Origin of the sequence: Psychroserpens luteolus, assembly GCF_021032705.1 — a bacterium.
In the GTDB taxonomy this organism is placed as follows: domain Bacteria; phylum Bacteroidota; class Bacteroidia; order Flavobacteriales; family Flavobacteriaceae; genus Psychroserpens; species Psychroserpens luteolus.
On record NZ_JAHVXI010000001.1, the window covers coordinates 173014 to 634386 of the forward strand.

Consider the following 461373-nt stretch of genomic DNA (forward strand, 5'->3'; position numbering starts at 1 on the left):
TTAAAAAAACGTAGTATTGACTTTAAAGCATTGTTTCTATTTGATGCTATTTCAAAGTGTTCGGGAGGTAAAGCTAAAAAGGAGTTATGCGCATCTCTAAGTAAAAAGTTATATTCAGGGTTTCCTTCGTCACCTGATTGTAAATAATTTTTTTTGGTCTCCCCAAATTTGAAAGCTTTGTTCATTTCTTGTAAAGCTTCTTTTTTAGAATCGTAGACGCAATAACTCACAAGTGATGTTAAATCACTGTTAATAGGAATTCTAAACCCTAATTTATCTGTTTCCTTAACATATTTTGGTTTTACTGTTCTATTACTAAAAACTTTTGTACACTGCTTTATAATGTCGGTTTTACTCTTCTCTAGCTTTCCTGATACGGCTATAATTTTTTTCTTTTCATTTTTTAATACTAACCGATGTGTTTTCTCTCCTTTATCGAGGGTATAGTTTTTAATAGTACTTCCCAAAACTTTTGCTTTTCGCCACGCAGCTATTGCTTTATTTTTATCGGGATAACAATTTAATCCTTGAAAAGAAATTTGCTGATTTGGAATATTAAATACCCATTTATATCCTGTTTTATGTTTAACTAAATAATTATCGAGTGCGCCATTATTAATTACATCCTCCCAAGCTTTTTCATCACTATTAAAAGAAATTTCACTTATTATTTTTTTTGAACCTTTCGTATTGATATGCCATTTCCATGTTTCAATAGGACTAATTGTTAGAGATTTATCCAGATGAGTAGCGTCTAAATAGTGATTATCCTTGTCTATTGAAAGCAAACGATATGTTCTACTTTTATCAGAATACAATGAGTTAGGTAAAACTTGCGGGATTCCTATTTTTAAAAAATCACCTTTCTTTTTAACAGCACTATTTTTTGAGGCGATAGTATTACTTAGTCCAACTTCTTTCCCTTCACTATTTAATAGTTGTTGATTAAAGTGGTACTTGGTAATTATAATGTTCTCATCTTTTGGCTTCTCTGAAAACACTCTACTTATAGCACTAGCATTGAAACCGTTTAAGCTTTTTTCTAGTGCGTTATAAGAATCAGAATCTCGAAGCTGTAATAAAACCTTGTTTGCTGCACGATGTAATTCTTCTTTAGTTTCAAAACTTCTATTAGCTTTAAAAAGAGGAATTCCGTTTGGATCGTTAAGTAATAGTCTATAACATTCTGTTACTTCAAAATTGCATAGATTTCTTCTGTGGTAATTATGTATTCCTGATAATAATGATACTCGTTTTTCAAATCCGGAAACATTATTTGTATTCCATGATCGCTCTAAATAGTTAAATGCTTTCCCACGATTTCGACTTAATTCTGCAAATTCATTTATATATTTAGATTGATTATTAATCATGTCTTCTCTGCGCTCAGATTCACTTAACTTTCCTTTATATTGAAGTAGTGCATACTCTGTAAATTCTTCTCCAAATCTTGCTAACAAATGATCTAAAAATTGCTTCCGTCTAGAAATGTATTCTTCTTTGTTTTCTGTTAATTCTTGAATAAGATCTATGTATGATATTGGATGGTATATAATACCAAAGTAATGCTGGTCAGGGTCATTAGTTTCCGATTTATTAGTCACTAAATTATAACTTGTATTAGTAGCAGCAATAAAAGCAACATTTTTTGCTTCAATCTTCGCTTTACTAGCCGATTCATATCGTTTAGTTCCAACAATTAAGACATCATTTGGCAAGCTAGGACGTAATACAAAAAAGCAGCCGAAACGATCTTCTAAAATTTGAATGGTATAATTTTTAGCATAAAAAGAATCAATAATCTGATTGATATAAATAGAACGAATGTTTGCCGAAGAAAACGTAAACATATCGACTAATCTGTTTTTAGTGTCACAGGTATTTCCAATTGAAAATTCTGTTCTAGGATTATTCTCAAGCTGTTTCAATGCTTTTTCCCATGCATCATCTTCCAATACTGGATATGCTAGTACAGAACTTTGTTGTTGGGTTGGATTTGAATCATAAAATCTTAATAGGTCTTCTATTCCAGTGATACTTTCTGGAATTTGCGTGAAATACGTTTTCTTTTCGTCCTGAGTTTTATTTTGTTCTGATTTCAATGAAAATAACGAACGAATGTTGGTTAATTGTGATGTGTAGTTTGCTAATATTTGATCATAAAACATAAGGTAACTCTTGAGCTGTAACGCTTGAGTTTTACGAAGCAATGTTGCGCTTTCTGGTAAGCCATCTTCACCAATACCATATACTACAGGAAAATCATTTTGAATAGAATAGTAGTCGTTTATATCTTCATGATATACTCCAAAAGGAATTTCACTATTCAAACTAGTTGAAGGTAGTTCGAATTTTTTACTAAATGAAAATGATTTGTGAATTTTAAGTTTATCTATTTTTAACACCCCTTGTTCACTGTATATATCTACACAAGTACTTTCAAGAGAAAACACAGGGACTTCACAAGGTCCAATATCATGAGTCCAATTTAAAGGCAGAGAATCTTCACCTTCATTTTTATGTTCTTTATTTACATGTATTTTTTTTATTTTCCGAACCCCTTCTATACTAAGCACACTATGATATAAATCGGACAAACGGATTTCTCTACGCCTTTCATAAGCTTCTAACTCATCGGTATCAATAAATCCAAAGCTTTTTTCGCTATATGGTCTTCCTGCAAAAATAGTATCGATGGTTTTTCCTTTGTTGAGAAGTTGGTTAAGCGTATAATATCTAATATCGGGTTGAATACTATTTTTTAACGCTTTAATAATTTCTGAATATATGATTTTGGGATCATATCCTGCACGTATTTCCACATCGACACAGATACCAAAATTAATAGGCTCCAAAATCTTTATATCTATAAAATCTTCACATAAATTTCGATGTTGTAAAAGCCGTTCTCTGACTTCTTTTTTAAGCGCGTCTTCGTCTGCAACATCATTCCCTTTTTCTATATAAACTTTATACAACCCATTTAAAAAGAGCTCTTCATATTTTGCATCTAAACCACAATCATCATTATCATTATTAGAATTGCGTGGGTAAGAACAGCTTAAAGCATTTGCATTTTGATCTATAAATAACTTTACTTCCTGATTAGCTGGTTCTAACCAAGCATTTCGAACACCTTTTATATCTAAAAGTAATTTTCTATAATCGGTTATAGTTACTGGGTTTACAGTAAGTATTTCCAAAGGAGTTAAAAAATTATCGTCTTTATCCTGATTGTTCTCGCGAGCAATTAAATCTTTGAAAGGAAGGTTTGTTTTATATCCTAAATCTATTAAAGCATATACTAAAACCTCTAGAATTGTTATTCCTGGATCATGTACGTTATGGTCTGTCCATATTTTACCTGCCAAATTTCCAATATGTTCAAGCCCTTCTTTTCTAAGATTCTTAAAATCTAGATATTGAGGCAAATCTGGGTCGAGTTGCTTAATAGCAGATATTGTGTTTTCTGATTCTTCTGACATATTTACATTAATTAATATGATTAATCAGTATTATAGGTTCTTTATCTATACATTCATTATCTTCTGGACATTCCTCCTTATCGGTATCAACACATAGTGTTCCGCCCGTTAAAACAGATCTTGCTGTCAATGGTTTTATGATAGATCCTGTTTGCCCACACGGACCAACTAAATCAAGCTCTGAAATAAAGTCTACATATTCAAGCTGTTCAACAAAACCAACGATATCTGAAAAAAGCACTGCTTGTCCAAAAGCTAATTTTTCAGAATCACCTAGTGACCAAGGCGCTAAGAATAAGTGGATGTCATCTTTTAGTTTTTGCTTATAGAAATCATCTGACTTACCACGATGCAGTCTAACAGAAATGGTCACGTCAACATATTCAAACCTTGGGTTCATCACTTTTAATCGGGCAAAAGGAGAAGTGCGTATTCTAATATGATCTCCAATTTTTTCTAATAGGCTTATTGGTACTTTTGGTTCTTGTAAGTTTCCCGATTTGAGCTTTGTTAAATCAGGAATTACAGTTAGCACTACATAGCCAGGAGCTATTTCTAGGTCACGTTCATAACTAATAGCCGAAAGTCCCATGGTATGTGTAATACATTTGGCTTTATAAATTTCTGGAAACCCTTCTAAAACAATTTTCTCATAGTCATTTAGCATTAATGCTCTACCTTTATGCTTTAGGTGTTCGCTTACACGCGTATAAAAATGTCCATTCGCCTCTGGTTTTCTACCTCCAAATGCAGGATATATTTGCTCGACTTTTTTAACATTAAAATCACCTTCAACTAATTTTGATATACTGCCAGGTTTAAGTTCATTTTCTAATCTGCTTTTGTCGCTTAATTCACTAAATCTAGCCGATGTTTTTACAGCTTGTGTATGTACTCCTATGATTTCGGCTGTTGCCTTTACATTTTTTGGTGATGATGCTCTAATCCAATACAATGGGTCAGGCATTATTGTATTTCCATTGTTATTTATATCATCTGGTACTGCGATAGTAACGATACCTGATACTGTAAATCCATCTGTTTCATCTGAAATAATGTCAAAATCATATGCTAAGGGTTTCCATTTATTCTCACTTAAGTAAGCCCAATCGACCTGTGCTCTATCTAGTTCAGAATTGGCTGTTGCTTCTGCTAATTGGAAAAGTATTGATAGGTTTCCTCCTTTCGTTATATTCTCTATTCCAATGAATAGTGTGCCTTCAGCATCAAAATATGGAAAAAGTGTTGGGCTTTGTTCAATATCCTCGTGCTTAGATGTATTTTCATAAGGATAGAGATGAATGATATCCATATTGTTTTTTTCAGCACTTGCCGAATAATCGATATATAAATTTTTAATAATAGGTGTCCATGGTTCATTTGGGATTAATGCCTGATAGGCATTTGTATTAAAAAACTTCAAAATATTTGAATTATCGAGTATAACATAAAAATTATCAAACGAAGTTTTAAGATTAAGAATATATGTATCTAGTGCCTCACCGTCTAGTCGAAGCTCTAACAATGCATTTGCTATAAAATCTACAACGTCACCAAAAGCCTGATTTGCTGCACCATTGCCTATAGTAAGATTGTGAATACTAGAGCCTAGATTTGTTAAAAAAGTAGTAATTGCTCCAAGATCAAATGGATTTCCTAAAAAAGTAGTAATACTAGTGCTAATAGTAGTCAATTGTGTTTTTACATTCTCAACTGAAGCCAAAAGAGCAGTATCATCTTGAAGAAATTCGATTGCTGCTTCAACTGCATCATGAATCTTTTGTAATTCATCGCTTAGATCTGTTAAAACTTCTTCTATTACTAAACTAAAATCAAGAAAAGGATGTATCACCGTTTTTCCAGATTCCTCTATATAAATGGCATCTGTTAATTTTTTTCCACCATTCGCCTCAGTATTGGCATAAGCGAGCATTTGTCTTGCCAAGACAAAAGGGTATTCTTTATGTAAAAAATCTTGGTTAGCTAGAGTAAATCTCAAAAACCCATTAAGTGAATTTTTAAACAAATCTATAGGTTGATTATAGTCTATAAAACTGTTAACCCCTTTGTTTTCGACCTCCCATCCATATACAGTTGTATCACAAGTTAAATCTCCAAAAGCGTCTACTGTTTTTTCGAATAGCTTAATTTTAGATAGATTGTTCCAAGTCCCATCTTTTAATTTTCCTATCCTTAAACGAAAATCATCTTCATCTAAACCAAGTTTACTTATGTCTGTTGTTACATCTAAGTCTTTTTCTTTTTTGAGGTAGGCTTTATAGTAATCATTGAAACTATCGGGTTTATCCTTCCATTCTAAATTTACGCGTATAGAATCCCATTTTTTAAATAATACTTCTTTACTTCCTATATAAAAACTAGAACCAAAACAAGATGCATTATTATCATCTGTATTATCTTTACAAGTTGGTGTACCTTCAGGAGGCTCTAATTGATTCATAGGATCAAAACCTGGAACTTCAGGACGTAATCCGAATGGAAATAATTGACTTTTAATATCTAAAGTGCCTTCATCATTTTGAACAATTAAATTTTTGACACCACAAACTTTGACATCAATATCTGCATCAACTAATTTCAAACATTTCAGAAAGTTATAAGGTGAAATTTTGTTTTGAGGGCTTTCAATATCTTTTTTTCTCAAACAGCAATTTATATCTGAAGAAGGTATATCACATTCAATTTCTATGTCTTCATTTAACTCAATCTTTACTACAGGTTGTGATTCTTTTAGATTAAGTTTTTCGTTGAGTACTGTTTCGTCAAAAAAAGTTACTGGTTCAATTTCTGGCATTAATGTCACATTTATTTCAAACTCTATCTTACCAGACGGGTTTTTAGCGATGATTGTTGGCGTTGCCTGTATCCATTCCTTTTCACCACTAAACCAAATTTTAAATAGAGGTTCTACATTGTTATTTGAAGCAGTTATAAACGCTGGTAAGCATGATGTAATTGATTCCCTTTCTTCATCATTCTGAAATACTAAATCACAATTCAAAACAATTTTTATACTTCGTTTTCCTTCTTGCAATAGCAGCACTGGTGATGCCAATGCAAATCCTAATCTCGCTTTGGGATAGTCTTCTGGTGTTTCTTTTCCCTCTAAAATGCACTTACTATATTTTGAACCTAATGTGGGCCAATTTTTCGGTTGATCGTCTTTAAAGTCCTTTTCCTTTCCATCAGCTTTTTTTGCTACTGGTGCCATATATACACCCTCAATAAATTTTGTAGTATTGCTATTTTCAATAGGATATAAAGACAATGTTCTTAAGTCGTTAACTTGTGCTTTATCTATAACAATTTCCTGATCCAAACCAAATTGTATATCTTGTTTGTTAAGGTCCTTCCCATCTTTTAATAACAAGTCCTTTTTTAATAAGTAGGCGTCTTGATGATTTGCAACTTCAAACACAATATGAGCCATATCTGGAACAGCTTCTTTGGGAACCATTTTTAACACTTCCTCATAAAAGAAATCTAAATGCTTCTTAGTTAATTCATTGATGTTGCCTTGAAAATGTTTAAATAGTTCTAGAAAAGCAAATAGTAATGCAATATGCGGCTCGTGCTTTTTTTGTAGTGATTCTTTTAAAGGGATTAAGCTTTCTTCAATATAGTCTGGAGCTGCAATTACAATATTTTGCATACCCGTTAAAACTTGATAAAATATGGTATTCAATACGTCTCCTGCTTTTAAAAAAGCTTCTTTCTTCCCTTTTTTTACATACTTAATACATAAGTCCAATGCATATATCTCATCTACTTTTAACTGCCATGGCATTTTTATAAAATCAATGAAATTCTTTTTTGTTATACACAAAAAATTAGCACTAGAATTATACAAACATATATATGATGCTATAGGCTCTAAGAATGAGCTTTTAATGATTCCTACTAATGATTCGGTAAAACTATTCTCATTATATTCAACCGATTTATATAGTAATGTTATAGGAGTAATAATTTTATTAAATATAAAATTGAACAGTGATTCTAGAGATTCCTTTGAAGGATTTGCCTCTAACTCCTCATATAAGAGGAGAAATTGAGTCTCTAATTTGTCAATTGATGTTTTACTTAAAATTGCGAGTTGAAAAGGAAGGCTATCTTCAAAAAATAATGACCACGTATTTAATTCCTGAGATTCGCCATCTGTTTCCGTTTTTTTATACTGATAGAAATTAATCTGTCTTGCATAGTTATTAATTAAGTACAATCGATCGGCCAAAGTTTTTCCATCAATAGGAGCAGCATCTGTTCCTAAAGCCTGAATCACTCTATTTCTTTGGCTAGTTCCAGTTCTATTTTTTAATGGATGTGCTATGTTTGACGGATTTTTCATTTACTTAATTGTTCTTTTTATATCCTTTGATCGGCTTCTCTTAAATAAAAATCATACACATAGTTATACCGTGTATTTGTGCCCTCAATTTCATAGTGAATATCAATCTTCAGAAAGCCTTCGATTAAATCAAAGGAGTCCTCCTGGGTTATGTCTATTCTTTCTAGACTAATTCTAGGTTCAAAAAAGAGTATAGCTCTTTCAACTAAATCCTTTATAAAACCGATAAAGGCATTATCCATACTCTCAAATTGATAATCTCTTAAGTTGCAACCATAATCGGGTTGCATAACACGTTCGCCAAAACTTGTTGAAAGTAAAATTTCAAGGCTTTGTTCTATATCTTTTTCGGCACTAACCATAGTCACAGTTTTACTGTCGCTATCAAATGTTGGTGGAAATGACCAACCTGTTCCTAAATATGCTTTGTCATTATTCATATTATCCTCCTATCATTACTGTTGGAAATCCTTGCACGATGTTTCCTCCATGTGATGTCATGTCGCCCATTCTTACTGCAGGACTTCCTCCAATAAAAACAGTAGATGACCCTTTTACTATAGTATCTGGAGGGCCAACACACACGCACATATCTCCAACTACAGCAGCTGGTTGCCCTCCAATTAAAACATTGGGCTTTGCTGGTCCAACAATTGGTCCTCCGACATGTGGCACTGGTCCATTAAACATTGGACACACATGCATATCTCCTAATCTTGCTGCTGCTCCCATAACATTCGTTCTAATTTATGTTAACTAAAGATCCTTTGATCTCTGTAATTCCATCTGATGAAAACTTCGCAGTTGCCCCCTTCATTTCTATACTTGCATTGGCCTTGGCCTCTATTTGCATCGCACTTAATTTCATTTCCATTCCTGCTTTTATATCTACTTTACCCGAGGCTTCAATTTTTATATCTCCTGGGCTATTTATTTCTATACCCGATGAATCCATTTTTGTTAGATTCCCATTCTGATCTTCAATTGTTATTGAGGTTGTATCTTCGTCTAATTTGATACTATTACCTGCTGGTGTATCAATCACTATCGTTTTGGTGTCATCATTAAAATAAACCCTCAAATTGGATCTGGTTACAAACCCCTTTTCATGATTATCATCTTGTGCATTAATCGGTGCGGGTTTTGCACTACTATTGAGCATTCCCAATACAACAGCTTCTCTAGGATCATCATTTAAAAAACCTACGATAACCTCATCTTCTATTTCTGGCAAGAAAAATGACCCTCTACCTCCATTGACATCACCATTACCAGCGTCTAATGTGGCTACTCTTGCCCATACTCCTCTTGCAGAGTTATCTATAATTGGTAATCTTACCAGTATTCTATTTTCCCCTTCTGGATCATCTTGCAACTGAACAACTTTTCCTATTTGCAAACCATTAATAGCTGGCACTAATCCTGCAGCAGGCACATCTGTTATATTCTTATGAACATGTGAAAAGCAGTCTTCTTTTAAACCAAATTGCGCCTGTGTATACCATGATCCATTATAAACATCATGCCTAATAGCTGAAACAAAAGCATTACCAGTAAACCTCTCGCCAACACCTTGTAATCCTATTAATTGACTTGGCTTTATAGCTCCAAATCCAATAAATTTAGCACGCCCTTGTATTTTTGAAAGTCGACTAATCTGCATCAAAGATTTTGTCCATTCTTGCAACTCTTCTTCAATCGCCTGACCTGTGTGTCTGAGTTCAAATTTTTCGGGACTTATTAATTCAGCTAAATCTTCTCCACTTACGTTTCCTAGTTCGTTAATTGGCACACTGTCGGTTACATGTTCAAACATATTTTGCCCAGCATAATCCCATGATTTAGCCTCAACCGATGTCCACTGACTTCTAGAATCCATTTCGGCCTCAAAATCGATAAGTGTTGATCCAAATAAAACAGAAAGAGCAGGATCTACATTTGTAACTGGAGATTTGATGTTAATTACACCGTCATCAACAACTACTAATTTACCATTGGCTTCAGCTCTTAGTAATAAAAAATCCCAATCTGTACAGTGATGCTGTACCATTTCTAAATGACTAATAGTAGTCTCTTCTACATCATGACTTAAAGACGGATATCTGTCTATAATCTGTTCCATAATTTCACTGTCTTTCAATTCTTCATAATAAAAATTATGCCTTCCTAATGTCATTTTTACGACCTCATCTCTACAATCTAATATCAAATGAGTTTCACCACTTTCTTTAACTTTAATACCATGTTTAACTATTATTCCTTTAAATAGTAGATCATTTTCTCCATCTCGACCTGTTTTTATTGCTATTGACTTACCTGGTAAAAATTCTTCTTCTTCACTTATTTTAAAGCTCTCATCTGCAGAATCTCCATCTTTTAAAACAATTTTAGCTGTTGGAATTTTATTTACCTCTTTAACTATTGAAATTGAAATTACCTGATAGCCTGGATCAACTAATTGTTCGTTAATCAAGATGTCAAACGTTGCTACATTATATGAGGCCTCTACAGGTATTTCTCTATTTTTCATACTATTCAGCTGTTTTTACAAGAGGTGGAAAAACCAACGTTACTCCTGGTTTTATTTTTCTGAAAGTTGTTAAACCATTAGCTCTGGCTATTTGAGTTATATACTTCGGGTCTTTATAGATTTGGTGTGTCATCCAATCTAATCTATCACCTGCTTTTACTTGTTTAACATGTGTCAAATCGGGTGATTTTTTACATTCCCTAGCCACCCTCTCTTTTTGAGATAGATACTCTAAAAAAGTAGCACTAACTTTTATTCGTAGAGGATCTCCATTAGGTTTAAATAATGTGTAATTTAATGCGAGATCTGTTAAAACACAGGTAAATACCAGCGTTCCCCAATGAATTTTTAAAAAATTTGGACGGTGTATTCCACAGTTCATTTTATACACGGTATTCATTAGGGCGTTTAATTCATCTTTGACAAACTGTTTTCCTGCAATAGGTTTGTATCCTTGAATAGAGTTTGTCTCATCTAGTACAAAATCAAGTTTGAGTACCTCTGGTTCAGTTCCTCTGTAGTCTGGATTAGTACCTTGATTACCCTGGCCTTGTTGTCGATTTAATGTTACTTTTAAGTTTCGGTTAAAACTTTCTGGGTTAACAGGCAAAGCAATGGGATCTGGACTTGTAGAGGATTTTATTTTAAATTCCTCATCATCATAAGCATGAATTAAAACCTTTACTAATTTTCCTGACTCATTCATTATCTTTCTGACTTTTCCTTTATTATACTAAGTACTTTTTCTACAATTTCATTAATAGTAGATTCATCACTTGTACTACCACTAGCATCACTATTTGAACTAGAACTACTCTTTTCATCTCCTACAGAAGCTTTTATAACTAATTCTCTAATTTCTAAAGGCATTTTTTATTCTTTTTTAGGTGTTAGTTTGAAATAATTATAATTAAGTTCTAAGGTTTCTATTAGCACCTCACCTCTTTCGGCATTAAACTCTCCTATTTTCCAACTTACTGGCCATACATGTGAAAGCTGCCATTGCATTAGTGGTTTAGCTTCTTGATCTAGCAGCTGTACATTAACGACTTTGAGAGGGTTTATTATCTTGTTTTGAAAGGCTTCTTGACACCAGGTAGACAGCTTAGAATCTTTGGGTTTTATGATTCCTCTTTTTAGAGTTAAAGTTGTATACTTAGTGCGTCCAGGCATTTGATGCTCAAACCGATTCTCACCACCTTCTTTCAATGCTTCTTTTTCTATTTGTACATCTAAACCAGTGACAGACTGAAAGCTAACATCTGTGCCATCTGTACCTGAAAGACCCTCAAAAATTACTTTAAAGTAAAACCCTACTATTTGATGCGTACTTTTCATAAAAATTACTATCCTTTTGCTTCAAGAATGGTTAGGCCTTCGTGCACAAGTTCCATAGTTTCAATCGCAACCTCATTGGCGTCTGCTTTTAAATCTGTAGATTGTACTTTACTAGGCCATGCATTTTCTAAAACCCATGTAATTATTGCCTTATGGTTTTCATCTAACAAGCTAATCGTAACAGCTCTTCTAAATTTAGATCTTGTACTGTTACCCTCTTGGAAGTAATATGTTTTTTGCCATTCTTTATAAAAGTCGAAGTCGCCTTGAAACGTACCTCTTTTAAGTGTTACATTACTATACTTGGTGAGTCCAGGCTGTTTTGTTGTACTTAATTTTACATTGTCACCTTCTCTATATTCTATCACTTCTGTTTCGAAATCTAATCCGCTTACTTCTGTAAATCCAATACGAAATTTATCGCCCCATTCTACTTTAAAATGAAACTTTGGTAGTGGATAATCTATTTTTTTTTCTGCCATGATATTATTTTTTTATTGTTTTTAATTTTATTTGCCTTCTGCAGCTTTTGCCGCTTTTATTGCTTCTGCTAGACTATTTTTTCTTGATAGAGCATCATCGCTTTTCTTTTTCTTTTTTGTCCAATCCTCTTTAAACTTATCAGTTTTAACAATTGCAATATCTAGGTTACTTTTTGTATTTTTAAAGTAATCGCTTTTATCAATTGGCATTGTTGGTTGAGGCTTTTTAGCTTGTGCATCACAAGGGTAAGATTCAGAATCATCGTCATCTGAAGAGCAACTAGCTTCCTCTTTTATACTACCGTTAAATTCATCTAAGATTTTCTTCAGTTTAAAACGTAACCCTTGTTCATCACAGATATATGCAAAAAGGAGATTGGCGCATTTGAGTGCGTCTATAAGCTTACATAAGAGATCATCTTGGAGTTCGCACACCATTTTAATTTTCTCTTCGTAAACTTTCACACAATTAATAGCGGTTTCTTTGTCTTGGTCTTTGACGTCTTTAACACAATTTATTTCTTTAATTAGTTTGGCAATAAGGACTTTAAGCTGATCTTCCCCATTTTCATAGGTATACAAAAGATCAAAAATTGATTTCACTTGACAAAGCAGTTTTTCTAAAGCCTTACTGGTACATTCTGCATTTTTACAAACCTCTATAACTTGCCCATGAAAGAATTCAAGTTCAATAACAATGTTATCGGCTTTTTCGTTTGACTTTTCGATGAGATCTAACCATTTGGTTAATTTATCTCTCCAATTATAGGAATTGTCATACTTTTCTTTTGCTTTATCTGATTCTGCAGACTTCTCGCTATAATCATTACTTGCATCTGTTAATTGCTCTTCCCACTGTGTTAAGCAATTTTTATCACCATTACCTCCGTTGCTTTGGTCATCTTCGCAACAGATTTTGTCGTTCAAAAATTTTATCATGCCCATAGTTCTATTTTTTATTTATTAATCTTTATCTACGCTTTGTTGCTTATTTTTTCCAGAATAATGGTCATCGTCATCGCAATCACCTTCATCTGCACATTCACATAGAATATCTAAATCGTCTTCTTTACATTCTCCTTCACAAATAAATATTCGAGTGTTTTTTAATCCTTCACTTTTACTTCCTTCTGCAAGCATTGTACAGCTAACTTCTGCTAATTCTTCTACAATTACATTTAATTCATCGCGATAGGTGATCACATCTTTTTCGGTAGTTTTTATATTTTCAGTGATACAGTCATTTAGTATTTTCATGGTGTCCATAAGCTTAGTTGCAAAACTTTTAAGACCACCTGTATTTGTAAATGTTTGTATTCCCGCAATATTAACTACACTATTAAATGCATTTTGTCCTTTACACGCTAATTCGGAAGTTTTATCAGTTATATCACCTAGTGTTCTAGAGACATCTTTAACTTCTTTAGCGACGCTAGAACCTTTACTCCCCTTACCTCTTTTAGGCTTAGGAATAATGCATTCTTTTACGCAATTAACCATAACACAAGCGGCATCATTCGCTTCATTTATTTTGACTCGCAAATCATTAATAAGTTTTGAAGATTCATTTATAAGCTTTTCAAGGTCATCATCTTTTTTACAATAATCATCAACACTTTTTTGAATAATCCCTGCCTTCGTGTAGTTTTTTAAAACTATACAACTCATTAAATCTTGATATAGATTATGAGTTTCTTCTGCTTTATTAAGACAGCATATTTTATAACCACGAGAGCTTTCTTTAGACTCTCTTTTTGTGTCATTAGCTTTATATAAACTATCTGCAGCTTTTTTCTCGTTTTTGATATATTTCAGCTTTTCACAAATCTTTTTTTCAGGATTTTGCAAATCGCTATCATTACCATTTGTATTTGCCATTTTACTATTGTTTTAAATTTATTTATCGTCTTTTAATATTACTCTGATAGCATTTTATGACTAAATCTTAAAATGATAAACTCTGCAGGTCTTACTACAGCCATTCCAATTTCAACTATCATTCTTCCTTCCCAAATGTCTACTTCATCCATAGTTTCATTTAATCCAACTTTTACATAAAAAGCTTGCTCTGGAGTAGTTCCCATTAAAGCTCCTGCTTTCCACTGTTGTACTAAGAAATTATCTATCATTGATTTAACTCTCACCCAAGTATTGAGGTCGTTAGGTTCAAAAACGAATTGTACCGATGCTTTTTTTACAGATTCTTCGACCATATTGAAAAATCTTCTAACAGAGATATATCGCCATTCATTGCTATTACCAGCCATGGTTCTAGCTCCCCAAACAATGGCATTACCTCTACCAACAAAGGAGCGAATAACATTAACTGATTTACCTGCATTAACATCTACATTTAAGCTTTCTTGTTGTTTATCTGTAATCTTTATAACTGGTTTTATTACATAATCCATGTTGACATTGGCAGGTGCTTTCCAAACACCACGCGAAGAATCTACATTTGCATATATTCCAACAATTCCAGGTGATGGTGGCATTTCCATTGGCAGATTTCGTATCGAATTTTGTGCTTGAAAGTAGAGTGCATTATTTTTAGTTTTTAATTCTTCTAATGTTCCATTTAAAGAACCGTCACCACCTTCGTGTACAATTGTTACTCTAGCATCTCCTATTCCTTCTCCTCCATAATAGTAATCTAGTATAGTCTCTACATTTGGAAAATATGTTGCTCCATACTTAATTGTATTTTCTTCTGGAGGTGTATTATTTCGCATCGTTTCAATATTTGCTAGTAAATCTGGTTGAGTAGGATCTAACCAAATATCCATTACAGTAAAACGATCTTTTAATTCTTCGCACATGTCCATCGATTCTCCAAAAAGATTATAGAAATCTGAAAAATTATCTATACCCTGAGAATCAGGATAAACATAAAGTGTTACTTCATCTACTTTTTCGGTGGCATCTAAACCTTTTTTAAGATCGGCAAAGCTCACTATTCCTGTAGTATAATCTCCTACTGAAACAATCCAACATGGTCCTCCTCCATTAGCAAAAAACATTTCTAATGAATATTTCATTATATACTTTGCTCTGTCTGTGATAGATGCTTGTACATTTACGGGTGCACCTGGTGTTTCTTTAATAAGTACTGAAAGGTTTTCTTCTGGAACGGCTTTACCAAAAAAGCGTTCATATTCTAACATAGAACTAATTCTTTTGGGCTCGTTAAGTAGCGAATTTCCTCTTTCATCTAAAGCCTTATCAGTATATCCAATAAAAGCAGGAATTGCAGTTTCTACCTGTGCAATTGACGGTGGGAGTTTAGGGATTTCTTCAATATAAACTCCTGGTGTTTTGTAATTCATAATGTCATTTTTGTTTTAAGATTAATTTCAACTATTTACTAATCTGTTTGATTTATTAATATAGATTTCAGAAAACATTCTTTTCCCTTCTACCTTCAATGAAGGTGTTCTAGGATGAGGTAATATTTTCTCATTGGCTCCACTTATGAAAGGCACTAACGTTTGTGTTAATCCTTTTGGCTTTTTAGAAATTATTTTTTTTGTTGTTGGCTCAAATACCACATGTGGGTTGAGATCACCAGTGACATCTGCAGCTTTAAAATTGGCTTCTTTGTTATATCTCCAATACGTTTTTCTATTTTTAAACCGAAGTTCATATACAGGATGTGATATGAACTCTCCCGTATTTTCTGTTCTAGTTTTTAGATATCCGTCTGCATCCAAAAGACTAAATGGGGAGTCTGTTTCGTCTAAGCGAATGTCTATAACGCCTAAGTGATTTTTATTATATAAGTCATCATTTAGATGCACGAAATAGCTGATTTCTGGCCCTCCATTTTCTTTAATCTTTAAGTTGTAAAGCCCTTCAGGAATTGCTATTGGATTTTCAATAGATTCATCGATCACTTCAAAATTTAAAAGGACATTTTGGAGAGGATTAGCACTACTTTTGGCAATGGTCTTTATTGGGTTGGCATCTCTATCTTCTAATACAATTTGTAGTTGCGTTATGTTTTGTTCTTTTTTAATAGGATAGTTGAACATAGGTGGCAACAAAATCCTATCAGCATTAGTGACATAGCGCTTGTCTTTGAGTTTTCCCCAAAAACTTAAATTACTACTGCTAGTCGTTGTAAATTCTAAAGCTTCTCTTAATTCAGCTCCAAATTTCACCAAGGCTCCCATTTCATGTTGCATACCACTTTGATGATTTTTTGCCTCTATTGATATAGGTAAAGTTTTATAGTTGGGGTCAGCTTCAATAAACTGGTCTTTGCCTTTATTTGTGAAATAGTAAATAGCAGGTAAAGCAGGTCTCATACTTATATTGGTCATACTCAGAAAATTAGCTATTGCTATACGTATTGAAAAAGTGAGACTAAGCGTATCAGGAAGTTTAAAACGAGGTTTATAAACTTTAGCTCCCAACTTTAGTTCTTCTTTTACTTCTATTCCTATTAAAAACCCGAGTGTTGTTGTTTTGTAAATCAGTTTAAACTCACTCAAGGCTTTTTTGGTAGCTTCTGTAGGTTGTATCTCTAAAAAATCTGCAACATTGTACGCTTGCTGATTTATCACGTTCTTAATTAGTGCTTCTTTTTCTGCTTTGGGTTTTTCAAAAAAGGAAATACCATCTGATGAGATCAAATAATAATCATGAAGTAGATTGACTTCAAACAAACGTTTGTAAAGGAATTCACTCATCACATTCTGCATTAGTTATTAGAACATTATTCTCAATTTCTTCAATAACTGGAGCTTCAATACCAGAAGTTTCTTGAATTTTAACCAGTCTTACTTTATACATAGCAAAAGGCACTTGCTTACCTCCTAAGGAACCCCATAAATGATTAATTTGCTCAAAGGTTAAGGTATATAGTTCAACATTTAATTTGATCTCATCCCTTAGTTCGTTTGTGATCCAATCATCTTCTACACCTGGTTGATCTGAGGATATTTGACTAAAAGGAGAGTTTTTAACGGTAAAACTTTTTTTGGCCTGAAAGAATTGTAAGACCAAGGATAATCTATGTAAAGGAAATTCGTAATTATCGGCAACAGGTTTGTCTTTTTGAGTAGCAGATATTAAAACATAAAGATTTAAATGTACTGCAGGTTCCATATATTTTATACCCGAATTAGTCTTAACAATATGACTTCCATTTTTTAGGGTACTTTCCTCTTCTATATTGACTAAGGTGATAATAACACTATCCTTTAATTCTACTATGGTATCATTATCCATTGAGGCGATATTACCAAGGGCTATTCTATCTTTCGTAATACCATCACCCGACCTTTTGTTTTGGACGATGTAGTCACTTAATTCATCTCTTAATAATTTGAGCGCAAGAGCAATCATATTTGTTTATTTTCTGAAGCTTATTTATCATGAAAAACTTGGAGTTTAAGGTATTCATAATGAAGAGTTTAGTCAATCCCCATTTTTAGGGATTTATACTTTTCTCATTCTACAGATAGAAAAAAGTATTATTCGAAACATTTTTTGAGTTAACAGTATTTGATGTTATCTATGGGCTTGTTCTAATAAGTAAAAACCCCGATTCAATTGAATCGGGGTTTTTACTTATATCATTAGAAAGTGAAGTAGCATTGATGTAATTAAGCAATTGCCTTAAGTAAGCGAAACGACTTATTTAATTCCTTATAACCATAAAATTAATAAGCCATTCCGCTTTCTAATCACCATCAAAACACTATTTAGTTTTCTTTTTTTCTAAACTCTTCTTTACCATTCTTAAAAATAAAGGTTAGACCTTTTATTTGATTACTTTCATTTCTTTCAAATCGTGCATTTGGAAGTTCATTATTTACTGGAATACTATAAACTAGTTTGTATAGATCTTTTGAGATTTTTTCTAGTCTAAATTTATAGCCCTGTCTTTGGAAAAACAATTGCCCATTTTCAAGAAATACTTCTCGACCACCTTCATAAGATCCTGTAAATTCATTTGTACTACCATCACCTAATTGCTCTTTTTTATAAGGAATTGCTTTTTCTCTCTTAGGTTTTTCAAAGCGTATTAAGTTGTTAGTTCTATCAATAGTTATTTTTAAATCTTTAATAATAGTATAACCAAAATTAGCGTACTCAAAGTTTTCAACGAGAACAATATCTGGGTTTTCATAATTTAATTCACCTAATTGTATTGTGCCCAGTAATTCTGCATGCCAAGGTTTGAAACTTGCAGCAGGTGTACTAATTAAAGTGCCTTCTCTCATCTCTCCTTTTAAATTTAATTTATCTTTGAGCGCATAAGGTAAACTAAAACCTCCAGGGCTTCCTGTATCTAAATGGGCTTCTACAATAATACCATCTACGATTAAATTATAACTAAGAACATTTGGATTCTCAATAATTTTAGTGACATCTTTATCATCTTTGTTTAGCGTTCCGTTTGTTAAAATAATCTTAGACTTTGGATAATCCATGGTCACCAAATAATCTTCAAAAAACACACCGCTTAAAACGCCATCAATTGGAAGCATTGATCTCAAGTCTAAAACATTCATGTTGACATCTTTGATGATATTGGTGTGAGGAAAACTAACTTTAGGAACTAATACTGTTTGTGTTATTAATTTATTATCGGAACCTTGCACACCAATCGTGTCTGTACTCACCTGTTTAAAGCTAAATTCATTGCTTAATCTTTCATCTATTACTGTGGTCGAAGAACCAGTATCAAAAATAAACTTATAAGGTCCTTTTCCATTAATTGTCACGTCTAAAATAGGTCTTCGACTACTGATATCTACAGGAATAACTACTCTATTATTTGATTCAACTGGAGTGATTGGAGTTTTATCAGATTGGCAAGAACTCCATAAAAACAGATTACAAATTATAAATGTGATTATATTTTTTTTCATAAGTAATGCATTTAATTATTCAGATACTTTTTTATGCGGACCATCAATTCGCCCATCCTTATATATAAAACTTAATCCTATAACCAACTTGTTTTCATTTCGGAGAAATTTGATTTTTGGAATTTCCATTGGAGTTCTTACACCATCGGGAATTTTCATCGCATAAAGATCTTTTTCTATTTCTATGAGTTTTAAATCAATTGGAGATGCAGCATTTTTATAAACCAATTCACCATTGTCATTTTCCCATACTTTTCTACTGCCTTCATATTCCCCTATATACGAATTAGACTGTACTTCTTTTTTACTTAATTTATCGTGATTTACTACGACGGGTTTAACTCTTTCAAATTTTATTAGACTGTTTTTTCTATCTATGGTTGTTCTCAAATCTTTGACCACTTCAAATCCTAAATTTGCATATTCAAATCCTTCAACTAATGCAACTTTAGGGTTTTTAAACAGAACTCCACCAATTTTGATATCCCCTTCTAGTTCTGCATCCCAACGTTGAAAACTAGCTACAGGAGTACTAATGGTGTGTCCTTTTTGTAGTCCTCTCTTGAAAGTCAATTTGTTTTTTAGCGAATACGGCAGACTAATTCCTCCTGGGCTTCCTGTATCAATATGAGCCTCTACAATCTCTCCATTTACATCGAGATTTAAGTTCACGACTCGAGGTTTTTGTAAAAACGTAATAGCATTATCTTTTACTTCGTCTAATTCACCAATGGCAACTCCTAACTTTGAATTTGGGTAATCCATAGTTAGTAAGTAATCTTTAAAAAAAATACTGCTTAAAATTCCATCAACAGGAAGCATAGCTCTAATATCTATAACATTCATTACTAAGTCTTGAGATAGATTAGTACCAGAAAAACTAACTTTGGGAACTTCAATTCTTTTTGAGGTTAGCTTCTTGTCTGAACCTGGTGTACCTAATGGGTCTTCTCCAACAACTTTAAATCCAAATTCAGATTGTAATCTCTCATCAATAACATGAGTCATAGAACCAGTGTCGAATATAAATTTGTAAGGACCTTTTCCGTTTATCATTAATTCAACAATTGGTCGTCTCGTACTTAAATCCATCGGAATTGTAATACTCTCTACTCTTTGCTTTCTAATCTGCCTTTGGCTACTGGGTTCATTTTCGCTATGCTTTTCTTTTTTTTCTTGGCAGGATCCTATAAAAAATATAAGGCAAGAGAATAAGGTTACAACAATGGTTTTCATGATTACTTTCATTTTAAATTAATATTAAATAGCCATTATGTTAACTAGTGTTAACTAGTGTTAACCACTAAAGACTATATCATCTTAAAGGCGTAAATTTATTTTACCACACCTTAAAGAGTATGAAATAAACATCCAATTAATATGAAAGTCTCTAAATTGAATGAAGCTGAAAATATTGTTAATGTTAACAAGTGGAATTTTTCATCTGTTCGTGGAATTCTTCAAAGTCCCAAGGGCCATGAACTTTTAACTGAACCTCGCCTTTCCAAACTTCTTTATTTTTTAAGCTTGAACATGAATTCTTATGTTTCAAGAAATTACTTAATCGATAATATCTGGTCGGATACCATTGTAAATGAAGAATCATTGACTAGAGCAGTTTCAGATTTAAGAAAACTTCTTAGTGAAAACTTTGGAACAACAATTAAAATTGAAACATTACGTGGTCATGGATATAAATTATTCATAGAAAAAGAGAGTGCATTGAATTCTATAAAGTCAAAGCTTAATCCTAATTTTGGCTATGCTATTCTCATTTTATTTTTCATATTGATACTAACCATATCAATTGCCGACGCTTTAGGTCTAATTGAAGCTAAATTTTTAGTAAATAGAAGTAAAGGATAGCTAATTTATTCTATCGCCTTTCATCTAGTAGCGTTAGTTATTTATCCTTTTTGTATCGTAATTCTCCAGTCTCGATTTTAATAGCAGTTCTAGCCAAAATTGTGAACACAAAGGCACCCATAGCCCAAATACCAATGGTTACGCCAATCTCAATTCCAGTAGGTGTATATTCTGCTATTTTACCATAAGGTCCTGGAATAAAACCAGGCACGATTAAACCAAATCCTTTTTCAATCCAAATGGCCACAAATAGCAGGAAACAGGCAAAAAACAAGACTTTAAAGTTGTTTCTAAGTTTATGAAATGTAAGAATAATTGTTGCTAATACATTCATAGAAATAGCGGTCCATATCCAAGGTAATAAGGCCGTTTTACCCTCTAATCCAAAAAACAAATAGTAAGCACTTTCACTATGATGTGTAGGTGCGTAAAACTCTTTGAACAATTCCGAAATCAACATAATCAAATTAATCTGTGCAGCCACAGTAACCACCATAGCAATTTTCTTTAAGGTTTTATCCTCTATTTTAAAGGCTGTATATGTTCTTATAATGGCCAAAACTATAATGATTAATGCTGGTCCAGCAGCAAATGCTGAGGCCAAGAACCTTGGACCTAGTAAGGCATTATTCCAAAAAGGTCTAGCTTGCAAACCTTGATATAAAAAAGCGGTTACCAAATGAATTGCAACGGCCCAAAAAACAGACAAGATTGCACCTGGTACATAAACACTTTTTTTAGATTTTTTCCCTTGATAGTGTCTAAATAAAATATAAAACGGAATAGTAATATTTAAAAACAAATAGCCATTCAATACAATAACATCCCAAGTGAGCATGGAATTTGGAAAATTAAACACTCCTATTCCTGGAATCATATGCCATAATACAGAAGGACCTCCCATGTCCGCAACAACAAAAGCCAAACACATAATCAGTGCTGCCACTGCTAATCCTTCTCCAATTAAAACAGCTTGCTTGAAGTCAATATCCTTTAAGACATAAGTTGGCATAACTAACATCACAGCAGCAGCCGCTACACCAACTAAAAAAGTAAAATTAGAGATATATAAACCCCAACTTACTCTATCGGTCATTCCGGTAACACTCAAACCTTGTTCTATCTGAATAGAGTAGCAGTACATTCCAATGAGCATGATTAGCGTTAAAAGCGCCATCCACAAATGATATTTTTTAGATCCATGTGTAATCACATCTAAACTATCAATCACTAATCTTTTAAATACTTTAAGTCTTCTCATGATATGCTTTTTAGTCCATGAAATACCAAAACTTAGGTTCGGTACCAAGGTCTTCTTTTAATCTAAATACTTTTTTGTTTTCTAAGACCCAACGTATCGTACTATTCGGATCTAAGAGGTTTCCAAAAATTCGAGCTCCTGTAGGACATGCCTCAACACATGCTGGATTTTTTCCGGCTCTAGATCGTTGTACGCAAAAAGTACATTTTTCCATAACACCTTTCTTACGAAGTCGATTCCCTAAGTAATGTTGATTTTTATTGATTTCGCTTTCAGGAACCTCAGGTTTGCTCCAATTAAATCGCCTCCCATCATAAGGACATGCTGCCATACAATATCTACATCCCACACACCAATCATAGTCAATAACTACTAAGCCATCATCCTCTCTCCATGTTGCTTGCACAGGACATACATCAACACATGGTGGATTGTCGCAGTGAAAACACTGTGTTCCCATATAAAAATGTCCTTCTGCAGGAACTTCATGATAATAATTATCATCGGCTTCATTAAAGTTAAATCCTTTACCATCTTCCATTTCATGAATACGGATGTATTGCATTTGAGAATTACGATCTTGATTATTCTCTTCAACACAAGCGTTTACACAGTCCATATAACCTTGACACTTTGAGATATTAAAAGCATATCCAAAAAGAACATCGTCTTCGGCATTTGTAGACGACATACTAATGGTTTTTCCAGTTCGTAATTGGTAAGAACGCACCAATCGATCTACCGTTGCTTTTTTCTCATCGTTGTTCATCAACTTATAGTTGCCTTTAAATTGTTCTTCCCAATCTATTTGAGCTTTTTCTTTAGATTCATCACCTGCTAAAAAACTGCACGAGGTATTTACGGCTCCTGCTCCAATTAATAAACTTGCCGTTAGTTTCTTAAAGGCAGATCGTCGACTCATTTTAACATCAAACACTTGATCAAAACCATCTTTATGCCGTTCTTCTCCTATTGAAGCATCTACAGCCGCATCAAAAAACTCCTCTTCACTTAATTCGGTATTGGGTTCTTTATGAGAATTGCAACCTCCCGAAGTTTTTCCACATCCACAAGAGCTAGACCCTTGTTTATGCTTAGAATTTAGGTTTAATGAAAACCATTTTTTATTTGTACTACTCATACCTGATTACTTTCGTTCATTAATTTTTTGAGTATTGTATCGTTCTGGCCACTTCGATTCAAATCCTGGTGTATGCGGATTATGACAATTCACACAGGTCATTGAAGCTCTTGGTGGTGCCCAACTTTCGATACGTTTCCCATGAGCTCCTCCAGTCCAATCATTAAATTGTTTTTGATGACATTGACTACAAAGTAGATGACTGGCATTGAAATCAATTTGATCACCTGTCAAACTCTGCAAAAAATCCATATCGTTACCATTATGACAAGTAACACAGTTCATTGTCATTTTATCTGCATGACTTAGTTTAATATCCCAATGCGCTTTTTTTAAATCCTCATTCTGCATTTGAGTTAGTGGTTTGCTATGACACTCTGTACAGCTGTATGATTTAATTTCACCTTTTCGTTCAGGAATCAAGAATGTAATGTCATTCTCTGTAACTTCGATGGTATTGATATGATCAATATATGCTTCTGAGGAAATCGATGTGCCATGATAATCTTTACTTTCTGCTTTAATTTTATCTGTAACACTATGATATTCTTCGTCGTGATGTTTACATGAACTGAAACATAGAACGACACAAAGTATAATTGATATCTTATATATGATACATTTATTCATTAGTATTTGATCTTTTAAATATTCCTATATCCTCTATCACTTTGTTATTTGGCACATGACATTGACGGCAATTTATTCGTTCAGGATGCGTGACTCTAATTTCTTTAGGAGCACTAGGCCCAGCATGGCAAGACAAGCAATTTTCCCTCATTTGTAATTGATGTGGAATAACGGGAGGTCCGCCTTGAAAAGCACTATTTGCTCCTGTTACAGGAACAGATCCTTTTTCAAAATTGGTTGGTTTAAACAACCCTTGTGTATTTTCTGGCACATGACATTGGCGGCAATTTATCATTTCAGGATGCGGAGTTACTGGTGCATAAGCATTAAATTTTTCTGTAAACCCTCCATTATTATGACATTTTAAACAACTATTATCTCCCATGGCTCGCTCACTTTCTACGTCATGAGGAATTGAAGGTGGCGCTCCATAAAAAGCCCTATTGTCATAATAGGTTTCCAGAGAGCGCTGATGCTTTTCATCTATTGGCATATTGGCATAATCTAAAGCGTATTCAGATCTCTGAAACACGCCTATTTCAGAAGCTATAGTAGGAAGTTCTTGATTGTTATCAATTGGAATATAAGCTTCCTGCCTTCCTTGATAATAACTATAATTCCAAATCACTATAAACGCTATAAACAATAACACGAATAATGATATAATGCCGAGTCGCTTTTTCATGGATTATACTTTTTCAATATTTACTGCACATTTTTTATAATCGGGCTCTTTAGATATTGGACAAAAAGAATCTAGAGTAATGTCATTGATTAACATATTTTCATCAAAAAACGGTACAAAAACTTGCATAGGAGCAGGTACTCCACGCTGGTTTACAGATGCAGGTAAAATAATTTCACCGCGGCGGGTAGTTAGTTTCACACTATCACCTGTTTGTATTTGTAAACGTTTAGCATCACCTGGATTTAGTTCTACGTAAGCTTTTGGCATTGCTTTATGCAACACAGGTATTCTCCTTGTCATTGAACCCGTATGCCAATGTTCTACAACACGTCCTGTATTTAACCAATATGGATATTCTGAATCTGGTTCCTCTGCTGCTGGTTCATAAGGGCGTTGCCATATGATTGCTTTACCGTCTGGTTTGCCGTAAAAATGGAAGTCTTCGCCATTACTACATGCTGGATCATACTTAGAATTGAATCGCCATTTAGTTGGCTTGCCATCTACATAAGGCCATTGCATCCCAGAGTTCTCTTTTAGCACTTCTAAAGGTGCCATATTATGTTTTTTATTATCGTGATGTCTACGATATTCGGTATAAATCTCTTCGATATGGGTCTCTTCTTTATAATAAAACTGTTTTTCATAACCTAAGCGTTTGGCTACTTCAACAATTTGCCAAGTATCACTCATCGCTTCACCAGGCGGTTCGACCATTTGTTCAAAATACTGTGTCCTACGTTCTGAATTACCATACATCCCTTCTCGTTCCACCCACATTGCAGAGGGTAAAATAACATCAGCTATATCTGTTGTTGGCGTTGGATAGATATCAGAAACTACAATAAATCGCCCTTCTTTTTTTGCACCATCTCTATAGCGTTTTAACTTCGGCATTGTTACCATCGGATTTGTGACCTGTATCCACATAAAACGAATATCCCCTCTATCTAAAGCTCTAAACATTTCAACGGTATGATATGTTGGTTTTGAGGGAATGTTTTCAACCGGAACATCCCAAATCTTTGCTGCAAATTCACGATGTTCTTTATTCATTACTACACCATGAGGCAATTTATGGGTTAATGTCCCTACCTCTCTAACTGTCCCACAAGCAGAAGGCTGTCCTGTTAATGAGAACGGACTATTACCAGGCTCTGAAATTTTACCAGTAAGTAAATGAATGTTATATACTAAGTTGTTAATCCATGTCCCTCTTGTATGCTGATTCATCCCCATACACCATAATGACATGACCTTCTTATTAGGATCGCCATAATAGGCAGCCATGTATTTAATATCCTTTGCAGAAACACCCGAAATCTTTTCTACTTTTTCAGGACTATAATCTTCCAAAAAGACCTTATAATCTTCAAAACTTATTTTTTCTGGTTTGTCTTTAAAAGCAAACTTATCTTCTAAACCATAACCAATATTGGTTGATCCTTTCGTAAAATTGCAATGCTTTTCTACAAATGATGTATTTACCCATCCATTTTTAATAATCTCATAACAAATGGCATTAGCAACGGCTAAATCGGTCTGAGGTAAAAAGAGTATGGATTTATCGGCCGCCATACTTGTTCGGGTTGTTCTTGTTGCAAAATCGATTATTTTCACACCTCTTTTGAGACGCTGATCCAATAATCTGGAAAACAATACTGGATGCATTTCTGCCATATTATTACCCCAAAGCACAAACACATCAGCATAGTCAATGTCTTCATAACACCCCATAGGCTCATCTAAGCCAAATGAGGTTAGAAACCCTGTAACGGCACTAGCCATACATAAACGTGCATTGGCTTCTACATTATTTGTACCTATACAACCTTTAAATAATTTTGACGCCACATAACCATCTGGAATGGTCCATTGCCCTGAACCGTAAATAGACACTGCATCCTTTCCATGATCTTGTATCGTCTCTTTCATTTTAGACGCTATTAAGTCTAATGCCTCATCCATTGATGTTTCAACGTAAGTTCCATTTTTCTTGACTAATGGTTTTGTTAAACGATCGTTACCATACATGGCCATCACAGAGTGATACCCTTTCACACAACACAAGCCTTTATTTACTTCAGACTTTGGATCCCCTTTTACCGCAACAGCCTTACCATTCTCAACACCAACCAAAACGCCACAACCAACACCACAAAAACGACATGGTGCTTTTTTCCAATCTAAGTTACCGCCTTTTGGCAAGCCTCGCTCCTGTTCTTCAGCAAAAAGAATTCCTGGAAACATACTAACTGCAGCAGTTATGGCAGATAACCTTGCCATTTTTTTTATAAAATCTCTTCTGTTTGTCATCGATGTAAACATACTATCTTAATTTTTTTGTGGTGTGTTAAATCCCGAAACCATGGCAAGCAACTTTAAGCTACTTATCGCTTCAAGCTTGAGTTTCAAGTTATCTTCTTCTTCTCTTGTATCAGTTTCTGTAACTATTACTATAATATCTCGATTTTGTGCAGGAACAACTTCACAGTGTTTAAGGGCTGAAATTGCTAAAATAAGCTCATCTTTCTTTCCTTGATGTGGATGGGCTAAATAACTCTTGATAGGCATCGCTTTTGTTTTAGTTCTAACAAATTACTGAATATTTAAATACGATTTACATGACATTTATCATAAAAGAAAGTTTTTATAAACCGTTATATTTGTCAAGAAATAACGCTATATTTAAAACATAGAGCATAGAAGGATTACACATTGATTAGTATTAAAGAAGCATACCATAAAATAATGTACAACATTGAACCTTTGGAAGGATTTAGAATGACTCTAAGTAACAGTAGCGGTTATTTTCTTTCTAAAGATGTTATTTCATCTATCAATATGCCTCCCTTTAGGCAATCTGCTATGGACGGTTTCGCGATACATATTCATGATTTAGAATCCTACCAACTAATAGGAGAAATCAAAGCAGGAGACAATGATCATCCCATTTTAAAACCTGGAGAGGCTATACGCATATTTACTGGTGCAGCAGTTCCCGATACTGCAAATGCTGTGATTATGCAGGAAAAAGTTACTGTCGTAGATGAGGGCATTGTAATATCTGGAGACATCAATAAAGGCTTGAATATTCGTCCTTTAGGGGAGCAAATAAAATCAGGGGAAACGGCCTTAAAAAAAGGAACCCTGTTAACTCCTGCAGCTATTGGTTTTTTAGCATCAATAGGAGTTACAGAAGTTTCAGTATACAAAAAACCATCTATTGCTATAGTTACAACAGGTAACGAGCTTGTTGCGCCTGGTACACATTTGCAATATGGTCAAATTTACGAGAGCAATGCTATCATGTTGGTATCGGCTATACAAGCACTTGGGTTTTCTGATTACGACACCTATAAAGTTGAAGATAATTATGAAAACACTTATAGTCTATTACAAGATGTTATATCCAAACATGATGTTGTTTTAATAACTGGAGGAATATCTGTTGGCGATTATGATTTTGTTGGTAAAGCGTTAAAAGCTTTAGATGTCAATGAGATTTTTTATAAAGTAAAACAGAAACCTGGCAAGCCCCTGTTCTTTGGTAATAAGAACAAGACAACCATCTTTGCCTTACCAGGAAACCCTGCTGCTGCACTCAACTGTTTTTATATTTATGTTCATACGGCGCTTCAGTTACTTAGTGGAAATTCAACGTTTCAGTTACCTAAAACAGAAAAAAAATCAACATCAACTTTTACTAAAAAAGGAGATCGACCACAATTCTTAAAAGCAGTAATAAAAGAAGAATCTGTCACCATATTAGATGGACAAAGTTCTGCCATGCTTCAAACGTTTGCACTGGCCAATGGATTGGTTTTTTTACCTGAAGAAATCATGCAAGTCAATATTGGAGATACTGTAAATGTAATAACACTACCTAATTAAAATAGTTATGAATTACAAAATAAAGAGTAGAATATGGATTGAAGCAGATAACAATGTTTTCCTCGGAGAAGGAAGGGTACGATTACTTAAAGCTATTGAAACCAACGGTTCATTATCTAAAGCTGCTAAAAGCTTAGAAATGTCTTATAAAAAAGCATGGACATTATTAGATGCTGTTAATAAATCTGCTACTAAACCAGTAGTTATTACAAGTATTGGCGGAAAAAATGGAGGTGGCGCAAAACTAACACCTTATGGTAAATCACTAATAACAGCTTTTGATACAATTAATAAAGGTTGCTGGAAATATTTAGATAAACACCTAGATACAATTAATAGCATATGATGATATATACTTCATATAATATATTATTTTTAATAATCTTGCCTGTTGTTGCATTTCTATATGCAAGTGTAGGTCATGGTGGCGCAAGTGGTTATCTAGCTTTAATGGCCTTATTTTCATTTGCACCAGACGTAATGAAACCAACAGCTTTATTGCTTAATTTATTTGTCGCTGCTATAGCTTTTTACCATTACTATAAAGCTGGATTTTTTAATATAAAACTATTTTTGTCATTTGCAGTGGCTTCAATTCCTGCAGCTTTTATTGGAGGCATGCTTGAAATTGACGCTTCGATTTACAAAAAAATATTAGCGATACTGTTAATTTTTGCCATCTTAAAAATGCTAAATGTCTTTGGTAAAGAAAGTTCACAAATCAAGGATGTAAAAGTTTGGCAAGGACTTGTAGTTGGAGGTGCTATCGGTTTTTTCTCTGGTCTTATTGGAATTGGAGGTGGCATTATTTTAAGTCCTGTAATTCTATTATTAGATTGGGGAAAAATGAAAGAAGCCGCTGCAGTGTCTGCACTTTTTATTTGGGTGAATTCAGTAGCTGGATTAGCAGGTCAGTTTAGCAACGGACTTACATTGGACAGTCAATCATTTTTACTTGTTGGTATTGCGCTTGTTGGTGGTTTCTTTGGAAGTTACCTAGGAAGTAAACAATTCAATAATAAACTGCTACGCTATATGCTTGCTATCGTTTTAATCATTGCTTCAGTTAAATTAATTATAATATAAATGCTAAACCAAAGTAACATCACAGGAATTATCTTAGCAGGAGGCAAAAGCTCACGTATGGGTTACGAAAAAGGACTTGTTATGTACAAAAACAAACCATTTATTGCCCACGTTATTCATGCTGCTGAGACTTTGGTTAATGAGGTCATTATCGTAAGTAACAATAAGAACTATGATCAATTTAATTTGAAACGTGTTAATGACATGATGTTAAATACAGGGCCTTTAGCAGGTTTGTATTCTGGGTTGTACCATTCCACAACCCAAGACAATCTAGTACTAAGTTGTGATATTCCACTGATTACTAAAGAATTACTAGAACAACTTATTAGTAAAGTTTCTGTTAAAGATGATATTGTACAGGTTTCAGTTAAAGGTAGAACAAACCCCTTATTAGCTGTATACAAAAAACACTGTATGATGTCTTGTTTAAAAACAATAGAATCTGGAGAACGTCGCTTACAAACCTTTGTAAACCAACAAAACACAAAGACTATTACTCTGAAATCGTCACTAGAGAAATATACACAAAACATAAATACACGAGATCAATTAAATCTGTTATGCAATGATATTGACAATTAAATATTTTGGAATGTTAGCGGAGGTTACAGAATGTGCTGAGGAAACTATTACATTTTCTGAAAGTACTGTTTCTGAATTACTAAAGATGCTCCTTGCTAAATACCCTGCGCTTGAAAAAAAAGAATTTCAAGTAGCTCAAAATCAAACTTTGGTTTCAGAAGACGCTCAAATTTTAAATTCTGAAATTGTACTATTACCACCTTTTGCTGGAGGTTAAACACTATGAGTAGATATAGTAGACATATTATTTTAGAGGATATCGGCATTGATGGTCAAAACAAACTAAATCAAGCTAAAGTTTTAGTTATTGGTGCTGGTGGCTTAGGCTGTCCTGTGCTTCAATATCTAGCAGCTGCTGGTATAGGTCATATTGGTATTATAGATTTTGACATTGTGGAAGAATCAAACCTGCAACGCCAAATCCTCTATGGAACCTCCAATTTAGGACAACAAAAAGCCATCGCAGCGAAACAACGGCTAACCGACTTAAATAGCACTATAGTTGTTGATGCTTTTACAGAAGCCCTTACACCTCAAAATGCATTAGCCTATTTTTCAAACTACGATATTATTGTCGATGGTACAGACAACTTTGAAACTCGTTATCTTATAAATGATGCTGCCATATTAACTAACAAACCTGTTGTATATGGCGCTATTTATAAGTTTGAAGGACAGGTATCTGTTTTTAATTATAATAATGGACCAAGTTACCGATGTCTATTCCCTAATTCTCCAAGTAAAAATGACATTCCCAATTGTTCTGAAGTCGGCGTTTTAGGTGTTTTACCTGGAATTATTGGAACGATGCAAGCCAATGAAGTTATTAAAATCATCCTCGGTTTTAAAAATGTTCTCTCTGGAAAGCTCTATTGTTACAATTCGAAAACCACACAAACATTTACTATAGATATTAAAAAATCCACTACTGAATTTGAAAAGATCAAATCCAAAAGAGATCACTTTGAAAAACAACACTATACCAAAACGTGTGACTCTACTGTAAAAGAAATGACCATAGATAAAGCCTTACAAAAAGAAAACATCTTGTTTATTGATGTGCGTGAACTTGATGAGTTACCAAAAGCTAACAGACTACAACATATAAAAATACCATTGAGTACATTAAACCATGAACTTCATAATATTGATAAAACAAAAACCATAATGATGTTTTGTAAATCTGGAACACGAAGTAAAAAAGCCGTTTCTATGTTACAAGAACACAATATTACTAATTGCTATAGTATAAAAAATGGCATAACCGCCATTGAGAACTATTTTAAAATACATGCATAATGAATAAAGAACGTAAACCTAAAGCAGTTTTTATAGAAGGTGCTATTTCAGCAGAATTTATAGGAAATTCTATTGCTAAGCATCAAACAAAAACCACCATTGGTGCTCATGACATCTTTTTAGGACAGGTGAGAGCAGATATTATAGACGGAAAAACCATTAAAGCTATTGAATATACAGCTTATGAAGACATGGCAAATGAAAAATTTCATGAAATTCGTGAAGCAACTTTTGAAAAATTCAACCTTACTTGTATGCATATTTATCATAGCTTAGGAAAGGTAAACGCGGGAGAAATTTGTCTCTTCGTATTCGTTTCCTCCCCAAGACGTGTAGAGGTTTTTAACGCTATAGAATATTTGGTTAACACAATTAAAGAACAAGTTCCCATTTTTGGCAAAGAGATTTTTGAAGACCAAAGCCACCAATGGAAAGTTAATAGTTAAAAAATGGTAGATATAACACACAAAATAAACACGTTAAGAATTGCAACTGCTCAAGCCATTGTAAAAGTGAGTACCTTGGATACTATTAAAGCAATAGAAAACAAAACAGTACCAAAAGGTGATGTTTTTGCTATGAGTAAAGCCGCAGGTTTGTTAGGTGTTAAAAAAACACCTGACCTGCTTCCTGATTGTCATCCATTACCAATTGAATTTACAGGTATAGACTATGACATCAATGGCTTAGAAATTACAATTCTTTGTACGATAAAAACTATTTACAAAACTGGAGTCGAAGTAGAAGCCATGCATGGTGCAAGTATTGTTGCTCTAAACATGTATGATATGCTAAAACCTATTGATAAAGGTGTTGAAATTCATCATATTAAATTATTAAATAAAAAAGGCGGAAAATCTGATTTTAAAGATCGCTTCAGAAAAGATATAACAGCTGCTGTTGTTGTTTGCTCAGATACCATTTCGGCAGGACAAAAAGAGGATAAAGCTGGAAAAGCTATTATTCAAAAATTAGAAGACTGCAATGTTGCGATTTCAGACTATACCATAATTCCTGATGAAATAGATCGTATTCAACACAAAGTAAAACACTATCAAGAACTACATATAGATTTGGTTATTTTTACTGGAGGCACAGGATTATCTAAACGTGATGTCACACCAGAGGCTTTAGAACCGCTATTAGACAGAACCATTCCTGGTATAGAAGAAGCTATTCGTAGTTACGGACAAGAAAGAACACCATATGCTATGTTATCTCGAAGCGTCGCAGGAACGTATAAAAATTGTTTGGTATTAGCTTTACCTGGTTCAACTAATGGTGCCAAAGAATCTATGGATGCTATTTTTCCTTCACTGTTGCATATTTTCAGAATATTTAAAGGCGCACGTCACGATTAAACATGAAAAAAGTAAATCCTATTTTAATAGACACCTATAAACGAGAGCATACATATCTTCGTATTTCTCTTACCGAACGTTGTAATTTACGATGTACCTATTGTATGCCTGCCGAAGGCATTCAGTTATCACCAAAATCACATATCATGTCTTTTGATGAGATCTACACCATTGCCAAAACATTTGTAGATCATGGCGTGACAAAAATTAGACTTACTGGAGGAGAACCTTTGGTTAGAAAAGATGCGCATATTATTTTAGAAAAATTAGCAACGCTTCCTGTTGAACTAGCTTTAACAACGAATGCTGTGAATCTAGAGCGTCACATTGAAACGCTAAAAAACTGTCACATAAAAAATATCAATGTTAGCTTGGATTCTTTAAATGCTGAAAAGTTTAAAGAGATTACAAGACGGGATTATTTTGATAAAGTGTATAACAATATTCTATCATTAGTTGCAGAAGGGTTCAATGTAAAAATCAATGCTGTTTTAATTAAAGGATTTAATGACAATGAAATCATCGACTTTATAGAACTAACTAAAACATTACCTGTTACTGTTCGTTTTATAGAATTTATGCCTTTTGATGGTAACAAGTGGGATATCAAAAAAATGGTCTCATTAAAAGAAATATTGGGCATCACAACTAATAGTTTTTCAAAAGAAAAACTCATAAGATTAGAAGACGCTAAGAATGACACGTCTAAAAATTATAAGATTAAAGGCTACAAAGGTTCATTTGCAATTATTAGCTCTGTAACCAATCCGTTTTGTGATTCTTGTAATAGGCTTAGGTTAACCGCGAACGGTCATTTAAAGAATTGTTTGTTTTCGGCTGAAGAATCTGATCTATTAACAGCACTCAGAGCAGGAAAATCTATTGAGACAATCATTGAGAAAGCCATTCGTCTAAAAGCCAAAATGAGAGGTGGAATGGATACACTCGAAAAGCTAAAAACACCTGATCTGCATTCAAAAAATAGAAGCATGATTACTATTGGAGGATAGATAATCATGCTTAATTATAGTTAGTTATGAATATGTTTTTATTTACTATTACTTTTAAAAAGTGTTGGCTTAATAGCAATCATCACCCAACCCCAATTATTAATATTTCCATCTGAATTTCCTTTAAGGATTTCCATACCATCAGATTCAAACAAATGTGAGTAACCTGCCTTAAGTGTAACAAACTGCTGAACTTTCAGTGAGTACACCACATCTATTTCATTACCAAACTGCTTCTCACTATAATCTGCAGCTGCAGAAAAGTTATGAAGTGCTACATTCAAATTAGACTTCGTATTTAACTTAAAGTTTACTGCAGCATATATATCTAATAAACCAACATTATTTAAATGGTTTCCAACATAAAAATAATCCATGAGTCCATTAAATTTATGGTTGGTACCATAAAACGGATTGAATGCATTATTGTCTCCATCTGATGGCACACCATTATCATTTCCACTAATCAATTCACCTCCAAGTTTGAGTCCAACATTTTCTGAAGCTTTATAACTAGCCTCTAACGCTAAAAGATAAGCACTTAAATCATTATCAGAGATGTCTTTTCCAAATTGATAAAATAAATTTGCCGTTAAACCAATTTCACCCTTAGTTTTTATGTGTGCTCCAATGGTTTGGCTATATCGTGTCTCATTATTATCCGAATTATCACTATCAATATATTGCAAACCATTGTTAAGTATAAGTAAACTTCCTGAAACATCATCCCAATCTTTATGTAACCATGCATATTGAAATGCCTTATACGTATTTGTAGTTAATGTGGTTCCAGTTAATGTTTCTCCATCTTGATTGAAGGCAAAACCAAAATCCGCTTTAAAACCATTGTTTCCGTATTGTATTAAAGCCACATCATGACTTCTCGCTTGTTGTGCCCAACCTACATTACCAAAAATACGACTATCATCATAGATGATTTCTTGACGTCCAAGCTTAATAGCCCAACTCGTATCTAATGCAATTCTAGCCCAAGCCTCATGTACCGAGAACCCATTTCTATCGGCTCTATTTAATTGTGGGACATCACCCCAAACTCTAACATCTTGCAAACTCAAGAAAAAATCTAATTTTTCCATGACGTAACCTGCATTCAATCGTGTACGTTGAGATACAAAAGCTGCTGGATCTGCATCATCTGGAAAAAGTGTTTGAAATCCGTGTCTATACTCAAAACGTGGTCTGACCTCTGCATCAATCTTTAATTGTGCGTAAGTTGTTACTGTTCCTAATAAAAAAACAACAACTAAAATCTTTTTTAATCTCATAATATCTAGTGATTTAGTTTATAAAGAGCGTTGCGCTTTACATCACAAAAATATAGCGATAATAGTTGCTTAAACATGACTTATATCATCTTATTTTAACATTTTTAGCAAAGATTTTATTTAAATTCAAATGTTTAAGTATTCAATAAAACTGTATTTTAGTAAACATTCAGATAATAAGATCTATGACACACGAATTCAAAGATATTGTTTACAAAGCTAAGATCAATCAGCAAAACAGATTAAAAAATATCCTTGCCACTGTAGTATTTCTCGAAGGATCGTCCTACAGAAAACCTGGAGTAAGAATGCTCATTTCTGAAGATGGTACAATGGTTGGCGCAGTAAGTGGCGGTTGTGTTGAAAATGAAGTCAAACGACGTGCACAATCCGTATTTGTAGATGGAAAGCCTAAAGTCATTACTTATGATGGGCGTTACCGATTAGGCTGTGAAGGCATATTGTATATCTTAATTGAACCATTCTATATTTCTGATGACTTCTTGAAAACATTTCAATCGAGTTTAGATCGTCGAGATACTTTTAAAATTGAATCTTATTTCAAGAAAGAAGATGAAGCTTATGGTCATTTCGGAAGTGTGTTTCACATCAATACCGATACTAATTTTACGTTTTCAGAAACTTTCAAACCTAAACACTCTGAAACGATACAACGCTTTTCTCAAGATTTAAAACCCAATCTTAAATTACTCATTATTGGCGGTGAGCATGACGCTGTTAAGTTATGTGCTATGGCGAGTTTATTAGGCTGGGAAGTTGATATCATAACGTCTATAAAAGATCCTAAGTTGTTATCTGATTTTCCAGGTGCCAAATCAGTCACTGCGCAAACTCCCGAAATAGCTGATCTCAAAATAGATACTGAAACAGTTGTTGTATTGATGACTCATAATTATGTTTTAGATTTAAAATATTTGATCAAGTTAGAGCCATTGCATCCTCAATATATTGGCATTATTGGTTCATCTAAACGTAGAAATCAATTACAAAATGAACTCATGAATTATGTCTCAGAGTTATCTGAAACATTTCTTGAACGTATCCACAGTCCAGCCGGATTACATATTGGCGCCATAACTCCTGAAGAAATTGCCTTGTCTATTCTTGCCGAAATTTTATCAGTAATACGAAAAACTGAAGTGATGTCGCTAAGAACTTTTGCGAATAAAATGTCTAAGGAACAATGAAGGTTGCCATTTTAATTCTAGCAGCTGGTAGTTCAAATAGAATGGGAACGGCAAAACAATTATTAACTATTGGTCATACTACACTTATAGGAAAATCTATCGAAACAGCTTTACAATCTAATGCCAAGGAGGTATTTTGTGTATTAGGTGCAAATGCTGAAAAAATTCGCAAATCTATCACATCATATAATGTTGACATTATCATTAACACGAATTACAATAACGGATTAAGCTCTAGCATTATAGCTGGATTAGACCATATTGAAAATCTAAACTTTGATGCTGTCTTGATAACACTCGCAGATCAACCTCGTATTGACGTCAATCATCTAAATGTATTAATTGATAGTTTTAATCAAAATCCTTCAAAAATTTCTGCATCAGATTATCAAGATAATAATGGTGTGCCTGCAATTTTTCCAAAAACATATTTTAAACAGTTAAAAAGACTTGAAGGAGATAAAGGCGCTAAAAATGTCTTGAATTCCAATAATCAAAATGTTATTAAAGTCAATTGTAATACATTATTAGATATAGATACACAACAAGACTATCTCGATTTCTTAAAATCTTTATAAAAAATTAATCCACTACGATTTTCCAGCAAATATTTTATAACTTTAGCTAAATCTCAAGTTCTATGGCAAGTTATAATTTAAAAGTTAACGGAAAATCAGTTAACGTAAACGTAGACGATGATACTCCTTTACTATGGGTACTTCGTGACGAACTCAATTTAGTAGGCACCAAATTTGGTTGCGGAATTGCACAATGTGGTGCATGTACAGTGCATCTAGACGGTGTTGCTGTCAGGAGTTGCTCACTTCCTGTATCTAGCCTTGAAGGCTCTAACATTACAACTATTGAAGGCCTTGCAAAAGATGAATTACATCCTGTGCAAGAAGCTTGGAAAGAATTAGATGTACCGCAATGTGGTTACTGTCAAGCTGGTCAAATGATGACCGCTTCTTCTTTTTTAAAAGACAATCCAAACCCTAGTAGCGAAGACATAAGAAATGCCATGAATGGTAATTTATGTCGATGCGCGAGTTATAACCGAATTGAAAAAGCAGTTGCCTTGGCTGCTAAAAAAATGTCTTAAGCTAAATCATCATGGAAAATCAAAACAAAATCACATTTAGCAGACGTAGTTTCATTCGTACTTCTGCATTAGCCAGTGGCGGAATTTTAATAGGATTCAACTTCTTTACATCATGTAAAGAAGCTGCAGTTCCTCCTGTTGATGTATCGCAACTTAATTTTAACGACTTTAATGCCTTCATTAAAATAGCCGATAATGGTTATGTCACTATTTTTTCTCCCAATCCTGAAATTGGACAAGGTGTTAAAACATCGATGCCAATGATTATTGCGGAAGAACTCGATGTGCCTTGGGAACATGTTAGTGTGGAGCAAGGTGCTTTAGATACTAATAATTTTACAAGACAAGTTGCTGGTGGTAGCCAGTCCATTCGATTTGGTTGGGATGCCTTGCGCCAAACTGGAGCTACAGCAAAGCAAATGCTTGTTAATGCAGCAGCAGCAAAATGGGGAATTGAAGCCTCGTCTTGCTCTGCATCAAATGGTGTAATTACAAGTCCAACAGGTGAAACACTTGGTTATGGTGATGTTGTCAATGATGCTGCACAACTTGAAGTACCAGAAAATGTAACACTAAAAGCAACCAAAGATTATAAAATAATTGGTAAAGATGCTGTGAATGTCGATATCGATAAAATTATAACTGGCAAACCTCTGTTTGGTCTGGATTATAAAGCCGAAGGCATGACATATGTCTCTGTTATGAGGCCTCCAGCTTTTGGTCAAAAAATAAGTTCTTTTGACGACACCAATGCTAAAGCGATTAATGGTGTTTCTGATGTGGTACAGTTTGGTGATAAAATTGCTGTACTAGCATCTAACACTTGGGCTGCCATGAAAGGAAAAAAAGCCTTAGATGTACAATGGACGAATGACGGGACCTTAGAAAGTACTGCTGATCATGACAAAAAACTTAATGCCATTCTTGATGGCAATCAATTAGATATACGTCGGGAAGACGGCAATGTAAAAAAAGCATTTGCAGAAGCCGACCAAGTTTTAGAACGCACATACGAGTCACCTTTCCTACCTCACAATTGCATGGAACCTATGAATTTCTATGCTAATGTCACTGCAGATAAAGTGCATTTGGTAGGACCAATTCAAACACCTGCAGGTACGGCAAGACGAATTGCCAACCTGATCGATCGTGATGAAAAAGATATTCATTTGGAAATGACGAGAATGGGTGGCGGATTTGGACGACGTCTCTATGGTGACTTTGCTTTAGAAGCTGCTGAAATCTCTAACATTACTAAACAAGCTGTAAAAGTCGTATTCTCAAGAGAAGATGATATGGCTGCAGGTATTTACAGACCTGCCATAAAATATAGAATTGCTGCATCGCTCAAAGATGGAAAAGTTACTGGTTACCATTTAAAAGAAGCGGCAATAAATAATAATATGTATGGTTTAATTCCGCACTTCTTCCCTGCTGGAGCAATTGATAATTATAAAGTAGAAACAGGGAACTATCGAAGTAATATCACTACTGGTGCATGGAGAGCGCCTTACACGAACTTCTTGGCTTATGCTGAACAAAGCTTCTTTGATGAACTAGCTGAGCTTCTAGAAGTTGATGCTGTGCAATTACGTTTAGATTTACTTAAGAATGTAAAAGACGGTCAAGACCCAGACATACAGTATTCAGCAAAACGTATGACAGATACAATCAAACTTGCTGCCGAAAAAAGTAATTGGGGAAAAACAAGAGAAGGTGTCTATCAAGGATTTGCAGCCTACTATAGTCACAATACTCATGTAGCCGAAGTTGTAGATATTACTTTAAAAAATGGCTATCCTTCTGTTGAAAAAGTAACCGTTGCAGTAGACTGTGGTATCGTAGTTAATCCAACAGGCGCAAAAAACCAAGTAGAAGGTGGCGTTATTGATGGTATCGGACATGCGATGTATGGTGATTTTTCATTTGACAAAGGGAAACCTCAAGATGTTAATTTCAATACGTATCGTTTAATTAGAATGAGAGAAACACCAACAGTACATACTTATTTTGTTGAGAATGATTTATCTCCAACGGGATTAGGAGAACCAGGTCTTCCACCAGCTGGTGGTGCTTTAGCAAATGCGATAAAAGCAGCTACAGGACAGTTACTATTAAAGCAACCGTTTATGAGCGTCTTAAAAAAGTATGAAACTAACTTGAAGGTATAATATCACACCTTAACCCGAAAACAAGCTGCCATCATTTGGTATAATTCAGGATGCTTGCGTTTCATAAGTTTAGGGTTTTCAAAAAAATACTCTGAAGCGACTGCAAAAAATTCGGCTTGCTTCGTACCACCATAAGCTCTAATATCGGACTTGTCGTTATTAATAGCTTCCATTTCGTCGTGCATCAATTTTAGCCAAGGAATGGCATTGGCATTTTCCATTAGTATTTCTGGGATGCCATCAATCTTGTCGTCCATCTTGTCAATAAGATGTATAAACTCATGAACGGCTGTATTTCGTTTATCATTTGAATTCTTAAAACCATGATACAACGCCTTTTTTGATAAAATCATTTTACCTTCCAAACGACCTGTACCAACAACACCTGCAATACGTTTAGATTTACTTTTATGCGAAAACTCAAAATCCTCATTAAAATTATCAGGATATAAAATAACACCACTTACCGTTGGGTAATACCATTCTTTAAAAGCAAACACAGGGATTACTGCACTTGCAGCAATCAATATCTTATCTAACTCAACAAGCTCAACATCAACACTATCAATATAAATCTCACTTAAAAATTGCATCATTCTATTTTGAAAACGCTTCTGTTCTGTAGGCTCAAGGTTTTTGTAAAACTTTACCTCTTTCAATAAGATCGGATGCCAATGCTGTGGAAATGGTTTGGCCTTTTTAGAATTCATCTTATAAAAAGTATAACCCACAAAAACGAAGAGGCCAATGAAGACAATGAAGTAAATCATATAAGCAGATCAAATTAAGTTTAGGATTCTAAACTAATGATTTTGAATCGATTTCATCTAATTTCTAACAAAAAATGAATATCTTTTCAGTATCTAACCAATTCTAAATGAGCATGTCATACATTGATCTACATTGCCATCCCTCATTAAAACCTTTCGGAAAGAGTTTTAAATACGATCCTCCAAAGCAAAACGCAAGTCATAGCGGTCGTAAAAATTCCATTTGGCATTACAGTCCACCCAATTTTCTAGAACGTCAAGTGAATAGATTATTAACGCTCACCAAATTTACCCAAACTGATGTCACTGCAGTTGCTAAAGCCAATTGCGATGTAATGGTAATTTCATTATATCCTTTTGAGAAGCACTTTTTAAAGAAAAAGATGTTGGGCTTTAAATTTGTATCTGATTTATTGGTCAATTTAGCTGCAGGAGTGAGTCAGAAACGCATTGACAACCTCAGAAATCACAATAGTTATTTTCAAGACCTAAATGATGAGTATGATTATTATATGCAGCGTCACAATTTTGCAGAAGTCATTAAAGGTGTTACCTATACCTATCGCTTGGTCAATAGTTATACTGAAATTTCCAACCATAAGAACACCTCAACAGATACCAGAAAAATTATAAGTCTAGTCCCAACAATAGAAGGTGCTCATGCATTCGAAACTGGATTAGACAAGGATCATGACATGGCAGATGAAGCTACTGTTTTAAACAATATAGACACTGTGAAAAACTGGGAACACCAACCCTTTTTTATCACTTTAGCCCATCATTTCTACAATGAAATTTGTGGTCATGCGAGAAGTATTAGTATTGGCTTGATTAAAAAAAATCAAAATCGCGGACTTAACACAGACATTACAGATTTGGGATTTAAAGTGATTGATAAGCTCCTTGATAATTCTACTGGAAAACGAATCTTCATTGACATCAAACATATGAGCAAAGCATCAAGAACTAGTTATTATAAGCTATTGGAAACTACGTATGCAAATCAAGATATCCCCATCATTGTAAGTCATGGTGCTGTTAATGGAAAACGCTCAATCTCAGAATCTAATAGTTCAGATACACCCTTGGGTAAATATTTTAGAGCAGATGATATCAATTTTTATGATTCAGAAATCTTGCGTATTGCAAAATCAAAAGGTATTTTTGGACTGCAGTTAGATGAACGTCGTATAGCTAGTAAAAAAGCAATAAGAAGTTCCAGAATTTATTGGCCTAGTAAAAAAAGGCGTTACAGAAATAAATCTGAGTTAATCTGGAGACAAATTCAGCATATTGCCGAACTCTTAGATAAAAATGATTTATTTTGTTGGGAAACCATAGCAATTGGATCTGATTTTGACGGCATCGTTAATCCAATAAAAGGTTTATGGACTGCAGAAAACATAAAAGACATTAAACCCTATCTCATTGAGAAAGCACAAGATTACCTCAATGCAAATGCCACAAAATTACAAGCTAGAAATCAGATTTCAGCAAGTGAAATAATAGATCGTGTGCTATTTATAAATGCTAACGAATTTTTGAAACAATACTTTAATTAAGGTTTCAATTCTTCAGAAAATAAAAAGAAAACAACATATATGAGTGAGAATGAAAAATTCATGAAAGAAGCAGTAAATGCTGCCTTAAAAGGAATGAACAATAATGAAGGAGGTCCTTTTGGTTGTGTGATTGTAAAAGATGGAAAAATCGTAGGACGTGGAAATAATAAAGTAACTTCAACCAATGATCCAACAGCGCATGCCGAAGTTACAGCAATAAGAGACGCTTGTAAAAATCTGGATTCATTTCAATTAGATGGTTGTGAAATTTACACCTCTTGTGAACCTTGTCCTATGTGCTTAGGTGCTATCTATTGGGCTCGTCCAGATCGTGTATACTATGGAAGCAATCAAGTAGATGCTGCTAATATTGGCTTTGATGACGAATTTATTTATAAAGAAATTCCGTTGCCTTACAACGAAAGAAGTATTCCTTTTGAACAATTAGCTCGTGAAATTGCGCTCGAACCATTTCAAGAATGGACAAAGAAAGAAGATAAAACCCAATATTAGTTAATGATTACCTTCATTTTAAATAATAAAACCATTAGAACCTCAGAGCATTCTGGGATGACCTTGTTGGATTTTGTACGCTATGAACAGCGTCTTACTGGAACCAAAATTGGTTGTCGTGAAGGTGATTGTGGCGCGTGTACAGTTTTAGTTGGCACTCTAGAAAATGGACATGTAAACTATCAAAGTATTACGTCATGTATCTCTCCTTTAGGAAATGCACATGGCAAACATATAGTTACTGTTGAAGGTACCAATCTTCAAAATGAACTTACTATTGCACAAGAAGCAATGAAAGCTAATTATGCCACACAATGCGGTTTTTGCACACCAGGTTTTGTGGTAGCATTTACTGGTTTCGCATTGTCAAATTCTGAAAAAAACTATAGTAACGCACTTGATGCTATTAGCGGAAATATTTGTAGATGCACAGGCTATAAATCTATTGAAAAGGCCGCACATCAAATGGTGAGCAATTTAAAAGAACATAAAACTCAACCCAACTTTGACTGGCTTATTAAAAACGGATTTGTGCCTGATTATTTTTCTACGATCACTAAGCGCTTACAAGATCTAGAAGTAAAAGACAGAGAACAACCTAAAGGAAAGTATGTCGCTGGCGGAACAGATCTATATGTGCAACAAGCCGATCATTTAGCAGACAATTCAGTACATCTTATTGCCGAAAAAAACTATTTAAAAGGTATTTCTATTAATGATAACGTTTGCAAAGTTGGAACCAATTCTACGGTTTCCGATCTATGGAATCACAGTCAACTTAACATGTACTTTCCTCGCCTTAAAGCACATTTAAAACTAGTCTCATCAGAGCAGATTAGAAACATGGCTTCTTTAGGTGGCAATCTTGTTAACGCGTCTCCCATTGGAGATATGACTATCTTCTTTTTAGCGCTCAATAGTGATATAACAATAACAGATAAAAACCAAAAAGAACGGTCACTTCCGCTCAAAAACTTCTATCAAGGCTATAAAACTTTCGATCTAAAGGATGGAGAACTTTTAAAAGATATTAGCTTTACATTACCCGTAAGTCAATCGGTTTTTAATTTTGAAAAAGTATGTAAGCGTACACATTTAGATATTGCTAGTGTAAATTCTGCCATACATATGCATATAGCTGACGATTGCATTTCCAAGGCACATGTATCTATTGGTGGTGTAGCAGCCATTCCTAAATATTTACACAACACATCTAAATTTTTAAATGGTAAATCATTAACTCCAGAAACTATTATCGAAGCCAACGACGTACTTCAAAACGAAATTGCTCCAATAAGTGATGTTCGTGGTTCTAGTGATTACAAACGCTTATTAGCCAGACAATTGTTTTTTGCTCATTTCATAACGTTATTTCCAAAACAATTTACTCTAAACGACTTTGTCCAGCATGCATAAACACAAATCAAATAACATTTTAGATTCTAAACTAGATACTGTTTCCATATCAATAAAGCAGAGTATCAAAAACATGGATTCCTATACGCACGTTCGAGGCGAATCCTTATACGTTGACGATGTTAATGTTAGGCAAGGTACATTTCATGCGGTTGTATTTGATTCACCAAAAGCACATGGAAAAATAAAGCATATAGATTACACTAAGGCTGAAGCCCTAGAAGGCGTTAAGCGTATTTTTACGTATAAAGATGTACCTGGGAAAAATCAAATTGGAGGTATCATACCAGATGAGCCCTTATTTGCTGAAAAGGAGGTTCATTTTTGGGGAATGCCTATTGCCTTGATTGTGGCTGAAACCGAATTAATTGCCCGAAAAGCAAGACAATTAATAGATATTGAAATTGAAGAGCTTCCTGTTATTACTACTGCAAAACAAGCCAAAGCTAAAGGAAGTTTTATCAATGCGCCACGTTCATTTAGTTTGGGCGATACTCAAAAAGCATTTAAAGACTGTGATTATATTTTTGAAGGCGAGACGTTCTCAAATGGTCAAGAACATTTATATATCGAATCGCAAGGTGCCTATGCCGAGCCTCTGGAAAATGGAACGATAAAGATCACCTCATCTACTCAAGGTCCTACAGCAGTTCAAAAAACAACAGCTCAAGTTTTGGGTGTTGCCATGCATAAAATAGAAGTTGATGTTACCAGACTTGGTGGTGGTTTTGGAGGAAAAGAAGACCAAGCAACACCATGGGCAGTTATGGCTGCTTTGGCAACCTATCATTTAAATCAATCGGTAAAATTAATCCTGAACCGTCATGACGATTTGCGAATGACTGGAAAGCGTCATCCATATGAAAGCACGTATAAGATTGGCTTATCAAAAGATTTGAAAATTCTTGCTTACGAAGCTGAGTTTCTTCAAAATTCTGGAGCTGCTGCCGACCTATCTCCTGCAATTGCTGAACGCACCTTATTTCATGCCACGAATAGTTATTTTGTGCCGCATGTAAAAACAACAGTCATAAGTTGTAAAACTAACTTGCCTCCTAATACGGCTTTTAGAGGTTTTGGTGGACCGCAAGGCATGTTTGTTATTGAGTCTGCAATTGCCAAAGCTGCAAGTGAAATTGGAGTAACAGCTAGAGTCATTCAGGAAGCCAACTTACTAGATGAAAATGACGCCTTCTCTTATGGTCAAATCGCCAAAAAAGTTGAAGCTAAAAATACTTGGGATTCGGCAAAGTCTATCTATAACATTAATACTCTAGAAAAAGAAGTTGAAGATTTCAACGCAAACAATTCAAACTTTAAAAAAGGATTAGCAGTAATGCCAATAACCTTTGGTATTTCATTTACCAATACACCAATGAATCACGCTCGTGCCTTAGTACATATTTATCTTGATGGTAGCATTGGTATCAGTACAGCAGCTGTAGAAATGGGACAAGGTGTAAATACCAAAATGATGCAAATTGCTTCAAATGTATTTTCAGTTCCTATAGAACACATTAAAATTGAAACAACCAATACAACAAGAGTTGCTAATACATCACCTTCTGCTGCTAGTTCGACAGCAGATCTAAATGGAAAAGCAACCTTAAAAGCTTGTAAGGCATTATTAGAAAGGCTAAAGACCGTCGTTTCTGAAGAGCTAAACGTTTCCGAAGATACTATAGAATTGAAAGATGAGTTTGTTTATATCAATAATAAAAAATCAAATTTATCATGGACAGAACTTATCAGTAAAACAATGCTCAAGCGCGTCGCTTTAACTGAAAATGCGCATTATGCTACACCAGAAATTCACTTCGATAAAACCAAAGAAAAGGGACACCCATTTGCCTATCATGTTTACGGAACGGCAATCATTACCACAACAGTAGATTGTACTCGAGGCACATATGAATTTGATTCGGTTAAAATTGTTCATGACTACGGAAAAAGTATGAGCGAAGGGATTGATCTTGGTCAAGTTGAAGGCGCACTTGCCCAAGGTATTGGTTGGATGACGATGGAGGATATTGCCTATAATGAGGAAGGACGCTTGCTTTCAAACGCTTTATCAACATACAAGATTCCTGATTTATTTTCAGTGCCTAAAAACGTTGAAGTGATTCCAGTTGAAACAACAGGGCACGAACTCGCTATTTTAAAATCAAAGGCTGTAGGTGAGCCTCCATTAATGTATGGTATTGGCGCTTATTTCGCACTTCAAAATGCAATCAAAGCTTTTAATCCTAATTATGATTTGAAGTTTCATGCACCAATGACACCAGAAAAAGTACTAATGAGTCTATATGAAAACAACTAAACTAAGACCATTATGCAAACTCAAGTAAACGAACATGTTTTTGATACCTTTCCTGAATTGGAAAGTGAACGACTTGTATTCAAGGCTTATAACATTGAACATGCAGAAGCTCTTTTAAAAATGAGAAGTCATCAGGCTGTATCTAAATATATGGATACCGAAATACCGACGCATGTTTCAGATACAGAAAAAAGAATTAAAGGATACCACACGGCTTTTGAAGAAGGTAAAGGAATTACTTGGGCCTTTATAGATAAAACCAGCAATCAACTTGTTGGCGATTTTGGCATCTGGAGAATTGACAGAAAAAACGCTAGAGGCGAAATAGGCTATATTTTACATCCTGTTTTTTGGGGTAAAGGTTACATGACAGAAGCAATGAATACACTGATTCGTTTTGGCTTTAATGATTTAAACCTTCATAGTTTAGAAGCGAATGTCAATATTGACAATAAAAACTCAAAGGCGCTATTGCTTAAATTCGGATTTAAATTAGAAGCCTATTTTAGAGAAAATTTTTATTACAATGGACAATTCTTAGATAGCGAAATTTACTGCTTACTAAAATCGGATATCAATTAAAACATAAAGCTTATTCCACTATACTACAAAAAACAAAACATTCTAAAAGGCGCACTCATTTATAGTGCAGGTGATACAGTTGCTGCACTTTTGCTTGACGAATTTTTATGGACCCGCCTTCTAGGAATGTTATTGATTGGTGCCACTTTTTATGCTTTTGAGATTCCAAACTATTTTGATTGGATCGTAAAAAAAACACACCACTTAAAAGGTATAAAAGCAACCTTAACCAAAACAGGGTTGGCCATTTTGTATTTCAATCCATTGTGGATTGCTAGACATTTATTATTCATCAAGTTATTTTCTGGCCAATTTGAAGCCATAGGTTGGCCATTATTAGAAATCGCCTTCTGGTCATTCGCTGCTAATATTTTAATTTCGTTTGTAGCTAATTATCTAATTCAGAACCGATTTAAACTCAAGTGGCGCTTTTTAGCAAGTGCTCTGTTTTCAGCATTAATGGCTATTTATTATGCCTTGAGTGAAACGCTATTCAGTTAGGCTTTGGATGTATAATGCTCTTGAAGTAGTTGTGCAGCAACGCTTATTGCTATTTCTTTAGGTGTATTCCCTCCAATTTCCAATCCTATCGGACAAACAACATCACGCATTCCTGCTTCGATATTCATCTCTTTAATAAGCATATTATTAAAACGCACTCGTTTCGTTTTACTTCCTATTAAACCCAAAAACCGGGTTTCATTCTGCAAAGCCATTGCAATAATCTCGAAGTCGATGGAATGATCATGAGTTAGCACCAAGACATAACAATTGTTTCCCCATCTAACCAGATCTCTAAACGTCTTAAAATCATCTATATTAACTTGACAAAGGGTAATACTTTCATCTAGCGTTGAATTTTTAAACCAGTCATGACGAGAATCGATAAGATATACTTCAAAAGGTGTATCTACTAAAATCTTAGCAATTTCGTGTCCGATATGACCTGCTCCAAATAAAAATAATTCTGGTGATTGATTCATAGGTTCTATAATAAATTCAACTTTTCCTCCACAGCATTGTTCAAACTCTGGTCCTAAGGTGTAACTCGATTCAATAATTTTATTTTCACGAAGTGCATTTATAGCTTCATCAATAGCTAAAAACTCCAACTTCCCTCCTCCTATGGTACCGTGAACCACATTATCGTTAGTAATTATCATTCGAGAGCCAACAACGCAAGGTGTTGATCCTAAGCATTTTGTAACAGTCACCAAAGCAACAGGTTGTTGCTTAGTTTTAAATTCTGATAATAGTGTAATCCAGTTCTTCATTATTGACCTAAAGCGCGTTTAAAAGTAAGACTTTTTTGCTGTAAACCATATTTGAATTTTGTCTTGAAAAATAAATTAGCTTTCTGGTAAATTTTCTGTTAAGTTTGATAATTAATTGCGACAAAAACTCGACATCTATTTTTTACGTAGATAAGATAACCCTGTGAAATTTTAAAAACATGTCAAAAACATATTACGATCCAGCAGATTTAAGAAAGTTTGGGAAAATCACCGAATGGAGTGAAGAACTTGGTAATAAATTCTTCGAATACTATGGAAAAGTTTTTGAAGAAGGGGCGCTCTCAGCTCGTGAAAAATCGTTGATTGCCTTAGCTGTTGCACATACTGAACAATGTCCATATTGTATTGATGCTTACACAAAAGATGGTCTTCAAAGAGGTGTTACCAAAGAAGAAATGATGGAAGCTATTCATGTTGGAGCTGCAATAAAAAGTGGTGCCACTCTAGTGCATGGTGTGCAGATGATGAATAAAGTAAATAAATTAGACGGTTAATTGTAAATGACGAAATTAAAGACCCAATCCCTTCATAAAAAAGGAAGCGACTTAGCTCAAAGTAATAGACAGCTAGAGATTTTATCTAATGGAATTTTCCAAAATGGAGAATTACCTACATTTAAAGATAAGATTTCTGAGACAAGTCAATTTCCTTTAAAAGCAAAAAAATTAGAAATTTTACAGATTAATGTTGGTTACATGTGTAATCAGGTTTGTGAGCATTGCCATGTCGATGCTGGCCCAGATCGAAAAGAAATCATGACGCGCGAGACTATGCAACAATGTTTGGAGGTGATTAAAAATTCTGGTGCACATACCTTAGATTTAACTGGAGGTGCTCCAGAAATGAATCCTGATTTTAGATGGTTTGTTGAAGAAGCGGCCAAAGTTGGAATCAAAGATTTTATTGTACGTTCTAACTTGACGATTATTCGCGCCAATAAAAAATATTACGATTTACCTGAATTCTTTAAAAAGCACAATGTTCATGTCGTGAGTTCTATGCCACATTGGACACGTGGAAAGACTGATAAACAGCGTGGAGATGGTGTTTTTGACAAATCAATTAAAGCCTTACAAGAGCTGAATGCTGTTGGGTATGGAATGCCAGACAGTAATTTACGATTAGACTTGGTTTACAATCCATCTGGGGCGTTTTTACCAGGAGACCAAATGGCGATGGAAAAAGATTTCAAAAAGGCTTTAATGGAAGATTTCGCAATACAATTTCACAATCTCTTTGCCATTACCAATTTACCGATCTCAAGATTTCTTGACTATTTAATTGCTTCAGAAAACTATGAAGATTATATGTATCAATTGGTTGATGCTTACAATCCTGCTGCAGTTGCCAATGTGATGTGTACCAATACGTTATCTGTGAGTTGGGATGGTTACTTATATGACTGTGATTTCAATCAAATGCTTGAATTACCTGTAAATAGTAAAGCCAAGCATATTTCAGAATTTAATGAAGAATTACTAGAAGGTAGAAACATTGTTATTTCACAACACTGCTATGGTTGCACTGCTGGTGCAGGAAGTAGTTGTCAAGGTGTCGTAGCTTAATATATGAACAATAAAACAGCCATATTAATCTTTGCAAATACTGCCAAATTTGAAGCGGCACAAAAACCATTTCAATCGTCGGAAGTCTTATTTGATGCGTTCAATGCTCAAACCTTAAAGATTGTTGAGCGTGCTGGTTTGCCTTATTTTCATTCGTCTGAAAAAAACCAAATTGGCTCAACCTTTGGCGAACGTTTCACTAATGCCATTCAATCTGTTTATGAAAAAGGGTTTGACACCATTATCGCTATTGGAAATGACACACCTCACCTACAAACAAAACACATTCTAAAAGCTGTTCAACAATTAGAACAGAATGATGTTGTTTTAGGACCTTCTAAAGATGGTGGTTTTTACTTGATGGGATTAAAACAATCTAATTTTAATGTTGAAACATTCTTGAAATTACCATGGCAAACATCTCGATTAAACCAAAGTATTTCAAGATTAATTCGTTCCAAAAAAGTAAATCTATATTACTTAGAAACACTTTCAGATATCGATAAAACTTCAGATATCAAAGCTATTATGAATAGGTTTGAACGTATTTCTAATGACCTAAAACAACTTTTAAAAACATACATTTCCATAGAAAAAAGGATTTATTACACTTCAATAAACCTTGTTTCAATACTAAGTAGAGACACCTATTTTAATAAAGGTTCGCCTAGCTTAGTTTAGAATACCTTACCCTTAGATTTTAAAATATTGCTTCTTCATTCATAACGAAGAAAAGCGATTGAATAATTATAAATAAAATTTTGTGTCACATTACGACCCTATTAAAAATACAATTGAACTATGAGTTACTTAGAAACTACACATGACGTCTATAAAGAAGCTGCTTTAACACCAGATGTTGGATTATGCTGCACGACCAACCCTATTTGGGAATTACCAGGCTTAAAAATCCCAAGAATAATGCAAGAAATGAATTACGGTTGTGGTAGTACTGTACATGCAAGAGATTTATCTAATAACCCAAAAATGCTATATGTTGGTGTTGGAGGTGGTATGGAATTATTACAATTTTCATATTTCAACCGACAAAAAAATGGTGTTATTGGTGTTGATGTCGTTGATGAAATGTTAGAAGCATCAAGAGAAAACTTTAAAATCGCCGAAGAACAAAACAGTTGGTTTAAAAGTGAATTTGTAGATCTAAAAAAAGGAGATGCACTTAATCTACCTGTTGAAGACAATAGTATAGATGTTGCTGCTCAAAATTGCCTCTTTAATATTTTTAAAGCTGAAGATTTAAAACGTGCCATTGAAGAAATGTATCGCGTTTTAAAACCTCATGGGCGATTGGTGATGAGTGATCCTACTTGTGAGCAACCTATGAATGAAACACTCAGAAATGATGAGCGTTTACGTGCATTGTGTTTAAGTGGAAGTCTTCCTATTGCCGACTACGTTAAAGCATTAACAGATGTAGGTTTTGGTACTATAGAAATTAGAGCGCGTAAGCCTTACAGAATTTTGAATCCTGAAGATTACCCAACTGACGAACTTATCTATATTGAGTCTATTGAAGTGGCAGCAATTAAAGATCCAATGCCCGAAGACGGTCCATGTATTTTTACTGGAAAAGCTGCTATCTATTTTGGTAAAGAAGATTACTTTGACGACAAAAAAGGCCACATACTTTTAAAGAACCAACCTTTAGCAATTTGTGATAAAACGGCTGCTGATCTTGCCAATCTTGACAGAAAAGATATATTTATTAGTGAATCAACATTCCATTACGATGGTGGTGGCTGTTGCTAAATAAGAAAGCACTATTCATGACTTAAAACGATCTCTTTTTTTATGAGAAAAATAGTAATCTTCATTTTCGCTTTTGTATCATTATCCCTTTATGGGCAAGAAACGCTTGACGACTTACTTAAGCGTTTTAACAAAAATAATGTCCCATATATTTCAGTTCAAGAATTGGCTATGCCTAAAACAAACGCCATTGTTTTGGATGCCAGAGAACTAGATGAGTTTAATGTGAGTCACCTTAGAGATGCCATTTATGTAGGCTATGATAATTTTAAATTAAAGACCGTAGAAAAACAAATTCCAAATAAGGATGAAGCCATTGTTGTCTATTGTACTTTAGGAGTAAGATCTGAGGTGATAGCCAATAGATTAAAAAAAGCAGGATATACTAATGTCAAGAATCTTTTTGGTGGCATTATTGAATGGAAAAATAAAAATTTTGATGTTTACAATATCAAAAACAAGGCGACGGATAGTGTTCATGTTTGCTCAAGTTATTGGGGAAAGTGGTTAAAAAAAGGAAAAAAAGTATATCCAAAAGCATTGAAATCGAATGACTAAAAATGCACTAATCGTATTTACCCGAAATCCTGAATTAGGCAAATGCAAAACACGTTTAGCCAAAACACTTGGAGATCAATCTGCATTGGATATTTACAAATATTTACTTCAACATACGGCTAATGTTGCTAAAGGTGTTCAAGTTGATCGCTACGTGTTTTATTCTGTTGACATCAATTATGATGATATCTGGAGTTCTAATTTTTTCAGTAAAAAACTTCAAAAAGGAGAAGATCTTGGTGAGCGCATGGATAATGCGTTTAAAGAACTGTTAGATTCTGGGTATGAAAAAGTAGTGATTATAGGAAGCGACTTATTAGATTTAAATGAAACAATTATAGAAGAAGCCTTTGTAAAATTAGATCATCATGATGTTGTTATTGGTCCTGCTAAGGATGGTGGTTATTACTTACTTGGCATGAAAACACAACACTCAAACCTATTTAAAAACAAAGATTGGGGAACCGAAACTGTTCGTCAAGACACATTAGAAGATTTACAAAATAGTAATGTCTACTTACTGAAAGAGTTAAATGATATTGATACTTTTGATGATATGAAACATTACAATCAACTCAAACCATTTTATAAAACTCATGATTAAACTAATAACCGAATCGACAGATTATCTCATATCAAAAGGCTTTGATAATCCAGAAATAGGAATCATACTTGGTACAGGACTTGGTTTATTAACCCAAGAAATTGAAGTCCTTCATGAAGTAAGCTACAATCATATTCCTAATTTCCCAACAGCTACTGTAGAATTCCATAAAGGAAAACTTATTTACGGACATCTTGCTGGTAAAAAAGTAGTTGTAATGCAAGGTCGTTTTCATGTTTACGAAGGCTATTCATTACAAGATGTGACCTATCCCGTTCGAGTTATGGAAAAGCTTGGCATTACAACCTTATTGGTATCTAATGCCTCTGGAGCTATTAACTTAGATTTCAAAAAAGGAGAATTGATGTTAATTGATGACCATATCAATTTACAAGGCAGTTCTCCTCTAGCATTTAAAGGCGTTGAAGAATTGGGCGAACGTTTTACAGATATGAGTGCACCTTATAATCTAGACATAAATGAAAAATTTAAAGCTATAGCAAAAGCTAATAATATCAAATTACATGAAGGTGTTTATGCTAGCGTTGTTGGTCCGCAACTAGAAACAAGAGCCGAGTACAGAATGCTTAAAATTATTGGAGCTGATGCTGTTGGTATGAGCACTGTTCCAGAAATTATAGTGGCGAATCATTTGAACTTAAAAGTAGCTGCCGTATCCGTTTTAACAGATGAATGTGATCCAGACGATTTAAAACCAGTTGATATTGGAGAAATAATCGCCATGGCTGCAAAAGCAGAACCTGATATGATTACGCTATTTAAAGAATTAATAAAAACATTGTAGTTGAATTATCATCTTAAAATAAAAAAGAGCCTCTAAATAGAGGCTCTTTTTTAACATTAAATTCTAAAAATCGCTGTAAGCATGACCTAAGTTTTTCGTCCAAAACAAAATACAAATTGCGAACCATGATTTTAATCCTACTGTTTATTTCTGCCTGTTTTTTAGCTTATAGTAATGGAGCTAACGATAATTTTAAAGGTGTTGCCACACTCTTTGGAAGCGGAACAACTAATTATAAAAAAGCCATTAACTGGGCTACAATAACCACATTTTCTGGATCTGTTGCAGCCATTTTTTTTGCCAATGCGTTAGTAAAAAACTTTTCTGGCAAAGGATTAGTTCCAAACGAGTTAATAACCATGCCTATTTTTGCCATATCAATTGCATTTGGCGCTGCTTTAACGGTATTTATAGCCACAAAAATAGGAATGCCTATATCAACAACGCATAGTTTAGTAGGTGCTTTATTTGGGGCCGGAGTTATGGCAGTTGGTTCTCAGTTTAATTTTGCAAAACTTGGAGGCACTTTTTTAATGCCTTTAATTGTAAGTCCGTTAATGGCAGCAGTTATTAGTTTAATTGCTTATCTCATCTTTAGATTTTTTAGGAAACGACTAGGAGTTACAAAAAAAACAAGCCTTAATATTCATGAAAAACAAATTTCAAGTGTTGCTTCGCTTAACATGGATAATGGAGCTACATTAAAAACAAAGAAAACTATTGAGGCTACAATTCAAAATAAAATAGAGACCTATGATGGTCAAATTTTTGGACTAAGTTCTCAAAAAGTTTTAGATACTTTGCATTATTTAAGCGCTGGAGTTGTAAGCTTTGCTCGAGGTTTAAATGACACTCCAAAAATTGTTGGATTGCTATTAATTATTAATGCTGTAGACATAAAATGGAGCATGATTATAATTGCTATTATTATGGCCATTGGAGGATTGCTTAATGCTAAGAAAGTTGGTGTAACTATGAGTAAAAAGATAACACCAATGAATTCAGGTCAAGGATTTACAGCAAACATGGTAACAGGTCTATTAGTAACAACTGCAAGTGTACATGGTTTGCCTGTATCGACGACGCATGTTTCTGTTGGTTCTATTTTTGGAATTGGAAGCGTTACAAAAAAAGCCGATTATAAAATGATTGGTAAAATATTATTATCTTGGTTGCTAACACTTCCAATAGCTGCTATTGTAAGTGGTTTATTATTCAAGTTATTAGAAACACTTTCTTAATTACCTGCCTATCGAAAAGTATATTGATATTATTGCAAATTCTTATTCTGGCTACTGGAATTACCTTAAAAATGAAATTCTTCTTCAAAACAATTGGGATAATTATTTTTATGGGTTAATTGCTATTTCTCTTATTGTTTGGGTGTTGGAAATTGCTTTTCCTTGGCGAAAGGATCAAGCTTTGTTCCGAAAAGATTTTTGGCTGGACACCTTCTATATGTTCTTCAATTTTTTTCTTCTGAATTTACTCGTATTTATGGCCTTATCAAATACAGCTTCTGCTCTTTTTGATGATGTTTTAGGATTAATAGGTCTATCCGTTTCTAATTTTCAACTCTTTGATGTTGACGATCTACCAAAGTGGCTTGGTCTATTCATCTTTTTTATTGTTAGTGATTTTGTACAGTGGAATACTCATCGTTTGTTGCATCGCGTACCTTTATTATGGAATTTCCATAAAGTACATCACTCTGTAAAAGAAATGGGGTTTGCAGCACACTTACGCTACCATTGGATGGAACCTGTGGTATACAAATCGTTGCTTTACGTACCTATAGCAATCATTGGTGGATTTGATGCCAAAGATGTGGCCATAGTTCATTTTTTCGCCATCGCCATTGGTCATCTTAACCATGCTAACCTTGGTTGGGACTATGGTATATTCAAATACGTTTTCAATAATCCGAAGATGCATATCTGGCATCATGCCAAAGAACTTCCTAAACATGTTAGGTTTGGTGTAAACTACGGACTAACATTAAGTATTTGGGATTATATCTTCAAAACGAACTATGTACCTCACAATGGAAGAGATATTGAACTCGGCTTTGATGGTGACGAAGAATTCCCAAAAGATTTTTTTCAACAAGAATTATATCCACTTAAAACCAAAAGTTAAAAATTGTCGTAAGTGTTTATAATGAACATTAAAACTGAAACATGAATAATCTAAAATATATCGTGTTCTTATACATTGGCATGAGTCTTTATAGTTGTGGTACAACAAAGGCTACGATTAAAGAGGACGCAAAAGAAGAAACAACTGTTACTGAAACGAATACAGAAGATGTTGAAATTATAGAAATCGACGAGACCGAACTTGATGTAGAAGAAACGGTATTATCAGAACAGGAAATTGAAGACATGAATAAAGCATCAAAAGCGGTTAAAGCCACCAAAATTGAGCTAGATGAATCAACATCTACTAGTACCAATGCGATAAGAGCTAGAGTAAACCACTCAGCTTGGAATACACTACTTCAAAAGCATGTTTCAGAACAAGGAAATGTTAATTACAAAGGCTTTAAAGAAGATAAGGCGACCTTCTATGCTTATTTAGACTTATTGTCTGAAATACCTCCTCAAGACTCTTGGAGTAAGAATGAAACACTCGCCTATTGGATGAATGTCTACAATGCATTTACAGTAAAACTTATATTAGATAATTATCCAACAAAAAGCATCAAAGATATTAGTGGACCATGGAGTCATCGCTTTATACGCATTGGTGAAAAATGGTACACCTTAAATGATGTCGAGCATCGAATCATTCGTAAAATGGATGAACCTCGTATTCACTTTGCTCTCGTTTGCGCAGCTGTATCCTGCCCAAGATTATACAATAAAGCCTTTACTGAAAAAGATCTAGAGGCCGATTTAGATTTATTAACTCGAGGATTTTTAAGTGATACTTCAAAGAATGAGATTAATGAAAATTCCATCAAGTTATCGCGAATATTTAAATGGTATGGTGGTGATTTTAAAAGTAAGGGTAAAACGTTAATCGATTTTTTAAATCAGTATTCTGACGTTAAGATTTCGGCTAAGGCAAAAAAGAGCTATAAAGATTATAACTGGAGTTTGAATGAATAACATCTCGATTATAATTCCTGTTCTTAATGAAGTTCAAACTATTAAAAAACTCTTGTTTCATTTAATAGACAGTGCTTCTTTACAGAACATTTCAGAAATTATAGTAGTCGATGGTGGTAGCACTGATGGTTCTCAAGAGCTTATAAAAGCTTTAGACCTCAACATTAAATTATTGTCGGCTCCAAAAGGCAGAGCCAAACAAATGAATTTAGGAGCGAAAGCGGCCAGAGGAAATATTTTATACTTTTTACATGCCGATTCATTCCCGCCGAATCGTTATGACCAACTTATTATTAATGAAATTGAAAAAGGACATCAAGCTGGTTGTTTCAGATTAAAATTTGACAGTAGTCATTGGTGGCTACGCTTGGCTAGTTGGCTTACACAATTTCGTTGGAGAGCTTGTCGTGGTGGTGACCAAAGTCAGTTTATCACAAAACAACTGTTTGATGAGATTGGTGGTTATGATGAAGACTATATCATTTATGAAGACAATATATTGATTAATGCCCTTTATGAAAGAAAGGAATTTGTTGTGATCAATAAAAAGATTGAAACCTCAGCTCGACTATATCGTAAACATGGTGTATGGAAACTCCAATATCATTTTTGGACCATTTATGTCAAGAAGTGGTTTGGGGCTTCAGCCGACGAATTATTTGCGTATTACAAGAAGCATATTTGCTGATTAGTTCTTATTTCTTCCCAATTCATTTGGATATAAATCTGGCAAAGCATCACTCTGAAAAATTGCTTTAGTATTAATATCTACTGCAGATAATTTCCCAGTAAAAGCAGCACCTGTATCAATATTCCAAAGGTTAAGTGCATTAATTGGCAGGTCGCTATTAAAACGAATCGTTGGCGTATGCCCAATATAAATTTCCTTATAGTTTTTTAGTCTATATGGATATGATTGCGGAGATTGAATAACTCGTCTTTGCATGGTTAAAGCCATTTCCAATAACGTGCGATCGAAATAGAAATTCTCTTGATCTATCTCTTGTGTAACACCTTCTTTTGAAGTAAAACCAGCATGAATAAATAACCTGTTTTGATCATCGATATGATATAAAGGCATGGACTCAAAAAAATCGAGATGCCTGCCTTTGTCTTCCTCAGAAAAGCCTTGATAACTCTCAACTGTTTCTTCACCACCATGCATCAACCATACAGGTTCACCATAACCCGTTCGTAACCAATCTTCACACCAAACATCATGATTTCCTTTAATGAATATGCAGGTATTGGTTTTAGACAAATCAATCAAGTATTCAATAACCTGTGCAGATTCACTCCAACCATCGACATAATCGCCTACAAAAATGAGTGCATCATCTTTAGTTACTTTTGCGCGATGTAAGAGTTGAATAAGGGCTTGCAATCCACCGTGAATATCTCCTATAGCTAGTGTTCTCATATCGTTTTCGCTTACCGCAAATCTATGAGATTAAAGCATGTAAAAAAAAGAAAATTAAAAATATTGACCAATACCAAATACCAACCCTTGCGTCGAGTTTTCGGTAACGCCAATACCATAATCGATTCTAAAAATCGCATTAAAAATGGTTTTATGAATAAATCGAAGTCCAACTCCTGGATAAACTCTAATATTTTGAGAATCGCTAAAATCACCAAAATCGCCTCCAGGATTTCGCCAACTACCAGCATCTATAAACGCATTTCCTTGTAGTGAAAACCAGTCTTTTTCATAGAGTGTGTGACGATATTCTGTATTAAGTACAATTGCGGCTGTACCTCTATCAATAGTGTTTCCCACACCTCTAATGTTTAAGTTATTATCTACTGAAAAAGGTGCAAATGGTGTATCATTATTTGTAGCGACACCTAATCGTAATCGACTTGCCCAATTACCTTTGTTTCCGAATCGTTGAAAATATTGAAAATCATTCCAACCAATTAAGAAGGCTGGTAATTGCGATTCGTTTCTAGAGGTCACATATTGGAAATTAAAAATACTTCTAAAGCCTTCAACGTATTGATAATCGTAGTTTAGATTATTGTATTCATAAATTAATTTATAAAGCAATTTATGCACTCTTAATTCTAAAGGCACATCTGGGTTTGTAGCTCCAGATTTATATTCGTAATCTTCGGTAAAATAATTCAATCCAAATTCGAATCGGTTATTAAAATTGAGTTGAAATAAGCCTAATACTTCTATAGACTCATTATTGTATTTATAATCTGAGGTTGTATTATCAAAAAACACAGGTTCTTGCGTTGTTAAATCTTGGTAATTGACTGCTAATCCTAACTGTCTAGAAAACAAATAAGGTGCTCTAAAATTTAACGCATACGAATCATAAATATCCTTTTGATAGAATCCGCCAAAGGTTATATTTTGACCAAATAAATTAAACTCATATAAGCCTAAACGGTAGGCAAATTCATCATCATTTGTCGTGTAGACATTAGCAGATGGAATAATAGTAAAATTCTCTTCAATATTATAAAAGACATTATAGGTATTCTCTTCATCTGCAGGAAATACTTGATAGTAAGCATGTGCTATTGAAGGCAAACGTTTTAGCAGTTTAATATCGGCCTCAATAACCGCTGAATCTAGTTTTACTCCTGTTTTAATATTAGAAATCTTTCTAACAAATGATGCCTTGAGTTTTTTATGGCCTTGAACTTTTAAATCGGCCACAGTAGCATCTTGCGCCTGTGCAAATGTTGTTATTAAAAGCAGTAATGCTATTAGAGTTTTCATGTGATTGTTGTTAGACCTCTTTGGTCGTTTACATCACATTTCCTTACGTTAAATCACGAGTATTTTATTTGGTTTTATAAAAAGTTTGTAAGACCATTTCCACAGGTTTGTTTTGTGGTGTAAATTGGTTGTCTTTTTCTCCACCACTTCTATCATAATTATGAAACCATTTCCAAATAAAGCCGCCAGCAAACCATTCTTCATTCCAAAATTCTTCAAACAAAGCTTGAGTTGCATTGGTTTGTCCTTCAAAATTTAATGATTTGATTGTATGATCACTTTCCCATGGTTCTTTACCTGTGTAGTCCATACTTCGGTAACCATATTCGGTAAACAAAACGGGTTTGTTATGTGTGTCTGAAAGTGATTTAATGACTGTTTTATGCTTTTGCCATCCTGCTTTACATTCTTCAACCGTAGGTGTTTGTTGATCACTCACCGGAAAATAGGCATCAACACCAATATAATCTAATTCGCCCCAAAATGGTGTGCGTTTAAATTCATCCCAATTGGCAGCATACGTTAATTGGCCTTTATAAATGGTCTTGATTTTTTTGATTAAGCTATTCCAATAGTCTGGACGCTCTTTTACAAAGTTCTCTAACTCTGTTCCAATACATAGAATTTCAGCTTTTGTCTCTTGAGCCAGATCGGCATACTCTAAAATAAACTTGGAATAGGATTCTTCGAGTGTTTTCCAATCGGCTTCAGTAGTCATTTTAATGTATCCTGTAAACTCTCCTCGCCAAACCCAAATTTGAGGTTTGACCATAATTTTAATCTGTTTCTTTCTAAGTTCTTCTATATATTGTTTGGCTCCAGCTCTGGTTTCACCATACCATTGGCGATCTGTATTATGTACAATTTCTGGATGCTCTAAATTTCGAATGAAGCCAAAAGGCATAATTGCCGTATAATTTGCACCAACGTTAACCACTGGTTTTGTATGAGATTCGTCGATAGCATCAGGAGCAGCTACAAAGCTTAAACCATTAATTTTTTCGGGCTGTGCAGCACACGATGTAATGACACATAATACAATTAGGAGTCTAAAAATTCTCATGAGATTTAATTTAGACTCCTAATTTAATACTAAAGACTAGAATAATGCTCTTAAGCCTATGTTAAATGTTTGTCCGAGACCTGTATTATTTCCTCTAACAAAGTTGGTATATAAGGTTTCAATATTCAAAACTTTGCTCAATTGATACTTTGCACCTCCTCCAACAGCAGTAAAATCTTGTTCAAAATCATTACCTGTATCTATGCGTTGTTGATGCTGTACTAATGCTAATATTGTAAATTTCTGACTTGGAAAATAGCTTAAAAATACGCCTGGTGTAAGGCTTAAACTATTATTGGCAAAGCTATCTTCTTTTTTTCCGAAGTTATATTCAGTATTAAGTTCTGTAAAAATCTGCCAGTCTCCACTAGGAAATGTATAATCATAAAAGAATCTATTTTGAAAAATAAATCCTTTTTGGTCTAAAAACACACCATCTTCAGTCTCATTATCCACTAATGGAATATGAAAAGCGGTTTGAATTGTAAAATTACTTACACTTTTAATTGGATTGAATTTTACAGCTGGTGCAAATGATGTAAACCCAGAACGAGCAGTTCCTCTTTCACCATCAAATGAAAACACATCTAATGCATTTCTATCGTTGACCACGTTTGAACGAAACTCTAATAATAATCCAACATTAAAACTACTGTTCTCTGAAACACCCGTGAATATATCTAATGTAGATGTGAAAAATGTTTGTCTTGGTTCTTCTCCGTCTGAAAATGTGCTTTCTGTTTGTGTGTAAAGGTTATTAAACCATTTAATATCCCACTGCCCTTTATTTAATAATTTTGAAGGTGTATATTCTTGAATAACACTTTTTTCAGGTTCTTGATCTTCTTGCGAGAATCCTAAAAATGTAAAACTTACTATAGTTATTAAGGTGATTATTTTTTTCATTTTAATTTTTTTTTGGTTGTTTAATTTTTCTTTTTATTGTTTGTTTAAATTCCAATTGTATGCGTAATAGGACACTTTAGATTTTGTAGCAATTTTATCAGTTCTAAAGGTGTTGATGAACTCTATTTCACTACCATTTTTTACAAAGTCTTCTTTATACCATTTAAAAATTTCTGAAAGTTCAACTTTGTTCTTTTTTACTTTTATGAAATTGGAATTATTAAGTGCTATTTCGGTTTGCTTCTGTAATTGCTGTTCTAAAGTAGTTGGCAAATAAGCTTTATTAATTAGAGGCGGACAACCATTAGCACCACATACTAATACAAAGTGAAAACGTGCATCTTCAAATTGCGCTCTTAATTTTTTATTTTCTATATCGTTTAATGTGATAGATTCACCTGCAATTTTATATTTGGTTTTATCAAAGAAACCCGCTTTATCTAAAGGTGATTTTATTGGATAATTATCTATAATACCTTTAATAACAGAGATATTATAGGCATTAATCCAAAATGCTTGATAGGTTTTAGCATCGTTTTTTGATACAGAAATAGTTTCGGTTAAAGACACTAACTTATTTAAAGTCTCTGGGTTGTCATTTATCTTTGAGTAAGCTACTTTTCCATTGGACACATTAGCTTTAAAAAAAGCATCTGCAGTTTTAAAAAATTCTGAAGTACTCTGCCCAAATCCAAAACTTAGTGCTCCAAAAAATGCTAGTATGAATATGATCTTTTTCATGATTATAAATTCTTTTATTATAATTTTTACTATGGCTAAGTCGGTTAAAAACCCTTTACTTACAAGGATTTTAAAAAAAATGTGCTGTCTAATTTCCGAAGAAAACCTTACAGAAAAATTTTAATTTAAAACAGATATAAATTAGAAAGCACAATTAAGTTCTTATCTTTAGTAACGACAGAATCGTAGTAACAACCAAAAAATTATGGAGCACATCGTTATCATTGGAAATGGAATTTCAGGTGTCACACTTGCAAGACACATTAGAAAGCTTTCCGACAAAAAAATCACTATTGTTTCGGCAGAAACCGATTACTTTTTCTCCCGTACTGCATTAATGTATGTTTATATGGGACATATGAAGTTTGAGCATACACAACCTTATGAAGATTGGTTTTGGAGAAAGAACAGAATTGAACTTGTTAGAGGTTATGTTCATCATATTGATACCGACAATAAGGTCCTTAAAATTAACGAGAGAGACTTTTTAAGTTATGACAAACTAGTTATAGCAACAGGAAGCAAGCCTAATAAATTTGGATGGCCTGGTCAAGACTTATTAGGTGTTCAAGGTTTATATAGCAAACAAGATTTAGACGCTTTAGAGAAAAATGCGCCCAACAATGATGTTTGCAAGCGCGCTGTTATTGTAGGTGGTGGACTTATAGGTATTGAATTAGCTGAAATGCTAAATTCCAGACATATTCCTGTTACTTTTTTAGTTCGTGAATCCAGTTTCTGGAACGGCGTATTACCTCAAGGTGAAAGCGCTATGATCAACAGACATATTAAAAATCATCATATAGATTTGCGCTTATCTACAAACCTGAAAGAAATTAAAAGTGACGATAACGGACGAGTAAAATCTATAATCATTGAAGAAACTGGTGAGGAAATTTCGTGTGATGTGGTTGGTTTAACTGCAGGTGTATCTCCTAATATTGACTTCATAAAATCTTCAAACATTGAAACTGGACGTGGTGTAAAAGTGAATAGATACTTAGAAACCAATATACCAGATGTTTATGCTATAGGCGATTGCGCTGAGCAGCATGAAGCGATTGAAAATAGAAGACCTATCGAAGCTGTTTGGTATACTGGACGTATGATGGGTGAAACCTTAGCGCAAACCATTTGTGGAAATCGCATTCAATATAAGCCAGGACATTGGTTTAATTCGGCCAAGTTCTTAGATATCGAATATCAAACCTATGGTTGGGTATTTAGTGAAAAAAGCAAACAAGATCATGAACAACATTTTCATTGGAAACACGAAGACGACACTAAGTGTATAACAGTGGCTTATCATAAAGATACTAATGAATTTTTAGGAATTAACACTTTTGGAATACGAATGCGACATGAGACTTTTGACACATGGCTTACTGAACATAGAGATATCGACTATGTTATGAATCATCTTATAGAGGCCAATTTTGATCCTGAATTTTATAAGCATTTTGAAAAAGATATTTTAAGTGCCTACAACAACCAACTACAAACTGCGTAATTATGAGTAATAAATTAAACTATAGTATGTCTTTAGCTAAACCTGATGCTCAAGACTTATCAAAGAAGCAAAAATTAGCTGTAGGAATGGGAGTCATTGGACTATTCATCTTAGTCTTGGCTTTATTTAATCTTGACTTACCTAATACCTCAATATTTTTAACCGTTTCACTGTTGTTAATTTCTGTAGGAACAATTCTATTTGCAAATGATGCCTATCTCACAAAACTAAAAGGTATCAAGAATGATGGTGTTTGGTTTAAGTCGATATCCTCTCGTGGTTCACTAGGATGGATTACAGGAATCGTACTGACCTCGTTTTACGTGGTACTTTATTTCTATGAAGGACTTCTTGGAGCTGGTGTTGATGGCGCAGCGAATACAGGTTTAATTGGGTTATTCGACCCATTAAGTCAACTACTAAGCGGAAGACCTGCAAGTCAGTGGTTTGTTTACGGAACACTTTATACTATTGCTATTTTAGCCTTTGGCTACAAATTTATTTTGAAATACAGACATAATCGTTATGAACAAATCAGAACCATTTCGGTAATGTTTTTTCAATTAGCATTTGCCTTTTTAATTCCTGAATTTATGTATGTCATGAATTCAGATTTACCATACTATGATCTTAAAAATGTTTGGCCACTTAACTATTACAACTTTGAACAGTATCGTATCAATTCATTTATCAATGGTGGTACTATTGGTATGGTTATGCTCATTTTTGGAATTGTATCCATTTTTGTAATCACACCTATATTAACGTTCAAATTTGGAAAACGTTGGTATTGTTCATGGGTTTGTGGTTGTGGTGGATTAGCAGAAACTGCTGGTGATTCGTTTAGACATTTGAGTGATAAAAGTCAGAGTGCCTGGAAAATAGAACGATGGGTAATTCATAGTGTTTTAGTTTTTGTGGTATTAATGACAACAGCTGTTATTTATACGTATTTAGGTTATGACCCAGATAAATATTGGTTAACAAGAGATGTATTTTTATTCTCTGTAGCTGGTTTTCTTACTCTAATTTTTGCCTTGGTTATGATTTTTAAGCGCAATGAATTAGGAAAAGATGCTAGATATGGAGCAATTGGTTATTTTGCCATTATAATCGCTTTAATTGCCATTCACCTCTTTAGTTCGAAAACCAAACTTTTCATTTTTGAAGCAGAAACTTTAAGAACGTCATACGGTTTTCTTATAGGTGCTATTTTTTCTGGTGTTATCGGAACGGGCTTCTACCCTATCTTTGGAAATCGTGTTTGGTGTCGTTTTGGTTGCCCAATGGCAGCAATATTAGGATTCCAACAGCGTATGTTCTCGCGTTTCAGAATTACAACAAATGGCGGACAATGTATTTCTTGCGGAAATTGCTCTACCTATTGTGAAATGGGAATTGATGTTAGAGCTTATGCACAAAAAGGTGAAAATATTGTTCGATCTAGTTGTGTTGGTTGTGGTATTTGCTCTGCTGTTTGCCCAAGAGGAGTATTAAAATTGGAGAATGATAGTATGAAAGGAAGAATTAATCCGACAGAAGTATTATTAGGTAATGACGTAGACCTAATGGATTTGGTAAATCAAAAATAATGAGACTAATAGTAATATGCCTTCTTTTTTCGTTTTCAGTATATGGACAAAACACCTATCAGAAAAATCCATTTGAAAATGGAACTATTAAATCTGAAGGCTGGTTAGACAATAATCTAAAAACAGCGTATTGGAAATTTTATCATGAAAATGGCCAACTGTCTGAAGAAGGTCATTATAATAACGATAAGAAAAATGGTTTCTGGAAGTTTTACAATGCTAAAGGTCAACTTCAAAAAGAAGGATATTTCAAAAATGGTTTAAAGACTGGTTATTGGAAAATCTACGATAATAATAGTATTACCCAAGAAGGAAACTATAGTAATGGAAAACGAATAAACCATTGGAAGTTTTATTATGCCAATAAAGCATTAAAAGAAGAAGGGCACTATTCTAATGATTTAAAAACCAAGTATTGGAAATCGTATTACAAAAATGGTCGACTCGAAAAAGAAGGTCATTTTAGACACAATAAAACGACTGGTTATTGGAGGTTTTATCATAAAAATGGACAATTGGAAAAAGATGGTGAGTTTAAGTTAGGAAAATTCACTAGCTATTGGCAATTTTACAACCTAAATGGAAAAAAGACATCTGAAGGTCATTACGTTAATGGGAAAAAGAAAAATTGGTGGTTGTTTTATGATTCTGAAGAAAAGATAAATCATAAATGTCAATTAGATAACAATCAAAAAAACGGGTATTGTCTAATGTATAAAAATGAAAAACTGGTTTCGGCCGTTAAATATTCCAAAGGAAAAAAAATAAAAGAATGGACGGATTTAGCGTCATTTAAAAAAGAAAATAAACTCAGCGATCTTAAATGACCAAAATTAAAGTGATTATTCCTGCTTATAACGAAGCAGATTCTATAACGCATGTTATAAAAGATATTCCAGACATTGTAAACGAAGTTATTGTAGTGAGCAATAATTCTAACGACGATACTGAAATCAATGCGAAAAACGCAGGAGCGACTGTACTTACTGAACAAAATAGAGGTTATGGTTATGCCTGTTTGAAAGGCATGCATTATATCGCCAGCCAACCAGAACCTGAGCATCCAGATATTTTAGTATTTCTCGATGGTGATTACAGTGATTACCCTGAAGAGCTAACAAAGATTGTCGCACCTATAATTGATAATAATATTGATTTTGTTATTGGAGCACGAGTTAAGAGTCTGAGAGAAAAAGGGTCTATGACAGGTCCACAAATCTTTGGAAATTGGCTAGCTACTACATTGATGACCTTGTTTTTTAGAGCTAAGTTTTCAGATTTAGGTCCTTTTAGAGCGATTAAGTATGAGAAACTTCTTCAATTAAAAATGGAAGATAAAACCTATGGCTGGACCGTAGAAATGCAACTCAAGGCATTACGACAAAAATTAAGCTACACAGAAGTCCCTGTAAACTACAGAAATAGAATAGGCGTCTCAAAAGTTTCAGGTACGGTAAAAGGTGCTATATTTGCAGGCGTAAAAATCCTAGGCTGGATTTTTAAATACAGTTTTAAAAAATGATTCTTGAAACGACCATAATTGTCATTTACACCATTGCTATCATACTTATTTTTATGTATGCTTTAGCACAGCTCAACCTACTCTTTAATTACTTGTCTTCGAAAAGAGCAGATACGACTTGTGACACTTTTGATTTATCTAACCCAGATGAAATTCCTTTAGTGACCATACAATTACCTGTATACAATGAGATGTACGTAATGGAGCGCCTGTTAGACAATATTGCGCGTATAGATTACCCTAAAGACAAATTAGAAATACAAGTTCTAGATGATTCAACAGACGAAACTGTTGAGACCACACGAAAGCATGTAGAAAAATTACGAGCAACTGGCTTAGATATTAAACAGATTACTAGAACAGATAGAACTGGATTTAAAGCTGGAGCACTTAAAGAAGGTTTAGAAATTGCTAAAGGCGAGTTTATTGCCATTTTCGATGCAGATTTCCTTCCAAAGAAAAACTGGTTGAAGCGTACAATCCCATATTTTAAGCAGCCAGATATTGGCGTTGTTCAAACACGTTGGGGACATATCAATAGAAACTATTCTATTCTCACAAAAATTCAAGCATTTGCTTTAGATGCCCACTTTACCTTAGAACAAGTTGGACGAAATAGTAAAGGTCATTTTATCAATTTTAATGGTACTGCTGGTATATGGCGTAAAGAATGTATTATAGATGCTGGAAACTGGGAAGGAGACACCTTAACCGAAGATTTGGATCTAAGTTATAGAGCACAACTCAAAAACTGGAAGTTTAAATATTTAGAAGATGTTGAAACACCTGCCGAATTGCCTGTAGTCATTAGCGCAGCGCGTTCACAACAATTTAGATGGAATAAAGGAGGTGCCGAAAATTTTAGAAAAATGCTTTGGCGCGTTTTAAAATCTAAAAATATTTCGACTAAGACTAAAGTCCACGGCCTCTTACATTTACTCAATAGCACCATGTTTTTAAATGTATTTATAGTTGCTGTGTTGAGTATTCCAATGCTTTATATCAAAAACGAATATGCACATTTACGTTTTTACTTTTACTTTATGAGTTTCTTTGTAATGAGTACGGTAATTTTCTTTATCTGCTATTGGTTTATGTACAAGCAAATTTATGGAAGTGGGTTCAAGAGGTTTTTTGGTTATATAGGTATGTTTTTTACATTCTTCTCAATAGCCATGGGCTTTTCTTTACATAACTCTATAGCTGTTCTTGAAGGGCACATAGGAAAGCGAAGTGAGTTTGTTAGAACACCTAAATTTAATATTAGTACCATAAAAGACTCTTGGAAAGGCAACAAATACTTGCGCAAAAAACTATCCCTTAATGTCATTGTTGAAGGGCTCTTAATGCTCTATTTTGGATTTGGATTATACTATGCTTTTGTTGTTGGTGATCAGGGTGGTGATTTTGGATTATTTCCGTTCCACTTAATGCTATTTGTTGGGTTCGGCTACGTCTTTTTCAAATCTCTATCTTCTAAAGTATAATGCAATTCTGGAAACTTTATAAAGTTCCGTTACTGCTTACATTTGTTAGCCTTATTCTCTATTGGCTTTTCGCTTATAAACTCATAAGAACAGATTATACAACTCTTATTGTTTTATATGGTTTACTTTGGTTGGTCTTTATTTTTATTCTGAAATACGCCAAAACTCACTTAAAGTTCTTAACGATTGTTGCGTTTTTAAGTCGAGCTATATTTATTCTAGCCATTCCCAATCTATCTCAAGACTTCTATAGGTTTATTTGGGATGGCCGTATGATTTTTGAAGGTTTAAATCCGTATTTATATACTCCCGAATCATTTATACAAGCAGGAACAGATTTGCCTGTATTACAAGCAGAAGCTTTATACGATGGAATGGGTGAACTCAATGGAAGTCATTACACCAACTATCCTCCAATTAACCAACTATGTTTTACAATTGCCGCGTTGTTTTCTGGTCATAGTATTTTAGGCTCAGCACTTGTATTACGACTCTTAATTATTACAGCGGACTTTGGTACACTATTCTTCGGAAAACGACTATTGAAGACGTTAAATATTCCTGTGAAAAATATCTTTTGGTATATTCTCAATCCGTTTATTATTATTGAATTAACTGGAAATCTTCATTTTGAAGGCGTGATGATTTTCTTCCTTGTTTGGAGCTTGTACTTACTACATTCTAAACGATGGAAATGGGCTGCAGTTGTTTTTGCTTTGTCGATTTCGGTGAAATTAATCCCATTGTTGTTTTTACCTTTATTCTTCTACTATTTTATCTCTTCGCGACCAACACTGAAAAAAGGGTTTTTAAATCTTATTGGATTTTATGCTATTGTAGGTATTACTACACTCTTATTATTTGCGCCATTCTTTTCAACAGAATTTATAAACAACTATGCACAAACTGTTGGATTATGGTTTCAAAAATTTGAATTTAACGCCAGTGTCTATTATGTTGCAAGACACATTGGCTATTGGATTACAGGTTATAATGAAATTGCTATAATTGGTAAAATATTACCAGCTCTGGTTTTTGTATTTATCATTTCGCTAGCATTTTTCAAGAAGCATGTTGATTTAAAAAGGCTCATAACGCATATGTTATTTGCATTTACTTTCTATTTATTTCTAAGTACAACTATTCACCCATGGTATGTTGCTATGCTTTTGATTTTATGTGTGTTTACTGATTATAAGTTTCCTATAGTGTGGAGTTTTATTATCATACTAAGTTATCTAGCATACATAAACCTCAATAAAGCCGATAAGTCTGAAAACCTATGGATAATTGCCTTAGAATACACGATTGTATATGGCGTTTTTATTTGGGAAGTTTTCATAAGAAAGTCGACTCAAAAAATTGAGGCTTGATCTTAAAGCTTGGGAAGACTAATTTTAGTCGTCGCTCGTTAACCCTGGATCTTGAACCGCTTCTGGATCGTCATTATCAAAAGCCTCATAATCATCTTCATCATAATTTTGCATTGTTACAGCTAGTTTGGTACTTACCTTTACCAAATATTTGGTATCATCTGTAGTAACTTCAACTGCTTCAACAATTTCATTTTTGGCGTTTGTAAATGAAATAATATGGCCATCATCATATCCATAAGGATATTTTTCTACTAATAAAGCTAAAATTTCAGGTGTCAACTTTTTAAAATCAACAATAACACGCTTTAAATTGTCTTTTTTATTCATAATTGTATATATCTAGTAGGTTAGAATTAAGATATAACACTCCCTTATTAATATTTAAATAAATCAATAGCTAGTATTAAAATTAAAAAAATAATTTGAGCTAAAGTAAATTATTTATTGTTAGAGATTAAAATTGAATATTAAATATAGGTTAAGGATTGAAGGTTTATTAACGTTAAAGTCTGGTTACTTTTTCATAGAAAACCTTAGATTTCATACTTTTATTAAAATTTCACTCACTGAAAAAGCATTTTCGCTAAATGAGAACTTGAGCTTACTCACTATCATTTGAAAACTCAAAGTGAAGTCTATAGATTTGATGTAAACAAAACAATTATAATTATGAAAACACTAACGATGAAAAGAATTGCACAAACCTTAGGTGTAATAAGTATGGTAATGATCGCTGCAGTTATCTCTAATCCGCTATATGCACAAACGCAAGTTACTGCATCTGCTACAGCTGTTGGTCAACAAATGACGATCAAAGGGAAAGTAAGTGATGACAAAGGACCATTACCTGGAGTTAACATTGTACTTAAAGGGAATAAGATTGGGGCTATTACTGATGGAAAAGGTGAGTTTACATTTCCGAAGGCATTAAGCTCGGGAGACATTTTGGTATTTAGCTTCTTAGGTTATGAAAAGCAAGAGGTTAAAATTGATTCAAAAACAACATTTATCAATTTAGTATTATCAACCGATCTTGTTGAGATCATGGGAGCTGTGTCTACAGATAAACCATATAAATCTAAGCGCTCAAAAAATTAATATAGCATTGTTTAGATGAAAACAAGGCTATTTGTACTGCTCTTCATAGTTGCATTTCAAACGCATGCACAATTATCTGACTTTGAACATATCAATTTTCGAAAAGCAGATAGTGCGGCATTGGCATGCAAAGATGAGGGGCTTAGCAATTTACCAGAATTAGCTTATAAACTCACTTCTAATTTAGATACAGATGTAGAACGCTTTAGAGCCATTTATTTATGGGTTTGCTCTAACATTGCAAATGATTACAATCTGTATCAAAAAAATAAAAGAAAACGCTACAAGTATAAAAACGATAGTATAAAACTCAATGCTTGGAATACGCGTTTAAAAAAAGAAATTTTCCGTAAACTCTTAAAACAAAAACGAACCATTTGTACAGGCTATGCTTATATCGTACAAGAACTTTCGAAAATGGCCAACCTCAATTGTGAAATCGTTCATGGGTTTGGACGAACGAGCATGACAGATGTCGAAAAGCTTGATGCTCCAAATCACTCATGGAATGTGATTCAACTTAACGGAAAGTGGTATCTCTGCGATCCAACTTGGGCCAGTGGGATACCAAATCCTGAAACAAATGAATTCGAATTTCAATATAACGATGGGATGTTTCTTACCAACCCGAAACTCTTTGCTGTAAACCATTTTCCTATAGATGATAGGTGGATGCTTTTAAAGGAAAACAAGCCAACATTTGACGAATTTCTTAATGCTCCAGTTATTTATGGCAAGGCCTATACCAACTTAACGGGTCATGATGCACCAAAAAAAATGCATCATATTATTCAAAAGAATGAAAAAGTTGTCTTTAAATATCAGCTTTATAAATCAGTTGAAGAAGATGACATCAAGTTTCTCATTGATAATGGCTATCATAACAAAAAAATAAAGCCTACATCTACTCACATTGAGAACGAGAATTTAACTCTAGAACACCTATTTGATACTAAAGGGTTTTACGATGTACATTTATACATTGGTGAAGATTTGATTTCAACATATACAGTAAAGGTAAAAAGTTGAATGCTATGTCTAAAGTTACTATACATATGGTTTCAAGCTTAGATGGTTTTATAGCCAAAAAAGATGGAACTGTATCATGGCTTCAATCTAAAGACACTTATGATAAAGGTATCACCCTCTCACAAGAAGATATAGAAGACTACCTCAAAACGATACACTGTTATGTTATGGGTTCAAAAACCTACGAACATGCATTAGAGTTAGGATGGCCTTATGGTGAAAAGCCTGTTTATGTATTAAGTCATAGACCTCTGAGATCGGACAAAAAAAATGTCATGTTCTTTTCGGGAGATATAAACAAACTCATAATCCAAGAACTTAAATCTAAACATGAGAATATATGGGTTGTTGGAGGCGCAATGATTACCAAAGAAGTAATTCGTTTGAAATTAGCAGATGAAATTATCATTTCAATGATGCCAATTATTCTTGGTGACGGCACACTCTTTTTTGATTTTATTGGTCAAGAACACAATCTTCATCTAAAAGATGTTACGGCTTATAAAGATGGAATGGTAGAGTTAACTTATGATATAAAACAATAATACAAGCTATATTTTGAACATCGAAGACTACCGAACATATTGTCTATCTAAACAAGGAGTTACAGAATCATTCCCGTTTCCTAAACTTCAGAATGTTCTTGTGTTTAAAGTGGCAGGAAAAATGTTTACAGCAACAAATATTGATACGTTCTCAAGTTTCAGTATAAAATGCATACCAGAAACTATAGATGACCTAAGATCTCAATACCCTGCTCTTGAAGAACCATCTTATTTCAGTAAAAAACATTGGAGTAAAGTTGTGGTAGATGGAACCATTAAAGATGAAACGCTATACAGTTGGCTAGATATTTCTTATGATTTAGTTGTTTCTAAGCTTACAAAAAAACAAAGACATCTTCTATATCAGTAGTAAAACAGTGCTATCCTTTTAAAATAAAAAAGTTTTAAAAAAATTATGTAGTTAAATGACTTCACATTATATTTGTAGTCAAATGACTTCATATGAATTTAAGACGAGACGTATTCCAAGCTTTAGCCGATCCAACACGACGATCAATATTATTACTATTAGCATCTCAATCCATGACTGCAGGAGCTATAGCCTCAAACTTTGATAGTGCCAGGCCAACAGTTTCAAAGCACATTCAAATTTTATCTGAATGTGACCTACTAAAAAAAGATCGAAAAGGTCGAGAAATCTACTATGAGCTTAATGTCACAAAAATGAAAATTGTTGATGACTGGATGAACCAATTCAGAACTATTTGGCAAAATCGATTTAATAATCTTGATCAAGTATTACTAACCATAAAAAAAAATGAAAAATGAAAAACAAGCTATTTTTTGACTTTACCGTTAACGAAAAAACAAATACTATAGGTGTAAAAAGAGAGTTCGCTGCAGAACTTTCATTGGTATGGAAAGCATGGACAACATCAGAACTATTAGATCAATGGTGGGTTTCAAAAGATTGGGTTTCTCAGACAAAATCAATGAAATTTATAGAGGGAGGACATCGCCATTACGTTGTTAGAGGTCCTGAAGGCGAGGAATTTTGGGGAATCACAACCTACGATAAGATTAAACTTTATGTTAGATTTTCTGGTAAAGATTGTTTTGCAGATGAAAACGCTACTATAAATCAAGACTATCCGCAATCAACCTATAGCATTGTCTTTATAGATAAAGGAGAGAAAACACTTATAGAACATCATACAACATATCCTGATTTAGATCAATTGAAGGCGAGTATTGAATACGGGTTTGAGGACGGCATGTTAGCTGCCTTTGAAAAATTAGATGAAATTTTTAGTGCGTAATTCTAGGTGTATTTTTAAAATTTAAATTCTTTAAAAATTAAGTGTTTTCACTTCGGTTCAGTTTCTTTTACTAAATTAGTATTCTATGCCAACTTATGTTTTAAAAACGTGTTGCCAATAATTTTAAATACGATTAGTGAAAAGAGCAATAAAAAAAATAGTCGACAAATTACCATACGTTAAAGGGTTAAAAGCGCAATTAGACCAACTACATGTTCCACCAGGACATTATTATTCACCAACAATATCGAAAGAGGATCTCGTAAAACGATCTGAAAACATCTGGAAAGATCATCCAAGGGAAATTATTGGATTGGATCTTAATGAGGAATCTCAATTGAATTTACTCAACGAATTTGCTGCCTATTACAAAGAATTACCTTTTGAAGCTACTGAAAAAGAAGGGCTACGCTATTATTATGAGAACCGAATGTATAGTTATTCCGATGCTATATTTCTTTTTTGTATGCTCAGGAAGTCTACGCCAAAACGTATTATTGAAGTTGGATCTGGGTTTAGTTCTGCCGTTACATTAGACACTAATAATTTGTTCTTCGATAACAACATGGAGTGTACTTTTATTGAGCCTTATCCTGAACGGTTAAACTCACTTCTTTTTGAAAGTGATTCGATTAGACTTCTCCAAAAACCTGTTCAGGATGTTGAACTTTCGCTTTTTGAAGAATTAGAAGCCAACGATATTCTTTTTATCGATTCTACGCATGTTTCTAAAACTGGTAGCGATGTTAACTTTCTTATGTTTGACGTTTTACCACGATTGAAAAAAGGTGTGAAAATTCATTTTCATGATATATTCTATCCTTTTGAATATCCGAAACGTTGGGTCATAGATGGTAAGCGAAGCTGGAATGAAGATTATTTATTACGTGCTTTTTTAGCATACAATGCTAAGTTCAAAATCATCGCGTTCAATACATTTTTAGAAGAATTTCATGAAGATTGGTTTAAAGCCAATATGCCTTTATGCCTAAAAAACAGAGGTGGAAGTATCTGGCTGGAGGTACAATAAAATAAGACGCTATTATAACATCTGCAAAGTATTCACTTCTTGTTGTGTTAAATGCTTCCAATGTCCACGAGGTAAATCTTTTTTAGTCAAGTGGCCAATCTGCACACAATCTACTTTAATAATGTCATACTTTAGATAATCAAAAATAGTATGTAAAATAGAATTACCAGTATTCTTAATTTTTAGACCAATTTTGGTTTTTGGCTGACCATCTATATAACTAACCTCTTCTACAGAAACAAGTTTACCTTCAAGTTTAAAGCCTTCTTGGATTTTTTTGAAATCATCAAACTTTAGGTTTTTATCTAGCTCTATCTCAAATAATCGTGCAACACCATTCTTAGAATTTGTAAACTTCTTAACTACTGCATCATCGTTTGTAAACAATAACAATCCTGTTGAGTTTCTTCCTAAGCGACCAATGGGTTTAATACGTGTGTTTGTAGAATTAGCGACCAAATCCATAACCGTTCTCCCTTTACTTTCACTAGTTGTTGTGGCAAACCCTTTAGGTTTATTTAGTAATACATACGTTTTCTTTTCCGGATTAATTCGTGCACCATCAAAACGTACTTCATCATCTAGCTTCACTTTATAACCCATTTCGGTTACTACCTTTCCATTTACCGTAACACTTCCAATAGAGATATGCATATCTGCATCTCTACGAGAACAAATACCCGAATTTGCAATGTATTTATTTAAACGTATTTCATCTGGGTTAGAAACTTTAGAAGTCGTAGATGCTTTCTTCTTAGGAAACCTGCCTCCCTTTGCATTATCTCCACCTCTACCATACTTTTTATTAGTAGGCTTTTGATCTCCTTTTCCTGAAGTTTTTCCTTTTCCGCTACGTCCTTGCTGTCTGCTCATGATGACTAAATTTTGCGCAAAGGTACTATAATAGTTGAACTAATCTATAAATTTAGTTGTAGATTGACGCTCACGGTTAACCGATAACTGAGTGACATCTGGTCTTGAGTAATGACCTACAGCATCAAAATTTTGACGTTCTTCTAAAACACGATTGAAATCCAGCGTATGATATATTAATCCTTCTTTATGTAAAACAGGTTCTATCAACCATTCGCCATCGGGTCCAGCAATACAACTTCCGCCATTGGCAAGAATCTCAGGTGCTTTCTCAAGAATTTGTTCCAAATTAGGTGTGTCTTTCGGAAAATCATCCCTTGACATTAAACTTGAAACTGAAATCACAAATGAACGTGACTCTCGAGCAATAAATCGTGTAATATCTTTTGTATTATGATCGCTTCCTGGCCATACAGCAATGTGCACATTTTCTCCTAAACCATAGAGTGCTGCTCTTGGTAAGGGCATCCAGTTTTCCCAACAATTAAGTCCGCCAAGCGTAAAATCTTTTAACGAATGTACTTGTAAACCATTACCATCACCTGGAGCCCAAGTTAAACGTTCATCATAGGTAGGTTGTAATTTTCTGTGAACAGATTGAACCAAACCATCAGTATCAATATACACCAATGATGCATAAACACTATGACCGCCTCTGTCTGTAGGACGTTCAATAACACCTAAATATACGGCAATACTATGCTGTTTAGCTAATTCGCAAACAGTATTTAAATCCCCTTTTTCAATCGTAATAGAATTGCTTACATAATGCGCATGCAATTCTTTATTGACCTTAGTATTCCATTCTGCTCCACCAGTTAGTGCTAACCAAAATGGATAACCTGGCACCAAGCCCTCTCCAAAAACAATCAGTTCGGCTTGTTCTTTTGCTGCCTCAATAATAGAGTTTTCTACCTTCTTGAGGGTTTCTTCTTTATTTAACCAAACTGGTGAAATTTGTGCTAGGGCAACTTTTAGTGTATGATTCATTAGATACGGTTTAAAACAACATTTACATTAATTAAAACAATACAAAACACACCTGCCACTATAATAAACTTTAAAATATTATGAAGTATCAAATAATGTGTTTTAGTATTAGATTTCCATAGCAATAGTAGAAAAACAAGAAGTAAAATTACAGAGAGGTAGAAAAATAAATACATGTGACCTACATTGTAATGATTGAGCAACAAATAAATAGGAACACTTGTAAGTGCAATCAAAGCAGTTAACATAAGCTTTGAGGCTTTTTCACCATAAACAATGGGTATCGTTTTATAGTCGAGTAATAAATCCCCTTTCATATTTTCTAAATCTTTGGTTAATTCTCGCATCGAAATCATTAAAAACAAGAAGATGGCATGCACAAAAATAACAGACTCAAAATTCTTGTAGTATAGGAAAATAGCGAAAAAAGGGAGAATGGTGAGTATCGCAGAGGTCAAGTTTCCGATAAATGGAAGTTTCTTTAATTTATGTGAGTAGAACCAAATTCCGAAAATGTAAAACGAAAAAAATAATACCGCATAAAATGACACATAACTTGCCATAATCACTGCCGAAAAATTTAATACAAAATAAAAAGAAAGCTTCGTGTTTTGACTTATCAGTCTATCAAGTTTAGACTTATTGGGTCTATTGATAAGATCTTTTTCAGAATCATAAAAATTATTAATGATATATCCTGCTGCAATAGTTGCTGCAGAAGCCAAAACCAACATCAATAAGTTAAGATCAAGCACCACTGTTTTAAGCGGCTTATCATGAGCTAAAATATAGATAGCAGTTAGATATTGAGCAATAACAACAATGAGAATATTATAACCGCGAACCACAGAAAACATGCTAAAGAACTTTAGCAGAATATGTTTTTGTTTACGGGAAAACATAAATAACCTTTTAGAAGTTGTATACGACTTCTAATTTATAATCTTTAAGTGAATGTTTGGCACGATCGATATCTTCGGTAAAACCTAAGATATAACCTCCTCCGCCAGAACCGCAGAGCTTTAAGTAATACTCATTAGTTTCGATTCCTTTTTTCCACAGCTCATGAAACTGCTTTGGAATCATTGGTTTAAAATGGTTGAATACCACTTTAGATAATTGCTTTGTGTTTTTAAACAGCGATTTAATATCTCCTTTTAGGAAATCATCTACACAAGCATCTGTATGTTTAATGAATTGATCCTTAAGCATACTTCTAAAGCCTTCTTGCTTCATGTTTTCCATAAAAATGCGAACCATAGGAGCAGTTTCTCCAATAATTCCAGAATCTAATAAAAACACAGCACCTTTTCCGTTTGCTTGTTGCGCAGGAATTCCAGTCGCCTCAATATTATCTTTAGAATTGATTAAGATTGGAATACTTAAATAACTATTTAAAGGGTCTAAACCTGATGATTTCCCATGAAAAAATGATTCCATTTCAGAAAAAATAACTTTAAGTTTCAACAACTTTTCTCGAGTTAGATTTTCTAAAACTGTAATCTTATCATGTGCATATTTATCATAAATCGCAGCAACTAAAGCGCCACTACTCCCAACACCATAACCTTGAGGTATTGATGAATCAAAATACATCCCAGCATCTACATCACGACTTAAAACTTCAATATCAAACCTTACCAATTCATCATCAATATCTTTGAGGTAAGATACAAATTGCTTTAAACTTTCATTAGATTTTACAGCATCTTGCGACGGATTTTCATCTGTCTTTAATGCGCCGTTGTAAAAATTATAAGGGATAGATAAACCTTTAGAATCTTTGATAATTCCATACTCTCCAAAGAGTAGAATTTTTGAATAAAAAAGAGGTCCTTTCATGTATTTTAGCAATTAGCTTTAGCAAATATACGTATTATTCCAGTATGTCGTTTATAATCAATAGTTAAGACATTTATAAATTATTAACAGTTAAGCGTTAATTAATTGGGCTCCAAATCCTATTTGGTCGCTAATATAATGTCCGTTTTGACAATATCCAACTAATTCATTTTTAATAAAGTCCAGCACAGTTTCTTTTTCATTTTCGGGATACAACACATGCACATTAGCTCCGGCGTCTAAAGTAAAACATACTTTTGAGTTCGTTCTATTTCTGTAGGTCCAAATTTTATTGATGATTTCTAAGGTATTAGGTTTCATCAAAATAAAATAAGGCATACTCGTCATCATCATGGCGTGCAAGGTTAACGCCTCACTTTCTACAATCTTGATAAACGTATCAACATCTCCATTTTTAAAAATAGAAATGAGTTGAGACATATGTTCATGAGCTTGTTCAAAACGACGATGAGCAAATGGATGATTATGCATCAAGTTATGACCAACAGTACTACTCACCTGCTTTTCTCCTTTATCAACCAATAAAATAGTGTCTTGGTAATTTTTAAATTTTTGATGCACCTCATACGGATATTTAACTCCAAAAAGGTCAGAACTTCCTTCTATTTCTTGATGTGTTCCCCAAACGATTAAGTCACCTTCAATACTTCGGCACGCACTTCCAGAGCCTAAACGTGCTAAAAAAGATGCTTTTTGGTTAAACATAGCTTCTGAAATATCTCCTAAAAGCGCTCTTTCAATACTCATTAAACACAAGGCCAAGGCACTCATTCCTGAAGCGGAAGACGCAATACCAGAACTATGTGGAAATGTGTTAGCTGTTTCAATCTTAAAGTGATACGTTTTTAAAAACGGAACATAGTGTTCGATACGCTTAAAAAACGTTTCAATTTTTGGTTTGAAATCGTCTTTTTTTTCATCATCCAGATAGACCTCGAATGAAAATTCACTAGCGGTTTCTTTTTTTGAAAAACTAAGAGTAGTTATTGTTTTACAGTGATCTAATGTAAAACTTACTGAAGGATTTTCTGGAATTTGATGTTCTTTTTTTCCCCAATATTTCACTAAAGCAATGTTACTAGGAGATGACCAAGTAAAACTGCCATTGTCGATAGTTTTTACATAAGGTCTTGAAATAAAATGATGTTCAGTCATGTACTATTTAATTCTGAGACATACTGTAAATGACAGCATAACAACAATAGTCAATTAATTTTTAGCAAAAATAGTGAATATCTCTTGTTATTTTTCATTTTCTAAAGACATTGCCAATAACTTTACCATGGTTCTATAATTTCTAGATGTTGCTCTTACATTTAGCTTCTTTTCAAACATATTCATATTGAATTTTGATTTGCCATAACCTACAGATGAATAAAAATATAGACAATCCTTAATAATTTGAAATTCTTCATTGTCGTAAGTGATTTGCATCACCTCGTCAACTAATTCTTTTTTAGGGATCCTACTGAGTATAGTGAAATAACTATTCTCCTTTTTTACTTCGGAAAATGGGCAGGCATCAAAAACCTGCTCTAATTCGCTTCTAGTTCTCGCCATAACTGGGACTTCAAATCCGAAATGATCTAAAATCGCTTGTTGAACGATCTGTTCTACTTTTTCATGATCTTTTTCTGAAGATTTCAATATGATGTTTCCGCTTTGAATATAAGTCTTCACGTCTTCAAATCCTTGTGTAGACAGTAATTCACGTAATTTGACCATAGGCACTTTTTTATGACCTCCAACATTAATTCCTCTTAAAAGCACAACGTATATACTCATCATTTTGATATGGCTTTTGCTGCAATGTAGGCTCCTGTCCAGGCATTCTGAAAGTTGAACCCTCCAGTAACAGCATCTACATTTAAAATCTCACCTGCAAAATACAGATTTTCATACAATTTACTTTCAAAGGATTTAAAGTTAACTTCTTTTAAATGTATCCCGCCAGCCGTTACAAACTCTTCTTTGAAAGTGCTTTTACCATCTACTGTAAATACAGCTTTTGTGAGTTGTAACGCCAATTGTTCAGTTTGGAATTTATTAAGATCTGCCCAACGTGTGTCATGAGTTATATTTGAAGCCAATACTAATTTTTGCCATAAACGCTTTGGTAATTCAAATTGTGCCAATTTAAGCACTGTTTTCCTAGCTAAATCTTGTTTTAGAGTCTTTAAATGATCTAAGCAATCGTCTAATGATTGTTTAATAAAGTTCACTTCAATTTGAAATTTATAATCACGTTTAGCCAATTCTATGGCTCCAAAAGCAGAGAGCTTTAAAATAGCTGGAGCACTCATGCCAACATGTGTGATTAGTAATGGTCCTTCACTCCATAAATTTGAACCTTTTACTTTTACTTCAACATCTAAGGCAACAACACCAGGAATACCTTTAATGCGTTCATCTTTAATATCAAATGTAAATAAGGATGGAACAGGTTGGGCTATGGTATGTCCTAACTGTTCTAACACCTTCCATATTTTAGGATTACTACCAGTAGCCACCATTATTTTATTAGCTGAAAAATCACCTTGAGTTGTCTCTAATAGCCATTGTTCATTTGACTGTTTTAAAGACTTCAGTGCATGATTATACAAAACATCAACCTTGTGTTTTTTTACTTCGTTTAAAAAACAATCGATTATCGTTTGAGACGAATTGGTTACAGGAAACATACGTCCATCATCTTCAATTTTTAAGGTCACACCTCTTTTATCAAACCACTCAATAGTATCACCTGTCATAAATTGGTGAAACGGTCCTAAGAGCTCTTTTTCTCCTCTTGGATAATTACCTACTAACTCTGATGGCACAAACTCAGCATGCGTTACATTACAGCGTCCTCCTCCAGATATTTTTACTTTTTGAAGTCCTGTTTTTCCACGCTCGAGAATGGCAATACTTAGATTTGGATTGAGTTCGGCAATATTAATAGCTGCAAAAAAACCTGCAGCACCTCCTCCAACTATTATGACATCATATGATTTCATAGGCGATCTGGATTATCAGAAATTATAGCATCTAAACCATATGTTTTCATTCGCTGAATGGTTTCAATATCATTGACTGTCCATGTAATGACTTTATAACCTTCCTTTTGAGCTCGTTTCACATTTTCACGTGTTACCAAAGCTACATTTGGATGAATAGCATAGGCATTTATAGTATTAGCAAATTCTAAAGCATCTGTAACACTAGCTTTGGTTAGAACCGCTAAACGCAAATTAGCATTGATTTTAAACACCGTCTCAAGTTCATGGTGCTGAAAACTTGAAATGATAAAATCTTCGGTTGTCCATCCTTTAGTATTCATAAAATGAGTGACTACATTGCATGTTTCTAGGGCTGTATCCTTTCCTTTGAGTTCTATATTGAGTATACATTTCCTATCAATGGTATTTAAGACCTCTTCCAACGTTGGAATAGCATATTGGCCATCAACCATTAATTTTTTCAACTCACTTAAGGTATGTTTAGACACTTCTCCCATCCCATTGGTCATTCTATCTAGAGTAAAATCATGAAATACAACAAGTTGACCAGAAGCACATTTATGAACATCAACTTCAATACCATCTACATGGAGTTCCATTGCCTTTTCTATAGATTCTAGAGTATTTTCAGCGATATGGCCTTTAGCACCTCTATGTCCAATTTTAAGTGGTTTTTTCATAGAGTATAAAAGTATTAAATTCAACTGTAGAACTATCAACAAAACTAATTTTATCAAATCTTTATACACTTAGTTTTGTGATTCTCAAGAAAAAGGCTTTAACTTTATTTTGAAAACAGGTTTTTATGCGCTCACATTTCAATTTAGTTGTTCTTTTAATAGTCCTCACAGCGTCATGTGATACTGGAAAACTAACCGTAATTGCAGATCTACCCTCTAGTTTAAAAGAGACCTCAGCGATTGAAGTTACTAAAAATCCTGAGTTATTATGGGTTATTGAAGATGCTGGAAATAAGAATAATTTATATGCATTGAACCGTGAAGGTGCTATTATCAAAGACATTGATATTGACAATATTCAGAATATTGATTGGGAAGATCTTACCTCAGATGGTGATGGAAATATTTATATAGGCGATTTTGGAAACAACTCAAAAAAGCGTAAAAACTTTGCTATATATAAAGTCACAGACCCTAAAAATATAGACACCTCTACAAATGCTCATGTGATTAGTTTTACACTTCCTAAGAAGATAAAGTCTAAAGATTTCGAATCTTTCTTTTTATATAATAATGCGTTCTATGTATTCAGTAAAGATCATAAGAAATGTAAATTATTTAAGGTTCCAAATACCATAGGCGATCATGTGGCTGAGTTTATTTCAGAATATAAATTTGAAGGAAAATACAAGAAAGTAACTTCGGCCGATATTAGCGACGATGGAAAAACAGTGGTATTACTCACACATGACAAGCTATGGAAATTAACCAATTACACCTCTGATGATTTTTTTAATGGAACCATCGAAACAATTAAATTTGAGCACGATTCTCAAAAGGAGGGCATCACCTTAATTGGACCAAACACTGTTTTAATTACAGATGAAAAAACAAAAAATGAAGGCGGAAATATTTATAGTTTTAGTTTTGATTAATCGTCAGACTTTGCATTATGCTGAATATATTTCCCAACAACAATTGCTGTTACTATCACTAAATAAAACTGTCCCATAAGTCCAGTAATTAACGACGCTTTTTGTGCGAGAGGTGACACAGGAACTATATCGCCATAACCTATAGTCATTAACGTAATATAGGAATAGTACATTATAGAGTCTAGCCCCATAGATGCATTAGTGGAGTCAATTACAATACCTTTAAAAGAGTTTGGCTCTACAATTTCTATAGTTGTAAAAAGAAAAAATGCAATAAAACCAAGAGAAATATAACCACACATGAGCCCAATAACTACAAGGTTATTAACGCGTTTAGCTTTCCATATTTGAAGTATGATTTGGTGAGCAACGATAATATAAAAAATAAAGTAAACGCTTAATCTTATAAGGAAATTCTCTTGAAACTCAGTTTGTCTATTCATCATACTACTGCCAAATACCACAAGAGATATCCCAAAGAGAATAATTAAAAACCACATGAGTTTTCTTTTTTTTGATACTAAAAAAATACCTGCTATAGTATTGACCAAAAACAAGATTGGTGTTAACACATTTTCAAAAAACTCACTAGGGAATAACAGCGATCCAAACAATATAAACAGTTGCGTCGCAAAGAAAATTTCGAATCTATGTTTATATAAATCTTTAATCATCTAATAATTTATTATTGAACTCATAATTTTTATAATTTATTCTAAACAATGCACTATATAGCGAAGGAATAAATAGTAATGTAATTACAGTACCAAATAATAATCCTACCATAATTCCAATGGCCATGCCTTCCCACATCTCTCCTCCAGAAATATATAGTGGAATTAAACCTAATACTGTTGTAAACGTAGCGAGAAGAATTGGTCGAAATCGTTGTAAACAAGCAGCAATTATAGCATCTTGTTCAGTTCTTCCTAAATCACGTTGTTCTACTTCCATACGATCTATAAGTACAATCGCGTTATTAATAACGATTCCAGCTAAAGAGATCACACCTAAAAATGGCATAAAACCGAATGCTTCACCAAATACTAATAAGCCAATAACAACACCAATAATACCTAGAGGTATCGTTAGTACGACCATTGTCATTTTTCTAAAGGAGTTAAACTGAATAATTAAAAGCAAAACAATTATAAATGCTGAAACAGGCAAGTATCCAATTACAGAGCCCATACTTTCTGCTGTTTGCTTAGCATCTCCACCAAATTCGTATTGGTAATCTTGCGGCCAATTTTGTTGTTGTTCTATTAACCATGGTGTTATGGCTTTAGTGATTTCAGAGGCATTTCCACTTGCTCTTAACTCACTTGTCACGTTTATAGTTCGACGCAAATCAAAGCGTTTAATTTTTGAATATTGCCATTGTGGAACAATAGAAGCCACCTGCAATAGAGGCACACTTTTACCAGAATTTTGTGAATATATGTTTAAAGTCTCTAACGATGCTAGTGATTGTTGTTGACTCACATCGCTTCGCATTATTATTGGTATAGACTTATCATCTTCACGATACTCACCCGTTTGAAAGCCATCCAACACAGTTCTGAGCGATGTAGCAATATCTTCACTCGTTATTCCAGCAGTTTGAGCCCTATTTTGATCAATTTCAATCAAGAATTTTTTACTCTTTGGTCCCCAATCATCTTTTACATTTTTGGTTCCAGTAATAGCTGACAATTTTAACTTAACGACTTCAGCGATTCGAGACAACTCATCAGGGTTTTTACCAGAAACTTTAATTTCAATAGGTGTTCCACTGCCTCCTGACCCTAATGCTCCAACTTTAATATCTGCATTAGGAAAATTGTTAAACGTAAAATTATCAAGTTTGGTTATCACATCATTATTTTCATTAAACGACGATGTATTTACCAATATATGCGCATAATTTGAATTTGCTTCATCTGGAGAATATCCTAAATCATATGACTCTGGTCCTTCACCAATATAGGAAGACCAATCCAAAATACCTTTAGTTCTATCCGTATTGACTTGCAACGAATCTCCCATAAACTGTTCAATTCGCTTGACGACTTCAGTTGTACGCTCAATTTTATTTCCTTCAGGTAAATTTATGTCTACAGTAATCATATTTCGATCACTATCGGGAAAGAAGATGAAAGGTATTTTTGTAAACCCATACAAGGATGCAAAAAAGATAAGAAATATCCCAATTATCACTTTCCATTTATTGGTTAATGCAATTAAGATAAGGTCTTTGTAATATTCTTTGAGCTTATTTATAATTCTATCTATAAAACTAGGTTTGCTTTCTCCTTTTGGTTTAACTTTTAAAAAGAGATAACAAAATAAAGTAACAACTGTTAATGCTATCATCCAAGACGACATTAATGCGATGGTAATCACGACAAAAATTGGCCCTACAATATCTCCCATAGTCGTTGGAGACAGATAAAAAGCTAAAAATGCTGCAGAAGTCGTTAAGGTTGAAATTAGTAAAGGCATCCATAATTCTGAAAAGGCTTCAACAGCTGCACGTTTTTTATCAATACCTTGTTCCATCTTAACCATGATGGTTTCGGCTACTACAATAGCATTATCAACCAACATCCCAAGAGCCATAATTAAAGCCGCTAATGTTACTTGATTTAATCCCATATCAATAACTCCCATAATCATCAAAGTCATAATCGTTACAATGGGGATTAAACTCGCAATAACAAAACCTGTTCTAATACCTAAAAAGACGAGCATCACCAATAAAACAATAGCAATAGATTGCATGAGGTTGACTATAAAGTCACTAACTTTCACATCAATATATGTATCTAATGAGGAGACTCTTGTAATCTCTAATCCTACCGGTAATTTTTGCTGCCATGCATGTACAACCTTATTGACTTCTTCTCCAAGTGCAATAACATTAGCATTTTCTTTTAAGTTCACATGTAATGAAATGGCATCTTTTCCATTGATACGGACTTTTTGCGTTGGTGGATCGATATACCCTTGCTCTACAGAAGTAATATCACCTAGTTTCACTAACTGTGTCCCGTTATTATTACCAACAGATATAAGCATATTCCTAATATCTTCTACAGAATTAAAGTTTCCTGTTGGTTCTAAAATAATACGTTCGTCTCCTAAATTAATCTGCCCTCCAGAATTTAAGATATTAGTTGAAGCAATAGATTGTTGCAATTTTGAAGCAGACAATCCATACTCTTTTAATCGTGTATTATCAAATTCAACAAAAATGCGTTCATCTTGCTCACCTCCCATTTCAACCTTTGCAGCGTCCGGTATTTTAATAAGAGCGTCTTTGATATCATCCGCATATTCTTTCATCTCGGCATAGGAGTATCCATCAGAAGTTAACCCAATTACAATCCCATAAACATCACCTACACCATCATCTTTTAAAGAAGGGCTAACACCTTGAGGTAAACCTTGTAAATCATTTAATTTACGTCGTAATCTATCCCAAACCGCCTGCATTTTTTTTGGTGAAACTTCATCTTTTAAAGTCACTGTAACAACAGACAAACCTGATCTCGAAGTACTTTTTACTTCTTTTAATTCTGGAAGTTCTTGAGCTACTTTTTCTATTTTATCTGTAACCAATTGCTCTACACGTTCTGGACCAGCACCTGGAAACTGAGATACTACAGTAGCAACTCTTACTGTATAAGGAGGCATGCTATCTCTTGACAAACCAGAATACATGGTTAAACCCATAAGTATGATAGTAGCCAATACCATAAAAGTAATTCTGTTTTTATCTATAGAAAATTGTGATAAATTCATTTGGTTGGTTGTTTAGAATTACTGTAGTCTTACTTCTTGTCCGTCTAATAATGTTTGTAAACCCGCAGTTGCTATTTTCTGTCCTTCTGTCAATCCAGATACTATTTCAAAACCATCTCCTGTTAAGTTACCAATCGTAATTGGTTGTTTCTTTACTTTAGTTGTTTCACCTTCTTCAACGAGAAATACGAATCGACCATTACTATCTTCTCCAACCGCATTAGCAGGAACAACTAAGACAGTGCTTTTTGTTTTACTATCTCCAAAATCAAAAGTAACATTGGCGGCCATACCACTTTTTATTTCATCGCTAGGATTAGTTATTGTAACACGTACTGGATATGTTGATGTATTTGAATCTACAGACGGAGCAACCTCAGTCACCTTTCCTTTAAACTTTTTATCAGACAAAGAAGTGAAACTTACATTCACAAGCATATCGTGTTTTACACCATTAATGACACTTTCTGGAATCCCTAAAGTAATTTCCATATCCTTTCCTGCATTAAGCGTAGCAACAGCTTGACCAGCGCTAACATTCTCATCAATTTCAGACATCACTGCAGCTATAACACCATTTTCTGGAGCATTGATATATCCAAAACGTATTTGCTCTTGCTGAATAGCTACACCACGTTTAGCTGATTCATGACTCTGTTGTGCTGTTTTATAAGCATTCTTCGCCGCTTCAAAATCACTTAATGAAGAACTTCCTTTTTCGTATAAAGACCGTACTCGATTTAAACTTAGTTTAGCGGTATTCATTTGTGATGCTGCGCTATTTAAATCTGTTATAGCTTGCTCATATGACAATCGAGATTGCACATTATCCAGCTTAGCCAATAGTTGTCCTTTTTTTACTTTTTGACCCAATTTAACATCAAATTGCGTAATGATTCCATTATTCCGGAAACTCAAATTAATAATCTTATCTGTTTGAGCGGTTCCGCTAAATGATCTTATTTTCTCTCCTCCTAAATACGTTACCGTTTGATATTTAACAGGGCGAACAAATTTTTCCACAGCTTTTTTTTCTTCAGAACAGGAAAAAAACGCCATTAATAAAAGGAGGTAAATACTAGTTTTATTTTTCATCATAAATTCTAATTTCTTGTGTTTAAATACTCTAAAAAGCGCTGATTAAATTCGTTGTTTTTGGCTTGATCATTCAGCAGAAAATAATACCCCAGAAAGCGCTCCATTTGCAAAGCATTGATTAGATAGTTATATACTGCACTTACACTTGCGACTCTTGCGCTTAAATAGTTGTTTTGGGCATCTATTAATTGTACAATATTTACAGCACCGTTTGAATAGGATGTTTGAGTTAAATCAAGTGCTTCTTTGGCAGTTTCTTCAGAAACTTTAGACAATTCAATATTAGATATTTGATTGATAATATTTAACACCGAATTTCTAATATTTGCGGATAAAGCTAATTCTGTATTCTCTTTATTAATATTTAATTGATCTTTTTGAATAATAGCTGTTTGCCTATTTATATTAGTTTGATTGCTATTTAATATAGGAATAGATACATTTAAAGCGATATTGTAATTATCATCTAAAAAAGACGTTCCTGGTGGTGCCTTACTACCTATACCATTTCTATCAAAAACTCTATTATATTGTCCTTGTAAGGCAATTGTTGGCAAAAAACGACCATAACTATTTAACTTTATATTCCGTTCGGTGGCATCTAAGTTATAATCTAAGGCTTTTAATTCGGGAGCATTGTTTTTTGATTCTTGAATTAAGAATTCAATAAAGGGTTCTCTTAACTTCGGATTATCTAATAAATCAATAAAACTATCGTAATTATACTGTTGTAAAAAGCCTTGATCTAAATTGACATCTTCAATACTTATTTCAGTATTTACAGGATTATTAAGCAATTGATTCAAAGTCACAAAGCTCTGCTCTAATTGATTAATTGCCTCAACCATAGCTTGTGTATTTTGTGCCATTTGGCTACGAAAACGTAATAAATCTGATTTTCCAGATTCGCCAGCTTCGTAGTTTTGTTCGGCAATTTGCAAATTTCTCCGTGTCAATTCTAAATTACCCATTTGAATCTGTAAGTTTGCTTTAAGTATTAAGGCGTTGAAATACGCATTAGAAGCATCAAAAACTGAGTTTAATTGCTCGGCATTGAAATTTTCCTGTTGTGCTTGCAATACACTCTTTTGAATAGAAATATTGGCATTAGCTGCTTCAGAAAACACGGTTTGTTGTAAGGTAATATTTCCTGCCGTTTGAAATTCTGGACTTTGCCCATTACTAATCTCTGCAAGGTTTGGGTCTGTATAAGTGCCATTAGCTGCGGCAGTTAAACTTGGCAAATAGTTACTTTTAGCTGTCTTAAGATCCTGTCCACTTAATTCAACATCTTTTTGAATGGACTGCAATGATAAATTTTGATCTAGTACTGTATTGATGACATCTATTAAATTGTATTGCTTCTCAGAAATTACGTTTTCAAACTTACCCACAAAATCTGTATCGTTGATTAAACTATACTTGATTGGAATTCCAACCAATTCAGTCGTATTAAAATTTATAGTTAAACGTTCACTAAAATCAATAAATACTGGCATTTCAGACAACGGAGTTCCATTAATATAGCCTTCTACTGAAAGTGAAATACGACGAATAAATTGGTTTAAATTATCTTGAGATTGATTAGTTACCATCAAACCTTGTTCAACCTGTTTTATACCATTAGATGTAAATGATGGTAGCTTTTTATCAATAAAAGCTTGAGCCAATAATTTCACCTCATCGTCTTTTAAGAAAAACCCACTAGCTAAGTATACAGCATCAATATCGTCCAAGTTCGACGTGATATCTGAAACTGTTTTAAAAGGAATTAGTTTGTAGCTGGCATCCAAAGCTTCAAACTCTTTATCAAAGGTGTCTTTTAAAGGTAAAAGGTTTACCATATGGTCTTCAACCAAGATTCCTAATGTTTTATAATTGGTAAGGGTTTTAAACTTGATAAAATCTTCATTGTAAGATTCAGATTCTATTAAATAGGTGAAGTTATCAATTCCAGAAGTAGTCTTACTAAAATCGATTGAACTAAAATCTCTATTAACAGCACCAAATAAAATGGTAGGTTTTTCATAAACAGATTGCTTACTCACTATCTCATTATTAACGACACCAAAGGCAAGAATAATGTCTGTATCATTAGAAACAAGCGTATTATAATGTAGTCTCGCGTTTTCTAAGTTGTAGTTATTGACAAGAATATTTTTTTCAGAAAATATAATATTAGCGTCTTCTCCTACTACAGCAATAATCTGATTTTGAATTTTTTGAAGCAAGGGCTCCATTTCTTCGGTTCTATTGTCAAGAAGAATACCTATGTTATAATTGGGTTTTTGTGCAAACGAACAAACTGATACTAAAAGAAAATAAAAGAAGATAAAGTGCTTTCTCATTTGTTGTGGGTTAGTATTTAAATGTACAAAAAAAACCACATCTAATAGAGTTGTAGCGAAATTACCAACAAAGCTTCGGGAGAATAATTTTAAAACCCAAAACCTAGTTTAAAAGCGAAACGTAAACCATCATCACTATTAAATGCTGAAATATTTGCAGTGATCATATCTGCAGCATTAGCAAAAATACCACCTCCAAATGAATTATTCCATCGATCGGAATCTTCATCATCTAGCCAAACACGACCATAATCTACACCACCATAAAAGCCAATATTTAATGGTAATAATCCTGTTTTGATTTTATTTAAATTGAGCCTTAAATCGGTACTTTGAACAAAAGCACTGTTACCAATAAAACGTTCATTTCTATAGCCACGCAACCCTTCATTCGCTCCTAAATTCGCTCCTTGATAAAATTCGAAATCATCTCCCAGATTGATCTGCCCTTTAAGTTTAGTCGCCAAAACTAATTGTCCGCTTGGTACTAATTTATAATCGAAGCTAAGTTCTGGAATGATATATCCAAAACCACTGGATGTACTCACATTATTTTTATATCCTGTTTCTAATGCTATCATCATACCTAATGTTGGAAAAGCTGCATTATCTGTATTGGCATAGTGGTACTTTGCTTCAATGCCATAAAAATCTTGCTTGTCAAACACGGGATTATTAGCAGGTAATAAAGCGATAAAACGACCTTCGGTTCGTTCTACTTCATTAGATTCGTAACTCACACCAACTTTAAAACTAGCACCTAATTGTCCTCTCCAAATTAATGAAGGTGACACTTTAAATGTTCTAATCTTTACACGATTATAATCGAGATCTACATCTAAACCATCATCATCATCGGCTTCAGGGTTTAGCGACTCGTTACCAAATCCAAAAAAATTAACGGCATAATTAGGGCTTGTAAAATGTGCTTGAATTCCTAGATTCATATGTCCAACCACATTAGCAAACTCGCCATTATATCCCAAATCAAAACCTTGTGTAGCAAAATAGTAAGCTGCCGAAAAGATGTGTTGTGATGTAAAAGGATTACGTTCAAAGCCGTAATTAGTTAAGGTATTGGAGAACCCTAATTTAAATCCGTCATCAGGATTGGCTCCTAAGGTTGGAATAAACTGATTACTACTATTTTTTAGCTTTTTATAATCGTAGACATTGGTCTCATAGTCATCGGTTAATTTGACTTTTCCTTTGTTGGTTAAAAACTCACTTTCTTTTGATTTATAATCGTAGATTTTTACTTTTTTACCACTTTGAATGTCATAAACATCTTTATTTTGCCCACCAATTAATCGTATCTTTATTAGCTTGTTGCCTTCTCCTGATACCTTAAACACGTCATCATCATCTAAACCATAAATCCAAATCTCTTTGGTGTCTTTGCAGGTATAAGTTCGTTCATGAAATACATCAGATTTCTCGCCTTTTTTAATGCGATAAGCAGTCACTTTTGTGTCTCCATTTGGCAGACGTACGATATCAAACCAATCGTCTTTATCAGTTCCCTTAATCAAACCAAACATGTTGATATGATTATAGTATTCATCGGATATCTTCTGAAGATTTGATCGTCTTCCCTGCAATTTTCGCTTGATATCTTGAACCGTTTCTTGATTGACTTCAGAAGGGAAATACGTAAAGGCTTCATCAATAACCGCGTCTGTAAGATTGGTAACGATCTGTTGTACTTGTGCATTCCAAACGTCACGATTTGATTCATTTATTAAGGCCATATCCAATGGATACGGTTCTAGATTAAACCACTTAGGGCTCTTTAACTCTTCATCATAACTTTTCATTAAGCGTAATGCAGGTACAACCGTTGTTGCAAAACTAAGTAAAGCACCATCGGCCATGATAGAAAACGCCTGATCACGATCTCGAGGTACTGGTCTATAAATCGTTTTTCCATTTTCTTTAAACTTAGCCCAACGCCATTGATCTTCATGTCTGTCCCAATCACCAATAAGCATATCAAATAAACGTGCTCTAATATATGCTGGTTCGTCTAGAATATGATCTTCGTCTTCATGAAGTTCTTTTAGTAAATCATCTGTACTTATCAATTCATCTGAAAACCCAAAACTCGCTTTATCGCCATGTCCATCCGATGCACGTTCTTCTATCATATATAGCTCATCTCCAAACTCATCATTATACATGCCTAGAGCTTCTTGTTTAGGAATGTAATATAAAACAGGATTCGTATGATAGACACCTACAGCCTTAGATAACGTTGCAATAGTAAAAGGTGCATATGGATGAGACCCAGTAAACACATCTAAAAGCAAACCTTCGGTATACGTATCATCAAATTGCCCTTCGATATATTGATCTTTAAAAGCCACAGCTTGTAAATATTGTAATGCATTTTTGCGAAGGGCTCTCATCACATATTCTCGTCCTTGCTTATCTTCTAATCGAACAGATTTTGATTGGTGTCCTCCGCCTTTACGCGTTGGTCTTAACCCTCCAAATAGTGTATCAAGACTTACTGTTGGCGCAGATATTTTTTGACTAAATTCTTCTCTATAACGTTCTCCCCAAAGTGTTTTATAGAAACCTCCTTTCGTCGTTTCTTCTTCGGTGTAAATTGAAGCTGTTGTCTGTTTGGCTATATTATCGTTATAGTTTACACTTGCTATTTCTTTTGTAGCCGCATGTATTTCTTTTTGAAAAACGGTTTCGTTAGTAGACGCCTTGACAAAGCTTACAAAAGACGATCCATCTTTAAACACATCAAGAACTGCATAACCTTGAGTTCCATATGAAAACTGACCGCCTTGAACATTTCGTGTTGCCGAAACTTTCGATCCTGATCCACTAACAATTTGAGGTAAATTATCTTGAACTAAATATTGTAAACTATGCTCATGACCTGAAACAAAAATGGTTTTATCATTTTCCTGAGATAGAGTTATGATGCGTTTTCTAAACTCATTATAATGCTTATTCTGTATATCGACTATAGTGACACCTCCAGTTTTCCGAATCACATTTTTTAGGGTTCCTAAAATTGGAATGGGCTTCATATGACTCCCAAATGAAAATTGACCACCATGAGAGCCATTAGTAAATATGGGATGATGTAAGGCGATAATTGTCGTTTTTCCTCTGGCCTTTTTTATCAGACTTTCAAATTCATCAAAAAATTTATTCCTTGTTTTAATTTCACAATCATCATTAATGGTTGGGTGATCGTCCCAATTGGTTAAATACCATTCCGAATCGACTAAAATCATTACAATGTCTTCAGATATAGTGACCTTTTCTAAAGGGCAACCATTTTCAGGTAAAAATGTATTCTTCCCTAGTTGATCTTCAATATACTTCTCTTGTCGTTTTAAACCTTCAACACCATTACTATACCAATCATGATTACCAGGAATAAAAATAGTTTCTCCTTTAAAATCCTTAACAACATCTGTTTGTGCTTTGAGTTGATACTCGGCAAAAGCCCTTGACTCATCGCCTTTTTCTGGTAATCCCTTTGGATAGATATTATCACCTAAAAATAGAGCTGTACTATTTTTAGAAGCGTTTTTTAGTTCTTTTTCAAAAGCGATCAAGCCATCTGAAAGTTCGCCTACCGGAGAATTCCCTGCATCTCCAATTAAGTAAAATGTATGCGCTATTTCTTTGTTTTCTGGATAAGTATCAAAATGCGCCTTAATATCATCACTAGTATGCGAGACATTAGATCCCTCGATATTATACTGCGCTTTAAAATTAGCGCAGGCATTTAAAAGAATACTTATTAAAATTAATGGAGCTAATTTATTGAAGGTTTTCATTTGGACGGTTTTGTTTTCTAAAGATATTGATTCTTAATCTAATTTTTCCCATAGACTATCTGTAAAATAATGCTTACAGTCTAGAAAATGTTTTTTTATACTGAAATTCGCCTTACGAGATAGTTCTTCTATTTCTGAAAGTCCGTACTTTTTTGAGAGCTCAGTCCATATCAATTCGTTTTGTTTGAATTCAATGGTTGTTCCTAATTTTTTGATATCAACCGTTTGTGTTTTTAAGCTCACGATATAACTTTTCACTTCGCCATTAATAGGATTGTAATGACAGTAAAAGTCGAAATCATCTATCTTAAAATCAGCATCAAATTCGCGATTGATTCTAATTAAAAGGTTGAGATTAAATCGCTTGGTCACGCCACCTTTATCGTAATACGCATTGTGAATTGTTATCGGATTCTTTTTTAAATCCATACCAATGAGCAACTTGTCATTTCTATTCATATTCTTATTAAAGAGCGTTAGTAAGTTACTAGCATCTTCTTGAGAATAATTACCAATATTACTTCCTAAAAACAGGAGTAAACTTGGTATTTTACTCTTAGATGTCTCTTTTAGTATTTCAAAATAATCGCCTACTTTAGGTGTGATTGAAAGTTGGGGTAAACGCTCTGTTAATTTTTGAGTTAATATTGTAATAGCTTCTTTGGAGATATCTATGGGTATGTAATTAAAGGCAACTGAATTATTCACCAAATACTCTAGAAGTTTGAATGTTTTAAATCCATCACCAGCACCAAGCTCGATAATGTTAAACGGTTGTTGAAACTCTAAGGCATCTACTATTTGTTGTGCTTGAAGTGACAAGATTTCAAATTCTGAGTCGGTAAGATAATACTCAGGCATTTGCATAATTTCTTGAAATATGCGACTGCCATTATCATCATAAAAATATTTAGAAGAAAGTTGCTTCTGCTCATTGGTTAAACCATCAATGATATCTTTTGCAAATGTGTTGTTCATATTACTTTACGAGTCTAATTCCTGAAAACTGCCATCTCATTTCTGGATGAAAAAAATTGCGATATGTTGGTCTGCTATGGTAATCTACCGTTGCTACCGAAGCACCTCTAAGTACCATTTGATTGATCATAAATTTACCGTTATATTCGCCTAAAGCGCCAGGTGCTTTGGAGTAATTAGGATAAGGCAAGTAAGCACTATTAGTCCATTCCCAAAGCTCGCCATAGTTAAAATGTTTTGATGCCACTTCCCATTCAAACTCTGTTGGTAAACGCATTTGTTTCCATTCGGCAAACGCATGAGCTTCATAAAAACTAATGTGATTAACAGGTGTTTTAAGATTAACTTCTTGAAAGCCTTGAAGTGTATAGTGATGCCATATACCATCAATTTTATGCCAATACTCTGGTGCTTTTATAGCATTTTGTTGAATAAAATCCCAACCTTCGGCATGCCATAAATTGAAATTATCATAACCTCCCGCGTCTATGAAATTTATGTAATCTTGATTGGTCACTAACTGATTGGAAATTTCAAATTCATGCAAATACACTTTATGGTTACCTAATTCATTATCATAGCAAAATGAGTCATCGTTATGACCAATATCGTACACACCTTCTTCAATTTTTAACCATTTTGAAGGCTGCTCAATTTCAGTAAAGTGAATATCACTTTCAATTGTTGGAAACGTAGGTTGGTGTCCTAAAATGTATTTAACATCATAATAAAACAACTCCTGATGTTGTTGTTCATGTTGAATGCCGAGTTCTATTATTTTTTTAATCTCTTCTGAAATGTCTTCAGATAAAAATTCGAGCATTTCTTGGTCCACGTATTGCCTATATTGATACACTTCATCAACCGTTGGTCGCGTCATTAACCCTCTATTAGGTCTTAATACACGTGTGCCTGCATTGTTATAATAGCTATTGAACAAATAGGCAAAATCCTCGTCAAAAGTTTTGTAACCAGGTTTAAATTTAGAAAGTACAAACTGCTCAAAAAACCATGTGCTATGTGCCAAATGCCATTTTGGAGGTGACACGAATATAACTGGTTGCACAGAATAGTCTTCGGTTTTTAGAGTTCTGCAAATTGCTGTAAATCGTTGTCGTGTTTTTAGATACGAATCTTTTAATGTCATTGATTGATGATGAAATTTTTGAATTATATAAGTTCTGTGTCAATAATCACTTCACTTTGTAACGTTTTATGAACTGGACACTTTGATGCAATTTCTTTTAATCGTTGCTTTTGTGAATCGTCTAAGTTACCGATAAAAGTCAACTTTTTTGACAAATGATCGATTCGTTTTGGAGATTCAATGTCTAACATTAAATCGTCGCTATGTTTCTTAGAATAGGTTATATGAGCATATACCTCTTGTAAATCCCATTGTTTACGTTCGGCATATAATTTTAGGGTCATCACTGTACAAGCCGCTAATCCTGCACTAAGAAAATCATAAGGTGAAGGTCCAAAATCATCACCACCAACACTATCAGGTTCATCAGCAATAAAATTGTGTTTTGATGTTTGAATTGTTGTTGTAAAATTATCGTCTCTCAAATTTAAATGTGCCACCAACTGTTCTCCTCCTGTATCGAGCATCTTATTGTCCTTAGGTTCAAAGTAACGTTGCACCCAACTGCCTATAATATCTCCAGCATATAAGCTATCGCGAGTATTTGACAACAAATGGTCGGCATCATCAAGGGTCACAAAACTCTTTGGATGATGTGCATTATGATATAATTGCTCGGCGTTTTTTATACCTACTATGGTATCGATTGGCGAATGCAAAATAAGTAGCGGTTTTCTAAGAGACTTTACTATCGCAGGCAAATCTGTTTTATCAAAATCTGAAACAAAATCTTCGTCAATTTTAAAAGGTCTACCACCAATGTTAACTTCTACTTTACCTTTTTGCTTTATATCTTCGATACCATGAGAAAACAAATGTTTAACGTGATTTACTGTGGCTGGAGCACCAATTGTTGCTACTGCCTTGATATTATCCAATTTTGAAGCGGCTACTAAAACAGCAGCTCCACCAAGAGAGTGTCCTACAAGTAAAGATGGAGCTTTGTAGTTTTCTGTTAGATAGTCATTAACAGCTATGAGATCATCAACATTTGCAGAAAAATGACTGTCTGCAAATTCACCTTCACTACGTCCTAGTCCTGTGAAATCAAATCTCACCACACCAAAACCGTGATTAGTTAGTGATCGACTAATATTTTTGACAGCACTTAATGTACTGCTACAGGTAAAACAATGTGCGAAAATGGCAAAATAACTTGGCTTTTGATTAGCAGGCAACTCCAGATATGCCTGAAGTTTATGCCCTTTTTTGTTTTCTATTTTTAATCTCTCGTTGCTCATAATTATGCATTTACAGTGATGTTTCCAACTTTAAATGATCTAACTTATCACAGTTAACTTTGTTGGTATAATTAGTTAATAATAGTTTCAATTTAGGGTTAATAAACGTTTTACAAAACGGTTTTTCAGGATTTTTGAAATAGTAATTAGTAATCTCTTCTCTTGAGGTTTTAAATGCATTGAAATCTAAAACAAGAGTAATTAATTCATCTTTATGTTGCTTGTTCAAATCATTTAAAATATGCTTGGCTTTTGCTTTTACAACTTCTGAAAATGTATAAATTGCCGAACGATATTTATCGCGCATAGAGTGATTTTTGGTACTCTTATGTGTTAATACATGAATTTCTATTAGCAGCTCAAGACTTACCTCTTTTGGGTTATAGGTCACAATAACACCTTCAGAAAAACTTGCAAATTCATTAGTAGATGCGATATAACCTTGTTCTACAGCAATGACTCCTTTTAACGATTGAAATACAGCTTCTGTACACCAATGACAACCGCCTCCAAATCCTATTTTCTCTTCATTATTCATCAATCTGTAATCTCTACACCTCTCCAAAAGGCAACATGCCCTTTTATCGATTTGGCCAATTGAGATACTTCTGGATAGTACCAAGCGGCATCTCTATTTTCTTTTCCATCGACTTCTAAAGTATAATAAGACGCTTCACCTTTCCATGCACATGTGGTATGCGTATCACTTGGTTTAAAGAATTCCTTTTTAATACTTTCGTGTGGAAAATAATGGTTGTTTTCTATAACAACTGTGTCATTACTTTCTGCTATAATTTGATTATTCCAAATGGCTTTCATAATTATTTTAATTCCAATTTAATTGTTTTCGTTCGTTCCAGTAGTTGGTCGTATTAACAGCAAAATCCTTAAGCCGTTCTATATCATTTTCAGATAATTTAAATGATGTCACCTTTACATTTGATTCTAAATGCGTAACATTTGAGGCACCACTTAAAACTATGCTGCCTTTTATTGTCTGTTGACAAAACTTCAAAGCAACAGCATCAATTCCCACGTTATATTTTTCTGATAATTCCTCCAAAACAGCATAGAGTTTATTATAATTATAGAATCTTTCATTTCTAAACAAACGACCATTGGCTATGGCTTCTTTAATGATAACTGTCTTATTTTGATTCATTAATTCTGAGTGCAATTCATACAAACTTTGATCCAAAATATTATAGGTGACTTGAAACGCATCAAATAACTGTTCATTAGCCACAGAAATATCCATGGCCTTTTTAATCACTTCAATTTGATTAGCTCCACTAGTTGTAATAGCTATGTCAATGTTAAATTCATTTTTCAAAAATGCCAGCCGGTTTAGAATGGCTTCATTTTCTAACACACCTGTTTCAAATGTTGCCGAATGGATTTGATATACCTTCAAATTTGGCATAAGTACTTTTGACTTTTCCCATTGTTCATTCAATTTCTTCAAACTGTGTTCTTTCACTTCATGAATGGCAGCATTTGGATTAAAATTAGCCACATAAGTATATCCCCATTTTGTAGCTATTTTAATTTTTGGATCTGTTTTAGTTTTCAGCCAATCGATAAGTAACTGTTCAGCTAAGCCATATCCTGGAGCTGTGTCAAAATAGCGAATTCCTAAATTATAAGCTCGTTCAAGCACAGCATAGCCTTGAGTTTTAAAGGCTTCTAAATCACCATCAAAATAATGTCCTTGACGAATATTAATATACTGTGGTCTACCAATTGCCGCTGTTCCAAACCCTAATGCTTCGTTTTCATTCATAGGACAATCATATTGTTTAAGAATTGAAGAACTTTCTCATCTGGCATTTCACAGGGTTTCAATACTTCTTTATCTGATGTGATGTAATAATTTAAGCTGATAAAATCATTCCCAGCTAATTCTTCAGCATATATTTTTATACTTTTTCCTTTATTGAAATCTGTTCTAGTGATGCCGTATTTTTTATCCTGAAATAGGACTTCGCTATACCCTTTTGGCAGTAACATAATGCGTTTTAAAATTGACATTACGAACTACATGATAACATGGAACATCCTACTTTATGTCTTGCCCAATCTGGTCTTTTGGCGAACCATCTTTCATAGTCTGGTTGCTCATCGTAAGGTTTCTTCAAAAGCTGAAACAACTCCTCTATCAAATTATAATTGCCTTTATTAGCATCATCAATGGCCAATTGCGCCATATAATTTCTGAGTACATACTTAGGGTTGACAGTATTCATTTTTGATTGTCTTTCAATATTAGAAAGTAATTCTTTATCCAATCTAAAATCATACCTCTCAAACCAATCTCGCCATTGTTGCGCAATTGTATCAGATACCTCATTAGGTATATAAAAAGCCTCTTTTACTATATCCAACCCTCTTTTTGCGTCGCCCTTTTTGAAGCGACCTAAAAGTCTAAAAAATAATGTCATATCTGTTTCTGTTAATAACAAGGCGTCTTCCAAAGCTTGCACTAACATATGGTCTTTGTCATCATTTAGTTCTAAACCCAATTTGGTTTTCATCATCACTAAAGAGTTCTTTTCAAAATCTGTTTTATAGCTTTCTAAAATAGCTTCTAGCGCTTCTACATCTTCAATTAATGGATATAAGGCATTAGCTAACTGATACAAATTCCAGAGACCTATGTTAGGCTGGTTACCATAACGATAGCGTTTATGCTGTTTATCGGTTGTATTTGGCGTCCAACCAAAATCAAACCCTTCTAACCAACCATAAGGGCCATAATCTATAGTTAATCCGAGAATAGACATATTATCAGTGTTCATCACACCATGTACAAATCCTACACGCTGCCAATGAATAATCATCTCAAGTGTACGCTGAGAAACTTCAGCAAAAAATTTGATATACACCTCTTTTGAAGGTGTTCCCAAATGTGTAAAGTGTTGCTGTATTGTATAATCGACTAACTGTTTAAGCGTTTTATGATCTTGCCGTGCAGCAAATATTTCAAAACTTCCAAAGCGTAAAAATGAAGGCGAAATACGAGATACGATAGCACCTTTTTCATATGCCGAATTCCCATCATATAGCATATCTCTTAAGACCTCATCACCAGATAGTGCTAAGGACAAAGCTCGCGTTGTAGGAACACCAAGATGAAACATCGCTTCGCTACATAGATATTCGCGAATAGACGATCTTAACACAGCTAATCCATCTGCAGTTCTAGAATATGGTGTTTCCCCTGCACCTTTAAGTTGAACCGTCCACTGTTTTTTATTATGTTCGACTTCAAATAAATTTATTGCTCTTCCATCGCCCAATTGTCCAGCCCAATTACCAAATTGATGTCCACCATAACACATCGCATAAGGTTTTGTATGAGGTAACACCTCATTACCTGTAAATACTTTGGTAAACGTGTCTGATGAAACATCTGCTTCAGAGAGTCCTAATGCTTTAGCCATGTCTTTCGAAACATGTAACATTTTTGGAGCATTGGTTTTCTTTGGTGTGACATAAGAAAAGCAAGCTTCTTTTACTTGGCGTCTAGTATTTTCTGAAATAGGATCAGCCGGTAATTCTTGGATGAATGTATGTTTTAGGTTTAATTTCATTAAAATTGAACTAATAGATAATCTGTTTTTTTAAATAAATTTTAAAGTCACATAATTTACAAATAATTTAGTCGTTATCCCTTGAAAAAAATTACAGATTTTTTGATCTGTCTGGATGAAAGCATTTTAATAATTTTCGACAAATCTGGTTGTAAAACAGTCATTAATTAAAGTTTAGTATTTTTACTAAATAAACTAACACTCTTTATGGAAACCCTAGTTCTTGAAGCTGAAAAATATGTCACAGGTTATTTAAATGATAATTTAGATCCTAAATTTGTTTATCATAACCTCGCACACACACAACGTGTGGTAGAAAAAGTAAAAGAACTTACAGATACCAGTAGTCTTAGTAACAATGAAAAGCATATTTTATTGATTGCAGCGTGGTTTCATGATACTGGTTTTACTAAAGTAATTGAAGGTCATGAAAAAGAGAGTGCAAAAATTGCTTCAGACTTTTTAAAATCAAAACAAGTTGAAGAAGACACCATAAAAGCGGTTGCTAATATCATATTAGCTACTCAAATGACCTATGAGCCTAAAAATGAGCTAGAAGGCATCATTAGAGATGCAGATTGCGCACATGTATCCAGTAAAAATTATGATGAATTTGCATCACTACTAAGAAAAGAGTGGGAACTCACTCAAGACAAATTTATATCAAAGCCTGATTGGGTAAATGATAACATTTCATTTTTAACAAACCATACATTTTATACAAATATCGCTGCCAGTAAATGGGAAAAGCGAAAAGGAAAAAACCTAGCTGGTCTATTACAAAGTCAAAATAAAATTAAGGAAAACACAGAGAAATTAAAGCAAAAAAAAGCCGAATTAAGCTTTAAAAAACACAAGCTAGATTTACCTGAACGTGGTATTGAGACTATGTTTAGAGTTGCACTTCGAAATCACATTACCTTAAGTGACATTGCCGATACTAAAGCGAATATTTTACTCTCTGTAAATGCTATTATCATCTCATTAGTATTATCAAATTTAGTCTCTAAACTTGATAACCCATCAAACGATTACCTGATTTGGCCTACTGCAATATTTGCTGCGTTTACAGTAGCTTCTATTATTTTATCTGTATTAGCTACGCGACCAAATGTAACTCAGGGAAAATTTAATAAAGAAGATGTCGCTAATAAAAAAGTTAATTTATTATTCTTTGGAAACTTCCATAAAATGAAACTTGACGAGTTTGAGTGGGCTATGAATGAAATGATGCAAGATAGAGATTACTTATACAGTTCACTTACTAAAGATTTATACTTTTTAGGTCTAGTTTTAAACAGAAAATACAGTTTATTGCGTCAAACCTATACGGTGTTTATGATAGGTATAGTAGTAAGTGTTATTGCTTTTGCTATTGCTTTTCAATATTCAGGAGCAGTGATTCCATAAACTTAAGAAACACACTTAAGCATTAATTTCCTTCATTAAATCGTCATAGGTATAGAACAATTTATCATCTTCATTTTTGTGATATAACACACTTACTCGTAAGGCTTTTAAACCTGTAACTGCCTGTAAATCCTGAAGTTCAACAATTTCAACATCATCATCTAAATACTTTTTAGACTGTAAAAATTTAATATATCTTAAATATTCTCTTTCATCTTGTTTTTGAGAATACACGATACTTATTTTACCTTTTTGAGTGACACGTTCGGTAGTACCTTTGATGTAGGCTTTGTCTACACGCTTTTTTACAATTTCGTATCTAGCATTGTAAGTACCATCAACATCAAATTGCTTTTCATCCATTCTAAAACTAATAGATAAAGGCTGGTTAAACACTAGAACCATAGACGCAACATCTAGCTTTACCGGAAAATCAGATTGCATTAAATAAAAGGCATTTTCCATTTCGCACATAACTTGCAACTGCCACAATCTCAAATTATATAAATAGATTGGGTTAAAGCTATCTTCTTTTGTGATGGATTCACCAATATACATGTTGTGTTCAACACCATCGGTTTTGAAGCGCTCAAAGTAATGAGGATACATAGCCTGTGCTTCTACTTGCTTTTTATCTAAAAGCGCAGCCATTTCTTTATTTATTAAAGTAATAGTATCGTCGTAATTCTTTCTATGCTTATATAAGACATCTACCCTATCATCAATACTGTCAAAGTAAGCGTTTACTTGATCTGTTAAAACACCATCCCTTCTTAAATGACCTAATAAAGGATCTATATCTTTTCTTATAAATGCAGAAATTTGTTGCTCACTATCGACTTGAAAATGCGAATTCAAACCTTCTAAATAGTCATTTATTTGATATAGAAATTGCTCATAAATTGGTAAGTTTTCAATTTCAAGAGCATTGATTATTATGGCCTTTATAGCATTTAATTGAATTGTTAAATCTTGTTGAGTAGCCGAATTTCTTGCATCGGATGACCCTTTAATATCTATTTGACCATACAACGGATAAACATTTTCAAAAGCTATTTTATTAAAACTAGGCTCTTTACCATTTAATTGATCCTTAATAAAGTTTCTGGCCTCCTTAACAAATCGCCAGTTAACACTTGGGTGAATCGAAGTACATTCTTGCTGAATAATAGCTTCAATTAAATTTTCTTCTTCACTTTTAGACCGTTCAACTGCTGACACAATAAAAGGCATCACATCAACTAGTTTATTAGCGTTAATGCTATTTAAAACTTTAGGTTGGTCTGAAACAATTTCCAGAATTCCCATTAAGCCTTCTTCGTTAGCTATAGGCGCTAAAATCGCACTTTTAATGCTTTGATCTTTAAGTGTTTTGTATTGAGGAGCTTCACCTTTAGATAATTTATAATATTTTTCTACATCAGAAATAGCGTAAAACTTTTTCTCTTTTAATAAGGTTTGATATGAGTCACTACAAAGCGCACTTGAACACTTATTAGAATCTAAGTTATTTAGTAAAAAGCTATTCATTGCCACACCATATACCTTCTCAAAATCATCTTCTTCTTCATTATAAATAGAAAAACCTACTTTGATATCTTTAAGCCCTAAGAGTGATCTAAAAATTTCTTGAAAATCTTCCATAAAACCTTCATCTTTCCGCTTATCTTCACCAATTAATGTGGTTTTAATATTAGAAATAGACTGGTCATCTGTAACATTGAAAATATTAGAAATTACAAAACCCTTAAACGTATAACTATTAGGAGGGAATTTTTCCTTCCATAATTCCATATTGTCAAAATTGTCTAGCAATTCGTCAACATCTTCTTGTGTTATTTTTGGCGCATGATCGGCTGGAATGATCTCTGTAAAATCTGCATTGTACAATATTTTATAGAACTGCATTATGCCATTAGCATCAGGAATTTCATAATAGAATGGTCGCTTGAAGTTAATACTGTGACCGTAACAAAACGCTAAAATGATAGTACATGCAATAATATACTTATCATCCTTTGGCATATTTTTAATTTCTAATTCGAAATCGTCTCCAGCAGTTTCAATAATACTTTTGAAACGCTCAGAAGAATTAAAAATGAGGTTATGAAAAGGGACAGAAGCTGTTTTAATTTCATTTTTTGTCAAAACTGGACTAAAAGAGTCTTGTAGAATAATACTAATCTCTTTCTCTCTCTCTTTCAAAATTGCAGGATCACTAAATCCATCGCGCAAAACAGGGTGAGCATCAGCTGTTTTCAAGACACGTCTAGCTTTAGCAGCAATGAATTCATCTTCACTTTTTGCTAATTCCTCATAGTGCTTAAGCAGTTTGCTAAAACTTACTTTAAGCTCAAAAGGAGATTCTATGTTCTCGTTAATGTCACTCATACCAACGTTTTGTTGCATGCAAAGTTACAAATTAATAGTTTAATTCTTATTAATAAGACTTTCTAAGTGCCGGAATGTTACAAGAAATTATGTTAAAAAGTAAGAAATTTAATCGATTTATAATAGCGCTTAACTATAAGCTCACTCAAAGAAACGTTTGTCAATAAAAAAAATATAACACTATTTTTTTATAATACTTATGGCGACACCTCCACCTTGAGCTAATCTTAGTTTTAATTGAGATGATTTACGTATTACTAGTGTTTCAATGTCTATAGCTAATGGGTTTTTGTCCCAATGTGCATCTTTTCCGTCTTTATAAATCGTAGCTGTATACTCTTGATTATCCTCTAGAAAATCAAAATCTATATCCAATTCCCTAGCATTCTCATCGGTAATACTGCCTAAAAACCAGTTGCCTGTTTCTCGCTCTTTCCTTGCAATGGTCACATAATCTCCTACTTCGCCATTTAACACTTTTGTGTCTTCCCAATCAACTCCTACATCTTTAATAAATTGTAATGGTTCAGGATTTGCTTCGTAATGCTCTACCAAATCAGCAGCCATTTGAATTGGGCTATAAATTACAACGTATAAGGCCAATTGTTGCGCTAAAGTTGTATTAACCTGATTTTCTGTTTTGTATTCATTAAACTTAATATTGAAAATTCCAGGCGTGAAATCTATTGGACCTGCAAGCATTCTCGTAAAAGCCACTATTGGTAAATGCTCTGGAGGGTTACCTCCATCTTGAGCCCATGCATTAAATTCTTGTCCACGAAGACCTTCTCTCGAAATGGTATTAGGATATGTTCGCCTCAATCCTGTTGCCTTGATTGGTTCGTGCGCATTAATCGCTACCTTATATTTCGCAGCTTTTTCAACTGTATTGTTATAATGATTTACCATATACTGTCCATGATGATATTCTCCTTTCGGAAGGATTTTTCCAACATATCCAGTTTTAACAGAATGTATACCATAGCTCTGCATCAAAGCAAAAGCAGTATCTTGTTGTTTTGTATACGTTTCGGTAGCAGCAGAAGATTCATGGTGCATAATGATATCAACACCTTTCTCTTTTCCGTAGCGCACTACTTCATCGATATCATAATCGGGATATGTTGTTACAAAATCAAAAACACCTTCCCGATCTTCAAAACCAATCCAACGTTCCCAACCTGTATTCCAACCTTCAACTAAAACACCTTTGATATTATTTTTTGCTGAAAAGTCAATAAATCGCTTTACATTTTCGGTAGTAGCGCCATGTCTCCCATGTGCCTTTCCTGTATCGGTCCATTTTCCATCAACCATCTCCATACCATAGTCCCATGACGATTTCCCTAAATGCATTTCCCACCAAACACCTGTATATTTCATTGGCTTAAACCAAGATACATCTCCTAATTTATTAGGTTCATTCAGATTTACAATAAGGTTAGATGCTATTAAATCTGGCGCATTATCTGTAATTTGTACAGTTCTCCAAGGTGTATGGAACGGCAAACTACGTTTTACTTTATAGGTTGTGTTTTCAGAGCCTACAAGGTGACTTTCAAGACTTAAATTGGTCGTATCTACTTTTAAGGTCATACCCGAATAGTCTACCAAAGTTGCTTCATGAAAGCTGAGATGGATACCATTTTCACCAACCATAGTCACAGGCGTATTAACAGCATTTTCTGGTATATACGTTTGAGCCAAATTAACATGCCCTACATACTTTAAAGCATTAACTTCTGAAAGTTTAGTCGTACTATACAAATGTTCGTAAATATCCCAATCTCCAGGAGTCCAGAAGGTATTGTAGTCCTGTGTTAAGTTAAATTGTGTACGTTCTTCGGTGATCTCAACATCTTTGAGTCTTGCTTGTTCAGGAAACTCATAACGAAAGCCAATACCATCGTCATAGACTCTAAATATAATATTAAGAAAGCGTTCTGGCGATACTTTTTCTTGAAGCATCACTTTTAATTCTCTATAATTATTAACAACATCCTTTTGTTCTCCCCAAGGCATTGACCAAGTCTCAACATTTGTCTTTGTTTCGGAGTTTTTAACACTAAAGTTCTTGTGAAATGCAGGCGCATCTTTAAACTCGAAACCTAGAAAAGAGGTATCGATCACAACCGTGTTTTCTCGAGTAACAACATAAAAAGGAGCTCCTTCTTTGGTGACATTAAATGTTAACTTCAATACTCCATTTGATGACACCGCTTCAAATACGTGCTTGTCATCAGAAGAATTACAAGACACTAAAAATAGCGCTAATAGTAATGTAATTAAACCTCTCATAATTCTAATTATTTTTGTTCTAAAAGTACAGTATAGAACTCAGAACTGAATTCTGCTTTTCCATTAGACACTACTATATTTTCATTTGAATAGGCGTCATGAATCGTTTCTCCATCTTTAAAAAACTTAGATACATCTATTGATTTTTCGCCTTTAGCTAAATTTAAACCTATGACCACCAAATCTTTATAATCTTCATTGGTATAGCTTCTATAAAAAGTATATGGTTCTTGAGTAATCATTTGATGAGTTCCTGCGCCAACAGAAGGATGATTAGCTCTAAACTGACCAAGTTTCTGCCAATGCTCTAACACTTTATTGGTCTTTGCATCACTTTCAATAGCGTCCCAATTCATCATAGAACGTAAAGTAGCATCTCCCACTGTACCTTCAACAACTAAACTTCTAGCAGATTCATCTCCATAATACACTTGGGATGTTCCTGGAGTTAGTAATAACATTGTTGCGGTTTGATAAGGCTTTTCTCTCGTTGGATCAAATGGTTGTCCGTCGTCATGTGAACTTAAATAATTTAAGACACCATAACCTTTCAATTTTGTATTTAATTCATTTGAATACCGTTTAAAAACATCTTCTTCAGACTGTTGAGCCACATTCCATTTGAGTTCAAAATTGATAAGACTTGTAAAAGCTTCATCAAAATAGTTCACTTTTTTATCGCCAAAATCAAACGCCTTTCCAGATGAGATTCCATAGTTATACACCTCTCCAACTAAATAAAAATCGTTATCATCTAACACCTTATCCTGATTGTTCTTCTTAAATTCTGAAAAAGCATAATCACATTCATTTTTAAATTCTTGCCATACAAATTCTTCAGTGTGTTTCACAGTATCCACTCTATAACCGTCAATACCAAATTCGGTAATATAGTCGGTTAACCATTTCATGATATAAAAACGTGGTGCTCTAGGATGACCTGTTCTTTCAAAAAACGCATCTAATTCGGCGACCTCGTCTTCATAACGTCCTTCCGTTTTCCATTTCTCAACCAATTGTGGTGGCAAATCAACGGCTTCATTACTTTCGGTCTTAATATCTGGCAGGTTCTTTACTAACGTACAAGTAATCGTATTTTCATAGTTACTGTATTTACATTGTGGTTCGGTTCGAACCCAATCACTCGGCCAAACTGGATCCTTTTCGGTAACAGGTCCTGTATGATTAATTACAGCATCTAAAAGAATTCGAATCCCTTTAGCATGTGCAGCCTCAACAAGTTGTTTCAAATCTTTTTTTGTTCCATAATTGGGATCAATAGCTGTCCAATCTTTTGTCCAATACCCATGAAACCCATAAGTAACGCCAGTACCTTCATCTGTTCCTCCATGAATTTGCTCAACAATTGGTGTCATCCAAATCGCATTAATTCCAAGATCTGTAAAGTAGTCTTCTTCAATTTTTTGAGTAATCCCTTTAATATCTCCACCTTTAAAACCGCGTAATTTCCCCGTTTCTTTAGTTCTATCAAAATTGACATCGTTAGATGTATCACCATTATTGAAGCGATCTGTTAATAGAAAATAAAGATTAGCACCTTCCCAAACGAAGGGGGTTTCTGCTTTTTTTTCCTTAATATTCTCTTTTGTTTGCGTTTTGCAACTAAAAAATGTTGCGAATACTAAAATTAAAATGGTTAGTTTTTTCATGCTATTTCTTCAATTTAAGGATTAAGGATTGTAATGGCTTCAAGGTAATCTTAATGGATCCTTCCCCATTAATAACTGTTAATTGCGTTTTGTACGATTTATATAATTCATCTAATAACTCGTAAGATGCATTATCTAATTTCCAGGTTTCTATGATATTAGCTGGAAGCTTTAAGTCAAAATTTTGCGTGTTTTCTGCATCAAAATTTGAGATCACAGCAAGTTGTTCATTATCACTCCAGCGTACAAAAGAAAGCACCTTATCGTTGTAGTTTTGGTTGTTTTCTCTATTGTAAAGATGGATATCTTGATAATTACCTGCTAATGCCTCACTAGTAATTGTGAAGTTTAATAAGCGTTTATAAAAATCTCTAAGTAATGTTTCCTCTGAAGTGGATTGCCCACCATCAAATTGCTTATTATTATTCCAACGCACTATGCTTGGAACACTTCCATAATCAAAGATAGAAGTACGTGTAGGATCGCCAAACCCTAAATCTTCTGCACCAGGCTCCCCAAATTCTTGTCCGAAATATACCATTGTTGGTGATGTACTTATGGTTGCAGAAACTACCATTGCTGGTTTTCCTTTTTCTGCATTTCCAGCAAAATCCGGACTTGCAATACGCTGTTCGTCATGATTTTCTAGAAAATGAAGCATATGATGTTCTATATCTTTTAAATCATTTTGAATTGGCGGAATATTATCTGTTTTCCCATGACCTTGCATCACATGCTTAATAGTATCATACAGTTGAACCTTGTCATATAGATAGTCCATTTTTCCTTTTTTAATGTAATCACGATATAAGCTTGGATTATAAACCTCAGCCAATAAAAATGCCTGCGGATTTTTCATTTTGATATGGGAATTCATGTAACTCCAGAACTCAACTGGAACCATTTCGGCCATATCATATCGAAATCCGTCCACACCTTTTTCTGTCCAATAGAGTGCTATATCTTTAAATTTCATCCAAGAACTAGGAACTGTTTTATCTTTCCAAAATTCAAAATGTGCTTTGTAGTCTTTACTATCGAATCCATCTGGCAATTCGTCAAAATCCTTTTGACCATCAGGAGACACTCCATAATTTACTTTTACTGTTTCATACCAATCATACATATCTGGTTGCGAAGCACGCGAGCCATTACCTGTCCATTTCGCAGGATTTTCGTTAAACTTCCCATCTACCATAGGATGCTTTTCGCCATTTAGAGGTAGATATCCATTTTTCCAATCTGGTACTTTAAAAGGTTCTCCAGGATTGTAATAAAAGTTATTATTCTTATGATAAGTTAGTGTTTTATCATCTTCAGCACCAAAATCTGAGGTCCCTTCAGGATTAGTCAAACTTTCGTAATTTCTAGCAACATGATTTGGTACAATATCAATAATCACTTTAAGTCCGACGTTATGAGAACGTTCTATTAAAGCTTCAAACTCTTGGAGGCGATTCTCAACATTTTCTGCAAGATCTGGATTGACATTGTAATAATCTTTTACAGCATAAGGTGAGCCCGCTCTTCCTTTCACAACATCTGGATCGTCATTAGAAATACCATATTGTACATAATCTGTAATCACATCATGATGTGGTACACCTGTATACCAAATGTGTGTAACACCAAGATCTTTAATTTCTTTTAATGCCTTTTCTGTAAAGTCATTAAACTTTCCTACGCCATTCTCATCAATGGTTCCCCAAGGTTTGTTTGTGGTATTTGTATTTCCAAAAAGTCTTGTAAAAACTTGGTAAACGACTTGTTTGTGTTTCAAAGTAACATTTGATTTAAAGGGTTCTGTTTCTTTTTTGGTTTCATTTTTACATCCAAAGGCACTCACGAGTATAATAGTTATAATGATAAATTTTAACTGTTTCATTTTGGATTATTTTTTGAGTTTGATTTGTATTTGCTTGTCTTTGGTTGTATCCCATTTCACAGGAACAGTTAGTATCTTTTTTTCTGAATCCCAAACTATATTTTTCTGCCCTTCGATTTTTATAAATTTTGAAGGCTCGTATTTCATATAAATATTCAGTTTTTTACCGTTAACTTTAATTCGTTTCGGTGCATTTTGAATATTATGAATAACCAAATCAATAGATTTATCAGATAAATTAAGGTTAACTCCCGATTTTAACTCAAAATTAAATTTGAGATTTCTGCCTTTGAAATTGGATTTATACTCGACAATTTCATAAAAGCCTTTTTCAATTGCATTTCTATCATTTTTGTCATTGTATAACCTACGTTTACTGTTAGGTATTGAATTATCAAAATAATAGTGCAGTTGGAGTTCGTTACTATTATAATCTTTGGTAGAGTTCATGGGTTGAGCCATTGGAACAAAAGCACCAGCTCTCACATACGTAGGAATAGAATTTTCTTTGGTGGCAACGGTTTTTGTTTGTCCGCCTTCAATTCTTTCTTCTGTGTAAAAATCAAACCATGTGGTATGCTTCGGAAAATAGACCTCTTTTTCTTTTTGTCCAGCCTTTAAGATTGGAGCCACTAAAATATCTTTTCCCCATAGATAGGTATCTGAATAGGTATATAAATCTGAATTACTAGGTTCTTCAAAAAATAGTGGTCGCATCAAAGGCGCTCCCGTTTGGTGATTCTCATACATCAAATTGTAATTGTACGGAAGCATTCTGTAACGCAATTCAATAGCTTGCTTTGCTAAAGTTTTAGCCTTATCACTTCTAAACACGGGTTCGCTGGCTACTTCCTCTTGCGCATGCGGACGATAAATGGGTTGAAATACACCATATTGTAACCATCTCACATAGAGTTCATCATCTAAATTATTTCCTGCAAATCCGCCCAAATCACTATGCATATAAGCAAGTCCTTGCATCCCCATTTGAATTGCAATTTCAGGTTGCGGCTGCAGGCCTCCCCAAGTTCTATTGACATCTCCAGACCAAGGCACCATACCATAGCGTTGAGAACCAGAATAACCAGCGCGCATTAAAATAAAAGGTCGTTTATCTGGATTAGCTTCTAAACTAGATTCATATACTAATTTTGCCCAATCATGACCGTAGATGTTATGAACCTCATCAGCAGTTCCAGTGGCATGCTGCACCCAACTTGGATGTACTTCAGGTTCTCCAAGGTCTCCCCAAAATCCGTTGACACCTAATCGAGATAGGTCTTTATAAATGTTTTTGAACCAGGCATTTCCTTTATTATTATAAATATCGATGATCCCTGTATTTCCAAAATAGAAATTATAGGTTGCTGGATGTCCTATAGAATCTTTAGCTAAAATATCTTTGGTAACCGCCTCATCCCAACGATTAGAAGTCGTAAGGATAAAAGGTTCAGTAATAAGAATAGTTTCTACATTTCTAGCTTTTAAATCGTCTACCATTTGCTTAGGATTTGGAAAAGAATCTCTATCAAAAGCTAAGTTTCCCATGGTGCCTTTAATTTCTTTTCCAAACCAATATAAATCTAGAATGATAGCATCAACAGGAATATTTTCTTCTTTAAATTTATCAATGGTTTCAATCACTTCTTTTTGTGAGTGGTATCCAAATCGGCTTGAGAAATTTCCTAAAGCCCAACGTGGTAACATGGGTTGTTTTCCTGTTAGATTTGTATAATTATCAACAATATCATACCAAGACTCACCAACAATAACCTGATAGGTCTTACGCCCTGAAATGGTTTCATAAGTGAGTGTATTATCACGTTTACTATCTAGATCTAAAAATCCTATTGGTGCATTATCAAAATGAACCATGTATTTGTTAGACGAAATTACTATAGGTAATGTGTAGTTCATCAACTCAGATCGTGTTTCATAACCATAGTGCGCACGATTGTACAACTGTAATCTATTACCACGACGATTCATACCCAAAGCTCTTGCTCCACCACCATATAACACTTCATCTTTGGTAAGTTGAAATTGAATAGTTTCCAAACTATCAGTCTTTATATAACCTCCTTTTTCAGAAATAATATGCTTGTCTTTGAAGAAATACGATATTTGAAAAGGTGATTTCTTGACAGTTACGTAAAGCCCATTAGTTTTTAACAACACATCTTCACCGCGTTCTAATATTTGAATGTTAGACGTATTTGATTTTTTTAAAACAACAGCATGAGAATTTTCATTTAACGATTCACCGGCTGGAACAAAGGTCGTTTCTATAATTTCTGATGATAAAGGTTTGATGATATAGTAGCCATCATTCACCTCAATTTTCAAATTAGAACCTTTAATTTCTGCACCTTTAAAAATACGGTTCGGATTTTGAGAAAATCCAATCGTAAAACAGCAAATGGCACTTATTAAAAATAAAACAGTCTTCATTTAATTGGCTAATAAAAATAATAATGGTTGATCTAATCGTTTGTTCCATGAACTTTCAGAATGATCTGTTCCTTCAAAAAATAAGTTTTTAGAATTTGTTTCTGTATATCCTTTTTGCTTTAAAATCTTGTCTACACGAGGTGCAAATTTTGGATAAAATTGATCTAAGGTTTTATTTCCGTAATCAAAATACAGCTTGTGGGTTTTTGAGGATGGCAAGTGGTCTTCCATATATTTAAATATAGCCTCAGGATAAGGATTGTTAGGCATTGGCATTGCACCAACCCAATGTGTTGAAATACATCCTGCTGCTCCAAAAGTATCTGGATATTCTGAAATAGCATACATCGACATTAAGCCACCCATACTTGAACCTGCCACAACCGTATGCTCTTTTTCAGGTAGAGTTGAGTAAGTTCTATCAATGACTGGTTTTAATTCTTCAACAAGGAATTTTAAATAATTATCACCATTTAATTTCACATCAAAATTGTTCTTTTTGGCCATGGCAATTAAAGAATCTTGTGTTGTTTTATTGATGTACTCAAATGACTTTTCAGGAAATAGATCCAGCCATCTTATTTGTGGAATATTATGAACACCTACAACGATAAAATCTTTGGTTTTTTTGTTATTCATTAGTTTTGAAGCCCAATCATCAACTTTCCATTCTTGTTTATTCCAAGTGGTTGTAGAATCAAATAAATTTTGTCCATCATGCATATACAATACAGCATATGACTTCTTTTTAGAATAATTTTTTGGCAACCAAACATCAACAGGTCTTGGTTTAATATACTGTGATGGAAAAGCTTCAACGCGATGCAAAGTCCCTTCATAAAGGACCGCTTCTTTTAGTTGCTTAAATGTAATATCATCTGTATTGGAGCTGCTTTCATTTTGAGATTGACTATCAAAAGACCATAATATCAAAACCATTAGAATATATCGTTTCATACTATTCTGTTTTAGTTGTTAGTAATAATGGACCTTTAACAGATAAGTCTATGGCATCATTCCAATCAAAGGTTTCACCTGTAATAATGTTTGTTAATGTTTTTCCGTCAAGACCAATTTCAGTATAACGTTTTAGATCTATAGTAATTGGCTCATCATTTTTATTGATGATCAAAACTACCGTTTCATTGCCAAGTGTTCTAAATAAGAAATACGTGCCCATAAATGGTGAGAAATGAACTGTTTTACCATCATGAATAGCTTTACTGTTTTTTCTATAATTAAGAAGCTTTGACATGAATGATTGCATTTCTTTTTGCTCTATTGACAAGCCTTCTCCAGTAAAAGCATTTACAGTATCGCCTTCCCAGCCACCTGGAAAATCAGTTCTAATGAGTCCATGATCACCAGGAATTGCTGTATCATCCATCAATATTTCTGTACCATAATAAATTTGAGGTATTCTTGGTAGCATTAACATGTAACTCAATGCCATTTTAGTTTTAACGGCATCTTCACCGAACTCAGTATACACTCTACTCTTATCATGATTTCCCATAAAAATCATAATATCATTAGGATTGGCATAACTGAAATCATTAGCCAAACCTTCATAGAGCTTTACTAAACCTTTATCCCAAGATTCTTCTTCATTTATACCATCTTTTATAGCCTTGGTCATTGGAAAGTCCATAGTAGACTTTAAATTAGACTCGTATCCATCTTTATTATTATTACCTGTTTGCCAATACCCAACTAAAAGCGGATTGTAACTCCATTCTTCGCCGACAATTGAGAAGTTAGGATATTCTTTCATAATTGATCCTGCCCAATTTGCCATAAAATCTTTATCTGGATATGGATACGTATCTTGACGAATTCCTCCTAATTCAAGTGTTTCAATCCACCAAATACTATTCTGGATAATATAGGTTGCTAAGAATGGATTACGCTGATTTAAATCTGGCATTCCTTCTACAAACCAACCATCTGTATTTCCCTTACGATCTGCATTTGAGGCATACAAATCTTGATTTGTAGTACGTCTATGATTAGAAAACGTCGTAACTTTCCAATTCCAATTCTCAATATTGTCTTCGTAGTTTTTTTGATTATTCACCCAATCTTTAAATGGTAAATCTTTCATCCACCAATGCTCTAAGCCACAGTGATTAGCCACTTGATCCATGATTAGCATCATGCTTTTTTCTCTTAGTTTGGCAGATAGCTCTTTGTACTCTTCAAGCGTTCCAAAACGAGGATCTACCTTATGGTAATCTGTTATTGCATAACCATGATACGAGCCTTGAGGCATATCATTTATTAAAACAGGAGTTGGCCATACAGCAGTATAACCTAGATCATGAATATAATCTATGTTATTAATTATTCCTCTTAGGTCTCCACCATGCCTTGCATAACCATCAGTTCTATCTATACTAGTTTGCTTTAAACCTTCAACAATATCATTTGACGGATCTCCATTCGAAAAACGGTCTGGTGTAATTAGAAAAACAGCATCACTGCTATCAAAGCCTATAAAATCTTCGGCTGGCTTTAATCGATTTTTCAATTGATACGTGTGGATCAATTCATCACCACTTCCATTTTTAAATTTTATATTAAAGGTTCCAGCAGAAGCGGTTTCAGAAATTAATAGATCAATGAATAAGTAATTATTACTATTATCACCTTTATTTACTTTTTCTATAGATACGCCTTTATAAGAAATACTTGGTGTATACTCTGCAATATTATTATGCTTAACCAATAACTGTAATTTGTCATTTTCAAAACCAATCCACCAGTTAGGTGGTTCGATACGTTCAATATCGTTTTTATCAATAAGTTCTGGTGAATTCCCATTAACAACATCATTAGTTGAAGATTGGTCTTTACAGGATACACTTAAAGCAATGATACATGAGAAAAATAAATACATCTGTTTTTTCATAATTATACTAGTTTAAATGTGTCGTTGTATATTACACGGTTACTAAATTATTTGGGCTTATGGTTACTATTTTACCATTAACCATAATATCTAAATCGTTATGCCCTTCAAGTTCAAAATGTGTATGCCCTTTACAGGCATTAACTTTTATGATTTGATTTCTAAAGTTCACTTTAAAGGAATATCCTTCCCATTGCTCTGGAATTTTTGGCTCAAATGATACTGTATTATTAACGACTCTCATTCCTCCAAAACCTTCAACAATACTCATCCATGTACCTGCCATTGATGTAATATGTAAACCTTCTTCTACCTCTTTATTGTAATCATCCAAATCCAAACGCGATGTTCTCAAGTAGAACTCATAAGCCTGCTCCATACGACCCAATTTAGCAGCTTGAATACTATGTACACATGGTGACAGAGAGCTTTCGTGAACTGTAAAAGGTTCGTAAAAATCAAAATGACGCTCTAATTCTTCGGTAGAAAATTGATCTTCGAAAAAGTAGAATCCTTGTAAAATATCGGCTTGTTTAATATATGGAGAACGTAAAATCCTGTCCCATGACCATTTCTGATTAATAGGACGTTGCGATACGTCTAAATCTGAAACCGTTATCAATTCTTTATCTAGGAAGCCATCTTGCTGTAAATAGACATTTTTTTCTTCTGAAAATGGAAAGTACATATGATCTGCAACGTTTTTCCATTGCGATAACTCTGCTTTTGACAGCTTGACTTTATTCATTATTCTGGTATAATCAGAACTATACTCAGCTTCAATCTTATTGATATTTTCTAAGGTATAGTCAATACACCATTTAGCAATGTAGTTTGTATACCAATTGTTATTGACGTTGTTCTCATATTCATTTGGACCAGTCACACCTAGAATAACGTAGTGTTGTTTTGCCTCAGAAAATGTAGCACGCTGTTGCCAAAACCTTGCAATACCAATTAATACTTCTAGACCTTTTTGAGGTATATAACTATAATCTCCAGTATAGCGATGGTAATTAAAAATGGCGAATGCAATGGCTCCATTTCGATGAATCTCTTCAAAGGTAATTTCCCATTCATTATGACATTCTTCACCATTCATAGTTACCATAGGGTATAATGCAGCACCATTAGTGAATCCTAATTTTTCAGCATTTTCAATAGCTTTCTGCAAGTGATTGTATCGATATTCTAAAAGGCTTTTCGCAACATTTTGATCTTTGGTAGCCATGTAAAAAGGAATACAATAAGCTTCGGTATCCCAATAGGTGCTTCCACCATACTTTTCTCCTGTAAATCCTTTTGGACCAATATTTAATCGTGCATCTTTACCAAGATAGGTTTGGTTTAACTGAAAAATATTAAATCGTATACCTTGTTGAGCAGCAACATCACCTTCGATTGTGATATCTGCCATATCCCAAATTTTAGCCCAAGCTGTCTTTTGTTGCTCTAGAAGTGTATCAAATCCAATTTCAGAAACCATATTTAGGGTTTTCTTCGCTATTGAAATTAATTCATTCTTGTCATGATTTCTATCGGTAGTATAACCACCAAACTTAGTAAGTGTAATTGTATCCCCTTTAGATACCTGATTTTTGTAAGTAAAATCAATTCTGTCAATAGTATCATTTATAGTTTTATCCTGTTTTAAGATCTTACCATTTAATGAGACTTGAGTTTGCATAGAAGTACACACATAAAAATGCGTTTTCATGGTTTTAGACACAATAAATGCTTGCTCTTTTTCGTGATTCACACTTAAGACATCCCAAAACTTATCATCCCAATTTGAATCTTCATTGGTAATACCGTTATCTAGATATGGTGAAAAATCAATCTGGGCATCATTATTAATAGGCGTCACATTATATGCAATAGCACCTATTTCATCAACGTCCAAACTTAAAAACCGTTTAGTCTCTACTTTAACTTGAATAAAATTTTGGAGTGTAGCTGTAAAACTTCTTGACAGCCAACCTTCTTTCATGTTTAGTTCTCTTCGGAAATCGTCAACCTTATTACAATTGGCTAAATCTAAAACTTCGCCATTTACAGTAACATTAATTCCTATCCAGTTTGGTGCATTTAACACCTTGGCAAAATATTCTGGATAGCCATTTTTCCACCAACCTACTCTTGTTTTATCTGGATAGTAAACGCCTGCGACATAACTTCCTTGAAATGTAGCTCCAGAATAATGCTCTTCAAAATTAGCACGTTGCCCCATTGCTCCATTGCCTAAGCTCATCAAGCTTTCTGATGACTTGACACGGTCGGCATCAAAGCCCTCCTCTATGATTGACCAGTTATCTGGTTGTATATAATTGTTATTCATTTTCTTTTACAAATCAATTATTGATTGATACTTTTTTTTGATTGTTTTTCGATTTTTCCAGAAATAATGTCTGTTATAAAGGTTTTAGACATTTTGGTAAAATCTTTAAATACATAATCTGCCTCATGCAGCACACTATTTTCACCTATCCCAATAGATATCATACCGGCTGTATTTGCTGCTTGAATTCCAGCAACAGAATCCTCAAATACAATACAATTTTCAGGCTCAATATTTAATAGTTTTGCGCCTATTAAAAACACCTCAGGATCTGGTTTTGCTTTAGACACATCGTTACCATCTACAACAGATTGGAACTTGTCTAAAAGGTTTACTTTAGTTAGAATTGATCTTGCATTTCTACTTGCCGAACCTAAAGCTATTCCTTGCTGTTTTTCAACAAGAAAATTTAAAGTTTCGGTGACATCAGGCAAAATCTCTGAGTCGTCCATAGTATTAATATAACTCAGATAATTGTCATTTTTCAAACCCATGAGTCTCATGAATTCATCTTGCGAAAGGGATGTACTTCCCCATTCTAATATTTTTTCTAATGAACGTACTCTACTAACGCCTTTGAGTTGTTCATTTTGTACTTCGGAAAAATCTATGCCAATACTATTGGCTAATTTTTTCCAAGCTAAAAAGTGATACTTTGCTGTATCAACAATAACACCATCTAGGTCAAATATGAATCCTTTTTTATTCATTGATTTCAATCGTTGCTTTATCGTTTACTCTAAGTGTTAAAATTCCGGCCAAAATCATCATCATTCCTCCAATAACTAGTGCATAGATAGGTTCGCCTCCAAATAGTTTATTTAATACATAGCCTAAAATACCAGCTGAGACAATTTGTGGAATAACGATAAAGAAATTAAATACTCCCATATAATACCCCATTTTACTCTCAGGAAGAGCACCAGCTAACATCGCATAAGGCATAGAAAGAATACTTGCCCAAGCAATACCTATTCCAACCATTGCTATAAGCAATCCTGTATTGGATGTTATGAAAAAAATCGAAATAAGACCTAACCCACCTGCAATTAGGCATAACATATGGGTTACTTTTCTACTAAATCTTCTAGCTAAGAAAGGCAATAAAAGAGCAAAAAGAGCAGCTATACCATTGTAAACCGCAAAGCAAACACCAACCCAATCACCTCCTTCATTGTATTGATCGTTCACATAGGTTAATCTCTCGTTTGTTGTATTAGTTAGGTTTAGACTTTTAGAAAATTCTTTGTCTCTTAGAAAATCGATAATTCCTTTAGAGAGTAATACGTCTTCACTACCTTCATATTTGTTTTTTAATGACTCCATTTCAGAATCGGCAGCATTAATTCGTTTTAGCAAGCTTCGTTCTGGACTTGGCACAAATACACTTTTTATCTTTTCAGAAAATGAAATATCATCAAGCTTGGCGATTCCATCTTTACGATTTTGTGTTAAGATTTCGGCTTTAAACTTTGAGTACATTTCATCAAATTGTGCTGTTGACACTTTCATATCATATACATGGCTAGTAATAGATGTGGTGGTATAGATCCACATCGAGAATAGTGCAAACCAAGTAAAAAATTGCACTAATGACAATTGCTTCATTGTTTTAGGCATTTTAAAAATACCCATAAATGACTCTTTAATCCCGTCAAATACTCCAACCTCGGCATTTTCTTTCCTAAATGCTTCCATATCTTCTGGAGGATATTCTTTTGTCGTTAAAATTGTCCAAAGTACAGTTCCAAAAAATGCAATTGCACCCAAATAAAATGACCATTTTACAGAAGCAGGCAAACCAGATGTTGATTCATCCTCAACTCCAAACCAGTTTTTAAGCATATAGGGTAACATCGAAGCTACTACAGCTCCAATACCAATAAAAAAGCTTTGCATAGCAAATCCCCTAGTACGTTGTTCCTCAGGCAATAAGTCACCAACAAAAGCTCTAAAAGGTTCCATTGAAATATTAATAGACGCATCCATAATCCATAATGTTCCGGCTGCGACCCATAACATAGGGGAATTTGGCATCACAATTAAAGCTAAAGATGCTAGAATTGCACCAAGTAAAAAGTAAGGACGTCTTCGTCCTAACTTGGGGTGCCAAGTTCGATCACTGAAATAACCAATAATTGGCTGCACAATGAGACCAGTAACGGGAGCGGCCAACCATAAAATTGGTAGTTCGTCTTTACTTGCACCAAGGGTTTCAAAAATTCTGCTGACGTTTGCATTTTGTAATGCAAATCCGAATTGTATTCCTAAGAAACCGAAACTCATGTTCCAGATTTCCCAAAAACCAAGCGCGCGCTTTTTCATAATAGTATGTTTAAATTAATACTATTGACAAGCGATAAAACTTATCAAAACTTAAATGTAGAAGTGAAAATATAAGTTTTGATTAGGGTGTAAATATAGTAAAGTTTTTATTTAATCAATGTTAAATATCTTATTTGGTCGATTCTCTTTCGATGAGATTAGTCTCAATAACGACTGTTTCAAAGGTCTCCTCCTCTTCTTCGTTATCTTCGTCCATTTCTAATCTGTTAATCAACAAATCGGCAGCTTTTTCGCCGATTTCTTGTCCGTGCTGACTCACAGTCGTAAGACTTGGTGTAGAATGTTTGGAGAGCACACCATCAGTAAAACTAACAACTTGTAACGATTTAGGAATTTCTAACCCTAACGTTCTCGCTACTTTGATAGCAGTTACTGCATAAAGCTCATTTACTGCAAAAATGCCATCAATAGATTTATTGGATTTAAATAATTGCTCAATTTCAGATTCTAATTTATCCAAATCGTCATCAGACAATAATTTATCTTCAATTTTTAATATCATAGATGCTTCAGGATGCATTTTATGATCTTCTAAAGCCTCCAAATACCCTTGAGTTCTAAGCTTACCTACACTAACATAATCTTTTGTAGTAATTATAGCTATGTTTTTACAGCCACTAGACACGAGTTTTTCAACCGCTTTTTTTGCTCCTTTAACATCATCAACGATAACTTTATCACAAGGAATTTCATTAACGACACGGTCAAACATTACTATTGGCATACCTTGGTTTATAGTCTCTAAAAAATGGTGATAATCTTGTTGTTGAAGTGTTTCCTTTGATATTGACAAAATAAAACCATCTATACTGCCATTAGCAAGCATTTGCATGTTAATCACCTCTTTGTCAAAAGATTCATTAGAAAGCCCAACAATAACATTATAACCTCTTTTATTGGCTACAAGTTCAATACCAGTAATCACCTTTGAAAAAAAATAATGAACAATCTCAGGTATAATAATACCTATGGTTTTTGTTTTTCTATTCTTCAAACTTAGTGCAATATTGTTTGGCCTGTAGTTATAGAGTTTCGCAAAAGCTTGAACTTTCTGCCTTGTATCTTCACTTATTTCGACACTATTTCTTAATGCTTTTGATACAGTTGAAATAGAAACGTCTAGTTCTTTTGCTATTTGTTTTAAGGTTATTTTTCGTTTCATTCGAGTGATTTACAACAACAATTTTTGTTTAATGTTTTTACAACTAAGTTAAACAATTATTTGTTTTTCTTACTATATTTATGTATTTTATATTCCGAAGTTGACAATAAAGATATTATTTTATTACAAATTCGATAATTTTTGGTCATTTTAAGTTAGTTACTGTTAAAATCTAAAAAGTTTTCAACACGAAAACGTTTGCGTTGCCCAAATACAAAGGGATAACAAAAAAAACACCTAAATTTTACATAGATTTAACACCAGAAGTGAAAATATAAATCAATTAACTAAAGCAACTAACTTTAAAAATATTTTATGAAGACATTTTTAAATAGCTTATTAGTACTAACATTTTTATTACCAGCAACTCTCTTTAGTCAAGCTAAAGTAACTGGTATAGTAACTGATGAAGCTAACGCATTACCGCTTCCAGGAGTAAACATTCTTGTAAAAGGAACTACGACTGGAGCATCTACTGACTTTGATGGTAATTATTCAATAACAGTCAGTCAAGGAGATATCTTAGTATTTTCATATTTAGGATATAAGACAAAAGAAATCACTTACACAGGACAATCGCCACTTAATGTAGCCTTAGTTCAAGATGCTGGTCAATTAGACGAAGTCGTTCTAATTGGTTATGGTTCTACAACCAAACAGGATGCAACTGGAGCTGTTGAGAAAGTAGGTGACGAAGAATTTAATAGAGGTGCAATTGTTGCACCCGAACAATTATTAGCTGGTAAAGCTGCTGGTGTTCGTATCACATCTGGTGGTGGAGCCGCAGGTGAAGGATCTGAAATTAGAATTCGTGGTGGAGCTTCTCTAACTGCCAACAACTCTCCTCTTATTGTAGTAGACGGTTTACCTTTAGACCAAAGAGGTGTTCAAGGTGTTAGAAATTCATTGAATGCCATAAATCCTGCTGATATTGAGGATTTTGTGGTTTTAAAGGATGCTTCTGCAACTGCTATTTATGGTTCTAGAGCTTCAAATGGTGTTATCTTAATTACGACCAAAAAAGGTAAAACAAACGCGCCTTGGGCTGTAGAGTATGATTTAAAAGCATCATTACAAAGTGTTAATGATTATGTAGATGTGCTTACGGCAGATCAATTTATCGATATTCAGAGTACAAATCCAGAATTTGATCCTTCATTAAATGGTACTGCTAATACCAATTGGCAAGAAGAAATTTTTACAACTGGTGTAGGCGCTATTCATAACTTAACAGTGTCTAAAGGATACGAGAATTTCAATTTTAGAGTAAATTTAAATCATGTATCTCAGGAAGGAACATTATTAGGAGACCTTTACGAAAGAAATGCTATCAATACTGCATTTGTTCATAGATTTTTAGATAATGACTTGAAGTTAACATTAACTGCTAAAGGAATTAAGGATGAATACAACTTCGCTGACCAAGGATCTATTGGTGGCGCTATTGCATTTGATCCGACACAATCTATATTTGATCAAGATGGAAACTACACACAATTAGGAGATCCTTTAGCACCTGTAAATCCATTGTTTTATTTAGATAATAATAACTACCAAAACAGAAGTACTACAAAACGTGCTATTGCCAATTTTAACATCGATTACAAATTTTGGTTCTTAGAAGGATTGCGTTTTAATCTTAATGCAGGTATAGATTATTCTGAAAATGACGGTGCCGAGTTTAGAGTTGCTAACCCAAACAATGCTAGCGGTTTTAATACTACAAATTTGTATGGTGGATTTGACAAAAACAAATCATTAGATTTTTACTTTAACTACAAATCTGATATTCAATCCATAGATACAGACCTAGATGTTACTGTAGGTCATGCTTACCAAGAGTTTTATAAACTCAATGAAAATACCAGAACAAATTCTGAAGGCGCTTTAGCTCCTGTACCAACAATCATTAACAGAAATGCACTTGAGTCATATTTTGCAAGAGCTAGTTTTGATATTTCAGATAAATACTTAGTCTCTTTAAGTTACAGACGTGATGGTTCTTCTAGATTTGGACCAGATAATCGTTGGGGTAATTTCCCTGGAGCTTCTATTGGATGGAAACTATCAAATGAAGAGTTCCTTGCAGAATCGTTCTTCTCTAACCTAAAACTTAGAGCTGGTTGGGGTGTTACTGGTCAGCAAGAATTAAATAATAATAACTATGGTTATTTAGGAATTTATTCTCCAGCTGTTAACAACCAAGTATCGGTTCAATTTGGAGATGAATTTGTTCCTACATTAAGACCAGATGCTTTTGCTGCAGACCTTAAATGGGAAGAAACTTCACAATATAATGTTGCATTAGACTTTGGGTTTTTTGACAATAGACTAACAGGTACTATTGATGGATACTATAGAGAAACAACCGATTTATTAGCACAGGTTCCTGTGCCTGCTGGTTCAAACCTGTCAGATCAAGTTACAACTAATATTGGTGAAACGGTAAGTAGAGGTTTAGAATTTAGTTTAAATGGTGAGATCATAAAATCTGAAAATCTAAACTGGAATGCTAATTTCAACATTACATTACAAGATCGAGAGATTACTAAATTGAATTTATCTGATGATCCAGAATTTTCAATTCCTGTTGGAGGTATTTCTGGTGGAACGGGTAATACGATACAATTATACAAGCCAGGTTTAGATCCGTCGACGTTCTTTGTTTTTAGACAAGTATACGATGCTAACGGAAATGCTATAGAAGGTGCTTATGTAGATGTTAATGGTGATAATCAAATTACAACTGCAGATAGACAAGCCTATAAAAAAGCTACACCTGATGCGTTTATGGGATTCACTAACAATTTCAACTACAAAAACTTTGATCTAAGCTTTACATTTAGAGGAAGTTTTGGAAACTATGTTTACAATAATGTAGCTTCAAGTAGAGGAAACTTAGCATCTATTTTAGATGCTGCAGGAAACTATCAGCCAAATGCACATCAAAGTGTATTAACTACTGGATTTAGAGATCAGCAATTGTTTTCTGATGCTTATATCCAAAGAGCTGACTTCGTAAGATTAGACAACTTATCTATTGGATACTTAATTCCATTCGAAAAAACACAATTGAGATTATCATTAACTGGAACAAATTTATTTGTGATTACAGAATATGATGGTTTAGATCCTGAAATTTCTAGTGGTATAGATAATAACTTTTATCCGAGATCTACAAATTATGTACTTGGACTTAATTTTTCTTTCTAAAAAAATGATGAATAAATATAAAACTACAAAGCTATGTTAAAAATGAAAACAATTAGATTAGTCCTAGCTTTATTCGCTATGATTGCAGTATTGCACTCTTGCGAGGACAAACTGGATTTACAACCAGAAGACGGTCGCCTTATTGGTGATGCCGCCTTTGATGGTCCTGATGCGTACAGACAAGCCTTTGCAAAACTATATGCAGGTCTTGGGTTAACTGGTCAAAATACAACGGGTTCTCCTGATATTGTTTCTGATGATGAAGGTGCTTCGGCATATTTGAGATCTCTTTGGAAAGTTCAAGAGTTACCAACAGATGAAGCCGTTATCGGATGGAATGATGGAGGTATTAGAAACTTAAACTACCAAACATGGACAGCAGGTAACGAATTTACAAGAGCTGCCTACTCTAGATTTATGTATGAAGTCTCTATCGTTAATAACTTTTTAAGAGAAACAACTGATGCTAAACTAAATGATAGAGGTGTTAGTGCCGAGTTGCAAGCTGAAATTCAAAATTATAGAGTAGAAGCACGATTTTTAAGAGCCTTAGCTTATTATCACGCTATGGATGTGTTTGGAAATATGCCTTTCGTTACTGAAAATGATAATGTTGGTGCATTTTTACCTCAACAAATCCAAAGAGCAGACTTATTCGATTATATAGAATCTGAATTATTAGCTATAGAGAATGACATTGCTGCACCAAGATCAAATGAATATGGTCGTGCAGATAGAGCGGCTGTATGGATGGTATTAGCTAAAATGTACCTTAACTCTGAAGTGTATACTGGTACACCAAGATACACAGAGGTTATTACTTATGCTAACAATATTATTGGAGCTGGATACTCTATTCCTTCTGGACCATATATTAATTCATTCCTTGCCGACAACAATTCTAATGGTGCTCAAGAAGAAGTAATTTTTACAATTCCTTTCGACGGACTTAATTCACAATCATATGGAGGAACAACATTTTTAGTTCACGCTCCTGTTGGAGGTTCAATGCCTGCTAGTGATTTTGGTATCAATGGTGGATGGTTCGGAATTAGAACGACACCTACGTTTGTAGAACAATTCCCAGATGAAGAAAATTCTGCAGATGGACGTGCATTATTCTATACAGATGGACAAACTAAAGAAGTTGAAGCAATTGGTCCTTTTACAAGTGGTTATGCTGTTACTAAATGGAGAAACGTCGATGTAAATGGAAACCAAGGAAATGACTCAACTGGCGAATTTGTTGATATCGATTTTCCAATGTTTAGACTTGCCGATGTGTACCTAATGTATGCCGAAGCTATGCTTAGAGGTGGTGGTGGAACCATGTCTACTGCTGTTGACTATGTAAACGAATTACGTGAGCGTGCTTATGGAGATACTAGTGGAAATATTACGGCAGGTGATTTAACTCTCGATTTTATACTAGACGAACGTTCTAGAGAATTATATTGGGAATGTCACCGTAGAACAGATCTTATACGCTTTGGTCAATTCTCTACTCAAGGAATATGGGCTTGGAAAGGTAATGTTCCTAACGGAGCAACTACCGAAGCTTTTAGAGATCTAATGCCTATTCCTGCTAATGATTTAGGAGTAAACACCAATTTAACACAAAACCCAGGATACTAATAACAACAAATAACATGAAAAAATTATCAATTTTAGGCCTTTTCATCTTTGCCTTATTAAGTTTTAATAGCTGTGAAACAGAAGATGACGTTGTCTTCATAGCCAATAATAATTCTGATTTAGTTTTCACAAACTCATTTCAGGCTGAATATGTTTTAACACCACAAACTGCAAATAATTTAGGTGAGCGTTTTACTTGGAACTCGGCAGATGTAGCTGTTCCAACTAACGTATCTTATGAATTACAAAAATCTATAATAGGAGATTTTACTGATGGAGAAGTTATAGCAACAACTTCTGGAAATGAAATTGCTATTACCATTGGAGACATGTTAGGTTATGCTGCTCAAGCTGGTTTAGATGCTGATTCTGAAACAGAAGCGCCTAATACAGGACAAGTATATTTTAGATTACGTTCATTTGTTGGAGATAATGGTGAAGAGAACTTCTCTCCTTCAAGTGCTTTAACAGTTGTACTTCCTGAAGAAACTACAGTATCACCAGCAGTATGTGATTTCGATCAATATTATATGGTTGGAGCTGGCGTGAAATTTACTGGTTGGGACTGGGCAACGCCTCAAGAAGCGAAATGTTCTGGAACTAATGTATATACTGTTAATGTAGATTTAGTAAATAATGTTGATGGTGATGGAAACTTCAGATTCTTTACTGTAGCTACAGATTGGTCTTCTGGTGTTAACTATCCTGGTTTTATTGCCGATGGATATACAATCGACCCAATGTTTGAAGACGCGATGGATGGTGATAATAATTTCTTATTCACAGGTCCTTCAGGTAAATATTTCTTAACTATTGATGCTTTAAACAAAACTATTACACTAGACGCTCCTACAGCACAAGGTACATGTGACCTAGATCAATTGTGGGCCGTAGGTGCTGGTTTACCAGATGCTGGTTGGGACTGGGGAACTCCAGTACAATTAATGTGTGAAGGTAATGGTGTTTACGAAGGTTGGGTAAATTATACCGCTGACGGCGACGCAAACTTTAGATTCTTTACAACAGCTACAGATTGGTCTTCGGGACAAAACTTCCCATTCTTTGCTGATGATGGTTATGTTATCGATTCAAACTTTGAAGATGCTATGGATGGTGACAATAATTTCAGATTCATTGGAACAACTGGCCAATATTATACAATAATAGATACTGTTAATAAGACAATTACACTTCAGTAGTTCGTTCATATTAAATAATACTATAATATGTAAAAAGGCTATGTCATAACATAGCCTTTTTTTAAAAAAACTTATTTGCTATGAAAAGAAAATTATATGTTTTGTTATTACTTTGCTCTTCTTTTTTAAGTGCACAAGTTTCACTTGATGTTGGAGCCATTGAGGTAGATCAACCAGTTACGATAACTGTTGACATCAATAGTACTGATAGTGATTGTAATGGATTAAATAGTCCTGCAAAAGTGTATATGCATTCTGGCATAGGTGATAATTCGAATGCCTTTGGATTTAGCGTTATTGGAAATTGGGGACAAGATGATGGTGTTGGTGAAATGACTGATAATGGTGATGGAACTTACAGTATTACAATCACGCCACAATCGTATTATGGACTCAATCAGACGCAAGCCGATAATGCCACCCAAATAGGAATGGTGTTTAGAAATCCTGATGGAACTCAAGAGTTGAAAGCCAATGGTTGTAATGACTTTATTTTCCCTATCGGAAGCGTCTCTATTACCATTACACAACCATCAAGTTCTGTAGTCATTTTAAATTCTGGAGATGACTTGGCTGTATCTGCAACAATTCAATTTCAAGGTGCCACCACAGTTCAAGGTTCTTTTGATATTTTTAAGAATGATGAAGTCACTCCAGTAGTTTCTGGTACTTGTGGATTTCCTTCTTGTAATACTACAATTCAAAATATTACTGAAAGTGCTATATACAAATTTGTTGGATCACCCCAGAGTTCCACAGAAACAGGAGAAGCATTTATTGAAGTATATGTAATATCTACCGTTATAGAAGAAGCAATGCCTGCTGGTGTCGAAGACGGCATCAATTATGATGCAGATCAGACAAAAGCAACGCTTGTATTAACCGCTCCTAAAAAAGAGTTCGTTCAAATTGCAGGAAGTTTTAATAACTATCTTCCAACGAGCGCAGATGTTATGAAGCGTGACCCAAGTACAGGAAAGTATTGGTTAGAACTTACTGGTTTAACTCCTGGTCAAATCGAAACCTATCAATATTGGGTATTTGATACAAATCCAGTAGCTGATTCTCCTGCTCTGGTAAAAACTGCTGATCCATATTCTACTTTAGTGTTATCTCCTTTTGATGACCCATTCATTCCAGCGTCTTCGTATCCAAACTTACCTGTTTATCCTGATGGACAAGAGCGTGAAGTTACTGTTTTACAAACAGGACAAACACCTTACAACTGGCAAGTCACAAACTTTGAAAAACCTAAAGAAGAAGATTTAATTGTATATGAGGTTTTAGTTAGAGATTTTGATAGCAATAGAAACTATCAAGATTTAATTGACAGAATTGATTATTTCAAAAATTTAAATATCAATGCCATTCAATTAATGCCAGTTATGGAATTTGAAGGTAATGAAAGTTGGGGCTACAATACGTCATTTCATATGGCATTAGATAAATACTACGGAACGGAAGACAAGTTTAAAGAATTTATTGATCTATGCCATCAAAATGGTATTGCTGTCATTTTGGACTTAGCCATAAATCATGCCTTTGGAAGAAGCCCAATGGTACGCATGTGGATGGATGATCCGGATAATGATGGTTGGGGAGGACCAAGTAGTGAAAATCCTTACTTCAATCAAACACCTCAACATAGCTACAATGTAGGATCAGATTTTAGCCATACAGAAGAAGAACCAAATGACCCAGGTGCTAGTACAAACCAAACAACAAATCCAATTACAAATGATTATGTAGAACGTGTTTTAAAACATTGGATTGTAGATTTTAAAATTGATGGTATCCGTTGGGATTTAACTAAAGGATTTACTCAAAATTGTGAAAATAACGAAGGTTGTACAAACAGCTACCAACAAGATCGTGTCGACATCTTAAAAGCATATGCCGATTATTCATGGTCATTAGATCCAGACCATTATGTGATTTTTGAACATTTAGGTCAGGAAAATGAAGAAAAAGAATGGGCAAACTATCGTTTTGGTGAAGGAAAAGGTATCATGATGTGGGGAAAAATGACCGATCCATATAATCAGCTAACTATGGGCTTTAGCTCAAATACAAATATTAGTGGTATTGGTCATAAATCACGATCTCAATTTGACGGCCCTCGTGTTATGGGGTATCCAGAAAGTCATGATGAAGAACGCTTGATGTACAAAAACATAGAGTTTGGAAACAATAGTAATGGTTCTCATAATGTGAGAGATTTAAACACGGCCTTATCTCGAATGTCAGCATTAGGTGCAGTTAGCTTAACAGTTCCTGGTCCAAAAATGATTTGGCATTTTGCAGCTTTAGGTATGGACAATTCGATATTTACATGTCCAGATGGTAGCGTTAATAATCCAAATTGCAAGCTTGATACTAAACCTCAGCCACAATGGACCGAAAACTGGTTAAGTGATCCCAATAGAAATCAAATTTATAATGATTGGGCAAGACTTAATGCATTAAAAATAAACGAACCTGTTTTTGAAGGTGATTATACAATCACTTCTGGGAACTTGACTCCAAGAATTGACATTTTTGACACATCACTTCCGACAACTGAATTAAGAAATGTTATTGTTCTTGCCAATTTTGATGTTGTTGCTCAAACTGTAAACACCAGTTTCCCAACTGGCGGAAATTGGTTTGACTTGATGGATGATTCAGGAAGTACAACTTATAGCGCTTCAACTGTAACTATTGAACCAGGTCAATTTAGAATATTTGGAAATGTCCCAGTAACCTTGAGTACTGAAGACTTTGACACAAATAATACATTCAGTATTTATCCAAACCCAGTAAATACATCGTTTAAAACCAATAAAACTTTAAACCGTTTACAAATATTTGATATCACAGGGAAACTAGTGAAATCTTTTAAAGGAGATTTCACAGAAAATGATACTTATGATATTTCTGATTTAACACAGAGTATCTATCTCGTTAAAATTGAAAATGATAATGGTCAAACATTAACTTCAAAGCTTATTAAACTTTAATATTAATTGATTAATTAGTGATTTGAATTAGGTCGAAAACCTCCAAGAATTTTTTTTGGAGGTTTTTTTTAATGATTCTCAAACCGTAAAACAAAAAAGCCAACTCATATGAGTTGGCTTTTTTACTAAGTACAGGCGGTGAGACTCGAACTCACACACCTCGCGGCACTAGATCCTAAGTCTAGCGTGTCTACCAATTCCACCACGCCTGCAACTTTCCAATAAATATTGGGATGCAAATATAAACAATAGTTTCAATATTCAAATAACTTTAATTAGGAAAAAATAACCCTCGTTTTTGTACTTTTGAATGAATTCAAAAAAAACAGACTCATGCAACATATTCAATCCTATATTGAAGAACATAAAGACCGATTTCTAAATGAACTTATTGAACTATTAAAAATACCTTCAGTAAGCGCAGATTCTGCTTATAAAGATGATGTGATCAAAACTGCTGAAGCTATTAAAATTAGCCTTGAAAATGCAGGTTGTGATACTGTGGAGATTTGTGAAACTGACGGATTTCCTATTGTTTATGGCGAAAAAATGATTGATGAAAATTTGCCAACGGTTTTGGTTTATGGTCATTATGATGTTCAGCCAGCAGATCCTTTAGAACTTTGGGACTCGCCACCTTATGAGCCTGTGATTAAAAAAACAGACATACATCCTGATGGTGCTATTTTTGCTCGTGGTGCTTGCGATGATAAAGGTCAAATGTATATGCATGTAAAAGCTATGGAGTTCATGACATCTACCAATCAACTTCCTTGCAATGTCAAGTTTATGATTGAAGGCGAAGAAGAAGTAGGAAGCGTCAATCTTTCAACATTTGTTAAAAACAATCAGGAAAAATTAAAAAATGATGTCATCTTAATTTCAGATACTGGAATGATTGCTCAAGATGTCCCATCTATTACTACTGGACTAAGAGGTTTAAGTTATGTTGAAGTGGAAGTTACTGGTCCAAATAGAGATTTACATTCAGGTTTATATGGTGGTGCTGTAGCGAACCCAATTAATATCCTTACTAAAATGATTGCCTCATTACATGATGAAAATAATCATATTACCATTCCTGGATTTTATGATAAAGTAGAGGAACTTTCCGAAGAAGAAAGAACCGAAATGGCTAAAGCTCCTTTCTCTTTAGAAGACTATAAAAAGGCGCTCGATATTGATGCCGTTTACGGTGAAAAAGGCTATACTACCAATGAGCGTAATTCGATTAGACCTACCTTAGATGTGAATGGTATTTGGGGAGGTTATATTGGTGAAGGTGCTAAAACAGTTATTGCTAGCCAAGCGTTTGCTAAAATATCAATGCGATTAGTACCACACCAAGATTGGGAAGACATTACAAATCTATTCCAAACTCATTTTGAAAGCATCGCCCCAGCTGGTGTGAAAGTTAAAGTATCTCCTCATCATGGTGGACAAGGCTATGTTACACCTATTGACAGTATTGGGTATAAAGCCGCTTCAAAAGCTTATAATGATACTTTTGGAAAAACACCTATACCTCAACGTAGTGGTGGAAGTATCCCAATTGTATCTTTATTTGAACAAGAATTAAAAAGTAAAACTATATTAATGGGCTTTGGTTTAAATAGCGATGCCATTCATTCTCCTAATGAACATTTTGGAGTTTGGAATTATTTTAAGGGTATTGAAACCATCCCTTTGTTTTATAAATATTTCACTGAGTTGAGTAAGTCATAAATAAAAAAGCCACCAATAGTATTGGTGGCTTTTTTATTTATGACATGGCTAATGCCATTATTCTTTTACTATTTTATATGTTCCTGTTTTTTCAGAAGACAACACATTTAAGAAATAAATCCCTTGAGGAATATCTTTAAGGTTTAAACTAGTCAGTTCATTTGAAGATATAGTATTTAAAATCAACTTTCCTGAAAGATCATAGAGGTTAATTTGTAAATCTTGATTTCCTATTGTTGATTCTATATGCAGGTCTGTTTTTACAGGATTTGGAAACACATTGACCTCCTCTTCAGAAAAAGAGTCTAATCCAAGTGTATTAAAAGACAAGCAATCACTGCGTTCTGTACATGTCCCTGAAATCACTTCTACGGCATAATTACCATTAGCTGTAGGCGTAAAAGACTGATTTGTTGCTCCTGAAATTGGCATATCAGTATCACAGTTATACCATTGATAAGAAGCTGAAGATTGATTAGATGTTAACATGGTCATTGTTTGTGATACAGTATTATCGACAGCAATTAAGTTCCCTTTTGTCACCATATAACCTGTGACTAATTTCACCATTTCATGATAATAAGGAATATCTAATGTGGTAAAACGGTCACCAGACGTATGATAAAAAGGTGTTTCATCATTAGTTTCCCATGACTCACCAACCAAAACAGCAGTAAAAGCATCACTAGGAGCAGTCCCAGCAAACCAAAAACTAGCATGGTCACTTGCGGTGGTACCGTTAGGAACCTCAACCACTTCCAAATCAAAAGTGTATGTATTTAAAACTGTTACAATATCATTTTTCATAGCGATTGAACCAGCAATATCTCTAAAGTCAATATCAAACTGATTATCGCCTGGTTGTCCAGGATTATCTCCATCATAACCCATCATATCCATATTTAAAACACCAAGTATATTATCTCCATTTGCAGCGGCTAAGTCTGCAAAAAAGGCAGAACCTCGAAGTCCAATTTCTTCTTCATCCCATAACGCATAAATAATGGTATTGTCTAAACATTGCTTAGATAAGATTCTAGCTATTTCAAGTACAGCAGCGGTTCCTGTGGCATTATCATCAGCACAATAATCATCAACAGTATCATAATGGGCACATACAATATAAATATCATTAGGATTGGTTTTTCCTAATTGAGTGGCTATGATATTACGTCCATTAGTATTGAACGTTTGGTCAGTAATTGTTAGATTATCTAGCGCTTCAAATTGTTCTACTAAATAATCTGCAGCTAAATCATTATTAGCTTGTTGTCTATTTAAAATTGTAACTGTATTACCATCTACAGTAGTTGTTTGTTCACCAGTAAATTCATTAAGTGTTTGAGTCAATCTAGTGATATCGACCTGATTTATAATGTCTTGCACATTTTGCCCATAGGACAAAATGGAACAAAATAAAATGCAGATTAAGGTTGTTTTAATTACTTTCATTGTGGGCTCTTTTTCTTGTGATTTTGTATCAAATATAGTGGATTTTAGCAAAATACGAGGTAAAGGTTTTTGCAAATTCAATTTTTTATTCTACATTTGTAGAGTTAATTCTAAAAACGTAGAGCAATGCAATTATCCAAAACTGAAGAACAACTCATGCAATATCTTTGGAAACTCGAGACCGCTTTCATGAAAGATTTACTAGAATCTTACCCTGAACCAAAGCCAGCAACAACCACTGTTGCTACGCTTTTAAAACGAATGATTGGCAAAGGGTTTGTTGCTTATAAGCTCTACGGAAAATCCCGCGAATACTATCCTTTAGTAAAAAAGAAAGACTATTTCTCAAAACATGTAAATGCGCTTATCAAAACATTTTTTAATGATAGTGCATCTCAATTCGCATCGTTTTTCACAAAAGAAACTGATCTAACTAAAGAGGAGTTAGAAGATTTAAAAGCTCTAATTGATAACGAAATTAAAAATAAGTAGTCATGCTCATTTATATATTAAAATTTAGTGCTTGCCTTACCATTTTTATGGTATTCTATAAATTGGTCTTAGAAAAGTCAAGTATCCATTCATTCAAACGGTTTTACTTATTAGCTGCTTTAACTCTTTCATTAATTATCCCATCAATAACGTTTACAGAATACATTGAGCCAATTGCTTCAAATTTTAACACATTTGAACCAATTGCATCCTTTGAAGCTACAGAAATATATGTCGAAGATACATCAAGGAATTTCACACCAATTGTTTTATGGAGTATTTATGGTTTAGGTGTTATTATTTTTCTACTGAAATTTAGCCTTAATTTATATAAGATCATCTCAAGAATCAAGAACAATCCAAAGTTTAAATCGGAACGTTTTATTAATGTACTTGTTACCAACTTGATGATCCCACATACATTTTTTAGCTATATCTTTTTGAATAAATATAAGTTTGAACACAAAGAAATCCCTAAAGAAGTATTACTACATGAACAAACACATGCCAAACAAAAACACAGTATAGATGTACTCATTATTGAGTTTTTACAAATAGTGTTTTGGTTTAATCCACTTATCTATCTTTTAAAACAAGACGTTAAGCTCAACCATGAGTTTTTAGCAGATCGTGCTGTTTTAAATGATGGAATACAAGCTTCGGCATATCAAAATATCATATTGGCTTTCTCATCAAAAGCTTCTGATCAACAATTGGCAAATGCCATAAATTATTCATCCATCAAAAAACGATTTACAGTTATGAAAACAAAAACATCAAAAACATCAATCTGGCTAAGAAGTTTATTTCTTTTGCCACTATTAGCCGTTTTATTATACAGTTTCACAAATAGAGAACAAATTGTAAGAGATGACAGCTCACCTGTTGAAAATACTATTTTAGAAACTTCTTCCGAAGGTGTTTCAGATGCATTAATGAAAGAATACAATGAATTCATTATCAAATTCAATACAACTCATGTAATAGACTATTCTAAATACGAAAGAATTGTATCCATTTACAATTTAATGTCTGATAAACAAAAAGCCTCTGTAGAGCCATATCCTAAAGTTCCAGATGTTGATCTTTCAAAAACTAAGGCTAAAGTGCCTAACAAAGCACAATTTGAATCTTGGAAAAACGAGAAAGAATTTGCCATTTGGATTGATGGAGTTCATGTGTCCAATGATAAGCTAAATTCTTATAATGTAGATGATATTGCTCACTATACAGGTAGTTTTGTACATAAAAATGCACGAAGCGAAAAATTCCCTCAGCAACATCAATTTAGTCTATACACAAAAGAAGACTTTAAGAATACTTACCAAGAATCTAAGATTAAAAAATACCATGCACTTACTGAAAAATATGCTAAGGCCATTGAAGTCTTCTTGAAAGGTGACAGGCTTGATAACTCCGATTTATTGATTTTAAAAGATCGTTGTCTAAGGTTATATGATTCTTTTTCAAAAGAAGACATAAAAAAGCATAATATTTTACCGCCTCCGCCTCCGCCTGCCAAAAGACAATCGCAACAAGGTGCGACATCAGAGCAAATAGCAGAGTACAATAAAATGGCAAAATTTCTAAACGATAAGAGTATAAAAAATCGAATTATAAAAGTTAAGGATTATAAAAGGTTAGAACGCATTTATAAACTCATGACTAAAGCACAAAGAGCAAATGCCGAACCTTTTCCAAAATTACCTCCACCACCACCACCGCCACCTCATGTAAAGAAAAAAACAGGAAATGGACCAAGCGTAGACGACTATGCAGATGTTCCACCACCACCTCCTATTCCTGAAAATGCTACTCCCGAACAACGCAAAAAAATGCAGAACGCTGCGGACAACTATTGGAGAAAACAAAAAGCCGACATTAAAACCGGGTTTATAAAAATTAATGGTCATACTAATTACTACGTCTCCATTAATGGGCTTACTAAATATTACAACAGACAAGGTTTTGAAATATCTAAAAACGGTAAAGTCATAAGTAAAGCGCAAGTAAATGCTTCAGAGGTTATCCCTAATCAATATGTAACTAAAGTGTACACTAATGATATTCTAGTCGCAGAATTCAAGGATAACAATCCCAGTTTAAAAGGAGAACTTAATATTCCGCCGCCTCCACCACCAAAATCTCCATTAGATCACATCATAGATATGGCAAAACAAGATGCTATTTTCTATTTCAACGGAAAAAAAATAACATCAGACAAGGCGATACAAATCTTAAAAAAAGACACTTCTATTCATATACAAACCATTAAGGATGAGACTAATACTCCAACAATACTGCTTTCTAAAAAACCCATTATAAACAACAAAGCAGGTCTTCAAAAACCCACACCAGCAACTATTGAAGATCATATCAAAGTGATGAATCGACATGGTGCGCGCTTTTATCTAGAAAACAAAGAGATGACATATAAAGACGCTTTAGCCTATGTAAAAAAACATAAAGATGCTGATGTATCGACTTCCTTAGAATCCAATGTTGTAAAGATCTCGCCTAAAACCCTTAACATGGAATCTCCTTTAGTATTTGTGATTGCTATGTCAAAAAAGAATGCTAAGTTCTTTTATAAAGACAAAGAGATTACTTCAAATAAGGCGATTTCATTAGTTAAAAGAAAAGGTGGTCTTCTAAAAATTGACGCTAAAAATGTCGACTCTAAACAACCTTCGGTTTTCATTACTGAAAAAGGACCTCTTTTTGGTATTAAAGGAAATGATCAACTCTTAGTAATGATTAATGGAAAAACACCAGTAAATGGTCAGTTAACTTTATCAAAAAAGGAGTTTAAAGATTTAAAATTAACAATGAAAAAACTAAAAGTGAAGAGCTTTAAGTTTAAAGTGCCAGGAAAAAGAACAGAGTCAATTTCTGGTAACGTTTTGAACGATAAATCAAAATCATATGTAGAAGCAATGGACGAAGGAAGTGCTGTGCAGTTTTTTGACATCAAAAGTAGTAATGGCATAAAGCTAAAACCCATAGTAGTTACCATCAAATAATAATAAGTTAAGCCTCACTAGTTGAGGCTTTTTTATACCCGTAATTTTACGTGATTTTAGTTTTGGGTAAATGGAGTCTAAAAAATTCGTAGATATATGATTAGTTTTCAATTCAATAGTATTTGAAAATACGTTAATCATGAAATCATCTTACAATCCTAAAGTAAACATTTGTCTGTCTTTGTTATTCTTTTTGTGTCTAACATTAAACCTCACTATGTGCAAAAAGGCAGAAGATTCCCAACAAAGCATTAATAAGCAAACGACAACTAAATCTTCTGATTCAACAACTAAAGATGTTAAAACATCAGGTATAGTACCCATTACTTCAATACCTATAAAGGAATTAGATTCACTTTTTAGCTTGGCAATGTTAGATGCTCAAAATCCTGAACCTAGTGAGATAAGTCATAATTTGATTAATCTTAAAACAAACAAAAACCTTATTGATACAACAATTAACGGCGAACGCTATATTAAAATGGTGTCGTGGAAACTAAATCCTGCATGGTATCCTAAAAAAGGAAAGTTTAATAATGGAAATCGAGTTATTTGGGTTACAGCAGCTCCAATTATCAAAGATAGCTGCAGAAGTTTTTATAAAAATCATAAAGATCCTAATATGCGTCTCAGACAATTACTCGGTTTACAACCATTTACTCCAGAGACCTTTTTTCTTGAATTATGGGTAAAACCATCAGATATGTTTAGACCTGGACCAGATAATGAAGTCAATGATAATACATGCGGACTCAACTTACCCAATAACGTAACTCCAGATTATCGAAAATGGTTTAACAATACCAGAGCAACACAATACAACGATTGTAAAGACACGCTTTTCAACCAATATGGATATCCTTGGACGCAATTAGGATACACCTATGATTGGAGTCCAGATAATCCAACACACGTAGGCCTTTCAGAATTTGTTATTAAAGAAAACACCAATATGTTTGTTAGTGGTGAATATCCTAATAGAGTTTATTGCGCTTCAAACTAAAAGGTTACATTTAAAAATAAAAGTTTGAGATCTTTCAGAATTTATATTACCTGAAAGATCTTTTTCTGTTAAATAATGTAACAAAGTGATACTTTTAGCGTTCTAATAAGCAATCAATCAAAAAACAATCATCATGCTAAAAAAATTCTTTATCATCTGTTCTGGTGCAGATACAGATATTCTCGAAAATTGTGCGATAGGTGAGCAAAACAAATATGCAGGGATAGGAGCTACTGTTTTCTTTACTGCTATTATGGCTTTTATCGCCTGTAGCTATGCTCTATATACTGTTTTTGACAATCTATATGCAGCCATAGGTTTTGGATTTGTTTGGGGATTATTGATTTTCAATCTTGACCGTTTTATCGTTTCAACTATAAAAAAGAGAAATAATATTATTGATGAGATTATTCAAGCCTCTCCAAGAATAATTCTAGCAGTTATTATTGCTGTTGTTATTTCTAAACCTTTAGAGCTTAAAATCTTTGAAAAGGAAATCAATCAAGTCCTTCTAGAGCAGAAAAATGAATTAACCTTAGCCAATCAAACTCAAATTGCCGAGCAGTATACACCTAATGTAGAAGCCTTAGAAAATAATATCACCACACTGCAGTCTCAAATAGCAACAAAAGAAGCTGAAGTTAATGCACTTTATGATATTTATATTTCTGAAGCTGAAGGCACAGCAGGAACACAGCTTTTAGGGAAAGGTCCTGTTTATAAAGAAAAACGAGAAAAGCATGATGCAGCCCTTGCCGAGTTACAACAGTTGAAAGCAGATAACAAAGCCAAAATCACAGCTACAGAAACTCAAATCGCTCAGCTTAAATCTGATTATGATTCACAAGTGAGTTCTTCTCAACCCATTATTGACGGGTTTGATGGTCTAATGGCACGCGTTAATGCTCTGGGTGAGCTACCATGGCTGCCTTCGTTCTTTATTCTTCTGTTATTTCTGGCTATTGAAACATCGCCTATATTCGCCAAATTATTATCTCCAAAAGGAGAATACGATTTCAAATTGGAAGATGCCGAAACTGCAGTTAAAACTTGGGTACAGCAAAAAGTTAGTGAACGTCAAATCTTATTAAAGACCGACCAGACACTTAATAATAGAATCTATACTGATATAGCTGAAGAAGATGAATTATACACTTACAAGCGTAAAAAAGCTCGAGAATTAATGCAATTACAAGCAGATGCTTTTTTTAAACATCAAAAGAATGCCTTATAATTTTAAGTATATTTAGATTTTAAATATATACTTATGAAAAAATTTATATACTGTTTTTGTATAGTGGCTCTTATGTCTTGTCAAACTGAAACAAAACAAATCGATGTTGTAGAAATTTCCGAAGACAATACTGAAGAGGCTAAAGCCGCTATTAAAGAAGTAATGTCTGCTCAAGAAATCGCTTGGAATAATCATGACCTTGAAGGCTTTATGCAAGGCTACTGGAACAATAATTCATTAAAATTTTATGGTAGTAACGGACTTACACAAGGCTGGGATAATACACTTGCAAACTACAAAAAAGGCTACCCAACGCCTGCCGAGAGTGGCACTTTACGATTTGTCATTAATGATATTTCTAAAATAGAAAACGGTAATTATTGGGTCATGGGAGAATACCATTTAACACGTCCAGTTGGTGATGCTAATGGTGTGTTTATGATTATCTTTAAAAAGATTGATGGACAATGGAAAATCGTTGCTGATATGTCTTGCTAATTAAGCTGCTTCTTCAGACTTAAAATGATTATATAGATTGCTATGACCTAATCCTATAATTGATAAGCGTTTATTTTTAACCAAGGCTTCATTATGCAATTGAGCTATAGCGCTTACACCATAACGATCAATACTTGTTAGATTTTCAATACTTACAGTGATTGTGTTGGCTCTTTCAAAAACATTTCTAAACTGTTTTTTAAACACATGAACATTGTGTCTATCCAAGGAGCCTTTAACTTTAAAGAAGTTATTTGCGTTTGTAATTTCTAAGTTCATAATAATACGATTTAAGGTTGTCTTTACTTATTTGCTATCAATCAATATTATTATGTTATAAATATCTAAAATAAAATGCGCGTATTACTATATATTCGATTAAATGTATAATTGGTTGGTTTTGGATTATAAACGGACTTTTTTACTCGATAAACAACACATTTTAAATAGATTACAAAAATATTTTTTTAAGATTTTGTAGTGTTTTTCCTCCTTAGAGGCACTAATTCTATGTCATTTTAATAGATATTGCTACTTTTATCAAAGAAAATAATTAGTTATGAAGTCATCTCATTTTATCTACACTGTCCTTTTTATAGTATCCTTTTTTAGTTGTAAAACAACACAAAACGTAACAGCTACTACTCCGATAAAAGAGGTGTCCAATTTTGAAAAATTAGCCTCTATTTCAAATATTGTTAGTATTGAAAAAAAGCAACCTACAAGTCACTTTGATGAAAACTATGAAATCTGGTTTGAACAACCAATAGATCATAACAATCCATCAAAAGGTACATTTAAGCAACGTGTTTTTCTTGGATTTGAAAATGCTAATCTGCCAGTTATTGTAGAATTAAGAGGTTATGGAATTGGCTCGGAAAGAGCTGGAGAACTGGCCGCACACTATAAGGCAAACCAACTTACTATTGAACATCGATATTTTAATAATTCGCGTCCTGTCACGATAGATTGGAATACTCTAACCATTGAAAATGCCGCAAAAGATCAAGCCAATATTATTACGACTATAAGAAATGCCATGTATCCTAATGCTAAATTTATTTCAACTGGTATTTCAAAAGGTTGTCAAACCACGATGGCCCATCGTCGATTTTTTCCAAATAACGTTGATGCGAGTGTTTGCTATGTTGGACCGCTCAACTATAAACGCGAGGATCCTCGAGTATATGAATTTCTAAAAACAGTTGCAACTAAAGAAGATAGAGATAGAGTTAAAGCGTTTCAAAATCTATGTTTTGAAAACAGGACAGCACTTCTTCAGCTCATGAAAGATGAAGCGCGACAAAAGAATATGAATTGGGAGTTTGGGGTTGAAAAAGCTATCGATTATACAATTCTTGAATATTCGTTTGCATTTTGGCAATGGGGAATTCCGTTAAACAGTATTCCAACTTCAGATGTTTCTGTAGCGCAGATATATAAGCACCTCATCGATGTTGTAGGCTATGGCTTTTTTGAACAGAAAGCTGTTGAAGATTTACAACCCTATTTCTGGGCAGCTTTAACACAACAAGGCATTTATGGCTATGAAACTGCGCCTTTTAAAAACTATTTAAATACAGAAGAGATCTACAAATTTGATTGGGCTTTTCCAGATGGGATCTCAAAGGCATACGATTTAAAACCCATGCAAGACATTAAATCCTATTTAGATAATTCTGCCGAAAAGATACTTTTTATTTATGGTGAATACGATGCATGGAGTGCCACAGCTGTTGAATTAAGTGACTCGGCAAAAAATAGAGATCTTTACAAGTTTGTTAAGCCTAAAGGAGATCATAGAACACGTATAAGAAGTTTTTCTCAAAACACACAACAGTCTATTTATGATATAATAGATGAGTGGGTACAGAACTAATTAAAAACGCCGATCTGGACTAAATAATGTCACAGGTATTACTGTTTGTTTATCGGCAATAATCTCTGAAACTAACTTACCTGTTGCGGTTGCCATACTCCAACCCATCATAGCATGACCTGTGGCAATTGTCAAATTCTCACATTTTGAAGACTTCCCAATATAAGGCAATCCATCTGGAGATACTGGTCTCAATCCTGAAGCAGCTTTTTGTTTCTCTTCAGGATTTAATGTAATTTCTGGGTAATAACGGGTTGCTGCATTTGCAATAGCCTCTACCCTAGCTTTATTGATTGTATGATTTATTCCAGCTATTTCCATTGTACCAGCAAAACGCGTAAAACCATTCATAGGTGTTACAGCAACCTTTGCTTCGGCCAAAATGGCTGGAACCGAAATATTTGTCTTTCGATTGGTGTTAATACGATACCCTTTCCCTGCTTGAAGCAATAATTTCAATCCTAGTTTTTTGCTCAATAAATACGACCATGAACCTGCTGCTAATATAAACTCATCGGCTTTTAAAACTTGTTTGTCTGTTATAATAGAGTTTATTTTTTCGTTGGAAATATTTAAATCTTGTACCTTTTCGTTCTTATAAAACTGAACACCCGAATTCTTCAAATGTGTTTTCATCTCCTCCATAAATTCATGTGGTGTAGTATGTGAATCACACTTATAATAGGTTGCACCTTTCACATCCATCGCTACATTAGGCTCTAAAACTTGTAACTCTTCCAAACTAATAGTTTTCGCGTCTAAACCTTCTTGTTTGGCAATATGAGCCGTTTCAATCTCTTCTTCAAGCATCGCTTCAGTCTTACAAAGCATTAACAGCCCTTTCTTTTCATAATGAAATGAGAACTGCTCATCGCGCTTGATATCATCGTATAAGTCTTGACTCAATAAGGTCATCGCCTTAATAGCTGGAATTGCTTTAGATACATGATTGGCACTACATGATTTATTAAAAGCCCAAGTCCATTTTATAAAATCTTGCTCTAATCTAGGTTTAATGTATAGCGGACTTGACGAATTAAACATCCATTTGAACCCCTTCTTCATCACGCCTGGCGCAGATAGAGGAACTATATGACTTGGAGACAAATAACCAGCATTAACATAAGAGGCACCAGCATCTAAGTTGGATTGATCAACAATAGTAACTTGATGACCTTCCTTTTGAAGATAATACGCAGAACACAAACCTATAATTCCGCCTCCTATAACGATAATGTCTTTACTCATTTGTTAAAAATTAAATCACTTGAAACCCATAAGCATATGGGTCATCTTCTGGGTCAATAGTTATGGTATTATATCCAAACACTTTTGCCCAGCCTTGAATACTTGGGATAATTGCTAATGTTCCATCCAAGAGTGTTTCTTCTTCAACACGTCCAATAAAAGTAGACCCTATATAACTTTCATGAATAAACGCTTCCCCTATTTTTAAATGACCTTTTGCATACAATTGAGCTAATCGAGCCGATGTTCCTGTGCCACATGGACTTCTATCAATAGCTTTATCACCATAAAACACAGCATTCCTTCCCGATGAAGACGCATGTATTGGTTTTCCTGTCCACAGCATATGGGTTACATCTCGAATCGTTTCATTTTCTGGGTGCACAAATAGATTGGAGTATTTATCATTTATTCGGTCTCTTACTACTTGCGAATATTGAATAATTTGGCTGGCCGTAAAATCCTGTACTCCAGAAAAATTTTGCTGTGGATCGACAATAGCATAAAAATTCCCACCATAAGAGACATCAAATGTAATGACTCCTAATTCTGGGCAATCAATGGTTAAATCTTGAGCAGCTAAGTAACTTTTTACATTCGTGAGTTTAACCCAATCTACTTTATTTCCAGTTTGTTGGTATTCAATATCTACTAAACCTGCTGGTGCTTCCATTTTAATCTTTCCAGGTGTTTTTGGATGAATCAATCCTTCTTCAATAGCAATTGTAATAGTTCCAATAGTACCATGACCACACATAGGCAAGCAACCAGATGTTTCAATAAATAAGATAGCGAAATCATTTTCTGGATCATGAGGAGGATATAGAATACTTCCACTCATCATGTCATGACCTCTAGGTTCAAACATCAGTCCTTTTCTAATCCAATCATAGTCTTTTAAAAAGTGCTGACGCTTTTCACTCATAGAGTTTCCCTCCAGCTTCGGGCCACCTTCTTTGATTACTCTAACAGGGTTTCCGCAGGTATGTGCATCAATACATATAAATTTGGATTTACTCATTTTTATGTTTTTCAATATAATGATTCACTCGATTTTCAAGTATTGAAAGCGTTACAGTACCCTGTTCTAATATCACTTCATGAAACTCTCTAATATCAAACTTAGCGCCTAATTGTGATTCGGCTTTTTGTCTCAACTCTCTTATTTTAAGTTCTCCTATTTTGTACGACAATGCTTGTCCTGGCCATGAGATATAGCGATCGGTCTCTGTATTAATCTCATGAAGCGACAAAGCTGTATTTGACGACATGTACTCAACGACCTGATCTCTCGTCCATCCTTTCATATGAATTCCAGTATCTACAACTAGTCGGCAAGCACGCCACATTTCGTAAGTTAATTGTCCAAACTGCTCATAAGGTGTCGTGTACATTCCCATTTCATCGGCTAAATACTCAGAATACAATCCCCAACCTTCACCATACGCAGAGAGGTACAGGTCTTTTCTAAACTGTGGAATGCTATCGCCTAATTCGTTATTTAAACTGCCTTGCAAATGATGTCCAGGAACCGCTTCATGAACCGTAAGTGCTGGTAAGGTATATAATGTTCTACTAGGCAAATCATAAGTATTTACCCAATAATATCCAGGTTCACTACTCTCTTTTGAAGTTCCAACGTAACGACCACTAGTGTATTTGGGTGCAATGGCATCAGGAACTGGAGCTACGCCATAGGGTTTTCTAGGCAATGTTTTAAAAAATCTCGGCAACTGTTCATCTGCTCGCTTTGCCATATCTCTGGCAATCGTTAAGAGTTCATTAGGCGTTTTTGCATAAAACTGATCATCTGTTCTTAAAAACTGAAAAAAATCTTCAAAGCTTCCCTCGAAGTTTAGCTCTGAAATGATCTGTTCCATTTCAGCTTTTATACGTGCCACTTCTTTTAAACCAATTTGATGAATATCATCTGCTGTATATTGTGTACTTGTTGTATAAAAATTGATGCGATCTTGGTAATAAGCTTTTCCATTTGGTGTTTCAGAAACACCTATAGTTGTTCTTGTATTTGGAAAGTATTCTGCCTCAAAAAATGCTTTAATTCGTTTAAATTCAGGAGTCACTTTTGTTTGGATAACATCTTTTGCTACGTTCAAAACCGAATCCTTTTGACTTTGAGTTAAATCTGGTGGTAAATTTTTAAAAGGCGAGTAGTAATAACTGTCTTGATAATTGTCGACAATATGGTCATTATAAGTAGACTCGTAGCCTTTAAAAATAACCAAGGGTTGAGACACTCCTTTTTCTAAACCTTCACGAAGGTTAACTAGGTTTTGACTAACAAACTCTGGTATGGCTTTTAATTTATTTAGGTAGTCTATAACTTGCTCATAATTATTTAAATACCTCACATTATAAGTGAGGTTTGAATGAAATCCAGTATCGGAAAGTAACGGATTTAAGTATTGTTCGAACTCAAAATAGTTAATTCGATCTTCAAGGATAAATCTTAGTAACTCAGCCGAAATTTGCTCGGTTTCATTTAAGTCGTCTAATTTGATATGGGATAATTCTTGCAATTTGGTTTTTGCAAATCTTGCTTCAGACTCAAAATATGCCTTTGTAAAAAGACCCAAAGGATATGCTTTATCGTCATATCCTTCGTAGTCTTGATAACTATTAATTATTTGGTTTAATTCTTTTGATGCTGTATTAGACTCTTCTTTTTCACATCCAAAAATCAATAGTAGTGCTAGTACACAAATGCTTTTTAAAAATCTCATAGTTTCATGGTCGTTTGCTGGTTATTGACTAGCCTTGAAATACATAATGGATTCTCATTCTTAAGTTCATTTGGCAGTAAATCATTTGGCCAATCTTGATAACTAAATGGTCTTACCCATCGTTTTATGGAGTGAATACCTACAGCCGTAAATCGACTATCTGTTGACGAAGGATATGGACCACCATGAACCATAGATGGACAAACCTCAACACCAGTTGGAACACCATTATAAATAATTCGGCCAACCCTATTTTGCAATGCTGAAATGACCTCAGTATAGTTAGATGCTTCATTATTATCTGCAATAACTGTTCCTGTGAGTTGCCCTTCTAAGTTTGAAATCACTTGTTCTAACTGCGTCGTACTTTCACATTGAACCACCATTGAAAATGGTCCAAACACTTCTTGATGTAAGGTAGGATTTTCAATAAAAGTAGATCCCTTAACGGTTGTAATTGCTTGTCTTGCATAATTGGCTTGTACTTCAGAAGCATAATCAACACTAAGTGTCAATTCTGGTTGCGCTAAAGCTTTTTCTTTATTTGATTCATAAGCTCCAATAATATTGGGATGCAGCATACAAGTAGGCTCAATCTTTATAATTTCTTCTGAAAGTTTCGTTATAAAATTTGATAGCATATCACCTTTAATTCCTAAGATCAAACCAGGGTTTGTACAAAACTGCCCTGTACCTAAGGTAATCGAACTAGCATAAGTCTTTGCTAAGGCTTCACCTCTATTCTTTAAAGCTTCTGGTAATATCACAACCGGATTTATACTTCCCATTTCGGCAAATACGGGAATAGGTTCTTCTCGCTGTGCAGCCAAATCATACAAAGCTCGTCCACCTTTTATACTTCCTGTAAAACCGACAGCTTTTATTTCTTGACGCTTTACTAATTGTGCGCCAACTTCAATACCACTACTATTTAAATTAGAAAACACACCATTTGGCATTCCAGTTTTTTCTGCAGCTTTTATAATTGCTGAAGCCACTAATTCACCAGTTCCAGCGTGCATAGGATGTGATTTGACAATTACAGGACAACCAGCAGCTAATGCTGCAGCTGTATCACCACCAGCAGTAGAATACGCCAACGGAAAATTACTGGCTCCAAAGACTACAACAGGACCAAGAGGCACCATCATTTTACGAATATCAGATTTTGGCATCGGTTGTCGTTCTGGTTGAGCTGTATCAATAGACGCTTCAACCCAAGATCCTTCGGCAACTAATTCGGCAAAGGCTCTTAATTGCCCGACTGTTCGTCCGCGTTCCCCTTTGGCACGACCTTCTGGCAGGCCAGTTTCAGAACAATATGTTTGTATTAACACGTCATCAAGCGCTAAAATTTCATCTGCGATAGCATTTAAAAATTCAGCTTTATCCTTTCCTGAATAGTTCTTAAATCTATGAAATGCACGTTCTGCTAGTATACATGCCATTTCAATTTCGGCAGGAGTTGCTTCAGTAAACGTATTTTGGTTTTCAATATTTAATTTTGGGTTAAATGTTTTATACGTTACATCTCCTTTTGCAGACAAGGCAGTTCCTATGTAATTTTTTCCTGTTATCATCTTTCTTTAATTCGTTTTAAATGCAATACTACATCAACGGGTTTATGAATCACTTTTGTAGACACTGGGTATTTTTCTAATAATGATTCTGGGCGAATCGGTCGTTTTTCAAATCCGCCATCACAATTTGGGCAGATCTGTTCTAAAACATTGTCAACACAATCTCTACAAAATGTACATTCGAATGTACAAATCATAGCATCCTCTGCATTAAAAGGTAATGCTTTATTACAATGTTCACAGGTTGGTCTAATCTCCAGCATCTTATAAATTCTTATAATTTGGCAGTGTTGGTCTACGCTTCAAACCGTCTTCAATAACGTTTAAAACATGTTGACGTTCATCTCCATAAAGTGGCAAACGAGGTGCTCTAACATTTTCGGTTCCAATCCCAGTAGCTACTTCGGCGAGCTTTATATTTTGTACTAATTTAGGGTTTATATCTAACTCTAACAATGGTAAAAACCAGCGATAAATCTCCAACGCTTCTTGAATTCGGCCTGCGTTTTGAAGTTCGTAAATAGCGACAGTTTCGGCAGGAAAAGCACATACCAAACCAGCGATCCAACCATCTGCTCCCATAAGCAGACTCTCCAAAGCTAATGTATCAACGCCTGTCATAATTTTTAGTCGGTCACCAAATCGGCTTTTAATTCTAGTGACATTAGAAATATCTCTAGTAGACTCTTTAACAGCTTCGATGTTATTGCATTTCAATAATTCATCAAACATATCTAGTGTCACTTCAATTTTATAATCTACGGGATTATTATACACCATAATTGGTAATGATGTATTATTTGCAACCGCCTTAAAATACTCAACTGTTTCTCTATCTCCAGATTTGTAACGCATTGGCGGCAGCATCATTAAACCCTTAGCGCCATCATCTTCAGCCTTTTGAGCGGCATGAATTGCATTTTTGGTTGTTTGCTCTGCAATATTGATAAGAACTGGAACCTTACCATCAACAATATCTACGGTAGTTCTTGTTAAAATCCTTTTTTCTTCATCACTCAGTGTACTTGCTTCTCCTAATGTTCCTCCTAAAACAATCCCATGAACACCAGCCTCTAGCTGAGCTTCAATATTATGTTGGAACATCGGTAAATCTAAGGTATCAGAATCTGTAAACTTGGTCGTTACTGCTGGCATGACGCCTTTCCATTGTATGCTCATAAATTAACTTGTTTTGATACTGTAAAACTAGTGCACTATTTTCAAAATAGTTAATGGCTACTTATCCATTATTGATACTATATTATCCTTAAATTAGTTTTAAACTAACAAATAGAATAGTATTTGCATATATTTGATGATAATTTGATCGTAAATACATGAAAGTTTTACCATTTAAAATTCCGAAACCAGATTTTGATGCTCTCATATTTCAGGAGGATAAAGGCCATCTGTTTTATGATAAATTACATCAGCATGAAGAAATTCAAATTAGTTTAATCATTGAAGGGGAAGGCACTTTAATTGTTGGAGATACTATCAATTATTACAAAACAGGTGATGTTTTAGTTATAGGAAGTCATATCCCTCATGTATTTAAAAGCGACCAGACTTCAAATTTAAAGTCACATATGTTGACTTTATTTTTTACTGAAACCTCTTTTGGAGTTCAGTTTTTTGATCTTGAAGAACTCAAAGAATTGAAACCTTTCTTTAAACGCTCAAAACACGGATTTAAGGTCTCTTCTCATAAAAAAGTAATTGGTGTCTTATTTGAACAACTTGAAAGCGCTTCTAAGCTAAAGCGCTTTATTATATTATTAGAACTTCTGCAATTATTGTCAAAGTCTGGTTATACGAGTCTATCGTCTTTCATTTATAATAAAATGTATACAGATATAGAAGGACATCGTATGCGAGATGTATTTGAATATACGATGAATCATTTTAATGAAGATATTTCTTTGACGACAATTTCAGAAGTGGCAAATATGACAAAAAATGCATTTTGTAAATATTTCAAAAAGCGTACAAACAAAACCTATATTACCTTTTTAAACGAATTACGTGTTGAGCACGCTTGTAAACTATTATTGGTAAATAAAGACATGCCTATTGTTGACATAGCAGAAATGACCGGTTTTCGTAACATTTCGAATTTTAATAGGCAATTTAAATCTGTAAAAATGATGAGTCCTTCAGTTTTTAAAGCACTCAAGACAACTACAGTTTTTTAACGTATTGTGTAATAATAACAATTTGTTGACCATCAACTTTTCCTTCAATATACTCAGCATTTTCACGGTCTAAACGAATATTTCTAACAGCAGTTCCTTGCTTGGCAACCATACTTGAACCTTTAACTTTTAGATCTTTGATTAAAACAACCGAATCTCCAGATGCTAAGGGAACACCATTTGAATCTCTATGAATAATTTTGTTTTCTTCGTCTTCATGTTCTCCAGTAGCTCTTGCTAATGCCAAAGCCTCATCATCTAAATACATCATATCCAACAAATCTTGGGGCCAACCTTCATTGCGCAAGCGCTGTAACATACGCCAAGCCATTATTTGCACAGCCACATGTTCACTCCACATACTATCATTGAGACATCTCCAATGATTAGGATCCATATCTGTTTTGCCTTCAATTTGATCCAAACATGTAGTACAAACAAGCACGTCATTAGCTACATTTTCATTCAAAGATGGTGGGATTGTATATTGTTTTAAATCTTGATTAGACGCACATAATTCACAGGTAGTATTGCTTCGCTCTCTTAATTCTTTTTCTAAACTCATAAAGTTAAAACTTTTAGTATCGCAAATGTATTGTTTTAATTTTATCTGCTTATTTTTAAGTATGCAAATACCAAACGTTAGAAAGGCGACATTAGCCGACTTACAAACTTTAAAACAATTTAAACTTGGGTTAATTCAAGCTGAACTCCCTATGGATGAGACTATTAAGAAAGACACGACGAGTTATTATGATCTAGAAGCGTTAATTACTGACGATAATTCAGAACTATTAGTTGCAGAGCTAGATGGTGAACTCGTTGCTTCTGGCTATGCTCAAATTATTCCTGACCGACCTTACTTAAAGCATGATTTTCAAGGATATTTAGGTTTTATGTATGTTCCAGAAGAACATCGCGGAAACGGCTATAACAAACTCCTTTTAAATGCTTTATTGAAATGGTGCAAATCTAGACGTGTATTCGAAATTAAATTAGATGTTTATGACACGAATCTACCAGCTCTTAGAGCCTACGAAAAAGCAGGCTTTAAAAAACATTTAATAAATATGCGCTTGGATATTAGAGACATTGAGTTATAAAAGTTGATCTCTCATTTTTTTAGTCATGCCCTTTACCACCATATCATAAGAATGATCAATTAATTTGGTCAAGAGTTTTGGTGAAAGTTCTCCTGTATGGATATATACGCTATTCCATTGTTGTTTGTGCATGTGGTAACCTGGCTTGATACTCTCATAGGCCTCTCTTAACTCAATAGCATATTCTGGATCACATTTGAGATTAATAAAACCTTCTCCACTCTCCCATTTTTTTAAAGAGGCTAAGGCAAACATTTTCCCTAATACCTTAAACACCAAAACATCTTCGTCGAAAGGAAAGTGTTCGGTCACTGCCTTTTTGCTCATGCAATAATTTCTGTAGTCTTCTATATTCATTTTAATAAACGTTCCATGACTTTTTCTGGATGTTTTAACTCGGTGTAGCCAAACTGATGATATAATTTATGCGCATCTGAGGTTTTTAACATCCATGTATGACACGACTTCAATTTTGGCTCTTTATGAACCGTTTCCATAAGCTGTTTAGCATACCCATTGCCTCGATATTCTGGTAAAATAAACACATCCATGAGGTATGCAAAAACCACATAATCTGTTGCTATACGAGCAAAACCAATTTGTTCATTTTCATAATATACTCCAAAACACAAACAGTGTTCAATAGAGGTTTTCACTTCTTCTAGCGTACGTCCTTTTGCCCAATACGTTTCAGTTAAAAACTCGTGAATTAATTTAATATCTAAACGTGTCTTATCGGTAGATATATCTATCACTCTTCTAATTTTTTAGGTGTACCGTCTTCAATTTTTAAAGCCGAATAATCGAGTTTCCAACCAATAGTTTCAACAATACTTTCAATAAGCAATACAGATTCTAATGCTTCTTTTTTTGCAATCTCATACAACCCGCTTTCTGGCACCTTATTCATAATATGAAGCTTTGCTTCGTTGTGTAATTCGGTTAAATCTGAAGCTTCAAACTTATTAAACATGCCATCAGACTTATCATAATAGTTTAAATCGGTTTCGATACTCAATACTTCAGGTTGCGGAAAATGGAACAGTTTCACTGTCTTTGTTTTGAGATCAGAATCCATTCTAATTTTCGACAAATCAAAACCAACATGTGCTTTCGCATTGATAACCACCAAAGCCTTCTTTTTACTACTAATAAGTTTTAAAAAACGCTCTTTAACGTCTTCATAGTGATAAATCTCAGCGAAATCGCCTTCAACAGTAATGAATTTGCACACTTTTTTAATCTTATCTAGTAAAATTACCGATTGTGAGTTGGTTTGTTGTCGCAATCTAAACTGCTTGACGATAGTCACAATCCCTAGAGTGACCAATATGCTTAAAATGATTATAAAAAATGTTTCCATAGTTAGTTTTTAATAACTGCTTTCAAATGTCGCGCCATAATTAATGAACGCATTCAAAATCTAACCTCTACTCTATAACTTTATACAACACAGGTTTGCTTGGTGTTGCATCATTCTCAAAAGGAGCGATTTGTAGATTTAAAAAATATTCACCATCGTTTACTGCATTTGGGACAAATATAAACTCGGTTATGGTACAGTCTTTTCGGAGTTTTCCTGTGTAATTCCAAAATGCTTTATGTGCTTTAAGTTCCCCTCCATCCTCTTCCCTATCAACACTTGGCAAATCTATAAGTAAGTGCTTTATTCCTTTTTTTACTAGAAATGTGACAGCGTCTTCCTTTAAGTATGTCCAATTCGTATTTGAATACTGCTGTGATAATTTTTCTTTTGTGTTAGGAATAGTTCTAATCACAAGCGCATCTCTTTTTTTATTACCAAGCGCAAATTGTAATTGAGATTTTGAGATTATTGTATCGTCTCCAAATTCTTCTGGAGCTACTGTAATCACTTCAGCTAAAAAGAAAAACTGCTTTAAATTTTCATTTACAGAGTATACGTTTTTGGTAATATGACCAACACATTCGGTATGCGTTCCGTGTGCATGCGGATTAAACTGAATTGTATTAAAATTTACAGCTGCACCTTCCGAAACACTTATCACATCATCATCAAATTTAACGGCTTCTATCTTTGGTTCATCAATATACCATGCATTAACATTAGACTTTGAAGCCCTTAGCGGAATAGAAATATCTAAAGGGTTTGATAGGTCAATTTTTAGCTTTCTTGAATTATATTGAATTGTTGCTATCACTATACATTAATTTTAAAGAGGTCTGAAGCTATACCATCACTTAAGAATTTACCCTTTTTAGTAACCAATAGCTTTTCATCATCAATATACAATAAATGTTGATTTATAAAGGGTTGTGCTTGTTGCAAAAGGTAATTTTTAAACGTTTTACCATAATCTTTCGCTACTTTTTCTAATGAAACGCCCCAAACTGTTCTTAAGCCAGTCATCACATATTCATTGTATTTATCGGTAACTGTAAGCGTTTCTGTTTCCATAGGAAGGCTACCACTGGAAATGGCATTACTATATTTTGAATTATTTGATACATTCCAACTACGATTATTTCCGTTGAAAGAATGTGCAGATGGTCCAATTCCCAAATAGGGTTTTCCTTGCCAGTATGCCGAATTATTTCTGCTGAAATATCCTTCTTTACCAAAATTTGATAGTTCATAGTGTACAAAATCATGAGCTTCTAAAGCATCAATTAATATATGAAACTGTTGTTGTGCTATATCATCATCAACATTCTCAATAACGCCTTTTTTGATAAAATGCGCCAAAGCTGTTTTTGGTTCTACTGTTAAAGCATAACTTGAAATATGTGGAATATTATAACTCAAAGCCGTCTCAATATTCTCACGCCACTGATCGTTTGTAGCACCAGGAATACCATAGATTAAATCGATAGAAATATTATCAAAATAACGTATCGCTACAGACAAACATTCTTTAGCTTCGTTAACGTTGTGAGCACGATTCATAAGCTTTAAATCGTCTTCCAAAAACGATTGTATGCCAATGCTCAAGCGATTCACTGGACTTTTAGAAAGCTTTATAATTTGCTCCTCAGAAAGATCATCAGGATTAGCTTCTAAAGTGATCTCGGGTGTTTCAGAAACCTTATAATGCGTATATATAGTTGAAATGAGCAACTGAAGTTCCTCAGTAGATAATAACGAGGGCGTTCCTCCTCCGAAATAAATGGTATCTACTATTATATTTTGAAACTCATCTTTACGCATTTCCAATTCTTTGGCTAACGCTTGTATGAGTTCATCTTTCTTTTTTAAAGACGTCGAAAAATGAAAATCACAATAATGACAAGCCTGTTTACAAAATGGTATGTGAATATATATGCCACTCATTACTCTTTTCGTTTTCTGCCTTTGACTAATCGTCTGGTATCGTGTCTTGAAATAGTTAAGTCGGGATTTAATCGGTTAATAGCTTCGATATTGTCATCTGTTATAAGTTGATGGTCTACTAACATCGTTTTTAAAGCTTTCATCTTTCCAACCTCAGGCGGTATAATCTCAAAATTACTATTGTGAATCCAAAGAGAGTATAAGTTATCTAAAGACAATACTTCCTTTGGAAATTGTTTAAACCTATTAAATTCTAGACTTACCGATCCCAGGTTTTTTAAATTGGAAAATTCCTTTGGTAACTCTGAAATTTCATTTGAACCAAGGCTTAGATTCTTTAGTTCTGTAAGTTTCCCTATTGATTCTGGAATCGTTTCAATTTTATTGTAACCTAAATTGATATATTTCAAATTTATCAAACTGCCTATTTGTACTGGTAGGGTTTTAATTTTACACGCATTGGCGACTATACTAACTAGCTCACTACAATTGGACAATTCGTCTCTTAAACTAGTCATTCCGCTTCCAGAGACATTCAAAAATTGTAAACATCTTAACTTACCAATAGATTGCGGTAGATCTTTTAAATAACTATTGCTTCTAACACTTAAATATTTTAGTTTCGTTAGCTCTCCTATATTCTCGTTGAGTTCTCGTAATCCATTAGTACCAATATCTAAAATTTCAACATTCTGAAGTAATTTAATATTGTCTGGTAGTGCTCTCAAATTGCATCTGTAGGCTTCTAATATCTTTAGGTTTGGAAGTTTACTTAAGTCTTCAAACAATTTTTCTTTGTCTTTAAATTTATTTCCTGCAATATTCAACGCCTGTAAATTGATAAATTGTGACAGCTCTTTTGGTAGCTCTGTGAAATTGGAATAGCTCAAATTCAAGGCATAGACCTCATCTTTTCTGTCTAGTAACGTTGTTAAATCTTCCGTTCTTTCAAGACGTGCAAAACGATTTAACAACTCGACTCTAAAATAAGTTTCGTCTTCAAAAAGATTTAAGGTCGAGCAGAAATTATTAAGGACCTCTTCTAGTTGCTCTAAGGTCATTTGAGGCAATTGAAAATTAGCTAATTCTTCAAAAACTAAGCTGTCATCTACAATACGCTTCATTAATTCGTTATTTGCCTCTAAGCCTCTATCTTCTAAAAAAGCAACATCCCAAAGCGCTCCTTCCTTATTCCCTCCAAAATACTTTGAAAACACCCAATAGTAGTATGTATTTTTGAGGTCTTCAGCAGTTCCCGTTAATCGTAATCGTTCTTCATAGGATTGCTCTGCAATATCAAATTTTTTGGCTGCAAAAGCACAATTCCCTTTCCATGCCAATAAAAATGCAGTTTTTCCTTTGAGTTCAATAATTTTATCAATATCCTCAAGTGCTTTTTCATACTGTTTCAATACAGAATACGCTTGAAACCTGATATATCTCGCCTCATAAGAATTAGGCTCATACGATATATAAATAGTTAAGTCTTCTACAACACCTTTGACATCTTTGGGATTGATGTTTGACTTGGCAATAGCCCTTGAATAGTAATAGTCTTTTACATCGGGTTCGCGTTTAATCACTTCATCAAGTAATTCGATAACCGCTTGCCAATTTTTACTATCAAGTGCTTTATTATAGCGTGTCTTAAGTTCTTCATCAGATAAACTCGAGGAACAAGTAACGAACAGCACAACTAAAAGTATAACACCAACATATCTCAATGACATTATTAAGGACTTAAGTTTTAACTGCATATTATTTCTTTACTCTATCTCCATTTTGTTTCACAAAACTTGCCCAGCCAGAATAACTTTTCCCTACCTCTACTCGGCCTTGGTTATAAAAATGACATACCGCTGCGGCTAAACCATCGGTAGCATCTAAGTTTTTGGGTAAGGTTTTTAAGTCTAATAAACTTTGAAGCATTTTTGCTACTTGTTCTTTGCTGGCATTTCCATTTCCAGTGATGGCCATTTTTATTTTTTTAGGCGAATACTCTGTAATAGGCACTTCGCGTGATAAACCAGCAGCCATAGCAACACCCTGAGCTCGTCCTAATTTAAGCATACTTTGTACGTTCTTTCCAAAGAATGGTGCTTCGATAGCAATTTCATCAGGATGATGCGTATCTATTAATTCTATTGTACGTTCAAAAATGAGCTTGAGCTTAAGATAATGATCACTATACTTTTTTAAATCCAATTCATTAAGCTGAAGAAAAGACATCTTTTTACCGACCACTTTTATGAGTCCGAAACCCATAATTGTAGTTCCAGGATCAATTCCTAATATGATTTTTTCATTACTCATTAATCGCAATATTGGCATCCACTAATAGAGAACGTCACTCCAAAAGTAATCGTTAGAAGGTTTCCGTTGAATGATCCAAAACCATCGGTTGCAGGATCAAAATCTTTTCCGAAACCTAAAATATAGGATGTGTCTGCATAAACCGACATACGTTGTGTTAAACCATAATGTATTTCGAATCCAGCCATGACATTAAAAAACGATATGTTGTTGCTTCCAAAATTTCCAAGCGGTTTTACAAATGAATATCCTGGTCCAGCATGCGCCACAAGTCCCATACGTTGTGGTATAAATGAAATAGACTCGGTAGGATCATATACTATTTGAGCATTTAGTCGTGTATAGTTGGTTTTAAATTCTATCGAATTATCATCACTTGAAAATCGGTTAAATCCAAAATCTAATTTCGCCCCTAATTCCGGTTTAAACATATGCTGAATACCTAAATTTACTGTTGGAAAGTTAACCGATTTCGCTTGAAAACCATCAACAAAACCCGATTGGGACGGACTATTTATACCAAAAGCTATTTGAGCTTTCCATTTATTAGTATCTCTTTGAGCATGACTGTTAATAAAACAAATAAACGCTATTATCAAAATACTCAATTTTTGAAGTCTATAATTTGAGGTCATATTCTTTTATTAGTTAATTTGCGACATGCATTTTGGCAGCCTTCCTTACAAAACTAAACAATTCTTTTTTGTACTTATTAAATTAAGTATTGTTGTTGGTGCTTTTTATTTTATTTATCAGAAACTAGTTAAAAACGAAGATTTAGATTTTTATCAATTTTCGATTTTTTTGCGTGAAAACAACGTGTTTTCGCCAAAAAACGTCTGTTTTTTGCTCTTTTTAACTTTTTTTAATTGGTTTTTTGAAATTTTAAAATGGAAGACTTTAGTCACACATATTAAAAAAATATCGTTTAAAAATGCTTTAGAACAAAGTTTGGGTGCTTTAACCGCTTCATTATTTACACCAAACCGAATTGGAGAATATGGTGCGAAAGCCATTTACTTTGGTGCATCAAAACGGAAACAAGTCGTGTTACTTAACTTAATAAGCAATATGATGCAAATGACAGTAACAGTCATATTAGGCATTATAGGTTTAAGCCTCATGCATTCTAAATATAATTTAGACATCAATTATTTTAAGGTCTCTAGATTTATAGTACTTGTTATAATTATTGGAATTTTTACTGCTTTGGGTCTAAAACAAAACCGATTTAAAATTAAAGGTTTCTCTATTGAAAGATTAAAATCGTTTCTTAATGAACTTCCTGTAAAAATCCATATCACTGCTTTTGGTCTTTCAGTTTTGAGATACCTTATTTTCTCGTTTCAGTTTTATTTTTTATTGCAAATTTTCGGAATCAATGTGAGTTATTTTAATGGAATGGCAGCTATTACAACCATGTATTTGCTAGCTTCAGTGATTCCTTCCATATTTATTTTTGACGTTATTATAAAAGGGAGTGTTGCAGTGCATATATTCGCCATTATTGGAGTCAACGAATTTACATCACTTTGTATTGTTACCATTATGTGGTTATTAAATTTTGTAATACCAAGTGTGTTTGGAAGTTACTATGTTCTTAATTTTAATTTTCCAAAAACCAAAAGTCACTAATGCTAACTATCGTACTTATAATCACAGTTTTGTACCTATTATTCATAGGAAGTTTTATATACGGTTTTGACAAGGTTGTCAATTTTAAAATGGAAGATTTATCACCTAAAACAAAATTTTCAGTTATTATTCCATTTAGAAATGAAGCTGAGCATTTACCTCAACTAATAGCAACTATCTCGAGTTTGAATTACCCTAAATCTATGTTTGAAATTCTCTTTGTAGATGATGAGTCGACTGATGATTCGGTAGAAAAAATTTATGCAATAGAAGCCAATTTGAAATCGATAACTTTTTCGGTATTAGCCAATGAAAGACTTACAAAATCGCCTAAAAAAGATGCCATAACTAAAGCTATAAAACATGCAAAATATGACTGGATTATAACCACAGATGCCGATTGCCAATTGCCTAAATATTGGCTGGATTGTTTTGATAGCTACATTCAAAATAACACTTCAAAAGTTTTAGTAGCTCCAGTAACTTTTGATAAAGCGAGGTCATTTTTTGAGCGTTTTCAATTACTTGATATTTTAAGTTTACAAGGTGCCACTATTGGCGGTTTTGGCATAAAGAAACCGTTTCTATGCAATGGCGCCAATCTAGCCTATAAAAAGGGGTTTTTTAATTCTATTGAAGGTTTTAAAGGGAATAGCAATATCGCAAGTGGTGATGACATTTTCTTGTTGGAAAAGGCTATAAAAAAAGAAAAAAATAGTGTCCATTATATTAAAAACAACCATATTACGGTGACTACAAAACCTGAAAAGGATTTCAAAGCATTAAAAGCACAACGTGTCCGATGGGCTGCAAAAACTTCAAGCTATAAAAATCCCTTTACAAAACTCACAGGGTTAATAATATTACTAATGAATGCACTTATGGTAAGTATGCCTCTCTTGGCTATACTTCAAATAATAACGCTAAAAACTTTAGCTTATAGTTTTGCTATCAAATTTCTTATTGACTTTTTATTACTCTTTAAAACATCTCGTTTTTTTAATCAAGAATCGTATTTAGGGTCATATGTGTTCTCAAGTATTTTGTATCCATTTTTTAACGTATACATCGCTTTTATTTCGGTGTTTAAAGGTTATAAATGGAAAGATCGTCCTTATAGTAAATAGTGGTACTATCATTTATTTTTGTTAGATTTACCTAAACCGTAACCCTTAATCGCAATGAAAAAAATTGTTTGTTTATTTTGCCTTTTATTAAGTTTCTCTTTTATGGGAGCTCAAGAAACCTTCATGGTCGATGGTGAACGATTAGTACTAAAAAATGAAGTTGATGGAAAACTTGATTTGCTTTGGAATATAATTGATGGGAACTACCGTTATTTTGTGAGAACTGAAAGCAATACCATTATTGAGCTCAAAAACACAAAAAAAGACGGGAAATTTCAAGAAGAGTATAAGTCACTACTTAATGAGCTCACCGACGAATCGATGCCTACAAAGCGTTTAAATTTGACACTTTTTAGTTTGAAGGAGTTTATAGACAAATACAATGGCAGTGTAGATTCCTCATACCAATCTACAGTAGTAAGAAATAAGTTGCAATTTCGGTTTGGTCTCTTTGGAGGTATTACTAACAATCCCTTTATTACTAATCCTGACAATCTAACAACTCCTCTTTTTGGTGGAGAACTTGAAGTATTGGATGTGAATCAAATTTCTAGACATGCCGTTTTTTTACAAATAAAACATGTTTTAGAACAAGATGAACTCCAGTATTCTACAACTGAAATAGCATTAGGTTATCGTTTTAGATTTATAAATAAGGAAAAATTTAGTCTCTATGGAAATGTAAAATTTGCAACAGTTAATTTTTCTAATGTCGTTGTCGTCACCGAAAATAATGGAAATGCAATTTCAGAAGAGATTAACGACACGTCATTTGATGTCCCTTTTATTTTTGGCATAGGTGCCGATATTAGAGTGACCGAAAATAGTTATATCACTCTTGCGTATAATGAATTGTTTGCGTTATTTCTAGATAATCAAGGTAACTTTTCTCAAGATTTCTCTGTAGGTTATAAGTTCAATCTTTAATGAGACTATCAAATTACAAAACAAATAATCCTGTCTTTTCAGGTTATTTTTGGGAAGACCAAAAGCGTGCTTCTAAAAAAATGACCGTTTTAGGAATTTTCTTTAAATCACTCTTTTGCATTTTAGTTATTGCTGGTATCACAGGATATGTCTGGAAACTAAGTGAAGATGGTATGTCTGTAAGATGGTTTACTTTAGGCGGTATGCTGGGAGCTATTGTAATTAGCGTCATTATTTCAGTAAGAAGGCATTGGGCTCCAATGTTGGTTCCTATATATACAATAGCTAAAGGCTTTTTTTTAGGAGGTTTTTCGGCTTATGCACATAAAAATTTTCCCGAATTACCTTATCAAGCTATTGGCGTTACTATTGTTACTTTTTTTATAATGCTATTGCTCTATCAAACCCGAATTATTGTAGTGACTAAAAAATTACGAAGTGTAATTATTACTTCAGCAATAAGTATTATGGTCGTTTATTTGATATCGTGGATATTGAGTTTTTTTGGAATCAAAAGCTATCTATGGGGAACATCGTGGTTCGCAATTGTTTTTAATTGTATTGCAGCCATAGTGGCTTCATTTTCATTGCTATTGGATTTCGATTATATAGAGCGCTACAAAAACCGTGCGCCAAAATGGAAAGAATGGTTAGCAACTTGGGGACTTTTAGCAACACTAGTCTGGCTCTATGTTGAAACGCTTCGACTAATGCAAAAACTAGCGATTAGATTTTAAGATAAGTGACATTAAGCTACTCAATCTTTATAATTACGGGTAGGACAAATTGAGTTTTCACATGCTGACTTCGCTTTATAGCGGGATATATTTTAGGTAAAGAATCTAAGCTTTGTCTTAGCAAACTGTCTAATTGAGGGATTTGTTCTTTTGTGGTTTGAGCACTTTTGATATCATTAATAAAAAATTCGCCCTTATTATCAATCGTAATCTTTAGTTGAACAGTGTCATTGATTTCTTCTGAAACGATAATTTGATATTTAGCTAAGTTTTTATTGAGAATTCGGCGTAATGTGTTTTCAAAACAGACTTTTTTATTCTCTTTACCAGATGTGTTTTCACAAAATTCAAAAGTTGGATACTCATCCACATCATTCCACGTGAAGGTTTGTAATTGTTCTTCCAGAATATCTTCAGTATATACTTTTTTCTTGTCGAAATAATCACAAGAGACAAGCGTAACGATAGCCAAAAAGTAGAGTATGCGTTTCATTGTTATAAACTGAAACCGAAAAGTACAATTTTTTTGGATATTATAAGATTTACTCTTTAGCCTTTAAAAATTTCTCTTCTTTAAGTTCTGAAATTCGTCGTGTTGCATATTTTGCATAAAAACTCTCAGGATATTTTTTCTTAAAACCTTCATAGAGTTTGATCTTTGAATCTATATCTTCAAAGTAAGCATCTTTTGTAGTGACAATAAAGAATTCTGTTCTTACATTATTGGGATTCTCTTTAAGCGACTTTTGAAAAGCTTGAAGCGCTTCCTTATATCTATTCTGTCTATTATATAGTGTTCCTAATTTTTGATACTCATGATCCAGAGGCACATCCATTAAAAGCAAAGCTTGTTTGATATATTTTTCGGCATTTTTAAAATCATCTAAACGCTGATAATATGTTCCAATCACAAAGATAGCTGTAGAATTATAAGCGTTGTATTTTAATGCTTCTTTACGATGTTTAATAGCTAGCTCATAATCTGAGTTTTGTGCATGACACAAGCTTAATTTTTCATGAATAAATTCTGAAGACTCTCCAAGGTCTATTAATTTCTGAAAATTATCTCGAGCCTTAGTATAATACTCTTGCAAATAATAACTCTGTGCTTTTAAACTAATAAGTTCAACATTATTAGCATAGCTTTCCAATCCTTTATCTATATATTTTTCGGCAAGTGTGTGTCTTCTTTTCTTAAGATAATGTCTTGCTATTTTATATATTGATTTTTGATGTGTTTGATCTAAGTCATAGGCAGATCTAAATCTATTTATTGCTGTCGAATCGTTCATTCGTTCTAACGCCAATCCCATTTCATAATGATAATTAGGGTTGCGATAATCAATATTCATTAATTGATTAAAAACGGCTATTGACGTTTCAAATTTTTTAGTTTTTGACAACAACTTCGCATAGTCGTAGAGCGTTAAAGCATCTTTAGGATTAGCATCTACACTTTGGTTGTAATACTGCAATGCTAAATCATAATTACCAATCGCAACATAAGACTTAGCTATTTTATTATAAATTTCAGATGGATTATTATATGTTTTGTAAACAGTGATTGCTTTACTATAATTACCATTTAAGTATAGACTATCAGCAGTATTTAAAACCGAAGACTGAGCTTCGGTTTTAGTTATAAGTATTGAGAATAAAAGGATAAATAGTATACGCATTAATTTTTCTTGTCTTTATTTGTATCTGGTGCTATTTGAAAAGTTATTGGTAAACTATAAGGTACAATAACTGGCTTTCCTTTATGTTTACCTGGAATAAATTGCGGAAGTCCCTTGATTACCCTTATGGCTTCTTTTTCTATATCTGGATGAGATGCTCTAGCCTTTACATTAGTTACATAGCCCAACTTATCTATTTTAAAGATAACAGTAATGCGTTGTCTACCAAGTAATCCAAGCTTAGAAGCTAAATCGACATTAAAGTTTTTATTGACATAAATAGCGACTTCCCGACTTACACATTTTTTTCGAGCTTCGTTATCTGGCAGTCCTACACATGACTCATACATAGGAACCTCATCTACAACGGCAAAAGGAACTTCTTTATCTTGAACTTTAGTTGTATTGTGATCCTTTACTATTTGCTTCACCTCTTCAACACTTCCCACATTATAGTTTTCACCTTTTTCTACTGAAGTATCTGCATGCACTTGAAAAAGAATAGGCAAGCTATAAGGTACAACTACTGGTTTCCCTTTGTGTTTTCCTGGGATGAATTGAGGTAGTTCATTAATGACGCGAATGGCTTCTTCTTCAAGAGCTGGGTGTGGTGCCCTTGCTTTTACTCCGGTCACAACACCTTTTTTATCTATTTTAAACATCACATTTATACGTTGTCTACCTGAAAGACCCAGTTTTTTAGCTAAATCTGTATTGAATTTCTTATTGACATGTTTAGAAATATTGTCTACCAAACACTGTTTGCGTTCTTCTTGACTTTTGAAGGAATCACAAAAAGAAAATGTTGGTACCTCATGAATAATTGCAAATGGGACTTCTAGATCTAAAGTTTCTTGTTCGACAACAGTCTCTTCTGTAAGCTCCTTCTTGAATTTAGTGTAATTTGATACATCTTCTACAACCATTTTAGTTCTTCCATCTACAGAAACCATTAAAAGCCCTTTATAAAGCTCTTCACTTTCAATCAAAGCTACTTTCTCATCAAATTTGGTTTTCTCTTCTGGAGTCATATTTCCAGCTTCGGTTACCACCAATCTCAGTATACCATCTTTAGGTCGACTTTCCCATTCTAACCTGGCTTCATCTGTCTTTTTATATTGCAAATACGCTTCATAGGTTATTGGATCTAACGTCTCACTAAAAGGTGTTTTGGAGCTTGTCTTTTCATTTTCTTTGGCAACACGTAAATCTTTAAGATATGTACCAAAAGCTTTTGATTTTATGAATTCATCTCTTGATTTTATATAATTCTCATTTCCAAGAATATATGTGTCTAGATCTTCATTTGTTATAGCCTTACTACTATATAAGTTCACGAAGTCTTCATAGTATTTATTATATAAGTCTTCATCTGACAATTCTTGGTCTACAACATGTTCTGCTTCTGTTGTCACTGTTTTCTCTTGAGCATAAGAAGATGTGTAAATAAGCATCGAAAATACGATAGGTATCAATAATGCGTATTTAATAATATTAATTCGTTTAGATTTTGACTTGCTCAACATGATAATTCGTTTTTTTATGAGTGAATGTTTAAAAAAAGGATTGACAAATGAAAACTGCTGTGTCTCAAAGACCTGAGATAGCAAATTATCATAATAATCAGCTTTATTGTGTAGTTTTACTGCATTAGCATCGGCAATGTATTCGTGTAACGCGGCAATTCTTTTTTGGTACATATAAACCAATGGATTGAACCAAAATATGATACGGAATACCTCAAAAAGCAGTAAGTCTAATGTATGCCTTTGTTTAACATGAACAATTTCATGCTCTAATATGCTCGAGCGTTCTTGAATGTTTAATTTTTCACCTAAAAATATGTAATGAAAAAAAGAAAATGCTTTCGTGCTGTTAAGCAGATTTATAATCAAAAAATTACCACTCCAACGTTTTGGGTGTTTAGATGCTAGCCATAATAATTTTGAAACTTTAATCACTAATATCAAAGCAGCTAAACACATACCAGATATTAAAATGATATTCCAAATAGATGTAGGTTCTGGCTCAATATTGATACCCGCTTCCATTGCTATTTGAGGATCTATACCACTTGCAACTGTTGTTGTTTCTCCAATGATAACTTCGGGTAAACGAATCACAAAATCTTTTGCAACAACTGTTTTTATTTGTTCAATTTTAATAAACGGAATCACCACAGAAAGTAATGCAGTCCCTAGTAAATAAACTCTGTTTAAATTAAAAAACGTTTCCTTCCGCAGAAACACATCGTAGATGATTAAAAACAATAGTTGAAATGTGACGACCTGTAAAATATAATGTAACATACTATTGTTTCGTTTTATTAATGTCTTTTAAAATAGCTTCCATGTCTTTTAAATCAACATCATTTTTCTTAACAAAAAATGAGACCATACTTTTAAAAGAACCTTGAAAATAATTATCAACCAAATTGTTTATAGACTGATTACTATAATCCTGCTTTTTCATTAATGGAAAATAGATGTGCCCTTTCCCTTGTTTTTCATAATCTACAAAGCCTTTATTCTCTAAAATTCTAACAATTGTAGAGACTGTATTATAAGCTGGTTTTGGCTCTGGTAGCTGATTAAGAATATCTTTGACATTAGCTTTTTCAAGTTGCCATAAGACATGCATAATTTCTTCTTCGGCTTTTGTAAGTTGTTTCATAATTATGTTTTCAGTATTCTACATTCAAATATAACTAAATACTTAGTTAAAACTAAGCATTTAGTTTAAATTTTAACAAATTATGACCAAAATTTAATTATGATCTAGAATTTAAAATGTGAGTTTTCACTAGTTTAATCATCAACTTTAAATGTAAGAGGAAATGCATAAGGCACTCTTACTGGTCTACCTCTTTGTTTACCTGGCAGCATTCTTGGCAACAATCCTAAAACGCGCTTGGCTTCTTTATCAAGACGTGGATCTGGGCCTCTGGCCTGGATATTAACAACATTACCTTTTTCATCAATAGTGAACATCATAGAAATTCTATAGCGACCAGACTGCAAACCCAAATCGTTCGCCAAGTCGAGGTTAAACTTTTTATTGATGAACTTTTTTATTTTATCAGACATGCACTGACGTTTTTTATCATTGGTCTTTTTTTTCTCACAACCGGGAAAAACAGGCACGTTCTCGATGATGTGAAATGGGACTTCGATGTCCTCCTCTACTTCTTCAACTTCTACATCTTCTACTTCCACTATTTCTTCTTCTTGATCAGTTTCGGTAGATTCAATAACAGTTTCTTCAATTTCCTTTTCATCTTCCACTATCTCAATCTCTTCTGGCACAACAGGAGGTGGCGGTGGAGGTGGTGGCGGAATTACTTCATGATTAGTAATTGGAATCTCTTCTTCTTCTAACGCATCCAAATCTAGCTGACCAATATCAATACTGTCTTTGGCATAAGATTTATAATTAATAGTTAAGTACGTTAGAGTCAATATTAACAAAAGACTCACGGCAAAATATAGAGAGCTATTTCTTCCTATTTCTGCTTTTCTGTTTTTTTTTGGTTCCATATTCTCTGTCTTTAAGATTGCTAATATAACTAAAACTTTAGTTTAAACTAAAGTTTTAGTTTAAAAATGTAACATTCTTTGTTTTTGTGCGTCTTATTACTAGAATTTTAAATCGATTTAATGGATATATTTTTAATCATTCTTGCCGCTTTTTTTATGATTTTAGGAATCATAGGTAGTTTTTTACCTGTATTACCTGGACCTCTAACCAGTTGGGTTGGATTACTCATTTTTCATTTAGCTGATGTGGTACCAATGAATTGGACGTTTTTAATCATCACTTTCATTTTTGCACTTGCTATATGGATACTGGATTATATTATTCCTGCAATGGGTACCAAGCGTTTTGGAGGAACCAAAGCTGGTATGATAGGAACATCGATTGGACTTATTGTAGGGTTGTTCTCTCCTATTCCAGGAGGTATTATTATTGGGCCCTTTTTTGGAGCTCTAATAGGAGAATTACTCAATAAAGCCGAATTTGATAAAGCACTTAAAGCTGCGTTTGGATCTTTTTTAGGGTTTATAGCTTCTACCTTTATTAAATTTATGGTAGCTATGGTATTTCTAGGATTTTTTATCGTGAAGTTTTTTGAATATAAAGACCTCTTATTATAAAAGAAAAACCTAACGTCTGTTGAGAAACGTTAGGTTTTAGTTCTTTGCTATTAATTCAACAAATTACTTAGAGGGATTAATTAATTTTGTTGACTATTCAAATATATCTAATGTTAACAACTTTTTGTTACGGAAAAACCGTAAACTTGATGCGGAAAAACCGTAGTTTCTATATATGATAAGGGTTGCGAGATGTTTTAAAAATGGGAAAAACCGTAATTTTAACAGTGTTTTTTAAAGAAATCCTTTTTTTCGAGCTTCAATTATCAAAGATTCATCTTTTCCGTCCTCAATAGAAAACAATATTTTAAGCTGTTTTTTTCGTTTTTCTATGGCACTCATAGACAGGTCTATATACTCGGTTAAGCTTCTTGTTTTTATACCTTGAGATAATAAGTGAAGAATTTTTCTGTTGATCTCGTCAACATAAATTTCATTAACCACAGATTTATTAAGAAAATTACTCACTGTACTACTGTAATAAGGAGGATCAATCAAGATATGGTGAAATGCTTCAGCTAGCTCACTAGACGTCAAATCACTTTTTATTAAAAAGCCGTCAGGATTTATTTCTTTAACTATGCTATGAATTCTATATGATTCATTAAACATGGTAAGAATAATAACCTTGGCATTAGGCAAAATATTACGAGAGATTTTTGCAAGATCTTCACCTGATGTTATTTTTCCGTCTGAAGAGGCAGGTAAACTAATATCAAAGAAACAAACATCATAAGGACGCTCTTTTGCCGCTTTTTGCATTAATAAATTTGCAGCATCACAGGTATTCGCTGTATCAATGACTAAGGTTTGATTTTCCTTTTTAGTAGCCATTAATGTATTTTGATATCCTTCGATAATGATCGGGTGATCATCAACCATTAGAATGTGAATATGTTGCATTATATTAATTTTAGTAAGGTATAGTAATACTAACCTCAGTCCCTTCTTTTAAAATAGAATTAAACTCAGCTTTCCCTTCCACCTCGTTTACTCTAGAGTTTATGTTTTTAAGGCCAATACCTTTTTTACTTTTATTGACATCAAAACCATCTCCATCATCTGTAATGGATAAGCAAATTACATTATTTTTTAATTGAATGCTAATTTTTACAGTATTAGCATTAGCATGTTTATAAATATTTTGAAGTGATTCCTGTATAATCCTATAAATGTTGATTTTAGTTTTATTAGGAACACTTTCCCAATTGATATCATCGGTATAATCAAACGATGATTCCAGCTGATACGCTAAGGTTTGCTTCTCTATAAGTTCTGAAACAATATCCATAAACCCTGAACCAGAAACGAAATCGGTATTTAAATCATGGGAAACTTTTCTAATGTCATTCTCGATAGTCATAAGTTCCTTGATATAGGTAGCCCTATTCTTGATAGCGTCTTGTCCTTCGGAAAAATTTAAACTATCTAAACTTAATCGAGTTCCAAAAAGTCGTCCTAATATACCATCGTGCAATTCTTCTGAAATTCGCTTCTTTTCATTGGCTCTAGCTTCATCTACCTTGTCTTGTTGTGATAGCATGAGGTTATAAATTTCTTCATTTGCTTTTTGCTGATCCTTTTCAAACTTCAATTCTTTGTTTTTAGCACGCTGTGTAATAATAATATACAATAAAAACAAGGTCACCAATAATGCTCCTGAAATAGCCAATAGCCACATCAACTGCTCAGACATACGTGCATTTGCTTTTTCGACAGTATCAGTATCATATCTTATTCTTGCAAATTTGTCTCTTACTTTTCTTTCTACATTTAGTAGGCTGTCTGTTAATCGTATATATTCTTTAAGGTAATACTTCCCTTTTTCGTCGTCGTCAATTTCAGACAATACTAATAGAGCTTCTTGTCTTATTTCATTAGCCGAAGTATTAATTGCAATTTCATAGGCTTGGTTAGCATATTTACTAATAGAATCTTTTTGATTAATTTCCTTATACAACTTAGATAAATCTATAGCAACATTCATTATTAAGAGTTCGTCATCCAAGTTTTGAGCAATTGAATAGGCTTCATCAAATTTGTCTTTAACGCTATCAAAATCGTAGTCTCCTGATTCTCGCTGAGTATCTGCTATATTATCAATAATTGCTGGATAAAATGTTGGGTCTTCTTCTTCATATTTTGACCTTAGCGGGAGAAGGCTTTCATAAAGCTCTATAGCTTTATCATAATCACCCATCTGCCTGTATACCCAAGCCTTATTATTTATAGAATATACTTCATTAATGAACCCATCCTCAATTCGTTTAGCATATTTATTAGATTTATCATAGTATTCGATAGCTTTTGAATAATTACCTAACTCTCTAGATATAATGCCTAAAAGATTGTGAGCATCCCATAACTTATTGAGTTTATTTTGAGTGTCTGGTAATTGATCTAATAGCAGTATCGATTGTATAGCTGCCTCTTCGGCTCCAGCATAAATTTTTTCAATTTGCTGTATGTCTGCCAAATAAAGTAAAGCTGTTGCTTTTGCTGCTGAAACTTCATTTTTAGGATAAAACTTCATAGCATTTGAATAAAAATAATAGGAACTATCATTTTTTTCTAAATACCTATAAAAAGATCCCAAATTAGAAGCGGCTACTGTAAATGCTGAAGAATCCTCTAATTGCTGCGCTAAATCGTAATTAGACCTATTTATACTCACATAGTTATCATAATCTTCAGTATGAAAATACATGAGTGACAAATTTCTTCGGGCTAATAAAAGAATAGAATCATTTTTAGTTTTTTTTGCAATGTCAGTAGACTGTATTGCAAATTTTAAACGAGACTCTAGAGATTCATTTTCATTTTTTGATAATTCAATAAGTACATTAATTGAATCTGCCAACTTGTTTTGCGCACTAAGAGTTTTAACACCAATCAGAATTAAAATGAAGAAGAAGAATGAGTGTCTATGCAAAATGAAATACTTTTATTTCAAAAATAGACTAAAAAAACAAATTAGCTAAATATCATAAAAAAAGCTCTTGTAATTACAAGAGCTTTTTTTATGATTAGTAGAAATCTATTAACCTTGAGATTCTAATCTTTTTTTCTTTTTGTCTATACCAACAATGTCTTTTTGGTTGTACTTTTTAAAAGTAGGCTCATTAGAGTTATCTGCAACAGAGTCACTGCTTTGTCCAGAAACTGTTAATAATAATACTGCAAGTAGTAGAAAAGTAATTTTCAGGGTTTTCATGTTTTTCGTTTTTAGGGATTATAGATTCAATTTTTAAATTATGTTAATAATAATAGCGCATCAAAAAATGCCAATCGAGGGAAGAATGGATTATTAACTTTTTTGGCATACCTATGCCTATAAAATTGAGGGAAATTTAAACGCACGAATGCATCTAAACATGAAATGGATTAATAAAATACCTTGATAAGTGAATTTAGGGGCTTATGAAGGACTTCAAACATAGCGCTTTTTAGGAGATAAACAAAAAAATATCCGACAAAAAGATAACTTTTATCGATTAAATACATAATTCTTGAATTCCTATTGTTGATTAACTGTTAATAACTCCATTATATATAGAACAAAACCTTCAAATAAATACACCCATCTTTAGGGACTTACTTAACATAAGTTTATATGAATTTGAAATACTATTATCTAAATTTGAGAAGACCAATACCTTTCAAAATGAAATTTCTGTGTTCTCTTCTCTTTATTGCTGTATGTTTTTCATGTCAAAAACCGATAGATATTAATCAAGAGAAAGAATACATAAAAGCACAAATTGATCTCGTTACTCAAGCACATTATAATAAAGATGCGAATCTATTCTATCAGCCTAATGCTAGTGAATGGTATGACGTACGATCTGGTCAAATAACAACACAACATAAAGAAGAAGCCATTCCTCCAACACAAGCCTATTTAGATCAAATGGAGTTTAAAGACATGGTTATGAGTGATGAACCTATTATTGAAATTTCCGAAGATGCCACTTTAGCAACCTATAGTAATTCGGCAACCATAAGAGGCATATTAAACAAAGCGCCTGTTTTTTGGGCAGTAGCATGGCAAAGCACCTTAAGAAAGATTAATGGGGAATGGAAAATCATAAGCACTACCAATACTGAAGCGACGCCATCAATTAGTGCAAAAGTCATATTAAATTATGCTCGAGATTATACAAATGCCAGCGATACCATACAGTCACTATATGCTATGGCCAAATGTAAAGCGCCAGACAATAGAGACTTTAAAACGCTTATTTTATCAAACCATAAAGACAGTAAAATGGAACAGCAATCTGGTGCCAATCATTATATTATGAAACAAGGAGCGCAAAACTCCTGGAGTTATAATGTCAATACAAAAACACACATTGATAGTCTTAGCACAGCCACCAAAACCTTTGTCCAAGGGCACGAATTACATTGGTTAAGCTTATTTCCGGAGGATCGCTTTTCTAAGGCCTCATTTGATGGTATCGTGTCATTTAAAGATCAGAGCGCTTTTAAGGTTACCTTTGAAAATCAAGTAAAATCTCCTGTTAACTTTTATTATGCCTTTGAGAACTATCAACCGCTTGGTTTTGAAATTTTTCCAGGACCAGATCAAGACAAGGTCGTCATCGCGTTTGAAAACTGGGAACAACTAAATAATCTCAACATGTTTAAAAAAGCCACATTTACTCAAGGTGAAGAGATTTTTGAATATGTTTTTACAGATATTAAAGTCAATACCTTAAATGATTCCAGTTTTGAGAGTACTGTGAACGTAATAGAACAAAACTAAATCCTTTTAAAACAAAAAAGCATCCCGATTTTTGATTACTCAAAAAAAGGAAAGCTTCTCATCGGTAAGAACTCAACAATATTGAGGTTCTCACAACTCTAGGATTTCTCCTAGAACAACACAACTAATCTTTATTGCAAAAAAAAGCCCTAATCTCTTAAGGCTCTTGCAATTTTAGCGGTCTGGACGGGACTCGAACCCGCGACCTTCGCCGTGACAGGGCGACATTCTAACCAACTGAACTACCAGACCGTTGCTTTATTGCGAGGGCAAATATACATTCGATTTTTAATATCACAAATATTTTATGACAATTTTTTATCAAAAATTTAAATAAATTTTTGACGCTCGACCATATAGGTCGTCAATATCTTATCAAAGGATTTATTGATATCAGCTTCTACATATTTAATTTGATATTGCCCGCACTTTAATCGTATACTCTTAAAGTAGTCTTCAACAGCACTTTCATACCCTTCTTTTACTGTATCTGGATATAAATTAATGTATTCGTTCGTTTCAACATCGATAAAACGTTTAGGCGAATTGTCAAAATCAAATTTCAATTCTTTCTCTTTATCAATCACATGAAATAACACCACTTCATGTTTGTTATATTTCAAATGTCGTAAGGCTTCAAACAACTTGACATCATCTGTCGATGTTTGCAACATATCTGTAAAAAAGAAGATTAACGATCGCCTATGAATATTCTCTGCAATTTGGTGCAAGTAGGTATAGGTCTCAGTAGTCTTATTTAATTGCTTTGAAACCACCATGTTACTCAACTGACTTAGTAACATTTGATGATGACGTTCACTACCCTTTTCAGGTGCATAATAATCATAGGCATCACTATAAATACTTAAACCTACAGCATCCCGTTGCTTTTTTAAAATATGCATTAATGATGCCGATGCTAATGCCGAAAAGCCTATTTTATTAAGATGAGTAATACTGAAATCTTTGAGTTCAGGATAATGCATCGAACTACTATTGTCTACAATAAGATGACAGCGTAAATTGGTCTCATCATCATAACGTTTTGTATAAAGCTTATCTGTTTTAGCATACAGCTTCCAGTCTATATGACGCGTGCTTTCGCCTTGATTGTATATCTTATGTTCGGCAAACTCTGCTGAAAAACCGTGAAACGGACTCTTATGCATCCCAGCAATAAAACCTTCTACCACTTGCTTAGCAAGGAGTTCCAAGTTTTTAAAGCCACCTGCTTTATTAAGTTCTGCCTGTAAATTCATCTATTATTTTAAAATGCCATCAACAATACCGTAAGCCTTAGATTCCTTGGCTCCCATCCAATGATCACGATTAAAGTCTTTCATGACCTGTTCAACTGTTTGACCACAATTTTCGGCTAAAATCTTTGCGCTTAGCTCCTTGGTCTTTATAATCTCTTGAGCCGTAATCTCTATATCACTTGCTTGTCCGCGAGCACCACCACTTGGTTGATGTATCATCACTCTAGCATGTGGTTGTATAAAACGTTTACCTTTTGTACCAACAGATAGTAGAATAGATCCCATAGATGCCGCCAACCCAGTGCAAATAGTAGATACATCACTATTTAACGACTTAATACAGTCATACATAGCAAATCCAGAAGTGACATAACCTCCAGGACTGTTGATATATAAATGGATGTCTTTCGTTTCTAAAGAGTCTAAATACATTAGTCTGTCTATAACATGTTTTGCTGAATCATCATCTACCATTCCCCATAAAAATACTTTACGCTCTTCTAATAGTTTACTATCTATTACATCTTGTGTTTTCGATTTTTTTGTCATCTTGTGTTTATTTGCTTTAAAAATAAAAAAAGGTTCACCATAATGGCAAACCTTTTATCATTTCTTTTAGATTATATCTAATTAATTCTTACAATAAAGAATCGATAGCTTCTGTATAAGCATTTTTAGGTGCAACACCTACTTGGCGTCCAACGACTTCTCCATTTTGGAAAACTAAAACAGTTGGGATGTTACGCACACCATACTTAGCAGCAAATTCTTGATTTGCATCTACATCTACTTTACCTACAACAGCCTTACCGTCGTACTCTGTGCTAATTTCATCAATAATTGGTCCAACCATTCTACATGGTCCACACCAAGCAGCCCAAAAATCAACCATTACTGGTTTATCACTCTTTAATACTGTTTCTTCAAACGTTGCATCTGTTATTTCTAATGCCATAATTATATTGTCTATGTTTAACTTCGTTTTAATTTAATACACAAAATTAGTCAAAAATTTTGCCAAACCTTACAATGACAGTATTTGTTTTGATTATATGGTTATTGATTGGTTATATAGCCATAATTTGGGCGCATAAACCAGGCTCTCACAAGTCGCTCTCTTTGAGGAGCTCCAACAATTGTTCCATCCTTTGCGCATTCAAAAATGTTAAAATGCAACCACAAAGTTGCGTATTAATATAATTTAATATACTTTAGCAACCACAAAGTTGCATATTAATCAAAAAATCGAATATTATGAAAGATAGTATCACTAAAGAAAAAGTATTTGTTCATCCTATCGAAAAAGTGTGGGATGCCATTTCAAAAGCAGAAGAAATTTCAGCTTGGTTTATTCAAGCCGACTTTAAAGCCGAAAAAGGATACCAATACACGTTTACTTCGGAACCCAATGAAAAAGGATGCACCACAATTAGTGGCATCGTAAAAGAGGCTAATCCTTATGTATTAGCCTATACATGGATTGTTGCCGATACCAAAGTAGAAACTACGGTCACATGGACCTTAGAATCTGTAGCTGAGGGCACAAAATTGTATTTGGAACATTCCGGAATTTCAAACTACGGTGGAGAGACCGCTATTGCCATGTTTGAAAGCTTCAATGGTGGCTGGGACAACTGTGTTAATTTATTAACCGATTATCTAAAAACAATAGTCAATGCAGGATAGATTAACAACACTTTTTAAAGCTGTGGCAGATCCAACAAGGCGTGACATTTTTCACGCCTTGGTGATTGCCAGTTCGGCTTTATCAATCACTCAAATATCCAATCAGTTCGAAATGACCAGACAAGGGGTTACTAAACATATTAAAACCTTAGAAGATGCTGGGTTAGTTTATTTAGACACCAAGGGTCGTGAACGCTTTTGTAATGCTAATGCTAAACCTTTAAAAGAATTAAGCAAATGGATGACATTCTATGAACAGTTCTGGGATAACTCGTTAGATAATTTAGATCACTTCTTAAACACCTCAAAAGATGCTTAACAACAAACCTGTGAATTATGTAGACACAGATTACCACAAGCAAATAGACATATCAGCTTCACCTAAAGAAGCCTTTAAAGCACTTACAGATCATATTCATTTGTGGTGGTCAAGAACAAGCGACTCGGTTCAAAAAGAAGGTGGACACTTTACGATTCATTTTGAGAATGGTTATTGGTGGACCTTTAAAATATTAGAATTTACACCAAATAACGAAATCATTTGGAAATGCATTGATGGTGAGCCCGATTTCAACAAAGAATGGATTGGTCACGTCTTACATTGGAAAATCACCGAGGCCAATTCTAAAACAATAATTAACTTTCATCAAGTTGGTCTAACTCCAGATATTAATTGTTATGAGGTGTGCTCAACTACATGGGATATGTTTATTACAGAACGGTTAAAAGATCATCTCAGTTAACATCAAACTAATTCAGCTTATACATCACATCATTAGTTTCCAATTCGTTTAAAAGCTCTTGAGAAATTTTCACTTTTTGTTTGCGACTTGGCATATTGAGTTTGATCTTTTCATCATTGTCGTATACAATAAAATTAAGTGCTTTTTCACCTTGATGCAACCTAAACAAATCTTGCAATATAGTGATACGCTGTTCTTGTAAATCTCTTATGTTTAATTGGATAGATAGTTTCTTAGCATAGGTATCCATCACATCATGTAACAATTGAAAATTATTGAACTGTAATCTTGGATCACTCTTTTTACCAGTATCTCTATTGACCCAACCTTCTCTAACAAAAGCTCTCACATAGATAAAGCTATTCTTAACCAAAAAGTGGCGGTACTTTAAATACTCTTCTCCAAAGATTCTAAACTCAAAACTATCAGTATAATCTTCAACCATAAAAATAGCCCAGCCTTTACCTTGTTTACTAACACGATGTTGTACATCTGTTACTACACCTCCAAACGTTAATTCACGATTCACATAGTTTTCCAGTTCATTGAAGAGTGCTAAAGTACCATTACAAAAGGTTTTCATTTCCACTTTAAAATCATCTAACGGATGGCCAGAAATATAAACGCCAACAACTTCTTTTTCTTGAGCTAACTTTTCCATAGTTCCCCATTCTTCACATGGTGGAACAATAGGTTCAGCAATTTGAACATCACTTGTAGCTCCAAACAAACTCACTTGAGCAGAATTTTCATTCTCCTGGTGCTTGGCACCATACTTAATGGCTTTTTCTAAAAAGGTAATTCCGTCGCCTTCATCATGAAAATACTGTGCGCGATGTGTATCTCCAAACCCATCAAAACCTCCTGCTAAAGCTAAATTCTCAAACGCCTTTTTATTGGCAACTCGTAAATCAATACGTTTAGCCATATCAAAAATAGATTTATATGGTCCGTCTTCTTTACGGTGTTTTACAATCGTCTTCACAGCACCATGACCAACACCTTTTATAGCTCCCATTCCAAAACGAACAGCACCATTTTGATTTACCGAAAACTTATAATACGACTCATTGACATCTGGACCTAAAACTTCCAACCGCATACGTTTACATTCTTCCATAAAGAAGGTCACCTGCTTGATATCGTTCATATTATTAGACAGTACAGCTGCCATATATTCGGCTGGATAATGCGCTTTTAAATAGGCTGTTTGATAAGCAATCCATGCATAACATGTAGAATGCGATTTGTTAAACGCATAACTTGCGAAAGCTTCCCAATCTTTCCATACTTTCTCTAGAACTTTTGCATCATGACCATTGGCACTCGCTTGGTCAATAAATTTTGGTTTCATCTTATCGAGAACCGCAATTTGTTTTTTACCCATTGCCTTACGAAGTACATCGGCTTCACCTTTGGTAAAATCGGCTAGCTTTTGCGACAACAACATAACTTGCTCTTGATACACCGTAATCCCATAGGTTTCTTTGAGATATTCCTCCATCGCAGGAAGATCATAATCAATCTCTTCATCACCATGCTTACGACGTACAAAACTCGGAATATATTCCATTGGTCCTGGGCGATAAAGCGCATTCATGGCGATTAAATCTTCAAAAACCGTTGGTTTTAAATCTCTAAGGTGTTTTTGCATCCCAGGAGATTCATATTGAAATACACCTACTGTTTCTCCTCTTTGGAATAGTTCGTATGTTTTTTCATCATCTAAAGGGAAGTTTTCTGGATCGAGTAAAATATCGTGTTTTGCTTTTACGATTTTAACCGTATCCTTGATTAAAGTCAAGGTTTTTAACCCTAAAAAATCCATCTTCAGTAATCCAGCGTCCTCTACAACAGAGTTATCAAACTGGGTCACATACAAATCAGAATCTTTCGCCGTAGAAACAGGAACGAATTTGGTAATATCATCCGGAGTAATAATCACACCACAGGCATGAATTCCGGTATTACGTACCGACCCTTCTAATGTTCTTGCAAGGTTTACAGTTTCAGATTCGAGATCATCACCATCTGCAATATTGAGTAATTGATTAACTTTCTCTAAATCTTCAGCTCTAAATTTCTTACCTAATTCCTTTTCATCTAAACCAAAAATTTTATTCAATTTAGACATCGTAGGAATCAACTTTGCAATTCGGTCTGCATCAAATAGAGGTAGATCTAAAACTCTAGCTGTATCTCGAATAGATGACTTTGCAGCCATCGTTCCGTAAGTAATAATTTGTGCAACTTGATTAGCTCCATATTTTTCAATCACATAATCCATCACTCGGCTTCGACCTTCATCATCAAAATCGATATCAATATCTGGCATACTAATACGATCTGGATTTAAAAAACGCTCAAAAAGCAAGTCGTACTTTAAAGGGTCAATATTGGTAATCCATAAACAGTAAGCAACTACAGATCCAGCAGCAGAACCACGCCCTGGGCCTACAGATACATCCATATTTCGAGCTTCACGGATAAAATCTTCTACAATTAAAAAGTAACCTGGATATCCTGTGTTTTCAATAACACTCAATTCAAAGTCAAGACGTTCTTTTATATCATCGGTTAATTCACCATATCGTTTTTTTGCACCTTCATAGGTTAAGTGTTTGAGATAGGCATTCTCACCACGTTTTCCGCCATCGGCCAAATCGGCATCATCTTTAAATTGATCTGGAATATCAAATGCAGGTAATAAGACGTCACGAGCCAATTCAAACGCTTCTACCTTATCCACTACATCCTGAATATTGGTAATGGCCTCTGGAAGGTCTCTAAAGAGCGTTTTCATCTCTTCAGAAGATTTGAAATAATACTCTTGATTAGGTAATCCGTAGCGATACCCTCTACCTCTACCTATTGGTGTTGCTTGTTTTTCACCATCTTTTACACATAATAGAATGTCATGTGCATTGGCATCTTTTTGTTTACAATAATAGGTGTTATTTGTAGCAACAATCTTGACATCGTGTTTATGAGCCAATTTTATTAATACAGGATTAACTCGATTTTCATCCTCCTGATTATGGCGCATTACTTCTACATAAAGATCTTCGCCAAATTCTTGCTTCCACCATACCAAGGCATCTTCAGCTTGATTTTCGCCAATGTTTAATACTTTACTTGGGACTTCACCATAAAGGTTTCCTGTGAGACAAATTAAATCTTCTTTGTATTGCTGAATGAGTTTTTTATCAATTCGTGGTAAATAGTAAAATCCATCTACAAAGGCATGAGAAGATAACTTAGCTAGGTTGTGATATCCATTTTTGTTCTTGGCAATTAGTACAATTTGATACCCATTATCTTTTCTTGTTTTGTCTAAATGATCTTCGCAAACAAAAAATTCACATCCAATAATTGGTTTGATTTCTTTTGAAGTTGGCGTTTCTCCTTTTTCTTCTGCTTCTGCATGCTTTGCTTTAACAGATTTATTATGGTTATTAACTGCCTTAACAAAATGAAAAGCTCCCATCATATTCGCATGATCTGTCAATGCTACAGCTGGCATATTATGCTCTGCCGCCTCAGCGACAAGATCTGAAATACTAATGGTTGACTGCAATACTGAAAACTGAGAATGGTTGTGTAAGTGAACAAAATCTATATCAGCCAGATCTGAAATATTTCCTTTTATTTCTGCTTCGGAAATATCATCTTTTTGTAACTTCTGTAGACGCTCATTAATTTTAGCACTTTCCTTTTTTAGGTTAATATGCTTTAGACCAATAAGCTGAATGGCTTGTGGATTCTCTTCATTAAATCGTTGAAAATAATCGGGTTGAACGTCTAATTGCTCTTTGGTATACTCTCCTAAACGCACCAATTCAAAAAAGCAACGTGTTGTCGCCTCAACATCTGCAGTTGCATTATGGGCTTCGGCAAAAGGTGTATCAAATAAAAACTGATGTAACTCTGTTAAGGTTGGTAATTTGAACTTACCTCCACGCCCTCCTGGGATTTTACAAAGCTCGGCAGTATGCTCGGTACAGGTATCTAACACTGGAAGTTCTTGAAGTTGATTTGCAAGATCGGCTCTTACAAATTCTGCTCCCATGATGTTGAGATCAAAAGTGACGTTTTGTCCAACAACAAACTTCGTTTTTGATAGTGCTATATTAAAATTATCCAGAACTTCTTGAAGCGGTACACCTTGTTCTTGTGCTAATTCGGTAGAAATTCCATGTATTTTTTCAGCATCATAAGGAATATTAAACCCTTCTGGCTGTACTAAATAATCTTGATGATCGATACAGTTTCCCATCTCGTCATGAAGTTGCCAAGCAATTTGAATACATCTAGGCCAATTATCAACATCTGTAATTGGTGCATCCCATCGTTTTGGTAATCCAGTCGTCTCGGTATCGAAAATTAAATACATGTAGTTTATTTCAATTTTAAGGAGTTCTCTTCCGAAGAAAAACTTCAAAAGTAAGTCCATAAAATTACGAAGAAACTCGTCTTATTTAAAGCGAAAGTTATGAACAGTTTTTAACAAAAAAAGCAGCCTATGGGCTGCTTTTTCTTTATGATAAATATCTATTACATATCATCCAAATAATCAGGAATGGTATCTGCGTCTGTATCTACAGCATCTGTTGGGTCACCATCCATGTTTGGATCTGCGTTTTCATCTGCAGTTAATGTCCCATCACCATCATCATCATTATCTAAATAATCTGATGTGCCATCGCCATCTGTATCACCTGTTTCAAATTGAGTAAAGATTCCATCACCATCATCATCGTTGTCTAAATAATCAACATCTGTATCACCATCTGTATCAGCAGGGTTTCCATCGGCATCTTTAGCTTCATCTATTGTTAATACACCATCACCATCATCGTCATCATCCATATAATTAGGTATTCCGTCTCCATCGGTATCGTCATTAGTTAAATCACCATCACCATCAAAATCCTCAAAATTATTAGGAATCCCATCACTATCATCGTCATTACAATCTAAGTTATCAATAATAGCTTGAATACTTCCGTCGGTATCTCCACAAAATTCAATTTGCTCTTCTAAAAATGTTCTGTAATTTTCACAAGCATCAATATAGTTGGCTATAGTAGCAGCTTCAAAGGTTGCTTGAGCCGTATCTCTATTCTGTGTGGCTAGAGTACAAGGGAACACACAATCGTTTAAGTTATCAATTAATGTTTGGATGCTTCCATCAGTATCACCACAAATACTTTTTTGGCTCTGTAAGGCTTGAGTATAAAGATTACAAGCATTGATATATGCATCACTATCTATATACTCTAAAGTTGACGCAAACGTAGATTCGTATGCGGTCAAGGCATTAGCAGATGCCGCTTCGGTTTCTTCACATGTTGGTGCTCCAGAAGTTATGGTTCCTGCAATTAAAGGAACTCTAAAAAACACACCTTCATTATAACCAATAGAATTTAGTCCAGATTCATCAAAAGCCAAAAACTCAAAAGTTCCAGTAAACGTATTGTTACTAACTTCGTTTATTTTCACAAAGCCTAATTCAGGATAAATGGATACACTTGGATCTGGAGGATTATTTGTAGAAAAAACAGTACCATTTGCATCAATATAACGTCCTTCTCTAGAATTTACATTTCCAAGCACATAAGTACCTACATTTACTGAAGGTAATTTAAGAATTACAGTTTCAGAATTATTACTAGCCGTAATAACTAAAAAACCACTGTCGTCTATCACTGCATTGGTAAATTCTGCTTTCCAAAGTCCATATTCTCTATTTCCTTGAAATCCAGGCGAATTAAACTCAACCTCATCTCCACAACTCACTAAGGTAAATACAGTTACAAGAAGTATTGCTAATCTTTTCATTGCTTTATTTTTCTTTCTCAAATCTAAATTTGAGGTGTATTTAGGTTAAACATAACGTTTTAGAACACCCAAAAGTATAATAAAATTTCAATATTACTTAATTTCAAATAAAATGTTGAGAATTAAATTATTGTGTTATCTTTGCGCCTCATTAATAATCGAGGTCGCGAACCTTACAAATTAATTAAATTTATGCCTGTAAAAATTAGATTACAAAGACACGGTAAAAAAGGGAAACCTTATTATTGGATCGTTGCAGCAGATGCACGTTCTAAAAGAGATGGTAAATACTTAGAAAAATTAGGTGCTTACAATCCAAATACTAATCCTGCAACAGTAGAATTAAATGTTGATGGAGCAGTAACATGGTTACAGAATGGTGCACAACCAACTGATACAGCCAGAGCAATTTTATCTTATAAAGGTGCAATGCTTAAGAACCACTTAGCTGGTGGTGTTAAAAAAGGTGCTTTAACTGAAGAACAAGCGCAAGCAAAGTTCGATGCTTGGTTAGAAGAAAAAGCTGCCAAAGTACAAGCTAAAGCTGATGGTTTATCTAAAGCCGAAGCTAAAGCTAAAGCTGAAGCATTAGCCGCTGAAAAAGCAGTTAATGAAGCAAGAATTGCCGCTGCAGCTCCTGTTGTTGAAGAAGAAACTGCAGAAGAAGCACAAGCTGAAGGTGAAGCAACAGCTTCAAACGAAGAAGAATAAAAAATTATTTTTTATACTTTTAAACCCAGACCATTTGTGTCTGGGTTTTTTATTTAAAACGCGGATTAGTTCCAGTATGTTCTAAAAAATAGACTTGAAATGCAAAAAAAAGACTGCTTCTTTCTTGGTAAGATTGTAAAAAAATACAGCTTCAAAGGTGAGTTATTAGTTAAATTAGATACTGATGAACCTAATCTTTATGAGCACATGGAATCTGTTTTTATTGATCTTCGCAACAACCTTGTTCCGTTCTTTATTGAATCGTCTCAACTTCATAAATCTGAACTGTTACGTATTAAATTTGAAGATGTTGACACCGAAGAAGATGCAGATGCACTTATTAAAAGTGAGTTATATTTACCTCTTGAATTTCTGCCAAAATTAGATGGTGATAAGTTTTATTTTCATGAGATTATAGGTTTTAAAGTCGAAGACAAAAGTTTTGGTCATGTCGGTATTATTAAATCGGTTAACGATTCGACAGCGCAATCACTGTTTGAAATTGATCGCAATGGTATTGAAATCTTAATCCCAATGAATGATGAATTCATTTCTAAGGTGGATAAAAATAATAAGACAATTTATGTTGAAACTCCAGAAGGATTGATTGATTTGTATTTAGAAGACAATTAGTTTTTCGTTATGCTGAATTTATTTCAACATGACACATAAAAATAATAAGATCCTGAAACAAGTTCAGGATGACCTATATGAGTAAACCCTTTCAATTCAAGCAATTTATCGTAAACCAAGACCAATGCGCTATGAAAATTGGCACTGACGGTGTTTTACTTGGTGCTTGGACTTCACTAGAAGATCATCCATTTTCAATATTAGATATTGGTGCTGGAACAGGTATTTTAGCTTTAATATTAGCGCAACGAAGTCAGGCCGAAGTTATCGAAGCTCTTGAGATTGATGACAAAGCATATGAGCAATGCGTAGATAATTTTGAGCAATCGTCTTGGAATGATCGATTGTTCTGTTACCATGCCTCTCTTCAAGAATTTGCAGAAGAAATTGAAGATGACTATGATCTCATTATTTGCAACCCTCCTTTTTACGCCGAAAATTATAAAACGGAAAACACACAACGTGACCTTGCCCGTTTTCAAGATGCAATGCCTTTTGAGCATTTATTAGAAAGTGTCTCCACTCTTCTTAATAAAAATGGACTATTCTCATTAATCATACCATTTTCCGAAGAGCAGCGTTTTATAAATCTTGCTACAACATTTAATCTTTTTCCGAAACGAATCACACATGTTAAAGGATCGCCTTCTACTGATATAAAACGCAGTTTGATAGAACTTTCTTTTACCAAAACACATCCTAAATTCTCTGAATTGATCATTGAAACTGCACGTCATCAATATACCGATGAGTATATCAATTTGACAAAGGATTTTTATTTGAAAATGTAGTTTTAAGAAAACGTTTTCGTTATTTTTGTTACCCAAAGAAATTAACTTAAATAGGCTCGAGTATTAGCAAGAGCATTTTACATTTATAAATAGAACACAAATGAAACCAGATTTATTTGAAGCACCTGATTATTACAATCTTGACGAATTACTTTCTGAAGAACATAAATTAGTACGTGATGCAGCTAGAGATTGGGTAAAGCGTGATGTATCACCCATCATAGAAGAGTATGCTCAAAAAGCTGAATTTCCAACACAAATTATTGGTGGTTTGGCAGAAATAGGTGCTTTTGGTCCTTATATTCCTGCAGAGTATGGCGGTGCTGGACTGGATCAAATTTCTTACGGATTAATTATGCAAGAAATTGAGCGTGGTGATTCGGGTGTGAGAAGCACAGCATCGGTACAATCGTCTTTAGTGATGTATCCTATTTGGAAATATGGGACTGAGGAGCAACGTCAAAAATATTTACCAAAATTAGCCTCTGGAGAATGGATGGGATCCTTTGGGTTGACTGAACCTGATCATGGAAGTAATCCTGGTGGAATGACCACAAACTATAAAGATATGGGAGACCATTATCTTTTAAATGGTGCAAAAATGTGGATTTCTAATGCGCCGTTTTGCCAAATTGCTGTTGTTTGGGCCAAAAATGAAGAGGGCCGTATTCACGGGCTTATAGTAGAACGCGGTATGGAAGGGTTTTCAACACCTGAAACACACAATAAATGGTCGCTTCGTGCAAGTGCGACTGGAGAACTAATTTTTGACAATGTTAAAGTTCCAAAAGAGAATTTATTACCTAACAAATCTGGACTAGGCGCACCACTTGGATGCTTAGATTCGGCACGTTTTGGTATTGCTTGGGGTGCTATTGGCGCTGCAATGGATTGCTACGACACTGCACTACGCTACAGTAAAGAACGTATGCAATTTGGAAAACCAATTGGTCAATTCCAATTACAACAAAAGAAGTTAGCTGAAATGATTACCGAAATCACTAAAGCACAATTATTAGCATGGCGTTTAGGTGTGATGCGCGAAAATGGCACTGCTACTTCTGCACAGATTTCTATGGCTAAACGTAACAATGTAGATATGGCTATTCATATTGCTCGTGAAGCTCGACAAATGTTAGGCGGAATGGGAATTACAGGAGAATATAGTATTATGCGTCACTCCATGAATCTTGAAAGTGTGATCACTTACGAAGGAACTCATGATATTCATTTGCTCATTACTGGGTTAGATGTTACAGGCCTCAATGCCTTCAAATAAAACCTAAGGCTTATTTTATTATCTCACTCATACGTTCATATGTGTATTAAAACATCAAATGCTTCTCAATCTGGGAAGCATTTTTATTTCATGTCGTATCTTTACAACTATGACTAAAATCAAATCGATTTTCTTTTTGATGCTGTTGGCGATTATGAGTTGTTCTGCTAATGACGATTCAATAATTACTAACGAAATACCTGCCCCAGAAACCTTTAAAATATTAAGTCTGGGTGACAGCTATACTATCGGACAAAGTGTTTGTGAGACCTGTCGTTTTCCAGAGCAATTGAAAGATAGTTTAAAGTTAAGGTATACTGAGCAAGACACATTAAATCTCAATGTCATAGCACAAACGGGGTGGACAACCACTAATCTTATCAATACTATTGCTTCGGAAAATATCACTAACGATTACGATTTGGTCACACTCCTGATTGGTGTAAATAACCAATTTCAAGGTAAACCCTTTTCCCTTTATGAGACTGAATTCCCACAATTGGTTCAGACAGCTATCACAGCTGCTAGAGGTGATAAAACTAAACTCGTTGTTCTCTCAATTCCTGATTATGCTTTTACTGTGTTTGGACAAAATTTTGGAAATCCAGCAACCACGTCATCAGAAATAGACCTATATAATGCTTTTGCAGAAAATCATTGTACACAAGAAGGCATTACCTTTTTGAATATAACAGATATTACACGTCAAGGATTGGACAATCCAAGTTTAGTGGCTTCAGATGGTTTACACCCTTCAACATTGGCATACTCAATGTTCGTTGAACGACTATTGCCGTTGGCTATTGAAAAAATTGAATGAGTCCTCTCAGGTTATTTAATTTCTGCTTATTTTAGTTGAAAGTTTATCCATGTCGTCAAAAACCAGATTAGATCGCGCTTATAAAAATGCTAAGGTTGTCCACTTTGATGATACCAGTAAGTTCATTTTATTTAGCGATTGTCATAGAGGCGATAACAGCTTTGCTGATGACTTTGCTAATAATCGAAACATTTATTTTCATGCTTTAAAACATTACTACGCTGAAGGTTTTAACTATTGTGAGTTAGGCGATGGTGATGAACTTTGGGAAAACATCTCTTTCAAATCTATTTTAGATGCACATAAGAATGTGTATCTATTGATGAAATTATTTCATGAGCAAGAGCGATTGCATATGATTTGGGGAAATCATGATATGGTGTATCGTGATCCCAAGTATGTAGAAAAGCACTTATCTACTTATTTTGATCCAAAAATTGGCGAAGATGTGGAATTGTTTTGTGATATTAAATACCATGAAGCTGTGATTTTAAAACATTCTGAAACTGGACAAGAATTGTTTTTAGCCCATGGTCATCAAGCCGATTGGTGGAATTATCTCTTCTGGAAATGGAGTCGCTTTATGGTTCGCATTCTTTGGAAACCATTAAATGTTATGGGCATTGCAGACCCAACGAGTCCTGCAAAAAACTACAAAGAGCTTATTAAGGTTGAACGTCGCACTAAAAAATGGATTGCAGACAATAATAACCTTATCACAATAGTAGGACATACCCATCGCCCACGTTTTCCTGAGCCAGGAGACATCGCTTTTTTTAACGACGGAAGCTGTGTTCACCCAAGAAGTATAACTGGTATTGAAATTGAAAATGGTGAAATCTCACTTATCAAATGGCAAATTGCTACTACAGATGATGGGACGTTAAAAATTGTTAGAATTCTATTGGAAGGTCCTCGGAAATTGGCTCATTACAAGACAGATTAACTCTCGGGAGCTAATTCTACCTCTAAGCCTTCCATTTCAGGTGTAATTTGAATTTGACAACCCAAACGCGAATTATCTTTAACATAAAAAGCTTCGCTTAACATGGCTTCTTCATCATCTTGCATTTCGGGTAATTCATGTGTAGAGTTCACATAACACTGGCAGGAGGCACACATGGCCATTCCACCACAAATACCGATTGTGCCTTCGGGAGCGAGTTCATATGACCGGACAACCTCCATAAGGTTCATAGCCATATCCGTTGGTGCTAAAATCTCATGAGTTATGCCATCGCGATCAATTATTTTTATATTGACATCTTGTTCCACTATTCTATTGCTTTTACAACGGCTTTTGGTGCTTCTTTGCGCGTTCCATCAAAACCATCAATACCACTTACGGTTGTATACTTTAATACGTAGCGCTTACCAGGGTTGATAATCTTGTAAGCGGCTTGGCACATTAAGGTTGCTTCATGGAAACCACACAAGATTAACTTTAATTTTCCAGGATAAGTATTCACATCTCCAATGGCAAAAATCCCTGGAATATTGGTTTGGTAATCTAAGGCATTATTAACTACAATGGCATTTTTTTCAATTTCCAATCCCCAATTGGCAATGGGTCCTAGCTTTGGTGATAAACCAAAAAGTGGCACAAAATGATCACAGTCTATTTCAAATTCCTTCTCGATATGTTTTGCTTGTTTTACAACTATAGCTTTCACTTTTCGATCTCCAACAATTCCAATGACCTCAGCAGGAGTAATAAGGTTTATTTTTCCTTTATTTTTTAGGTCCTGAACTTTTTCTACCGAATCTAGGTGACCACGAAACTCATTACGTCTATGAATTAATGTCACCTCACTTGCAACATCACTTAAAAAGATACTCCAATCTAATGCTGAATCTCCACCTCCAGCGATAACCACCTTTTTATCTCTATAAATTTCTGGGTCTTTGATGATGTACTCTACACCCTTATCTTCAAAATCGGTAATATTATGAATTAATGGTTTACGTGGTTCAAAACTCCCAAGTCCGCCAGCAATAGCAACTACAGGTGCTTGATGTTTAGTTCCTTTATTAGTAGTTACAATAAATGTGCCGTCTTCTTGCTTATCAATAGTTTCGGCGCGCTCGCCAAGTGTGAAGCCTGGTTCAAATTGCTTGCATTGTTCTAATAATTTATCGGTTAAATCTCCAGCAAGAATTTCGGGATAGGCAGGTATATCGTAAATAGGTTTTTTAGGATATATCTCTGAACATTGACCTCCTGGTTGTGGTAGTGCATCGATTAAATGACATTTTAACTTAAGTAGACCTGCTTCAAAAACGGTGAATAAACCTGTTGGTCCAGCTCCAATAATGAGTATATCTGTTTTAATCATTTGTTTTCTTCGAAATTGTGTAGTTCTTAATCAGCTTTGTTTAGGCAAAGTTCTTATAATTTACGTCTCTTTTTTATGATATTTATCAGTGTGCGTGAAGGATTGAACGACCTGTTTGAGCTCCTCGCAGAGAGCGAGTAGTGAAAGCCTGACCCTTGCGGTCACGCCATACTAAGACTCAATATTAACGACTTGCTCTATTTGAGGTGCGTACTTCTTAATCGTCATCTCAACACCAGATTTAAGTGTCATTTGATTAACACTACATCCAACACAAGCGCCTTGTAATTGCACTTTAACCAATTTATCATTTTCTATAGACAGTAATGAAATATCACCACCATCACTTTGTAAAAAAGGACGAATTTCATCCAATGCTTTTTCTACATTAAGTCTTAATTCTTCTGTACTCATCTATTATTTCTTTACTGCTGAACATCCAGCCATGGTCGTTATTTTAATTGCTTCTGTTGGTGGTAAATTATCATTACGTCTCACCACTTCTTCTACGACATTTTGAGTTAATTTTTCAAAAGCTTGTTCTAAAGGTGTTGCCGTTTGCAATGCTGCTGGTCGACCAACATCTCCAGCTTCTCGAATACTTTGCACAAGTGGTAACTCTCCTAGAAAACGTACTTTTAAATCCTCGGCAAGGTTTTGAGCGCCTTCTTTTCCGAAAATATAATATTTGTTATCTGGAAGTTCTTCTGGTGTGAAATAAGCCATATTTTCTATAATACCTAACACAGGAACATTGATACTTTCTTGTTGAAACATTGCTACTCCTTTTTTAGCATCTGCTAAAGCAACATTTTGAGGTGTACTGACAACAACAGCTCCTGTTATTGGAAGCGATTGCATAATACTTAAATGAATGTCTCCTGTTCCTGGAGGCAAATCCAATAACATAAAGTCAAGCTCTCCCCATGCGGCATCAAAGATCATTTGATTTAATGCTTTTGCTGCCATTGGTCCTCTCCAAACTACTGCTTGATCTGGTTTTGTAAAGAATCCGATAGATAACATCTTAACACCATAATTCTCAACAGGTCTCATTTTTGACTTACCGTCTATATTAACAGCCAAAGGTCGTTCTAATTCAACATCAAACATAATAGGCATCGAAGGGCCATAAATATCGGCATCTAAAACACCAACCTTAAATCCCATTTTTGCTAAGGTAACTGCAAGGTTTGCTGTAACCGTAGACTTCCCTACTCCTCCTTTTCCAGAGGCAACAGCTATAATATTTTTAATGCCTGGAATGGCTTTTCCTTTTATCACGTTAGGCGCTGACTGGGTTGGTGCATCTACTTTTACATTAACTGTGATCTTCGCCTTTTCATATACGATATCATGAATTGTTTTCATGATTTCAACTTCGGTTTTCTTTTTGGCTTGTAAACTAGGATTGGTTATGGTGATATCTACAATAACTTCATCTGCAAAAGTAACAACATTCGTAACTGCGCCACTCTCTACCATATTCTGTCCTTCTCCAGGTGCTGAAATTGTTTCGAGTGCTTTAAGTATATCTTGTTTATTTAATTTCATAGTAACTTCTAAAAACTAAAATTCTTATTTATTAAGAATCATTCTAAAATGCAAATATACTTAATAAAGCTTGAAGATTAAAGCCTTAACATTGCTATTTCTTATGGTAGAATTTGGGTTTGTTATAGGTTGTACTATACAATTTCAAAAGCCTTTATAAAAGACGAATTACAATTCTTTAGCTGGATCCCAAAACACCTTGTCTAAATCTTGAATTTGGTTATCAATAACTGATATACCTTCACTTTCAAGAAGCTGTTGCATAAGGTTAGTTCCATCAAAATGGTGTTTTCCTGTTAGCAATCCTTTTCGGTTCACAACGCGGTGTGCTGGAACGTCCTTACCTCCAGACCCATTCATAGCGTAACCAACCATTCGCGCACTTCGTTTTGCACCTAAATAATTGGCAATGGCTCCATAACTCGTTACTCTACCATAGGGAATTAATCGTGCAACATCATAAACTTTATCAAAGAAATTAAGTGTTTCTGGTTTCATGGCTTATCTTTCTTTTTTATAAATCCATTATAATATTTATCAATGTCACTCCTGCAACAATTCCTGTAATAGCTCCGATGAGATAGTTCATATTTCTTTGTGAGGTAAATGCTTTATCCTTAATCTTATCAAAAAAGAAAATATATACATAAAGCATTACAAAAGTTCCCATAGATGCTCCAGAACAATAGGTAATAATACTTGTTGTATCAAAAGCAAACCATCCAAAAGTTGCAATGGTTATTGTCATATATGCCTGATAAGGAATTGGAAACACATTAATAGCAGAAAGAAACATCCCTTGAAAAAAACGACTATGGCTACTCTTTGTATGCTGTTCTATATCTGGCTTTGTAGACGCTTTAGCTAATAATAAAAAATATATAGTAATTAAAACGAAAATTACAAAAGCGACACGTTGTAAAATTTCAACTACATAAGGGTGATTACTAAGATAACGTGCCAACATTGCAGCGATATAGGTTTGCAAAAATACAATTAAGCACACACCAATAGAAAACGCAACACCTCTACTAGAACCTTCTTTAAGGCTTACTTTTGCTGCTGTCATATTTAGTAAACCAGGAGGGATAACTCCAACAAGTGCAATAATTAATCCTAGAAAAAAAATGACAGTAATATTCAAATCTATTTAATTTTGAACCTAATATACGTAATTGGTTTGTTTTGTTCCAGATATTGGGATTCGTAGTAGGTTTGAATACTTGTTACTTCTTCAGGGCTTCCCTCTTGTTTGTAAACATTATGGTTGGCATACAAAACCTCATGACCTTCTCCGTGAAGAAGCCCAAGTGTGTAACCATGCATAAATTCGCTATCAGTTTTTAAATTAACAACACCATCTGGTTTTAAAATGGTTTTGTAGCGTTTTAAAAACTCAGAATTGGTCATTCTATGTTTGGTACGTTTGTATTTTATTTGTGGATCGGGGAATGTAATCCAAATTTCATCGACTTCATCTTTTGCAAAGGCATAGTCTACTAATTCTATTTGTGTACGTAAAAATGCAACATTAGGTATATTTTCTTCTAAAGCTGTTTTAGCACCTCTCCAAAAGCGAGCACCTTTAATATCGATACCAATGAAATTTTTATTTGGAAATTTCTTTGCCAGTTCTACTGAATACTCTCCACGACCACAGCCTAGCTCAAGAACTAAAGGGTTGTCATTTTTAAACACAGTGGTATTCCAATGTCCTTTAAGATTATAGTTGTCGCTAACGAGTTCGTCTCGTTTAGGCTGAAACACATTGTTAAAGGTTTCATTTTCTTTAAATCGTTTGAGTTTATTTTTGCTTCCCACTTTTAAAAATTAACAATTTCTTATTTTTACTAATCACGCCGTAAAATTAAGGAAACATTTTAAGCTTTAACTTTGTTTTTAATGAATTTGAAAAAACGAATACTCATAGCGCCTTTAAATTGGGGATTAGGTCATGCAACCAGATGTATTCCTATTATTAATGCTTTAATTACTCATAACTATGAGCCTATTATTGCAAGTGACGGTAATGCACTTTCATTATTAAAGAAGGAGTTTCCTGATTTAAAAGCCATTACATTGCCTTCATATGATATTACATACCCAAAAAAAGGACAGCACTTTAAGCTTAAACTATTACAGAGTTCTCCAAAACTAATGAAAGCTATTAAAGCTGAAAAAAAAGCGACTAATACTATTATAGAAGATTATAATATAGATGGTGTTATCTCTGATAACCGTTTAGGGGTTCACAATAAAAATGTACCATGTGTGTTTATGACGCATCAACTCCAAGTATTAAGTGGAAGTACAACCTGGTTAAGCACTAAACTCCACCAAAAAATAATTCAGCGTTTTCATGAATGTTGGGTGCCAGATAATTTGGGTGATATTAATCTTAGTGGTGTTTTGGGACACACCAATATGCATGAAATGCCGATTAAATATATTGGTCCGTTAAGTCGTTTTAAAAAAGAGACATTAGATATTAAGTATGATGTTATGGTTTTACTTTCTGGACCAGAACCTCAGCGTACATTATTGGAGGATAAGCTCTTAGATGCTTTTAAACATTTTAATGGCAAGGTAATTTTTATACGAGGTATCATTGAGAATGAACAGTATATTTCTGAAGACAGCCATATGACGATCTACAACTTTATGATTTCTGATGCTCTTGGTAAAGCTATAAATGAAAGTGACCTTGTTGTATGCCGTTCAGGATATACATCGATAATGGATTTGACCAAATTAAGTAAAAAAGCCTTTTTTATACCAACTCCAGGTCAATTTGAACAAGAATATCTAGCTAAACGACTAACAGATCTTGGTTACACTGCGAGTTGCACGCAAGACGATTTTAACATCGAAAAATTAAACTCTATTTCAGAATATAAAGGTTTGAACGCCATGGATTATGAAGTGAATTATAAAAAATTATTTAGCCTTTTCGAGAGTGAATGAGAATTCACTACCAACACCAACTTCACTTTCAACATAGATTTTTTCATCATGGGCTTCGATAATATGCTTTACAATAGAAAGTCCTAAACCAGAACCGCCTTCTTTACGAGAACCACTTTTGTCTACTCTAAAAAAGCGTTCGAATAAACGAGGAATATTAATTTGAGAAATCCCTTCACCATTATCTGTAACCCTAACGATGACCTTATTTTTAATGAGGTTCTCTATACTTATTTCTGTTGTCCCTTTTTCTTTTCCGTATTTAATAGAATTCACAATAAGATTTGAAAGCACTTGTTGAATTCGGTCTTTATCAGCAGACACGAGAATAGGTTCATTATAATCAATATCGAACATCAATGATATTTTCTTTTTGGCTGCCTTCATTTCAAGAAGTTCAAATATGCCTTCTACCAATTCTACAATATCAAAAGTTTCAATATCTAGTCTTAAATCACCAACTTCTAATTTGGTAATCATGTCTAAATCTTTTACAATATATATAAGACGTTCTAGCCCTTTGCTTGCTCTATTCAAATATTTTTCGCTAACATTTTTATCATCAATAGCGCCATCTAATAAAGTGAGTAAATAGCCTTGAACCGTAAATAATGGTGTTTTTAATTCGTGCGAAACATTACCTAAAAATTCTTTGCGGTACTCCTCCCTAACTTTAAGTGTTTCAATTTCTAATTTTTTATCTCGAGCGTACTTATCAATTTCTTCGGTAAGTGTCGCCATATCTGTAGTTATAGGTTGCTTACGTAAAGATGTTGACTCTAAAAGTGTTAGATCATCATAGATTTTTTTGACACGTCTATAAATAAAGCGCTCAACTCTATATTGAATCACAATAAAGGACAAAACATAAGTAAATACTGCAAAAGATATTAAGTAGAGTATATCAATAGAGTGCAACAAATACAAAAAAACACTCGATAAGAGCGTCAAAAAAAATGTAATATACAAGGACGTTTTAAAGGCAAACTTGTACGTTTTTTTTAATTTGTTCTGCATTAGTCTACAAACTTATACCCAACACCTTTTATAGTTTTAAACTTTTCATCACCAATTTTTTCTCGTAGTTTTCTAATATGTACATCAATGGTACGACCACCAACTACGACCTCATTTCCCCATACTTTGTCAAGTATTTCTTCTCGTTTAAAAACTTTGTTAGGTTTTGTTGCCAACAAAGATAATAATTCAAACTCTTTTCTTGGTAAGACTAATTCTTCACCTTTTATAGTGATTTTATATTCTTCTCTATTGATGGTGAGGTCTCCAATTTTTAAGACGTCCTCAACTTTTTCTTCATTTTTAAGGCGTCTTAACAGTGCTTTTACTTTGCTCACTAAAACTTTAGGTTTGATAGGTTTAGTGATATAGTCATCTGCGCCAGCATCAAAACCAGCCATTTGAGAATAATCTTCACCTCGAGCCGTTAGAAATGTGATAATTGTTTCACTCAACTCCGGGATTTTTCTAATCTGCTCACAAGCTTCAATACCATCCATTTCTGGCATCATTACATCAAGAATGATTAATTGTGGTTTTTCTTTTTTTGCTTTTTTTACAGCTTGAACGCCATTTTCAGCTGTAATAATTTGATAGCCTTGAGACGATAAATTATAACCAACAATTTCTAAAATATCTGGTTCATCATCAACTAACAAGATTTTAATATCTCTTTTTTTCATTGTTATAGTGAAAACTTTGTGATGTAAATATACTACTAATAACAAAAAATTATACTAAACCATAAATTGATAACATTAAGTTAACCTTGCTAAATAAACCTAGCATTTCTATGCATTAAACTAAAATGATCAAGCAATAGTGCATTACATTTGAAATTTAAATAACATCCTACTCCAAAAATTTAACGATTATATTATTTGACTGCATTTTAGTTACTTAAATAAAACGTTATTCAATTGTTAAATGGTCATATAGCTTGTCAATTATTCGTTTAAACTGCAAATTCTGCTTATATTTGTTTGCTATTTTTTCAAATACTTAACTTTTTAACAAACAAAATAATTATGAAAAAACTTTACTTTTTATGTTTAACACTATTAATAACCTCGTTATCTTTTGGGCAGGACTTGGTAATTACTGGAATTATTGACGGCCCATTGCCTGGTGGTTTTCCTAAAGGAATTGAATTATATGTAGTTAATGATATTGCAGATTTAAGTGTTTACGGACTAGAAAGAGCTGGAAATGGTGGAGCATCAACTGGCACTCAATCTTACACATTCCCTGCTGATAGTTATACAGCTGGAGATTTTATTTATATCTCTCCTGAAACACCTTCTTTTAATCAATATCTTGGAATTAACCCAACTTATGAGGTTACAGGTGGTGAACTTAATAATAATGGTGATGATGTAGTTCTATTATATGCTAATGGATCTGTTAGTGACGCTATTGGTGTTGCTGGAGTTGATGGTACAGGTGAACCATGGGAATATCTTGATGGTTGGGCTTATAGAGTAGACGGATTTGGACCTAATGCAACATTTGATGTTGCAGAATGGACATTTAGTGGACCTAACGCTTTAGATGGTTGTGACCTAGCAGACGACTCAGGTACTAATGCAGGTTGTGCTTCGGTATTTCCTTTAGGAACTTACTCTCCAATGGTAAATACAAATCCAACCGTTACGATTACATCTCCTACAGATTTTGAAGTACTTCCTTCTGGAACTACTACGGTTGATGTGGTTTTTACAATTGCAAATGCTCCAGGCGCAACAGTAGATATTACTGTTATTAAAAATGGAGGAACGCCTGCAGTAACAAATAATGCAACTAGTCCATTTCAAATCGTTGGTGCTGCTGATGGTGATACTTACGAAGTTACAGCAGAGTTAGTAGATGGTAGTGTTTTAGATTTCGAAACTATCGATTTTAGCATTGCTTACCCATGTGATTTACAAGTTGGAACAATTACTGAGACTTGTGATGCAATTAATCCTGGACCAGGAGACACATACAATGTCACAATAGATTATACAGGCGGAGGAACATCAACTTATACTATTGACACTGGAGGAGTTGGAACCGTTGCTGGTGATAATCCTAATAGTGTTGCTGCAGGTACAATTACAATTGTTGGCGTTGCTGAAGGTACTGATTTTATAGTGACGTTTACAGGTGACGCTGCAAATAGCAGTTGTGATTTTACTAGAAACGTCAATAGCCCTAATTGCGATCCTCAATTAGTATTACCAATTACTGAGAATTTTGATTATGCTGACGGAAGTTTAGTTGGGAATAGTGATTGGGCAAGCCATGGTGGAAACGCAGGTGATTTATTAGTTGTTTCTGGTCAAGCAGTAGTTCAACACGGAACACCAAGTGAAGATGCTAACTTACCTTTTACTTCAGTTTCTGGAGACCTTTATTATGCATTTGATATGATTGTTCCAGATCTTGGAGCTCCTTATAGTGGAACAGATTTCGAATATTTTGCTCACTTTAAAAATGATGCTTTTGGTTTTAAGGCACAACTAGATATTGTTGTTCCTACAGGTGCAGGAGATTATACTCTTGGTATTTCTAGTGATGCTAATACTGCAGATGCAACTTGGGCTACAGATTTATTATATGATACTACATATCGTGTAACTGTAAGGTATAACCAAGATACAAACATCGCTGAGCTTTGGGTTGATGCAACTTCAGAAAGTGATCCATCTATTTTAGGTGCTGACGAAGCAGATCCAGGTGATACTGTTGCTTCTTTTGCTTTTAGACAATCTGATTCTGCTCAAAACGAATCGATTTTAGTAGATAATTTAAGAATCGCACAAACATTTGATCAAACCACTTTATCTAATGAAGAGTTTGCTGTAAATAACTTTAAAGTATACCCTAACCCAACATCAACCGGGTTTGTGAATATTATAAGTAACAATAGTGATGCTATTTCTGTTGCTGTTTATGATATACTAGGGAAGCAAGTGATTAACACAGCTTTAAATAATGATCGTTTAGATGTATCTGCATTAAATGCAGGAGTTTACATTTTAAAGATTTCTCAAAATAATGCTTCGGTAACTAAAAAGTTAGTGATCAAGTAATTCGTTATAATAAATAACTATAAAAGCGTCTCAGTAATTTTGAGGCGCTTTTTTTATTTTTGCACTAATGATAAACACAAACGCTATTTTTTCTATTTCTTCGGAAAAAGAATTCTCTACATTGGCATTAGATATTTTTAAATTTCAGTTTGAAAATAATCCTGTGTATCGTTCGTTTTGTGATTTATTATACACGCATCCAAGTGATGTAAAACAGATTGAAGACATCCCGTTTTTACCAATTCAGTTTTTTAAAAGTCATCACATATTAAGTTCTAAAGCTCAAATTCAAGATACATTTTCTAGCAGTGGAACTACGGGCTCTACAACCAGTAAACACTATGTAACTGATTTATCAATTTATGAGCAAAGCTTTCGTAAGGGATTTGAGGAATTCTACGGCGCTATTAAAGATTATGTTATTCTAGCCTTACTACCTAATTATTTAGAACGCAAAGGGTCGTCATTGATCTATATGGTCAACGATATGATACAACACTCTAATCACCCTGAAAGCGGATTCTATCTTAATAATATTAATGACCTTAAACAGCAATTAATCACTTTAGATACTCAAGGAAAGAAGATATTACTTATTGGTGTTTCCTTTGCCTTATTGGATCTAGTAGAACAATACCAGTTTAAGTTAAAAAACACCATCGTTATGGAAACTGGAGGTATGAAAGGCCGTCGTAAAGAATTAGTTCGTGACGAATTACATGCGTATTTAAAATCTGGTTTTGGAGTGTCCAAAATTCATAGCGAATATGGCATGACAGAACTTTTAAGTCAGGCCTATTCATTAGGTGATGGTCGTTTTAAATGCCCAAACTGGATGCGAGTTTTAACCAGAGATCCCGAAGATGCTCTAACACTTCAAAATATAAACAAAACAGGTGGTATTAATGTCATTGACTTAGCAAATATCAATTCGTGTTCGTTTATAGCCACACAAGATTTAGGTCGTACTTATAAAGATCATAGTTTTGAAATTATTGGTCGCTTTGATTCTAGTGATATTAGAGGCTGCAATTTGATGGTCTTGTAAAGTTTGTAGTTTTCTGCCGACTACAAGCAAATGAAAACAAAATTATTTAGTGTTATCTTTTTCTTCGGAATGATAACCACATTCGCACAATCTGTAGATTACAATACAAAAAAAGACTATGTAGCCAAAGGTTATGATGTTGTCGCTTATTTTGCTAACCAAGCCATTGAAGGTGACAAAGCATATACAACCACTTATGATGATGTAAAATTTAAGTTTTCTTCAGAAAAAAACCTGAATACATTTAAAAACAATCCAGAAAAATATGTTCCGCAATATGGTGGTTACTGTGCTTACGCTATAGCTGTTAGTGGCAAGAAGGTAGATATTAACCCAAAGACATTCGAAATTAGAGACGGTAAGCTGTATTTATTCTATAATGCTTGGGGAAATAACACATTAAATTCATGGAAAAAAAATAATGTGAAAGGTTTACAAATAAAAGCCGACAAAAATTGGGAAGCTATGAATTTAGACTAGTAGTTTAGAGTTCTATGAAAAAGAAGGATTAGCTTCTAATAATAGTTGATTGGTTAATGTTAAACGTCCCGTTGATTGCGGGACGTTTTTCTATTTATACAACTTTTATAACGTAAGTGTTTCGTCTTCCTTTATTAAGAATGATATAAGTATCATTAATGAGATCGTCTTCAGATAACTGATAATCTTCTTTTACCTTTTCTTTATTTACTGATACAGCATTTTCTTTTAAAGCACGACGTGCTTCACTATTAGACCCTAGGAAATTGGTCTTAGCAGCTAAAGCACCAATCATATCTAGTTGAGAAAGTTCATCTTTAGAAATTTCAGCTTGAGGCACACCTTCAAATACATCTAAAAAGGTTTTCTCATCTAAGGTTTTAATATCGGCTTTAAAGGTTTTACTAAATAAAATATTAGATGCTTTTTCAGCATTTTCAAAATCTGCTTTAGAATGAACCATTGTTGTTATCTCTTCAGCTAAACGCTTTTGTAAACCACGTTGATGAGGAGCCTCTTGGTGCATCTTAACGATATCCTCTATTTCTTCTTGAGTTAAAAACGTAAAGATTTTGATATACTTTTTAGCATCTTCATCGCTAGAATTCAACCAGTATTGATAAAATTTATATGGAGAGGTTCTATTAGCATCTAGCCATACATTTCCACCTTCAGACTTTCCAAATTTAGATCCATCACTCTTGGTTATTAACGGACAAGTAATCGCAAAGCCTTTTCCTTGAGCAATACGTCTTATCAATTCTGTTCCTGTAGTAATATTTCCCCATTGATCGCTTCCTCCCATTTGGATTGTACAATCATTAGCTCTGTATAAATGTAAAAAATCATATCCTTGAACCAACTGATATGTAAACTCTGTAAAAGACATCCCGTCACTAGATTCTGAAGAAATTCTATTTTTCACAGAGTCTTTAGCCATCATATAATTTACGGTAATGTGTTTTCCTACATCACGAATGAATTCTAAAAAAGAAAATTCTTTCATCCAATCGTAATTATTGACCAGTTCAGCAGCATTTGCAGTATCACTTTCAAAATCTAAGAAATGTGCTAACTGATTTTTAATTGCTTCTTGGTTGTGACGCAATGTTTTTTCGTCTAATAAATTACGCTCACTCGATTTACCAGAAGGATCACCAATCATTCCTGTGGCGCCTCCAACTAAAGCAAATGGTTTATGACCACAGCGTTGATAATGTGCCAATAACATGATAGGTACTAAATTTCCAATATGTAAAGAATCTGCTGTTGGATCAAAACCAATATAGGCAGATCGCATCGCTTCCATTAAATGTTCTTCGGCTCCAGGCATGGTTTGATGAACCATTCCTCTCCATTGCAATTCTTCTACAAAATTCTTTATCATAATAAGTGTATTAGTAATCTTCCGCAAAGATAGATTTATACCTCTAATCACAAAAAGACAATCGAAAAAAAGCGTAATTTTATGCTATGATTTTAGTCACAGGCGGCACAGGTTTGGTTGGTTCTCACTTATTATTCAAATTGGTGAGTGATAATCAATTGGTAAGAGCCACATATAGAAGAGCTCATAAGTTAGACGCTGTAAAGAGCGTATTTGCTTATTATACAGATGATGTAGATACTCTTTATAATAAAATTGAATGGGTTGAAGCTAATATCAATGATATTCCTGCTTTAGAAATTGCTTTTTATGGTATTACACATGTCTACCATTGCGCTGCATTTATAAGTTTTGAGCCAAACCGATACAAAGACCTTCGAAAAACAAACATCAAAGGCACTGCCAATATAGTCAACCTGTGTATTTCAAATTCAATACAAAAATTGTGTTATGTGAGTTCTATCGCTGCGATTGGACAAGAACAAGATGCTGAAACATTGATTAACGAAACTACAGAATGGAACCCAGAAAACGATAATAGTGTTTACGCCATAACCAAGTATGGTGCCGAAATGGAAGTCTGGCGAGGTACTCAAGAAGGCGTCAATGCAGTGATTGTTAATCCAGGTATTATTTTAGGACCAGGCTTTTGGAAAGGTGGTGGCAGTGGCAGCTTATTTAGGCAAATTTACAAAGGGCTAAACTATCATGCTCAAGGAACTTCAGCATATGTAGATGTTTGGGATACGGTTTCTGTTATGATACAATTAATGAATGGTTCTACTAAAAATGAGCGCTTTATTGTGATTTCAGAAAATGTATCATTCAAAACCTTTGGGCATAAAGTTGCTAAACAATTAAGTGCAAAGCCATCAACCAAGGAAGCCACACCTTTTTTACTATCTGTAGTTTGGCGTTTGGATTGGGTCAATCATAAATTGTTTGGTAAACGTAGAAAATTATCAAAACAATTGGCAAAATCTATTTCAGAGAAAACGATTTATGACAATTCTAAGGTGAGGACTGAACTCAACTTTAAGTTTCAACCTATTGATGAATCAATAGCAAAGGTTTCTCAATATTATCTAGATGATCTAAAATAAATCTTATTTATCTGTCAAATGTTAATCGCTTGGCCGCTTTTACATCTAAGACTTTAAAATTATTATAGACTAAAGTTCCATTTAATAAGGTATGTGTTACTCGAGATTTAAAAGTAGTTCCTTCAAAAGGTGACCATCCGCAATGATATAGAATATTCTCTTTTTTAACAGTCCATGGATTATTAATATCTACAATAACTAAATCGGCATAATACCCTTCTCTAATATAACCTCGTTTTTCAACTTGAAACAATATAGATGGATTATGTGCCATTTTTTGAGCGATCTTAGGTAAAGAGATTTTATCCTTATGATACATTTCTATCATTGCCACCAAAGCATGTTGAACTAATGGTCCTCCAGATGGTGCTTTTGTATACACATTACTTTTCTCTTCAAGGGTATGTGGAGCATGATCTGTGGCAATTACATCAATTCTATCATCTAAAAGTGCCTTCCAAAGCTGGTCTCTATCCTTAGCTGTTTTCACTGCAGGATTCCATTTAATATGCGTGCCTTTTTGTTTATAATCTTCATCGCTAAACCAAAGATGATGGATACACACCTCGGCAGTAATCTTTTTATCTTTTAACGGAATTTTATTACTGAATAATTTGGTTTCCTTTCCAGTTGATAAATGAAATACATGCAATCTAGCTCCAGTTTTTTTGGCCAATTCAATCGCTTTAGAAGATGATAGATAGCAAGCCTCTTCACTTCTAATGATTGGATGTTTTTCAATAGGAATATCGTCACCATATTCATCAATATGCGCTTCCATATTTTTCTTAATAGTAGCTTCATCTTCACAATGCACAGAAATCACCATATCAGTGCTACTAAAGATTTTCTCAATTACTTTTGGATCATCAACTAGCATGTTTCCTGTTGAAGACCCTAGAAACAGTTTTAATCCAGCAACAGTTTTAGGATCGACTTTAAGGATTTCATCCAAATTATCATTGGTACCTCCAAACATAAATGAATAGTTTGCATATGATGTATTTGAAGCGACTTCAAATTTTTCCTCAAGTTTGTCTACTGTTGTGGTTTGAGGATTTGTATTGGGCATTTCAATGAAAGAGGTAATACCTCCTGCAATGGCTGCTTTAGATTCTGAGGCAATATTTCCTTTATGAGTGAGGCCAGGTTCTCTAAAATGAACTTGATCATCTATAACTCCAGGAAACACATAATTGCCTTCAGCATCAATTACAACAACATCGGCCGATTTTGCACTTATCGTCTCAGAAATTTCTTTGATAAATTCGCCTTCAATTAAAATATCGCCTTCAATGATTCTATTATCATTTACGATTTTAGCATTTTTAATGAGTATGGTTTTTTCTTGCATCTTATTTAGCAAATAAACTTTTAAACTTCATATTAATAACTCCAAAAATAGCTTCAGAAATAATACTTCCACTCATTTTAGATTTTCCTTTTGTTCGATCTGTGAATACAATCGGAACCTCAACGATATTAAACTTTTTAAGATAAGCTTTAAACTTCATTTCAATTTGAAAGGCATAACCAACAAATTTAATTTTATCCAAGTTGATGGTTTCTAGTACATGTCGTTTATAGCAAATAAAACCAGCTGTGGTATCATCTATACGCATCCTAGTGATAAATTTGACATATTTAGAAGCGAAATATGACATGAGCAATCGTTTCATATCCCAGTCGACTACATTCACTCTATTATCGATGTAGCGCGAGCCAATGGCCATATCTGCATCTTCAACTGCACATGCATTATAAAGATGAATAAGATCATTGGGATTATGTGAAAAATCGGCATCCATTTCAAATATGTACTCATAATGTTTTAGCAAACACCATTTAAATCCAGCAATGTAAGCTGTACCGAGTCCTGTTTTATTAGCCCTTGACAACAAGTGAAGTCGATTAGGGAATTCATTTTGCAACGCTCCAACTTTTGCACCTGTACCATCTGGAGAATTATCATCTACAACTAAAATATCAAAAGCCTTATCTTGAGCAAAAACAGCCCTTATGATCGCTTCAATGTTTTCTATTTCATTATAGGTTGGTATGATGACAATAGCATCTTGCATCGGGAGTTATAATAGTTTTTAATGTTAGTCAACGACAAAAGTAAGTGTTTTATGATTTAAAAATAAGGCTTAAAATCATAAACATTGTTAATCTTACCTTATTGATTTGAAGTTGCAGAATATAAGACACCTATTCATCAAATATTCTTCATAGTTTTGTAGTATGCTCAGAGATGTAATTTACAACGATTGGTTTACAGTTTTTCTAATTCTTGGCCTCGTCTTTATTACCTTATCCAAATATGTTTTTGCACATAGGTTTAAAGATTTTTTGGCAGTTATTGGCAACTCTAAGTATTTAAAGATCTATGCTAGAGATCAAAAATTTATTGATGGGTTTGATGCACTTCTTTTTTTCAATGGCATTATTTCTGTTTCTATTTTTGCATTCATCTGTTATTCTACCTTAGTCAATCCTTCAGAATTTGACCTTAATCTCTTTTTCAAGCTATTATTTGGTGTTGGTGTTTTGTTTCTAATTAAGATCCTCTTGGAACGATTAATTGGCAGCCTTTTTGAGATTGATGGGCTTATAGATTCATATTTATTTCAAAAAACAACATTTAAAAACTATACTGGTTTTGTCTTATTTCCTATTAATTGCATTTTGATTTACACTTTAAATCCCTCAAAAACAATAATTTATATAATTATCTGCATTATGGTCTTAATTAATTTGATAGGATTTATTTCTTCCTTAAAGAATCATCAAAAGTTACTTTTAAATAACATATTCTATTTTATTTTGTATCTTTGCGCACTTGAAATTGGACCCTATCTAATTTTATATAAGTTAATTAAAGATTTCAACGCTTAAAAACACTTTAAGGAATATGACGAAAGTGAAAACGATTTTAGTATCTCAGCCAGAACCTAAGATAGAAAATTCGCCTTACTTTGATCTTCAAGAAAAGCAAAAGGTAAAAATAGATTTCAGACCATTTATACACGTAGAAGGTGTAGAAGCCAAAGAGATTAGGCAGCAAAAAGTGGATCTTTCTAATTACACTGCTATTATACTAACTAGTAGAAACTCGGTAGATCACTTTTTTAGAGTTGCAGATGAAATGCGATTTAAAGTTCCAGATACGATGAAATATTTTTGTCAATCTGAAGCTGTTGCTTATTACCTTCAGAAATATGTGGTGTATAGAAAACGTAAGATATATGTAGGCAAACGCACATTTAAAGATTTATCGCCATTAATCAAGAAATATAAAGAAGAGAGTTTCTTACTTCCAACAACTGATAAGTTAAAACCTGAAGTTCCAGAAATTTTGGACAACTTAAATGTGAAGTGGAAACAATCGGTTTTTTATAAAACGGTTATCAGTGACTTATCAGATTTGGCAAATGTATACTATGATATTTTAGTGTTTTTCAGTCCTTCTGGTATTGAATCTTTGTTTCATAATTTTCCAGAATTTAAGCAAAATGATACACGTATTGCTGTTTTTGGAAATACGACAATTAAAGCAGTAGAATCACATGGTTTAAGAGTAGATATTGCAGCTCCAACACCTGAGACACCGTCAATGACTATGGCTTTAGAGAAATATATAGATAAAGTTAATAAAGGAAAATAATTCTTTTAGATATAATAACGTACAAAAAAGCGTCCCGATAAATTATCGGGACGCTTTTTTATTTATATTGATTTCTAACTTACTTTAAAGGTGCTCCTGCCATTATTTCTGCATTTGCAAACTCTTCAAATTGCTTGAAGTTGTCTCTAAATGATTGTGATAATTTAGCTGCTGTCTTGTAGTAACCTTCGTCGTTATTCCAAGTTGATCTTGGGCTCAAGACTTCTGTAGGTACATTTGGACATGTTCTCGGTTGCTTCACTCCAAATACAGAGTGAATATGATAATTATCCTTATTTGCTGCTTCAAGGCTTCCATTCATCGCAGCACTAATCATTGCACGAGTATATTTTAATTTCATACGAGAACCAACACCGTAAGGGCCACCAGTCCATCCTGTGTTTACCAACCAAACATTAACACCTGCTTCTTGCATTTTTTTGCTTAGCATTTCAGCATATTTCGTTGGATGTAAAGGCATAAAAGGTGCTCCAAAACATGCAGAGAAACTTGGTAATGGTTCATCTATCCCTGCTTCAGTTCCTGCTACTTTTGCTGTGTATCCTGAAATAAAATGGTAAGCAGCTTGTCCTGGAGTTAACTTAGAAATTGGAGGCAAAACACCAAAAGCATCAGCAGTTAAGAAAAATATATTTTTAGGATTCTTTCCAATAGATGGTACACGGATATTATCAATATGGTGAATTGGATAACTCACTCTTGTATTTTGTGTGATAGATGTATTAGCAAAATCTACTTCTCCATCATCATTCATGACAATATTCTCAAGAATGGCTCCTTTTTTAATAGCGTCATAAATTTCTGGTTCTTGCTCTCGTGATAAATTAATCACCTTAGCATAGCAACCACCTTCAAAATTAAATACGGTATTTTCATTAGTCCATCCATGTTCATCATCACCAATCAAACTGCGGTCTGGGTCTGTTGATAAGGTCGTTTTACCTGTTCCTGATAAACCAAAAAAGATGGCAGTATCTCCATCTTTTCCAACATTTGCACTACAATGCATTGGTAAGGTATTCTTATATACTGGAAGAATAAAGTTCAATGCAGAAAAGATACCTTTTTTAATTTCTCCTGTATAGCCTGTACCACCAATAAGTGCAATTTTCTTTGAAAAGTTTAAAATCGCAAAGTTATGTTGTCTTGTTCCATCCACTTCGGCATCAGCCATAAAACCTGGCGCATTAATAACTGTCCATTCTGGAGAGAAATCTTTTAACTCATCTTCTGTTGGTCGTAAGAACATATTGTAAGCAAACATGTTACTCCATGGATATTCATTAACCACTCTAATATTAAGTTTATAATCTTCATCTGCACATGCATAACTATCTCTTACAAATACTTCTTTACCTGATAAATAATTAGTGACCTTATCATATAACTTATCAAAAGCATCTGGCTCAAAAGGAATATTTATATTTCCCCACCAAATACGATCTTTTGTAATATCATCTTTAACAATAAATCTATCTTGAGGAGAACGACCTGTGAACTCACCTGTTCTAACAGCTAAAGTGCCAGATGATGTTTCTTGACCTTGTCCTTTTGAGATTGTAAGTTCCTGCAGTTCGTCTGGAGACAATTGATATCTTACTTGAGCATTTTTAATTCCGTAAGTATCTAACGAAATCGTTTTCGTTGTATGTGTATGGTTTACCATAATTTGTTTGTGTTGTTTAAAGTGCAAAATTAAACATTATTTTAAAGTAGACTGCTAATTTTAAGATTTATCGGTCTTGGTTTTCAAAAAGTTTATCAACAATATAAACCAAGCCATAATTAATAGTAATCCGCCAATTGGAGTAATGAAACCTATTTGTTTAAAATCAAAGCCTGAAAGCTCATTTGTAGCTAACCCATAAATCGAACCTGAAAAAAACAAAACACCAAATAATACCAAATAAAAAATGATCTTTTTTGCTTTTTGATTCAATGCCGAATAACTTCCTATAAATAAAAGAAATAAGGCATGATACATTTGATAACGCACTCCTGTTTCAAAAGATTGTTGAGATTCTATCGAAATAATTGATTTTAAACCGTGTGCGCCAAAAGCTCCTATAACTATAGCTATTAGACCTAAAACACATCCTGTAACAAGAATTTTTTTGTTCATATATAAATTGACTTTTGGTTTTTATAACCCTTACTATTTAGTAAATTCGTGCTGAATTTATCTTAAAACAAAATTACTCAACTCAACCCATTATGCGAAAGATTTTAGTCATAGGTTCAGGAAAATCTGCATCTTACCTCATAAAATACTTATTAGATAAATCTATTGAAGAAGAACTTCATGTCATCGTAGGTGACATCAACATACTAAACGCTAAAAAATTAATTGGCGATCACGAAAATGCCAATGCTATTACTTTGGACGTTTTTGATAAATCATCTAGACAAACTGCTATTGAAAATGCAGATATCGTCGTATCTATGTTACCTGCGAGGTATCACATAGAAGTTGCAAAAGATTGTATCACCTTTGGAAAAAATATGGTTACTGCGTCATATGTAAGCGATGACATGCAAAAACTCAACAAAGCGGTAACTGAAAAAGGATTGGTATTTATGAACGAGATAGGTGTAGATCCAGGCATCGATCATATGAGTGCTATGCAGGTTATTGATAGTGTCATTGATAAAGGTGGAAAAATGGTGCTTTTCGAGTCGTTTACTGGTGGTTTGGTAGCACCAGAAAGCGATAATAATCTGTGGAATTATAAATTCACATGGAATCCTAGAAATGTTGTTGTTGCTGGACAAGGAAGTGCTGCAAAGTTTTTACAAGAAAACGCTTATAAATATATCCCATATAATAGATTATTTAGAAGAACAGAGTTTTTAGAAATTGATGGTTTTGGGCGTTTTGAAGCGTATGCCAATAGAGATTCTCTTAAATATCAATCTGTTTATGGATTAGATGATATCAAAACCTTATATCGAGGCACTATGCGTCGTGTGGGATTTAGCCGTGCCTGGAATATGTTTGTACAATTGGGTCTAACAGATGACAGCTACACTATTGATGATAGTGAAAATATGAGTTATCGCGATTTTGTCAACGCTTTTTTACCATACAGTCCTACAGATTCTGTAGAATTAAAATTTAGGCATGCACTCAAAATAGATCAAGATGATATTGTTTGGGATAAGCTCGAAGAATTAGATCTGTTTAGTAAAACCAAAATGGTTGAACTCAAAAAAGCAACACCTGCACAAATTCTTCAGAAGATATTAATGGATAGTTGGACCCTTAAAAAAGAGGATAAAGATATGATTGTTATGTACCATAAGTTTGGATATGAACTTAATGGCAACATGCATCAAATTGATTCCACTATGGTTACTATTGGAGAAGATCAAACCTACACTGCAATGGCTAAAACAGTTGGTTTACCAGTAGCAATTGCCACATTAGCGATTTTAAACGAAAAGATTACGACGCCTGGCGTTCAGATTCCAATTACAAGAGAAGTTTACGAACCTATTTTAAAGGAGTTAGAAGATTTCGGAATTCAATTTTCAGAAAAAGAAGTTCCTTATTTAGGCTATAACCCTTTAAACATATAAGATGTATTGCTTATGAAAATTGTCAATCAAAACATACAAATTGATGGTATCGATAAAAAGATACTACGTGCATTAATGGCAGATGCCAGAACACCAATTTTAGAAATTGCACGTTTGGTTGGTATTTCGGGAGCAGCCATACATCAAAGGTTAAGAAAGCTTGAGAAATCTGGATTAATTTCGGGTTCTAAGTTTGTTATCAACCCAAAGGTCTTAGGGTATACAACCATGGCATTTATTGGAATATACTTAGACAAGGCCATTAGTAATCCTGAAGCCGTTAAGCAATTACAAAAGATTCCCGAAGTTTTAGAATGCCATTACACCACAGGGAATTGGAGTATTTTTATAAAAATTCTTTGTAAGGACAATGAGCATTTAATGCATGTTCTTAATCGTGATATTCAATCAATTACTGGTGTTTCAAGAACAGAGACCTTTATTTCCTTAGACCAGCAAATTGAGCGGCAAATCAAAATATAATTGACTTTTAATTTATAAAAAAAGCGACCATAAAAGGTCGCTTTTTTGATTTAAGATCGATTGGTTATTATTTAATCGTTAACTTCTTAGTAATAGAATTACGTTCTGAAGAAATAGTCACTAAATACAATCCTGATGTCAATACCGAACTAAAGTCTAAATCTTTATCAGTTGTAATGCCTTCTAAATTTTGGGTCAAAATTGTACGACCGTTCAAGTCGGTTACCACTACTTTCTCTAAAGCAACACCCGAATTTTTAATCGTAATTTTTCCGTCTGAAGGATTTGGAAAAATATCGATACTTTGTTCTAAAGACACATCCTCTGTGCTTAGCGTATCAAGAATTTCCACATTAATATTATGGAATCCAAAGTCGTTTAAATCATCTGTATCCGTAGGATTGATTTTAATCTGTGTAATACTTAATGCATTTGCAGCATTAGTAATGGTCAATGTTCCTGCACCTAAAGGATAAGCCGTAGGGCTAGAGATGACTTCATCATCTTGATTGGTTACTGAAATTGTACCAGCTCCTAAGGTATCATAGTCAATACTATTCAAGTTAAAGTTAGTAGGCATTCCATTTTTGGTAATGCTCAATCTGTGTGGTGTAAGAGGATCAATGGCACTAAGAAAGAACACAAGGTCTCCACCTCCTAAATTGTCTAACTCCTCATTTCCTGAGTGATCAACAGTCAACACATAAGTATCTGGGCCGCTTACAATTGTTTCGGTAATTGTAGTGCCATTATCAGTCGCAGTATCAATAGTAAAGTTTAAATTTTGCGCAGTGCAAAACGATGAAATCAATAAGGTTAAAATGTAAAGTTTTCTCATAATATAAGTGTTTAATAAAATAGATTTGGAAGCTAAAGATAACATAATAAATCATCTAGCTTCCAATTATAAGGTCATTTAATAATTATTTTTTTTACTGCCGAACCCTTCTCAGAAGAGATTGTAATTAAGTATAATCCTGCTGATAATTCTGAACTCATTTCAAGATTATGGTCGCCAATAACTCCGTTTAGATTTTGAGTAACAATTGTTCGTCCGTTTAAATCTGAAACAACTACTTTTTCTAGAGCAATTGTCGAATTCTTTAAGGTGATGTCTCCATTTGACGGATTTGGAAAAATGGTAACATGATTTTCTAATAATGTACTTTCATCTACGCCAAGCGTATCTAGAATGTCAATATTAATGTTATGAAATCCAAAATCATTGAGATCATCTGTGTCTGTAGGAAAGATTCTAATTTCTGTAATATCAAAACCATTTGTTGGATTTGATATAAATAACGATCCAGCTCCTAAAGGATAAAATGTAGGACTCGAAATGACTTCGTCATCTTGATTTCGTACAGAAATTGTACCAGCACCAAGTGTGTCGTAATCAATACTATTGAGCTTAAAATTAATAAGATTCCCATTTTTAGTGATTTTTAAACTATGAGGTGTAAGTGGGTCTATTGCACTTAGGAAAAATACAAGGTCGCCTCCTCCTAAATTATCAAGTTCCTCATTTCCTGAATGCGCAACGGTTAAAACATAGGTATCTGATCCATTAACAATAGTTTCGGTAATATCGGTGCCATTATCAACAGCTGTATCGATTGTAAAATTTAGATTTTGGGCTACACTACTAAAGCTTAAAAACAGCGAAAAACACCAAACCATGGTGTTCAATAGTGATTTCTTTGAATAAGTGTAGTTTGTTTTCATAATAATAGAGTTTTATAACTAATGCAGAGTGTACTATAAAGCACACTCTACATTAATAATTAGTTAGCTTCTAGGTGGGAAAATACCTTCTAAAGCGATTATATAGTTTACCCCTAAATATGGTTGCATATTATCGTGAGCCTGGTTACCACCAGTATTATTTGTTTGAACGGCATCTGCCGCCATTTTTACATTTTTGGCTGACGCATATGATCCGCCTTCTGCTGGGTAAGCATTTGTTGGATCAGTTGTTCCTTGTCCACGTCCTACCGGATTTGTAGCTTCAATTGTTCCTGTATGGCTATGCGCAGGGATTTGAGTCACGTTTAATGTCACTCTATTCTCTCCTCCTTTTTGACCAAGTGATACAGGGTCAATTCCTGGTCCATTACCTGCGTGTAATGCTGCTCTACCTCTTAAATCTGGTAAAGCAAAAGTTGTTCTTCCGTCACCTCCATAAGTGGTTCCTAAAATTGAAAATAATGCAGTGTGACTTGCAATCGGTAATAATTGTCCGTCGCAAAGCGCCCAATTTCTTGGGGCGAAATTTCCTCCAAACATCATAATTTGTCCAATGTACTGTTCCATAATAGTCTAATTTTTTATATTGATTAATAGACTACAAATGTGGCAGTAAACCACTTATTTTTTAAGCGCAAAATCACTATAAGTTAAAAACACGTAGAAATACCTGTTTTTTAAAATAGGCTTCAATTTTAATTTCTAATTGAGTAGCTTTAAGGCATATTAATCAACAAAAACTAAATATTATGAGTGCATCAAGACCCTTAACAAGAACCCTTCAAGAAGGTAAAGATTGGACAGAAAACTGGCAAAGCAAGCACAAAACGCTGTCTAAAGCTTTTAGAATTCCGGTGGAAGATTTAATCGCCTGTTTTAATGAAATGAGCTTAAATTTCACTATAGATGCTAGTACCAAAAAGTTACAAATTGTGCCTGGAGCCTATGAATTCTCATTACGAGGTTATATGGCTATCGATTATGATGGCGAAGAAAAGCTACTAATTGTTGGTACAGAAACGACAGATGGAACACTTTATAAGGACATCACTACTGTTGATGGTGGGAAATCGGCTATTTACGATTTTACAACACCATGTCCCGCAGATTGTGACACTAAAAGTTTACTCTATCACAAAATAACTTCAGAAGCGTATTAATGAAATTAATAAATGTCATTTTTGAATACACAGGAATTATATTAATTTTTATTAATGCATTATTATATCTTATAGGCTACAAACGTTATAAAAACGTTTTAGCCTATAAGTATTTTAGCTGGTATTTATTTATTTCATTTATAGTCTCATTTACCGCTTTTGTCTATGCTAAATTTAAAATTACAAATTTACATTTTTCGCATGCTTACTTCATTAGCCAATTTCTATTACTCTCATTGTTTTACAGATCATTATTCAAGTCAAATCAAAAGAAGTATTTAGTGATTATTATGGTATTAGTCACTTTGATTTTGGCAATTCAGTATGCATTAAAACCAAGTTTGTTATATCAGTTTAATTTATTCGAAATATTCATTACCTCGTTTCCTATAGTTGTGTATGCTGCTATTCATTTATACAACTCTTTAAACACTGTTTACGTCTATAGTCTAATAAATGCAGGAGTTTTAATTTATATTACCTCAAGCACACTTATCTTTATTCTAGGTAATTATATATCTTATGAAGATATGAACAGCGACATTAAAAGAAATATATATTTAATAAACAAAATTCTCTATGTCGTATATTTAACTTTAATTTTGATACAATGGAAAACGAGTTTTCGGCCAGTCAAGAGCAAGTCATAGGAGCACTTGTTTATAGTATCATTTTTTTGGTTCTAGTCACTCTAGGACTCATACTGTTTTTCTATTATTCTCGTAAAAAAATTATTGAAAAAGAGGTCGAAAAGGTTAACATCAAACTTGACCATCAGAAAAAAATACTACAAACGACTATTAAAGTTCAAGAAGAAGAACGTAACCGCATTGCTCAAGACTTACACGATGCTATTAGTTCAAAACTAAACGTCGTGAGCCTAACGACTAATGTGTTAATTGAAGACGATACCATAGGTAACGAACACAAAGACGCCCTAAATCATATCCTTGATATCACCACCAGAACCTTGGAAAGCTCAAGAAAAATAGCCCACGAATTAATGCCACCAATCTTAGATAAGTTTGGTTTAAAAGTGGCTCTAGAAGAATTATTTGAAGAGTTTACGTCAAACACCTCAATTAAAATCAATCACCAAATAGAATCACTTGATCAGCTTGATAAAAACAGCGAGCTTCACGTGTTTAGGATTGCTCAAGAATTGATTAATAATGCACTAAGACATGGAAAGGCAGACCTGCTTCAAATGGAACTAAAAAAAGAAAAGCAAGGCTTTGAATTGGTTTTCAAAGATAATGGCATTGGATTCAATATCAATGAACACAAAAAGAAATCCGGAATTGGATTACAAAATATAAAGAGTAGAGTTGCAATCTTAAATGGGCAACTTTTTGTTGAGAGCTCGAAAAAAACAGGAAGTATATTCACAATTAATTGTCACTCTTATGGATACTAAAATCACAATCGCTGTAGCTGACGATGAACTCTTATTTAGACAAGGGTTAATCTCAATTTTAAGTAAGGAAAAAAACTTAGACATCTTATTCGATGCTGAGGACGGGAATCATCTTATGGAACAATTGCGTTCTGCAGAACAACTACCAGAAATTGTTATCACAGATTTAAAAATGCCTGGTCTTAATGGTGTAGAAACTACAAAACTCATACGAAAAGAATTTCCAGATATCAAGATCATAGCACTCACAAGTTACTTTAGCAAACCGTTTATTATTAACATGATCTCTATCGGAGCTGTGGCATATTTAGCAAAGAATAGTACGCCAAAATTAATGCTTACTACCATTAAAGAAGTCGCAGACAAAGGATTTTATTATGATGAACAAGTGATGAAATTTATCCATGAAGGTCTATTAAACAATAATGATCAAGTTAAAAAGTCTAACTTTGATACGACGTATTTTACGAAGCGGGAAAAAGAAGTACTGGATCTTATCTGTAAGCAATACACCACCAATGAAATTGCCGAAAAGCTCTTTATTAGCCCAAGAACTGTTGATGGCCATCGCAATAATCTCTTATTAAAAACCGAAGCTAAAAATCTTGCAGGATTAGTGGTTTATGCTATTCAGAATAAATTAGTGAATCTGGAAGAGCAGTTCTAATGGCAATAAAAAAAGCATCCTTTTCAGAATGCTTCTGTATATATTCTTCGGAAGAATTAATCTCTCGACATGAAAATTTGTAATACATACCAAAAAAGCAACATCAACGATGCAAATAATCCTAAAGCTGCAGGTATATAATCCTCGGTTGAATATTTGTGTACCATATTAGACGTTTGATATAAGATAGAACCACCTGCTAATAGGCACATGGCTACAGAGAACCATAAACCTAGATTAAATCCAAAAAGTATTCCAGCTACAATGAGTCCCATAGCAATAAAGAAACCAATCATTATTCCAGTTCTTAAAAACGAAAAATCTTTCTTGGTTATAAATACCACTGCCGATAATCCAGTAAATAAAGAAAGGGTTACAATAACCGCTTGATATAAAATATCACCACCATCATTCAAAAATGCAGTGGCTATATAGAGAAGTGGTACGAAAATAAAAGCTTCGGCTAAGATATACAGTCCATAAGCCAAGTATTGCTTATTCTTATCTGGTGTTTTCAAAGCCATTCCTTCGGCGTAATTGGTAATAAACATAAAACCACCAAGCATAATAAGCCATCGCCATCCTTGCGTCATTGACAATGCAAAATTAACAATAGTGTCACTCTGTAAAAGCATCCATTCAAACAAAATAAACACGAGTACACCTCCAGCAACATGAGCATACGTCTTTTTATAGAATGCTACACGATCAGTAGCAGACAAAGCGCTAATCATCAATTTTTCGTTAGTGTTTTCAATGGGGTTTTGATTGAAATTTTCCATAAGTACATTTAATTTTAGTTATATCGAAAGTAATAAAACAAAACCGAATCACGTGTAAAAAAACGTAATTCGGCTAAAATCTTATATGTATTTTTCTTTAATCGCTTCCGCCAAATACTTGGAGTGCCCAATATAAAAGTGACGCCAATGCACCTACAGCTGCAACCAGATACGTTCTTGCTGCCCATTTCAAAGCATCTTCAGAACCTTTATACTCGTCGGGAGTCACAACATTTTTGTTCTTTAACCAGGCTAATGCTCTGTTACTTGCATCATATTCTACAGGCAATGTAATAAAGCTAAACAAAGTAGCAAATCCCATAAATACGAGTCCAGCAACTGATACCCAATAGCCTAGACCAACACCTGCAGCAGCACCTAGAATTAAACCTCCAATGACCAACCAATGTGACATTCCTGAGGTAACACTAACAATTGGTACTAGTGCCGAACGCATTCCTAAAGCACTATACGCTTGAGCGTGTTGAACAGCATGTCCTACCTCATGGGCAGCAACTGCCGCCGCAGCAGCATTACGTTGATTGTAAACCGCTTCACTTAAATTGACTGTTTTATTTTTTGGATTGTAATGATCTGTTAGCTGACCTGCCACAGAAATAACCTCAACGTCCATAATACCATTATCTGCAAGCATTTTTTCAGCAACTTCTCGTCCGCTCATGCCATTGCGCAACTGTACTCTAGAGTACTTTGCGAATTTTTGTTTTAATTGATTACTTACCAACCAGCTTACCAATGCTATGGCACCAATTAGTATGTAATATCCCATCATTCCATTCATAATTTTAAGAATTAAATTGTTATTAATGTATTTACAAAAAGTAAGCCAATGGTATTGTTAGGGGAATTTTGTCAGTTATTGTTTTGTTAAAATCGCTTTTTGTATGACAGTCACAGGATAATTGATAACCTGAGGTGTGTCCTCATTGCCTTCAATGTTGGTCTTGTCATTCATATTAGAGAACACAATTTTAAACTCCATCTTATCATCATAAAAGGTTTCTGTGGTAGTCAATAAACTATTTTGAACTTCAAAAACACTATATAATGTGTTATCAATATAGTTAGCGGACAATATGATACCATTATTTTCATCGATAAGAAACTCGCCTTTAGATTTATTCTTCACTCTTAATATATAATCCTTTTCAACGGGTTTGTCATTAACAATATACACAAGTTTATAAGTGAAGACATCAAGAGAATCGGTGTCTTTAAAATGAAATTCCATAGGAATAGTCTGTTTCCCTTGCGGATTGGTAATTACCAAATCTCCTTGATATATACCTAAGTAATCATTTGGAAACACTTTGTCTTGAGCAAATGTTGACGTTGCAACTAACAGAATAACAAAAAATAAAAGACCTCTCATACTATATGTTTTAGTAAAAATAATGAAAGTTCTTAAGCTTATCAATCTTCTGAGGATACAACTGCAACTTCAAAAGCTAGATTACTTTCAAAAAAAACAATGAGTTGTCGTTCTCCAGATTTAAAGAAACTTGGGGCTTTTCCAATATCATAAGACACGTGATCCACTTCAATAAGGTTGTCTGCATCTGGGCTACCCAAAATAAAAATAACTTCTTCTTTAGTCTTTCCAATTAGCGTATCACTACTCACAATATGGTCTGCCATTTTATAACGCATTCGCGGATTAGTAATCCATTCGTCTCTATCAAATCGTTCTTCAAAAAGCCAGATAAGAGAATAACCGATAACAATTGCTGCAAAAAAGAACAGCACAACCTTATCGTATTTCTTAATCCTAAACATCTTAATTTTATCCTACTATATTAACAATTTTTCCAGGAACCACAATCACCTTTTTAGGCTCACGCCCTTGTAATTGTGCGATTGTCTTTTCATGGGCCATCACCGTTTTTTCGATATCATCTTTACTCATATCTAAAGGCAGTTCTAAGGTGAAACGCATTTTACCGTTAAAAGAGATTGGATAGTTCTTACTGCTTTCTACCAAGTGTTTCTCTTCAAACTTCGGAAATGGAGCTGTCGAGATCGATTGGTCATTTCCTAATTTACTCCATAGCTCTTCAGCAATATGAGGTGCATACGGCGAAATTAATACCAATAATGGTTCAAGAATAGCCTTACTTGTACATTTTTGTTGTGTCAACTCATTGGAAGCAATCATAAAGGTCGACACAGACGTATTGAACGAGAAGTTCTCAATATCGTCTTCTACTTTCTTAATCGTTTTATGAAGTGTTTTCAAGTTATCTTTTGAAGGCTCGGCATCGTTAACCTTTATGCCATTATCATCCACATACAATTTCCATAGCTTTTTTAAGAACCCATGAACACCTGTAATACCAGCTGTATTCCAAGGCTTAGCTTGCTCTAAAGGCCCTAAGAACATTTCATACAAACGTAGACTATCAGCACCATATTGCTCGCAAATCGCATCAGGATTAACGACATTGTATTTAGACTTGGACATTTTTTCGACCTCGCGAGACACTAAAAATGAACCTTCTTTTAATAAAAATTCAGAATTACTCAGTTCTGGTCTCCATTTTTCAAATTTATTAGCATTCAACTTATCAGAAGAATCAACAAATGAAACATCTACATGCACTTTAGAAACGGTAAAACCAATACCCTCAATTACCTTCGACATATCCTTAAAGTGATTTCTCAATGCTTCATATATCTCAGGAATATATGTATGAAGGGTTCCTTTATTTTGTTCTGGAATCCATTCTTTAAAAGGATGATTTTTAACAAATTCATATGAGGCAAAAACCTTATTATTGTAGATTTCTATAAAAGAATCGATTTTCCTTTTTTCCTCTTGAGTAAATTCATTTCCAGTTAACACATTAGCTAAATAATCGGAATGATTTTCAAGTGTTAATCTATAAACAAAAGCACTCGTCCCCAAGATCATCCCTTGATTAATCAGCTTTTTAAACGGCTCATCTACACCAACAAATCCTCTATCGTGCATAAACTTCACCCAAAAGCGCGAGTACAATAAATGTCCTGTCGCATGTTCGCTTCCTCCAATATAGAGATCTACATTTTCCCAGTATTTTAATGCATCTTCCGTAGCAAACACATTACCTCTATTCGCAGCTTCTTCCATATATCTGAAGAAATACCAAGAGCTTCCTGCCCAACCTGGCATTGTATTTAGTTCTAAAGGAAATACAGTTGTATCATTAATTTTATCATTAGGCACCACAGCATTACTTTCGGTACACCAAGCCCAAACATCGGCACGACCTAAAGGTGGTTCACCTTCTTCGGTTGGCAAGTATTTTTCCACTTCAGGTAATACAATTGGTAAATGCTCAAGTGCAATCATTTGTGGTTTACCGTTCACATAGTACACTGGGAACGGTTCGCCCCAATAACGCTGACGTGAAAACACAGCATCACGTAATCTATAATTCGTTTTACCTTCGCCTTGACCTAACTGTTCCAATTCGTAAATAGCACGTTTGGTCGCTTTTTTATAGTTCATTCCGTTAAGGAAATCACTATTGGCGATAACCGTATTGTCTTTATCTGAATAGGCTTCTTCGGAAATATCAACCCCTTCAAAAATATTAGGTATCGGGATATTGAAATGCTTAGCAAAATCATAATCACGTTGATCACCACATGGTACAGACATCACTGCGCCTGTTCCGTAACCTGCTAGTACGTAATCACCAATCCAAATCGGAATTGGTTCTTTAGTAAATGGATGCTCGGCATAAGCACCAGTAAAAGCGCCAGAAATGGTTTTTACATCTGCCATGCGATCGCGTTCGCTTCGTTTTGCTGTGGCTTCGATATAGGCATCCACTTCTGCCTTTTGAGCTGCTGTTGTAATTTTCGACACGAGATCATGTTCTGGTGCTAAGGTCATAAACGACACACCATAAATAGTATCAGGACGTGTGGTAAATACATCAATAACAGCATCATGATTGTTCACATTAAACGTTACTGAAGCACCAACCGATTTTCCAATCCAATTGCGCTGACTCTCCTTTAGCGAGTCGGTCCAATCAATGGTGTCCAATCCTTGAAGCAAACGTTCAGCATAGGCTGAAATTCGCATACTCCATTGGGTCATTTTCTTTCTAATCACAGGATGGCCTCCACGTTCAGACACACCGTTTACGATCTCATCATTGGCTAATACGGTTCCCAATGCAGGACACCAGTTCACTTCAGTTTTGGCTAAATAGGTCAGTCTGTATTTTAGCAACATATCTTGTTGTTCTTCCGAAGAAAAACCGTTCCAATCTTCAGCAGTAAACGCTGTAACATCATCATCACAAGCTGCATTTATTCTTGCATTTCCTTCGGCTTCAAAAACAGAGATCAATTCGGCTATCGGTCTTGCCATATTTGAATCTTTACAATAGTAAGACTCAAACAACTGAATAAAAATCCACTGCGTCCATTTATAATAGTCTGGATTACTCGTACGTACTTCTCTACTCCAATCAAATGAAAATCCGATTTGATCCAGTTGTCGTCTGTATGTTTTTATATTAGTTTCAGTAGTAATTGCTGGATGTTGACCTGTTTGAATAGCATACTGCTCTGCCGGCAAACCAAAGCTATCATACCCTTGTGGATGTAAGACATTAAACCCCTTATGACGCTTATAACGTGCATAAATATCACTTGCAATATAACCTAAGGGATGGCCAACATGTAAACCTGCTCCACTAGGATAAGGGAACATGTCTAATACATAATATTTAGGCTTGTCACTGTTATTTTCAGCTTTAAACGTATGGTTGTCTGCCCAATATTTTTGCCATTTGGCTTCAATCTCATTAAAATGATAACTCATGGTTTCTTTGCAAATTTAGACCGCAAATTTAAAGGTATTACAACACATTTAAAAGTTTAAGCGTTGTAAACCTTAAACAAACAAATTGTTTTTTATTTTTACATCATTAATCTGTTCTATTTATGGCGTCATCTTTTGATCAATATCAAAAACGAAAATTAATTTCCTCCTACTTTTCTGTAGTCATCAGTATAGCTTTAGTCTTATTTTTATTAGGATGTTTGGGCTTATTGGTGCTAAATGCTAAAAAAGTAGCCGATCATTTTAGAGAGCAAGTTGTTGTGACCATTTATTTGAACGACTCTGCAAAGGATGTTGAAGTGAATCAACTTCAAAAAAGTTTAGCCATGGCAGATTATACCAAAGAAGCGAAATATGTCTCTAAAGAAGAAGCTGCGCAAATCGTAAAATCTGATCTCGGCGAAGATTTTACCGAATTTTTAGGAACTAATCCTTTACAAAACTCAATAGATGTATACCTTAAAGCAGATTTTGTGACTAACGAAACTTTAGATGGTATTACAGCAGAGTTATCTAACAAAGCCTTTATTGAAGACATTAAATATGACAACAACCTTGTTGAATTAATGAATGATAATGTCAAAAAAATTACATTTTGGGTTCTTATCCTTAGTGCTGTCTTTACATTAATTGCTGTGTTATTAATCAACAGTTCGATACGTTTAGCCGTGTACTCTAAACGTTTTATTATAAAAACCATGCAAATGGTAGGTGCAACAAAACGCTTTATTAGAAAACCTTTTGTTTTTAAAAGTATTCAATTAGGAGTTATTGGAGCTATTGTAGCTTTAGTAGGAATGGGAGTTGTACTCTATTATCTCAATAAAACATTCCCAGAACTAGAATTACTTCAAAAACCTGTATTAATTAGTGCTCTGTTTATTGGTATTTTCCTTTTAGGTATTTTAATTACTTGGGTAAGTACATTTATTGCGACACAGCGTTTCTTGAATTTAAAAACCGACCAATTGTATTATTAAATATTATATTATTTTGAAAAAACTATTATTTCTTATCACTATTCTTACAGCTTTTGCATGTAAAACAGAGTCTTCTAATATTCCCGAAAATTTCGATTATGGTAAAGTTGAAAACGGCGTATATACCAACAGTTATTTTAAAATGCGTATGCCTTTTGATGCAACTTGGGATGTACAATCAGTAGAAGAACGCAAAGAGATTTCTGAGCTTGGAAGAGACCTTATTGCAGATGAAGATCTAAAACGTGCTATAGATGCTTCAACTATAAATAATGCGACTTTATTTACGGCCTATAAATATGAGTTAGGATCAACATTAGGCTACAATCCATCTATTAGTCTTATTGCAGAAAACATCAATCAATTTCCACAGGTAAAACGTGGGAAAGATTACTTAGTAGAAGCCCAAAAGTTAATGGAACAGATGCAGCTAGATTATACATTTAATTATGTAGACGAACCTAAAGTTATGGATAACTACTCGTTTGATATTCTAGAAGTTGATGTTGACTATTTAGGCTCACAATTTCAACAGCAATATATGTCAACAATTACAAAGGGCTTTAGCTTATTAATCGTTATTTCGTATGATACCGATGCACAGCGAGAAGAACTCGAAGCTTTAGTAAACAACATTGTGTTTTCTGAAGGACGATCTAAGAAGAAAAGCTAGACCATATAATATCCTAGTGGTTTCATACGTTATCATTGAACATCAACCCACTAGTCATGAAAAAACTGCGTCCTTTTTTTGTCCTAGCCCTTAGTCTCTTTTTTATAATAACCTTATCATTTAATTCCTGTATCATTACCAATCCAAAGCCTGAAGAATGCGATATTGAAATTGAAAAAATCATCAGTATTAAAGAAGGAACATCCTCTGATATTATTTTTAGCGATGACCATGGTGACCACTATTATATTAATCGCGGATTAGAACGCGGTCTAAATTTAGATTCTCTTAACGCAAAAGTTTTAAATAAAACCGTTACTTTGCACTTACCAAAATTATTTTTCGGTACCTCAGAGCATATAGCACAATTAGCAGTAGGTGATGAGATTATTTTTTCAGAGTTTTAAAATAGTATGGGAGAACAGAAACGTAAAGAAACATCTAAAGGCGATTTTATCTTCGGAAAGAAGAATTACAAATTCATGATTATAGGCTTAGCCTGTATAGCACTTGGCTTTATTTTAATGTCTGGAGGTGGTAGTGACGACCCAAATGTATTTAACCCAGAAATCTTTAACTGGAGACGTATTCGTTTAGCGCCAACTTTGGTTCTTATAGGTTTTGGTATTCAGGTCTATGCGATTTTATTAAACCCGAATAAAGGATCTTAATCTCAAAAGCAACTCTTTTTTAGAAATTCATATACTTTTTAGCACTAGGTACATCAATTTTGATATTTTTGCCTCATGGATATCATCGATTCAATTCTATTAGGAATTATTCAAGGACTTACCGAGTTTTTACCAGTATCATCAAGTGGTCATCTCGAATTAGGCAAGGCTATTCTTGGCGATAAGTCGGTACCAAAAGAAAGCCTATTATTTACAGTCGTTTTACATTTTGCTACTGCCCTTAGTACTATGGTTGTGTTTAGAAAAGATATTCTAGACCTTATCAAAGGAATTTTAAAGTTTGAATGGAATGACGATTTGAAATTTGTGTCTAAAATTGCTATATCTATGATTCCTGCTGTAATCGTTGGTCTCTTTTTTGAAGAACAATTAGAACAATTATTTGGCGGAAACATCTTACTCGTAGGCTGCATGCTTATTGTCACTGCAGCATTACTATTTTTAGCAGATCGCGCTAAGGATACCAATAAAAAAGTAAGTTTCCCTAATGCGTTCATTATTGGTATTTCACAAGCTATTGCCTTGCTTCCCGGTATTTCAAGATCTGGAGCAACAATTTCTACCTCTGTATTATTAGGGAATGATAAAACCAGAGCTGCTCGTTTCTCATTTTTAATGGTCGTACCCTTAATCTTTGGAAAAATAGCTAAAGATATATGGAGTGGTGATATTACTTATGAAAGTGCCAACTTTACAAGTTTAGGAATTGGTTTTATCGCAGCATTCATTTCTGGACTATTTGCTTGTACATGGATGATTGCTCTAGTTAAAAAAAGCAAGCTCTCTTACTTCGCACTTTACTGCGTTATTGTTGGTATCACAGCAATTATTTTCACCCTATTAAACCGTTAATAATGACAGCTGAAGATTTTCAATCTGGACAGGTTTTACTTATTGACAAACCCCTTAATTGGACCTCCTTTCAAGCCGTTAATAAGCTGAGATGGGAAATTAGACAAGCCTTCAATATTAAAAAAATCAAAGTAGGTCATGCTGGAACATTAGATCCTCTAGCCACAGGATTATTGATTATCTGTACTGGGAAAATGACCAAACAAATCAATACCTTTCAAGGGCAAGACAAAGAATATACAGGTACATTCGTTTTAGGAAGCACTACACCTTCCTATGATCTTGAAACTGAAATCGACCAAAGATTTCCTGTCGAGCACATTTCCGAAGCCTTAATTAAAGACACCACCAAGCAATTTATTGGAGCAATTGAACAGTTTCCTCCTGTATTTTCAGCATTAAAAAAGGATGGAAAACGTTTGTATGAGTATGCGCGTGCTGGTGAAGCTGTAGACATAAAATCACGAACTGTTCATATTTCAGAATTTGAAATTACACATATCGATGGTCAACATGTGAACTTTAGAGTTGTTTGCAGTAAAGGCACCTATATTCGTTCATTGGCTCATGATTTTGGTAAAGCCCTAAATTCTGGAGCACATCTTTCGGTATTGCGTCGCACTAAAATAGGAGATTTTGATGTTGAAAACGCCGTTTCTCCAGAAGATTTTATTGCTACGCTTTCTTCGGAATAATTCTTGATGCTTGTTTTGCTTCTAACAAAAATTAATCATGAAGCAACTCTCTACTTTACTATTGTTATTGTCCGTTTTGATGATTCAAGCGCAAGATGAAGAAAAAACGCGCGGAATTTTCTACAAGGCATCATTATCTGCAACTTTAACTACAAATGATAATTATACCATTGCCAATGATGATGGTGAATCATTTATTAATCTCAACGGTATTTTCATAAACAATACGATTGGTTACCAATTTGACACGCGCTCCAGTTTAGGGCTCAATATTGAATACGACCACTACATAGACCAAAATTTAAACTTTTTGCCTGTATATCTCGATTTTACGTATAACATCTTCGATTTTGATGATCAGGTCTTTGTTCGTGGTGGTTACGGGAAATTGGTCGACCTAGGGAAAGCCTTTGAAAACGGGAATACGTATAAATTAGGTATTGGGTATCGTGCCTATGACGATGACTTCAAAAATTCATTCTTAATCGGTTTCGATTTTAGTAGAAAACGCTTTGGTTTTAGGCAAACTGAAAAGCTCTCTAGCTTTGCCATTTTCTTTGAATTCATGCTCTTTTAATCCAATTTATGTATATTGAACGTATATAACAGACCAACTATAATTAAAATTTGCCTACTTGAATTTTGTTGAAAAACATAAAGCACTCCTTATCACGTCCTTAATTACAGGAACGTTAGTTCTTGCTATGTTTAGTTTTCATATCAAGAAAAAAGCAGAATTTATAGCCGAAAGTTATTACGAACTCGAACCTCAAACTATTGAAGAACTTGAGAAATTAGAGCGTTTAAAAGCTCTTGAAGAGCAGGAAAATGTGAGTCCGAAAACAAACCAAGCTTTTAATGAAGATGAAGAGTTCAAGGAAATGATGCGGAACTTCAAGTCTATGAATTCTCAACCTGAAGACACCTCAGAAGATTCTGAAGAGCCTCAAGAAGAGTCATCTTCCACATCTGAAGAGGTAATGACCTCTAACTCATCATATGGAAGTTCAAAAAATTATGCTTTAAAAGAAAACGAGCGTAAAACCTTCAATAAAGCAAATGACGTTTTAGCCATGCATTCACCAAAAGAAGATGCTAAAAACAATAAAGGGAATGCCAATAGTAGTGTGTCTTTTTCTTTAACCAATCGATCAAGAGTTAAGTTACCACCTCCTGTGTATTTGTGTGAAGTTAGTGGAAAAATTGTGGTGAATATTACGGTTAATGAACTTGGGCAAGTCACAGATACTTATATCAACTCATCGTCATCAAGCAAGAATCAATGCTTAATTGATACTGCTTTAGAATATGCAAAAAACGCCCTATTCTCTTCAGCGGACAGAAAAAGTCAGATTGGGTCTATTACGTATTATTTTCAAGGAAAGTAATTACAATTCTAAAAGGCCTACCATATCTTCAATAATATTTTGACCTTTATTTTTATTGTACCAAACCTGTAAATCTTCTTTAAACTCTGGAGTTAATGTACCATGTTCTGCTTTGTAATCGTTAACCATTTGTGTTGCTTCACTTGGTCTAGGTCCAAATGTATTTACAACATCTCCCGTAATGTTATCAATCATGATTAACTTGGCAATTGCGCGTCCACCATTAGTTAAAAACTGATTCATAAGCTCATCATTTTCATCTCTAAACACCAATTTCAAATCGATGTGCTCCGACAATTCTGCCAATTTATTAAGTACTGGTATCACATGAGCCGCATCACCACACCAACTTTCGGTAATGACCAACCATGTTACATTTCCGTTAAAATTAGCAAAACGTTCTTTAATGTCTTCAGAAACTTTAACGGTTTTATCCCAACGTTTCATTCGACGGTCGTTAAGCATTGTGTAGTTAACTAAGGGTTCTGTTTTTTCATTACCACTAGTAGATTCATCTTCTACTAATTGATGTACTAGTGTGCGGTAATCCTGATATGAAATTGCTTTTTTTAAGCTGTCCTTTATAATGTCTTGTACTGTTATCTGTTCCAATGTTGTCATAATATTTAGATGTGCAATTTAAGTGAAACTAATGCAATGAAAGCTGATTTTAATCATGAAATCAATAAACCTTTTACATCGTCCTAAAATAAGACGGATTATTAAGCAAAAACTTACTATTTTTAAAATTCAATAGAACTATTATGGCAAAACACAGATGTGGTTGGTGTGAAGGAGACACACTTTATGAAGCGTATCACGATGAGGAATGGGGAGTTCCTGTTTATGATGATGATACTTTATTTGAATTCTTAATTTTAGAGACGTTTCAAGCGGGTTTAAGTTGGATTACTGTTTTAAGAAAGCGTGAAAACTTTAGAAAGGCATTTGATCATTTTGATTATAAAACAATTGCGAAATACAATCAGAAAAAAGTAGATAAGCTACTTCAAAATGAAGGTATTATTAGAAACAAACTTAAAGTAAATGCAACCATAACCAATGCACAGGCTTTCATGAAAATTCAAGATGAATTTGGTTCATTTTCAAAATACATTTGGGGTTTTGTCGATGGTAAGCCTATTAAAAATAGTTTTAAAGATTATAGAAAAGCTCCTGCAAATACACCGCTTAGTGATACGATTAGTAAAGACCTAAAAAAACGAGGTTTTAAATTTGTAGGCTCAACTGTTGTTTATGCTCATATGCAAGCTACAGGGATGGTAAATGACCACGAAATTAACTGCTTTAGGTATAATGAGGTTTAGAAATTAGCTTAAATATTTTAAAAACTCTTCTCTAGGAATATCTTCAGCACCTAAACTTTCGAGATGATTTGTATAGACTTGGCAGTCTATAAGTTTATAGTTTGAATTTTGAATAAATGTTATAAAACCTACTTTACTCGCATTACTCACTTTACTAAACATACTTTCACCACAAAAAATACCATTACCAATATCAACACCGTACAAACCACCAACAAGCTCATTATTTAACCAAACCTCGACAGATTTTGCAAAACCTAAAGTGTAGAGTTTAATATAAGCTTCCTTCATGCTTTGAGTAATCCATGTGCCTTGTTGACCTGGACGTTTCATTTTGCTACACTCGTCAATAACAGTTTCAAAGCTTTTATTTACTGTGACGTCAAAATTACTATTTCTAAGAACTTGCTTCATGCTTTTAGAAACTCTCATACGCTCTGGAAATAGTACAAAACGAGGATCTGGAGACCACCAAATAATAGGCTCCTCATTATCAAACCATGGAAAAATACCACTTTTGTAAGCCAATATTAATCGTTCAGGAGATAAATCGCCACCAACAGCCAAAATACCCTCTTTTGTGGCATTGGATATATCTGGGAATTTTATGTCTTGATTAAGGAAATGCATTGAATCACTATAACGTTATAGTTGACTATTAGTATGTTAAATCTAGTTTTAAACTTTGAAAAGTATTGATTTTTCGCCATATTTGATATGACCTTTGTGAATTAAATTTTGTTCATCATTGCTTTTTTTTGAGTTTGTTTATAAAGGTCAAACCTAAAACCACAATACTAAGTCCCGGAATTTTTCGGGACTTTTTCTTATAAAAAAGCCTCAATTAGTATTGAGGCTTTTAAGATTTTTATTGAATAACTCCAATTAGAATGGTAGATCATCATGATCTTCCTCATTTAAATTAGTAGCAGGTTCAAAAGCTTCAGTAGGTGCTACTGGTGGCATATTATCTGCTTCGGCTTGCAATGCTTCAATTCTCCATCCTTGTACAGAGTTAAAGTATTTTGTTTCTCCTTGAGGGTTTACCCACTCTCTTCCTCTTAAGTTGATGTTTACTTTTACAGATTGTCCAACTTGATAGTTGTTTAATAAGTCTGTTTTATCTTGAACAAATTCAACCAAAATATGTTGTGGATATTGTTCTTCTGTCGTTACTACCAATTCTCTCTTTCTAAACCCATTACTTCCAAACGTTTGAGTTTCTCCAATCATTTTGATTTTTCCTTGTACTTCCATTTTTGTATTTACTTATGTTTAATTTAGATTGTTTTTATTATTTAAGATAGTAACAATTTCCATGCACTATCTACATCGCCATAACTTAAATAGTTTCTGGCAATTTTATGTTTTTCGTGGTGAGACATCATCTTAATATTAGGGTATCGCTCACTTACATTATTTACAAATTCATCAATTTCAGTTTGTTCAGGCAGGGTTTCAACATTACCTAACATTCCTAGGTCATTACCTGTTAAAACCATACTGTTTTTAACTTCACTTGGCATAGCATCTACACCTATCCCTAAGGTAGAAATTGGCTTAGGGATTTCAAAAAAACCTCTTTTTGCTCGGTTATAATAACTGCCTCCTGCTCTAGCTACTAAGTCTAATTTTTCTTGTACAATAACGTCCTTATCATCTAGAACATCATCAGAAATATGAAGCTTTACCACTTCACAAATTACTAGATTCCCTGCACCTCCTTCGGTCCCTAAATGTACAATTTCATTGACTTTACATTCAAATTGAACTGGAGATTCTGCTACTCTAAATGGTTTTACAATATCTGACTCCAGCATGGTTAATCCAGCTTTTTCAAACTCATTAACACCTTTAGCATACTCTGTGCTACTCAATGACATTTGCTGAACAATATCATAATTAACTACGTTAATAACCACCTCTTTAGTTGCTTCAACATTTTCTAAGGTGTGTTTAATCGTATTATTTCGAACTCGGCGAGCAGGAGAAAATATCATAATTGGCGGATTAGCGCTAAACACATTAAAAAAACTATAAGGTGATAAATTTGGCTTTCCATCGGCATCAACTGTACTTGCAAAAGCTATAGGTCTAGGCGCTACAGCACTTAATAAGTAGCCATGTAACCGTCCTGTAGAAATGTCTTTTGGATTAAAAGATGCCATTTTGTTGTTGTTTTCCCCTTAAACGCAACCGTTTCAAGATATTGAAATGCAAATGTAACCATATTGCTAGTGTTATAAAAATGAATTCACCCTATCTCAACACAATATTATTAACATAAATCCTTTATATTTAAAATTCAAAAATATAGTTAATGGCACTTACCATAAACCGCAATATGACACGATGGATTATCATCGTAACTTCATTTATAATTATCTCTCTTATTCTGTGGAATACTTATGTGTTTTTTCAAAATTTCAAAGCTGAAGAACGTAGCAAAATGGAAATCTGGTCATCGGCTCAAAGAGATCTACTTAAAGCAGTTGAAGATGCCGAACTCAGTAATAGTGATGATGTTTTTGCCGATCTAGATCTCGCTTTTGAAATACTTGACAACAATAATACAACACCAATGATTCTTATTGATGCAGATTCGGTTGTTGTAAATTTTAGAAATATTATCAATAAAACAGAAGTTGATTCTATTCATAACATTGAAGAAACTAAATATGTCAATGAAAACCTTAAAATACTCATTTCAAAATATGGTAAAGAAAATACACCTATAGAAATTGGAACCAATAGTCAAACGCTTTACTATGGAAATTCACCACTATTAAACAAGCTTAAATTTTATCCATTAGCCTTATTACTCATCATATTTTTATTTGCTGCTGTGGCTTATTTCTTCTACAAAAGCTCAAAAACTGCTGATCAAAATAAACTATGGACAGGTATGGCCAAGGAAACAGCACATCAAATCGGAACGCCATTGTCATCATTGGTTGGTTGGACTGAAATTTTAAGAAGCGAAAATGTGAATCCAGATTATTTATCTGAAATTGAAAAAGACATTACAAGATTGCAAACTATTACAGACCGTTTTAGTAAAATAGGTTCTGTACCTACGTTAGAAAAAACCGATGTTGTTAAAGAGACCTTAGACTCATATGAATACCTAAAAGCACGATCATCAAAATTGATCGATTTTGAAATTACAGCACCAGAACAGCAATTGTATGTAGACCTCAACAAGCAATTGTACAGTTGGACTATTGAAAATTTAGTAAAAAATGCCATTGATGCTATGAAAGGAAAAGGAGCATTAAAACTGGCCATAACGAATGATGATAAATATGTAAAAATAACAGTTCAAGATACTGGTAAGGGAATCTCTAAACAAAATTTCAATTCTGTTTTTCAACCTGGTTATACCACAAAAAAGCGTGGTTGGGGCTTAGGACTCTCATTGGCAAAACGTATTATTGATGATTATCATAATGGCAAAATTAAAGTCCTTAATTCTGAAATTGGCAAAGGGACGACTATGCAAATTTCATTGAAATTGTTATCTTAGTTACACGACATGAAAGAACAACAATACTTTACGCTTAAAGAAGTACAGCTCAACAACAATTGTCCTGAATGTTATTCTAACGAAGGCTTGCAATTGACATTTAAGCAACGCTTTGTTGAGAATGCTTTTTATAAAGCCATAACTGGTGACACCACTCATGAAATGCGTTGCAATACCTGTAATACAGATATTTTTCCTGTACGCTGGACCAACGATATTGAACAAGTAGTGGCGTATCAAGAACGTGCTGTAAACCCAAAACCAAAATCTACTAAGTTGAAAAAACTCGCTTGGATTTTCATAATAGCTGATGCGCTATTATTAATTGTGGTCGTTCTTTTTGTAACGGGAATCTTATCTTTCTAATTATAAAAACGATGCAATTTTACTAGCCGTCGCTTCAAATTCTTCTTTTGTTAAAGGCGTTTTACTAATAAATCGCGCATCTTCCATCGAGTTTAAAGGAATTAAATGCACATGCGTATGCGGTACTTCAAGTCCGATAACAGTCATTCCAACACGTTTACAAGGCACTGCTTTTTCTAGCGCTATAGCGACTTGACGAGAGAATTCCATAAGTTTATGATACGACGCTTCATCTAAATCAAAAATTTTATCTATCTCCTGTTTTGGAATACAAAGCGTATGTCCTTTGGCATTAGGGTTAATGTCTAAAAAAGCGAGAAATTCTTCAGTTTCTGCAACTTTATAACAAGGGATTTCGCCATTAATTATTTTTGTAAAGATAGAAGCCATGGCTATAATGTATTAGAGTGTATGTAAATATAAAAAGATTCCTCTTTTGAAGGAATCTTTTATCTATATATTATATTAACAAGACTTATAACTATCTCGAGATTTCTAAAATATCAAATTTCATAATCCCGTTAGGCACTTCAACTTCTGCTACTTCACCAACAGACTTACCTAATAATCCTTTTCCAATAGGAGAATTCACAGAAATTTTACCTGAGGCTAAATCGGCTTCGCCATCAGCCACTAAGGTATAAGTCATTTCCATACCATTGGTTTGGTTTTTTATTTTCACTTTAGATAATACTAAAGCTTTCGACGTATCCATTTGAGATTCATCTATAACACGTGCACCTGCAAGTGTTTCTTCTAACTTAGAAATTTTCATTTCCAACATGCCTTGTGCTTCTTTTGCAGCATCATACTCGGCATTTTCACTTAAATCACCTTTATCTCTTGCTTCTGCAATAGCTTGAGATGCTCTTGGACGCTCTATATCTTTTAAATGTTGCAGCTCGTCTCTCAACTTTTTTAAACCTTCAGCTGTATAATAAGATACTTTACTCATAATTCAATCGTTTAATAATAAAAGATGCTGAAATCTAAGATATAAAATAAACTCATCTTATTCAGCATAAAAAAAATCTCGCCATCACGAGATTTGTTATACAAAGATACAAAATATTTAATTCAACCTTTAAAATATTGTAAATTGCAACAAAAACTTAACAAGTCTATGAAAAAAGGCCTCTTTATGTTATCTCTCTTGTTTTTAATGAATTGTGGGAGTGACGACAGAATAAATAATTGCAACTTTTTACTCAACGTTGGTGTAAATGCTTCGCTCAATTTAAATTTACCTGAATTTAGTCAACTCATGTTCATTAGTAATTCGGTCTATGTGGCGAATCAAGGTAATGGTGGCATTTATGTTACAAACGTTGGCAACGGCAACTATCGTGCTTGGGACGCTTTTGATCCAAATCACGCACCATCTAACTGTTCTTTTTTACAAATTGATGGTGTTAATGTGACTTGTGGATGCGCTGACGAAAATGAATACAGTTTATTTACTGGTCAAGCTATTGGTGATCCTTTGCCTTGCGGATTAAAAGAATATCGTGTGACATTGTCTGGTAATACTTTGGTGATTAGTAATTAATCTCATCAAAATTAAATCATATAAAAAACTCCCAATCGTAAGATATGGGAGTTTTCTTTTTTAGCTTCCTGTATTTCAGGAATTGTATTAAAACTTCAACGTCACTCCTAACAAAAAGTTAGTTGTAGCCTGTGGATAGAATCCAGCAAAATAGCCTGTTGTAGTTCCTGTTGGACTTGAAGCATCATCAAAATCAAATGACCCAAAATAGCCATTAGACACATACTTTTCGTTAAATATATTATTAACCAATCCTGAAAACACAACTGATTTGAACATTGATTTTGGCTTCCATTGGTAAGTCACATTAAGATCATTAACGAAATAACTATCTAATTTAGAATCGCGATTTTCGGTATTTCCCATAAACTGTTCCCCAACATATTTACTTAATAATGCCATTTGAAAGCCTTCTTTTGGCTGAAATACAAAAGCATTGGCAGCAACCAATTCTGGAGAAAATGAAATATCTGTTTTACCAAGATCTAATAAGACACCATTTACAGATTCAAATGTTTCCCTATTTTTATTAGAACTGATCGTAAAGTTTGGTTGTACCGAAAATTGATTAGTAATTGCAATGGCTGCATCTACTTCTAAACCTAATCGATAACTATCACCATTATTTGCTCTAATTGGATCTCCAGTCGTATCAATTTGACCTGTTAAGACTAGTTGCTCATTATATAACATGTAGTAGGCATTTACATTCAATCTAAACTTCTGCTCGTTATGTCTCCAACCCAATTCGAAATCGTTAAGTTGTTCTGGTTTTACGGTTGCATTATTCTCAAAATCACTTCGGTTTGGTTCTCGATTTGCTCTGGCATATGAAAAATACAAACTATTATTTCCGTTAACTTTATACGTAATTCCTGCTTTTGGGTTAAAGAAACTATAGCTCTCATCAATATTAAACGGAATTCTATCTGAAGTTAATCCCGAAGTCTCATAACCTACCAAACGCAATTGTAAATCACCATACAAACTTACCTTATCATTCACACGATATGTCGCTTTGGTAAATAAACTCCAATCTGTTTTTTGACCGTTTCCTTCATAATAGCGATCTCTTATTTCACTATCACTTGCAAATTCTGCCCAGATGATTTCACCAAAATGGTCGCCGTCATAAAAGCTATATGAACTTCCGAAGATCAAATTCACTTCATTGTTTTTGTAATTAGCACTAGCATTTAATACATAGAAATCATTATCCAACCAACGACGTCTAATTAAATCTGTTGTGTTAACCGTTTCACTTCCTATCTCTAATGGCGTTAAATCATAATCTGAAAAATCTTCATCTTCTCTATATTGTTCAAAGTAGCCTCGTCCATAGGTATAATTTAATCCAATATTTGTAGACCATCTGTTGTTATAACGTTGATTCCAATGCAACTGATAATGATCCTGATTGTAGTTGTCAACTTCATTATCATAGAAGCGCGTGTTACCATCGACATCTGTATACATGCCTGAAGGATTAAAGGTTCTATTATTTGCTAAAGTTTCAGCGTCAATACCATTCCACGCCTGATAAGTCACTTCCTTACCACCAAACATAATAGCTTTAATCAATGTATTATCATCAACATATGAGCCTTGTAAAAAGTACGATTTCAAATCGGTCTCTGCTCTATCGATATAACCATCAGACGAAATATTTGATAAACGGCCAGCAATTTCAATATGATCATTAAGTAAGCCTGTACTAAATTTTACAGTATGTTTTCTAGTATTAAAACTTCCAAAGGAATTAGAAATTTCTCCATTAGATTCTGTAGACACAGCATCGGTTAATACATTGATACTAGCACCAAACGCTCCAGAACCATTGGTTGATGTTCCAACACCGCGCTGTAATTGCAAACTTTCTACAGACGATGCAAAGTCTCCTAAGTTGACCCAAAATGTTCCTAAAGATTCAGCATCATTGTATGGGATTCCATTGATAGTGACATTGGTGGATTGCGCATTAATACCACGCACTCTAATTCCTGTATAACCTACTCCTGCACCAGCATCTGTTGTGGTCACTACTGAAGGAAGATAGTTTAAAAGTACTGGAATATCTTGTCCTAAATTGCGTTTTGCCAATTCCTTTTTGGTCACATTGCTATGTGTAATTGGCGATGTAGCTTCTACTCTTACGGCTTTAACGAGGACTTCATCAAGCTTTTCTGTTTTGGTAGAATCTTGTTGCTTTTCTTGTGCATAAGTACTGACTGATAACACAAGAAGTGTTAAAAAAAGAAAAATGTTTTTCATACGACTATACGTAAATAATCGAATAAAAAGAGGTAATTATTCTTTAGCGTTAATAATTAATAAAAATTGTGAACATTAATATAAGTTTGATTAGAAAAATGCTAGAAGCATTTTTTTGCACCCACTAAAAATGTCCAGTGGACATTTTTTTAACGTTCGCTTCCTAAACAGCATTACCTGTTCTAGGTTCAATGGGTATGATCTCAGCCGATAATAGGCACCCCTTTTTTGAGAACGCTGCAAAGATAAAGTAGATTTATCATTTGCACATCAATAATTTTTGATTTTTTTAATCAATCGATTTCTGGTGGTTTTCGATTGGCTTTTTTTTCTGAGTTTCTACGCTTATTAGTGAGTCGTTTTTTTACAACTGCCTTAGGTATTTTAGTAGGAATCCGTTCTTTGTCTTCAATCAAGTTAACCTTTAATAATCCTAAAAACCGTTGAATGATAATGGCTTTATTTCGAAACTGACTTCTGCTTTCACTACATTGCATGATGAGTACACCTTCTTTTGTCAATCTTGTTTGGAGATTTGTTTTGAGCAACTCTTTTTGCTCTGAAGTAAGGACTTGAGAATGTTCTAAATCAAAGGTCAGCTCTACTTTAGAAGCTGTTTTATTAACATGTTGTCCTCCAGATCCAGAACTTCTAATTGCTTTAAAAGTTAATTCATTTAATATGGTTTGCTCATCAAACATGTTATTTGATTTGATGTGGAGCCTTAAGCAAGTCGTTTACTGTTTTAACTGGATTGAAGGTAATTAATGGTACTTCGATAAAAATAGTATTCCAGTTGGCCATACTGCCATTCCATAATCCAGGAAGTTCTAATGCTTTAAGATCTTTTCCTGTTTTAGTCTTCATTGAAATAAAAGCCGCTTTGGGATCTACAAACTTTCTAAGGTCAAACTTTTCGCCTCTATGATTTTTAACACCACAAACTAAGTCTACAGGGTTAAAATGTGTAGCCCCTTTTAAAATATCTTTCTGGTGCCTACTCTTTTTATTGATTTGAGCAGACTCCACAATTTGAAGGGAGGTATTTCCACTTTCGTCTTTTATCCAATACGGACCGCCTCCAGGTTCACCTTCATTTTTAACCATGCCACAAACACGAATTGGACGGTTTAATTTTTCAGCTAAATATTCGATTTGATACTTACGAGAATACTTTTCAAACTCCGAACTTATTCTGACATTCAATTTATTAGCCAAAAACTCAGCAACCTCAATAAGCAATTCTTCTGAAAGGTTGTCATTGTCAAGAACATCTAAGTATTTAAATGCTTGTTCTTGAATTTCAATAAGCATTCCAGCCAGTACTTTTTTGTACTTAGCCACTTCTGTTTTGTATTTATAGGTGACCACATTATCGATGTTTTTTATAAAAATAATATCGGCATCAAGGTCATTTAAATTCTCAATTAGTGCTCCATGTCCTGAAGGTCTAAATAGTAAAGATCCGTTCTCATTTCTAAAAGGCTTATTTTTTGGCGTAACAGCAATAGTATCTGTAGATTCCTTTTGATATGAAAATGAAATATCAAATTTGGAACCTGTTTTATCTTCTACTTTCTTTTCAATTCTGGCGAACTCCTCATCAAATTTATGATTATGCTTTTCTGAAATAGTGAAATGCAATTTTGTTGGTTCATCGCTTGATGAATACAATGCAGATTCGTACAAATGCTCTTCAAAAGCAGTTGATATAACTTGATTTTTATATTCATGAAAAGGTAATAGTCCTTTTGGAAAGTTTCCATAGTCTAATTTGTCACTATCTAGCATCATTTGAACAAATTTAAATCCTTGTTCGTCTATGGATAACTCATCAAAATTAGGGTTCTCTTCTTTAAGCCTAGCTCTAACAATATTATAAAAAGGAAACTTTTCTAAGCCCACAAAAAAGATAGATAAGTCTTTATTTTTATTGGTGTTTATATACGAATTAATACTTTTCTTTTTAAAATCGTATTTATCCAAAAATGGATATAAGAACTTAAACATTCTAGTGGCTGCGCCAGATGCTGGAACAAATTTTAAAATAGAAATAGCATCTTTTTTTGCTTCAAAGCGAAAGATTAAACGTGTGTTTTCTTCATTAGATAATCTTAAAATCCCATTATCTATTGTTGCTTCAGAAACTAAGTTAGAAAAAGGTATTCCATTTTCAAAAAGTCTAATTTGCTGTTCAACTTTTTGTACTGTTAATCCTTTACTTTCTATTTGTTGTATATCTTTTTTAGAAAAATTCAATCGGCTTTTTTTAAAAGTTCATCAATATGGGTTTTACAATAATTCAATCGTTCTTCAAACCCTCCTTTTACCACAATGTAAGGTTTTTTAGATGCTATTAACGCTTGTTCAAAGCGATTAAATTGCTGCAATCTGTTGTGTGGTTGGTCACGAATTCCATCAGCTTCCCACACCGTGTCAATATAAGTCAAAAAATACAAATCATAAGTATTTTCAAAAGCATATTTTTTGACTAATTCTGGACAAAACCCATGGTAATAAAATTGAGAATACACTTGAGTTTCTAACAAATCGGTATCACAAATTAAAAGTCGGTTTGCTTTCTTTAATTGCTCATTTTCTAATTGCATTTGTCCTATAGCAATGGGCAAAACGTCATCTTTAGTCAATTCATGGTTATCTAATGCCTTAGCTTCTGCATAGCTACGTGAGAATTCTTCGACATAAACTGTATCGTAGTAATTGGCCAACTCTTTTACCAGAGACGATTTTCCTGTAGACTCTGGTCCATATAAAACAACTTTTATACAGTTTGAGTTAATGTCACCGATTTGTTTAAGCTTTTCCTCCATGCTAAGTAGCCAAAAATGGCAATAAAAGTAAATCCAAAATATTGTAGGCTTGTAAAGGTAAACCCTTTATAGAAATATAATGGTACGGAAATAATGTCGCCAATGATCCAAAATATCCAGTTTTCTAATTTACGCCTTGCCATAAGCCACATACCAACAAAAAATATAGCTGTTGTAACAGTATCAACATAAGCGACCCAACTCGTCCATTTATCAAAAGTTTTATAAACGATAAAAACAAATGCTAAAGTTGCAATAAAAATGAAGGTACTAATCTTTTTTTCTTTAGGCGTTGTTCGTGTAATTGGAGTTACGTGCATTTCATCAACTTTTCGAGTCCAAATGTACCAACCATAAACACTCATAATAAAATAATAAGCATTGATCATCATGTCTCCAAGTAATTCCCATTTCACCAATAAATAAACAAAAATTGCAGTACTTATCATACCCGTTGGGAATACCCAAATTTTGTTTTGTTTTGAAAACCAAACCGACAGAAAACCAAAAACAACAGCAGTAGCTTCTAATACAACATCAATAGTAGAATACGTACTATATTGACCAAAAAAAAACTCAAAAATGTGGTTCATAGTTGTGTCGATCAGATTTTACGATTTTCATATGTAAGAGTCCATTTTCAATAAGCTCGAAAGCTTCTTTTATTTCTGAAGTAAGCAAGGCCATCACCTCATCATAGTTTCCATAAACTTGTGTACTCAAAGGGTTTTCAAGTACCTTAAAATTTGAAGCACGTAATTTTTTTATAAAATGAATGATGGCAGGTTCATAGTCATCATGTAATGGCGTTAAGGTTAACTCTACTGAAATATTCACGTACGTATTATTTTTTTAATTCATCAAAAAAGGAGACATCATCTTCAAAAGCTGTTCCTATAACTACGATATCAGCTCCATTAGTATAAGCGGTTTCTAATTGATGTTGACTTCGTATACCACCACCAACAATAAGTGGAATCTTTAATTCTTGTTTCACAAAACTAATAATTTCGGCTGGCACGGGATGCAGAGCACCACTTCCAGCTTCAAGGTATATAAGTTTCATCCCAAGAAGTTCTCCAGCTTTAGCTGTATCAACAATGTCTTGAACATTAAGTCTGGGTATAGGCTTCGTTTTTGTGACCTTCTCAACTGCTGTTTCTTTACCATTTTCAATGAGTACATAACCCGTAGGAATTACTTCTAAATTAGAGCCTTTCAACTTTGAAACAGCCCGAATATGCTTCCCTATAAGATACTCTGGATTATTACCAGAAATCAATGATAAAAATAAAACAGCGTCGGCACGATTTGTCAATTGCGTCACATCACCAGGAAATAAAACGATAGGTAAATTAGTATATGTTTTAATTTCTGTCACTAAAATTTCAGTAGCATGATCATCAACTATACTTCCACCAACAAAGATCAAATTGGCCTTACTCTTATTGAGTTTTTTCATGAAATCAGATAAGCCTTCAGACTTCATTTTGTCTGGATCTATAAGTACCGCTAATCCTTTTTTGCCTTCGGAAATAGAATTCAATATGTTACTATAAACTGTCTTCATTTAAGTGGTCACAAAAGCACAAGTAAATCCTTCAAACTCTAAAAACTCTGTGTTATATCTATATTTCTTGTTCATATAATCTATCCATGCTACAGTTTTCCCATCTTGTAACATAAATGGAATCACTAAAAAATGCTCTCTAAACAACATGCCTGGCGTCGCAAATAATTTGTAAAGTGATTCTTTAATTCCCCAAATAACTGTGAGTTTTTTTATGTAAGTGTCGTCATCTTTGGAAAGATATTTAAATTCATAATCCACAAACTTCTTGGCAATGATTGCAATTTTTTCTCGTTGTTTTTCAATATCGATTCCTACTTCATTATCACTAATAATCACTCCTGAAAATATAAATGAATGGGTAATGGATATGTGTTTCCCATCTTTTAAATGCGGTTTTCCGTAGTCATCATAATACAGGTCTTGATCTGTATAACCAAAATCTCTAAGTAAATGCCGAACACTTAGAAATCCGCGTTGGTGCAGCTCGCTTTTCATTCCTAAAACACGCTCTAAGCTATTTGATTTTAAATCTAAAGGTTTAAATAAGTCCTCATAAGACTCTGTAATCTTCCAGATTTTAACAGTAGTTTGTGAGTTTGGTTGGATAGTTTTATAAAGTGGCATTTAATTATCTGAAACTTAATGGTTATCTTTGCAGCGCCTTTGGCGAAATTGATATTTTGGTCAAGCGAATTTAACCAATTTCAAACTCTAAAAGGCAAAGCATAATTAAAAAATAAGAAAGCATAAAAATAAACAAATGGATAAAACAACGACTTACGTACCTTACAAAGTAAAAGATATGTCTCTTGCGGCATGGGGAAGAAAAGAAATTGAATTGGCTGAAGCTGAAATGCCAGGACTTATGAGTCTTCGTGAAGAATACAAAAATTCACAACCTTTAAAAGGTGCTCGTATTGCTGGATGTTTACACATGACCATTCAAACAGCCGTTTTAATTGAAACGCTGCAAGCTTTAGGAGCAGAAGTGACTTGGAGTTCTTGTAATATTTTCTCAACACAAGATCAAGCTGCTGCTGCAATTGCAGATGCTGGAACTCCAGTGTACGCATGGAAAGATATGACAGAGGAAGAATTTGATTGGTGTATTGAGCAAACCTTATTCTTTGGTGAAGATCGTCAACCGTTAAATATGATTTTAGATGATGGTGGAGATTTAACGAACATGGTATTAGATAAATATCCAGAATTAGCTGCAGGTATCAATGGTTTATCTGAAGAAACAACAACAGGAGTTCATCGTTTATACGAACGTGTAAAGAACGGAACTTTACCAATGCCAGCGATTAATGTAAACGATTCGGTTACGAAGTCAAAATTTGACAACAAGTATGGTTGTAAAGAAAGTGCTGTAGATGCGATTCGTCGTGCAACAGATGTAATGCTTGCTGGAAAGCGTGTTACTGTTTGTGGTTATGGTGATGTTGGTAAAGGAACAGCTGCTTCTTTTAAAGGTGCAGGAAGTATTGTAACGGTTACTGAAATTGATCCTATATGTGCATTACAAGCTGCAATGGACGGTTTTGAAGTTAAAAAATTAGAAACTGTTGTTGGAAACTCTGATATTGTGATTACAACGACAGGAAATAAAGATATCGTTCAAGCACGTCACTTTGAAGCTTTAAAAGACAAGGCCATCGTTTGTAATATTGGTCATTTTGATAATGAGATTGATATGGCATGGTTAAATGACAATCATGGTCATACAAAGAATACGATCAAACCGCAAGTTGATAAATACACAGTAGATGGTAAAGATATTATCATTTTAGCTGAAGGTCGATTAGTGAACTTAGGATGTGCTACAGGTCACCCAAGTTTTGTAATGAGTAATTCATTCACCAACCAAACATTGGCACAAATTGAGCTTTGGAATAATGCTGATGCCTACGGAAATGAGGTTTATATGTTACCAAAGCATTTAGATGAAAAAGTAGCGAAATTACACTTAGAGAAAATTGGTGTTGAGTTGACTGAACTTCGTCCAGATCAAGCAGAATATATTGGTGTAACACCTCAAGGTCCATTTAAACCTGAGCATTACAGATACTAAAAACACGTCATGCTGAACTTGTTTATTCGTGGATTCTTACTTTGAATTAAAGTAGTCATGAATCTTCGATTTCAGCATCTCATAGTATACAAACCCTTGCAGACATGTGAGGGTTTTTTAATACCCACTCACCAACAAACGCTTTGCACCTTTCAATCCGCATTTTTGGTAATGATGATATGCTTTTGCTGCACGTTCACTAATTTGAGCATCGGTTTCGTTGAGAATCCAACCGTCAATAGCCCATTTTAAGGTATAGGCTTCTGGTGCCATTAAACCAGTTGTCCAAACCAACGGATTGGCTTTGGTTTGTTTCAGATAAGGTTTAAAATAATCTTTACTAATACAGGCTAAAATAATCGCATCGCGCTTCTTGTCATTAATAGGTTTAAAATTGCCTTGCACATTAAACTCCATCAATCCGTCATGACCTATATACGATACTAGCTGCGAATCACCTCCAAATTGTAATGTTTGTTCCTTGTGCTTAATAGCAATAGGGTTTCTTCCTGCCGAAGCTTCCAGAAAATCGATAGTGGTTTGCTTAATATATTTTCCATCATAAGCATCTGCCAACAAATAAGTATTTGTCGTTTTATGCTTAAACAATACACGTTCTAAAATATGATTACCAATATCTTTTTTTGAAGAGATAAGTGTCCAATCCTTACTATTTTTAAAATGTGTTTTCACGCCATACAATGCCGACCAGTATAAATTCCCTTTAATGTCTTGGCCGTTACCCAATTTGGCAGGAACAGGTACAATACCTTGGTTAACATTATCACATAAAGCGACAAACACATGAATGGTTTTGGATTTGGATTGGGAACTAACTGTTAATGACAGTAAACAGGTTATAAGAAGTAATAGTTGTTTCATATATGCTTAACGTATGCGTGACCAATATCGTATGAAATAAAAAAAACCTATCTATCTCTAGAAAGGTTTTTGTCTATAAAAGGTATTATTTTATTTTTTTGGGTGTACCAATTTCATTTCATCAATTAAGCGTTTGGCTCCTGCATATTTATCGACAATAAACAAGACATAGCGCAAATCGACCATAATATTTCGGCAAATTTCTGGATCGTAATAAATATCACTCATGGTGCCTTCCCAAACACGATCAAAGTTGAGTCCTACGAGGTTTCCTTCGGCATCAATTGCTGGGCTTCCAGAGTTTCCTCCTGTGGTATGGTTAGTTCCTAAGAAACAAATAGGAAGCTTTCCATTTTTATCAGCATATTGCCCATAATCTTTAGCGTCATATAAGTCTCTCAACTTTTGTGGGACATCAAATTCATAATCGCCTGGCACATATTTTTCGATCACACCATCTAAATAGGTCACCGGATTGTAATACACCGCATCACGAGGTGCATAGCCATTTACTTTTCCGTAGGTCACACGAAGTGTACTATTAGCATCTGGGAAGTAACGTTCATCTGGCATTACTTTCATTAAGGCTGTTATGTATGTTGTTTGAAGCGCGTTAATCTGGGTATTGATACGCTGAAATTCTGGTTCTAGCGTTGTGAAAAACTCTTTAATCAATGGTTTAGCATATTGGTATGCCACATCGTTATTTAGTTTTTCAAGCACCTCTGCTGACGTTCCTTTTAGTAAATCTAGGGTGCGATCCATATTGGTAAATGCAGTTTTATTATAAATTGAAGCATCTATAGTCTTGGAGTATAGTGGCATCACTAACTCATAAACCCCTTTATCCACTTTAGCATTATAGTTTTTATGAATACGCTCCATACGACTTTTAAAGCTTGCAATAGCTTTCGAATTTTCGGGATTTTTAGCAAGAGCTTGTTCCATTTGGTAGGCTCTAAAGGTCATTTGCATAAGTTCGTTGGTGCGGAAAAATACTTCAAGAAAATTGTTGCGTTTTACATTTACCGGCTCAAATTCTTTATACAAACGATCGAACTCTGGTAATATAGTACCATATTTTGCTTCCATTCCCTTAGCTTTTAAAGCTTTTGTAAACTCGCGTTCAAACTTGCGTTTTATTGCAACAGCACCACTTTTTTCAATACCTAGATTTTCTCCAATCCACTTTTTCCAGGCATTAGCAATTCGTGCTTGTTTTGACGCATACTGAATTCTAATTTGGTCATCAGCTTTCATGTTGGCATCAATAACTTTTAAAGCGGCCTCTCTAATCGCGATATTGGATGGATTTACCTTTTGTGTAATTTGCTCTACGGCTACAGCTGGAAGATACTCGTTGGTACGACCTGGAAATCCGAAAACCATAGTAAAGTCGCCTTCTTCGATACCATCTAATGATACTGGTAAGAAATGTTTTGGCTTATAAGGCACATTATCTTTACTGTATTTTGCAGGCCGATTGTTTTTATCGGCATAGATTCTAAACATCGAAAAATCTCCTGTATGTCTTGGCCAAACCCAGTTGTCTGTATCACTGCCAAATTTTCCAATACTGCTTGGAGGCGCGCCTACTAAACGAATATCTTCAAAGCGTTCGGTCACAAATAAATAATATTGATTGCCTTTATAAAACGGTCTAATTTTAAGACCTTGCCAATCCTCTTTTTGAGTGGCTTTTACAACTCCATTTCTATTAATATCAATTTTTGATTGTTTTTCTCTCGGACTCATATCTTCAGTCACTCCAGCTAACATAGCCTCTGTAACGTCTTCAATTCGTACAATGAATTCGACGTAAAGTCCGTCATTAGGAATTTCTTCCTCTAAAGACATTGCCCAAAAACCATCTTTTAAATAATCGTTTTCCAAAGATGAGTGTGATTGTATTTGACTAAAGCCACAATGATGATTGGTTAATAATAATCCTTTAGGAGAGATGACTTCACTTGTACAACCGCCATTAAAATGGCCAATAGCATCTTTAAGACTCGAGTTATTGACATCGTAAATATCTTGTGCTGTTAATTTACTACCTAAACTTTGCATTTCGTCTTCGTTCATGCCATCTAACAATGAAGGAATCCACATACCGCCTTGTTGGGCAGTCATTTGAAACGCAATAAAAAAGAAGATAATTTTTAGAAATCTCATGGTAACTGATTTTAAATTTTGAATACACGTAAAGATAAAAAAGTTACTGAAAGTAAACTTAATTAGTTGGTACATTCAAACGCTCATTTAAAATCCAGCTTTCAATAAGTTTTTTGTTCGTTGATATTTCAGCAAACACATAGATATTAGAAGAAAAACAAGGTGACGTTTCGGCATCTTCTATCATTACTTTATCATCGACATAACTCGAATGCAGAAAGTAAAGTTCTTTGTCTTTTGATACTACATAACCCACGTGATTATCAAGTCCAACGAAATAAATCCCGTCACTATACACGGCGTTGATCTTATGTTTTAAGGTTTCAAAAGACACGTTCGAAAAGATCTTGAGTTCAGATTTGGGTTGCAGTAGCTGAGCTTCAATAAGTCCAGCCTGTTGTGCCATTTTATAACGATTTAAATTAAATCCTAAATGTTTTAGAGTTGTCGACACAAAATAGCCACAAGCAATCTCACCATCATTAGGTGTATTTGTATGGCCATTGAAATCCCATTCGGTCCCATACCAATGTGGTACAATCTCATTTAAAAGCTTAATATATAAATAGGTCGTGGCAGAATCTATAGCTTTTTCTCTATTGGTTTGGTATACATTCTTAAAATAAGCTCTATCCGTTTTAAGTCTGTTTACTATACTACTGTAATTCCCTTTTGGTTTGAAATTAATTTGAAGTTTTATCGAATCTAATGATGGTATTTTATCTTCAACCGTAAATGAAATCTCGGGTGTTTGATTCGTTGAGTTTACAACAACTTTCTCTTCTTTGGAGTTACAAGAGACTATTAGAATAATTAGTAATACTAGTAATGGTTTGATAGTTAGAGATAATGGTTACTGGTTATACAACTCTCTTTTCTTTTAATTATTATCATTAGTATATTTACAAGATGCAATTAGATCCAAAACTTACCAACGTAGAAACCTCGATCTTTTCAGTGATGAGCGCATTAGCTAATAAGCACAATGCAATTAATTTATCTCAAGGGTTTCCTAATTTTAAAAGTGATCAAAAGCTTATTGATAGTGTTTCAAAGGCTATGAACTCTGGTTATAATCAATATGCACCAATGCCTGGGAATTTTGAATTACGCCAAGCCATATCAAAAAAAATAGAATTACTATACAACACGCACTATCATCCAGAAAATGAAATCACCATAACAGCAGGCGCTACTCAGGCTATTTTCACTATTATTTCAACCTTTATAAAACCAGAAGACGAAGTCATTATCTTTAAGCCTGCCTATGATTGTTATGAACCAACAATAGACCTCAATGGAGGAAAAACAATTGCTATAGCTCTTGAAACTCCAAATTATCAAATAGATTGGGATAAGGTAGCACAACGTATTAACAAGAAAACAAAGCTCATCATTATAAATACACCACACAATCCAAGTGGTACTGTTATGAGTAAAGCAGATATGCTTAAACTTCAAGAACTTACTAATGGTACTAATATTATTGTTCTAAGTGATGAAGTCTATGAGCATATAATTTTTGATAAAGTGCAACACCAAAGTGTGTGTTTATTTTCAGAATTAAAAAAACGAAGTTTTATTACGGCTTCTTTCGGAAAAACATTTCATAATACTGGATGGAAAGTAGGCTCCTGCTGTGCACCAAAAGACTTAATGGATGCTTTTAGAACCGTTCATCAATTTAATGTGTTTTCGGTTCATCATCCCACTCAAAAAGCATTGGCCGATTACTTGAAAGAACCTCAGCATTATTTAGATTTATCTCATTTTTATCAAGAAAAACGCGATACGTTTCTCAATCTTATTAAGGACTCTAGATTTAAATTCACACCATCAAAAGGCACTTATTTTCAAGTGTTGGATTATTCTGAAATTACTTCGGAAAGCGATATTGATTTTGCCAAACGTCTTACTATTGAAAAAGGTATTGCTTCTATTCCGCTTTCAGTATTTAATGACGATAGACGTGATGATAAGGTACTTCGTTTTTGTTTTGCAAAAACCGATGAAACTCTAGAAGCTGCAGCGAAAATCCTAAATACAATTTAACTTAAAGTGACTTTTTGAATATTTTTGTTTCTAATTATTAGAAGACACTAAACTACAGATTATGAAATATATAATTACCCTTCTCTTTTTATGCTTTGCATTTACTATGAATGCACAAGAAGTTATTAAAGATGGTAAAACCTATGAGGTTAAAAAAGAAAAAATATACTTAAACGGCAAAGAAATTACTGAAACATTAAGTGCTGAAGAAAGGGCTAATATTTTTAAGCAGGCTGCTACGGTTTCAGAAAAAATGAAGCTAAAAGAAGCTGCAGAAAAACAAGAGAAGAAAAAGCAAAAAGAGGCAAAAAAGCTCGAAAAAGACAAGAAAAAAGCCGAAAAAGCACAAAAAAAGGCAGAAAAAGAGCAAAAACGTGCTGAAAAGGCATTGAAGAAAAAACAAAGAGCTCAAGATAAATTTGAAAAAGCCAATAAAAAACTAAGTGCTGCTCAAAAAAAATATGATAAGCTAAAACGCAAAGGCAAACTATCTCCTCAAGATGAAGTTAAATGGTTAAAAAAGCTTGAAGGATTAAGGGAAGATATTGATAAAGCCAAAAAGAAATTATAACCATCACATATATTGTTGACTATAAATCTATTTTGTTTGGTGATTTACCTTTCAAAATAGATTTTTTTTATGCTTAAAATTTGTAATTTTAAGTCATGCAAAATCAGTTAAACGTTGCTTTAATCCAATCGTCTTTAGTTTGGGAGAACCCAGTTCAAAACCGAATCAACCTTAGAGACAAAATCGAAACAATTTCTGAGCCTTTAGATTTAATCGTATTACCAGAGATGTTTACCACAGGATTTACCATGAATCCAAAAGATGTCGCTGAATCTATAGATGGAGTTACAGTTAAATGGATGACAAATATTGCCAAAGAAAAGCATTCGGCAATTGTTGGTAGTTGTATTATAAAAGAAAATGAAAAATTTTATAACCGGTTGCTATTTGTCGAACCTAATGGTAAAATTAATAGCTATGATAAACGGCATACATTCACACTTGCAGGTGAAGACAAAGTTTATGAATCGGGTAAAGACAGGTTAGTTGTAGACTATAAAGGATGGAAAATTTGTCCGTTGGTTTGTTATGATTTACGTTTCCCTGTCTTTGCAAGAAATACAGATGATTACGATGTCATACTCTATGTTGCCAATTGGCCAAAAGTTCGAATTTCAGCATGGGATACATTACTTAAAGCTCGTGCTATAGAAAATATGAGTTATTGTATTGGCGTTAATCGTGTGGGTCTAGATAGTAATAGTTATGAGTATTCTGGTCACTCAGCTGCTTATGATGTGCTTGGTGAACGAATAGACAATATTCCAATTGGCAAAGAAGCTATAGCAATCGTTACGCTTGACAAAATGCATATTTCCAAATACAGGACGAAGCTTGGTTTTTTAAACGATAGAGATACCTTTACTCTAAAATAATTTCGATAACTGGATCCCAATTGGCTCTAGCATCTACGAGATCTGGATAGTGAGCAACCCGTTCTGGTTGTAGTTGCTTTAAGAAGTTACCAGAATCCCATTTTTTATTTCCGTTGGCATCAAAAATCACTCTAATGTAATATTTCCCTGGATTGAGATTTCTAAAATCAAACAATTGTTCTTGAGCAGCAAACTGTTCATACTTAACTTCTCCTCTTTCAGTCATGAGCTGAACAATCATAGGATACTCAGCATTTCTTAGTGTGATCCTAATATTAGAATAATCAGAAAACGTTTTGGTTTTAACCGTATAATTAAGCGTATCGTTTACATTTCCGAAGAAATCTTCCAAAGCATTGGGAAGCATTCTAATTTTATAGGTGTTAGACTCTTCTTTATCAAACTGAAAACTATAAACATTGTCATAGTTACTATATGAGGTTTTAAAAGGAATATTAAGGGAATCCTTATCTAGAATAGTGATCTGATTTTCATTAATAGTTTCAAATGGAATATTAGCCGAAATACTAAAATCATCATTAAAATTTATGGTTCCAGCTATTGTTGCCTTAACGGTTAATGAGTCTTTGGCAATATCGCGAAACCTATGCGTTAACGTATCGATATATGTCTTATTCTTTACAACAAATAATGCCGAATCCAACTCAATTTTTGGCTTGTACCAATAATACAAAGTATCTGTTTTTTCGTCTTTAGTTATTCGAGTTTTATAATCTGCTGGTTGATTACCAAGCATTTCAATATCCATCGTTCTATAGTCGCCTTCATAACCAAACGCAATTTTTTGACCTGCAACTTGCTTAGGTCGTTTGGCCTCAAAATTTAATTCTTCCTTAAACAATTTGATGGTATATTCTTCTTCTGTTGGTGCAGTAATAAAGCCTTCGTAAAATCCTATTTTGTCCTTGTCTTGCTGAAATGTAAAGTTTCCATTTTCATCTTTAAGAGCCACTAGTTTATAGTTTCCCGGTTTTATATTGTCGATACTGAAATTTGTTATACTGTCTAAAGTATTGGTGATATATTTTGGTTTTTGTTTGTAAACAGTAGAGTCTGTATAGGTCGAATCTTGCTCGTACAACATCACAGAAATATAAGTATCAGGTTTTCTGTTTTCGGCATCTAAAATTTTTCCTTTCACCGAAAGTGAATCGATGTAATCACCAGTAGAAAATACATACTTATAATAATCGTAAGGATTTTCTTCATTATTATCGACAATACTTTGTCCGAAATTAAAAGCATAAGTCGTATTATCATCTAAGGTGTCATTGATGATGATTTTAATCGATTTACTAGCAGTACCAAGAGGTGTCACAGTAGGTTCTATATCCATTGGAGGTGAAATGATAAGCTGCTTTTGAAGGTTTTTAATCTTAACATACTCATCAAAATAGATTCTAATCTCTTTTCCTTTAAAATTTGTCGTAAAATTCTCAGGAGTAGATTTTATAATTACAGGTGCTTCCACATCTTTTGGTCCACCAGAAGGATTTCCTCTATTAGCGCAACTCGCCAAGGTGATTATTATGGCAACTAGGACTAAACCTTGTAAAACAGTTTTATGCATTCTCACTTCAAATTTCAGCAAATTAACGATAAACCTCTTTATCCTCAAAACAATTAACTTCGTTTTAATCTGTAATAGCCATCGTGGCTAAACTTAAGGTAACACCCTCAATTTTCAATAATTGATTAGCACAATCTTCTATAGTTGCTCCAGTAGTAATGATATCATCAACTAAAAGAATATGTTTATTTTTTAATGTCATTCCGTTTTGAATTTCAAAATTACTATGTGCACTAGACTGTCGTTTTAAACGATCTTTAAACACTTGCGTTTTTGTATTTGTTGTTTTCACTAACATAGTAGTGTTATATTCTGCATGTAATGACTTAGCAATTGCCTTTGCAAATTTATCAACTTGATTATAACCTCTTGATTTTAGTTTTGCCCTGTGTAATGGCACAGGGATCACAACATCAATATCTTGATAAGAGCTCATTGGTTTCAATAGTTCACCTAGCCATTCTCCTAGAAACTCACCAATTTGTTCTTGGCCTCTATACTTTAAGTTATGTAGCATTTGCTGAACGATTCCTTTCTTTGAAAAGTGTAGTAAAGCGGTTGCTTGTTGTAGTTTTACTCTTCCATAAAGTATTTTATGAACAGCATTATTAGGATCATCGTGAAAATTTGTTAGTGGTAATTGATGTCGGCAAGTCGTACATATTTGTAGTTCATTGTCTGACAAATGATTACTACAAGCGCTACAAATTTGCGGAAAAAATAAGTTTAACAAGTTTTTTATCATTTCAACGATTAAAATCAGTTATCGGTTACATATTAATTAGTTTCGCAAGATAAAATAACGATATTAATAATGATAGTTAACCCTCAATCATTTAACTACAGATTAATTATTGGTTCTTTAATAGTTGCGGTTGCAGTTTTAACAGTTTATAGTTTTACAAGTTACCAATCCATTGTATCGCATCAGCAATTTTTAGAACAGGAAAAGAAGCTAGTTGAAAGTGAGCTCTCCCAAATGATCACGCGCTATGATGATGTTTCAATTTCAAATGATCTGATTTCTTCCCAGTTGGAAGATGCTAAAAAACGTACCCGAATAACTTTGGACTCACTTAGAATGCTTCGTAGTGACCTTTCGGTATTGTCTAAATTTAAGCGTCAATTATCCAACTTAAAGGCTAGAAACAAAATATTATTCAAAACAGTCGATTCTTTAGACGAGGTCAATAAAAATCTAGAAAAGCAAAAACTCCTAGCATACAACGAATTAAGAAAACAAAAACGTGAAAACTCTACACTTTTAAAAGAAAATGAAGACCTTGAAAAGAGTATTGAAATTGGAGCTAAACTTACAGCTAATTCATTTCGTGCCAAAGGTTTTGAGAAATTCTTTGGTGCTAAACGCTCAAGTAATAAAGCAAAACGTGTTCAAAGTATCGAAGTGTGTTTTACACTTGCCGAAAACTCATTAACAGAAGCGGGAGAAAAAGAACTGTACATTCAAATATTAAATCCGAGAAATAATGTTGTAGCAGATAAAGGTGCTATTCACTTTGGTAATTCGTCTTTAATTTATAGCGCAAGAAAAGTGGTCAACTATGATAACAAAGTTATCGAAGTTTGTATTGATGTTGATGCAGATATTGATGAACAGCCTCTAGTAAGTGGCGTGTATTATGTCTCCATATTTCACGAAGACCGAAAGCTTGGAAGTACAGAAGTAAAATTAAAATAACCAACACTATATAATTTCTTAAAAACCGTTCCGTTAATTGGAGCGGTTTTTTATTTTTGCACCATGGCAAATGAAGATCAATTTAAAAAAGTAATCTCTCACGCAAAAGAGTATGGTTACGTATTTCAAAGTAGTGAAATCTATGATGGATTAAGTGCAGTATATGATTATGCTCAAAATGGAGCAGAACTAAAGAAAAACATTCGTGACTACTGGTGGAAAGCTATGGTACAAATGAATGAAAATATCGTTGGTATAGATGCTGCAATTTTTATGCATCCTACCACATGGAAAGCCTCTGGTCACGTTGATGCATTTAACGATCCTCTAATTGACAATAAAGACTCCAAAAAACGGTATCGTGCAGATGTTTTAGTAGAAGACTATTGCGCAAAAATTGAAAATAAGATTGAAAAAGAAGTCAAGAAAGCTGCAAAACGTTTTGGTGACGCCTTTAACAAAGATGAATTTTTAAGTACCAACGGACGTGTTCTTGGCTATCAAGAAAAGATTGATACCATTTTGAAGCGTTTAGGGCAATCTCTAGAAAATGAAGATTTAGCAGATGTGAAAGCTTTAATTGAAGAGCTAGACATTGCAGACCCGATGACAGGCTCACGAAATTGGACAGACGTCAAGCAATTTAACTTGATGTTTGGAACTAAGCTTGGGGCGTCAGCTGAAAGTGCTATGGATTTATACTTACGCCCTGAAACAGCGCAAGGTATTTTTGTAAACTTTCTAAACGTTCAAAAAACGGGGCGTATGAAAATTCCGTTTGGAATTGCCCAAACAGGAAAAGCCTTTAGAAATGAAATTGTAGCAAGACAATTTATTTTTAGAATGCGCGAGTTCGAACAGATGGAAATGCAATTTTTTATCAAACCAGGTACACAAAAGGAATGGTTTGAGCATTGGAAAGACAACCGAATCAAATGGCATTTATCATTGGGAATGGGAGATGATAATTATCGTTTCCATGACCATGAGAAATTAGCGCATTATGCTGATGCGGCCACTGACATTGAATTTAGATTTCCATTCGGATTTAAAGAATTGGAAGGGATTCACTCACGTACCGATTTTGATCTAAAGCAGCATGAAGAGTTTTCTGGTAAGAAACTACAGTATTTTGATCATGAAGATAATGCGAGCTATACACCTTATGTTTTAGAAACATCTATTGGTTTAGATCGTATGTTCTTAGCTGTATTCTCTAATTCGCTTGAAGACGAAACTTTAGAAGATGGAAGTGTGAGAACTGTGTTGAAATTACCTGCAGTATTGGCACCAACTAAAGCAGCTATACTTCCACTTGTGAAAAAAGATGGTTTACCAGAAATTGCGCGACAGATTATGGATGATCTAAAATGGGATTTCAATGTAGTGTATGATGAAAAAGATGCTGTAGGAAGACGTTATAGGAGACAAGATGCTGCTGGAACCCCGTTTTGTATTACTGTAGATCATGATACTTTAGAAGACAATACGGTCACCATTCGTCATCGCGATACGATGGAACAACAACGTGTAAACATTGAAGACTTAAAAGATCTTATTAAAAAGGAAGTCGATGTCAAACATTGGCTTATGAAAATGAAATAATTGTCTTTTTATATATAAAAAAAGCGCCTTATAATCAAGGCGCTTTTTTTTATCGTTTTAATAATACAATACTCGCTTTTTCTCTAATTTTTAAATTAGTAAGTGCTTTATAGTTATTGGAAGAATCTTCAATCTCCAAAAACACAGTATTTGGTGACACCTTTCCAATATTTAATGCCTCAAGTTCTAAAACTGTTTCAGGTTTATCAAGAACTATTTCAATCTTCTTTTTATGTTTAGTAACGACATAATTTCTGAGCACAACCTTAGAATCAATTTTTAAATTGATTTTGTCTCCGTCCTCTTGTCCAGCATCATACAACACAATGGTAATCTTTTTGTCTTTGCTAAAAAAGTTGAGTGTTTCATCTTTTGAAATGAAGGTGGTCTTTAATGAATCGACAAGTTTAACAACATTGATTTTTTCTTTAACTTCTTTTTTTACGAAAATATTTCTGTCGATCTTCTTATCTAACTTCTTAGCTTTCTTTTGAATTTTTTTCATATCAGCCATCAAAATTTCTCCACTAATACATTCTTGACCATCACTATACAAGCCTTTAAAATTGCCTTTAATTTCTCCTTTTCCGTTAAGTTTTTTTAATGATCCTCTAAAATTAACGAAGCAAAAATCATCACTACTCACTTCCGATTTTGTGTAAACAATACCTTGTTCTCTAAAGCTAATTCTATTCTCTTTATCATTAAAAAATCCACTAATCATTGACTTTGTTTCATGCGGCCCACCAAGATCTGTAAGAGAATAACCATCTATAACACCTTCTTTTTCAGTAAAATGTACACTGTAACTTATAAACGATGTATCGTTTAATTTAATGGCGCCCATAAACTCTGAAGTATCTTGTCCGTAAGAAAAAAAGTACATCACTGAACACAAAAAACATAGGAAATTTCTCATTAATAGCATTTTAATTATTATACTTGTAAATATAAACTTATAAATTAAATCTTATGAAATTTAAAATTATTCTTTCCCTCTTAGCTTTAATGCTAACAGTAAACTTAAGCTATGCTTCATTTCCTGTGGTAAAAGCTAAAACTACAAGCGCAGAAGTTGTGACTACTGTAGACACTGAAGACAACGGTACATTTTATTCACCAGCTGCAAAAGCTGCTCAAAAAAGTCAAGGGGTAGCCTTATTGCTTTGGTTTTTCTTAGGAGGTCTTGCTGGACACAGATGGTACTTAGGAAGTCCTGTTGGATGGAACATTCTATTTATCCTTACTTTAGGAGGTCTTGGTATTTGGGCAATTGTCGATTTAATTGGAATTATTACCGGATCGTACGAGCCTAAAAATGGATCATACAAAAGTAGTTTCTTCTAGGATTTTAAATTAAGATTCTGATATCATCAAACATGATATCTATAAACTATAAAAAACTCCCAAGCCAATGGTTTGGGAGTTTTCATATTTTATACCTCAGCAATCGCAAGGCATTAATCACTACCAATAAGGTAGAACCTTCATGAATGGCAACTGCGCTTCCAATATTTGCCCAACCCATCATGGTTATTGGTACTAGAAAGGCAACAACGCCCAAACTAATCCAAAGGTTCTGTTTTATAATGGATCTAGATTTACGACTCAAGCCAATAACAAACGGTAAGCTTTCAATTTTATCAGACATCAAGGCAACATCTGCTGTTTCTAGAGCCACATCGCTTCCCGCTGCTCCCATAGCTATACCAACAGTACTGTTTGCCATTGCTGGTGCATCATTTACACCATCTCCAACCATTGCAATTTTAGAATCTCTTTGTTTTAGCTTTTGAATTGCTTTTACTTTATCTTCAGGTAGTAAATTTCCTTTAGCTTCAGTCAAACCAATTTGACGTGCAATAGAATTACCTACATTTTGGTGATCTCCTGTAAGCATAATCATGTTTTTAATGCCTATTGCTTTTAGGCGTTGCAAGGTGTCTTTAGCAAATGGCCTGGGCATGTCCATAACGCTAATTAAGCCTATGAGTTCTTTATGATAGGCCACGAGCATAACGGTCTCACCATCTTGAAGTAAATCACGCATTTGTTGTTCTATTTCAGTAGACACATCAATACCATTATCGGTCATCAATCGCGGATTACCAATGAACACCTCATCTCCTTGATATTGGGCCTTAATACCTTTTCCTTGAATCTCAGACATATCAGAGGCTTGGTTATTCGTTTCAATTTGATACTGTTCCCTAATATCTTTTGATATAGCTCTAGCCAACGGATGATTACTCAAACTTTCGACATCTAATACCAAACTCAAGAAATTGGTTTTATCGAACCCACTCAATGGAATAACATTGGTTAATTTAGGTTTACCTTCTGTTAAGGTTCCTGTTTTATCAAAAGCGATAGTGGTTAAGGTTCCCATATCTTCCAATGCACGACCACCTTTAATCAACACTCCACTTTTGGCCGCTCTAGCAATACCACTTAAGACAGCACTTGGTGTAGAAATTGCCAAAGCACAAGGACTAGCCGCAACTAAGACACATATGGCTCTATACAAACTTTGATTAAATGTTTCGTCAATAACTAAGTACGCAAAACACAGCACAACCACTAGTAAAATAACTATTGGAACAAACCACTTTTCAAACTTTTTGGTTAGTAGTTGTGTTGGTGATTTTTGAGTTTCGGCATCACTTACCATTTTCACTAAACGAGCAATCGTACTATCTTCACTAAGTTTGAGCACTTTGACTTCAATAACATTATCTCCATTAATGGTGCCAGTAAATACTTTGTGCTTACTTTCGATATCATTAAACTCAGTGTGAGTTTGTAAGGAAGAAATAGCATATTTATCTACAGGAATACTCTCACCTGTTACTGATGCCTGATTAATACTACTCTTCCCTTTTATAACGACACCATCTGCAGATACTTTAGTGTTAGGTTTTATTACAATGACATCTCCAATTTGAAGCGATTCAATAGGTATTTCTACCAATTCGTTCTCCTTTTTTAACAATGCTATTTTAGGTGATAAATTTCCGAGGGCCTCAATAGATTTTTTTGCCTTATTCATCGCATAATGCTCTAAAGCATGACCTAAACTAAATAAGAATAATAACAGCGCTCCTTCTCCCCAACTTCCGATATATGCTGCTCCAATAGCAGCTGCCAACATTAAAAAATCGATTTCAAACTCACCTTTCTTAATCTTATTAATCGCTTCTAGAGTTGTGAAATAGCCTCCAAAAAAATAAGCGGCTATAAAACATCCCAATGACCACTCTTGGACAGTACTGAAATGTTCAATAAACAATCCTGTAAAAAAGAACACACCGCTTAAAATGGCAAAATACAGTTCTGTTTTTTCACCTAAAATTCCGTGATTATGACTATGTTCATTAGGTTTATTTTGATTCATCTCAATAATTTTATGGATCAAATATTGGTTTCGTAACTACCCTATAAAACTTCCAAAACCTAAAAATAAGCTTTTAACTGCACAGTTCCTGTATGAATGGTTTTACTGGTCTCCGTTTTCCTTCCGAAGTAATTTAAATTTAGATCCAAGAACTTGGTAAGCTTCTTCTGCGCAAGTAAGCTCCATGTAAAGTTATTTCCTGGTTGCAAACCTTCTAATATTTGATAAGCTACTGGAGTATTAGCATTTCCGGAGAATTCATTTTTAAAGAAATTAACTTCTCCTGTTAGTGCAATTTTATTGGCATTGTTATAGGTAAATGATAAGCCGTAATTGCTTTGGGTAAGTCGTTCCATCTCACCAATAGTATTATCTTTAGACGTGTATTGATAAAACACATCAAAACGAGCATTTTCATTAAATATATAGGATAGCTTAGGTTGAAATCGTACTTCGTCCAGCTCATAATTTCTAGTCGCAAAATTTTCATTAAAACTCTTATTCTTTTGATAACTCGTTTCAAAATTCATCAACCAACTTTTTGCAAACTTGTGATTAAACTGTAATTGATGGCTGTTGAGCTTATTTTGCAATAACCCTATAGATAACAAGTTTCTAGTCTTGTTAGACAAAAAAGTATAGGACGTTGTAAAATGTTGTTTTGATCTATTAAAAAACAATACATTTCTCACACTCTGATTGATTAAAAAATAATCGTCTAAATCTAGATTTTCTTTCAGTGCTTCAAATGGATTTAAATTGAATTTATTCTCTTCTCTTTTCTTTTTGCTTTCTACTAAAAAAGAGGTTTGATTATAGAAATGTGACCAGAATTTCTTCCCTTTATCTTCAGAGCTAGACCATTGCTTTGGATTGATCGTCAAAGTTTGACTAAATCTATTTTGATGCGTTTTTACAAACACCTGATTTGGTAACAAGACACGAATATAACTGCCTTGATCTGCAAATTGTGCAACTTCAAACTCGTTGAGTTCTTGAATTCCGTTGTCATTATAATCAATCCATGTGTAAGCGCCTTGGCCAGGCTCTACTTCTACATAGGTAAAATCTTGCTGTGGCAATGTGCCAGAATTGGTTTCAAAAACCGTATTCCAAAGGACTAGATTGCCCCACAATTTTTGATTAAAATTTAACCTCGAGTTCAAAGAGTTTTCATCTTCAATACCTTCATCTTCGCTTTTTAATGTTCTGTAGTTGGCATACAGTCCTAAATTGGTGGTTTTATTCTGAATGATTTGAGATTTCAAATAGTAGGTATTAGATGTATTAACACGTTTAACCTCATTGGTGCGCAAACTATCATTTACTCTAAATTTATAGCCTATTTCAACAAAAACACCTGTGCTATCTCCATAACCTGTAAAGGCTTCGTAAGACTTAAATCGCTGACTCAAATTCGTTAATAGGTCTGTAGATCTTTCACGTTGTTCACTATCTTCTAAAGCGATTTTTGCACCAACCCATTGTTTGTCTTTATTAAAATTATAAGTGACTCGATTAAAAGAACGTACAAAAGTTGATGTTGACACACTACTTTTATTACTTAAAAAGCTAGAATTAGAAAATATATTGAATCTATTGAGCTGGAGATTTGCCAACATATTATGGCGATTCCCATTAAAATTTTCGGAATAATTAAGATGCTCAAATTTATAGGTTGCAACGCCTTTTTTTGGATGGAGTAATTCAACACCTGAAGACAATAATATCTGATTTCCGAGCGGGTCTTCTAAATTCCAATCACGATTAAATTCGGCTCTGTATAAGCGTTGTATGGTTTTGAAGTTCTTATTGATAATATCGGCATCGGCATAAGCATTTAAATTCCATAAGCTATCTGTTTTAATAAGCTTTTGATTGATGCGGAACTTACCAGCAAAGCCATCGTTATCATCATCATCCATGCTAGAAAATAAGTTAAGGTCATTTTTACTTCCTGCCAATTCAAAATAAACATCTGTTTTTTCGTTTGGTTTGTAGGCACCATTAACAACAGCAACTTGCAGTTTTTCTGGTGCAATTAATCGTACGATAGGTTCATAATTTCCCTGAGGAATGCCATTTATTGGTGCAACATACTCGAAGATATTTTCTACAGCGTTACTATTTATGATGATATAATTTCCTTGGTTTTCGCCCACTAAAGTAAATCGAACACTAAACAAATCGTCATCAGGATTATTAGAGAACACAAAAATTTCTTCACCACCAACAATATCCTTTCTGTATAAAATACGGTTATCATCAAACGCTTGTGCAACATCGGAAGGCGCTACCATTAATGATTGATCATCTCCAGCATTAGATAAGATATCCACCTGTTCGGTAGATAAATTTTGTTGTAATGGTTGATTTTTAGCATCTGCTTCAGAGTATACCGAAACTCCAAGTTTAAGCTTTTCAGTTTCATAAGTTCCACCTCCAAAAACCGTAAAGCGAGAGAAATTACGATCACTAAATTGATAATCTACTGTAATTCGCATTTCCGAAGTGATAGGATACGTCGAATTAAAGATGATCTCACCAGCGTTATAATCGATAATATAATCTTTGTTCTCGCCACGCTCAATAGGAATACCGTTAACATAAACCGTTTCGCTACCAGAGACGATAAGCACAAATAATTCGTTATTAGGACCTGTCAACTTATAGGGACCTTGGTTGCCTTCTTGTGCCACAAACTGGCTTGTTGTAAACTGTCCTCGAACTAGTGCTCCAGAAGCAAATAGGTTGGTTTTAGACGATTCTCCTTCAAAATTTGCGGCCACTTGTAATCCTTGAACACGTTTAGTAAAGCTGGCAAAATAACTATTAGTGTTGGCTAGATCTATATCTCCTGCTCTAATGTTCCATCGATCACTAAACAATTCGATAAATACCTGATCGAACTCATCTAATCGCTGTGAATATCCACTCTCTTGCAAAGGAATATTAGCATCCTGAATTGACGCTCTTAGTGATACCTTATCACTTAGCTTTCCTGAAATCTGTAAATCCAATTCACTGTTCAACACCGAGTTTTGATTATTACCAAGTGTGACACCTCTTGAGATGCTTCCTGAAGTGCTCAGCCCATCAAAAGGGGTGAAATTCTTTTCGACATTGGATTGATTGAGTTTGTACAAACGTTGAAGGTTGTCGGTATTATCAACAATAATCTTATCGTCTAGTTGGAAATATTTCCGAGTTAAAAAATCGGGATATCGCAAATAATTAATCTCTATAGAATCAACTGCAATCGGTTTTTTGAACGTTAATAAAGCTTTGGCAAAATCAACTTTATAATACGAGGTATCAATGGTCGTTTTATCTTTACGCTTTAAGATAAACCAACTGGAATTAATACTTACAGTATCGACTTTAATAGAATCTCTAACGGCTACTTTCTTTGTTCTATAATTAGATTGTTCCTCTTGTGCTAAGGCACAAAAGGACATCATAAAGCACATAAGCGAAATAGCAATTTTCATTCAGTATATAAACTTCTAAAGGCGGAAATTATTTTATCCTTAAAATCGGGTTAAAATAATAGTGTAAAAGTACAGTATTATTTAATTTAGCTGAAATCTTAACTTTTCAGAATGAAAATCATCTCATACAATGTCAACGGTATTCGAGCTGCAATGAATAAAGGCTTTATCGATTGGCTTAAAAGCGCAAATCCAGATGTGATTTGTTTACAGGAAATTAAAGCCATGAAGGAGCAAGTTGATATTGAAGCCATCGAAAATGCTGGCTATATATATAATTATTGGTTTAGTGCTCAAAAAAAAGGCTATAGTGGTGTTGCCATTTTAAGTAAAACGGAACCAGACCACATAGAATATGGAACTGGAATAGAATCTATGGACTTTGAAGGGCGAAATCTAAGAGCCGATTTTAATGGTTTATCCGTAATGAGTATGTATTTACCTTCTGGAACTAATGATGCTCGATTAGCACACAAATTTGAATACATGGATATGATTCATTCGTATTTAAACAACTTGAGACAAGAGAAACCCAACTTAGTTGTTCTTGGCGATTATAACATTTGTCATGAAGCGATTGATATTCACAATCCAAAAATGAAGGGTGTTTCTGGTTTTTTACCTGAAGAACGTGAATGGTTGGGTCGTTTCATTGATAGCGGTTTTATCGATTCGTTTAGATACTTACACCCAGAGAAACAAGAATTTTCATGGTGGAGTTATCGTGCCAATTCCAGAGCAAACAATAAAGGTTGGCGTTTAGATTATGCCATGGTTAGCCAACCATTACAAGAAAACATCAAACGTAGCGTTATCCTCACAGAAGCGGTTCATAGTGACCATTGTCCAATCTTAGTAGAAATAGAAAATTAATTATAACAAACTTAACCTGATTAACATGATTAAAAAATTGTCATTAATAGCACTAACCTTAGTACTTACAACGTCTTGTGTATCTAAAAAAATATACACTGATTTAGAAGATAAATATGCAGATCTGAAAAAGGAGCACCGCAAATTATCTGATAGTAATAGGGATTTAGAAACAGCTTTGAACAAAGCCGAAAATGACCTAACTAGACTCCAGCAAGATTATGATAAGACTTTAGCGCAACGTAATAAGCTCCAATCTGAATACGACGCAACCAAATCAAACCTTGATAATTTAAAAGCTTCATATGATGCCCTTGAAAAAAATAGCAGTGCGTCAATCGCTGCCAATTCAAAAAAGAATAGAGAATTATTAGCGCAGTTAGAAGCAAAGGAGCAAGCATTAGTTGCAGAAAACGCACGACTGGAAAAATTAAAAAAAGAATTAGACTCCAGATCACAACGTGTTGCCGAGCTTGAAAATGTGATTGCGACTAAAGATGCAGCAATGACAAAATTAAAAGATGCTATTTCTAAGGCATTAACCAATTTTGAAGGTAAAGGGTTAACCGTAGAACAGCGTAACGGTAAAGTATATGTGTCTATGGAAAATAAACTTCTTTTTCAATCTGGAAGTTGGGCAGTTGGTACACAAGGAAAACAAGCCGTTAAGCAACTAGGTGATGTACTGGCCGACAATCCTGAGATTGCCATCTTAATAGAAGGACATACCGATGATGTTCCTTATAAAGGGAATTCGCAATTGAGTGGCAACTGGGATCTTTCGACTAAGCGAGCTACGGCAATAGTGAATATTCTTAGAGAAAATTCAGCAATTAATCCTGAAAATTTAACAGCTGCAGGTCGTGGTGAGTATGCACCAATTGCAAGCAATGATACTTCCGAAGGCAAAGCAAAAAATCGCCGTATCGAGGTAATTTTAACGCCAAAATTAGATGAGATTTCAAAACTATTGAACGACATTTAAGCGCTTCAAAACCTTAACATAGATTTAGGATGGTTCAGTTTTTAAAAAGCTGAACCATCTTCTTATCTTTACACTTCTTAAAATTAAACCAACACCATGAGATACACCACATTACCAAAAACCGATATAAAAGTTAGTAAAATTTGTTTAGGAACTATGACTTGGGGAAATCAAAACACTCAAGACGAAGGTTTTGCTCAAATGGATTTAGCCATAGACAAAGGTGTCAACTTTTTTGATGTGGCAGAGTTGTATCCTGTTCCAGCAACGGCAGAAACTTATGCCGAAACCGAACGTATTATTGGAAATTGGTTTGAGAAAACTGGAAATAGAGATAAGGTTGTTCTGGCCACCAAAATTGCTGGTCCAGGAGATTATACTGCACATATTAGAACCAACGGATTTAGTAAAGCTGCACTTAATGACGCTGTAGATAACAGTTTAAAGCGTCTGAAGACCGATTATATTGACTTATACCAATTACATTGGCCAGAGCGTCAAACCAATATGTTTGGTGTTAGGGATTACAATCATAATGCTAACGATCCATGGACCGATAATTTTAATGAGATCCTACATAATTTGGATGAGATTATCAAATCTGGAAAAATACGTCAGGTTGGAATTTCAAATGAAAAAGCTTGGGGAACTATGCGTTATTTGGAAGAATCTAATGCACATAACTTACCAAGAATGATCACCATACAAAATGCATATTCGTTATTAAACCGTGTCTTTGAAGGTGATATGGCAGAAGTTGCCATTCGGGAAGAGATTGGTTTATTAGCCTATTCACCAATGGCATTTGGTGTACTCTCAGGAAAATATATTAAAGGTACTGCATCAGATAATGCACGCTTAAAGCTCTTTCCTAGATTTGCACGTTACAGCGGAGCTACAGCAACTGAGGCAACCAAACGTTATATGCAAATTGCTGAAGACAATGGTATGACCTTAGCGCAAATGGCATTAGCTTTTGTAACCGATAGACCTTTTATAACGAGTAATATTATTGGTGCGACCTCTTTAGAACAATTAGAAGAAAATATCGATAGTATTGATATAATATTAAGTGACGAGCTCTTAAAAGCCATCAATGAGGTGCATGCAGAAATTCCTAATCCAGCGCCATAATAGCATTCTTTTTTGAAGTTTATATTGATTTGTTGTCGATTATATTCTATATTTGGTTGACACTAAATCAATCGACATGAACATATTTAATCTATCTCTTCTAATTTTACAGAACCCTCCTTATGAATTAAATGACAGTGCTTCTGGATTTGCAATATTTTCAGTGATCTTATACGTTCTTTATATTGCTGCTGTAATAAGCTTTTTTGTGCTTTTTATATTTCTATATATTAGAATCATGACATACTTTAAATTAAAGAACAAACTCATGCAACGTGAGCTTGATAAGGAGTAGAATTAAAAACTATTTCAAGAAAACAACTATCTATAAATCCTGGCTGTGACTAGGATTTTATATTTTTTTAGCCTCCTTAACAGTATTAAATATCAATAAATCAAATATTTAATTGCATCTATATAGAATATTTTCTATATTTGGTTATGTAGAAAATATTCTATATGGTTATTTAATCGATTAAAATCACTGAACACTAACTTAAATTCAATAGTACAATGAAACATAATTTTAAAACGGCTGTCCTACTCTTTCTAGGGCTACTACTAGCTTGGTCTTGCGAGACAAACGATAACGCAAATGAACACGCCAATCAATACAAAGTACCAAGTATTGAAAAAGCCAGAACTTACTTCAATGAAAAAATAAACTTGTCTTCCTTAGAAACGACTGATTTATTTAGAAATGGCGATAGCTCATTAGACACCGATTGGGACAAATCGAAATCTAAAACATATAAGGAGGAACCTCAAGAAACTCTGGATATTTTGTATACACCCATTTACTTACCCACTTCTGGAAAAGCCAAAAGCTTCATTGGGTCTGTAGAAATTAATGGAGACATGCAATCAAAAATTTTCATCCTGTTTTATAAGCAGAGTACAAATGATACTGCCTTTTCTGGCTTTATGCTCATCTATAACTTGGATGGTATAATTGAATATGCCTATGAATATGATGATGGCGAGCGCATCTCAGAAGGCCTACCTAATTTGGCAAGTCAAACACTTAACAGAACCGATACTGGCGATTGCGAGAGCCCTTTTGATAGTCTTGGTTGTCTTCTCGATTGGGTTGGTGGTGACTGGTTTGGACTTGATGGTTTTATTGAGAATGACGTCGTCGAAATTATAGCTGTGGGAGATTCTAGCACTGGCGGTCCCATAAGCGATTCTAGCTTTGGAAATCCTGGTTTTAGTATTCCAGCTTTAGATGAAGGCATCGCAGGCACTAATGGTAGTATTGAAGAGCCTTGGTGGCTAGATAATACTGTAAGTGCCAACCCACTTTCTATCATTATGGCTTTAGAATTAGAGCATGTGGCTTTGCCTGAAGCAGAATGGCTGCTCAATCAAGCCTCTCAAGAGCAATTAACATCCATTGCTAATTTTTTGAATGCCAATCGTGCCAAGGATAAAAATAACGATAGTATTGAAGATAGTGGTTTAGATCCAAATCAAATGACTGAAATCTCACAGGAGGCTTTAGATTTTGCAATGAGCATGATTAATTATTTGATGAATAATCCTAATGTAACGTTAGAATACGATCTATCGAATCAAATAAATAACTATCCCAATTTTGACACATTTGATGAAGTAGAAGATTTTTTTGAAAATTCAAATAATTCATCATCTCATACTGTTTCAGTAGAAAGAGATAATTTTACTTTCAACTTTTTAATGCCACTATTTAGTTATGCTATAGAAATGGATGTTGATAAAGAAATTCCTGATGGAAATTCTTGCGATTGCATAGAGATTCTTGACGTAAAAACTTATATTAGTGGAAATGAAACAATAACATCTTATACAGAAATTGGAGAATATTGGACAGACATTTCCAGTGAACAAAACACAATTAAAGTAAGTATAAAAGGAAAAATAACAACTGGTTTAAATATAGATGGATTCCCTTGGAAAAGATCTAAAGTTTATACCTTTTATGTTGTATATAATCACTCAACTGGAAATATAATCACATATGGCTATGATTTGCAAAACTAAAAACTTTATAAGATTATACTCTTGTATTTTTCTTATGCTATCAGTTTCTTTAAATAAAGTTTCAGCCCAAAATGAAACTCATATTAAATTGAATGATAGTCTAATAAAAACTTATGTAAATATTAATGACACCCAATATAATGTGATTAAGAAAAAAGCAGGTGTCATGAAAGAACTTCACTTAGCCATCAAGGATTCGGTTCAACCAAGTGCTTTGAATAGGAGATTAAGATTGTTTTTTGAAAATAAATACAATGAAAAGCAACTGATTATCACCTTAAAATTGGAACGGCATATGAAGGGTACTAATTCTACTTTTGAGTTAGATTACAGTATAGATACCGATAAATCTCTTAGTTTTGATTCGGTTGAAGACTATATAGTTTACCAAAAAAAGATTGACAGCTTTTTATTTAAAAATCTTAAAGTGAAAGACACAATCATAAAAAAGAAAAACAAAGAATAATTTGAACCTATTTTGAATAAACAAAAACCCCTTTCCACATAAGTGAAAAGGGGTTTTTTAGATATTATTTGATTTCCTTACCATTTTTGTCATAAAAATGATATTCAAGATATGTGTAAGCATCTCTAGGTAAAACTTTTACCCATTTTTTGTGTTCTAAAAACCATTTAGAACGTACCGATGGAAACCCTTTGGTTAAAAAGGCTGCTATAAATGGATGCGCATTAAGCGTAATCTTTTTATAGTCTTTTTTGAAAAGCCTTTCGAGATCTTGAGTAATCTTTTGAATCACAACTATTGGTGCTTCAATTTCTCCTCCTACTGCTCCGTTAGGGTTTTCTTCTTTTGTTTTAATATTGCGTTCTGGGCGAACACGTTGTCTGGTAATTTGTATCAAACCAAACTTACTAGGTGGCAAAATCTTATGTTTTGCCTTATCATCTTTCATTTCGTCACGAAGATGATTGTACAATTTTTTTCGATTCTCTGCTCTTCCCATATCAATAAAATCGACAACGATAATTCCTCCCATATCACGTAAACGTAACTGACGAGCAATTTCTGAAGCAGAAATTAAATTGACTTCCAGAGCAGTGTCTTCTTGATTTTTTTCTTTGTTAGATCTGTTTCCGCTATTCACATCTATCACATGCATCGCTTCGGTATGTTCTATTACCAAATAAGCGCCTTTTGCCATAGACACTGTGCGACCGAAAGAGGTTTTAATTTGACGTTCTATACCATACTTTTCATAAAGTGGCACGCCATTTTTATACATCTTTACTATAGATTCTTTAGCAGGTGCAATCTCTTGCACGTAATCTTTAATCTGTCCATAAAGCACTTCGTCATCTACTGTAATACTCGAGAATGAATCATCAAAAATATCTCTTAAAATAGAAGAGGCTTTGTTCATTTCACTCAAGACTTTACTAGGATGATGAGCTTTATTTAATTTTTTACACATTGCTGTCCATCTATTCAGCAAGTTCTGTAAATCTTTGTCGAGTTCGGCAACTTTCTTGCCTTCTGCAACTGTACGAATGATAACACCAAATCCTTTAGGCGTAATACTCTTGACCAATCGCTTTAAGCGATCTTTCTCTTCTTTCGATTCAATTTTTTGTGAAATCGAAATACGATCAGAAAATGGTACTAAGACAATATAACGACCAGCAATAGACAACTCGCTACTAATGCGAGGGCCTTTGGTTGAAATTGGTTCTTTTACAATTTGTACTAATAGAGATTGATTTGATTTTAAAACATTGGCAATACTGCCGTTTTTATCAATATCTTTCTCAAACTGAAAATTTTTCAGTAAAAAATCGGTATGTCTACCTGTGCTTACACGTTTAACGAATTTTAAAAGAGAAGGTAATTTTGGTCCTAAATCATGATAATGCAAAAACGCATCCTTTTCATAACCTACATTTACAAATGCAGCGTTTAGACCAGGAACAGCTTTTCGTATTTTGGCAATAAATATATCACCAACCGAGAAGTTGTTATCATCTTCATCTTTGTGTAACTCGATAAGTTTTCCATCTTTTAATAAGGCAAAATCAACAATATCAGAACTCGATCTTATAATCAATTCTTTTTCCATGTTGTTCATTTTAATCCATCCCGATTCATTTCGAGACAGATGGATGTTATTTTATTTTGACACAGGATATTTAATCCAGTAAATTCATGTATTACGATGGTAAATCGTAATAAAACTCATAAATTTTATATCAAAGAACGTTGTTTTTTAAATTAAGAAAAGTAGTTAAAAAACTACTTTTCTTAATTTATTTCTTTTTGTGACGATTAGCGCGTCTACGTTTTTTACGCTTATGCGTCGCTACCTTGTGTCTTTTTCTTTTTTTACCACTTGGCATAAATAAGTCTTTTTTAAATTAATATTTGTTTTAATGTTTTAGTTTACTTCAACGTTAGTCTTAACACCTTCAACAAATACTTTAGCAGGTTTAAATGCAGGTATGTTGTGAGCAGGTATTTTAATTGTTGTGTTTTTTGAAATGTTACGTCCAGTTTTTTCTGCTCTAGTTTTTACGATAAAACTTCCAAAACCTCTTAGGTATACGTTATCTCCTCCTTCTAAAGATGATTTAACTTCTTCCATGAATGTTTCTACTGTTGCTTGTACATCTCCTTTTTCAATTCCTAGTTTGTCAGAAATTTTCGCTACTATATCAGCTTTTGTCATTGTTATTAATTTTTAGGGTTATCTATTAATTATAAGGGATGCAAATATAGGTAATTTAATTTCAATATTTCAAGCGTAATTAATTAAAATTTAACCTTGTAAAGATTTATTTTTGTAAAAATTAAGTCATTTAAATGAATTTTACCGAAATTTTAACACATTGGTACTCAGTCAATAAGAGAAGTCTACCATGGAGAACAACTAAAAATCCGTATCACATTTGGTTGTCTGAAATCATCATGCAACAAACACAGATTACTCAAGGATTACCGTATTATGAAGCTTTTGTTAACCATTTTCCTTCTGTTTTTGACCTTGCAAATGCCGATGAACAGGACGTTTTAAAGCTTTGGCAAGGCTTAGGCTATTATTCTAGAGCTAGAAATTTACACGCCTCTGCAAAATATATTGCCAATACACTAGATGGAAAATTTCCAAATACTTATACTGAAATAGTAAAACTTAAAGGTGTTGGCGATTATACAGCTAGTGCCATCGCTTCAATCTGTTTTAATGAACCTCACGCGGTTGTTGATGGTAATGTATATAGAGTATTGTCACGGTATTTTGGTATTGATACACCAATCAACTCGACAAAAGGTATCAAAGAATTTAAAAAACTAGCGACGAACTTAATTGACAGTAAACATCCTGGAGATTATAACCAAGCTGTTATGGAGTTTGGCGCTACGCAGTGCAAACCTAAAAGTCCATACTGTATTGTTTGTCCGCTCAACACTAGTTGTATTGCACTTCAAAAAGGAAAAGTGGATGAGCTTCCTGTTAAACTTAAGAAAACAAAAGTGACAAAAAAGCACTTCAACTTTTTGGTCATTATATCTGAAGACAACAACATCATTTTTGAAAAAAGAACGTCTAAAGGTATTTGGCAAAATTTATATCAATTCCCTCTTATTGAAACCAAAAGTGCATTAACTTGCGAAGTATTTGAAAGTAATCCAGATATTAAATCTCTTTTTAACGGTTCGAAGTTTACCTACAGTCTCTACAATACTAATGAGCTCGTTCATAAATTATCACATCAGCATTTATATACTAAATTCTGGATTATTGAAGTGAAGACCCTTCCCAAAAAAGGCATATCAGTTTCAGAATTAAAAACCTATCCCACTTCAATATTAATTAGCAATTTTATAGACAAGTTCGATTTCTGATTTTAGAGAACTCATAAATTTTTCATACTTTTAATAATCAGACTTTAAAATGATTAATTTTGTAGTCTTAAACAATAGAAATTATGTCAGGAACATTAAATAAAGTGATGCTTATTGGGCATTTGGGTGATGAAGTAAAGATGCATTATTTTGATGGTGGTAATTGCGTTGGTCGTTTTCCATTAGCAACAAACGAAACCTACACGAATAAACAAACTAACGAACGTGTTACAAACACCGAATGGCATAACATTGTGGTGCGTAACAAAGCCGCTGAGATTTGTGAAAAATACCTCTCAAAAGGCGACAAAGTCTATATTGAAGGGCGTTTAAAAACCAGGAAATGGCAAGATGACAAAGGTGCAGATCGTTATTCGACCGAAATTCAATGTACCGATTTCACGTTCCTATCAACTAAGAATGATAACCAAGGTGGTGTAGCTCCAGCTTCTAACCCTCAGCAAGCTACTCAACAACCATCTAATACATCTGTTTCCGAACCTATAACTGAAGATAATGATGATCTTCCGTTTTAAATAAATTAAACTTAAATTATTTACTTTGGATCCTGAACCCTCGAGTTTAATCATAGCCATACTTACAGTAAACGTATCGCTCGTTTCTGGGCTCATACTGCTTTTTATTTTACTACTGTGTTCTGCATTGATTTCGGGTGCTGAAGTAGCCTTTTTTTCGCTAACTAAGTCTGATATAGATACAGGCTTAGAAGAAAATCCTAGAAAGTTTACTATTATTTCAAAATTATTAGAGCGACCTAAAAAACTTTTAGCGACAATCCTAGTCGCCAATAACTTTATCAATATTGGCATCGTCATTCTCTTTGCCTATTTAGGTGAAACCTTGTTTAAAGATATAGAGATCACTTGGGTTCGATTTCTATTGGAAGTCGTCGTTATCACCTTTTTGATATTATTATTTGGAGAAATTGTCCCTAAAATTTATGCGAGCAGAAATCGTGTTAAGTTTTCGACGTTTATGGCAATTCCGTTAAAAATTTTGGATGTTATTTTTTCTCCTATCAGTTTGCCAATGCGCCATTTAACTTTATCCATTCATAAAAAACTAGGAAAACAAAAATCAAATCTAAGTGTTGATCAATTATCTCAAGCGTTAGAATTAACATCTGAGGGTGACACAACCGATGAGGAACAAAAAATATTAGAAGGTATAGTATCCTTTGGAAATACGGATACTAAGCAAGTCATGCGACCTAGAATGGACATTTTTGCTCTTAACGAAGACTTGAAGTATGATGAAATCATTCCAGAAGTCATCAAAAATGGCTATTCTAGAATTCCAGTATACAAAGACAGTATAGACAATGTTACAGGTGTTTTATACATCAAAGATCTATTACCTCATATTGAACGCAAACAATTTGATTGGACGACCTTACTTCGCGAGCCATTCTTTGTTCCTGAAAACAAAAAACTTGATGACTTAATGGTTGAGTTTCAAGAGAAGAAAGTCCATCTAGCAGTAGTAGTAGATGAGTATGGTGGCACCTCAGGCGTAGTGTCTTTAGAGGACGTTATCGAAGAAATTGTAGGAGATATAAGTGATGAATTTGACGATGATGATGTCATCTATACAAAAATTGATGACCAAAATTACTCGTTTGAAGGAAAGACCACTTTAAAAGATTTTTATCGAATAGTCAAGGTTGAAGACGAGGCCGACTTTGAAGAGAACAAGGGTGAGGCTGAAACTATTGCAGGGTTTGTTTTAGAGATTTCAGGGATTTTTCCAAGACGTCAAAGTAAAATAAATTTCAAAAATTACGTTTTTACTATTGAAGCTATTGATAAAAAACGAATCAAACAAATCAAGTTTACTATCTTAGACTAAACTTGTATATTATCTTATGATTATTAAAAAACTATGTATTCTATTACTAGCTGCAGTTTGTTTTTCTTGCGGAAATGATCCGCTACCAAAACCTAAAGCCATGTTAAGACTGGACTATAAAAAACCAGAGTATTCAAAAGTGGACGTGCGTTTACCTTTCACCTTTGAAAAGAATATCAACGCCGACAAAATTTCTAATATCAAGTTAGACGGTATTAATAACTCTTATGGTTTAGATATTAACTATCCATCTATGAAAGGCACTATCTATCTTACCTACAAAAAGGTTAACGCTACTAATCTGGATACGTTACTAAGAGATGCACAAACGCTAACACAGAAGCACACTATAAAAGCCGATGAAATAGAAAGTATTATTTATGAAAACCCAGAGCAAAGCGTATTTGGGATGTTTTATGAAGTTGGAGGAAATGCTGCTTCGCAATCTCAATTTTATGTCACAGATAGTATTAATCACTTTTTGAGTGGTTCTTTGTATTTTTATACGAAGCCTAATTACGATTCTATTTATCCTGCTGCTGTATATTTAAAAAATGACATTAAACGCATTATGGAATCCATAGAATGGAAGGAATAAAAAAAAAGCCTATCAAAATTGATAGGCTTTTTTTTGTGTATTAGATGGGTACTAAATCAATTATTCGTTAATAACCCATTCACCACTACTTTTAATCATCGAAAATTCTTCAGTTGAATTACCAGGTGCCCAAGTTGCAATTGTAACAACATATTTTTGTCCTTCTTCTGCAGAAGGGTTTAAATTATCTAGTACAATATTTAAAGCAGTAACGATCATTTCATCAGTCCAGTTCGTACTTCCACCAGCTCTATTAAAGTTACCAAAATTATCTAAGTTATCTGCTGCTGCTTCAAATCCTTCAACAGCAATTAATTCTGAGGCAACTAATGTATAGTCACTACCTGTTAAGGTATATCTAATAGTATTATCTGGTACCCAAACACCATTCTCAAGGCCAAACTGTAATGACGAGATGCTTGGTGACCAGCTTCCGCCACTAAATGTGTATAAGTTTCCTTTAGTTACTGTTCCTATTCCACTACCACCAAAGAATCTGTAGATGATGAATAATTCATCTTCTTCTTGTGCAAATGGGTAGTTGATACCTAACCATTGTGGTAAATAGTTGCTAGGTAATACAGAACCACTAAAGTTATTGAAAGCTCCTGGTTGCCCAGAATTTTCACCCATAGAATCATAATCTGCAGTAGTTAAATAGTAAACTCCGCTAACATCATCCCACTCTCCTTCTGAGTACCTGTAGTATGCATTTTTAGCTTCAGTATCTCCAGAGAAACCTGTTGTTCTAACGGCAAAATCTTGAACTCTCCATCTTGGCGAATCAGAATCTGTAGAGCTATATTTTAAAGCAACATGTACAGTTTGTCCATCGTATGCTGTAAAATCAAAATCTTCTGAAGTTGTCATATCTCCAAAAATTGTTTTATCAAAAGCTACAGCTGTCCATGCTGCAGCCATAGGATCTCCACCTGTAGTATAATCTGTAGATACTAATACATCAAATAATGTAATATCACCTAAGAAATCTATTTCCTGAGTAATTTGAAAAGATAAACCTGAAATTCCAGATAAGTCTACCTCAGGAGAAATAAGCCATTCTTCTGTAGCATTGGCTCCACCTGAAAATCCTGATCCTTCAGCATAAGAAGATTGGTCTCTCCATCCTAAGTTATCATCCATTCCTTCTAATCCATCATCTAGGACCTCAATAAGTTCAAAATCACCAAAGTTTGTTGGAAATGCAGCACCATAAACACTTGCTAAACCAACTTCTGGTTGTCCAGTAAATTCATTGTATGATAATCTTACGACTTGTCCTTCTACAGGAGTTGCAAATTCTGAAGCCAAAACACTTTCTAAAGCACCTTCAACATCTTCACCAGGTAAAAACGCATTACTGTTACTCGTTGGGTAATCAGTATTTCCAAGATTATAAACGTCGGCATTTACAAAAGCGCTAACATCTTCTGGGTTTCCATCATTTAAATTAAAACTCACAGTTACCGATGAACCAGTACCCCAAAATGGATATCTATCTGCTAAAAACGGAGGTAAAATTACTTTTGCATCTTCTAAATCAGCAAACGCTTCAAATGTTTCATAGTAATCTGGATCTTCTTCAGGGCCTTGTTCTACAAGAGCTGCATAATCATCTGATGTTAATGTAAACTCATCAACACCAATTATTGGGTCATCTTGATTAGCGAGATCATTATTAATATCTTCTACAGGATCACATCCAGTAAAAATGGCGCCTATAAAGGCTAATACATAAACTATTCTTTTCATTGTTCTATTTTTTTAAAATTTAAGTTGTGCTCCTACACTAAATGTTCTACCAAATCCATAGTACACTAAAGCTGTTTCAGCATTTGAACCTGAGCCGTCTAAAGCATCTGCTATATATTCTGTATTAAATATATTATTTATTCTAGCTACAAGAGACGCATCAAACTCTCCAAACGAGAAACCGTGAGTAATAGCAGCATCAAATACACCATAAGAAGGTACTTCCCATGGATCTGGAGCACCTTGTGTTCCTCTATCACTTGGATCAAAATCTGCATATAAACGATCAAAATAGTTATAATCTACAGACAATCTCGTATTTATTCCAAATCTATAATTAACACCTAATGCCATCGTTGTTTGAGCAGCATCACCTACAGGTGTATCTTCAATAAATAAATTTACTGTATCTACGACTTCTTGTTCTTCATTTAAAATGTTAACTCCTGTAACATCTTCTTCCCATCTCCAATCTCCAAGAGATGCCATACCTGTGATGTCTAATTTATCCGTTGCTTTGTATACAAAGTCAATTTCAATACCTTGATGAATTGCATTTACACCTAAAATGTTAGCAAATCCTGTTTCATCTTCACTTAATTGGAAAGACAATGTTTCTGTTCTATCTCTCCAAGCAGTTCTATATAAGTTAACATTAGCAGACAGACGCTCGCCTCTAAAACCATAACCAATTTCATAACTTGTGATTTTTTGATTTTCGGCATTTTCATTAATCTCATCATTGTTAAAGTTAGGGAAAACTGCATCAAAATCAGCCGCTTTTTCAAAGTATCCTATGTTTACAAATACATTATGGTTCATATCAATACGATAGTTAGCACCACCTTTTGCTCCATAACCAAAAAAGTTGAAACGATCTGTTTCTTGTAGAGGATCTCCGTTTAAGTAATTAAAGTAATCTTTTCTCTTATAAGATGTGTTCGATGCGTTTAATGATATGAATGTATTGAAATTTTCATTTACATCATATTCTAACTGAGCAAATGCACCTAACCAACCTACTATTCCATCGTTATTATAAGCTACTTTATCACCTACTCTTGCAATACCTGTTGGATTATTAACGTTATCCTCATTAATTATAAATTGACCTCCTAATAGATCAGTAACTTCTCTAAAGTGTTTTCCTGTATAGCTTCTCCAGTCTAATCCGGCTAAAAGCACTAAGTCATCGGTTAAATCTGATTTCAATGTAGATAAAATCCCATACCAATTGTGGTCGTTACGAGAAGCTCTTAAAGCAGCATTAGAACCGTTAGCTCCATTTGCAATATTTTCATCAACGATACGATCAAAATCTAAAGGCCCAAATTCTCCAATACGATAATCTGCACTTGTAAATTTAAATCTTCCATCATTTTCAAATCCTGGAGCGTCAGCATCACTACCTAGAGTTCCACCTCCACCACCAGTACCAAAAGATGCGTAGGCAGCTGTCGATATGCTTGTTTTATCATTAAGATCCCAATAGTGGTTTAAAGAGATTTGAGGTTTGTGATAAAAGTTATCTTCTATAGACGTTAGTTGACCATTCTTAAAACCCCAATCTGAGTTGTATTTAATTCCGTCTTCACTTTGTCTATACGTGTCAATTAAATGTCTGTTTTGTCTTTGACCGTGACGTTGTTTAGCACCAAAAGCTGTAAACGATAATTTATGTTGATCGTTGATCTCTTTAGATACGTTAACAAAATAAGAAACAGCATTAAAAGGTGTTCCTTGCACATAACCATCTCCATCAGTCTTAGCAGCTGAAACTGTAGCAGCAAAACCACTTTCCATTAAACCTGTAGAATATGTTATTCCAAATTTTCTATACCCGTCATTACCAAGTGTCGTCATGATGTTTCCACCAGCTTCAGCATCGGTTGTTTTAGTTAAGATATTGATAGTACCACCAACAGAAGGTACAGCAACTCTAGCAGCACCAAGACCTCTTTGCACTTGCATTGAGCTTGTCACATCACCTAATCCTGCCCAGTTACTCCAGAAAACACGACCATTTTCCATATCGTTTACTGGCACACCGTTAATCATTACGGCAACATTTTCAGAGTTAAATCCACGTAAGTTAATACGACCATCTCCAAAACCACCACCAGCTTTTGTAGCATATACACCAGGTGTAGATTTTAAGACTTCAGGAAATTCTTGAGTTCCTAATTTTAATTGGATATCTGCAGCTCTCACTGTTGACACTGCAACAGGCGTTTTTCTATCTACTGCTACAGACGCAATAATTTGTACCTCTTGTAAGCCTACTTCACTTGAGACAAGAGTAATTGTTCCAAGATCCATATCTCCAGAGAAAGCAATTGTTTGTGAGTTGTAACCAACAAACGTAATTACTAATTCTCCCGATGAAGCTTGGGTTTTAAGGGTAAAATTTCCATCAAAATCGGTATTAGTACCATTTGACGTCCCCTTTTCAATGATATTTGCTCCAGGTAATGGTTCATTCATATCTGAACCAACTAATTTACCTGTAATTGTGCTTTGTGAAAAAGCAATTGTAGTGCACAATAAAGCTACAAATACCAATAAACATTTTGAAATTTTTTTCATTGTTTAAGAATTATTTAGAGTTTTAAATTTGCGGCAAAAGTACGTTCAATAGGAACATACTGTATTACCAAAATGTTAAGAATTTTTAACTGTTAAAATTACTTAAAAATTCTTAAAAATTTAACATTTTGCTTACACTAAGTCAACAAGTATTTAACAACCCTATCTTATATCTTGGTAGTGTTTAATGAGGTTTTGAGTAGATTCGTCATGATTGTTAATAACATTCGCACTTTGAAGTTCTGTTAAAATTGTATTTGCGAGCTGCTTTCCAAGTTCAACACCAAATTGATCGTAGCTGAAAATATTCCATATAATTCCTTGAACAAATATTTTATGCTCGTACATGGCAATTAATTTTCCAAGGCTTTGAGGTGTTAACTTTTCTATAAGAATAGTCGTGGTTGGTTTATTACCTTCAAATATTTTAAAAGGTATCAATTCATTCATTTTTTCTTCGGAAAGTCCTTGAGATCGTAATTCTGCTTCTACAACATCTTTAGACTTACCATTCATCAAGGCTTCAGTTTGAGCAAAGAAGTTAGACATCAATTTGTCTTGGTGATCTTGGTTTCCGTGTAATGATTTGGCAAAACCTATAAACTCTGCCGGAATTAATTTTGTTCCTTGATGTATTAGTTGAAAAAAGGCATGTTGAGAATTAGTTCCTGGCTCACCCCATATTATGGTTCCTGTTTGATAATCTATCGTATCCCCATTTCGGTCAACGCTTTTACCATTACTTTCCATAATACCCTGTTGAAGGTAGGTTGCAAATTGATTCAAATACTGCGAATAAGGAATAACGGCTTCACTTTCAGCGTTGAAAAAGTTATTATACCACACACTCAAAAGCGCTGTAAAGACTGGGATGTTTTTATCAAATGCTTCTGTTTTAAAATGTGTGTCCATTTTATGTGCGCCAAGAAGCAATTGATCAAAGTTATCATAGCCTACAGTTAGACTTATGGATAATCCAACGGCACTCCACAACGAAAAACGACCACCTACCCAATTCCACATTGGGAATATATTGTTTTCATCAATACCAAAAGCTTTTACTTTTTCAATATTGGTAGATACTGCAACAAAATGTTTTGACACGGCATCTTGAGGTGCTTCTTTTAAAAACCACTCTCTAATTGTATTGGCATTAGATAATGTTTCTTGTGTCGTAAAGGTTTTAGAAACAATGACGAAAAGTGTGGTTTCGGGGTTTAATTTTTTAATAATTTCATTGACATGATCACCATCAACATTACTCACAAAATGAGTGTTAAGGTGGTTTTTATAATACGATAATGAATCGACAACCATAGCTGGCCCCAAATCTGATCCGCCTATACCGATATTGACAACATCTGTAAATGGTTTGTTGGAATAACTTTTAAGGTCACCATTAATTATTTGATTTGAGAAGGTTTTTATTTTTTGTTTAACCTCAAAAATTTCAGGGATAACATTTTCACCATTTACAAAAACCTGAGCGCTTTCAGGTACTCTCAGAGCTGTATGTAAGACTTCACGTCCTTCAGTTTGATTGATTACATCTCCTTCAAAATATTTCTGCATGGCATCCTTCAAACCAACTTCATTTGCGAGTTCCAGTAACAAGCTTATCGTTTCTTTAGACACGCGATGTTTAGAATAATCAACAAAAAAATCTTCCCATCTTACGGTCATATCATGAGCACGATTTTGATGCTCTGCAAATAAGGCTTTAAGATGTGTATTTTCTATGGTTTTGAAATGTGCTCTTAGCTTACTCCAAGCGACTGTTGTGGTTGGGTTGACTGTTTGTAATGCCATTATTGTATTTTCGACGTTAGTACTTCGTCTTCGGTTGGTAATTCAATTTTATTATCTTCAAACTGTATATTATCCAACTGAGATTTTAAAGGTTTGATAAATTCGTTATAATTTGCCTTAAGAGAATCTGGAATAGATTCTGCTGCAGGTAATTTCTCTCTAAATGGATCGACTTGTTTTCCATTCTTCCAGAATCGATAACACACATGAGGTCCACCTGTATTACCTGTCATACCAACCCATCCAATCACATCACCTTGTTTTACAAAATCACCTTTTCTAACATTTTGTGCTTTCATATGCAAGTATTGTGTGCTGTACGTTCCATTATGTTTGATCTTAACGAATTTACCATTTCCGCCTCGCCTTGTAGATTCGGTTACGGTTCCATTTGCAGTAGCTAGAATAGGAGTTCCTATTGGAGCCGCAAAATCGGTACCTTTGTGTGGTCGTAATTTATAACCATAGTATTTGATACGACGATTTAGGTTATAACGTGAGGAGATTCGACTAAACTGCACAGGCGCTTTTAAAAATGTTCGTCTTAAACTCTTTGTATTTTCATCAAAATAATCTGAAATTTGTTTCATACTATCCACCTGAAAATTAAATGCATAAAATGGTTCGCTCTTATGTTCAAAATAGGCGGCATCAATACTTTCTATACCTGCATAAATGCTGTCTTCAATAAAGCGTTGATTGTACACTATTTTAAAACGATCTCCTTTTTGAAGTCTAAAGAAATCAATAGTCCAAGCATATATATCACTCATATCATTTATTAATTGATATGGTAATCCTTGAGCTTCCATTGTTTCAGACAAATTATTCATCACAACTCCAGAGGCTTCTTTTTGTACAATTGTAATGGGTTTTTTGCCTTTGTAAGCAACGACAGAGTCTGTCATTTTAATGACCACGTAATCGATACTGTTGGGCTGGTATATAAAACACTCTGGTGTTTGAAGCGAATCTTTAGCACAAAAGAGTGTATAAGGCTTACCTATTTTTAATTTTCCAATATCAAATGAATCCTTAATTTTTTCAGCAATATTGAAGATTCTTGGGTAACCAATATGATTACGCTCTAAGATTTCGCCAAAACTATCCCCTTTTTTGATAGTATCTCTTTTAACGATGTAATTGTCGAGCACTAAACCAAACTCTTTTAAAGGTTCTGGCTCTACATAAGTTTGTAATTGATCTAACTCTGGTTTTTTCTCGTCTTCTTTACATGAAAAAAAACCAATACAAATAAAAAGTGCTATTAATAATTGTTTTGGTTGCATTAAGCTAATGGTATTATATGTTCTCTCCCCAGTTTTCTAATTCTTTTTCGCTCCAAAGTTCAGGAAAAAAAATGCGTTTTTGGTATTTTGGATGCATATATTTTTTCCAGTCACTTCCACCTGTGGCTTCACCATCTCCTGTTCCACTTTCTATATAGTGTTTTGCAGCATTATAATGTGCCATAACCCAAGTGATATTTACAGTATAATCAAAATGCTTCATGGCCTTAACCAAATCTGCGTCCTGTTGATCTTCTTTTGGAAGTTCTTTAAAACGCGACCATAGATTTTTAGTGTTATAAGTTTGCATAAAACGAATGAAATCGCCTTTGTATCGTTTTTCAAAATTAACTAAGAGTGTTGATTTTTTACCTGTTTTATAATCTTTTCCTGCCGCCTGCCAATACAAGTGCTCAAAGGCATGTTCAAAAGGTGTATTACGATCTATGGTTTTTCTAAATCTGTAATCAATCAAGTTTATTAATTCTGTTGAAGCAAACTCAATCATTCGATACTGTGCACTTTGAAATCCGCTCGCTGGCGTAAGTGTATATCGAAATTTCATGTATTGCTCAATCTCCATCCCTTCACGCATGATATTGAAGGACGTAGTTAGCATATCAAAATAGCGACTAACACGCATAATTTTATTTTCAAAAAATTCAACATTAAGGTTTTCTTTTTCTGCAACCTGTTGAATTTCCCAAAGGATCATTTTAAAGATCAATTCATTGATTTGATGGTAAGCAATAAAAACCATCTCATCAGGAAGCGTTGTTCGCTGTATTTGAAGGTTTAAAAGGGCATCTGTTTGTATATAGTCCCAATATGTAATAGGCTTGCTATAAAGCAAGCCATAAAGGTGATCGTCTGTATCTTGATCTATTTTTGTATACTTCTCTTGAAGCTGTTTTATGATATCGTCAAAATGTTGTGTGTCATCCATGTTGGTTAGTCAAATTGAATAGGAAAGTAATGTTTTAATCCTTTATAATCTTCAAGGTCTGCTCTTAATGAACCTACGGCTAGATCTGCTTTAATCTTTAAAGGGATTTTATTTTCATCTGCACTTACCCAAAGTGTTAAACTTTCCTGTTCTTTAAATACACGTCCAGCCATAACATATGGTCTAAACTTTAATGTTTTAATTTTTCCAAATTTTGTCTTGATCGTTTCTCTTCCTAAAAATTTGAGCTTGAAATTATAATTTTCTTCATCAAAAAACATATTGAGGGTTACTACTTCTCCTACTTTAATGTTTTTAGTGTCATAATTATTTCTTAAATAGTAAAACGCAGATACCATATCCTGAACATCTTGTTCTGTAGCTATAGTCTTTTTTGTTTTATGCTTTTTATTTTCGACTTGAGCTTCTTTTTTGTTTTGATTGAATTTGATCTCTATGTCTTTGGTGTGACCTCCTTCATCAATTTTTCTAATAAACTTGTATGGAACTCCGGTTTCCTTGTCAAAATAACTTTCGTACCTGTCTTTTACTTTGAAAAACCACTTAATCGCACCAGTTGTCCAGCCTTTCCCAACAACGTGGTATACAGGCTTTCCGTTTAGCTTTGTTTCTTTAAGCGACAATGTAGCGTTTCCTGCTTTTAGGAATCCACTGTAGCTCATTCTAAATTTGAACCATTCACCATCTTTGAATGCACTTTTCTTTTGGGCAGTAGAAGTTTGCAAACAAAATAGAACGCCAATTATAAGTAGTAAGTTTCTCATCATATATAGTATTGTAAATGTAACTTTCAGTATCACATTTTATTGTTCGTAATGAAGAATTACAATTACTATTCCAAAAATAAAAATTTTATTGAAACCATTATAAACAAAGGTGTTATACTTCTGTTAGAATTTAAAATATAAACGCCATCCCAAATGGACAGCGTTTATATGATAATTATTTATAACGTTCCTCTTTTTGCTTGTTCTCTCTCAATAGATTCAAACAAAGCTTTAAAATTACCTGCACCAAAACCTTGTGCTCCCATGCGTTGAATGATTTCGAAAAACAATGTTGGTCTATCTTCCACAGGCTTAGTGAAAATTTGAAGTAAATAGCCTTCTTCATCAGCATCTACAAGGATAGAGAGTTTTTGAAGTTCTTTTATATCTTCTTTCATCATGTCCATATGCACTCCCAATCGTTCGGGAATCATATCGTAATATGATTGTGGTGGAGGTGGCAAAAACTCAACACCTCTAGCTTTAAGTTGGGCTACTGTTTTTATAATATCATCTGTTGCAACAGCTATATGTTGAACTCCAGAATCTTCATAAAAATCTAAATATTCTTCTATTTGAGATTTCTTAGCCGCTTTAGCTGGTTCATTAATTGGGAATTTGATTCGTCCATTACCATTACTCATCACTTTACTCATCAAAGCGGAGTATTCGGTATGGATTTGTTTATCATCAAAGGAGAGAAAATTTACAAATCCCATAACATCTTCATACCATTTTACCCAAGTATTCATTTGTCCCCAGCCAACATTACCTACCATGTGATCAATGTATTTGAGTCCGACAGGTTCTGGATTATAATCTGACTCCCATTTTTGGAATCCTGGCATAAATACACCATTGTAGTTTTTACGTTCAACGAACATATGCACGGTTTCACCATAGGTATAAATTCCTGCTCTAACAACTTCTCCAAATTCATCGGTTTCCACCACAGGTTCCATATAAGACTTAGCTCCTCTTTTGGTAGTTTCTTCATAAGATTTTCTAGCATCATCGACCCAGAGTGCTACCACTTTTACACCATCACCATGCTTAACAATATGATCATTAATTGGAGATTTACTATTTAGAGGAGTTGTTAATACCAATCGTATCTTATCTTGTTTGAGTACATAACTGACAGCATCTTTTGAGCCTGTTTCTAAGCCTTTATAAGCATAGGATTGAAATCCAAATGCTGTTTTGTAGAAATGAGCAGATTGCTTTGCATTTCCAACATAAAACTCAACATAATCAGTTCCTAGTAGTGGTAAAAAATCTTGTGCGTCTTCAAAGATCTTTTCTAATCCATAATTGACACTTTTTACTTCTTTCGCCATAATATTTTATTTTAATGTTCTAACCAAGATTTAAAGTAATCTTCGTCTGCTATTTTTAAAGCTTCTTCTGTTATTTGTAGTGGTTTAAATGTATCTACCATAACAGCGAGCTCATCTGTTTTTATTTTTCCTATACTACGTTCTGTGGCTCCAGGATGTGGTCCATGAGGAATGCCGGCTGGATGCAAACTAATATGACCTGCATCAATATCATTTCTGCTCATAAAATCACCGTCAACATAATACAACACCTCATCACTATCTATATTACTGTGATTATATGGTGCTGGAATACTCTCTGGATGATAATCGTACAAACGTGGCACAAAACTGCATACTACAAAGGCATCTGTTTCAAAAGTTTGATGCACTGGAGGCGGTTGATGGATACGACCAGTAATAGGCTCAAAGTCATGAATTGAAAAGGCATAAGGGTAGTTAAAACCATCATAACCTACCACATCAAAAGGATGCGATGCATACACCATTTCAAATATATCGTCTTGCTTTTTAACCTTCATAAGAAATTCTCCTGTTTCATTGTAAGTTTCGAGTTCTTGTGGCTGTCGTAAATCACGTTCGCAAAACGGAGAATGTTCTAGTAATTGTCCAAACCAATTTCTATAGCGTTTTGGTGTATAAATTGGTCGTCGTGACTCTACAATAAACAACCTGTTGTCTTCGGTATCAAAATCCATCTTATAAATAATCCCTCTAGGAACTACAAGATAATCACCATATTTAAAATCGAGATTCCCAAGATGTGTTCTCAACTTTCCTGTTCCTTTATGAACAAAAATAAGTTCATCTGCATCAGAGTTTTTATAGAAATAATCTGTTGTTGACTGTTTTGGAGCAGCTAAAATTATAGTACAATCACTATTGGTTAATACTGCTTTTCTGCTCTCTAAATAATCATTTTCAGGCTGGACTTGAAACCCTCTAAAACGATAGGATTGTATATGATTTGCTTTTGCAATTTTTGGAGCAACACTATATTGTTTTTTTATTGCTTTTACTTGTGTTGGTCGTTGTTCGTGATAACTGTTAGTTGACATTCCGTCAAACCCAATGGTACCAAATAATTGTTCGGCATATAGGCTTCCATCTTCTTTTCTAAATTGAACATGGCGCTTGGATGGGATTTTTCCTAATTTATGATAAAAAGGCATACATATTTATATTAAATAATTGAAATTAAAAGTTTGAATTTGCTCAACTCAAAACATTTTGACTTGACATAAAGATACAAATATGTGTGCTTATTCAGGGTTTCTCTTGATAAGAAAATGAAGATAGCTTAATAAATCTTTGAAGAATAGATTTGACATGTTTCAAATATCGTGAAATTTCTCAATATTCTAAAACCAAAAGCCAATATTAAAGTACCAAATACTTTTTCGTTGTTCTGGCGAATAACTAAATTTTGCTTGAACAGGCCCTAAAAAAGTTTCGATACCATAACCAACACCATAACCTCTATAATCTGGTAGAGTAAACCATTCACCCGATTCAAAAATATCGTTATCCACATTAGCCCAATTGGCTTCTAAAGTGATATGATGTTTGTTAACTATTTCATAATCTGCACATGCATAAGCTTTCACGTAGCTATTACCTGTTAACGAAATAAAGTCATAGCCTAAGAATGGAATAAAATTATTAATCAAGTTATTGCCATAACCACCTAGTGCAAAATCTAAAGTTTGTGTTGAGTTATCTCCCAATTTAAATCCACCACTAGTTTGAAGGTTGATACTTAATTTATCTGAAATACTAAAGGCATAGCCTATATCTGCTTTAGCAATTGAAAATTGGTCAAACCCTGTATTAAAATCTGAAGCAAAAAGATAGGTATGAAAATCACCGTTAAAATAAACACCACTGGACGGATAATACTTATTATCATAGGTGTCTAATTTGAGTGTTCCAAAGACACTTAAATAATCGGTGTTCTCAAATACAAATTCGTCAGTTTCGGTATTAATTGTTATCGTTTCAGACTTAATATTCAAGCGCTTATGCTCAGCACCAATGCTTAATGCAAAGTCCTTTCTAAACAAGGTCTGCAAATAAAATTGATTGGTTTGATCTCGCAATTCAACATCAAGTTTATTTATTCCAGTAGCAGTAATTTGAGCATTGTCTAATAATAATTCGGCATTGATATTTTTTTCAAATTGATTGTACCGTGATCGCAAACCAATACTCCAATAAAACCCCTTATCGATAAGATACTCAAAATTATATCGCACATTATCTCCTAGAATGATATCTAAAGAGGCAATATCATTATCAAAAAGTAATTGTTTCTTGGTGAGATTGGCTAATGCTGCACTTTTGTATAAATCATCATAATGAACTCCTAACTTTAAAAACGTAGTGACCTTACTTTCTTCAAGTGTGGCATGTAAGTCATAACCCTCTTTAGATCTAGATTTTTTAAAATCATACTGGAATGCATCAAAATTATTAGTCGCTACAAGGTTATTTACTCCTCTGTCAAAATTTGAATAACTCACTTTCTCGTTCGTTTTAAGTTTTAACTTTCCTAAGATATAAGAGCGCGTGTATTTTTTATTTCCTTTTAAATAAATATCATTAATAGCAATACTATCTTTAGGAACAATCTTCAGATTGTGATTACTATCGTCATCAGATTTCTTTGGTAGTAGTGATAATTGATCTAATTGTGCTAAAGCAGCAAGCTTTCCATTTTCTATAATTTTTTTTCCTTCACTAAATGACACAACAGTAAAATCTTTAATGTCTGGTTTAATATAAACATCTGTCTTTTTAGACTTCAATTTCATATCATTTATTGTTCTAAAATTATTAATCTGCAATAACACATCAGGAGCCGATGTCATTTCTTCACGCGTAGCCAAACCATCTTGTACATCAACGCCAATAATGATATCCATACCTTTGGCTCTAAGCTCATCAATAGGATAGTTATTTGCAACTCCTCCATCAATGAGTAATTGACCATTAATGTTAACGGGTTGAAACAATGACGGGAAGGCACCACTAGCTGTAATACATAAGGGCAAGCTCCCAGAATCTAGCATCACTTGCTCTCCAGTTTCTATATTAGTAGCAATGCAAAAAAACGGAATAGGTAAATTATCAAAATCATCAACCTCACTAACATGAAGTGTGAGTTTTGACAACAAATTAAATACATTTTGACCTCTGGATAGCGCTGAAGGTAGTTTGAGTTTAAAATTATTAAATGGCAATGCTATAGCATACTTTTCAGTATTATCGCGCTCATAGAAAGTCTTTGCCGAACGTGGCAGATTATCATTGATGACTTTTTCAAAATCTAAGCTTCTAAAAATAGAATCCAATTGGTTACCAGAATATCCAGCTGAGTAAAGCGACCCAACAATTGCTCCCATACTTGTTCCTGCGACATAATCTACTTTAATCCCTAGACTATCAATAACCTTTAGCACACCAATATGCGCAAATCCTTTTGCACCACCTCCACTTAAGACTAAACCTATCTTTGGTTTGTCTGTTTTGTAATTGACTTGTGCTTTCATAGAAAACGTCAAACACAATATAAATATGATAACAACTATGCGCTTCACTTCTTACTGTAATAATCTATTATTTTTTGAGCTCTAGATAAGCCAACTACTTTTTCTAAATCTTCTTTTTTGGCTTCGGAAATTCGCTTGACCGATTTAAATTGTTTCATCAACGCCACGACCGTTTGCTCTCCTATACCAGGAATGGTTTCCAACTCTGTTGAAAGCGCACTTTTACTTCGTCTATTTCGATGATGCTCAATACCAAAACGATGTGCTTCATTTCTTAATTGTTGAATAATTTTAAGCGTTTCGCTTTTCTTGTCTAAATATAGCGGAATTGGATCATCTGGATAAAATAATTCTTCCAAACGTTTTGCAATTCCGATAATAGCAATTTTCTGTCTCAAATTTAAAGCATCTAAGCTTTTAATTGCCGATGATAATTGTCCTTTTCCGCCGTCAATAATAATAAGTTGTGGTAATGGTTGTTCTTCTTCTAATAAACGTTTGTAACGTCTATATACTACCTCTTCCATTGATGCAAAATCATCAGGACCTTCTACCGTTTTAATATTAAAATGTCTATAGTCTTTTTTACTTGGTTTACCATCCTTGAACACAACACAAGCGGCTACAGGATGCGTTCCTTGTATGTTCGAATTATCAAAACATTCAATGTGACGTGGTTCTTCCGACAGGCGTAAATCAGATTTCATTTGTGCCATGATGCGATTCGCATGACGATCTGGATCAATAATTTTAACTTGTTTGAAACGCTCCATACGATAGTACTTTGCATTTCTAAGCGATAAATCTAAAATATGCTTTTTATCTCCCAACTTAGGAACAGTAACTCTAATCTCGTCTCCCAAATCAACTTTAAAAGGCACGTAAATTTCTTTAGATCCAGAGTTAAAACGCTGTCGTATTTCTGTAATTGATAGCTCCAATAATTCTTTATCTGTTTCGTCTAATTTCTTTTTTATTTCTAAGGTATGTGATCTAATAATACTTCCGTAGGACAATTGTAAAAAATTAATATACGCATAGCTTTCATCACTCATAATACTAAACACATCGACATTGCTAATTTTAGGATTCACAATAGTAGATTTTGCTTGATAGTTTTCTAAAACTTCTATTTTTTCCTTAATTCGTTGTGCTTCCTCAAATTGCATATCTTGAGCCAATTGCTTCATTTGTGTCTTGAACTGAGATAACGAGTCTTTAAAATTTCCTTTTATTATTTCCCGTATTGCAACTATGTTTCTATTGTAATCTTCTTCTGTTTGCAAATTTTCACATGGTCCTTTACAATTCCCTAAATGATACTCAAGACAGACTTTATACTTTCCTGCTTCTATTTTTTCTTTAGATAAATTAAAATTACACGTTCGTAATTGATATAACCCTCTAATTAAGTCGAGTAAAGTGTGAACCGTCTTCATACTAGTATAGGGTCCAAAATATTCAGAACCATCTTTAAACACACGTCGTGTTGAAAACACTCTAGGAAAACGTTCTTTTTTTATACAAATCCAAGGATAGGATTTATCATCTTTAAGCAATACATTATAACGTGGCTTGTATTTTTTTATAAGATTGTTTTCTAGTAAAAGTGCGTCGGTTTCGGTATCAACAACGATATGTTTAACACTAGCTATTTTTTTTACTAATACTCTCGTCTTACCATTATCATGTGTTTTCGTAAAATATGAACTCACACGTTTCTTTATATCTTTTGCTTTTCCTACATAAATTAAATTATCATCTGCATCAAAATATTGATATACGCCAGGCTGACGAGGTAAGGTCTTTAATTGAATATCTAACGTAGGTTTTTGCATTACTCAAAGGTAAATGAAAAGCTAATATTGTAAAAATTAAATGCTAACGTATTTTAGTATATTGCAACATCGTTAAATGGGTTTGGTTTTATGAGTTACCAAACACCTTAAGCACCTTACATGAATATTGTCATTTTATCTAGAAACCCACATTTATATTCGACCCAACGACTGGTAAAAGAAGGAGAAGCAAGGGGTCATGATATGGAAGTTATTGATCCTCTTAAATGTGATATTATCATTGAAAAAGAAAAACCTACCATTTACTATAAAGACCGCTACTTAGACTATGTAGATGCTATTGTTCCAAGAATAGGAGCTTCGGTTACTTTTTATGGTTGTGCTGTAGTAAGACAATTTGAAATGATGGGTGTATTTACTATTGTAACTTCAGATGCCATTTTACGATCTCGTGACAAATTAAGAAGCTTACAGCGCTTAAGTAAAGCTGGTATTGGAATGCCAAAAACCGTGTTCACAAATTACTCTCGAGATGTTGAGGAAGTTATCGAACATGTAGGTGGAACTCCAGTGATCATAAAACTTTTAGAAGGCACTCAAGGTTTAGGTGTTGTTTTAGCTGAAACAAAAAATGCAGCAGAGTCTGTACTTGAAGCCTTTAACGGATTGCAGGCCAGAGTCATTGTTCAAGAATATATTAAAGAAGCAAAAGGTGCCGATATTAGAGCTTTGGTTGTTGACGGACAAGTAGTAGGTGCTATGAAACGCCAAGGAAAAGAAGGTGAATTTAGATCTAATCTGCATCGTGGCGGAAGTGCTAATATTATAAAATTGAATACTGATGAATTGCGTGTTGCTATGAATGCTTCAAAAGCATTGAAATTACCCGTTTGCGGTGTTGATATGTTACAATCTGAAAGAGGTCCATTACTTTTAGAAGTGAACTCAACACCAGGATTGGAAGGTATAGAAACTGCTACAGGAAAAAATATTGCTAGAGCGATTATCACTTTTATTGAACGCAACAGAAAATAGATGAGCGAAAAAGACATATTAGAAATTTTAGGTGAGGATGTCCCTCTAGGAAAAAGCAAAACAGTAAGTTTTAATGTTGCTAAACTTCACACGCAGAATACTATTGATGTTCCTGTTATTATTGAACGCTCGAAAAAACCAGGTCCAACAGTTTTAATTACCGCTGGCATACATGGAGATGAAGTAAATGGCGTAGAAATTGTTAGACAGATTATTGCCAAAGGCATCAATAAACCAAAGAGAGGAACGATTATCTGTGTTCCTGTTATTAATGTTTTTGGTTTCATCCAGATGGATCGAGAATTTCCAGATGGTCGAGATTTAAATCGTGTATTCCCAGGAATTAAAGGTGGTTCGTTAGCCAGTCGGGTTGCTTTTAAATTAGTAACCGAAATTTTACCTCATGCCGATTTGGTAATTGATTTCCATACAGGCGGAGCAGATCGTTTTAATGCAGCTCAAATTAGGATTATCAAAGGTGAAAAAAACCTCAAAAAGCTGGCAAAAGTCTTTGGAGCCCCTTTTGTTTTGTACTCGAAGAACCTCAATAAGTCGTTTAGAAATACCTGTTATAAATTAGGTGTCCCTATACTTCTTTTTGAAGGTGGAAAATCGTTTAATATTGACAATACAATTACAAACACAGGTGTAAATGGTGCTAAACGTGTATTAGATCATTTAGAAATGCTTAATAGCAAGTTTAAAGTTTCACAACCAAAAAAATCATGTGTATTTATTTCAAATAGTAAATGGATTCGCGCCAATTACTCTGGAATGTTCAAACCCACTGTCAAGATAAATACTCATGTTTTAAAAGGCGATGTTATTGGTCATATCACAGACCCATATGGGAGTTTTAATCACTTTGTCAAAGCGCCAAATGACGGCTATATCTTTAATATCAACGAATCTCCAATTATTTATCAAGGTGATGCGATCTTTCATATTTCAACAGCTTTAAAAAATGACTAAAGCAGAATTACGAAAAGCCTATAAACAACTTCGAAAGCATCTTTCCGAAGAACAAATTGAAACATTGAGTTTGCAAATTGCAAATCAATTGCTCGCTTTACCAATTTGGGATCGTGATTTTTATCATCTCTTTTTATCTATTACTGAGCATAACGAAATTAATACTGACTACATACTCAATATTCTCTCAGGAAAAGACAAGAATATTGTCATTTCTAAAAGCAATTTTTCTACGCTTGAAATGTCGCACTACTTATTGACCGACAATACTAAAATCAAAAAAAACGAATGGAATATTCCAGAACCTGTGGATGGAATTCCCATTAACTCCTCTCTAATTGATGTGGTATTTATTCCATTACTCGCTTTTGATAATACTGGACATCGTGTAGGCTACGGAAAAGGATTTTACGATGCGTTTTTAGCAACATGTAAACCTGAAACACTAAAGATTGGACTTTCCTTTTTTCAAAGTTCAGAGCAAGAAATTTCTGATATCTACGACACTGATGTCAAGTTAGATTATTGTATTACTCCTAACAAGATTTATACATTTCTTTAATTAGTTTTTATCGATTAAATGCATAAAAATTAGATTAAATGCATTTTTTTTATATATTGCATTCCTTAACATAAGAATTTAATCCCTAAATCTGATTCTTAACCTACTAATTAATGACGGAATCTGCCCTAAAAGAAAAGCTAATTTCTAATAGTGACTATTGCTATTGGGAATTAAATGACAATACAAGTTATTGGTCAAAAGCGTTTATCAATAATCTCGGTTACCAACCAAATGATGTTACCATCAAACTCGACTTTTTCTTAAATAATATTATTCATGAGGATTATCGTGCTCCTTTTAAAGATAATTTCTACAACCTAGTTAGACATGATGTCGACTTTAAGCAAAATGTGCTGCTACGAAGTAAAGAAGGAAAATATCTAGAGTACGTATGTAAAACAAATGAAGACATCACTATTGATTCAAAAGAAAACTCAAAAACCATTTTCTTTTTCAAATCCAAGTTAAACACTCATGAAAAGGTAAGAGGTGGTACGTTTTATTATCATGAGACTGCTATGATGACTTCTACCGGAAGTTGGTATATAGATTTTGAAAAGAAGAAAAGTTATTGGGATCATATCACCCGTAAAATATTAGAATATCCTGAAGACTTTATCCCATCATTAAAAATGGGATTAAAACTATACGCCAAAGAACATCATGCACTAGCCACAAATGTATTTATGGAATGTGGAATGTCTGGAAAACCATTTGATGTTGAAATTTTAATGGTTACAGCACACAATAGAAAGTTTTGGGCTAGAGCTATGGGAAAGCCTGTATTTAATGATAATAAAGAGATTATTGGTTTAAGAGGTGTGTTTCAAGATATTGATGATGTAAAGCAAAAAGAGATCAATCTTGAAAGAACATCGGAAATCATTGCTTCTCAAAATTCTCGATTATTCAATTTTGCACATATTGTATCTCATAATTTACGATCTCATTCTAGCAATCTATCGCTAATTGTTCAACTCATCGATGATATGGACAGCGTCGAAGAAAAGTTAGAATTAATGGACAACATTAAAGATGTGTCTGATAGTTTAAATACCACAATCGAACATTTAAACGAAGTTGTAACGATTCAAACCAATGCAGACCAACATAGAGAAAAGGTAAGCTTTGCTGCAACCTTAAATCAAGTTTGTACTTCAATAAGTCAAATCATATCGACAAACAACGTTACCATACTTCCTGACTTTAGTGAGGTTAAAGACGTAGACTATATTCCTGCTTACATGGATAGTATTTTATTAAATTTATTAACCAACGCCATCAAATATAAACATGTTGATAGAGATCCTATCATTACTGTAAAAACATCTGTTGACTATAAAGATAATGACCGTGTGGTTTTAGAAGTTAAAGACAATGGTGCAGGAATAGATATGGAAAAATTTGGTGACAAGGTTTTTGGAATGTATAAAACGTTTCATTATAATAAAGATGCTGTTGGTATTGGCTTATTTATTACCAAAAATCAAATAGAATCTTTAAACGGAGAAATAAAAGTAAATAGTATATTGAACGAAGGCACTACATTTACCATTAAATTTTAATAGATATGACCGATAAAATTAAACTCGCTTGCATTATTGACGATGACAGTATCTATGTAAATTTGATAAGGAAAATTATAGAGACTAAAAAACTATGTGACAATCTTCTTGTATTTAATGATGGCAAAGATGGCATAGAGTATTTTGAAACCATTCTTCAAAATTTAGAAGATAAATTTATTCCAGAGGTTATACTGCTTGATTTGAATATGCCTGTTATGGATGGTTGGGAATTTATTGAACGATTTACAACGATAAGGAATAAGATAAAAAAAACAATTACACTCTATGTGGTAAGTTCTTCCATTAATCAAAGAGATATAGCTAAGGCAAAGTCTTTATCAAGTGTAAAAAACTACTTAGTAAAGCCTGTAGAAATAGATCAGCTTGAAGCTGTATTTACAAAAACTGCTTAAGGTTATCTAAAAGCGCGTTTATTAAAGACTATTAAAATTCCTATTCCCGTACTTATAGCCATATCTGCTATATTAAAAACGGGGTCAAAAAAACTGGCTGAGTTTCCACCAACAAAAGGTAACCAATTTGGTAACTTTCCTTCCCAAATAGGAAAATGCAACATATCTACCACACTACCATGAAATAGCGTGTCATAACCTTGATCTGGTAAAAATGTAGCTACTTGACCATCACTAGAATCAAATATAATCCCATAAAACACAGAATCTATAATATTACCTAAGGCACCAGCTAGAATAAGTGAAATAGCAAAAATTAAAATCTTAGGGCTTTTACTTTTTATAGATGTATGTAGCCAATAACCTATGCCAAAAACAGCAATAATTCTAAATGATGTCAAACACACCTTTGCTGTTCTATCAGAAATGGAAGGAATAAAATCACTAAGTTTTGTTCCCCAAGCCATCCCATCATTTTCTACAAAGGCAATTTGAAACCAACTTAAGACCTCTACTTTTTCCTTTAGAGTAAAATGGGTTTTAATATAAAACTTGCTTATTTGATCGATAAGCAAAATGAGAATGATAAGAATAGTAGCTTTTTTTAAAGACATTTTTTGGGTTTAAGCATCAACAAAAATAGGGTTAATATTGTAAACGCTAATTAATACATCTAATTGTAGTATATAAAAAAACGTCTCATAAATCTTATGAGACGTTTTTTTATAGTGATGTAAAATTATTTCTGCATGTTCTTTGCTTCAATACTAAGTGTAGCATGAGGTACTAATTCTAGGCGCTTTTTATTAATTAGTTTTCCTGTGACACGACAAATACCATATGTTTTATTCTCAATACGAATTAGAGCATTTTTGAGATCACGAATAAACTTTTCTTGTCGAATCGCTAATTGAGAATTTGACTCTTTGCTCATAACAGCGCTACCTTCATCAAACGCTTTAAACGTTGGTGACGTATCGTCTGTACCATTATTATGGTCATTCATGTAAGCGCTTTTGATCAACTCTAGATCATGTTGTGCTTTTTCTATTTTTTCTTGAATAAGTGCTTTAAATTCACTTAAGTCGCTATCTGAATATCTTATTTTGTCAGGCATAATTTCTACATTTTTTTAATAAACAATTTGGTATTTACATCATCAAAAGCAATTTCTATACCATTATTTAAGTCCTCTAAAATCTCTAACTCATCGGTTAATGTTTCTGTTTTAATGTACTCTAAATTTGTGTTTATCGCGTTAATAATTTGATCGTCTTTTTTAAACTGTACTGCAATTCTATCGGTGAGCTCAAATCCAGAATCCTTACGTAAATTTTGAATTCTGTTTACCAACTCTCTTGCAATACCTTCTTTCTTTAAATCTTCAGTTAAAGTAACATCTAAAGCAACAGTTAATGCTCCAGCGCTTGCGACAAGCCAACCCTCAATATCTTTAGAAGTGATCTCAACATCAGATTGTTCTAAAGTAATGTTTTTTCCATTAACTTCAACGTTTAAAACGCCATTTTGCTCGATTTTTTTAATATCTTCAGCTGTAAAGTTGTTAACTGCCTGAGCCACAGCTTTCATGTCTTGTCCAAAACGTGGCCCTAAAACTTTAAAGTTTGGTTTTATTTGTTTCACCAATATATCTGAAGCATCTTCTAGAACCTCAACATCCTTAACATTTACTTCAGATTTGATCAAATCTGAAACCGCTAATATTTCTTCCTTTTGGGTTTGACTATCAATAGGAATCATAATTTTCTGTAAAGGCTGACGCACTTTAATCTTTTCTTTAGCTCTTAACGATAATACCAGTGAAGAAATTGTTTGCGCACTTTCCATTTTACGTTCTAAACGTTTATCAACATAAGAGGCGTCATATTGAGGGAAATCTGCTAAGTGTACACTTTCAAAGTCTTCTTTGTTAGTCACGGCATTTAAATCTAGGTACAATCTATCCATAAAGAAAGGTGCAATTGGCGCTCCTAACTTAGCAATAGTCTCCATACAAGTATATAGTGTTTGATATGCTGAAATTTTATCCGATTGATAATCTCCTTTCCAGAAACGTCTTCTACTTAATCGTACATACCAGTTACTTAAATAATCTTGTGTAAAATCTGAAATCGCTCTCGCTGCTTTTGTTGGTTCATATTCTGCATAGTAATCATCTACTTTTTGAATCAATGTATTCAATTCGGATAAAATCCAACGGTCAATTTCTGGTCGATCTGCTAAAGGAATATCAACTTCAGAATACGTAAAATTATCTAGGTTTGTATATAAGGTAAAGAATGAATAGGTGTTGTATAATGTTCCAAAGAACTTACGTTTCACTTCTTCAATTCCATCCAAATCAAACTTAAGGTTATCCCAAGGATTGGCATTCATAATCATATACCAACGAGTGGCATCTGCACCATATGTTCCTAGGGTTTCAAATGGATCTGTAGCATTACCTAAACGCTTAGACATTTTTTGCCCATTCTTGTCTAAAACCAATCCGTTAGACACTACATTTTTGTAGGCTACAGAATCAAACACCATTGTACCAATAGCATGTAAGGTATAAAACCAACCACGTGTTTGATCGACACCTTCAGCAATAAAATCGGCTGGAAATGATTTTTTATCATCGATTAATTCTTTATTTTCAAACGGATAGTGCCATTGTGCATAAGGCATCGAACCAGAGTCGAACCATACATCAATTAAATCACTTTCACGTTTCATAGGTTGACCGCTTTCAGATACTAATACAATGTCATCAACTATATTTTTATGCAAGTCTATTTTCGCATAATTCTCATCTGAAAAATCTCCTACTTCAAAACTTTCGAAGATATCTTTAGCCAAGACACCAGCTTTAACAGCTTTAGCCATTTCAGCTTTTAACTCTTCAACAGAACCAATACAAATTTCTTCTTTACCGTCTTCGGTTCTCCAGATTGGTAATGGAATTCCCCAATAACGTGATCGTGATAAATTCCAATCGTTTGCATTAGCTAACCAGTTCCCAAATCGTCCAGTACCAGTAGACTCAGGTTTCCAATTAATCGTTGTATTAAGGGCATGCATTCTATCTTTGACATCAGTCACTTTGATAAACCAAGAGTCTAACGGATAGTACAAGATAGGTTTGTCTGTACGCCAACAATTTGGATAACTATGCTTATATTTTTCAACCTTAAAGGCTTTATTTTCTTCTTTTAATTTAATGGCAAGTTCAACATCAACTGAACGCTCTGGCGCTTCACCTTCTGCGTAATATTCATTCTTCACATATTTACCAGCAAACTCGTTTAATTCTGGTCTAAAACGACCTTGTAAATCGACTAATGGCACTAAATTGCCATTATCATCTTTCACTAATAAAGGCGGAACTTCTGGTGTTGCTTGTTTAGCAACCATGGCATCATCTGCTCCAAACGTTGGTGCTGTATGTACAATTCCTGTACCATCTTCGGTTGTAACGAAATCTCCAGAAATCACTCTAAAGGCATTTTCCGGATTATCATTTGGTAAAGCGTATGGTAATAATTGTTCATAAGTTATTCCAACTAAACCTGAACCTTTAAACTCCTTAACCACATAATACGGTATCTTTTTATCTCCTGAATTGTAAGCTAATAAGTCTGATTTTTCTTCAACCAAATTATACTTTCCAGAAAACTGATAGTTTACTAATTTCTTAGCTAAGATCACGTTCATTGGCTGAAACGTATATTGATTGTACGTTTCTACTAAAACATAATCAATTTTAGGTCCAACGGTTAACGCTGTATTACTTGGTAATGTCCAAGGTGTTGTTGTCCATGCTAAGAAAAAGATATCACCTTCATTTTGTAAAAAATCTGGCAATGAGGATTCATTAGCTTTAAATTGTGCAACCACAGTGGTGTCGGTCACATCTTGATATGTTCCTGGTTGATTTAGTTCGTGAGAACTTAACCCCGTTCCAGCTTTAGGCGAATACGGCTGAATCGTATACCCTTTGTATAATAAGCTTTTGTCGTAAATTTGTTTGAGCAACCACCAAACACTTTCCATGTATTTAGGATCGTAAGTTATATATGGATCATCCATATTTACCCAATAGCCCATTTTTTGTGTGAGGTCATTCCACACATCAGTATAACGCATGACGGCTTTACGGCAGGCAGCATTATAATCTTCGACAGAAATTGTTTTTCCAATATCTTCTTTGGTAATACCAAGTTCTTTTTCTACACCAAGTTCAATAGGTAAGCCATGAGTATCCCAACCTGCTTTACGCTTTACTTGGTAGCCTTTCATGGTTTTATAACGTGGAAAAATATCTTTAATCGCACGTGCTAAAACGTGGTGTACTCCAGGCAATCCATTGGCAGATGGAGGCCCTTCAAAAAAGACAAAAGGTGTATGACCTTCTCTCGTAGAAATGCTTTTTTCAAAGATGTTATTTTCTTGCCAATAGTTGAGGATGTCTTCTGCAACTTTTGGTAAGTCAAGTCCTTTATATTCAGGAAATTTACCGTTCATGATATCAATATTCTAATCGCGTCGCGAAATTAAGGAATTTTGAGAAAAATAATGCTAGAAATAGCGTAAAAACGAAGCATAATAGTTATGAAATAAAAAAAGCAAGGCCAATTAAGACACTTGCTTTTTTTCAGCGGTTTGCCGGGATTAGGGGCTCTTTTAATTTATAATTATCTTTTTAGTCTCTACACGTGATCCCATTTTAAGATATACCACATAAGTTCCGGTACTTAAATTTGAAACTTCTATTCCGTTATCTAACTCTTGAGCCGTAAGATTTTTATAGGCTCTTACAGATTGTCCTAAGATATTTAGAAACATCAATTGGTCGACATCTGTTTGCAATCCTTTAGCAAATAATTTATCTGAATCGTTATTAAAATAAATGAGGTTATACTGGTAGTCATCATCATTGGTAGATAAAGACTCCTCTTCAGATTGAAATACGATTTCAAATCTGTTGTTAAATTCACCTTCATCAGAAGAAAACTCATAAGCTAAATCAGACTTAAGATCGAAGTACGTTCCTGTAAGATTATCTTTTAGGTATATCGCTTGTTCTTCTTCAAAATTTTCAAATTGTGTCGCTTTAATGTTGTAATTGTAGCTTCCAGATGCCTTTAACGACAATGGTACTATTTTATCATCTGATATTGCACTATAAGCTTGCATGGTCATTAATTGATTTTCAAAAATCAAGTTAAGATCATCTTCATTTTCATCTACATTTTTAGCATCATAACCATAGTCATAATCATCTGATGTAAAGTTGCTAAACCCTAATAATAATTCACGTCGTGTTGCAGGACCATCTACTGAACTAAACTCTAATCGAACTTTTTGCATAATTGGTTCTTCTGTAGTTTGATCTGAAATTGAACTATCCTCTTCAGTATTTGCATTTCTGAAGAAAATTGAACCATTATTATAGTTACCTGCGTAATCAGATTCTTTTTTAAAGACTCTCTGACCATTATTGAATTCAATAGTTCCGTCGGCAACAATTTCAGTCATAAACCCTTGTCCAACTGGCAAATATCTAGTTGGTGTTTTTGTTCCATCCTGACTTCCATTATTAGCACCTTCAATTCCAACAAATTGATATGCTCTAACCGATCCCATTTTATTAACCTGAGCATAACCTCCATCATACTCGTCTAAGTTATGTGATGTTCCGCTCCACTGTTGCCATAATTGTAATGTTCCATCAATAACACCAGCATTATCATCAATAAATTGGTGAATATCTAAAGCAGATGCATAAGGGTTTCCTAATAAATAATCGGTTTTAGATACCGCAGGTACTGATCCATTTCCGCCAGTATCAATAACATCAATTAAAATGGTACCATTATTTGGTTTTCCTTCAAAAATGAATTGTTGGTTCGGATCTGAAGTTCCTGTTCCTTTTTGAGTATAACCTACTCCAGGTTCTACTGGACTTGTAGGTGTTACAGCAGACCAATCCCAATATTCAATTCCGTTTTTATAAGAATACAACCAACTTATACTCACTTTTCCAACTTCATCGTAAGCACTTGTAAACTCTACAGCACTACCATCTCCTTTTTTAAGCATATTTAGCCTATAATCTGAATTGTTTGGGTTGTTCGTATTGGTATTATTATCTGCTAGTGAGGTAGCTCCTAACTGACCAACTGGAGACGACCAATAGTTATACCAATATACACTTGAATTTCCTTCTTGACGTCTTAATATTTTACCTGTAGCCGAGGTTACTAAATCACTATTAGATCCTTGAATTAATTGCGAATCGTTTGAAAGATCTATAGTTCCATCTAGTTTTAAATATTTTGAAACATTGAGTTGTAAGTCTGTACTATTATCTCCAACAGAGAATTCATTATTGCTATCAACAATCAACCCTAGTGCTAGCATACCTTCTTGTGAGTCTAATGATGTTATAAGATTTACATCATTTTTAATGTGGTAAATCCCCCAGCTTATTAGTTCATCATCTCCAGACGAAGCCGCTTGTGTTATTTCATCTCCTGGAATGTACCAAACATCACCATGCAACCACGTATTTTTATGATCCCATCTTCCATTTTGTTTTGTTTCAAAAGGCATTGGAGCCGTTTGTTCTTGGATTGTAGTAATGTTATACATCTTAGCATCACGTCCTTTTGGAGATTGATCCTCAATGATGTTTGTTTTCACATCGGTAAGTGGATAGTACAACTCTAAACTAGACCAGTCAATATTATTAATAGTATTTTCTAGGATTGCTCCTTTTAATTGACCACCAACATTTTCGATTTCCTGATATACAATGGTTTGAATTTCTTCTTCGGTCAAATTTGTATTAAAAACTCTTATTTCGTCAATCGCACCTTTAAAAAAGCTTGATGCTAAAAGTGTTTCTCTATTTCCTATTCTAAAGACTTCTTCATCTGATGTCGTAGAACTTGTAAAAGCCACAGCGTTAATTAAATTTGTTGAAAATGCTTCCTCTCCATCCAAAAACAAATATGCTCTATTATCAGTAAAAGACACCTTTACAGCGACATGACGCCATACATTTCGTTCTATCTCTAAAGTAGATTTATAAATCGTTCGACTTGCAATTGCGCCAGTTGACTTAACGAACTTAATGGTAGCGCGAATCTCTTTATCTGTGATATACACCTCTATAGCGTTTTCTTCTCCAAAGACAAATTTTTCGCTAGTATCCGAAGCATTAGAATCACTTTTAATCCAAGCCATTAGTGTTACACCATCGGTATCTGTTTGAGTTATTGATGAAAACACTGAAGCTCCAACAACATAATCATCTACACCATCAAAATCAAGCGTAGCCGAAGGTGGTGGGTTAGTGTTGAATAAATCACGATAGTCTAAATCTCCTCCTGTATATAAATCATTATCGGTATCTGGTAATACTGAAGATTCTGGCGTATTAATATCATCATTAACATCAAGGGGATCATTAGTATTACTGCCTTCAAATAGCAAATCTAAACCATCATTATCAGCATCTGAAAAAGAAGAAATACTATCGGCCATACCGTTTTCTTCAATATCAGGGATATTATCATTATCTGTATCTAAATCTAAGACATCTGGTGTGTTATCATCATCAGTATCTACTGTAATAATTCCTTCACCATATGCTGTATCTATACCAAACTTACTAACACTCCCTGTTGGTGACACATATCCTAAAGTTGTTTGACCTTCTACATTATCTGGTATACCATCATTATCACTATCTAAATCTAGATGGTTATATTTTCCATCTTTATCAAAATCTTCTCCAGTAATAATAACTAATGAATTAGCATTAAAATCTAAAAACTCACATTGGGTAAAAGACATTCCAAATTGGCGTTTCGTAGTTGAGCTGCCGGTTTTGATTCCTTGCATTCTCATAGTAAATGAATTACCTATAAACTGATAATATGCCCTTAATACTTTCAATGTTGAAAAACCTGGTCCTTCCTGCAATCCGGAAGCACTAATTTGCACATCACTACCAACTGGTAAAACTTCCAAAGAAGTAGGGTTTTCTGTTCCATATGCTGCAGGATTGTAATAAATAACAGATTCTTTCATACTACCACTACCATCGCAATCCCATGTAATTCCATTAATTCTAAATATTTCCGTTGAAGGTGTTGTTGTTCCAGAATTGACAACTGTAAATTTAAATGTTACTCCGGGAGTACCTACACCCGAAAGGTTTAGTTCTGTTTGTAAGTATGTAGGATTATCTACGGTATCAACATCTATGTTTGCAATGGTTGCATTGGTCATTTCGGTAACTTCCATGAGAACGTCATATCCTTGAATGGCATTTCCAAATCTGTATACAGCACCTACTAGGCCTTCAGCAGCAGTACTTGCTGCCGCATCATAGCTTCCATTTTCGAATTTTAATTCTGGTAAAGTACATTCGAACCTATCTTGACCAAGGTTTTCTGCACCATCGGTAATCCCATCTCCATCATCATCATAATCTAAATAATCTGCGTAACCATCTTTATCTGTATCTAATTGAGCATTACAAGTTGCGTCACCACCAGATACATTAAAAAACACGGTTGAACCAGTTGTATTAGCGCTGGCACCATTGTCATTAATAACTTGCACTCCAGCTACTGTTACAGTGATATACGCACTCTGCCAACCATCATTGGCAATATCGTACATTTTGATATAGTAATTATTACCATTGGTAACACAACCTAAATCAAATTTTGCACCATATTTATCTGTGACACCTGCTTGAGTTGAAACGTAGCATTGGTTATCATCACAAATAGTGGCAATCAAATCGTTAGCCGTATTGTAAATCTCAACTTTATTTTCGAACGAATCACCTCCCCATTTTACAGTGACTTGAACATCTGAATTTTGGGCAATATTTTTATTACATATAAAAAATATGGCTAGTAGGCATATTAGTAGTTTTGTTCTCATAATATTATAGTTTGGGACTATTTTAATTATGTACTACTTAAATTTTAGTCTAATGGATTTTAACTTTGAGGGAAGTTTAGATATCTTAAAACCTTATGATTAGTTTTAAAATACTTCACAATAATAGTACTTCGTATGAAAACGTGAAAATCAAGTCCTTGTCTTATTCGATAAACAAATAATAAAATCGATAAAGTGTATTTTGCCAATAATGAAATACCTAAAATACCGATTAAAAACACCTGTTTTTGGGAAGTTTTATACTTTTAATTACCTAAAACACAAAACATTATTTGCAGATTAGCCAAAAGTGTATAAATAAAAAAAGCAAGGTCTGTACGACACTCGCTTTTTTTCAGTTTGCTATTAATTAGGGATTATTTTTAGTTATCAACTGATATGCAAACGTAGTTAGTATTCTTTAGAAATGAATTAACCTATGTTAATTTTCGTTATAATGCTTTCCTAATTCTACTTAATTGCACTGGAGTGATGTTTAAATAAGATGCTATTTGGTATTGCGCAATTAGATTATCAATATCTGGTATCTGTTTTTTTAGAATTTTATAACGCTCGGTTGCATTTAAGGACATCGACTCTAATTGCTTTTTTTCGTAGATGATAAAAATGTATTCCAAAACCCTATTATACAGATTACTGAGTTCTACATTAGTATGGCTTAGTTTTAAAAATTCATGAAAATTAATTTCAAAAACTTTACAATCAGTTAATGCTTCATAACATAATAAAGAAGGTTTCTTTTGTAAAATAGAAGAGAATGGTGCTACAAAACTTATAGGAGAAAATATGTTTTTTGTAAACTCTTTTCCAGACTCTAAGGTTTGAACAGCTCTCATTAAGCCTGAAGTTAGGAAAAGTACTTTAGTGCTCATACCTCCTTGTTTTGCTGTCTTTTCCCCTGCTTTAAGCGTTTTTTTCACAGCAAGACCTTGAAGAATCATAAATAGTTCTTCAGAGACATTAAATTTTGACTTTAAAAAATCAAAATTTGGATTGTTCATAATGTAGTACTTAGTGTTGGTATAACGACAAGTTTGAAATTTCTATTGGCGAACACAAATAATACCTACCAAATGACATAAAAAAAGATAATGTGTAAATTATAGCACTAAACAATCCATTCAACTAAGTCTTCAATTTTAGAAATCAATTGAATTTTAATGGATGTCTTTTTTAATGAAATCTTATTGTATTTGGATACAAAAATAGTTGAGAAACCTAATTTTTCGGCTTCTAGAATACGTTGCTCTACACGCTGAACAGGGCGAATCTCTCCAGAGAGGCCAACTTCGGCAGCAAAACAAAAGTCTTTTTGCAAGGCCTCATCTTCATTTGAAGACAAGATAGCCGCTACCACAGCTAAGTCAATAGCTGGATCATCTACCGTAATCCCACCCGTAATATTTAAAAACACATCCTTAGCTCCTAATCTAAACCCAGCTCTCTTTTCTAAAACGGCGAGTAGCATATTTAAACGTTTGGCATTAAAGCCTGTAGCGCTTCTTTGAGGTGTTCCATAAACTGCGGTACTCACCAATGCTTGAACCTCTATCATTAATGGTCGCATACCTTCAAGCGTAGCAGCAATAGCGTTCCCAGATAATTCTTCATCCTTAGCTGAAATTAAAATCTCGGAAGGATTAGAGACTTCCCGTAATCCAGACCCTTGCATTTCATAAATACCAAGTTCATTTGTAGAACCAAATCTATTTTTATGAGCACGAAGAATTCTAAAAACATGATTGCGGTCACCTTCAAATTGTAGGACAGTATCCACCATGTGCTCTAATATTTTAGGTCCAGCTATATTTCCATCCTTAGTAATATGTCCAATCAAAATAACTGGAGTCGCCGTTTCTTTAGCAAATTTGATTAGCTCGGTCGTACATTCCTTAATTTGTGAAATACTTCCAGATGACGACTCTATATAATCACTATGTAAAGTTTGAATGGAGTCGATAATAACCACATCAGGTTGAAGCGTAGTAATTTGTTTAAAAATATTTTGAGTTTTTGTTTCGGTAAGTATATAACAAGTATTAGCACTTGGATTAATGCGTTCGGCTCGCATTTTTATTTGTTTTTGACTTTCCTCTCCCGAAACATATAATGTTTTATAAGGTAGTTTTAATGAAATTTGTAGTAATAATGTACTTTTTCCAATTCCAGGTTCACCCCCTAAAAGCGTTAAAGACCCAGGGACAATACCGCCTCCAAGCACACGATTAAACTCATCATCCATCGTATTTAATCTAGCCTCTTGAGAGGTGTCTATCTCATTTATTTTGAGTGGTTTTGAAATACGTTTTGATGCATTGGACGGTGTTTTCCAATCACTTTTTTCGGGTTTTTGAATAACCTCTTCAGTAATGGTATTCCACTCTTTACAGGATGTGCATTGGCCTTGCCATTTGGCATATTGGGAGCCACAATTTTGGCAAAAAAAAGTCGTTTTCAGTTTAGCCATATTCATTTTCCGAAGACATACGGAAAGATTTGAATTAAAATTTCAGCTAAATTAAACTATTTTTAGTTGATATCTTTAAACCAACTAATGAGCGCTAACATTTTTACGGCTATAGCTTTTGACGGTATATTAGAAAATAAGAATTTCTTTATTTTACGATAAAGCCACTCAAAGAAATAGTCTGTAGAATATATACTTATTTTAGTTTTCTTCATCTTCATCATCTTCTGTTTCTGTATCATCTTCAACCACTTTTAACCCTTCTACATGTGACATAATGAACTCGCGGTCTATATGAGCCATATCCTCAAGGGCAAGAGCAGATTCGTACAATTTGACTGCTTTTTTTGTTTTTCCTAATTTCTCAGCATATAAGGCCATATGGTAGGTGCCAAATGATGAATTAGGGTTTAATTTATTTGCTAATTTCCCAATTTTATAAACCGATTCTAAGTCCTCGCGTTCTTCAGCAACAGTAATCAGTTGTTGAAGCTCTACTTCTGAAATGGGCTTAAAAATTCCAAATAAATCATCGATACGTTTATATCTATCTACAATATAATCGTCTAATGTCCCATCGTAAGGAAACACTTTTTCTTTGAGCTCTTTTTCATCTAAAGGCTTGTACAGCTCAAAAATTCGATCCATTGCCTTTGACAATGCACCAGTAACTAATTGATAGTGAGAATCGCCTTTAAGTTCATCATAATAATACGTTAGCTTTTGATTATCTAAAGCTTTCAAGCTAAGGTCTGTCTCTCTAACAATATCTCTAATAGATTTTATGTCTTTATCTGAAGTTGCCATATAATAAAATATGTCATCCTCAAGCCATTCTAATCGTGTTGCTACATTTTGACTCATAGTTCCTTTAAAGTCAGGACTTATGTTAATGTAAGCTTGAAACACTGGCTTTTCGTGAAATAAAAATGAATTGATAAAATTACCCATAAGATTATGGCCTACAGCAACTTTAAACTTGCTGGTATTGTAATTGGCATCTATGTATGGGATTAACTCTTGATCTACGAACTTGTAAAAACGATCTCCAGACTCAAAAGGCAATCCAGACACCTCATCAAAGTAACTGTCGTAGAAACGCTCTTTACCTTGAACAATACCAACTATAATCGACTCTGGCATTTCATCAAAATGTGTTTGAAAACTCACTTGACCACATACAGGTTCAAATAAATATTCTCCATCAAATACAATAATAACTGGGTGTTTAAGCTCAGATTCAGGATCATAATTATCTGGAAGCTTTATTTTTAAATCTCTTGTAGAGTTTAATTTTCTAGATTCATATTTCTCATAAATAACTTGTGCAGATATTTGAGCACAAAAACATAGAGAGATGACAAAAAGTAAGGCATTTTTCATCTTAAGTAGGTTAATTTAGGGATTGTAAATATACCCAAATTAAGTTAAAATGCCAATTTATTCGATGAAATGCACAATTTTATTTAATCCTGATCTTGAATATCATAAATTAAGTCTAATAACATATCCTTAGATATAAACTCTGATTCTTCAAGTAATAAACCTGATTGATAACTTTGAAGTGCCTTTTTAGTACTTCCTATAAAATCATAATACTGACCTGAGTAATAGGCACTAATCATAGATTCTGAATATTCTTTTCTTGCTAATTTTGATAAGTTTTTAAGTGATTCTTCATCATTTTTCTTTTTGCTTGCAGCAAGAACAGCTCTAAGATCATTCTCTACGACCTTTTTTTCAAATCCATAGAAAAACTCAATATCCTCATATTTTTTCATAAGGTATTCATAAGGACTTCCTTCAAATGTGAGCATTTTTTCTTTATATTCTTTTCGATTTATAGGTTTAAATAAACTGAAAATTTCATTGACTGCTTTTGGAATACCTAGACCAACTAATGAATAATGATCTGCATCTGTAAAATCATCAAATCGATAATGTAGTTTTTGATTCTCAATGGCACTTAATGCTGTATTCAATGCCAAAATATCTTCTCGTAAACTTTTCACATCATTATCGGCAGTTGCCAAATAGTAAAAAGTATCTTCTTCTGTGGTCGATAAGCGTTCTTGTAATCTATTCACCATTTCTGGTGATAAATCTGGGCTAAAAGCAATATAGCCTCTAAATAGTGGTTTCTCTTTAAATAACCAGTAATTTATAAAATTTGCACTTTGATCATGCCCAGCAACGATTCTAAAATTAGAGGTTAGGTAATTGTCATTTATATATGGTATTAACTCCATACCAATAAATTCGAAAAATTGCGCACCACCTTCATCAGAGGGGAAATTAGTTTCTACACTAAAGGATAAATCTTCGTCTCTAGTTTTTGCTTGATTAACACCAACAACAATAGACCTTGGCATATCTCCCCAATACGAATGGTAGTCTGTATTTCCAATCATAGGTTCAAATAAATAATCCCCATCTAATACAACAATAAGAGGATATAGAATATCACCCTCAGGATCGTAATTTCTTGGTAACTGAATCTTAATATCTCGAGATTCTCCTAATTTAGAAGACTCTATGGTCTCGTAAATGACTTGTGAAGTGGCCGTTTTAAAGAACAGTCCACATAATATAAATAAGATAGTTTTATTCATGACAAGCTAGGTTTAATAATAAAGCAAGGTAAAAAATTATTTAATTCTATTATAAATTGGTAGATAAATTAAGGATAATCCTCCTAAAACAATGATCATAAAGGTCTGTGATGACCACATAATCCAACCAAAGGCAATACTAGGTTCTTTGGCAATCGCAAAAATTGAAAAAGCAGCATATACAGCAACTGGATACGATCCAATTCCACCATTAGTTGCAGCAATACTAAAGCTCGCAGAAATAAACCCTATCAAAATAGCAGCCAAAGGTAAGTTAGACGTTTCAGGGATTGCTAAAGTTGTAATATAAAACATAAGGACATACATGGCCCAAATAAATAGTGTATGAAAAATAAAGGCCCATTTATGTTTCATTTTGAAGATACTTAATATCCCTTCAAGTAATCCATTTAAAAATGTACGCACCTTAATTGCAAATTTTGACTGACTTCGTTTTATAAACAAAAATATAAGAGTTGCCAGAACCAAAAGGCCAATTATTCCTATTATAATTTTATAAGGGTCGAATCGTTCGGCAAAAAATTGATAGATAAAATCAAATTCTAAAAAAAGCGTCACGGCAATAATTCCAAGCATAACGACCATATCTGCAATTCGTTCGGCAACGATAGTCCCAAAGCCTTTTTCAAAAGGAACACCTTCATAATTTGTTAGAATCGTCGCTCTTGTAATTTCTCCTGCTCTTGGTATTGTGTAGTTTACTAAATACGTAGCAAACACTGCCATAATACTATTAGGCAACCTCAAGGTATAACCCATTGGTTCTATCATAAATTTCCAACGATATGCGCGAGACAAATGGCTTAAAAAGCCAAAAAATAAGCCAAGACCTATGTAAGTATAATCAGCATTTTTAAAGTAGGTGACGAGTTCTTCAATAGAAATTTTGCTCAAAGAATACCAAACTAAAGCTACTCCTAATAATAAGGGGAGTGTTATTTTTAGGATTTTGCCGGTCTTTTTATCCAAAAGTTTATTTTAAAAGATTAGTCGCTTCATCAGGAAACACCAAAGAAGGCTTAAACACTTTGGCGTCTTCAATATCTATAAACGCATAAGTAATTAGAATAAGTGTATCACCAACAGCTACCTTACGAGCTGCTGCACCATTTAGTGTAATCTCACCACTATTTCGTGGTCCTGGTATACAATACGTTTCTAAACGTTCACCGTTGTTATTATTAACAATTTGAACTTTCTCACCCTGAATAATATTGGCAGCCTCCATTAAATCTTCGTCGATAGTGATACTACCAATATAATTTAGGTCTGCACCTGTTACTTTTACTCTGTGAATCTTAGATTTTACTACTTGAATTTGCATGAGGCAAAGATAATTAATTTAGTGCGATATTATCAATAAGTCTAATATCATCTGCATATACTGCAATAAATGCTCTATATGATTTTTTGTTTGACTTTCGTTTTACTGTTTTTAGGGTTTTTACATCAGCAATAATGAAATATTCTAATTCTAGTAAATCATGCTCGGCAAACTGTTTGGTCACCCATTTTGTAACAGCATTGGCACTTTTTGTGCCAAACTTTTCTTTGGCAGTATTCAACGTTTTATAAATAAACGGTGCTGCTGCTCTATATTCTGGTTTTAATCTGGTATTTCGAGAACTCATCGCTAAACCATCTTTAGCTCTAAATATTTTACAACCGTTAACCTTTACTGGAATATTATATTTTTCAACCAATTTTTTAATAATCATTAGTTGCTGAAAGTCCTTTTCTCCAAAATAAGAATTATCAGGCCTCACAATTTCAAAAAGTCGTTTCACAATAGTTCCTACACCGTCAAAATGACCATCTCTAAATCGACCTTCCATTTCGTGCTCTAAACCATCATAGGAAAATGATGTTGAAATCACATCGTTGCCATAAATATCTTCAACTGTAGGCGCATAAACAATTATTCTTTCTTCGGAAATATTCGAAAGCAGTTCAACATCGCTGTCCAAAGTTCTGGGGTATTTTACAAGATCTTCGTTGTTGTCAAATTGCGTAGGATTCACAAAAATACTTACGGCAACAAAGTCATTGTGCTTTAAACCTTCAATTATTAATGAAGCATGCCCTTGATGTAGTGCACCCATCGTAGGTACAAAACCAAGTGTTTTCTTATCAGACTTAATTGTATCAACAAAGGCTATTAAGTCTGTTTTATTTTTAAAAATAGTCATACAATAACAAAAGTTTAACAGCCTGCAAACTTAATATTTTACTAGCAATCTGCATAAATTTTTGTAATTTTGCATGTTTTTTATTTTTAATTTCTAAAACGATAAATTTATGAAAGATAAGAGAATATTGTATGTGTCATCTGAGGTTGTACCATATTTACCAGAAACTGAGATTTCTTCAATGTCATTTGAAGCGCCTAAGATGGTAAACAAACAAGGAGGACAGATACGAATATTTATGCCACGTTATGGAAATATTAATGAAAGAAGACATCAACTTCATGAAGTTATCAGACTTTCAGGTATCAACCTGGTAATCAATGACCTAGATATGCCGTTAATTATTAAGGTAGCATCAATTCCGAAAGAAAGAATTCAAGTATACTTTATAGATAATGAAGAATATTTTAAAAGGAAAGCAACATTAACTGACGAAGATGGAAAATTATTTGATGATAACGATGAGCGTGCCATATTTTTCGCCAAAGGTGTCATTGAAACTGTAAAAAAATTAAACTGGTCTCCAGACATTATCCATGTTAATGGATGGTTAGCTTCTTTACTTCCTTTATACCTTAAAGAGTTTTATAAAAATGAACCTTTATTCACTGAAAGTAAAATTGTGACTTCTGTATACAATCAAAGCTTTGAAGGAACGTTAGATAAAAACATGATTAATAAAGTGAAGTTTGACAACGTAGACGAAAGTAAAATAGAATCTTTAGCTAACCCTACTTATACCAACCTAATGAAAGTTGCTATAGATCATTCTGATGCATTGATAAAAGGGTCAAGTGAATTACCGAAAGAACTTGATACCTATCTAAGTGCTGCCGATAAACCAGTTCTAGATTATTTCCCATTAGAGGATTTTGCTGACCACTACACAGAATTTTACAATACTAAAGTTTTAGATTAGTAAACACATTTATGAAAAAAAATAAAATTGCTTTAAGAAATATAGCAGTATTAGCACTTTTAATTAGTTCTTTTATTGCTTGTGATAAGGATTTTGCTGATATCGATTCAGATATTATCAACGATGACAATGCAACACATTTTAGTACAACATCTAGAGACTTTGATGTGATAGCATATACGAAGTCTTTAGATCCTGTTCAAACAAATGGCCTACCAATAAACATGTTAGGCATTTATAAGGATAATATTAATGGCGGATTTACAACAGCTAGTTTTGTTACAGAAGTAGAATCATCTCTTATAGATCCAACATTTGGTGAAAATGTAGTTATGGACTCTGTAGTATTAAATATCCCATATTTTAGTAGACCAGTTGAACTTAATGATGATGGAGGAACAATTTATGAGTTAGACTCTGTATTTGGTGGTGGAAAGATTAAATTATCGCTTTTTGAAAGTAATTATTTTTTAAGAGACTTTGATCCTTCAGGTGAAATTAGCGATCCTCAAAATTATTATGCTAACATGAGCACAGGTATAGATTTAATTGATTCAAATCAATTGGAAGCTGTGCCTTTAGAATTATTAGTAGATGAAGACGGAAACACAGATCTAGATTTCGATGAGTTCGCTCCTAGTCCATTACAAATCGAACTTAGAGATGAAGAAGGTGAGTTAACTAATAGACTTGCCCCTGCATTAAGAGTAAAACTTGATACAACATATTGGAGAACGAAAATCATAGACAAAGAAGGAGAACCTGAGTTGAGTAATTCTAATAATTTCAATGATTATTTTAGAGGAATTTACTTTAAAGTTGAAGCCGTAGATGGTGAGGGAAATATGTCTCTTTTGAACATTACAGCACCTGCTTCAAATATTACAATTTTCTATACAAGAGATAGTGATGTTGAAGGAGCAGATCCTATTAATGCGACATACACATTAAATTTTAGAGATAACAGAGTGAATTTTATTTCGAACGATTTTACAATTTCAGATGGAAATGAAACCACTGGTGATGAAAACTTGATTTTAAAAGGAGGTCAAGGTTCTGTAGCAGAAATTAAACTGTTTAATGGAGACGATATTGATGATGACGACACTAATGAGAATGCATTCGAAGCCTTCAAAAATGAATTTGTAGTTACAGATGCTGAAGGTAAATTTGTAAGTAGTAAAAAGCTAATCAATGAAGCTAACCTTGTATTCTTTGTAAATCAATCTATCGTAGATGGTGATGAACCAGAACGATTATATATGTATGATGCTAACAATGGGACACCTCTTGCCGATTATTTCTTAGACAATGCTAACACATCCTTTCCTACGTTCTCTAGAATCAACCACCTTGGACGATTACAACGCGTAGATGATGATCCAACACAAGATGGTGTTAAATATAAAATCAAAATAACAGAGCACATCAATAACTTATTACTAAGGGATTCTACAAATGTTGCCTTAGGTTTAGCCGTTTCAGGAAATATAAACCTTGAAAACAGTAACCTGCTTTTCGATGTTCTTAATGGAACCGATATTGAAGAAGGCACGCCAGTAAGTTCAATTATTACTCCTCGAAGCACTGTATTGTTCGGAAACAACACGTCCAATGAAGAAAAAAAGTTATATTTAGAAATATTTTTTACTGAACCAAACAACTAAATCAATATGTGCGGAATTGTCGGTTACATAGGACATAGAGAAGCCTACCCTATTATTCTGAAAGGATTAAAACGATTAGAATATAGAGGTTATGATAGTGCAGGTATCGCACTATATGACGGAACAGACATCAAGTTGTCTAAAACTAAAGGTAAAGTTTCCGATTTAGAAACAAGGCTGGAAAATGAAATCTCAACTCATGGTTCGTTAGGTATAGGTCACACACGTTGGGCAACACATGGTGTCCCAAATGACATCAATTCTCATCCACATTATTCTAATTCTGGAGATCTCGTAATTATTCATAATGGTATCATAGAAAATTATGAGTCGCTAAAAAAAGAATTAATTAAAAGAGGTTACAATTTCAAATCTGATACAGACACCGAAGTTTTAGTTAACCTCATTGAAGACGTTAAAAAGAATGAAAACATCAAACTAGGAAAAGCAGTACAAATTGCTTTAAATCAAGTTGTAGGTGCTTACGCTATTGCTGTTTTTGATAAAAACAAGCCTAACGAAATTGTAGTGGCCCGCTTAGGAAGTCCTCTAGCAATTGGTGTTGGTGAAGATGAGTTTTTCATAGCAAGTGATGCCTCTCCTTTTATTGAATACACAAAAAATGCGATTTATCTTGAAGATGAAGAAATGGCTATTGTTAGACGCAACAAAGGTGTAAAAATCAGAAAAATAAAAGACGATTCTTTAGTAGATCCATATGTTCAAGAACTTCAATTAAATCTTGAGCAAATTGAAAAAGGTGGTTATGAACATTTCATGTTAAAAGAAATATACGAACAACCTAGTGCTATCTTAGATACATTTAGAGGGAGGCTACTCTCTAATGAAGGTATTATAAAAATGGCGGGTATTGAAGACAACATGAAAAAATTCTTAAACGCGCACAGAATTATTGTTGTCGCTTGTGGTACGTCATGGCATGCTGGATTAGTATCTGAATATATTTTTGAAGACTTAGCTCGTATTCCTGTAGAAGTAGAATATGCCTCTGAATTTAGATACAGAAACCCTGTTATCACCGAAAATGATGTGGTCATTGCGATCTCACAATCTGGTGAAACCGCAGATACACTTGCCGCCATTAAATTGGCAAAATCTAAAGGAGCCTTTGTCTTTGGGGTTTGCAATGTTGTAGGTTCATCCATAGCTAGAGAAACTCATGCAGGAGCATATACGCATGCTGGTCCTGAGATTGGTGTGGCATCTACAAAAGCATTTACCACTCAAATTACAGTACTAACTCTTATAGCACTTCGTTTAGCTAGAGCAAAAGGCACCATATCAAGTTCAGACTATAGACATCATTTGATAGAGTTAGAGTTGATTCCTGAAAAAGTAAAAAAAGCACTAGAGTCTGATGCTTATGTAAAAAGTATTGCTGCTATCTATAAAGATGTCCATAACTTTTTATACTTAGGAAGAGGTTACAATTTCCCTGTTGCTCTCGAAGGCGCATTAAAACTTAAGGAAATCTCATACATACATGCCGAAGGGTATCCTGCTGCTGAAATGAAACACGGACCTATTGCATTGATAGATGAAAATATGCCAATAGTAGTTATCGCTACTAAAAAAGGACATTATGAAAAAGTGGTAAGTAATATTCAAGAAATAAAATCTCGAAAGGGAAAAATTATAGGTATTGTTACTGAAGGAGACAAACAAGTAAAAGATTTAGCCGACCATGTTATTGAAGTTCCAGAAACTATTGAGTCGTTAACACCTCTATTAACTACAATTCCTTTGCAACTATTATCGTATCATATTGCTTTAATGCTTGGTAAAAATGTTGATCAACCTCGTAATTTAGCAAAAGCGGTTACTGTAGAATAAATAAGACCTTAATTATTACCTTATATACTGAAGCTGAAAATGTAAAATTCACATTTTCAGCTTTTTGTTTTATAAAATATTCAAAATACACTCGTTTTTTTTGTTAAAAACTATTATGCATGCATACTTTTTTTAATTTTTTTCATTTCAGTATCATTTAATTATTTATATTGCTTTACTAAATTTAACTAATTCCCTAAAATGAAGACAATTTTTAAGATTATGATGCTGTTTTGTTGTGCATTTACCTTTGCACAAACAACAGTTAAAGGTAAAGTCGTTGACAATAATGGTATTCCTCTAGCAGGAGCCAATATCCTTGTTGTAGGTACGACTACTGGAGCGATTACAGATTTTGATGGTAACTACACCTTAGTAGTCAATCAAGATCCTCCTTTTTCAATTCAAATAAGTAGTGTTGGTTTTGATACCGTTACTAAAGAAGTAACTACAAATCCTCAAACCATAGATGTTACTATGATTGAAGGAACGTCTCTAGATGAAGTCGTTATTTCGGCTTCAAGAACTCCAGAACGAATTTTTGAATCACCAGTAACTGTAGAGCGTTTTGGTCTAAAAGAAATTAAGAATACAGCTTCGGCCGATTTCTACGGAGGTCTCGAAGATTTAAAAGGTGTAGATGTCAACACCAACAGTTTAACATTTAAATCTATCAACACAAGAGGTTTTGCCACATTTGCAAATACTAGATTTATGCAGTTAGTGGATGGAATGGACAACTCTACTCCTGCCTTAAACTTTCCAATAGGTAACTTGGTTGGTATGACAGAAACCGATGTTCTAAGTGTCGAGCTTCTTCCTGGTGCCTCTTCTGCCCTTTATGGAGCAAATGCTTTTAATGGTATCTTGTTTATGAGAAGTAAAAACCCTTTTGATCACCAAGGTATTAGTGGTTATATCAAAAAAGGTATTACATCTCAGGAGTCTGCAGGAGACAACGATTACACAGATTTAGGCTTTAGAGCAGCCTATAAATTCAGTGATAAATTCGCTGCTAAAATCAACTTTGGTTACCTAAAAGGAACAGACTGGGCTGCAACTAGTGAGGTCGATAATGATATGGTTGGTGGAACAAGAGCTACCAATATAAACTATAATGGTATTAACGTTTATGGTGACGAAGTATCAGCAAATATTAGAGGATTAGCTGGTGGTGCAGGTATCGTACCTGATGTGTCGGTAAGTAGAACAGGTTATAACGAACGTGACTTAACGAACTATAATGCCGAAAGTATCAAAGCAGATTGGGGATTATACTATCGCCCAATTGAAGATAACAGTTTAGAACTATCTTACGTAGGTAAGGTTGGAACTGGATCAACAATTTACCAAGGAACAAATAGATATAATATTAATGGGTTCTTCCAAGAACAACATAAACTTGAAGTTAGAAATGACAATTTCTTCTTGAGAGGTTATTTAGTTGCAGATAAAGCAGGAGATTCTTACGATATGGTATTTACAGGAATTAACATTAACAGAGCATGGAAAAGTGACGAACAATGGTTTGGAGAATATATTAACACTTATGTAGCTCAAACACTAGGAGGTGCAACTGATGCACAAGCACATGCTGCTGCAAGGGCTCAAGCAGAATCTGGACGTTTTGAACCAGGATCGCCTGAATTTCAAGCAGCATTTGAAAGAAGTATCGATGACCCAGATTTAACTACTGGATCAAAATTCCAAGATGCTTCTAAATATTACCATGCCGATGGTAACTACAATTTTAGTCATCTGACTGATTTTGCTAATATCCAAGTAGGTGGTTCTTATAGACGCTATAGTTTAAATTCTGGTGGAACAATCTATACAGATACTGATGGTCCTATTGACTATTCCGAATTTGGGGTTTACACTCAAATACAAAAAGAATTTGACCTCAATGAAACCATGGAATTAAAATTAACAGGATCTGTTCGTTATGATAAGTCTGAATTTTTTGACGGTTTCTTCTCACCAAGATTATCAGCAGGTTTAACAGTTAATCAAAATCATAACATAAGAGCTTCTGTACAAACAGGATTTAGAAATCCAACAACTCAAGATTTATTTATTGGTTTAGATGCTGGTAGAGCTATTTTAGTTGGTGCAGCTCCTGACAACTTAGAAAGATATGTTAGAGATTATTCTATTAGTGCAGCAGGACAAGCCTTAGGCATTCCTTCTACAGTAACTCAAACTGGTGGAGCTGCTTATAATAATTCTTATACATTAAGCTCTGTGTTGGCGCTTCAAGCGTCAGGAAACCCTGCAGCACTTGAAATTGGTAACCCAAGTTTGGTAGAACCAGAACAAGTGATTTCATTTGAAGCTGGTTATAGAGGGAAATTCGATAAATTAATTGTAGACTTTAGCGCATATTACAACAAGTACAAGGATTTCATTTCTCAAGAAGTTGTGATCTCTCCATTATATGGAACCGTTGGTGATGGATCTTTATCTGTTGCCGCAATTGCAAACGGTGATTCTCAAGCTTACAGTACTTATACTAACTCTGATGCTGATGTTAATTCATATGGAGCTTCTCTTGGATTATCAACTAAAGTATTTAATGGTTTTGATTTAGGTGGAAGTTATACCTTCACAAAACAAGATTTTGATCAGGCTGCTAATCCAGATTTCATGACAAACTTTAACACGCCAGAGCATAAGTTTAAAGCTTCTTTTGGTCATACTGATTTATTCAAAAACTTCGGTTTCAACATTGCTTATAGATTTAGTGATGACTATTTCTGGGAAGCAACTTTTGGAGAAGGTGTTGTACCAGAATTCCATGTCTTAGATGCACAAATAAATTATAGAGTCCCTAGTTTAAAATCATCATTTAAAGCTGGTGCTACTAACTTAACAGGTGATGAATACTTTACTGCTTTTGGTACTGGATTTATTGGATCTATGTACTACGTATCTTGGACGATTAATAACTTATAAAAATTACAATAATGAAAACGATAAAATATATTCTATTATCTGCGGTCCTAATTGGATTTACAGCTTGTAATGATGAAGAGGATTTTGACATGACTGAAGAAGCTGTCGAACTACCCGCTTTAACTGCTGGATCTGCAAACTTATCAAACTATGTTGCTTTAGGAAACTCTTTAACAGCTGGGTTTACAGATAACGCACTGTTTATTGCTGGTCAACAAAATTCACTCCCTAATACCTTATCGCAACAGTTTGCATTAGTTGGTGGCGGAAGTTTCACACAACCATTAGCCAGTGACAATGTTGGAGGTCTTATTTTAGCTGGTAACCCAGTTTTAAATCCAGTGACTGGTGAACGATTATTCGCTCCTAGATTAGCTTTTGGAGGTGCAGGGCCTGTTCCTTTAGAAAGTTTAAATCCTGCTGCAATGTCTACTACCGATTTTGCTTTAAACAACCCAACAGGACCATTTAACAATCTTGGTGTTCCGGGAGCATTAAGTTTCCACTTACTTGCCAATGGTTATGGTAACCTAGCAAATTTCCCTACTGCTGCAAATCCTTATGCGATTAGAATAGCAGGAAATACCGATGCTTCTATATTAGAATTAGCTATGGCACAATCGCCATCATTTTTCTCATTATGGATTGGGAACAATGATGTACTAGGGTATGCAACTTCTGGTGGCGCTTCTGGCGCTTTAACAGATCAAGGAACTTTTGATTTTGCTTATGGCACATTAATTAGTACGTTAACATCTCAAGGTGCTCAGGGCGTTGTAGCCAACATTCCTGATGTGACCTCTATACCATTTTTTACGACAGTACCTCATGACCCACTTGACCCATCGAACCCAAGTTTTGGTCCGCAAATACCAACACTAAATGGAATTTTCGGTCAAATCAATCAGGTATTTGCTTTCTTAGAAAGTCAAGGAATTCCAAATGCAACAGATCGTCAAATCGTTTTTTCTGAAACTGCAGCAAGTCCTGTTGTGATTAGAGACGAGAGTTTAATGGATCTAGCTGCTCAAATTACTGGTGTATTGAACGCGAGTCCAACATTCCCTGCCTTTGTACAATCGTTTGGATTGCCTGCTGCTGCAGCTCCTCAAGTCGCTGGTTTGTTAGGATTTGTTTACGGACAAGCTAGACAAGCCACTCCAGATGACTTAATGGTACTTCCAAGTTCTTCTATTATTGGAACAGTTAATGAAGACTTTGCTGCATTTTTAGGTACGCAAGGATTACCACCTACTTTAGCAGGTCAATTTGCTGTAGAAGGTGTATCATTACCTCTAGAAGACAAATGGGTATTATTACCAACAGAGCAAGCTGAAATTGCACAAGCAACTTCTGGTTTTAATGCGACTATCGCTGCTAGTGCTAGCCAAGCTGGTTTAGCATTTGTAGATGCTAATGCTTTACTTAATCAATTAGCTAATGGCGGACTTGCAACTGGGGACTTTATCTTAACATCTAGTTTAGTAACTGGAGGTGCATTTTCTTTAGATGGAGTTCACCCAACTGCTAGAGGATATGCTTTATTAGCAAACGAATTTATGAAAGCAATTGATGCCACTTATGGATCAAATTTTGAAGCTTCTGGTAATTTTGTAGATGTTGGCGAATACCCAACAAATTACTCGCCTGCATTGCAATAAAAAAAAGACAAACTATAATTAAAAAACACCTCTATTTGATGTTTCAAAATGGAGGTGTTTTTTTATACATAAAAAAGCATTAAAATTTACTTTAGTTTTAAATTAAAAGATATATCTTTGCAGCGCGAAAAACGAATGTTTTTAGCAATCGAAATATCTAAACATTAAATACATAAGTAATGTCAAAAGTTACAGGTAAAGTTGCACAAATAGTAGGTCCAGTTATCGACGTTGAATTCGGAGCTGGCGCTGAACTTCCAAAAATCTATGATTCTCTAGAAATTAAAAAAGCTGATGGTTCTATTTTAGTACTAGAAGTACAATCTCACATTGGTGAAGATACTGTACGTACTATTGCGATGGATTCATCTGATGGTTTAAGTAGAGGTACAGAAGCTACTGCAACTGGTGCTCCTATTCAAATGCCAATTGGTGGAGATATCTACGGACGTCTTTTCAACGTAATTGGAGATGCAATTGATGGTATTGGAGATTTACCGAAATCTGGTGATAACGGTTTACCAATCCACAGACAAGCACCTAAATTTGAAGATTTATCAACATCAACAGAAGTTTTATTTACTGGTATCAAAGTAATCGACTTAATTGAGCCTTATGCAAAAGGTGGTAAGATTGGTTTATTTGGTGGTGCTGGTGTAGGTAAAACAGTATTGATTCAAGAGTTAATTAATAACATTGCTAAAGGACACGGTGGACTTTCAGTATTTGCTGGTGTAGGTGAGCGTACTCGTGAGGGTAATGATTTACTTCGTGAAATGTTAGAATCTGGTATTATCAAATATGGTGATGACTTTATGCACTCTATGGAAGAAGGCGGATGGGATTTATCTAAAGTTGATAAATCTGCAATGAAAGATTCTAAAGCAACTTTCGTTTTCGGACAAATGAATGAGCCTCCTGGAGCTCGTGCTCGTGTGGCACTTTCAGGATTAACTATAGCAGAATATTTCCGTGATGGAGCTGGTGACGGACAAGGAAAAGACGTTCTTTTCTTCGTAGATAATATCTTCCGTTTTACACAAGCTGGATCTGAGGTATCTGCATTATTAGGTCGTATGCCTTCTGCGGTAGGTTACCAACCAACATTAGCAACCGAGATGGGTGCAATGCAAGAACGTATTACATCAACAAAGAAGGGATCTATTACATCTGTACAAGCGGTTTACGTACCTGCAGATGATTTAACCGATCCTGCTCCTGCGACTACCTTTGCTCACTTAGATGCAACAACAGTATTGTCTCGTAAGATTGCTGAGTTAGGTATCTATCCTGCGGTAGATCCGTTAGATTCTACATCAAGAATCTTAACTGCTGATATCTTAGGTGACGATCACTACGATTGTGCACAACGTGTAAAAGAGTTATTACAGCGTTATAAAGAATTACAAGACATTATTGCCATCTTAGGTATGGAAGAATTATCTGAAGAAGATAAAATGGCTGTAGGTAGAGCAAGACGTGTTCAACGTTTCTTATCTCAACCTTTCCACGTAGCTGAGCAATTTACAGGTATTCCTGGTGTATTAGTTGATATTAAAGAAACAATCAAAGGATTTAACATGATTATGGATGGTGAATTAGATCACTTACCAGAAGCTGCTTTTAACCTTAAAGGAACTATCGAAGAAGCTATCGAAGCTGGAGAAAAAATGCTTGCAGAAGCTTAATCTAAAATTACAGAACTATGCTTTTAGAAATTGTATCACCAGAAGCCACACTATTTAGTGGAGAAGTAACTAGCGTTACTGTTCCGGGTGTTATGGGTGAATTTGAAATGTTAACTAATCACGCACCTATCATCTCATTACTAAAAGAAGGAAACGTGAAAATTAACGGTAATATTACTCTTGAAGAAGAGGTTGAATCTTTATTCAATAAATCTGATAGAGGGTTTTGGCTACCTATCACTTCTGGAACAATTGAAATGAAAGATAATAAAGTAATTGTATTAGCAGACTAAGACATTATTTTATTTACATATATATAAAACGCCAAACATTATGTTTGGCGTTTTTGTTTAATTGACTTTCATTAATAAATAAGTCCCATAAAACAATACGCTTCATGTTACTTTAAAATTATTTTCCTTTTCTAAAAAATATTTTACTTACTACTTTCCACTCGCCATCAATCTTGATCAAATTCATATAATCTATAAAACTAAATTTCTCATAATCTATTTCTAATTTAGCATTAGCCACATTTCCTGTGATATTGATATAGGCGATACGTGTTTTCCGATCTTGCTTTGGACCAGGTTTTACTGCTTTCTTAAAAAACTCTAAGGCATTAACCTCCTTATACTCACCATTTCGTATATATTTCATTGTGGCATTCTTATGAAACGCTTTTTTAAGCGTGTCAAAATCGTTGTTGGTTCCTCCATCCAAATAATAAGACACAGTCTGTTCTACTAGTTTATACTCTGAATCTTGAGCTAAAGTAATTGTTGACATACTTAAGCATAGTAATAATGTAATGATTGATGTTTTCATTGTTTTTAAATTTAAAATGATTATTGTTTTTGTAATCTTGCTATAACTTCTTTGGCTACTTTAGTAGATGAGGACGGGTCTTGTCCTGTTATCAATCGGTCATCTAAAATATAATAACTATCCCAACCCGTCTTTGAATACTTAAAATCTCCTCCATGCTGTTTAATCTTTTCTTCTATAGAAAATGGAAATTCTTTATAATAAGCTTTTTCTTTTTTCTCAAGTATGTCTGGATAACCATTTACTTTTCTATTCGCAACCAAATAGTCTCCGTCACTAGTTTTTAAGTTAACTATTCCAGCTGTACCATGACAAACCGCTGAAACAATACCATTTTGCTCATAAACTGCCATTGAGATATTTTGAATCTGTTTGTTCTCAGGAACTTGATACATAGCAGAACCGCCTCCAACATAATACACCGCATTATAACTTGAAGCATTAATTTCATCTGGAGATTTAGTATAGGTTAGTCGCGTCATAAATTGATTATTGGTATAATATTGACGCTGTAGACTATCTTTTGCATTATAATAACGCCCTAGATGAATTGCACCTCCATGAGGCGTCATAAAGTCTACATGATAATTATTATTTATAAAAGTGTCGTATGCATATATAATTTCTGAAAAGCTTACACCTGTCTCTATACTTGAATTGCCATAAGTTTTGGCATTGGACATGATAAATAAAATTCGTCCCTTACTTTCTAAAGGAGATCTCGTCGCTGTTTTGCTTATTATCTTCCAACTGTTATTTGTTTTTTTGAGCAAAAACAAATCTATGAAGTAGAGTTTAGGTTCTGGCATAATAATCTCCACTTTAGCTGTGGCAATATCATTATGAACTTCGATCTCTAAAATATTTCCTATTCTACCAGCAAAAGTTCCTGGCTTATTCTTTTTGAATAAATCTGAATAGGCCTCAGGCGAAAACAACACAGAGGTTCCATCACCTTTGGTAAGGTACAAAGTAGCATCTTTTGTAAATGCGCTTTTAATTTGTTCTGGTTGATTAAATGAACTCCCGTTGATATAATCATGTAATGTTTTACTTATGGCAAATTCATCTGCTGATTGGGCAAACAACATACCTATTGAACAGCATAAAACAGCTGTTATAAATTTTACTTTCATTTTTCGTTTTTTATTGATTGAAAGTAAATCTCTAAAAACGAATTAAAAATGTGTGCTTAATTTATAACTGATATGTCCAGAATTATAATTTTGGAGTAAAACAACTATGAAAACTGCTTTTTAAATTCAGCAGGAGTAGTTCCTGTTAACTTTTTGAATGTTGCATAAAATGTTGATTTAGAACTAAAACCTGCTTCCAAACCAATAGCCTCTAGCGTAAATTGATCGTTCTTTTGAAGAAGTTCTTTTGCTTCCTCTGTTCGCAATGTATTTATATGTTGCGCAAAAGATTTTCCTAAGTTATCATTTAATAATTGAGATAAATAATGTGTAGATACTTCTAATTCGTGAGCAATATCTTTAAGTTTTATATTGCTGTTTTTATACAGTTTTTTCTCTTCCATTATAGCATCAAGTCTTTTAATAAAGATTTCTGCTTCGGTGTTCTCTATTTTTTTTGATCCATATTTTGGTTCAGCTTCAGTAAATATTTCCTTTCTATTTTTTCTAAATAACAAAAAGAATATCACTAAATATAACACTACAGAAAATGATACAGCTCCTGAGATATACCAACTTTTTCTTCCTAACATATAAGCTAAATAAATGACAAACGCGCTAATGTAAACCACCAGTAACCAGACTTCAGAAGTGGTACAGGATTTATATTTTTTAATGAACTTTTTTAAAACATGTCTCAACAGATATCCAGACAATAACATATAAATTCCCCAAGTGTAGTAAATAAAACGTATAAAATATGCATTCCAAAATGCACGTTCACTTTTATAGGGTTTCAAAATTCCTACAACAACTATAAAAATGAGCAAAATAGTGATATGGATTTTCCAGGAATTGGGCACCTTTTTTATCTCGTCAAGAGACGCTTTTATATAATAGAATAGCATAACACCTATTAAAAAGCAAGCAGACAAACCTATTTGAATATAGAGCAATACGTCATTCTCATTATAAACCATATACACCGACTTACCAATTCTAATACTTAGCATTAAAACTAGTAATCCCAAAAAGTAATTAGGTAAGCGGTTTTTTTACGAAAAAAGAGAAGGTAAAAACTTAATAAAAACCCATTAAAAACACCTAAAGCGCTGAAAAAAAATAACAGTTGATTGGAGGTATCCATTAAGGTCTACTATACTTTTTTAATGACATTGGTAACAATACCCCAAATTAGAAAATTATTCTCTTCGGTGATGTTAATAATTGGATAATTTGGGTTTTCTGGTTGCAACCACATTTGGTTATTAGAAACACGTAACCGTTTTACAGTAAACTCGCCATCTAAAAAACAAACAGCTATTTTATTATTTGCTGGTTCAAGACTTCGGTCTATAACTAATAAATCATTATCCTCTAGTCCTGCTCCAATCATAGACTGCCCACTCACGCGAGCATAAAATGTGGCTTCTTTATTTCGAACTAATTCTTCATCTAGAGATAAGCGTTGTTCTTTAAAATCGTCGGCTGGTGAAGGGAAACCTGCTGAAATCCCTGCGTCAAACAATTGTGCAGCAGCACCTTCTATGACTTCTGGCGTGAAAAAAGTTAAACTTTCTGATTTGTGTGTTATCATTTTACTACAATAATATCGTTAATATTCGTGGTATATTTTGGTGATAATCGCTCTTGACGCATTTTCCATGTACGTTTTAGATCTTGATTACCTAATTTAATTTTATGACTTTTATACTTTGTATTTAAACTATCAATCGATTGCATCAATGGTTGATGTTTAGGGTTTTCAGCATCAAACAAATGTAATTGATGATTATTGGTTGGCACCAAGCCTGTGACTATCACTCCTGCTCTTTTGTACTTTATTCCTGTTTTAAAGATAGACATTACTGCATTGATTGCATAATTACTTATAATTAAAGATGAGTTTGTTGGGTAAGATAAACTTATACTTTTACTTGCGCGATGTTGTTCTAAATCTTTTTTGTGTCTATCACTACTTAGCATTACAATAATCATGTGGCAACTCGATCCTTGTTTGCGCAGTTTTTCGGCACAACTGGTCGCAAAAGTAGAAATACGCTCTTTTATATTCTCAATATCTGAATAGGTATATTCAAAGCTACGTGTTGTTGCTATAGCTCGTTTATTTTTAGGCTCATCTAATAAAATTTTAGAGTTTCCTTCTAAATCCTTCTTTAACTTCCATTCGGTAATAGAAAAAGTTTTTCGTACCCAATCATCAGATAATTGTGTGAAATCATAAGCAGTTTTACAACCTTTAGCTTTTAGTCGTTTTTGTAGGCCATATCCTATTCCCCAAACAGCTTCTATTTTAATCCATTTTAAGGCTTTTAGACGTTTGTCTTCAGAATCTATCACATAAACACCTTTTGTTTGCTTCGGAAATTTTCGAGCAACTTTATTAGCTACTTTGGATAAGGCTTTTGTTGGAGCTATACCAACACAAGTTGGAATGCCTGTCCATTTTAAAATACGGTGTCGCATCTCATTTCCGTAGTCATTAAAATTATAGTTTTCAAAACCTTTAAATTGTAAAAAAGCTTCGTCAATACTATACACCTCAACATCTGGAGTAAACTGACTTAGAATACTCATAACACGACTACTCATATCACCATACAAAGGATAGTTGGATGACAATACATGAATATCATTGACCTTACAAAAGCCTTCCCATTTAAAAATAGGTGCTCCCATTGGCAAGTCCAACGCTTTTGCTTCATCGCTTCGTGAAATTACACAACCATCATTATTGCTAAGAATTGCAATTGGTTTTCCTCGTAAATTAGGGTTAAAAACACGTTCGCAAGACGCATAAAAATTATTACAATCTACAAGTGCAAACATATGTGTAAATATACAATAAAATGTTTGAATTTTACAATTCTATTTAAATAGACAAACAAATAAGTTCCCAGGTATCGCCATTAGAGTTGTAGGTTTTTAACAACTCAAAGCCTATAGCTAAATGCGCATTTGAAGACCGCACATTTTTAATATTTACTTCAGTAATTATGACATCAAAATCTGGTTTTAAAACTTGAGACATAAATTGATACAAGCCTCTAAAAATACCTTGCTTTCTATAAGCCTTAGACACACATACTTGTCCCATCACTATATAGTCTTGTGTCTCTGGAATAATCGATTCAATTTCATCAAACATAGGCACCAATATGGGAATCTCATCTTTAAAATTTCTGGTCATACACAGTACATAACCAACAACAGTTTCTTCATGCTTTGCTATAATATGGGCACATGAATCATTCATACGCTTTAAAATATCAAAGGTATGATGAATGGTAACATAGCCTTCCTTTTCCTTTTCTAAAGCTGTTATCTTTTGAGGAAGATTATCGCTTTGAAGTTTCAAAATAGCTTCTAATTCTTCGTTGGTTTTTACTCTATGATATGTGATTTTAGGTTTCAACATATTCCAAAATATCTGCAGGTTGGCAGTCTAAAGCTTCACAAATTGCCTCTAAAGTAGAAAATCGAATTGCTTTTGCTTTACCAGATTTTAAGATAGACAAATTAGCAGTTGTAATACCAATAATCTCAGCCAATTCTTTGCTTTTCATTTTTCGCTTGGCAAGCACTATATCTAAATTTACAATTATTGGCATACTTAAATGGTTAATTTATTTTCTTGTTGCATTTTACTACCAGACTTTAATAGTGCGCTAAGAACAATAAGTGAAAACCCAACTAAAAATAATGAAAAATCAAAATCTAAACGCGAACTCATGGTTATATCTACATAGTTTAAGCCATCATTCAATGGTTGTATACCAATATCTGTTAGCCACATCCCTAGAATAGAATTAATTATTACAGAGAGTAGAACCTTAGAAATCATTATTACGCCTAACATTTGTATTAATTTATATAGCTTTTGAGAAAATTCAATAGTGATTCTTAACATCTTAAATATATTCTTTAGAAAGAAGAAAATAATAATTAAAATAATAAAGTTCATATAAGTTCTAAACACAATAATCACTTTATTGAATAGTGTTTTAGGTTTTATATGCACATGACCATCACCTCTAAACACATTAGAAGTCAGTTCGAAATTATCTCCCATTCCATAGTTATTGATACTTACAACAGCCTTAAAATTTAAGGAATCTTCTGTAGTTATTGAATTAGCATATTGAGGTATAGTAGCGTATGTTTTCTTCCCTTTATCATCAATCCCTTCTTTATAATCGGTAAACAGTATATTATTAAACATTGGGCTTTTAGGCTTGATTTTAAATTCAACAGGCATCTCGTAACCAAGTGCGCTATTAAACTTAGGAGAGAAATTACCCATTTTGCCATCATCAGTAAAAGCTTCTGTAGCTAATGCAAATCCAAAAGCTATAATTAATAAATAAAATGAAATGCTACATATTAAAAATAATATATCAGCAAGAGCAGTTCCTGTTTTCATAATTATATGGTTAATTCGTTTTCTTCTTCGGCTTGTTTCCCGCGTTTAAAAATTTCGGCAAGAATGAAAAATGCCAATCCTGCTGGGATTAAAAATGTAAATTCGGCTTTAAGTTCGTCAAAGAAGTCAAACGTCGACTTTCCTATTGCAGCCATAAGAAACCTCAACACCAACACACTAATTGTATACTGAATAAAAATGTTTCCTATCTTCTTAAAGTATTTAATATTATTGTCACTAAAATAATGGCCTTGATCGATCTCTTTTAGAATAGATAAGAAATAAGAAAATCCGTAAATGAGATACCCTCTCCAAAAAAATAAACCAGCACTAATCGCATAATAACTCCATTTAATTGCATTCTCTGAAGTTAACCAGGTCTCATTTTTATCTGCAACTTTTGCCCAATTTTGAAACTCTTTAAACTGGTTAAAATCAAACTCACGCATATCATTGAGTAATACTGAAATTGCCGTTAGCAAAACACCCCAAGTAATAATTGTTAAAATAGTTGTATTGTCTTTCATGATTATATAGTTAGTTCGTTTTCTGATTGAATGTCAATAGCACGTCTATATAAAGACGCTATAATAAATACGACGCCAGCCATAAATATATAAGCAGATGCTTCTATATCTAATTGAGTAAAAACCACCTTGGACGCTAACCAAGTTGTATAAGCCTTTCCAATAATTCCTAACACGCCAACACCCAAAGCCACATAACTTATCTTGAAAATTAAAGCCATCACGACATCATTAAATGGATGATTAAAATCCATGTGCTTAAACACATGTATCAACAAATAGAAGATATAAGCTTTTAAGCTTGCCATGAATACAAGTACTAGAACGGCACAAATAAAGTGAGTGCTACTAAATGCATATATGTTTGAAAGATCAATACCCATATATAAATCTTTGGTTGCATTTGTGTTTCCAGAAAAACTCATCATAGCTACAATAGCTATAGCTCCTGCTTTAATACAAAAACCGATAAACACAATCCATGACACAATGTTCATGGTCTTAAAAATTTGTTTTGTTTTCATTTAATTATCGTTTAACGATAACAAATATATAAAAATTATTGATAAACAATAATTTTTTATTTAAAAAAGATAATTTTATTGTTTCTATAAATCATTATTCATTCACTTTTTCATTAGCTATATTTGTGGCTATGGATGAATCAATTGTAGTTTCAGAACGTAATAGACCAATATGGCAAATACCTATTGCAGCACTGTGTTTTACATTTGCTGTTTACTTAATTTATAGTTTAATTACCGACGTAGAATGGAGTATGCAAAATAGACGACACATAATTGACGAGTATATATTTATAGTTATAGTAATTACAATAGGAATTGGATTTTGCTCACAAAAACGAATACACATTGATCTAAAAAACTCTCGATTTAGACCTACAGTCGAAATTGGAAATTTTAAATATGGAAAATGGAAAACAATACATAACTATGAGTACGTTTCTGTGTTTCAACAATTATTATCTCATGGCTCTACTTTTGAAGTTAACCTCTGGTATGACACCAACAAACATTTTCAACTTTATGAGCGGGACAGTTTTAAAGATGCCTTAATTGTTGGTTATCATTTGTCTGAAGAATTAAATATCGACTTGCTTGATGCAACAAACCCGAGAGATTCTGTATGGGTAGATAAAGAGGCTTGGAAACGAAAAATGAATGAGCATGCTTCCTAAAAAACTTCAACATAAGCTCGATAAGCGACAAGAAGAAAATGCCTTTCGGAATCTTAGCGAGACTAACAGTCTTATTGATTTTTCATCTAATGACTATTTAGGGTTTTCAAAATCAAAACACCTATTTAACAAATCGCTAGAAATTTTAGATGCTCAAAAGGGTATTCAAAATGGTGCAACAGGTTCTCGATTATTATCTGGCAATCATACATTATATCAACAGGTCGAACAACAAATAACCGCCTTTCATAATTCTGAAAATGCGCTTGTCTTTAACTCCGGCTATGACGCCAACATAGGGTTTTTCTCATGTGTTCCGCAACGCCATGACATTATTATATACGACGAATATTGCCATGCATCTATTCGCGATGGCATTACAATGAGTCATGCCAAAGCTTATAAATTTGAGCATAACAATCTAAAGCATTTAGAAGAACTAATTAATCAGCACTCTGAGCATATTTCAGAAGAAGATCAATGTATTTACGTTGTCACCGAATCGGTATTTTCTATGGATGGTGATACTCCAGATTTAGTCACGTTATCGCAACTATGTCAAGCAAAGCATGTCCATCTTATCATTGACGAAGCGCATGCTGTAGGTGTCTTTGGAACTCATGGTAATGGCCTCATTTCTAAGCATCAACTTGAAGCCATGGTTTTTGCCAGAATCGTAACGTTTGGAAAAGCTTTAGGTGCTCATGGCGCAGCTATTTTGTGTAACAATGCACTTAGAGATTATCTCATTAATTTTTCAAGACCTTTTATTTACACTACGGCACTCCCTCCACATACATTGGCACTTATTAAAGTAGCGTATGACGAACTACAGAGTCAAATAAAACATACGATGAAACTTCATCACAATATTGAATTTTTTAAATCTGAAATCAGTAAACTAGAACTTCAAGAAGTCTTTATTACAAGTGATTCTGCTATTCACTCTTGCATTATTTCTGGAAACGATAAGGTGAAACAACTTTCCAATATACTGAAAGACAATAATTTTAATGTAAAGGCAATTCTATCACCTACTGTGCCTAAAGGAAAAGAACGCTTACGTTTTTGTTTACATGCTTTTAATACTGAAAAAGAAATCTCGGAAGTCTTACGTATACTCACTACCTTTGTAAAAACGTTGTGAACATAGCATGTCATTACCCTAAATGAGCGAAAAATTTAAAACCATAGCAAGATTTCAATACACAACAGAAGCCCAAATCATTAAAGGACGTTTGGAGGCAGAAGGTGTGAAAGTGTTCCTACAAGACCATCTTACTATTGATACCGACCCTTTGGTAAGTAATGCTATTGGAGGTGTAAAACTGAAAGTATTATCGGAAGATGCAATGAAAGCGCAGCATATTTTAAGTACTATTAAACAGTATGCTTTAGACGATGATGGTAATACTATTCATTGCCCAAACTGCAATAGCGAGAAAGTCGAATTATTTTCGACGATTACAGATTTTAAATCTTTTTTTGCTTTTATTGTTGGGTTTTTATCTGGAACACTACCATTTCATACACGTTACAAATATAAATGCGAAAATTGTAGTACAGAATTCAAACAAAAATGAACACATACTTTATTACTGGAATAGGAACTGATGTAGGTAAAACAGTGGCTTCTGCAATTATTACTGAAGCGTTGAAAGCAGATTACTGGAAACCTATACAAGCAGGTGAATTAGACTTTTGCGACACAAAAAAAGTCCAATCCTATGTATCTAACCATAAATCAAAGTTTCATGATAATAGTTATGCATTACAAACACCCATGAGTCCGCATGCTGCTGCAGATATTGATGGCGTTTCCATACAACTAAAAGATATAAAACCACCTAAAACAAATAATCATTTAGTTATAGAAGGTGCTGGCGGCTTGCTTGTTCCTATTAATAAAAAGAATACCATTCTTGATCTTATTAAACCAACTTATAAAGTTATTGTAGTATCAAGACACTATTTGGGCAGTATCAACCATTCATTATTAACGATTAATCTCCTCAAGGAAAAAGGATTCGATGTGTCTATTATTTTTAGCGGAAATGAGCATAAAACAACCGAAGCCATTATTACAGAAATGACCAAAGTAAAAGTTATAGGTCGTATTAATGAAGAACCTTACTTTGATCACAATGTGGTTAAAGAATATGCTGAAGCATTTAAAAGTAAACTATGAATCTAAAAGAAAGAGATAAAAAACACATTTGGCATCCATTAACACAGCATAAATTACATCCTGAAACTACAGCGATTGTTAAAGCTCAAGGTTGTGTACTAACAGACGAAAATGGCAACGAATATATAGATGCCATCGCCTCTTGGTATACGAGTATGTATGGGCATTGCAACAATTACATCACCAATCGAGTTGCTGCACAAATGCAAATTTTAGATCAAGTTGTGTTTAGCGGTTTTACTCATGAACCTGCAGTTAAACTTTCCGAAGCCTTGATAGACATCCTACCAGATAATCAAAACAAGATTTTTTTTAGTGATAATGGTTCAACATCAGTAGAAATTGGGATTAAAATGGCATTGCAATATCATTTCAATCGTGGTGAAAAACGACATGTTCTTATTGCATTTGAAGACGGATTTCATGGTGATACATTTGGCGCCATGAGTGTTTCAGGGCTGTCGGTTTATAATGGCCCTTTTGAAGATTTCTTTCTGGATGTTAAACGTATTCCAACACCAAATGGCAAAAATTATGACATAATTTTAGAACGTTTACAAGACATTTCATCGCAACATAACGTAGCAGGATTTGTTTTCGAACCATTAGTACAAGGTGCTGCAGCAATGAAAATGCATGATGCAGAAGGGTTAGAACGTATTCTGAAATTCTGCAAATCAAATCAAATTATAACTGTTGCAGACGAGGTCATGACGGGCTTTGGAAAAACAGGAAAACATTTTGCTTCAGATCATATAGAAACGAAGCCAGACATTATTTGTTTAAGCAAAGCACTAACAGCTGGATTGTTACCCATGGCCATCACTAGTTGCACCCAAGATATCTACGATGCTTTTTATAGTGATGAGATTAGTAAAGGATTGTTTCATGGCCACACCTACTCTGCCAATCCGTTGGCATGTACAGCAGCTTTAGCAGGAATTGAATTGTTAATTTCTGATGAAATTCAACATCATATCAAACGTATTATAGAATCACATAAACTGTTTGGAAAACACATCAAAACGCATCCAAAGGTAGCTTCTGTGAGACAAACAGGAATCATTTTTGCTTTAGACCTCAATATCGAAATGGAGCGTTACGGGAATTTACGCGACAAGCTATTTAACTTCTTTATGAAAAATGGGATTTGCTTAAGACCATTAGGTAACACCATTTATATTCTGGCGCCTTATGTGATTACAGATGAGCAATTACAAAAAGTGTATCAGGTCATTGAAGATGCATTAGAAATTGTATAGAAAGCATCAATCGCCTTCCATACTTTTTTCTAATAAATTAATTTCTTCTTGAGTCTGTTTAATAATAACATACAACTTTTCATAAGTCCAATCGTCTCCATTTTTTTCAGCAAGAACAACAATAGTCCCTTTACCATTTTCGCCTTTAATTGGAATTCTTATATCAGCCTCTCCTGTACTATTGTTGAGTGTCATATTGCCTTGAAAAAGCCCATCGGTGTCTATAGCTTCTCCTAAAGCCAATTGAACATCACTATTACTTTTAGCTGCTTCGACGGCATATTCATAAGGTTCAGATTCTTTTATAATTTTAGAGACGCCAAAAATTGCGGCACCTATTCCAAACACAAATAATAAAATAACCCCTAGACAACCTCCTACTGGCAAAACCCAGAGCCAGTTTCGTCCAAACCAGCTTTTTTGACGTACGTGTTCCATAATATATGATTGATTTATTTGATAGGTCTGCTATAATTCAAAATTGTTACTCAAACTATCTCGATTTTATGTTTACATAACTATACAATATCCTATTTTTGCATAAAATTTCAATTGCTTTTGCAACACCCTATTTCCATAACAGCTATCGCTTCTATTTCTCCACTAGGTTCTTTACCTGATGAGATTTGGAAAAATTATACAAATATCAATCATTTTTTTACTAAAAAAGAAGGAAACCTTATTGCTAAAATCTCAACTGAAACAAAGAAAGGGATTGATGCATTGAAGCAATCTAATTCAAAGTATAAAACATTAGATGATTCTGTACTATATGCCATATATGCATCAAGACAAGCGATAACAAATGCCAATTGGAAAGCTTCCGATAACTTCGGGATTAATATTGGATCATCAAGAGGCGCAACTACTCTTTTTGAAAATTATCATTCAGAGTTTATTAAAAACCAAAAAACGAATACACTAACTTCTCCTACGACTACCTTAGGAAATATTTCGTCTTGGGTTGCACATGACTTACAAACTCAAGGACCTGAAATTTCACATTCTATAACTTGTTCTACTGCATTACATGCTTTGTTAAATGGCATTGCTTGGATCAACTCTGGAATGTGCGACAAATTTCTAGTTGGTGGAAGTGAAGCGCCTTTAACAGCATTCACTATTGCCCAGATGCAAGCCTTGAAAATCTATGCGAAAACTGATGATTCTCTATTTCCAAATCAATCATTAGATTTGAGTAAAAAAGACAACACAATGATTTTGGGCGAAGGCGCTGCTATGGCTTGTTTAGAATCTGGAAACACTAACAATGCCTTAGCAAAAATTATTGGTATTGGCTATGCTACAGAACTATTAGAGCACAATGCATCTTTATCAACCAATGCACTGTGTTTTCAAAGGTCTATGAAAATGGCTCTAGGTACTGTTAAGCCAGAAGATGTCGATGTTATTGTTACGCATACACCAGGAACAATAAAAGGAGATCAGGCCGAAATAAATGCGATCGAATCAATTTTTTGTAACAAAATTCCTTCATTAACTACTAATAAGTGGAAGATAGGTCACAGCCTTGGTGCTTCCGGACTTTTAAATATCGAAATGGCGATTATGATGTTGCAACACGAGACGTTTATTTCAATACCTTACCTAAAATCCCAAACACCTAAACGCATCAAAAACATCTTGGTTAATGCCGTTGGATTTGGTGGAAATGCCGTATCTATTTTGCTATCAAAATAACATTTGATATATAAATTGTAAGAACCTTATAAAGGTCTTATATTTCAGTATTAATTTTTAACACTAACCTATTATGGAATGGTTTTCAGCTTTAGATGGATTCTCTCAATTCTTTTGGATTATTGCGCTCATTGGCTCCCTAATTTTTTTATTCGTAATCATCACAACATTTGCTGGTATTGATGGTGGTGACGATATAGGCGATGTCGATTCTGATATTGATGCAGATACAGGAATTGGATTTCAATTTATCACCTTTAAAAATCTTGTTGGCTTCTTTACCATTTTTGGATGGACAGGCGTGGCATGTGTCAATGCTGGCATGTCTAAACCTGTTAGTGTCATCATTGCAACCGTTTCCGGATTGTTAATGATGGCTCTTATGGCAGCTATGTTTTTTTCTATGCGGAAATTAACAGACAGCGGAACACTAGATTACAAAAATGCCATTGGTGCCATTGGTGAAATTTATCTCACTGTTGGCGCAAACCGAACCAAAATGGGAAAAGTTAGTGTACGTGTTCAAGGGACATTACGCGAGCTTGAAGCGTTATCAGATTCTCTTGTAGAACTCAAATCCGGGACACTTATTAAAGTTGTCGATGTGACAAGCAACGGTATTTTAATAGTAGAACAAACAAAAAAACCTATAGAACCAATTAAAACAGAAACACATGAACTACCTTCTGACACAACAAAACTTTGATTTAGGCTTTCCAATAGTAATCGTCGCTGCGATACTCATTGTATTTGTCTTCCTAATAATTCTAATTAAACGTTATAAGCGTTGTCCTTCCGATCGCATTTTGGTGGTCTATGGAAAAGTAGGTGGAGGTCAATCGGCCAAATGTATCCATGGTGGTGCAGCTTTTATCTTTCCTGTAATTCAAGATTATGAATTCTTAGATCTAACTCCTATTTCTATCGAAGTTAACTTAGTTAACGCGCTTTCAAAACAAAACATTCGTGTAAATGTACCATCACGCTTTACCATTGGTGTGTCTACCGAACCTGGCGTGATGCAAAATGCTGCCGAGAGGTTACTAGGTCTTGCTCAACAGGATGTTCAGGAATTAGCTAAAGAAATCATTTTTGGTCAATTGCGTTTAGTAGTAGCTTCAATGGATATCGAAGAAATTAATAGTGATAGAGACAAGTTTTTAACTAATATTTCTCAAAGTGTCGAATCTGAATTAAAAAAAGTTGGTCTTAAATTGATTAACGTAAACATTACAGATATCGTTGATGAGTCTGGCTATATTGAAGCTCTTGGTAAAGAAGCTGCTGCACATGCCATTAATGCCGCTCGTAAATCGGTTGCAGAGAAAACCAGAGATGGATCTATTGGTGAAGCAAACGCTGTGCAAGATGAAAGAACACAAGTTGCCGCTGCAAATGCGCAAGCTGTTGAAGGTGAAAATACAGCGAAAATTGCTGTTGCCAATTCTGATTCGTTACGTCGTCAACGTGAAGCCGAAGCAGAGCGTGTGGCTATCGCGGCAGAAAAAGTACAAAGCGCTAAAGCCTTAGAAGAGTCTTATGCCGCTGAAAAAGATGCCGAAATAGCAAGAGCAGAACGTGAACGCTCATCTCAAATGGCAGATGTTATTGTTCCTGCTGAAATTGATAAACGCAAAGTGGAGATTGATGCCGAAGCTGAAGCTGAAATGATTCGTAGAAGAGCGAAAGGTGAAGCTGATGCCATCTTATTTAAGGCACAAGCTGAAGCACAAGGACAATTTGAAGTCTTAACAAAACAAGCTGCAGGTTTACAAGAAATCGTAAAAGCTGCTGGAAATAGCAGTAAAGATGCTGTATTATTATTGATTGCAGACAAATTACCTGAATTGGTAAAAACACAAGCTGAAGCAATCAAGAACATCAAGATTGATAAAGTAACCGTTTGGGAAAATGGTGGACATGGAGAAGACGGAAAATCATCAACAGCGAATTTTCTATCAGGAATGTACAAATCTGTTCCGCCATTACAAGATATGTTTAATATGGCTGGTATGGATTTACCTGAATATCTGAAAGGAAAAGACAAAACCAAACCAGAAGATCCAAAATCACTTCCGAAGAAAAAAGAAGATGATGAAAGTTAATTGTAAAAAATCCGCTAAATAGCGGATTTTTTTTTAAACTCAACATTGTTAAAAAACTATTCATATTTACAGCATTCTTTTTATTGTAGTATTATTTTAAATTTTATTTTTGATCTATGAATGAAACAAGACACAACTGGACCAAAGAAGAAATTCTAGAGATTTATAATAAACCTTTAATGGAATTATTATATGATGCTGCAACTATTCATCGCAATCATCACGATCCTAATACAGTTCAAGTATCAACATTACTTTCAATAAAAACAGGTGGTTGCCCTGAAGATTGTGGATATTGTCCACAAGCAGCAAGATATCACACAGATGTTGAAGGCAATGATTTGATGTCTGTTCAACAGGTAAAAGCGCAAGCCTTACGTGCAAAATCATCAGGAAGTTCTCGTGTATGTATGGGAGCCGCTTGGCGTAATGTGAAAGATGGTGAAGAGTTTGATCAAGTTTTAGAAATGGTAAGAACCATTAATAAACTAGATATGGAAGTGTGTTGTACATTAGGTATGATTACCGAAAACCAAGCTCAACGTTTAGCTGAAGCTGGATTGTATGCCTATAATCACAATTTAGATTCTTCTGAAGAATACTATAAAGAAGTGATTTCAACTCGTGGCTATGAAGATCGTTTAGAAACTATAGATAATGTTAGAAAAACCAATGTAACGGTTTGCTCTGGTGGTATTATTGGAATGGGAGAAAAAACTGAAGATAGAGCAGGTATGTTAGTGGCCTTATCAACATTGAATCCACAACCAGAGTCTGTTCCAATAAATGCTTTGGTAGCAGTAGAAGGAACACCTTTAGAAGACCAAAAACCAGTATCTATTTGGGATATGGTAAGAATGGTAGCAACCACCAGAATTGTAATGCCAGAAACGCAAGTACGTTTAAGTGCTGGTCGAACTGAAATGACACGTGAAGGTCAAGCCATGTGTTTCTTTGCTGGTGCAAACTCAATTTTTGCTGGAGACAAATTACTTACAACTCCAAATCCAGATGTGAACGAAGACATGGAAATGTTTAAACTACTTGGTTTAAATCCTCAAAAACCATTTATCAAAAAAATGCAACCTGAAACAGTAGAAGCTCAAAACTCGCAATACCAAGCCTTAGGTGAAAAACCAAAATGGACGCGACCAGAGCATACTATTGAGCGTAATGAAGAAGCTAAGCAAAAAGCAAAAGCACTTAAGTAATTCATAATTAAGCAAATGACTTGACACGTTTGTCAATCGTTTTTAATTCTGAAAAAGTCAAAATTGGTGTTTAGTTCGGAAATTTTAACATACAATTAATTCCGTTTCATAACGTTTTCTTAACTTTGAAACTTAAATTTTTTGACATTTGAAACTCAATCTTCAAGATATTCCTCGTGTTAAAAACATTACCAAAGAGGAGTTTATAAAAAACTACTTCAAACCACAAAAACCTGTGGTCATAGAACGTTTCATTGAAGATTGGCCTGCCTATACTAAATGGAGTTTAGACTACATGAAGAACATCGCAGGTGACAAAACTGTGCCGCTTTATGATGACAGGCCTGTCGATTATAAGGATGGTTTCAACGAGCCTCATGCTAAAATGAAAATGAGCGAATATGTAGATTTACTTAAAAAAGAGCCTACAAAATATCGCATTTTTCTTTGGAATATTTTAAAGGAAATCCCACAACTTCAAAACGATTATTCTTATCCCGATTTTGGTTTGAAACTAATGAAAAGTCTACCCATGTTATTTTTTGGTGGTAGAAACTCTCACACCTTTATGCATTATGATATTGATTTAGCTAATATCTTTCATTTTCATTTTGAAGGAAAAAAACAGTGTGTTTTGTTTGACCAAAAACAAAACGATTATTTATATAAAATTCCGCATTCGTTGATAACCAGAGAGGATATCGATTTTTCAAATCCAGATTTCGAAAAATGGCCAGCGCTAAAACATGCAAAAGGCTGGCAATGTGAATTAAGTCATGGAGAAATATTGTACATGCCTGAAGGTTATTGGCACTACATGAAGTATCTTACGCCTGGATTTTCTATGAGTTTAAGAGCTATAGCTAGACATCCAAAAAACCTAAGCAAAGCAATATATAATGTTTTGATTATGCGTCATTTTGACAACCTCATGAGGCGGATAAAAGGTCAAAAATGGATTGATTGGAAAAACGAACAAGCCATTACTAGGACAAATAAGAGTTTTTAGTAAAAACCCTTCAGTCTTAAAAACTTATAATATATTTGCCTTCTCAATTTTTTAGAATAATGATTATGAAAAAATTACTTTTACTTACCGCTTTGATTTCCGTTTCATTTGTGAATGCTCAAGCCTATAAAGGAAAAGGTGACCAAAAATTTCAAGTTGGGGCCAACCTTCAAGATGAAGCTACTGGAATAAATGTTACCTATGATTATGGAATTGGAGAGAATATTTCTATTGGAGTTTCTTCAACCTATGCCCTTGGAGTTGATGATATTTTAGATGCCGATTTTGGTGATCGTTTTGACTTAAAAGCGCGTTTCAATGCTAACCTAGGTAATGTTTTAAATATTGATGACAATTTTGATCTATATCCTGGTTTAAGTTTAAGCTTGAAGAATTTTGGAGGTCATATTGGCGCTCGTTATTTCTTTACTGATGGATTTGGAGTGTATACTGAAGCCACATTCCCTCTAGCAAAATATGATGAAGATAAATTAGAGCCAGCAAATTTTATTCACAACCAATTTGCGATCAATATTGGTGCTTCATTTAATCTGTAAAACGATAGAAGAACATATTTAAATGTAAAAAACCAGCTTTGATTAAAGCTGGTTTTTTTATGGAATCAACTCTCTAATTTTATCATATACTAGTGAACTTTCCCATCCTCTGTACAATAAATAATCTGCCAGTTTTTTTCTCTTTTTAAGCACATTGGTCTCTTTAATTGTCTTAACTTTTTTTTCAGCTAAGTCATGAAAAGTAGAGTAATAATCAGATTCACTAATTTCACTCAAAGCAATGTTAATAAGGGTTTTATTAATATCTCTTCGTTTTAATTCTAATTGTAACCGTTGCTTTCCCCATTTTTTTATCCTGAATTTCCCTCTCACAAATGCTTTTGCAAAACGCTCTTCGTTTAAAAAATTGTGCTGAAGTAAATGCACTATAATTTGGTCTCTAGCTTCTGAAATCATTCTCATTTCATATAATTTTTGTGTCACTTCTTTATGACAACGTTCTTGATATGCACAATAACGTTCCAGTCGTTTTTGCGCTTCGTCGAATGTATATGTTCTTGATAGATTCATAGTGCGAAAATATAACATTTTGTTAATAAATGTCGTACCTTAAGCCACTCATTAATAAGTATTTTTGTGTAAATTTGCACGTTTGCTTAGTGAGCAAAAAAATAAAAATTAATTCATCCCTATGAAAAAGAATTACTCCCTAATCTTAATCGCAATCTTGTGCTTTGTTGTGTCTGGCTATGGACAGGTAAAAATAGCAGAATTGACTTTTGAAACTGTAGGTGGCTACACAACGAGTGTTGCAGAATTTACAGACGGATCTGAAGACTACTTTACAAGAACTGATGGTACATCTAACATTGATGGTTCTCAAATGGTTTTTTCAAACAATCAAGGAGCCTATTTTTTTGCTGTACATGACACCAATGGAGATGGAGGGCCAAATACCTTAAGTTTAAATTTCGATAATATAAACATCAATAATTATGCTAGTTTAGAATTACGAATCCACATTGCAGAAGATGACGATGGAGGAAACCAAGATTGGGATGGAGGTTCATATATGCACATAAATGGCTCTATTGATTCTGGGGCTTCTCAGAATATTCTATGGGTTGAAGCTGCAGGTGGAACTAATACAGAACCTAGATTAGACACAAATTTTGATGGGCTTGGTAATAGCACATCAATAACTGATACTTTTACACAATATATTGCTACTATTACTGGTACAGGAGCAAATTTAGATATTGAGATTGAATTTAATGGACTTAATGATGGTGATGAAGATATTGCAATTGACAATATTGAAATATGGGGTATCTCTACTTGTACACCGCCAGCAGACCCAACAGGAACTATTTCTGGAACCACTCCAGCATGTACTAACACAACATTAACGTATACAGGAACACCTGCTGCAGGAACCATAAATTATTGGCAAACTTCTGCTACAGGAACAGCAACTACAGATAACGCAACAGGAACTTTTAATGTCAATGTTACTGGAACTTATTATATAAGAGCATATGACACTGCTGCAATGTGTTGGTCAAATGGTAACCTGAATTATGCTGTTGTTATCAATGCTGCACCAACAATTTCAGTACAACCAACAAATCAAAATGAAGTTATTCCAAATACAGCTACGTTTTCTGTAACAGCTTCAGGAACTCCAACCCCTACCTATCAATGGGAAGTTTCAACAAATGGAGGTGCAAATTGGAATAATGTTACTGGAGGTACAGGAGCAACAACAGATACCTATACAACTGCAGCTACTACCCTTGCCATGGACGGTGATTTATACAGATGTGTGGTAACAAATACCTGTGGATCAACAACATCAAATAGTGCTATGCTTACAGTATTTGCTTTAGCAGATGTTGTCATTACAGAAATCATGTATAACCCTCCAGCCGCAAATGATTACGAATGGATAGAAATCTGTAATCTTAATGGGACTGCACAAGATGTGAGTGACTATACAATTGATGTAAATGGAACAACAAGATTTACATTTCCTTCAAGTACTACAATTCCAGCAAACACTTGTATTACTGTCTTATTAGGACATTTAGGTTCATCTCCTGCACCAGAATGTCCATTTACACCAGACTATTCTAATCCTGTTGGAGCTACGAATTTCTTGACCAATGGTGGAGCAACTATTACACTAGAATCTCCAACTAATAATGTGATAGATTTGGTCGCTTATGATAATGCTGATAGTAATGCTACTGATGGTAATGGCAGTTCATTTCATGTTATAAATGCTACAGCAGATAATTCTGATACAGATACAAATTGGCAAGCTGTATTAACCGGAGGTTCTCCAGGAGACAACACTCTAGTGTCTCCGTGTACAGTTCCAGAGATACAACTTGTTGATGCTTCAAATACCGATCAAGCCTGTGGAGCTTTTATTATGGCATTTGGCTCTCAAGCCACTAGTTTTGATACTGATATTACTTTTGATATTGATAATGATGGAGCTTCGGGTTTAACTGTATCTTCACTTGCTATTACTGGACCCGCTTCAGGAGATTTTTCGATTGTTTCACCAGCGACTCCTTTTATTGTTGCTGCAGGAAATACTCAAACGGTGACCGTAAGATTTACTCCAAGTGTTATTGGCTTTAGAAATGCCACACTTACTATTAATAATGATGATTCTGATGAATCTGCTTGTACTATAACTCTTCAAGGTACAGGTACTTCTCCAGCTCCTGAAATAAACGTTGAAGGAGATATAGGAGCGTTTCCTGATATTGCTAATGGAGATGTTACACCAAGCGGTACTGATAATACATTATTTGCCGCCCAGTTTATAGGATCGTCTCAAGAAAAAACATTTAGAATTCAAAACTTAGGGACAGATGTACTAAACATATCTAATATTACTGTTGGCGGAACTAATCCAGGCGATTTCACTATAACGGTAGCTCCAGCATCAAGTGTTGCTATATCTAATCTTACAGTATTTGAAGTGTCGTTTTCTCCACTTGCCGCTGGTATAAGACAAGCAGATATTATAATTACTAACGATGATGGTGATGAAAACCCTTATACTTTTAGAGTTCAAGGAACTGGAAATTGTGTTGCAAATGCAATAGCATTATCTCCAAATTCTGGACCTGAGGGAACAATAGTGACTGTTACAGGAACAGATTTAAGTACAGCAACAGCTACTTTTAATGGTTTAGCAGCAACTGTTACTAATATATCTAGCACAGTTATGGAAGTTACAGTTCCTAATGGTGCGCTAACAGGAAATTTAGAAATCACTGATGATTTTGGCTGTCCGGGTAGTGCTGCATTTACTGTAATAGACACTCAAATTGGAACTTGCGAAGGCGGTTCGGCACTAGGAGAGCTATTCATAAGTGAAGTAACAGATGCAACCTACGGTAGTTTAACATATATAGAAATTTATAACGCAACAGGCGCTAATGTGAATCTAGCTAACTATGAGGTTAGAGTTTATGCCAATGGTAGTACCTCTAGTTTTACCTCACAAACCTTAAGTGGGACTATTAATGCTGGAGACACTTTTGTTCTAACTACTGGTACTTCAGGAGTTCTTAGTAGTTCACTTTGTGCTACACCTGGTGGAGACGGTTCATATGGAGACCTCGTAAGTTCAACATTAGCTGGTGTGAATGTTGTTAATAATGAGCATGATTTTATTGGTCTTTACAATTCAGGCGCATTGATAGATGCCTTTGGAGAGTTTGGAGTTGACAATTGGATGAATTCTACATCTATCACAGGAGATAGAGGCTTTAATTTCAGAAGATTGAATACAGCTACACCTATTCCTACCACAACATTTAATACTGGAGATTGGAATATAATTGATTGGGCTGGTTCAGGTTCTGGTACATGTGCAAGCACAAATGATTATTCGGATATAGGTGTTTATGACTTCTCAACAGGTACACCACCATTAATAACCGCTCAACCAAGCTTACCATCGACTGATTGCAACCTTATAGTATCACTTAGTGTTGCTGCCAATGAAGGTTTTTCTGGCGGAAATTCATTAGCTTATCAATGGTACTTTGCTGCTCAAGGTGACTTAAACTGGACAGCTATTACAAATGGAGCAACTTATTCTGGAGCTACATTAGCTACATTAGATATTTTAGATCCTTTTAATTTAGATGGTTATCAATATTACTGTCAGGTAAGAGAGGATGATGCAACATGCTATACTGCTAGTAATGCTATTAAATTAGATATTCCAAGAACCGTTTGGGATGGTACGAATTGGTCTTCAGTTCCAGCTATTGACAAGGTGGCCGTTATCGATGGCGATTATGATACGAGTATTGGTACAAACGGACAAACAAGTTTTGAAGCCTGCATCTTAATTATTAATGCGACTCATACACTTACCATATCTAATGGAACTTATGTTGAAGTTGAAAACGATCTCACTGTAAATGGAAACATTTTGATTGAAACTGATGGCGCCTTTGTTCAAAATAACGATTCAGGAGCTGTAGATGGTGCAGTGACTAGTGATAAAACTAGAAGTACTGTTGAAAAAGAAACGGCTATTTTAAATTCGTACCAAGAGTATACCTATTGGTCATCACCTGTCTCTGGAGAAACTATTAGTGATGGTTTAAGTGAAGCTTCTTCGGTAAGACGTTTTTGGTATAATGGACAAAACTATAGAGACTCTTTTCAAGAAACTAATAACGATAATACTGCAGTAGCTGGTCAAGATGATATTGATGATGATGCCAATGACTGGCAAACAGCTGGTGCCGCAATGGTAATGGCTCCTGGTGTTGGATATGCGTCAACTCATAATGCTTTAGGTTATGTTGGTGTTGCGCAATACAAATATACGTTTGAAGGCCCTTTTAATAATGGGGTTTATAACATTCCAATTTATAGAAATGATGCAGAAACGAATGATAATAACTGGAATTTCATAGGGAACCCTTATCCTTCAGCTATTGATGCCGATTTATTTTTAACTGCTAATGCTAGTATTGACCAAACAGTAGGTGCTACTAATGGTGCTATTTTCTTTTGGTCTCATAATACGCCTGCAGATGGAAACACTAATGGTAATGAAGTCCTAAATTACTCGCAAAGTGATTATGCAATTATAAATGGTACTGGTCAAACAGCTGGTGGAGATGGTGTAGTTCCAGATCGCTTTATACCTTCTGGTCAAGGATTCTTTGTATCTATGTCTGATGCCTCTCCTTCTACTGTGGTTTCTGGAACGATCAGAACAACAGATGTTGTGTTTAATAACAGCATGAGAGTTACTGGAAATAATTCGCAGTTTTTCAGAACGTCAAGTGCTTCAATATTTAACAAGATCCGATTAGATTTAACTTCAGATAACGGCGTTTTCAATCAAATACTTGTTGGTTATGTAGATGGAGCAACCAATGATGATGATGGAATGTATTATGATGCACACAAAAACCTATCGGCTAATGCTAATGCCGTATTCTACTCATTAATTGATAGTTCTAGTGATAAGAAATTTGCCATTCAAGGTAAAGCAACAAATACTTTGTCAATAGAAGAAGTTATCCCATTAGGATTTTATACAATTATAGATGAGGCTACGCTTTATACTATATCTATTGCTGAATTACAGGGTGATTTTATGAACGATAATACGGTGTATCTAAAAGATAACTTATTAGATATTACTCATGATTTAAGCACCAACGATTACGTCTTTACTTCTGAAGTTGGTGAATTCAATTCACGTTTTGAAATCGTATTTCAACCGGAAGCACTTTCAGTAAATGAAAATGATATAGACCCAAATGATTTTACAATTATTGAATTAAATGATGGTGATGTTAAATTTTCAGTAGGTAATGCTTTACTTATACAACAGGTTGAAATTATTGATGCTATAGGACGTGTAATTTATCAGTTTAAAGGAAATAACAATGTGGAAGTTTACAATTTGTCCCGTTTAAGTCAATCGACTTACATTGCGAGAGTGACGCTTTCTAACGGACAAGTAATTACTAAAAAGGCGGTAAAAAGAAAATAAACTACACTTAGAAATATAAATTACTGAGGTTTTGGTGTATACTGAAACCTCTTTTTGTTTTTACTCCTACAAACTATAACGCAGTGATAAAATCAAGTTTCTTCCAGGAGCTGCAATACCTGAAGAATACGTTTGGTAACGTTGGTCTGTTATATTCTCTAAGGATGCAATAAATGTTGCAGTATCGGAAATTTTATATTTCGTTCTGATATTAAATGTATACCAAGATGGTGAGTAAGGGTTTCCATTTTCATCTAATGCATAAATAAAATCTTTTGATTGTTCTGATGGTGCAAATTGACTAAAGGACAACTCACTATTATACTCAGCAAATGCGTCTATTTGAAATTTCTCGTTTTGCCAAATAAAGTGTGTGTTTCCAAAATTTGGAGCAATATGTCTAACAGGTACTTCAACACCTTCATTATCCTCTGTTCCGCCAATGATATTATACTGTGATGATAATTTTAAACGTTCTGTAAGATTGACAACAATACCTGCCTCAAAACCATAGATCCATTCTTTTGATGCATTTTGAATAGCCTGTACATTACTTAATTCGCCATCATATTCAATTTGAGATGCACCATTCAATGTAAAATCTCTTCGAATCAATGCATTATCTAAAAAAGTGTAATAGGTAGCCATTTCTACAATAAACGTATCATCAACATTTAATCGAAACCCAAGTTCACCACCATAAGCATATTCTGGCCTTAAATTAGGGTTAGGCACCACAACCGAGCCTGGTTCTGAATCAAACACCTTACCTATATCATCAATATTTGGGGCTCTAAATGCAGTAGACGCATTAAATTTCCATTGCATCATTTTTGAAGGTATCCAGCTTATTCCTGCTGTTCCTGTAATTGCTCCAGCATTGAGTTTAGCTTTATCAAACGGGAGATTCAAGAATTCGTTATTTTCAGTAAAATCTGCATTAGCTGTGATATGGTTATACCTCAGGCCAGACTGAAATACGAATTTAGAGTTAGGTTTATACTTAAAACTCGCATAAGCGGCTATAGATTGCCAATTGGATCCGTTAGGATACCTTGATACCGTTGGCACACTTGTATTAGTTGTAATGTTTGTCTCAATGCCTTCAGAATTCACATTGTTGTACACATATTCTAGTCCATAGAACAATTTTGTCTTAGTGCTTAAACTTTTCTCTAAATCCACATTTAGAGAATAGGCATCTACAGCTTCTTCTCTTATATTTCTAATTTCAGATTGAAAATCTCTGTCTTGTCTACTCTCTTGAAAGTTTTGATACGCAACTGTCGCTTGAATTTTATCATAAAGATTAGAAGCACTACTCAATTTTGTCACTTGAAAGTTACCCATGAACCAACGTTGCGGTCCATAGTTCCACTCGGCAGAACGCAGGTTATCATCTCTATATCTAATTAATCGATCATATCTGGGGTAAGATGATGTTGTGGTATAATATAATCCTAAATCAAAACTTAAGTTTTCTTTCGGTTCATATCTTACTTTTTGCAAGAAATTGATCTGGTCATAGCCAGTTGGTTTTTGAACACGAGGATTTTCATTTTGAACAATAATATCTTCTCCATTAATAGTTTCAACATACTCAGGTCTTAAGTAATCATCAGGACCGTGTTTACCCATCCTTAAGTCATCAAAATCTGTATAGCTTACGCTACTCAAAAAAGCCCATTCCTTTAATCCGAAATTCAAATCTAAATGGCCTGTCTTTTCTTTATTTGCAGAAGCATATCTTAATGCTAAATTAGCATTAAAATATAGAGAATCTTTATAAGACAACTGCGGTTTTTGCGTGTAGAAGCTCATAACACCACCAATGGCGTCACTTCCATAGACTACAGATCCAGCTCCAAGTGTGATTTCAGTATTTTGAATCGTAAAAGGGTCGATAGAAATAACATTTTGAATATTACCTCCTCTAAACGTTGCATTATTCATTCGCACTCCATCAACAGTAATTAAAAGTCTATTCGTAGAAAACCCTCTTATCATTGGGCTTCCTCCTCCTAATTGACTCTTTTGTATATAGACATTACCTGTACTTTCAAGAAGATCTGCACTGGTTTGTGGGTTTTCAAATTGAATATCCTTAGCACTTATATTCACAATGGTTTGCGGTATATCGCGTTTACTTTGTTCAAATTTTGAAGCTGAAATCACCACTTGATTTAAATCTTCTATCCTTGGTGTTAAGTATATAATAAAATCTACGCCAATTTGAGATATTTTAATCGCTCTTTTCTTATATAGTATATTTTGAAAATAAACAGTCTCATTAGCCTCAAATAATTCTAAGGATGCTTTTCCATCTATGTTAGTCACAACAGACTTATCCTTTTTAAAGTTGAAAATGGCCACACCAGATATAGGTGCCTTTGTGCCTTCTTCTAAAACAGTAACGGTTTGTGCATTACCAATTAAAAATGAAAGGATAAATAAAACTGAAAGTATAGACTTCATAAATTTTAATTAAATACCTGATTGAAAATTTGTAGGGATTTTGGTTTTTTAAAACTGCCCAAATGTAATTCAAAATATAGCAAAAGCATAGCAAGAAATGATTGTCTTTGTTTTGAATTCAATTTTATACTCTCTAGTGCATCAAAATTTATGCCTAATAGCTGTTTAAGGATTGTTAAATTTTCACCTGAAATACTGTAAACATCTTCTTTTTTAGATTCAAAAAGACCATTGTTTAAATTGAAATACATTTGATTAGTATCTGTTGTATCGGGATAAAAACCTAAATGTTTTGTTAAGTTGAGTAAAAACAATAAATGGAAATTTGAAAATTCATCTTTAGTATCCAACCATCTAAATGTCGTTTCTAGATAGTCATAGAGTTGTTCGTTTTTTTCCTCTTCTCTAAGAACCGAAGCCAAAACCTCAGCTAAGAACATCACAATTGAACTCTTAAGTATGTTTGTATGTAAACTAGTAAAACTGTAATCTAATCGTAAATCTTTAATCGTCTGTAAAGATTGATTTTCTCTATAACTCTCCTCTACTTGTAATTGAGATAACAGTTGAAAATAGGCAATTTTAGATTGCCCTTTCTTAGAATTTAGAACACCTCTTAATAAATAACTAACAACGCCTCTATGTGAGGTAAAACATTTTACGATAAGATCATTGTCCCTATATTTGAGCTTAGAAAGAACAATAACTTTAGTTTTAATAAGCATTATAGGACTTGTTATCTAACAATTAAGAGTTTTAGAACTTTGGTTTCAAAAGAATCTAAATCAGAAATTAAGAGTAAGTACACACCAGAAGCAACCACATTACCTCTTAGATTTTTTCCATTCCAAATTCCAGTACCACCATCGATAGCAAAATTATAATTAGATGATCTTTGGTTCACGCGAGATTGCGCTTCAGCAACAAGGTTACCTTCTATATCGGTAATCTTTACATTCACATTTTCGGTTAATCCCGAAATCTTAATGCCTTTATTAATATCATTTAAATCATCAAAACCTAAAATATTATACTCTGGTCTTACAGGATTTGGATACACAAATGCTTCTTCAAGATCTTCTTTTGGTTTTGTACCTCCAGACGAGAATGACACTAATCCTTTAGTTGTTGCTATAAATACTTTTCCAGATTGAGGGTCAATAGATATATCTGTTATAGTATTAGAAGGCAATGGAGAATTATCTGTTGTAAATTGAAATATCGTTTCTTGACCATCTGGAGAAAAATAAAAAATACCAGAATCCAATGTTCCGACCCATTTATTATCTGAACCATCAACCTTTATGTCTGTAATAAATTGATTTGATAACAATTCGGTAGGTATTCCATTCTCTAAAATCACAATCTCATTAACTCTAGGGTCTGGGTCGTCAACAAAATTTGAGGTGTTAAATAATACTCTTAGACCTTTACTTGTTCCTATCCAAAGTTGATTTCTACTATCTAATGCCAGCGCTCTTACTTGCTCAGATGGCATGTTCTGTTCTTCAGTAGACACGTTGTTTATTTGCTGAGTATCAGTGTTATACCCAATAACACCATTAAGGAAGCTCGTAGTCCATTTCATACCTCCGCTTCCAACAACAATATCTGAAAAACCTTGTTCTCCATTTAAAGCATCTGGTAAAAGTTCGGAAAAGCTGTAACCTTGCCATTGATTTGTGGATGGATCGTACGATTTTAAAGCGCGATCTACTTTAGCGGTCACAGTCCACATAATTCCATTTCTATCAAATGTTGATCCCGCTTGACGTATACTTACAAAACTTGGAACAGGCGGAAAAATTAAGGACTCCAAACCACTATTATCTTGATTATATTTTATTGTAGGTACTTCATCATTAATTTCTACGATACCGTCTTGAAATGAGCTAATAAAAACTTGACTTGGATTAAACGGATTTATAGCAATATCACATAGGTTTCTCGCATTAAATAAACTATCATAAGGAATATTATTCCAAGATTCTTCTCTAAAGACACTAACTCCTCTTTGCCTAAAAGGACTAGGGTTAAAAGACCTATTATAATCACCATAAGTCACCCATAACACACCATCACCTGCTTGTATTTTAAAGGCATCATTTCTTAAAGGACCTTCCGGTAAGATAATATCATACTCATCAGGAGTATCCTGAATTGTTTTTAGAACACCTAAGCCAATAGTACCAATATAAATATTATTTTCTGAAATTGTAGCAGATGTAAAATCAGTATCAAAATTTTCATTTGTGGATGCGCTCTGTACTTCTAAAAAGTTTTCATCATAAACAAAAACTGTTTCCTGAAGGGCTACGACTAAATTATCACCGACTGTTCTAACATCTACAGGTAATGTTGGATATACAAGTAATAGATTTAAATTATCATTTACAATTTCATATATGGAATTATTGAATCTTACTGCATATAACTTACTTCCTACCTGTTGAATAGCTGCAAAATCACCAAAAGAAACGGTTGTCCACTGTTGAAAATCAATCAAGTTTGGATTGGAAAGCGATGCCTTTTTTATAGCATTACTTGAACTACATGCTGCATATATAAAACCATTAGAAATGGTGGTTTGATTAACAACTATTTGACTACCTCCATTACCTAAAAAATAAGTATCTCCAAACTGCAATTGCTCTAAATCATAAACTGAAACTCCGAAATCTGTAGAAATATAGAGGAGTCCATTGTCTTCATTAAAATGGTTAATCCTTTTAAGTGTGGGAGAAATAGATTCTTTTTCTAGGATATCGACAACAGACAATATTTCAGAATCTGAATCAAAAATGATTTCCATTAATCCTGTTTCGTAACCAACAATTAACACATTAAAATTATCACTATACCTTATAGTAGATATTGTTTCTCCAGATAAACCATTAATTGTGGTTATTGTTTCTATTTCATTGGTAAATATATCATAACTAAATATAGCGTTCTCTGAAGCTGCATAAATTTTGTCACTGCTTTGAGTGACATCCTTTATATCAAAAAAAGAGAAATACCCTTCCCAAAGCGTTGAAAAATCTTGAGAATTACTTTCAAAAGAAATTAAAACTAAAAGGATACATATTATTCTTTTAAACATACCAATTGTTTTTGTCAAATATATTTATATCTAACGACATTTTATCAAATATCATATAACCTTAGTAAATAAAAAAAGCTTTCGGAGTTATCTGAAAGCTTTTTTATTTATTTATGATGCAGATTATACAACACCTTGAGCAAGCATCGCATCGGCAATTTTCACAAAACCAGCAACATTGGCTCCTTTTACATAATCAACATAACCGTCTGCTCTTGTCCCGTATTCAACACAAGACTCATGAATATCATCCATAATTTTATTAAGCTTTTCATCAACTTCCTCTCTGGTCCAGCTTAATCTTAATGAGTTTTGACTCATTTCCAATCCAGAAGTAGCTACACCTCCAGCATTAGATGCTTTTCCTGGTGAAAACAATACTTTAGCATTTTGAAACGCTTCAATAGCTTCTGGTGTTGTTGGCATGTTAGCTCCTTCTGCAACAGCTATAACATTATTAGCTATTAATAATTTAGCTTCGTCTTCATTAAGTTCATTTTGAGTTGCACAAGGTAATGCAATATCACAGTTAACAGACCATGGTCTTTCTCCTTTATGGAATGTTGCCATAGGATATGTATCAACATATTCACTTATTCTACCTCGTTTCACATTCTTAAGATTCATTACAAAAGCTAATTTATCGGCATCAATACCGTCGGCATCATGGATATATCCAGAAGAATCAGATAATGTCACTACTTTAGCTCCTAATTGTGTCGCTTTCTCACAGGCATATTGCGCTACGTTACCAGAACCAGAAATCACCACTGATTTTCCTTCAAAAGAATCGCCATTGGTCGCTAACATATTTTTGGCAAAGTATACACAACCATACCCTGTCGCTTCTGGCCTAATTAATGAACCACCATAGCTAATCCCTTTTCCTGTTAAAACACCAGTAAATTCATTTTGTAATCGCTTATACTGACCAAACATATATCCTATTTCACGTCCGCCAACACCTATATCTCCAGCAGGAACATCAGTATTAGGGCCAATATGTCTAAATAATTCGGTCATGAATGATTGACAAAAGCGCATCACTTCATTATCACTCTTCCCTTTTGGATTAAAATCAGAACCTCCTTTTCCACCACCCATTGGCAATGTTGTTAAAGAGTTTTTAAATACTTGTTCAAATCCTAAAAACTTAAGAATACTTAAGTTAACAGATGGATGAAAACGTAAACCTCCCTTATATGGACCAATTGCAGAGTTAAACTCTACTCTAAACCCTCTATTTACTTGAGTGTTACCTTGGTCGTCAATCCATGGTACTCTAAAAATAATAGTACGTTCAGGTTCAACCATACGTTCCAATAACATTTTGCCTTGGTACTTAGGGTTCTCCTCTATAAAAGGGATTACAGTTTCTGCAACTTCATGTACAGCTTGTAAAAACTCAGTTTCGTGACTGTTCTTATCTTTTACAAGATTTAAAAAAGCGTCAATTTTTTCTTTCATTTATTACAGTATTAATAATGTATGTAAATTTTTATAGCACAAAGATACATTATCTTTAAAATGTACCTCTATTTTTTTTCATATTCTCAATGTCAGATTATTTCGATGCTAATTTAATATTATGCAATTGTTCGGATATTTTTACATTTCGTCTAATTTTTTGGTAGTTCATCTAGTTTTTATATATTTGTTTGCGAACAAGCCCTCAATAAAATGAAACCTATGACGTTTAATTTTAAACAATTAACATACCTATTCGTATTTATACTTGGTATAAACGAATGTTATTCTCAGCTTGGTTTTTCTCATGAAATTGGTGTCATAGCTGGACCTGTAGCCTTTCAGTCTGACTTTGGTGTTAGACGAGATTTTGAAACAAATGCAGGTAATACTGGTATTGGAATTGGTATAGTACACTACATAAACTTTGCTTATAGGGCTGATTGTAACTGTTATACAACAGATACATTTTTTAATGATCATTTTAAATTACGAAACGAAATTTCCTGGAATAAGACAAATTTAGACCATTTTGGTAAATGGGCTGATCCTTCTAGAACAAGCGAAAACGCTGAACGTTTAAGACGACACTCTGGTGTGGCACAGAATTTTGATATTGGTACACAAATTGAATTTTTTCCAAAAAGTATTCGTTCATTCCAAGCTTTTAGTTATTCATTTGCACCATTCATAAGTTTAGGTGTGCATTTTACCTCTTATAACCCAGAAGTATCTACCACGTATGGTAACATGAATATCAATGACCCGACTAATTTCTGGATACCTTGGGGAGAAGCTGCTGTTCCAAACGTAAATGAAGATCCATTTCTATTTGATGGCAACGATACAACTTGGTCTGTTGTAGGAAGTATTGGAACACGTTATAAATTAACTGTACTTTCAGATTTAATGGTCGATTTAAGATGGCAGTATTACTTTAATGATAAAGTAGATGGCTTAGATCACAACTTAAAATCCAATAAAGCTAACGACTGGCTAGTTTGGTTAAACTTTGGGTATATTTATTACCTCGATTGAAAAAGGAAAATTTTAAACATAAAAAAGACCAAGTTAATGCTTGGTCTTTTTATTTTATATCTGTTTTTGGCTGTTTACCCAATGGCTTGTTCTAGGTCTGCAATTAAATCATCTTCGTCTTCTATACCAACGCTTAATCTAATTAATGAATCAACAACACCAGTTTTTTCTCTTTCTTCTTTTGGAATACTCGCATGCGTCATACTTGCAGGATGACCAGCCAAAGACTCGACACCACCTAATGATTCGGCCAAAGTGAAGATCTTAAGATTCTCGACAATCTTAATTGCTTCTTCATAGTTGTTTCCCTTCGTTGTAAAAGATACCATACCTCCAAAATCATCCATTTGTGCTTTCGCTATGTCATGATTAGGATGACTTTCAAAACCTGGCCAATATACGGTTTCAATTTTTGGATGATTGGCTAAATACTCGGCAACGGCTTTGCCATTTTCACAATGACGCTGCATTCTTATGTGTAGTGTTTTGATACCTCTTAAGGCTAAAAAACTGTCTTGAGGTCCACATACTGCTCCACTAGCATTTTGAATAAAATACAAACGATCTGCTAAATCTTTATCTTTAACGATTAAAGCTCCCATAACCAAATCGCTATGTCCGCCTAAGTATTTTGTAGCAGAATGCATCACAATATCTGCACCTAAGTCCAGAGGTCGTTGTAAATAAGGCGTCGCAAATGTATTATCAACAGCTAAAAGGATGTTATGTTTTTTTGATATCGCGGCAGTAGCTTTGATATCAATAATATTCATCATTGGATTAGTAGGAGTTTCTACCCAAATCAATTTGGTATTCTCATTCACATAACTTTCAATATGTGACGCATTTTCCATACCTATAAAGTGAAACTTAATACCTAAGCCTTCAAATATTTTGGTAAACAAACGATACGTCCCACCATATAAGTCATTTGTAGAAATCACCTCATCACCAGGTTGTAATAATTTTAAAACGGCATCAATTGCAGCTAATCCAGAGCCAAAAGCTAGACCATGATTGCCATTTTCGATACTTGCAAAAGCATTCTCTAAAGCATTTCTGGTTGGATTGTGTGTTCTTGAATACTCATAACCTTTGTGCCCTCCAGGAGTGGATTGCGCATACGTTGATGTTTGATAAATTGGTGGCATTACACTTCCATAAGCTGGATCATGTTCTTGCCCTCCATGTATTGTTTTTGTGTTAAATTTCATTTGTATTATTTCAGTTTTTAAAATTGCTCAGTCGTAAACTAAGCAAAATCATTTCAAGGTATTGTTAGGATGCAACAAATTTAAGGTTTAATTCGTTCTATTCAAATCTATATAATACCTTTATTGTACGTTTAACAGAAACTATTAAATTTTGAAAAAAGCAAGCCTCCTCATCATTATCTTAACCTTAGTATATTCTTGTAACAAAGAGGTTACAATTGACTTTGTTGAACAGCAAATCGAAACCTCCCAATCGGCCGAAATATCTATAGTTTATCCTAAAGCTGAAGGCACAGATGACATTGCAAACCGCATTAATACATCTATTCAAAATTATATTGTTAAACAAATTAATTTTTCAGAAGATTCTCAAACAAAAGGTTCTATTGATGATGCTGTAGCAAAATTTAATTACGAGTTCACTAGTTTTAAAAATGAGTTTCCAAATGACGCACAACAATGGGAAGCGTTTATCGATGGGGAAGTTACGTATCGCTCACCAGAAATTATAAGTATAGCCATTAACTCATATTTAGACACTGGTGGCGCTCACGGAAATACCACTGTTCGCTTTTTTAATTTTGATCCACAAACTGGAAAATTACTCACAAAAAAAGAACTCATTTCAAATACCGAAAAACTTTCTAAACTAATTGAACATACGTTGATTAATGAAGTTAAATTAAAATCTGATAATGAACCTGTCGAAGATCTATTCTTCGGAAAAGACTTTCAGCTACCAGAGTCTCTAGGTTACAGTGAAGAGGGTTTAATCATACTATACAACCCTTATGAAATAGCATCCTATGCGCAAGGGATTATTGAATTTACTATTCCTTTCGAAGAGGTGAATTCTTTCTTAAACCGAAGCTAATCTTTGTTTTTTGACAAGCGTTTGATTACTGGTTCTACTGTAAGTCCTTGCCCAATTATTGAGAATACAACAATAATATAGGTAACCACTAAAAACAAATCGCGATGCATATCTTGAGTTAAGCTCAAAGCCAACGCAATTGAGATACCACCTCGTAATCCTCCCCATGTCATAATTAAGTTCGTATGCTTCACAAATTCTAATTTCTTATGGAAGAACTTGATTGGCAACCATAAAGAAACATATCTACTTAACAATACTAATGGTACGGCTATTAAACCAGCTAAAACATAATCAAAACTAAAGCTAAGTACTAATATTTCCATACCTATCATTACAAAAAGAACCGTATTCAAAAGCACATCGATTAATTCCCAAAATTTATCAACGTACATTTCGGTGATTTCAGACATAGCCGATTGTCGTACTGTATCATTTCCAACAATTAAGCCCGCAGTAACCATTGCTAATGGAGCAGATAAGTGCCAGTGATGCGCCAATAGACTTCCTCCCATAACTGTTGCAATAGTAATAATAACTTCTACTTCATAATCATCTATAGACTTTAATAGTTTATAGGTTATGTATCCTAAAATAAGGCCGAGCACTATACCTCCAATGACTTCTTGGCCAAATAGTTTTGCTATTTCTCCCACTTGAATTGCTGCTTCAGGTTTTGCCGCAATTGCAAAAATTGTTAGAAAAACAACTACACCTACACCATCGTTAAATAAAGATTCTCCTACAATTTTAGTTTCCAATTTTTTTGGTGCTCCAGCTTTCTTAAGAATACCTAAAACTGCAATAGGGTCTGTTGGCGAAATTAAGGCTCCAAATAACAAGCAATAGATAAATGCAACATCAATTCCTATAAAATGAAGTAAGTAAAACGTTAAAACACCTACTAAGAAGGTAGATACCAAGACACCTAAAGTTGCAAAGACCAAAACCGGCCATCTTTGCACTTTAAGTTGATTAAAATTAGTGTGTAAAGCTCCAGCGAACAAAAGAAAACTCAACATGATATCCAGTAAAACTGTTTTGAAGTCAATTTGAGAAATGAGCTCTTTTTCACGTAATAATAAGGTGTCATCAAACTGTCCTATAGCAATTATAATCACTGTAAATACAATAGTGATCAACATCAAACCAATAGTTATTGGCAGCTTTAAAAACTTAACATTTATATAACCGAAAAGAGCCGATAATACTATTAAAACTGATGCTATTCCATAATAATCCATAGGTAACTAAATTTTCGATAAAAGTAACTATTTTTCTTTTGAAATCAGTTTACTTTGCAAAGCACATCGATAACCAAACATCTTGGTAATTATCAAGGTTTTAAAAAAGACTTTTATGAAAAAAATATACTACTTGAAAACCTGTAGCACATGCGTAAGAATTATTAAATCTTTGGATTTACCTGATGATGTTATATTTCAAGACATAAAGACGGAAGACATTACTGTAAAGCAAATTGAAGCACTTGAAAAATTAGCTGGTAGTTATGAAGCTTTATTTAGTAAACGCGCAAAACTCTATAAAGAAATGGGCTTGAAAGATCAAAATCTCACCGAAAAAGATTACAAGCACTACATTTTAGATCATTATACTTTTTTAAGCAGACCCGTTATTGTGTACAACGACCAAATATTTATTGGTAATAGTGCTAAAACTGTAGATGCCGCCAAAGCCTATATTCACGCAAATGAATAGCAGAAGGTATGCAATACTTGCTTTATTTATGGTACAACTGCTATATGGGTTGAACTACACTTTTGCCAAAATTGTTATCAATGAGAATTTTGTAAAACCTTTTGCATTTGTAGTTTTAAGAGTTGGTGGAGCCACTCTGTTGTTTTGGCTTACAGGGTTATTTTTAAAGCGAGAAAAAATTGATAAAAAAGATTACTTTACATTTTTCTTAGGTGCAGTGTTTGGTGTGGCCATAAATATGTTGTTGTTTTTGAAAGGATTAGAGTTAACAACACCTATTCATGCTTCAGTTATTGTAACCATAACACCTATAATCATCTTAGTCCTTTCTTCATTTTTCTTATCTGAAAAAATAACCAAGCTTAAGATCTTAGGTGTTATATTAGGGTTTTGTGGAGGTGTTCTATTAACTCTATTGGGTAAATCTACTCGTATTGGTGATAATGTGCCTTTAGGCAACTTATTCATCTTTATTAATGCCATATCTTATAGCATATATATAATTATTATTAAAAAATTGACATCCAAGTACCATCCATTTACACTCATAAAATGGTTGTTCTTATTTGGATTAGTATTGGTCTTACCTTTTGGATATACTGAAACTACAGAAATTAGATGGGAAACCTTTACACCTTATGTATGGCTTTCGGTACTATTTGTAGTTGTTGGTGCTACTTTTGCAACTTATGTGTTAAATCCGTTCGCATTACGATCGTTAAAAGCGTCTACAGTAGGTGTTTTTATTTATTTACAACCAGTAATAGCAGGAATATTTGCTATAGTTATGGGTGTAGATGTAATAAGCCCTGTAAAACTCATTGCCATGCTTTTAATCTTCTCTGGAGTTTACTTGGTGACCAAAAAGCCAAAACTATCAGCTTAGGTTTTTAGGCACTTTTCCGCTTGATCTGGTATCTGCTTTAGTTAGCACTTTAAAGTTTTCCGACTTTGGAAATTGCTTCATCAACGCTTTTAATGATTCTGGAAGAACGGTCAAACTTCTAGCCTTTAAATCTATCCATGCCCCTAAAATATCACAGGTTGCTAAATGCTTCCCTTTTTCATTATAAAAATTGTGCTCAAATTTAAACAACATACCATCATCGCTCAATCCAGAAACTGCCAATGTTACTGTTATAGTTTGACCTAAAAATGATTCTTTGAAATAATAAATTTGTTCAGAAAACACCACTGGTCCTATACCATGTGCTATTAATTCTCTCATAGAAAATCCATGTTCATTTAAAAAGCCAACTCGTGTATGACTCATAAAATTCACGTATGCTGAGTTTGCTAAATGACTATTAGCATCAACATCACTCCAACGTATTTCAAAATCTTTCTTATACATATTTCTATTTTGAAGCTGCAAAGTTATTGTTTTTTATAATCAACTTAAACTGACATTGCGATTTTCCTTACCTTTGCTCAACTTTTAAAATTTGTTCATGATACAATCAATGACAGGCTATGGGAAATCTGTATTACAGCTCCCAACCAAAAAAATATCTATTGAAATAAAGTCGCTCAACAGTAAAAACTTGGATCTAAATGCACGTATGCCTTCCATGTATCGTGAAAAAGAGCTAAGTATAAGAAAACTTATTGCTTCTAAATTGGTAAGAGGTAAGGTCGATTTTTCGCTATATATGGAAATTACTGGTGAAGAAACGTCTACTCAAATTAATCAAACGGTTGTTAAACAGTATATAAAGCAATTAAAAGATGTTATCAATACAGGTGAGGACACCGAGTATTTAAAAATGGCTATTCGTTTACCAGATGCTGTGACTACTGAACGTGACGAAATTGATGAAGATGAATGGAAGCAAATTGCTGAAGCTATTGATAATAGTCTTGACAAAATATATACATACAGATTGGATGAAGGTAAAAGTCTTGAAGCAGATTTTCTCGCTCGCGTGAAAAATATTTCAGGATTGCTCGACGATGTGATTGCTATGGATCCAGATCGTATTGAAGGTGTAAGAGAACGTTTAACAAAAGGGATTTCTGAAATAAAAGAAAAAGTTGATGAAAATCGTTTTGAACAAGAACTAGTTTATTACATTGAAAAATTCGATATCACCGAAGAAAAAGTACGTTTAAGTAACCACCTAGATTATTTTCAAAAAGCTTTAAAATCTGACGACTCTAACGGAAAAAAGCTTGGTTTTATTTCTCAGGAAATGGGACGAGAAATCAATACTATAGGTTCTAAATCAAATTATGCACCAATGCAAAAACTGGTGGTACAAATGAAAGATGAACTTGAAAAAATTAAGGAACAATTATTGAACGTTCTTTAAAAAAGCAACATTCTAAATCTTATTTGTGAAAGACAAAAAATCCATAAAAAAAGGAAAGTTAATTGTGTTTTCGGCTCCTTCAGGTTCTGGAAAAACAACAATAGTGAGGCACTTACTAAAACAAGAAGAACTCAATTTAGAGTTTTCAATTTCTGCGACTTCAAGAGAAAAACGCGGAAAAGAAATTCATGCTAAAGATTACTACTTTTTGAGTTTAAAAGAGTTTAAAAATAAAATCAAGGCTGATGAGTTTTTAGAGTGGGAAGAAGTTTATAGAGATAATTTCTACGGAACTTTAAAAACAGAAGTTGAACGTATTTGGGCTAAGGGTAAGCATGTAATTTTTGATATTGATGTATCTGGTGGTCTACGTATAAAAAAGAAATTTCCTGAAGAAACATTGGCAATTTTTGTAAAACCTCCAGACTTGAATGAGCTTATCATAAGGCTTAAAGAACGTGGTGAGGAAAGTGAAGCAAAAATTAGCATGCGTGTTGCCAAAGCTCCAGCAGAGTTGGCTACTGCACCATTATTTGATGAGATCGTTCTTAATAAAGATTTAGATAAGGCGCTTGAAAACGCCTATGATTTAGTGTCAAACTTTATCAATGAAAAGTCATGAAGGTAGGCTTGTATTTTGGGACCTTTAACCCAATTCATGTTGGTCATTTAACTATTGCAAATCATTTAGCAGAATATAGTGATTTGGATAAAATTTGGTTTGTAGTAACACCTCATAGTCCTTTTAAAAAGAAAAGTTCATTACTCGACAATCGTCAACGCTATGAAATGGTATATCGCGCTACAGAAGATTATGTGAAATTAGAGCCTAGTGATATTGAATTTAATCTACCACAGCCTAATTACACCATTAATACGCTAACGCATCTTCAAGAGAAATATCCGAAATATGAATTTGCTTTAATTATGGGAGAAGATAACTTGAAGAGTTTTCATAAGTGGAAAAATTATGATCTCATTTTAGAAAATCATAACATATATATTTATCCGAGAATTTCTGAAGGAGCTGTAGATATGCAATTTGATGATCATAAAAAGATCCATAAAGTCAATGCACCTATAATGGAGTTGTCTTCTACCTTTATTAGAAAATCTATAAAGGAAGGGAAAAACGTTCGTCCTATGCTACCCGAACATGTATGGGAGTATTTAGATGAAATGAATTTTTATAAATAAATCTAAAAAGGTGTGTTATTTCCATCGTCCTCCTCACATTCTGATAATGTAGCCTCAACAAACATTGCCCAACCATTACCATCAAATTGAGAACCTTCTGCCCAAGCTGTTTCTCCTCCAGTAGGTCCTTCAACCTCAGCGTGTGCAGCAAAGCAATAATTATCATCTAATCCATCTAAGCTGATGACATAAACCACTTCATATGGTCCAGAAGAAAAAGGTTCAGTATACTCGAATTGTCCAACCTGAGGATTTCCAGATCCTGTAAGAGGCGCCCAATCGTCATCGCAATTACCAATACTTAAATGAGTGGTGCCAATTACCCATTCACCATTACTTGTATAAGTGATAATTAAATTATCATCTTCTATATCTACAGTTACTGATCCCGCTTCATGGTGCTGACCAGCAATTAAGGTAGTTGAAAAACAAGGCTCGTTTAAATTTGCAGTTAATGAATCCACGTCCAACTGCTCATCATTAATTTGACTCTCTGTACAGCCAAAAAATGCACATAAAACAATAATATACTTAAGTAGGTTAATTTGCTTCATTTTAAAAAATATTTGGGGTTGTTAAGCATATGAAATTACGAAAAAGTCGTCTAATAATTATTTTTTTAGACAAAAAACATAAAATGTTAACAATTAAATGTTTTTTCTCACAAATAATATCGTTTTGTCAGAATACTTAAATATAAAATTCCCTCTTTTTTTCAAACGCATACAATAATCTTGGCGCTTATAACGTTAACATCATATTGATGTTAATCTTGATGAAAAAAAATTTTATACATCGAAAAAAATTCTATATTTTTATTGTCTAAATTATTAAATCCCAAATGAGTTACACTCTTATCATAGGTTTCTCTCTCTTAGCGCTCCTGCTTTATAAGGTTTATGAATGTGTGAAACGTAATAATCTCACGAAATTAGGGCGAATTAAATTTGGAATATCTGCAGCTTTAGTATTTGCATTTATCGCTACAGGTTACTTTTTAACGTATCCAGATTCTTTGTACTGGTTTATATTTTCAGCTGTTATTATTATCTCAGTAAGTTTGTCTTCTGCTCTAGTAAGAGATGAAGCTAAACGATATTTAGCTCTAAGCACCAAAGACAAAATGATTAATGCATGCTATTATGTATTGTTACTAGTATCTCTCAATATCATTTTTTAAAAATGATAAAAAGCATTTTCTAAATGCTCAATATCAAATTGTTTTCCGTTTTTTACTATCGCAATAATATCAAATCGCACCTCAACATCAAGTGTATTAGATTTTACAAATTCATCTACAGCTTTTATTATGCGTTGAATTTGCTTTGGCTTTAAAAACACTTGAGGGTTACCAAAATCTTTTGAAGAACGCGTTTTAACTTCTACAACAGCTAGAACATCCCCTTTTTTAGCAATAATATCTACTTCGGCTTTTTGAAATACATAATTTTGAGCAAGAATCTCGTACTTGTTTTTCAATAAAAAATTGACAGCCAATTGCTCACCTCTTTTTCCTAGTTCATTATGATTTGCCATATCACTAAAATAGAAAAATTGTATTACTTTTAAATTATTAATTTAAATACATAATTTCATCAATTCACTATTTGATTTTCCGTTTAGCTTTGGTCAAAAAAGCTCTTTACTCCTAATCTTTTTTTTTCATGGCATTGTCTTTTCGTTTTTAGTATTAAGAAAAGGAATCGCCTACAATAATAAAGCTAGTAAATGGTTGAGCTTATTATTGTTTTTATATACCATGTACATCACACCTTACATGTTAGGCTATGCCAATTGGTATTCTGAAAAGTTAACTCGGGAAATTTTATTTTTTGTGCCATTTATGCAAGTCCTATTAATTGGTCCTGTAGTATACTTTTATACACAAAGTCTGTTAAATAAATCATTTCGATTATCAAAAAAAGATTGGATTCATTTTATACCAGCTTTACTTTATCTCATATATAGTCTTATTGTTTTTGTAACAGACAAATTGATCTTAGACAGCTTCTATTTTTATGCAGACGGTAGAGACAAAGATTTAGCAAATTGGTATCAGGTTGCTGGTTTAATCTCAATGAGTTTTTACTTAATATTGAGTCTGAAATATTATGCCAATTATAAAAAGTTGATTTTTGAAACTGTAAGTTATGCCGATACAATATTATTTCAATGGATACGAAATTTCATGATCGCTTTTCTAGGTATTTTAATTTTACGTGTTTTATTTTTCATTCTAAATCCAGATTGGGGTGAGTTTGGAAGTCAGTTTTGGCATTACATTTCTTTTTCTTTTGTCTTTTATTACATCTCTGTTAATGGCTTTTCTAATGCTGTAAAATCTTCTGTATTATCTGCTTCAAATTCAGAGAGTCTCGATATTTTTCCGAAGGAAAAAGAACAATTAACAATAACTCCAGACAATCCTATCGAAAAAGATATTGAAGATTGGAAACCTAAAATATTGGCCTTAATTAATAACGATAAAATCTATGAAAATTCTACATTGACTTTGTCTGATGTTGCTAAGAAATTAGAAACAACGACCAAGGTTGTGTCCTCTGTAGTTAATTCAGGTTTTCAAATGAATTTTAATGACTTTATTAATCATTACAGAGTTGAAGCAGTTATTGAACAGCTAAAAAAAGGAGAACAAAACACTAAAACACTTCTTGGTATCGCTTTAGAATGTGGGTTTAATAGTAAAGCCACATTTAATCGAGCGTTCAAAAAACACACATCTCTTTCACCTAAAGAATATCTTGTTAAATTATCTTAAAAAGAGGTCTCAAATCTAGATTTGAAGCGTTTCGTATTGCACTTACCATGACTTTTGTATCAAATTAAAATTTAGTCATGAAAAAAATTATCACACTTTTCGTTTTTCTTATTTCTGTTTCAACCTATGCTCAAGATCAGTTAAAAAAAATTGATTCTATAGTTAATTCAAAATTATCTCATACTGATCCTGGTTTATTTGTAGGTGTAGTTAAAGACGGTAAAATTATATATGAAGGTTATAAAGGTCTAGCCAGTCTACAACATAATATAAAGGTTGATGCAAATTCACGCTCAAACATTGCTTCAACAGCTAAACAGTTTACTGCTTTAATGATTTTAAATCTTGCATTAGAAGAAAAAATAAGCTTAGAAGATGATATAAGAAAATACCTTCCTAAACTTTATCCTACGGTCAAAGATAAAATCAAAATAAGACACCTATTAAATCACACAAGTGGAGTACGTGATTTTTACGATTTAATGAGTATTCAACAAGACCCTTGGTGGAGAAAGGAAGGATTAGATAATGATGATGCTATTGAGTTATTAGAAAAACAAGAAGATTTAGCCTTTGCACCTGGCTCAAGATATATGTATAGTAATTCTGGGTACACCTTGTTAACTAAAATCATTGAAGTTGCTTCAGGCGAAAAATTTCATGACTATTCAGAAAAATTCTTCAAGAACTTAGGAATGAAGAACACTACCTTTCTTAAAAATTACATGTATGTGATTCCTAATCAAGCCTTACCGTATTCAGATTGGGGAGATGGTGTGTGGCAACAATATCCAATGATTACGAATTTATATGGTGATGGTTTTCTATTCACGTCGTTAAAAGATCAACTTATTTATGAACAAGCCATTCAAAATGCTAATTACAATAATAATGTCTTGCTCATTAAAAGCCAGAAACCAATTCCAAATAGTGAAATCACTTCTTATGGTTTTGGGTTAGAATTGGAAGATCGTTTGAATCATAAATCTGTTCATCACTCTGGTGGTACTGGATCATACCATTCCCAAACCATTCGCTTTCCTGAAGAAAAGTTAACTGTTTTTGTAATGAGCAATAACAGTAAATTATGGAGTGGTGGTATTGCAGATGATATTGCGAAGCTATTCTTACCACAAAAGGAAATGGTTCTTACTTATGATGATCGTCTTAAAAATGTTTCTAATAATATGGCGACATCAGAAGTCTTAGGGCAATACCTTTCACCAGGAAACTATTTAATTCGAATAGAAAAAAAAGATGAAAAGCTAACATGGAGAAATGGAAATAATAATCCTATAGAGCTTAAAAAAGAAGCGCAAAATCTATATAGTATATCCTATAATTCTAAAATCAAAATAGGATTTTATAAAAACGAACTAATCTTATTCTATCCTACAGGCAAAGCAAGCGTTTATAGCAAAATCCCAAAAGAGGAAGTGACACTCGCTGATTTAGAAAGCTATGTAGGTCAATATTACAGCAAAGAATTAGATGTTGAATTTTCTATAAACTATACAGATGAAAAATTGTCTATTTCATTACATGGTTGGGACGACGCACAAGATTTAGAAGTTTTAAATAGAAATGAGCTTTTAGTCTTTGACTACATTCTTAAAATTGAGCGCGATCAATTCAATAGAGTTACAACTATTCTTCTCACAACAAATCGTGTCTTAAATAACAAATTCATCAAGAAAACGAACTTAGTATTTCAACCAAAAATTAAAACCAAAAACGGATCTATTAATGTCACAACAATTGGTTCAAGAGGTGGAAAGTCGTCTCAAATTTTATTAACTAAAAACTATGAAAACGGCAATGAAATTTGGTCGCAGCAGTTTGGTGGAAAAAGCTATGATGAAGCCAGTTCCATTATTGACACTAGTGATGGCGGCTATTTAATTATTGGTTCTACGAGTTCGTATGGCAATGGTAATTATGATGTTTATGCCATAAAAGTAGATAAAAAAGGAAAAGAACAATGGAGTAAAAGCTATGGTGATTTTTATAATGAATACGGCTATACTGCCGAACTCACAAAAACTGGATATTTAATAAAAGGAACAAAGCAAAATTGCAGCTCAAACTCAGATGTATTCAATAGAACTTGTACGACCAATGTTTGGTTTGTAACTATTGATAAAGAAGGGAATGAAATTTCAAATGAAATTTTGGAAGAAATTAAAGAGACTTATAATTAGCATCAATATAAGCAATGGCTTCATCTTGCGTTAGTACCGCAAACTTTTTATAACGATGATGTACATCGACAATTTCATCTAATGCCTTTTCAACCAGCTCTTTATTTTTCCAAGTGTTAAGATGTGCAACCACTGTTTTTAAGCAACCATTCTTATAGGCAATTTGGCCAAGCACATGCACCAAGGTATCAGAAACACGTCGTGTGTTGTCAAACTCTAATTCTTTTAATAATGGCAAAATATCTTGTGGATGTGTACGTCCTCGAAGTTCAATACCATGGCAAATTTCTCTTCGTATTTCTTTGTCAGAATGCTTAAGATAAGGTTTCGCCCAAGCTAAAACTGGAACAGGATTTTTCTCTCCCATTTTCTTTATAGAGCCAATTACGGCATTACGCACACGATGATGGCTATCAAACAAACCCATGTCCATGAAATCTTGAATTTTATCAAAATGAAATTTTCCTATTTCTCCAGCAGCATTGATTACAGTTTGACGTATTAGTTCATCATCAGATTGCATCAAAGTGTGTAATACTGAAAAGATTTTAGTTTGTAATGATGATTGTGTATAAAAGATCTTACCTATAGCGAGATAGCCCGTTTTGCGTATATAGGTATCTTCATCTGAAAAATAGCTAAGAATATGTTCTGTTTTGTCTTGAGATAAATCGCTCGCAATTTCGGTATTGATTTGGGCAACTAAAAGATTCCGTTCTTCTTTCGATAAGTCGTAAAATGCCATACTAATCTTTAAAAGTAATTGTTGCTTTGCTTTTTTCAACCTTCAATTCGATCACTTTTCCTAAAACCATAGCGCGATTGTCCTTTTCATGACCTGCCGGCATATTAAACGCAATTGGAAAATCATAATCTGCTAAAGCATCAATAACTAATTGCTCAACTGAGGTTCCCCAAAGCGTCGTGTTTTTCCGTAGTTTACTCATATCGCCTACAATAACACCTTTACAGTTATTAAAATAACCAGCGCGCTTTAAACTTTGCAACATACGATCTATATGGTATTTGTATTCCCCTATTTCTTCAATAAATAAAATCTTACCAGACACATCAATACTCGTTTTTGAGCCTAACATGGTATGCAACATGGTCAAATTTCCGCCAACTAGAGGTCCGCTTGCTTCACCTACTTTATTGTAATTAGACCCTTCTAAAGTATAATTAACTGGGTTGCCAAAAATTGTCGCTTTAAACGTATCTACTGTTTCTTTGATCTCTTCTAAATCTTTAGTTAAACTCACACACATTAATGCATGTATAGATTGGAATCCTTCATTGTGAAATTGATTGTGTAATGCCGTAATATCACTATAACCAATCAACCATTTAGGGTGTTTCTTAAATTTTGTATAGTCTAACTTATCTAATATTCTAACGGTTCCATAACCTCCTCTAGCACACCAAATTGCACTAATTTTTGGATCATCTAATGCCATTTGAAAATCCTCACAACGTTCGTCATCGGTTCCTGCAAAATGATCATCTTTACTAAACACATGCTTTCCTACCACAACTTGTAATCCCCAACCTTTTAATAAGGCTGTTGCTTGCTCAACTTCATCATTTCTGTTTTTTAATATGCCAGAAGGTGCTACAATAGCAACTGTATCTCCAGCTTTCAAGTATGGTGGTTGTATCAAAATAGTTAGATTTTGTTGTTCAGATTGTTCTTGTGCTGTTACATTTCCGAAGAAAAAAATCAGACAAATAAAAAGTAAAACATTACACATTTTAGACATATTGTAAATGTACATTTTTTTTCTAAAACGCTTGTAAAATGCTTACTTTTGTAGCTTGTTAAAACGAATTCGAAATGTCTAAACGATATACAATTACTGCGGCTTTACCTTACACTAATGGTCCAATCCATATTGGGCACTTGGCAGGTGTTTATGTGCCAGCAGATATTTACGCGCGCTATAAACGATTAACTGGAAATGATGTGGCTTTCATTTGTGGAAGTGATGAGCATGGTGTACCTATTACGATTAAAGCAAAAAAGGAAGGCGTAACACCTCAGGATATTGTAGATAAATATCATGCTATTATTAAAAAATCGTTTGTAGACTTCGGAATTACATTTGACAACTACTCCAGAACCTCAGCAAAAATTCATCATGAAACAGCATCAGAGTTTTTTAAAACCCTGTATGATAAACATGAGTTTGTTGAGGAAGTAACAGAACAACTCTATGACGAAGAAGCTAATCAGTTCCTAGCCGATAGGTTTGTTACCGGAACTTGCCCAAAGTGTGGTAATGAAGAAGCTTACGGAGACCAATGTGAAAATTGTGGTTCGAGTTTAAATGCTACAGACCTTATAGGTCCTAAATCGGCAATTACAGGAAATGTTCCTACTTTAAAAGAAACCAAACACTGGTTTTTACCACTTAATAAACATGAAAACTTTTTAAGAGAATGGATTTTAAAAGGCCATAAAAAAGATTGGAAACCTAATGTTTACGGACAAGTAAAATCATGGATTGATGATGGTTTGCGTCCAAGAGCTGTAACACGTGACTTAGATTGGGGAATTCCTGTTCCTGTGCCTGGAGGTGAAGGAAAAGTACTTTATGTTTGGTTTGATGCACCTATTGGTTATATCTCTGCAACTAAAGAATGGGCTGCACAAGAAGGTAAAGACTGGGAGCCTTATTGGAAAGATAAAGACACTAAATTAGTTCATTTTATTGGTAAGGATAATATTGTGTTTCACTGTATTATTTTTCCATCAATGCTTAAAGCTGAAGGGTCTTATATTTTGCCAGATAATGTGCCTGCTAATGAGTTTTTAAACTTAGAAGGCAATAAATTATCAACTTCAAAAAACTGGGCGGTTTGGTTACCTGATTATTTAGAGGATTTTCCAAATCAACAAGATGTATTACGTTATGCATTAACAGCAAATGCTCCTGAGAGTAAGGATAACGATTTTACTTGGAAAGATTTTCAAGCAAGAAATAATAATGAGTTGGTAGCAATCTTCGGAAATTTTATTAATCGTGTTGTAGTGCTTACCAATAAATATTACGATGGTGTGATCCCTGAAGCTTCAGACTTTTCAGAAGTTGATACAGAAACTTTAGCTACTGTTAAGGCCTATCCATCTGTTATAGAAAGCTCTATCGAACGTTACCGATTTAGAGAAGCGAGCCAAGAATTAATGAATCTAGCACGTTTAGGGAATAAGTATTTAGCCGATGAAGAGCCTTGGAAGTTGGTGAAAACTGACGAAGCGCGTACAAAAACAATTATGTTTATAGCACTTCAAATTGCGAGTGCGTTAGCCACCTTAAGTGAGCCTTTTTTACCGTTTACCTCAAATAAATTAAAACGTATTTTAGATACGCATTCAAATTCATGGACCGATATTTCAACTAAGGATATTCTATTACCATCGGGTCATCGTATTGGAAAAGGTGAATTGTTGTTTTCTAAAATTGAAGACAAGACCATTCAAGAACAATTAGATAAATTAGAAGCCAGTAAGAAAGCCAACGAAGCCGCGAATAAAGAAGTAGAACCTCAAAAAGAGACGATCACTTTTGATGATTTTACAAAACTCGATATGAGAGTTGGAACTATTCTCGAAGCTGAAAAAATGCCAAAAACTAAAAAACTTTTGGTATTAAAAGTAGATACAGGTATTGATACAAGAACCATTGTTTCTGGTATCGCCGAGAGTTTCACTCCTGAAGAAGTCGTTGGAAAACAAGTCACTGTTTTAGTGAATTTGGCACCAAGAGCTTTACGCGGTGTGGAGAGTGAAGGTATGATCTTAATGACCGAAACACCCGAAGGAAAATTGGTATTCGTTAATCCTGATACGACGGTAAATAGTGGATTGCAGATAAGTTAGAGCCTTATTTAACGACCATTTTTTTAATGGCTTGCTGATCGTATTTGTCTATCGCTTTTAGAAAATAAATACCACTTTCAAGCTCAGCGACATTCATTCTAATGATGCTTTTATCAAATTGATGTACGAGCACACTCTTACCTAGCGCGTCTATGATTTCTATACTTTTTATTTTATGTGTTCCTATGACGAACAATTCATCTTCCACAGGGTTAGGATGAAATTTGAATACTTCAATTTTTTCTGGAAGTTGATTTTCTTTAGGCGGTTCAGGCTGTTGTTCTTGAGAAAATGAATAGTTACAAATGATTAAGATTAAAAAAGCAAAGCGCGCATTTTTCATGATGTTTAATTTAGTGATTGATGAATAGGGTTATCAATAACGGTTTAAAAATCAATTAATTATGCGATTAAAGTTAAAATCACTATTGTTAATTCATTATACAATAAAATGTCACAACTAAAAACGCTAGAAAGTAGTGAACTGTAAGTTAACGAGTTATCAACACATCCTTGTTAACTTTAACTTTAAAAAAGTAAGAATATATTGATAAAAAATGTATTTTGGTCACTCATAACTCAATACGTATTTCAATATGAAAAAAACTACTTCTTTAAAATTATCAAAACAACTTGCCAAGTATGGTGCTTTAACTGTAGCCATAGCAGGTGTAGCTGATGCTAGTGGGCAAATAAGCTACACAAATATAGATCCAGATTTTTCTGGTGGTGTTGGCGGAGAATACTTTTTAGACTTGGACAATAACGGCACTAACGACTTTAGAATTTTCCATAATAATGCATCTTCAGCTAGCTCTGCAGCGATTTTAATTTCGCCCTTAACTGCTAGTAATGATGTACTAGGAACAAGCGGCGGAACTTATGCATATCCTTTTGTTTTAAATTCTGGAGATGTTATTTCAAGTGGTGGATCTGCCTGGAACAATAATGGGTTTTCTGGTGGTTTTCAATCTTTAAATTATGGCAGTAGCTGTAGTATTGGTAATTGGTGTGGCGTTACAGATGGTTTTATTGGTCTGCGTTTTAATATTGGCGGAAGTACACACTATGGTTGGGCGCGATTAGATGTACCAACTGATAATTCTACGGCGTGGACAATAAAAGACATGGCATATAACCAAACAGCTAATCAGAGTATCTTGGCAGGTCAACAAACCTTAAGCGTAGAAACAACTATTTTTAATGATGTTAAAATAGTTGCTTTAAATAAAAGTATAGGTCTTTATAACTTGACAGATACAGCCAACTATAAGTTGTTTAGTATGACTGGAAAGCAAGTTTTAGAAGGAACTGTTACAGACAACACTTATGTAATAGAAGCGAACACAGTTGCTTCGGGTGTATATATTATTGAACTTATTGATGTGAACTCTAAAGCAACAATAAGAAAAAAAGTAGTATTATAAAACAAGATAAAATCGAAAAAAGGTACTGTAATTACAGTACCTTTTTTTTATCTAAGCTTTATTCCTATACAAAGATGTATCTACACATCCAATCATAGCATCAAGGTCGAGGTCTTCTCCCAAAAACGAAGATACTTTTGAGGTCACTTCTCTAGTATTACTTAATACATCTTTATAATCTATATATATAAGTTCCACTCCTGGTTCTTTATTCTTCCAAGTTTCGACTAAACTAAGATGTTTTTTATACGATTCAAACAATCGTATTGGCAACGTTTCTGTATCCTTACCAATCATCTTTTGTTGAGATTGTACCACTTCATGTAAGTCTCTATTCATAAAAATTACTTTGTAGCGATACTGAGGATCCAAAAACTTAAGTAAAGGAGCCACAACTTTAACAGACTTATTTTGTGCTTTATGTAACCAAGTATTATCCTTATGTAAGGCCATAACAGGATCGTATTCGAAATAACCTTTTGGGTTCGAAATATCTGCCTTCCGATTAGAATCGGTTAACACCGTTTTACCGCCTTTATGTAACATTTGCATCATAAGGGAAGTTCCTGATCTAGGTAATCCAGAAACAATAATGATTTGGTCTTTATGATTGGTTGAATTTATTTTGTCTTCAAACTTATTTTGCGATTCAATATTTTCTATGGCCTTTTCTGCGCGATGATGTGTTTTAGGCTTTAATCTAGCAGCTGTTTGATAAGCTTTCTTTGCATTTTCGGTGTCTCCTAATTTTTCTAAGGCTTCACCCAATGTGTAATGTGCTTCAGGAAAGTACTTTACCAGTTCTATAGAAGTTAGAGCATGTTCAGCGGCTTCTTCAAAATGTTCAAGACGAATTAATGTAACGGCTAATGCATTATGAAATTTTGCATTATCGACTTCTAATTTTAAACTCTCTTCAAAGGCATTTTTAGCATTAGAATAGTCCCCAATCTGAAGGTATATTTTACCTATTTCATACCATACTTGAGCATTAGGTTTTTTATTCTTTGCCTCAATCAACAGCTTTAAAGCCTTATCTATGTGACCCTTGTGCATTAAAATTTTAGCCTCTGAGAAGTAAGTATTTATTTTAAATTTTTTATCTCTTGTTCTCAATTCATTCAAGTAAATCTCTGCTTTGTCATAATCGCTTTCAGAAAAGCTAATCGCTAATAAATCCATATAATATGGAATAAGATCTATAGGATCTTTTTCTTCAATTAATTCCAACAAAATAGCTTTTGCCTTTTCATAGTCCTTTTTCCCAAGATACACTCGAGCTAAATTATGTTTTAGATCACATTTAACCTTTACTATTGAATTTTCAATTTTTTCATCAGGACGATCTATATAACCTAAATCTATAAGCTGTTCCATGGTTTCTTGATCATTCAAGAAATCTTTATAATCTGTGTTTTTTGACTCACCAAAATCTCCTTCTATATGTTCCCAACTCTCAATATAATTAGGTGATGATGTTTCCTTAAAAATATCTAGCGCGACTTTACCATCCATATCTTTACCAATAGGCAAATCAAACATATGTAATAGGGTTGGCGCAACATCAATGAGTCCTAAACCAAATATTTTTTCGTTTGTTTTAATATTTGGACCTGCAGCCACAAACATCCCAAACTGACGGTGTTCTAATGATGGAGCTGCTTGATATTTGGGCATCTCCAAAATGCGCTTGTGATCAGATTCATAACCATGATCAGACATAATGATAATCGTTGTGTCTTCACTTACAAGTTCTAAGGTTCGCTCTAACATCATGTCTTGAAAACGATAGGCACTATTCACACAATCTTTATATATGTTATATAAATCTTGAGGGACGGGGTTTAATTTTGGTGGATGAAACTTCATGAATGCATGACAAAAATGATCTATCAAATCGTAATAAACAGCCATAAAATCCCATTCAGAATTTTGCATGGTATATGTGGCTGCAGAGTGTATAGATACATTCTCTGCCATAATTTTGGCAAATGCTCGCAGACCTTTGTCGTTTTTCTGGTCTATCTCTTTTGCTTTTGGCATGAAAGGCAATATATGAGCTTCTGTTATTTCATAAGGAAACAATCTCAAGTCACTCATCTCTTTCACTAATGATTCGGGATGTATGGTACCAGAAACTATAGGGTTTTTAGCTTTTGGATCCATACTTACTTTTTGAAATCGATCAGTAACAACTACACCATTAATAGGCTCTGCAGGAAAGCTTGGCCACCAACCTACTAAGTTACTTTTAAGTCCTTGATTATGTAATATATTCCATATAGCTCTTGATTTTCTCGAATTAACAGTTACTGGGTGAACTCCTTTCATATCTGGCATAAGTTCTAAAAACCCTAAAACACCATGCTTATCCGGTGTTTTTCCCGTAGCCACAGTAGACCACAGCATAGGAGAATATGGAGGATTCATTGTAGCCATGTTTCCATAAACGCCTCTATCTATAAGTTTTTTTAGTGCTGGCATTTGACCTTTTGCTAATAAAGGTCCCATAATTTTCCAATCGGCAGCATCCCAACCTAACAAGAGTACTTTATTCTTTTTCTTCATTTTTTCGTTTTAGTTGTGCCTCTTTTTTTACTTGACGCCATGCTCTTAAACCTAAATCTCCAAGCGCTAGAAGTCCGAGCGATCCCTGTTCGGTAATTTCTACAGATTGTTTGTGTAATTCTTCCTTCATTTGATTCATTTTGATTGTCATAAAAATAGAATAAATCTTAGACGTATATTTACATTTTTAAAATTTTAAATGCTTAAAATAGCTTTCCATCCTATTTACAAACATTCGTTGCCAGAAGGACATCGCTTTCCCATGTTAAAGTATGAGTTGCTTCCTGAGCAATTACTGTATGAAGGCACCTGTACCGAGGCTAATTTTTTTAAGCCAGAAACACCAAGTGATACTCACATTCTAAATGTACATACTGAAGACTACTACCAAGATCTAAAGCAACTAACCTTAGATAAAAGAGCAGCTCGTAAAATAGGATTTCCATTGAGTTCTATTTTGGTGGAACGTGAGGTCATTATAGCAGATGGATCTATAAAAGCGAGTGAATACGCCATAGAATATGGTATTGCAATGAATATTGCAGGCGGGACACATCATGCTTATACCAATCGTGGTGAAGCCTTTTGCTTGTTAAATGATCAGGCTATTGGTGCACGATATCTTCAGAGCAAAGGATTAGCACATAAGATTTTAATAGTGGATCTGGATGTACATCAGGGAAACGGAACGGCAGAAATCTTTCAAAACGATACTTCTGTTTTTACATTTTCCATGCATGGCAAAGGTAATTACCCCTTTAAAAAAGAAATGAGTGATTTAGATATCGCTTTAGAGAATGATACTGATGATGATACCTATCTCAATATTTTATATGATATACTTCCAAAATTAATCAAGCAAGAACAGCCCGATTTTATTTATTACCTCAGCGGTGTAGATGTTATTGCAACCGATAAGCTTGGCAAATTAGGACTAACTCTAAATGGCTGTAAAACACGTGATCAATTTGTTTTAAACACTTGTAAATCTCATGATATTCCTGTCATGTGTAGTATGGGAGGTGGTTATAGTCCAGATATCAAAACTATTGTCGAAGCACATGCCAATACGTATCGCCTAGCCCAAGAGATTTTCTTTTAAAAACAACTTAAGCCGAATTACGACTCGCATTAATATTTCCGAAGAGCGAACGTGTTACGATTTTCTCAAAAATAGCTATCTGTTCTTCATCTCTAACTTCTGCTTTTTCCAGCTCTTGTATTTTTTTAAGCGCATATTGCTGTATGGTCAATAATGGCAACACAATAGCCTCACGCATATCTATTGATGCTTTTCCAGCAGGCTCTTCTTCCATGAGTTCTTTTGAATTGGTAAGCTTTAGCAATAAACGCTTAGAAGTTTCATATTCCTTAAAAATAATGGTCCAGAATTCACCAAACTCTTCGTTATCTGCCATATATTTTGTGAGATCAAAAAATGATTTAGACAATGACATCATACTGTTTTCAATAAGCGTTTTAAAGAAATTTGAGTTATTATAAAGGTCTTTTACTTTTTTAAATTCGCCTTTATCTTCATAGTATTGAAGTGCTGTACCAACGCCAAAAAAACCTGGAACATTTTGTTTGAGCTGACTCCAACTACCTACAAAAGGAATGGCTCTTAGGTCTTCAAAAATGAGCCTATCTGATTTCCCGCGTTTAGAAGGTCGACTTCCAATATTTGTCTTTGCATAGTATTTTAAAGTACTCATACGTTCTAAATATGGTACAAACATGGGGTGTTTTTTAAAGTTTGAATAGGCTTCATAACTTAAGCTAGCCAAATCGTTCATTACTTCGGTATGGTGTTTAGCCATCGCTGTATTTGTGTCATTGAGATGATTTAAAATACCAGAACTTATCAACTGTTCTAAGTTATACTGAGAAGAATCCAGTGTGCCAAAATTAGAACTAATCGTTTGTCCTTGTATGGTTAACTGCACTTCTTTATCTTCAATAGTTGGTCCTAGCGATGCATAAAATTGATGCGTTTTTCCTCCTCCTCTAGCTGGAGGCCCTCCACGACCATCAAAGAAAATCACAGTGACATCATACTTTCTGGAAACAGCAGTTAGACGCTCCTTCGCTTTAAATATTGCCCAATTAGCCATTAGGTATCCACCATCTTTGGTACCATCGCTAAAGCCCAACATAATGGTTTGCCTGTTTCCTCTTTTCTTTAAATGCTTGGCATAATCTGGATTTGTATACAACTCCTCCATTACTTTTGGTGCATTCTCTAAGTCGGTAATAGTTTCAAATAATGGCCCTATATCAACTGTTAGCTCATTTTCAAAAGCCACTAACTTTAACATAGCAAACAATTGCATCACATGGAGTGTCGTTTGATTATTGCTAATAATATATCTATTCGCAGCACGTTCGCCATTGGTCTCTTGGATAGTTTTTATAGCCTCAATGGTTTTCAACGTTTTTAAAACAGCCTCATCTTCAAATAATGAAAGCTCTATACTGCCTTTAATTTTCGAAAGCACTTTCACTTGTTCTTTTTCTGATAATTCTTGATAGTTCTTTGGGAAAATAGCGTGTCCTGAAGCAATTAATGTATCGACCATAGCATTAAAAACCGAAGCATGAGCACGACTATCCTGTCGGATGTCTAATGTTACAAAATGAAATCCGAACAACTGAATTTTATTTAAAAGACTATTAATTTCATCAAGATATAACGACTGATGCTCATTAATAACCATCGATTTAATAGCCTCTAATTCTGATTTAAAATGTGTTAATGTCAACTCGCTTTTTTCTAAAGACGTAAACGCTTTATAGAGTTGAATTTCTAATTTAGTCATGCGCTCACCTATTCCCTTAAAGGTTAGCTTTCGCTTTAATTTTCTAATATCGCGATAGTAATTTTTAAAAATAGTTTCACGTAATCTTCTAGCTACTTTTAAGGTGATTTCTGGAGTAACAAATGGATTACCATCACGATCACCTCCAGGCCAAAAACCAATATTTATAATGTCATTATCAATATGCTGTCCATCAAAAATGTTTTGTTGAATGTAGTTATAAATACTTCCGAAGGAATAATAAAACACATGTTCTAAATACCAAATTAAGCTAACTGCTTCATCATATGGTGTGGGTTTTTTGTGTTTAAAAAATGGTGTCTTACCTAATTGCGCGAGTAAGTCGTTAATAACCAGCAGATCATTTTTTTTGATCGCTTCGGTTAAATCTGTAATAATCCCTAAAACAGATCCTGGATAGAATTGCGTAGGATGTGCAGTAAGTACAATTCGAACTTTAAATTCTTCAAGATACCGTTGTAATTCTTCAAGTTTGTTTTCTGAAATAGCCGATTCTTTTAAACTTCGTAATGTTCCAATACCATCCATGTTATTTACAATTGGGAATGCAGCATCTTCAATAGCATCAAATAGTACTACTTGTCGTTCGATATACTGAATAAATCGAAACAGTAAATTGATCTGACTCTGTTTTGAGCGTCTCGCTTGATACTTCTTAAAAAAAGTTTCTACTATGGTTGTGGGATCATCTCCTGCTTTAAATCCTTTTTGACAGGTTTCATGAAATAACGGTAACAAAACACCTGTTTTTGTAATCGTATCAAAAGGTAATGTCATAAAAATACTATTGTAAATTTGGTATTTAGACATGACATTTTGTTTGAATCTTGTCAATTTTGGCTGCGTAGACATCTTATCGTAGTTTGTATAAAGATACTAAAGCCTACAAGGTTAAAGTAACCTCATGTTATTTTTTACGGATTCTTCAATTTTTATAAACCTTAATTATCAAAATGTCAATTAAAATAAATTTTAACTATAAATTAATAACGGTTTTGTAAGAAAATAGCTCATTTTAAAGTATCTTTATGTTCTATGTCAACGCTTTTAAAGCGTTGATATTTAAAACGCTAGACTAAAAACCATCAACTATGAATTTTAATCTTTTTAACCGCTTCCGTTTTTACCATTTCTGCTTTTTTCTAATTAGCGCTTCACTTTTAAATCTTAATGCACAAAACAATTTCGATGAAGAATCATTGGTAGATGCCTATGAAGATTATACCGAAGCTCCAAGAGAAACTATTTATGCACATTTAAATAAATCGACCTATATAAATGGTGAAATGTTAGGTTTTACGGCTTATGCTTTCGATAAATTCACAAAAGAAAGATCTAATTTAACATCAAACCTCTATTGTACTATATCTGATCTTAACGGAAATGTGATTAAACAAAAACTAATTCGCGTTGTTGATGGTGTTGCTTCAAACGTATTCTATATAGACGAAAAGCTGAAAAGCGGCAACTTTATGTTTAAAGCTTATACAAATTGGATGCTCAATTTTGAAGAGCAAAATCATTTTCAGCAGGTATTTAGTGTACTTGATGCCGATTCGCAATCTGAAATAGCATCAAAAACGATAGATAATGACCTTGATATTCAAATTTTAGGCGAAGGTGGTCACTTAGTATACAATACACTTAATACCGCTGGTATTATTGTTAAGAACAAATTTGGTAAAGGCTTACCTTTTGCAAAAGCAGAAATTATTGATGATAATAACCTAACGATCAACGAATTTAAACTTAATGCATTTGGGATTTCAAAAGTTATTTTCAACCCAGAACCAAATCGTAAATACTTTGTGAACGTCTACCATAATGACGCTATTAATACCATTGAAATTAAAGACATAAAAGCCATTGGTTTTAATATGACGGTTAACAATTTGCAGGATAAATTGCTCATTAATTTTGCAACAAACGACGCTTCAATTGACATTTTAAAAACTAAAACATTTAAACTTGCTATTCATAATGGAAATGATATAAGTGTTGTCCCATTTAAAATGAATGAACATGCAAAAACCATGACTGTTCCAAGATCTGAATTATTTTCGGGCATTAATATTTTTACGGTGTTCGATGAAAAAAATAAACCTATTTTGGAGCGCTTAGTGTTTAACCACATTAATATCAATGCAGGCAAAACCAACTATATGTCTTCGACTCAAGACAAGGATTCTTTATTAATAACACTAAAAGTTGACAACAATAAACTAGATCATTTTAACAATGTGAGTGTTTCGGTATTGCCTTCAGAAACAAAAAGTTACGATCATCATCACAATTTACTATCACAGTTATACTTACAACCTTATATAAAAACACCCATACAAAATGCTGGTTATTACTTTAAAGATGAAAGTCGTAAAACAACATATGAGTTAGATAATTTGTTACTTACTCAAGGTTGGAGTAGCTATAACTGGACTAACATATTTAATTTTAGTAACATCTATAAATATGAGTTTGAACAAGGTATTAGAATAACATCAAATATAAATGGAGAAGTCAAGTCTGGTATTTACATGACTTATCCTCTCAAAGAAAGTACATCTCAGATCTACACAGTTAGTGAAAATGATAGAACTATTTTAACCAAAGGACTTTTCCCAGATAGCGAGGAGAAATTTAAAATAGGTTACCTCAACAAAAAGGGAGAACCTAGAGCTCCTTCGGTATATCCACAATTCTATCCATCAACGTTCTCACAATTTGATAAAACATATGATTATACTTTATTTGATAGTTCAAGATTGACTACTACCACGAAAATTCCTAGCACACCAAGTTCTTGGAGTGATATTGAAACCTTAGATGAAGTAGTGATCACAGGAAAAAAGGAAAAAACCAGAATTGAGAAGCTTCAAGAGAAAAAAATAAAAGGTAAAATTTTTGAGGTGACTAATAAACAGCGTCTTCGAGGCACGCCTTTGGATGTGTATTTAACCTCTATTGGCTTTGTAGCCAGATACGATCTCGTAAATGGTATATTTTCCATTATAAATCCTAGAGTGAGTTGGGGAAATCCTGTACCATTAGTTTACTTGGACGATGTTCTCTTGTGGGAATCTAACTTTGATATTTTAGCTACGATTAATCTATCATATGTAGATTATGTTGATGTAGAGTATTACGGTTTTAGCGGAGGTATTAGAGGTCAAGCTGGTTTTATAAAGATTTATACTAGTCCGGAGTTTTTCTATAGAAATGACGGAAAAGCCAATACCATTTCTACATTTGATTTCCCATTAACATTTGACGAAGACAAACAATTCTATACACCAAAGTACCAATTTTACAATACAAAGTTTTTTAATGAATATGGGACTATAGATTGGAAACCAAATTTAAAAGTTGATAGTGAAGGCTTGATACGTTTTAAAATTAAAAACTCAAATATCGAACGTATCAACCTCTATATTAATGGTATTGTAAATGGTAATGAATTGCTATCAGAGATTAAAACGATAGAAACCACTAATTCTAATTAAATCTTAAATTCTATTGTAATGTTTCACTACTAAATGAGACCATTAGTTCATGTCAAAAACATTTACAGAATTTTCTACCAATGCTATTTTGAATGTAGGTGATGCGCAATTACTTTCAAAGTACAGCTCATCAAAACCTATTGGATTATACACATTTGTATGGGCTACAAATTCGCCTATTAAGGTTATTGTAGATGGCATACCACTAACTCTAGAACCTCATCAAATTTTATCGCTTACAGCTATTCAGTATTTTCAATTTGTAGAAGGTAGCGATGTTATTGTTTATCAGTTTAATCGCGAGTTCTATTGTATAAAAGACCATGATAAAGAAGTAGGTTGTGCAGGTTTATTGTTTTTCGGAAATGAGCATATTCCCATTATTACGTTAAACACAACAGAGCAGCAGAAATTTTCCATATTACATGAGGTGTTTTTAGACGAACTGGAAACGACAGATACCATTCAAGCCGAAATGTTACGTATGCTTATGGCGCGATTTATCATTAAAACGACACGTTTATTGAAATCTAGTTCTGACGAGACCAAACCTTTAAAAGGAAGCAATGATACCTTACGACATTTCAATTTTTTAGTAGAGACACATTATAAACAGGAACACAGTGTCTCTTTTTATGCTGAAAAATTAAACAAATCGCCAAAAACGCTATCTAATAGTTTTTCAAAATATCAAAAGAGTCCGTTACAAATTATTCATGATCGTATCGTACTAGAAACTAAACGTCAATTATTATATACAGATAAATCTTCAAAAGAAATCGCGTACGATATTGGATTTGATGATGCATCGCATTTAAGCAGATTGTTTAAAAAGCAAACATCATTAACACCTTCAGAATTCAAAAAAGGAAGTAAATTATACGTTTAGGGAAAAATTGACAATTCACAAGGAAGTCCTTCCATTTTTTGAACCACTTAGCTATCGCATCTTTGTAGTGTTAAATCAAAACACTTATAAAGATGAATTTAAAACACATATCTATTTTCAATTTAATTGAAATATTTAGAACAAGTCAGAAAAAAATTGTTCAAACCATAAGTCCAAAAACACATTGTGAGCAGAAGCATATTCACGATTACTATTGTGATGCTGAAAAACCTCATATTGGTTAATTTTCAGAAGCAAAAACAATGATTCGGGAAAAATTGACAACTCAAAAGGAAAAAAGACCATTTCAAAACCATAACAGTCATTGCATCTTTGCAATGTAAATAATAACAAACATTTAAAAATAAATATTATGAATACATTTAATGTACCAACAAGAGAAGACGTAAGCGAAAATAACCAAGCTATTTTTGACAACCTTAATAAAGCACTAGGATTTGTTCCTAATTTATATGCAACTTATGCTAATAGTGATACAGCTTTAGAAAACTACCTCAACTTTGCTAATGCAAAAACCTCATTATCTGCAAAAGAAAAAGAAGTTGTGAATTTGGCTGTTAGTCAAGTTAACAATTGCATCTACTGTTTATCTGCTCATACAGCTATTGGAAAAATGAACGGCTTTAACGACGATCAAATCTTAGAATTAAGAACAGGTAAAGCTTCATTTGATACTAAATTAGATGCTTTAGCAAGATTAGCTAGAAACATTACTGAGAATAGAGGAAATACAGATCAAGACGTATTAGACAACTATTTCGAAGCAGGTTATACAAAAGCTAATTTAATTGATACTATTTCATTGGTTGGAGATAAAACCATTTCTAACTATATCCATAGTACAACTAAAGTTCCAGTAGATTTTCCAGTAGCACCTTCATTAGAAGACGTATTAGTATAAATTCAACATATAATTAAACACATAAAAACTTATAAAAAGATGAAAAAAGTAATTTCAATATTCGTAATGGTTTTAGCATTTACATTAACTACAAATGCTCAAGATAAAATGATGACAAAAGGTGATGTGAAAATAGTATCATTAGAGCAAACTAAAGGTGAGTTCACACAAAAAGCCTTAACTGTAAGTGAAGGGACTTATATTTTTGAAGTCGCGAACAACAATGTAGGAACAGAAGTTGGATTTGTTTTAGTACCTAAAGGGAAAGATGCTTCTAATGCCGAAAATCATATTAAAACGGCTTACGTGACACAAGTTGTAAAAGATGGAGAAACACAAACCTCTAATAAAACGAAGTTAACAAAAGGAGAGTACATATATTTTTGCCCTCTAAATAAGACGCCACAATACACCCTAATTGTTAAGTAGGCTAACTAAAGTTGATTAATTGCGAAAAGACTTTCCCTAGGGAAAGTCTTTTTTGTTTTAAAGTCTTTTGTAATTATATTATTTTTATTACGACTTTTACTTAATACATAGTTATTTCGTAACTTTAGCGTTCAAAAAATTTAAAAAAGAAAAATTAATGAAAAACAAAACTACTTACCCTCGAGATTTTTTTTCAAAAGCATTAGCATTTGTTTTAATGATATCTTGTTCGACACTAGTATTCGCTCAAGATTATCAAATTGTAGGCGAAGCTGTTTATTTAGATGAACCTACTTGTGAATATCCAAGAATATTTGATCCAAACAATGAACAAATTTCTATACCTAACGAATTAATCTTAGCTAGAGATGGAGCAGGTTCTAATGGAACAGCATGCTCAACTTTTGTAGTATCTTATAATGGATTTACGCAAGAAGCTCAGGATGCATTTCAATTTGCTGTAGACATTTGGTCTAATACTATTGAGTCTTCAGTACCAATTAGAATTAATGCAAATTACACGGCTTTAGGACCTGGAGTTTTAGGAAGTGCTTCTGCAAACGGATTTTTTGAAGTGACTGGAGCAGGTATTCCGCCTAATACGCTTTTCCCAAGAGCGCTTGCCGAAAAATTAACAGGTTCTGATACAGATCCATTTCCACCGCAAGCATCAATTGACATCAACTGTAATTTTAGCAGTTCGATAAATTGGTATTTTGGAACTGATGCTAATCCATTTTTTAATCAATTCGATTTTGTATCGGTAGTTTTACATGAATTAGGACATGGGTTAGGTTTTGCTGGTTTTGCGAGACCAAATGGCGCTAACACCGAAGGATTACTTAGAAACGGTGGTTTTGTAAGTGCTTATGATAATTTTGTAGAAAATGGTGCAGGAACTTCTATTTTAGATTTTCCAGACCCATCATTTCAATTATTACAGCAACTTACTGGTGGGAATTTATTTTCTAACAGTCCTGCAGCTGTCGCAGCAAATGCAGGTGTACCACCAGAATATTGGGCACCAAACCCATTTAATCAAGGGTCTAGTTATAGCCATTGGGATGACAATATATTTCCAAATGATAATATAAATTCTTTAATGACGCCCTCTATAGGTAATGGTCAAGCTAATCATAATACTGGTCCTATTACAAATGGATTATTTCTAGATATGGGCTGGACACTTTGCCCAGCGCTTAGTGTTAATGAATTTACTTTAGAGAGCTTAGAAGTGGCGCCAAACCCTTTTAATGACAATATTAGAATTACCTTACCAGGAAACTATAATGATAGTGATTTTAACATCTCGATACTTGATGTTAATGGTCGCGTTGTTTTAGATAAAGATGTATCAAGTATTAACAGAACTATTGATATGGACTTATCTCAGTTAAAAGCATCTATTTACTTTATGACTATAGAAGATGATGTTACTGGCTTAACTGTAACTAAAAAGATTGTTAGACAGTAAAAAAATCATTCTTGAAAATATTAAAAAACCCACGATTTTAGAATCGTGGTTTTTTTTGTAATCATGTTTAATTAAAACTTGTTCTTAAGCTTCTATTTTAGAACTTTCTATCCAACAACTATCATGCATACTACTATTTGCTATATTAGTATTTAGAGAATGACGTTTAACTAACTTTACTTCTTGCTATTAAAGAGTTATAGTAACGAGATAAAAAATCGTAACATACCATTTCATTTAATCGATTTTTGGACTTAAATACGCGGTTCATTAGCATGTGAATATAACTCGCCATTAAATCATCAATATGCAATTCTAGTTTATGATCTTGATTGAGTTTTAAAATACGAGCTGCTATTGTACTTATATGATGTTCCTTTTCCCTTAAAACTCCAATAATAGGCTCATAATCGGGTATATCATTTTCCTTAAACGCAATAAAATTTGCAATTTTAGGTCTATCTTCTCTGTATTTATCGTTTAACTGTTTTCCTAAAAACTTGGTCTTTCCAAACTCTAAGGCAAATCCTATTTTTAAATCATTTAATAAGCCTTGTTTACGCGCGTTAGAATACTGAAAACTTTCGAGCAAAGCATCTGTGGCTTTCAAAGCAAATAACCATCTTAGTTCTTCGCCTTCTTCGCCTTCTATCATATCTATAAAATCAACGATCATTTTACTATCGTGATAAAATAATTCTTCGCTCATCTCCATGGTATTGCTACCATATCGCTTTAATTCTCTCATATAAGTGTCAGACTGTACTTTCCATATAAGTCCTTGGTCTATTGACGGTTTTAGTTGTTCATTTAATTCGTTAATTATTAAACCAACATTCTTTTTATCTATACAATAAAAACGTAATCTTAAGTGATATTTTGGGTCATTGAATCTTATAAAAAACCACTTATCAATAACCTTTTCTTTTATTAACTTTTGGGTTAGAGGTTTCACAATTTCGGTTAAAATCATGTCAGATGTTTTGGGTCCTGAATAGACTTTATAATACAACCAGTGATCGCCTAAAATATATTTACTCTGAATCTTTTTATCCATAGTGGTAGTTTACTTCTTCAATTTTCTCTCATTATAGAATGATACGATAATTTGATTGGTACAATATTGTGTATCTTGTTTTACTCTATTATTATTAACAGATAAAAATTCTTTTAACTGAAACTCGGTTCTCTTATTTACTAAATTCAGTAACATTTTTACTGAAGTTAAGTTTTCAAAGTTTACTAATAATTGATTATCTCCATCGGCTAGCAATACATATTTTGGTATGTTTAACTTGAATCTTAACTGGTTAACTGCCTCTTTTAACTTATCATCATCATTTTCATTTTTAAGTAACGTGTCTATCCTATTTTTCTTGATATACCATGTTGCTTCGTGAAGAATAAGGTTATTGTATTCTACTCTTGGCAGAAATTCATAATTCTCACTTAAAGGGCCATAATCAAACCACATTTCACTTCTAATTTGTTGTGTTTGTAAGTCACATAAAAAGTGATAAATAGGTAATGAATTGTGGCTATAATTATGAGCGTTAGATAATCGCGGTATTACTTCTTTATTGTGCGTTTTTGACCTCAATACAATATCAGTATTATTTTTTATGGAGATCATAAGATCATCAATTGGCAACTGAAATTGTTCTGGTCTAAGCGATTTAGCCAAATACGGAATTTCATATTCACGCAAATTTGGACGCATTAAAATATTACCCACTCTAGATTCTGGCAAATGAACAATTTCAGCAATAATTTTGTTCGAATTAATTTTAGATTCAACATCTGAAATTTCTTGAACGAGTTGCTTCATTTCTTTATCACCATGGCAAAACCTCCCAAGAAGGTTAGCAGCGCTAGAACCTCCATATCCATCAAACTTAATTTTTTGTTTCCCTTCAATTTCAAGAATTTCAATCATACAAGAAAAAGTGTCTGGTAGATCATCCCAGTTCTCCTCTATATTCTCAAAATCACGCTTTGAGATTGTAATGGTAAATGCATTATTTTGATAGGCTTCAATCAACTTTTTTTGAAGAAAATCGTGTATCGGAGACCATTTAATCTCTCTTACGTTATACTTCGTTTTTTTTGATTCAAGAACAAGATTGTCAACTAAAGGATTAATATCTCCATGACCTTGGTTTTGTTTATATCCTAATCCTATTTCTGTATCTAGAGCTTGAGATAATGGTACTTCATTTTCTTCAAATCGTTCATAAAAAGCGTCTCTAAATTTGGTCAATGACGATGTTCTTTTTTTAGCATTGATTTTATTTAATAGTCTAAGTCCATTTTGAATATCTCTAATAATATTTTTGTCAAGTGTATTTGTTTTTCGGCCAAGAATCATGTCTGTTTGAAACATGAATTTTGGATTAGTGTCTGTTTCAAAATCATTGAGAAGAGCAATCACTTCTTGATATGTTTTAGTATCATTTCCTAGAGTATTGTCTATCGTTTTCAGTTGGTTTCTAATTGTATTTAGTTTTTGAATAATCGTTTCGACATTTTCCAATTTACTAAGCACAGAAAATATTTGGTCTAAAAACTCGGGACCTGATACCGAAGGCTCGAACTCACTAACAAGTAACTGATTTGAAACTAATTGCTCTACATAACCATAAGCTTCATCTTCTGTGACCTCTTTACAAACCAATACATTTGCAAGATCTTTAAGTTTTGCACCTGTTTTAGCAAGCGTTAAAACCTGATCCAAATAGCTTGTATGATCTACTGAAATGATATAATGATAGCGTTTCCCTTTAATATACTTGTATTCAATATATCGTAATTGATTCGCTATTTTGTAAATACTTGTATTTGGAAAAAACAGAAGTTGTTTTTTTACATGTTCAATTTTTGTCAAGTCTTGAGACAAGGCTACCAAATAGTTCATGTCTAACCTTGTATGACGTTTATGGTCTTCAATACTGTTTAGACTAATGTTAGTTTCATCACTAAAGGTTCCAATAGAACATCCAGCAAATAAACCAAAAGGTGTACATCTAGAAGACATTCGAGATAAGTATTTTAGTATTGAAAATTTAAGCTTATCTACATCTTTCACATTTTCAATTTCTCCATTTATCCATCTATTGATTGCATTAGACAATGCAGGTGAGGCTAGAAAAATGGCTTCTTTTACTCGAACATCAGAGCAAAAACCTTTAAATTGTTCATCTGAAATATGCTCCTTTGCTGTTATTTGCTTATAAAAGTCAAATGTTAGTAAAGGGCTTCTTAATACATAACTAGAGAAGTTTTTATATGGAATACGATTACCCATGCAATAGCTAGTTTATTATTAAACATTCATCCCAATGCGCATCAAAATCGCTTAAATAGCTAATCATTGCCAATCCGATACCAGTTATTCCAGTAAGAAGCGATAGATCTTTAGACCAAGTTTCGTTATCAGGATTCCACATTTTATAACCTGCAAAACCATCATCAAAACTTGCCATTTTAATACCTTCAGTTATCCAAAATTCTAAGGCATCTTTAAATATAGTGTCGCTAGTTTCTCTATAAAGTCTAGTATAAATTAGAGCGTTTCCAAAAGCACCATGACATAATCCAGCATCTTCAACTTTGGTGTCTTTCGTTGTTTTTCTAGACGTTGTATGTTTCAGTATAGTTAAAGCTTCAGTTTTTAAATTATTATCCTTTAAGGCTTTAGACGCTTTAAACAATGCGACACCTATTCCTAAGTCACCATAACACCATGCTAATCTGCTTTGACCTTCGGGTATATTATCTTGTGTTACCCAATTAGGGAATAAACAATACGTCTCTTTTTCAGTATTTTTAAAGCGCTTAATATAGCTTATAGCTCCTCTTAAAAGAAATGCTACCCTATTCTTGATTATGTTTTCTTCATAAAGTTTAGCAAGAATGAATACAATACTAGATATCCCATGAGATAAGCAAAGATTATATCCTTTTTGTATAGGTTGAAAAGTTAAAATTGACAACCACTTTAAACCCTCTTCTTCTTTTTTTGATTGGTTTTCTAAAAATGAGATAAACTCTAATAAAATGCTTTTATATTTTTCTTTTAAGGCGGCCGAGCTTGTGTTTTGATATCTATATAAAAAGTAATAGACTTGACCTATAGCGCCATGCAGGAAATCGTAATTGTCTTGTTTAAAATTAGCGTCTAATGCTGTGTACAAATAGTCATCTATATCTTTAAGTAAATCATCGCTTCCAATCTCAATAAAGTGATTTAATTCCAAAAAGTCTAAAGTCCAACCAAAACCAGCAATTCCATTAGAATACAAAGGTGAATTATAACCATGGTTAATCTTTTCAATACAATGACTTAAAATATTTGCACCAAAATTGGCATTATCCTCTATGTCTAAGTATTTCGAATAATAGAACTGAAATAATGCCATGCCTGACAGCCCTGACATTAAACCAATATGTTCTTCATTAATGTATTCTGTCTCAATAATTTTGCTAATCTCTGCGAGTTTGGCTTCCAAGAGATGTTTATTCATAAATCTATTTTTATCTGAAATAATAATCCATAACCATATAAAGTATAGGCTCATCATCTATTTTGAGAATTAAAAGAGCAAACAGAATTAGCACTATGACTAAGCTTAAAATAATAAGACCATATTTTACAACAGCAAACCTGTTTTTATCTAATTCTTTTTCTAAATTATTTTCCATAACTACGATCCTAATTCCAATTGGTTTTTAACAAGGTTATAATAGTTTGATTTATTGTTAACCAAATCTGTATGCGTCCCTTGCTCAACAATTTTACCGCTCTTTAATACCACGATTTGATCTGCATTTTTAACAGTACTAAGCCTGTGCGCAATAATAACAACCGTTTTATTTTTAAAAAATGCTTGTAAATTGTTATGAATAATTTTTTCGTTTTCAGCATCAAGTGCACTTGTAGCTTCATCAAAGAAGATATAGTGTGGGTTTTTATAAACAGACCTAGCGATAAGTATTCTCTGTTTTTGTCCTCCTGAGATTCCATTTCCTGAGGCTCCAATTTTAGTTTTTAGCTTTTGAGGTAATCCGGAAATAAATTCTTCTATATTAGCTGTCTTGATTGCAAATTGAAGTCTTTCTTCATCTATTTCGTCATCCCCTGTTGCAATATTTCTTTCTATTGTACCTGAAAAGATATACCCTTCTTGCATCACAACACCGCAGTTTTCTCTCCAATTTTTTGGTGAAATATTCTTTAGATCATGTTGGTTTACATAAGCACTACCGTTAACAGGATTATAGAATTTTAAAAGAATTTTCATCAAGGTAGTTTTTCCACTTCCACTAGCTCCAACAATTGCCGTTGTCTTTCCTTCAGGAATAAATAAGTTGATGTTTTTTAAAACAAAAGGAGATTTTGGTCCTTCATATTGATAGTCTAATTCATTTAATCGGATGCCTTTTTCAACACCATTTTGGTAGGTTAAGTCCTTTTCGCTAAGTATAATTTGCCCTTCTTTTTCTTCCTCTTCCTGATCCTGAACTTCACTTAGGCGTTCCATACTAAGCCTAGCATCTTGAAGCGATCTAAAAAAACTGATCAATTGATTTACTGGAGAGTTCATTTGACCAATGATATAAGCAATAGCCAGCATGGATCCTAAAGTAATATTTCCAAAAATCACCTCTCTAGCAGCAATAAAGGTTACCAAGATGTTTTTAAGTTGATTTATAAAATTAAAGCCCATTAATTGAAACTGATCTAATTTTAAAGCTCTCAGATTAACGCCAAAAAGCTTTACTTGAATCGTTTCCCATTCTTTTCTTTTAAAATCTTCAAAACTATTTAGTTTAATCTCCTGAATCCCATTAATCATTTCATAAATAGACTCTTGATTTTCACTTCTTCTTTGGAAACGATAATAATCTAAGATTCTTCTTTTCTTTAAAAAATATATAGACCATAGTACTGCAACTAAGGTTAGAATTGAATAGGCAATTACAATTTTATAATCATAATATAGGAGTACGAAAAAGAATATTGAAAAGTTAATTATTGAAAATAATGTGACTAGCGATTGTGAGGTTAAAAATTCTTCAATTCTTTCATGATCTTGAATTCTTTGGTTGAAATCACCTATAAGCTTAGAATCAAAAAAGTTAATAGGAAGCTTCAGTATTTTTTTAAAAAAATCTGAAATGATTGTAATATTAATCCTTGTTCCTATATAAAGCATAATCCAATTACGAACAATCTCAATAACTATAGAACCTAAGAACAAAAAGACTTGTGCTAGCAAAATAATAAAAACAATACTCAAGCTTTTACTCTCAACTCCTTTGTCTATTAACGATTGTGTTAAGAAAGGAAAAATCAAGGTAAATAAACTTCCGGCCATCAGACCCAGAAATAATTGAAAAACTTCTTTTTTATATGGCTTTAAAAAGCCTAGTAAGAACTTGAAGTCTATACGCTTTTTTTTAAGAACCTCCTTTTTATAGAATTCTTCTGTTGGATGCAAAAACAGAGCAACGCCTTTATCGTTTTCGGTAAGCCATCTTGATTTAAATTCTTCTTCGTTTAAAGAAATTAGGCCATGTGAAGGATCTGCAATTTTGTATTTATACTTTCCGGTAAGGATGTTTTTTTTATGATTATAGAGTACAACAAAATGGTTTTGATTCCAATGAAGCACACATGGCAATGTTCCTTCTATATCAAGTGTTGTAAGATCCAGCATACTTGCATGTGTACTAAATCCTATTTTTTCAGCGGCTTCAGAAATCCCTCTTAAACTAACACCATCTCGTTTTAAATAAGAAATATTCCTGATGTAGTCAATTCGGTGTTTTTTTCCGAAATAAGCTGATATCATGGCAATACAAGCTGGACCACAGTCCATTTGATCATGTTGAGGAATTAACTTCATAAATCTTAAACACTTTTATATTAAGCTATAGCTATCAAATTTGATAGCTATAAAAGGGTTAATGTATATTAATTGACAATTGTTTCTTTTTGCAAATTGAATCGGTCACTTATAGCATTAATATTGGAAAGCAATTGTTGAGGGTCATCTGTTAGGTCGTGAATAATAAATTCATCAACACCATATAAATCTTGGTATTCTAAGAGCATATTATATAGAGAATCGATGGTAACCGCAAAAATTTTAAACCCTTCATTTTCCCCTTGACCATAATGAGCTTTGAGCTGCTCCAATGCTTTTAGAGCTTCAGGCATTGTATTTTTCATACAAATTGAAATTCCAATATTCACTTTAGGATAGACCTTGTGTTTTTCAAAAAAGTCTTGCTTAAATTTCAAGAGTTCTTCTTTTTTATAATCATCCTCTCCTGGCAATGAGTGAAATAATGAACGACTATAGTTAAGTCCATATTTAATAGCTGTTTCAACATTTCTATAAGACGTAGACAAATACCACATTTCTGGTGCTTTTCCACCATAAGGAGGTATTACTACTTCATTTTCTTCAAGGTTTTTCTTTTCATTATAAAGCAGGTCATAGATTAATTTTAGCTTGTCATCAAAATCTTGTCTAAAACTTTTTCTGCTATTTAGATCTCTGTCCATTTTAACAACTTTCTTGGTCTCTACAAGTCCGCTTCCCTTAGCTAATCCTAGATCGATTCTATCATAAAACATATTATTCATTAGCTTATAGTTTGTCACGACAGGATAGGCATCATGTATTATAATTGTAGATCCTGCTGAACCAACTTTTATTTGATCTGTCATTCCTGCTATGATACCAATTAATAGATCTGGATTTGTAAATGCTGTTGTAGTTAGAGGTCCATGATGTTCCCCTAACCAGAATCTAGAAAACCCTAGTTTATCTGCTTCCACAGCATATTCTATGATTTCTTCTATTGTAGCCATACTATTTTTATCTATTCTATAGCCATATTCTAATAGTCCTATTTTAATGTCTCTATTTATCATACCAAAGCCAATAGATTAAATTTTTCGCTTATGAGTTCTACATTTTTAATCTTGGCCTCATTAGTTACGGCAAAATCATAAATGATAAATTCATCAATACCAAAATCGTCTTGATATGACAATAACATTTCGTGCATAAGGTCTATAGTTGTTGGTATAATATTAAACGCTTCTCTTGCATTTGCTTTTGTTTCAGCTATAAAATCGTCTACTTTTTTAGTAGCTTCTTCAATAGTATCTCCAATATATACTGCTAATGCTAGTGCTACTTCTGGATAATGACCGTTTTTCTCAAAGTACAATGACTTACATTTTAAAAGCTCTTCTTTTTTATGCTCTATTTTTCTTCCTGTACCATGAAATATAGATCTACAGAAATTTAATTTATGCTCAATAACCGTATCAAAACTGCGGTATGATCCTGACAAATACCATAAATCTGGTGTAGAACCACCAAGAGGTGGAATTAAAAGATTGTGTTCTTTTAAATTCTTTTCTTCATTATTAAAGAGGTCTACGATACTTTTAAGATTCTCATCAAAAATTTTAAAGCTAGTATCAACATTAAGTTTTTCGTTTGCGAGTTTCATGATAAGCTTACTATCTGGAATCCCCTTAGACAGCCCTAGATCAATTCTATTGGAGTAAAGATTATTAAGCATTTTAAAATTTGTAGCTGTCGAGTATGGTGAGTATAAACTAATCGACGTTCCAGCAGTTCCAACTTTAATTCTTTCGGTCATTCCTGCCAATATGGTTAGCAAAATCTCTCCATTAGAGAACGGGTGGTTAGGATAAGTGTAGTGATGTTCGGCCAGCCAAAACCTAGAAAAGCCTTTATTCTCTACTTCAATAGCATAATTAATTATTTGCTCAAGTATACTTAAGCTATCTATTTTTTCTCTATATCCGAGTTCTATAATTCCTAATTTAATTTGTCCCATGTGTTTTCTTATTAAAATATTAATAGTCTATATGATAAGCGTCATTAATAATGATGCTAAGCGGTATCTAATAAAAATTTAGAAACCTTAAATAGTCGTGCCCTAATTCTTTTTCCTGAGCCATTAACATGATACCTATACCACAAATTCCTTCAGAAAATGATAAGTGGGTATAATCATGTTGTGCATTATAATTAGAGTGGTAACCTGCCCAAGCCGATTTCTTGTTATCCTTATTTAGTGTAATGTCTTTCCAATAATTAACAGCTTCCTGTAGTTTTGAATCTTCTAGTTTTGTATTTACTTTGCTAAACAGCGCACATAAACCAGAAGAGCCATAAAATAAGCTGGCATCTTTAGTATATTTCTCATTATTGTCTCTAAACTTGGCTGCATTTTGAAGAATATCAGACCCTATAGCTAAAAGGTCATCATTTTGCAAAAGTGTTCCGGCATTTAAAAATGTATATCCAATTCCAATATCTCCATATGCCAGATCTTGATAATTCAATTTTTCTTTTTCATTGGCTTCTAATCTAAACCAATTGACTCCTTTTTTCTCATTAAATTCATAAAGAAAATTAAGACCTCTTAATATTAATGACTTTAAATTGTTATAGGCTATATTTTTTGAATAGGCTTGAAGTAAAAAATTAACTATACCTGCTACTCCATGAGTCACACCCAATTCTACAATCGGTTCTTGAGGGTCTTTTAGAATGGATTCCCAATACACAAAACTTTCAACTGTTATCGTTTGTTCTTCAATTGATGATAATAAGGCAATGAGTTCAGAATTAACATCAATAAACTCTAATCTATTTAACAAATAATAACCAGCTTTTATAGCGCCCAACATTGGATCTAGATTTTTTTTGTTGGTCTCCTCCAATAAAAAATCTTTAATGATGGTATCCGAATCAACTAAAAGCTCATTGATGTCTTCTTTGTCTATAACACCTTGTTGGTATAAAAAAAACAGATAATCTCCTAGATCAATAATATTGTTAATGATATTGGTCCCTTTATAATGATCGCCAATGCCTTCAATACTTTTTTCTAAATAGGTTATTACATCATTTAAATACACATCATCATTAGTAAATAAATAATAATAATAATGATATAATGAAAGTCCTAATAAACCATCCATAATTCCCATGTTAATAAACTTGGAATCATTTTTTATAAGCGCTTCTCTTATTAAATCTGGCTTCGTATTAATGTGTTTTGTTATCACCTTCATCTGTTTGGGTTTCAGAGCAATTTGACCTTGTACGACAGGAATACAATAAACAAGAACCAGCAGCTAAATTATGATGTTCAAATGCTGGTTCTTGCACTTGAAGATTAGAGACAATCTTTTTGTTTAATTGTAATTTTTTGTTCAGTCTAATCACTATTAATGTTCATTATTATTCTTTCTCTTCTCCTTTACATATTTTTGGATGCGAATTACATGAAGCGAATAAACATGATACCTCTTGAGCTAAACCTCCTTTGATATTAGTTAAGCTATCGTCTTGTAGTTTACTCACGACTTCTTTGTTGAGATAGAGACTTTGATTTAGTTTGATTTTTTTCATAGTACATACGTTTTTAAAGTATTATTATCTAAAATGGTTGTTAGGCCTCTTTTTCTTCTTTTTTAGAGCTGGTATTACAACTAAACATATAACAAGATCCAGATTCTGCTGCCATACCTCCTTTTACATTTGCTAATTGATCTTCTTGTAGCTGACTTACCACCTCTTTGTTGAGTTGAAGCCCTTTTTGTAGTTTAACTTTTTTCATAATACATTAGATTTAGTGTTAATATTTAAAGATTTATGACTCCTATTTTTCTTTTCGTTTAGAATTACAGGTTAAGTATATACAGGATGCTCCAGCTGCCATTCCGCCTTTTACATTTGTTAATTGATCTTTTTGCAATCTACTTACAACTTCTTTTGTAAGTTGAAGTCCATTATTTAGTTTTATTTTTTTCATGATAATTTGGATTTAAATTTGAAATTAAAAAGAAGATAAACAGCTAGTTTTTAGCAACTAGCTGTTTACTTGTTCATCTAAGAATTAAAGCTCTACTGGAGCATCTTTTTTCTTAGTGTTACATGAGAAGATTCCACATGATCCAGCCGCAGCCATACCACCTTTAACATTAGCTAATTGATCTTCTTGTAATTTACTTACAACCTCTTTGTTTAGTTGTAATCCTTTGTTTAATTTGATTTTTTTCATAATAAATGATTTTAAAAATTAATGAATAAGATATAAGTAGCTCTACTAAGCCACTTATTTGAAACTCAAAAAGACACTACTATTGTTCTTGAGGAGTGTCTTTTTTCTTTTTAGTATTACATGAGAATAATCCGCAAGAATCAGCTGGTGCTAAACCACCTTTAACATTTGCTAATTGATCTTCTTGTAACTTACTTACAACCTCTTTGTTTAGTTGTAACCCTTTGTTTAATTTAATTTTTTTCATAATAAATGATTTTAAATTAATGAATAAATAAGCTGTCTTTTTGTGTCGTAAAGCTTTTATTGGACGTCCAAACTTGCAAGTTTTCTTTTGTATATGTTTTAGGGTTTATAGCGTTTTACGGCATAACCCTTTTAGTTTCCTGTTCTAGCTTTTTCTTCTTCATTACCGAAGTCTTTTCGGCTAACGTTTATCTTTTTATTTCCAAAATTATATCTGAGAGAAACTCTCAATCTCCTAGAGTCATAATAGTTCTCAAATGTTGTTCTTACACCATTACTAAATGCTGTAACTTCAGTAATTTGGCTTCTAAACAAATCACTTCCTGTTACAGATAACTGTAGATCTCTGTTTAGAAAGAAAAATTTAAGAGCAACATCTACACTATAACTAGAGGATGTTTTATAGATGTCATAAACCCCTGGGAAATTATACCAAGCATCAATACTAGAAATTATTGTTCGGTCTTCATTTAACACAAAACTGTTGCTAGTCGAGATATAAGCATTTACTCCATTTCGTCTATCATTTATAAAATCTAAAAGCGACTTTGTATAACTATAATTAATGTTTAGTGTATTAACACTTTCCCATTTTTTCCATGTATTGAATGTGTAAGATTCTGTAAGGCCAACAGTGTAACTATCATAGTAATTTTGAGGAACTACGGCTCTTATTCCTGTTTGATTATCTATGGTTACTATTTGTCCAAAACCATCTTTTATCTGTGAGAAGTATAAGCTACTCACCCATTTTTGTTTATTGATATAAGAGAGCTCTATATTATCGGAAAATGAAGGTTGTAAAAAAGGATTTCCTTCAACAAAAAGAAAAGGGTTTTGAGTAATTCGGAAAGGGTTCAGATATTCAAAATCTGGTCTTGATATTCGTTTATTATAGCTCAATGAAAATATATGATCTTCACTTGGAACATAGTTAATATATGCACTAGGGAACACTTTCATATAATCATTTTCATTTGTTTGATTTAATTGTTGAGATAGACCTTCAGTAGTTGTATTTTCTAGTCTTAAACCAATTTTAGTGCTCCATTTATCATTAAAGTTCCTATTAGCTGAAACATAAAGTGCCGTATTGGTTTCTTTGTATTCGAATTGATTGGTTTGATCGAGATCCAAAATTGGAATTCCTGTTGTGGTATCAAAAAAGCTCACATCATTATCTGAGTTTATAAATGATAGTTTACCTCCAAAATTGATTTCGACCTTTTTTAAAGGAAATTCGACATCTACTTTAAATGAATAATTATTAATATTTTGTCTTCCATCATTTTTTCCTGCATTAAAACTCCCAGGAATTTCTTGCTCGTTGTTAAAAAAATTAGAGGAGTTATAGTCTCTAGAACTGTTATCTATAAATGTGAAATAGTCTAAATTGAATGCGATATTCTTTCCTATAGAATCTAGCTTATAATCTGTATGAAAATTAATAGAATGTAATGGTGTTGACTGTTTGATATTCGACTTAGAAATAATTAAAGAGTCTACAGCTAAAGTCGTTTTATTGATAATATTGGTTCTATCATTTTTGTTTTCTATTCTGAGGTCATCGTATCCTAATTGGTATTGAAATCCTGAAGATAATCTGTCACTCCACTGATAATTCAGTGCAATTCTTGTACTCACACTATTATCGTAAAATACACGTCTTGGGTTTTCACTGTCCCAGAGTTGATCATCAAATTCAAACTCATTGGTATCAGTAATAAGTTTAGAACCTTTGTCATAAGATCCATTTATATATAATGATGTTTTGTTTTTTCTATATCTAAAACTACCTGCAATATTTCCATCGGGATAAGTGTATTGGGTATAAGTTCCTCTCAAACTGGCTCTCCAACTATTTCTTACTCCTTTTTTATATATGATATTAATTAATCCACTATTACCTTCTGCTTCATATTTTGCAGGCGGATTAGTAATAATTTCTATTTTTTGAATTTCTTCTGAAGGAATGGACTTTAAATAATTGGTCAAATCATCTCCAGATAAATTAATGAGGTTACCATTTACCAAAACTCTTATATTGCTTTTTCCAAGCATAATAATTTCGTCGTTCCTAAGTCTGAGATAAGGTGCTACTTTTAAGATATCTGTAACATCTCCACCAGAAGCAGATATAGAATTTTCGACATTAAAAACAAGTCTATCAACTTTCTTTTCAATAAGGTTCTTACTCGAGGAAATAATAACCTCATCTAACTCATTTTTACTAGGATATAGTATGACATCACCTAATTCTAGTTTTTCGTTTAAAGTTATATTAATGATTTCTGTTTCGTAGCCTACATAACTTATATTAATGATATAGTTATCCTTTTCGGCCTCTAATTTGAAATAGCCTTTATCGTTGGTAATAGTTCCTGAAATTATCTTACCATCTTGCTTGGTTAATACAACATTTGCATAAGCAATGGCAATATTGGAAGAGTCTTTTACAACTCCTACAATTTCTACCTGAGAATGTGCTACGGAAGTAACCAAAAAAAACATAAAAAACAGAGGAATTAATTTCATACGTAGGTTTTCTCAAACTTAGATGTAATTTCTTTTTTCTTTCCATTTTTAATCATAAAAAAAGTAAGGACAATCCTTACTCTTTTATACTTTAATATGTCATTTTCAACTAAATAAACCCTTTTTCTTTAGCTACCAAAAGTAGTTCTCTATCATCAACACTTTTGATATTAAAAAGGTGTTTAAGGTGTCGTTTTCTTTTCTCAATCCCAGCTATAGATAATGGCAAAATACTTGGAAGATCTTTCATTCGTGTTCCAATAGACAGTTCGTATAAAATCTTTCTATCAATGTTGTCTAAAAGAAAATCATTAGCTACTTGTTTACGCAATAGCCTTATAACAGTTTTACTATAGTAGGGAGGGTCATTTATGATTGTATCTATAGTTTCAATAAGCTCTTTGGGTGTGATATCATTTTTTATTAAAAATCCATCTGGATTCAAACTCTTAAAAATACTATGAACCCGATAATTATCATTAAAGGTTGTGGATACAATGATTTTAGTATTGGGTAATAATTTGTTAATTTTTAAACCAAGGTCTTCACCTGAAATAATTTTTCCGTCTTTAGATGGTGGTAACTTAATATCTAAAAACACAATATCGAGTACTTTTTTTTTTTTGAAAATATCATTAATCATATCCATTGAAGTGTCACAATCCTGAACAGTATCTATTGAAAATGTAATGTTCTCATTTTGCTTACTATAATAATCAAAAGCTGTTTTATACGCCTCTGTAATAAGTGGGTGATCATCAATAATAAGAACTGAATATTTCTTGTTTTCCATAGCGGTTTATTTATATTGGAATTTGGGTTTCTATAAGTGTGCCTATATAGGGTTGGGAATTGATACGAAATTCACCGTTTAATTTTTCGACTCTTGTCTTCATGTTTTTTAATCCTATCCCTTTTTTTCTGCGGTTTACATTAAAGCCTTTACCATTGTCACTAATCTTCATCAATAGATCACCTTCATGAATTGAAAAAGTTACGTCTATATTTTTTGCCTGAGCGTATTTGATAATATTTTGTAATGCTTCCTGGATAATTCTATAAAGATTAACTTTAACTATTTCGCTCATCTTTTGCCAATTGATATCAGAGTTGAATGTCAACTCAAATTCAAAATCACCAATTTTAGACTTACTCACTAATAATTGATGTATAATAGTTTTGAAATTGATCTGAGAACTATCAAAATTAGTGTTTAATCGATGTGATACTTCTCGTATCTCTTTTTCTATAGTTTGTAATTCTTCCAAAAACTTGTTGTGCTGTTCTTGTGTTTCTTTATTTCCTTTGATCTCTAAAAACCCAAGTCCTACTCTGGTTCCAAATAACTTCCCTAAAATTCCATCATGTAATTCTTCTGAAATTCTATTGCGTTCTTTTACTTTTTCTTTTTCTAATTTTTCTTGCTGTTTTAAGGTAATTAGGTAAACCTGTTCGTTTGCTTTTTGCTGTTCATTCTCCAACACCAGCGTTTTATTTATCAATTTTTGACTATTGACGAAATATAATAACATTAGAATCGCCAACAACCCCAGACTAATTAATATGATCCATATCTTTTGTTGAGATAATCGTTTGTTTTCTTCGATGTATTCATCGGTTTCATAAGCGATTCTTGTAAACTTATTTTGAATTCTTCGTTCTACAGTTTGAAGACTATCACTAAATTTAATATGCTTTTCTAAATAGTTTTGAGAAGACTTTGTATCTAATTCAGCGAGTAATAAAAGTGACTCCAAATAATCTCTACCATTCTTATTAATCTTTGCCAAATCATTAGCTTCTCTAGCATAAATAATTGCCTTACTAGTATCTTGAGCAAAAGCATAATATTTTGAAAGATGGATTTTACAAATAATGATTCCCGATTTATAATTTAGGCTATCTCTTATTTGTAAGGACTCTTTTAAATAACTGTGCACATTGATAGTATCATTCATTAATAATTTACAATATGCCTTGTTATCTATAACTCTTGCGTAATGATTTATGTTTTGCAGTTTTAAACTGTCATTCTTTAAAATTTTGTCAAAATAGCTTAAAGCCTTGGGGTAATTGCCTTTTTTTAAATGAGTAACACCTATATTATTCAAACTAGCCATATACAAGGATTTACTCTTTTCAATCTTTTTAAGATATTCTAATGACTTATTATAATAAAATAAAGCTCGGTCGTATTCTTGGATATCATTTTGTAATTGTGCCAAATAATTATAACACGAAAACAAGGATTTGTAGTTTTCTATCTTTTTAAACTTATCTATGGCTTTAAAGGTTAATACTTCGCTTCCCGAATAATCTTTGAAACGTCCTTTAATAAAAGCCATTCCGTACTGAGTTTTTGCAGCTTCAAAAAGGTGACCGCTTCTATCAAAATAAGTATTTGCCAGATTAAAATGATAATAAGCACTATCAAAGACCTCTACTTTATTATAGTAGCTGGCATAATTCCAGTAGAGATCACCAATTGCCATAGAATCTTTTAAATTTTCGGCTATAGATAATGCTTCTACATTTTGCTTTTTAAACAATAAGGTATCCCCTAGTTTAAAATTCTTATAAGCGATTTCACTTAATCTTCTAACTCCAAATGTGTCTACGCTTGATGTGGTAATTGCTTGGTAAGACATAACCAAAAATTGCTTTCTTACATTTAATTCGTAAGTCCTATTTTCTGAAGCTTTTATCCAAAAATCGATGCTATCATTTATAGTTAGCAGCTCATTGCTATCTGTGTTAATTTCTTTTTTATCACAGGATTGTAAAAACATTCCCCAAAAAAATAGTAAGATGCAAAAAAAGCGATATAAGTAATTAATTTTCAACAGATTTGAGTTTCAAACAAAACTATGAAAAAAGCCTTTAATTAATGACAGATTATTTTTTGAATATCCCATCTTTAACTAAAGGCTCTTATTATGAGTTGTTGGTTTTATTCTTTACTTCCATCATCTGGATTTGCATCTTCACCTCCCGTTGCTTGTAAATTTTCTAATGTTGGTTGATCTTGGTCATCGTCAAAAGCTGTGTCTGTACAAGACATAATACACATTGATGTTGCTAATAGTAAAAATAATAATCTTAGTGTTTTCATAATACAAAATTTAAAAGTTTAATAATAGTTTTTAAGGCCTAATTTTGTTCGATCATAATTAAAATCGAACAGATTTGTTAGTGTTAATTGTTTGAATGTCAATGATTTTATAAGACTAAATTATGAAGGCAATATATGTTCTACTATCAAAACTGAATTGTTTTAGTAATTACCATTAGTCTATGAGTGAAATGCTCCTTTTAGATAGGGAAGTTAGTTTAAGGTGATAAGTGTATTTTTTGTTAACGCTGTATTTATCAAATCTACATTTTTGATAAATGTTTTTGTAAAAGGTATTTTATGTTCTCTCTTAACAAAACAAATTGATTTGCCATAATGAATTCTAGAAATACAGTTTCTGTTTATGATATAACTCTTATGGATTCTTAAAAAAGTTTTGGGTAGTAAATTCTCAAAGACCTTTAGCGTTTTATAAGCACCAATAACTCGGCCATCTGCCATATAGAAATCTGTAGTGTTATTATCTGCTTTTAGATACAGTATGTCTTCAATATTTAAATATTGATAATCTTTGTACGATTTCAGGCAAATCGTTTCGCTTTGTTTAATTGGGAATTTTTTTTGGTATTTTAAAAGACTTTTCCTTACTAAATGTTCCTTTAATGGTTTTAATAAAAAATCTATAAAATCATATTTATAAGCATCAATAGCCTTTTCTTTATAAACTGACAATGCTATAAACAATGGTTGGTTCACAACACATTGATTAATCTCTAATAGAAATTCGGAAATATTGATATGAACTGCGTCAATATTGAAAAACACAATTTGAGGCTTATCTTTTAAGACAAGATTTAAAGCCTTTTCATAATCTTCATCTACGACATTAAATGTAATCTCAGAAAAATCATCAGCTACATTTTGTATGATTTCAGCTGTAGTTTTGTCGTTATCAATTATTAAGCAATGTATCACCTTAACTTTTTGAGTGCAAGTTAATTACTAAAAAGTGTAAGTAAGTATGGTATTTAATTACTATTAATAAGGCTGAAACCTACTTTTACTTCGTAAAATTAAATTTTGAAATGAGGTGTAATACAACTCAATGCTTTTTAAGCCTAAAACAATTAGAGCAAACATTTCATGATAAAAGATATTGTTGCAACAATATCTTTTATATCAACTCCTATAAATCTTGAAAACAAACAGTTAAAGAAAGGGTTATAGTTTGTATAGATAATTAGACTGGATATGTACTCTAAGGTTCACAAGGTAATATACCAAAACAATTAATTCATAATTAAGTTTAAGGAAGCACAATCATGTGCTTCCTTTTTTTAAATTCATAAAGCTTTTCAAATTATTTGTCGATTATTAACAAAAAAGAAATTATGTTTATTTCCCCAGCATCAATAACTCATTGCAAATAATCTCTGTAGTATAACGCTTTTGCCCATCTTTATCATCCCAAGAACGATTGGTGAGCTTACCTTCTATAGCAATTTCCTTTCCTTTGGTTACATATTCTTCTACTACTTTTACTAATCCGCCACGTACCACAATATTGTGCCAGTAAGCACGCTCTACTTTAGTCCCATCTTTATCTTTATAGCTATCGTCTGTAGCTAATGAGAATTTTGCCATTTTGTTTCCGTCTTCAAAGTTGATGATTTCTGGATCTTGTCCTAATCTTCCAATCAACTGTACTCTGTTTCTAAGTGTGTTCATAATTTTTAAATTTTTATACCTGCCGTCACTGGCAAGTGTTAAACAGTTAATGCCATTGAACCTTCAGTGATTCAACAGTGCAAATATGTAACACACTCCAAATATTAGTCGGTAGTTACATGTTTAAAATCGTTTGTAAATGTTTGTAGTCGTTTGTAAACGGAAAAATTGTATCTTTGCATATGTCATTTTACCTAGAAACAAAACGCCTTATCATGCGTGAACTTTTACCATCAGACATTGACGGTATGTTTGAGCTAGACTCAAACCCCGAAGTTCACAAATACCTTGGAAAGCGTCCTATAACTTCAAAATCGCAAGCGCAAGACAATATCAATTTTATAAGAGAACAATATCATAAGCGTGGTATTGCTCGATTTGCAACCGTCGAAAAATCATCTGGAGACTTTATAGGTTGGTCTGGTTTAAAACTTAATACAGGAGATAAAGAAGCCTTAGGGTCAAAAAGAGACTTCTATGATATAGGCTATCGTTTTATTCCAAGATATTGGGGAAAAGGGTATGCAACTGAATCATCCCTAGCCGTATTAGATTTTGGATTTAAAGACCTTAAACTAGATGTTATTTACGGTGCGGCCGAAATTAAAAATATAGGTTCTAATAAGGTACTTCAGAAAATTGGATTGAATTACATTGAACAATTCCCATACGAAGGTGAACTAATAAATTGGTACGAACTTAAAAACGAAGACTATGCAAAAACAATGTCCTGAATGCGGAGAAAAAATAGTGGGTAGAATTGATAAGAAATTCTGTAGTGATGCCTGTCGTAATGCCTATAATAATGCAATTAATAAAGACAGTAAGAACTTAATAAGAAATACCAACAACCGATTGAGAAAGAACTATCGTATCCTAGAAGAGCTCAATCCAGATCAAAAGAAAAAAATCTCCAGAGCGCGATTGATAGAAAAAGGATTTGACTTCAACTACTTTACCAGTATCTATACTACAAAAGCCGGAACCGTATACTATTTTGTATATGATCAAGGCTACTTGCCTTTAGAAGGAGATTATTATGCACTAGTGAAGCGCGAAAGCTAGCATTGTAACGTTTTTTAAGTTTTAACTACTTATCTATACAACCAAACCATCTTCAATGAGTACACCTCTTATTATCATAATTGCCATTTGTGTTATAGGTCTTATTATTTTCTTAGCTGTTCATTTTAGCAAAAGAAATGTGATTATTAGAACCCTATCTAAAATTCCTTATAAACCAGCATCAAGTTTAAAAACCAACGATCTTTCAAAAGTAAGCGGAAAAGCATTGCATGTTAAATCGCCTTTAATCGCACCTTATACTGGACGAAAATGTGTGTTCTATCAAATTAGAATTCAGCAACGCGTCAATTCTGGAAAAAGTTCGCATTGGAAAACTTTAGTGCAGGATGAACAATTTCAAGAGTTTTTTATAGACACCAATGGTGATTTTGTTATTGTAAAACCGTCGGCAAGCCCTCGAAATTATATCAGTTATCTTGTAAAAGATACCAATCAATCATCTGGAGTGTTTAACAGCCCTACTCCAAAATTTGAAGCGGTTTTAAGACGCTATAATATTAATCCAGAAAATTTCTTTGGCATGAATAAACGTTTACGTTATGAGGAAGGCATTATCGAAATTGGAGAGCGAATTACAGTTGCTGGAATCGCAAAATGGAAGGCATTAAGCGAGCCTTTACCAGAGTATCCATATTCTAAGATTGCCGCATTAGAAAGTGAGGGTAAGCAGAAAATCATCATTACCGATTTACCTGAAACCTTGCCTAATCATCGAAGACGATAATAGCTTATTTCCAATTCTGTCCTTTGAGTTCTATAGCAGCTTTTAGAATATCTTTTTGACTAATTTGCCCAACTAATTTCCCGTTTTCTACAATAGGAAAACGTCTAATTTTAGATTCTAAAAACTTATTAGCAGCATCGAAAACATTCATATTGCCATCAATGGTTTCAACATTTTTTGCCATTCGATTTTCAACCGTATGTTGCTCCATTGGCATATTGTAATAACGACTTTCGCTAATTTGCTTCAAACAATCACCTTCAGAAATAATACCAACCAACTCATTGTTATTATTCACGACAGGGCCTCCAGAAATTTTATTCTTGATTAACGTTTGAATCACTTCCTCTACAGATTGCTCTGGTTTAAATGTGATTAAATCACGTGTCATAAAATCACTGACTGTAATTGCTTTTACCTCAGCAGTAGTTTGCTGCTTTCTTGCCCCTTGAAAACTTTTAATGCCCATAACCAATTCTTTTAGTGTGTTTTAAAGTTACTGAAAATAAGTGAATTTAGCTAGAGTGGTTATCCAACTAATAATTTGTACATTTCAGTAGAATAAAAATCTAAAAAATTGCGTCACAAAATTTGTGTAATTGGTTGCGGATGGTTAGGCTTTAAATTAGCAAAACACCTCCTAGAAAATGATTATGAGGTCAATGGGTCTACAACTTCAGAAGACAAAATCCCTGAGCTTCAGCAAGCGAATATTACACCATTTATCATACAATTATCTTCGGAAGGTGTTTTAGGTAACATTGAAGCCTGTTTAGATCATTGCGAAATACTTATTGTTAACATTCCTCCTGGTCTACGTAAAAATCCTGAAGGCAATTATGTGCAGCAAATGACACACCTCGTCAAGCATATTGAAACTGCTTCGGTAAAACATGTGGTGCTTATTGGTTCGACTTCGGTGTATGATGATGACGAAACATGTCCAATAATTACTGAAGACACGCCAACATCTACGTCTAAAACAGCATCAAAACTAGTTGCGGTAGAACGCCTATTTCAGCAGAATAAAAACTTTGACACTACCCTATTACGCTTTAGCGGACTCTTCGCTGAAGATAGACATCCAGCTCGTTTTTTATCAGGAAAACAGAATCTTAAAAATGCTAATGCTCCTGTGAATTTAATTCACCGTAACGATTGTATTGGTATTATTATGTCAATCATCAAACAGCAAGCTTGGTCTACTACTTTGAATGCATCTACGCTACCTCATCCCACAAAAAAAGCCTATTACACTTCGGTTTGCAAAGCCATGAATATTCCTGTTCCTGAGTTTGATGAATCTGTAAAAAGTAAAGGAAAGTATATCGATTCTCAAAAATTGGTACGCCTTTTGAACTATGATTTCAAAGTAAAACTCTAATAATTAGCAGACTTTTAAGAGTATATGCCATATATTTTTTTAGTTTTGGCGCAATAAATGACGAATATTATGAAACATTCTTAGGTAAGAACTATGCTTAAAAAGCAAATGAACTTGATGAATGTGACATCTGACAATTAAAAAACAATAAATCTAAACAGATGAAAAAACTTATCCTCCTTTTAGCTGTAGTATGCACTTTTAGTGTCACTGCACAAACAAAATCTGAACTTGTAAAACACTTTGAAGCTTATTATCAGCAAATGAAAACTCAAGGTGATATTCAAGGTGTTATTAATGCTATGACACATCTTAATGTTTTACAGCCAAACAAAGCGAGATTAGATACACTGGCTTACATCTACGCTTCTGAAGGCAGAAACCTTGAAGCTTTGAATACTATTGGAATTGAACAAAACCCAACAGATACCGATATGAATACTGAAGTAAAAGCTATTGCTTTAAAGGCTTTAAACCAGCCGCAACGTGCCTTAGTATTTTATGAGGAATTATTTAAAAGAGATGCCAATTCATATTTAGCCTATGAAATTGCAGATCTTAAAGTACAAACACAAGATCTAGCAGGTGCGAAAGCAAAAGTAGATTTTGGATTAGCCAATGTTAAAGATGATATGAAACGTTCATACTACGAATCTCAGAGACCTTATGAAGTTTCATTAAAAGGTGCATTAACCTATCTAAAGGCTTTGATTGTATTTAATATGAATCAAACTGATAATTTAGATACAGCAATTGGATTATTGGATGAAGCTATGACCATGGATGCTAACTTTAACTTAGCTAAGTTAAGTAAAGATGCTTTAGTAGCACGAAAAGAGAAAAAGGAATAAGCACTTTAATTCTAATAAAAAAGCACCCAATTTGGGTGCTTTTTTGTTTTTATATACATTGGTACGTTTACCAAATTCTAACACGCTTTTCTGGAGCTAACCACATCGCATCACCTTCTTTTATATCAAATGCTTCATAAAATGCATCAATATTTTTAAGTGGTTGCACTGCTCTTTGAATTCCTGGTGAGTGAGGATCTGTTTTAACCTGAGTTCTTAAAGCATCTTCTCTAGTTAATGTTCTCCAAACTGTAGCCCATGACATAAAGAAACGCTGCTCTGGTGTAAAGCCATCAATATTTTCTGGTCTTCCGTTTTCGGCAAAGTATAATTGTAAACCATCATAAGCTCCAAGTACACCACCAAGATCACCAATGTTTTCACCTAAAGTAAACTTACCATTAATGTAAACGCTATCCATCACTTCTATGGCACTGTATTGCTCTGCTAAAGCATTTCCTCGTTTTGTAAATTCTTCAAGATCTTGATCAGTCCACCAATTCTTTAAATTTCCATCCGCATCAAAACGCGCTCCAGAATCATCGAAAGCGTGTGAAATCTCATGACCAATAACAGCTCCGATTCCACCATAGTTTACAGCTTCATCTGCCGTCCAATTATAGAAAGGCGGTTGTAAAATTGCCGCTGGAAAAACGATTTCATTATTAATAGGATTAAAATAAGCATTCACCATTTGTGGTGGCATTCCCCATTTTGATTTATCTATAGGTTCATTAATATCTGCTAAATTATCTGCCTTAGCCCAATGACCTACGGCCATCATGTTTTCGGCATAGGAATTACCTTCATTAACCATGAGTGTTGAATAATCTTCCCACTCATCTGGATATGCAATTTTTACAGTAAATTTTTCTAGTTTTTCTATAGCCTTTGCTTTAGTTTCAGGGCTCATCCAATCTAATTTCTCAATTCTATTTTGAAAAGCTGTAATCACATTAGCAATCATTTTTTCAGCTTTTGCTTTGGCTTCAGGTGGAAACTTAGCATCCACATAAACTTTACCAATAGCTTCTCCTACGGTACCAGTTACAGTTCCTAAAGCACGTTCTTCAGCCGAACGTTGTTTTTTAGCTCCTCTAAGTGTTTGTGAATAAAACTCCCAATTCGCTCTTTCAATATCTGTAGATAAGAATCCTGCCGCATTGTTAATTGTTGTCCAATCCATTAATGTTTTAACATCTTCTAAAGGCGTTTTCTTTAAGAAATCGTTTAAGGCCATCATGTATTTAGGTTGTGCAACAAGTACAGTGTCTATCTTTTTTTCGATACCAAGATCTGAAATCATTTTACTCCAATCAATAGCAGGACACATTTCTTGTAACTGCGCAATCGAATTTGGATTATTCATATTTCGTAAATCTCTTCTTGCAACTTTGTCTAGTCTCGGCTCTTGAAGTTGAGTTTCCATGTCGATAATCTTAACAGCAGCAGCATCTGCATCCTCTTTCGAGTATTCAATATACTGCAACATTCTTGAGACATGCGCCTTATATTGTTCTCTAATCTCTTTAGACTTATCGTCTTGATCTAAATAATAATCGCGTTGTAATCCAGTACCTGCAGGTCCAACCCAAGTTGTATTCATACTACTATCGTTTAAATCTGGTCCTGCTCCTAATTGAGCAAATGGTGCCGATACACCAATAGAGGTTGCAATTGCAGTTTGCATATCTTGAAGACTTTTAATACCATCTATTTCTTCTAAAAACGGTCTTAATGGTTTTATGCCTGCTTCGTCGCGAGCAACTGTGTCTAATTCCGATTCAAAAATCAGTAAGGCTTTTTTCTGATCGGTTCCTTCTTCGTAAGTCTTTAGTTCTTTGGCTTTTTTCATAAGCCCCAAGACGTCATCTCTTGTCGATTTACGAAGTACTCCAAATCCTCCCCAACGCGTTTCTTCTTCAGGGATTGTCGTTGTCTTTACCCAATTACCATTAACGTAATTGTAAAAATCATCTTTCGGACTTACAGAAGTGTCCATGTTTTCGAGAACAATTCCAGGAATTTTCTCGATCATAGCAGTTTCCTCCTTTGGTTCTTCCTTACATCCTAAAAATGCAAAAAGTCCCAACACAGAAACCACCAAAATACTCTTGATATTGGTTTTCATAATGTGGTGAAAATTAAATTTGATTAAAATTAGTTATTAATAAGAAGCCTCAATCGCCAAAATGTTACATATTAACAAAATATTAAGACTATTTTAGAAGATTATTCTGGCTTAAAGACATTGTTTTTATCAAACTCAAACTTCTTATTGATTTGCAAATTAAGGTTAGATACTGCGATTAACAATTCCTTAATTCCTTGAAGTTGGTCTTCCTTACTAACATTATTAATCGTTAAAAGACTATTTAACTTTTGGCCTTTGGTGTCTAAAGCCGTTATCCTGGCATTAATCTCGTTAGTTTGTAATTGTTCAGGCATTTCGGTTCTTAACTCGGTTAAGAACGTTTTTAACAATAAAAGGTCTCCATTAAAAAAACTAAGATCGCTTTTTTTCAATAATTCAATTTGTGTATTAAGCTCTTGATACTTTTGCCAATCGATTACAGCTTTTTGAGCATCTGAACTCAATCCGAAATCTGCATATCTAAAGCTTTCAATATCTTGTTGTGATATTTTCCGAGCATCAATTTGTTCTTGGGTTTCTTCAATTACTTCTGAAACTGTATCTCCTTTACAATTGGTGAGTAACAAACTAAAACTTATAAATAAAAGCGTAATGAAGCGCATAATTATATCTATTCAATTTGAGGTAAATATAGGCAAAGCGTATAAATCTAATATGCAATTAACAAAAATTAATGAGTTGTTAATTTTACAATTTTATGTTTTTTGTACTCTATATTCTTGTTATTTTTGAGGAACGATTAAACATCATCTATCTATGCCTAAAGTATTAATCATTGGTGCCGGCGGACAAATTGGGTCTGAACTTACATTTAAATTAAAAGATATTCATGGATCTGAGAATGTCGTTGCTAGCGATATAGGTTATCACAACCTTGAAGTCGTTAATTCTGGCATCTTTGAAATTGTTGATGCTCAAGACTACAACTCTATAAAAATTTGTGTTGAAAAGCACAATATCGATACCATTTACTTAATGGCTGCCATGCTAAGTGCTACAGGTGAAAAATACCCTATGAAAGCATGGGATCTTAATATGAATTCTCTATTTCACGTATTGAATTTAGCTAAAGACGGCTTTATAAAACGTATCTTTTGGCCATCGAGTATTGCTGTTTTTGGACCAACAACGCCTACTGAAAACACACCTCAGCATACCATCATGGAACCTACAACTGTCTATGGTATTACAAAACAAGTTGGAGAACGCTGGTGCGAATATTATCATAAAAAATATGACGTAGACGTGAGAAGTATTAGGTATCCAGGTATTATTAGTTGGAAGACCATGCCTGGCGGAGGAACTACAGATTACGCTGTTGAGATCTATCATCAAGCCATATTAGATAAGCATTATGACTGTTTTTTATCTGAACATACAGAGTTACCAATGATGTTTATGGACGATGCCATTAATGCTACTGTTAATCTTATGCAAGCGCCTGCCGAACAGGTGAAAATTAGATCATCATATAATTTAGGTGCTATTAGTTTTACACCTTTGACCATTTCCGAAGAAATAAAAAAACACATCCCAGATTTCAAAATCACTTACAGTCCTGACTACAGACAACAGATTGCCGATAGCTGGCCAAAATCAATAGACGATTCTGCAGCAAGAGAAGACTGGAACTGGAATCATGAATTTAATCTGGAAAAAATGACGACAGAAATGCTCAAGCAACTGGGTCGTAAGTATCAAGATTCTGAAATCAACTCTTAACACGTTTATTTTTCTCCATCCCATTCGGCATAGAACTGATCTAAAAACTGTTCCATAAATCGATGTCTATTGGTCGCAATTTTTTTACCTGAATTGGTATTCATCCTATCTTTTAAAAGCAACAGCTTTTCGTAAAAATGATTAATTGTTGGTGCTTTAGAGGCTTTATACTCCTCTTTGCTCATATTTAAATTTGGTTGTATAGATGGATCAAAGAGTTTTCGGTTTTTAAACCCTCCATAATTAAAAGCTCTAGCTACTCCTATAGCTCCTATAGCATCTAATCGATCGGCATCTTGAATGACATCTAATTCTGGTGATTTAAATTTTTGGAGTTGGTTGCCTCCTTTAAATGAAATATTCTCAATGACATTAACAACGTGTTCTATGACTACCGAATCTACATTGATACCAAACAAAAACTCACGTGCTTTTTTAGGACCAACAGTTTCATCTCCATTATGAAATTTACTATCTGCTATATCATGAAGCAAAGCGCCTAATGCTACTGTAAACTCATCGACAATTTCGTCCTTAGTGATAAGCAAGGCATTATTATAGACTCTTAGGATATGAAACCAATCATGACCGCCTTCTGCATTTTCTAATGTTGTCTTCACAAATGTTTTAGTGAGTTGAATTTGGTGGTGTTGTGCCTCTGTCATTTTTTTAGAATTATAGAACTCGTTATTGTATTCTCTATTGTTTTGACTAACTCTTTATAGTTCTCTACCTCAGACAAATCAATAGGTTGATGTACTTTAAATTTGATATAACTTCCTATTCCCATTGGGAATTTACCATATCGCAATGTTTTCCATGAATTATTTACAGTTATAGGAACGATAAGTGCAGATGGCGTGTTTTCCATTAAGAGTTCCAGCCCTCTTGTTTTAAACTGTTTTGGTTCACCTGTCTTGCTTCGTGTTCCTTCAGGAAAAATAACTGCTGCTCGATTGGTATCCTCTATATATTTTGCAAAAGTAACCATTGCAGGTAAGGCTTGTCTTGGGTTTTTACGGTCTATTAATACAGAGCCGCCATGACGTAAATTATACGACACACTAGGAAATCCTTTTCCTAATTCTTTTTTAGCAACAAACTTCACATGATGTCGTCGCATATACCACATTATTGGTGATATATCATACATACTTTGATGATTAGAAACGATAAGTAATGGTTTATTTTTAGGAATCTCATAGTCATTCTTCCAAGAAAATCGAGTTCCTAAAACATTTAAGCATCGCATTAAGCAAAATTGAAGTGCATCCACACTAATTTTATGAGCTTGATATCCAAAAACATTGTAACAAAACCACTGTATCGGATGAAAAATAAGTAAGGTTAATCCAAAGACTATAAAATAGACAACGGTTAAAGGATAAGCTAAAATTTTTTGCATGTTGTAAAATTAATTGAATGAAAATAATACACAAAAAAACCACGATTAAATCGTGGTTTTATATACTATTCTATATCGTGCTTATTAACAATGGTCGTTATAAGCATCCATTAGATTTTCAGCAATCAATTCTGCTGGACGACCTTCAATATGATGACGCTCTAACATATGAACCAATTCACCATCTTTAAATAAAGCCATACTTGGCGAGCTTGGTGGAAATGGCACCATATGTGCTCTTGCTGCATCTACAGCCTCTCGATCAACACCTGCAAAAACCGTAACGATATGGTCTGGACGTTTTGCATTTTGTAAACTCTGTCTCGCTCCAGGACGAGCATTGGCAGCTGCACAACCGCAAACCGAATTTACAACGACTAAGGTTGTACCTTCTTTTGCTAAAGCAGCTTCAACAGCTTCTGCTGTCTGTAATTCTTCAAAACCAACGTTGGTTAAATCTTCACGCATAGGTTTTACTAATTCTGCTGGATACATATTTTTGTTTTTTTAATTATTACTATTGAATTGCAAAGATACGCAAAAATAGTGCGAAGAATGCACGAATCGGTAAGCAGTTTGAATGGTACCATTTAAGTTTTCAATAGCAGATCATCACCTCGTATAGGTGAGTAAAAATCCATCTGCTGCAACACCTTCATCCAAGACAAGACTTGTTGATGTTATTGAAACTACAGCATAATTAACATTATTAATTACTATCGTAGCATCACTTCCTGTTGAAGTCATTACAGCGTAGTCATAAGTTCCTGTTGGTAAGCCGTCATAAATTACAAGTTCAACATTGGTATTAGTAACAGTTAACTCTTGGGTATTAAGATTAAAATCCCAAGTGATTAACCCTACGGGAAAATCGTCATCTATACCAGCCAAACCACCTGATACGTTAACCAAAGACCATTCACCATGTAATGTAGGCTCATTATTTGATGTACCATCATCGTCATTACTACACGAAAATGCGAACATCGTAAATATCAATAGATAAATATAAGGTTTCATAATACAATCGATTTTATACTAAGAAGATACTAAAACCTCAAAAAGGTTGCGTCTAATCGTAACAAAATCTAAAAAAATCTACTAACAAATAGTATATTTGAAATCAACAATAAATAACAGTCGTACATGAGTTTTGCAAAATGGATAGGAGGTGCTTTAGGATGGTCTTTTGGTGGACCTATAGGTGCTATAATTGGTCTCGCTATTGGAAGTTTAATTGATGGTGCAGCCGAACAAAGTGGCTTTCTATTAAATGAAGGAAATCCTAAGCAACAAAGACGTTCAAGACAGTCGACATCACGTTCGCGTTCGCGAACACAAACACGTACAAGACCACAAACACAATCTGGGGATTTTGAAGTGAGCCTCTTAATATTAGCATCTGTTATTATTAAAGCCGATGGTATTCAAGATCAACGTGAATTGGATTATGTACGTCAGCAATTTGTAAGTATGTATGGGAAACAAAGAGCCAACCACGCTTTTAAATTGTTTAAAAATATTAACAAACAAAATATCCCTACACGTAAAGTGTGCTTACAAATCAAGCAAATGATGGATCACTCTTCACGATTACAACTGCTTCATTTTCTCTTCGGAATAGCAAAAGCAGATGGTATGGTTACTGATAACGAGGTGTCACAGATCTATATGATTTCGGGTTATTTAGGAATAAGTTCTCGTGACTATGGAAGCATTAAAGCTATGTTCTACAATAGTAGTGATAATGCTTATAAAATTTTAGAGATTACTAAAGATGCAACAGATGACGAAGTTAAAAGAGCCTACAGAAAGATGGCGAAAAAGTATCATCCAGATAAAGTCATTCATTTAGGAAAAGAGCATCAAAAAGGCGCAGAAGAAAAATTCAGGCAAGTGCAATTAGCTTATGAACAATTACAGAAGGAACGCGGCTTTTAATATTATTTGCCCTTATTATTTATACGCTTCTCAACATCTTTATAGTAGCGTTTTTCTTTGTATTTCCTGTAGATAAATACGGCAACTACAATTAAGGCAAGAATCATAAATCCGCCTTTACCAGTGATATATTCAATAAGTTTCATAATAGTATATTAGGGTCTTATAGTCGTTGCTAAATATAGAACTTTCATTTTTATAGCTTATTTTAGAATCATCAAATAATGTATTGCTATGGATAAAGCACAGATAAAACAAACTGTTTTGGAGGAAATCTCTAAAACTGAAGCATCAATAGAGCATTATAAAGAACTTACCAAACCCATTTCTCCTAATGATGCCATTGGTCGTGTGAGTAGAATGGATGCCATAAATAACAAAAGTGTTAATGAAGCCTCATTAAGACAAGCTGAAATCAAACTCAATAATTTAAAACGTGTATGGTCAAAAATTGATGATACCGACTTTGGTATATGCCTGAAATGTAAGCAACAAATTCCTGTTGGAAGAATCCTAATAAGACCTGAAAGTTTATTGTGTGTTAACTGTGCGAGATAATAAAAACTTCTATTTGGTATCATAATTGTGAGAAATAATTAAAAAAATAGGAGACCTTTTCAACTTTTGACCATTAATAAGTAAAAAGCATGTATGAGTGATCAAGACATTTTAGTACTTTTTAAAAACGGTCAGCGTGATAAGGCGTTTAAAAAACTCTATCGCCTTTATCCAAGAATAGAGAAACTTGTGCTCTCCAAAGGCGGGAATAAAGCAGATGCCAATGATGTATTTCAAGAAGCATTAATCATTTTAAATCGAAATTTAGAAACCTCAAACTTTAAATTGACCTCATCGTTTTATACGTATCTCTATTCGGTATCACGATTTGTATGGTCGGATATTCAAAAAAACCTCTCGAAACAGCAATTACAACAACTCAATGCGCAAGACGTTGAAGTATTTCAAGCTGTTATAGAAGAAAAAAAGTACCAACTTGCCGAACATGCTTTTCTAGAAATTGGAAAACGATGTCAACAATTGCTACAACTGTTTTACCACAAGGCCATGTCATTTCATGATATCGCTAATGTGATGCAATTTAAATCTTCAAAAATTGCAAAAAATCAGAAGTACAAATGCTTACAAAAAGCAAAAGACATTTATAAAACCAAATTAAAATCGGTTCAATCCTAAATCAAAAAAGCATGGAAACCTATAACCAACATATAGAACTCATTCACAGTTACCTCAATAATTTGTTAAGCAAAGAGGAACAACTAAACTTTGAAACTAAACTCAAGACCAATCTAGAATTTAATAGTCTTTATGAAGAACATATTGTTTTTGTAAATGGATTAGAGCGTGTTAAAATTAAAGAAGATATCTTTAAAGCACAACGCGCTTACACCACCCAAAAGTGGATAAAAATTTCAGGGATTTCAATCATTGTAATTGGTGCTTTAGTCATGTTATATACTTTAGTTTTCAATACTTCGGAAATTGAACCAACTTCAAACAATGATAGTTTAAACACCATACTTGTAGATTCTGTAACAACTAAAAAAACAGAACGTGATACTACAATTGATCATTCTGAAGTAAAAACAGATAGCATAAAAACAGATTCTGAAGTTGAGGTTAGCTATACCACAACTACCGCTAACAAAAAGTTTGGAAGTGTCTCTGAAACACAAGTCAATATCCAAAAGAAGCCTCAAAACATTAAAATCGATGTCACTAACGATACGATAATTAAGTGCAAAGAAGGCACTATTCTAAAGATCAAAAAAGGAGCTTTCATTAATCCAAACACACAGCAAATTGTTACTGGTAAAATCAACCTAAACGTAACAGAATATTACAAATTATCAGATATACTTCTAGCAAATCTTTCAACAGTATCTCATGGAAAACAATTAGAAACTGGTGGTATGCTCTATATAGAGGCTAAACAAAATGGCACTGCATTAGAATTAAAGGATGGTACACCAATTGAGATTCAATTTCCGACGACAAACAAAAAACCAGAAATGCAATTATTTTCTGGGCAATGGTCAAATGATAATATCAATTGGACGCTTCAGGAGGATGTTATAGACGATTTAGAAATCCTAGAAGACATTGTAGAAGTCCCATTTGGCATTGTAGAGCAAGTTCCAACATTTCCAGGTTGCGAAGCTGAAGACAATGAGACTAGAAAAAAATGTACCAAAAATGCTATCTCAAAATTTATGAGTCGGAATTTTAATACTGATATAGGTATTGGTTTAGGGTTATCTGGCAAACAACGTATCAACTGTATTTTTAAAATTGATCAAGATGGGAATGTGGTCTTTATTCAAACGCGCGCGGCACATCCTAGATTAAGCGAAGAAGCAGATCGCGTACTTAATCTTTTACCACAATTTAATCCAGGAGTACAACGTGGCAAAACAGTAATTGTGCCTTACGCCTTACCTATTTTATTTGAAATTGAAGGTGAACAAAATAATGTAAGACAGTTTCAGACTGACCTTGTTGCTGAACCTTTAGACGTTATACAACCATCCGATTCAATTGCTGTTGAAATGGACAGCATATATACCGAACGTCGCGGAATGGTAGAGCTCATTAGAGAAGTGATGCACGACAAGGATTTCCCAGTAGACTCGCTGTTTATTCAAGAATGGGAAAACTACAAGAAGCAAAGACTTATAAGGCAAATCACATTAGAAGCAAAACCCAATGTCATGGAATGGGCTTATGTACTAAGAAAACCGTTATTTGAAATGCAAGGCACTAAATTTAAAATTCTAGAAGATGACTCAATAACACGAGGTGGTCATATTGTGAGAGTTCCTTGGGATGCAACTAAGGTACCTACAACAACGAGACTATTACGTTTAGTGCCTAAACAAAAGTTTTCGGCAGGAAGAGTAGCTGTTACCGCTGATAAATTCGATAAACTATTAGAAGAACCTAATTCGGATATATCATCAAGAGATGTGAGTTATTATGTTTTGAAAACGTCAAATTTAGGATGGATTAACTGCGATCGTTTTATTAATGGACAAACCAAACGTATCAAATACAAACTGAAAATCAAAAATGCAGATGGTGCCAGTATAAGTATGGTATTTAAATCTATGAATTCGGTTTTACCAAGTTGGTACACCAATGGTGTTTATGATTTTCAAACGATTAGTGCTGGCGAGGACGTAGTTCTTGTAGCTATTAAACGTAAAGATGATAAACTCTATTACGATACCGTAGACACAACGACAAAGGCAAATCCGCAACTTGATTTTGATTTTAAGGAAATTAGTATTGGAGACTTAAAACAAGTGTTGGAGACATTAAATCGATAGATTTCCTCTATAAAAATCTAACACTTTAACACGCAATAAATAGTCGTATTTAGCATTGGTCAAGTTTACTTTAGCATTATCTAGATTGTTCTTACTGGTGATATAGTTTAAGAAATTAGAAATTCCATTATTGAATCGAATTTCATTAATACGATACGATTCTTCATAAGCATCAACTTGCTTTAATAAACTTTGATAACGATTGTAAACTGTTTCCATCTCAAAATGAATTTGAGCTATTGTATTTTTAATATCCAAATGTGTTCGTTCTAATTCTAAAACCGATTCCTCCACTCTAATTTTTTCTAAAGCCACATTATTTTTTGCTCTAAAACCATTAAAAAGAGGCACACTCACTGAAATACCAACGACTGTACTTAAGTTATTATCTAATTGATCTTTAAAATTGATGTTTTGTGGCGAGAAGGATGTTTGTTCGGTCATCACAGGCAGGTCTTGACCATTAAAAGTCACAAAATCTCCTGTATCTACAATACTTGTCCCTGTTTCAGAAAACGTTTCAGCTGCACTTGAGTAATTTGTATTAACACCAGCAAAAATAGATACTTCAGGTGTGAATTGAGATTTAGCAACACTAATTCCTTTTTTTGATGCTTCAATACGCAATTCTCTTGCTTTAAAAGTTGCTAAATTCTGTAGAGCTTCTGTATAGACCTCATCGGCAGAACGATTGTATTTCTCGAAGTCTAATAGCATCAACTCTGTATTTATTTGGATATTTTCTGGTAAATTCAATAATCTTACAAGGCGTAATTTGGCACTATTCAGGTTTGATTCTGAAACCAAAATACTAGTCTCGTCATTGGCAACTTGTCCTAAAATATCGGCATAGTCGGCTGGGTTTCCAGATTCATTTTTATAAAAATCTTCTTGAATCTTCAGTTGTTTCTTTGTCGTTTCATAACGTTGTTTCGCTAAATCTAAAACTGCTTTACTATTTAAAACCTGTAAATATGTTAAAGTCACATTCAACACCAGATCTTGCTTAGCAGCTTCTGTTTCAAGCTCCGATGCTTTTCTATTTAAGTAATTTTGCTTTGCTGCATTCAATAACCTGAATCCATTAAAAATAGTAGCATCCAAGCTTAAACCCATATTAGAAAATGTCAATTCTTGATTTATAAAATCATTGGTAAATGGATCTATACTTCTACCATTATTAACCCCTAAATTAAAGTTTCCATTTATGCTTGGTAACATATTGGCTTTTGATTGTTGATGATTTACTTTAGCTGAATTGGCTCTTAAATTAGCCGATTTTAAATCGAGATTATTCTCTAATGCAATAGATATACAGTCGTCTAATGAATAAGGTTTCTGATTCAAATTTTGAGTATATCCTGCCCAACTCATTAAAATTATGAGAGTAATTACTATTCTTTTATGTGTCATGATGTTCTTCTTATTCTGAGACTATTCGTCCATCTAATAGATTTATAATTCTTGAGCCATAGGATGCATTGTGCTCTGAGTGTGTGGCTTGAATAATTGTAACACCCTCTTTGTTTAATTGTGAAAATAATTCCATGATCTCTGTACTCTGTTTAGAATTTAGATTCCCTGTTGGCTCATCTGCCAAAATTAATTTGGGTTTTCCAATAAGTGCTCTGGCAATTCCTACTAGTTGCTGTTGACCACCACTTAACTGTATTGGGAACAAGTTCTTTTTACCAACAATATTAAAACGGTCTAACATATCTGCTACTAAAGCTTTGCGTTCAGACGATTTTACATTTTTATATAATAATGGCGTTTCGATATTTTCCCAAACCGTTAACTCATCGATGAGATGATAGGCTTGAAATACAAATCCGATATATTCTTTATACAGTTTAGACCTGTTCTTTTCTTTCATACTATGAACCGGCTCACCTAGAAACGTATAACCGCCTCCTGTAAAACTATCTAACATGCCAATACAGTTTAGTAAAGTTGATTTACCAGAACCTGAAGGACCCATTAGAGAAATGAATTCACCTTCTTTTACTTGAAGATTAATCTTATCTAATAAGGTTACTGCATTGCTTCCCGAATTAACAGTTCTTGTCGCTACGTTTAAACTTAATAATGCATTTGCCATTTTAATTGATGTTTTATAAATCTATACGATTGATTTTTGAATCTCCAAAACTTATTCCTTTGCTCACTTCGGCTGTACCTTTATAATACAACTCAGCCTCGCCATAAGCTGTAAATTTGATATGATTTGAAGTTTGTACTTTAAACTCTGCTTCACCATAAGCTTTAAGCTTAGATCTTTTATTATCAACTCCAATAAGGTCAATTTCACTTTCTCCGTAAGCCGTTATATATTGATTTTCGGTAGTGCCATCTTCAATAGCTAATTGACTCTCACCATAAATATCAGCATCAAATGTTTTGAAGTTTACCTCTTTAAATGTGACCTCAGATTCGCCATAAATTTTGAGTTTAAAGTGCTCAACAGCTATTAAACTTTCACAAACTGTTTTTTGCTCACCTCTTAAAGACAAATTATCAATGACTTTATAAGTCACTTTTACGGTTAGTACTTTTCCTTTATAGATAGGCACATTCATTTTTACTCCATGACGTACTACTTTTTCATGTTTCGTTGTCACTTTTGCATCATCTAAATATACTCTAAGTGTTCCTCCCTTAACTTCTATATTCACTTTATCGTCTGATACGGCATTTTCTAGTATGGTCACAGATTCTTCGTCACCTTGAACAAAAGTGGTTTCTATGTGCGGACTTATAATGACCTTATTAAAAGATGATACAGTCTTCTTTGTTTGTGCTAGCATTGCTTGACTAGTTATAATCAAACTCGCTACTAAAATGTGTTTTAAATTTTTCATGATTATTTGTTTTTTGATGACTCATTGAATAGTTTTACACATAATATATAGTGAAGATGGTGCCAAACACCTAACTAATTGATAGTCAGATTTTTATTTTTATTAAAAGACTATAAAGTGTTCGATTTTGATACACTTCTTGTTCAGAATCGAACACTTATTGATTTATTCCGTTTTTAAACTATCTACTGGATTTGCAATCGCTGCTTTAACCGCTTGAAAACTCACTGTAGCTAAAGCGATTACTATGGCAAGCACACCTGCTACGACAAAAATCCACCAGTTTATCTCTATTCTGTAAGCGTAATCTTGAAGCCAATTATATGCTGCATACCATGCAATAGGAATAGAAATTAAAATAGAAATACCTACGAGCTTTAAAAAGTCTTTTGATAATAACTTTACAATACCTGAGACACTAGCACCTAAAACTTTACGCACACCAATTTCTTTACTGCGTTGCTCAGCTGTATATGCTGCTAGACCAAAAAGTCCTAAACAAGATATAAGTATGGCGAGCATAGCAAATATCTGAGATAATTCGCCAACCAATTGCTCATTTTTAAACTTGGCATTAAAAGCTTCATCTACAAAAGTATATTCGAAAGGATAAGCTGGATTGTGTTTTTTTAAAACAGCTTCAATATCTGATAGAGCTTGATCAACAGGAACGCCATCCTTAGTTTTTATAAACATGAATCTTGCATAATTCGGGTAGTGTAAGAATAATACTGGGTCACTAGAGTCAAACATATCTCCGTAAACATAGTCTTTTACAACGCCTATAATCTCCATATTGTCTTCACCACGACTAATAATATTTCCTATCGGATTTTCATCACCCATCATTTTAGCCAATGACTCCGAAACTAATACATAAGCGCTATCTGCTTCTACATTATTACTAAAACCTCTGCCTTCTATAATCTCCATTCCTGTAGTTTCAAAAAAGCTTTGTGTTACATTTCTAAAAGAGAGTAAAACATCTTCAGTATCGGTTCCACCTTTCCAACGAAAACCTGAACCGTTATTACCACTCGACAATATTTTGGAATTACATAAGGTTGCGTTGTGCACAGAACCCGTTCTTATTAATTCTTGTTGAATTAAATCAAATTTTGGTATAAAATCACGGTCAATTCGCATCGACAATAATTGGTCTTTATCATAACCCAATTCTCTGTTTTTTGCAAATTGAATTTGCTGATATACCAATATGGTAAAAATGATAAATACGATAGAAATGGTAAACTGGCCGACCACTAATCCTTTTCGGATAAATGAGGCCGAACCATGTGTAACTTTAAGGCCTTTTAAGACTTCAACAGGTTTAAAAGACGATAAATAAAATGCTGGATACAAACCTGCAAAAACACCACAAATAATGGCAATACCTAACAGTACAACAATGTGAATTGGATTCGTTAATCCTAAAGACAAATCTTTTTCAATAATAAGATTAAACTGCGGTAATAAAAGAGCAAGTAACAAAACGCTAAATACGGCTGCTATAAAGGCTAGAATTAAAGCTTCAGAAATGAACTGAGTGATTAATCTTGAACGACTAGAACCCATAGCTTTACGCACACCAACTTCATTAGCTCGTTTTTCACTTCGCGCTGTAGATAAGTTCATAAAATTGATGCATGCTATAAGTAAAATTATAAATGCGATAATCATAAATAAACGTACATAGGAAATACGACCACCAACAATTTCGCCACCTTCAAATTTGGAACGTAAATGCCAATCTTTGATAGAATGTAAAAAAGCATAATCATCTGTGAAATCGGCTTTTTTACCAATTAATGCTCTTACTTGAGCATCGACAGTTTCAAAGTTTGCTTCTGGAGATAGTTCTACAAATGTATCTGAGAAATTACTACCATATTCTGTCATCCATTGTGCGCCTTCGCTATAACGTTCAAAAGGTGCAACCCAACTAAAAGGGAATGAGACATTTTTCGGAAGGTTTTCAATAACACCAGTAACTAGATAATTATCTTTGTTGCTTACTCTAACCACTTTTCCAAGCGCCTTTTCATCTTTACCAAAAAGTTGTTCGGCTATTTCTTGAGTTAATACAATAGCTTCAGGATTTACAAAAGCGTCTTCACGATTACCTTCAATAAATTTGAGACTGAAAATGTCTAAGAAATCAGCATCAGCATAGCGTCCTCTCCTAGTAATCGAATTATCTCCAACGGCAAATAAACGCTCTTCGCTGCTAGACCTAGTCGCTTTTACAATACCAGGGATTTCATCTAACATGTCTTGGGCTAATGGACCAGGAGTAGAGTAAAAAGTTCGCCATTCGCCTTCATAATTTTGATTGGTTGGCACATAATAGACCTCATCTTGTTTAGCAAAAGATTCATTAAAACTCAGTTCGTCTTCTACCCAAAGAAAAATCAAACTTGCACAGGTAATGCCTATGGCTAGTCCGAAAATATTAAGAAAGCTATACCCTTTATTTTTGAGTAAACTTCTGAATGCTATTTTTATATAATTAAAAATCATAATTTCTGTTTTTTGATGATGATTGATTAAGTTATTCGGATCTCAGAGAATTAACTGGATTAGCTATTGCAGCTTTAATAGCCTGAAAGCTTAACGTAATTAGAGCCACTACTAATGCAACAAATCCAGTAACTGCAAAAATTCCCCATGTAAGATCTATTCTAAAAGCAAATTCTTGTAACCATTTATTCATAAACCACCAGGCTATTGGTGTTGCAATTACAAAGGCAATAATTACCAACTTCACAAAATCTTTAGACAACATTTTTATAATATTAGCTACAGTTGCACCCAATACTTTACGCACTCCTATTTCTTTTGTACGTTGTTCTGCTATATATGTTGCTAATCCAAATAAGCCTAAACAAGCGATAATTATAGCTAGTATTGCAAAAGCCATAGCAACTGTACCAACACGTCTTTCTTGTCTATACATATTATCAAAAGCTTCATCTAAAAACTCATATTCAAATGGCATACCTGGAGCTGCAACTTTGTATTTACTTTCAATTGTAGACAATAAACCACTAATATCGGTTGTATTAAATCTATAGGCGCTTTCCCAACTGTTATTTCCTAATTGGAAACATAAACCTCCAACATTTTCGCGTAGCGACGCAAAATTGAAATTTTTAACTACACCAATAATCGTATAGCCTTCGAGGTCACCATCACTATCTATTGTATATAATTTTTTTCCGATAGGATCTCCAAACCCTGCTAATTTAACAGCTGTTTCATTCAAGATGATCCCTGTAGAATCTGAGCCAAAATCTCTGGAGAAATTTCGACCTGCCTTAATTTCCATACCTATGGTTTCTAAATAATCATAATCTATGTTCCAGTACTGCATATTAAATCCATTGGATTCAGTCATAACAGCTTCTGTTGAAAATGTTGTATCCGAACGTGAAGAACTACTTACAGGTAAATAACCTGCAAACGAAGCTGATTTCACTTCGGTTAATTGTTCAATTTCATTTTTTAGAGATTGCCTAGTTTCACTTGACAACCCAGAATTACTAACTACCACGACCTGGTCTTTATTAAATCCTAAATTAGAATTTTGAATATGGTTGAGTTGTTTATAAATGACTATAGTCCCAACAATTAATATAATGGATGTTGCAAATTGAAATATGACCAAAAAATTTCTTAAGGTATTTTTCTTATGACCTAATGATAATTTTCCTTTTAAAACTTTAATAGGTTGAAATGAAGATAAAAAGAATGCTGGATATGCACCTGCTAATCCACCTACTATAAATGGTAATACAACAATGAAAATTAAAAATTTTGGACTCAACAAGGATGTCATTAACATTTCTTTTCCTGAGACATTATTAAACCAACCTAAAGAAAGCCATACAAACAATAAGCCTACAAAAAGTGCTAAAATTGCTATTAAGGTTGACTCTGTTAAGAACTGACCAATTAGCGATTTCTTTTCAGAACCTAAAACTTTACGAATCCCAACCTCTTTTGCCCGACTAGAAGATCTAGCAGTTGTAAGATTTATAAAATTGACACAAGCAATCAATAATATGAATAGCGCAGCAGCAGAAAAAATATAAACGTACTGAATATTACCATTAGCACTTAATTCAATACCTCTCGAGGAGTGTAGATGAATATCTGTAAGTGGTATTAAAGAATACTCCAATTTATTTCCGCTTGCTTCAAAATCATCCATACTAGAAATCTCTATAAACTGGGCTGCCTGTGGAAGTAAATATTTATTAATAATCGCTTTAAAATTCTTATTGAAAGCTTTATAATCGACTCCTTCTTTTAATAGTACATAAGTATGAAAGTTATGACTTAAATAATTTCCAAAATCATATTCTACATTAGCCATAGAAAAAAAGAAATCGAAATTGAAATGCGAATTTTTGGGTATATCTTCAATAACTGAAGTTACTTTATACAATGTCTTACCATTATCGTCAGTTTCTAAAAATTGCCCTATTGCTAATTGAGGGCTACCAAAATAGCGATTAGCAGCTGTCTCTGTAATAACTACTGTATTTGGATCTTTAAGTGCTATTTTGGGATCGCCTAATATTGTAGGTAAAGTAAAGACATTAAATAAGGTAGAGTCGGCATGAGCCACAGCTCCTTCGTTAATATATTCACTTCCTTTTTTTATTAGCTTAGACCCTCGCGATGCATAGAATCTCACATAATTCTCAACCTCTGGGTAATCATTCTTTAAGACCTCTCCCATTGGATCTGAAGTTACAGCCATACTCAATTCGGTTCCACCAAAAATGACATCAGAATTAATACGATAAATACGGTTGGCTTTCTCATGGTAACGATCATAACTTATTTCATCTATCACGAACATAGAAATCATAATAAAGCAACCTATACCTAATGATAAACCAATAATATTTATGGCTGTAAAACCTTTTTTCTTTAGAAGGTTTCTCCATGCTATTTTAAAATAATTCTTAATCATGATTTTATATTTTTAATTGATGATGCTGAAACTAATTCAACACAGATTGATTTATTATTCCGAGCGCAATGAATTCACCGGATTTGCATTTGCTGCTTGTAAAGTCTTGGCGCTAATTACAATTAAAGCAAACAAAATCATGGCGCATCCACTTATTAGAAAGACCCAAAAGCTGATATTGGTTTTATAAGTAAAGTCTTGAAGCCAGCTATTAATTCCGTACCATGCTATTGGTGATGCTACAATAAATGCTATCGCCACAAGAATCAGAAACTCTTTACATAGCAAAGTGTTGATTTGTAATAATGATGCCCCTAAAACTTTACGAACACCTATTTCTTTTACACGTCGATTGGTTGTATAGATGACCAAGCCTAAAAGTCCTAAACAGCTAATTAAAATAGACAGACCTGTAGCCCAATTCAAAAGCTTTGATATTTTCTGTTCTCTTTTATAGAATTTCTCAACGGTTTCATCAACAAACTCAAGCCTAATATTACTTTTTGGATATACGTCTTTGTATGCATTTTCAATTTTTGTTAGACTGCGTTTAAGGTTTTCGGGCGAATCACTTTTAAAGACAATATGTGCTGCTTGAAAATAAGACCACATTTCTCTATACCAATCACCACGTAATGTCATAGGCTTTATTTCAGATTTCAAAGAGCGTTGATGAAAATCGCCCATCACACCAACAATAGGTAAATATTCATTTTCAAAAAGCAAAGTCTTACCTATAGCGTCTTCAGGTGATTTAAATCTATAGAATTTTCTAGCCGCTTCATTGATAACTAATTCTCTTATGGTGTCATTTCTATGAACACGACCAGCAAGAAGTTCGATTTCAAAAAGATCTAAATAGTTTGTATCGCCTGCAAGTAATTGCATTTCACCATAAATCTCTTCGGTATCGATCATACGTCTCATATCTGTAGTATTGCTACTTTGAGATGCTGGCGGAGGACCGCCTAAGCTAACGCCTTTTATTTCTGGAATTGAAGCTAACTTTTCTGCATACAATTCAATTTTCTCTAAACTATTTTCTTCAATAGGTTTATAAACAGAGACAATAGCATCTGTTTTAAAGCCCATATCTTTATTCAGCAAATAATTAATTTGCTTACCAACTAAAAGTGTTGCTATTATAAATACTTGAGCAATAGTAAATTGAAATACCGTTAAAAATTTTCTTAGACCAACCTTTTTATCACCTACTCCTAAATGATTTTTTAATACTGAAACCGTATTGAACCTTGATAATATTATAGCAGGATAAAATCCAGATAAAAAAGTAACTATTATCAATAGGATGATAGCGCCAATTACTAAAACTGGAGCTTTAAACAACTCAAAACTTAAGCCTTCTGGCACGAAATCAGAAAACACACCAATTAACCATCTTGATAGTAAAAGTGATAATGCGGCAGAAACTAATACTAATAAAAGTGTTTCACCCATAAACTGACCAATTAGTTGTTTCCTTGAGCTTCCCAATGTTTTTCGTATCCCTATTTCCTTTGCTCGCTGAGTCGCTTGAGCCGTATTCAGATTTATAAAATTTATGCAGCCCAATAGCAATAAGAATAAGGCTACTAAAACTAAGTTCTTTAATAATGATTTACTAGCTTGCCCACTAGACCAATCATAAATTCCATAATTTTCATTAAAGTGGATATCACTTAATGGTTGTAATTGAAATATTCGCTCCTCTCCATATTTTTTGTCCTCTTCATCGGCATGTTCATCAGACAAATTTTTAAACCTTGAATTAATTGATGAGATGTCTGCGTTTGGGTTTAGCTTCACGAATAATTGAGAACTAGAGTTGGTGTTGTTCCAATTCTTTCCAATGATATTATCTCGCAATCGTGTTTGAAGTAATGTTGGATGTGATATAAATTCCTGAAAAACGATATCTGTTCTGCCTTCAAAGTTCTCGACGATACCAGTTACTTTTGTGTTTACAGAATCATTATAAACCAAAGTCTTCCCTATGATTTCTGAAACTTGAGTATTTGGAAAATATTTTAATGCACGTTCTTTAGTAAGTATAACTTCGTTTGGATTACTTAAGGCATTATCGTTATTTCCTGCAATAAATTTATAATCGAAAATTTTAAAATAGTCTTGATCTGCAAAAATCACGAACTTTGGTAATTTAAATTCCTTATCGTTAGCTCTATTCTCAACCTTCATTGGTCTTTCTCTATAGAACTCACTAATAGCCTCAAAATTCAAATCATCTTCAATAGCACTTTTCAAAGCTAAAGTGACACCTGGATTATAAAACTCACCATCTGGTGTTTTAAAATCGGTCACCACTCTATAAATACGATCACCATCTTTATGGAACGTATCAAAAGTAGAATCGTAAAAAATCATTAGACCTATAACAAACGATGCACTTAAACCTATAGTAAGACCAATAACATTGATAAGAGAGAACACTTTGTGCTTCATAATGTTTCTCCATGCTATTTTGAAATAGTTTTTAATCATGACTGTTCGTTTTTTGATTGATTTACTCTGTACGTAATGATTTTACAGGATTTGCAGTTGCGGCTTTAATCGCCTGAAAACTTACTGTGATTAGTGTGATTATTAATGCTCCAAAACATGCTATTGCAAACACGTCCCAACCAACAGATGTACGGTAACTAAACTTTTGTAACCATTGCCCCATAACATAATATGCTAAAGGAGAAGCCACAATAAGTGAAATGATTACAAGTGTTATAAAGTCTTTTGAAAGCAATAACCATAATTGACTGATAGAAGCGCCTAATACTTTCCTAACTCCAATTTCTTTAGTGCGCTGTTCTGCCACAAAAGATGCTAATCCAAATAAGCCTAGACAGCTAATAAAAATGGCTAAAGCCGTAAACACTTTTGCTAGACTTGCTATACGCTCTTCTGCTCTAAATTTTTTACCATATTCTTCATCTACAAATTGATAATCAAATGGTGTATTTGGGAAGTTCTTTTTAAAAACACTTTCTATAAGTGCTAAATTTTCACTTGTGCTCTTTTCAGGGTTTAGTCTAAGGTTATAAAACGCAATATTTCCGTATTTTTCAAAAACATACATGGCTTGTTTTACAGGACTATATGGCGATTGTATAACCATATCTTCAACAACACCTACAATTTTTAAAGGAGGCTCTGGATCGGGATCGTCAACATCGGAGTCACGTATAAACTTGCCGATAGGATTAGTTAATCCCATGTACTTAACGGCAGTTGCATTAAGAATAACGGCATTCGAATCTGTCGCAAATTCACGAGAGAACCCTCTCCCTTCAATAAGTTTTAAGCCTAAAGTTTCTACAAAATCATAATTTACCGACGTATGTGCTAAATCTTCTTGAAACCCTACTGGTTTACCTTCCCAAGTATAACCACTACGGTTAGACCATACATTTGTTGTAGGGCTGCTCATAGTTGTCATACTCATGGCTCCACCAGAAGCTACAAATTGAGTTCGCATGGTTTCATGCTTACCCACAAATTCTGAACTCATCACAGGAACTTGGATAAGACCTTCTCTATCGTATCCAACTGGCCTATCTTTACTAAATTGAATTTGATTCATTACGACTAAAGTTCCAATGATTAAAGCAATAGACACTGTAAACTGAGCTACAACTAATACTTTTCTTGGTAATGAAGAATAACGACCTGCTCTAAACGTTCCTTTTAAAACTGCTACAGGATTGAATGACGATAAATACAATGCTGGATAACTACCTGCTAAGAATGCAGTAATAATGACAAACACTAATGAGATTACCCAGAATATTGGGTTTTCCCACGGAAAGACAATGGCTTTACTCGCCAAATTATTAAAGCCATTTAAAAACAATAGCACAATACCAAGCGCCAAAACAAATGATAAGATGACAATTAAAAACGATTCACTCAAGAATTGAAATATGAGCTGACCTCGTTGAGATCCAATAGATTTTCTAATTCCAACTTCTGTAGCTCGTTTCTCAGAACGTGCTGTGCTAAGATTTACAAAATTGATACATGCTAATAATAGTACAAATAAACCTATAATTCCAAATAACCATACGTTTTCTATTCTTCCTCCTGTTTGTACTCCATTTTCAAAATCACTTCTTAAATACCAATCTTCCATTGGAAATAAGAACATTTCTGGATTGAACTCAGCCTCATCAGGATCGCCAATTTTCTTAACATCTCTAATTTTAGTAGAAACCGCTTCCATGGTTGTATTGTCATTAATCTGAACAAACATTTGAAATGAATTATTTCCCCAAGACGTTTTCGCTCTTTCCAGCCATGGTTGAGTGCTTACATAATGTTTCCATGGCATTAAATAATCCATATCGCTAAACGAATTGTTCTCTGGAATATCTTTATAAACACCAGTTACAATGAGATCATCTTGGTTATTAACTTTGACTATTTTTCCTATGGCAACATCGTCTCCAAATAAAGACGTTGCTGTAGATTGAGAAAGCATAATCGAATTCTTCTCTTTTAAACCATCTTTTATGCCTTCAACAATATCAAGATTCAACATGTCTGTTGCGCCTTCTTGCATAGCATTTCCTAAACGATTAATATTAGTTTCACCATATTTCAGATATCTTGGTTGCTCCCAAGACGACATGATAATATGCTTAAAATTGTCGGCATGATCTTGGCGTAATGCAAATTCAAGTGGTCTAGGAATTGCAGGACCAGTATCGGTTTCATTGTTATTGGTTTCATGCTGAAAAACTTGTGCGATAGTCACTTTATCATCAAAGTAATCGTTATAACTAAGCTCATCAAAAATCCAAAGTCCAATAAGCATAGTAGCCGCCATTCCAATCGCTAAACCCGAAATATTTATAAATGAATACACCTTGTTTTTAAGAAGGTTTCTAAAGGCTATTTTGAAATAATTTTTAAGCATGATTTCTAAAGATTACTATTCGTTTTTGATTGATTTGGTTTCAACACTTCAGTATAGTTGATTTGATTGGTTAGTGTTTATACTGAAGTGTGTTCACCTGGTTGATTGATTTTGATTGATACTATTGTTTAAGCCAGAATATTCTCTGTTACTTTTTGACCGTCTAACATTCTAATAATACGATGACTATATTTTGCATCGTGCTCACTATGTGTTACCATTATAATAGTTGTACCTGCTTCATTTAAGTCTATAAGCAAGTCCATAACTTCATTACCATTGGTACTATCTAAGTTTCCTGTTGGCTCATCTGCCAAGATTAATTTTGGATTATTAACTACTGCTCGGGCAACTGCTACACGCTGTTGTTGACCACCAGACAGTTGCTGAGGAAAGTGATTTCTACGATGCATAATTTGCATTTTTTCTAAAACCTCTTCAACTTTTTTCTTTCGTTCTGAAGGCTTAACACCTGTATAGATTAATGGTAATTCTACATTTTCAAAAACAGTAAGCTCGTCAATAAGATTAAAGCTTTGGAATACGAAACCTATATTATGTTTACGCAACTCTGAACGTTTTCGTTCATTATAACCAGCGACTTCTTGACCATTAAACATAAAACTGCCTCCATCTGGATCATCCAATAAGCCCAAGATGTTTAATAATGTAGATTTCCCACAACCTGAAGGTCCCATTATCGCAACAAACTCGCCTTCTTTAACACCAAAGGATAATTTATTTAAAGCAATAGTCTGAACTTCCTCTGTTCTGTAAAATTTCTCTAAATCCGTAATCTGTATCATTGTATTCATTTTTTAATTGATTGTCTTCTATTCTATTTTAAAATAAGTTCTTCAACGTCTCCAAAAGAGTCATAACTAGACGTTATAACCTTATCTCCTGGATTTAATCCTTCAAGAACTTCATAATATTCTGTATTTTGACTGCCTAATCTTACAGCTATTTTATAGGCTGTAGACCCATCTTCAGTTACTTTAAACATCCAGTTACCTCCAGTTTTTTGAAAGAAACCGCCTTTGGTAACTAATAAAGCTTCTTTCTCGGCACTAAGTGCAACACGTATCTGAAGATTTTGTCCTCTTCTAATACCTTCAGGCACTTCACCTTCAAACTTCATATCAACTTGAAAACGACCATTAGTTACTTGAGTAAATACTTTCTTTATCACTAAAGTGTAGGTTTTATTATTAAGTGTAAATGTTCCTGTTTGTCCATTGTAAATTCTAGAGATATAGTGTTCATCGATATCGACTCTTACTTTATATCCACTAGTAACATCTACTTGACCTAATCGCGTTCCTTTATTTATAGATTGTCCTATCTCGGCATCTAAAGATGTTAATTGACCATCAATTGGTGCGCGTACTACTAAGTCTCCTACTTTTTTTCGCATTAACTCTAAAGCACTTTGCGTTCTGGCATAAGAACTTTTAGCTTGATTTATTTCAAGTTTTGAAGAGATAGAATCTTCAGATAACACTTGTTTAGCCAATTTCATACGTTCTTTCTGGTAATCGAAATTATTTTTAGACGATTCGAAATCCATTCTTCCAATAGCACCTTTATCGTATAATCTTTTGTTTAGCGTATATACACGTTCTGCTTCAATAAGGCTATTCTCAACATCTGTAAATTGATTTTGTCTATTAATAGTATTCTGACGTGCTGCATTTTGAGAGATCTGCATCTGTGTCAGTAGATTATAAACTGAGGTTTCTTGATTGACCAGACTTAATTCTAAATCTGTATTTGATAAACGAAGAATTGGCTCCCCTTTCTTCATCATCGCACCATCTTCTACAAATTTTTCTTCAACACGACCACCTTCTAAAGCATCTAGATAAATTGTCGTTATTGGTAATACAATACCATTCACTGGAATATTCTCTTGAAATACATCTTTACTAACAGTATGAATAGAAATTCGTTCCTTTTCAACGTTCAATTTAGAACCACCAGAAGTTTGAACAATGACATAAACTATTAAGGCAACAATAATTAAAACACCAGTAATAAGTCCTAGTTTTTGCTTTGAAAATTTTTTCTTTTTAATTGGTAGGTCCATCTTTATTTTTTTTATGACACTACATATATAGTCAAGATGATGCCAAAGTCGTATTTTACTAACAATCAGTTGTTTATATAAAAATTAAAAATTAAAAGTGTTCGATTTTGATACACTTTGTGTTCGATAGTGTACACTTTATATCACATAAATATTTTTGGTTTTAGAGCCTTTAGAAGCTGAATATAAAATCGTAATATTGTAGTAATGGTTTTAAAAAACGCTTCCATATTAGTAATAGATGACGATGTAGATGTCTTAACAGCATTGCGACTACTCCTAAAACCTTTGGTAAGAGACGTTGTCACCGAAAAAAATCCGAATAATATATTATCTCAAATTGAAGGCGCTTCATTCGACATTGTTATTTTAGACATGAACTTTAGTGGTTTAGTCAATACTGGTAACGAAGGTATTTTTTGGTTGAATAAAATTCAAAAACAAAATCCTGAAATATCAGTTATTCTTATGACGGCTTATGCAGACATTGACCTAGCTATAAAAGGACTTAAAGAAGGTGCTTCAGATTTCTTAATGAAACCATGGAATAATAAAAAAGTTATTGAGACCATAACAACAATTCTAAGTCAGAAGAAATCAAAGTCTGCTCATAAAGAAAGTTTTAGTTCTAATAGTGTTGAAATTATTGGTGATAGTGATGTAATGACTGATGTTTTTGTAAAACTTAAAAAGGTAGCACCAACCGATGCTAATGTACTTATACTAGGCGAAAATGGTACTGGTAAAGATCTAATTGCAAGAGCTCTTCATGATAATTCTAACAGAAAAAACAAACCCTTTGTAAAAGTTGATGTAGGTGCGTTAACATCTTCTCTTTTTGAAAGCGAATTATTTGGCTACAAGAAAGGAGCTTTTACAGACGCCAGAGAAGACCGAAAAGGCCGCTTTGAAGCTGCTAATGGCGGAACCTTATTTTTGGATGAAATTGGAAATATTACCTTAGGACAACAAGTAAGGTTATTAACAGTGCTACAAAATAGGCAAGTTACTCCTCTAGGATCTAATGATTCTATTCCTATCGATATTAGGTTGATATGTGCTACAAATGTTGACCCAATAGTTTTGGCAGATGAAAAGAAGTTTCGAAAGGATTTGATCTATAGAATCAACACTGTCGATATTACTATGCCTCCACTTAGGGATCGTGGTAAAGATATTACCGAGTTGTCTCATCACTTTGTATCACTTTATGCCGAAAAATATAATAAGAATACATTTTCGTTTGACTCTGGTTTTATTTCAAAATTGAAAAAGCATGATTTTCCTGGGAATGTAAGAGAGCTTCAATATGTACTTGAACGTGCTGTAATAATGGCAGATGGAACTGTTTTAAAACCTGATGATTTGGTGTTTTCTTCCATCGAGCATTCTTCGGTAACTACCAATACTACCATCGCCAGCCTAAATTTGCACGACATAGAAAAAAATGCCATTCTTACTGTATTAGAAAAGAATAAAGGCAATGTATCTAAATCTGCCAAAGAGTTAGGAATTACAAGAGCTGCTTTATATAGACGACTAGATAAGTATGAACTATAGAGCTTACATCTTTAGACTTTTTTTTAGAATTCTACTATTAGTTAGTGCCATACTGGCTTTAGTGTATACTATTTATAAAGATCAAACGGTGTATTCGGTTATTATAGGTATTGGGTTACTTTATCTTCTTATTAATACATACACTTTTGTTAAGCGTCGATTTGTCGCTATGGACGATTTTTTTGAAGCGGTAAAATATCGTGATTTCTCAAGGTGGTTTCCAGAAGACAGAGGTCCAAAAGATATACGGTTTTTGTATACGGGTTTTAATGAAATTAATAGAACTATAAAAGAAATCAACTCTCAGAATCAAGCGCAATATGTTTACCTCCAAAAGATCTTAGAAATGGTTGATATAGGCATCATAGCTTATAACTTAGAAACAGGTGATGTTTTGTGGGTTAATGACTCTTTTGGTGACATATTAGATATGCCTTCCTTTAAAAATATACGATTTATTGAAAACAGAAAGCCTGAACTATTCAATACTATTTTTGAAACCTATCATAGGGAGCCAAACTCAATTTCTATAGCCTTGCAAAATGAACGTATTAAAATATTAATTTCTGATACGGTTTTTCAGGTTGATGATGATGCTTTTAAACTCATTGTTATTCAGGATATTGATAATACTTTAAACAAAAATGAGTCTGAATCTTGGAAGAAATTATTAAGTGTTATGACTCATGAAATCATGAATTCTATTGCGCCCATTTCATCGTTGGCAGATACACTTCAATCTAATTTACAGATAGCCATCAAGCAACCTAAAGACAGTAACCTAGAATTAGACGATTTAAACTCTGGTATAAAAACAATCAAAAATCGTAGTGACGGCTTACTGAAATTTGCTAAAACTTATCGTAGTTTAAGTAAGGTCACCAACCTGAATTTACAAAGAGTTAAAGTGTCTGAACTGTTTAGTAATATTCAATTGTTAATGGCGCCTTCAATTGAAGCTAAGAACATAGATATAACGTTTAAGATTTCTGGACCTAAATTAGAATTAGATATTGATACTCACCTCATCGAGCAAGTTTTGATCAATCTAATACTAAATGCTGTCGATGCCTGCAAACACAAAGAAGATGCTCAAATTAAAGTATCAGCATCTCAAAATACGAATAGAAATATTGTTCTAAAAGTATATGATAACGGAACGGGTATTCCTCAAGACATTTTAGAAAACATCTTTGTTCCATTCTTCACAAGTAAAGCCACAGGAAGCGGAATTGGTTTAAGTCTTTGCAAGCAAATCATGCTACTTCATAAAGGCAAAATACTTGTAAAGAGTTTAGAAGGAGAAGGGTCTGTATTTAGTCTTGTATTTTAAAGGAACTAGCCTCTAAATAGGAAGAAATCATCTTTCATATCTTCGATCTGAGCGTCTTCATTGGTGATAATATAATCTATCGCTTGAGTTGTAAACTCATCACCTTTAGACGTTAATGACACAATATTATTATCGATAATTATCATGTTATTTTTTAAGGCCAGTTCCAAAACAGTTTTAGATCTCACTTTTTGCCAATTGATATGCTCGTTTAAATGATTGACATGACGTTCACGTTCTTCATCATGATTTTTTAAATGCAGTAAAAAAGTTAACAGCGACACTTCTGTACGTTGTTGTTTTTCTCGATAAAGTACAGCAATCACACCTTTATTTGGAGCAAATAAATACACCAATAAAAATAACACACCTAACATAGTGGTGATAGATCCTGCAATAGAAGCGTCTAGCCAATGTGCAAACCAATAACCTGAAATGGCACTAAATACGCCAAATACAATAGACAGAAAGAGCATTTTCTTTAAATCTGTTGTCAATAAATAAGCCGTTGCTGCAGGAGCGATCATAAGAGCGACGACCAAAATCGCGCCAACCGCGTCAAAAGCACCTACGGTTGTTATGGATGATACTGTCATTAATCCATAGTGAATAATAACAGGAGAAAATCCTAATGATGCCGCCAAGCCCTTGTCAAATGTGCTCAACTTTAATTCTTTAAAAAATGCGAATAATAATATTATAGTAATCATTAGAATTGCTCCCACAATCCATAATGACTTTGGCCCTAGATCTACACCAGAAACTAATAATCGATCAAAAGGTGCATAAGCTAATTCGCCTAATAAAACGGCATCGACATCCAAATGAATATCATCTGCATTCTTTTTAATTAGAATAACACCAATACTAAACAGTGCAGGAAATACAAGACCAATGGCTGTGTCTTCCTTTACTAAACCTGTCTTTTGAATATACTCTACAAGTACAACGGTAACCACACCTGCTAAAGTGGCTAGTAAAATTAAAATTGGCGATCCTAAATCATGTGTTATAAAAAATCCAACTACGATTCCTGGTAGTATCGAGTGACTAATGGCATCACTAATCATGGCCATTTTCCGGAGCACTAAAAATGTTCCAGGAATAGCACAAGCAATAGCTACTAAACTTGCAATGAGCTGTATTTCTATTTGCGCATTACTCATCGTTTTTGGTTAATTGGTTATATAGATTAGATGCCGATTTAAAGCCTTCGTTAGTTAAACTCCAGGTCGATCCTTGTAGTGTCACGTAGTTTTTTTCAACTAATTTTTTAAGTGTTCCTTTCGTAAATCCTTGAAAATTATTTAAGATCTTAATCTCATGAGGATGAGAGATATCATCATGGGTCTCGGCAATATTATACATAAAGGCTAAGGTTTTATGTAACTGCAAATCACGACGATTCTTGATAAACCGTATTTGTTTAAACAACAAGCCTCGACTAGGTGAAAATATAAATGAAATAAATACAAAAACAGCAGCTACAAGAACAATGACTGGTCCAGTAGACAAATTATTCTGACTGGCACTTATTGCTGTTCCGAAAACACCCGAGAATGCACCAAAAAGAGCTGCTAGAAACACCATAGTTGCTAAACTGTTTGTCCATTGCCTAGCGGCAGCAGCTGGAGCTAAAAGCATCGCACTCATTAATACAACACCTACGGTTTGAAGTCCTAAAACAATGGCTAATACAATAAAGCTAGTAATAAGGATATCGATGGTTTTCGTGTTAAACCCAAGTGTCTTAGCATAATCTTTATCAAAGAGTAAAATCTTAAATTCTTTCCAGAAGAGTAACAACACAAAAAGGCAAATCCCAGTAACGATAGCCATCATCCATACATCACTTTCTACTAAAGTTGCAGCCTGACCAAATAAGTACTTATCTAACCCAGCTTGATTGGCATTAGGCTGCTTTTGAATGAACGTTAGCAAAAGCATTCCGAAGCCAAAAAATAAGGAAAGTATTAGGCCTAAGGCAGTATCAGATTTGAGATGAGTTTTGGTAATAATGCCGCGTATCCAAAATGTTCCAATCAACCCACTTACTAGAGCACCTAATAATAGTGTGTTACTATCTTTTGCTCCAGTAATTAAAAAAGAAATAGCAATTCCTGGTAAAGCAGCATGAGAAATAGCATCACCTAAGAGGCTTTGTTTTCGCAATACAGCAAAACTGCCTAACATCCCTGTTACAGCACCTAAAATTGCTGTTCCGAGTGTGATTGTACGCAACGTATAATCTGAAAATACTAAAGAAAAATACTCTTGAATATCCATTACTCTTGTATACTTACTTTGTAATTAATACCATAGGTCTTTGTCAAATTATCATCATTGAAAATATCCTTAACTGGTCCAGTCGCAATTTTTTTTACGTTTAAAAAGGTTACCCAATCAAAATACTCTGGAACCGTTTGTAGATCATGATGAACAACAATTACAGTTTTTCCTGCTTTTCGTAGTTCTTTTAAAATATTGATGATGGCAATTTCTGTTGTAGCATCTACGCCTTGAAAAGGCTCATCCATAAAATAGATAGACGCATCTTGCACTAATGCGCGCGCTAAAAATATACGCTGTTGTTGTCCACCAGAAAGCTGACTTATTTGTCGGTTTTTAAACGGTAGCATCCCTACTTTTTCGAGAGCTTCCAATGCCGCTTTCTTTTGTTTTTGTCTAGGACGTTTGATCCAGCCTAAACTTCCATAAGTTCCCATCATTACAACATCGAGTGCTGTTGTTGGGAAATCCCAATCCACACTTCCTTTTTGAGGTACATAAGCGACTAAAGAGCGTTGCTTATCGTATGATTTTCCGTAGATCGAAACACTACCAGCTATAGGTTTCAAAATTCCTAAAATAGACTTGATAAGTGTAGATTTTCCCGCTCCATTAGGTCCAACAATAGCCATTAAAACCCCTTCAGGTATTTCGAGATCAATATCCCAAAGCACAGGCTTGTAGTTATACGCTACAGTTAAATCATCAACTTGTACTGCTATCTTATCACTCATTATTTTAAGGCATTTACAATCGTATTGACATTATATTCAAACATACCAATATAGGTTCCTTCTACGGTTCCAGCATCTCCTAATGCATCAGAGTATAAGGTGCCACCAATGGTCACTTCATGACCTTTAGATTTTACTGCTGCTTGCAACGCTTCAATAGTTCGTTTTGGAACTGAACTTTCGACAAAAATTGCCTTAATCTCTTTTTCAATAATAAATGCTGATAAGTTTTGAACATCCTGAACTCCTGCTTCAGTTGCAGTAGATAATCCCTGTAAGCCAACAACTTCAAAGTCAAATGCTTTTCCGAAGTAATTAAAGGCATCATGGGCAGTAACTAAAATTCGTTTTTCTTTTGGAAGCGTCTCAATGATCCCTTTTACTTTAGCTTGAAGCGCTTCTAATTTTGCACCATAAGCAGCTTCGTTCGTTTTATAATTCTCGGCATTCTTTGGATCTTTTTCTGAAAGCACTTGAGTTACTTTAGACGCAAATTGTTTAAAATAATCGATATCAAACCAAACATGCGGATCATAATTAGATGCAAAATAATCTGATCCAATTAAGGTATTTTTATCTAACGCTTCACCTAATGCTATTGGTGTTTTAGTACTGCTTCCCATTTTTTCGAACACCTCAACAAGTTTACCTTCGAGGTGTAATCCGTTATAAAAAATAATAGTAGCGTCTACCAATTTTGTAACATCACCTTCACTCGCCTTATAGAGGTGTGGGTCGACGCCACTTCCCATCAAGCCTTTAACATTCACATGATCTCCACCTATATTTTCAACTAAATCGGTAATCATTGTAGTCGTGGTAACTACATTTAGTTTTCCATTAGATGGTGTGTCATTTTTACACCCCAAAAAGGCTGTAATTAATACTAGTATTGATAATTTTTTTAATGTATTCATTGTTGTTTTTTATTTAGTAGGTATTCTAAAACTTGCACCTAAACCAATTAGGATATCTTGACCTTCAGTGATACTTGTACCAACATATGCATCTAATTGTAGGTCGTTTGAAAGTAAATAAGTAAGTCCTGCATCCCAATAATGATTAGCTGAACTATCTTCTGGTAAATCACCATAGAGTTCGGCATACATACCAAACTTATCTGTAAAACTATAGCCGTAAGCTAATGTATAAATTGCTGCAGCCTCTGAAGAATCATCTCCCCATTGAGCCCCAATATTATAGCCTAAGCTTGAGTTATCACTTAGCGTATGAGATAAAGAAAATCTAAAATCGACTCCAGTTGTCTCAGGACGATAATCCTTAGATGCGCTAAATAGCGGAAATACGTGTCCGATGAATGCAATTTCTGGCATACCATTTTTCTCTTCAGCGATATCAATTTTTACACCAAGTAGCAATGGAGATAATCCGCTGGTAACATTATTTAGTTTATTACCATTAACTTTTGTCACACCTTCTACAAAATCCCAACCTAAACGTAATTCTATATTATCAAGGATACCGTAACGTACAAGAGTTGTATTGAAGGTGTAGCTTTGAGATGTCACAGCGTTTTCTTCAAAAGATTCATATAAACCTCCAGTTTCTATTTGAAGAATGCCTTTTCCAACTGTTGATGAGGCTTCTGTTGCATCAGGTCGATCTGTAACTAATGGTTCAGACGTTATATTATTTTGGTTTTCATCTTGTGCATTAATAACTATTGAAAATAGCATCAATACAATAAGTAAGTAGGTGTTTTTAGTTTTCATCAACATAAATAATTTTAGTAAAATCTTCATTCAAAACAATGGTATTGGACCCAATGGAAATTTGAGTCATTTTATTACCGATAAATTGTTTTGAAACGGTTAGTGTATTTCTATATCTAATTTGGTTTTGAGCACAAAATTCAAAAAATTCTTTATCATCACTCATTAACCTAGCAATAGTGTATGTTTTGCCTTCAACGGCTTCAGCCAAAGAGATTGACGTGTCTTCGGTGGTGATTTCACCATTAGCATTTGGAATGGGGTCACCATGTGGATCAAACTTTGGGTGGCCTAAATATTCGCTAATTTTTTCAGCCAACAAATCTGAGGTTTGGTGTTCTAGTAATTCTGCTTCACGATGAATATCATGTAAGGTCATGTCAAACATTTTAAATAAAAAAGCTTCCCATAAGCGATGTTTTCTAATCACATTAAGGGCCATTTTTGTACCCTGTTCTGTGAGTTGTAACGCTTGATATTTTTCATAATTAAGTAAATTCTTTGCTGCTAATTTTTTAGCCATGTCTGTTGCTGCTGCATTAGAAATACCTAACTTTTTAGCGATATTTCCAGGTTTAGTATCCTTAATATCGTGTTGATCATTATTGTAAATTGCTTTTACAAAGTTCTCTATAGCTACAGACATTTTTAAATTACTTTAATTTATTTTTAAGTAAGCTTAAATATTTTACAAATGTAACTAAAATTTCAATATTTTATTAATTTTGGTCACATAAAAGTTATGATTTAATTAAATTGAAGCATGAAAACCTTAAGCTCTACCCTATTATTAAGCTTTGCATTTATAGCGATGAATGCTCAAACACCTGTCGTTAAAGATTCTCTAAGCATAAGTGCTTCTGTTGGATTTCATCAGAAAGTAGATTTTGAAGACTATGAAGTGAAGTTCAAAAAGCTAGTATCAGATTCTAGGTGTCCAAAGGACGTGATGTGCATTAGAGCTGGTGAAGCAAAAGTATTAGTGTCTATATATAAAAAAGGAGACTTTCTTCAGGATAAAGAAATTACAATTCATGCAAGTGGTTATGTCATGGAAGAAAACAATCTAGCCTTTAATGGCACTGACTTTAAAATCTATGGTATGACCTTGAAACCTTATCCTAAAGGAACAAACAGTATTCCAGAACAGGATTATATTTTAGAAGTTGTATTTCAACCTAAACGACTTTAGTGACAACCACAACCATCATCACCACAAGCTTTATTGGCCGTTACTTTTTTCTTTGGAAGAACCCCAAACTTGCGCAATAAAAACCATATCGCCAAAGCTACTGAAGTAAAGACTAATATGTTCTGCAAAATGGTATTCATAAGTAATTTGTCGTTAATAATATACTAATCTTACTTTAAAAATTGATAAGCAATCAATGCCACTATATAAGCAAAGGCGCTCATAATAGTTAATTGCAATATAGGCCATTTCCAAGTATTAGTTTCCCGTTTCACTATTGCTAATGTACTCATACACTGCATAGCAAATGCATAAAAGAGTAACAATGAAATACCACTTGCGAAATTAAATAATGGTGTACCAAGAACGGGATTAATTTCTTTTGCCATTCTATTTTTTATCGTTTCTTCTTCATCACTACCAACACTATAAATAGTTGCCAATGTACCCACAAAAACTTCACGAGCAGCAAACGAACTTACGATTGCAATGCCTATTTTCCAATCGTAACCTAAAGGTCTAATGACTGGCTCTATGGCATGACCAGCTATACCAATAAAGGAATGCTCTAATTTATGAGAGGCTATTTTTTGATCCAATTCATCTTGTGATAAATTATCTGTAGCATACTCTGCAGTTACGATTTCTTCAGCATTATTGAATTGTTCTCCTGGTCCATAAGATGCTAAAAACCATAATACAATTGAAATCGCTAAAATAATTTTACCTGCACCAAACACAAAAGATTTCGTTTTTTCTAAAACCGTCAGCGCCACATTTTTAAGTAAAGGCACCTTATAATTTGGCATTTCAACAACGAAAAAAGTCTTACTTTTAATCTTCAATATCTTATTTAAAAGCCAAGCCGAAAAAATAGCAGCTCCAAACCCTATGAGATACAATAACATTAATGTCAATGCCTGATAACTTAAGCCTAGGAAACGACCTTGAGGAATAACTAGTGAAATGATAATCAAATATACTGGCAAACGTGCCGAACAGGTTGTAAAAGGTGTTACTAAAATCGTAATTAAACGTTCTTTCCAACTTTCAATATTTCTAGTTGCCATGATAGCTGGAATGGCGCATGCCGTTCCAGAAATTAAAGGTACTACACTTTTCCCGCTAAGCCCAAAACGTCTCATAATACGATCCATTAAAAAGACCACTCGACTCATATAACCACTTTCTTCCAAAACGGCTATAAACAAAAACAGAAATGCTATTTGGGGAATAAATATCACAATACCGCCAAGTCCAGGAATAACGCCTTCAGCAATTAAGTTAGTAAATGCTCCTTCGGGTAAGACATTTTTCACCCATTCACTAAGTGAAGCAAATGTACTATCTATGAAATCCATTGGGACTTCAGCCCAATCATAAATGGCTTGAAAAATAGTGAGTAGAATCACAAAAAAGATGAGATAGCCCCAAATCTTATGTGTTAAAATTCTATCGAGCCTAATACGTAAATCCTTAGCAGAATTTAAGTCAATTGTTTGTCCTTTTTTTAGAGTATTATTTATAAACTGATAACGTTTAATAGTTTCCTTTTGCTGCAATCGCTTGAGGTCTGACTTTCCTTTTGTCTTAAAACTATTAATAGCGTCAACTTCATTTCTATCAATCTTTCCGAAGTTAACATCTTGGGTAATCACTAACCAGAGTTTATACAACAACTGATTTGGAAATGCTTGGCGCAACTTCTCAAAATAATCTGTATCTATTTCCGAAGCATTTAAGCAAGGTGCAACCGATAAATCTTTATAATTAGTAATGAGCTCTTTTAATTGATCTATTCCTTTATTTTTTCTTGTGCTTATAAGAGCAATTTTTGTTTGCAGCTCCTGTTCTAAGTAAGGAATATCCAAATGAATGCCTTTGTATTCCATTCGGTCCGACATATTAATCACCAGAATTGTGGGGATTTCTAAGTCTTTTATTTGAGTATAAAGTAATAGGTTACGTTTTAAATTTTCAACATCACTTACTACTACGGCAACATCGGGAAAATCTTTGTCGTTTTTATTTAAGAGTAATTCTATAACGACATTTTCATCTAATGAAGACGCATTCAAACTGTATGTTCCTGGCAAATCAATGATATGCGCTTTAACGCCTCTTGGCAATTTACAGATGCCTTCTTTTTTCTCTACAGTAATCCCAGGATAGTTCCCTACCTTTTGATTTAAACCTGTAAGTGCATTAAATACTGAGGTTTTTCCAGTATTAGGGTTTCCAATAAGTGCAACATTAATTTGTTTACTCATTAGAAATATCGATTAAAATGTGAATAGCCGTTTCTTTTCTTATGGCTAAATGTGTTCCATTAATGTTAAGATACATTGGATCGGCAAATGGTGCTACTTGAACAAGCTCGACCATATTACCTGGCAAACATCCCATTTCTAGAAGTTTGAGCGGAATATGAATTGAAGAAACGTCAGTAATAACGCCCTGTTGACCTCTTTTTATATCTGCTAATGTGACTTTCAAGCTTATTTAGATTGATTTTAAGTAAGCAAAAATAAAGGAAAAATTCAGTGTAAAAAAATTGTAGCCCTAAAACTATTGATATTCTTTTTTTAAACGTTTAATATCATAAATCAGCGAATCTACAGACGCTGGACTTACACCATTATACAACCCTCTTATTTGCTTGTCTTTATCTATAAGTGCGAAGTTTTCGGTATGCACCATACCATATTCTCCCATACCATCATCTTTAACAACTAAGTAAGACTTTCTTGCCAGATCATAGATTTGTTTTCGATCTCCAGTGACTAAGTTCCATTTGTTGTCATTAACACCTTTTTCTATAGCATAACGCTTTAACTGTGCTACACTATCGATCTCAGGTGTTACCGAATGTGATAATAATAAAACCTCATCATCATCAATAATTTCGCTTTGAATACGACTCATTTGATCTGTCATTACCGGACAAATGGTTTGACACGTCGTAAAAAAGAAATCAGCAACGTAGATTTTATCTTTGTAAGTGTCTTGAGTAATGGTATCTCCATTTTGATTTACCAATTTAAAATCGGCTATAGTATGATACTTCTTTTTGTGCTGAATCGTACTATCAACCAAGGATGCATCTACTCTATTAGGTTGATAAATTGGTAATGGTTTTTCTACTTTTAGTATTGAATAAATTATTGAAATAATAATCCCTGAGACTAAAAGCAAGACGATAAAAAAGAATTTAAATTGTTTGATATAAGCAAACATCTCTTGATTTTTAAGGCTTTAATGTAAGATTTGAGTGCAAAAATACGACAGAATAGCAACAAAATGACTACTTTTAACAAGCTATATTGTTAAAAAAGAAAAAGATTATTACCATGAAGTTAAGACTACTCATTTTTTTGGGACTGTTTTCGACAGTATCATTTTCTCAAGATTACAACGAAACTTTAAATACCATCCGTGAAGCCGAAGCAAAATCTGCCTTAAACCGCATCATGCAGCGCTCAAACTTAAATACTGGTAATTACGATTTAAAATATCACAGATTGGAATTAGACATAGATCCTGCGGTTTCATTTATCTCAGGAGACATTACCTCGTATTTTACAGCTAAGAGTAATATGACCACCATAACTTTTGATTTATCAGCAAACATGACGGTTAATCAGGTTTTACAACGTGGTAATCTATTATCATACTCGCATCTTGGTGATGAGCTTATCATTACACTTCCTTCAACCTTAAGTACAGGAACTTTAGATTCTTTAACGGTAAGTTACTCTGGAAATCCTGAGTTTTCTGGACTAGGTTCATTTGAACAGAATCAACATAATGGTGACCCAATCATCTGGACACTTTCTGAACCATATGGAGCTAAAGCTTGGTGGCCTTGTAAGCAAGACCTCATTGACAAAATAGATTCTATAGATGTTTTTATGACAACACCTCGATTCAATCCATCGAACGAAGAATATATTTCAGTATCGAACGGACTTGAACAAAGTCAGGTATTAAATGGAAATGAAAAGACAACACATTTTAAACATCGTTATCCCATTCCTGCATACCTTATCGCTATTGCAGCAACTAATTATAGTGTCTTTACACAAACGGTTCCTAATAATGGAAACCCCTTTGAAATTGTAAACTATGTTTATCCCGAAAGCTTAAGTACCGCTCAAGCTGGCACAGCTGTGACAGTACCTATAATGAATCTTTTTAATGATTTGTTTGAAGAATATCCTTTTGCTAATGAAAAATATGGCCATGCACAATTTGGTTGGGGCGGAGGAATGGAACACACTACAGTGTCATTTATGGGAAATTTTGGACGTAACTTAATTGCTCATGAACTAGCACATCAATGGTTTGGAAATAAAATTACATGTGGTAGTTGGAAAGATATTTGGCTCAACGAAGGTTTTGCAACCTATTTGTCTGGGATCGTTATTGAACATTTAGATGGAAATAATGCATTCACAACCTGGAAACAACAACGAAATAATTCAATTACAGCCGCACCCAATGGAGCTGTATATCTTTCAGATGCAGATACAACATCCGTTGGAAGAATTTTTAGCGGCCGTCTTTCCTACAACAAAGGTGCTATGGTATTACATATGCTTAGAAAAAAGCTTGGTGATGTTACCTTTTATCAAGCGCTTCAAGATTATTTAAATACATCTGAACATGCCTATGATTATGCTAAAACGGAGGATTTTATTGCTATTGTTGAAACAACATCAGGAGAAGATTTAACCGAATTTTTTGACGACTGGCTGTATAATCAAGGATATCCTAGCTATACAATTACCTGGAATCAACCTACAACTAATCAAGTAGGAATTACTATAGAACAAATACAAAGTCATGCTTCAGTTTCCTATTTTGAAGCACCTGTACCTATACGATTAATAGGAACGTTTGGTGAACAAATGGACCTTGTTTTAGATAATACGACTAACGGGCAAAGCTTTTTGGAAACCGTAAACTTTACGGTTCAAACGGTGTTATTTGATCCAGAATCTGATTTGATCTCAGCAAACAACAATGTGCTATTAAGTACAGATGAGTTTGACATCAATACAGAGCTTATAGTATATCCTAATCCGACATCTGAGGTACTTCATATTGAAAAACCTCAAGCTACCGAAGTTTCAGAAATTAGAATCTACAACACACTTGGGCAGTTAATTAATCAATTGCCTTGGAGTTCGACACTGGATACATCCTATTGGTCGTCTGGATTATTATTTGTTCAATTTCAAACTAATAAAGGCGTCATTACTAAATCGGTGTTAAAAAATTAGCCATTAAACCGATTAAAATTTTCTAAATGCGGCTAAAACACTACTTTTGTCGACTAGAATTTTATTTGACTAACGATACATGGAGTTTGTAATAAGAATATCTCAATTTTTACTGAGTCTTTCATTACTAATCGTATTACACGAATTAGGACATTTTATACCAGCAAAACTATTTAAAACCAGAGTAGAAAAGTTTTACCTCTTTTTTGACATTAAGTTTTCTTTATTCAAAAAGAAAATCGGTGAAACTGTTTATGGTATTGGATGGCTACCGCTTGGTGGTTATGTGAAGATTGCTGGAATGATTGATGAAAGTATGGACAAAGAGCAAATGGCGCAGCCACCTCAGCCATGGGAGTTTCGCTCTAAGCCAGCTTGGCAACGTTTGATTATTATGTTAGGTGGTGTCACTGTTAATTTCATATTAGCCTATTTTATTTATGTGTTTGTCGCTTTTGTATATGGAGACAAGACCACGACTATAGAAAGTTTAAAAGATGGGTATTGGATCGAAAATGAACTGTTACAAGACATTGGTTTTAAAACAGGAGATAAGATTATAAAAGTTAATGACGTTGCAGTTGTCAATGATTATGACGTTAAGTCTAACATTATTGGAGCCGAAACATTCACCATAAGAAGACATGGCCAAGAGCAAGTCATTACCTTACCTGAAGATTTTCTGGGTCAGTTTTCATCTGCAAAAAGTAGAGATCTATTTGAGCGACGCATTCCATTTATGATTCGTAAAATAGCGGATACCTCATTGAACAAAAATGCAGGCATTGAGCCAAAAGATATTATCACATCTATCGATGGAAAAGAACTAAGATATTTTGATCAATTAGACTCGTTAATGACGGGCTATAAAAACGAAACCTTAACGGTTCAACTACTTCGAGGTGAAGAAGCAATCACCAAACAATTAAAAGTTGATGGAGACGGTAAGTTTGGGTTTCAAGCTGGATATGATGAAGATCGTTTTGTGGAGTTGGGTTACTTTGATCGTACCATTCAAACCTATACGTTTGGAGAAAGTTTTGGCGCTGGTGCTTTTGATTTTGTAGATACCTTACGAAAGTATGGTGCACAATTAAAAGCCATATTTACACCTAGTACTGGAGCTTACAAAGGTGTTGGAGGCTTTAAAGCCATTTATGAAGTATTTCCTCCTTTTTGGAGCTGGCAAGCCTTTTGGGTATTAACGGCCTTTTTATCAATCATGTTAGGCGTACTAAACTTATTGCCTATACCAGCATTAGATGGTGGTCATGTTATGTTTTTATTATTTGAAATCATCTCAGGAAGAAAACCTAGCGAGAAGTTTTTAGAACGTGCACAGCTTGTAGGATTCGTGATTTTAATCACCTTGGTTCTATTTGCGAATATCAACGATTGGATTTAGAAAAAATTAAGCAATTTTTTTAAAAAAATTGTTTACGATGTGCGTTATCATTTTATAATCATGTCATCGTGAAACTTTGTTGTAGATTATTATTTAAAAAAAAATTAAATAAATTTTAAAAGACGTTTTGACAAACTTAAAAAATAGCATATATTTGCGCTCGCTAAAGCGATTAACACTCCTCTTTAGCTCAGTTGGTTAGAGCATCTGACTGTTAATCAGAGGGTCCTTGGTTCGAGCCCAAGAAGAGGAGCAAACAAAAGTTCAACAGAAATGTTGGACTTTTTTTGTGGAATGAATTGGGAGAGAAGTTTATCCCGAAAGTAAAGTGCTTCTGGAAGCCCAAGAAGAGGAGCAACATTAAAATCCGGTCTTTTTAGATCGGATTTTTTAGTTTATAGCTAAGTCTAATTAGCTTAAACCACTAGTGTTATACATCTGTAAAGATGACCAAAACTTCCTGTTTTTGGGAACATAGACCCCAAAAACGCGTATATTTATCTCTATATAACCAGTTGCCAGTAATTTGACCAAACCGAATGGAAGTCACAAAAAAAGATGTTGAAGAATTAATTGAATTAAGAAAAAAAGACAGTTTTCTTAATCACTTATGGAATATCTTTTCACGTGATATGCGAGCGAAAGGAGAAATAAATCGGAATGAAATAAAAGTGTGGAGCCAAAATATGTGGAATCTGACTTTCTATTCGATTTTTACATTCGAATTTAATACTAATAATCATCTGACAAACATAACGGATAAGATGAATCCTGTTGGAAAAACTCTAATTGGAATTGCATCTTTATGGTTTCTGTATTTGATTTTCCCTAACAATCCGACTGAATTTAATCCAATTGATAATTGGCAATGGATTACCATAATTGCTGTTTTCGTCTTTTTAGTAGCTTGGGTTTCTCGAAAGATTTACAAAATGGAAAGGAAAAATCAACTTGAGGAAATATACGAGATTCTGGATATTGAAATTGAGGAAAAAGCACCTGAAAATGAATGGTCGCTGAAAAACATTCTGATTAGATTATTTACTTATCCTTTTGCGGTTTTTGTAATAACTATTTGTGTTTGGAGCTTATTTTCGAATGGAATAAAAAGCATCTTTTTAACCTTATTTGGAATCGGAATTTGTGGAATGTATCTGTATTCAGATGTAAGAATGATAATAAAAAATAAAAAGGCTGAATAATAAAAAACCACTGCCAACAACGTGTATAGCTAATTGCTTACTCTGTCTGCACTCGGACACGAGCGTAGCGAACTGGCACAAGCAAAATCCGCAGGATTTTCCTAACGGTTTGTTCCTTTTTACTAACTTAGAACTAACCATACACGAACACGTTCAACTATTTTGAGACGTTGTTCTAAACGATAAACATAACTATTGAAAAACAAAAATATGATTAAGAAACTACACCTCATTTTACTATTGATTTTACCAATTACCATGTTTGGGCAATTATCTGAATCGCTTAACGAAATGAAAGCCGACAAAAATGCGGATTATAAAAAATACGAACCATTACTATTTAAAGCAAGTGAATATATTTTTGACAATCCTGTAAACGTAAAATCAAAGGAATTTATTTCTGCAACACAAATTGTCGGATTTTGGATGAATAAAGATACTGGAATGGGAATTCCAACGTTTGGGAATTTTTTCACGTCTCTAACCAATAAGAACAAACAACAATTTTTGTATACAGTTGCGATGATTAATTATGGTTTAAACCAAAAAATCAATCATAACCGAATTTTGACTTGTAAAAAAATTGACGGACAAAAATTCAGCGAACAAGAAGATGTTAGAGAAGTCCAACTTGGTGGAGCGAAAATTTTGCTGGAATATATAGGAAATAAAAAGAATAACGTTCCAATTAATTCAAAGACAAAAAAGTATGTAAAAGCATACAAAAAAGGAAAGTTGGACGATATGTTTTTTGACTAATAAGTCGAAGTAGAAAACGTGTAGCAACTGCTCGTATAACTTGAGAACACTAGGTTTTAAAAAGAAATATTTGAATCTAACTTTTGGACATAAGAAGTAAACTAACTATGGAAAAACATTTTGAACTTTCTGATTCTGACTTTGAAAAAAAATTCATTAGTTGCGAGTTAGATCCATCACACTTTACTCACGAAGCTCACTTAAGGTTGGCTTGGATTAACATCAACCTATACGGTATTAAACAAGCCGAAAAAAACATTCAAAGTGGATTGCAACACTTTGTAGAATTTGTAGGAGCTAAAGACAAATATAATATGACTTTGACTTTAGCAGCTATAAAAGCAGTGCATCACTTTATGCGCAAATCAAAGTCTAACAATTTTAAAGATTTTATATCCGAATTTCCAAGACTGAAAACTAATTTTAAGGATTTAATGGCGTGTCATTACGGATTTGATATTTACAATTCTAGCAAAGCCAAAACGACATTTTTAGAACCTGATTTGATTTCATTTGATTAATTCGGAATAAAATTTACTAACAACAACGTGCATCATTAAGCCTGTAGTTTGGATCTATTTTATTTTAATAATCACATTAAAAGTTAATCCAATAATAATAAGCGACACACCTATAAAACTCCAAAAAGTATAAATTTCGTCAAGCCAAATTGCACCAATTAACATGGTAAAAATAACTTCGATGTATTTTAATGGGCCAACTTGATTGACTTCACCTATTAGAAATGCCTTGGTCATATAATATTGTCCGAAATAACCAAAAACACCAAGGCTTAAAAGAATTATCCATTCTATACCAACAGGGTTATTCCATTCAGAAACTGCAAAAAGACCTCCAAGACATGCCGCAATGATCATAAAGTAGTTCACAATCACAATCGGGTGATCGTTATTTCCAATTTTTTTTATGATTATAAATACTAAGCCTGTAAAAAAAGCAGATGCAATTGCATACAACAAACCTATTTCGTTGATTTGAGTATCAAATCCTTTCAATATAAGCACTCCTGAAAATGCGATAGCAAAACAAAACCATTGTAAATACTTTATTTTTTCCTTTAACATAACAAGTGCTAACAGTGCTGCAAAAATGGGAGAGAGATACCGTATAGAAACGGCCGATCCCATAGAAAGATGTTTAATTGAGGAAAAAAAAAGAGTCATTGCAACAAAACCAACAACACCTCGTAAGATAAGTAACGTTTTTTTTTTACCAAGAAGAGAAATTTTATGATGTAACAAAAATGGAATTGTAAAAGCCAAAGATCCTATTGATCTAAAAAACACAATTTGATACACATTAAATTGATTTAGACTTTTGACAAATACATTTAAAATAGCAAAAGCAAAAGCACTTATAATCATTAAAACGATTGCTTTTTTAAACATAGAGTAATTTTAACTTTTAAACTTTGTTATCCGTCTTAGCAAATTACTAAAATGCATTATGCTTTCTTTTTTTAATTGCGCTTCGGAAATAATATCATTAATCTTAACATACTCTACTGGTAAGATATTTTTCCCTTCTGATGCGATATTAAGTTCGTTACTACATGAAATTATGATGACACCATCAACACTGCCATCATTACTACTATTTATAAATTCCTTTTCTCTGGAAGCATCCTGCAAAGACTGAAATAGTATCACTCTATAGCCTCGAGAATATGCAATTTTTTCAATGTTAAACAAGAAGCAACTGTAAAAAGATGTATTTACTTGAGGAACAATGACAGAGATCACCTTGGTTTTCTTTTTCCTCAGAGCTACAGCAGAATTATTTGGAATGTAGTTATACTTATTGGCTATCGTTTTAATAACCTCTCTTGTGTTTTTACTTATATCCGATTTATTGTTAAGTGCTTTAGATACAGTAGATACAGAGTAACCTGATACAAGTGAGAGTTCTTTTAGTGTGATTGTTGACACAATATAATTATTTTCTTATGGCTTCAATTATTTGCAAAGCATCTCGAGTCGTGGTTTCAATACTTTCTATATCATAGTTTCCATTAGCGTCTTTCTTAATAAGCTTTGAGCCTATTCCAACACATGTGACTCCTGCATCAAACCATTGACTTAAATTCTCCTTTGTTGGTGACACACCTCCAGTAGGCATTATACTAGTCCAAGGTTGTGGCGCTTTAATTGCCTTTACAAAATCAGGTCCATAAATTCCACCTGGAAAGAGTTTTACAACTTCACAACCAAGTTCTTCGGCTTTAGCAATCTCAGAAAGAGAACCACAGCCAGGAGACCAAAGTACTTTTCTCCTGTTACAAACTATAGCTATATCTTCTCGCAATACTGGAGTCACAATAAAATTAGCTCCTAATGCCATATACCTCGAGGCCGAAGCAGCATCAGTCACAGAACCTACTCCCAATATCATTCCTGGAAGTTTTGCCAAAGCATAGGTATTAAGTTTGGCAAAAATGTCTTCAGCAAAATCGCCTCTGGCTGTAAACTCTAAGAGCCTTGCTCCTCCTTTGTACAAAGCATTTAATATACTTTTACAATGCTCTATATCAGAATCATAAAACAATGGCACAAGCCCTGTTCTAGACATTACATTTACAACTTCTATTCTTGAATATTTTGACATATCTCTAATTTATCTGGATACTTTTCCTGTGTTCTCTCCATCTAAGAACTTATTAATATCATCAATTGACACCAAGTTATAATCACCATATATGGTATGTTTAAGGCAACAAGACGCTACAGCGATATTTATTGCTCGTTGCTTATCTTCAGAGTTTAGTAATCCATAAATTAATCCGCCCATAAAGGCATCTCCACTTCCAACACGGTCAACAACAGGTGTAACTTCTTTTATATTAGCATCATAAATATTTTTCCGATCATATAGAATTCCTCCAATTCTTTGATGAGATGCACTAACAGAGTATCTTAGGGTAGTTGCTATAAGTTCTAGGTTTGGGCATTCTTCTATTATTTTATCATAAAGAAGAGGTAGCGATTTTAGGTCTTGATAGTTAGGGTTTTCTTTATGGCGACCTAGCATAAAATAGGCGGTATCAATATCTCCTAAAATGACATTACTGTACTTGAGGAGTTCTGGCATAATTTCATGAGGCTCTTTGCCGTACTTCCATAGTTTAGACCTATAATTCAAATCACATGAGATAGTAAGCCCTAATTTATGAGCAGCTTTTACTGCTTCAAGACATTCTTCAGCAGCAGAGTTTGATATGGCAGGAGTAATACCGCTCCAGTGAAACCAAGTTGCACCTTTAAGTATCGTTTCCCAATTAAACGTGCCTTTTTCAATTTTAGCCATAGCACTATGAGCTCTATCATAAACGACATTGCTTGCTCTAGTTCCGGCACCTGTTTCAAGAAAATAAATCCCTAAGCGGTCTTTTCCAAAAAGAACATTTTTAGAAATTACGTTTCGTTTACGCATTTCCATCAATGCACTTTCTCCTATTTCATTATCAGGTAATTTTGTAACAAACTCAGAAGGAATCCCAAAATTAGCTAAAGATACAGCTACATTAAACTCTCCTCCTCCATAAGTAGCGTTAAATGATTTGGCTTGAGAAAATCTTAAAAAGCGCTCTGTGGAAAGACGTAACATGATTTCACCAAATGTGACAATCTTACTCATTCTCTAAATTTAAATACTATTCTTTATCTTTTTAAATCTAACAGCTTTATTTTTTTAAATTCCTAAAGCTTGTCCTCCTCCAATTTGAATGGTTTCGGCTGTTATGAAAGCAGCATCTTCACTTGCTAAAAATGAAATGACTCCTGCAACATCTTCTGGTTGACCTAACCTTCCTAACATAATATTATTTGCCCAAGATGCAAAAACTTCTGGTTTAGTTGATTTAATTTGCGCGTGAAATGGCGTGTCAATTGTACCTGGAGATACAGCATTTGCTCTAATCCCATATTCAGCTAAATCTTTTGCTAAAGCTCTGGTTATAGCATGAACACCAGCTTTAGAAGTTCCATAAACTCCTGCTCCTGGTCCTCCAGCTGTCCATCCAGCATTAGATGTATAATTAATTATAGAAGGGTGTTCTCCCTTTTTAAGATATGGTATTGCTGCTCTTGAAGCAAAAAACACAGAATCTAAGTTAAGTGCCATTACAAACCTATAAAACTCAGTTGTCATCTCTTCAAATCGAGACCGTCCACCTAATCCACCAGCATTATTAACTAGCACATCTATTTTTCCGTATTTTTCACCAATGTTTTTAATGTTTGATGTTACTAAATCCTCTTTTGTTACGTCAAAGTTATAATACTCAGCATCAATTCCTTGAGCAGTAAGTTCTTCAACTCTTTTAGCTCCAGCTTCTTCATCTATACCGTTTAGAACTACAGTATATCCATCTTGACCTAATCGTTTTGCTACTTCAAAACCAATACCTCCTGTAGCTCCTGTTACTATGGCTACTTTTCCTTTATTATTACTCATATTATTTTTTAAGATTTATATTATTATTTTGCTTTAAGTGGCTCTATTTTTGGGCATAATAACCAAACAGCTAATAGAGCTATAGCGGCCAAAGCACCACCAACTAAAAATGCTAGAGTATAATTTCCGCCTTTAGTAATTATAGGTATAAGTGCAGTCAGTCCGAAAGCAGCTAATTTAGCAGCTGTACCTGCAAATCCAGATAAAGTTCCAACTATTTTACCACTGAACATATCACTTGGTAATGTCTGTACGTTACCAATTGCTGTTTGAAATCCAAATAATAGCACTGCCATTACAATTACTGCATTTGTTGCTGACTCTGGTGCTTTTAATAGGAAAAAGCAAGGAATCATAATCAAACAACCTAACGTAATTACCATTTTTCGTGTTTTGTTTACTGACCACCCTATACTTAATCTATTTTGAGCTAAAAGACCACCAAACCATGCACCTAACATTGCGCCTACATATGGTACCCATGCTGAAAATGCAATTTCTTTTACGTCTAAACCAAACACTTCATTGAGATAAATAGGAATCCATACAATAAACAACCACCAAATAGGATCTATTGCAGCAGAAGCTAATATAACTCCCCAGCTCTCTTTGTGCTGAAGTAATTTTCCAGTACTAGGATTATATCCTTCATCATAATTACCATCTTGATCAATGTCTTGGTTCTTCTGTCCGGATAGAATGTATTTTTTTTCTTCTTCAGATAGCCAAGGATGCTTTTCCGGAGGAGCTTTTACAATATACAACCATGGTAATAACCATAAAAAACCGATTAAACCAACACAAACAAATATTGCCTGCCACGATAAGTAAGCAGAAAGCAGACCTATAATGGGATATGCAACGATTCCTCCAATGGCTGCGCCTGAGTTAAATATACCTTGAGCAAAAGCTCTTTCTTTCGTGGGAAACCATTCAGCATTCGCTTTAGCTGCACCTGGCCAGTTACCAGCTTCAGCAATACCCAAAATAGATCTAAAGATTGAAAAACTCAACATCCCTTTTGCAAATGCATGAATCATGGTAGCTAAAGACCAAATTCCTATTGACAAAGCAAAACCTATCCTAGTACCTATCCAATCGAATATCTTTCCAAATATTGTTTGACCAGCAGCATAAGACAGAATGAATACTGCAGATATGGTTCCGTATATAGCCTTAGTACCATCCGCATCCATATCTGGAAATAAGTCTTTAGCAATGTCGGGCCATAAGGCTCCAAAAGCTTGTCTATCTATATAATTTATAACTGCGGCCAAAGCCACAAATCCTACGACCCACCATCTTAAACCTTTTATTTTCATATTTGAAAGTTGTGTGTGTTAATTAGTTAAACATTGTAACAATATTGATATAACACACTAAAGTGTTCTTTCATTTTCTCCTTAGCCAATTGAGGGTTTTGACTTTTTATAGCTTCAAATATTTCTTGATGTTCTTGAATTCCATTTCGAGCTAAACTTTTATCACACACATGATATTTTTCAAAATTAGTTATGATCTCAGGTGTGATAATAAGCATAAATGTATTCATTGTACTATTCCCACTAGCTTTTGCTATAGCTAAATGAAATAGTAAATCTTCTTGTACTGCATCTTGACCGTCTAACACTTTTTTAGTATATGCTTCGAGTGCTTCTTTCATTTTTTCAAGATCTTCATCTGTTCGTCTTAGAGCAGCCAAACGAACTGTTTTAAGTTCTAATAATATTCTTGTTTCAACCAAAGATTTAAAATCTGGATCTTCTAATCTTAAAATATCTTCAATCATACCATTCATAGCAATCACTCCAATATTTGCGACAAAAGTTCCGCTTTGTGGAATCGATTTTAATAAGCCATAGAATTCAAGTTTTTGAATAGCTTCTCTCACATTACTTCGAGTAACTCCAAATTTTTCAGACAGCATTCTTTCAGAAGGTAACTTATCTCCAGGTTCAAGATTTTTACGATTTATAAGCTCTCTTATATTAGATATAATTGTCTTCTGAACACTTTGACTATCCTTTTTTGCTAGTATGTCTATTTTCATAATCTTAAGCTCTTTTTTTTATCTACTGGTTTTAATCTAAATTTAGGGAAATAATATGCAAGTCACATTAAATCTTTGTTAGTGTTTAAAGAATTCTACTTATCCTTTTGAAATAAGTAGAATTCAATAAGAGACCAATTCAAATTTTCACATTAATGATTAACTTCTAAACTATAATATTTTACTCGAGCAAAAGCGCCTTCATCTCGCGTTTGAAAATAATTTCCCGCTTTAAAATAGTTTTCAAATATTCCCCATCTTGTCATATGAACATTTTCATAAACTTTATATTCAGTATTATTTAAAATAATGACCATCTTACCTTCTGATACTTTGACTTCGAGTGTAAACTTTTTAAATCCAACCTTTTGTTCAAAATTAAATCCATCATCATTTCCCCAAGCCTCTTCATGCAAAATATCGGTATCAGATAAGTTTAAATTTTTCAATACCTTGGTTTTCACCCTTATTTTTCCATTATCCCAATAGATTTTTAATATTGGAGGCGCATTATTATCATCTGCACCTATAAGATCACGTTGTTCATTAGTTAATCTACCGTGAATTTGCATGATAATGACACGATGGTATTTACCATTTTTATCTCTTGACACCTCTTCCATGGCAAGTTTGCCTTTCATAACACCGCCTTGTTTAAAGGTCCAATTGGTATTATTATCACCAGGAATCATTTGCTCCCTTAACTCAGATCTGGAATACTTTGTATTCCTTGTGGTTGAACTTGTTGGTTTCGCATAAAAAATCAATGCGCCTTTGACTGAATCATTATACATATAGGTCTTCAGCTTCTCATTATTTGCATAATCCAATATCTCAGGTGCTTCAACTTCATAAGGTTTTCCTTTATCATTAGCAATTGGAATAGTGACTTTCCAATGAGACAAGTCAATATCAGGTAATTTTACTTTCTTTTTTTTCTTCTTTCTTTTTTTATCCTGTTTTTCAGTTTTTTTATCCGATTCTGTTATGTTACCGCTCTTTTCTTGAGAAGAAACATTAACTGATATGAATACCATCAATAGAATTGTTAATATTTCTTTTCGGAAGTTTTTCATTTTATATATTAATTATTCATAATAATTACGAAGTCAGCTCATATGTCTTCGTCTCAATTGTTTTATAACCACCCAGTAACACATTTAGTTTCTGGGTGGTTTTTAATTTTATGCTTATTTCTAATCTGTGATTATTATATTATCAAAGAAAGCCTCAGCAACATTATCTATGACATCAACATTCCTAACATAAATAACAATCTCATTCGTAGATGCTGTAAATTGGAATGTATGGGTATTATAAGCACCACCATCTGTATCGAAAGTATTTGGAATTGCAAAATAGGCATCAATTGCAGGATCAGAAATCGAGGCATTAATACCTACCTCATCTGCAATTTCAGTATTTAATATAAATACTTCGGAAGTTATCCCTCCAGCTGTTGTGCTTGCGTCAATAGAGAACGTGTATGTCTCTCCTACCTGCACTTGAACAACCTGATACAATCGACGACCTGTTTCGTCTAGTTTTGCTCCTCTAGTTCCGTTGTTTCCACTAGAAGTAGACCCTGCTTGTTCACTATTATCACCATAAAAGGCGTCAAGCCAAGAATCTAAAGCACCGTTATCCCAAAGCGGATCATACGGACTTGGAATGTCATTTCCATCACAATCTTTAATGGTAGAGTTTGGTGTCATATCCCAAGCATCAGCATTATCACCAGTACTTTCGCCATCACATCCAGGTGTTGTACCATAAAGGTCAAAAGTTCCATTTAAAACCTGTACTACAAAGCCTTCAGCGACTATAAGTTCTTCAGTTGCAACACTTATACTTCCCGTAATACTAGTTGCTGTTAAAGTCACTGTATAAATACCATCTTCTGCATAAGTATGCGAAGGATTCATGCCTGTAAATTGGAAGCCATCTCCAAATTCCCACAATAACATTACTGCTCCTTCCGAAGCATCCATAAACTCATAAGTTCTATAGTCAGATCCATCAACTAAATAGGTAAAAGCAGCAGTGACCGGTGCTTGTATATCAATGTTCTGGCTTAAAGACGTTGACAGATTTGCATCATTAGTAGCTGTAAGTGTCACTGTGTATATGTCATGTGTGTTATAAACATGAGTAGGAGATTCTTCTGTTGAAGTATTCCCATCACCAAAATCCCATAGGTAACTTGTCGCACCTGTAGATGAGTTATTAAATGCATATTCCAAATAATTAGTTTCACTCTGAACAGAATTAAACCCTGCAGATGGAGGTACTGCACCTTCAGGTGCTACATCAATCGTGAAATCATCAAGTCTAGCTTCAACAGGACCATTGGTAAAATAAATTGCGACGGTATTATTGATTCCAGAATTAAATGTTAAGGTCGATTGAACATATACATCAGGCTCCGAATCATCGGTTACAGTTACAGAAGCGATTGTAGCATCAAGAGCTTCTTGTGTAGTCTCAGGAGACCCAAACTCTGTTACACCTATAATTGATACAGTTAATGATGGATTAGAAGAATTATCCAACATTGTATAATAATATCTTAGGTCATAATTAGTATCAGGTTCTACAGTAATTTCTTGATAACCAATACGATCTCCTGCAGGTAACGGCAACTTAGCTCCTTGATCTCCAAATGTTACTGGACTACCCGTAATTTGAATAACGCCACCTAAATCACTATTTCTCCATGAGTCACGTCCATCTCCACCACCGCCAGGCAAGGTATCATCTTCAAAACCTGGTTCTAAAATAATTGGTTGAAATGGGCCTTCTGCTACTATAACTTCAATAGTTACGGTATCTACAGCACCTAATGCATCGCTAGCAGTTAAAGTGACAGAATATGTACCTTCACCAGCCTCAAACGTATGTGTTGGATCTTGTAAGTCAGAAGTAGCTCCTCCTCCAAAATCCCATGCAAAGGTCGTTGCTTCAGAGGAAAGATTAGTAAAATTAATCGTTCTAAAATCATTGCTATCAGAAGCATAAGAAAAGTTAGCTTCAGGTGGTACAGTGTCTGCTTTAGAATTAGCGCCTGGTAAATCATCTCGAAGCGTACAACCAACTAAAAGACTAGCTATAAAGACACTTACCAGTAATGTTGTATTACGGAAAATATTTATTTTATTTTTCATCGTTTAATTATTTAAATATTAATATCCTGGGTTTTGCGTCAAAAGACCACCACTTAGATTTATTTCTCTTGCCGGAATTGGTAACAATAAGTCTCTACCAGAAAAAACATATCCTCTGTCTGTTGCATGCGCGCTTAATACTGCTTCTGCAACGCCAAATCTAAGTAGATCAAACCAACGTTGATTTTCAAATGCTAATTCTACACGTCTTTCCGTAAGCAAGTCGCTTTTTGTAATATTAGAAACCAAATCGGTTAACCCAGCCCTGTCTCTTACTTGTTGAAAAGAATTCAAAGCGCTTGAATTACTTGTTTGTGAACCTCCTGCCATAATCGCCTCAACATGCATTAAAAGCACATCGGCATAACGCAATACGATATAATCATTACCAGCATTTCGAGCATTCCCACCATATGAAGGAGGCGAGGTTGTTATATCAGATCCATCAGGTAAAAATTTTATCACTTCATTATCGTCTTGACCAAGAATACCAAGATTAGTTATAGAAGCTGCTGTTCTATTGCCTCCATATGTTGCAAAATCTAAAAAAAGATTTGTATTAACAATGTTTTGACCATCCTCTCTTCCTTGACGGAATGCTGAAGTAAATTCAGAAGAAAAACTTTGGCTTTCTAGAGAATTTCCTGTTTCATATTGGATAGCAAAAATAATTTCATTGTTTAATTCTGAATAAAACACATCGCTAAAATTGCTTTCTAAATCAAATTCTCCGCTATTGATAATAGCTTCGCATAATTGCTGTGCTCCAGAATAATTAGGACTTGCCTGCGTTAAGTATACTTTTGCTAACAACGCTTGTGCTGCTGCCTTTGATGCTCTTGATTTAAAAGAGTTATCTAAATTATTAACAGCTTCTTGTAAATCCTCTACAATTTGTACATAAATCTGTGCTACAGGAGTTCTAGTAAAAAGTGCTTCGCTATCTGTTGGACCAACTACCGAAGTAACTAAAGGCACATCGCTATATAATCTAACCAAGTTAAAATACGCATAAGCTCTTAAAAATTTAGCTTCAGCTGCATAACTTGCTTGATTACTTTCGTCTGCAACATCAATAAAACTCAAAACATTATTAACTCTGAAAATAACTTGATACATTGATTGATAAAAATCTTCAGATTCTACATTGTTGGCATTAACCACATATCTGTGAAAATCAGATTTCGAACCTTCGAGTGTTGCATTTCTAGTATTATCGGTACGATGTTCTGTCAGAAGATGTAAAAATTGGACTCCTCTATTTGCTCTACCAATATTAGTTTGTGTATTTTCATTAACACCTTGGTAGGAGTCATAAATTCCAATAATTCCAGCTAACACATCTTCATCAGATTGGAAAAACGATTCTACTGCAACTGCAGTGTCTGGCAATGGATTTAAAAAATCATCGCTACAGGAAGTAAAAATAAGTCCTGTAATGGCAAAGACTAAATATTTTATATGTTTCATAATAAGTTTTTTTTAAAAGTCAACGTTTAGACCAAATGTTACTGTTTTAAATATAGGTGTACCTGCTCTTTGAGAGCCATAAGCTCTTGGATTATTACCATCTACATGTTCTGGATTAAAACCATGATAATCATCAGCAGTGATATAAATCAAATTTTGAGCTGTAGCATAAAGTCTTAGACCTGTTAAACCTAATTTTGATGTTAAATCATCTGGTAAATTATACCCAAGGCTTACATTTCGCAGTGAAAAGTAGTCTGCACTTGCAATAACTTCACTTGTTAGCACTTTTTCTTGAATGAAAGATTCATGTGGTACAAGACCATCAGCAACTGCTTGTGCTTCTCCACCACTCCTGGTTCTATTACCAAACCAATTATAGAAGTATTGATCACCTATATTATTTACTTGGGCTCCTAGGCTTCCTTGTACCATAAACGAGAAGTCAAAGGCTCCAATTCTAAAGTCATTAGTAAAACTATATATTAAATCTGGGTAAGGATCTCCTAAAATAGTTTTATCCTCTTCAGTAATTATACCATCACCATTTAAATCTCTTACTATAGTATCATCGGCTTGACCATTAATTCGATTCCAAGGATTGTCAACATAAGTTGTTCTGAAATCAGTATCATTATAAGCTTCGGTATCTACTACATAACCCCAGAAAGATGAAATAGGTTCACCTATTCGGTTAATCCATTGTGAGTTTCTACCATAAGTATCTTCTATTAGCGCATTATTTGAATCACCAAAACTTAGTAATTCATTTTGGTTTGTAGATGCAATAAGAGTTGAACTCCAAGAGAAATTCTCTCTTGAGATATTTTTAGTTCTTAACTCTAGTTCCCAACCTCTGTTTTGTACCTCGCCTAAATTCACAATACCACTTGTAAATCCTGTAACATAAGACACAGGATTTTCTAATAATAACTCATCACTAGTTCTTTGGTAGTAATCCAACGATCCTGTTATTCTATTATTTAAAAATCCAAAATCTACTGCGGGATTAAATTCTTCTGAAGCCTCCCATTGTAACAAAGTATTTGCTATGTTAAGTGGTGAAACACCAGGAGTTATATTGCCTCCAGTAATAGCATTTGAATTTTGTAACAATGCCAAATAAGGCCAAGCATTTACATTACCATCACCTACATTAAAATTCTCAGCACCTGTAAAACCATAACTAGCTCTAAACTTTAATATGCTTATAATATCGCTATCTAATAAGAAATCTTCATTGTGTACATTCCAACCTATTGATGCGGCTGGGAAATTACCCCATTTTGAGTTGATTCCAAAAACAGAACTACCATCACGTCTAAAAGAAGCATTGAATAAGTATTTATCCTTATAAGCATAATTAATTCTGGCAAAATAACCTACTTTCTTTCTGTTTTCATTCACCTCTCCATAATTAGCTATTTGAGTAGCACCTTGTAAGTTTGGAAGCAAATCATTAGTATACCCGTTACCAATAACACCGCTATTTTCACTTTTTCTTTGCTGTACGGTCATCCCTAACAGTAAATTAATCTCATGATCATTATTAAATATTTTGTTATAGGAAATCGTATTATCTGAAATCACTCTTGAACGAAATCTATTCTGTAAATCATATTGTGCTCTACTTGCTCCAGATGCATGATAATTTGTACCGTCCCATCTTGTTCTCTTTCTTTGTTCTAAAGTAATACCGAGAGATGTTTTTGCTGTTAATCCGTCTAAAATTTCATAGCTTAAATATGTAGAACCAAATAACTTAGTATTAAACTCATAATGTTCTCTTTCAACATATTGTTGATATGGGTTTGAATCTCCCGAAGTACGAGGTCTTTCGTTGTTACCATCGTTGTCCAAATCCAAGTTTATTAAATGATTCTCTAAGAAGTAATCTCCTACACCTACGTCAGGATATGTATCTGTATTAATAAATTGTAGTGTCTCTTCGGTATGAAATATTGGCAACCATGGAGATTGACGTGTAGGATTATGTATTGATGTAGGTAATCTTCTTTGCTCAGTATAAGATGGCGTAGCTCTAACTCCAAACTTAAACCTATCGCCTAATTTAGAATCGACTTTTAGTGCTGCCGTATACAATTTGTAATCATCGGTTATTACAACACCTTCATCATGAAGGTATCTTAAGGATGTACTAAATTTAGTACTCTTTGATCCTCCACGCGCTGCAAAGGAATGACTTGTAATAGTACCACCGTTAAAAAAAACGTCTTGCCAATCTCTATCAATACCTGTGGTAGCAACTAATAATTGTGCATATAAGGTTTCTCCTGAAAGTGTCCCTGTTGCAGCCTGCTCTATTCTAGCCCAATCTGCTACACTTTTTCTATAATCATCACTTCCATGTGCATCTTTAAAGCCTAAGTAGGTTTGATAGCTAAATCTTGTTTTTCCTTCCTGACCACTTTTTGTAGTAATAAGTATAACACCATTAGACCCTTCACTACCATAAATAGCAGCTGAGGCAGCATCTTTCAATACTTCAAAAGACTCCACATCGTTCATATCAATGTTACCAAGAAAATCAGAATTAACAACGACACCATCAACTACAACTGCAGGACCTGAATCTGCTGTAATAGATCCAACACCTCTAATAGTAACGGTAGGTGCTCCACCTGCTTCTGCATTTGTTGACTGGATATTAACTCCAGATACCTGACCTATTAAGGCATCATCTACCCTTGAAACAGGTATTTGGTCTAATTTTTCATTAGTCACCTTAGAAATCGCTCCTGTTAAATGACTCTTCTTTTGAGTACCATAACCAATAACTACAACCTCATCAAGTTTATTTGCGTCTTCAACAAGCGAAATGGATACTGTTGTTTGATCTCCAACAATAATTGTTTTTGTCACGAAACCTAAATAAGAGAATTGAAGTACATCTCCTTTTGTCACTTGGATTTCAAATTTTCCATCAAAATCCGTTGAAGCCCCTCTTGTAGTTTTTAAAACTAAAATGTTTACACCTGGAATAGGTTGATTATCGACTTCAGAAACAACGCTACCCTTGAGTAGAAAACTGTCTTGGGCAAGCATTGTTACGCTGAATAGTAATAAAACTATTAGCAGCAGTTTGTTTTTTAAATTCATAATTAATCTTTTTGAATTGAATTAGTTAGTAATTACAATTACTTGAAGTCAATGCATAGCAAATTAATATGTTTTCGTACCTTTGCTTATGTATTTACTTTTAAGTAATTACATCATTTTTTTACTTCGGTTTAAAGAAGTATTTTTTAAAAGGATAGGCCCACCCTGTCCTTTTTTTAGTTTAAAAAAAATTGGTTTACCAGATTGGTTTACCAAATATATATAAATTTTTGTTAAATCCAACGATTTCGCAAAATATTATACCTAATACTCACAAATCGATAAAAAAACTAGTAAAAAATTAAATATTTACTCCATGAAGTCTTCTCGAATAGGACTAAATACATCAATTAAGATACCTTCTTCAGTACAAATTGCACCATGTAATACATGTGGTGGGATATAAACCGTATCTCCTCCTTTTACGATTTTGGTTTCATCGCCTATAGAAAACTCAAAAGCGCCACTTTCTACGTAAGTCACTTGACTGTGATAATGTTCATGCTTGTAACCAATTCCTCCTTTATCGAAATGCACTTTTACCAACATAATTTTGTCATCATAGCCCATTATTTTACGCTTTACACCTTCACCTACAACTTCCCATTCTAGGTCTTTGTCTAAGATAAATTCTTTACTTGCTCCAAATGTTTTCATATCAAAATGTTCTTTGTTTTTTTATTAGTTATAAACTATGATTCTTGGTTGATTTATTCAATTTATTTGGGAGGTGTCCCTGGACCTACCGTTGCTTTTCTAAACCACACTTCTGTGTAACAACCATTTTCATATTGCTTAGCGATATCGCCTCCATAGGTTTCTGCTCCTGCACACCATATCATATTTGTTTCAGGGGCTTTTCCATTGGTTTGATTATAAGCACCTTGTTTAAAATAATTTAACTCTCCGCTATAGGCAATGGCACGCTCGGTTCCGTCTTGTCCTATTGGTACAAAGAGATGTTTTACTTGTTCTGGTAAGTCTGATTTATTGACATATTCGGACGAAATGAGATTTTTAGTAAATGTTTTTGTCTCATGATTTTCGCTTGTAAATGTGAGGTACATAATACCCTTATATACATTTACTTCGTAACTAAACGCTTCACCTAATTCTATGCCGTCTAGAGGTTCTTTAGGATAGTCTTCTTTACTTGTTCCAATCACCGACATATCATGTCCCCAAACTGCGGTAGAAAAATCCCATCGTCCTGAATTATCTTCGCCAGCCGTATTAATTTCGTAATTCCAGAAAACAGAACCTTTCTTGTGGCCAGGGAATTTCTTATAAAATATTTTTAAAGGTTCATTCTCATGTCCCTCTCCACTGTGAATTTGACCGACCACTGTAGAATAAGAAGCTGCTACTCGCGCATCACCAGATACAGAGACCTGCATAACCTTGCATGTACCTGTTAACTTACCGCCTTCTTCTGGTGTCCATTCTCTTTTTTCTTGCAGCTCTGATCTTGTATTACTAGAGTTTTTTGAAGTAACTCCAGAGTTTGGTGTTTTATAAACTACCCAACGTCTTGTCCCATCAATCACAGTATAGAAAAAATCTTTGTGCTCAAATTGAGTAAGGTCATCTACATTAGTTCCGTCACCCATCAATATTTTAAATTTATCCATAAAAGGAATGACCTCATGTGGGTAAATTGTTTTTTTACTTAAACCATCATTGGCCTCAAAATAACCTGAATTTGAAATAGCATCATCGCTAATTTCGATACTAGCTGATTTAAACCAAACTTCAGCATAATTCCCATCAGCATATTGCTTTTGGATATCACCACCATGAGTTTCAGCACCAGAACACCATACGCCATTGACTTTAGGATCTTTTCCATTTGTTTGATTATAGGAACCCAGTTTAAAAAACAACCCTTCATCTGCATAGGCATTATTGCGTTCAATACCATCTTGACCTATAGGAGCGAACAAATTCTTGACTTGTTCTGGCATATCAGAACGCTTTGTATATTGAGAGGTCACAAGATTTTTAGTAAATGTTTTGGTTTTATGTCCTTCACTAGTAAATGTAAGATGCATAACACCATCCTTAATTTCTACCTCGTAAGTAAACGCTTCACCTAAGGCGATTCCATCTTCAGGTTCTAATGGATAAGTATTTTCATTAGTTCCTACAACAGAAAAATCGTAGCCCCAAATTGGATAGGAATAATCCCATCTTTTTGAATTATCATCACCCGCTGTATTAATTTCATAATTCCAGAATACAGATCCCTTAGTATGACCTGGGAATTTCTTGTAAAATATTTTTAAAGGCTCATTCTCATGTCCATCTGCACTATGAATCTGACCAACCACAACTGAGTAGGTTGCTGCAACACGAGCGTCTCCTGTATTAG

422 protein-coding genes and 3 tRNA genes (2 of these 425 cut by a window edge) are annotated in these 461373 nt (G+C 33.8%); 177 read left to right on the top strand and 248 right to left on the bottom strand.

Translation table 11 applies throughout. The features are described 5' to 3' along the window. From KWG70_RS00695 to KWG70_RS00770, 16 genes are all read right to left on the bottom strand, one after another. Positions 1–3485: the 5' end (the start) of a hypothetical protein gene (locus KWG70_RS00695; protein ID WP_230934063.1), read on the bottom strand. 3598 nt of this gene lie to the left of the window's left edge; only the first 3485 of its 7083 coding nucleotides appear in the window; its start codon is at positions 3483–3485; its stop codon lies off the left edge, out of view. A gap of 7 nt (positions 3486–3492) precedes the next feature. After that, positions 3493–7854: a baseplate J/gp47 family protein gene (locus tag KWG70_RS00700; RefSeq protein ID WP_230934064.1), complete on the bottom strand. Its 4362-nt coding sequence runs from the start codon at positions 7852–7854 to the stop codon at positions 3493–3495. Between the two features lie 17 nt (positions 7855–7871). Further along, on the bottom strand, positions 7872–8294 hold the full coding sequence (locus KWG70_RS00705; protein WP_230934065.1) for a GPW/gp25 family protein: 423 nt from the start codon (positions 8292–8294) through the stop codon (positions 7872–7874). A 1-nt stretch (position 8295) separates the two neighbouring features. Further along, positions 8296–8586, bottom strand: coding sequence for a PAAR domain-containing protein (locus KWG70_RS00710; RefSeq protein WP_230934066.1), 291 nt, complete (start codon positions 8584–8586; stop codon positions 8296–8298). Between the two features lie 10 nt (positions 8587–8596). Continuing rightward, the gene (vgrG, locus tag KWG70_RS00715) at positions 8597–10384 is read right to left on the bottom strand and encodes a type VI secretion system tip protein VgrG (RefSeq protein ID WP_230934067.1); all 1788 of its coding nucleotides are present in this window, start codon (positions 10382–10384) and stop codon (positions 8597–8599) included. Between the two features lies 1 nt (position 10385). Beyond that, positions 10386–11090, bottom strand: a complete 705-nt coding sequence (locus KWG70_RS00720; protein WP_230934068.1) for a CIS tube protein — start codon at positions 11088–11090, stop codon at positions 10386–10388. Beyond that, the gene (locus KWG70_RS00725; protein WP_230934069.1) at positions 11090–11254 is read right to left on the bottom strand and encodes a DUF5908 family protein; all 165 of its coding nucleotides are present in this window, start codon (positions 11252–11254) and stop codon (positions 11090–11092) included. Before KWG70_RS00725 ends, KWG70_RS00720 begins: the two co-directional genes overlap by 1 nt. Positions 11255–11257: 3 nt before the next feature. Next, positions 11258–11722 (bottom strand): phage tail protein, encoded by a 465-nt coding sequence (locus KWG70_RS00730; RefSeq protein ID WP_230934070.1) that lies wholly within the window; start codon positions 11720–11722, stop codon positions 11258–11260. Between the two features lie 8 nt (positions 11723–11730). Beyond that, complete coding sequence (locus KWG70_RS00735; RefSeq protein WP_230934071.1) at positions 11731–12204, bottom strand: phage tail protein; 474 nt, start codon at positions 12202–12204, stop codon at positions 11731–11733. Between the two features lie 27 nt (positions 12205–12231). Next, complete coding sequence (locus tag KWG70_RS00740) at positions 12232–13149, bottom strand: hypothetical protein (RefSeq protein ID WP_230934072.1); 918 nt, start codon at positions 13147–13149, stop codon at positions 12232–12234. 18 nt (positions 13150–13167) lie between these two features. After that, positions 13168–14082, bottom strand: a complete 915-nt coding sequence (locus KWG70_RS00745; protein ID WP_230934073.1) for a hypothetical protein — start codon at positions 14080–14082, stop codon at positions 13168–13170. Between the two features lie 38 nt (positions 14083–14120). Next, positions 14121–15530, bottom strand: coding sequence for a phage tail sheath family protein (locus KWG70_RS00750; RefSeq protein WP_230934074.1), 1410 nt, complete (start codon positions 15528–15530; stop codon positions 14121–14123). A 27-nt stretch (positions 15531–15557) separates the two neighbouring features. Continuing rightward, complete coding sequence (locus KWG70_RS00755; RefSeq protein WP_230934075.1) at positions 15558–16895, bottom strand: hypothetical protein; 1338 nt, start codon at positions 16893–16895, stop codon at positions 15558–15560. Then, on the bottom strand, positions 16888–17553 hold the full coding sequence (locus KWG70_RS00760; RefSeq protein ID WP_230934076.1) for a DUF4255 domain-containing protein: 666 nt from the start codon (positions 17551–17553) through the stop codon (positions 16888–16890). Before KWG70_RS00760 ends, KWG70_RS00755 begins: the two co-directional genes overlap by 8 nt. Positions 17554–17912: 359 nt before the next feature. Further along, on the bottom strand, positions 17913–19085 hold the full coding sequence (locus KWG70_RS00765) for a retropepsin-like aspartic protease (protein ID WP_230934077.1): 1173 nt from the start codon (positions 19083–19085) through the stop codon (positions 17913–17915). Positions 19086–19100: 15 nt separating this feature from the next. Continuing rightward, on the bottom strand, positions 19101–20321 hold the full coding sequence (locus tag KWG70_RS00770) for a pepsin/retropepsin-like aspartic protease family protein (protein ID WP_230934078.1): 1221 nt from the start codon (positions 20319–20321) through the stop codon (positions 19101–19103). Between the two features lie 144 nt (positions 20322–20465). Here KWG70_RS00770 and KWG70_RS00775 point away from each other — a divergent pair, with 144 nt between their 5' ends. Beyond that, a complete protein-coding gene (locus KWG70_RS00775; RefSeq protein WP_262910591.1) occupies positions 20466–20951 on the top strand; it encodes a winged helix-turn-helix domain-containing protein in 486 nt (161 codons plus the stop codon). 37 nt (positions 20952–20988) lie between these two features. On the opposite strand, the gene dsrP is transcribed toward KWG70_RS00775, so the two are convergent. The 6 genes from dsrP to KWG70_RS00805 are packed head-to-tail and all read right to left on the bottom strand — an operon-like array spanning position 20989 to position 27245. Then, on the bottom strand, positions 20989–22212 hold the full coding sequence (dsrP, locus tag KWG70_RS00780) for a sulfate reduction electron transfer complex DsrMKJOP subunit DsrP (RefSeq protein WP_230934080.1): 1224 nt from the start codon (positions 22210–22212) through the stop codon (positions 20989–20991). Between the two features lie 10 nt (positions 22213–22222). Further along, on the bottom strand, positions 22223–23353 hold the full coding sequence (locus tag KWG70_RS00785; protein ID WP_230934081.1) for a 4Fe-4S dicluster domain-containing protein: 1131 nt from the start codon (positions 23351–23353) through the stop codon (positions 22223–22225). A gap of 6 nt (positions 23354–23359) precedes the next feature. Then, positions 23360–23983 carry a cytochrome c family protein gene (locus KWG70_RS00790; RefSeq protein WP_230934082.1) on the bottom strand — a complete coding sequence of 208 codons (624 nt, stop codon included), beginning with the start codon at positions 23981–23983 and terminating at the stop codon, positions 23360–23362. Then, positions 23976–24668, bottom strand: coding sequence for a nitrate reductase cytochrome c-type subunit (locus tag KWG70_RS00795; RefSeq protein WP_230934083.1), 693 nt, complete (start codon positions 24666–24668; stop codon positions 23976–23978). Before KWG70_RS00795 ends, KWG70_RS00790 begins: the two co-directional genes overlap by 8 nt. A gap of 3 nt (positions 24669–24671) precedes the next feature. After that, positions 24672–26957 (bottom strand): molybdopterin-dependent oxidoreductase, encoded by a 2286-nt coding sequence (locus KWG70_RS00800; RefSeq protein ID WP_230934084.1) that lies wholly within the window; start codon positions 26955–26957, stop codon positions 24672–24674. 48 nt (positions 26958–27005) lie between these two features. Next, a complete protein-coding gene (locus tag KWG70_RS00805) occupies positions 27006–27245 on the bottom strand; it encodes a hypothetical protein (RefSeq protein WP_230934085.1) in 240 nt (79 codons plus the stop codon). Between the two features lie 144 nt (positions 27246–27389). On the opposite strand from KWG70_RS00805, the gene KWG70_RS00810 reads away from it, so the two are divergent. The 9 genes from KWG70_RS00810 to moaA are packed head-to-tail and all read left to right on the top strand — an operon-like array spanning position 27390 to position 33906. Next, the gene (locus KWG70_RS00810) at positions 27390–28565 is read left to right on the top strand and encodes a molybdopterin molybdotransferase MoeA (protein ID WP_262910592.1); all 1176 of its coding nucleotides are present in this window, start codon (positions 27390–27392) and stop codon (positions 28563–28565) included. Positions 28566–28572: 7 nt separating this feature from the next. After that, entirely contained in the window at positions 28573–28911 is a 339-nt protein-coding gene (locus KWG70_RS00815) for a winged helix-turn-helix domain-containing protein (RefSeq protein ID WP_230934087.1), read from the top strand. Further along, positions 28911–29651 (top strand): sulfite exporter TauE/SafE family protein, encoded by a 741-nt coding sequence (locus KWG70_RS00820; RefSeq protein WP_317206736.1) that lies wholly within the window; start codon positions 28911–28913, stop codon positions 29649–29651. Before KWG70_RS00815 ends, KWG70_RS00820 begins: the two co-directional genes overlap by 1 nt. Beyond that, complete coding sequence (gene mobA, locus KWG70_RS00825) at positions 29652–30236, top strand: molybdenum cofactor guanylyltransferase (RefSeq protein WP_230934089.1); 585 nt, start codon at positions 29652–29654, stop codon at positions 30234–30236. Beyond that, the gene (locus tag KWG70_RS00830; protein ID WP_230934090.1) at positions 30220–30453 is read left to right on the top strand and encodes a MoaD/ThiS family protein; all 234 of its coding nucleotides are present in this window, start codon (positions 30220–30222) and stop codon (positions 30451–30453) included. The genes mobA and KWG70_RS00830 overlap by 17 nt, the downstream gene beginning before the upstream one ends. 5 nt (positions 30454–30458) lie before the next feature. Continuing rightward, on the top strand, positions 30459–31535 hold the full coding sequence (moeB, locus tag KWG70_RS00835) for a HesA/MoeB/ThiF family protein (RefSeq protein WP_230934091.1): 1077 nt from the start codon (positions 30459–30461) through the stop codon (positions 31533–31535). Further along, on the top strand, positions 31535–31981 hold the full coding sequence (locus KWG70_RS00840; protein WP_230934092.1) for a molybdenum cofactor biosynthesis protein MoaE: 447 nt from the start codon (positions 31535–31537) through the stop codon (positions 31979–31981). The genes moeB and KWG70_RS00840 overlap by 1 nt, the downstream gene beginning before the upstream one ends. A gap of 3 nt (positions 31982–31984) precedes the next feature. Then, positions 31985–32896 (top strand): bifunctional molybdenum cofactor biosynthesis protein MoaC/MoaB, encoded by a 912-nt coding sequence (gene moaCB, locus KWG70_RS00845; RefSeq protein WP_230934093.1) that lies wholly within the window; start codon positions 31985–31987, stop codon positions 32894–32896. 2 nt (positions 32897–32898) lie between these two features. Next, complete coding sequence (moaA, locus tag KWG70_RS00850) at positions 32899–33906, top strand: GTP 3',8-cyclase MoaA (protein WP_230934094.1); 1008 nt, start codon at positions 32899–32901, stop codon at positions 33904–33906. 38 nt (positions 33907–33944) lie between these two features. On the opposite strand, the gene KWG70_RS00855 is transcribed toward moaA, so the two are convergent. Then, complete coding sequence (locus KWG70_RS00855) at positions 33945–35192, bottom strand: alginate export family protein (protein WP_230934095.1); 1248 nt, start codon at positions 35190–35192, stop codon at positions 33945–33947. Positions 35193–35377: 185 nt separating this feature from the next. On the opposite strand from KWG70_RS00855, the gene KWG70_RS00860 reads away from it, so the two are divergent. The 4 genes from KWG70_RS00860 (at position 35378) to KWG70_RS00875 (ending at position 39673) form a co-directional block, all read left to right on the top strand. Further along, a complete protein-coding gene (locus KWG70_RS00860) occupies positions 35378–36400 on the top strand; it encodes an XdhC family protein (RefSeq protein WP_230934096.1) in 1023 nt (340 codons plus the stop codon). Further along, entirely contained in the window at positions 36397–36978 is a 582-nt protein-coding gene (locus tag KWG70_RS00865) for a nucleotidyltransferase family protein (RefSeq protein WP_230934097.1), read from the top strand. Before KWG70_RS00860 ends, KWG70_RS00865 begins: the two co-directional genes overlap by 4 nt. Before the next feature lie 62 nt (positions 36979–37040). Beyond that, positions 37041–37502, top strand: a complete 462-nt coding sequence (locus KWG70_RS00870; protein WP_230934098.1) for a (2Fe-2S)-binding protein — start codon at positions 37041–37043, stop codon at positions 37500–37502. A gap of 11 nt (positions 37503–37513) precedes the next feature. Next, positions 37514–39673, top strand: a complete 2160-nt coding sequence (locus tag KWG70_RS00875; protein WP_230934099.1) for a xanthine dehydrogenase family protein molybdopterin-binding subunit — start codon at positions 37514–37516, stop codon at positions 39671–39673. A gap of 2 nt (positions 39674–39675) precedes the next feature. Here the strand turns inward: KWG70_RS00875 and KWG70_RS00880 are convergent, their stop codons facing one another. Further along, positions 39676–40383 (bottom strand): M90 family metallopeptidase, encoded by a 708-nt coding sequence (locus KWG70_RS00880; protein ID WP_230934100.1) that lies wholly within the window; start codon positions 40381–40383, stop codon positions 39676–39678. Positions 40384–40550: 167 nt separating this feature from the next. Here KWG70_RS00880 and KWG70_RS00885 point away from each other — a divergent pair, with 167 nt between their 5' ends. The 6 genes from KWG70_RS00885 (at position 40551) to KWG70_RS00910 (ending at position 47337) form a co-directional block, all read left to right on the top strand. Then, the gene (locus tag KWG70_RS00885) at positions 40551–42005 is read left to right on the top strand and encodes a membrane dipeptidase (RefSeq protein ID WP_230934101.1); all 1455 of its coding nucleotides are present in this window, start codon (positions 40551–40553) and stop codon (positions 42003–42005) included. 39 nt (positions 42006–42044) lie between these two features. Next, positions 42045–42518, top strand: a complete 474-nt coding sequence (locus tag KWG70_RS00890) for a nucleoside deaminase (RefSeq protein WP_230934102.1) — start codon at positions 42045–42047, stop codon at positions 42516–42518. 3 nt (positions 42519–42521) lie between these two features. After that, entirely contained in the window at positions 42522–43934 is a 1413-nt protein-coding gene (locus KWG70_RS00895; RefSeq protein ID WP_230934103.1) for an FAD binding domain-containing protein, read from the top strand. After that, entirely contained in the window at positions 43927–46254 is a 2328-nt protein-coding gene (locus KWG70_RS00900) for a xanthine dehydrogenase molybdopterin binding subunit (protein ID WP_230934104.1), read from the top strand. The genes KWG70_RS00895 and KWG70_RS00900 overlap by 8 nt, the downstream gene beginning before the upstream one ends. A 12-nt stretch (positions 46255–46266) precedes the next feature. After that, positions 46267–46836, top strand: a complete 570-nt coding sequence (locus KWG70_RS00905) for a GNAT family N-acetyltransferase (protein WP_230934105.1) — start codon at positions 46267–46269, stop codon at positions 46834–46836. Positions 46837–46962: 126 nt separating this feature from the next. Beyond that, positions 46963–47337: a hypothetical protein gene (locus KWG70_RS00910; protein ID WP_230934106.1), complete on the top strand. Its 375-nt coding sequence runs from the start codon at positions 46963–46965 to the stop codon at positions 47335–47337. On the opposite strand, the gene xdhC is transcribed toward KWG70_RS00910, so the two are convergent. Next, on the bottom strand, positions 47334–48110 hold the full coding sequence (xdhC, locus tag KWG70_RS00915; protein ID WP_230934107.1) for a xanthine dehydrogenase accessory protein XdhC: 777 nt from the start codon (positions 48108–48110) through the stop codon (positions 47334–47336). The genes KWG70_RS00910 and xdhC overlap by 4 nt on opposite strands. A 179-nt stretch (positions 48111–48289) precedes the next feature. On the opposite strand from xdhC, the gene KWG70_RS00920 reads away from it, so the two are divergent. The 11 genes from KWG70_RS00920 to KWG70_RS00970 all read left to right on the top strand — a co-directional run bounded on the left by KWG70_RS00920 (position 48290) and on the right by KWG70_RS00970 (position 57234). After that, positions 48290–48625, top strand: a complete 336-nt coding sequence (locus tag KWG70_RS00920; protein ID WP_008270413.1) for an arsenosugar biosynthesis-associated peroxidase-like protein — start codon at positions 48290–48292, stop codon at positions 48623–48625. 6 nt (positions 48626–48631) lie between these two features. Beyond that, a complete protein-coding gene (gene arsS, locus KWG70_RS00925; RefSeq protein WP_230934108.1) occupies positions 48632–49696 on the top strand; it encodes an arsenosugar biosynthesis radical SAM (seleno)protein ArsS in 1065 nt (354 codons plus the stop codon). A gap of 3 nt (positions 49697–49699) precedes the next feature. Further along, entirely contained in the window at positions 49700–50377 is a 678-nt protein-coding gene (locus KWG70_RS00930; protein ID WP_230934109.1) for a TIGR04282 family arsenosugar biosynthesis glycosyltransferase, read from the top strand. A 120-nt stretch (positions 50378–50497) separates the two neighbouring features. After that, positions 50498–51466 carry an arsenosugar biosynthesis arsenite methyltransferase ArsM gene (gene arsM, locus KWG70_RS00935; protein WP_230934110.1) on the top strand — a complete coding sequence of 323 codons (969 nt, stop codon included), beginning with the start codon at positions 50498–50500 and terminating at the stop codon, positions 51464–51466. Positions 51467–51508: 42 nt separating this feature from the next. Continuing rightward, entirely contained in the window at positions 51509–52024 is a 516-nt protein-coding gene (locus tag KWG70_RS00940; RefSeq protein ID WP_230934111.1) for a rhodanese-like domain-containing protein, read from the top strand. After that, positions 52017–52628: a TIGR04282 family arsenosugar biosynthesis glycosyltransferase gene (locus KWG70_RS00945; protein WP_230934112.1), complete on the top strand. Its 612-nt coding sequence runs from the start codon at positions 52017–52019 to the stop codon at positions 52626–52628. The genes KWG70_RS00940 and KWG70_RS00945 overlap by 8 nt, the downstream gene beginning before the upstream one ends. Next, on the top strand, positions 52621–53433 hold the full coding sequence (locus KWG70_RS00950) for a purine-nucleoside phosphorylase (RefSeq protein ID WP_230934113.1): 813 nt from the start codon (positions 52621–52623) through the stop codon (positions 53431–53433). Before KWG70_RS00945 ends, KWG70_RS00950 begins: the two co-directional genes overlap by 8 nt. Positions 53434–53558: 125 nt before the next feature. After that, positions 53559–54674, top strand: a complete 1116-nt coding sequence (locus KWG70_RS00955; protein WP_230934114.1) for an inorganic phosphate transporter — start codon at positions 53559–53561, stop codon at positions 54672–54674. 10 nt (positions 54675–54684) lie between these two features. Then, a complete protein-coding gene (locus KWG70_RS00960) occupies positions 54685–55572 on the top strand; it encodes a sterol desaturase family protein (RefSeq protein ID WP_230935011.1) in 888 nt (295 codons plus the stop codon). A gap of 41 nt (positions 55573–55613) precedes the next feature. Then, the gene (locus KWG70_RS00965) at positions 55614–56546 is read left to right on the top strand and encodes a DUF547 domain-containing protein (RefSeq protein ID WP_230934115.1); all 933 of its coding nucleotides are present in this window, start codon (positions 55614–55616) and stop codon (positions 56544–56546) included. Next, positions 56539–57234: a TIGR04283 family arsenosugar biosynthesis glycosyltransferase gene (locus KWG70_RS00970; protein ID WP_230934116.1), complete on the top strand. Its 696-nt coding sequence runs from the start codon at positions 56539–56541 to the stop codon at positions 57232–57234. The genes KWG70_RS00965 and KWG70_RS00970 overlap by 8 nt, the downstream gene beginning before the upstream one ends. Here the strand turns inward: KWG70_RS00970 and KWG70_RS00975 are convergent, their stop codons facing one another. The 5 genes from KWG70_RS00975 to KWG70_RS00995 form a co-directional block, all read right to left on the bottom strand. After that, the gene (locus tag KWG70_RS00975) at positions 57235–57966 is read right to left on the bottom strand and encodes a metallophosphoesterase (RefSeq protein ID WP_230934117.1); all 732 of its coding nucleotides are present in this window, start codon (positions 57964–57966) and stop codon (positions 57235–57237) included. Positions 57967–58020: 54 nt separating this feature from the next. After that, complete coding sequence (locus KWG70_RS00980; RefSeq protein WP_230934118.1) at positions 58021–59283, bottom strand: POTRA domain-containing protein; 1263 nt, start codon at positions 59281–59283, stop codon at positions 58021–58023. A gap of 64 nt (positions 59284–59347) precedes the next feature. Next, complete coding sequence (locus tag KWG70_RS00985) at positions 59348–60346, bottom strand: glycoside hydrolase family 113 (RefSeq protein ID WP_230934119.1); 999 nt, start codon at positions 60344–60346, stop codon at positions 59348–59350. A gap of 36 nt (positions 60347–60382) precedes the next feature. Beyond that, positions 60383–61252 carry a hypothetical protein gene (locus KWG70_RS00990; RefSeq protein WP_230934120.1) on the bottom strand — a complete coding sequence of 290 codons (870 nt, stop codon included), beginning with the start codon at positions 61250–61252 and terminating at the stop codon, positions 60383–60385. A gap of 33 nt (positions 61253–61285) precedes the next feature. Next, a complete protein-coding gene (locus KWG70_RS00995) occupies positions 61286–61993 on the bottom strand; it encodes a DUF547 domain-containing protein (RefSeq protein WP_230934121.1) in 708 nt (235 codons plus the stop codon). A 205-nt stretch (positions 61994–62198) separates the two neighbouring features. Here KWG70_RS00995 and KWG70_RS01000 point away from each other — a divergent pair, with 205 nt between their 5' ends. From KWG70_RS01000 to KWG70_RS01025, 6 genes are read left to right on the top strand one after another with little or no spacing between them, the layout of a single operon-like run. After that, positions 62199–63503 carry an NAD(P)/FAD-dependent oxidoreductase gene (locus KWG70_RS01000; RefSeq protein WP_230934122.1) on the top strand — a complete coding sequence of 435 codons (1305 nt, stop codon included), beginning with the start codon at positions 62199–62201 and terminating at the stop codon, positions 63501–63503. Positions 63504–63505: 2 nt separating this feature from the next. Next, entirely contained in the window at positions 63506–65095 is a 1590-nt protein-coding gene (locus tag KWG70_RS01005; RefSeq protein ID WP_230934123.1) for a 4Fe-4S binding protein, read from the top strand. Further along, entirely contained in the window at positions 65095–65922 is an 828-nt protein-coding gene (locus KWG70_RS01010; protein ID WP_230934124.1) for a toxin-antitoxin system YwqK family antitoxin, read from the top strand. The genes KWG70_RS01005 and KWG70_RS01010 overlap by 1 nt, the downstream gene beginning before the upstream one ends. Next, positions 65919–66617, top strand: coding sequence for a glycosyltransferase family 2 protein (locus KWG70_RS01015; protein ID WP_230934125.1), 699 nt, complete (start codon positions 65919–65921; stop codon positions 66615–66617). The genes KWG70_RS01010 and KWG70_RS01015 overlap by 4 nt, the downstream gene beginning before the upstream one ends. Continuing rightward, complete coding sequence (locus KWG70_RS01020) at positions 66614–68104, top strand: cellulose synthase family protein (protein WP_230934126.1); 1491 nt, start codon at positions 66614–66616, stop codon at positions 68102–68104. The genes KWG70_RS01015 and KWG70_RS01020 overlap by 4 nt, the downstream gene beginning before the upstream one ends. Continuing rightward, positions 68104–69477 carry a mannosyltransferase gene (locus KWG70_RS01025; RefSeq protein WP_230934127.1) on the top strand — a complete coding sequence of 458 codons (1374 nt, stop codon included), beginning with the start codon at positions 68104–68106 and terminating at the stop codon, positions 69475–69477. Before KWG70_RS01020 ends, KWG70_RS01025 begins: the two co-directional genes overlap by 1 nt. A gap of 24 nt (positions 69478–69501) precedes the next feature. Here KWG70_RS01025 and KWG70_RS01030 read toward each other — a convergent pair whose 3' ends face one another. Then, the gene (locus KWG70_RS01030) at positions 69502–69807 is read right to left on the bottom strand and encodes a hypothetical protein (protein WP_230934128.1); all 306 of its coding nucleotides are present in this window, start codon (positions 69805–69807) and stop codon (positions 69502–69504) included. Between the two features lie 342 nt (positions 69808–70149). On the opposite strand from KWG70_RS01030, the gene KWG70_RS01035 reads away from it, so the two are divergent. The 7 genes from KWG70_RS01035 (at position 70150) to KWG70_RS17920 (ending at position 74462) form a co-directional block, all read left to right on the top strand. Next, entirely contained in the window at positions 70150–70578 is a 429-nt protein-coding gene (locus tag KWG70_RS01035) for a carboxypeptidase-like regulatory domain-containing protein (RefSeq protein ID WP_230934129.1), read from the top strand. A 15-nt stretch (positions 70579–70593) separates the two neighbouring features. Then, positions 70594–71607: a transglutaminase domain-containing protein gene (locus KWG70_RS01040; RefSeq protein WP_230934130.1), complete on the top strand. Its 1014-nt coding sequence runs from the start codon at positions 70594–70596 to the stop codon at positions 71605–71607. Positions 71608–71612: 5 nt separating this feature from the next. Continuing rightward, positions 71613–72152: a dihydrofolate reductase family protein gene (locus KWG70_RS01045; RefSeq protein ID WP_230934131.1), complete on the top strand. Its 540-nt coding sequence runs from the start codon at positions 71613–71615 to the stop codon at positions 72150–72152. 13 nt (positions 72153–72165) lie between these two features. After that, the gene (locus KWG70_RS01050; protein WP_230934132.1) at positions 72166–72522 is read left to right on the top strand and encodes an MmcQ/YjbR family DNA-binding protein; all 357 of its coding nucleotides are present in this window, start codon (positions 72166–72168) and stop codon (positions 72520–72522) included. Positions 72523–72614: 92 nt separating this feature from the next. Next, positions 72615–72941 carry a metalloregulator ArsR/SmtB family transcription factor gene (locus KWG70_RS01055; RefSeq protein WP_230934133.1) on the top strand — a complete coding sequence of 109 codons (327 nt, stop codon included), beginning with the start codon at positions 72615–72617 and terminating at the stop codon, positions 72939–72941. Further along, entirely contained in the window at positions 72938–73432 is a 495-nt protein-coding gene (locus tag KWG70_RS01060; protein ID WP_230934134.1) for an SRPBCC family protein, read from the top strand. Before KWG70_RS01055 ends, KWG70_RS01060 begins: the two co-directional genes overlap by 4 nt. 136 nt (positions 73433–73568) lie before the next feature. Next, positions 73569–74462 (top strand): class I SAM-dependent methyltransferase, encoded by an 894-nt coding sequence (locus KWG70_RS17920; protein WP_230934135.1) that lies wholly within the window; start codon positions 73569–73571, stop codon positions 74460–74462. A gap of 12 nt (positions 74463–74474) precedes the next feature. On the opposite strand, the gene KWG70_RS01070 is transcribed toward KWG70_RS17920, so the two are convergent. From KWG70_RS01070 to KWG70_RS01105, 8 genes are all read right to left on the bottom strand, one after another. Next, positions 74475–75335, bottom strand: coding sequence for a pseudouridine synthase (locus tag KWG70_RS01070; protein ID WP_230934136.1), 861 nt, complete (start codon positions 75333–75335; stop codon positions 74475–74477). 39 nt (positions 75336–75374) lie between these two features. After that, entirely contained in the window at positions 75375–76325 is a 951-nt protein-coding gene (locus KWG70_RS01075) for a carbon-nitrogen hydrolase family protein (protein WP_230934137.1), read from the bottom strand. Continuing rightward, a complete protein-coding gene (locus tag KWG70_RS01080) occupies positions 76325–77227 on the bottom strand; it encodes a geranylgeranylglycerol-phosphate geranylgeranyltransferase (RefSeq protein ID WP_230934138.1) in 903 nt (300 codons plus the stop codon). The genes KWG70_RS01075 and KWG70_RS01080 overlap by 1 nt, the downstream gene beginning before the upstream one ends. Before the next feature lie 10 nt (positions 77228–77237). Next, the gene (locus tag KWG70_RS01085) at positions 77238–78167 is read right to left on the bottom strand and encodes a mevalonate kinase family protein (RefSeq protein WP_230934139.1); all 930 of its coding nucleotides are present in this window, start codon (positions 78165–78167) and stop codon (positions 77238–77240) included. Between the two features lie 90 nt (positions 78168–78257). Beyond that, positions 78258–79343, bottom strand: coding sequence for a diphosphomevalonate/mevalonate 3,5-bisphosphate decarboxylase family protein (locus KWG70_RS01090; RefSeq protein ID WP_230934140.1), 1086 nt, complete (start codon positions 79341–79343; stop codon positions 78258–78260). Positions 79344–79430: 87 nt separating this feature from the next. After that, positions 79431–79976, bottom strand: coding sequence for a DUF1697 domain-containing protein (locus KWG70_RS01095; RefSeq protein WP_230934141.1), 546 nt, complete (start codon positions 79974–79976; stop codon positions 79431–79433). Beyond that, positions 79973–81184, bottom strand: coding sequence for a BaiN/RdsA family NAD(P)/FAD-dependent oxidoreductase (locus tag KWG70_RS01100; RefSeq protein ID WP_230934142.1), 1212 nt, complete (start codon positions 81182–81184; stop codon positions 79973–79975). The genes KWG70_RS01095 and KWG70_RS01100 overlap by 4 nt, the downstream gene beginning before the upstream one ends. Next, positions 81181–81867 carry a glycerophosphodiester phosphodiesterase gene (locus tag KWG70_RS01105; RefSeq protein ID WP_230934143.1) on the bottom strand — a complete coding sequence of 229 codons (687 nt, stop codon included), beginning with the start codon at positions 81865–81867 and terminating at the stop codon, positions 81181–81183. The genes KWG70_RS01100 and KWG70_RS01105 overlap by 4 nt, the downstream gene beginning before the upstream one ends. A gap of 125 nt (positions 81868–81992) precedes the next feature. On the opposite strand from KWG70_RS01105, the gene KWG70_RS01110 reads away from it, so the two are divergent. Continuing rightward, entirely contained in the window at positions 81993–82802 is an 810-nt protein-coding gene (locus tag KWG70_RS01110) for a hypothetical protein (protein WP_230934144.1), read from the top strand. Here KWG70_RS01110 and KWG70_RS01115 read toward each other — a convergent pair. The 13 genes from KWG70_RS01115 to KWG70_RS01175 all read right to left on the bottom strand — a co-directional run bounded on the left by KWG70_RS01115 (position 82799) and on the right by KWG70_RS01175 (position 100805). Next, on the bottom strand, positions 82799–83476 hold the full coding sequence (locus tag KWG70_RS01115; RefSeq protein WP_230934145.1) for an ion channel: 678 nt from the start codon (positions 83474–83476) through the stop codon (positions 82799–82801). The two genes, KWG70_RS01110 and KWG70_RS01115, sit on opposite strands and share 4 nt — an antisense overlap. Then, positions 83469–86588 carry an efflux RND transporter permease subunit gene (locus KWG70_RS01120; RefSeq protein WP_230934146.1) on the bottom strand — a complete coding sequence of 1040 codons (3120 nt, stop codon included), beginning with the start codon at positions 86586–86588 and terminating at the stop codon, positions 83469–83471. The genes KWG70_RS01115 and KWG70_RS01120 overlap by 8 nt, the downstream gene beginning before the upstream one ends. Positions 86589–86606: 18 nt before the next feature. Further along, the gene (locus KWG70_RS01125) at positions 86607–87686 is read right to left on the bottom strand and encodes an efflux RND transporter periplasmic adaptor subunit (protein WP_230934147.1); all 1080 of its coding nucleotides are present in this window, start codon (positions 87684–87686) and stop codon (positions 86607–86609) included. 5 nt (positions 87687–87691) lie between these two features. Next, complete coding sequence (locus KWG70_RS01130; protein ID WP_230934148.1) at positions 87692–90034, bottom strand: TolC family protein; 2343 nt, start codon at positions 90032–90034, stop codon at positions 87692–87694. Positions 90035–90123: 89 nt separating this feature from the next. Then, positions 90124–93846 (bottom strand): metallophosphoesterase, encoded by a 3723-nt coding sequence (locus KWG70_RS01135; protein ID WP_230934149.1) that lies wholly within the window; start codon positions 93844–93846, stop codon positions 90124–90126. 33 nt (positions 93847–93879) lie between these two features. Continuing rightward, positions 93880–94824, bottom strand: coding sequence for an L-histidine N(alpha)-methyltransferase (locus tag KWG70_RS01140; protein ID WP_230934150.1), 945 nt, complete (start codon positions 94822–94824; stop codon positions 93880–93882). Between the two features lies 1 nt (position 94825). Beyond that, entirely contained in the window at positions 94826–95971 is a 1146-nt protein-coding gene (egtB, locus tag KWG70_RS01145) for an ergothioneine biosynthesis protein EgtB (RefSeq protein WP_230934151.1), read from the bottom strand. Between the two features lie 23 nt (positions 95972–95994). Continuing rightward, positions 95995–97212 carry a bifunctional alpha/beta hydrolase/OsmC family protein gene (locus KWG70_RS01150; RefSeq protein ID WP_230934152.1) on the bottom strand — a complete coding sequence of 406 codons (1218 nt, stop codon included), beginning with the start codon at positions 97210–97212 and terminating at the stop codon, positions 95995–95997. A gap of 10 nt (positions 97213–97222) precedes the next feature. Then, entirely contained in the window at positions 97223–97750 is a 528-nt protein-coding gene (locus tag KWG70_RS01155; RefSeq protein ID WP_230934153.1) for a peptide-methionine (S)-S-oxide reductase, read from the bottom strand. Next, positions 97750–98031 (bottom strand): DUF427 domain-containing protein, encoded by a 282-nt coding sequence (locus tag KWG70_RS01160; protein WP_230934154.1) that lies wholly within the window; start codon positions 98029–98031, stop codon positions 97750–97752. Before KWG70_RS01160 ends, KWG70_RS01155 begins: the two co-directional genes overlap by 1 nt. 7 nt (positions 98032–98038) lie before the next feature. Continuing rightward, entirely contained in the window at positions 98039–98995 is a 957-nt protein-coding gene (locus KWG70_RS01165; protein WP_230934155.1) for an aldo/keto reductase, read from the bottom strand. Then, positions 98992–99243 (bottom strand): peptide methionine sulfoxide reductase, encoded by a 252-nt coding sequence (locus KWG70_RS01170; protein WP_230934156.1) that lies wholly within the window; start codon positions 99241–99243, stop codon positions 98992–98994. Before KWG70_RS01170 ends, KWG70_RS01165 begins: the two co-directional genes overlap by 4 nt. Beyond that, positions 99243–100805, bottom strand: coding sequence for a protein adenylyltransferase SelO (locus tag KWG70_RS01175; RefSeq protein ID WP_230934157.1), 1563 nt, complete (start codon positions 100803–100805; stop codon positions 99243–99245). Before KWG70_RS01175 ends, KWG70_RS01170 begins: the two co-directional genes overlap by 1 nt. 207 nt (positions 100806–101012) lie before the next feature. Between KWG70_RS01175 and KWG70_RS01180 the strand changes: the two genes are divergently transcribed. Continuing rightward, positions 101013–102215, top strand: a complete 1203-nt coding sequence (locus tag KWG70_RS01180; RefSeq protein WP_230934158.1) for a Pycsar system effector family protein — start codon at positions 101013–101015, stop codon at positions 102213–102215. A gap of 15 nt (positions 102216–102230) precedes the next feature. On the opposite strand, the gene KWG70_RS01185 is transcribed toward KWG70_RS01180, so the two are convergent. From KWG70_RS01185 to KWG70_RS01235, 11 genes are all read right to left on the bottom strand, one after another. Further along, positions 102231–104606: a GAF domain-containing protein gene (locus KWG70_RS01185; protein WP_230934159.1), complete on the bottom strand. Its 2376-nt coding sequence runs from the start codon at positions 104604–104606 to the stop codon at positions 102231–102233. 180 nt (positions 104607–104786) lie between these two features. Continuing rightward, complete coding sequence (locus KWG70_RS01190; protein WP_230934160.1) at positions 104787–106904, bottom strand: glycoside hydrolase family 97 protein; 2118 nt, start codon at positions 106902–106904, stop codon at positions 104787–104789. A gap of 8 nt (positions 106905–106912) precedes the next feature. Further along, positions 106913–108574, bottom strand: a complete 1662-nt coding sequence (locus tag KWG70_RS01195) for an alpha-amylase family glycosyl hydrolase (RefSeq protein ID WP_230934161.1) — start codon at positions 108572–108574, stop codon at positions 106913–106915. 1 nt (position 108575) lies between these two features. Further along, positions 108576–110459 carry an alpha-amylase family glycosyl hydrolase gene (locus tag KWG70_RS01200; protein WP_230934162.1) on the bottom strand — a complete coding sequence of 628 codons (1884 nt, stop codon included), beginning with the start codon at positions 110457–110459 and terminating at the stop codon, positions 108576–108578. 6 nt (positions 110460–110465) lie between these two features. Next, positions 110466–112910, bottom strand: a complete 2445-nt coding sequence (locus tag KWG70_RS01205) for a TIM-barrel domain-containing protein (RefSeq protein ID WP_230934163.1) — start codon at positions 112908–112910, stop codon at positions 110466–110468. After that, positions 112911–113867: an alpha/beta hydrolase gene (locus KWG70_RS01210; RefSeq protein ID WP_230934164.1), complete on the bottom strand. Its 957-nt coding sequence runs from the start codon at positions 113865–113867 to the stop codon at positions 112911–112913. A 1-nt stretch (position 113868) separates the two neighbouring features. Further along, positions 113869–115821: a glycoside hydrolase family 13 protein gene (locus tag KWG70_RS01215; protein ID WP_230934165.1), complete on the bottom strand. Its 1953-nt coding sequence runs from the start codon at positions 115819–115821 to the stop codon at positions 113869–113871. A gap of 31 nt (positions 115822–115852) precedes the next feature. Continuing rightward, a complete protein-coding gene (locus tag KWG70_RS01220) occupies positions 115853–118159 on the bottom strand; it encodes a glycoside hydrolase family 65 protein (RefSeq protein WP_230934166.1) in 2307 nt (768 codons plus the stop codon). A 17-nt stretch (positions 118160–118176) separates the two neighbouring features. Further along, positions 118177–118869, bottom strand: a complete 693-nt coding sequence (pgmB, locus tag KWG70_RS01225) for a beta-phosphoglucomutase (RefSeq protein WP_230934167.1) — start codon at positions 118867–118869, stop codon at positions 118177–118179. Next, positions 118862–120484 (bottom strand): MFS transporter, encoded by a 1623-nt coding sequence (locus KWG70_RS01230; RefSeq protein ID WP_230934168.1) that lies wholly within the window; start codon positions 120482–120484, stop codon positions 118862–118864. Before KWG70_RS01230 ends, pgmB begins: the two co-directional genes overlap by 8 nt. Before the next feature lie 130 nt (positions 120485–120614). Continuing rightward, entirely contained in the window at positions 120615–121667 is a 1053-nt protein-coding gene (locus KWG70_RS01235) for a LacI family DNA-binding transcriptional regulator (RefSeq protein WP_230934169.1), read from the bottom strand. A 315-nt stretch (positions 121668–121982) separates the two neighbouring features. On the opposite strand from KWG70_RS01235, the gene KWG70_RS01240 reads away from it, so the two are divergent. The 4 genes from KWG70_RS01240 (at position 121983) to KWG70_RS01255 (ending at position 130713) form a co-directional block, all read left to right on the top strand. Continuing rightward, the gene (locus KWG70_RS01240; RefSeq protein ID WP_230934170.1) at positions 121983–124880 is read left to right on the top strand and encodes a SusC/RagA family TonB-linked outer membrane protein; all 2898 of its coding nucleotides are present in this window, start codon (positions 121983–121985) and stop codon (positions 124878–124880) included. A gap of 42 nt (positions 124881–124922) precedes the next feature. Then, the gene (locus tag KWG70_RS01245; RefSeq protein WP_230934171.1) at positions 124923–126515 is read left to right on the top strand and encodes a RagB/SusD family nutrient uptake outer membrane protein; all 1593 of its coding nucleotides are present in this window, start codon (positions 124923–124925) and stop codon (positions 126513–126515) included. A gap of 14 nt (positions 126516–126529) precedes the next feature. Beyond that, positions 126530–127714 carry a SusE domain-containing protein gene (locus KWG70_RS01250; RefSeq protein ID WP_230934172.1) on the top strand — a complete coding sequence of 395 codons (1185 nt, stop codon included), beginning with the start codon at positions 126530–126532 and terminating at the stop codon, positions 127712–127714. Between the two features lie 80 nt (positions 127715–127794). Continuing rightward, the gene (locus KWG70_RS01255) at positions 127795–130713 is read left to right on the top strand and encodes an alpha-amylase family glycosyl hydrolase (protein WP_230934173.1); all 2919 of its coding nucleotides are present in this window, start codon (positions 127795–127797) and stop codon (positions 130711–130713) included. Between the two features lie 130 nt (positions 130714–130843). Here the strand turns inward: KWG70_RS01255 and KWG70_RS01260 are convergent. Beyond that, positions 130844–130925, bottom strand: a tRNA-Leu gene (locus KWG70_RS01260). 121 nt (positions 130926–131046) lie between these two features. On the opposite strand from KWG70_RS01260, the gene KWG70_RS01265 reads away from it, so the two are divergent. Continuing rightward, positions 131047–132438 carry a dipeptidase gene (locus KWG70_RS01265; protein ID WP_230934174.1) on the top strand — a complete coding sequence of 464 codons (1392 nt, stop codon included), beginning with the start codon at positions 131047–131049 and terminating at the stop codon, positions 132436–132438. A 57-nt stretch (positions 132439–132495) separates the two neighbouring features. Here the strand turns inward: KWG70_RS01265 and KWG70_RS01270 are convergent, their stop codons facing one another. After that, the gene (locus tag KWG70_RS01270; RefSeq protein ID WP_230934175.1) at positions 132496–133890 is read right to left on the bottom strand and encodes a M28 family peptidase; all 1395 of its coding nucleotides are present in this window, start codon (positions 133888–133890) and stop codon (positions 132496–132498) included. A gap of 126 nt (positions 133891–134016) precedes the next feature. On the opposite strand from KWG70_RS01270, the gene KWG70_RS01275 reads away from it, so the two are divergent. The 5 genes from KWG70_RS01275 (at position 134017) to KWG70_RS01295 (ending at position 140140) form a co-directional block, all read left to right on the top strand. After that, positions 134017–134382, top strand: a complete 366-nt coding sequence (locus KWG70_RS01275) for a BlaI/MecI/CopY family transcriptional regulator (protein ID WP_230934176.1) — start codon at positions 134017–134019, stop codon at positions 134380–134382. 2 nt (positions 134383–134384) lie between these two features. Next, positions 134385–137405 carry a M56 family metallopeptidase gene (locus KWG70_RS01280; protein WP_230934177.1) on the top strand — a complete coding sequence of 1007 codons (3021 nt, stop codon included), beginning with the start codon at positions 134385–134387 and terminating at the stop codon, positions 137403–137405. Positions 137406–137622: 217 nt separating this feature from the next. Further along, a complete protein-coding gene (locus KWG70_RS01285; RefSeq protein ID WP_230934178.1) occupies positions 137623–138408 on the top strand; it encodes a hypothetical protein in 786 nt (261 codons plus the stop codon). A gap of 133 nt (positions 138409–138541) precedes the next feature. Beyond that, positions 138542–139642 (top strand): DUF4407 domain-containing protein, encoded by a 1101-nt coding sequence (locus KWG70_RS01290; RefSeq protein WP_230934179.1) that lies wholly within the window; start codon positions 138542–138544, stop codon positions 139640–139642. A 33-nt stretch (positions 139643–139675) separates the two neighbouring features. Further along, positions 139676–140140 carry a YybH family protein gene (locus tag KWG70_RS01295; protein ID WP_230934180.1) on the top strand — a complete coding sequence of 155 codons (465 nt, stop codon included), beginning with the start codon at positions 139676–139678 and terminating at the stop codon, positions 140138–140140. Here the strand turns inward: KWG70_RS01295 and KWG70_RS01300 are convergent, their stop codons facing one another. Continuing rightward, positions 140141–140419, bottom strand: coding sequence for an STAS domain-containing protein (locus KWG70_RS01300; RefSeq protein WP_230934181.1), 279 nt, complete (start codon positions 140417–140419; stop codon positions 140141–140143). 280 nt (positions 140420–140699) lie between these two features. On the opposite strand from KWG70_RS01300, the gene KWG70_RS01305 reads away from it, so the two are divergent. Next, positions 140700–142019 carry a S28 family serine protease gene (locus KWG70_RS01305; protein ID WP_230934182.1) on the top strand — a complete coding sequence of 440 codons (1320 nt, stop codon included), beginning with the start codon at positions 140700–140702 and terminating at the stop codon, positions 142017–142019. On the opposite strand, the gene KWG70_RS01310 is transcribed toward KWG70_RS01305, so the two are convergent. The 6 genes from KWG70_RS01310 to KWG70_RS01335 are packed head-to-tail and all read right to left on the bottom strand — an operon-like array spanning position 142020 to position 148770. Next, positions 142020–143267 carry an NAD(P)/FAD-dependent oxidoreductase gene (locus KWG70_RS01310; protein WP_230934183.1) on the bottom strand — a complete coding sequence of 416 codons (1248 nt, stop codon included), beginning with the start codon at positions 143265–143267 and terminating at the stop codon, positions 142020–142022. It lies immediately after the preceding gene. Between the two features lie 10 nt (positions 143268–143277). Further along, positions 143278–144288: a 4-hydroxyproline epimerase gene (locus tag KWG70_RS01315; RefSeq protein ID WP_230934184.1), complete on the bottom strand. Its 1011-nt coding sequence runs from the start codon at positions 144286–144288 to the stop codon at positions 143278–143280. Then, positions 144281–146011 carry a DUF885 domain-containing protein gene (locus KWG70_RS01320; RefSeq protein ID WP_230934185.1) on the bottom strand — a complete coding sequence of 577 codons (1731 nt, stop codon included), beginning with the start codon at positions 146009–146011 and terminating at the stop codon, positions 144281–144283. The genes KWG70_RS01315 and KWG70_RS01320 overlap by 8 nt, the downstream gene beginning before the upstream one ends. Beyond that, a complete protein-coding gene (locus tag KWG70_RS01325; protein ID WP_230934186.1) occupies positions 146008–147591 on the bottom strand; it encodes an aldehyde dehydrogenase (NADP(+)) in 1584 nt (527 codons plus the stop codon). The genes KWG70_RS01320 and KWG70_RS01325 overlap by 4 nt, the downstream gene beginning before the upstream one ends. Further along, positions 147588–147854, bottom strand: a complete 267-nt coding sequence (locus KWG70_RS01330; protein WP_230934187.1) for a DUF1272 domain-containing protein — start codon at positions 147852–147854, stop codon at positions 147588–147590. The genes KWG70_RS01325 and KWG70_RS01330 overlap by 4 nt, the downstream gene beginning before the upstream one ends. 1 nt (position 147855) lies before the next feature. After that, complete coding sequence (locus KWG70_RS01335; protein ID WP_230934188.1) at positions 147856–148770, bottom strand: dihydrodipicolinate synthase family protein; 915 nt, start codon at positions 148768–148770, stop codon at positions 147856–147858. Between the two features lie 158 nt (positions 148771–148928). Here KWG70_RS01335 and KWG70_RS01340 point away from each other — a divergent pair, with 158 nt between their 5' ends. Continuing rightward, the gene (locus tag KWG70_RS01340; protein ID WP_230934189.1) at positions 148929–149786 is read left to right on the top strand and encodes an AraC family transcriptional regulator; all 858 of its coding nucleotides are present in this window, start codon (positions 148929–148931) and stop codon (positions 149784–149786) included. Here KWG70_RS01340 and KWG70_RS01345 read toward each other — a convergent pair. After that, positions 149773–150351: a PhnA domain-containing protein gene (locus KWG70_RS01345; protein ID WP_230934190.1), complete on the bottom strand. Its 579-nt coding sequence runs from the start codon at positions 150349–150351 to the stop codon at positions 149773–149775. The genes KWG70_RS01340 and KWG70_RS01345 overlap by 14 nt on opposite strands. Positions 150352–150412: 61 nt before the next feature. Here KWG70_RS01345 and KWG70_RS01350 point away from each other — a divergent pair, with 61 nt between their 5' ends. Beyond that, a complete protein-coding gene (locus tag KWG70_RS01350; protein WP_230934191.1) occupies positions 150413–150889 on the top strand; it encodes a GNAT family N-acetyltransferase in 477 nt (158 codons plus the stop codon). On the opposite strand, the gene KWG70_RS01355 is transcribed toward KWG70_RS01350, so the two are convergent. The 8 genes from KWG70_RS01355 to KWG70_RS01390 all read right to left on the bottom strand — a co-directional run bounded on the left by KWG70_RS01355 (position 150884) and on the right by KWG70_RS01390 (position 157147). Next, on the bottom strand, positions 150884–151246 hold the full coding sequence (locus tag KWG70_RS01355) for an MmcQ/YjbR family DNA-binding protein (RefSeq protein WP_230934192.1): 363 nt from the start codon (positions 151244–151246) through the stop codon (positions 150884–150886). The two genes, KWG70_RS01350 and KWG70_RS01355, sit on opposite strands and share 6 nt — an antisense overlap. Further along, complete coding sequence (locus tag KWG70_RS01360; RefSeq protein ID WP_230934193.1) at positions 151243–151644, bottom strand: GNAT family N-acetyltransferase; 402 nt, start codon at positions 151642–151644, stop codon at positions 151243–151245. The genes KWG70_RS01355 and KWG70_RS01360 overlap by 4 nt, the downstream gene beginning before the upstream one ends. After that, positions 151641–152252 (bottom strand): DUF4230 domain-containing protein, encoded by a 612-nt coding sequence (locus tag KWG70_RS01365; RefSeq protein ID WP_230934194.1) that lies wholly within the window; start codon positions 152250–152252, stop codon positions 151641–151643. Before KWG70_RS01365 ends, KWG70_RS01360 begins: the two co-directional genes overlap by 4 nt. A gap of 67 nt (positions 152253–152319) precedes the next feature. Beyond that, a complete protein-coding gene (locus KWG70_RS01370) occupies positions 152320–153069 on the bottom strand; it encodes a cyclase family protein (RefSeq protein WP_230934195.1) in 750 nt (249 codons plus the stop codon). Beyond that, the gene (hemW, locus tag KWG70_RS01375; protein ID WP_230934196.1) at positions 153069–154199 is read right to left on the bottom strand and encodes a radical SAM family heme chaperone HemW; all 1131 of its coding nucleotides are present in this window, start codon (positions 154197–154199) and stop codon (positions 153069–153071) included. Before hemW ends, KWG70_RS01370 begins: the two co-directional genes overlap by 1 nt. Continuing rightward, positions 154199–155929, bottom strand: coding sequence for a leucine-rich repeat domain-containing protein (locus KWG70_RS01380; protein WP_230934197.1), 1731 nt, complete (start codon positions 155927–155929; stop codon positions 154199–154201). Before KWG70_RS01380 ends, hemW begins: the two co-directional genes overlap by 1 nt. A gap of 28 nt (positions 155930–155957) precedes the next feature. Next, complete coding sequence (gene ruvC, locus KWG70_RS01385) at positions 155958–156512, bottom strand: crossover junction endodeoxyribonuclease RuvC (RefSeq protein ID WP_230934198.1); 555 nt, start codon at positions 156510–156512, stop codon at positions 155958–155960. Next, entirely contained in the window at positions 156512–157147 is a 636-nt protein-coding gene (locus KWG70_RS01390; RefSeq protein WP_230934199.1) for an outer membrane beta-barrel protein, read from the bottom strand. Before KWG70_RS01390 ends, ruvC begins: the two co-directional genes overlap by 1 nt. A 25-nt stretch (positions 157148–157172) precedes the next feature. Between KWG70_RS01390 and KWG70_RS01395 the strand changes: the two genes are divergently transcribed. From KWG70_RS01395 to KWG70_RS01410, 4 genes are read left to right on the top strand one after another with little or no spacing between them, the layout of a single operon-like run. After that, the gene (locus tag KWG70_RS01395; RefSeq protein ID WP_230934200.1) at positions 157173–158147 is read left to right on the top strand and encodes a lysylphosphatidylglycerol synthase domain-containing protein; all 975 of its coding nucleotides are present in this window, start codon (positions 157173–157175) and stop codon (positions 158145–158147) included. After that, complete coding sequence (locus tag KWG70_RS01400; RefSeq protein ID WP_230934201.1) at positions 158147–159274, top strand: glycosyltransferase; 1128 nt, start codon at positions 158147–158149, stop codon at positions 159272–159274. Before KWG70_RS01395 ends, KWG70_RS01400 begins: the two co-directional genes overlap by 1 nt. A gap of 54 nt (positions 159275–159328) precedes the next feature. Then, positions 159329–160201: a porin family protein gene (locus KWG70_RS01405; protein WP_230934202.1), complete on the top strand. Its 873-nt coding sequence runs from the start codon at positions 159329–159331 to the stop codon at positions 160199–160201. Then, the gene (locus KWG70_RS01410; RefSeq protein WP_230934203.1) at positions 160201–160938 is read left to right on the top strand and encodes a Bax inhibitor-1/YccA family protein; all 738 of its coding nucleotides are present in this window, start codon (positions 160201–160203) and stop codon (positions 160936–160938) included. The genes KWG70_RS01405 and KWG70_RS01410 overlap by 1 nt, the downstream gene beginning before the upstream one ends. Positions 160939–160954: 16 nt before the next feature. Here the strand turns inward: KWG70_RS01410 and KWG70_RS01415 are convergent, their stop codons facing one another. The 5 genes from KWG70_RS01415 to KWG70_RS01435 form a co-directional block, all read right to left on the bottom strand. Next, the gene (locus KWG70_RS01415; protein ID WP_230934204.1) at positions 160955–161431 is read right to left on the bottom strand and encodes a hypothetical protein; all 477 of its coding nucleotides are present in this window, start codon (positions 161429–161431) and stop codon (positions 160955–160957) included. Between the two features lie 49 nt (positions 161432–161480). Next, positions 161481–162617, bottom strand: a complete 1137-nt coding sequence (locus KWG70_RS01420; RefSeq protein WP_230934205.1) for a tetratricopeptide repeat protein — start codon at positions 162615–162617, stop codon at positions 161481–161483. Then, positions 162617–164926 carry a M56 family metallopeptidase gene (locus tag KWG70_RS01425; protein ID WP_230934206.1) on the bottom strand — a complete coding sequence of 770 codons (2310 nt, stop codon included), beginning with the start codon at positions 164924–164926 and terminating at the stop codon, positions 162617–162619. Before KWG70_RS01425 ends, KWG70_RS01420 begins: the two co-directional genes overlap by 1 nt. A 1-nt stretch (position 164927) precedes the next feature. Then, the gene (locus KWG70_RS01430) at positions 164928–165290 is read right to left on the bottom strand and encodes a BlaI/MecI/CopY family transcriptional regulator (protein WP_230934207.1); all 363 of its coding nucleotides are present in this window, start codon (positions 165288–165290) and stop codon (positions 164928–164930) included. 134 nt (positions 165291–165424) lie between these two features. Then, positions 165425–166153 (bottom strand): energy transducer TonB, encoded by a 729-nt coding sequence (locus KWG70_RS01435; RefSeq protein WP_230934208.1) that lies wholly within the window; start codon positions 166151–166153, stop codon positions 165425–165427. 120 nt (positions 166154–166273) lie between these two features. Here KWG70_RS01435 and KWG70_RS01440 point away from each other — a divergent pair, with 120 nt between their 5' ends. Then, positions 166274–166771 carry a DUF456 domain-containing protein gene (locus KWG70_RS01440; protein ID WP_230934209.1) on the top strand — a complete coding sequence of 166 codons (498 nt, stop codon included), beginning with the start codon at positions 166274–166276 and terminating at the stop codon, positions 166769–166771. Positions 166772–167005: 234 nt separating this feature from the next. Here KWG70_RS01440 and KWG70_RS01445 read toward each other — a convergent pair whose 3' ends face one another. The 3 genes from KWG70_RS01445 to KWG70_RS01455 form a co-directional block, all read right to left on the bottom strand. Next, complete coding sequence (locus KWG70_RS01445; protein ID WP_230934210.1) at positions 167006–167674, bottom strand: response regulator; 669 nt, start codon at positions 167672–167674, stop codon at positions 167006–167008. 10 nt (positions 167675–167684) lie between these two features. Then, positions 167685–169631, bottom strand: coding sequence for a tetratricopeptide repeat-containing sensor histidine kinase (locus tag KWG70_RS01450; RefSeq protein WP_230934211.1), 1947 nt, complete (start codon positions 169629–169631; stop codon positions 167685–167687). 180 nt (positions 169632–169811) lie between these two features. Beyond that, a complete protein-coding gene (locus tag KWG70_RS01455; protein ID WP_230934212.1) occupies positions 169812–169985 on the bottom strand; it encodes a hypothetical protein in 174 nt (57 codons plus the stop codon). 450 nt (positions 169986–170435) lie between these two features. Between KWG70_RS01455 and KWG70_RS01460 the strand changes: the two genes are divergently transcribed. Continuing rightward, positions 170436–171539, top strand: a complete 1104-nt coding sequence (locus KWG70_RS01460) for a hypothetical protein (protein WP_230934213.1) — start codon at positions 170436–170438, stop codon at positions 171537–171539. Between the two features lie 178 nt (positions 171540–171717). On the opposite strand, the gene KWG70_RS01465 is transcribed toward KWG70_RS01460, so the two are convergent. From KWG70_RS01465 to trxA, 4 genes are all read right to left on the bottom strand, one after another. Then, a tRNA-Asp gene (locus tag KWG70_RS01465) sits at positions 171718–171791 on the bottom strand. Positions 171792–171868: 77 nt separating this feature from the next. Beyond that, the gene (locus KWG70_RS01470) at positions 171869–172798 is read right to left on the bottom strand and encodes a DUF58 domain-containing protein (RefSeq protein ID WP_230934214.1); all 930 of its coding nucleotides are present in this window, start codon (positions 172796–172798) and stop codon (positions 171869–171871) included. Between the two features lie 3 nt (positions 172799–172801). Then, positions 172802–173347, bottom strand: a complete 546-nt coding sequence (locus KWG70_RS01475) for a ClpP family protease (RefSeq protein ID WP_230934215.1) — start codon at positions 173345–173347, stop codon at positions 172802–172804. A gap of 88 nt (positions 173348–173435) precedes the next feature. Continuing rightward, on the bottom strand, positions 173436–173756 hold the full coding sequence (trxA, locus tag KWG70_RS01480; protein WP_298755187.1) for a thioredoxin: 321 nt from the start codon (positions 173754–173756) through the stop codon (positions 173436–173438). Between the two features lie 296 nt (positions 173757–174052). Between trxA and KWG70_RS01485 the strand changes: the two genes are divergently transcribed. The 3 genes from KWG70_RS01485 to KWG70_RS01495 are packed head-to-tail and all read left to right on the top strand — an operon-like array spanning position 174053 to position 175227. Next, positions 174053–174484, top strand: coding sequence for an SRPBCC family protein (locus tag KWG70_RS01485; protein WP_230934217.1), 432 nt, complete (start codon positions 174053–174055; stop codon positions 174482–174484). After that, positions 174474–174803 carry an ArsR/SmtB family transcription factor gene (locus tag KWG70_RS01490; RefSeq protein WP_230934218.1) on the top strand — a complete coding sequence of 110 codons (330 nt, stop codon included), beginning with the start codon at positions 174474–174476 and terminating at the stop codon, positions 174801–174803. Before KWG70_RS01485 ends, KWG70_RS01490 begins: the two co-directional genes overlap by 11 nt. Further along, positions 174796–175227 (top strand): SRPBCC family protein, encoded by a 432-nt coding sequence (locus KWG70_RS01495; protein ID WP_230934219.1) that lies wholly within the window; start codon positions 174796–174798, stop codon positions 175225–175227. Before KWG70_RS01490 ends, KWG70_RS01495 begins: the two co-directional genes overlap by 8 nt. Before the next feature lie 7 nt (positions 175228–175234). Here the strand turns inward: KWG70_RS01495 and dnaE are convergent, their stop codons facing one another. Beyond that, a complete protein-coding gene (gene dnaE, locus KWG70_RS01500; RefSeq protein ID WP_230935012.1) occupies positions 175235–179620 on the bottom strand; it encodes a DNA polymerase III subunit alpha in 4386 nt (1461 codons plus the stop codon). Between the two features lie 161 nt (positions 179621–179781). Continuing rightward, the gene (locus KWG70_RS01505) at positions 179782–181068 is read right to left on the bottom strand and encodes a DUF6252 family protein (protein WP_230934220.1); all 1287 of its coding nucleotides are present in this window, start codon (positions 181066–181068) and stop codon (positions 179782–179784) included. A gap of 192 nt (positions 181069–181260) precedes the next feature. Here KWG70_RS01505 and KWG70_RS01510 point away from each other — a divergent pair, with 192 nt between their 5' ends. The 6 genes from KWG70_RS01510 (at position 181261) to KWG70_RS01535 (ending at position 186248) form a co-directional block, all read left to right on the top strand. Next, positions 181261–181779: a 30S ribosomal protein S16 gene (locus KWG70_RS01510; RefSeq protein ID WP_230934221.1), complete on the top strand. Its 519-nt coding sequence runs from the start codon at positions 181261–181263 to the stop codon at positions 181777–181779. 99 nt (positions 181780–181878) lie between these two features. Beyond that, positions 181879–182412: a ribosome maturation factor RimM gene (gene rimM / locus KWG70_RS01515; protein WP_230934222.1), complete on the top strand. Its 534-nt coding sequence runs from the start codon at positions 181879–181881 to the stop codon at positions 182410–182412. Positions 182413–182489: 77 nt separating this feature from the next. Next, positions 182490–183203: a tRNA1(Val) (adenine(37)-N6)-methyltransferase gene (locus KWG70_RS01520; protein WP_230934223.1), complete on the top strand. Its 714-nt coding sequence runs from the start codon at positions 182490–182492 to the stop codon at positions 183201–183203. Between the two features lie 100 nt (positions 183204–183303). Then, the gene (locus tag KWG70_RS01525) at positions 183304–184482 is read left to right on the top strand and encodes an acyl-CoA dehydrogenase family protein (RefSeq protein ID WP_230934224.1); all 1179 of its coding nucleotides are present in this window, start codon (positions 183304–183306) and stop codon (positions 184480–184482) included. A gap of 109 nt (positions 184483–184591) precedes the next feature. Continuing rightward, positions 184592–185302: an SGNH/GDSL hydrolase family protein gene (locus KWG70_RS01530; RefSeq protein ID WP_230934225.1), complete on the top strand. Its 711-nt coding sequence runs from the start codon at positions 184592–184594 to the stop codon at positions 185300–185302. A 49-nt stretch (positions 185303–185351) separates the two neighbouring features. Further along, positions 185352–186248, top strand: a complete 897-nt coding sequence (locus tag KWG70_RS01535) for a metallophosphoesterase family protein (RefSeq protein ID WP_230934226.1) — start codon at positions 185352–185354, stop codon at positions 186246–186248. On the opposite strand, the gene KWG70_RS01540 is transcribed toward KWG70_RS01535, so the two are convergent. From KWG70_RS01540 to trmB, 7 genes are all read right to left on the bottom strand, one after another. Then, positions 186245–186577 carry a 2Fe-2S iron-sulfur cluster-binding family protein gene (locus KWG70_RS01540; protein WP_230934227.1) on the bottom strand — a complete coding sequence of 111 codons (333 nt, stop codon included), beginning with the start codon at positions 186575–186577 and terminating at the stop codon, positions 186245–186247. The two genes, KWG70_RS01535 and KWG70_RS01540, sit on opposite strands and share 4 nt — an antisense overlap. Continuing rightward, positions 186577–187638, bottom strand: coding sequence for an NAD(P)/FAD-dependent oxidoreductase (locus KWG70_RS01545; protein ID WP_230934228.1), 1062 nt, complete (start codon positions 187636–187638; stop codon positions 186577–186579). The genes KWG70_RS01540 and KWG70_RS01545 overlap by 1 nt, the downstream gene beginning before the upstream one ends. 171 nt (positions 187639–187809) lie before the next feature. Continuing rightward, on the bottom strand, positions 187810–188052 hold the full coding sequence (locus KWG70_RS01550; RefSeq protein WP_230934229.1) for a NifU family protein: 243 nt from the start codon (positions 188050–188052) through the stop codon (positions 187810–187812). A 3-nt stretch (positions 188053–188055) separates the two neighbouring features. Beyond that, positions 188056–189192: an Mrp/NBP35 family ATP-binding protein gene (locus KWG70_RS01555; protein WP_230934230.1), complete on the bottom strand. Its 1137-nt coding sequence runs from the start codon at positions 189190–189192 to the stop codon at positions 188056–188058. 168 nt (positions 189193–189360) lie between these two features. Next, positions 189361–189690 carry an MGMT family protein gene (locus tag KWG70_RS01560; RefSeq protein ID WP_230934231.1) on the bottom strand — a complete coding sequence of 110 codons (330 nt, stop codon included), beginning with the start codon at positions 189688–189690 and terminating at the stop codon, positions 189361–189363. Positions 189691–189706: 16 nt separating this feature from the next. After that, a complete protein-coding gene (locus tag KWG70_RS01565; RefSeq protein ID WP_230934232.1) occupies positions 189707–190336 on the bottom strand; it encodes a LysE family transporter in 630 nt (209 codons plus the stop codon). A gap of 2 nt (positions 190337–190338) precedes the next feature. After that, entirely contained in the window at positions 190339–191013 is a 675-nt protein-coding gene (gene trmB / locus KWG70_RS01570) for a tRNA (guanosine(46)-N7)-methyltransferase TrmB (protein ID WP_230934233.1), read from the bottom strand. Between the two features lie 81 nt (positions 191014–191094). Between trmB and KWG70_RS01575 the strand changes: the two genes are divergently transcribed. Continuing rightward, positions 191095–192156, top strand: a complete 1062-nt coding sequence (locus tag KWG70_RS01575; protein ID WP_230934234.1) for a glycosyltransferase — start codon at positions 191095–191097, stop codon at positions 192154–192156. Here KWG70_RS01575 and KWG70_RS01580 read toward each other — a convergent pair. Further along, positions 192130–193173: a sensor histidine kinase gene (locus KWG70_RS01580; RefSeq protein WP_230934235.1), complete on the bottom strand. Its 1044-nt coding sequence runs from the start codon at positions 193171–193173 to the stop codon at positions 192130–192132. The two genes, KWG70_RS01575 and KWG70_RS01580, sit on opposite strands and share 27 nt — an antisense overlap. Further along, complete coding sequence (locus KWG70_RS01585) at positions 193173–193856, bottom strand: response regulator transcription factor (RefSeq protein ID WP_230934236.1); 684 nt, start codon at positions 193854–193856, stop codon at positions 193173–193175. The genes KWG70_RS01580 and KWG70_RS01585 overlap by 1 nt, the downstream gene beginning before the upstream one ends. 345 nt (positions 193857–194201) lie before the next feature. Here KWG70_RS01585 and KWG70_RS01590 point away from each other — a divergent pair, with 345 nt between their 5' ends. The 3 genes from KWG70_RS01590 to KWG70_RS01600 all read left to right on the top strand — a co-directional run bounded on the left by KWG70_RS01590 (position 194202) and on the right by KWG70_RS01600 (position 197775). Further along, on the top strand, positions 194202–196247 hold the full coding sequence (locus tag KWG70_RS01590; protein WP_230934237.1) for a T9SS type A sorting domain-containing protein: 2046 nt from the start codon (positions 194202–194204) through the stop codon (positions 196245–196247). Positions 196248–196314: 67 nt separating this feature from the next. After that, positions 196315–197295 (top strand): LuxE/PaaK family acyltransferase, encoded by a 981-nt coding sequence (locus tag KWG70_RS01595; protein WP_230934238.1) that lies wholly within the window; start codon positions 196315–196317, stop codon positions 197293–197295. 30 nt (positions 197296–197325) lie between these two features. Next, the gene (locus tag KWG70_RS01600; RefSeq protein WP_230934239.1) at positions 197326–197775 is read left to right on the top strand and encodes a YHS domain-containing (seleno)protein; all 450 of its coding nucleotides are present in this window, start codon (positions 197326–197328) and stop codon (positions 197773–197775) included. A 94-nt stretch (positions 197776–197869) separates the two neighbouring features. Here KWG70_RS01600 and tyrS read toward each other — a convergent pair whose 3' ends face one another. Next, positions 197870–199162 (bottom strand): tyrosine--tRNA ligase, encoded by a 1293-nt coding sequence (gene tyrS, locus KWG70_RS01605; RefSeq protein ID WP_230934240.1) that lies wholly within the window; start codon positions 199160–199162, stop codon positions 197870–197872. A gap of 86 nt (positions 199163–199248) precedes the next feature. On the opposite strand from tyrS, the gene KWG70_RS01610 reads away from it, so the two are divergent. Next, entirely contained in the window at positions 199249–200265 is a 1017-nt protein-coding gene (locus KWG70_RS01610; protein ID WP_230934241.1) for an NAD-dependent epimerase/dehydratase family protein, read from the top strand. A gap of 7 nt (positions 200266–200272) precedes the next feature. Here the strand turns inward: KWG70_RS01610 and KWG70_RS01615 are convergent, their stop codons facing one another. Beyond that, positions 200273–201619, bottom strand: coding sequence for a dihydroorotase (locus KWG70_RS01615; protein ID WP_230934242.1), 1347 nt, complete (start codon positions 201617–201619; stop codon positions 200273–200275). Between the two features lies 1 nt (position 201620). Next, positions 201621–202346: a polyprenol monophosphomannose synthase gene (locus tag KWG70_RS01620; protein WP_230934243.1), complete on the bottom strand. Its 726-nt coding sequence runs from the start codon at positions 202344–202346 to the stop codon at positions 201621–201623. Positions 202347–202509: 163 nt separating this feature from the next. On the opposite strand from KWG70_RS01620, the gene KWG70_RS01625 reads away from it, so the two are divergent. Further along, a complete protein-coding gene (locus KWG70_RS01625) occupies positions 202510–203163 on the top strand; it encodes a DUF4271 domain-containing protein (RefSeq protein ID WP_230934244.1) in 654 nt (217 codons plus the stop codon). A gap of 16 nt (positions 203164–203179) precedes the next feature. Next, positions 203180–203932, top strand: a complete 753-nt coding sequence (locus KWG70_RS01630; protein WP_230934245.1) for a uroporphyrinogen-III synthase — start codon at positions 203180–203182, stop codon at positions 203930–203932. Positions 203933–204011: 79 nt separating this feature from the next. Here the strand turns inward: KWG70_RS01630 and pckA are convergent, their stop codons facing one another. Beyond that, the gene (gene pckA, locus KWG70_RS01635) at positions 204012–205619 is read right to left on the bottom strand and encodes a phosphoenolpyruvate carboxykinase (ATP) (protein ID WP_230934246.1); all 1608 of its coding nucleotides are present in this window, start codon (positions 205617–205619) and stop codon (positions 204012–204014) included. Positions 205620–205679: 60 nt separating this feature from the next. After that, positions 205680–206075 carry a DUF423 domain-containing protein gene (locus KWG70_RS01640; protein WP_230934247.1) on the bottom strand — a complete coding sequence of 132 codons (396 nt, stop codon included), beginning with the start codon at positions 206073–206075 and terminating at the stop codon, positions 205680–205682. A 92-nt stretch (positions 206076–206167) separates the two neighbouring features. Here KWG70_RS01640 and KWG70_RS01645 point away from each other — a divergent pair, with 92 nt between their 5' ends. Together KWG70_RS01645 and KWG70_RS01650 are read left to right on the top strand one after the other, a co-directional pair. Further along, positions 206168–207532: a saccharopine dehydrogenase family protein gene (locus KWG70_RS01645; RefSeq protein ID WP_230934248.1), complete on the top strand. Its 1365-nt coding sequence runs from the start codon at positions 206168–206170 to the stop codon at positions 207530–207532. A 12-nt stretch (positions 207533–207544) separates the two neighbouring features. Then, positions 207545–208015 (top strand): Lrp/AsnC ligand binding domain-containing protein, encoded by a 471-nt coding sequence (locus KWG70_RS01650; RefSeq protein WP_230934249.1) that lies wholly within the window; start codon positions 207545–207547, stop codon positions 208013–208015. A 67-nt stretch (positions 208016–208082) separates the two neighbouring features. On the opposite strand, the gene KWG70_RS01655 is transcribed toward KWG70_RS01650, so the two are convergent. From KWG70_RS01655 to KWG70_RS01665, 3 genes are all read right to left on the bottom strand, one after another. Further along, positions 208083–208853 carry a T9SS type A sorting domain-containing protein gene (locus KWG70_RS01655; RefSeq protein WP_230934250.1) on the bottom strand — a complete coding sequence of 257 codons (771 nt, stop codon included), beginning with the start codon at positions 208851–208853 and terminating at the stop codon, positions 208083–208085. Between the two features lie 74 nt (positions 208854–208927). Beyond that, a complete protein-coding gene (locus KWG70_RS01660) occupies positions 208928–209740 on the bottom strand; it encodes a T9SS type A sorting domain-containing protein (protein WP_230934251.1) in 813 nt (270 codons plus the stop codon). A 63-nt stretch (positions 209741–209803) separates the two neighbouring features. Next, entirely contained in the window at positions 209804–210328 is a 525-nt protein-coding gene (locus tag KWG70_RS01665; RefSeq protein ID WP_230934252.1) for a phage tail protein, read from the bottom strand. Between the two features lie 182 nt (positions 210329–210510). Here KWG70_RS01665 and KWG70_RS01670 point away from each other — a divergent pair, with 182 nt between their 5' ends. The 3 genes from KWG70_RS01670 to KWG70_RS01680 all read left to right on the top strand — a co-directional run bounded on the left by KWG70_RS01670 (position 210511) and on the right by KWG70_RS01680 (position 213005). Continuing rightward, positions 210511–210921, top strand: a complete 411-nt coding sequence (locus tag KWG70_RS01670; protein ID WP_230934253.1) for a hypothetical protein — start codon at positions 210511–210513, stop codon at positions 210919–210921. A 610-nt stretch (positions 210922–211531) separates the two neighbouring features. Next, positions 211532–212338, top strand: coding sequence for a sensor histidine kinase (locus KWG70_RS01675; protein WP_230934254.1), 807 nt, complete (start codon positions 211532–211534; stop codon positions 212336–212338). Next, entirely contained in the window at positions 212328–213005 is a 678-nt protein-coding gene (locus KWG70_RS01680) for a response regulator transcription factor (RefSeq protein WP_230934255.1), read from the top strand. Before KWG70_RS01675 ends, KWG70_RS01680 begins: the two co-directional genes overlap by 11 nt. Before the next feature lie 56 nt (positions 213006–213061). On the opposite strand, the gene KWG70_RS01685 is transcribed toward KWG70_RS01680, so the two are convergent. The 5 genes from KWG70_RS01685 to KWG70_RS01705 all read right to left on the bottom strand — a co-directional run bounded on the left by KWG70_RS01685 (position 213062) and on the right by KWG70_RS01705 (position 218630). Then, a complete protein-coding gene (locus tag KWG70_RS01685; protein ID WP_230934256.1) occupies positions 213062–213787 on the bottom strand; it encodes a Bax inhibitor-1/YccA family protein in 726 nt (241 codons plus the stop codon). A gap of 97 nt (positions 213788–213884) precedes the next feature. Further along, positions 213885–214580, bottom strand: coding sequence for a zinc metallopeptidase (locus KWG70_RS01690; RefSeq protein WP_230934257.1), 696 nt, complete (start codon positions 214578–214580; stop codon positions 213885–213887). A gap of 84 nt (positions 214581–214664) precedes the next feature. Beyond that, positions 214665–215180 (bottom strand): hypothetical protein, encoded by a 516-nt coding sequence (locus KWG70_RS01695; RefSeq protein ID WP_230934258.1) that lies wholly within the window; start codon positions 215178–215180, stop codon positions 214665–214667. A gap of 41 nt (positions 215181–215221) precedes the next feature. Beyond that, a complete protein-coding gene (locus tag KWG70_RS01700; protein WP_230934259.1) occupies positions 215222–215584 on the bottom strand; it encodes an outer membrane protein assembly factor BamE in 363 nt (120 codons plus the stop codon). A 7-nt stretch (positions 215585–215591) separates the two neighbouring features. Beyond that, a complete protein-coding gene (locus KWG70_RS01705) occupies positions 215592–218630 on the bottom strand; it encodes a leucine--tRNA ligase (RefSeq protein WP_230934260.1) in 3039 nt (1012 codons plus the stop codon). A gap of 122 nt (positions 218631–218752) precedes the next feature. Here KWG70_RS01705 and KWG70_RS01710 point away from each other — a divergent pair, with 122 nt between their 5' ends. From KWG70_RS01710 to KWG70_RS01745, 8 genes are all read left to right on the top strand, one after another. Continuing rightward, on the top strand, positions 218753–219631 hold the full coding sequence (locus KWG70_RS01710; RefSeq protein WP_230934261.1) for a cell division protein FtsX: 879 nt from the start codon (positions 218753–218755) through the stop codon (positions 219629–219631). A gap of 13 nt (positions 219632–219644) precedes the next feature. Next, positions 219645–220304, top strand: coding sequence for a hypothetical protein (locus KWG70_RS01715; protein ID WP_230934262.1), 660 nt, complete (start codon positions 219645–219647; stop codon positions 220302–220304). A gap of 56 nt (positions 220305–220360) precedes the next feature. After that, complete coding sequence (locus tag KWG70_RS01720) at positions 220361–220711, top strand: hypothetical protein (RefSeq protein WP_230934263.1); 351 nt, start codon at positions 220361–220363, stop codon at positions 220709–220711. 6 nt (positions 220712–220717) lie between these two features. After that, positions 220718–220975, top strand: coding sequence for a DUF3098 domain-containing protein (locus tag KWG70_RS01725; protein WP_230934264.1), 258 nt, complete (start codon positions 220718–220720; stop codon positions 220973–220975). A gap of 75 nt (positions 220976–221050) precedes the next feature. Continuing rightward, positions 221051–221848 carry an undecaprenyl-diphosphate phosphatase gene (locus KWG70_RS01730; protein WP_230934265.1) on the top strand — a complete coding sequence of 266 codons (798 nt, stop codon included), beginning with the start codon at positions 221051–221053 and terminating at the stop codon, positions 221846–221848. Between the two features lie 2 nt (positions 221849–221850). Continuing rightward, positions 221851–222543: a tRNA pseudouridine(55) synthase TruB gene (truB, locus tag KWG70_RS01735; protein ID WP_230934266.1), complete on the top strand. Its 693-nt coding sequence runs from the start codon at positions 221851–221853 to the stop codon at positions 222541–222543. A gap of 37 nt (positions 222544–222580) precedes the next feature. Further along, positions 222581–223120, top strand: coding sequence for a hypothetical protein (locus KWG70_RS01740; protein ID WP_230934267.1), 540 nt, complete (start codon positions 222581–222583; stop codon positions 223118–223120). A gap of 58 nt (positions 223121–223178) precedes the next feature. After that, positions 223179–223931, top strand: coding sequence for a hypothetical protein (locus KWG70_RS01745; RefSeq protein WP_230934268.1), 753 nt, complete (start codon positions 223179–223181; stop codon positions 223929–223931). On the opposite strand, the gene KWG70_RS01750 is transcribed toward KWG70_RS01745, so the two are convergent. Continuing rightward, positions 223932–224552 carry a thioredoxin family protein gene (locus tag KWG70_RS01750; protein WP_230934269.1) on the bottom strand — a complete coding sequence of 207 codons (621 nt, stop codon included), beginning with the start codon at positions 224550–224552 and terminating at the stop codon, positions 223932–223934. A 143-nt stretch (positions 224553–224695) separates the two neighbouring features. Between KWG70_RS01750 and KWG70_RS01755 the strand changes: the two genes are divergently transcribed. Continuing rightward, positions 224696–225259, top strand: a complete 564-nt coding sequence (locus KWG70_RS01755; RefSeq protein ID WP_230934270.1) for a DNA-3-methyladenine glycosylase I — start codon at positions 224696–224698, stop codon at positions 225257–225259. 3 nt (positions 225260–225262) lie between these two features. Here KWG70_RS01755 and aat read toward each other — a convergent pair whose 3' ends face one another. The 3 genes from aat to KWG70_RS01770 form a co-directional block, all read right to left on the bottom strand. Further along, entirely contained in the window at positions 225263–225889 is a 627-nt protein-coding gene (aat, locus tag KWG70_RS01760; protein WP_230934271.1) for a leucyl/phenylalanyl-tRNA--protein transferase, read from the bottom strand. 255 nt (positions 225890–226144) lie between these two features. After that, positions 226145–226516: a DUF3127 domain-containing protein gene (locus KWG70_RS01765; RefSeq protein WP_230934272.1), complete on the bottom strand. Its 372-nt coding sequence runs from the start codon at positions 226514–226516 to the stop codon at positions 226145–226147. Positions 226517–226557: 41 nt separating this feature from the next. Continuing rightward, positions 226558–227427 carry a flavin reductase family protein gene (locus KWG70_RS01770; RefSeq protein WP_230934273.1) on the bottom strand — a complete coding sequence of 290 codons (870 nt, stop codon included), beginning with the start codon at positions 227425–227427 and terminating at the stop codon, positions 226558–226560. Positions 227428–227579: 152 nt separating this feature from the next. Here KWG70_RS01770 and KWG70_RS01775 point away from each other — a divergent pair, with 152 nt between their 5' ends. Both KWG70_RS01775 and KWG70_RS01780 read left to right on the top strand, forming a co-directional pair. After that, positions 227580–228785, top strand: coding sequence for a sensor histidine kinase (locus tag KWG70_RS01775; RefSeq protein ID WP_230934274.1), 1206 nt, complete (start codon positions 227580–227582; stop codon positions 228783–228785). 9 nt (positions 228786–228794) lie between these two features. Then, the gene (locus KWG70_RS01780; RefSeq protein WP_230934275.1) at positions 228795–229151 is read left to right on the top strand and encodes a hypothetical protein; all 357 of its coding nucleotides are present in this window, start codon (positions 228795–228797) and stop codon (positions 229149–229151) included. Here KWG70_RS01780 and KWG70_RS01785 read toward each other — a convergent pair whose 3' ends face one another. Further along, positions 229152–229541 carry an HIT family protein gene (locus KWG70_RS01785; protein ID WP_230934276.1) on the bottom strand — a complete coding sequence of 130 codons (390 nt, stop codon included), beginning with the start codon at positions 229539–229541 and terminating at the stop codon, positions 229152–229154. Between the two features lie 91 nt (positions 229542–229632). Then, positions 229633–230106: a transcription elongation factor GreA gene (gene greA, locus KWG70_RS01790; protein WP_230934277.1), complete on the bottom strand. Its 474-nt coding sequence runs from the start codon at positions 230104–230106 to the stop codon at positions 229633–229635. A gap of 168 nt (positions 230107–230274) precedes the next feature. On the opposite strand from greA, the gene KWG70_RS01795 reads away from it, so the two are divergent. Further along, complete coding sequence (locus tag KWG70_RS01795; protein ID WP_230934278.1) at positions 230275–230700, top strand: Rieske (2Fe-2S) protein; 426 nt, start codon at positions 230275–230277, stop codon at positions 230698–230700. Between the two features lie 87 nt (positions 230701–230787). Here KWG70_RS01795 and KWG70_RS01800 read toward each other — a convergent pair whose 3' ends face one another. The 8 genes from KWG70_RS01800 to KWG70_RS01835 form a co-directional block, all read right to left on the bottom strand. Continuing rightward, positions 230788–232971: a TonB-dependent receptor gene (locus KWG70_RS01800; RefSeq protein ID WP_230934279.1), complete on the bottom strand. Its 2184-nt coding sequence runs from the start codon at positions 232969–232971 to the stop codon at positions 230788–230790. 293 nt (positions 232972–233264) lie between these two features. Further along, positions 233265–233672 (bottom strand): alternative ribosome rescue aminoacyl-tRNA hydrolase ArfB, encoded by a 408-nt coding sequence (arfB, locus tag KWG70_RS01805; protein ID WP_230934280.1) that lies wholly within the window; start codon positions 233670–233672, stop codon positions 233265–233267. Position 233673: 1 nt separating this feature from the next. Beyond that, complete coding sequence (locus KWG70_RS01810) at positions 233674–235230, bottom strand: DUF4301 family protein (protein WP_230934281.1); 1557 nt, start codon at positions 235228–235230, stop codon at positions 233674–233676. After that, positions 235227–235802, bottom strand: coding sequence for an AAA family ATPase (locus KWG70_RS01815; protein WP_230934282.1), 576 nt, complete (start codon positions 235800–235802; stop codon positions 235227–235229). The genes KWG70_RS01810 and KWG70_RS01815 overlap by 4 nt, the downstream gene beginning before the upstream one ends. Further along, positions 235754–236395 (bottom strand): nicotinamide riboside transporter PnuC, encoded by a 642-nt coding sequence (pnuC, locus tag KWG70_RS01820; RefSeq protein WP_230934283.1) that lies wholly within the window; start codon positions 236393–236395, stop codon positions 235754–235756. The genes KWG70_RS01815 and pnuC overlap by 49 nt, the downstream gene beginning before the upstream one ends. Continuing rightward, on the bottom strand, positions 236379–236639 hold the full coding sequence (locus tag KWG70_RS01825) for a hypothetical protein (RefSeq protein ID WP_230934284.1): 261 nt from the start codon (positions 236637–236639) through the stop codon (positions 236379–236381). Before KWG70_RS01825 ends, pnuC begins: the two co-directional genes overlap by 17 nt. Before the next feature lie 7 nt (positions 236640–236646). Beyond that, entirely contained in the window at positions 236647–237372 is a 726-nt protein-coding gene (locus KWG70_RS01830) for a geranylgeranylglyceryl/heptaprenylglyceryl phosphate synthase (protein ID WP_230934285.1), read from the bottom strand. Continuing rightward, the gene (locus KWG70_RS01835; RefSeq protein WP_230934286.1) at positions 237373–237999 is read right to left on the bottom strand and encodes a 4'-phosphopantetheinyl transferase family protein; all 627 of its coding nucleotides are present in this window, start codon (positions 237997–237999) and stop codon (positions 237373–237375) included. Positions 238000–238135: 136 nt separating this feature from the next. Here KWG70_RS01835 and ahcY point away from each other — a divergent pair, with 136 nt between their 5' ends. After that, positions 238136–239449, top strand: a complete 1314-nt coding sequence (gene ahcY / locus KWG70_RS01840) for an adenosylhomocysteinase (protein WP_230934287.1) — start codon at positions 238136–238138, stop codon at positions 239447–239449. A gap of 117 nt (positions 239450–239566) precedes the next feature. On the opposite strand, the gene KWG70_RS01845 is transcribed toward ahcY, so the two are convergent. From KWG70_RS01845 to KWG70_RS01855, 3 genes are all read right to left on the bottom strand, one after another. Further along, complete coding sequence (locus tag KWG70_RS01845; protein WP_230934288.1) at positions 239567–240331, bottom strand: hypothetical protein; 765 nt, start codon at positions 240329–240331, stop codon at positions 239567–239569. Positions 240332–240421: 90 nt separating this feature from the next. Continuing rightward, the gene (locus KWG70_RS01850; protein WP_230934289.1) at positions 240422–242506 is read right to left on the bottom strand and encodes a S46 family peptidase; all 2085 of its coding nucleotides are present in this window, start codon (positions 242504–242506) and stop codon (positions 240422–240424) included. A gap of 58 nt (positions 242507–242564) precedes the next feature. After that, the gene (locus tag KWG70_RS01855; protein WP_230934290.1) at positions 242565–242912 is read right to left on the bottom strand and encodes a hypothetical protein; all 348 of its coding nucleotides are present in this window, start codon (positions 242910–242912) and stop codon (positions 242565–242567) included. A gap of 503 nt (positions 242913–243415) precedes the next feature. Here KWG70_RS01855 and KWG70_RS01860 point away from each other — a divergent pair. The 3 genes from KWG70_RS01860 to KWG70_RS01870 all read left to right on the top strand — a co-directional run bounded on the left by KWG70_RS01860 (position 243416) and on the right by KWG70_RS01870 (position 246004). Then, positions 243416–244558 carry a methionine aminotransferase gene (locus tag KWG70_RS01860; RefSeq protein WP_230934291.1) on the top strand — a complete coding sequence of 381 codons (1143 nt, stop codon included), beginning with the start codon at positions 243416–243418 and terminating at the stop codon, positions 244556–244558. Positions 244559–244619: 61 nt separating this feature from the next. Next, on the top strand, positions 244620–245129 hold the full coding sequence (locus KWG70_RS01865) for a hypothetical protein (protein ID WP_230934292.1): 510 nt from the start codon (positions 244620–244622) through the stop codon (positions 245127–245129). A gap of 95 nt (positions 245130–245224) precedes the next feature. Next, the gene (locus KWG70_RS01870; protein WP_230934293.1) at positions 245225–246004 is read left to right on the top strand and encodes an amidohydrolase; all 780 of its coding nucleotides are present in this window, start codon (positions 245225–245227) and stop codon (positions 246002–246004) included. Here KWG70_RS01870 and KWG70_RS01875 read toward each other — a convergent pair. Further along, positions 245991–247595, bottom strand: a complete 1605-nt coding sequence (locus tag KWG70_RS01875; protein ID WP_230934294.1) for an Ig-like domain-containing protein — start codon at positions 247593–247595, stop codon at positions 245991–245993. The genes KWG70_RS01870 and KWG70_RS01875 overlap by 14 nt on opposite strands. A gap of 64 nt (positions 247596–247659) precedes the next feature. Continuing rightward, positions 247660–248340 (bottom strand): ComF family protein, encoded by a 681-nt coding sequence (locus tag KWG70_RS01880; RefSeq protein ID WP_230934295.1) that lies wholly within the window; start codon positions 248338–248340, stop codon positions 247660–247662. Between the two features lie 69 nt (positions 248341–248409). Here KWG70_RS01880 and KWG70_RS01885 point away from each other — a divergent pair, with 69 nt between their 5' ends. Next, positions 248410–249294, top strand: a complete 885-nt coding sequence (locus tag KWG70_RS01885; protein WP_230934296.1) for a hypothetical protein — start codon at positions 248410–248412, stop codon at positions 249292–249294. Between the two features lie 63 nt (positions 249295–249357). Then, complete coding sequence (locus tag KWG70_RS01890; protein ID WP_230934297.1) at positions 249358–250899, top strand: glycine--tRNA ligase; 1542 nt, start codon at positions 249358–249360, stop codon at positions 250897–250899. Positions 250900–250948: 49 nt separating this feature from the next. Here KWG70_RS01890 and KWG70_RS01895 read toward each other — a convergent pair whose 3' ends face one another. Next, positions 250949–251818: a hypothetical protein gene (locus KWG70_RS01895; protein WP_230934298.1), complete on the bottom strand. Its 870-nt coding sequence runs from the start codon at positions 251816–251818 to the stop codon at positions 250949–250951. 53 nt (positions 251819–251871) lie between these two features. On the opposite strand from KWG70_RS01895, the gene KWG70_RS01900 reads away from it, so the two are divergent. Further along, positions 251872–252246: a TM2 domain-containing protein gene (locus KWG70_RS01900; protein ID WP_230934299.1), complete on the top strand. Its 375-nt coding sequence runs from the start codon at positions 251872–251874 to the stop codon at positions 252244–252246. Between the two features lie 82 nt (positions 252247–252328). Here the strand turns inward: KWG70_RS01900 and KWG70_RS01905 are convergent, their stop codons facing one another. Next, on the bottom strand, positions 252329–254293 hold the full coding sequence (locus KWG70_RS01905; RefSeq protein ID WP_230934300.1) for a heavy metal translocating P-type ATPase: 1965 nt from the start codon (positions 254291–254293) through the stop codon (positions 252329–252331). Between the two features lie 59 nt (positions 254294–254352). After that, the gene (locus tag KWG70_RS01910; RefSeq protein ID WP_230934301.1) at positions 254353–257784 is read right to left on the bottom strand and encodes a hypothetical protein; all 3432 of its coding nucleotides are present in this window, start codon (positions 257782–257784) and stop codon (positions 254353–254355) included. Between the two features lie 111 nt (positions 257785–257895). Between KWG70_RS01910 and KWG70_RS01915 the strand changes: the two genes are divergently transcribed. The 6 genes from KWG70_RS01915 to KWG70_RS01940 all read left to right on the top strand — a co-directional run bounded on the left by KWG70_RS01915 (position 257896) and on the right by KWG70_RS01940 (position 263264). After that, positions 257896–258657, top strand: coding sequence for an exodeoxyribonuclease III (locus KWG70_RS01915; protein WP_230934302.1), 762 nt, complete (start codon positions 257896–257898; stop codon positions 258655–258657). A gap of 25 nt (positions 258658–258682) precedes the next feature. Next, on the top strand, positions 258683–259642 hold the full coding sequence (locus tag KWG70_RS01920; protein WP_230934303.1) for an OmpA family protein: 960 nt from the start codon (positions 258683–258685) through the stop codon (positions 259640–259642). Positions 259643–259738: 96 nt separating this feature from the next. Continuing rightward, entirely contained in the window at positions 259739–260776 is a 1038-nt protein-coding gene (locus KWG70_RS01925) for an aldo/keto reductase (RefSeq protein ID WP_230934304.1), read from the top strand. A gap of 76 nt (positions 260777–260852) precedes the next feature. Continuing rightward, the gene (locus KWG70_RS01930) at positions 260853–261071 is read left to right on the top strand and encodes a hypothetical protein (RefSeq protein ID WP_230934305.1); all 219 of its coding nucleotides are present in this window, start codon (positions 260853–260855) and stop codon (positions 261069–261071) included. Positions 261072–261289: 218 nt separating this feature from the next. Then, positions 261290–262798: a hypothetical protein gene (locus tag KWG70_RS01935; protein WP_230934306.1), complete on the top strand. Its 1509-nt coding sequence runs from the start codon at positions 261290–261292 to the stop codon at positions 262796–262798. A gap of 88 nt (positions 262799–262886) precedes the next feature. Further along, the gene (locus KWG70_RS01940; protein WP_230934307.1) at positions 262887–263264 is read left to right on the top strand and encodes a hypothetical protein; all 378 of its coding nucleotides are present in this window, start codon (positions 262887–262889) and stop codon (positions 263262–263264) included. 64 nt (positions 263265–263328) lie between these two features. Here KWG70_RS01940 and KWG70_RS01945 read toward each other — a convergent pair whose 3' ends face one another. After that, a complete protein-coding gene (locus KWG70_RS01945) occupies positions 263329–264873 on the bottom strand; it encodes an Rne/Rng family ribonuclease (protein WP_230934308.1) in 1545 nt (514 codons plus the stop codon). A gap of 315 nt (positions 264874–265188) precedes the next feature. After that, on the bottom strand, positions 265189–265479 hold the full coding sequence (locus KWG70_RS01950) for an HU family DNA-binding protein (protein ID WP_028870804.1): 291 nt from the start codon (positions 265477–265479) through the stop codon (positions 265189–265191). A 134-nt stretch (positions 265480–265613) separates the two neighbouring features. Between KWG70_RS01950 and mutY the strand changes: the two genes are divergently transcribed. The 4 genes from mutY to gldD all read left to right on the top strand — a co-directional run bounded on the left by mutY (position 265614) and on the right by gldD (position 269121). After that, a complete protein-coding gene (gene mutY, locus KWG70_RS01955; protein WP_230934309.1) occupies positions 265614–266654 on the top strand; it encodes an A/G-specific adenine glycosylase in 1041 nt (346 codons plus the stop codon). Between the two features lie 83 nt (positions 266655–266737). After that, positions 266738–267190: a single-stranded DNA-binding protein gene (locus tag KWG70_RS01960; protein WP_230934310.1), complete on the top strand. Its 453-nt coding sequence runs from the start codon at positions 266738–266740 to the stop codon at positions 267188–267190. A gap of 25 nt (positions 267191–267215) precedes the next feature. Then, on the top strand, positions 267216–268523 hold the full coding sequence (locus KWG70_RS01965; protein ID WP_230934311.1) for a gliding motility-associated protein GldE: 1308 nt from the start codon (positions 267216–267218) through the stop codon (positions 268521–268523). 16 nt (positions 268524–268539) lie between these two features. Beyond that, positions 268540–269121 carry a gliding motility lipoprotein GldD gene (gene gldD / locus KWG70_RS01970; RefSeq protein WP_230934312.1) on the top strand — a complete coding sequence of 194 codons (582 nt, stop codon included), beginning with the start codon at positions 268540–268542 and terminating at the stop codon, positions 269119–269121. 60 nt (positions 269122–269181) lie between these two features. Here gldD and KWG70_RS01975 read toward each other — a convergent pair whose 3' ends face one another. From KWG70_RS01975 to uvrC, 10 genes are all read right to left on the bottom strand, one after another. Continuing rightward, the gene (locus tag KWG70_RS01975; RefSeq protein ID WP_230934313.1) at positions 269182–270873 is read right to left on the bottom strand and encodes a choice-of-anchor J domain-containing protein; all 1692 of its coding nucleotides are present in this window, start codon (positions 270871–270873) and stop codon (positions 269182–269184) included. Between the two features lie 12 nt (positions 270874–270885). Next, positions 270886–273459, bottom strand: a complete 2574-nt coding sequence (locus tag KWG70_RS01980; RefSeq protein WP_230934314.1) for a TonB-dependent receptor — start codon at positions 273457–273459, stop codon at positions 270886–270888. 162 nt (positions 273460–273621) lie between these two features. Further along, positions 273622–275268, bottom strand: a complete 1647-nt coding sequence (gene pgi, locus KWG70_RS01985; protein ID WP_230934315.1) for a glucose-6-phosphate isomerase — start codon at positions 275266–275268, stop codon at positions 273622–273624. Then, the gene (locus KWG70_RS01990) at positions 275268–276557 is read right to left on the bottom strand and encodes a M23 family metallopeptidase (protein ID WP_230934316.1); all 1290 of its coding nucleotides are present in this window, start codon (positions 276555–276557) and stop codon (positions 275268–275270) included. Before KWG70_RS01990 ends, pgi begins: the two co-directional genes overlap by 1 nt. A gap of 13 nt (positions 276558–276570) precedes the next feature. Further along, positions 276571–277503 (bottom strand): tryptophan 2,3-dioxygenase family protein, encoded by a 933-nt coding sequence (locus KWG70_RS01995; protein ID WP_230934317.1) that lies wholly within the window; start codon positions 277501–277503, stop codon positions 276571–276573. A 5-nt stretch (positions 277504–277508) separates the two neighbouring features. Next, positions 277509–278288 (bottom strand): DUF3108 domain-containing protein, encoded by a 780-nt coding sequence (locus KWG70_RS02000; RefSeq protein WP_230934318.1) that lies wholly within the window; start codon positions 278286–278288, stop codon positions 277509–277511. Positions 278289–278470: 182 nt separating this feature from the next. Then, positions 278471–279631, bottom strand: coding sequence for a 4-hydroxyphenylpyruvate dioxygenase (gene hppD / locus KWG70_RS02005; protein WP_230934319.1), 1161 nt, complete (start codon positions 279629–279631; stop codon positions 278471–278473). Positions 279632–279642: 11 nt separating this feature from the next. Then, on the bottom strand, positions 279643–280803 hold the full coding sequence (locus KWG70_RS02010) for a homogentisate 1,2-dioxygenase (protein WP_230934320.1): 1161 nt from the start codon (positions 280801–280803) through the stop codon (positions 279643–279645). A gap of 189 nt (positions 280804–280992) precedes the next feature. After that, positions 280993–283182, bottom strand: coding sequence for a patatin-like phospholipase family protein (locus KWG70_RS02015; RefSeq protein WP_230934321.1), 2190 nt, complete (start codon positions 283180–283182; stop codon positions 280993–280995). Between the two features lie 44 nt (positions 283183–283226). Continuing rightward, positions 283227–285020 carry an excinuclease ABC subunit UvrC gene (gene uvrC / locus KWG70_RS02020; protein ID WP_230934322.1) on the bottom strand — a complete coding sequence of 598 codons (1794 nt, stop codon included), beginning with the start codon at positions 285018–285020 and terminating at the stop codon, positions 283227–283229. Between the two features lie 120 nt (positions 285021–285140). Between uvrC and rimK the strand changes: the two genes are divergently transcribed. From rimK to KWG70_RS02045, 5 genes are all read left to right on the top strand, one after another. Further along, entirely contained in the window at positions 285141–286016 is an 876-nt protein-coding gene (rimK, locus tag KWG70_RS02025) for a 30S ribosomal protein S6--L-glutamate ligase (RefSeq protein WP_230934323.1), read from the top strand. Next, on the top strand, positions 286017–286988 hold the full coding sequence (locus tag KWG70_RS02030; RefSeq protein ID WP_230934324.1) for a succinylglutamate desuccinylase/aspartoacylase family protein: 972 nt from the start codon (positions 286017–286019) through the stop codon (positions 286986–286988). It begins immediately after the preceding gene. Then, the gene (locus tag KWG70_RS02035) at positions 286981–287550 is read left to right on the top strand and encodes a 5-formyltetrahydrofolate cyclo-ligase (protein WP_230934325.1); all 570 of its coding nucleotides are present in this window, start codon (positions 286981–286983) and stop codon (positions 287548–287550) included. Before KWG70_RS02030 ends, KWG70_RS02035 begins: the two co-directional genes overlap by 8 nt. A 113-nt stretch (positions 287551–287663) precedes the next feature. Beyond that, the gene (locus KWG70_RS02040; protein ID WP_230934326.1) at positions 287664–289118 is read left to right on the top strand and encodes an ATP-binding protein; all 1455 of its coding nucleotides are present in this window, start codon (positions 287664–287666) and stop codon (positions 289116–289118) included. A gap of 5 nt (positions 289119–289123) precedes the next feature. Next, positions 289124–289534, top strand: a complete 411-nt coding sequence (locus KWG70_RS02045; protein ID WP_230934327.1) for a response regulator — start codon at positions 289124–289126, stop codon at positions 289532–289534. Between the two features lie 2 nt (positions 289535–289536). Here the strand turns inward: KWG70_RS02045 and KWG70_RS02050 are convergent, their stop codons facing one another. The 11 genes from KWG70_RS02050 to panC form a co-directional block, all read right to left on the bottom strand. Further along, positions 289537–290148 (bottom strand): lipoprotein signal peptidase, encoded by a 612-nt coding sequence (locus KWG70_RS02050; protein WP_230934328.1) that lies wholly within the window; start codon positions 290146–290148, stop codon positions 289537–289539. A 125-nt stretch (positions 290149–290273) separates the two neighbouring features. Continuing rightward, a complete protein-coding gene (locus tag KWG70_RS02055) occupies positions 290274–290651 on the bottom strand; it encodes a TraR/DksA family transcriptional regulator (RefSeq protein WP_230934329.1) in 378 nt (125 codons plus the stop codon). A 5-nt stretch (positions 290652–290656) separates the two neighbouring features. After that, entirely contained in the window at positions 290657–294061 is a 3405-nt protein-coding gene (gene ileS / locus KWG70_RS02060) for an isoleucine--tRNA ligase (protein ID WP_230934330.1), read from the bottom strand. A gap of 159 nt (positions 294062–294220) precedes the next feature. Beyond that, on the bottom strand, positions 294221–298504 hold the full coding sequence (locus KWG70_RS02065) for a LamG-like jellyroll fold domain-containing protein (protein WP_230934331.1): 4284 nt from the start codon (positions 298502–298504) through the stop codon (positions 294221–294223). A 452-nt stretch (positions 298505–298956) separates the two neighbouring features. Further along, positions 298957–299526, bottom strand: a complete 570-nt coding sequence (locus KWG70_RS02070) for a Crp/Fnr family transcriptional regulator (protein WP_230934332.1) — start codon at positions 299524–299526, stop codon at positions 298957–298959. A 107-nt stretch (positions 299527–299633) separates the two neighbouring features. Further along, positions 299634–300992, bottom strand: a complete 1359-nt coding sequence (gene radA, locus KWG70_RS02075; protein WP_230934333.1) for a DNA repair protein RadA — start codon at positions 300990–300992, stop codon at positions 299634–299636. A 201-nt stretch (positions 300993–301193) separates the two neighbouring features. Next, complete coding sequence (locus KWG70_RS02080) at positions 301194–302375, bottom strand: alpha/beta hydrolase-fold protein (RefSeq protein WP_230934334.1); 1182 nt, start codon at positions 302373–302375, stop codon at positions 301194–301196. An 83-nt stretch (positions 302376–302458) separates the two neighbouring features. Further along, the gene (locus KWG70_RS02085; RefSeq protein WP_230934335.1) at positions 302459–303604 is read right to left on the bottom strand and encodes an alpha/beta hydrolase; all 1146 of its coding nucleotides are present in this window, start codon (positions 303602–303604) and stop codon (positions 302459–302461) included. Between the two features lie 36 nt (positions 303605–303640). Then, entirely contained in the window at positions 303641–304594 is a 954-nt protein-coding gene (locus KWG70_RS02090; RefSeq protein WP_230934336.1) for a lysylphosphatidylglycerol synthase transmembrane domain-containing protein, read from the bottom strand. A gap of 4 nt (positions 304595–304598) precedes the next feature. Continuing rightward, positions 304599–304949 (bottom strand): aspartate 1-decarboxylase, encoded by a 351-nt coding sequence (gene panD, locus KWG70_RS02095; protein WP_230934337.1) that lies wholly within the window; start codon positions 304947–304949, stop codon positions 304599–304601. A 13-nt stretch (positions 304950–304962) separates the two neighbouring features. Continuing rightward, positions 304963–305814 (bottom strand): pantoate--beta-alanine ligase, encoded by an 852-nt coding sequence (panC, locus tag KWG70_RS02100; protein WP_230934338.1) that lies wholly within the window; start codon positions 305812–305814, stop codon positions 304963–304965. A gap of 109 nt (positions 305815–305923) precedes the next feature. Here panC and KWG70_RS02105 point away from each other — a divergent pair, with 109 nt between their 5' ends. The 7 genes from KWG70_RS02105 (at position 305924) to KWG70_RS02135 (ending at position 316851) form a co-directional block, all read left to right on the top strand. After that, complete coding sequence (locus KWG70_RS02105) at positions 305924–306733, top strand: glycogen/starch synthase (protein ID WP_230934339.1); 810 nt, start codon at positions 305924–305926, stop codon at positions 306731–306733. Positions 306734–306744: 11 nt separating this feature from the next. Next, positions 306745–308400, top strand: a complete 1656-nt coding sequence (locus tag KWG70_RS02110; protein ID WP_230934340.1) for a DUF4270 domain-containing protein — start codon at positions 306745–306747, stop codon at positions 308398–308400. Positions 308401–308406: 6 nt separating this feature from the next. Next, on the top strand, positions 308407–310254 hold the full coding sequence (glmS, locus tag KWG70_RS02115) for a glutamine--fructose-6-phosphate transaminase (isomerizing) (protein WP_230934341.1): 1848 nt from the start codon (positions 308407–308409) through the stop codon (positions 310252–310254). Positions 310255–310455: 201 nt separating this feature from the next. Further along, positions 310456–313209, top strand: a complete 2754-nt coding sequence (locus KWG70_RS02120) for a TonB-dependent receptor (protein WP_230934342.1) — start codon at positions 310456–310458, stop codon at positions 313207–313209. A gap of 11 nt (positions 313210–313220) precedes the next feature. Continuing rightward, the gene (locus KWG70_RS02125) at positions 313221–314870 is read left to right on the top strand and encodes an SGNH/GDSL hydrolase family protein (protein ID WP_230934343.1); all 1650 of its coding nucleotides are present in this window, start codon (positions 313221–313223) and stop codon (positions 314868–314870) included. A gap of 179 nt (positions 314871–315049) precedes the next feature. Beyond that, positions 315050–316558: a F0F1 ATP synthase subunit beta gene (gene atpD, locus KWG70_RS02130; protein WP_230934344.1), complete on the top strand. Its 1509-nt coding sequence runs from the start codon at positions 315050–315052 to the stop codon at positions 316556–316558. 17 nt (positions 316559–316575) lie between these two features. Continuing rightward, positions 316576–316851 carry a F0F1 ATP synthase subunit epsilon gene (locus KWG70_RS02135; protein WP_230934345.1) on the top strand — a complete coding sequence of 92 codons (276 nt, stop codon included), beginning with the start codon at positions 316576–316578 and terminating at the stop codon, positions 316849–316851. Between the two features lie 118 nt (positions 316852–316969). Here the strand turns inward: KWG70_RS02135 and KWG70_RS02140 are convergent, their stop codons facing one another. From KWG70_RS02140 to KWG70_RS02185, 10 genes are all read right to left on the bottom strand, one after another. Further along, positions 316970–317386 (bottom strand): nuclear transport factor 2 family protein, encoded by a 417-nt coding sequence (locus KWG70_RS02140; protein WP_230934346.1) that lies wholly within the window; start codon positions 317384–317386, stop codon positions 316970–316972. A 20-nt stretch (positions 317387–317406) separates the two neighbouring features. Continuing rightward, the gene (locus KWG70_RS02145) at positions 317407–318522 is read right to left on the bottom strand and encodes a nuclear transport factor 2 family protein (protein ID WP_230934347.1); all 1116 of its coding nucleotides are present in this window, start codon (positions 318520–318522) and stop codon (positions 317407–317409) included. A 104-nt stretch (positions 318523–318626) separates the two neighbouring features. Then, complete coding sequence (locus KWG70_RS02150) at positions 318627–319553, bottom strand: helix-turn-helix domain-containing protein (protein WP_230934348.1); 927 nt, start codon at positions 319551–319553, stop codon at positions 318627–318629. A gap of 125 nt (positions 319554–319678) precedes the next feature. Further along, positions 319679–320119, bottom strand: a complete 441-nt coding sequence (locus tag KWG70_RS02155) for a LexA family protein (RefSeq protein ID WP_230934349.1) — start codon at positions 320117–320119, stop codon at positions 319679–319681. After that, positions 320116–321372 (bottom strand): Y-family DNA polymerase, encoded by a 1257-nt coding sequence (locus KWG70_RS02160; RefSeq protein WP_230934350.1) that lies wholly within the window; start codon positions 321370–321372, stop codon positions 320116–320118. The genes KWG70_RS02155 and KWG70_RS02160 overlap by 4 nt, the downstream gene beginning before the upstream one ends. Positions 321373–321415: 43 nt before the next feature. Continuing rightward, complete coding sequence (locus tag KWG70_RS02165; protein WP_230934351.1) at positions 321416–321961, bottom strand: GNAT family N-acetyltransferase; 546 nt, start codon at positions 321959–321961, stop codon at positions 321416–321418. Beyond that, the gene (locus KWG70_RS02170) at positions 321948–322154 is read right to left on the bottom strand and encodes a helix-turn-helix domain-containing protein (RefSeq protein ID WP_230934352.1); all 207 of its coding nucleotides are present in this window, start codon (positions 322152–322154) and stop codon (positions 321948–321950) included. The genes KWG70_RS02165 and KWG70_RS02170 overlap by 14 nt, the downstream gene beginning before the upstream one ends. Positions 322155–322156: 2 nt before the next feature. After that, positions 322157–322966, bottom strand: coding sequence for a DUF2975 domain-containing protein (locus KWG70_RS02175; RefSeq protein WP_230934353.1), 810 nt, complete (start codon positions 322964–322966; stop codon positions 322157–322159). Positions 322967–322968: 2 nt separating this feature from the next. Beyond that, positions 322969–323493, bottom strand: coding sequence for a DUF2975 domain-containing protein (locus KWG70_RS02180; protein WP_230934354.1), 525 nt, complete (start codon positions 323491–323493; stop codon positions 322969–322971). 2 nt (positions 323494–323495) lie between these two features. Then, the gene (locus KWG70_RS02185; protein WP_230934355.1) at positions 323496–324017 is read right to left on the bottom strand and encodes a DUF2975 domain-containing protein; all 522 of its coding nucleotides are present in this window, start codon (positions 324015–324017) and stop codon (positions 323496–323498) included. Positions 324018–324148: 131 nt separating this feature from the next. Here KWG70_RS02185 and KWG70_RS02190 point away from each other — a divergent pair, with 131 nt between their 5' ends. From KWG70_RS02190 to bioA, 5 genes are read left to right on the top strand one after another with little or no spacing between them, the layout of a single operon-like run. Further along, the gene (locus KWG70_RS02190) at positions 324149–324691 is read left to right on the top strand and encodes a hypothetical protein (protein ID WP_230934356.1); all 543 of its coding nucleotides are present in this window, start codon (positions 324149–324151) and stop codon (positions 324689–324691) included. After that, complete coding sequence (locus tag KWG70_RS02195) at positions 324681–325838, top strand: aminotransferase class I/II-fold pyridoxal phosphate-dependent enzyme (RefSeq protein ID WP_230934357.1); 1158 nt, start codon at positions 324681–324683, stop codon at positions 325836–325838. The genes KWG70_RS02190 and KWG70_RS02195 overlap by 11 nt, the downstream gene beginning before the upstream one ends. Before the next feature lie 22 nt (positions 325839–325860). Then, complete coding sequence (locus KWG70_RS02200) at positions 325861–326274, top strand: putative signal transducing protein (protein ID WP_230934358.1); 414 nt, start codon at positions 325861–325863, stop codon at positions 326272–326274. Continuing rightward, positions 326271–326879, top strand: a complete 609-nt coding sequence (gene bioD / locus KWG70_RS02205; RefSeq protein WP_230934359.1) for a dethiobiotin synthase — start codon at positions 326271–326273, stop codon at positions 326877–326879. The genes KWG70_RS02200 and bioD overlap by 4 nt, the downstream gene beginning before the upstream one ends. Next, a complete protein-coding gene (gene bioA / locus KWG70_RS02210; RefSeq protein ID WP_230934360.1) occupies positions 326876–328141 on the top strand; it encodes an adenosylmethionine--8-amino-7-oxononanoate transaminase in 1266 nt (421 codons plus the stop codon). Before bioD ends, bioA begins: the two co-directional genes overlap by 4 nt. 6 nt (positions 328142–328147) lie before the next feature. Here bioA and KWG70_RS02215 read toward each other — a convergent pair whose 3' ends face one another. Further along, the gene (locus tag KWG70_RS02215; RefSeq protein WP_230934361.1) at positions 328148–328579 is read right to left on the bottom strand and encodes a cytochrome c oxidase assembly factor Coa1 family protein; all 432 of its coding nucleotides are present in this window, start codon (positions 328577–328579) and stop codon (positions 328148–328150) included. A 120-nt stretch (positions 328580–328699) separates the two neighbouring features. On the opposite strand from KWG70_RS02215, the gene KWG70_RS02220 reads away from it, so the two are divergent. The 6 genes from KWG70_RS02220 (at position 328700) to KWG70_RS02245 (ending at position 334724) form a co-directional block, all read left to right on the top strand. Further along, a complete protein-coding gene (locus tag KWG70_RS02220) occupies positions 328700–329842 on the top strand; it encodes a beta-ketoacyl synthase N-terminal-like domain-containing protein (RefSeq protein WP_230934362.1) in 1143 nt (380 codons plus the stop codon). A gap of 73 nt (positions 329843–329915) precedes the next feature. Continuing rightward, positions 329916–330548 (top strand): hypothetical protein, encoded by a 633-nt coding sequence (locus KWG70_RS02225; protein WP_262910594.1) that lies wholly within the window; start codon positions 329916–329918, stop codon positions 330546–330548. Then, on the top strand, positions 330517–331947 hold the full coding sequence (locus tag KWG70_RS02230) for a flotillin family protein (RefSeq protein ID WP_230934363.1): 1431 nt from the start codon (positions 330517–330519) through the stop codon (positions 331945–331947). The genes KWG70_RS02225 and KWG70_RS02230 overlap by 32 nt, the downstream gene beginning before the upstream one ends. 116 nt (positions 331948–332063) lie before the next feature. Then, entirely contained in the window at positions 332064–333158 is a 1095-nt protein-coding gene (gene bioB / locus KWG70_RS02235) for a biotin synthase BioB (RefSeq protein WP_230934364.1), read from the top strand. 148 nt (positions 333159–333306) lie between these two features. Further along, on the top strand, positions 333307–334167 hold the full coding sequence (locus tag KWG70_RS02240; RefSeq protein WP_230934365.1) for a cupin-like domain-containing protein: 861 nt from the start codon (positions 333307–333309) through the stop codon (positions 334165–334167). Between the two features lie 65 nt (positions 334168–334232). Then, a complete protein-coding gene (locus tag KWG70_RS02245; protein ID WP_230934366.1) occupies positions 334233–334724 on the top strand; it encodes a DUF6646 family protein in 492 nt (163 codons plus the stop codon). A 57-nt stretch (positions 334725–334781) separates the two neighbouring features. Here the strand turns inward: KWG70_RS02245 and KWG70_RS02250 are convergent, their stop codons facing one another. After that, entirely contained in the window at positions 334782–335255 is a 474-nt protein-coding gene (locus tag KWG70_RS02250; RefSeq protein WP_230934367.1) for a regulatory protein RecX, read from the bottom strand. A gap of 121 nt (positions 335256–335376) precedes the next feature. Between KWG70_RS02250 and KWG70_RS02255 the strand changes: the two genes are divergently transcribed. Further along, a complete protein-coding gene (locus KWG70_RS02255) occupies positions 335377–340740 on the top strand; it encodes a lamin tail domain-containing protein (RefSeq protein ID WP_230934368.1) in 5364 nt (1787 codons plus the stop codon). Positions 340741–340806: 66 nt separating this feature from the next. Here the strand turns inward: KWG70_RS02255 and KWG70_RS02260 are convergent, their stop codons facing one another. The 4 genes from KWG70_RS02260 to gdhA form a co-directional block, all read right to left on the bottom strand. Continuing rightward, on the bottom strand, positions 340807–343215 hold the full coding sequence (locus KWG70_RS02260) for a TonB-dependent receptor (RefSeq protein ID WP_230934369.1): 2409 nt from the start codon (positions 343213–343215) through the stop codon (positions 340807–340809). A gap of 5 nt (positions 343216–343220) precedes the next feature. Continuing rightward, positions 343221–343940, bottom strand: a complete 720-nt coding sequence (gene recO / locus KWG70_RS02265) for a DNA repair protein RecO (RefSeq protein WP_230934370.1) — start codon at positions 343938–343940, stop codon at positions 343221–343223. An 11-nt stretch (positions 343941–343951) separates the two neighbouring features. After that, positions 343952–346318, bottom strand: coding sequence for a type IX secretion system anionic LPS delivery protein PorZ (gene porZ / locus KWG70_RS02270; protein ID WP_230934371.1), 2367 nt, complete (start codon positions 346316–346318; stop codon positions 343952–343954). Between the two features lie 123 nt (positions 346319–346441). Beyond that, complete coding sequence (gdhA, locus tag KWG70_RS02275) at positions 346442–347785, bottom strand: NADP-specific glutamate dehydrogenase (protein WP_230934372.1); 1344 nt, start codon at positions 347783–347785, stop codon at positions 346442–346444. A 222-nt stretch (positions 347786–348007) separates the two neighbouring features. On the opposite strand from gdhA, the gene KWG70_RS02280 reads away from it, so the two are divergent. After that, complete coding sequence (locus tag KWG70_RS02280; protein WP_230934373.1) at positions 348008–348823, top strand: THC0290_0291 family protein; 816 nt, start codon at positions 348008–348010, stop codon at positions 348821–348823. A 74-nt stretch (positions 348824–348897) separates the two neighbouring features. Here the strand turns inward: KWG70_RS02280 and KWG70_RS02285 are convergent, their stop codons facing one another. After that, positions 348898–350037: a cystathionine gamma-synthase gene (locus tag KWG70_RS02285; protein ID WP_230934374.1), complete on the bottom strand. Its 1140-nt coding sequence runs from the start codon at positions 350035–350037 to the stop codon at positions 348898–348900. Between the two features lie 151 nt (positions 350038–350188). Here KWG70_RS02285 and KWG70_RS02290 point away from each other — a divergent pair, with 151 nt between their 5' ends. Beyond that, entirely contained in the window at positions 350189–350911 is a 723-nt protein-coding gene (locus tag KWG70_RS02290) for a DUF3298 and DUF4163 domain-containing protein (protein ID WP_230934375.1), read from the top strand. On the opposite strand, the gene KWG70_RS02295 is transcribed toward KWG70_RS02290, so the two are convergent. After that, a complete protein-coding gene (locus tag KWG70_RS02295) occupies positions 350908–352155 on the bottom strand; it encodes a cation:proton antiporter (protein ID WP_230934376.1) in 1248 nt (415 codons plus the stop codon). The genes KWG70_RS02290 and KWG70_RS02295 overlap by 4 nt on opposite strands. Before the next feature lie 115 nt (positions 352156–352270). Between KWG70_RS02295 and KWG70_RS02300 the strand changes: the two genes are divergently transcribed. Both KWG70_RS02300 and KWG70_RS02305 read left to right on the top strand, forming a co-directional pair. Then, complete coding sequence (locus tag KWG70_RS02300; RefSeq protein WP_230934377.1) at positions 352271–352630, top strand: arsenate reductase family protein; 360 nt, start codon at positions 352271–352273, stop codon at positions 352628–352630. After that, positions 352623–353516, top strand: a complete 894-nt coding sequence (locus KWG70_RS02305; protein WP_230934378.1) for a DMT family transporter — start codon at positions 352623–352625, stop codon at positions 353514–353516. The genes KWG70_RS02300 and KWG70_RS02305 overlap by 8 nt, the downstream gene beginning before the upstream one ends. On the opposite strand, the gene KWG70_RS02310 is transcribed toward KWG70_RS02305, so the two are convergent. After that, positions 353508–353984, bottom strand: a complete 477-nt coding sequence (locus KWG70_RS02310) for an acyl-CoA thioesterase (protein ID WP_230934379.1) — start codon at positions 353982–353984, stop codon at positions 353508–353510. The two genes, KWG70_RS02305 and KWG70_RS02310, sit on opposite strands and share 9 nt — an antisense overlap. Positions 353985–354081: 97 nt before the next feature. Between KWG70_RS02310 and KWG70_RS02315 the strand changes: the two genes are divergently transcribed. Genes KWG70_RS02315 through nadD form a run of 3 tightly spaced genes read left to right on the top strand, consistent with a single transcriptional unit; the run spans position 354082 to position 356139 of the window. Continuing rightward, complete coding sequence (locus tag KWG70_RS02315; RefSeq protein ID WP_230934380.1) at positions 354082–354942, top strand: YicC/YloC family endoribonuclease; 861 nt, start codon at positions 354082–354084, stop codon at positions 354940–354942. A 43-nt stretch (positions 354943–354985) separates the two neighbouring features. Continuing rightward, a complete protein-coding gene (gmk, locus tag KWG70_RS02320) occupies positions 354986–355564 on the top strand; it encodes a guanylate kinase (RefSeq protein ID WP_394801625.1) in 579 nt (192 codons plus the stop codon). Then, positions 355561–356139 carry a nicotinate (nicotinamide) nucleotide adenylyltransferase gene (nadD, locus tag KWG70_RS02325; protein WP_230934382.1) on the top strand — a complete coding sequence of 193 codons (579 nt, stop codon included), beginning with the start codon at positions 355561–355563 and terminating at the stop codon, positions 356137–356139. The genes gmk and nadD overlap by 4 nt, the downstream gene beginning before the upstream one ends. 2 nt (positions 356140–356141) lie before the next feature. Here nadD and KWG70_RS02330 read toward each other — a convergent pair whose 3' ends face one another. After that, a complete protein-coding gene (locus KWG70_RS02330) occupies positions 356142–356693 on the bottom strand; it encodes a hypothetical protein (RefSeq protein ID WP_230934383.1) in 552 nt (183 codons plus the stop codon). A gap of 287 nt (positions 356694–356980) precedes the next feature. Here KWG70_RS02330 and KWG70_RS02335 point away from each other — a divergent pair, with 287 nt between their 5' ends. Continuing rightward, a complete protein-coding gene (locus KWG70_RS02335; RefSeq protein WP_230934384.1) occupies positions 356981–357319 on the top strand; it encodes a hypothetical protein in 339 nt (112 codons plus the stop codon). Here the strand turns inward: KWG70_RS02335 and KWG70_RS02340 are convergent. Next, positions 357316–357675, bottom strand: a complete 360-nt coding sequence (locus KWG70_RS02340) for a YraN family protein (protein WP_230934385.1) — start codon at positions 357673–357675, stop codon at positions 357316–357318. The two genes, KWG70_RS02335 and KWG70_RS02340, sit on opposite strands and share 4 nt — an antisense overlap. A 196-nt stretch (positions 357676–357871) precedes the next feature. On the opposite strand from KWG70_RS02340, the gene KWG70_RS02345 reads away from it, so the two are divergent. Both KWG70_RS02345 and KWG70_RS02350 read left to right on the top strand, forming a co-directional pair. After that, positions 357872–358918, top strand: a complete 1047-nt coding sequence (locus tag KWG70_RS02345; RefSeq protein ID WP_230934386.1) for a helix-turn-helix domain-containing protein — start codon at positions 357872–357874, stop codon at positions 358916–358918. Between the two features lie 77 nt (positions 358919–358995). Next, on the top strand, positions 358996–361119 hold the full coding sequence (locus KWG70_RS02350) for a serine hydrolase domain-containing protein (protein ID WP_230934387.1): 2124 nt from the start codon (positions 358996–358998) through the stop codon (positions 361117–361119). Here the strand turns inward: KWG70_RS02350 and KWG70_RS02355 are convergent. Both KWG70_RS02355 and KWG70_RS02360 read right to left on the bottom strand, forming a co-directional pair. Further along, positions 361100–361864, bottom strand: coding sequence for a HEAT repeat domain-containing protein (locus KWG70_RS02355; protein ID WP_230934388.1), 765 nt, complete (start codon positions 361862–361864; stop codon positions 361100–361102). The genes KWG70_RS02350 and KWG70_RS02355 overlap by 20 nt on opposite strands. Before the next feature lies 1 nt (position 361865). Continuing rightward, on the bottom strand, positions 361866–362879 hold the full coding sequence (locus tag KWG70_RS02360; protein ID WP_230934389.1) for a S66 peptidase family protein: 1014 nt from the start codon (positions 362877–362879) through the stop codon (positions 361866–361868). Positions 362880–362953: 74 nt separating this feature from the next. Here KWG70_RS02360 and metG point away from each other — a divergent pair, with 74 nt between their 5' ends. Then, entirely contained in the window at positions 362954–364999 is a 2046-nt protein-coding gene (gene metG, locus KWG70_RS02365) for a methionine--tRNA ligase (protein WP_230934390.1), read from the top strand. 4 nt (positions 365000–365003) lie between these two features. Here the strand turns inward: metG and KWG70_RS02370 are convergent, their stop codons facing one another. Continuing rightward, positions 365004–365342 carry a T9SS type A sorting domain-containing protein gene (locus tag KWG70_RS02370; RefSeq protein WP_230934391.1) on the bottom strand — a complete coding sequence of 113 codons (339 nt, stop codon included), beginning with the start codon at positions 365340–365342 and terminating at the stop codon, positions 365004–365006. Between the two features lie 253 nt (positions 365343–365595). Between KWG70_RS02370 and KWG70_RS02375 the strand changes: the two genes are divergently transcribed. Further along, positions 365596–366426: a T9SS type A sorting domain-containing protein gene (locus KWG70_RS02375; protein WP_230934392.1), complete on the top strand. Its 831-nt coding sequence runs from the start codon at positions 365596–365598 to the stop codon at positions 366424–366426. A gap of 51 nt (positions 366427–366477) precedes the next feature. On the opposite strand, the gene KWG70_RS02380 is transcribed toward KWG70_RS02375, so the two are convergent. Both KWG70_RS02380 and KWG70_RS02385 read right to left on the bottom strand, forming a co-directional pair. Then, positions 366478–368994, bottom strand: a complete 2517-nt coding sequence (locus tag KWG70_RS02380) for an alkaline phosphatase family protein (RefSeq protein WP_230934393.1) — start codon at positions 368992–368994, stop codon at positions 366478–366480. After that, positions 368978–369124, bottom strand: a complete 147-nt coding sequence (locus KWG70_RS02385; RefSeq protein WP_230934394.1) for a hypothetical protein — start codon at positions 369122–369124, stop codon at positions 368978–368980. The genes KWG70_RS02380 and KWG70_RS02385 overlap by 17 nt, the downstream gene beginning before the upstream one ends. Positions 369125–369193: 69 nt before the next feature. Here KWG70_RS02385 and KWG70_RS02390 point away from each other — a divergent pair, with 69 nt between their 5' ends. Next, entirely contained in the window at positions 369194–370096 is a 903-nt protein-coding gene (locus KWG70_RS02390; protein WP_230934395.1) for a histone deacetylase family protein, read from the top strand. Positions 370097–370103: 7 nt separating this feature from the next. On the opposite strand, the gene KWG70_RS02395 is transcribed toward KWG70_RS02390, so the two are convergent. Next, a complete protein-coding gene (locus tag KWG70_RS02395) occupies positions 370104–372686 on the bottom strand; it encodes a phosphoenolpyruvate carboxylase (protein ID WP_230934396.1) in 2583 nt (860 codons plus the stop codon). A gap of 239 nt (positions 372687–372925) precedes the next feature. Here KWG70_RS02395 and KWG70_RS02400 point away from each other — a divergent pair, with 239 nt between their 5' ends. The 6 genes from KWG70_RS02400 to KWG70_RS02425 all read left to right on the top strand — a co-directional run bounded on the left by KWG70_RS02400 (position 372926) and on the right by KWG70_RS02425 (position 379048). Then, positions 372926–375334 (top strand): hypothetical protein, encoded by a 2409-nt coding sequence (locus KWG70_RS02400; RefSeq protein ID WP_230934397.1) that lies wholly within the window; start codon positions 372926–372928, stop codon positions 375332–375334. Between the two features lie 49 nt (positions 375335–375383). Further along, positions 375384–376223 carry a helix-turn-helix domain-containing protein gene (locus tag KWG70_RS02405; RefSeq protein WP_230934398.1) on the top strand — a complete coding sequence of 280 codons (840 nt, stop codon included), beginning with the start codon at positions 375384–375386 and terminating at the stop codon, positions 376221–376223. A gap of 92 nt (positions 376224–376315) precedes the next feature. Continuing rightward, positions 376316–376468: a hypothetical protein gene (locus KWG70_RS02410; protein WP_230934399.1), complete on the top strand. Its 153-nt coding sequence runs from the start codon at positions 376316–376318 to the stop codon at positions 376466–376468. A gap of 128 nt (positions 376469–376596) precedes the next feature. After that, positions 376597–377145, top strand: a complete 549-nt coding sequence (locus KWG70_RS02415) for a carboxymuconolactone decarboxylase family protein (protein WP_230934400.1) — start codon at positions 376597–376599, stop codon at positions 377143–377145. Between the two features lie 39 nt (positions 377146–377184). Then, the gene (locus tag KWG70_RS02420; RefSeq protein WP_230934401.1) at positions 377185–377574 is read left to right on the top strand and encodes a cupredoxin domain-containing protein; all 390 of its coding nucleotides are present in this window, start codon (positions 377185–377187) and stop codon (positions 377572–377574) included. Between the two features lie 157 nt (positions 377575–377731). Further along, positions 377732–379048, top strand: coding sequence for a T9SS type A sorting domain-containing protein (locus tag KWG70_RS02425; protein WP_230934402.1), 1317 nt, complete (start codon positions 377732–377734; stop codon positions 379046–379048). A 166-nt stretch (positions 379049–379214) separates the two neighbouring features. Here KWG70_RS02425 and KWG70_RS02430 read toward each other — a convergent pair whose 3' ends face one another. From KWG70_RS02430 to KWG70_RS02515, 19 genes are all read right to left on the bottom strand, one after another. Then, positions 379215–380105 carry a thiopeptide-type bacteriocin biosynthesis protein gene (locus KWG70_RS02430; protein ID WP_230934403.1) on the bottom strand — a complete coding sequence of 297 codons (891 nt, stop codon included), beginning with the start codon at positions 380103–380105 and terminating at the stop codon, positions 379215–379217. A 9-nt stretch (positions 380106–380114) separates the two neighbouring features. Beyond that, positions 380115–382352, bottom strand: a complete 2238-nt coding sequence (locus tag KWG70_RS02435) for a lantibiotic dehydratase family protein (RefSeq protein WP_230934404.1) — start codon at positions 382350–382352, stop codon at positions 380115–380117. A 7-nt stretch (positions 382353–382359) separates the two neighbouring features. Continuing rightward, positions 382360–383571: a lanthionine synthetase C family protein gene (locus tag KWG70_RS02440; protein WP_230934405.1), complete on the bottom strand. Its 1212-nt coding sequence runs from the start codon at positions 383569–383571 to the stop codon at positions 382360–382362. A gap of 180 nt (positions 383572–383751) precedes the next feature. Continuing rightward, positions 383752–385956, bottom strand: coding sequence for a peptidase domain-containing ABC transporter (locus KWG70_RS02445; protein WP_230934406.1), 2205 nt, complete (start codon positions 385954–385956; stop codon positions 383752–383754). A gap of 68 nt (positions 385957–386024) precedes the next feature. Continuing rightward, positions 386025–386993, bottom strand: coding sequence for an LLM class flavin-dependent oxidoreductase (locus tag KWG70_RS02450; RefSeq protein ID WP_230934407.1), 969 nt, complete (start codon positions 386991–386993; stop codon positions 386025–386027). After that, positions 386990–387937, bottom strand: coding sequence for an LLM class flavin-dependent oxidoreductase (locus KWG70_RS02455; RefSeq protein ID WP_230934408.1), 948 nt, complete (start codon positions 387935–387937; stop codon positions 386990–386992). Before KWG70_RS02455 ends, KWG70_RS02450 begins: the two co-directional genes overlap by 4 nt. Positions 387938–388004: 67 nt before the next feature. After that, the gene (locus tag KWG70_RS02460) at positions 388005–389183 is read right to left on the bottom strand and encodes a lanthionine synthetase LanC family protein (protein ID WP_230934409.1); all 1179 of its coding nucleotides are present in this window, start codon (positions 389181–389183) and stop codon (positions 388005–388007) included. After that, positions 389158–389337 (bottom strand): class I lanthipeptide, encoded by a 180-nt coding sequence (locus KWG70_RS18000; RefSeq protein WP_394801617.1) that lies wholly within the window; start codon positions 389335–389337, stop codon positions 389158–389160. Before KWG70_RS18000 ends, KWG70_RS02460 begins: the two co-directional genes overlap by 26 nt. A gap of 15 nt (positions 389338–389352) precedes the next feature. Continuing rightward, positions 389353–389523, bottom strand: coding sequence for a class I lanthipeptide (locus tag KWG70_RS02465; protein WP_230934410.1), 171 nt, complete (start codon positions 389521–389523; stop codon positions 389353–389355). 40 nt (positions 389524–389563) lie between these two features. After that, positions 389564–389731, bottom strand: a complete 168-nt coding sequence (locus KWG70_RS02470) for a class I lanthipeptide (RefSeq protein WP_230934411.1) — start codon at positions 389729–389731, stop codon at positions 389564–389566. A gap of 42 nt (positions 389732–389773) precedes the next feature. Beyond that, positions 389774–389926: a class I lanthipeptide gene (locus KWG70_RS02475; protein WP_230934412.1), complete on the bottom strand. Its 153-nt coding sequence runs from the start codon at positions 389924–389926 to the stop codon at positions 389774–389776. Positions 389927–390010: 84 nt separating this feature from the next. Next, on the bottom strand, positions 390011–390175 hold the full coding sequence (locus KWG70_RS02480) for a class I lanthipeptide (protein ID WP_230934413.1): 165 nt from the start codon (positions 390173–390175) through the stop codon (positions 390011–390013). A gap of 79 nt (positions 390176–390254) precedes the next feature. After that, entirely contained in the window at positions 390255–390422 is a 168-nt protein-coding gene (locus KWG70_RS02485; protein WP_230934414.1) for a class I lanthipeptide, read from the bottom strand. 131 nt (positions 390423–390553) lie between these two features. After that, on the bottom strand, positions 390554–392956 hold the full coding sequence (locus tag KWG70_RS02490) for an outer membrane beta-barrel family protein (protein ID WP_230934415.1): 2403 nt from the start codon (positions 392954–392956) through the stop codon (positions 390554–390556). 109 nt (positions 392957–393065) lie between these two features. Beyond that, positions 393066–393749, bottom strand: a complete 684-nt coding sequence (locus tag KWG70_RS02495) for a response regulator (RefSeq protein ID WP_230934416.1) — start codon at positions 393747–393749, stop codon at positions 393066–393068. 10 nt (positions 393750–393759) lie between these two features. Beyond that, positions 393760–395799 (bottom strand): ATP-binding protein, encoded by a 2040-nt coding sequence (locus KWG70_RS02500; protein WP_230934417.1) that lies wholly within the window; start codon positions 395797–395799, stop codon positions 393760–393762. A gap of 107 nt (positions 395800–395906) precedes the next feature. After that, positions 395907–396068, bottom strand: coding sequence for a hypothetical protein (locus KWG70_RS02505; RefSeq protein ID WP_230934418.1), 162 nt, complete (start codon positions 396066–396068; stop codon positions 395907–395909). 213 nt (positions 396069–396281) lie between these two features. After that, entirely contained in the window at positions 396282–397004 is a 723-nt protein-coding gene (locus KWG70_RS02510; protein WP_230934419.1) for a LytR/AlgR family response regulator transcription factor, read from the bottom strand. A gap of 420 nt (positions 397005–397424) precedes the next feature. After that, positions 397425–397757 carry a single-stranded DNA-binding protein gene (locus tag KWG70_RS02515; protein WP_230934420.1) on the bottom strand — a complete coding sequence of 111 codons (333 nt, stop codon included), beginning with the start codon at positions 397755–397757 and terminating at the stop codon, positions 397425–397427. Between the two features lie 215 nt (positions 397758–397972). Here KWG70_RS02515 and KWG70_RS02520 point away from each other — a divergent pair, with 215 nt between their 5' ends. From KWG70_RS02520 to KWG70_RS02530, 3 genes are read left to right on the top strand one after another with little or no spacing between them, the layout of a single operon-like run. Further along, positions 397973–398491, top strand: a complete 519-nt coding sequence (locus KWG70_RS02520; RefSeq protein WP_230934421.1) for a GNAT family N-acetyltransferase — start codon at positions 397973–397975, stop codon at positions 398489–398491. Then, positions 398472–398822, top strand: coding sequence for a hypothetical protein (locus tag KWG70_RS02525; protein ID WP_230934422.1), 351 nt, complete (start codon positions 398472–398474; stop codon positions 398820–398822). The genes KWG70_RS02520 and KWG70_RS02525 overlap by 20 nt, the downstream gene beginning before the upstream one ends. A 55-nt stretch (positions 398823–398877) precedes the next feature. Next, a complete protein-coding gene (locus KWG70_RS02530) occupies positions 398878–399567 on the top strand; it encodes an E3 ubiquitin ligase family protein (RefSeq protein WP_230934423.1) in 690 nt (229 codons plus the stop codon). Between the two features lie 4 nt (positions 399568–399571). Here the strand turns inward: KWG70_RS02530 and KWG70_RS02535 are convergent, their stop codons facing one another. Further along, complete coding sequence (locus KWG70_RS02535; RefSeq protein WP_230934424.1) at positions 399572–400036, bottom strand: CBS domain-containing protein; 465 nt, start codon at positions 400034–400036, stop codon at positions 399572–399574. A gap of 108 nt (positions 400037–400144) precedes the next feature. Between KWG70_RS02535 and KWG70_RS02540 the strand changes: the two genes are divergently transcribed. Next, on the top strand, positions 400145–400951 hold the full coding sequence (locus tag KWG70_RS02540; protein ID WP_230934425.1) for an NAD(P)H-binding protein: 807 nt from the start codon (positions 400145–400147) through the stop codon (positions 400949–400951). A gap of 161 nt (positions 400952–401112) precedes the next feature. Beyond that, on the top strand, positions 401113–401802 hold the full coding sequence (locus tag KWG70_RS02545; protein ID WP_230934426.1) for a tetratricopeptide repeat protein: 690 nt from the start codon (positions 401113–401115) through the stop codon (positions 401800–401802). Between the two features lie 67 nt (positions 401803–401869). On the opposite strand, the gene KWG70_RS02550 is transcribed toward KWG70_RS02545, so the two are convergent. Both KWG70_RS02550 and KWG70_RS02555 read right to left on the bottom strand, forming a co-directional pair. After that, a complete protein-coding gene (locus KWG70_RS02550) occupies positions 401870–403933 on the bottom strand; it encodes a M13 family metallopeptidase (RefSeq protein ID WP_230934427.1) in 2064 nt (687 codons plus the stop codon). 101 nt (positions 403934–404034) lie between these two features. After that, the gene (locus tag KWG70_RS02555; protein WP_230934428.1) at positions 404035–404559 is read right to left on the bottom strand and encodes a hypothetical protein; all 525 of its coding nucleotides are present in this window, start codon (positions 404557–404559) and stop codon (positions 404035–404037) included. 154 nt (positions 404560–404713) lie between these two features. Between KWG70_RS02555 and KWG70_RS02560 the strand changes: the two genes are divergently transcribed. Then, the gene (locus KWG70_RS02560; protein WP_230934429.1) at positions 404714–405679 is read left to right on the top strand and encodes an NAD-dependent epimerase/dehydratase family protein; all 966 of its coding nucleotides are present in this window, start codon (positions 404714–404716) and stop codon (positions 405677–405679) included. A 5-nt stretch (positions 405680–405684) separates the two neighbouring features. On the opposite strand, the gene KWG70_RS02565 is transcribed toward KWG70_RS02560, so the two are convergent. The 4 genes from KWG70_RS02565 to KWG70_RS02580 all read right to left on the bottom strand — a co-directional run bounded on the left by KWG70_RS02565 (position 405685) and on the right by KWG70_RS02580 (position 408104). Further along, the gene (locus tag KWG70_RS02565) at positions 405685–406344 is read right to left on the bottom strand and encodes an HD domain-containing protein (RefSeq protein ID WP_230934430.1); all 660 of its coding nucleotides are present in this window, start codon (positions 406342–406344) and stop codon (positions 405685–405687) included. Continuing rightward, the gene (locus KWG70_RS02570) at positions 406341–407084 is read right to left on the bottom strand and encodes a lysophospholipid acyltransferase family protein (RefSeq protein ID WP_230934431.1); all 744 of its coding nucleotides are present in this window, start codon (positions 407082–407084) and stop codon (positions 406341–406343) included. Before KWG70_RS02570 ends, KWG70_RS02565 begins: the two co-directional genes overlap by 4 nt. A gap of 84 nt (positions 407085–407168) precedes the next feature. Next, entirely contained in the window at positions 407169–407579 is a 411-nt protein-coding gene (locus KWG70_RS02575) for a BrxA/BrxB family bacilliredoxin (RefSeq protein WP_204344360.1), read from the bottom strand. A 117-nt stretch (positions 407580–407696) separates the two neighbouring features. Continuing rightward, positions 407697–408104: a hypothetical protein gene (locus KWG70_RS02580; protein ID WP_230934432.1), complete on the bottom strand. Its 408-nt coding sequence runs from the start codon at positions 408102–408104 to the stop codon at positions 407697–407699. 126 nt (positions 408105–408230) lie between these two features. Between KWG70_RS02580 and KWG70_RS02585 the strand changes: the two genes are divergently transcribed. Further along, positions 408231–409025, top strand: a complete 795-nt coding sequence (locus tag KWG70_RS02585) for a DnaJ domain-containing protein (protein WP_230934433.1) — start codon at positions 408231–408233, stop codon at positions 409023–409025. Positions 409026–409027: 2 nt separating this feature from the next. On the opposite strand, the gene KWG70_RS02590 is transcribed toward KWG70_RS02585, so the two are convergent. Next, entirely contained in the window at positions 409028–409171 is a 144-nt protein-coding gene (locus KWG70_RS02590; RefSeq protein WP_230934434.1) for a hypothetical protein, read from the bottom strand. An 88-nt stretch (positions 409172–409259) separates the two neighbouring features. On the opposite strand from KWG70_RS02590, the gene KWG70_RS02595 reads away from it, so the two are divergent. The 3 genes from KWG70_RS02595 (at position 409260) to KWG70_RS02605 (ending at position 412372) form a co-directional block, all read left to right on the top strand. Then, a complete protein-coding gene (locus KWG70_RS02595) occupies positions 409260–409583 on the top strand; it encodes a TraR/DksA family transcriptional regulator (protein WP_230934435.1) in 324 nt (107 codons plus the stop codon). A 93-nt stretch (positions 409584–409676) separates the two neighbouring features. Further along, a complete protein-coding gene (locus KWG70_RS02600) occupies positions 409677–410219 on the top strand; it encodes an RNA polymerase sigma factor (RefSeq protein ID WP_230934436.1) in 543 nt (180 codons plus the stop codon). An 11-nt stretch (positions 410220–410230) separates the two neighbouring features. Beyond that, positions 410231–412372 (top strand): energy transducer TonB, encoded by a 2142-nt coding sequence (locus tag KWG70_RS02605; protein ID WP_230934437.1) that lies wholly within the window; start codon positions 410231–410233, stop codon positions 412370–412372. Here KWG70_RS02605 and KWG70_RS02610 read toward each other — a convergent pair. From KWG70_RS02610 to KWG70_RS02650, 9 genes are all read right to left on the bottom strand, one after another. Beyond that, the gene (locus tag KWG70_RS02610) at positions 412361–413785 is read right to left on the bottom strand and encodes a TolC family protein (RefSeq protein ID WP_230934438.1); all 1425 of its coding nucleotides are present in this window, start codon (positions 413783–413785) and stop codon (positions 412361–412363) included. The genes KWG70_RS02605 and KWG70_RS02610 overlap by 12 nt on opposite strands. Before the next feature lie 10 nt (positions 413786–413795). Next, positions 413796–414473, bottom strand: coding sequence for an ABC transporter ATP-binding protein (locus KWG70_RS02615; RefSeq protein ID WP_230934439.1), 678 nt, complete (start codon positions 414471–414473; stop codon positions 413796–413798). A gap of 13 nt (positions 414474–414486) precedes the next feature. Continuing rightward, the gene (locus KWG70_RS02620) at positions 414487–415233 is read right to left on the bottom strand and encodes a head GIN domain-containing protein (protein ID WP_230934440.1); all 747 of its coding nucleotides are present in this window, start codon (positions 415231–415233) and stop codon (positions 414487–414489) included. Positions 415234–415398: 165 nt separating this feature from the next. After that, the gene (locus tag KWG70_RS02625) at positions 415399–417753 is read right to left on the bottom strand and encodes an ABC transporter permease (RefSeq protein ID WP_230934441.1); all 2355 of its coding nucleotides are present in this window, start codon (positions 417751–417753) and stop codon (positions 415399–415401) included. 31 nt (positions 417754–417784) lie between these two features. Beyond that, entirely contained in the window at positions 417785–420217 is a 2433-nt protein-coding gene (locus KWG70_RS02630; RefSeq protein WP_230934442.1) for an ABC transporter permease, read from the bottom strand. 54 nt (positions 420218–420271) lie between these two features. Continuing rightward, positions 420272–422716, bottom strand: coding sequence for an ABC transporter permease (locus KWG70_RS02635; protein WP_230934443.1), 2445 nt, complete (start codon positions 422714–422716; stop codon positions 420272–420274). Positions 422717–422738: 22 nt separating this feature from the next. After that, a complete protein-coding gene (locus KWG70_RS02640; RefSeq protein ID WP_230934444.1) occupies positions 422739–425144 on the bottom strand; it encodes an ABC transporter permease in 2406 nt (801 codons plus the stop codon). A gap of 128 nt (positions 425145–425272) precedes the next feature. Continuing rightward, positions 425273–425950, bottom strand: a complete 678-nt coding sequence (locus tag KWG70_RS02645; protein ID WP_230934445.1) for an ABC transporter ATP-binding protein — start codon at positions 425948–425950, stop codon at positions 425273–425275. A 32-nt stretch (positions 425951–425982) separates the two neighbouring features. Then, positions 425983–427233 carry an efflux RND transporter periplasmic adaptor subunit gene (locus KWG70_RS02650; protein WP_230934446.1) on the bottom strand — a complete coding sequence of 417 codons (1251 nt, stop codon included), beginning with the start codon at positions 427231–427233 and terminating at the stop codon, positions 425983–425985. A gap of 207 nt (positions 427234–427440) precedes the next feature. On the opposite strand from KWG70_RS02650, the gene KWG70_RS02655 reads away from it, so the two are divergent. Next, the gene (locus KWG70_RS02655; RefSeq protein WP_230934447.1) at positions 427441–428793 is read left to right on the top strand and encodes a sigma-54-dependent transcriptional regulator; all 1353 of its coding nucleotides are present in this window, start codon (positions 427441–427443) and stop codon (positions 428791–428793) included. Then, on the top strand, positions 428783–430126 hold the full coding sequence (locus KWG70_RS02660; protein WP_230934448.1) for a sensor histidine kinase: 1344 nt from the start codon (positions 428783–428785) through the stop codon (positions 430124–430126). Before KWG70_RS02655 ends, KWG70_RS02660 begins: the two co-directional genes overlap by 11 nt. Positions 430127–430131: 5 nt before the next feature. Here the strand turns inward: KWG70_RS02660 and KWG70_RS02665 are convergent, their stop codons facing one another. Genes KWG70_RS02665 through KWG70_RS02690 form a run of 6 tightly spaced genes read right to left on the bottom strand, consistent with a single transcriptional unit; the run spans position 430132 to position 435528 of the window. Then, the gene (locus tag KWG70_RS02665; RefSeq protein WP_230934449.1) at positions 430132–431292 is read right to left on the bottom strand and encodes a metal ABC transporter permease; all 1161 of its coding nucleotides are present in this window, start codon (positions 431290–431292) and stop codon (positions 430132–430134) included. After that, complete coding sequence (locus tag KWG70_RS02670) at positions 431285–432412, bottom strand: metal ABC transporter permease (RefSeq protein ID WP_230934450.1); 1128 nt, start codon at positions 432410–432412, stop codon at positions 431285–431287. Before KWG70_RS02670 ends, KWG70_RS02665 begins: the two co-directional genes overlap by 8 nt. Next, entirely contained in the window at positions 432412–433149 is a 738-nt protein-coding gene (locus KWG70_RS02675) for a metal ABC transporter ATP-binding protein (RefSeq protein WP_230934451.1), read from the bottom strand. The genes KWG70_RS02670 and KWG70_RS02675 overlap by 1 nt, the downstream gene beginning before the upstream one ends. Next, positions 433149–434066, bottom strand: coding sequence for a metal ABC transporter solute-binding protein, Zn/Mn family (locus KWG70_RS02680; RefSeq protein WP_230934452.1), 918 nt, complete (start codon positions 434064–434066; stop codon positions 433149–433151). The genes KWG70_RS02675 and KWG70_RS02680 overlap by 1 nt, the downstream gene beginning before the upstream one ends. 9 nt (positions 434067–434075) lie before the next feature. Continuing rightward, positions 434076–434882, bottom strand: coding sequence for a transporter (locus tag KWG70_RS02685; protein WP_230934453.1), 807 nt, complete (start codon positions 434880–434882; stop codon positions 434076–434078). Then, complete coding sequence (locus KWG70_RS02690; RefSeq protein WP_230934454.1) at positions 434872–435528, bottom strand: metal-dependent transcriptional regulator; 657 nt, start codon at positions 435526–435528, stop codon at positions 434872–434874. The genes KWG70_RS02685 and KWG70_RS02690 overlap by 11 nt, the downstream gene beginning before the upstream one ends. Before the next feature lie 117 nt (positions 435529–435645). Here KWG70_RS02690 and KWG70_RS02695 point away from each other — a divergent pair, with 117 nt between their 5' ends. Next, the gene (locus tag KWG70_RS02695) at positions 435646–436074 is read left to right on the top strand and encodes a hypothetical protein (protein WP_230934455.1); all 429 of its coding nucleotides are present in this window, start codon (positions 435646–435648) and stop codon (positions 436072–436074) included. On the opposite strand, the gene KWG70_RS02700 is transcribed toward KWG70_RS02695, so the two are convergent. From KWG70_RS02700 to KWG70_RS02715, 4 genes are all read right to left on the bottom strand, one after another. Beyond that, positions 436071–436214: a FeoB-associated Cys-rich membrane protein gene (locus KWG70_RS02700; protein WP_230934456.1), complete on the bottom strand. Its 144-nt coding sequence runs from the start codon at positions 436212–436214 to the stop codon at positions 436071–436073. The two genes, KWG70_RS02695 and KWG70_RS02700, sit on opposite strands and share 4 nt — an antisense overlap. A 30-nt stretch (positions 436215–436244) precedes the next feature. Then, positions 436245–438344 carry a ferrous iron transport protein B gene (gene feoB, locus KWG70_RS02705; protein WP_230934457.1) on the bottom strand — a complete coding sequence of 700 codons (2100 nt, stop codon included), beginning with the start codon at positions 438342–438344 and terminating at the stop codon, positions 436245–436247. After that, positions 438337–438570: a FeoA family protein gene (locus KWG70_RS02710; RefSeq protein WP_230934458.1), complete on the bottom strand. Its 234-nt coding sequence runs from the start codon at positions 438568–438570 to the stop codon at positions 438337–438339. The genes feoB and KWG70_RS02710 overlap by 8 nt, the downstream gene beginning before the upstream one ends. A gap of 72 nt (positions 438571–438642) precedes the next feature. Then, complete coding sequence (locus tag KWG70_RS02715; protein ID WP_230934459.1) at positions 438643–439311, bottom strand: SCO family protein; 669 nt, start codon at positions 439309–439311, stop codon at positions 438643–438645. 113 nt (positions 439312–439424) lie between these two features. Between KWG70_RS02715 and KWG70_RS02720 the strand changes: the two genes are divergently transcribed. From KWG70_RS02720 to KWG70_RS02745, 6 genes are all read left to right on the top strand, one after another. After that, complete coding sequence (locus KWG70_RS02720) at positions 439425–441359, top strand: M1 family aminopeptidase (RefSeq protein WP_230934460.1); 1935 nt, start codon at positions 439425–439427, stop codon at positions 441357–441359. Between the two features lie 79 nt (positions 441360–441438). Continuing rightward, entirely contained in the window at positions 441439–442764 is a 1326-nt protein-coding gene (rseP, locus tag KWG70_RS02725) for an RIP metalloprotease RseP (protein WP_230934461.1), read from the top strand. A 179-nt stretch (positions 442765–442943) separates the two neighbouring features. Continuing rightward, positions 442944–443017, top strand: a tRNA-Asn gene (locus KWG70_RS02730). 286 nt (positions 443018–443303) lie between these two features. After that, entirely contained in the window at positions 443304–443966 is a 663-nt protein-coding gene (locus tag KWG70_RS02735) for a hypothetical protein (protein WP_230934462.1), read from the top strand. Positions 443967–444176: 210 nt separating this feature from the next. Beyond that, positions 444177–444725 carry a hypothetical protein gene (locus tag KWG70_RS02740; protein ID WP_230934463.1) on the top strand — a complete coding sequence of 183 codons (549 nt, stop codon included), beginning with the start codon at positions 444177–444179 and terminating at the stop codon, positions 444723–444725. Between the two features lie 107 nt (positions 444726–444832). Continuing rightward, positions 444833–445246 carry a hypothetical protein gene (locus KWG70_RS02745; RefSeq protein WP_230934464.1) on the top strand — a complete coding sequence of 138 codons (414 nt, stop codon included), beginning with the start codon at positions 444833–444835 and terminating at the stop codon, positions 445244–445246. A 54-nt stretch (positions 445247–445300) separates the two neighbouring features. On the opposite strand, the gene KWG70_RS02750 is transcribed toward KWG70_RS02745, so the two are convergent. From KWG70_RS02750 to KWG70_RS17925, 13 genes are all read right to left on the bottom strand, one after another. Beyond that, on the bottom strand, positions 445301–446134 hold the full coding sequence (locus KWG70_RS02750) for a DMT family transporter (RefSeq protein WP_230934465.1): 834 nt from the start codon (positions 446132–446134) through the stop codon (positions 445301–445303). A gap of 9 nt (positions 446135–446143) precedes the next feature. Then, a complete protein-coding gene (locus KWG70_RS02755; protein WP_230934466.1) occupies positions 446144–446674 on the bottom strand; it encodes a LacI family DNA-binding transcriptional regulator in 531 nt (176 codons plus the stop codon). 7 nt (positions 446675–446681) lie between these two features. Then, complete coding sequence (locus KWG70_RS02760; RefSeq protein WP_230934467.1) at positions 446682–447350, bottom strand: bifunctional 4-hydroxy-2-oxoglutarate aldolase/2-dehydro-3-deoxy-phosphogluconate aldolase; 669 nt, start codon at positions 447348–447350, stop codon at positions 446682–446684. A 9-nt stretch (positions 447351–447359) separates the two neighbouring features. Further along, positions 447360–448379 carry a sugar kinase gene (locus tag KWG70_RS02765; protein ID WP_230934468.1) on the bottom strand — a complete coding sequence of 340 codons (1020 nt, stop codon included), beginning with the start codon at positions 448377–448379 and terminating at the stop codon, positions 447360–447362. A gap of 54 nt (positions 448380–448433) precedes the next feature. Further along, positions 448434–449198, bottom strand: coding sequence for an SDR family NAD(P)-dependent oxidoreductase (locus KWG70_RS02770; RefSeq protein ID WP_230934469.1), 765 nt, complete (start codon positions 449196–449198; stop codon positions 448434–448436). A gap of 23 nt (positions 449199–449221) precedes the next feature. Beyond that, on the bottom strand, positions 449222–450520 hold the full coding sequence (locus KWG70_RS02775) for an MFS transporter (RefSeq protein WP_230934470.1): 1299 nt from the start codon (positions 450518–450520) through the stop codon (positions 449222–449224). A gap of 26 nt (positions 450521–450546) precedes the next feature. Then, positions 450547–451248 carry a FadR/GntR family transcriptional regulator gene (locus KWG70_RS02780; RefSeq protein ID WP_230934471.1) on the bottom strand — a complete coding sequence of 234 codons (702 nt, stop codon included), beginning with the start codon at positions 451246–451248 and terminating at the stop codon, positions 450547–450549. Positions 451249–451400: 152 nt separating this feature from the next. Next, positions 451401–452324, bottom strand: a complete 924-nt coding sequence (locus KWG70_RS02785) for a polysaccharide lyase family 7 protein (RefSeq protein ID WP_230934472.1) — start codon at positions 452322–452324, stop codon at positions 451401–451403. Positions 452325–452444: 120 nt separating this feature from the next. Beyond that, positions 452445–454412: a PKD domain-containing protein gene (locus KWG70_RS02790; protein WP_230934473.1), complete on the bottom strand. Its 1968-nt coding sequence runs from the start codon at positions 454410–454412 to the stop codon at positions 452445–452447. 18 nt (positions 454413–454430) lie between these two features. Continuing rightward, complete coding sequence (locus KWG70_RS02795; protein WP_230934474.1) at positions 454431–455882, bottom strand: RagB/SusD family nutrient uptake outer membrane protein; 1452 nt, start codon at positions 455880–455882, stop codon at positions 454431–454433. 12 nt (positions 455883–455894) lie between these two features. After that, the gene (locus tag KWG70_RS02800; protein WP_230934475.1) at positions 455895–459002 is read right to left on the bottom strand and encodes a SusC/RagA family TonB-linked outer membrane protein; all 3108 of its coding nucleotides are present in this window, start codon (positions 459000–459002) and stop codon (positions 455895–455897) included. A 309-nt stretch (positions 459003–459311) separates the two neighbouring features. Continuing rightward, complete coding sequence (locus tag KWG70_RS02805) at positions 459312–459659, bottom strand: cupin domain-containing protein (protein WP_230934476.1); 348 nt, start codon at positions 459657–459659, stop codon at positions 459312–459314. 62 nt (positions 459660–459721) lie between these two features. Next, on the bottom strand, positions 459722–461373 hold the 3' portion of the coding sequence (locus KWG70_RS17925) for a polysaccharide lyase family 7 protein (RefSeq protein ID WP_317206742.1). 403 nt of this gene lie beyond the right edge of the window; the window shows 1652 of its 2055 coding nt (coding positions 404–2055); its start codon lies beyond the right edge, outside the window; the stop codon is at positions 459722–459724.

What these genes read in the sequence shown, in the direction of transcription:
- KWG70_RS02775 (WP_230934470.1), bottom strand. Translation starts at nt 450,520, where the DNA reads ATGAAAATAAAAGGTTTAAGATGGTGGGTCGTAGGATTTGTGGCTTTG.
- gldD (WP_230934312.1), top strand. Translation starts at nt 268,540, where the DNA reads ATGATTATTAAAAAACTATGTATTCTATTACTAGCTGCAGTTTGTTTT.
- KWG70_RS01720 (WP_230934263.1), top strand. Translation starts at nt 220,361, where the DNA reads ATGAAAAAACTGCGTCCTTTTTTTGTCCTAGCCCTTAGTCTCTTTTTT.
- hemW (WP_230934196.1), bottom strand. Translation starts at nt 154,199, where the DNA reads ATGAGTGGCATATATATTCACATACCATTTTGTAAACAGGCTTGTCAT.
- KWG70_RS00865 (WP_230934097.1), top strand. Translation starts at nt 36,397, where the DNA reads ATGAAGGTTGCCATTTTAATTCTAGCAGCTGGTAGTTCAAATAGAATG.
- KWG70_RS00725 (WP_230934069.1), bottom strand. Translation starts at nt 11,254, where the DNA reads ATGCCTTTAGAAATTAGAGAATTAGTTATAAAAGCTTCTGTAGGAGAT.
- KWG70_RS01100 (WP_230934142.1), bottom strand. Translation starts at nt 81,184, where the DNA reads ATGAAATCATATGATGTCATAATAGTTGGAGGAGGTGCTGCAGGTTTT.
- KWG70_RS01495 (WP_230934219.1), top strand. Translation starts at nt 174,796, where the DNA reads ATGCTTAACAACAAACCTGTGAATTATGTAGACACAGATTACCACAAG.
- KWG70_RS02605 (WP_230934437.1), top strand. Translation starts at nt 410,231, where the DNA reads ATGGAAACCTATAACCAACATATAGAACTCATTCACAGTTACCTCAAT.
- KWG70_RS01200 (WP_230934162.1), bottom strand. Translation starts at nt 110,459, where the DNA reads ATGAAACAGTTAAAATTTATCATTATAACTATTATACTCGTGAGTGCC.
- KWG70_RS02600 (WP_230934436.1), top strand. Translation starts at nt 409,677, where the DNA reads ATGAGTGATCAAGACATTTTAGTACTTTTTAAAAACGGTCAGCGTGAT.
- KWG70_RS02515 (WP_230934420.1), bottom strand. Translation starts at nt 397,757, where the DNA reads ATGAACACACTTAGAAACAGAGTACAGTTGATTGGAAGATTAGGACAA.
- KWG70_RS02575 (WP_204344360.1), bottom strand. Translation starts at nt 407,579, where the DNA reads ATGTATCCAGCAGAATTAGTAAAACCTATGCGTGAAGATTTAACCAAC.
- KWG70_RS02760 (WP_230934467.1), bottom strand. Translation starts at nt 447,350, where the DNA reads ATGTCAAAATATTCAAGAATAGAAGTTGTAAATGTAATGTCTAGAACA.
- KWG70_RS01420 (WP_230934205.1), bottom strand. Translation starts at nt 162,617, where the DNA reads ATGCGTATACTATTTATCCTTTTATTCTCAATACTTATAACTAAAACC.
- KWG70_RS01785 (WP_230934276.1), bottom strand. Translation starts at nt 229,541, where the DNA reads ATGGCTTCTATCTTTACAAAAATAATTAATGGCGAAATCCCTTGTTAT.
- KWG70_RS01295 (WP_230934180.1), top strand. Translation starts at nt 139,676, where the DNA reads ATGAAAAAATTTATATACTGTTTTTGTATAGTGGCTCTTATGTCTTGT.
- KWG70_RS02305 (WP_230934378.1), top strand. Translation starts at nt 352,623, where the DNA reads ATGAATAGCAGAAGGTATGCAATACTTGCTTTATTTATGGTACAACTG.
- KWG70_RS01910 (WP_230934301.1), bottom strand. Translation starts at nt 257,784, where the DNA reads ATGAAAATTGCTATTTCGCTTATGTGCTTTATGATGTCCTTTTGTGCC.
- KWG70_RS01660 (WP_230934251.1), bottom strand. Translation starts at nt 209,740, where the DNA reads ATGAAAACAAACTACACTTATTCAAAGAAATCACTATTGAACACCATG.
- KWG70_RS01610 (WP_230934241.1), top strand. Translation starts at nt 199,249, where the DNA reads ATGATTTTAGTCACAGGCGGCACAGGTTTGGTTGGTTCTCACTTATTA.
- KWG70_RS02410 (WP_230934399.1), top strand. Translation starts at nt 376,316, where the DNA reads ATGAATTTAAAACACATATCTATTTTCAATTTAATTGAAATATTTAGA.
- KWG70_RS02790 (WP_230934473.1), bottom strand. Translation starts at nt 454,412, where the DNA reads ATGAAAAATAAAATAAATATTTTCCGTAATACAACATTACTGGTAAGT.
- panD (WP_230934337.1), bottom strand. Translation starts at nt 304,949, where the DNA reads ATGCAAATTCAAGTAGTAAAATCTAAGATTCACAGAGTAAAAGTAACA.
- rimK (WP_230934323.1), top strand. Translation starts at nt 285,141, where the DNA reads ATGAATATTGTCATTTTATCTAGAAACCCACATTTATATTCGACCCAA.
- KWG70_RS01245 (WP_230934171.1), top strand. Translation starts at nt 124,923, where the DNA reads ATGAAAACAATTAGATTAGTCCTAGCTTTATTCGCTATGATTGCAGTA.
- KWG70_RS01925 (WP_230934304.1), top strand. Translation starts at nt 259,739, where the DNA reads ATGAGATACACCACATTACCAAAAACCGATATAAAAGTTAGTAAAATT.
- KWG70_RS02520 (WP_230934421.1), top strand. Translation starts at nt 397,973, where the DNA reads ATGCGTGAACTTTTACCATCAGACATTGACGGTATGTTTGAGCTAGAC.
- KWG70_RS00950 (WP_230934113.1), top strand. Translation starts at nt 52,621, where the DNA reads ATGATTAAACTAATAACCGAATCGACAGATTATCTCATATCAAAAGGC.
- KWG70_RS02570 (WP_230934431.1), bottom strand. Translation starts at nt 407,084, where the DNA reads ATGCAAAAAATTTTAGCTTATCCTTTAACCGTTGTCTATTTTATAGTC.
- KWG70_RS02590 (WP_230934434.1), bottom strand. Translation starts at nt 409,171, where the DNA reads ATGAAACTTATTGAATATATCACTGGTAAAGGCGGATTTATGATTCTT.
- KWG70_RS02315 (WP_230934380.1), top strand. Translation starts at nt 354,082, where the DNA reads ATGATACAATCAATGACAGGCTATGGGAAATCTGTATTACAGCTCCCA.
- KWG70_RS00750 (WP_230934074.1), bottom strand. Translation starts at nt 15,530, where the DNA reads ATGAATTACAAAACACCAGGAGTTTATATTGAAGAAATCCCTAAACTC.
- KWG70_RS01010 (WP_230934124.1), top strand. Translation starts at nt 65,095, where the DNA reads ATGAGACTAATAGTAATATGCCTTCTTTTTTCGTTTTCAGTATATGGA.
- KWG70_RS01915 (WP_230934302.1), top strand. Translation starts at nt 257,896, where the DNA reads ATGAAAATCATCTCATACAATGTCAACGGTATTCGAGCTGCAATGAAT.
- KWG70_RS01190 (WP_230934160.1), bottom strand. Translation starts at nt 106,904, where the DNA reads ATGAGAGGTTTAATTACATTACTATTAGCGCTATTTTTAGTGTCTTGT.
- KWG70_RS02250 (WP_230934367.1), bottom strand. Translation starts at nt 335,255, where the DNA reads ATGAATCTATCAAGAACATATACATTCGACGAAGCGCAAAAACGACTG.
- KWG70_RS01550 (WP_230934229.1), bottom strand. Translation starts at nt 188,052, where the DNA reads ATGAGTACAGAAGAATTAAGACTTAATGTAGAAAAAGCATTGGATGAA.
- ahcY (WP_230934287.1), top strand. Translation starts at nt 238,136, where the DNA reads ATGGATAAAACAACGACTTACGTACCTTACAAAGTAAAAGATATGTCT.
- KWG70_RS01875 (WP_230934294.1), bottom strand. Translation starts at nt 247,595, where the DNA reads ATGCATAAAACTGTTTTACAAGGTTTAGTCCTAGTTGCCATAATAATC.
- KWG70_RS01580 (WP_230934235.1), bottom strand. Translation starts at nt 193,173, where the DNA reads ATGCAGAACAAATTAAAAAAAACGTACAAGTTTGCCTTTAAAACGTCC.
- KWG70_RS02295 (WP_230934376.1), bottom strand. Translation starts at nt 352,155, where the DNA reads ATGGATTATTATGGAATAGCATCAGTTTTAATAGTATTATCGGCTCTT.
- KWG70_RS01980 (WP_230934314.1), bottom strand. Translation starts at nt 273,459, where the DNA reads ATGAAAAAAATTTCAAAATGTTTATTGGTATTTGTAGCTTTATTGTGC.
- KWG70_RS02200 (WP_230934358.1), top strand. Translation starts at nt 325,861, where the DNA reads ATGAGCGAAAAATTTAAAACCATAGCAAGATTTCAATACACAACAGAA.
- KWG70_RS00980 (WP_230934118.1), bottom strand. Translation starts at nt 59,283, where the DNA reads ATGAAAACTCTAATAGCATTACTGCTTTTAATAACAACATTTGCACAG.
- KWG70_RS01850 (WP_230934289.1), bottom strand. Translation starts at nt 242,506, where the DNA reads ATGAGATTTCTAAAAATTATCTTCTTTTTTATTGCGTTTCAAATGACT.
- KWG70_RS01205 (WP_230934163.1), bottom strand. Translation starts at nt 112,910, where the DNA reads ATGAAGACTGTTTTATTTTTAATAAGTGCCATTTGCTGTTTTACGATT.
- KWG70_RS02685 (WP_230934453.1), bottom strand. Translation starts at nt 434,882, where the DNA reads ATGAAAACTAAAAACACCTACTTACTTATTGTATTGATGCTATTTTCA.
- KWG70_RS02215 (WP_230934361.1), bottom strand. Translation starts at nt 328,579, where the DNA reads ATGGAACACGTACGTCAAAAAAGCTGGTTTGGACGAAACTGGCTCTGG.
- KWG70_RS02385 (WP_230934394.1), bottom strand. Translation starts at nt 369,124, where the DNA reads ATGAAGGAAGAATTACACAAACAATCTGTAGAAATTACCGAACAGGGA.
- KWG70_RS01775 (WP_230934274.1), top strand. Translation starts at nt 227,580, where the DNA reads ATGGCACTTACCATAAACCGCAATATGACACGATGGATTATCATCGTA.
- KWG70_RS01870 (WP_230934293.1), top strand. Translation starts at nt 245,225, where the DNA reads ATGCAAAATCAGTTAAACGTTGCTTTAATCCAATCGTCTTTAGTTTGG.
- KWG70_RS01235 (WP_230934169.1), bottom strand. Translation starts at nt 121,667, where the DNA reads ATGAAACGAAAAATAACCTTAAAACAAATAGCAAAAGAACTAGACGTT.
- KWG70_RS02140 (WP_230934346.1), bottom strand. Translation starts at nt 317,386, where the DNA reads ATGAAAACATCAATCATTACATTATTACTATGCTTAAGTATGTCAACA.
- KWG70_RS01160 (WP_230934154.1), bottom strand. Translation starts at nt 98,031, where the DNA reads ATGAAAGCCATTTGGAATAATCAAATTATAGCAGAAAGTAATGACACA.
- KWG70_RS02035 (WP_230934325.1), top strand. Translation starts at nt 286,981, where the DNA reads ATGACTAAAGCAGAATTACGAAAAGCCTATAAACAACTTCGAAAGCAT.
- KWG70_RS02415 (WP_230934400.1), top strand. Translation starts at nt 376,597, where the DNA reads ATGAATACATTTAATGTACCAACAAGAGAAGACGTAAGCGAAAATAAC.
- bioD (WP_230934359.1), top strand. Translation starts at nt 326,271, where the DNA reads ATGAACACATACTTTATTACTGGAATAGGAACTGATGTAGGTAAAACA.
- KWG70_RS01680 (WP_230934255.1), top strand. Translation starts at nt 212,328, where the DNA reads ATGGATACTAAAATCACAATCGCTGTAGCTGACGATGAACTCTTATTT.
- KWG70_RS01675 (WP_230934254.1), top strand. Translation starts at nt 211,532, where the DNA reads ATGGAAAACGAGTTTTCGGCCAGTCAAGAGCAAGTCATAGGAGCACTT.
- aat (WP_230934271.1), bottom strand. Translation starts at nt 225,889, where the DNA reads ATGCATTTCCTTAATCAAGACATAAAATTCCCAGATATATCCAATGCC.
- KWG70_RS00995 (WP_230934121.1), bottom strand. Translation starts at nt 61,993, where the DNA reads ATGAAAAAGATCATATTCATACTAGCATTTTTTGGAGCACTAAGTTTT.
- vgrG (WP_230934067.1), bottom strand. Translation starts at nt 10,384, where the DNA reads ATGAAAAATAGAGAAATACCTGTAGAGGCCTCATATAATGTAGCAACG.
- KWG70_RS01795 (WP_230934278.1), top strand. Translation starts at nt 230,275, where the DNA reads ATGAAAAAAGGCCTCTTTATGTTATCTCTCTTGTTTTTAATGAATTGT.
- KWG70_RS00875 (WP_230934099.1), top strand. Translation starts at nt 37,514, where the DNA reads ATGGAAAATCAAAACAAAATCACATTTAGCAGACGTAGTTTCATTCGT.
- KWG70_RS01585 (WP_230934236.1), bottom strand. Translation starts at nt 193,856, where the DNA reads ATGAAAAAAAGAGATATTAAAATCTTGTTAGTTGATGATGAACCAGAT.
- KWG70_RS01355 (WP_230934192.1), bottom strand. Translation starts at nt 151,246, where the DNA reads ATGAATATAGAAGACTACAGAAATTATTGCATGAGCAAAAAGGCAGTG.
- KWG70_RS01900 (WP_230934299.1), top strand. Translation starts at nt 251,872, where the DNA reads ATGAAATTTAAAATTATTCTTTCCCTCTTAGCTTTAATGCTAACAGTA.
- KWG70_RS01330 (WP_230934187.1), bottom strand. Translation starts at nt 147,854, where the DNA reads ATGCTGGAGATTAGACCAACCTGTGAACATTGTAATAAAGCATTACCT.
- KWG70_RS01410 (WP_230934203.1), top strand. Translation starts at nt 160,201, where the DNA reads ATGAGACTATCAAATTACAAAACAAATAATCCTGTCTTTTCAGGTTAT.
- KWG70_RS01645 (WP_230934248.1), top strand. Translation starts at nt 206,168, where the DNA reads ATGCGAAAGATTTTAGTCATAGGTTCAGGAAAATCTGCATCTTACCTC.
- KWG70_RS01180 (WP_230934158.1), top strand. Translation starts at nt 101,013, where the DNA reads ATGGAAACCCTAGTTCTTGAAGCTGAAAAATATGTCACAGGTTATTTA.
- KWG70_RS00705 (WP_230934065.1), bottom strand. Translation starts at nt 8,294, where the DNA reads ATGAATAATGACAAAGCATATTTAGGAACAGGTTGGTCATTTCCACCA.
- KWG70_RS01335 (WP_230934188.1), bottom strand. Translation starts at nt 148,770, where the DNA reads ATGAGCATACAATGGAAAGGCGTCATGCCAGCAGTAACGACCAAGTTT.
- KWG70_RS02340 (WP_230934385.1), bottom strand. Translation starts at nt 357,675, where the DNA reads ATGGCAAATCATAATGAACTAGGAAAAAGAGGTGAGCAATTGGCTGTC.
- KWG70_RS02495 (WP_230934416.1), bottom strand. Translation starts at nt 393,749, where the DNA reads ATGGAAAACAAGAAATATTCAGTTCTTATTATTGATGATCACCCACTT.
- KWG70_RS01220 (WP_230934166.1), bottom strand. Translation starts at nt 118,159, where the DNA reads ATGAATAACAATTATATACAACCAGATAACTGGTCAATCATAGAGGAG.
- KWG70_RS02750 (WP_230934465.1), bottom strand. Translation starts at nt 446,134, where the DNA reads ATGTTTAAAAAAGCAATCGTTTTAATGATTATAAGTGCTTTTGCTTTT.
- KWG70_RS00730 (WP_230934070.1), bottom strand. Translation starts at nt 11,722, where the DNA reads ATGAAAAGTACGCATCAAATAGTAGGGTTTTACTTTAAAGTAATTTTT.
- KWG70_RS01310 (WP_230934183.1), bottom strand. Translation starts at nt 143,267, where the DNA reads ATGAGTAAAGACATTATCGTTATAGGAGGCGGAATTATAGGTTTGTGT.
- KWG70_RS00795 (WP_230934083.1), bottom strand. Translation starts at nt 24,668, where the DNA reads ATGAAAAAGCGACTCGGCATTATATCATTATTCGTGTTATTGTTTATA.
- KWG70_RS01800 (WP_230934279.1), bottom strand. Translation starts at nt 232,971, where the DNA reads ATGAAAAACATTTTTCTTTTTTTAACACTTCTTGTGTTATCAGTCAGT.
- KWG70_RS01125 (WP_230934147.1), bottom strand. Translation starts at nt 87,686, where the DNA reads ATGATGAAAAATAAAACTAGTATTTACCTCCTTTTATTAATGGCGTTT.
- arsM (WP_230934110.1), top strand. Translation starts at nt 50,498, where the DNA reads ATGAGTTACTTAGAAACTACACATGACGTCTATAAAGAAGCTGCTTTA.
- KWG70_RS01855 (WP_230934290.1), bottom strand. Translation starts at nt 242,912, where the DNA reads ATGGCACAACAGGCTGGACTTATTGAAGCTCAGCTACTGCAACCCAAA.
- mobA (WP_230934089.1), top strand. Translation starts at nt 29,652, where the DNA reads ATGCTAAACCAAAGTAACATCACAGGAATTATCTTAGCAGGAGGCAAA.
- KWG70_RS02180 (WP_230934354.1), bottom strand. Translation starts at nt 323,493, where the DNA reads ATGAAAGACAATACAACTATTTTAACAATTATTACTTGGGGTGTTTTG.
- KWG70_RS00870 (WP_230934098.1), top strand. Translation starts at nt 37,041, where the DNA reads ATGGCAAGTTATAATTTAAAAGTTAACGGAAAATCAGTTAACGTAAAC.
- KWG70_RS01560 (WP_230934231.1), bottom strand. Translation starts at nt 189,690, where the DNA reads ATGAAACCAGAAACACTTAATTTCTTTGATAAAGTTTATGATGTTGCA.
- rseP (WP_230934461.1), top strand. Translation starts at nt 441,439, where the DNA reads ATGGAGTTTGTAATAAGAATATCTCAATTTTTACTGAGTCTTTCATTA.
- KWG70_RS01730 (WP_230934265.1), top strand. Translation starts at nt 221,051, where the DNA reads ATGGATATCATCGATTCAATTCTATTAGGAATTATTCAAGGACTTACC.
- KWG70_RS01750 (WP_230934269.1), bottom strand. Translation starts at nt 224,552, where the DNA reads ATGACAACATTGGAACAGATAACAGTACAAGACATTATAAAGGACAGC.
- pckA (WP_230934246.1), bottom strand. Translation starts at nt 205,619, where the DNA reads ATGGTAAACCATACACATACAACGAAAACGATTTCGTTAGATACTTAC.
- KWG70_RS01060 (WP_230934134.1), top strand. Translation starts at nt 72,938, where the DNA reads ATGAAAAACAAGCTATTTTTTGACTTTACCGTTAACGAAAAAACAAAT.
- KWG70_RS02175 (WP_230934353.1), bottom strand. Translation starts at nt 322,966, where the DNA reads ATGAAAACAGGAACTGCTCTTGCTGATATATTATTTTTAATATGTAGC.
- KWG70_RS02045 (WP_230934327.1), top strand. Translation starts at nt 289,124, where the DNA reads ATGACCGATAAAATTAAACTCGCTTGCATTATTGACGATGACAGTATC.
- KWG70_RS02740 (WP_230934463.1), top strand. Translation starts at nt 444,177, where the DNA reads ATGATTAAGAAACTACACCTCATTTTACTATTGATTTTACCAATTACC.
- KWG70_RS01710 (WP_230934261.1), top strand. Translation starts at nt 218,753, where the DNA reads ATGGCGTCATCTTTTGATCAATATCAAAAACGAAAATTAATTTCCTCC.
- KWG70_RS01685 (WP_230934256.1), bottom strand. Translation starts at nt 213,787, where the DNA reads ATGGAAAATTTCAATCAAAACCCCATTGAAAACACTAACGAAAAATTG.
- KWG70_RS02145 (WP_230934347.1), bottom strand. Translation starts at nt 318,522, where the DNA reads ATGAAAGTAAAATTTATAACAGCTGTTTTATGCTGTTCAATAGGTATG.
- KWG70_RS00900 (WP_230934104.1), top strand. Translation starts at nt 43,927, where the DNA reads ATGCATAAACACAAATCAAATAACATTTTAGATTCTAAACTAGATACT.
- bioA (WP_230934360.1), top strand. Translation starts at nt 326,876, where the DNA reads ATGAATCTAAAAGAAAGAGATAAAAAACACATTTGGCATCCATTAACA.
- KWG70_RS02625 (WP_230934441.1), bottom strand. Translation starts at nt 417,753, where the DNA reads ATGATTTTTAATTATATAAAAATAGCATTCAGAAGTTTACTCAAAAAT.
- arsS (WP_230934108.1), top strand. Translation starts at nt 48,632, where the DNA reads ATGACGAAATTAAAGACCCAATCCCTTCATAAAAAAGGAAGCGACTTA.
- nadD (WP_230934382.1), top strand. Translation starts at nt 355,561, where the DNA reads ATGAAGGTAGGCTTGTATTTTGGGACCTTTAACCCAATTCATGTTGGT.
- KWG70_RS01505 (WP_230934220.1), bottom strand. Translation starts at nt 181,068, where the DNA reads ATGAAAAGATTAGCAATACTTCTTGTAACTGTATTTACCTTAGTGAGT.
- KWG70_RS01195 (WP_230934161.1), bottom strand. Translation starts at nt 108,574, where the DNA reads ATGAAAAAACTAACCATTTTAATTTTAGTATTCGCAACATTTTTTAGT.
- KWG70_RS01650 (WP_230934249.1), top strand. Translation starts at nt 207,545, where the DNA reads ATGAAAATTGTCAATCAAAACATACAAATTGATGGTATCGATAAAAAG.
- hppD (WP_230934319.1), bottom strand. Translation starts at nt 279,631, where the DNA reads ATGGCGAAAGAAGTAAAAAGTGTCAATTATGGATTAGAAAAGATCTTT.
- KWG70_RS01015 (WP_230934125.1), top strand. Translation starts at nt 65,919, where the DNA reads ATGACCAAAATTAAAGTGATTATTCCTGCTTATAACGAAGCAGATTCT.
- KWG70_RS01930 (WP_230934305.1), top strand. Translation starts at nt 260,853, where the DNA reads ATGAACATATTTAATCTATCTCTTCTAATTTTACAGAACCCTCCTTAT.
- KWG70_RS00970 (WP_230934116.1), top strand. Translation starts at nt 56,539, where the DNA reads ATGAATAACATCTCGATTATAATTCCTGTTCTTAATGAAGTTCAAACT.
- KWG70_RS01640 (WP_230934247.1), bottom strand. Translation starts at nt 206,075, where the DNA reads ATGAACAAAAAAATTCTTGTTACAGGATGTGTTTTAGGTCTAATAGCT.
- KWG70_RS02550 (WP_230934427.1), bottom strand. Translation starts at nt 403,933, where the DNA reads ATGAAAACCAATATCAAGAGTATTTTGGTGGTTTCTGTGTTGGGACTT.
- KWG70_RS01545 (WP_230934228.1), bottom strand. Translation starts at nt 187,638, where the DNA reads ATGATTAAAACAGATATACTCATTATTGGAGCTGGACCAACAGGTTTA.
- KWG70_RS02350 (WP_230934387.1), top strand. Translation starts at nt 358,996, where the DNA reads ATGAAAAAAATTATCACACTTTTCGTTTTTCTTATTTCTGTTTCAACC.
- KWG70_RS02565 (WP_230934430.1), bottom strand. Translation starts at nt 406,344, where the DNA reads ATGACAGAGGCACAACACCACCAAATTCAACTCACTAAAACATTTGTG.
- KWG70_RS01880 (WP_230934295.1), bottom strand. Translation starts at nt 248,340, where the DNA reads ATGATAAAAAACTTGTTAAACTTATTTTTTCCGCAAATTTGTAGCGCT.
- KWG70_RS02245 (WP_230934366.1), top strand. Translation starts at nt 334,233, where the DNA reads ATGAAAAAATTACTTTTACTTACCGCTTTGATTTCCGTTTCATTTGTG.
- KWG70_RS02120 (WP_230934342.1), top strand. Translation starts at nt 310,456, where the DNA reads ATGAAGACAATTTTTAAGATTATGATGCTGTTTTGTTGTGCATTTACC.
- KWG70_RS01285 (WP_230934178.1), top strand. Translation starts at nt 137,623, where the DNA reads ATGTGCAAAAAGGCAGAAGATTCCCAACAAAGCATTAATAAGCAAACG.
- KWG70_RS02670 (WP_230934450.1), bottom strand. Translation starts at nt 432,412, where the DNA reads ATGGATATTCAAGAGTATTTTTCTTTAGTATTTTCAGATTATACGTTG.
- KWG70_RS01960 (WP_230934310.1), top strand. Translation starts at nt 266,738, where the DNA reads ATGTCAGGAACATTAAATAAAGTGATGCTTATTGGGCATTTGGGTGAT.
- KWG70_RS02110 (WP_230934340.1), top strand. Translation starts at nt 306,745, where the DNA reads ATGAAAAAAAATAAAATTGCTTTAAGAAATATAGCAGTATTAGCACTT.
- ruvC (WP_230934198.1), bottom strand. Translation starts at nt 156,512, where the DNA reads ATGAGTAATGAAAAAATCATATTAGGAATTGATCCTGGAACTACAATT.
- KWG70_RS02655 (WP_230934447.1), top strand. Translation starts at nt 427,441, where the DNA reads ATGGTTTTAAAAAACGCTTCCATATTAGTAATAGATGACGATGTAGAT.
- moaCB (WP_230934093.1), top strand. Translation starts at nt 31,985, where the DNA reads ATGGTAGATATAACACACAAAATAAACACGTTAAGAATTGCAACTGCT.
- KWG70_RS02015 (WP_230934321.1), bottom strand. Translation starts at nt 283,182, where the DNA reads ATGAAAGCACAAGTCAATTACAAAACAGACAAACCAAAGATAGGTTTA.
- KWG70_RS02530 (WP_230934423.1), top strand. Translation starts at nt 398,878, where the DNA reads ATGAGTACACCTCTTATTATCATAATTGCCATTTGTGTTATAGGTCTT.
- KWG70_RS01035 (WP_230934129.1), top strand. Translation starts at nt 70,150, where the DNA reads ATGAAAACACTAACGATGAAAAGAATTGCACAAACCTTAGGTGTAATA.
- KWG70_RS00785 (WP_230934081.1), bottom strand. Translation starts at nt 23,353, where the DNA reads ATGAGTAGTACAAATAAAAAATGGTTTTCATTAAACCTAAATTCTAAG.
- KWG70_RS01070 (WP_230934136.1), bottom strand. Translation starts at nt 75,335, where the DNA reads ATGAGCAGACAGCAAGGACGTAGCGGAAAAGGAAAAACTTCAGGAAAA.
- KWG70_RS01115 (WP_230934145.1), bottom strand. Translation starts at nt 83,476, where the DNA reads ATGATTAAAGATTTATATAAACATAGATTCGAAATTTTCTTTGCGACG.
- KWG70_RS02225 (WP_262910594.1), top strand. Translation starts at nt 329,916, where the DNA reads ATGGAATGGTTTTCAGCTTTAGATGGATTCTCTCAATTCTTTTGGATT.
- KWG70_RS02620 (WP_230934440.1), bottom strand. Translation starts at nt 415,233, where the DNA reads ATGAAAAATTTAAAACACATTTTAGTAGCGAGTTTGATTATAACTAGT.
- KWG70_RS02335 (WP_230934384.1), top strand. Translation starts at nt 356,981, where the DNA reads ATGAGTTACACTCTTATCATAGGTTTCTCTCTCTTAGCGCTCCTGCTT.
- KWG70_RS02745 (WP_230934464.1), top strand. Translation starts at nt 444,833, where the DNA reads ATGGAAAAACATTTTGAACTTTCTGATTCTGACTTTGAAAAAAAATTC.
- KWG70_RS02665 (WP_230934449.1), bottom strand. Translation starts at nt 431,292, where the DNA reads ATGAGTAATGCGCAAATAGAAATACAGCTCATTGCAAGTTTAGTAGCT.
- KWG70_RS02720 (WP_230934460.1), top strand. Translation starts at nt 439,425, where the DNA reads ATGAAGTTAAGACTACTCATTTTTTTGGGACTGTTTTCGACAGTATCA.
- KWG70_RS01405 (WP_230934202.1), top strand. Translation starts at nt 159,329, where the DNA reads ATGAAAAAAATTGTTTGTTTATTTTGCCTTTTATTAAGTTTCTCTTTT.
- KWG70_RS01920 (WP_230934303.1), top strand. Translation starts at nt 258,683, where the DNA reads ATGATTAAAAAATTGTCATTAATAGCACTAACCTTAGTACTTACAACG.
- KWG70_RS02505 (WP_230934418.1), bottom strand. Translation starts at nt 396,068, where the DNA reads ATGAAAACACTAAGATTATTATTTTTACTATTAGCAACATCAATGTGT.
- KWG70_RS02435 (WP_230934404.1), bottom strand. Translation starts at nt 382,352, where the DNA reads ATGGGTAATCGTATTCCATATAAAAACTTCTCTAGTTATGTATTAAGA.
- KWG70_RS01725 (WP_230934264.1), top strand. Translation starts at nt 220,718, where the DNA reads ATGGGAGAACAGAAACGTAAAGAAACATCTAAAGGCGATTTTATCTTC.
- KWG70_RS00755 (WP_230934075.1), bottom strand. Translation starts at nt 16,895, where the DNA reads ATGAGTGAATTCCTTTACAAACGTTTGTTTGAAGTCAATCTACTTCAT.
- KWG70_RS01630 (WP_230934245.1), top strand. Translation starts at nt 203,180, where the DNA reads ATGACGAAAGTGAAAACGATTTTAGTATCTCAGCCAGAACCTAAGATA.
- recO (WP_230934370.1), bottom strand. Translation starts at nt 343,940, where the DNA reads ATGCTTATTAAAACTAAAGTTATTGTTCTTTCTAAGCTCAAATATAGG.
- KWG70_RS01415 (WP_230934204.1), bottom strand. Translation starts at nt 161,431, where the DNA reads ATGAAACGCATACTCTACTTTTTGGCTATCGTTACGCTTGTCTCTTGT.
- KWG70_RS00910 (WP_230934106.1), top strand. Translation starts at nt 46,963, where the DNA reads ATGTTATTGATTGGTGCCACTTTTTATGCTTTTGAGATTCCAAACTAT.
- KWG70_RS02105 (WP_230934339.1), top strand. Translation starts at nt 305,924, where the DNA reads ATGAAAGATAAGAGAATATTGTATGTGTCATCTGAGGTTGTACCATAT.
- KWG70_RS00800 (WP_230934084.1), bottom strand. Translation starts at nt 26,957, where the DNA reads ATGGCAAGGTTATCTGCCATAACTGCTGCAGTTAGTATGTTTCCAGGA.
- KWG70_RS01615 (WP_230934242.1), bottom strand. Translation starts at nt 201,619, where the DNA reads ATGCAAGAAAAAACCATACTCATTAAAAATGCTAAAATCGTAAATGAT.
- KWG70_RS02030 (WP_230934324.1), top strand. Translation starts at nt 286,017, where the DNA reads ATGAGCGAAAAAGACATATTAGAAATTTTAGGTGAGGATGTCCCTCTA.
- KWG70_RS01040 (WP_230934130.1), top strand. Translation starts at nt 70,594, where the DNA reads ATGAAAACAAGGCTATTTGTACTGCTCTTCATAGTTGCATTTCAAACG.
- KWG70_RS02070 (WP_230934332.1), bottom strand. Translation starts at nt 299,526, where the DNA reads ATGAACAATCCAAATTTTGATTTTTTAAAGTCAAAATTTAATGTCTCT.
- KWG70_RS01025 (WP_230934127.1), top strand. Translation starts at nt 68,104, where the DNA reads ATGCAATTCTGGAAACTTTATAAAGTTCCGTTACTGCTTACATTTGTT.
- ileS (WP_230934330.1), bottom strand. Translation starts at nt 294,061, where the DNA reads ATGAACGGTAAATTTCCTGAATATAAAGGACTTGACTTACCAAAAGTT.
- KWG70_RS01030 (WP_230934128.1), bottom strand. Translation starts at nt 69,807, where the DNA reads ATGAATAAAAAAGACAATTTAAAGCGTGTTATTGTTGATTTTAAAAAG.
- KWG70_RS01135 (WP_230934149.1), bottom strand. Translation starts at nt 93,846, where the DNA reads ATGAAAACCTTCAATAAATTAGCTCCATTAATTTTAATAAGTATTCTT.
- KWG70_RS00720 (WP_230934068.1), bottom strand. Translation starts at nt 11,090, where the DNA reads ATGAATGAGTCAGGAAAATTAGTAAAGGTTTTAATTCATGCTTATGAT.
- KWG70_RS02400 (WP_230934397.1), top strand. Translation starts at nt 372,926, where the DNA reads ATGAATTTTAATCTTTTTAACCGCTTCCGTTTTTACCATTTCTGCTTT.
- KWG70_RS01475 (WP_230934215.1), bottom strand. Translation starts at nt 173,347, where the DNA reads ATGACAAAAAAATCGAAAACACAAGATGTAATAGATAGTAAACTATTA.
- feoB (WP_230934457.1), bottom strand. Translation starts at nt 438,344, where the DNA reads ATGAGTAAACAAATTAATGTTGCACTTATTGGAAACCCTAATACTGGA.
- KWG70_RS01325 (WP_230934186.1), bottom strand. Translation starts at nt 147,591, where the DNA reads ATGATAACAGGAAAAAATTACATAGGAACTGCCTTGTCTGCAAAAGGA.
- KWG70_RS01445 (WP_230934210.1), bottom strand. Translation starts at nt 167,674, where the DNA reads ATGCAACATATTCACATTCTAATGGTTGATGATCACCCGATCATTATC.
- KWG70_RS02310 (WP_230934379.1), bottom strand. Translation starts at nt 353,984, where the DNA reads ATGTATAAGAAAGATTTTGAAATACGTTGGAGTGATGTTGATGCTAAT.
- KWG70_RS00985 (WP_230934119.1), bottom strand. Translation starts at nt 60,346, where the DNA reads ATGAGAATTTTTAGACTCCTAATTGTATTATGTGTCATTACATCGTGT.
- KWG70_RS02555 (WP_230934428.1), bottom strand. Translation starts at nt 404,559, where the DNA reads ATGCGCTTCATTACGCTTTTATTTATAAGTTTTAGTTTGTTACTCACC.
- KWG70_RS01400 (WP_230934201.1), top strand. Translation starts at nt 158,147, where the DNA reads ATGCTAACTATCGTACTTATAATCACAGTTTTGTACCTATTATTCATA.
- KWG70_RS00940 (WP_230934111.1), top strand. Translation starts at nt 51,509, where the DNA reads ATGAGAAAAATAGTAATCTTCATTTTCGCTTTTGTATCATTATCCCTT.
- KWG70_RS02800 (WP_230934475.1), bottom strand. Translation starts at nt 459,002, where the DNA reads ATGAATTTAAAAAACAAACTGCTGCTAATAGTTTTATTACTATTCAGC.
- KWG70_RS01705 (WP_230934260.1), bottom strand. Translation starts at nt 218,630, where the DNA reads ATGAGTTATCATTTTAATGAGATTGAAGCCAAATGGCAAAAATATTGG.
- KWG70_RS01950 (WP_028870804.1), bottom strand. Translation starts at nt 265,479, where the DNA reads ATGACAAAAGCTGATATAGTAGCGAAAATTTCTGACAAACTAGGAATT.
- KWG70_RS02690 (WP_230934454.1), bottom strand. Translation starts at nt 435,528, where the DNA reads ATGTCTGTAGCTATAGAGAACTTTGTAAAAGCAATTTACAATAATGAT.
- KWG70_RS02165 (WP_230934351.1), bottom strand. Translation starts at nt 321,961, where the DNA reads ATGTTGAAACCTAAAATCACATATCATAGAGTAAAAACCAACGAAGAA.
- KWG70_RS02010 (WP_230934320.1), bottom strand. Translation starts at nt 280,803, where the DNA reads ATGCCTTTTTATCATAAATTAGGAAAAATCCCATCCAAGCGCCATGTT.
- KWG70_RS01510 (WP_230934221.1), top strand. Translation starts at nt 181,261, where the DNA reads ATGCCTGTAAAAATTAGATTACAAAGACACGGTAAAAAAGGGAAACCT.
- KWG70_RS01695 (WP_230934258.1), bottom strand. Translation starts at nt 215,180, where the DNA reads ATGAGAGGTCTTTTATTTTTTGTTATTCTGTTAGTTGCAACGTCAACA.
- KWG70_RS02380 (WP_230934393.1), bottom strand. Translation starts at nt 368,994, where the DNA reads ATGAAGAAAAAGAATAAAGTACTCTTGTTAGGTTGGGATGCTGCCGAT.
- KWG70_RS02780 (WP_230934471.1), bottom strand. Translation starts at nt 451,248, where the DNA reads ATGAAAATAGACATACTAGCAAAAAAGGATAGTCAAAGTGTTCAGAAG.
- KWG70_RS00760 (WP_230934076.1), bottom strand. Translation starts at nt 17,553, where the DNA reads ATGATTGCTCTTGCGCTCAAATTATTAAGAGATGAATTAAGTGACTAC.
- glmS (WP_230934341.1), top strand. Translation starts at nt 308,407, where the DNA reads ATGTGCGGAATTGTCGGTTACATAGGACATAGAGAAGCCTACCCTATT.
- KWG70_RS02390 (WP_230934395.1), top strand. Translation starts at nt 369,194, where the DNA reads ATGCTTAAAATAGCTTTCCATCCTATTTACAAACATTCGTTGCCAGAA.
- KWG70_RS00890 (WP_230934102.1), top strand. Translation starts at nt 42,045, where the DNA reads ATGAGTGAGAATGAAAAATTCATGAAAGAAGCAGTAAATGCTGCCTTA.
- KWG70_RS01885 (WP_230934296.1), top strand. Translation starts at nt 248,410, where the DNA reads ATGATAGTTAACCCTCAATCATTTAACTACAGATTAATTATTGGTTCT.
- mutY (WP_230934309.1), top strand. Translation starts at nt 265,614, where the DNA reads ATGAATTTTACCGAAATTTTAACACATTGGTACTCAGTCAATAAGAGA.
- KWG70_RS02735 (WP_230934462.1), top strand. Translation starts at nt 443,304, where the DNA reads ATGGAAGTCACAAAAAAAGATGTTGAAGAATTAATTGAATTAAGAAAA.
- KWG70_RS01270 (WP_230934175.1), bottom strand. Translation starts at nt 133,890, where the DNA reads ATGAAAGTAATTAAAACAACCTTAATCTGCATTTTATTTTGTTCCATT.
- KWG70_RS02770 (WP_230934469.1), bottom strand. Translation starts at nt 449,198, where the DNA reads ATGAGTAATAATAAAGGAAAAGTAGCCATAGTAACAGGAGCTACAGGA.
- KWG70_RS02630 (WP_230934442.1), bottom strand. Translation starts at nt 420,217, where the DNA reads ATGATTAAGAATTATTTTAAAATAGCATGGAGAAACCTTCTAAAGAAA.
- arfB (WP_230934280.1), bottom strand. Translation starts at nt 233,672, where the DNA reads ATGTTTGATGAGCAAACCATATTAAATGAATTAACTTTTAAAGCAATT.
- KWG70_RS02680 (WP_230934452.1), bottom strand. Translation starts at nt 434,066, where the DNA reads ATGAATACATTAAAAAAATTATCAATACTAGTATTAATTACAGCCTTT.
- KWG70_RS01020 (WP_230934126.1), top strand. Translation starts at nt 66,614, where the DNA reads ATGATTCTTGAAACGACCATAATTGTCATTTACACCATTGCTATCATA.
- KWG70_RS01690 (WP_230934257.1), bottom strand. Translation starts at nt 214,580, where the DNA reads ATGATGGGATATTACATACTAATTGGTGCCATAGCATTGGTAAGCTGG.
- KWG70_RS01485 (WP_230934217.1), top strand. Translation starts at nt 174,053, where the DNA reads ATGAAAGATAGTATCACTAAAGAAAAAGTATTTGTTCATCCTATCGAA.
- uvrC (WP_230934322.1), bottom strand. Translation starts at nt 285,020, where the DNA reads ATGCAAAAACCTACGTTAGATATTCAATTAAAGACCTTACCTCGTCAG.
- KWG70_RS02660 (WP_230934448.1), top strand. Translation starts at nt 428,783, where the DNA reads ATGAACTATAGAGCTTACATCTTTAGACTTTTTTTTAGAATTCTACTA.
- KWG70_RS00770 (WP_230934078.1), bottom strand. Translation starts at nt 20,321, where the DNA reads ATGAAAACCATTGTTGTAACCTTATTCTCTTGCCTTATATTTTTTATA.
- KWG70_RS00955 (WP_230934114.1), top strand. Translation starts at nt 53,559, where the DNA reads ATGATTTTAATCCTACTGTTTATTTCTGCCTGTTTTTTAGCTTATAGT.
- pgmB (WP_230934167.1), bottom strand. Translation starts at nt 118,869, where the DNA reads ATGAATAAAAAAGGATTCATATTTGACCTAGATGGTGTTATTGTTGAT.
- KWG70_RS01005 (WP_230934123.1), top strand. Translation starts at nt 63,506, where the DNA reads ATGAGTAATAAATTAAACTATAGTATGTCTTTAGCTAAACCTGATGCT.
- KWG70_RS02085 (WP_230934335.1), bottom strand. Translation starts at nt 303,604, where the DNA reads ATGAATAAAACTATCTTATTTATATTATGTGGACTGTTCTTTAAAACG.
- KWG70_RS02125 (WP_230934343.1), top strand. Translation starts at nt 313,221, where the DNA reads ATGAAAACGATAAAATATATTCTATTATCTGCGGTCCTAATTGGATTT.
- KWG70_RS01975 (WP_230934313.1), bottom strand. Translation starts at nt 270,873, where the DNA reads ATGAAAAGAATAGTTTATGTATTAGCCTTTATAGGCGCCATTTTTACT.
- KWG70_RS02430 (WP_230934403.1), bottom strand. Translation starts at nt 380,105, where the DNA reads ATGGATAAAAAGATTCAGAGTAAATATATTTTAGGCGATCACTGGTTG.
- KWG70_RS00860 (WP_230934096.1), top strand. Translation starts at nt 35,378, where the DNA reads ATGACACACGAATTCAAAGATATTGTTTACAAAGCTAAGATCAATCAG.
- KWG70_RS01905 (WP_230934300.1), bottom strand. Translation starts at nt 254,293, where the DNA reads ATGAATCAAAATAAACCTAATGAACATAGTCATAATCACGGAATTTTA.
- KWG70_RS01995 (WP_230934317.1), bottom strand. Translation starts at nt 277,503, where the DNA reads ATGGATGACACACAACATTTTGACGATATCATAAAACAGCTTCAAGAG.
- KWG70_RS02455 (WP_230934408.1), bottom strand. Translation starts at nt 387,937, where the DNA reads ATGGGACAAATTAAATTAGGAATTATAGAACTCGGATATAGAGAAAAA.
- KWG70_RS01460 (WP_230934213.1), top strand. Translation starts at nt 170,436, where the DNA reads ATGAAATTTCTGTGTTCTCTTCTCTTTATTGCTGTATGTTTTTCATGT.
- KWG70_RS01305 (WP_230934182.1), top strand. Translation starts at nt 140,700, where the DNA reads ATGAAGTCATCTCATTTTATCTACACTGTCCTTTTTATAGTATCCTTT.
- KWG70_RS02055 (WP_230934329.1), bottom strand. Translation starts at nt 290,651, where the DNA reads ATGCCTGACAAAATAAGATATTCAGATAGCGACTTAAGTGAATTTAAA.
- KWG70_RS02645 (WP_230934445.1), bottom strand. Translation starts at nt 425,950, where the DNA reads ATGATACAGATTACGGATTTAGAGAAATTTTACAGAACAGAGGAAGTT.
- KWG70_RS02805 (WP_230934476.1), bottom strand. Translation starts at nt 459,659, where the DNA reads ATGAAAACATTTGGAGCAAGTAAAGAATTTATCTTAGACAAAGACCTA.
- KWG70_RS01175 (WP_230934157.1), bottom strand. Translation starts at nt 100,805, where the DNA reads ATGAAATTAAACCTAAAACATACATTCATCCAAGAATTACCGGCTGAT.
- panC (WP_230934338.1), bottom strand. Translation starts at nt 305,814, where the DNA reads ATGACTATTTTTAAAAATAAAACAGACTTAATAGCCTTTGTTGATACA.
- KWG70_RS00905 (WP_230934105.1), top strand. Translation starts at nt 46,267, where the DNA reads ATGCAAACTCAAGTAAACGAACATGTTTTTGATACCTTTCCTGAATTG.
- KWG70_RS01055 (WP_230934133.1), top strand. Translation starts at nt 72,615, where the DNA reads ATGAATTTAAGACGAGACGTATTCCAAGCTTTAGCCGATCCAACACGA.
- KWG70_RS02255 (WP_230934368.1), top strand. Translation starts at nt 335,377, where the DNA reads ATGAAAAAGAATTACTCCCTAATCTTAATCGCAATCTTGTGCTTTGTT.
- KWG70_RS01990 (WP_230934316.1), bottom strand. Translation starts at nt 276,557, where the DNA reads ATGCAACCAAAACAATTATTAATAGCACTTTTTATTTGTATTGGTTTT.
- KWG70_RS02135 (WP_230934345.1), top strand. Translation starts at nt 316,576, where the DNA reads ATGCTTTTAGAAATTGTATCACCAGAAGCCACACTATTTAGTGGAGAA.
- KWG70_RS02640 (WP_230934444.1), bottom strand. Translation starts at nt 425,144, where the DNA reads ATGCTTAAAAATTATTTCAAAATAGCCTTTAGAAACCTTCTTAAAAAC.
- KWG70_RS02300 (WP_230934377.1), top strand. Translation starts at nt 352,271, where the DNA reads ATGAAAAAAATATACTACTTGAAAACCTGTAGCACATGCGTAAGAATT.
- KWG70_RS00930 (WP_230934109.1), top strand. Translation starts at nt 49,700, where the DNA reads ATGAACAATAAAACAGCCATATTAATCTTTGCAAATACTGCCAAATTT.
- KWG70_RS01105 (WP_230934143.1), bottom strand. Translation starts at nt 81,867, where the DNA reads ATGAAAAAACCACTTAAAATTGGACATAGAGGTGCTAAAGGCCATATC.
- KWG70_RS01455 (WP_230934212.1), bottom strand. Translation starts at nt 169,985, where the DNA reads ATGAAAACCCTGAAAATTACTTTTCTACTACTTGCAGTATTATTATTA.
- KWG70_RS02190 (WP_230934356.1), top strand. Translation starts at nt 324,149, where the DNA reads ATGGATGAATCAATTGTAGTTTCAGAACGTAATAGACCAATATGGCAA.
- KWG70_RS02185 (WP_230934355.1), bottom strand. Translation starts at nt 324,017, where the DNA reads ATGAAAACAAAACAAATTTTTAAGACCATGAACATTGTGTCATGGATT.
- KWG70_RS01755 (WP_230934270.1), top strand. Translation starts at nt 224,696, where the DNA reads ATGGCAAAACACAGATGTGGTTGGTGTGAAGGAGACACACTTTATGAA.
- KWG70_RS01625 (WP_230934244.1), top strand. Translation starts at nt 202,510, where the DNA reads ATGCTCAGAGATGTAATTTACAACGATTGGTTTACAGTTTTTCTAATT.
- KWG70_RS01320 (WP_230934185.1), bottom strand. Translation starts at nt 146,011, where the DNA reads ATGAGATTTTTAAAAAGCATTTGTGTACTAGCACTACTATTGATTTTT.
- KWG70_RS01535 (WP_230934226.1), top strand. Translation starts at nt 185,352, where the DNA reads ATGTCGTCAAAAACCAGATTAGATCGCGCTTATAAAAATGCTAAGGTT.
- KWG70_RS02040 (WP_230934326.1), top strand. Translation starts at nt 287,664, where the DNA reads ATGACGGAATCTGCCCTAAAAGAAAAGCTAATTTCTAATAGTGACTAT.
- KWG70_RS00830 (WP_230934090.1), top strand. Translation starts at nt 30,220, where the DNA reads ATGATATTGACAATTAAATATTTTGGAATGTTAGCGGAGGTTACAGAA.
- KWG70_RS01155 (WP_230934153.1), bottom strand. Translation starts at nt 97,750, where the DNA reads ATGAATAATGAAGAGAAAATAGGATTTGGAGGCGGTTGTCATTGGTGT.
- KWG70_RS01045 (WP_230934131.1), top strand. Translation starts at nt 71,613, where the DNA reads ATGTCTAAAGTTACTATACATATGGTTTCAAGCTTAGATGGTTTTATA.
- KWG70_RS01665 (WP_230934252.1), bottom strand. Translation starts at nt 210,328, where the DNA reads ATGGAACAGTACATTGGACAAATTATGATGTTTGGAGGAAATTTCGCC.
- bioB (WP_230934364.1), top strand. Translation starts at nt 332,064, where the DNA reads ATGAATGAAACAAGACACAACTGGACCAAAGAAGAAATTCTAGAGATT.
- KWG70_RS01520 (WP_230934223.1), top strand. Translation starts at nt 182,490, where the DNA reads ATGAGTAAACCCTTTCAATTCAAGCAATTTATCGTAAACCAAGACCAA.
- KWG70_RS02280 (WP_230934373.1), top strand. Translation starts at nt 348,008, where the DNA reads ATGACGTTTAATTTTAAACAATTAACATACCTATTCGTATTTATACTT.
- KWG70_RS02675 (WP_230934451.1), bottom strand. Translation starts at nt 433,149, where the DNA reads ATGAGTGATAAGATAGCAGTACAAGTTGATGATTTAACTGTAGCGTAT.
- KWG70_RS00710 (WP_230934066.1), bottom strand. Translation starts at nt 8,586, where the DNA reads ATGGGAGCAGCAGCAAGATTAGGAGATATGCATGTGTGTCCAATGTTT.
- KWG70_RS01575 (WP_230934234.1), top strand. Translation starts at nt 191,095, where the DNA reads ATGAATTTGAAAAAACGAATACTCATAGCGCCTTTAAATTGGGGATTA.
- KWG70_RS00990 (WP_230934120.1), bottom strand. Translation starts at nt 61,252, where the DNA reads ATGAAAAAAATAATCACCTTAATAACTATAGTAAGTTTTACATTTTTA.
- KWG70_RS01595 (WP_230934238.1), top strand. Translation starts at nt 196,315, where the DNA reads ATGATAAACACAAACGCTATTTTTTCTATTTCTTCGGAAAAAGAATTC.
- KWG70_RS02465 (WP_230934410.1), bottom strand. Translation starts at nt 389,523, where the DNA reads ATGAAAAAAATCAAACTAAATCAAAGTCTCTATCTCAACAAAGAAGTC.
- KWG70_RS01140 (WP_230934150.1), bottom strand. Translation starts at nt 94,824, where the DNA reads ATGAACAACACATTTGCAAAAGATATCATTGATGGTTTAACCAATGAG.
- KWG70_RS00775 (WP_262910591.1), top strand. Translation starts at nt 20,466, where the DNA reads ATGAAAGTCTCTAAATTGAATGAAGCTGAAAATATTGTTAATGTTAAC.
- rimM (WP_230934222.1), top strand. Translation starts at nt 181,879, where the DNA reads ATGCAAAAAAAAGACTGCTTCTTTCTTGGTAAGATTGTAAAAAAATAC.
- KWG70_RS00740 (WP_230934072.1), bottom strand. Translation starts at nt 13,149, where the DNA reads ATGGGCATGATAAAATTTTTGAACGACAAAATCTGTTGCGAAGATGAC.
- KWG70_RS00745 (WP_230934073.1), bottom strand. Translation starts at nt 14,082, where the DNA reads ATGGCAAATACAAATGGTAATGATAGCGATTTGCAAAATCCTGAAAAA.
- KWG70_RS01130 (WP_230934148.1), bottom strand. Translation starts at nt 90,034, where the DNA reads ATGAGAAAGCACTTTATCTTCTTTTATTTTCTTTTAGTATCAGTTTGT.
- KWG70_RS01290 (WP_230934179.1), top strand. Translation starts at nt 138,542, where the DNA reads ATGCTAAAAAAATTCTTTATCATCTGTTCTGGTGCAGATACAGATATT.
- KWG70_RS01425 (WP_230934206.1), bottom strand. Translation starts at nt 164,926, where the DNA reads ATGTTACATTATATTTTACAGGTCGTCACATTTCAACTATTGTTTTTA.
- KWG70_RS01215 (WP_230934165.1), bottom strand. Translation starts at nt 115,821, where the DNA reads ATGAAAAAACAGATGTATTTATTTTTCTCATGTATCATTGCTTTAAGT.
- KWG70_RS02330 (WP_230934383.1), bottom strand. Translation starts at nt 356,693, where the DNA reads ATGAAGCAAATTAACCTACTTAAGTATATTATTGTTTTATGTGCATTT.
- KWG70_RS02795 (WP_230934474.1), bottom strand. Translation starts at nt 455,882, where the DNA reads ATGAAACATATAAAATATTTAGTCTTTGCCATTACAGGACTTATTTTT.
- pnuC (WP_230934283.1), bottom strand. Translation starts at nt 236,395, where the DNA reads ATGAACCACATTTTTGAGTTTTTTTTTGGTCAATATAGTACGTATTCT.
- KWG70_RS01490 (WP_230934218.1), top strand. Translation starts at nt 174,474, where the DNA reads ATGCAGGATAGATTAACAACACTTTTTAAAGCTGTGGCAGATCCAACA.
- KWG70_RS01620 (WP_230934243.1), bottom strand. Translation starts at nt 202,346, where the DNA reads ATGCAAGATGCTATTGTCATCATACCAACCTATAATGAAATAGAAAAC.
- KWG70_RS01300 (WP_230934181.1), bottom strand. Translation starts at nt 140,419, where the DNA reads ATGAACTTAGAAATTACAAACGCAAATAACTTCTTTAAAGTTAAAGGC.
- egtB (WP_230934151.1), bottom strand. Translation starts at nt 95,971, where the DNA reads ATGACATTAAAAGATTCGTATCTAAAAACACGACAACGATTTACAGCA.
- KWG70_RS00945 (WP_230934112.1), top strand. Translation starts at nt 52,017, where the DNA reads ATGACTAAAAATGCACTAATCGTATTTACCCGAAATCCTGAATTAGGC.
- KWG70_RS01740 (WP_230934267.1), top strand. Translation starts at nt 222,581, where the DNA reads ATGAAGCAACTCTCTACTTTACTATTGTTATTGTCCGTTTTGATGATT.
- KWG70_RS00880 (WP_230934100.1), bottom strand. Translation starts at nt 40,383, where the DNA reads ATGAATTCTAAAAAGGCCAAACCATTTCCACAGCATTGGCATCCGATC.
- KWG70_RS00975 (WP_230934117.1), bottom strand. Translation starts at nt 57,966, where the DNA reads ATGAGAACACTAGCTATAGGAGATATTCACGGTGGATTGCAAGCCCTT.
- KWG70_RS01700 (WP_230934259.1), bottom strand. Translation starts at nt 215,584, where the DNA reads ATGTTTAGGATTAAGAAATACGATAAGGTTGTGCTGTTCTTTTTTGCA.
- KWG70_RS02080 (WP_230934334.1), bottom strand. Translation starts at nt 302,375, where the DNA reads ATGAAAAATGCCTTACTTTTTGTCATCTCTCTATGTTTTTGTGCTCAA.
- KWG70_RS01165 (WP_230934155.1), bottom strand. Translation starts at nt 98,995, where the DNA reads ATGAATGAAAACGAAGCATTAGGGTTTGGAACAGCGGCAATTGGTAGA.
- KWG70_RS00765 (WP_230934077.1), bottom strand. Translation starts at nt 19,085, where the DNA reads ATGAAAAAAAATATAATCACATTTATAATTTGTAATCTGTTTTTATGG.
- KWG70_RS02650 (WP_230934446.1), bottom strand. Translation starts at nt 427,233, where the DNA reads ATGGACCTACCAATTAAAAAGAAAAAATTTTCAAAGCAAAAACTAGGA.
- KWG70_RS02405 (WP_230934398.1), top strand. Translation starts at nt 375,384, where the DNA reads ATGTCAAAAACATTTACAGAATTTTCTACCAATGCTATTTTGAATGTA.
- KWG70_RS02160 (WP_230934350.1), bottom strand. Translation starts at nt 321,372, where the DNA reads ATGTTTGCACTTGTAGATTGTAATAATTTTTATGCGTCTTGCGAACGT.
- KWG70_RS01240 (WP_230934170.1), top strand. Translation starts at nt 121,983, where the DNA reads ATGAAGACATTTTTAAATAGCTTATTAGTACTAACATTTTTATTACCA.
- dnaE (WP_230935012.1), bottom strand. Translation starts at nt 179,620, where the DNA reads ATGTATTTAATTTTCGATACCGAGACGACTGGATTACCAAAACGATGG.
- KWG70_RS01250 (WP_230934172.1), top strand. Translation starts at nt 126,530, where the DNA reads ATGAAAAAATTATCAATTTTAGGCCTTTTCATCTTTGCCTTATTAAGT.
- KWG70_RS02450 (WP_230934407.1), bottom strand. Translation starts at nt 386,993, where the DNA reads ATGATAAATAGAGACATTAAAATAGGACTATTAGAATATGGCTATAGA.
- KWG70_RS01265 (WP_230934174.1), top strand. Translation starts at nt 131,047, where the DNA reads ATGCAACATATTCAATCCTATATTGAAGAACATAAAGACCGATTTCTA.
- KWG70_RS01185 (WP_230934159.1), bottom strand. Translation starts at nt 104,606, where the DNA reads ATGAGTGACATTAACGAGAACATAGAATCTCCTTTTGAGCTTAAAGTA.
- KWG70_RS01470 (WP_230934214.1), bottom strand. Translation starts at nt 172,798, where the DNA reads ATGAATTTACAGGCAGAACTTAATAAAGCAGGTGGCTTTAAAAACTTG.
- gdhA (WP_230934372.1), bottom strand. Translation starts at nt 347,785, where the DNA reads ATGAAAGAAAAAATTGACGCTTTTTTAAATCTTGTAAAAGATAAGAAC.
- KWG70_RS01430 (WP_230934207.1), bottom strand. Translation starts at nt 165,290, where the DNA reads ATGAAACAACTTACAAAAGCCGAAGAAGAAATTATGCATGTCTTATGG.
- KWG70_RS01525 (WP_230934224.1), top strand. Translation starts at nt 183,304, where the DNA reads ATGAAACCAGATTTATTTGAAGCACCTGATTATTACAATCTTGACGAA.
- KWG70_RS00855 (WP_230934095.1), bottom strand. Translation starts at nt 35,192, where the DNA reads ATGAGATTAAAAAAGATTTTAGTTGTTGTTTTTTTATTAGGAACAGTA.
- KWG70_RS01000 (WP_230934122.1), top strand. Translation starts at nt 62,199, where the DNA reads ATGGAGCACATCGTTATCATTGGAAATGGAATTTCAGGTGTCACACTT.
- KWG70_RS01435 (WP_230934208.1), bottom strand. Translation starts at nt 166,153, where the DNA reads ATGGAACCAAAAAAAAACAGAAAAGCAGAAATAGGAAGAAATAGCTCT.
- KWG70_RS02445 (WP_230934406.1), bottom strand. Translation starts at nt 385,956, where the DNA reads ATGAAGTTAATTCCTCAACATGATCAAATGGACTGTGGTCCAGCTTGT.
- KWG70_RS01600 (WP_230934239.1), top strand. Translation starts at nt 197,326, where the DNA reads ATGAAAACAAAATTATTTAGTGTTATCTTTTTCTTCGGAATGATAACC.
- KWG70_RS02615 (WP_230934439.1), bottom strand. Translation starts at nt 414,473, where the DNA reads ATGGCAAATGCATTATTAAGTTTAAACGTAGCGACAAGAACTGTTAAT.
- greA (WP_230934277.1), bottom strand. Translation starts at nt 230,106, where the DNA reads ATGAGTAAAGTATCTTATTATACAGCTGAAGGTTTAAAAAAGTTGAGA.
- dsrP (WP_230934080.1), bottom strand. Translation starts at nt 22,212, where the DNA reads ATGAGAAGACTTAAAGTATTTAAAAGATTAGTGATTGATAGTTTAGAT.
- atpD (WP_230934344.1), top strand. Translation starts at nt 315,050, where the DNA reads ATGTCAAAAGTTACAGGTAAAGTTGCACAAATAGTAGGTCCAGTTATC.
- KWG70_RS01315 (WP_230934184.1), bottom strand. Translation starts at nt 144,288, where the DNA reads ATGAGTAAATCCAAATTTATATGTATTGATGCACATACCTGCGGAAAC.
- metG (WP_230934390.1), top strand. Translation starts at nt 362,954, where the DNA reads ATGTCTAAACGATATACAATTACTGCGGCTTTACCTTACACTAATGGT.
- KWG70_RS02715 (WP_230934459.1), bottom strand. Translation starts at nt 439,311, where the DNA reads ATGTTTGCTTATATCAAACAATTTAAATTCTTTTTTATCGTCTTGCTT.
- KWG70_RS00965 (WP_230934115.1), top strand. Translation starts at nt 55,614, where the DNA reads ATGAATAATCTAAAATATATCGTGTTCTTATACATTGGCATGAGTCTT.
- KWG70_RS02560 (WP_230934429.1), top strand. Translation starts at nt 404,714, where the DNA reads ATGCCTAAAGTATTAATCATTGGTGCCGGCGGACAAATTGGGTCTGAA.
- KWG70_RS02230 (WP_230934363.1), top strand. Translation starts at nt 330,517, where the DNA reads ATGAACTACCTTCTGACACAACAAAACTTTGATTTAGGCTTTCCAATA.
- KWG70_RS02585 (WP_230934433.1), top strand. Translation starts at nt 408,231, where the DNA reads ATGAGTTTTGCAAAATGGATAGGAGGTGCTTTAGGATGGTCTTTTGGT.
- KWG70_RS01830 (WP_230934285.1), bottom strand. Translation starts at nt 237,372, where the DNA reads ATGAAGACAGTTTATAGTAACATATTGAATTCTATTTCCGAAGGCAAA.
- KWG70_RS02170 (WP_230934352.1), bottom strand. Translation starts at nt 322,154, where the DNA reads ATGCCAATAATTGTAAATTTAGATATAGTGCTTGCCAAGCGAAAAATG.
- KWG70_RS00815 (WP_230934087.1), top strand. Translation starts at nt 28,573, where the DNA reads ATGAATTACAAAATAAAGAGTAGAATATGGATTGAAGCAGATAACAAT.
- KWG70_RS02355 (WP_230934388.1), bottom strand. Translation starts at nt 361,864, where the DNA reads ATGGCATTTTACGACTTATCGAAAGAAGAACGGAATCTTTTAGTTGCC.
- KWG70_RS01090 (WP_230934140.1), bottom strand. Translation starts at nt 79,343, where the DNA reads ATGACTGAACATCATTTTATTTCAAGACCTTATGTAAAAACTATCGAC.
- KWG70_RS01150 (WP_230934152.1), bottom strand. Translation starts at nt 97,212, where the DNA reads ATGAGCAACGAGAGATTAAAAATAGAAAACAAAAAAGGGCATAAACTT.
- KWG70_RS01380 (WP_230934197.1), bottom strand. Translation starts at nt 155,929, where the DNA reads ATGTCATTGAGATATGTTGGTGTTATACTTTTAGTTGTGCTGTTCGTT.
- KWG70_RS00920 (WP_008270413.1), top strand. Translation starts at nt 48,290, where the DNA reads ATGTCAAAAACATATTACGATCCAGCAGATTTAAGAAAGTTTGGGAAA.
- KWG70_RS01255 (WP_230934173.1), top strand. Translation starts at nt 127,795, where the DNA reads ATGAAAAGAAAATTATATGTTTTGTTATTACTTTGCTCTTCTTTTTTA.
- KWG70_RS02195 (WP_230934357.1), top strand. Translation starts at nt 324,681, where the DNA reads ATGCTTCCTAAAAAACTTCAACATAAGCTCGATAAGCGACAAGAAGAA.
- KWG70_RS01340 (WP_230934189.1), top strand. Translation starts at nt 148,929, where the DNA reads ATGAAAGTTTTACCATTTAAAATTCCGAAACCAGATTTTGATGCTCTC.
- moaA (WP_230934094.1), top strand. Translation starts at nt 32,899, where the DNA reads ATGAAAAAAGTAAATCCTATTTTAATAGACACCTATAAACGAGAGCAT.
- truB (WP_230934266.1), top strand. Translation starts at nt 221,851, where the DNA reads ATGACAGCTGAAGATTTTCAATCTGGACAGGTTTTACTTATTGACAAA.
- xdhC (WP_230934107.1), bottom strand. Translation starts at nt 48,110, where the DNA reads ATGAAGAACTGGATTACACTATTATCAGAATTTAAAACTAAGCAACAA.
- radA (WP_230934333.1), bottom strand. Translation starts at nt 300,992, where the DNA reads ATGGCTAAACTGAAAACGACTTTTTTTTGCCAAAATTGTGGCTCCCAA.
- KWG70_RS01770 (WP_230934273.1), bottom strand. Translation starts at nt 227,427, where the DNA reads ATGGCATCTTTTAATCCAAAAGACATTTCTACAGGACGGTTACATGGC.
- KWG70_RS00895 (WP_230934103.1), top strand. Translation starts at nt 42,522, where the DNA reads ATGATTACCTTCATTTTAAATAATAAAACCATTAGAACCTCAGAGCAT.
- KWG70_RS00885 (WP_230934101.1), top strand. Translation starts at nt 40,551, where the DNA reads ATGAGCATGTCATACATTGATCTACATTGCCATCCCTCATTAAAACCT.
- KWG70_RS01280 (WP_230934177.1), top strand. Translation starts at nt 134,385, where the DNA reads ATGCTCATTTATATATTAAAATTTAGTGCTTGCCTTACCATTTTTATG.
- KWG70_RS02000 (WP_230934318.1), bottom strand. Translation starts at nt 278,288, where the DNA reads ATGAGAAACTTACTACTTATAATTGGCGTTCTATTTTGTTTGCAAACT.
- KWG70_RS02635 (WP_230934443.1), bottom strand. Translation starts at nt 422,716, where the DNA reads ATGATTAAAAACTATTTCAAAATAGCATGGAGAAACATTATGAAGCAC.
- KWG70_RS02480 (WP_230934413.1), bottom strand. Translation starts at nt 390,175, where the DNA reads ATGAAAAAAATCAAATTAAACAAAGGATTACAACTAAACAAAGAGGTT.
- KWG70_RS02525 (WP_230934422.1), top strand. Translation starts at nt 398,472, where the DNA reads ATGCAAAAACAATGTCCTGAATGCGGAGAAAAAATAGTGGGTAGAATT.
- KWG70_RS02360 (WP_230934389.1), bottom strand. Translation starts at nt 362,879, where the DNA reads ATGTCTAAAATGTGTAATGTTTTACTTTTTATTTGTCTGATTTTTTTC.
- KWG70_RS01275 (WP_230934176.1), top strand. Translation starts at nt 134,017, where the DNA reads ATGCAATTATCCAAAACTGAAGAACAACTCATGCAATATCTTTGGAAA.
- KWG70_RS00805 (WP_230934085.1), bottom strand. Translation starts at nt 27,245, where the DNA reads ATGCCTATCAAGAGTTATTTAGCCCATCCACATCAAGGAAAGAAAGAT.
- KWG70_RS00700 (WP_230934064.1), bottom strand. Translation starts at nt 7,854, where the DNA reads ATGAAAAATCCGTCAAACATAGCACATCCATTAAAAAATAGAACTGGA.
- KWG70_RS01835 (WP_230934286.1), bottom strand. Translation starts at nt 237,999, where the DNA reads ATGCCACTTTATAAAACTATCCAACCAAACTCACAAACTACTGTTAAA.
- KWG70_RS01890 (WP_230934297.1), top strand. Translation starts at nt 249,358, where the DNA reads ATGGCAAATGAAGATCAATTTAAAAAAGTAATCTCTCACGCAAAAGAG.
- KWG70_RS02535 (WP_230934424.1), bottom strand. Translation starts at nt 400,036, where the DNA reads ATGGGCATTAAAAGTTTTCAAGGGGCAAGAAAGCAGCAAACTACTGCT.
- KWG70_RS01815 (WP_230934282.1), bottom strand. Translation starts at nt 235,802, where the DNA reads ATGGAGGAAAAGCTTAAACAAATCGGTGACATTAACTCAAACTGTATA.
- porZ (WP_230934371.1), bottom strand. Translation starts at nt 346,318, where the DNA reads ATGTTTAAAAGAATAATATGTATCCTTTTAGTTTTAATTTCTTTTGAA.
- KWG70_RS01440 (WP_230934209.1), top strand. Translation starts at nt 166,274, where the DNA reads ATGGATATATTTTTAATCATTCTTGCCGCTTTTTTTATGATTTTAGGA.
- KWG70_RS02475 (WP_230934412.1), bottom strand. Translation starts at nt 389,926, where the DNA reads ATGAAAAAAATAAAACTAAATAATGGACTTCAACTTACAAAAGAAGTT.
- KWG70_RS02580 (WP_230934432.1), bottom strand. Translation starts at nt 408,104, where the DNA reads ATGAAACCTTATATTTATCTATTGATATTTACGATGTTCGCATTTTCG.
- KWG70_RS01865 (WP_230934292.1), top strand. Translation starts at nt 244,620, where the DNA reads ATGAAATATATAATTACCCTTCTCTTTTTATGCTTTGCATTTACTATG.
- KWG70_RS02785 (WP_230934472.1), bottom strand. Translation starts at nt 452,324, where the DNA reads ATGAAAAACTTCCGAAAAGAAATATTAACAATTCTATTGATGGTATTC.
- KWG70_RS02370 (WP_230934391.1), bottom strand. Translation starts at nt 365,342, where the DNA reads ATGAAAAATGCGCGCTTTGCTTTTTTAATCTTAATCATTTGTAACTAT.
- KWG70_RS02485 (WP_230934414.1), bottom strand. Translation starts at nt 390,422, where the DNA reads ATGAAAAAAATTAAATTAAACAAAGGGTTACAACTAAACAAAGAGGTT.
- KWG70_RS02700 (WP_230934456.1), bottom strand. Translation starts at nt 436,214, where the DNA reads ATGAATACCATTTTGCAGAACATATTAGTCTTTACTTCAGTAGCTTTG.
- KWG70_RS01895 (WP_230934298.1), bottom strand. Translation starts at nt 251,818, where the DNA reads ATGAGAAATTTCCTATGTTTTTTGTGTTCAGTGATGTACTTTTTTTCT.
- KWG70_RS01350 (WP_230934191.1), top strand. Translation starts at nt 150,413, where the DNA reads ATGCAAATACCAAACGTTAGAAAGGCGACATTAGCCGACTTACAAACT.
- KWG70_RS01095 (WP_230934141.1), bottom strand. Translation starts at nt 79,976, where the DNA reads ATGATGAGTATATACGTTGTGCTTTTAAGAGGAATTAATGTTGGAGGT.
- KWG70_RS02695 (WP_230934455.1), top strand. Translation starts at nt 435,646, where the DNA reads ATGAAAACCTTAAGCTCTACCCTATTATTAAGCTTTGCATTTATAGCG.
- KWG70_RS00840 (WP_230934092.1), top strand. Translation starts at nt 31,535, where the DNA reads ATGAATAAAGAACGTAAACCTAAAGCAGTTTTTATAGAAGGTGCTATT.
- KWG70_RS01555 (WP_230934230.1), bottom strand. Translation starts at nt 189,192, where the DNA reads ATGAAATTAAATAAACAAGATATACTTAAAGCACTCGAAACAATTTCA.
- KWG70_RS02260 (WP_230934369.1), bottom strand. Translation starts at nt 343,215, where the DNA reads ATGAAGTCTATACTTTCAGTTTTATTTATCCTTTCATTTTTAATTGGT.
- KWG70_RS01075 (WP_230934137.1), bottom strand. Translation starts at nt 76,325, where the DNA reads ATGAATCATACACTAAAAGTTGCCCTAGCACAAATTTCACCAGTTTGG.
- moeB (WP_230934091.1), top strand. Translation starts at nt 30,459, where the DNA reads ATGAGTAGATATAGTAGACATATTATTTTAGAGGATATCGGCATTGAT.
- KWG70_RS02460 (WP_230934409.1), bottom strand. Translation starts at nt 389,183, where the DNA reads ATGAAGGTGATAACAAAACACATTAATACGAAGCCAGATTTAATAAGA.
- KWG70_RS02545 (WP_230934426.1), top strand. Translation starts at nt 401,113, where the DNA reads ATGAAAAAACTTATCCTCCTTTTAGCTGTAGTATGCACTTTTAGTGTC.
- KWG70_RS01110 (WP_230934144.1), top strand. Translation starts at nt 81,993, where the DNA reads ATGCGCTCACATTTCAATTTAGTTGTTCTTTTAATAGTCCTCACAGCG.
- KWG70_RS01655 (WP_230934250.1), bottom strand. Translation starts at nt 208,853, where the DNA reads ATGAGAAAACTTTACATTTTAACCTTATTGATTTCATCGTTTTGCACT.
- KWG70_RS01530 (WP_230934225.1), top strand. Translation starts at nt 184,592, where the DNA reads ATGACTAAAATCAAATCGATTTTCTTTTTGATGCTGTTGGCGATTATG.
- KWG70_RS01390 (WP_230934199.1), bottom strand. Translation starts at nt 157,147, where the DNA reads ATGACCTCAAATTATAGACTTCAAAAATTGAGTATTTTGATAATAGCG.
- KWG70_RS02470 (WP_230934411.1), bottom strand. Translation starts at nt 389,731, where the DNA reads ATGAAAAAAGTTAAACTACAAAAAGGGCTTCAACTCAACAAAGAGGTG.
- KWG70_RS01860 (WP_230934291.1), top strand. Translation starts at nt 243,416, where the DNA reads ATGCAATTAGATCCAAAACTTACCAACGTAGAAACCTCGATCTTTTCA.
- KWG70_RS02375 (WP_230934392.1), top strand. Translation starts at nt 365,596, where the DNA reads ATGAAAAAAACTACTTCTTTAAAATTATCAAAACAACTTGCCAAGTAT.
- KWG70_RS02610 (WP_230934438.1), bottom strand. Translation starts at nt 413,785, where the DNA reads ATGACACATAAAAGAATAGTAATTACTCTCATAATTTTAATGAGTTGG.
- KWG70_RS01670 (WP_230934253.1), top strand. Translation starts at nt 210,511, where the DNA reads ATGAGTGCATCAAGACCCTTAACAAGAACCCTTCAAGAAGGTAAAGAT.
- KWG70_RS01590 (WP_230934237.1), top strand. Translation starts at nt 194,202, where the DNA reads ATGAAAAAACTTTACTTTTTATGTTTAACACTATTAATAACCTCGTTA.
- KWG70_RS02490 (WP_230934415.1), bottom strand. Translation starts at nt 392,956, where the DNA reads ATGAAATTAATTCCTCTGTTTTTTATGTTTTTTTTGGTTACTTCCGTA.
- KWG70_RS01170 (WP_230934156.1), bottom strand. Translation starts at nt 99,243, where the DNA reads ATGTCAATTTTAAAACGCATTATGTTACTGCCAAAAGGGTATAGCGAA.
- KWG70_RS01080 (WP_230934138.1), bottom strand. Translation starts at nt 77,227, where the DNA reads ATGTTTTCCCGTAAACAAAAACATATTCTGCTAAAGTTCTTTAGCATG.
- KWG70_RS02395 (WP_230934396.1), bottom strand. Translation starts at nt 372,686, where the DNA reads ATGTCTACGCAGCCAAAATTGACAAGATTCAAACAAAATGTCATGTCT.
- KWG70_RS00790 (WP_230934082.1), bottom strand. Translation starts at nt 23,983, where the DNA reads ATGAATAAATGTATCATATATAAGATATCAATTATACTTTGTGTCGTT.
- KWG70_RS01935 (WP_230934306.1), top strand. Translation starts at nt 261,290, where the DNA reads ATGAAACATAATTTTAAAACGGCTGTCCTACTCTTTCTAGGGCTACTA.
- KWG70_RS02765 (WP_230934468.1), bottom strand. Translation starts at nt 448,379, where the DNA reads ATGAGTAAGATTGTCACATTTGGTGAAATCATGTTACGTCTTTCCACA.
- KWG70_RS02420 (WP_230934401.1), top strand. Translation starts at nt 377,185, where the DNA reads ATGAAAAAAGTAATTTCAATATTCGTAATGGTTTTAGCATTTACATTA.
- KWG70_RS01845 (WP_230934288.1), bottom strand. Translation starts at nt 240,331, where the DNA reads ATGAAACAACTATTACTTCTTATAACCTGTTTACTGTCATTAACAGTT.
- KWG70_RS01365 (WP_230934194.1), bottom strand. Translation starts at nt 152,252, where the DNA reads ATGGAAACATTTTTTATAATCATTTTAAGCATATTGGTCACTCTAGGG.
- KWG70_RS02285 (WP_230934374.1), bottom strand. Translation starts at nt 350,037, where the DNA reads ATGAAATTTAACACAAAAACAATACATGGAGGGCAAGAACATGATCCA.
- KWG70_RS01395 (WP_230934200.1), top strand. Translation starts at nt 157,173, where the DNA reads ATGCATTTTGGCAGCCTTCCTTACAAAACTAAACAATTCTTTTTTGTA.
- tyrS (WP_230934240.1), bottom strand. Translation starts at nt 199,162, where the DNA reads ATGATAAAGAATTTTGTAGAAGAATTGCAATGGAGAGGAATGGTTCAT.
- KWG70_RS01210 (WP_230934164.1), bottom strand. Translation starts at nt 113,867, where the DNA reads ATGAAACGATATATTCTAATGGTTTTGATATTATGGTCTTTTGATAGT.
- KWG70_RS00735 (WP_230934071.1), bottom strand. Translation starts at nt 12,204, where the DNA reads ATGGCAGAAAAAAAAATAGATTATCCACTACCAAAGTTTCATTTTAAA.
- KWG70_RS02440 (WP_230934405.1), bottom strand. Translation starts at nt 383,571, where the DNA reads ATGAATAAACATCTCTTGGAAGCCAAACTCGCAGAGATTAGCAAAATT.
- KWG70_RS01085 (WP_230934139.1), bottom strand. Translation starts at nt 78,167, where the DNA reads ATGAAAGGACCTCTTTTTTATTCAAAAATTCTACTCTTTGGAGAGTAT.
- KWG70_RS01765 (WP_230934272.1), bottom strand. Translation starts at nt 226,516, where the DNA reads ATGGAAGTACAAGGAAAAATCAAAATGATTGGAGAAACTCAAACGTTT.
- KWG70_RS02595 (WP_230934435.1), top strand. Translation starts at nt 409,260, where the DNA reads ATGGATAAAGCACAGATAAAACAAACTGTTTTGGAGGAAATCTCTAAA.
- KWG70_RS01945 (WP_230934308.1), bottom strand. Translation starts at nt 264,873, where the DNA reads ATGGAAAAAGAATTGATTATAAGATCGAGTTCTGATATTGTTGATTTT.
- KWG70_RS02065 (WP_230934331.1), bottom strand. Translation starts at nt 298,504, where the DNA reads ATGAGAACAAAACTACTAATATGCCTACTAGCCATATTTTTTATATGT.
- KWG70_RS02425 (WP_230934402.1), top strand. Translation starts at nt 377,732, where the DNA reads ATGAAAAACAAAACTACTTACCCTCGAGATTTTTTTTCAAAAGCATTA.
- KWG70_RS00820 (WP_317206736.1), top strand. Translation starts at nt 28,911, where the DNA reads ATGATATATACTTCATATAATATATTATTTTTAATAATCTTGCCTGTT.
- KWG70_RS01230 (WP_230934168.1), bottom strand. Translation starts at nt 120,484, where the DNA reads ATGAAAAAGCGCGCGCTTGGTTTTTGGGAAATCTGGAACATGAGTTTC.
- KWG70_RS01120 (WP_230934146.1), bottom strand. Translation starts at nt 86,588, where the DNA reads ATGAATTTATCACAATTTTCTATAGATAAAAACAGAATTACTTTTATG.
- KWG70_RS01780 (WP_230934275.1), top strand. Translation starts at nt 228,795, where the DNA reads ATGAAAGAACAACAATACTTTACGCTTAAAGAAGTACAGCTCAACAAC.
- pgi (WP_230934315.1), bottom strand. Translation starts at nt 275,268, where the DNA reads ATGGCATTACAAACAGTCAACCCAACCACAACAGTCGCTTGGAGTAAG.
- KWG70_RS01345 (WP_230934190.1), bottom strand. Translation starts at nt 150,351, where the DNA reads ATGAGTTTAGAAAAAGAATTAAGAGAGCGAAGCAATACTACCTGTGAA.
- KWG70_RS02050 (WP_230934328.1), bottom strand. Translation starts at nt 290,148, where the DNA reads ATGTCTTTAAAAAAAGCTACTATTCTTATCATTCTCATTTTGCTTATC.
- KWG70_RS02155 (WP_230934349.1), bottom strand. Translation starts at nt 320,119, where the DNA reads ATGATAACACACAAATCAGAAAGTTTAACTTTTTTCACGCCAGAAGTC.